Annotated in this window: 398 protein-coding genes, 4 tRNA genes, 3 rRNA genes, 1 other RNA gene and 12 pseudogenes (2 of these 418 only partly in view); 208 read left to right on the top strand and 210 right to left on the bottom strand. The window is 54.0% G+C overall.

What is annotated here, in order from left to right:
• Window positions 1–640: the 3' portion of a hypothetical protein gene (locus G7064_RS16205; RefSeq protein ID WP_166074400.1), read on the top strand. Its footprint begins 275 nt before the window's first position; 640 of the gene's 915 nt are visible here — the last part of the coding sequence; the start codon falls outside the window, past its left edge; its stop codon occupies window positions 638–640.
• A gap of 144 nt (window positions 641–784) precedes the next feature.
• Complete coding sequence (locus G7064_RS16200; RefSeq protein ID WP_240935541.1) at window positions 785–1,198, top strand: DUF983 domain-containing protein; 414 nt, start codon at window positions 785–787, stop codon at window positions 1,196–1,198.
• A gap of 33 nt (window positions 1,199–1,231) precedes the next feature.
• Here the strand turns inward: G7064_RS16200 and G7064_RS16195 are convergent, their stop codons facing one another.
• Window positions 1,232–1,822, bottom strand: a complete 591-nt coding sequence (locus G7064_RS16195; protein ID WP_133273843.1) for a DUF4136 domain-containing protein — start codon at window positions 1,820–1,822, stop codon at window positions 1,232–1,234.
• Between the two features lie 163 nt (window positions 1,823–1,985).
• On the bottom strand, window positions 1,986–3,866 hold the full coding sequence (locus G7064_RS16190; protein WP_166074399.1) for an ABC transporter ATP-binding protein: 1,881 nt from the start codon (window positions 3,864–3,866) through the stop codon (window positions 1,986–1,988).
• A gap of 251 nt (window positions 3,867–4,117) precedes the next feature.
• Between G7064_RS16190 and G7064_RS16185 the strand changes: the two genes are divergently transcribed.
• The 6 genes from G7064_RS16185 to G7064_RS16160 all read left to right on the top strand — a co-directional run bounded on the left by G7064_RS16185 (window position 4,118) and on the right by G7064_RS16160 (window position 14,708).
• Window positions 4,118–4,561, top strand: coding sequence for a cupin domain-containing protein (locus G7064_RS16185; protein WP_166074398.1), 444 nt, complete (start codon window positions 4,118–4,120; stop codon window positions 4,559–4,561).
• A gap of 133 nt (window positions 4,562–4,694) precedes the next feature.
• Window positions 4,695–5,885, top strand: coding sequence for an MFS transporter (locus G7064_RS16180; RefSeq protein WP_166074397.1), 1,191 nt, complete (start codon window positions 4,695–4,697; stop codon window positions 5,883–5,885).
• A gap of 164 nt (window positions 5,886–6,049) precedes the next feature.
• Window positions 6,050–8,083, top strand: a complete 2,034-nt coding sequence (locus G7064_RS16175; RefSeq protein WP_166074396.1) for a DUF3857 domain-containing protein — start codon at window positions 6,050–6,052, stop codon at window positions 8,081–8,083.
• 177 nt (window positions 8,084–8,260) lie between these two features.
• Window positions 8,261–10,324, top strand: a complete 2,064-nt coding sequence (locus G7064_RS16170; protein WP_166074395.1) for a DUF3857 domain-containing protein — start codon at window positions 8,261–8,263, stop codon at window positions 10,322–10,324.
• 172 nt (window positions 10,325–10,496) lie between these two features.
• Window positions 10,497–12,275 (top strand): DUF3857 domain-containing protein, encoded by a 1,779-nt coding sequence (locus G7064_RS16165; RefSeq protein ID WP_166074394.1) that lies wholly within the window; start codon window positions 10,497–10,499, stop codon window positions 12,273–12,275.
• Between the two features lie 252 nt (window positions 12,276–12,527).
• Entirely contained in the window at window positions 12,528–14,708 is a 2,181-nt protein-coding gene (locus tag G7064_RS16160) for a reprolysin-like metallopeptidase (protein WP_166074393.1), read from the top strand.
• Between the two features lie 98 nt (window positions 14,709–14,806).
• Here G7064_RS16160 and G7064_RS16155 read toward each other — a convergent pair whose 3' ends face one another.
• The 4 genes and pseudogenes from G7064_RS16155 to G7064_RS16140 all read right to left on the bottom strand — a co-directional run bounded on the left by G7064_RS16155 (window position 14,807) and on the right by G7064_RS16140 (window position 20,398).
• Window positions 14,807–16,879 carry a helix-hairpin-helix domain-containing protein gene (locus tag G7064_RS16155; protein WP_240935540.1) on the bottom strand — a complete coding sequence of 691 codons (2,073 nt, stop codon included), beginning with the start codon at window positions 16,877–16,879 and terminating at the stop codon, window positions 14,807–14,809.
• A gap of 137 nt (window positions 16,880–17,016) precedes the next feature.
• Entirely contained in the window at window positions 17,017–17,346 is a 330-nt protein-coding gene (locus tag G7064_RS16150; RefSeq protein ID WP_166074392.1) for a hypothetical protein, read from the bottom strand.
• On the bottom strand, window positions 17,343–17,870 hold the full coding sequence (locus tag G7064_RS16145; protein ID WP_166074391.1) for a hypothetical protein: 528 nt from the start codon (window positions 17,868–17,870) through the stop codon (window positions 17,343–17,345). The genes G7064_RS16150 and G7064_RS16145 overlap by 4 nt, the downstream gene beginning before the upstream one ends.
• A gap of 207 nt (window positions 17,871–18,077) precedes the next feature.
• Window positions 18,078–20,398 (bottom strand): annotated as a pseudogene (locus G7064_RS16140) (S46 family peptidase).
• A 249-nt stretch (window positions 20,399–20,647) separates the two neighbouring features.
• Here G7064_RS16140 and yidD point away from each other — a divergent pair.
• Window positions 20,648–20,869: a membrane protein insertion efficiency factor YidD gene (yidD, locus tag G7064_RS16135; RefSeq protein WP_166074390.1), complete on the top strand. Its 222-nt coding sequence runs from the start codon at window positions 20,648–20,650 to the stop codon at window positions 20,867–20,869.
• Window positions 20,870–20,954: 85 nt separating this feature from the next.
• Complete coding sequence (locus tag G7064_RS16130; RefSeq protein ID WP_166074389.1) at window positions 20,955–21,887, top strand: hypothetical protein; 933 nt, start codon at window positions 20,955–20,957, stop codon at window positions 21,885–21,887.
• Window positions 21,888–21,971: 84 nt separating this feature from the next.
• Here the strand turns inward: G7064_RS16130 and lgt are convergent, their stop codons facing one another.
• The 7 genes from lgt to G7064_RS16095 all read right to left on the bottom strand — a co-directional run bounded on the left by lgt (window position 21,972) and on the right by G7064_RS16095 (window position 28,489).
• Window positions 21,972–22,862 carry a prolipoprotein diacylglyceryl transferase gene (lgt, locus tag G7064_RS16125; RefSeq protein WP_166074388.1) on the bottom strand — a complete coding sequence of 297 codons (891 nt, stop codon included), beginning with the start codon at window positions 22,860–22,862 and terminating at the stop codon, window positions 21,972–21,974.
• A 117-nt stretch (window positions 22,863–22,979) separates the two neighbouring features.
• Entirely contained in the window at window positions 22,980–23,285 is a 306-nt protein-coding gene (locus G7064_RS16120; RefSeq protein ID WP_166074387.1) for a hypothetical protein, read from the bottom strand.
• Entirely contained in the window at window positions 23,278–23,910 is a 633-nt protein-coding gene (locus G7064_RS16115) for an RNA polymerase sigma factor (protein ID WP_240935539.1), read from the bottom strand. Before G7064_RS16115 ends, G7064_RS16120 begins: the two co-directional genes overlap by 8 nt.
• A 212-nt stretch (window positions 23,911–24,122) precedes the next feature.
• Entirely contained in the window at window positions 24,123–26,057 is a 1,935-nt protein-coding gene (gene nadE, locus G7064_RS16110) for an NAD(+) synthase (protein WP_166074385.1), read from the bottom strand.
• A gap of 106 nt (window positions 26,058–26,163) precedes the next feature.
• Window positions 26,164–26,913 (bottom strand): ribonuclease III, encoded by a 750-nt coding sequence (gene rnc / locus G7064_RS16105; protein WP_133273859.1) that lies wholly within the window; start codon window positions 26,911–26,913, stop codon window positions 26,164–26,166.
• Complete coding sequence (gene fabF, locus G7064_RS16100; RefSeq protein ID WP_166074384.1) at window positions 26,913–28,163, bottom strand: beta-ketoacyl-ACP synthase II; 1,251 nt, start codon at window positions 28,161–28,163, stop codon at window positions 26,913–26,915. Before fabF ends, rnc begins: the two co-directional genes overlap by 1 nt.
• Before the next feature lie 89 nt (window positions 28,164–28,252).
• Window positions 28,253–28,489, bottom strand: coding sequence for an acyl carrier protein (locus tag G7064_RS16095; protein ID WP_073109216.1), 237 nt, complete (start codon window positions 28,487–28,489; stop codon window positions 28,253–28,255).
• Window positions 28,490–28,651: 162 nt separating this feature from the next.
• On the opposite strand from G7064_RS16095, the gene G7064_RS16090 reads away from it, so the two are divergent.
• On the top strand, window positions 28,652–29,080 hold the full coding sequence (locus tag G7064_RS16090) for an IPExxxVDY family protein (RefSeq protein WP_133273861.1): 429 nt from the start codon (window positions 28,652–28,654) through the stop codon (window positions 29,078–29,080).
• Between the two features lie 108 nt (window positions 29,081–29,188).
• Window positions 29,189–30,628 (top strand): pyruvate kinase, encoded by a 1,440-nt coding sequence (gene pyk / locus G7064_RS16085; RefSeq protein WP_133273862.1) that lies wholly within the window; start codon window positions 29,189–29,191, stop codon window positions 30,626–30,628.
• Window positions 30,629–30,764: 136 nt separating this feature from the next.
• Here the strand turns inward: pyk and rpsT are convergent, their stop codons facing one another.
• Window positions 30,765–31,025, bottom strand: a complete 261-nt coding sequence (gene rpsT / locus G7064_RS16080) for a 30S ribosomal protein S20 (RefSeq protein WP_084444338.1) — start codon at window positions 31,023–31,025, stop codon at window positions 30,765–30,767.
• A gap of 268 nt (window positions 31,026–31,293) precedes the next feature.
• On the opposite strand from rpsT, the gene G7064_RS16075 reads away from it, so the two are divergent.
• Window positions 31,294–32,280, top strand: a complete 987-nt coding sequence (locus G7064_RS16075; RefSeq protein WP_166074383.1) for a YheT family hydrolase — start codon at window positions 31,294–31,296, stop codon at window positions 32,278–32,280.
• Between the two features lie 21 nt (window positions 32,281–32,301).
• Here the strand turns inward: G7064_RS16075 and rsmG are convergent, their stop codons facing one another.
• From rsmG to G7064_RS16055, 4 genes are read right to left on the bottom strand one after another with little or no spacing between them, the layout of a single operon-like run.
• Window positions 32,302–32,925, bottom strand: a complete 624-nt coding sequence (rsmG, locus tag G7064_RS16070) for a 16S rRNA (guanine(527)-N(7))-methyltransferase RsmG (RefSeq protein ID WP_166074382.1) — start codon at window positions 32,923–32,925, stop codon at window positions 32,302–32,304.
• Between the two features lie 48 nt (window positions 32,926–32,973).
• Window positions 32,974–33,333, bottom strand: a complete 360-nt coding sequence (locus tag G7064_RS16065) for a hypothetical protein (RefSeq protein WP_166074381.1) — start codon at window positions 33,331–33,333, stop codon at window positions 32,974–32,976.
• 57 nt (window positions 33,334–33,390) lie between these two features.
• Window positions 33,391–34,014 carry an RNA polymerase sigma factor gene (locus G7064_RS16060; protein ID WP_084444334.1) on the bottom strand — a complete coding sequence of 208 codons (624 nt, stop codon included), beginning with the start codon at window positions 34,012–34,014 and terminating at the stop codon, window positions 33,391–33,393.
• A complete protein-coding gene (locus G7064_RS16055; RefSeq protein ID WP_166074380.1) occupies window positions 34,005–35,129 on the bottom strand; it encodes a glycosyltransferase in 1,125 nt (374 codons plus the stop codon). The genes G7064_RS16060 and G7064_RS16055 overlap by 10 nt, the downstream gene beginning before the upstream one ends.
• A 117-nt stretch (window positions 35,130–35,246) precedes the next feature.
• Here G7064_RS16055 and tgt point away from each other — a divergent pair, with 117 nt between their 5' ends.
• From tgt to G7064_RS16040, 3 genes are all read left to right on the top strand, one after another.
• Window positions 35,247–36,377 (top strand): tRNA guanosine(34) transglycosylase Tgt, encoded by a 1,131-nt coding sequence (tgt, locus tag G7064_RS16050; protein ID WP_166074379.1) that lies wholly within the window; start codon window positions 35,247–35,249, stop codon window positions 36,375–36,377.
• Window positions 36,378–36,452: 75 nt separating this feature from the next.
• Window positions 36,453–37,529, top strand: a complete 1,077-nt coding sequence (locus G7064_RS16045; protein WP_166074378.1) for an LptF/LptG family permease — start codon at window positions 36,453–36,455, stop codon at window positions 37,527–37,529.
• 44 nt (window positions 37,530–37,573) lie between these two features.
• Complete coding sequence (locus tag G7064_RS16040) at window positions 37,574–38,476, top strand: DMT family transporter (protein WP_166074377.1); 903 nt, start codon at window positions 37,574–37,576, stop codon at window positions 38,474–38,476.
• 10 nt (window positions 38,477–38,486) lie between these two features.
• Here the strand turns inward: G7064_RS16040 and ispE are convergent, their stop codons facing one another.
• Entirely contained in the window at window positions 38,487–39,299 is an 813-nt protein-coding gene (gene ispE, locus G7064_RS16035; RefSeq protein ID WP_166074376.1) for a 4-(cytidine 5'-diphospho)-2-C-methyl-D-erythritol kinase, read from the bottom strand.
• A gap of 173 nt (window positions 39,300–39,472) precedes the next feature.
• Here ispE and G7064_RS16030 point away from each other — a divergent pair, with 173 nt between their 5' ends.
• The 4 genes from G7064_RS16030 to G7064_RS16015 all read left to right on the top strand — a co-directional run bounded on the left by G7064_RS16030 (window position 39,473) and on the right by G7064_RS16015 (window position 42,783).
• A complete protein-coding gene (locus G7064_RS16030; protein WP_166074375.1) occupies window positions 39,473–40,132 on the top strand; it encodes a sugar transferase in 660 nt (219 codons plus the stop codon).
• Window positions 40,129–40,830 carry an acetyltransferase gene (locus tag G7064_RS16025; RefSeq protein ID WP_166074374.1) on the top strand — a complete coding sequence of 234 codons (702 nt, stop codon included), beginning with the start codon at window positions 40,129–40,131 and terminating at the stop codon, window positions 40,828–40,830. The genes G7064_RS16030 and G7064_RS16025 overlap by 4 nt, the downstream gene beginning before the upstream one ends.
• Before the next feature lie 185 nt (window positions 40,831–41,015).
• Window positions 41,016–42,164, top strand: coding sequence for a DegT/DnrJ/EryC1/StrS family aminotransferase (locus G7064_RS16020; protein WP_166074373.1), 1,149 nt, complete (start codon window positions 41,016–41,018; stop codon window positions 42,162–42,164).
• Window positions 42,165–42,438: 274 nt separating this feature from the next.
• Entirely contained in the window at window positions 42,439–42,783 is a 345-nt protein-coding gene (locus tag G7064_RS16015) for a hypothetical protein (protein ID WP_166074372.1), read from the top strand.
• Window positions 42,784–43,122: 339 nt separating this feature from the next.
• Here G7064_RS16015 and G7064_RS16010 read toward each other — a convergent pair whose 3' ends face one another.
• Window positions 43,123–43,827: a helix-turn-helix domain-containing protein gene (locus tag G7064_RS16010; protein WP_205711130.1), complete on the bottom strand. Its 705-nt coding sequence runs from the start codon at window positions 43,825–43,827 to the stop codon at window positions 43,123–43,125.
• A 234-nt stretch (window positions 43,828–44,061) separates the two neighbouring features.
• Here G7064_RS16010 and G7064_RS16005 point away from each other — a divergent pair, with 234 nt between their 5' ends.
• From G7064_RS16005 to G7064_RS15970, 8 genes are all read left to right on the top strand, one after another.
• Window positions 44,062–44,631 (top strand): sugar O-acetyltransferase, encoded by a 570-nt coding sequence (locus G7064_RS16005; protein ID WP_166074370.1) that lies wholly within the window; start codon window positions 44,062–44,064, stop codon window positions 44,629–44,631.
• Window positions 44,632–44,853: 222 nt separating this feature from the next.
• Window positions 44,854–45,312 (top strand): cyclophilin-like fold protein, encoded by a 459-nt coding sequence (locus tag G7064_RS16000; RefSeq protein WP_166074369.1) that lies wholly within the window; start codon window positions 44,854–44,856, stop codon window positions 45,310–45,312.
• A 79-nt stretch (window positions 45,313–45,391) separates the two neighbouring features.
• Entirely contained in the window at window positions 45,392–45,889 is a 498-nt protein-coding gene (locus G7064_RS15995) for a cupin domain-containing protein (protein WP_166074368.1), read from the top strand.
• Between the two features lie 90 nt (window positions 45,890–45,979).
• The gene (locus tag G7064_RS15990) at window positions 45,980–47,143 is read left to right on the top strand and encodes an aldo/keto reductase (protein WP_166074367.1); all 1,164 of its coding nucleotides are present in this window, start codon (window positions 45,980–45,982) and stop codon (window positions 47,141–47,143) included.
• 56 nt (window positions 47,144–47,199) lie between these two features.
• Complete coding sequence (locus G7064_RS15985) at window positions 47,200–48,369, top strand: NAD(P)-dependent alcohol dehydrogenase (RefSeq protein ID WP_166074366.1); 1,170 nt, start codon at window positions 47,200–47,202, stop codon at window positions 48,367–48,369.
• A 20-nt stretch (window positions 48,370–48,389) separates the two neighbouring features.
• Window positions 48,390–49,031 (top strand): SDR family oxidoreductase, encoded by a 642-nt coding sequence (locus G7064_RS15980; protein ID WP_240935538.1) that lies wholly within the window; start codon window positions 48,390–48,392, stop codon window positions 49,029–49,031.
• Window positions 49,032–49,275: 244 nt separating this feature from the next.
• Window positions 49,276–49,338 carry a hypothetical protein gene (locus G7064_RS23300; protein ID WP_410505555.1) on the top strand — a complete coding sequence of 21 codons (63 nt, stop codon included), beginning with the start codon at window positions 49,276–49,278 and terminating at the stop codon, window positions 49,336–49,338.
• A gap of 70 nt (window positions 49,339–49,408) precedes the next feature.
• Entirely contained in the window at window positions 49,409–50,404 is a 996-nt protein-coding gene (locus G7064_RS15970) for an aldo/keto reductase (RefSeq protein ID WP_166074365.1), read from the top strand.
• Window positions 50,405–51,029: 625 nt separating this feature from the next.
• Here G7064_RS15970 and G7064_RS15965 read toward each other — a convergent pair.
• From G7064_RS15965 to G7064_RS15940, 6 genes are all read right to left on the bottom strand, one after another.
• Window positions 51,030–53,780: a glycoside hydrolase family 2 TIM barrel-domain containing protein gene (locus tag G7064_RS15965; RefSeq protein WP_240935537.1), complete on the bottom strand. Its 2,751-nt coding sequence runs from the start codon at window positions 53,778–53,780 to the stop codon at window positions 51,030–51,032.
• Window positions 53,777–56,239, bottom strand: a complete 2,463-nt coding sequence (locus G7064_RS15960; protein WP_205711128.1) for a glycoside hydrolase family 2 TIM barrel-domain containing protein — start codon at window positions 56,237–56,239, stop codon at window positions 53,777–53,779. Before G7064_RS15960 ends, G7064_RS15965 begins: the two co-directional genes overlap by 4 nt.
• 177 nt (window positions 56,240–56,416) lie before the next feature.
• The gene (locus tag G7064_RS15955) at window positions 56,417–57,610 is read right to left on the bottom strand and encodes a glycoside hydrolase family 88 protein (RefSeq protein WP_166074364.1); all 1,194 of its coding nucleotides are present in this window, start codon (window positions 57,608–57,610) and stop codon (window positions 56,417–56,419) included.
• Window positions 57,611–57,842: 232 nt separating this feature from the next.
• Entirely contained in the window at window positions 57,843–58,295 is a 453-nt protein-coding gene (locus G7064_RS15950; protein ID WP_166074363.1) for a RagB/SusD family nutrient uptake outer membrane protein, read from the bottom strand.
• Window positions 58,292–59,263: a RagB/SusD family nutrient uptake outer membrane protein gene (locus tag G7064_RS15945; protein WP_166074362.1), complete on the bottom strand. Its 972-nt coding sequence runs from the start codon at window positions 59,261–59,263 to the stop codon at window positions 58,292–58,294. Before G7064_RS15945 ends, G7064_RS15950 begins: the two co-directional genes overlap by 4 nt.
• A 26-nt stretch (window positions 59,264–59,289) precedes the next feature.
• Window positions 59,290–62,379 (bottom strand): SusC/RagA family TonB-linked outer membrane protein, encoded by a 3,090-nt coding sequence (locus G7064_RS15940; protein ID WP_166074361.1) that lies wholly within the window; start codon window positions 62,377–62,379, stop codon window positions 59,290–59,292.
• Window positions 62,380–62,684: 305 nt separating this feature from the next.
• Between G7064_RS15940 and G7064_RS15935 the strand changes: the two genes are divergently transcribed.
• The gene (locus G7064_RS15935) at window positions 62,685–63,704 is read left to right on the top strand and encodes a LacI family DNA-binding transcriptional regulator (protein WP_166074359.1); all 1,020 of its coding nucleotides are present in this window, start codon (window positions 62,685–62,687) and stop codon (window positions 63,702–63,704) included.
• Window positions 63,705–63,849: 145 nt separating this feature from the next.
• Here the strand turns inward: G7064_RS15935 and G7064_RS15930 are convergent, their stop codons facing one another.
• From G7064_RS15930 to atpD, 3 genes are all read right to left on the bottom strand, one after another.
• Complete coding sequence (locus G7064_RS15930; RefSeq protein WP_166074358.1) at window positions 63,850–64,971, bottom strand: trans-sulfuration enzyme family protein; 1,122 nt, start codon at window positions 64,969–64,971, stop codon at window positions 63,850–63,852.
• Between the two features lie 168 nt (window positions 64,972–65,139).
• Window positions 65,140–65,385 carry an ATP synthase F1 subunit epsilon gene (gene atpC, locus G7064_RS15925; RefSeq protein WP_166074357.1) on the bottom strand — a complete coding sequence of 82 codons (246 nt, stop codon included), beginning with the start codon at window positions 65,383–65,385 and terminating at the stop codon, window positions 65,140–65,142.
• 10 nt (window positions 65,386–65,395) lie between these two features.
• Window positions 65,396–66,901: a F0F1 ATP synthase subunit beta gene (atpD, locus tag G7064_RS15920; RefSeq protein WP_166074356.1), complete on the bottom strand. Its 1,506-nt coding sequence runs from the start codon at window positions 66,899–66,901 to the stop codon at window positions 65,396–65,398.
• A gap of 256 nt (window positions 66,902–67,157) precedes the next feature.
• Here atpD and G7064_RS15915 point away from each other — a divergent pair.
• From G7064_RS15915 to pth, 4 genes are all read left to right on the top strand, one after another.
• Window positions 67,158–67,230 (top strand) — tRNA-Gln (locus G7064_RS15915).
• A 194-nt stretch (window positions 67,231–67,424) separates the two neighbouring features.
• The gene (locus G7064_RS15910) at window positions 67,425–68,354 is read left to right on the top strand and encodes a ribose-phosphate pyrophosphokinase (protein ID WP_133273891.1); all 930 of its coding nucleotides are present in this window, start codon (window positions 67,425–67,427) and stop codon (window positions 68,352–68,354) included.
• A gap of 154 nt (window positions 68,355–68,508) precedes the next feature.
• Complete coding sequence (locus G7064_RS15905) at window positions 68,509–69,084, top strand: 50S ribosomal protein L25/general stress protein Ctc (RefSeq protein ID WP_166074355.1); 576 nt, start codon at window positions 68,509–68,511, stop codon at window positions 69,082–69,084.
• 158 nt (window positions 69,085–69,242) lie between these two features.
• Entirely contained in the window at window positions 69,243–69,806 is a 564-nt protein-coding gene (pth, locus tag G7064_RS15900) for an aminoacyl-tRNA hydrolase (RefSeq protein ID WP_166074354.1), read from the top strand.
• A 141-nt stretch (window positions 69,807–69,947) separates the two neighbouring features.
• Here pth and metG read toward each other — a convergent pair whose 3' ends face one another.
• Complete coding sequence (gene metG / locus G7064_RS15895) at window positions 69,948–71,990, bottom strand: methionine--tRNA ligase (RefSeq protein ID WP_166074353.1); 2,043 nt, start codon at window positions 71,988–71,990, stop codon at window positions 69,948–69,950.
• 218 nt (window positions 71,991–72,208) lie between these two features.
• On the opposite strand from metG, the gene G7064_RS15890 reads away from it, so the two are divergent.
• Complete coding sequence (locus G7064_RS15890; RefSeq protein ID WP_166074352.1) at window positions 72,209–72,865, top strand: hypothetical protein; 657 nt, start codon at window positions 72,209–72,211, stop codon at window positions 72,863–72,865.
• A 68-nt stretch (window positions 72,866–72,933) separates the two neighbouring features.
• On the opposite strand, the gene G7064_RS15885 is transcribed toward G7064_RS15890, so the two are convergent.
• On the bottom strand, window positions 72,934–73,290 hold the full coding sequence (locus G7064_RS15885; RefSeq protein ID WP_166074351.1) for a hypothetical protein: 357 nt from the start codon (window positions 73,288–73,290) through the stop codon (window positions 72,934–72,936).
• A 134-nt stretch (window positions 73,291–73,424) separates the two neighbouring features.
• Complete coding sequence (gene msrB / locus G7064_RS15880) at window positions 73,425–73,982, bottom strand: peptide-methionine (R)-S-oxide reductase MsrB (RefSeq protein ID WP_166074349.1); 558 nt, start codon at window positions 73,980–73,982, stop codon at window positions 73,425–73,427.
• 198 nt (window positions 73,983–74,180) lie between these two features.
• Between msrB and typA the strand changes: the two genes are divergently transcribed.
• From typA to G7064_RS15860, 4 genes are all read left to right on the top strand, one after another.
• Entirely contained in the window at window positions 74,181–75,989 is a 1,809-nt protein-coding gene (gene typA, locus G7064_RS15875) for a translational GTPase TypA (RefSeq protein ID WP_133273898.1), read from the top strand.
• 119 nt (window positions 75,990–76,108) lie between these two features.
• Complete coding sequence (locus G7064_RS15870) at window positions 76,109–76,867, top strand: YqjF family protein (RefSeq protein WP_166074348.1); 759 nt, start codon at window positions 76,109–76,111, stop codon at window positions 76,865–76,867.
• A 111-nt stretch (window positions 76,868–76,978) separates the two neighbouring features.
• A complete protein-coding gene (locus G7064_RS15865; protein ID WP_166074347.1) occupies window positions 76,979–77,602 on the top strand; it encodes a hypothetical protein in 624 nt (207 codons plus the stop codon).
• Between the two features lie 253 nt (window positions 77,603–77,855).
• A complete protein-coding gene (locus G7064_RS15860) occupies window positions 77,856–81,221 on the top strand; it encodes a PKD domain-containing protein (protein WP_166074346.1) in 3,366 nt (1,121 codons plus the stop codon).
• 14 nt (window positions 81,222–81,235) lie between these two features.
• Here the strand turns inward: G7064_RS15860 and G7064_RS15855 are convergent, their stop codons facing one another.
• Together G7064_RS15855 and G7064_RS22505 are read right to left on the bottom strand one after the other, a co-directional pair.
• Window positions 81,236–81,778 (bottom strand): RNA methyltransferase, encoded by a 543-nt coding sequence (locus G7064_RS15855; RefSeq protein WP_240935536.1) that lies wholly within the window; start codon window positions 81,776–81,778, stop codon window positions 81,236–81,238.
• Window positions 81,745–82,044 carry a hypothetical protein gene (locus G7064_RS22505; RefSeq protein ID WP_240935535.1) on the bottom strand — a complete coding sequence of 100 codons (300 nt, stop codon included), beginning with the start codon at window positions 82,042–82,044 and terminating at the stop codon, window positions 81,745–81,747. The genes G7064_RS15855 and G7064_RS22505 overlap by 34 nt, the downstream gene beginning before the upstream one ends.
• A gap of 170 nt (window positions 82,045–82,214) precedes the next feature.
• Between G7064_RS22505 and G7064_RS15850 the strand changes: the two genes are divergently transcribed.
• From G7064_RS15850 to G7064_RS15820, 7 genes are all read left to right on the top strand, one after another.
• Window positions 82,215–83,747, top strand: coding sequence for a sensor histidine kinase (locus G7064_RS15850; protein ID WP_166074345.1), 1,533 nt, complete (start codon window positions 82,215–82,217; stop codon window positions 83,745–83,747).
• Window positions 83,748–83,767: 20 nt separating this feature from the next.
• Entirely contained in the window at window positions 83,768–84,178 is a 411-nt protein-coding gene (locus tag G7064_RS15845) for a response regulator (protein ID WP_166074344.1), read from the top strand.
• A gap of 155 nt (window positions 84,179–84,333) precedes the next feature.
• On the top strand, window positions 84,334–85,401 hold the full coding sequence (locus G7064_RS15840; RefSeq protein WP_166074343.1) for a hypothetical protein: 1,068 nt from the start codon (window positions 84,334–84,336) through the stop codon (window positions 85,399–85,401).
• A gap of 43 nt (window positions 85,402–85,444) precedes the next feature.
• Window positions 85,445–86,203: an endonuclease III domain-containing protein gene (locus tag G7064_RS15835; protein ID WP_240935534.1), complete on the top strand. Its 759-nt coding sequence runs from the start codon at window positions 85,445–85,447 to the stop codon at window positions 86,201–86,203.
• A gap of 41 nt (window positions 86,204–86,244) precedes the next feature.
• Entirely contained in the window at window positions 86,245–86,445 is a 201-nt protein-coding gene (locus G7064_RS15830; RefSeq protein ID WP_133273906.1) for a hypothetical protein, read from the top strand.
• A 45-nt stretch (window positions 86,446–86,490) separates the two neighbouring features.
• Window positions 86,491–86,772 (top strand): DUF167 domain-containing protein, encoded by a 282-nt coding sequence (locus tag G7064_RS15825; protein WP_166074342.1) that lies wholly within the window; start codon window positions 86,491–86,493, stop codon window positions 86,770–86,772.
• Between the two features lie 135 nt (window positions 86,773–86,907).
• On the top strand, window positions 86,908–87,705 hold the full coding sequence (locus G7064_RS15820; RefSeq protein WP_133273908.1) for a ZIP family metal transporter: 798 nt from the start codon (window positions 86,908–86,910) through the stop codon (window positions 87,703–87,705).
• Window positions 87,706–87,709: 4 nt separating this feature from the next.
• On the opposite strand, the gene G7064_RS15815 is transcribed toward G7064_RS15820, so the two are convergent.
• From G7064_RS15815 to blaOXA, 6 genes are all read right to left on the bottom strand, one after another.
• On the bottom strand, window positions 87,710–89,077 hold the full coding sequence (locus G7064_RS15815; RefSeq protein WP_166074341.1) for an ammonium transporter: 1,368 nt from the start codon (window positions 89,075–89,077) through the stop codon (window positions 87,710–87,712).
• A gap of 293 nt (window positions 89,078–89,370) precedes the next feature.
• Window positions 89,371–90,231, bottom strand: coding sequence for a M28 family peptidase (locus tag G7064_RS15810; RefSeq protein WP_166074340.1), 861 nt, complete (start codon window positions 90,229–90,231; stop codon window positions 89,371–89,373).
• Between the two features lie 285 nt (window positions 90,232–90,516).
• A complete protein-coding gene (locus G7064_RS15805) occupies window positions 90,517–91,716 on the bottom strand; it encodes a threonine synthase (protein ID WP_166074339.1) in 1,200 nt (399 codons plus the stop codon).
• Window positions 91,717–91,788: 72 nt separating this feature from the next.
• Complete coding sequence (locus G7064_RS22500; protein ID WP_240935533.1) at window positions 91,789–92,364, bottom strand: LysR substrate-binding domain-containing protein; 576 nt, start codon at window positions 92,362–92,364, stop codon at window positions 91,789–91,791.
• Window positions 92,346–92,693 carry a LysR family transcriptional regulator gene (locus tag G7064_RS22495; protein ID WP_240935532.1) on the bottom strand — a complete coding sequence of 116 codons (348 nt, stop codon included), beginning with the start codon at window positions 92,691–92,693 and terminating at the stop codon, window positions 92,346–92,348. The genes G7064_RS22500 and G7064_RS22495 overlap by 19 nt, the downstream gene beginning before the upstream one ends.
• 38 nt (window positions 92,694–92,731) lie before the next feature.
• Entirely contained in the window at window positions 92,732–93,541 is an 810-nt protein-coding gene (gene blaOXA / locus G7064_RS15795; RefSeq protein ID WP_166074338.1) for a class D beta-lactamase, read from the bottom strand.
• A gap of 231 nt (window positions 93,542–93,772) precedes the next feature.
• Here blaOXA and G7064_RS15790 point away from each other — a divergent pair, with 231 nt between their 5' ends.
• On the top strand, window positions 93,773–93,970 hold the full coding sequence (locus G7064_RS15790) for a Uma2 family endonuclease (protein ID WP_166075167.1): 198 nt from the start codon (window positions 93,773–93,775) through the stop codon (window positions 93,968–93,970).
• Window positions 93,971–94,085: 115 nt separating this feature from the next.
• Here G7064_RS15790 and G7064_RS15785 read toward each other — a convergent pair whose 3' ends face one another.
• The gene (locus G7064_RS15785; RefSeq protein WP_166074337.1) at window positions 94,086–94,535 is read right to left on the bottom strand and encodes a hypothetical protein; all 450 of its coding nucleotides are present in this window, start codon (window positions 94,533–94,535) and stop codon (window positions 94,086–94,088) included.
• A gap of 55 nt (window positions 94,536–94,590) precedes the next feature.
• Entirely contained in the window at window positions 94,591–94,983 is a 393-nt protein-coding gene (locus tag G7064_RS15780; protein WP_166074336.1) for a hypothetical protein, read from the bottom strand.
• Between the two features lie 288 nt (window positions 94,984–95,271).
• On the opposite strand from G7064_RS15780, the gene G7064_RS15775 reads away from it, so the two are divergent.
• From G7064_RS15775 to G7064_RS15745, 7 genes are all read left to right on the top strand, one after another.
• Window positions 95,272–96,810 (top strand): hypothetical protein, encoded by a 1,539-nt coding sequence (locus tag G7064_RS15775; RefSeq protein ID WP_166074335.1) that lies wholly within the window; start codon window positions 95,272–95,274, stop codon window positions 96,808–96,810.
• Complete coding sequence (locus tag G7064_RS15770) at window positions 96,807–98,123, top strand: MG2 domain-containing protein (protein WP_166074334.1); 1,317 nt, start codon at window positions 96,807–96,809, stop codon at window positions 98,121–98,123. The genes G7064_RS15775 and G7064_RS15770 overlap by 4 nt, the downstream gene beginning before the upstream one ends.
• Window positions 98,030–98,737 (top strand): hypothetical protein, encoded by a 708-nt coding sequence (locus G7064_RS15765; protein ID WP_166074333.1) that lies wholly within the window; start codon window positions 98,030–98,032, stop codon window positions 98,735–98,737. Before G7064_RS15770 ends, G7064_RS15765 begins: the two co-directional genes overlap by 94 nt.
• The gene (locus G7064_RS15760) at window positions 98,710–100,428 is read left to right on the top strand and encodes an alpha-2-macroglobulin family protein (protein ID WP_166074332.1); all 1,719 of its coding nucleotides are present in this window, start codon (window positions 98,710–98,712) and stop codon (window positions 100,426–100,428) included. Before G7064_RS15765 ends, G7064_RS15760 begins: the two co-directional genes overlap by 28 nt.
• The gene (locus G7064_RS15755) at window positions 100,410–100,817 is read left to right on the top strand and encodes a hypothetical protein (RefSeq protein ID WP_166074331.1); all 408 of its coding nucleotides are present in this window, start codon (window positions 100,410–100,412) and stop codon (window positions 100,815–100,817) included. The genes G7064_RS15760 and G7064_RS15755 overlap by 19 nt, the downstream gene beginning before the upstream one ends.
• A 266-nt stretch (window positions 100,818–101,083) precedes the next feature.
• On the top strand, window positions 101,084–101,512 hold the full coding sequence (locus G7064_RS15750) for a protease inhibitor I42 family protein (RefSeq protein ID WP_166074330.1): 429 nt from the start codon (window positions 101,084–101,086) through the stop codon (window positions 101,510–101,512).
• Window positions 101,497–101,847 carry a protease inhibitor I42 family protein gene (locus G7064_RS15745; RefSeq protein ID WP_166074329.1) on the top strand — a complete coding sequence of 117 codons (351 nt, stop codon included), beginning with the start codon at window positions 101,497–101,499 and terminating at the stop codon, window positions 101,845–101,847. Before G7064_RS15750 ends, G7064_RS15745 begins: the two co-directional genes overlap by 16 nt.
• A 115-nt stretch (window positions 101,848–101,962) precedes the next feature.
• On the opposite strand, the gene G7064_RS15740 is transcribed toward G7064_RS15745, so the two are convergent.
• Window positions 101,963–104,695: a S8/S53 family peptidase gene (locus G7064_RS15740; protein WP_166074328.1), complete on the bottom strand. Its 2,733-nt coding sequence runs from the start codon at window positions 104,693–104,695 to the stop codon at window positions 101,963–101,965.
• 803 nt (window positions 104,696–105,498) lie between these two features.
• Here G7064_RS15740 and pbpC point away from each other — a divergent pair.
• From pbpC to G7064_RS15725, 3 genes are all read left to right on the top strand, one after another.
• Window positions 105,499–107,841 carry a penicillin-binding protein 1C gene (gene pbpC, locus G7064_RS15735; RefSeq protein ID WP_166074327.1) on the top strand — a complete coding sequence of 781 codons (2,343 nt, stop codon included), beginning with the start codon at window positions 105,499–105,501 and terminating at the stop codon, window positions 107,839–107,841.
• A 255-nt stretch (window positions 107,842–108,096) separates the two neighbouring features.
• On the top strand, window positions 108,097–108,651 hold the full coding sequence (locus G7064_RS15730) for a YMGG-like glycine zipper-containing protein (protein ID WP_166074326.1): 555 nt from the start codon (window positions 108,097–108,099) through the stop codon (window positions 108,649–108,651).
• 89 nt (window positions 108,652–108,740) lie between these two features.
• Window positions 108,741–109,205, top strand: coding sequence for a YybH family protein (locus G7064_RS15725; protein ID WP_166074325.1), 465 nt, complete (start codon window positions 108,741–108,743; stop codon window positions 109,203–109,205).
• 84 nt (window positions 109,206–109,289) lie between these two features.
• Here the strand turns inward: G7064_RS15725 and G7064_RS15720 are convergent, their stop codons facing one another.
• Window positions 109,290–109,733: a DUF779 domain-containing protein gene (locus G7064_RS15720; RefSeq protein WP_240935531.1), complete on the bottom strand. Its 444-nt coding sequence runs from the start codon at window positions 109,731–109,733 to the stop codon at window positions 109,290–109,292.
• A 121-nt stretch (window positions 109,734–109,854) separates the two neighbouring features.
• Complete coding sequence (locus G7064_RS15715; protein WP_133273925.1) at window positions 109,855–111,381, bottom strand: aldehyde dehydrogenase family protein; 1,527 nt, start codon at window positions 111,379–111,381, stop codon at window positions 109,855–109,857.
• A gap of 124 nt (window positions 111,382–111,505) precedes the next feature.
• Between G7064_RS15715 and G7064_RS15710 the strand changes: the two genes are divergently transcribed.
• A complete protein-coding gene (locus G7064_RS15710) occupies window positions 111,506–112,429 on the top strand; it encodes an AraC family transcriptional regulator (protein ID WP_133273926.1) in 924 nt (307 codons plus the stop codon).
• 171 nt (window positions 112,430–112,600) lie between these two features.
• On the opposite strand, the gene G7064_RS15705 is transcribed toward G7064_RS15710, so the two are convergent.
• The 5 genes from G7064_RS15705 to G7064_RS15685 all read right to left on the bottom strand — a co-directional run bounded on the left by G7064_RS15705 (window position 112,601) and on the right by G7064_RS15685 (window position 116,529).
• On the bottom strand, window positions 112,601–113,434 hold the full coding sequence (locus G7064_RS15705; RefSeq protein WP_166074323.1) for a TIGR03915 family putative DNA repair protein: 834 nt from the start codon (window positions 113,432–113,434) through the stop codon (window positions 112,601–112,603).
• 100 nt (window positions 113,435–113,534) lie between these two features.
• Window positions 113,535–113,885: a hypothetical protein gene (locus G7064_RS15700; RefSeq protein WP_166074322.1), complete on the bottom strand. Its 351-nt coding sequence runs from the start codon at window positions 113,883–113,885 to the stop codon at window positions 113,535–113,537.
• A 94-nt stretch (window positions 113,886–113,979) separates the two neighbouring features.
• The gene (locus G7064_RS15695; RefSeq protein WP_166074321.1) at window positions 113,980–114,864 is read right to left on the bottom strand and encodes an alpha/beta fold hydrolase; all 885 of its coding nucleotides are present in this window, start codon (window positions 114,862–114,864) and stop codon (window positions 113,980–113,982) included.
• A 62-nt stretch (window positions 114,865–114,926) separates the two neighbouring features.
• A complete protein-coding gene (locus tag G7064_RS15690) occupies window positions 114,927–115,109 on the bottom strand; it encodes a hypothetical protein (RefSeq protein WP_166074320.1) in 183 nt (60 codons plus the stop codon).
• 154 nt (window positions 115,110–115,263) lie between these two features.
• Window positions 115,264–116,529 (bottom strand): putative DNA modification/repair radical SAM protein, encoded by a 1,266-nt coding sequence (locus tag G7064_RS15685; RefSeq protein ID WP_166074319.1) that lies wholly within the window; start codon window positions 116,527–116,529, stop codon window positions 115,264–115,266.
• A 304-nt stretch (window positions 116,530–116,833) separates the two neighbouring features.
• On the opposite strand from G7064_RS15685, the gene G7064_RS15680 reads away from it, so the two are divergent.
• The 4 genes from G7064_RS15680 (at window position 116,834) to G7064_RS15665 (ending at window position 121,192) form a co-directional block, all read left to right on the top strand.
• Window positions 116,834–118,753 (top strand): hypothetical protein, encoded by a 1,920-nt coding sequence (locus tag G7064_RS15680; RefSeq protein WP_166074318.1) that lies wholly within the window; start codon window positions 116,834–116,836, stop codon window positions 118,751–118,753.
• 156 nt (window positions 118,754–118,909) lie between these two features.
• Window positions 118,910–119,746: a S1 RNA-binding domain-containing protein gene (locus G7064_RS15675; RefSeq protein ID WP_133273931.1), complete on the top strand. Its 837-nt coding sequence runs from the start codon at window positions 118,910–118,912 to the stop codon at window positions 119,744–119,746.
• Between the two features lie 164 nt (window positions 119,747–119,910).
• A complete protein-coding gene (locus G7064_RS15670; RefSeq protein WP_133273932.1) occupies window positions 119,911–120,573 on the top strand; it encodes an NAD-dependent epimerase/dehydratase family protein in 663 nt (220 codons plus the stop codon).
• A 79-nt stretch (window positions 120,574–120,652) separates the two neighbouring features.
• On the top strand, window positions 120,653–121,192 hold the full coding sequence (locus tag G7064_RS15665; RefSeq protein WP_133273933.1) for a hypothetical protein: 540 nt from the start codon (window positions 120,653–120,655) through the stop codon (window positions 121,190–121,192).
• A gap of 77 nt (window positions 121,193–121,269) precedes the next feature.
• Here G7064_RS15665 and G7064_RS15660 read toward each other — a convergent pair whose 3' ends face one another.
• From G7064_RS15660 to G7064_RS15640, 5 genes are all read right to left on the bottom strand, one after another.
• Complete coding sequence (locus G7064_RS15660; RefSeq protein ID WP_166074317.1) at window positions 121,270–121,605, bottom strand: hypothetical protein; 336 nt, start codon at window positions 121,603–121,605, stop codon at window positions 121,270–121,272.
• 273 nt (window positions 121,606–121,878) lie between these two features.
• Window positions 121,879–122,544, bottom strand: coding sequence for an OmpH family outer membrane protein (locus G7064_RS15655; protein WP_166074316.1), 666 nt, complete (start codon window positions 122,542–122,544; stop codon window positions 121,879–121,881).
• Window positions 122,545–122,678: 134 nt separating this feature from the next.
• On the bottom strand, window positions 122,679–123,728 hold the full coding sequence (locus G7064_RS15650) for a succinylglutamate desuccinylase/aspartoacylase family protein (protein WP_317128392.1): 1,050 nt from the start codon (window positions 123,726–123,728) through the stop codon (window positions 122,679–122,681).
• 48 nt (window positions 123,729–123,776) lie between these two features.
• Window positions 123,777–124,727 carry a 30S ribosomal protein S6--L-glutamate ligase gene (gene rimK, locus G7064_RS15645; RefSeq protein ID WP_133273936.1) on the bottom strand — a complete coding sequence of 317 codons (951 nt, stop codon included), beginning with the start codon at window positions 124,725–124,727 and terminating at the stop codon, window positions 123,777–123,779.
• Between the two features lie 54 nt (window positions 124,728–124,781).
• On the bottom strand, window positions 124,782–125,267 hold the full coding sequence (locus tag G7064_RS15640) for an ATP-dependent zinc protease (protein WP_133273937.1): 486 nt from the start codon (window positions 125,265–125,267) through the stop codon (window positions 124,782–124,784).
• Window positions 125,268–125,501: 234 nt separating this feature from the next.
• On the opposite strand from G7064_RS15640, the gene G7064_RS15635 reads away from it, so the two are divergent.
• The gene (locus G7064_RS15635) at window positions 125,502–126,086 is read left to right on the top strand and encodes an O-acetyl-ADP-ribose deacetylase (protein WP_166074315.1); all 585 of its coding nucleotides are present in this window, start codon (window positions 125,502–125,504) and stop codon (window positions 126,084–126,086) included.
• On the opposite strand, the gene G7064_RS15630 is transcribed toward G7064_RS15635, so the two are convergent.
• The 5 genes and pseudogenes from G7064_RS15630 to cmk form a co-directional block, all read right to left on the bottom strand.
• Window positions 126,070–126,870: an alpha/beta fold hydrolase gene (locus G7064_RS15630; RefSeq protein WP_166074314.1), complete on the bottom strand. Its 801-nt coding sequence runs from the start codon at window positions 126,868–126,870 to the stop codon at window positions 126,070–126,072. The two genes, G7064_RS15635 and G7064_RS15630, sit on opposite strands and share 17 nt — an antisense overlap.
• 85 nt (window positions 126,871–126,955) lie before the next feature.
• Complete coding sequence (locus G7064_RS15625; RefSeq protein ID WP_240935530.1) at window positions 126,956–127,372, bottom strand: DUF502 domain-containing protein; 417 nt, start codon at window positions 127,370–127,372, stop codon at window positions 126,956–126,958.
• A complete protein-coding gene (locus G7064_RS22490) occupies window positions 127,360–127,503 on the bottom strand; it encodes a hypothetical protein (protein WP_240935529.1) in 144 nt (47 codons plus the stop codon). The genes G7064_RS15625 and G7064_RS22490 overlap by 13 nt, the downstream gene beginning before the upstream one ends.
• 83 nt (window positions 127,504–127,586) lie before the next feature.
• A pseudogene (locus G7064_RS15620) lies at window positions 127,587–128,470 on the bottom strand (4-hydroxy-3-methylbut-2-enyl diphosphate reductase).
• Window positions 128,471–128,679: 209 nt separating this feature from the next.
• A complete protein-coding gene (cmk, locus tag G7064_RS15615) occupies window positions 128,680–129,426 on the bottom strand; it encodes a (d)CMP kinase (protein WP_133273942.1) in 747 nt (248 codons plus the stop codon).
• 89 nt (window positions 129,427–129,515) lie between these two features.
• Between cmk and G7064_RS15610 the strand changes: the two genes are divergently transcribed.
• Window positions 129,516–129,764, top strand: coding sequence for a hypothetical protein (locus G7064_RS15610; RefSeq protein WP_166074313.1), 249 nt, complete (start codon window positions 129,516–129,518; stop codon window positions 129,762–129,764).
• 195 nt (window positions 129,765–129,959) lie between these two features.
• Here the strand turns inward: G7064_RS15610 and G7064_RS15605 are convergent, their stop codons facing one another.
• Together G7064_RS15605 and G7064_RS15600 are read right to left on the bottom strand one after the other, a co-directional pair.
• A complete protein-coding gene (locus tag G7064_RS15605; RefSeq protein ID WP_166074311.1) occupies window positions 129,960–130,355 on the bottom strand; it encodes a hypothetical protein in 396 nt (131 codons plus the stop codon).
• Window positions 130,356–130,416: 61 nt separating this feature from the next.
• Window positions 130,417–130,578 carry a hypothetical protein gene (locus tag G7064_RS15600; RefSeq protein WP_165963652.1) on the bottom strand — a complete coding sequence of 54 codons (162 nt, stop codon included), beginning with the start codon at window positions 130,576–130,578 and terminating at the stop codon, window positions 130,417–130,419.
• Between the two features lie 96 nt (window positions 130,579–130,674).
• Here G7064_RS15600 and ade point away from each other — a divergent pair, with 96 nt between their 5' ends.
• On the top strand, window positions 130,675–132,342 hold the full coding sequence (gene ade, locus G7064_RS15595; RefSeq protein ID WP_166074310.1) for an adenine deaminase: 1,668 nt from the start codon (window positions 130,675–130,677) through the stop codon (window positions 132,340–132,342).
• 194 nt (window positions 132,343–132,536) lie between these two features.
• On the opposite strand, the gene G7064_RS15590 is transcribed toward ade, so the two are convergent.
• Both G7064_RS15590 and G7064_RS15585 read right to left on the bottom strand, forming a co-directional pair.
• Complete coding sequence (locus G7064_RS15590; RefSeq protein ID WP_133273946.1) at window positions 132,537–132,968, bottom strand: two-component system response regulator; 432 nt, start codon at window positions 132,966–132,968, stop codon at window positions 132,537–132,539.
• A gap of 66 nt (window positions 132,969–133,034) precedes the next feature.
• Window positions 133,035–134,009, bottom strand: a pseudogene (locus G7064_RS15585) (PLP-dependent cysteine synthase family protein); the annotation flags it as partial.
• Between the two features lie 301 nt (window positions 134,010–134,310).
• Here G7064_RS15585 and sucD point away from each other — a divergent pair.
• On the top strand, window positions 134,311–135,204 hold the full coding sequence (sucD, locus tag G7064_RS15580; protein WP_133273948.1) for a succinate--CoA ligase subunit alpha: 894 nt from the start codon (window positions 134,311–134,313) through the stop codon (window positions 135,202–135,204).
• Between the two features lie 51 nt (window positions 135,205–135,255).
• Here the strand turns inward: sucD and G7064_RS15575 are convergent, their stop codons facing one another.
• Entirely contained in the window at window positions 135,256–136,170 is a 915-nt protein-coding gene (locus tag G7064_RS15575) for a hypothetical protein (RefSeq protein ID WP_166074308.1), read from the bottom strand.
• 3 nt (window positions 136,171–136,173) lie between these two features.
• On the opposite strand from G7064_RS15575, the pseudogene G7064_RS15570 reads away from it, so the two are divergent.
• Window positions 136,174–137,612: pseudogene (locus tag G7064_RS15570) on the top strand (mercuric reductase).
• 2 nt (window positions 137,613–137,614) lie between these two features.
• On the opposite strand, the gene G7064_RS15565 reads toward G7064_RS15570, so the two are convergent.
• From G7064_RS15565 to allB, 8 genes are all read right to left on the bottom strand, one after another.
• Entirely contained in the window at window positions 137,615–139,747 is a 2,133-nt protein-coding gene (locus G7064_RS15565; RefSeq protein ID WP_166074307.1) for an ATP-binding protein, read from the bottom strand.
• Window positions 139,748–139,926: 179 nt separating this feature from the next.
• Window positions 139,927–141,363, bottom strand: a complete 1,437-nt coding sequence (locus G7064_RS15560) for a DUF6986 family protein (RefSeq protein WP_166074306.1) — start codon at window positions 141,361–141,363, stop codon at window positions 139,927–139,929.
• 47 nt (window positions 141,364–141,410) lie between these two features.
• Entirely contained in the window at window positions 141,411–141,749 is a 339-nt protein-coding gene (gene uraH / locus G7064_RS15555; RefSeq protein ID WP_166074305.1) for a hydroxyisourate hydrolase, read from the bottom strand.
• Entirely contained in the window at window positions 141,746–142,252 is a 507-nt protein-coding gene (gene uraD / locus G7064_RS15550) for a 2-oxo-4-hydroxy-4-carboxy-5-ureidoimidazoline decarboxylase (protein ID WP_166074304.1), read from the bottom strand. Before uraD ends, uraH begins: the two co-directional genes overlap by 4 nt.
• A 152-nt stretch (window positions 142,253–142,404) precedes the next feature.
• Complete coding sequence (gene allE / locus G7064_RS15545; RefSeq protein ID WP_166074303.1) at window positions 142,405–143,151, bottom strand: (S)-ureidoglycine aminohydrolase; 747 nt, start codon at window positions 143,149–143,151, stop codon at window positions 142,405–142,407.
• 6 nt (window positions 143,152–143,157) lie between these two features.
• A complete protein-coding gene (locus G7064_RS15540) occupies window positions 143,158–144,402 on the bottom strand; it encodes an allantoate amidohydrolase (protein ID WP_166074302.1) in 1,245 nt (414 codons plus the stop codon).
• A gap of 4 nt (window positions 144,403–144,406) precedes the next feature.
• Entirely contained in the window at window positions 144,407–144,865 is a 459-nt protein-coding gene (locus G7064_RS22775; protein ID WP_262888620.1) for an amidohydrolase family protein, read from the bottom strand.
• Complete coding sequence (gene allB / locus G7064_RS15535; RefSeq protein WP_262888619.1) at window positions 144,796–145,782, bottom strand: allantoinase AllB; 987 nt, start codon at window positions 145,780–145,782, stop codon at window positions 144,796–144,798. Before allB ends, G7064_RS22775 begins: the two co-directional genes overlap by 70 nt.
• A gap of 57 nt (window positions 145,783–145,839) precedes the next feature.
• Between allB and pucL the strand changes: the two genes are divergently transcribed.
• On the top strand, window positions 145,840–146,685 hold the full coding sequence (gene pucL / locus G7064_RS15530; RefSeq protein ID WP_166074301.1) for a factor-independent urate hydroxylase: 846 nt from the start codon (window positions 145,840–145,842) through the stop codon (window positions 146,683–146,685).
• A gap of 78 nt (window positions 146,686–146,763) precedes the next feature.
• Here the strand turns inward: pucL and G7064_RS15525 are convergent, their stop codons facing one another.
• From G7064_RS15525 to G7064_RS15515, 4 genes are all read right to left on the bottom strand, one after another.
• Window positions 146,764–147,450, bottom strand: coding sequence for an XdhC family protein (locus G7064_RS15525; RefSeq protein WP_240935528.1), 687 nt, complete (start codon window positions 147,448–147,450; stop codon window positions 146,764–146,766).
• Window positions 147,447–147,731, bottom strand: a complete 285-nt coding sequence (locus G7064_RS22485) for an XdhC family protein (protein WP_240935527.1) — start codon at window positions 147,729–147,731, stop codon at window positions 147,447–147,449. Before G7064_RS22485 ends, G7064_RS15525 begins: the two co-directional genes overlap by 4 nt.
• On the bottom strand, window positions 147,697–150,003 hold the full coding sequence (locus G7064_RS15520; protein WP_166074300.1) for a xanthine dehydrogenase molybdopterin binding subunit: 2,307 nt from the start codon (window positions 150,001–150,003) through the stop codon (window positions 147,697–147,699). Before G7064_RS15520 ends, G7064_RS22485 begins: the two co-directional genes overlap by 35 nt.
• 119 nt (window positions 150,004–150,122) lie before the next feature.
• Window positions 150,123–151,556, bottom strand: a complete 1,434-nt coding sequence (locus G7064_RS15515) for an FAD binding domain-containing protein (protein WP_166074299.1) — start codon at window positions 151,554–151,556, stop codon at window positions 150,123–150,125.
• A gap of 605 nt (window positions 151,557–152,161) precedes the next feature.
• On the opposite strand from G7064_RS15515, the gene G7064_RS15510 reads away from it, so the two are divergent.
• Both G7064_RS15510 and G7064_RS15505 read left to right on the top strand, forming a co-directional pair.
• The gene (locus tag G7064_RS15510; RefSeq protein ID WP_166074298.1) at window positions 152,162–155,128 is read left to right on the top strand and encodes a SusC/RagA family TonB-linked outer membrane protein; all 2,967 of its coding nucleotides are present in this window, start codon (window positions 152,162–152,164) and stop codon (window positions 155,126–155,128) included.
• A gap of 53 nt (window positions 155,129–155,181) precedes the next feature.
• Window positions 155,182–156,825 (top strand): RagB/SusD family nutrient uptake outer membrane protein, encoded by a 1,644-nt coding sequence (locus G7064_RS15505; RefSeq protein WP_166074297.1) that lies wholly within the window; start codon window positions 155,182–155,184, stop codon window positions 156,823–156,825.
• Window positions 156,826–156,961: 136 nt separating this feature from the next.
• On the opposite strand, the gene G7064_RS15500 is transcribed toward G7064_RS15505, so the two are convergent.
• The 7 genes from G7064_RS15500 to radC form a co-directional block, all read right to left on the bottom strand.
• Window positions 156,962–157,459: a hypothetical protein gene (locus G7064_RS15500; RefSeq protein ID WP_166074296.1), complete on the bottom strand. Its 498-nt coding sequence runs from the start codon at window positions 157,457–157,459 to the stop codon at window positions 156,962–156,964.
• A 559-nt stretch (window positions 157,460–158,018) separates the two neighbouring features.
• Entirely contained in the window at window positions 158,019–159,686 is a 1,668-nt protein-coding gene (rny, locus tag G7064_RS15495; protein ID WP_133273961.1) for a ribonuclease Y, read from the bottom strand.
• A 112-nt stretch (window positions 159,687–159,798) separates the two neighbouring features.
• Window positions 159,799–160,089: a cell division protein ZapA gene (locus G7064_RS15490; RefSeq protein WP_133273962.1), complete on the bottom strand. Its 291-nt coding sequence runs from the start codon at window positions 160,087–160,089 to the stop codon at window positions 159,799–159,801.
• Between the two features lie 28 nt (window positions 160,090–160,117).
• Complete coding sequence (locus G7064_RS15485; protein ID WP_133273963.1) at window positions 160,118–160,414, bottom strand: hypothetical protein; 297 nt, start codon at window positions 160,412–160,414, stop codon at window positions 160,118–160,120.
• A gap of 136 nt (window positions 160,415–160,550) precedes the next feature.
• On the bottom strand, window positions 160,551–162,971 hold the full coding sequence (pheT, locus tag G7064_RS15480; RefSeq protein ID WP_166074295.1) for a phenylalanine--tRNA ligase subunit beta: 2,421 nt from the start codon (window positions 162,969–162,971) through the stop codon (window positions 160,551–160,553).
• A 171-nt stretch (window positions 162,972–163,142) separates the two neighbouring features.
• A complete protein-coding gene (locus tag G7064_RS15475; protein WP_166074294.1) occupies window positions 163,143–163,763 on the bottom strand; it encodes a DUF1684 domain-containing protein in 621 nt (206 codons plus the stop codon).
• 123 nt (window positions 163,764–163,886) lie between these two features.
• Window positions 163,887–164,630 (bottom strand): RadC family protein, encoded by a 744-nt coding sequence (radC, locus tag G7064_RS15470; protein WP_166074293.1) that lies wholly within the window; start codon window positions 164,628–164,630, stop codon window positions 163,887–163,889.
• Window positions 164,631–164,754: 124 nt separating this feature from the next.
• On the opposite strand from radC, the gene G7064_RS15465 reads away from it, so the two are divergent.
• The 5 genes from G7064_RS15465 (at window position 164,755) to G7064_RS15445 (ending at window position 168,934) form a co-directional block, all read left to right on the top strand.
• On the top strand, window positions 164,755–165,993 hold the full coding sequence (locus G7064_RS15465) for a metallophosphoesterase (RefSeq protein ID WP_166074292.1): 1,239 nt from the start codon (window positions 164,755–164,757) through the stop codon (window positions 165,991–165,993).
• A 158-nt stretch (window positions 165,994–166,151) separates the two neighbouring features.
• The gene (locus tag G7064_RS15460) at window positions 166,152–166,760 is read left to right on the top strand and encodes a hypothetical protein (protein WP_133273967.1); all 609 of its coding nucleotides are present in this window, start codon (window positions 166,152–166,154) and stop codon (window positions 166,758–166,760) included.
• A 111-nt stretch (window positions 166,761–166,871) separates the two neighbouring features.
• Window positions 166,872–167,582, top strand: a complete 711-nt coding sequence (locus G7064_RS15455; RefSeq protein ID WP_166074291.1) for a carboxypeptidase-like regulatory domain-containing protein — start codon at window positions 166,872–166,874, stop codon at window positions 167,580–167,582.
• Window positions 167,583–167,627: 45 nt separating this feature from the next.
• Window positions 167,628–168,545, top strand: coding sequence for a UV DNA damage repair endonuclease UvsE (gene uvsE, locus G7064_RS15450; protein ID WP_166074290.1), 918 nt, complete (start codon window positions 167,628–167,630; stop codon window positions 168,543–168,545).
• 29 nt (window positions 168,546–168,574) lie between these two features.
• On the top strand, window positions 168,575–168,934 hold the full coding sequence (locus G7064_RS15445) for a hypothetical protein (RefSeq protein WP_166074289.1): 360 nt from the start codon (window positions 168,575–168,577) through the stop codon (window positions 168,932–168,934).
• A gap of 69 nt (window positions 168,935–169,003) precedes the next feature.
• Here G7064_RS15445 and G7064_RS15440 read toward each other — a convergent pair whose 3' ends face one another.
• The 9 genes from G7064_RS15440 to G7064_RS15400 all read right to left on the bottom strand — a co-directional run bounded on the left by G7064_RS15440 (window position 169,004) and on the right by G7064_RS15400 (window position 180,376).
• Window positions 169,004–169,360, bottom strand: a complete 357-nt coding sequence (locus G7064_RS15440) for a hypothetical protein (RefSeq protein ID WP_166074288.1) — start codon at window positions 169,358–169,360, stop codon at window positions 169,004–169,006.
• A 261-nt stretch (window positions 169,361–169,621) separates the two neighbouring features.
• The gene (locus G7064_RS15435) at window positions 169,622–169,942 is read right to left on the bottom strand and encodes a hypothetical protein (RefSeq protein ID WP_133273972.1); all 321 of its coding nucleotides are present in this window, start codon (window positions 169,940–169,942) and stop codon (window positions 169,622–169,624) included.
• Between the two features lie 339 nt (window positions 169,943–170,281).
• Complete coding sequence (locus tag G7064_RS15430) at window positions 170,282–170,998, bottom strand: hypothetical protein (protein ID WP_166074287.1); 717 nt, start codon at window positions 170,996–170,998, stop codon at window positions 170,282–170,284.
• A gap of 51 nt (window positions 170,999–171,049) precedes the next feature.
• Window positions 171,050–171,826: a DUF4097 family beta strand repeat-containing protein gene (locus G7064_RS15425; RefSeq protein WP_133273974.1), complete on the bottom strand. Its 777-nt coding sequence runs from the start codon at window positions 171,824–171,826 to the stop codon at window positions 171,050–171,052.
• A 217-nt stretch (window positions 171,827–172,043) separates the two neighbouring features.
• Window positions 172,044–172,895: a HEAT repeat domain-containing protein gene (locus G7064_RS15420; RefSeq protein ID WP_166074286.1), complete on the bottom strand. Its 852-nt coding sequence runs from the start codon at window positions 172,893–172,895 to the stop codon at window positions 172,044–172,046.
• A 5-nt stretch (window positions 172,896–172,900) separates the two neighbouring features.
• Window positions 172,901–173,440, bottom strand: a complete 540-nt coding sequence (locus tag G7064_RS15415; protein WP_166074285.1) for an RNA polymerase sigma factor — start codon at window positions 173,438–173,440, stop codon at window positions 172,901–172,903.
• A gap of 367 nt (window positions 173,441–173,807) precedes the next feature.
• A complete protein-coding gene (locus tag G7064_RS15410) occupies window positions 173,808–176,840 on the bottom strand; it encodes a M16 family metallopeptidase (protein WP_166074284.1) in 3,033 nt (1,010 codons plus the stop codon).
• Window positions 176,841–177,243: 403 nt separating this feature from the next.
• The gene (locus G7064_RS15405; RefSeq protein WP_166074283.1) at window positions 177,244–179,709 is read right to left on the bottom strand and encodes a TonB-dependent receptor; all 2,466 of its coding nucleotides are present in this window, start codon (window positions 179,707–179,709) and stop codon (window positions 177,244–177,246) included.
• A gap of 166 nt (window positions 179,710–179,875) precedes the next feature.
• On the bottom strand, window positions 179,876–180,376 hold the full coding sequence (locus G7064_RS15400; protein ID WP_166074282.1) for a MarR family winged helix-turn-helix transcriptional regulator: 501 nt from the start codon (window positions 180,374–180,376) through the stop codon (window positions 179,876–179,878).
• 252 nt (window positions 180,377–180,628) lie between these two features.
• Here G7064_RS15400 and G7064_RS15395 point away from each other — a divergent pair, with 252 nt between their 5' ends.
• Complete coding sequence (locus G7064_RS15395; protein ID WP_166074281.1) at window positions 180,629–182,773, top strand: carboxy terminal-processing peptidase; 2,145 nt, start codon at window positions 180,629–180,631, stop codon at window positions 182,771–182,773.
• A gap of 110 nt (window positions 182,774–182,883) precedes the next feature.
• Here G7064_RS15395 and G7064_RS15390 read toward each other — a convergent pair whose 3' ends face one another.
• From G7064_RS15390 to G7064_RS15370, 6 genes are all read right to left on the bottom strand, one after another.
• Window positions 182,884–183,771 carry a DUF4097 family beta strand repeat-containing protein gene (locus G7064_RS15390; protein WP_166074280.1) on the bottom strand — a complete coding sequence of 296 codons (888 nt, stop codon included), beginning with the start codon at window positions 183,769–183,771 and terminating at the stop codon, window positions 182,884–182,886.
• Complete coding sequence (locus G7064_RS22480; protein WP_240935526.1) at window positions 183,768–184,010, bottom strand: hypothetical protein; 243 nt, start codon at window positions 184,008–184,010, stop codon at window positions 183,768–183,770. The genes G7064_RS15390 and G7064_RS22480 overlap by 4 nt, the downstream gene beginning before the upstream one ends.
• On the bottom strand, window positions 184,007–184,639 hold the full coding sequence (locus G7064_RS15385; RefSeq protein WP_240935525.1) for a hypothetical protein: 633 nt from the start codon (window positions 184,637–184,639) through the stop codon (window positions 184,007–184,009). Before G7064_RS15385 ends, G7064_RS22480 begins: the two co-directional genes overlap by 4 nt.
• Window positions 184,587–185,519 carry a HEAT repeat domain-containing protein gene (locus G7064_RS15380; RefSeq protein WP_240935524.1) on the bottom strand — a complete coding sequence of 311 codons (933 nt, stop codon included), beginning with the start codon at window positions 185,517–185,519 and terminating at the stop codon, window positions 184,587–184,589. Before G7064_RS15380 ends, G7064_RS15385 begins: the two co-directional genes overlap by 53 nt.
• Entirely contained in the window at window positions 185,509–186,033 is a 525-nt protein-coding gene (locus tag G7064_RS15375) for an RNA polymerase sigma factor (protein ID WP_166075164.1), read from the bottom strand. Before G7064_RS15375 ends, G7064_RS15380 begins: the two co-directional genes overlap by 11 nt.
• A 279-nt stretch (window positions 186,034–186,312) precedes the next feature.
• Entirely contained in the window at window positions 186,313–187,797 is a 1,485-nt protein-coding gene (locus G7064_RS15370) for a sensor histidine kinase (protein ID WP_240935523.1), read from the bottom strand.
• A 308-nt stretch (window positions 187,798–188,105) separates the two neighbouring features.
• Between G7064_RS15370 and G7064_RS22475 the strand changes: the two genes are divergently transcribed.
• The 3 genes from G7064_RS22475 to G7064_RS15355 are packed head-to-tail and all read left to right on the top strand — an operon-like array spanning window position 188,106 to window position 191,816.
• Window positions 188,106–190,373 (top strand): sensor histidine kinase, encoded by a 2,268-nt coding sequence (locus G7064_RS22475; protein ID WP_240935522.1) that lies wholly within the window; start codon window positions 188,106–188,108, stop codon window positions 190,371–190,373.
• Window positions 190,370–190,759 (top strand): response regulator, encoded by a 390-nt coding sequence (locus G7064_RS15360; protein ID WP_133273986.1) that lies wholly within the window; start codon window positions 190,370–190,372, stop codon window positions 190,757–190,759. Before G7064_RS22475 ends, G7064_RS15360 begins: the two co-directional genes overlap by 4 nt.
• A 10-nt stretch (window positions 190,760–190,769) precedes the next feature.
• Complete coding sequence (locus tag G7064_RS15355; protein WP_133273987.1) at window positions 190,770–191,816, top strand: adenylate/guanylate cyclase domain-containing protein; 1,047 nt, start codon at window positions 190,770–190,772, stop codon at window positions 191,814–191,816.
• 21 nt (window positions 191,817–191,837) lie between these two features.
• Here G7064_RS15355 and G7064_RS15350 read toward each other — a convergent pair whose 3' ends face one another.
• From G7064_RS15350 to G7064_RS15340, 3 genes are all read right to left on the bottom strand, one after another.
• Window positions 191,838–192,446, bottom strand: a complete 609-nt coding sequence (locus G7064_RS15350) for a hypothetical protein (protein WP_166074279.1) — start codon at window positions 192,444–192,446, stop codon at window positions 191,838–191,840.
• A 1,214-nt stretch (window positions 192,447–193,660) separates the two neighbouring features.
• Window positions 193,661–194,031, bottom strand: a transfer-messenger RNA (tmRNA) gene (gene ssrA / locus G7064_RS15345).
• A gap of 152 nt (window positions 194,032–194,183) precedes the next feature.
• A complete protein-coding gene (locus G7064_RS15340) occupies window positions 194,184–196,367 on the bottom strand; it encodes a prolyl oligopeptidase family serine peptidase (protein WP_166074278.1) in 2,184 nt (727 codons plus the stop codon).
• 376 nt (window positions 196,368–196,743) lie between these two features.
• Here G7064_RS15340 and G7064_RS15335 point away from each other — a divergent pair, with 376 nt between their 5' ends.
• From G7064_RS15335 to G7064_RS15310, 6 genes are all read left to right on the top strand, one after another.
• Window positions 196,744–198,813, top strand: a complete 2,070-nt coding sequence (locus tag G7064_RS15335) for a DNA polymerase III subunit gamma/tau (RefSeq protein ID WP_166074277.1) — start codon at window positions 196,744–196,746, stop codon at window positions 198,811–198,813.
• Window positions 198,814–198,880: 67 nt separating this feature from the next.
• Window positions 198,881–200,524, top strand: coding sequence for an ArnT family glycosyltransferase (locus G7064_RS15330; protein WP_166074276.1), 1,644 nt, complete (start codon window positions 198,881–198,883; stop codon window positions 200,522–200,524).
• Window positions 200,487–202,190: a hypothetical protein gene (locus tag G7064_RS15325; RefSeq protein ID WP_166074275.1), complete on the top strand. Its 1,704-nt coding sequence runs from the start codon at window positions 200,487–200,489 to the stop codon at window positions 202,188–202,190. Before G7064_RS15330 ends, G7064_RS15325 begins: the two co-directional genes overlap by 38 nt.
• A 184-nt stretch (window positions 202,191–202,374) precedes the next feature.
• The gene (locus tag G7064_RS15320) at window positions 202,375–205,356 is read left to right on the top strand and encodes a M16 family metallopeptidase (RefSeq protein WP_240935521.1); all 2,982 of its coding nucleotides are present in this window, start codon (window positions 202,375–202,377) and stop codon (window positions 205,354–205,356) included.
• 73 nt (window positions 205,357–205,429) lie between these two features.
• Window positions 205,430–206,695 carry an NADP-dependent isocitrate dehydrogenase gene (icd, locus tag G7064_RS15315; RefSeq protein ID WP_166074274.1) on the top strand — a complete coding sequence of 422 codons (1,266 nt, stop codon included), beginning with the start codon at window positions 205,430–205,432 and terminating at the stop codon, window positions 206,693–206,695.
• 114 nt (window positions 206,696–206,809) lie between these two features.
• A complete protein-coding gene (locus tag G7064_RS15310) occupies window positions 206,810–207,238 on the top strand; it encodes a putative quinol monooxygenase (protein WP_166074273.1) in 429 nt (142 codons plus the stop codon).
• A 97-nt stretch (window positions 207,239–207,335) separates the two neighbouring features.
• Here the strand turns inward: G7064_RS15310 and G7064_RS15305 are convergent, their stop codons facing one another.
• Complete coding sequence (locus G7064_RS15305) at window positions 207,336–207,893, bottom strand: porin family protein (protein ID WP_166074272.1); 558 nt, start codon at window positions 207,891–207,893, stop codon at window positions 207,336–207,338.
• Window positions 207,894–208,129: 236 nt separating this feature from the next.
• Entirely contained in the window at window positions 208,130–208,963 is an 834-nt protein-coding gene (locus G7064_RS15300; protein ID WP_166074271.1) for a phosphatase PAP2 family protein, read from the bottom strand.
• Window positions 208,964–209,223: 260 nt separating this feature from the next.
• On the opposite strand from G7064_RS15300, the gene G7064_RS15295 reads away from it, so the two are divergent.
• The 7 genes from G7064_RS15295 to G7064_RS15270 all read left to right on the top strand — a co-directional run bounded on the left by G7064_RS15295 (window position 209,224) and on the right by G7064_RS15270 (window position 216,802).
• Window positions 209,224–210,522: a PQQ-dependent sugar dehydrogenase gene (locus G7064_RS15295; protein ID WP_166074270.1), complete on the top strand. Its 1,299-nt coding sequence runs from the start codon at window positions 209,224–209,226 to the stop codon at window positions 210,520–210,522.
• A 705-nt stretch (window positions 210,523–211,227) separates the two neighbouring features.
• Window positions 211,228–212,208 (top strand): aspartate carbamoyltransferase catalytic subunit, encoded by a 981-nt coding sequence (locus G7064_RS15290; RefSeq protein WP_166074269.1) that lies wholly within the window; start codon window positions 211,228–211,230, stop codon window positions 212,206–212,208.
• A gap of 77 nt (window positions 212,209–212,285) precedes the next feature.
• Window positions 212,286–213,563 carry a dihydroorotase gene (locus G7064_RS15285; RefSeq protein ID WP_166074268.1) on the top strand — a complete coding sequence of 426 codons (1,278 nt, stop codon included), beginning with the start codon at window positions 212,286–212,288 and terminating at the stop codon, window positions 213,561–213,563.
• Between the two features lie 89 nt (window positions 213,564–213,652).
• Window positions 213,653–214,054, top strand: coding sequence for an Imm50 family immunity protein (locus G7064_RS23295; RefSeq protein ID WP_410505503.1), 402 nt, complete (start codon window positions 213,653–213,655; stop codon window positions 214,052–214,054).
• A gap of 61 nt (window positions 214,055–214,115) precedes the next feature.
• A complete protein-coding gene (gene purE, locus G7064_RS15280) occupies window positions 214,116–214,628 on the top strand; it encodes a 5-(carboxyamino)imidazole ribonucleotide mutase (protein WP_166074266.1) in 513 nt (170 codons plus the stop codon).
• Window positions 214,625–215,878, top strand: a complete 1,254-nt coding sequence (locus G7064_RS15275; protein ID WP_205711124.1) for a 5-(carboxyamino)imidazole ribonucleotide synthase — start codon at window positions 214,625–214,627, stop codon at window positions 215,876–215,878. Before purE ends, G7064_RS15275 begins: the two co-directional genes overlap by 4 nt.
• Before the next feature lie 450 nt (window positions 215,879–216,328).
• Complete coding sequence (locus tag G7064_RS15270) at window positions 216,329–216,802, top strand: c-type cytochrome (protein ID WP_240935520.1); 474 nt, start codon at window positions 216,329–216,331, stop codon at window positions 216,800–216,802.
• 60 nt (window positions 216,803–216,862) lie between these two features.
• Here the strand turns inward: G7064_RS15270 and G7064_RS15265 are convergent.
• Window positions 216,863–217,365: pseudogene (locus G7064_RS15265) on the bottom strand (DinB family protein).
• Window positions 217,366–217,472: 107 nt separating this feature from the next.
• Between G7064_RS15265 and G7064_RS15260 the strand changes: the two are divergent.
• Together G7064_RS15260 and G7064_RS15255 are read left to right on the top strand one after the other, a co-directional pair.
• On the top strand, window positions 217,473–218,702 hold the full coding sequence (locus tag G7064_RS15260) for a pyridoxal phosphate-dependent aminotransferase (protein ID WP_166074265.1): 1,230 nt from the start codon (window positions 217,473–217,475) through the stop codon (window positions 218,700–218,702).
• Between the two features lie 84 nt (window positions 218,703–218,786).
• The gene (locus G7064_RS15255) at window positions 218,787–219,083 is read left to right on the top strand and encodes a DUF3817 domain-containing protein (RefSeq protein ID WP_166074264.1); all 297 of its coding nucleotides are present in this window, start codon (window positions 218,787–218,789) and stop codon (window positions 219,081–219,083) included.
• A 466-nt stretch (window positions 219,084–219,549) separates the two neighbouring features.
• Here G7064_RS15255 and G7064_RS15250 read toward each other — a convergent pair whose 3' ends face one another.
• The 8 genes from G7064_RS15250 to G7064_RS15215 form a co-directional block, all read right to left on the bottom strand.
• Complete coding sequence (locus G7064_RS15250) at window positions 219,550–220,593, bottom strand: NAD(P)-dependent alcohol dehydrogenase (protein ID WP_166074263.1); 1,044 nt, start codon at window positions 220,591–220,593, stop codon at window positions 219,550–219,552.
• 142 nt (window positions 220,594–220,735) lie between these two features.
• On the bottom strand, window positions 220,736–221,395 hold the full coding sequence (locus tag G7064_RS15245) for a DUF1990 domain-containing protein (protein WP_166074262.1): 660 nt from the start codon (window positions 221,393–221,395) through the stop codon (window positions 220,736–220,738).
• Window positions 221,385–221,954, bottom strand: coding sequence for a DUF1990 family protein (locus G7064_RS15240; protein WP_166074260.1), 570 nt, complete (start codon window positions 221,952–221,954; stop codon window positions 221,385–221,387). The genes G7064_RS15245 and G7064_RS15240 overlap by 11 nt, the downstream gene beginning before the upstream one ends.
• Before the next feature lie 193 nt (window positions 221,955–222,147).
• Window positions 222,148–223,758: a RagB/SusD family nutrient uptake outer membrane protein gene (locus G7064_RS15235; protein WP_166074259.1), complete on the bottom strand. Its 1,611-nt coding sequence runs from the start codon at window positions 223,756–223,758 to the stop codon at window positions 222,148–222,150.
• A 19-nt stretch (window positions 223,759–223,777) separates the two neighbouring features.
• On the bottom strand, window positions 223,778–226,195 hold the full coding sequence (locus G7064_RS15230) for a SusC/RagA family TonB-linked outer membrane protein (protein WP_166074258.1): 2,418 nt from the start codon (window positions 226,193–226,195) through the stop codon (window positions 223,778–223,780).
• On the bottom strand, window positions 226,189–227,181 hold the full coding sequence (locus G7064_RS15225) for an STN domain-containing protein (RefSeq protein ID WP_166074257.1): 993 nt from the start codon (window positions 227,179–227,181) through the stop codon (window positions 226,189–226,191). The genes G7064_RS15230 and G7064_RS15225 overlap by 7 nt, the downstream gene beginning before the upstream one ends.
• Before the next feature lie 109 nt (window positions 227,182–227,290).
• A complete protein-coding gene (locus G7064_RS15220) occupies window positions 227,291–228,340 on the bottom strand; it encodes a FecR family protein (RefSeq protein ID WP_166074256.1) in 1,050 nt (349 codons plus the stop codon).
• A 141-nt stretch (window positions 228,341–228,481) separates the two neighbouring features.
• Window positions 228,482–229,081 (bottom strand): RNA polymerase sigma-70 factor, encoded by a 600-nt coding sequence (locus G7064_RS15215; protein WP_166074255.1) that lies wholly within the window; start codon window positions 229,079–229,081, stop codon window positions 228,482–228,484.
• 240 nt (window positions 229,082–229,321) lie between these two features.
• Here G7064_RS15215 and nfi point away from each other — a divergent pair, with 240 nt between their 5' ends.
• Window positions 229,322–229,999, top strand: a complete 678-nt coding sequence (nfi, locus tag G7064_RS15210) for a deoxyribonuclease V (protein WP_166074254.1) — start codon at window positions 229,322–229,324, stop codon at window positions 229,997–229,999.
• Window positions 230,000–230,151: 152 nt separating this feature from the next.
• On the opposite strand, the gene G7064_RS15205 is transcribed toward nfi, so the two are convergent.
• Complete coding sequence (locus G7064_RS15205; protein ID WP_166074253.1) at window positions 230,152–231,072, bottom strand: glutamate--tRNA ligase family protein; 921 nt, start codon at window positions 231,070–231,072, stop codon at window positions 230,152–230,154.
• 120 nt (window positions 231,073–231,192) lie between these two features.
• Between G7064_RS15205 and G7064_RS15200 the strand changes: the two genes are divergently transcribed.
• From G7064_RS15200 to G7064_RS15185, 4 genes are all read left to right on the top strand, one after another.
• Window positions 231,193–232,245 carry an MBL fold metallo-hydrolase gene (locus G7064_RS15200; protein WP_166074252.1) on the top strand — a complete coding sequence of 351 codons (1,053 nt, stop codon included), beginning with the start codon at window positions 231,193–231,195 and terminating at the stop codon, window positions 232,243–232,245.
• A 111-nt stretch (window positions 232,246–232,356) separates the two neighbouring features.
• Window positions 232,357–233,871: an OmpA family protein gene (locus G7064_RS23105; protein WP_166074251.1), complete on the top strand. Its 1,515-nt coding sequence runs from the start codon at window positions 232,357–232,359 to the stop codon at window positions 233,869–233,871.
• Window positions 233,872–234,285: 414 nt separating this feature from the next.
• Window positions 234,286–235,533 (top strand): efflux RND transporter periplasmic adaptor subunit, encoded by a 1,248-nt coding sequence (locus tag G7064_RS15190; RefSeq protein WP_166074250.1) that lies wholly within the window; start codon window positions 234,286–234,288, stop codon window positions 235,531–235,533.
• A 68-nt stretch (window positions 235,534–235,601) separates the two neighbouring features.
• Window positions 235,602–237,023, top strand: coding sequence for a TolC family protein (locus G7064_RS15185; protein WP_240935519.1), 1,422 nt, complete (start codon window positions 235,602–235,604; stop codon window positions 237,021–237,023).
• Window positions 237,024–237,140: 117 nt separating this feature from the next.
• On the opposite strand, the gene G7064_RS15180 is transcribed toward G7064_RS15185, so the two are convergent.
• On the bottom strand, window positions 237,141–237,536 hold the full coding sequence (locus G7064_RS15180) for a YybH family protein (RefSeq protein ID WP_166074249.1): 396 nt from the start codon (window positions 237,534–237,536) through the stop codon (window positions 237,141–237,143).
• Between the two features lie 410 nt (window positions 237,537–237,946).
• On the opposite strand from G7064_RS15180, the pseudogene G7064_RS15175 reads away from it, so the two are divergent.
• From G7064_RS15175 to G7064_RS15155, 7 genes and pseudogenes are all read left to right on the top strand, one after another.
• Window positions 237,947–238,614: pseudogene (locus G7064_RS15175) on the top strand (ABC transporter ATP-binding protein).
• A gap of 148 nt (window positions 238,615–238,762) precedes the next feature.
• Window positions 238,763–238,981 (top strand): hypothetical protein, encoded by a 219-nt coding sequence (locus G7064_RS22465; RefSeq protein WP_240935518.1) that lies wholly within the window; start codon window positions 238,763–238,765, stop codon window positions 238,979–238,981.
• A 77-nt stretch (window positions 238,982–239,058) separates the two neighbouring features.
• Complete coding sequence (locus G7064_RS15170; protein ID WP_240935517.1) at window positions 239,059–240,009, top strand: ABC transporter permease; 951 nt, start codon at window positions 239,059–239,061, stop codon at window positions 240,007–240,009.
• A gap of 26 nt (window positions 240,010–240,035) precedes the next feature.
• On the top strand, window positions 240,036–241,235 hold the full coding sequence (locus G7064_RS15165) for an ABC transporter permease (protein ID WP_166074248.1): 1,200 nt from the start codon (window positions 240,036–240,038) through the stop codon (window positions 241,233–241,235).
• A 104-nt stretch (window positions 241,236–241,339) separates the two neighbouring features.
• Window positions 241,340–242,260: pseudogene (locus tag G7064_RS15160) on the top strand (sigma-54 factor interaction domain-containing protein); the annotation flags it as partial.
• A gap of 254 nt (window positions 242,261–242,514) precedes the next feature.
• Window positions 242,515–242,721: a helix-turn-helix domain-containing protein gene (locus G7064_RS23290; RefSeq protein ID WP_410505554.1), complete on the top strand. Its 207-nt coding sequence runs from the start codon at window positions 242,515–242,517 to the stop codon at window positions 242,719–242,721.
• A 426-nt stretch (window positions 242,722–243,147) separates the two neighbouring features.
• Window positions 243,148–244,449 carry a sensor histidine kinase gene (locus G7064_RS15155; RefSeq protein WP_166074247.1) on the top strand — a complete coding sequence of 434 codons (1,302 nt, stop codon included), beginning with the start codon at window positions 243,148–243,150 and terminating at the stop codon, window positions 244,447–244,449.
• Here G7064_RS15155 and G7064_RS15150 read toward each other — a convergent pair whose 3' ends face one another.
• Both G7064_RS15150 and G7064_RS15145 read right to left on the bottom strand, forming a co-directional pair.
• Window positions 244,450–245,256: a hypothetical protein gene (locus G7064_RS15150; RefSeq protein ID WP_166074245.1), complete on the bottom strand. Its 807-nt coding sequence runs from the start codon at window positions 245,254–245,256 to the stop codon at window positions 244,450–244,452.
• Window positions 245,196–247,412, bottom strand: coding sequence for a DUF2723 domain-containing protein (locus tag G7064_RS15145; RefSeq protein ID WP_166074244.1), 2,217 nt, complete (start codon window positions 247,410–247,412; stop codon window positions 245,196–245,198). The genes G7064_RS15150 and G7064_RS15145 overlap by 61 nt, the downstream gene beginning before the upstream one ends.
• Before the next feature lie 124 nt (window positions 247,413–247,536).
• Between G7064_RS15145 and G7064_RS22460 the strand changes: the two genes are divergently transcribed.
• The 5 genes from G7064_RS22460 (at window position 247,537) to G7064_RS15130 (ending at window position 252,240) form a co-directional block, all read left to right on the top strand.
• The gene (locus tag G7064_RS22460; RefSeq protein WP_240935516.1) at window positions 247,537–247,989 is read left to right on the top strand and encodes a hypothetical protein; all 453 of its coding nucleotides are present in this window, start codon (window positions 247,537–247,539) and stop codon (window positions 247,987–247,989) included.
• Window positions 247,971–248,348 (top strand): hypothetical protein, encoded by a 378-nt coding sequence (locus tag G7064_RS22455; RefSeq protein ID WP_240935515.1) that lies wholly within the window; start codon window positions 247,971–247,973, stop codon window positions 248,346–248,348. Before G7064_RS22460 ends, G7064_RS22455 begins: the two co-directional genes overlap by 19 nt.
• 56 nt (window positions 248,349–248,404) lie before the next feature.
• Window positions 248,405–249,979 carry an alpha/beta hydrolase family protein gene (locus tag G7064_RS22450; protein ID WP_240935514.1) on the top strand — a complete coding sequence of 525 codons (1,575 nt, stop codon included), beginning with the start codon at window positions 248,405–248,407 and terminating at the stop codon, window positions 249,977–249,979.
• 246 nt (window positions 249,980–250,225) lie between these two features.
• Window positions 250,226–251,542, top strand: a complete 1,317-nt coding sequence (locus G7064_RS15135; RefSeq protein WP_166074243.1) for an LVIVD repeat-containing protein — start codon at window positions 250,226–250,228, stop codon at window positions 251,540–251,542.
• Window positions 251,542–252,240, top strand: a complete 699-nt coding sequence (locus tag G7064_RS15130) for a hypothetical protein (RefSeq protein ID WP_166074242.1) — start codon at window positions 251,542–251,544, stop codon at window positions 252,238–252,240. Before G7064_RS15135 ends, G7064_RS15130 begins: the two co-directional genes overlap by 1 nt.
• Before the next feature lie 95 nt (window positions 252,241–252,335).
• On the opposite strand, the gene G7064_RS23285 is transcribed toward G7064_RS15130, so the two are convergent.
• From G7064_RS23285 to G7064_RS15115, 3 genes are all read right to left on the bottom strand, one after another.
• A complete protein-coding gene (locus G7064_RS23285; RefSeq protein WP_205711123.1) occupies window positions 252,336–252,431 on the bottom strand; it encodes a DUF72 domain-containing protein in 96 nt (31 codons plus the stop codon).
• A 172-nt stretch (window positions 252,432–252,603) separates the two neighbouring features.
• Entirely contained in the window at window positions 252,604–253,128 is a 525-nt protein-coding gene (locus tag G7064_RS15120) for a DUF2243 domain-containing protein (RefSeq protein WP_166074241.1), read from the bottom strand.
• Entirely contained in the window at window positions 253,121–253,354 is a 234-nt protein-coding gene (locus G7064_RS15115) for a hypothetical protein (RefSeq protein ID WP_166074240.1), read from the bottom strand. Before G7064_RS15115 ends, G7064_RS15120 begins: the two co-directional genes overlap by 8 nt.
• 146 nt (window positions 253,355–253,500) lie before the next feature.
• Here G7064_RS15115 and G7064_RS15110 point away from each other — a divergent pair, with 146 nt between their 5' ends.
• From G7064_RS15110 to G7064_RS23275, 5 genes and pseudogenes are all read left to right on the top strand, one after another.
• A complete protein-coding gene (locus tag G7064_RS15110) occupies window positions 253,501–254,277 on the top strand; it encodes a PPK2 family polyphosphate kinase (protein WP_133274026.1) in 777 nt (258 codons plus the stop codon).
• Window positions 254,278–254,433: 156 nt separating this feature from the next.
• On the top strand, window positions 254,434–255,393 hold the full coding sequence (locus G7064_RS15105; RefSeq protein ID WP_133274027.1) for a 1-phosphofructokinase family hexose kinase: 960 nt from the start codon (window positions 254,434–254,436) through the stop codon (window positions 255,391–255,393).
• Window positions 255,393–255,821 (top strand): NUDIX hydrolase, encoded by a 429-nt coding sequence (locus G7064_RS15100; RefSeq protein WP_166074239.1) that lies wholly within the window; start codon window positions 255,393–255,395, stop codon window positions 255,819–255,821. The genes G7064_RS15105 and G7064_RS15100 overlap by 1 nt, the downstream gene beginning before the upstream one ends.
• A gap of 332 nt (window positions 255,822–256,153) precedes the next feature.
• Window positions 256,154–257,382, top strand: a pseudogene (locus G7064_RS23280) (S9 family peptidase); the annotation flags it as partial.
• Window positions 257,383–257,520: 138 nt separating this feature from the next.
• The gene (locus tag G7064_RS23275) at window positions 257,521–258,282 is read left to right on the top strand and encodes a prolyl oligopeptidase family serine peptidase (RefSeq protein WP_410505553.1); all 762 of its coding nucleotides are present in this window, start codon (window positions 257,521–257,523) and stop codon (window positions 258,280–258,282) included.
• 82 nt (window positions 258,283–258,364) lie between these two features.
• Here G7064_RS23275 and G7064_RS15090 read toward each other — a convergent pair whose 3' ends face one another.
• The 3 genes from G7064_RS15090 to G7064_RS15080 form a co-directional block, all read right to left on the bottom strand.
• Window positions 258,365–259,384 carry an NADP-dependent oxidoreductase gene (locus G7064_RS15090; RefSeq protein WP_166074238.1) on the bottom strand — a complete coding sequence of 340 codons (1,020 nt, stop codon included), beginning with the start codon at window positions 259,382–259,384 and terminating at the stop codon, window positions 258,365–258,367.
• 172 nt (window positions 259,385–259,556) lie between these two features.
• Entirely contained in the window at window positions 259,557–260,087 is a 531-nt protein-coding gene (locus tag G7064_RS15085) for an ExbD/TolR family protein (RefSeq protein WP_166074237.1), read from the bottom strand.
• A gap of 137 nt (window positions 260,088–260,224) precedes the next feature.
• Window positions 260,225–261,958, bottom strand: a complete 1,734-nt coding sequence (locus G7064_RS15080; protein WP_240935513.1) for a tetratricopeptide repeat protein — start codon at window positions 261,956–261,958, stop codon at window positions 260,225–260,227.
• A 380-nt stretch (window positions 261,959–262,338) separates the two neighbouring features.
• On the opposite strand from G7064_RS15080, the gene G7064_RS15075 reads away from it, so the two are divergent.
• The 5 genes from G7064_RS15075 (at window position 262,339) to G7064_RS15055 (ending at window position 266,999) form a co-directional block, all read left to right on the top strand.
• Window positions 262,339–263,109: a DUF3891 family protein gene (locus tag G7064_RS15075; RefSeq protein ID WP_166074236.1), complete on the top strand. Its 771-nt coding sequence runs from the start codon at window positions 262,339–262,341 to the stop codon at window positions 263,107–263,109.
• Between the two features lie 257 nt (window positions 263,110–263,366).
• The gene (locus tag G7064_RS15070; protein ID WP_166074235.1) at window positions 263,367–264,158 is read left to right on the top strand and encodes an SDR family NAD(P)-dependent oxidoreductase; all 792 of its coding nucleotides are present in this window, start codon (window positions 263,367–263,369) and stop codon (window positions 264,156–264,158) included.
• Window positions 264,159–264,276: 118 nt separating this feature from the next.
• Window positions 264,277–264,870 carry a hypothetical protein gene (locus G7064_RS15065; RefSeq protein WP_166074234.1) on the top strand — a complete coding sequence of 198 codons (594 nt, stop codon included), beginning with the start codon at window positions 264,277–264,279 and terminating at the stop codon, window positions 264,868–264,870.
• A gap of 161 nt (window positions 264,871–265,031) precedes the next feature.
• On the top strand, window positions 265,032–266,087 hold the full coding sequence (locus G7064_RS15060) for a DUF2268 domain-containing putative Zn-dependent protease (RefSeq protein WP_166074233.1): 1,056 nt from the start codon (window positions 265,032–265,034) through the stop codon (window positions 266,085–266,087).
• A 393-nt stretch (window positions 266,088–266,480) separates the two neighbouring features.
• A complete protein-coding gene (locus G7064_RS15055) occupies window positions 266,481–266,999 on the top strand; it encodes a hypothetical protein (protein ID WP_166074231.1) in 519 nt (172 codons plus the stop codon).
• A 33-nt stretch (window positions 267,000–267,032) separates the two neighbouring features.
• Here the strand turns inward: G7064_RS15055 and G7064_RS15050 are convergent, their stop codons facing one another.
• From G7064_RS15050 to G7064_RS15040, 4 genes are all read right to left on the bottom strand, one after another.
• Window positions 267,033–267,782: a DUF72 domain-containing protein gene (locus tag G7064_RS15050; protein ID WP_166074230.1), complete on the bottom strand. Its 750-nt coding sequence runs from the start codon at window positions 267,780–267,782 to the stop codon at window positions 267,033–267,035.
• 105 nt (window positions 267,783–267,887) lie between these two features.
• Window positions 267,888–268,016 (bottom strand): hypothetical protein, encoded by a 129-nt coding sequence (locus tag G7064_RS22770; RefSeq protein ID WP_262712911.1) that lies wholly within the window; start codon window positions 268,014–268,016, stop codon window positions 267,888–267,890.
• A gap of 315 nt (window positions 268,017–268,331) precedes the next feature.
• A complete protein-coding gene (locus G7064_RS15045; protein ID WP_205711122.1) occupies window positions 268,332–268,595 on the bottom strand; it encodes a hypothetical protein in 264 nt (87 codons plus the stop codon).
• Window positions 268,596–268,803: 208 nt separating this feature from the next.
• A complete protein-coding gene (locus G7064_RS15040; protein ID WP_166074229.1) occupies window positions 268,804–269,268 on the bottom strand; it encodes a MaoC family dehydratase in 465 nt (154 codons plus the stop codon).
• Window positions 269,269–269,672: 404 nt separating this feature from the next.
• Here G7064_RS15040 and G7064_RS15035 point away from each other — a divergent pair, with 404 nt between their 5' ends.
• From G7064_RS15035 to clpB, 6 genes are all read left to right on the top strand, one after another.
• Window positions 269,673–270,248: a hypothetical protein gene (locus G7064_RS15035; RefSeq protein WP_166074228.1), complete on the top strand. Its 576-nt coding sequence runs from the start codon at window positions 269,673–269,675 to the stop codon at window positions 270,246–270,248.
• Window positions 270,249–270,593: 345 nt separating this feature from the next.
• On the top strand, window positions 270,594–271,529 hold the full coding sequence (locus G7064_RS15030) for a DUF808 domain-containing protein (protein ID WP_166074227.1): 936 nt from the start codon (window positions 270,594–270,596) through the stop codon (window positions 271,527–271,529).
• Between the two features lie 176 nt (window positions 271,530–271,705).
• Complete coding sequence (locus G7064_RS15025) at window positions 271,706–272,428, top strand: NADPH-dependent F420 reductase (protein ID WP_166074226.1); 723 nt, start codon at window positions 271,706–271,708, stop codon at window positions 272,426–272,428.
• A gap of 709 nt (window positions 272,429–273,137) precedes the next feature.
• On the top strand, window positions 273,138–273,644 hold the full coding sequence (locus tag G7064_RS15020; protein WP_166074225.1) for an AAA family ATPase: 507 nt from the start codon (window positions 273,138–273,140) through the stop codon (window positions 273,642–273,644).
• Window positions 273,645–273,806: 162 nt separating this feature from the next.
• The gene (locus G7064_RS15015; RefSeq protein ID WP_240935512.1) at window positions 273,807–274,943 is read left to right on the top strand and encodes an ATP-dependent nuclease; all 1,137 of its coding nucleotides are present in this window, start codon (window positions 273,807–273,809) and stop codon (window positions 274,941–274,943) included.
• A 137-nt stretch (window positions 274,944–275,080) separates the two neighbouring features.
• Window positions 275,081–277,696 (top strand): ATP-dependent chaperone ClpB, encoded by a 2,616-nt coding sequence (gene clpB / locus G7064_RS15010; RefSeq protein WP_166074224.1) that lies wholly within the window; start codon window positions 275,081–275,083, stop codon window positions 277,694–277,696.
• Window positions 277,697–277,783: 87 nt separating this feature from the next.
• Here clpB and G7064_RS15005 read toward each other — a convergent pair whose 3' ends face one another.
• Window positions 277,784–278,188 carry a hypothetical protein gene (locus tag G7064_RS15005; protein ID WP_166074223.1) on the bottom strand — a complete coding sequence of 135 codons (405 nt, stop codon included), beginning with the start codon at window positions 278,186–278,188 and terminating at the stop codon, window positions 277,784–277,786.
• A 361-nt stretch (window positions 278,189–278,549) separates the two neighbouring features.
• Between G7064_RS15005 and G7064_RS15000 the strand changes: the two genes are divergently transcribed.
• Window positions 278,550–279,566: an SMP-30/gluconolactonase/LRE family protein gene (locus tag G7064_RS15000; RefSeq protein WP_166074222.1), complete on the top strand. Its 1,017-nt coding sequence runs from the start codon at window positions 278,550–278,552 to the stop codon at window positions 279,564–279,566.
• 84 nt (window positions 279,567–279,650) lie between these two features.
• On the opposite strand, the gene G7064_RS14995 is transcribed toward G7064_RS15000, so the two are convergent.
• Window positions 279,651–280,058: a hypothetical protein gene (locus G7064_RS14995; RefSeq protein ID WP_166074221.1), complete on the bottom strand. Its 408-nt coding sequence runs from the start codon at window positions 280,056–280,058 to the stop codon at window positions 279,651–279,653.
• Between the two features lie 283 nt (window positions 280,059–280,341).
• Between G7064_RS14995 and G7064_RS14990 the strand changes: the two genes are divergently transcribed.
• The 7 genes from G7064_RS14990 (at window position 280,342) to G7064_RS14960 (ending at window position 287,462) form a co-directional block, all read left to right on the top strand.
• Entirely contained in the window at window positions 280,342–280,935 is a 594-nt protein-coding gene (locus tag G7064_RS14990) for a HupE/UreJ family protein (protein ID WP_166074220.1), read from the top strand.
• 125 nt (window positions 280,936–281,060) lie between these two features.
• On the top strand, window positions 281,061–283,433 hold the full coding sequence (locus G7064_RS14985) for a M1 family metallopeptidase (protein WP_166074219.1): 2,373 nt from the start codon (window positions 281,061–281,063) through the stop codon (window positions 283,431–283,433).
• 292 nt (window positions 283,434–283,725) lie between these two features.
• Window positions 283,726–284,172, top strand: a complete 447-nt coding sequence (locus G7064_RS14980; RefSeq protein ID WP_166074218.1) for a YIP1 family protein — start codon at window positions 283,726–283,728, stop codon at window positions 284,170–284,172.
• 262 nt (window positions 284,173–284,434) lie between these two features.
• Complete coding sequence (locus G7064_RS14975) at window positions 284,435–285,145, top strand: response regulator transcription factor (RefSeq protein WP_166074217.1); 711 nt, start codon at window positions 284,435–284,437, stop codon at window positions 285,143–285,145.
• Complete coding sequence (locus G7064_RS14970) at window positions 285,142–286,464, top strand: sensor histidine kinase (RefSeq protein WP_166074216.1); 1,323 nt, start codon at window positions 285,142–285,144, stop codon at window positions 286,462–286,464. Before G7064_RS14975 ends, G7064_RS14970 begins: the two co-directional genes overlap by 4 nt.
• 153 nt (window positions 286,465–286,617) lie before the next feature.
• The gene (locus tag G7064_RS14965) at window positions 286,618–287,046 is read left to right on the top strand and encodes a hypothetical protein (protein WP_166074215.1); all 429 of its coding nucleotides are present in this window, start codon (window positions 286,618–286,620) and stop codon (window positions 287,044–287,046) included.
• A 41-nt stretch (window positions 287,047–287,087) separates the two neighbouring features.
• A complete protein-coding gene (locus tag G7064_RS14960) occupies window positions 287,088–287,462 on the top strand; it encodes a PH domain-containing protein (RefSeq protein WP_166074214.1) in 375 nt (124 codons plus the stop codon).
• 76 nt (window positions 287,463–287,538) lie between these two features.
• On the opposite strand, the gene G7064_RS14955 is transcribed toward G7064_RS14960, so the two are convergent.
• Both G7064_RS14955 and G7064_RS14950 read right to left on the bottom strand, forming a co-directional pair.
• Window positions 287,539–288,918, bottom strand: a complete 1,380-nt coding sequence (locus G7064_RS14955) for an NAD(P)/FAD-dependent oxidoreductase (RefSeq protein ID WP_166074213.1) — start codon at window positions 288,916–288,918, stop codon at window positions 287,539–287,541.
• A gap of 296 nt (window positions 288,919–289,214) precedes the next feature.
• Window positions 289,215–289,901, bottom strand: coding sequence for a carboxypeptidase-like regulatory domain-containing protein (locus G7064_RS14950; protein ID WP_166074212.1), 687 nt, complete (start codon window positions 289,899–289,901; stop codon window positions 289,215–289,217).
• Window positions 289,902–290,013: 112 nt separating this feature from the next.
• Between G7064_RS14950 and G7064_RS14945 the strand changes: the two genes are divergently transcribed.
• The 19 genes from G7064_RS14945 (at window position 290,014) to G7064_RS14855 (ending at window position 308,300) form a co-directional block, all read left to right on the top strand.
• A complete protein-coding gene (locus tag G7064_RS14945) occupies window positions 290,014–290,409 on the top strand; it encodes an ArsR/SmtB family transcription factor (protein WP_166074211.1) in 396 nt (131 codons plus the stop codon).
• Window positions 290,410–290,452: 43 nt separating this feature from the next.
• On the top strand, window positions 290,453–290,749 hold the full coding sequence (locus tag G7064_RS14940; RefSeq protein WP_166074210.1) for a (2Fe-2S) ferredoxin domain-containing protein: 297 nt from the start codon (window positions 290,453–290,455) through the stop codon (window positions 290,747–290,749).
• Between the two features lie 2 nt (window positions 290,750–290,751).
• On the top strand, window positions 290,752–291,474 hold the full coding sequence (locus G7064_RS14935) for a YjjG family noncanonical pyrimidine nucleotidase (RefSeq protein ID WP_166074209.1): 723 nt from the start codon (window positions 290,752–290,754) through the stop codon (window positions 291,472–291,474).
• Between the two features lie 39 nt (window positions 291,475–291,513).
• Window positions 291,514–292,062 carry a hypothetical protein gene (locus G7064_RS14930; RefSeq protein ID WP_166074208.1) on the top strand — a complete coding sequence of 183 codons (549 nt, stop codon included), beginning with the start codon at window positions 291,514–291,516 and terminating at the stop codon, window positions 292,060–292,062.
• 148 nt (window positions 292,063–292,210) lie between these two features.
• On the top strand, window positions 292,211–293,881 hold the full coding sequence (pruA, locus tag G7064_RS14925) for an L-glutamate gamma-semialdehyde dehydrogenase (RefSeq protein WP_166074207.1): 1,671 nt from the start codon (window positions 292,211–292,213) through the stop codon (window positions 293,879–293,881).
• A 244-nt stretch (window positions 293,882–294,125) separates the two neighbouring features.
• Entirely contained in the window at window positions 294,126–294,518 is a 393-nt protein-coding gene (locus G7064_RS14920) for an NADH-quinone oxidoreductase subunit A (RefSeq protein WP_166074206.1), read from the top strand.
• A gap of 71 nt (window positions 294,519–294,589) precedes the next feature.
• Window positions 294,590–295,147, top strand: a complete 558-nt coding sequence (locus G7064_RS14915; RefSeq protein WP_223284720.1) for an NADH-quinone oxidoreductase subunit B — start codon at window positions 294,590–294,592, stop codon at window positions 295,145–295,147.
• Between the two features lie 66 nt (window positions 295,148–295,213).
• Complete coding sequence (locus tag G7064_RS14910) at window positions 295,214–295,780, top strand: NADH-quinone oxidoreductase subunit C (RefSeq protein ID WP_166074205.1); 567 nt, start codon at window positions 295,214–295,216, stop codon at window positions 295,778–295,780.
• An 18-nt stretch (window positions 295,781–295,798) separates the two neighbouring features.
• Window positions 295,799–297,061 (top strand): NADH-quinone oxidoreductase subunit D, encoded by a 1,263-nt coding sequence (locus G7064_RS14905; RefSeq protein WP_133274064.1) that lies wholly within the window; start codon window positions 295,799–295,801, stop codon window positions 297,059–297,061.
• 21 nt (window positions 297,062–297,082) lie between these two features.
• Window positions 297,083–297,640, top strand: coding sequence for a complex I 24 kDa subunit family protein (gene nuoE / locus G7064_RS14900; protein WP_166074204.1), 558 nt, complete (start codon window positions 297,083–297,085; stop codon window positions 297,638–297,640).
• A gap of 74 nt (window positions 297,641–297,714) precedes the next feature.
• Entirely contained in the window at window positions 297,715–299,055 is a 1,341-nt protein-coding gene (gene nuoF / locus G7064_RS14895; RefSeq protein ID WP_166074203.1) for an NADH-quinone oxidoreductase subunit NuoF, read from the top strand.
• Window positions 299,056–299,170: 115 nt separating this feature from the next.
• Window positions 299,171–300,172, top strand: a complete 1,002-nt coding sequence (locus G7064_RS14890) for a 2Fe-2S iron-sulfur cluster-binding protein (RefSeq protein ID WP_166074202.1) — start codon at window positions 299,171–299,173, stop codon at window positions 300,170–300,172.
• 71 nt (window positions 300,173–300,243) lie between these two features.
• Complete coding sequence (gene nuoH / locus G7064_RS14885) at window positions 300,244–301,344, top strand: NADH-quinone oxidoreductase subunit NuoH (protein WP_133274066.1); 1,101 nt, start codon at window positions 300,244–300,246, stop codon at window positions 301,342–301,344.
• Window positions 301,345–301,409: 65 nt separating this feature from the next.
• A complete protein-coding gene (locus G7064_RS14880) occupies window positions 301,410–301,988 on the top strand; it encodes a NuoI/complex I 23 kDa subunit family protein (RefSeq protein ID WP_133274067.1) in 579 nt (192 codons plus the stop codon).
• A gap of 57 nt (window positions 301,989–302,045) precedes the next feature.
• Complete coding sequence (locus tag G7064_RS14875; protein ID WP_166074201.1) at window positions 302,046–302,555, top strand: NADH-quinone oxidoreductase subunit J; 510 nt, start codon at window positions 302,046–302,048, stop codon at window positions 302,553–302,555.
• Between the two features lie 290 nt (window positions 302,556–302,845).
• Entirely contained in the window at window positions 302,846–303,520 is a 675-nt protein-coding gene (locus G7064_RS14870) for a TetR/AcrR family transcriptional regulator (RefSeq protein WP_166074200.1), read from the top strand.
• Window positions 303,521–303,543: 23 nt separating this feature from the next.
• The gene (locus G7064_RS14865; RefSeq protein WP_133274070.1) at window positions 303,544–305,277 is read left to right on the top strand and encodes a peptidase domain-containing ABC transporter; all 1,734 of its coding nucleotides are present in this window, start codon (window positions 303,544–303,546) and stop codon (window positions 305,275–305,277) included.
• 122 nt (window positions 305,278–305,399) lie between these two features.
• A complete protein-coding gene (locus G7064_RS14860; RefSeq protein WP_166074199.1) occupies window positions 305,400–306,782 on the top strand; it encodes an HlyD family secretion protein in 1,383 nt (460 codons plus the stop codon).
• A 63-nt stretch (window positions 306,783–306,845) separates the two neighbouring features.
• The gene (locus G7064_RS14855) at window positions 306,846–308,300 is read left to right on the top strand and encodes a TolC family protein (RefSeq protein ID WP_166074198.1); all 1,455 of its coding nucleotides are present in this window, start codon (window positions 306,846–306,848) and stop codon (window positions 308,298–308,300) included.
• A gap of 56 nt (window positions 308,301–308,356) precedes the next feature.
• Here the strand turns inward: G7064_RS14855 and G7064_RS14850 are convergent, their stop codons facing one another.
• Together G7064_RS14850 and G7064_RS14845 are read right to left on the bottom strand one after the other, a co-directional pair.
• Window positions 308,357–308,737, bottom strand: coding sequence for a DUF1682 domain-containing protein (locus G7064_RS14850; RefSeq protein ID WP_166074197.1), 381 nt, complete (start codon window positions 308,735–308,737; stop codon window positions 308,357–308,359).
• A gap of 72 nt (window positions 308,738–308,809) precedes the next feature.
• Complete coding sequence (locus G7064_RS14845; protein ID WP_240731491.1) at window positions 308,810–309,415, bottom strand: RNA polymerase sigma factor; 606 nt, start codon at window positions 309,413–309,415, stop codon at window positions 308,810–308,812.
• A 373-nt stretch (window positions 309,416–309,788) separates the two neighbouring features.
• On the opposite strand from G7064_RS14845, the gene nuoK reads away from it, so the two are divergent.
• The 4 genes and pseudogenes from nuoK to G7064_RS14825 all read left to right on the top strand — a co-directional run bounded on the left by nuoK (window position 309,789) and on the right by G7064_RS14825 (window position 315,186).
• Complete coding sequence (gene nuoK, locus G7064_RS14840) at window positions 309,789–310,121, top strand: NADH-quinone oxidoreductase subunit NuoK (protein WP_133274073.1); 333 nt, start codon at window positions 309,789–309,791, stop codon at window positions 310,119–310,121.
• Window positions 310,122–310,247: 126 nt separating this feature from the next.
• A pseudogene (nuoL, locus tag G7064_RS14835) lies at window positions 310,248–312,199 on the top strand (NADH-quinone oxidoreductase subunit L).
• A gap of 27 nt (window positions 312,200–312,226) precedes the next feature.
• Window positions 312,227–313,693 carry a NuoM family protein gene (locus G7064_RS14830; RefSeq protein WP_166074196.1) on the top strand — a complete coding sequence of 489 codons (1,467 nt, stop codon included), beginning with the start codon at window positions 312,227–312,229 and terminating at the stop codon, window positions 313,691–313,693.
• Between the two features lie 90 nt (window positions 313,694–313,783).
• Window positions 313,784–315,186: pseudogene (locus G7064_RS14825) on the top strand (NADH-quinone oxidoreductase subunit N).
• Window positions 315,187–315,255: 69 nt separating this feature from the next.
• Here the strand turns inward: G7064_RS14825 and G7064_RS14820 are convergent.
• From G7064_RS14820 to aspS, 4 genes are all read right to left on the bottom strand, one after another.
• A complete protein-coding gene (locus G7064_RS14820; protein ID WP_166074195.1) occupies window positions 315,256–315,903 on the bottom strand; it encodes a hypothetical protein in 648 nt (215 codons plus the stop codon).
• A gap of 167 nt (window positions 315,904–316,070) precedes the next feature.
• Window positions 316,071–317,468 (bottom strand): OmpA family protein, encoded by a 1,398-nt coding sequence (locus G7064_RS14815; protein ID WP_166074194.1) that lies wholly within the window; start codon window positions 317,466–317,468, stop codon window positions 316,071–316,073.
• Between the two features lie 289 nt (window positions 317,469–317,757).
• The gene (locus tag G7064_RS14810; RefSeq protein ID WP_205711121.1) at window positions 317,758–318,552 is read right to left on the bottom strand and encodes a 3'-5' exonuclease; all 795 of its coding nucleotides are present in this window, start codon (window positions 318,550–318,552) and stop codon (window positions 317,758–317,760) included.
• A 587-nt stretch (window positions 318,553–319,139) separates the two neighbouring features.
• Entirely contained in the window at window positions 319,140–320,942 is a 1,803-nt protein-coding gene (aspS, locus tag G7064_RS14805) for an aspartate--tRNA ligase (protein WP_166074193.1), read from the bottom strand.
• 272 nt (window positions 320,943–321,214) lie between these two features.
• Between aspS and G7064_RS14800 the strand changes: the two genes are divergently transcribed.
• From G7064_RS14800 to G7064_RS14770, 7 genes are all read left to right on the top strand, one after another.
• The gene (locus G7064_RS14800) at window positions 321,215–322,105 is read left to right on the top strand and encodes an ABC transporter ATP-binding protein (RefSeq protein WP_166074192.1); all 891 of its coding nucleotides are present in this window, start codon (window positions 321,215–321,217) and stop codon (window positions 322,103–322,105) included.
• Window positions 322,106–322,160: 55 nt separating this feature from the next.
• The gene (locus G7064_RS14795; RefSeq protein WP_166074191.1) at window positions 322,161–325,781 is read left to right on the top strand and encodes an ABC transporter permease/M1 family aminopeptidase; all 3,621 of its coding nucleotides are present in this window, start codon (window positions 322,161–322,163) and stop codon (window positions 325,779–325,781) included.
• A gap of 83 nt (window positions 325,782–325,864) precedes the next feature.
• Window positions 325,865–326,323, top strand: a complete 459-nt coding sequence (locus tag G7064_RS14790; protein ID WP_166074189.1) for a hypothetical protein — start codon at window positions 325,865–325,867, stop codon at window positions 326,321–326,323.
• Window positions 326,250–326,528, top strand: a complete 279-nt coding sequence (gene trfA, locus G7064_RS23270; protein ID WP_166074188.1) for a plasmid replication initiator TrfA — start codon at window positions 326,250–326,252, stop codon at window positions 326,526–326,528. The genes G7064_RS14790 and trfA overlap by 74 nt, the downstream gene beginning before the upstream one ends.
• Complete coding sequence (locus G7064_RS14780) at window positions 326,443–327,015, top strand: hypothetical protein (protein ID WP_166074187.1); 573 nt, start codon at window positions 326,443–326,445, stop codon at window positions 327,013–327,015. The genes trfA and G7064_RS14780 overlap by 86 nt, the downstream gene beginning before the upstream one ends.
• Window positions 327,016–327,182: 167 nt before the next feature.
• A complete protein-coding gene (locus G7064_RS14775) occupies window positions 327,183–327,629 on the top strand; it encodes a nucleoside deaminase (RefSeq protein WP_166074186.1) in 447 nt (148 codons plus the stop codon).
• Window positions 327,630–327,758: 129 nt separating this feature from the next.
• The gene (locus tag G7064_RS14770; protein ID WP_166074185.1) at window positions 327,759–328,364 is read left to right on the top strand and encodes a superoxide dismutase; all 606 of its coding nucleotides are present in this window, start codon (window positions 327,759–327,761) and stop codon (window positions 328,362–328,364) included.
• 82 nt (window positions 328,365–328,446) lie between these two features.
• Here the strand turns inward: G7064_RS14770 and G7064_RS14765 are convergent, their stop codons facing one another.
• From G7064_RS14765 to G7064_RS14755, 3 genes are read right to left on the bottom strand one after another with little or no spacing between them, the layout of a single operon-like run.
• Window positions 328,447–328,743, bottom strand: a complete 297-nt coding sequence (locus G7064_RS14765) for a winged helix-turn-helix domain-containing protein (protein ID WP_240935511.1) — start codon at window positions 328,741–328,743, stop codon at window positions 328,447–328,449.
• Window positions 328,727–329,320: a hypothetical protein gene (locus G7064_RS14760; RefSeq protein WP_166074184.1), complete on the bottom strand. Its 594-nt coding sequence runs from the start codon at window positions 329,318–329,320 to the stop codon at window positions 328,727–328,729. Before G7064_RS14760 ends, G7064_RS14765 begins: the two co-directional genes overlap by 17 nt.
• 41 nt (window positions 329,321–329,361) lie before the next feature.
• Window positions 329,362–329,967, bottom strand: a complete 606-nt coding sequence (locus tag G7064_RS14755; protein ID WP_166074183.1) for a hypothetical protein — start codon at window positions 329,965–329,967, stop codon at window positions 329,362–329,364.
• Window positions 329,968–330,283: 316 nt separating this feature from the next.
• On the opposite strand from G7064_RS14755, the gene G7064_RS14750 reads away from it, so the two are divergent.
• Window positions 330,284–331,588, top strand: coding sequence for a nucleoside permease (locus tag G7064_RS14750; RefSeq protein WP_166074182.1), 1,305 nt, complete (start codon window positions 330,284–330,286; stop codon window positions 331,586–331,588).
• 115 nt (window positions 331,589–331,703) lie between these two features.
• Here the strand turns inward: G7064_RS14750 and G7064_RS14745 are convergent, their stop codons facing one another.
• The gene (locus tag G7064_RS14745; protein ID WP_166074181.1) at window positions 331,704–332,123 is read right to left on the bottom strand and encodes a nucleoside-diphosphate kinase; all 420 of its coding nucleotides are present in this window, start codon (window positions 332,121–332,123) and stop codon (window positions 331,704–331,706) included.
• A gap of 335 nt (window positions 332,124–332,458) precedes the next feature.
• Here G7064_RS14745 and G7064_RS14740 point away from each other — a divergent pair.
• The 6 genes and pseudogenes from G7064_RS14740 (at window position 332,459) to G7064_RS14715 (ending at window position 336,140) form a co-directional block, all read left to right on the top strand.
• Window positions 332,459–333,501 (top strand): annotated as a pseudogene (locus tag G7064_RS14740) (DHH family phosphoesterase).
• Window positions 333,502–333,538: 37 nt separating this feature from the next.
• Window positions 333,539–334,495 (top strand): FKBP-type peptidyl-prolyl cis-trans isomerase, encoded by a 957-nt coding sequence (locus G7064_RS14735; protein ID WP_133274087.1) that lies wholly within the window; start codon window positions 333,539–333,541, stop codon window positions 334,493–334,495.
• Between the two features lie 76 nt (window positions 334,496–334,571).
• Window positions 334,572–335,066: an FKBP-type peptidyl-prolyl cis-trans isomerase gene (locus G7064_RS14730; RefSeq protein WP_166074180.1), complete on the top strand. Its 495-nt coding sequence runs from the start codon at window positions 334,572–334,574 to the stop codon at window positions 335,064–335,066.
• A 59-nt stretch (window positions 335,067–335,125) separates the two neighbouring features.
• Entirely contained in the window at window positions 335,126–335,689 is a 564-nt protein-coding gene (locus tag G7064_RS14725) for an FKBP-type peptidyl-prolyl cis-trans isomerase (RefSeq protein WP_166074179.1), read from the top strand.
• Window positions 335,686–335,847, top strand: coding sequence for a hypothetical protein (locus tag G7064_RS14720; protein ID WP_166074178.1), 162 nt, complete (start codon window positions 335,686–335,688; stop codon window positions 335,845–335,847). Before G7064_RS14725 ends, G7064_RS14720 begins: the two co-directional genes overlap by 4 nt.
• Window positions 335,848–335,855: 8 nt before the next feature.
• Window positions 335,856–336,140, top strand: coding sequence for an FKBP-type peptidyl-prolyl cis-trans isomerase (locus tag G7064_RS14715; RefSeq protein WP_166074177.1), 285 nt, complete (start codon window positions 335,856–335,858; stop codon window positions 336,138–336,140).
• A 47-nt stretch (window positions 336,141–336,187) separates the two neighbouring features.
• Here the strand turns inward: G7064_RS14715 and recO are convergent, their stop codons facing one another.
• From recO to G7064_RS14695, 4 genes are all read right to left on the bottom strand, one after another.
• Window positions 336,188–336,910: a DNA repair protein RecO gene (gene recO, locus G7064_RS14710; RefSeq protein WP_133274091.1), complete on the bottom strand. Its 723-nt coding sequence runs from the start codon at window positions 336,908–336,910 to the stop codon at window positions 336,188–336,190.
• A 96-nt stretch (window positions 336,911–337,006) separates the two neighbouring features.
• Window positions 337,007–339,373, bottom strand: coding sequence for a two-component regulator propeller domain-containing protein (locus G7064_RS14705; protein WP_166074176.1), 2,367 nt, complete (start codon window positions 339,371–339,373; stop codon window positions 337,007–337,009).
• 110 nt (window positions 339,374–339,483) lie between these two features.
• Entirely contained in the window at window positions 339,484–340,113 is a 630-nt protein-coding gene (locus G7064_RS14700) for a thymidine kinase (protein WP_166074175.1), read from the bottom strand.
• A gap of 179 nt (window positions 340,114–340,292) precedes the next feature.
• Complete coding sequence (locus G7064_RS14695) at window positions 340,293–340,616, bottom strand: 2Fe-2S iron-sulfur cluster-binding protein (protein ID WP_166074174.1); 324 nt, start codon at window positions 340,614–340,616, stop codon at window positions 340,293–340,295.
• Between the two features lie 35 nt (window positions 340,617–340,651).
• On the opposite strand from G7064_RS14695, the gene G7064_RS14690 reads away from it, so the two are divergent.
• A complete protein-coding gene (locus G7064_RS14690; RefSeq protein WP_166074173.1) occupies window positions 340,652–341,950 on the top strand; it encodes a hypothetical protein in 1,299 nt (432 codons plus the stop codon).
• Between the two features lie 88 nt (window positions 341,951–342,038).
• Here G7064_RS14690 and rodA read toward each other — a convergent pair whose 3' ends face one another.
• From rodA to purH, 7 genes are all read right to left on the bottom strand, one after another.
• A complete protein-coding gene (gene rodA, locus G7064_RS14685) occupies window positions 342,039–343,331 on the bottom strand; it encodes a rod shape-determining protein RodA (RefSeq protein ID WP_166074172.1) in 1,293 nt (430 codons plus the stop codon).
• 52 nt (window positions 343,332–343,383) lie between these two features.
• The gene (locus tag G7064_RS23095) at window positions 343,384–344,109 is read right to left on the bottom strand and encodes a penicillin-binding transpeptidase domain-containing protein (protein WP_410505502.1); all 726 of its coding nucleotides are present in this window, start codon (window positions 344,107–344,109) and stop codon (window positions 343,384–343,386) included.
• Window positions 344,109–345,215 carry a penicillin-binding transpeptidase domain-containing protein gene (locus tag G7064_RS23090; RefSeq protein ID WP_317172774.1) on the bottom strand — a complete coding sequence of 369 codons (1,107 nt, stop codon included), beginning with the start codon at window positions 345,213–345,215 and terminating at the stop codon, window positions 344,109–344,111. The genes G7064_RS23095 and G7064_RS23090 overlap by 1 nt, the downstream gene beginning before the upstream one ends.
• Window positions 345,216–345,326: 111 nt before the next feature.
• Window positions 345,327–345,854 carry a hypothetical protein gene (locus tag G7064_RS14675; protein ID WP_133274097.1) on the bottom strand — a complete coding sequence of 176 codons (528 nt, stop codon included), beginning with the start codon at window positions 345,852–345,854 and terminating at the stop codon, window positions 345,327–345,329.
• The gene (gene mreC / locus G7064_RS14670) at window positions 345,851–346,765 is read right to left on the bottom strand and encodes a rod shape-determining protein MreC (RefSeq protein WP_133274098.1); all 915 of its coding nucleotides are present in this window, start codon (window positions 346,763–346,765) and stop codon (window positions 345,851–345,853) included. Before mreC ends, G7064_RS14675 begins: the two co-directional genes overlap by 4 nt.
• Window positions 346,766–346,891: 126 nt before the next feature.
• Window positions 346,892–347,917, bottom strand: a complete 1,026-nt coding sequence (locus G7064_RS14665) for a rod shape-determining protein (protein WP_166074171.1) — start codon at window positions 347,915–347,917, stop codon at window positions 346,892–346,894.
• Window positions 347,918–348,162: 245 nt separating this feature from the next.
• Window positions 348,163–349,698, bottom strand: a complete 1,536-nt coding sequence (purH, locus tag G7064_RS14660) for a bifunctional phosphoribosylaminoimidazolecarboxamide formyltransferase/IMP cyclohydrolase (RefSeq protein ID WP_166074170.1) — start codon at window positions 349,696–349,698, stop codon at window positions 348,163–348,165.
• Window positions 349,699–349,897: 199 nt separating this feature from the next.
• Between purH and G7064_RS14655 the strand changes: the two genes are divergently transcribed.
• Genes G7064_RS14655 through G7064_RS14640 form a run of 4 tightly spaced genes read left to right on the top strand, consistent with a single transcriptional unit; the run spans window position 349,898 to window position 352,453 of the window.
• Window positions 349,898–350,548 (top strand): acyl-CoA dehydrogenase family protein, encoded by a 651-nt coding sequence (locus tag G7064_RS14655; protein WP_166074169.1) that lies wholly within the window; start codon window positions 349,898–349,900, stop codon window positions 350,546–350,548.
• Window positions 350,515–351,069, top strand: coding sequence for an acyl-CoA dehydrogenase family protein (locus G7064_RS14650; protein WP_166074168.1), 555 nt, complete (start codon window positions 350,515–350,517; stop codon window positions 351,067–351,069). The genes G7064_RS14655 and G7064_RS14650 overlap by 34 nt, the downstream gene beginning before the upstream one ends.
• A gap of 23 nt (window positions 351,070–351,092) precedes the next feature.
• Window positions 351,093–351,857, top strand: coding sequence for a PIG-L deacetylase family protein (locus tag G7064_RS14645; RefSeq protein WP_166074167.1), 765 nt, complete (start codon window positions 351,093–351,095; stop codon window positions 351,855–351,857).
• Window positions 351,854–352,453 carry an SAM-dependent methyltransferase gene (locus G7064_RS14640; protein WP_166074166.1) on the top strand — a complete coding sequence of 200 codons (600 nt, stop codon included), beginning with the start codon at window positions 351,854–351,856 and terminating at the stop codon, window positions 352,451–352,453. Before G7064_RS14645 ends, G7064_RS14640 begins: the two co-directional genes overlap by 4 nt.
• Here the strand turns inward: G7064_RS14640 and G7064_RS14635 are convergent.
• The 15 genes from G7064_RS14635 to G7064_RS14565 all read right to left on the bottom strand — a co-directional run bounded on the left by G7064_RS14635 (window position 352,450) and on the right by G7064_RS14565 (window position 368,713).
• Entirely contained in the window at window positions 352,450–353,658 is a 1,209-nt protein-coding gene (locus G7064_RS14635; protein ID WP_166074165.1) for a glycosyltransferase, read from the bottom strand. The two genes, G7064_RS14640 and G7064_RS14635, sit on opposite strands and share 4 nt — an antisense overlap.
• A gap of 283 nt (window positions 353,659–353,941) precedes the next feature.
• On the bottom strand, window positions 353,942–355,153 hold the full coding sequence (locus G7064_RS14630; protein WP_166074164.1) for a BamA/TamA family outer membrane protein: 1,212 nt from the start codon (window positions 355,151–355,153) through the stop codon (window positions 353,942–353,944).
• Between the two features lie 111 nt (window positions 355,154–355,264).
• Complete coding sequence (locus G7064_RS14625; protein ID WP_166074163.1) at window positions 355,265–356,182, bottom strand: geranylgeranylglycerol-phosphate geranylgeranyltransferase; 918 nt, start codon at window positions 356,180–356,182, stop codon at window positions 355,265–355,267.
• Between the two features lie 135 nt (window positions 356,183–356,317).
• Window positions 356,318–356,512: a cold-shock protein gene (locus tag G7064_RS14620; protein ID WP_133274106.1), complete on the bottom strand. Its 195-nt coding sequence runs from the start codon at window positions 356,510–356,512 to the stop codon at window positions 356,318–356,320.
• A gap of 138 nt (window positions 356,513–356,650) precedes the next feature.
• Complete coding sequence (locus G7064_RS14615) at window positions 356,651–357,154, bottom strand: KdsC family phosphatase (protein WP_166074161.1); 504 nt, start codon at window positions 357,152–357,154, stop codon at window positions 356,651–356,653.
• 89 nt (window positions 357,155–357,243) lie between these two features.
• A complete protein-coding gene (iscX, locus tag G7064_RS14610) occupies window positions 357,244–357,480 on the bottom strand; it encodes a Fe-S cluster assembly protein IscX (RefSeq protein WP_133274108.1) in 237 nt (78 codons plus the stop codon).
• A gap of 131 nt (window positions 357,481–357,611) precedes the next feature.
• A complete protein-coding gene (locus tag G7064_RS14605; protein ID WP_240935510.1) occupies window positions 357,612–357,992 on the bottom strand; it encodes a 2Fe-2S iron-sulfur cluster-binding protein in 381 nt (126 codons plus the stop codon).
• A gap of 16 nt (window positions 357,993–358,008) precedes the next feature.
• Complete coding sequence (locus G7064_RS14600) at window positions 358,009–358,845, bottom strand: Rossmann-like and DUF2520 domain-containing protein (RefSeq protein ID WP_166074160.1); 837 nt, start codon at window positions 358,843–358,845, stop codon at window positions 358,009–358,011.
• 188 nt (window positions 358,846–359,033) lie between these two features.
• Window positions 359,034–361,640, bottom strand: a complete 2,607-nt coding sequence (gene ccsA, locus G7064_RS14595; RefSeq protein WP_166074159.1) for a cytochrome c biogenesis protein CcsA — start codon at window positions 361,638–361,640, stop codon at window positions 359,034–359,036.
• A gap of 246 nt (window positions 361,641–361,886) precedes the next feature.
• Window positions 361,887–362,315: a cytochrome c maturation protein CcmE gene (locus G7064_RS14590; RefSeq protein ID WP_133274110.1), complete on the bottom strand. Its 429-nt coding sequence runs from the start codon at window positions 362,313–362,315 to the stop codon at window positions 361,887–361,889.
• A gap of 84 nt (window positions 362,316–362,399) precedes the next feature.
• The gene (locus tag G7064_RS14585; protein ID WP_205711120.1) at window positions 362,400–362,627 is read right to left on the bottom strand and encodes a CcmD family protein; all 228 of its coding nucleotides are present in this window, start codon (window positions 362,625–362,627) and stop codon (window positions 362,400–362,402) included.
• Window positions 362,608–363,279, bottom strand: coding sequence for a cytochrome c biogenesis protein (locus G7064_RS14580; RefSeq protein WP_166075149.1), 672 nt, complete (start codon window positions 363,277–363,279; stop codon window positions 362,608–362,610). Before G7064_RS14580 ends, G7064_RS14585 begins: the two co-directional genes overlap by 20 nt.
• Before the next feature lie 151 nt (window positions 363,280–363,430).
• Window positions 363,431–364,072, bottom strand: coding sequence for a heme exporter protein CcmB (locus G7064_RS14575; RefSeq protein ID WP_166075148.1), 642 nt, complete (start codon window positions 364,070–364,072; stop codon window positions 363,431–363,433).
• 223 nt (window positions 364,073–364,295) lie between these two features.
• Window positions 364,296–367,595, bottom strand: a complete 3,300-nt coding sequence (locus G7064_RS14570) for a PD40 domain-containing protein (RefSeq protein WP_166074158.1) — start codon at window positions 367,593–367,595, stop codon at window positions 364,296–364,298.
• Between the two features lie 23 nt (window positions 367,596–367,618).
• The gene (locus G7064_RS14565) at window positions 367,619–368,713 is read right to left on the bottom strand and encodes an NAD(P)/FAD-dependent oxidoreductase (protein WP_166074157.1); all 1,095 of its coding nucleotides are present in this window, start codon (window positions 368,711–368,713) and stop codon (window positions 367,619–367,621) included.
• Window positions 368,714–368,849: 136 nt separating this feature from the next.
• Here G7064_RS14565 and G7064_RS14560 point away from each other — a divergent pair, with 136 nt between their 5' ends.
• From G7064_RS14560 to G7064_RS14540, 5 genes are all read left to right on the top strand, one after another.
• Complete coding sequence (locus G7064_RS14560; RefSeq protein WP_317172773.1) at window positions 368,850–369,413, top strand: MBL fold metallo-hydrolase; 564 nt, start codon at window positions 368,850–368,852, stop codon at window positions 369,411–369,413.
• Window positions 369,414–369,502: 89 nt separating this feature from the next.
• Complete coding sequence (locus tag G7064_RS14555) at window positions 369,503–370,192, top strand: CDP-alcohol phosphatidyltransferase family protein (RefSeq protein WP_166074156.1); 690 nt, start codon at window positions 369,503–369,505, stop codon at window positions 370,190–370,192.
• Between the two features lie 117 nt (window positions 370,193–370,309).
• Window positions 370,310–374,269: a type IX secretion system sortase PorU gene (porU, locus tag G7064_RS14550; protein ID WP_166074155.1), complete on the top strand. Its 3,960-nt coding sequence runs from the start codon at window positions 370,310–370,312 to the stop codon at window positions 374,267–374,269.
• A 46-nt stretch (window positions 374,270–374,315) separates the two neighbouring features.
• Complete coding sequence (gene porV / locus G7064_RS14545) at window positions 374,316–375,533, top strand: type IX secretion system outer membrane channel protein PorV (RefSeq protein ID WP_166074154.1); 1,218 nt, start codon at window positions 374,316–374,318, stop codon at window positions 375,531–375,533.
• Between the two features lie 8 nt (window positions 375,534–375,541).
• Entirely contained in the window at window positions 375,542–376,822 is a 1,281-nt protein-coding gene (locus tag G7064_RS14540; RefSeq protein ID WP_166074153.1) for a M16 family metallopeptidase, read from the top strand.
• 306 nt (window positions 376,823–377,128) lie between these two features.
• Here G7064_RS14540 and rrf read toward each other — a convergent pair.
• From rrf to rpmH, 12 genes are all read right to left on the bottom strand, one after another.
• Window positions 377,129–377,240: ribosomal RNA gene (rrf, locus tag G7064_RS14535) — 5S ribosomal RNA — on the bottom strand.
• Between the two features lie 83 nt (window positions 377,241–377,323).
• A 23S ribosomal RNA gene (locus tag G7064_RS14530) occupies window positions 377,324–380,234 on the bottom strand.
• 206 nt (window positions 380,235–380,440) lie between these two features.
• A tRNA-Ala gene (locus tag G7064_RS14525) sits at window positions 380,441–380,514 on the bottom strand.
• Between the two features lie 28 nt (window positions 380,515–380,542).
• Window positions 380,543–380,616 (bottom strand) — tRNA-Ile (locus G7064_RS14520).
• A 125-nt stretch (window positions 380,617–380,741) separates the two neighbouring features.
• Window positions 380,742–382,254, bottom strand: a 16S ribosomal RNA gene (locus G7064_RS14515).
• The 16S, 23S and 5S rRNA genes sit together here with 2 tRNA genes alongside, the layout of an rRNA operon.
• Window positions 382,255–383,120: 866 nt before the next feature.
• Window positions 383,121–383,807 (bottom strand): ion transporter, encoded by a 687-nt coding sequence (locus tag G7064_RS14510; protein ID WP_317172772.1) that lies wholly within the window; start codon window positions 383,805–383,807, stop codon window positions 383,121–383,123.
• 153 nt (window positions 383,808–383,960) lie between these two features.
• Window positions 383,961–385,313 (bottom strand): APC family permease, encoded by a 1,353-nt coding sequence (locus tag G7064_RS14505; protein WP_166074151.1) that lies wholly within the window; start codon window positions 385,311–385,313, stop codon window positions 383,961–383,963.
• A gap of 95 nt (window positions 385,314–385,408) precedes the next feature.
• Window positions 385,409–385,918: a DUF2480 family protein gene (locus G7064_RS14500; protein ID WP_166074150.1), complete on the bottom strand. Its 510-nt coding sequence runs from the start codon at window positions 385,916–385,918 to the stop codon at window positions 385,409–385,411.
• Window positions 385,919–386,053: 135 nt separating this feature from the next.
• Window positions 386,054–386,704: a tRNA (adenosine(37)-N6)-threonylcarbamoyltransferase complex dimerization subunit type 1 TsaB gene (tsaB, locus tag G7064_RS14495; protein ID WP_317172770.1), complete on the bottom strand. Its 651-nt coding sequence runs from the start codon at window positions 386,702–386,704 to the stop codon at window positions 386,054–386,056.
• A gap of 138 nt (window positions 386,705–386,842) precedes the next feature.
• Window positions 386,843–388,543 (bottom strand): S41 family peptidase, encoded by a 1,701-nt coding sequence (locus tag G7064_RS14490; protein WP_166074149.1) that lies wholly within the window; start codon window positions 388,541–388,543, stop codon window positions 386,843–386,845.
• A gap of 27 nt (window positions 388,544–388,570) precedes the next feature.
• Window positions 388,571–388,990, bottom strand: a complete 420-nt coding sequence (locus G7064_RS14485) for a ribonuclease P protein component (protein WP_166074148.1) — start codon at window positions 388,988–388,990, stop codon at window positions 388,571–388,573.
• A gap of 43 nt (window positions 388,991–389,033) precedes the next feature.
• Window positions 389,034–389,192, bottom strand: a complete 159-nt coding sequence (rpmH, locus tag G7064_RS14480; RefSeq protein ID WP_084444044.1) for a 50S ribosomal protein L34 — start codon at window positions 389,190–389,192, stop codon at window positions 389,034–389,036.
• 231 nt (window positions 389,193–389,423) lie between these two features.
• On the opposite strand from rpmH, the gene G7064_RS14475 reads away from it, so the two are divergent.
• A complete protein-coding gene (locus G7064_RS14475; RefSeq protein WP_166074147.1) occupies window positions 389,424–391,157 on the top strand; it encodes a M61 family metallopeptidase in 1,734 nt (577 codons plus the stop codon).
• 12 nt (window positions 391,158–391,169) lie between these two features.
• Complete coding sequence (locus G7064_RS14470; RefSeq protein ID WP_166074146.1) at window positions 391,170–391,955, top strand: hypothetical protein; 786 nt, start codon at window positions 391,170–391,172, stop codon at window positions 391,953–391,955.
• Between the two features lie 64 nt (window positions 391,956–392,019).
• Here G7064_RS14470 and G7064_RS14465 read toward each other — a convergent pair whose 3' ends face one another.
• From G7064_RS14465 to G7064_RS14455, 3 genes are all read right to left on the bottom strand, one after another.
• Window positions 392,020–392,283, bottom strand: a complete 264-nt coding sequence (locus tag G7064_RS14465) for a hypothetical protein (protein ID WP_166074145.1) — start codon at window positions 392,281–392,283, stop codon at window positions 392,020–392,022.
• Window positions 392,284–392,422: 139 nt separating this feature from the next.
• Window positions 392,423–393,352, bottom strand: a complete 930-nt coding sequence (locus tag G7064_RS14460; RefSeq protein WP_166074144.1) for a PfkB family carbohydrate kinase — start codon at window positions 393,350–393,352, stop codon at window positions 392,423–392,425.
• Window positions 393,353–393,451: 99 nt separating this feature from the next.
• Window positions 393,452–393,525 (bottom strand) — tRNA-His (locus tag G7064_RS14455).
• A 234-nt stretch (window positions 393,526–393,759) separates the two neighbouring features.
• Here G7064_RS14455 and G7064_RS14450 point away from each other — a divergent pair.
• The gene (locus G7064_RS14450; RefSeq protein ID WP_166074143.1) at window positions 393,760–395,172 is read left to right on the top strand and encodes a DEAD/DEAH box helicase; all 1,413 of its coding nucleotides are present in this window, start codon (window positions 393,760–393,762) and stop codon (window positions 395,170–395,172) included.
• Window positions 395,173–395,194: 22 nt separating this feature from the next.
• On the opposite strand, the gene G7064_RS14445 is transcribed toward G7064_RS14450, so the two are convergent.
• The 5 genes from G7064_RS14445 to G7064_RS14430 all read right to left on the bottom strand — a co-directional run bounded on the left by G7064_RS14445 (window position 395,195) and on the right by G7064_RS14430 (window position 397,860).
• On the bottom strand, window positions 395,195–395,368 hold the full coding sequence (locus G7064_RS14445) for a hypothetical protein (protein ID WP_165963661.1): 174 nt from the start codon (window positions 395,366–395,368) through the stop codon (window positions 395,195–395,197).
• A 256-nt stretch (window positions 395,369–395,624) separates the two neighbouring features.
• Window positions 395,625–396,089 carry a hypothetical protein gene (locus tag G7064_RS14440; RefSeq protein WP_240935509.1) on the bottom strand — a complete coding sequence of 155 codons (465 nt, stop codon included), beginning with the start codon at window positions 396,087–396,089 and terminating at the stop codon, window positions 395,625–395,627.
• A gap of 150 nt (window positions 396,090–396,239) precedes the next feature.
• On the bottom strand, window positions 396,240–396,929 hold the full coding sequence (upp, locus tag G7064_RS14435; protein WP_133274128.1) for a uracil phosphoribosyltransferase: 690 nt from the start codon (window positions 396,927–396,929) through the stop codon (window positions 396,240–396,242).
• Window positions 396,917–397,048: a hypothetical protein gene (locus G7064_RS22765; protein ID WP_262888613.1), complete on the bottom strand. Its 132-nt coding sequence runs from the start codon at window positions 397,046–397,048 to the stop codon at window positions 396,917–396,919. Before G7064_RS22765 ends, upp begins: the two co-directional genes overlap by 13 nt.
• A 26-nt stretch (window positions 397,049–397,074) precedes the next feature.
• Window positions 397,075–397,860 carry a GNAT family N-acetyltransferase gene (locus G7064_RS14430; RefSeq protein WP_166074142.1) on the bottom strand — a complete coding sequence of 262 codons (786 nt, stop codon included), beginning with the start codon at window positions 397,858–397,860 and terminating at the stop codon, window positions 397,075–397,077.
• A gap of 218 nt (window positions 397,861–398,078) precedes the next feature.
• Between G7064_RS14430 and G7064_RS14425 the strand changes: the two genes are divergently transcribed.
• From G7064_RS14425 to G7064_RS14395, 7 genes are all read left to right on the top strand, one after another.
• Window positions 398,079–399,887 carry a capsule assembly Wzi family protein gene (locus G7064_RS14425; protein ID WP_240935508.1) on the top strand — a complete coding sequence of 603 codons (1,809 nt, stop codon included), beginning with the start codon at window positions 398,079–398,081 and terminating at the stop codon, window positions 399,885–399,887.
• Window positions 399,888–399,910: 23 nt separating this feature from the next.
• The gene (locus G7064_RS14420; protein WP_166074141.1) at window positions 399,911–401,059 is read left to right on the top strand and encodes an NAD(P)/FAD-dependent oxidoreductase; all 1,149 of its coding nucleotides are present in this window, start codon (window positions 399,911–399,913) and stop codon (window positions 401,057–401,059) included.
• Between the two features lie 48 nt (window positions 401,060–401,107).
• Window positions 401,108–402,949 (top strand): ABC transporter ATP-binding protein, encoded by a 1,842-nt coding sequence (locus G7064_RS14415; RefSeq protein ID WP_166074140.1) that lies wholly within the window; start codon window positions 401,108–401,110, stop codon window positions 402,947–402,949.
• A gap of 232 nt (window positions 402,950–403,181) precedes the next feature.
• Entirely contained in the window at window positions 403,182–403,817 is a 636-nt protein-coding gene (locus G7064_RS14410) for a hypothetical protein (protein ID WP_166074139.1), read from the top strand.
• Between the two features lie 2 nt (window positions 403,818–403,819).
• Entirely contained in the window at window positions 403,820–404,419 is a 600-nt protein-coding gene (gene lpcA / locus G7064_RS14405) for a D-sedoheptulose 7-phosphate isomerase (protein WP_166074138.1), read from the top strand.
• Between the two features lie 123 nt (window positions 404,420–404,542).
• Window positions 404,543–406,081, top strand: a complete 1,539-nt coding sequence (locus G7064_RS14400) for a YifB family Mg chelatase-like AAA ATPase (RefSeq protein WP_166074137.1) — start codon at window positions 404,543–404,545, stop codon at window positions 406,079–406,081.
• 18 nt (window positions 406,082–406,099) lie between these two features.
• Entirely contained in the window at window positions 406,100–407,128 is a 1,029-nt protein-coding gene (locus tag G7064_RS14395) for a quinone-dependent dihydroorotate dehydrogenase (RefSeq protein WP_166074136.1), read from the top strand.
• A 155-nt stretch (window positions 407,129–407,283) separates the two neighbouring features.
• On the opposite strand, the gene G7064_RS14390 is transcribed toward G7064_RS14395, so the two are convergent.
• Together G7064_RS14390 and G7064_RS14385 are read right to left on the bottom strand one after the other, a co-directional pair.
• On the bottom strand, window positions 407,284–407,967 hold the full coding sequence (locus G7064_RS14390) for a cobalamin biosynthesis protein (protein WP_166074135.1): 684 nt from the start codon (window positions 407,965–407,967) through the stop codon (window positions 407,284–407,286).
• 216 nt (window positions 407,968–408,183) lie between these two features.
• Window positions 408,184–409,191: an acyloxyacyl hydrolase gene (locus G7064_RS14385; RefSeq protein ID WP_240935884.1), complete on the bottom strand. Its 1,008-nt coding sequence runs from the start codon at window positions 409,189–409,191 to the stop codon at window positions 408,184–408,186.
• A gap of 405 nt (window positions 409,192–409,596) precedes the next feature.
• Here G7064_RS14385 and G7064_RS14380 point away from each other — a divergent pair, with 405 nt between their 5' ends.
• From G7064_RS14380 to G7064_RS14365, 4 genes are all read left to right on the top strand, one after another.
• Window positions 409,597–410,334, top strand: a complete 738-nt coding sequence (locus G7064_RS14380; RefSeq protein ID WP_133274137.1) for a porin family protein — start codon at window positions 409,597–409,599, stop codon at window positions 410,332–410,334.
• Window positions 410,335–410,502: 168 nt separating this feature from the next.
• Window positions 410,503–411,174: a porin family protein gene (locus tag G7064_RS14375; protein WP_166074133.1), complete on the top strand. Its 672-nt coding sequence runs from the start codon at window positions 410,503–410,505 to the stop codon at window positions 411,172–411,174.
• 169 nt (window positions 411,175–411,343) lie between these two features.
• Window positions 411,344–411,967 carry a porin family protein gene (locus G7064_RS14370; RefSeq protein WP_166074132.1) on the top strand — a complete coding sequence of 208 codons (624 nt, stop codon included), beginning with the start codon at window positions 411,344–411,346 and terminating at the stop codon, window positions 411,965–411,967.
• A 144-nt stretch (window positions 411,968–412,111) separates the two neighbouring features.
• On the top strand, window positions 412,112–412,729 hold the full coding sequence (locus G7064_RS14365) for an outer membrane beta-barrel protein (RefSeq protein ID WP_166074131.1): 618 nt from the start codon (window positions 412,112–412,114) through the stop codon (window positions 412,727–412,729).
• 61 nt (window positions 412,730–412,790) lie between these two features.
• Here the strand turns inward: G7064_RS14365 and G7064_RS14360 are convergent, their stop codons facing one another.
• The 11 genes from G7064_RS14360 to G7064_RS14310 all read right to left on the bottom strand — a co-directional run bounded on the left by G7064_RS14360 (window position 412,791) and on the right by G7064_RS14310 (window position 431,589).
• On the bottom strand, window positions 412,791–414,152 hold the full coding sequence (locus tag G7064_RS14360) for a dipeptidase (protein WP_166074130.1): 1,362 nt from the start codon (window positions 414,150–414,152) through the stop codon (window positions 412,791–412,793).
• Window positions 414,153–414,837: 685 nt separating this feature from the next.
• The gene (gene plsY / locus G7064_RS14355) at window positions 414,838–415,476 is read right to left on the bottom strand and encodes a glycerol-3-phosphate 1-O-acyltransferase PlsY (RefSeq protein ID WP_166074129.1); all 639 of its coding nucleotides are present in this window, start codon (window positions 415,474–415,476) and stop codon (window positions 414,838–414,840) included.
• 326 nt (window positions 415,477–415,802) lie between these two features.
• Window positions 415,803–420,992: a hypothetical protein gene (locus G7064_RS14350; protein WP_166074127.1), complete on the bottom strand. Its 5,190-nt coding sequence runs from the start codon at window positions 420,990–420,992 to the stop codon at window positions 415,803–415,805.
• Between the two features lie 508 nt (window positions 420,993–421,500).
• The gene (locus G7064_RS14345) at window positions 421,501–422,691 is read right to left on the bottom strand and encodes an exo-alpha-sialidase (protein WP_166074126.1); all 1,191 of its coding nucleotides are present in this window, start codon (window positions 422,689–422,691) and stop codon (window positions 421,501–421,503) included.
• A gap of 57 nt (window positions 422,692–422,748) precedes the next feature.
• Window positions 422,749–424,056 (bottom strand): family 43 glycosylhydrolase, encoded by a 1,308-nt coding sequence (locus G7064_RS14340; RefSeq protein WP_240935507.1) that lies wholly within the window; start codon window positions 424,054–424,056, stop codon window positions 422,749–422,751.
• The gene (locus tag G7064_RS23265; protein WP_166074124.1) at window positions 423,956–424,381 is read right to left on the bottom strand and encodes a family 43 glycosylhydrolase; all 426 of its coding nucleotides are present in this window, start codon (window positions 424,379–424,381) and stop codon (window positions 423,956–423,958) included. The genes G7064_RS14340 and G7064_RS23265 overlap by 101 nt, the downstream gene beginning before the upstream one ends.
• A gap of 96 nt (window positions 424,382–424,477) precedes the next feature.
• On the bottom strand, window positions 424,478–425,521 hold the full coding sequence (locus G7064_RS14330) for a family 43 glycosylhydrolase (RefSeq protein WP_240935506.1): 1,044 nt from the start codon (window positions 425,519–425,521) through the stop codon (window positions 424,478–424,480).
• A gap of 78 nt (window positions 425,522–425,599) precedes the next feature.
• Window positions 425,600–426,736: a glycoside hydrolase family 43 protein gene (locus tag G7064_RS14325; RefSeq protein ID WP_166074122.1), complete on the bottom strand. Its 1,137-nt coding sequence runs from the start codon at window positions 426,734–426,736 to the stop codon at window positions 425,600–425,602.
• A 166-nt stretch (window positions 426,737–426,902) separates the two neighbouring features.
• Window positions 426,903–428,399 (bottom strand): RagB/SusD family nutrient uptake outer membrane protein, encoded by a 1,497-nt coding sequence (locus tag G7064_RS14320; protein WP_166074121.1) that lies wholly within the window; start codon window positions 428,397–428,399, stop codon window positions 426,903–426,905.
• 65 nt (window positions 428,400–428,464) lie between these two features.
• Complete coding sequence (locus G7064_RS14315) at window positions 428,465–430,492, bottom strand: SusC/RagA family TonB-linked outer membrane protein (protein WP_240935883.1); 2,028 nt, start codon at window positions 430,490–430,492, stop codon at window positions 428,465–428,467.
• A 32-nt stretch (window positions 430,493–430,524) separates the two neighbouring features.
• Entirely contained in the window at window positions 430,525–431,589 is a 1,065-nt protein-coding gene (locus tag G7064_RS14310) for a carboxypeptidase-like regulatory domain-containing protein (RefSeq protein ID WP_166074120.1), read from the bottom strand.
• Window positions 431,590–432,322: 733 nt separating this feature from the next.
• Between G7064_RS14310 and galK the strand changes: the two genes are divergently transcribed.
• Both galK and G7064_RS14300 read left to right on the top strand, forming a co-directional pair.
• Window positions 432,323–433,495: a galactokinase gene (gene galK, locus G7064_RS14305; protein WP_166074119.1), complete on the top strand. Its 1,173-nt coding sequence runs from the start codon at window positions 432,323–432,325 to the stop codon at window positions 433,493–433,495.
• Between the two features lie 41 nt (window positions 433,496–433,536).
• Window positions 433,537–434,603 (top strand): annotated as a pseudogene (locus tag G7064_RS14300) (UDP-glucose--hexose-1-phosphate uridylyltransferase).
• A gap of 80 nt (window positions 434,604–434,683) precedes the next feature.
• Here G7064_RS14300 and G7064_RS14295 read toward each other — a convergent pair.
• The 3 genes from G7064_RS14295 to G7064_RS14285 form a co-directional block, all read right to left on the bottom strand.
• Complete coding sequence (locus tag G7064_RS14295; protein WP_166074118.1) at window positions 434,684–435,826, bottom strand: cellulase family glycosylhydrolase; 1,143 nt, start codon at window positions 435,824–435,826, stop codon at window positions 434,684–434,686.
• A 181-nt stretch (window positions 435,827–436,007) separates the two neighbouring features.
• Window positions 436,008–437,063 carry a family 43 glycosylhydrolase gene (locus G7064_RS14290; RefSeq protein ID WP_166074117.1) on the bottom strand — a complete coding sequence of 352 codons (1,056 nt, stop codon included), beginning with the start codon at window positions 437,061–437,063 and terminating at the stop codon, window positions 436,008–436,010.
• 285 nt (window positions 437,064–437,348) lie between these two features.
• A complete protein-coding gene (locus tag G7064_RS14285; RefSeq protein ID WP_166074116.1) occupies window positions 437,349–438,371 on the bottom strand; it encodes a family 43 glycosylhydrolase in 1,023 nt (340 codons plus the stop codon).
• Window positions 438,372–438,743: 372 nt separating this feature from the next.
• Here G7064_RS14285 and G7064_RS14280 point away from each other — a divergent pair, with 372 nt between their 5' ends.
• The 4 genes from G7064_RS14280 (at window position 438,744) to G7064_RS14265 (ending at window position 444,315) form a co-directional block, all read left to right on the top strand.
• Window positions 438,744–439,889: a glycoside hydrolase family 172 protein gene (locus tag G7064_RS14280; protein WP_166074115.1), complete on the top strand. Its 1,146-nt coding sequence runs from the start codon at window positions 438,744–438,746 to the stop codon at window positions 439,887–439,889.
• Between the two features lie 74 nt (window positions 439,890–439,963).
• Window positions 439,964–441,097, top strand: coding sequence for a glycoside hydrolase family 43 protein (locus tag G7064_RS14275; RefSeq protein WP_166074114.1), 1,134 nt, complete (start codon window positions 439,964–439,966; stop codon window positions 441,095–441,097).
• 134 nt (window positions 441,098–441,231) lie between these two features.
• Window positions 441,232–443,184 carry a sialate O-acetylesterase gene (locus tag G7064_RS14270; protein ID WP_240935505.1) on the top strand — a complete coding sequence of 651 codons (1,953 nt, stop codon included), beginning with the start codon at window positions 441,232–441,234 and terminating at the stop codon, window positions 443,182–443,184.
• A 93-nt stretch (window positions 443,185–443,277) separates the two neighbouring features.
• Window positions 443,278–444,315: a LacI family DNA-binding transcriptional regulator gene (locus G7064_RS14265; RefSeq protein WP_133274157.1), complete on the top strand. Its 1,038-nt coding sequence runs from the start codon at window positions 443,278–443,280 to the stop codon at window positions 444,313–444,315.
• A gap of 74 nt (window positions 444,316–444,389) precedes the next feature.
• Here the strand turns inward: G7064_RS14265 and prmA are convergent, their stop codons facing one another.
• The 6 genes from prmA to G7064_RS14235 all read right to left on the bottom strand — a co-directional run bounded on the left by prmA (window position 444,390) and on the right by G7064_RS14235 (window position 449,710).
• The gene (gene prmA, locus G7064_RS14260; protein WP_166074112.1) at window positions 444,390–445,223 is read right to left on the bottom strand and encodes a 50S ribosomal protein L11 methyltransferase; all 834 of its coding nucleotides are present in this window, start codon (window positions 445,221–445,223) and stop codon (window positions 444,390–444,392) included.
• 115 nt (window positions 445,224–445,338) lie between these two features.
• Complete coding sequence (locus G7064_RS14255) at window positions 445,339–446,703, bottom strand: hypothetical protein (RefSeq protein WP_166074110.1); 1,365 nt, start codon at window positions 446,701–446,703, stop codon at window positions 445,339–445,341.
• On the bottom strand, window positions 446,682–447,443 hold the full coding sequence (locus tag G7064_RS14250; protein ID WP_166074109.1) for an ABC transporter ATP-binding protein: 762 nt from the start codon (window positions 447,441–447,443) through the stop codon (window positions 446,682–446,684). The genes G7064_RS14255 and G7064_RS14250 overlap by 22 nt, the downstream gene beginning before the upstream one ends.
• Before the next feature lie 170 nt (window positions 447,444–447,613).
• Entirely contained in the window at window positions 447,614–448,006 is a 393-nt protein-coding gene (locus G7064_RS14245) for a DUF6150 family protein (RefSeq protein WP_240935504.1), read from the bottom strand.
• A gap of 78 nt (window positions 448,007–448,084) precedes the next feature.
• Window positions 448,085–448,846 carry a triose-phosphate isomerase gene (gene tpiA / locus G7064_RS14240; protein ID WP_133274161.1) on the bottom strand — a complete coding sequence of 254 codons (762 nt, stop codon included), beginning with the start codon at window positions 448,844–448,846 and terminating at the stop codon, window positions 448,085–448,087.
• Between the two features lie 81 nt (window positions 448,847–448,927).
• Window positions 448,928–449,710, bottom strand: coding sequence for a hypothetical protein (locus G7064_RS14235; RefSeq protein WP_166074108.1), 783 nt, complete (start codon window positions 449,708–449,710; stop codon window positions 448,928–448,930).
• A gap of 325 nt (window positions 449,711–450,035) precedes the next feature.
• Between G7064_RS14235 and G7064_RS14230 the strand changes: the two genes are divergently transcribed.
• From G7064_RS14230 to G7064_RS14220, 3 genes are read left to right on the top strand one after another with little or no spacing between them, the layout of a single operon-like run.
• The gene (locus G7064_RS14230) at window positions 450,036–451,427 is read left to right on the top strand and encodes a DUF1080 domain-containing protein (RefSeq protein ID WP_166074107.1); all 1,392 of its coding nucleotides are present in this window, start codon (window positions 450,036–450,038) and stop codon (window positions 451,425–451,427) included.
• A gap of 35 nt (window positions 451,428–451,462) precedes the next feature.
• A complete protein-coding gene (locus G7064_RS14225; RefSeq protein WP_166074106.1) occupies window positions 451,463–452,818 on the top strand; it encodes a Gfo/Idh/MocA family protein in 1,356 nt (451 codons plus the stop codon).
• 10 nt (window positions 452,819–452,828) lie between these two features.
• Complete coding sequence (locus tag G7064_RS14220) at window positions 452,829–453,284, top strand: VOC family protein (protein ID WP_166074105.1); 456 nt, start codon at window positions 452,829–452,831, stop codon at window positions 453,282–453,284.
• Between the two features lie 34 nt (window positions 453,285–453,318).
• Here the strand turns inward: G7064_RS14220 and G7064_RS14215 are convergent, their stop codons facing one another.
• The gene (locus tag G7064_RS14215; protein ID WP_166074104.1) at window positions 453,319–454,332 is read right to left on the bottom strand and encodes a LacI family DNA-binding transcriptional regulator; all 1,014 of its coding nucleotides are present in this window, start codon (window positions 454,330–454,332) and stop codon (window positions 453,319–453,321) included.
• Between the two features lie 509 nt (window positions 454,333–454,841).
• Here G7064_RS14215 and G7064_RS14210 point away from each other — a divergent pair.
• The 4 genes from G7064_RS14210 to G7064_RS14195 all read left to right on the top strand — a co-directional run.
• Complete coding sequence (locus G7064_RS14210; protein ID WP_166074103.1) at window positions 454,842–455,915, top strand: carboxypeptidase-like regulatory domain-containing protein; 1,074 nt, start codon at window positions 454,842–454,844, stop codon at window positions 455,913–455,915.
• Window positions 455,909–458,053 carry a SusC/RagA family TonB-linked outer membrane protein gene (locus tag G7064_RS14205; protein WP_166074102.1) on the top strand — a complete coding sequence of 715 codons (2,145 nt, stop codon included), beginning with the start codon at window positions 455,909–455,911 and terminating at the stop codon, window positions 458,051–458,053. Before G7064_RS14210 ends, G7064_RS14205 begins: the two co-directional genes overlap by 7 nt.
• A 93-nt stretch (window positions 458,054–458,146) precedes the next feature.
• Complete coding sequence (locus G7064_RS14200) at window positions 458,147–459,664, top strand: RagB/SusD family nutrient uptake outer membrane protein (protein WP_166074101.1); 1,518 nt, start codon at window positions 458,147–458,149, stop codon at window positions 459,662–459,664.
• A 98-nt stretch (window positions 459,665–459,762) separates the two neighbouring features.
• Window positions 459,763–461,373, top strand: partial view of a glycoside hydrolase family 2 protein gene (locus tag G7064_RS14195; RefSeq protein WP_166074100.1) — the 5' portion only. 258 nt of this gene lie beyond the right edge of the window; the window shows 1,611 of its 1,869 coding nt (coding positions 1–1,611); its start codon is at window positions 459,763–459,765; its stop codon lies off the right edge, out of view.

Raw genomic sequence — 461,373 nt, 5'->3', positions numbered from 1 at the left:
GCTCGATCCGGTGCAGCCTACTACAGACCTATACGTGCGCTACGGAGTCACCGACCGCGTAGATGCAGGCTACAAGTACGCTTTCGGCTCACACGTTTTCGACGCCATGTACCAGTTTATGGGGCCCACAGGTACGCCAGAAAATCCTGAAGGCCAGGCGGGTGCCATGTACGGCAGCATCGGATTACAGTTTGCTACCCAGCGCGCCAAATTGCCCAACCTTCCCTTCCTCGATGATATTGCGGACGTATTGAGCTTTCGGGCCAACCGCAATGACCTGATCGTACCGTTGGTGTTCAGCAAATCGTTTGGGCCAGAGGAGGAAATTGGCGCATTATCTTTTGGCGTAGTTTATACACACACGTTCGTACGCTATGGCTTCGACTCTAATAAGGTATATCAGGTTGGCACCAACAACCTGTTGGCCGGCTTAAGTCAGAAGCAGAATTTTGGTGCTTTCGGCGGCTTTATCAACGCCAAAATCGGGTACCGCTACGCCTACGTCATTCCGGCCGTATCGGTGTTTTACCAAAACTACGGCACATATCAGCTGCTGAACAACCGCTCTACTACGCTGAAAGGTGTCACGATTGTACCCTCTATTGGCCTACAATTTCGCATACCTGGCAGCCGCCGCTAACCTATCAACCGACCAGCAATACGCTTCCAACCCCGGCTTCTTTATGGCGTAAACCGTACATGCAGGACACGCACCCTGCATGTACGGTTTTGCCGTATCCAGACCATAGCTAACCAGTCTGGGGGGCAATTTTCAGCTTATCCAATGAAGCCTATTCGCTCCTCTTTCTTCGCAATGCTGGCTCTGCGCTGTCCGCGCTGCCATCAGGGACCCTTATTTAAATACCCAACGTATCGCGTTACCAAGTTTTCCCAAATGCTGGATTCTTGTCCGGTTTGCGGGCAAGCCTATGAGCCGGAGCCGGGCTTTTACTGGGGGGCAATGTTTGTGAGCTACGGCTTCTCAGTCGCAATTTTTGCGCTCAGTGGCGTAGGCTTATACTATCTGGCCGGCGACCCCGCCGTGTGGGTTTACGTACTCACCGTAGCCGTCGTCACCGTACTAACAATGCCCCTGGTATTTCGCTACTCACGCGCACTGATGCTGTATTTGTTCGGCTTTGTCCGCTACAATCCCCGGTGGGCCGAAAACACGGAGCAACCGTCGCGGCAGGTATAGCCGGCCGCTTATAAATGAAGCTTTGTAAGCGGACTATTGCCGGTTATTCTCCAGATACCCTTCGGTGAAGATCTGGTAGCGGTCAAAAATAGAGCGCACTGAGCGCTTCAGTACCAATTCACCCTGTGCGCCGGGGGGCACCGTTACGCCCGAGGCGTAGCCGTTCCACACGGCGCGGTTGGTTTTGTTATCGATAAGCGTGACCAGCAACGTGCCTTCCGTAAGCAGCAGCTTCACTGGCTTGTAGCCCTGGCGCTCTTCTTTAGGAGTCTCGTCATCTTCCACGATGCCAGTCGTTACCCACCGCGTGAGGTCCTCTTGGGCATAACCGCGAAAACGCATATCGCCTTCAAACACGCGGAAGTTTACCAGCAAGTCAGCGCGGCTGCGCGCCGGCCGGTAGCCTTGCACCCGCATACGGGTCCGAATAGCCTCGCGCAATACTTCGCCCAGCCGACTAGTATCAGCAGCTAAGCCTTGGCCAGTAATGAAATCATAGGTCCGATAGCGGCGAAAATTGCCAGTGTAGCTATAGTCCGATTCGACTCGGGCCTCACGTGAGGCGAAGCAGCCTGTCATTGCTAGTGCCAGCAAAGTTAGGAGCAGCGTAAACGATAGTTTCATGGGTGTTGGCTATTGGTGATACCTATTCCCAAGATACGAAATCGATTTTGTTTACGGTTTGATAATCAAGTGAAAAGGGGCAAAAAATATTGGAAATAGCTACTGATGTGCTTTGTTCGCGCTTCGTAGTTATTCTGATAGTATTCTGCCTCAAATCAAACGCCTAGCGATAGCCTGCGGCCTGCAAAGCAAACAACTCTGCATAACGACCCCCACGGGCCAGCAGCTCCGGGTGCGAACCAATCTCGACGAACTCGCCGTTTTCAATGACCAGAATGCGGTCGGCCATGCGCACGGTGCTAAAGCGATGCGAAATGAGCACAGCAGTTTTGCCTTTGGTCAGGTCAGCGAAGCGCTGGAAAACCTCGTGCTCAGCGCGGGCATCGAGGGCGGCAGTGGGCTCATCCAGAATAAGGAGTTGGGCATCGCGCATGTAGGCCCGGCCCAAGGCAATTTTTTGCCATTCGCCCCCGCTTAGATCTACGCCACCAGCGAAGCGCCGACCAATAATCTGGTCGTAGCCGGCGGGCAGCTTTTGCACCACCGTATCGGCCAGACTTTGGGCAGCCGCGGCCTGAATACGGTCCTGATTTTCCTTTTCCTCAATGCGACCCACCGCCAGATTTTGACCGGCTGATAACTGGAAGCGCACGAAATCCTGGAAAATGACGCCGATTTCCTGACGCAGCTCGGCTGGGTCATACTCGCGTAAGTCGTGGCCGTCGAGCAGAATGCGACCTTCGGTCGGGTCATAGAGGCGGGCCAGCAGCTTAACTAAGGTTGTTTTGCCGGCGCCGTTTTCGCCCACCAGCGCTAGCTTCTCGCCGGCTTGCAGGGTAAAGCTTAGATTACGAATAGCCCATTTGCCGGCGTTACGGTATTTAAAGCCAACATTGTCAAACTGGAAACCCACCCGAATTGGCCGTGGAAATGGCCGCACAACGTGGGCTTCGTCGCGAATAATGCGGGGTTGAATGCGGAAGAAATCAAAGAAGTCCTGTAGATACAACGCGCCTTCGGCTACGCTGCTAAAGCGGCTCAGAATACCTTCCAGCAAGCCGCGCATGCGGGCAAACGAACCCGCCAAAAACGTAAGCTGGCCAATCGAAATTTGCCCCCTGACGGCTTGCGAAATGATATACACATAGGCTGCGTAGTAGCCAGCCGCGCCTACCGCCGCGAAAAAAGCCCCCCAGCCCGCCCGACGCAACACCAACGCTTTGTTCTGCTGGTAAAATTGATCTGACAGCAGCTTGAATCGATCAATCAGAAAGCTTGACAAGCCAAAAATCTTTACTTCCTTGGCGGTTTCGTCGCTGGCACCGGTCTGGCGCAGGTAGTCCAATTCGCGGCGCTCTGGCGTCCAGCCGTGCACCAGCGAGTAGCTGCGCTCATTGAAGTGCGACTCGCCCAGAAATGCCGGAATAACCGCTACCAATAATAGCAGCAGCAACCACGGATTAAACGCCACCAGCCCGACGGCCAGAAACGCCATCGTAATCGCATCTTGGGCCTGACTGAGCACTTGCGCCATTAGTACCGTGCGCGAAAGGGTTTGGCGACGAGCACGCTCAAGCTTATCGTAGAACGTGCTATCCTCGAACTGATCGAGGTCCAGTTCAGCGGCGTGCTCCATAAGGCGCACGGAGGAGCGATTGGCGAATAAATCGCCCAACAGACTATCGAGCAGGGCCACGCCGCGCCCCAGCGTATCCGACAAAATGGCTAGTCCGAACTCCAGCGCCACTAAGCTCAGCAGCGGCCCCAACGAAGCATCAGAATTGCCCCCCGACCGCGCCAAACTCACGACGGAGTCCAGAATAAGCTGGCCCACATACAGCATGGCCACGGGTAAAGCCGCCCGCAGCAGGCGCAGACCAATATTACCGAGCGTGAGGCTGGGGCTGGTTTCCCAAATGAGCTTCAGGAAAGCTGGAATGTTTTTTAGGGCCGAAAACCGTTCCCGCACCGTAAGGGCGGGCTTACCATCAGGACGGGGTCGTTTGGCGGAAATTTTATCGAAAAGATCAGAGAACCAAGACATAGGAAATGGCATCGGCACACTTCGCGCCGAACTGTTGAGGCAGCCGTTTTGGCATACAGTCTACCCGAAAACGCAGTGGATAATACAGCCTGGTCTATACCTAATTATATAGCCACATGCCATCGGAACTGGTTAATTCTTAGACAACAAAAAGTGCTGGGAAAAGGCTAGTGGTTCGTGAAGAAGATCAGCATCTAGCATATATCTCATAATTTCAATATCTTCCTTAACACGCTAATAATTGGACAGATATGAATGCAGAAGCTAAAATTCTGAAGGCGGAAGACGGGACTCGGCTCAACGTGCTAGGTGATCATCAGCGTATTATGCTAAGTGGCAAGGACACCAACAATCAGTTCACGCTGATTGAACAATGGAATGACCCCGGTATCGGCGTTCCGAAGCACGTGCATGCCAATGAAGACGAAGTGTTTCATGTGCTGGAAGGCACGGTAGAGTTTCAGATAGAAGACACGATTCAAACCTTGAGGGCAGGCGAGCTAACCTACGTGCCACGCGGCGTAGCGCACCGCTTTACTGTGGTGGGCGATGCCAAAGCCAAAGTTCATTTATCCATCTTTCCGGCTGGGATAGAGCGCATGTTTGAGGAGCTGAACCAACTACCGCCCGGTCCGCCAGATTTTGCCCGCATTACGCAAATATGCGCGAGTTACGGGGTAACGATTCTACCGTAAAATACAGGTCTTAATCCAGTTAGAACAAACACCCCTAGAGGTTTACAGCTTCGCTTTATTGCTTTCGCTGCTGCTTGCTCATGGGGGGCAAAAACTTTAACCAACTGGCGTGAGGAGGCGTACCTTTGCATCTATGCGCTTCTTCAAGAACAGTATTTACTCGGCTGGCTTTTGGCTGATGTGTCTGAGTTCATTTCTGTTTTTCATCAGCTTCAATATGCTCCTACCGGAGCTCCCTGATTACCTCACGCGGCTGGGCGGAGCTGATTATAAAGGATTTATCATCGCACTTTTTACACTCACTGCGGGCATTTCGCGGCCGTTTAGTGGCAAGTTGGCCGATACTGTGGGGCGTATTCCGGTAATGGTATTTGGCTCGCTGGTGTGCTTTCTGTGCGGCTTCTTCTACCCCTGGGTAACCACGGTTGCGGGGTTTCTGCTTCTGCGCCTGCTTCACGGATTTAGCACGGGTTTCAAACCTACTGGCACAGCCGCCTTTATTGCCGATATCATTCCGCTCCAGCGCCGGGGCGAGGCAATGGGCTTACTGGGTGTGGCGGGCAGTTTAGGTATGGCCGCCGGGCCAGTAGTAGGAAGCTTGATTACCAATCAGTTTTCGCTCGAAACGATGTTTTACTGCTCTTCAGGGGCGGCGCTACTGTCGTTAGCGGTGCAGGGCACCATGACTGAAACCTTGCCCCAAGCCCAGCGCGAACGGTTTAGCTGGCGTCTGCTACGCTTGGAATGGAGTGAGGTACTGGAACCTCAGGTGCGCGCGCCGGCTATTGTTACGCTGCTATGCCTGTTCCCTTTTGGCATTGTGCTCACCGTTATTCCCGACCAAAGCCAACTGCTGGGCATTGCCAACAAAGGGCTGTTTTTTACCTTTTTCACCACTGCATCCTTATTGGTGCGGCTAGTAGCAGGCCGCGCTTCCGACACCTACGGGCGCGTACCAATTCTACGGGTCTCGGCGGCCTTGCTGGCTTTCTCCATGATTCTGCTGATTGTGGGCAACTCGGCAACAATATTTCTAGCTGCTGCCGTCATATTCGGCTTAGCCGCAGGGCTTAACTCCCCTACCCTCTACGCTTGGACCATCGACCTGAGCCATGAGCAGCGGCGCGGACGGGCCGTGGCCACCATGTACATCGCGCTGGAAGCCGGCATTGGGCTAGGGGCGCTGCTGTCGGGCTGGCTGTATGGCAATATCGCCAGTCATTTGCCATATGTACACGCACTCGGAGCCATTGCTACCCTTGCCGCACTAGCTTATCTGATGTGGGGTGTACGGGCGGAAGAGCGAGTTCGTGCTACCGCTTAACGTATACATAAATCTATATAGCAGAAAACTTGGAAGAGACGCGTCAATCTTGCACTTTTGGTTGCCGGATTCCCGGTCTCTTTCCTACACGGTGATTTTGGCTTATTTTAAGGAGCTATGCATGAAGGAGTATAAGCTATTCTTATCCCTTTTATTGTTTCCTTATGCCTTCTTCTGTAGGCCACTGGTTAGCTCTGGCTATAGTATTTCTTGTTGGGGGGCAATTTTGCCAAGCTCAGCAAGCTCCCATTCAGTTCGGCGATGTAAAGGCCGTCGATTTTGCCCCCCAAGCTAAAGCTGATACCACGGCCGCCGCCGAAATTCTGTGCGACTTTGGGCAGTCGAAGATCAAGGGTGGCGACGAAGGTTTCGAGCTGGTATTTGAGCGTACTACGCGTCTGCGCATCCACCGCAAAGCTGGTTATGCATGGGCTACCGTGCAGGTGCCGCTCTACCACAAAGACGGGCAAAAGGAAGAAATAAATGGCCTTAAGGGTTTCACTTACAATCTGGTGAATGGCCAGGTAGTGAAGGAGAAGCTGAACAAAGAAGCCATCTTCGAAGAAAAGGTAGATGCGAATCATCTGCGCTGCGCTTTTACGTTGCCCAATGTGCGTGAAGGGTCCATTATCGAGTACTCCTACACCATCAAATCGGACTTCCTGTTCAACCTTCAGGACTGGCAGTTTCAGCATACTATTCCGGTGCGCTGGAGTGAGTACCGCACCGTCGTTCCGCAGTTCTTCACCTACAAAGCTACCGTTCGCAGCTATTTGCCTTTCGCGTTAAAGGAAAGTCAGGCCGTCGCCTACGGCACGAGCATTCGCATGGCCAAAAAGGACTCCTATGGCAATCAGGTAGCAAGTAGCGGCACCAATACCATGCAGATCAGCGCTCAGGCGCTCAGCTCGCGTTGGGTAATGAAGGATGTAGTGGCTTTCCGCGACGAGCCTTACATGACAACCGCGCGGGACTATATCAGCAGTCTGGATTTCGAATTAGATGGCATTCAGTACCCCGAGCAGAAATACCAGCAAATAACCAGCACCTGGGAGAAAATAGCCTCTGAATTGCTGAATGACGAGCAATTCGGCTTAGCACTAAGCAAGACTACGCCGCTCACAAACCCTGCAACAGCCTTAGTAGCGCAATATCCTAATCCCACTGAGCGCCTGAATGCTGCCCTGGCATTAGTGCAGCGTACGGTGCATTACAACGGGCAAAATCGTTTGTACACCACAGCGTCACTGAAGCGCATATGCGAGCAAGGCACTGGAAATGCAGCCGAGCTGAATCTGCTGCTCATTAATACGCTACGCGCGGCTGGTCTGGCGGCAGAACCGCTGCTGATCAGCACCCGCAGCCACGGCCGCATCCAGACTGATTTGCCTGTACTCAGTCAGTTCAACTATGTGGCGGCTCTGGTCACCATGCCTGATAACAAAGAGGTGTTGGTAGATGCTACCGAGCCCCTCACCACTGCCGGTATCTTGCCCGAGCGCTGCCTCAATGGACAAGGTCGGCTGGTTGACAAGACGGGCGGCCGCTGGGTGTCGTTGGTGCCAACCCAACGCTACACCCGTTATACTTCGGCCCAACTGGCGTTGGATGAGCAGGGCGCACTGGGGGGCAAAGTTAAGCTGGAACACACAGGCTATGCTGGCATAGAGGCCCGCGAACAACTAGCCGGCACCACCGAGCAACAGTTTGTCAAGAATTTGCAGCAGCGCTGGCCCGAGTGGACCCTGACAGGGCCCGTATTTAATAACGTTGCCGCCTCACAGCAACCATTCAGCGTAGAAGTTGGCGTAAAAATCCCGGGTGCTGAGTCATCAGCTACCACGCTATACGTGCAGCCTTTACGCCACCTTGGAGAAGCTCAAAATCCCTTTCGCTTTGAAGATCGGCAGTTCCCAGTCGATTTTGGAATGCCTCATGAGCATAGCCAAACTGTAGTACTGACTTTGCCAGCCGGCTATGAAGTGCAGGAACTGCCAGCTAACCTACTGCTAACCCTGCCCAACGATGGGGGGCGTTTTCAATTCAATATCACGCCGCAGCAAAACACCCTGCATATCAGCAGCCGCCTTCAGCTTCGCAAAACCGAATATTCAGCCCAGGAATATGCTTCCCTGCGCGAACTGTACAGTCGCGTGGTGGCAAAGCACGCGGAGGCCATTGTGGTAAAGCGCAAGTAATTAAGCATGTATACTTTATAACGCTTCATCACGGGGTAAGCCTATTGCATTTTTCGACGACTCTAGGCACGATAATGCCCCGAATACTTTAACTGTAAAATTTCACTTTGCCTTGTATTCTCTCCGAGTAATTTTCTTCCTCAGAATAATCACAACCTAATTCAACAACAATACTTTATGCCCAAAAATTTACTCCATCGTAGCGCTCTAACTTTATTGCTACTGACGGGCGCTTCCCAACTTCCCGTCTTTGGTCAGGCTGATCCGATCAAGTTTGGCAAGCCTGACCTGGCTGATTTCGACCCCAAAAACTTTGTGGCCGACAGCGCCGCTGAAGCCGTCGTGCTCTGCGACTTCGGCCGCACTCGCTTCGAAACCGGCAGCGGCGACTTTAAGCTAGTTTTTGAGCGCGTTACTCGGATCAAAATCCTCAAAAAATCGGGCTACGACTGGGCCATCGTGAAGGTGCCACTTTATAAAAAGGGCTCCAACGAAGAGAAGATTTCGGCACTACGCGGCTTCACTTACAATATGGTGAACGGACAGCTAGTGAAGGAGAAAATGGCTTCCGATGCTACCTTCATGGAGCAGCAGACGACCAACAACTTCATCCGCAAGTTCACGCTGCCCAACGTGCGTGAGGGCTCCGTAATTGAGTATACTTACACCGTAAACTCCGATTTCCTGTTCAACTTTCAGGACTGGCAATTTCAGCACTACATCCCAGTGCGTTGGAGCGAGTATCGGGCGGCTATTCCGGAGTACTTCGATTACAAGCAGCTATTTCAGGGCTATGAGCCTCTAGCTGTGCAGGAGCGCACCGAAGGACTCACGCAGTTCAGCTTTAGTCAGGGTGGGTCATTCAATGAAGGCACTGCAATGAGTGGAGGAAGCGGGCGTACAGGGCCTAGCTCTACAACCGTGACCCCGCGCGTTACCAACTACCGCTGGGCTATGAAGCAGGTACCCGGCTTCCGTAATGAGCCTTTTATGACGACTTCCAAGGATTATGTTGCCCGCGTGGACTTCGAATTAGCCGGTTATCAATGGCCTGGACAAGCGTACGAAAGTGTGGCTGGCTCCTGGCAAAAAATTGATGATGAACTGCTTAATCACGAAAACTTGGGGTCTCAGCTGAAACGCGGTGGCTTCTTGAAAGCAGAGCTGGCAGCCATCACCGCCCAGCACACCGACCCAGCGGCCCGCGCCGCAGCGGTACACGCTATGGTGCGCAAAGCCGTGAAGCACAACGGCACTGACTGGATGCTGAGCACTGGCTCGCTTAAGCGCACCTACGATCAGCATACCGGCAATTCGGCCGACATAAACCTGCTGCTCATCGCGGCGTTGCGCGATGCTGGCTTGGAGGCAAACCCCGTAGTGCTCAGCACTCGCAGCCACGGTCGCCTGACGGAGACAATGCCCTTGATGTCGAGCTTCAACTACGTGGTAGCCCATGTTGCTTTACCCGGCAACCAAGAACTGCTAGCCGACGCTACCGATGCCTTGCTCCCTTTCGGAATGCTTCCGACGCGCTGCCTCAGCGGGACGGGTCGCCTGTTGCTGCCGGGCGCGGGCAAGTCGCGGTGGGTAAGCCTTACACCTGCCCAACGCTATGTAAACTATCATCTGGTTCATCTCACGATGGATGAGCGCGGGGGGATGAAGGGTAAAGTGCACCGGGAAAACGGCGGCTACGCAGGGCTGGACCAACGTGAAACCCTGGAAAAAAAGGGAGAGAAGAAGTTTATGGAAGATATGGCCAAAACCCACGAGGGCTGGTCCATTCCTGCCTATGCCTTCAAAGAGCGCGAAACCCTGCACAAACCACTTACCCTAGATTACGAGTTTACCGCACCCGGCGCTGATGCCCCTACTCCTACCCTTTACCTGAATCTGGTGCGGCACTTCAGCGCGGAACGCAATCCTTTCGTGCACGAAGACCGGCGCTTTCCGGTTGATTTTGCGGCTCCTTATGACGAAACAGTACAGTTGAACATTACTCTCCCTGCCGGCTACGAACCAGAGGATATGCCAAAACCTACGGCCGTAAAGCTGCCCGAAGATGGGGGCTTATTTACATATCAGGTGGCAGCCTCGCCGGGCACTATCCAGATTATGAGCCGCATGACACTGCGTCGGGCCGTGTATTCGGCGGAAGAATACACGTACCTGCGCGAGTTTTATAGCCGTATGCTGGCCAAGCAGGCCGAGCAGATTGTGTTGAAGAAGAAATCATGAGCTGTTTTTTAACTACTCTGCGCCGTGCAAGCCTCGGCTTTACGCTGAGCGGCCTGGTTGCCTCAGCGGCCTGGGCCGGAGGGCAGCCCCCCAAATATGCGCTGTCAGATTTGCCCCCAGCCTGCGCGAAAATGCCCACGCTGTAGTGCGCGAATATGAGGAGACTCTACTAGTGAAATCTGTGGGACGCACGGTGCAGACGGTGCGCCGCGCAGCCACCATTCTTGACGACAATGGTAAGCATTGGGCAGGCGAACTGGTGTCTTACGATCAGCTAAACTCTGTGAATTACCTGCGCGGCGCTGTATACGATGCAAACGGGCGGCTAATTCGGCAGTTGAAAGCCTCGGACGTAAAAGACTACAGCCTGGCCGATGGGATTAGCCTGGCGACCGACACGCGCGGTCGGCTCGCCGATTTAAGTCAGGCTACCTACCCATACACGGTTGAATTTGAATACGAAGTCACTTCGGACAATCCATTGTTTTACTCTTCCTGGCATCCGCAAGCTGGTGAGCACGTAGCGGTGGAGCACGCCTCATTCCGGGTGATAACGCCCACGGAGTTGCCGCTACGCTACCAGGAGCGCCACTTGCCCGGCAGCTCAGCTGTGGTTCGCAGCAAGCAGGGCGCCCTGGATGTATATCAGTGGCAGGTAGCCAATCTAGTGGCGCTGGAGCAGGAGACAGCCGGTCCACCCTTAGAAGAAATGGTGCCGGCCGTCCTGACTGCGCCCACCGCCTTCGAGGTGCAGGGCCATCGGGGCGCACTCACCTCCTGGCAGACGCTGGGTCAGTGGAACTACGATCTGAATGCGGGCCGCGACGTGCTACCCGCAGACGTGAAAGCGCGCATCGCAGCTTTGGTGAAAGATGTACCTGACGAGCGGGCCCGCATTCGCAAGGTGTATGAGTATTTGCAAGCCAATACACGCTACATTTCTATTCAACTGGGATTAGGCGGATGGCAGACCTTTCCGGCCAGCGCCGTGAGTGCAACCGGCTACGGCGATTGTAAGGCGCTGACTAACTATTGCATGGCTTTGCTTAAGGCTGCCGACGTAACTGCCTACTGTGCCCTGGTGCGGGCCGATGAGGCAGATATTCGGACGGAGTTTCCGAGCAATCAGTTTAACCACGTTGTGCTCTGTGTACCGCTGAAAGCAGCTAAGGCAGATACGGTGTGGCTGGAGTGCACGAGTCAGAATCAAGCGTTCGGCTACATGGGCAGCTTTACTGGCAACCGTCACGCGTTGCTGCTCACGCCCGCGGGGGGCAAAATTGTGCGTACGCCTCGTTATGGTGCCGTTGAAAACCGCCGCGAGCGGCGCGCTGACCTCTATCTGGATGCCCAAGGCACGGCCACTGTCAGCGTTCGGACAATGCGCACGGGGCAAGAACAAGACTACCAAAGCCAATTGCTTCACGGCTTATCCCCTGCTGATCAGAAAAAGCAAATTGCTGAATCATTGCCTTTGCCCAACTTCAGCATCACAAAGTTTAACCTCGCTCCTGACCGGCGGACTGCTCTACCGGCTGTCATAGAAACGCTTGGGCTTACGTTACCCAATTTTGCCCCCCCGAGCGGCAAACGGGCTTTCCTCACGCCGAATCTGCTCAGTCGTCTGCCTGCCTTGGCAGCGCCCGTGGGTGAGCGCCGAGCTGATATTTGGCTCGATCATGCCTTTTCGCATGCCGATACGGTGCGCATACACGTGCCGGCTGGCTTTCAGGCAGAAACCTTACCGCCTCCGGTGCAGCTGACGACGGCTTTTGGAACGTATTCCAGCCAAATTCAAACGTTGCCCGACGGCACATTACAATATGTGCGGCGTTTGCACATGCCCCGCACCCGCTTTCCCCGCACCGATTATCCGGCGTATGTCGAGTTTCGCCGCAAGATCAGCACGGCTGATAAAGCGCAACTGGTACTGCTGAAAAATGAAGCGTAACAGACTTTGTGTTATAAAAAAGCCGGCCTAAGGCCGGCTTTTTTTATGTCTGGGGGGCAAATTATTTGGGAGTTGGCACCTTTCAAAACCGATAAGTATCGTTGCATGAAAATACTACTCTAGTGCGCTCACTGCTACCTGGCTACCTTTCTCGGACAGAGGCGTAACTTGTTTGCCGATAGGTACTTCTTTATGCCCTCAATTTTTCTTTGGGCTGGCCGCCCTAAGAGGCGCTGGCCGCTGTTTTTATTTATGCTGCTGGGTGCAGTGGAATCCGTTGCGCAGGCACCTAAGTCTATATGGGCGGATGCTGTGCCTGCTTCTGCCGCCGCACGGATTTCGGCTTCCGGCCTAACTCAGTTTCGGGCAGTTCGCTTTCAGACGTCGGCTTTGCGGACAGCGCTACAAGCCGCTCCAATTATTCGTAAAGGTGCTCAGCTCGGTCAGGAAACTATCCTTTCGCTTCCTTTTCCTGATGGCTCCAACCAACGCTTTCGGGTGACGGAAACTGCTGTGCTGCACCCTCAGCTGGCGGCTCGTTATCCACGCATTAAAACGTATACGGCGCAGAGCCTTGACAACTCGACAACTACAGCCCACCTCGACCTGACGTCCGCTGGGTTTCACGCACAGATATTAACGGGTGCCACAACTGTTTACATCGACCCTGCCGCGCCGGGTGACACCGTAAATCATCGGGTATTTTATCGCGCGGCGATGCGCCCGGATGATGAGGCCTGTCTTACCACTGATGCCAAGCTGAAATTGCCCCCCACATCCAATGAGTTGCGCGCCAATGGCGCGCAGCTTCGCACTTACCGTTTGGCCGTGGCTTGTACGGGCGAATATGCGATAACTAAAGGCGGAACGAAGGCTGCCGCCCTGTCCGGCATCGTGACAACTATAAACCGGGTGAACGGTATTTATGAGCAGGAACTAGCCATTCAGCTGCAACTTGTGCCCACCAATGATGCTCTGCTTTTCCTTGATCCCGCCACCGACCCGTACACTAATACTAACGCGTCAGATTTGCTTACCGAGAACCAGCGTACCACGGATGCGCTGATTGGCTCGGCTAATTATGATCTAGGGCATGTATTTGGTACGCGAGTTGGCGGGTTGGCTTACGTGGGCACCGTGTGCGATGCCTTATTCAAGGCCGGTGGCACTACAGGCCAAGCCGACCCCAGCGGCGACGCGTTCGATGTGGATTTTGTGGCCCATGAGCTAGGCCACCAGTTTGGGGCCGATCATACATTCAACGGTACCACCGGATTTTGTGCCAGCAGCCGCGTTGACAGCCAGGCGTATGAGCCGGGAAGTGGCAGCTCCCTGATGAGCTATGCGGGCCTGTGCTCACCTCAGAATATTCAACCAAGCAGCTTCCCTTACTTCCATTCACGCAGCCTCGATCAGATCCTGGATTATGTGGCCGCGTTTGGTACCTGCGCCCAGGCTACGCCCAGCGGCAATCGGCCACCGACAGTGGATGCGGGGGGAAATTTTCGGATTCCCGTCAGCACACCTTTCACGCTCACCGGCATAGGCTCTGACCCCGACGGCGACGCGGTAGCCTATACTTGGGAGCAGAACGACCTCGGCCCCGCCGGCAACCCGGCTACTCCGGTCGCTGACGCGCCCTTGTTCCGTTTTTTGCCCCCCAATGCCTCTGCCAGCCGCACATTTCCTGACCTCGCCAGCTTACTTGGAGCTGCCGAGCTGCCGCCTGGTGAGCTGTTGCCTACCTACGCCCGGCGCCTGCACTTTCGTCTGGTAGCCCGCGACCAGCGCCGGCCGGCCGGGGGCACCGATTATGATACGACCAGCGTAGCCGTGATCGGCACTGCTGGCCCGTTTCTGCTTAAATCTCCAACGGCGCCAACTACTTGGGTAGCCGGGACAAATCAAGAAGTCATTTGGGATGTGGCTGGTACAGACCAAGCGCCCATCAACGCCGTACAGGTGGCTATTCTGCTTTCTACCGATGGAGGACTCACTTTTCCTACCACGCTGATTGCTGCTACGCCTAATGATGGCTCTCAGACGGTAATTATTCCTGCTGGTCTGAGCACTACTACAGCCCGCATAAAGGTGCAGGCGGCGGGCAATATTTTCTTCGCCGTCTCTCCACAGAACTTTACTATTTCCGGTGTACTGGCTAGCTCGGCCCTTGGCGTTGCACTTGGTACGGTGGAGGTTTTCCCTAATCCCAGCACTGGTGTCTTTCAACTAGAAGTGCACAACCAACAGTCAGGCCCCATTCGCGTGCTCGTTACGGATGCTATAGGGCGCATTATTCGCCAGGAAACAGTAGCTAAGTCAATAGCTCTGCTACAGTACCACCTCGACCTGCGCAGCCTGAGCCGGGGCGTTTATTATCTGCGCCTGACTATGCCCCAAGGTACCAGCGTAACACGCCTGCTGAAGGAATAGCCTCACCGGTTTAATCCTCGTGCTCTACCGACAAAATCACCCATATCTCCGCTGGCACTGCATAATGCCAAGTGCTTACTCGATACGCTAAGGACTTACTAAAATGTGTAACGAGCCTGCATCTTCACGTCGGAACGAAGGGAGCCCTCAATTTCTTCCAGGCCGGAGCTGATTACTTGCTGATGGCGATACTGCGTAGCTGCATAGCGCAGCCAGAGCGTGAGGTGGCGTGTGCATTTTACCTCTGCCAACGCGTACGTGCGCGTACCACGACCGAAGAGCGCGGGCACCGAAAAGGCGTACAGCACATCCTGCTCGAAAGCATACTGCCGGGTATCGTAGTCGTCGGTGTCAAAGAGGGCGTAGCGGGCGCTCAGGCGCAAATAGCGGTTGAGGCGAACGGTGGCATCCTGGGCTAGCAGGAAACCTGTGTGCGGCGTGGCTCCGTCTTCGCGGTAATGAGTGCCTTGCAGACGCGTGCGCAGACTGATACTAGATGAGGGCGCGGCGTCGTAGAAAAGCAGCAGGCTGCGGCGCTCGGTGGGTACGGGCTGAGGCACGGAGCGGAAGGGCGTCAGGTCCGCGTTCTGGTCTTTAGTACGTGAGCGGACCTGCACATAGAGTTGGCTGGTTTTGGTGGGCGCAAACGATAGGCGCAGCAAATAATCGTGGCCGCGCGAGGGGGCATCAACACGATACTTCAACCACGGAAACCAGAATTGATCATAATACCCGGTTATTTCCCAGCGCGGCGCAGGCCGCACTTTCAGGCCTAGGTATACCCCGCTTTCGTTGATATTACGCGTATTTTCGCCAAAGGCCTGCCCGTAAAAGGTGTGAAAGTTGCGGTCGTAGCGGCGGTACAGGATGGAGGCTTCTACGTTGGTGGCCAGACTGGCCAACAGGCCATTCACGGTGCCCAAGCCACCGCTGCTGGAGCGCGCTGTTTCACCGAAAAAGAGCACGTTACCGAGCACATAGCTATAGTGAAGGCCCACCGCCAGGTTATCTTTCCCCCGAAACTCGAACTGATTATAGGGCTCGGGACGGCGCTGCAAAGCCACGTCATAGTGTGTGCCTACCAAGGTAGCGCCGGCCGCAAAATTGCCCCCCACACTTGTATAAGCGATGTTGCCGCCAGCTACAGCTTCGTGCAGACGCTTCCGATTGGCCAACTCAGTAGCGGTGCGGTGCAGGCCACTGGTGCTGATACCCGACGAAAACGTATCGTAGATGGCCAGCGAATCGGTGGCAAACTGTTGATTTGCATCCACTTTTTTGGCCGAGAAAAAAGCTGTCGCGCGCACGGTCCTGTGCAAGCTTACGGTTGCCGCCGCCCCACGAAAGAAGGACGTTTCCAGCACCGATGAATAAGGTCGCACACCTAAGCTGCTGCGCCGCAGGGTGGTGATGGTTTCAGCACCTTTGCCTACCTGCAAACCCGATGAGAGCAGTAAGCCCTGGCCAAATTGCAGTTGGTAATCACCCAAGGCCAGAGTTTTGAGTCGGCCTCGCTCTTGCACTACAAAGTGTGCGGAGTAAAAATCGGCCCCTATACGCCCTTGCCCAGGTTTCCAAATCAGTGGTTCACCCGCATCTTTCTCCGCCGTAAAACCCAGACTAAAGTCGCGCGTGTGACTGACGCGGTAGCGCACCAAAAGCTTATCGGGTGAGCCGAGGTAGCGACTAAGTGGTCGACCGGTGCTGGTAGTATCAGCGGCGGCATAGCCTCTACGAGCCTGCAGACCTCGCTCGTAGCGCAGAAATAAGGCATTATTATCCTCGTGCAGGATACGCTGCCAGAGCGGACCACGCGCAGCGTTCTGGTTTCCAGATTGTACCGTTACGAAAGGCGCCACGCGGTAAATACTGCGCACTTGCTCAAAGCCCACGATGCTTTGCAGTTCATACAAGCTCAGGAGCGGACCAAGCTGCTGCCGATGATCCAGCAAGGCTGAAATCTGCGTTTCCGAGAGCAATAGTAAGCCTCGCAGTTCTTCCCGGCTGGCTGTATTCAGGTTTAGAGGCGTCTGATAATAAAGCAGCAGTGTTTCATATACATCTTCAAAAGCTACCTCGTCGCTCTGAATTTCGGCAAACAATTCCTGGATGAGCCGGTCCAGATCGGCGGCGGGGCGCACGTAATCCTGCGCTTGAAGCCGCAGAGGCAAAATCAGACACAGTAGCCCGCAGGCCCACCCTATAGTACGCCACCAACGATGCTTACTGGCAGTCGCACACCGTAGCGTCTCATCGTGCGCGCCCCCCAGGCTTGGCCTATCCTGGGAGGCTTTTTTGGATGGAGCACTCACTTTTTAGCCCACTGCAAACTCACGCCCACATGCTGACTCAAACCCAGCGCCGATTGCCAGGCCGCGGCATAGTCTATCTGAAAACGGCCGGCTTTGAAGCCTACGCCAGCTGTGGTTTGCTCCACTAGGGAAGCAAATCCGGCCCGAAGCGCCAGCGCCTCCAGCAACTGATACTCAATACCCGCCTTGAAATCAGCATCCTGCTCCACATCTTTTTCCGTCTCCACGTTGAGCATTAGCTTACTCGTGGGGCGGTATGAAAGCCCAGCTTTAAGCACAGTGGGTACCCGCTCATCCTCATAAGCAGCCAAACGCGCCTGATTCAAATTATATAAATATCCCCGAATATCAGCCTATCTGGAATCAGTTCAGCTTGCCCTCCCAGCGAAGCAGCAACCACTCTTTTACTACCCAAGCCCTGAATACTGACCTGCAATACATCCACGCGGCCACCCACGCTGATCTGTCCGCCCCGATATCCGTAGCCTAATCCCAGCCGCTGTTCAGCATACAGATTATTGCCAAAACGTTGCGCTTCGAAGCCGATTACACCACGACTGGGGGGCTTTTCGGTATGTACTGCACCCATCGGAGTAGCCACCACAAGCGCCACATTATTGAATGCAGAGCTTAAATAGCGGTTTTCAGCATAGAAACCGACACTAGTTTGACTTACTTGGCCCAGCCCGGCTACGTTGTTTCCTACAGCCCAAACATCCGTGATTGTTACCGACGCGTTGCCCAGCGCTGCCGCCCGCGCACCACGCACGCCAGGGCCGTTTCCAGCACTCGCAATAGAAATAGTAACGGAAAGAAATAAGGTTACGAACGATAAGTACCCGTTTAGCATAATAAGGAGATAAGAGGCTAATTCATGCCTCGCACGCCCAAAGCAAATTTCGCGGCAAATGTTTCAGTTCGCGTTTTTATTACAACGAGAATGTAAAGCCAGCTTATCACGGCGCAATTGCGGTCAATCGGTTTGCTACTATTGGCACATAAAAAAGCCCCCCAGATTCATCTGGGGGCTTTTTAAACAGTAATAAAGTCGTGGGCCTTACATATTTGCGCTGGCCTCGGCTTTCTCTTTGTTCTTTTTCTTCTTGATTTTAATCTTGCCGGCCTCAGCCGATTTGGTTTTCATCTTCCCGGCTTCCCCAGCACCATTCACCTGGCTAGGCATGCTGGCAGTAGCGCCGACGCCCGGATTGGGTCCCTTATTCACTATGGTCATTTCATCAACAAGGTGCTTAGCGCCACCAAGCTTATCCACGCAGAACAGCACATAACGGATGTCGACATTAATGCACCGCTTCAGGTCGGGGTCGTAGGCCAGGTCGCCCGTCATGGCTTCCCAGTTGCCATCGAAAGCCAATCCGATCAGCTCGCCGCGCCCGTTGATGACAGGTGAGCCGGAATTACCCCCGTAATGTCGTTATCCGTGATAAAGGCCACCGGTAGTTGCCCGTCCTTATTGGCATAAGGTCCAAAGTCTTTAGCTTTCAAAAGCCCTACCTGCTTGGCTGGCACCACAAATTCGGGGTTCGTAGGGTCTTCTTTTTCCAAAATACCCTTTCCCGTCGTCTGATAGTCATAGCTCACCGCATCGCGGCCCTGATAGGAGCGCACGGTACCGTAGCTCAGGCGCAGCGTCGAGTTCGCGTCGGGCGAGTACACTTTATCGGTGTTCTTGGCTCGCAAGCCTGCTACATACTGGCGGTTGGCCCGGCCCATGGTAGCTTGGCTGGCTTGCAACTGGGGGGCAATTTTCTGCACATAGTTCAGGTACACGGAGTTCATTGTCTTGAACGCCGGATCTGCTTCCAGCTTGGCCAAGGTAGGTGCCGCCAAAAAAGCGTTTAGCTTCGTTGGGGAGGTTAGAAAGGTGTTGCCAAACACGTAGTCGGTGTACTTCTTCATAGAGCCGCCATATTGCTTGGCCACCGTTTGAAATACCTCCGGATGCTGGGCCTTGGGCACATCAGTGTAGTAGAGGCCCATAAGGGCGGCAAAAACCTTCTTATCTGTGGTAGCGCTGTAATCTTTGAAGAACTCGGCAGCCGGCTCTTTCAACTCGGCTGTAGCCTTTTGAATGGCAGCTTTATCGGCATTTGGGTCTTTCAACAACGAATGCAAAGGCAGCATTCGAGCCGCGAACGTCATGATTTCGGTACCGAATGCGGCCTCATTCAGGTACACATTACTCAGGTTGAACTCACGTAGCGCCGCGTAATTCTGATTGATATCCTGCAAGGCGCTGCCGTAGAGTTGCTGGCGGGCGGGGTCAGCGGCAATCCACTGGGCAAACTGCGCTTCCTCTGCCTTTTTCTTATCTACCGTTTTCAGGCGCTTCATGCCTTCGTTTTGCCCGATGTAGTACTTCCAGTAGTTGGCAATGCTGGCGTACTTGGAGGCATATTTGAGGCGGAGCGCAGGGTCGGCATCCATATCTTCCTTCCACAGTTTCAGGCGGGTATCGCGCAGTTTGATGCGGGCTGGGTTGCTTTGGTCAAGTGTTAGCTGAAGGCCAGCAGCGGGCAGAAAGCGCTGCGTGCGGCCCGGAAAGCCAAATACCATGGCAAAGTCGCCCTCGCTCACGCCTTGCAGACTTACGGGCAAGTGTTTCTTAGGCACGTAAGGCACATTGTCGGCCACGTAGCCAGTAGTGGGCTTATTGTCTTTGCTGGCGTACACCCGAAACATCGAGAAGTCGCCGGTGTGACGAGGCCACATCCAGTTATCGGTGTCGCCGCCAAACTTACCCACCGATTCAGGTGGGGCACCTACCAGCCGCACATCCCCAAAGCGCTGATACACGAACATATAGTACTCGTTGCCGGCAAAGAAATCACGCACGTAGGCTACGTACTGGCCATTCTCTTTGGCTGCATCGGCCAGTTGCTTCTGCCGCTGCTGCACCAGCGCAACGCGCTCTTGCTCCGGCGTTTGGGGGGTGATGCCCTCCAGCACCTTTCCTGTCACGTCTTCCATCCGCATCAAAATGTCCACAAACAGGCCGGGGTTGGGTTTCTCTTCGCTCTTATTGGCGGCAAAAAAGCCGTCGGCAAGCAGGTTTTTCTCGGGCGTACTATGGCTCTGAATAGCATCGTAGCCACAATGGTGGTTGGTGAGCAGCAAGCCCTGGCCGCTAACAAACTCGCCCGTACAAAAGCCCCCCAGCTGCACTACGGCGTCTTTCAGGCTGGCATTATTGATATCATAGATTTCTTCGGCCGTCAGTTGCAGACCTTTCTTCTGCATATCGACGTAGTTGAGGCGCTTCACAAACATCGGCAGCCACATTCCTTCGTCGGCACGGGCGGCCATTGGTAGCAAGAGTACCAGCAGCAACGCATTCGCCCAGATTTTTTTCAGCATAAGGGGTGGGTAGTGGGAATGAAAAGGGGAAGTGAGTGTGTAAGAAAGGGACTTCTATAAAGCAAAGATCAAACTTACTCAGGTGGGGCGAGTAGTATGCATATTTTGTTGAAACCTTGTCTTGTTATACTCATTTCGCGGACTGAATACGGATAAGCAACTCACTAGATCGATTCCTGCTTTTTGTTTGTTGCTCAAGGGAACGAACACAAAAACTAACTTGCCGTTGCTTTTCGCATAACCTCCGCTATGGCTTCCCTGTTCCGGCGCTTTTTTCTTGGTCTTATCTGGTTGTACCGGCACCTTATTTCGCCGCTCACCCCAGCCAGCTGTCGGTTTCAGCCTACTTGCTCGGCCTACGCGGCGCAGGCCATCGGCAAATTTGGCCCCTGGCGCGGTGGCTGGCTGGCGCTACGCCGTATTGGCCGATGCCATCCGTGGGGTGGCCATGGCTATGACCCCGTACCCTAAGCTGAATCTTGCGTATAGCTAACCGTAACCGTTGCTTGTGCCTACTGGGTCAGGCAACGTTTTTCTGTTTTTATACTCTCAACCCATGCGTTTAATCCCCATCATAACACTGTCAATCAGCGCTTTGCTAAGCGTTAGTTGTTCGCAGGCCCAGTCCGATGAAGTAGCAGCCGGCAAGAAGGGCAAGAAGAAGGATAAAAAAGAAAGCCTGGAAAATCGTCTTATGGAGGGCGCGGTGCCAGGTTTGAGCCGTACAGGTTCGCTTAATAAAGCAGTTCCAGAAAGCTCTGGTTTGGCCCGTGCCGACCAGGCAGGCACCTTTTACACGCACGGCGACGCCGGCAACTCCCCTATTCTTTACAAAATTGACGAAACAGGCAAGCTGCTGAACGAAACCAGACTCAGTGTGCCGAACCAAGACTGGGAAAGCTTGGCGCAGGATAACAAGGGCAACTTATTCGTGATAGATGCGGGCAACAACAACAACAGCCGCCAAGATCTGGCTATCTATCGCCTCAACCCAGCCAACCCCAAGCAAGTAGGCGCTATCCGATTCACGTATGCGGATCAGCGCGAATTTCCGCCCGCAAAAGATGCCCGGAACTTCGACTGTGAGGCTGCGCTCTGGCACGACGGCATGATTTACCTTTTCACCCGCGACCGCGCCAATCAAACAACCAGTAAGGTGTATGCTGTACCGGATAAGCCCGGCCAGCAAACCGCCCGCTTACTTACCAGCCTCTCTATCAACGGCGAAGTAACAGATGCTGACTTAAGCCCTGATGGCAAACGCTTGGCCTTGATGGGTAAGGAAGAGATGTTTCTGTATGAGGGCGACTCGTTTCAGACGCTGCTCAAGTCGACGCCTCAGCGAATAGCCTTACCTGGCGCGGGCCAAACGGAAGGCATTGTTTTTACCGATAACCAAACCCTAGTTATCAGCACGGAAGAAGGATCACTTTACCAGTATTCGTTGCAGGGCCAGTCGAAATCAGGGGCCAATGTTGGAGCCCAATAATTACGCAAGGAATCATCAGCTACTTTACAAGCATAAAAAAGCCCCCAGAGTTGTTCTGGGGGCTTTTTTATGCTGCATGATGGCCTACTTCGATTTTACCATCTTTTGGGCTTGCTCAGCGGCCGCACGTGCATCTAAATCTCGGGGGGCAAAGCCGAAGGGATTGTTGGGCCATTTGCCGGCACGCAACAATACCCACAAACCCATAAAAATCAGCGGAATACTTAGGATCTGGCCCATGTTCAGCACCATTCCGCTCTCGAAGTCGGACTGATCTTCCTTGAGAAATTCCACTAGAAAGCGGAAGGTGAACAGCAGCACTACGAACAAGCCGAACAGTTGCCCTCTAGGCGTTTTTTCCTTCGTACGGTTCCACATCAGGTACAGCAGCACCAGCAAAAACACGCAGAATAGCGACTCATAAATCTGGGTTGGATGACGCGGGACGGCTACGCCATTCACTAAGTGCTCCGTGTCGCGCACAAATTTAAAAGCCCAGGGTACTGTGGTTTCGTGGCCGAAAATCTCGGAGTTGAACAAGTTGCCCAAGCGAATGAGTGCACCACCGAGCGCCACCACAATCACGATCCGATCGAGGGTCCAGAGGTAATCGAACTTATTATTGCGACTGAATAGCCACACAGCCAGCAAGATGCCCAACGTAGCACCGTGGCTAGCCAGTCCGCCTTCCCATATCTTGAGAATATCGAGCGGATGAGTAAGGTAATAGCCAGGGTCGTAGAATAAGCAGTGGCCGAGCCGGGCACCTACAATAGTGCCCACCAGCATATAAATCGTGATTACATCGACCCACTGCGGGGATACGCGCTCGGAACGGTAGATGTGCGACAGCACAAAGCTACCCAGCACAAAGCCGGACATAAACAGCAAGCCGTACCAGCGCAGGGTAAGGGGGCCTATCTTAACGATTTCGGGCGCAACGTCCCATGTAATGTAAGCGAGCAGCGAGGTCATGCGAAGAAAAAAGAGGGGTACAAAGGCAAAGGTACTCAGGCATTCGACTTACATCTTTGTAAGTCGAATGCCTATTCAGGTATCGGGCGTAAGCACGACGAGACAGTGCTGAAGTAATTAGCGGCGGGCGGGTAGAGGCGCCGGCGGGCCTCCATCAAGCTGATAGTGAGTTACGGGTTCTGCAGAGCGCAGTACGGCACCGTCGCCGCTAAGTAACAGCACTATGCCCAGTAATGCAGCATAGCTGGGCCAGCGCAGCCAAGTACGCAACGGTTGGCGCTCTCCGGTTGCCTCCCTAACGAGCCGGGCACGTACTCGGCTATAGAAGAAAGGCTGAGGCTGGGCATCTTGCATGTTACGCCACTGGCGCAACAGGTCTTCCAATTCCTCATCGGCAGAGGGGCGAGTAGCAGGATCAGACATGGGGCAGGAGTGGAATAAGATGATTGCGAAGGGTTTTGCGAGCGCGAAACAACAGAGATTCCACGGCCGGCACGGTTGTTCTGAGGACAGCGGCTATTTCCTCGTAACTCAATTCCTGCTCGTGGCGCAGCGTAAAAGCCACTTGCTGCTGGTCGGGCAAGCGGGCAATATGCGTCAGTAAAAATGCAACCTGCTGCTGCCCTTCCAGTTGGGCCTGCGGGTGGGCATAGTCGGCCGGCTCGTGCAGCACCTGATTATCGAAGCCCAAGAGGCTGGTGAAATAAGCGAAGCGCTTCTGCGCCTTGGCGCGCTGTCGGTGTTTAAGGGCCTGCGAGGTGGCCAGCCGATAAAGCCAAGTGCTCAGCGCGGCCTCTCCCCGAAACCTATCAATTGTTTGGTAGACCTCCACGAATACTTCCTGTGCCACATCCTCCGCCTCTTCCGGCGACCGTAGTAGCGCCAATACCGTGCGGTAAATCCGGTTTTGGTATTGTTCTACCAACTGGCGAAACGCGGCCTCACTGCCCTGCTGGAGTTGCGCTACCAACTTGGCATCGGCAGATGCCGCGAAGCCTTGGCCGGAAGACGGAATGCTGTGAGCGATGGGCAGCGGAAGTGTGTACACCAGTGAAGCGAAAACCGAAGAATAAAAACGACCTAAGCTCAGCACTCGGCTTTTCCTGCACATACTAAGCTTATATCTGCTTAGGCCAAGTTAACGCGTAAAACTTGCGCTCACAGTTCTATATTTCCATAATACCTTGATTAGTAGAGCCCTGATTTACGCAAAGCAGCAACATTTCCTCTGCGTAAGCCTGGCCAAGGCACGCTCAGCGGCTATAATTCACTTAGCTCTTGTGTGTAGCCCCCACTCAAGATAGGGAAGCGCAACCAAGAGCGCGGATCCACATTATAGTCGTCGAGGTGGAAGGCCGGTGCGTAGCGCTCACGCTTCCACTGATTGCGCGCCCACAGCGAGTAAAAGCGCTTTACATAGATTTTCAGCTGTTCCGCATCGGTCGATGCTTCTTCTTGCACCAAAGTGGCTAACACTTGACGCGGGCTAAGGCGATCGTAGAAAGCCAGACGCTCGATGCGGTTGAGCAACACGTACGGCATCAGGTCGCGCTCGTCCGTTTGCTTATCTTCCAAAGGGCGAAGCTCAGCCGTGGGTTGCAGCGCATTCACGTGGCGTAAAGCGTGGTAGCCAAGTTCTTTTTCAGCCCAACGCAACCATTTTTTTACGAAATCCTTATCGACGCCGGCAATGGGCGAAATACTGCCAGCCGTGTCGCCGTCCATCGTGCAGTAGCCCACCGACGCTTCGGAGCGGTTGGACGTAGTAATCAGCAGGCAGTTTTGCACGTTGGCTAAAAGCCAGATGCCGGGAGCTCGTACTCGCGCCTGAATATTTTGGAGAGCTAAATCGTCGGTCTGCCACGTTAGCGGCCGATTGAGAGCGTGTTCAATCTTGGCAACATACCCTTCCACTTCCTCATCGATGGTCCAATCAAAGAAAATGCCCCCCAGCTCGTCAGCCAGCTCCTTCGCCGACTGAAACGTATCATCGGAAGAGTTGACCGTGCCCTGGTAAGCAGTAGTAAGTAAGCGGCCAGTCAGCTTTTGATTGACTGCTTTTTGCTTCTGGTTAAGCAGGCTGAGGGAAGCATCTTTTGGGCCGGGTGCATTCTGGTCGGCTACTAGCACAACCGGGCCAGCTAGCGTCGCAATTTCTTCGGCTGTGAAGCACCCAGCACGACGCATGAACTCGGCTGTACCTAGCTCCGCTGTACCTAAGCGTACCATTTCGGCCACGGCTACGGCACACATGCAGGAGTCGGCGCCGCCACTAAGGGACAGCACAAATCCACGACTGCGCGCCTTGCGCATGTAGTCGAACAGGGCTAAGCTGAGGGCTTGGTTCAGCTCGCGGTATTCGTCGGGTGTGGGCAAGGGCACAACATCCGTGGGGGGCAAATCTGAGTCAAAGTCAACATCTATGCACTCCAAATCCACTTCCTTGAAGCTTAACAGCTGATTGCGGAGCAGCAAATGCCCATTACGCGCCACCAGTATTTCGCCGTCGTAAATGATACGTCCAGCTTCGTTGCCCAGCAGGTTAGCGTAGAGGTAGGTGCAATTATACTTTTGCGAAGCCTGCAATACGAGTTGGTAGCGCACATCCGTTTTGCTCATAGCAAAATGGCTGGCCGATGGATTCACAATGAGCTGTACTCCGCGTTCCATCAAACGGCCTGCCGGCCGATCATCAGCGGGACGCCACGCATCCTCGCAAATCTCAAAGCCAAAGCGAACGCCTTGGTGCTCAAAAACTAAGTCGCCTAAAGGCCATGTCTCGCCTTGCCACGCAATGGTAGTAGTTTCGCCCGCCCGCCAGGAGTTAAAGAAACGCGGCTCGTAATGCACGCCGTCGTTGGCTAGGAACTGTTTGGCAGCAAAGCCTAGAATTTCGCCGTCGCGCAGTACAGCAGCGGTGTTATAGGTCCTTCCGTCAATGCGAACAGGCAAACCTACACAAACCAGAATACCCTCTGTCCAGGGCCGAATCTGCTGCAGATACTCCAGCGCTGCGGCTGATAGCCAGTCACTCAAAAATAAGTCTTCGCACCCGTAGCCTGTCAGGCTTAGCTCCGGCAGACATAGCAAATCGACACCAGCCGCCTTCGCTTGCTCAATAGCTTCGCGAATGGTACGCAGATTATGGTGCCAATCAAAAGGAATCTGGTTGAGGGCAGCGCCAGCTAATCGCATGGAAAGAGAGAATAGTTTAGCCAACAACTACTTTTTGCCCCCCAGAGTTGTCTTAGCGGCTCAAAAGCTCTGCAGAAGATGGGCAGCGCACAAACAATGGAAGCAGCTATACGCCCAAGACTGTCAGGGCACGCTCGGCCGCTGTTTGTTCGGCTTGTTTCTTCGAGAGGCCCATGCCCGTCGCTACGGCTTCATCGTCTACAAATACTGTAGCTGAAAATTCCATTACGCCACCCATCTGAGGCTCACCGGCCAACTCATAGCGCAGATGCTTGCCTTGGCGTTGCGCCCACTCAATAAGCTTACTCTTGAAATTAGCAGTCGTAGTGGTGAGCGACTTTACGTCTACATAAGGCTTAATCAAGCGGGCTAACACAAATTTTCGGGCTGCTTTGTAACCCTGATCCAGATAAACAGCTCCTACTAAGGCCTCCAGCGCATTACCGTTGACAGAGCGTGAACGGGCCGCCCTGCCTTGGGTTGGGTCGAGCTGCACTAGCTTATCCAGCCCAATTTTCAGAGCCAAGGCGTTTAGGCTTTCACGATTCACAATGCGGGAGCGCATTTCCGTGAGAAATCCTTCCTGCTCGTAAGGATACTTGCGAAATAGGTATTCGGCCACCACCGTCCCGAGTACAGCATCACCCAGAAATTCTAGGCGCTCGTTACTCTGAGTACGACTTTTATCATCCTGTTGTCGCACCAGCGACGAGTGCGTGAACGCTAGTTGGTACAGCCGAATATTATCCGGCGTGCGGCCAGTCACTGTGGCAATGGCTTGGCGAAAAGCCCTATCCTGCCCCAGCAACCGCCGGAAGAATCCGAACAGCGGAAGTGGCTGCCCCGGCCGTGTCATTAACCTTGAAATTTGCGAAACAGAACCGACGTATTGTGCCCACCAAAGCCGAAGGTATTGCTCAGCGTCACATTTATATCCCGCTTCTGCGCTTCGTTGAAAGTAAAGTTCAACCGTGGATCTAGTTCTGGATCAGCGGTAAAGTGGTTGATGGTAGGCGGAATCACGCCATGCTGCAAAGCCAGAATACAGGCAATAGCCTCAATACCGCCAGCGCCGCCCAACAGGTGGCCAGTCATGCTTTTGGTGGAGCTAATGTTTAGGTTGTAAGCATGCTCACCAAATACCTTCTCAATGGCTTTCACCTCGGCCCCATCGCCTAGGGGCGTGCTAGTACCATGAGTATTAATGTAATCCACATCCTCTGGGCCAATGCCTGCATCGCGCAGGGCGTTTTGCATCACCAGCACTACCCCATTGCCTTCTGGGTCAGGGGCGGTGATGTGGTAAGCATCCGAAGACATGCCGCCGCCGATAATCTCAGCATAAATTTTTGCCCCCCGGGCTACTGCGTGCTCGTAGGCTTCTAGAATAATAGCGCCGCCGCCTTCACCTAACACAAAACCATCGCGCTCCTTATCATAAGGGCGGGAAGCCTGCTCGGGCGCGTCGTTACGCTCACTCATAGCCTTCAGGGCGTTGAATCCGCCTACGCCTGCTTCCGTAATAGCAGCTTCCGAGCCACCAGTTACCATTACATCGGCCAGATTGAGGCGGATGTAATTGTAGGCAGCAACAATAGAATCGGACGACGACGCGCAAGCGGAAGTAGTCACAAAATTTGGCCCCCGGAACTTGTGCCGAATGGAAATATTGCCCGACGAGCTATCGGCAATCATCTTCGGAATGAAGAATGGGTTGTAACGGGGTGTGCCGTCGCCCTTCGCGAAGGTGAAGCATTCCTCCTGAAAGGTTTTGAGGCCACCGATACCGGAACCCCAGATAACACCTACCCGGTCGCGGTCAACACCGTCCAGCAAGCCAGCATCTTTGATAGCTTCGTCGCTGGCAATGATGGCGAACTGCGTGAAGAAGTCCATTTTACGGCCCTCTTTACGCTCGAAATAATCATCGGGGTTATACCCCTTTATCTCGCAGGCGAAACGGGTTTTGAACTTACTGGCGTCAAAGCGCGTGATGGGCGCGGCACCACTAACGCCCCTTGACAAACCATCCCAATATTCGGTGACGGTTTTGCCAAGAGGCGTAAGGGCACCAAGGCCGGTCACAACAACTCTCCGAAGAGACATAGGCTAACGGGAGAAATTAGAAAGCAAAACGGCCGGCGGCGGGCCGGCCGGTAAGCAATAGAACGGGTAACGGCTACAAAGCCATCAGGTTATTTGGCGTGCTCCTCGAGGTAGCTGATAGCTTGACCCACGGTGGCGATATTCTCGGCCTGATCGTCGGGGATAGACACGTTAAATTCTTTTTCGAATTCCATGATCAATTCAACAGTATCCAGCGAATCAGCGCCCAGATCGTTGGTGAAGCTAGCTTCTGGAGTTACTTCCGAGGCTTCAACGCCAAGCTTGTCAATGATAATGGCCTTTACTTTTTCTGCAATTTCAGACATTTCCGTGGGGGTTTAGAGAAAACTCGGCACAAATAACACTAACTTCCCTAACATTGTCAAACCAACCACCCCTAATCTTGCAGGTACAAGATTACGGCCGAGCTAGTTCCCTTTGGCTCCTGCGGTCCGTTGTTTTGTCCTGCGTAAGCCCGCAAGCACCCTATGAAAATGCTAACGCTGGATGTTGAGTATGACTGTGACTTTGAGCTATTTGGCCTCGTCTCATCGAGCCGCGAACACACCCTTGCCTGGACGCTGAATCAGGCCCTGCGCCTGCGCTTGGTGAAGCAGCAAGACCTCATATATGACCTGCTAACAAAAGGTCGTTTGGTTATCAGCAATTATGTGTACGCCACTGAAACACTTACTTTACGGCTACTACGCAACCGTTCCGTGGACCCATCGCCACTGAAAAAGCCGTTTCTTGCACCTGATATTAAAGAGTATGACTACTTGCTGCAAGTTAGTAATGGGTCGGGTGCGCTGGCGGCTAGTGAATTGATAGAACAGCTTACGGCCTTACCCGCAGTACAGTACGTATGTCAGTTCGACCCAAATGAATTGAAGTTTAAAGAAAACCTGCTGTTTTGATGAAGTAACCTAGCTCCAGCGTGGTGTGCTGTCATAAACAGCCTTCAAATTGCCCCCCAACTTACTCGTTCAACGATCCACCAAGCTGGAGCTTGGTGCTACCTGCTTATGGAACCTCGTCCGCATTACAATAAAACCAAAATTGTGGCCACCGTTGGCCCTGCCTCAAACACTTACGAACGTCTGGGTACGCTCATTCGGGAGGGTGTCGATGTGTTTCGCCTCAACTTCTCACATGGCTCCTACGAGGATCATTTAGCAGTTATTAATAATGTGCGGCGCCTGAACAAGGATATACGCACGAATGTGGGCTTACTGCAAGACTTGCAGGGCCCCAAAATTCGTCTTGGCGATGTAGAAGGTGGTGGTGTTGAGATAAAGCCCGGCGATAAGATTAAGCTGGTGTGCGGCGAAAAAGAAATCAGCACGGCTACGCGCTTAAGCACCATTTATATGGGGCTAGCCCGCGATGTGAAGCCTGGAGACATGATTCTGATTGACGACGGCAAAATTGAGCTACGGGTACTAGCTACCGACCGTGAGCAGGAGGTAGATGTGGAAGTAGTGTACGGAGGACTTGTGAAGCCGCGCAAAGGGATTAACCTGCCCGACTCGGACGTATCAGCGCCGTCGATGACGGAGAAGGACATCGAGGACCTAAAATTCGGCTTGGAGCACGATGTAGATTGGGTAGCCCTTTCCTTTGCCCGCCGGGCAGAGGACATCCGATTCATTAAGTCATTGATTGCAGAAAGTGGCAAGCAGACGCGCGTGGTTGCGAAAATCGAAACGCCGGAAGCTCTCCGCAACATCGACGAGATCATTGCGCTAACAGATGCTGTTATGGTAGCCCGTGGCGACCTAGGCGTAGAAATCAATGGTGGCGAGGTTCCGCTGGCGCAGAAGATGATTATCGAGAAGTGCAATAAGCTCGGCAAGCCGGTAATCGTTGCCACTCAGATGATGGAGAGCATGATTACTAACCCACGACCAACGCGCGCGGAAACCAATGACGTGGCCAACGCCGTCCTTGATGGTGCTGATGCCCTTATGCTGTCCGCTGAAACGGCCGTTGGCGAGTATCCAGTGGAGGTTATTCGTTCCATGGTGAACACTGTGCGCAGTGTTGAAACCCACGCTAATAATATATTCCACCGCTTCCACCCCATCGACCCAGCCGCACCATCTTTTATGGTCGACAGCGTATTATCTGCGGCGGTTCACCTTGCTCGTAATACAAAAGCCAGCGCTATTACTGGCTTAACGCACCGTGGCTACACAGCCTTTCAAATCGCTAAATACCGTCCCAAAGCCGATATTTTCGTCTTCACTGACACCCGCGACTTGCTGACGGTATTGAGCCTCGTGTGGGGTGTGCGCGCTTTCTACTATGACCGCATGGTGAGCACCGACAACACCGTGTCGGATCTTAAGTATGTGTTGACCACTACCGGCAACCTCAAAAAAGGTGACGTATTCATCAATACAGCGTCAATGCCCATCAACGAGAAAGGCAAGACCAATATGGTGAAGGTGAGCGTGGCCTAAACTAGGAAGGCAATAAACGGAAGCGGAGTACATTAACTCGGCTTCCGTTTATTGCTTGGCTTAATAGAAACATGAAAAGGCCCTGCACTTGCGCGCAGGGCCTTTTCTATGCTAGAGCAGAAAGCCTCTTGCTAAACTAAGCGGCAGCTAGCGAGTTCACGAACTTGGTCAGGCTCGACTTATTGTTAGCCGCCTTGTTCTTGTGAATGATGTTCTTCTTAGCCAGACGATCTAGCATTGACGATACTTTCTTCAGCAACTCTTGGGCTTCAGTGGCATCGGTGGCAGCACGCAGCTTCTTGATAGCGGTGCGGGTAGATTTGGCCTGGTAACGGTTCAACACGCGCTTGGCTTCGTTGGAACGGATGCGCTTGAGGGCCGATTTATGATTCGCCATGGTATGGAAATAGTGACGTTCTGCTCGATTTAAATTTCAGTTCGGGTGGCAAAGGTAAGGCTTTGGATGGAAATACCAAATAGCTCCCCCTCACTTTTGCTCCTTATTGAAGCAGTTAACCAATAGCGCGCCTCTTATAAAGCTTTGTTTAACCCGGCAGTAATGGTATGCATGACGAACTTTTTTCTGCGTTTATACTTTAGGAAGTGATTTTTGTCTATTTTAGAGTAACACCGCCGGGCAAACACCATTCTATACCTTTTTGGTCATGCCGCTTATTCAACACTCGCGCTATCAGCCGCCGTTTTACATGTTTAACGGCCATTTGCAGACCATTGTGCCCAGCCTGTGGCGCACGGTGCCCGATGTACGCTACCAGCGCGAACGGGTGGAAACTGACGATGGTGACTTCTTAGACTTGGACTGGTCGAGAGTGACGGAAGGGAAAGCGGCTGACACGTTGACCATCGTCTCGCATGGGCTGGAGGGCGATGCTGGCCGGCCGTATGTGCGTGGTATGGTACGAGCTATCAACCGCGCTGGCTTTGATGCCTTGGCGTGGAACTACCGCAGCTGCAGTGGCGAAATGAACCGGCTGCTCCGCTCCTATCACCTCGGCGACACCGATGACCTTGATTTCGTAGTGCGCTACGCCCTAGGCGTTGGTCATTACAAGCGAATCTATCTCACTGGTTTTTCTGCCGGCGGCAACGTGACCTTAAAATATTTGGGGGAAAAGGCTGACCGCGTACCTGCTCAGGTACAGCGCGCTGCTGTGTTTTCGGTACCAACTGATCTAAAGTCCAGTTCTCAGCACATTGCCCGCCCCGAAAACCGCGTGTATCTGAACCGATTCTTAAAAACGCTACGGGCTAAGATGCGCCAAAAGGCTGAATTACTGCCAGGACAAGTGGATATTGAAAACTTAGAAGAGCTACGCGACTTTGTGCAGTTTGATGACCGTTTTACGGCTCCTATGCACGGCTTCAAGTCGGCTGACGATTACTATGAGCATTCCAGCTCAGGGCGTTATATCGAGCATATTCGGGTGCCTACTCTTATTGTGAATGCCGAAAATGACCCATTTTTGCCCCCCGCCTGCTTCCCCCGCGACGCGGCCGCAAATAGTCAATTCGTGTTTTTGGAAACGCCTCGTGAGGGTGGCCATGTAGGGTTTCCCGAGGGTACGCCGGATGGCAACTACTATTCGGAGCGCCGCGCTATTGAATTTCTGACTGCGGAAGTGCCAGCGTAAGCAAGATGAAGTGCTTTACACCTATACTGTAGTTGCGGGCACGAAAACGACTTTCTTCGTCTCGAAAAATTCTTCCTTGAAATAGTCGCTTAGGTCAAATAAAGTGGCAGGCAGGCCTGCTTCGGCTATTTCTTCCGTCAAATCGCCACCTTTCAAATAATATAAGCCGCTGGTAGCGTCGCCGGGGCGCTTGTAGCGCTGGGCAATCCAAGTGTGAAAGGTGGCTAAGCGTGCCACGGCTCGGCTCACCACGTAATCAAACTTTGGGCGAACTTGTTCGACGCGCGTCTGCTCAGCGGTGACGTTAGTCAGATGAAGGGCCAGCGCCATTTCCTGCACCGCGTGAATCTTCTTGCCGATACTATCCACAAGGTGAAATTTCACTTCGGGAAATAGAATAGCTAGCGGCAAGCCCGGCAGGCCGCCCCCCGTACCTACATCCAGAACCGAGCTACCAGACGTGAATTCTACCACTTTCGCAATGCCGAGCGAGTGCAGAATGTGTCGCTCGGTCAAGTTATCGACATCGGTGCGAGCCACCAGATTTAGGCGCTCATTCCAGCTTTTAAACTCCATTTCAAGTTGCTGGAAGCGCTGGCGCTGCTGGTCGGTAAGGTGCGGGAAGTAGTGGTGAATCAGGTTCATGGGGGGCAAAAGTAACGCGGAAAAGCGTCGCCTACCAGGCGGATAATGCTAGGCGGGTTTGTGCCGCTGACGTCGCCAAGCTACCACGATTCCCAGAAAAGCGCCAAGCAGAATACCGATTGCCGAAGCGATAAACGGCCCAATAAAAATAGTAGCGGCCGCGCCGAGCGTTTGCAGAGGCTGCAGAATACGCGGAAGCGAAAATAATGTCAGGAGTTTAGCCACGCCCAGCGCCCCCACCAACAGTGCAACGTTGCCCAGCAGAAAACCTGGAACAGATCCAATTGCTACCGCAATCAAATACGTGCTTAAAGGCCGCAGACGGGCACTATACCTCACTATTACCGCGCCCACCAACAACCCTACGAGCCACAAGACAAAAATTGAAAGAATGAAGAAGTAGGGCACGGTCAAATGTATAAAAAAAGCCCCCCAGATAATTACTGGGGGGCTTTATTAGATGACTTAGATAATATGCTTCTTATTCTTCACCATGTCATAGAGCAATTCGCGGGCACGATGTAACTGGGCTTTCACGGTGCCGAGCGGGGCTTTTAGTTCGGTGGCAATTTCTTCGTAGCTCAGCTCATCGAAGTAGCGCAAGGTTACGAGGCGCTGATATTTGTCGGGCAGCCGCGACACCACGTGCTGCATGATTTCGATCTTCTGGTTCTTGATTGCCGACTCCTGTGGGTTCAGGTTCTGGTCGCGGAAGTCAATCGTGATTTCGTCGCCGTTGTCAATCTTGATGGCCGAGTCAATTGACATCGTCTTGATCTTATTCTTGCGAATAAAGTCGATGCAGTTGTTGGTGGCGATGCGAAACAGCCAGGTACTGAAGGCGTACTCGGGGTTGAACTTGTGCAGGTTGCGAAATGCTTTGGCGAAAGCTTCGATGGTTAAGTCCTCGGCGTCGTCGGGGTTGCGTACCATCTTCAGCACTACATGGTACACGGGCTTCTTGTAAATCTGCATCAGCTCGGCGTAGGCTTTTTCGTCGCCCTGCTCAACGGCGGCCCGAATTAGCTTGAAGTCATGCTTAGCTTTGGCGGAGAATTGTTTCTGTATTTCCTGGTTGTTTACTTCCATCGGAGGGTGCGGTAGAGGAACAGTGAAATTCCCAGAGCGAGATAATTAAAAAAATAAACTGCGTCGAGGACTGGTAACAGCCAAAAAGGCAGACGGTCGGCTAAATGACGGCCGAGCCGCGCGTAGGTTGCGCTAATAGCTCCCGTCCGCACCGCCCATATAACCGCCAAAGGTATCCAATCGGGCCGGGAAAACACGAGCAAAGTTGCTGTGAAATAAAAAAGAAGATTAGTGCCAATAAACGTTCCAATTCGGACCTGATCTTTCCATGAATAGCGCGGCCCGGCCGACAAATGCCGCCGCTTTTGCCGCCACCACGCCGCCCACGTTTGGGCCGGCCAACTCACGGTTTGAGCCGCTGGTTGTACTTGCACTGTCACGCGCTGCCCTTGCGCCACGGCGTCCTGCACCAGCAAGTCGTCGTCGCCGCCCAAGCGCCGCAAGTGAGAGGCAAACCCTTTGGTAGCTTGAAAACAGCTTTTGGTATAAGCTAGGTTTCGACCCACTCCCATATAGGGATTACCACGCCACGCGAACGACAGATACTGTGCTCCGGTCAGCAAGGTTTCAAACCGAATCAGCTTATTCAAGAACCCTGGACCTGACGCGTATCCTGAGTAACCAAGCACAATATCGGCGGGCTGCGCAAAGCCGCTTTGCATGGATTTGATCCACTGATTTGTAGCAGGCCAGCAGTCAGCATCGGTAAAGAGCAACTGCTCGTAGCGGGCGGCTTTTATACCCAATGTAAGGGCATACTTCTTCGGCGAAAACTCGACTGGCGTATTTAATACGGATACTAAGCGTACGTGCGGGTAAATCTGGTTGAATTGCTGAATCAAGCTGGCGGTGCCATCGGTCGAGCGGTCGTCAACCAGAATTACCTCAAAGCCTGCTGGGTAGTCTTGTTGTAGTAAGAGCGGCAGCAACCGCCGTAGGTTTTCCAACTCATTATGAGCACACACTACCACCGAAACAGGCTCCGCCGCCGCTTCATCAGGCGCAGGCGCATTGGGGCGACTAATGAAGGATAGAAAATAATAGCCGGCGTAGTAGAGCTGAACCAGCGCACAAGCCAGCAACAGCCAGACCGCGGGCGAAAAAGGCAGGGACAAGGCGCGGAGGGTCAGTGGGGGGCAAAATTAGGTATTAATCACGGGCAGCGGGCTACCTTTGCAGATTCTACCGTCGTTTCCCGCCAACGCTCGCCGGAAACCCCTCTTAGTGATTAGATGACCTTCGATTTAGTAGCCCACGATCCGCAGACCAAAGCCCGCGCCGGCGTGGTGCATACCGCCCACGGCGCCATCGAGACGCCCATTTTTATGCCCGTTGGCACAGCCGGCACCGTGAAAGCTGTGCAGCAGCGCGACCTCACCAACGACGTACAAGCCCAGATTATCCTCGGCAATACCTACCATCTGTACCTGCGGCCTGGCCTCGACATCTTGCGCCAAGCTGGCGGCCTGCACAAATTCAACGGCTGGGACCGGCCTATTCTGACCGACAGCGGCGGCTACCAAGTGTACTCTTTAAGTAACACCCGCAAGATTAAGGAAGAAGGCGTCAAGTTTCGCTCCCACATTGATGGCTCTCAGCATCTATTCTCACCAGAGGGCGTGATGGACATTCAGCGCACTATCGGGGCCGATATTATCATGGCCTTCGATGAGTGCACGCCGTGGCCCTGCGAGTACGACTACGCCCGCCGCTCCTTGGATATGACGCACCGCTGGCTCACGCGCTGCATTCAGCGCTTCGACAGCACCGAAGGTCACTACGGCTACGAGCAAACGCTTTTCCCCATTGTACAGGGCAGCACCTTCAAAGATCTGCGCATCAAATCAGCGGAGTTTATAGCCGAGCAAGGTCGCGAAGGCAATGCCATCGGCGGCTTGAGCGTGGGTGAGCCCGCCGAGTTGATGTACGAGATGACTGAGCTGGTATGCGATATTTTGCCCACCGACAAGCCCCGCTACCTCATGGGCGTGGGCACGCCGGCTAATATCCTGGAAAACATCGCGCTCGGCGTGGATATGTTCGACTGTGTGATGCCCACTCGCAATGCCCGTAATGGCATGCTGTTCACTACGCAAGGCATCATCAACATCACGAATAAGAAATGGGCGACTGACTTTGAGCCGATTGATGCTGAACTTGGTGGCTACGTGAGCACGTTTTATACGCGGGCTTACGTTCGGCATTTATTCCAGAGCCAGGAAATGCTCGGCCCGCAGATTGCCTCTATTCACAACCTTACTTTTTACCTCTGGCTGGTGAGGCAAGCGCGCGCCCACATCATCGCTGGCACCTTCCGAGAGTGGAAGGAGAAAATGGTGAAACAGGTAATGGCCCGATTATAAGTTTGTATTTCGTTGCTCGTGCTGAGTAGGAATACTTAGCTGAACATCCACGAAAACACATTAACGCAACTCGAAGTGAAGCTTCTCGATAAGTACATCCTCAAAAAATTCCTGACCGCGTTTCTCTTCACGGTTGTGATGTTGGTGGCTGTAATTTGTGTGATCGACTTCACGGAGAAGAACGACGATTTTATCAAGCATAATCTGGCTGCCAAGACGATTATCCTTGATTATTACGTTAATCTGTTTCCCTATTTCGCCAATCTACTCTCGCCCATTACGGTATTTATTGCCGTCGTTTTCGTAACGGCGCAGCTCGCGTCGCGTACTGAAATTGTGGCAATTCTGGCCAGTGGGATCAGTTTTCCGCGGCTCTTGGTGCCGTATGTGATGGGGGGCGTTATTATCGGCGTGGCCACATTTGGCCTTATTGGCTGGGTAATTCCAATTACCAGTAAAACGCGGGTGGAGTTCGAGCGCAAATACACCAAGCGGCAGTTTCGCTTCGATCAGCGCAACGTGCATATTAAAGTGGGGCCGCGCAGCTATGCCTACATGGAGAGCTACGACAATACGAATAATATCGGTTACCGTTTCGCGCTGGAGGACATTGAAGGTACTACGCTCAAGCGTCGCCTCACCGCCGACGCCATTACATGGGATTCGGTAAAACGTGCCTGGCGCCTCTCACCCCAACTAGTGCGCACCTTCGATGGCCAGAACGAAAGCCTCAAGTCCTACCCGGCCCGCGACACCACGCTCAACCTGTATCCTAAAGACTTTGCCAGCACCTATCGCCTGGCCGAGACGCTCACGTTGCCCGAGTTGAACCGATTTATTCAGCAGAAAATCGACCGCGGCGCCAGCGACACCCAAACCTATTTGAGCGAGAAGTACGAGCGCTACGCCTACCCGTTTGCCATCCTTATTCTGACCGTTATCGGCGTTATTCTGAGCGCGGGTAAGTCGCGCAGTGGCGTGGGGGGCAAAATTGCGCTGGGCTTCGTGCTGGCTTTCATCTTCATCATCTTCGTGATTCTGAGCCGCAACTTGGCTGCCGTTGGGTCGCTGTCGCCTCTGCTGGCAGCCTGGATTCCCAGCATGGTGTTCTCCGTCATTGGGCTAGTCTTGTATAGGTTGGTGCCGAAATAGACAGGCCTCACCTACCCCATCACGAATAAAAAAGCCCCCGAGATATGCTCAAAGACTACCTACGCCTACACTTTATTGTTTTGCTGTGGGGCTTCACGGCTATTCTAGGAAAGCTTATTTCGGTGCCGCCGGTAGAGCTAGTTTTTTGGCGGACGCTGCTGGCCACTACTGGTTTGGGCCTATTGCTGACCCTTAAAAAGCAAAGCGTGCGCATACCACTCGGCCAGGCGGTACGCTTGCTTAGCGTGGGCTCGTTGGTAGCTGTACACTGGATTACCTTTTTCCTCGCCGCCCGCCTTTCGTCTGTGAGTGTGTGTCTGGCCGGTATGGCAACGCTGGCTCTCTGGACCTCGCTGCTGGAGCCCCTCTTGTTGTGGCGCCGGATACGGGGCTACGAGGTTTTTCTGGGTTTGCTAACGATGGTGGGGCTTTACTTAGTGTCGCAGGCCGAGTTTGACCAACTGCTGGGGCTGGCTGTTGCCATTCTCTCGGCAGGTTTGTCAGCGCTGTTTAGCGTACTCAATGTCAAGCTGGTGAAGCAGCACTCGCCCCTGCGCCTGACGTTTTATGAGATGATGGGTGCTTGTTTATCTATCGTGCTCTTCTTCCCGGTTTATAGCCTGTATTTTACGGAAGGCGCGGGCTTACATCTGGCTCTTATTTCCTGGGATTGGCTATGGCTGCTAATGCTGGCGGGCGTATGTACCGTCTACGCTTTCTCGGCCTCAATTGAATTGATGAAGCGTCTGTCGGCTTTCGTTATCAACCTGACTACCAACCTGGAACCTGTATACGGCATCGTGCTGGCGGTTCTTATTTTTGGGTCGGAAGAAAAAATGTCGTTAGGCTTCTACTTGGGTACGCTTGTCATTCTATTCAGCGTCCTGATTCACCCGATGCTTGATCAGTGGAATCAGCGCCGCCAGCGGCCCGTCACCGTTGTATAGATTCCAGTCATTATAACACGCCACTCCACACCAAATAATCGGCTGCAACAGGCACGTTGGGGGGCATTTCGCGGCCCGGAAACAGCCCATACACCGCTGAGCCCGAACCCGACAGGCTAGCATAAGCAGCACCAGCTGCATATAACGCAGCCTTCAGCTCGCCCAGCACCGGATAATGCGGCGTCAAGGCTTCTTCAAAATCGTTGCTCACCGTATCGCGCCACGTTTCGATAGGCTGCGCTAGACTCGCGCGCAAATCGTGGCGCGGCGTACGAGGCGTTACGCGAGAATAAGCCTCGCCTGTGCTAATGTGCAGATTGGGGTAGATAACCTTGCAGGCAACTCCTGTCAGATTAAGGTCAATTGGCGCAAATACGTCGCCTTTTTCGTGGGCAAATACGGCCTTATTCTGAATGAAGAACGCACAGTCGCTACCTAAGCGGCGAGCATAATTCTCCAGTGTTTCGGGGGATTGTTTTAGCTCAAACAGCTCGTTCAACGCCCGCAGCGCGAAAGCCGCATCAGCAGAGCCACCACCCAAGCCAGCGCCGATGGGCACTATTTTATGCAAATGCATCTGCACGGAAGGCAAATTAAAGTCGATCCGCAGCAGCTCGTATGCTCGCCAACATAAGTTCGTGCTGGGCTCGCCAGGAATCGGAATACCCGTCAGGGAGAGAGAATCCGAATCGGCGGGTAGCACTTCCAACGCATCGCTCCACGGCAGCGGCACAAACACCGATTCGAGGTTGCGAAAGCCATCGGGCCGCAGGCCAGTGATGTAGAGGCCAAGATTGAGCTTAGCATTCGGAAAAACGAGCATAGAGAGTAGCGTAGGCGTTGTCTGTTGGGTTTAGGAGGTGGCAGGGGCAGATTTTCTGCTTCCCTATTCCTGTTATAAATCACCCAAAGCTCAAACCTAGCGCAAACCACGAAAGCTTGCGCTACGAACGCCTCAGAAAACGATAAATTTGCCTCAACTCAACCTATTGTTTCATGTCTCACCCGCCGCCTACCGATTGGTACCAAGCTTGGGGCAAGCGCCTCCTCGATGTGGTGCTGGCCGCGCCGCTTCTGGTGGCCACGCTGCCGGTGTTGCTGCTGGCGGGGGGCTTTTTGGCAGTGCAGAATGGGGGGCAATTTCTGTTTCGGCAGCAGCGGCCTGGCCTTCATGGGGAGCTTTTTTGGCTGTATAAACTTCAAACCATGACCAGCCAGCGCGATGCTCATGGTCAGCTTTTGCCGGATGCGGCGCGGCTGCCGCGCCTGGGTCGCTGGCTGCGCGCTACTTCTATCGATGAGCTACCACAACTCTGGAACGTGCTGCGCGGCGACCTGAGCCTAGTAGGCCCGCGGCCGTTGTTGCCGGAGTATCTGCCGTTGTACTCACCCGAGCAGGCCCGCCGCCACAGCGTACGCCCCGGCCTGACGGGCTGGGCGCAGGTAAATGGACGTAACGCCATTAGCTGGGAGCAGAAATTCGTTTACGATATCTGGTACGTTGAACGCGTATCTTGGCGCCTCGACCTACTCATTTTAGCCCGTACCGTGCGGCGGGTGCTTGGTGCTCAAGGTGTTACTGCTCCCGGCCAAGCCACCACCGAAGCCTTTCGCGGCTCCCCCGCCCCCACCATTGCCGACAACTCACCCTCATGACCAAGCTTTTTTTCTCTGAGTACGAAGAAGCCGACCAGCCCCCCATCACTCGTCCGTTGGCCATTTTCGGGGCTGGTGGACTTGGTCGTGAAGTGCTCATGCTGATTCAGCAGATCAACGAATACGAGCCTACCTGGCATATCACTGGTTTCTACGACGACGTGCGGCCGCAGGCAGACTCCATTCATGGTGTGCCCTACTTAGGTACTGCCGCTGAGCTCAATGCTGTAACCGAGCCACTCCACGTAACGGTAGCGGTAGGCAACAGTCGGAGCCGGGCCAACGTGGTTGATAAACTCACGTCGCCGCAGCTCTTTTTTGCTACGCTCATTCACCCGGCCGTAGCTTGCGCGCCTTATCAGCAGGTAGAATTGGGCGTAGGTTGCATTATCAGCCAAGGGTGCATCCTGACCTGCGATATTGTATTGGGCAAGCATGTGCTTCTCAACCTTGGCTGCACCATCGGCCACGATGCGGTATTGGGCGATTTTTGCTCCTTAATGCCGCACGCCAATATTGGGGGTGCAGTTCACTTGGAAACCGGCGTGTATTTGGGTACCAATGCCACCGTCATCGACCGGGTGCGCGTGGGTGCTTACGCCATTGTAGGGGCCGGAGCCGTTGCCGTCCGCGATTTGCCCCCCAACTGCACCGCTGTAGGTGTGCCAGCCACTGTGATTAAGCGGCACTCTGTTTGAGTGTCTACTAAAGTAGGCCCGCATACATAAACGAACGTCATGCAGCGCGCAGCGCAGCATCTCGGTGGCGGTAGTAATAAGTAACTCAACATCAGCACGCGAGATGCTGCGCTGCGCGCTGCATGACCGCCTTTTGAAACTCAGCTTAGCTATACATTACACTATCTACCTGCCCTTATCACCTTATGCGCAGCCAAGACCACGACCGTATTTTTCTTTCCCCGCCCCACCTTGGTCGTCACGAGTTGAACTATGTGCATAAGGCTATTGAGGATAATTGGGTAGCCCCTGCTGGTCCCAACATTACGGGCTTTGAGGCGGATATCTGCCAATTCACCGGCGCCCCCCATTGCGTCGCGCTCAACTCGGGCACTGCCGCCATTCACCTGGGCTTGATTTTACTGGGTGTAGAAGCTGGCGATGAAGTACTCTGCTCCTCCTTCACTTTCGTAGCTACGGCTAATCCCATCGTGTATCTGAGTGCCACACCAGTTTTTGTGGACAGCGAGCCGCAGACTTGGAATATGTGCCCGGTGCGCTTGCGCGAAGCCATAGAAGACCGCCTGCGGCACGGCAAAAAGCCTAAAGCGCTGCTGCTGGTTCACTTATACGGCATGCCCGCCCAGCTGCGTGAGATAATAGCTATAGCCGACGAATACAGCATTCCGGTGCTCGAAGATGCGGCTGAAGCCCTAGGCTCCTGCTACGACAAGCGGGCGCTGGGCACGTTTGGAGCGGTGGGCGTTTTCTCGTTTAACGGTAATAAGATTCTGACTACCAGCGGTGGCGGTGCCCTTATCACCAACAACGCCGACCTAGCCCAACAAGCCCGTTTTTTGGCTACCCAGGCTAAAGACCCAGCCCCCCACTACCAGCACTCCGCCACGGGTTATAACTACCGCCTCAGCAATATCCTGGCGGGCATTGGGCGGGGTCAAATGGAATTGTTGGACGACCGCGTGAAAAAGCGTCGCGAAATTTACGCTTGGTACCAGCGCAACCTCGCCGACCTGCCAGCCCTAGAATTTGCTCCCCAGGAGCCCGCTGGCAGCCGCTCCAACCGCTGGCTCACCACCATCCTCCTCGACCCTGCCCACACCAGCGTCACTCCTGAGCAGGTCCGCCTCCACCTCGAAACACGCAACATCGAAGCCCGCCCCCTCTGGAAGCCCCTGCACCTACAGCCCCTCTTCCAAAATGCCCCCCAGTACGGCGGCAGCGTCTGCGAGGAGCTGTTTGAACGCGGCCTCTGCCTGCCCTCCGGTTCCGCTATGACGGATGAGGATTTGCGGCGCGTGGCCGGCGCTCTGCGTGAAGCAATTGGTAGTATCTAAACTATTCTATACCAGATGATTATTCAGGAATATCTATAATTTTATTAAAGATTCCTGACCAAGCTGATATTCAACTTTCCAAAGTATGCTGTTATAACTCTTGTTATGTAAAGGGACAGCATTTAGGAATAGAATGCAGCTATGACAGCAAGTTGTACCCGTCACAGTACTATTATTAGCCCTTAGTATTTTGCTCTTTGCCCAGGTGCACGCCGAGTGAGTACCTTGGCCGCTCATCGCGCCTTCAATCTGTCTTTCTACTATGTATCGGTGTTTGACCTTCTTTGCGCGGGTGTGCAATAAGCTAGGGGCGCGGGAGCCGGTTGAGTCAGCCATTATGTTGCTGACGGCCGTCCAAATAACGCTGGGAATAGTCGGGATTGGTATCCTGAAAATAGTCTATGGCTACGTGACAGGAAAAACGGTCTTTCTAATGGCGGGCGCACTGCTCGTTGGGTTCAATCTGTGGTACCTGAGTGAGAAAGCATCCACCGTCATTGGCACTAGGTATCGCGAGCCGGTCAGCGGCGGGCAAGTGCTACTCGGTATTGCCTTGTATTTCTTGTTTACCGTCGGGCTATTATGCTCCTTGATCCCGTTGGCTGCGTGGTTGCGCTAAGAGTAAAGCACCCCAGTTCACCTTGCCTTGTTCGAGAATGGCCATTATGTTAAGCGGAGGGAACAAATCCTTGCTTCTTGTTGCCTGGACGTTGGAAATCGTTGCTCCAACATTACTGAAGTCCGTTGCAAAGTACTAGGGGTGCGCTTGATGACTTGTCCCTTCACTTTCTTTTTCCAGCGTTCGTGAAGTAGTCTCTAACCCTCACTTACAACGTTACCTTGATTTCTTTACCGGTTTTTTGGCCTTCAGTAGAGGCAGTTTTAAAGGCTACTGCGCCTAATTAGGAGAGAAGAAAAGCGGTCGTTTCGTTTACTTTACTTGTTTATAGTTTTCCCTCTAGCCCAATCGGCTTCGGTACTCACTCGGTGTAGCACCCAACAACTTTTTCACATAGCGGGTAAAAAACGAACGGCTGCTAAATTCCATCTCATTGGCAATCTCAGAAATATTCAGGTTTCTGTTTTGCAAGAGAAGAATGATGCGCTCCCTAGCGAAACGTTGAATCCATTCTGAGGCGGTGACACCAGATGCCTTTTTACAAATCTGGCTGAGGTATTTGGAAGTGATGTTCAACTGATCGCTGTAAAACTGCACTTCCCGTTCAGTCAAGCAATGCTCCTGTGCCAACTGCATGAATCGCTCATATAAGGTTCCGGTTTGCAGGGTGTGCTTCCGTCTTTCATACTCGTTGGCGAAGAGGTGCCACATATCGAGAATAAACAGTTGCATCTGCAAGTTCAGGGCTTCGTGGTAAAAGCGATGATCAGTTTCCGTCGCACGGTCACGCAGCCACTTGAAGCTCGAAAGGATTTTTTGCCGATCATTTTTGCCGTGCAGTGTTTTGACCGGATAAACCCTAGAATGCAAGAGGGCATTAATACTCCAACCCTGGTCAGGCATATTGGTGTTCAAAAAATCTTTTTCCACCAGCAATACGGTTGCCTTAAAGCTTTTCGAAAGCTGCAAACCTGAAAGTCTGCTCTCGGCAAACCAAAACAAAAATTGTCCTCGCTCGCATTCCATCAGCTGATCGTTGAACATAAACCTGATGCTTCCGCGATGACAGAATAAGTGGGTATGGTAAAGCCTTTCGAATTGATCGGGAAAGTGCTCCTTATCAGATATCACTAGTAAAATGACTTTCGGCAGTGCTTCCTGTGGCATTGTATAGAGTTCTACTGCTACTATAAGTGATATTTGACATTATTGCCGAATAATGTGTAATAAATGAGAATTGACGCCCTCTTAACTTTGTAGGTATCAATCTAATACAGCATGCACAGTTCAGATAAAGATATTTTTGAACGATTGAGACAAGGTGAAACAATCAGCCCGAATGATTCGCAGAGTGGCCGATTGCGTGAAGCATCCTTTGCTACGATGGAATGGGTTCAAAGAATGAATAATTCCAGCAACCCGGATGAGATCAGAAGTCTTTTAAGTCAGATCACTGAAAGTGAAATCGATGCATCAACGGCTGTATTTCCACCCTTATACATCAATTACGGTAAGAACACCAAAATCGGGAAGAAGGTATTCATCAACTTTGGCTGCACCTTTTTAGACTTGGGGGGCATTACCATTGAGGATAATGTGCAATTGGCGCCCGGTGTGAAACTGCTTTCAGAAAGCCATCCGCTATCCTCCAGAGACAGGCAGTCGCTCGTTCCAAAACCCGTTCACATCAAGCGAAACGTTTGGATAGGCGCGGCCGCCACCATCTTACCTGGGGTCACCATCGGAGAAAACGCCATCGTGGCTGCGGGGGCAATAGTGTCAAGGGATGTTCCGGCCAACACTATAGTTGGCGGCATACCCGCCAAAATACTGAAGTTCATAGAATAGGCACACAGCAGCCGAGCCTACAGTACTGATGGCCATTCCAAATGGCAGCTATATCAATTTGTAGGACAGGCTGGAGTCAATCTTGGTTGATAAAACAACGGTATTCTGGAGAGAGAATCCGGCTTCGGGGCGATTTCACTGAAAACAGCCTCAAAACGGACGTATTGAATCAGCATCTCCGTCTTGTGCTCCAGAAACCCCACTGCCTACATCAGTTTCCCTATGAAAATAGCCCCTCTTTTCTTTCTACTGCTCCTCAGCTTAAATCTATCTGCCTGTACGGGCAATCAGAAAGAGTTTGTGGAGCCAGACACCCCAACTAGTGGGAATATGAACCTAAGGATAACAATTGGCCAGCGCGTATTTACGGCTACGCTCGATGACAATGCCACCGTCACGGCTTTTACCGCGAAGCTGCCGATGACCCTTACCATGGTGGAATTGAACGGAAACGAAAAGTACGTTGACCTACCGGACAATCTGCCAACCAATGCATCCAATCCCGGTACCATCCAAACAGGTAATTTGATGCTATATGGTGCGAGCACCCTGGTGCTTTTCTACAAAGGATTTTCCACCTCCTACAGGTACACTAGGCTAGGACGCATCCATGACGCTAACGGGCTTGCTGCCGCCTTGGGTGCCGGAAATGCCACGGTAACCTATGAACTGGCGCAATGAAGCGGACCGGTTAAGCTTTACGGGCCAGGCTATTCTGAAGGTGTAAACCATACCTACGCCATACCCCAAATGAGATTGTATGAAGCAGCATAGCGCGATCAAAGTAACAGTGGCAGCCCTGGGAGTGGTGCTGTTCTTGAGTCATTGTCAACAGCAACAAACGGGGACTACCTCACCGGAAGAGCGGCCGGCCATCTTCCCCAAAGGGGAACTGGGACCGGCGGAAAACTTTACGGGCCAAGCCTGGAATACAGGCCTGGTTCCCAATGATTCTGTGTTTAATACGGTGGTGGGCAATGTCTATTTTGAGCCGGGGGCCAGAAGTAATTGGCACAGGCATCCGGCCGGGCAAATCCTGGTGATCACCGACGGGGAGGGATACCACCAGCTAAAGGGCCAGCCCCGTCAAACCCTCAAAAAAGGGGACGTGGTGAAATGCCCGCCCAATGTAACCCATTGGCATGGGGCTAGCCCGGCGAAGGGCATGCAGCAACTGTACATTATCCCGAATACCGAAAAAGGCATTGTGGAATGGCTGGAACCCGTGACCAATGAAGAATATCGCGAGTCGAAATAAGTCACTGTAGACCGTGTCATGTAGAACTAAGGGGTATGAAGGAGCCGCTTGATAGTTAGACATTTTTATTCCACCAAAATATACGGAGCGATGGAGAAGAATAGTGGTAAGCAGTGGGAGCATAATAGCACAGATTCTGTACGGCGAAGAGACTTTTTAAAAACAGCAACGGTGCTGGGTATAGGGGCGATTGCTGCCGGACCGGTTAGTAGTTATGCCAGCGCTTCCCTGGAAAGCGAAAAGAGAAAACCCATCGGTACCATTTTAACTAAAAAGCGGGTTTTAGGCGCAAAGAAGAATCCGCTTAAAGTGTCGGCCATTCAGTTGGGCTGTATGGGTATGCATACTGGTCGTGGTATCCATCCGGATCATAAGAGCATGGTCAAGCTAATCAGGGAGGCGGCCGAACGGGGCTGCGACTTTTTCGATACCGCTGAAGTTTATGGGCCCTATATAAACGAAGAATTGGTTGGCGAAGCCCTGGCGCCCATCCGCAACCAAGTGGCCATCTCCACTAAGTTTGGGTTTGATATTGAGGGTACAAAGGGCTTAAACAGCCGGCCAGAGCATATTCGCAAGGTTGTAGAGCAATCACTCAAGCGCCTCAAAACGGACCGCATTGACCTCATCTATCAGCACAGGGTGGATCCCAACGTACCAATCGAAGATGTTGCCGGTGCTGTGAAGGATCTGATTAAGGAAGGCAAAGTGCTGCACTTTGGGCTGAGTGAAGCAAAAGCGGAAACCATCAGAAAGGCACATGCCGTCTGCCCTGTTACGGCAGTGCAAAGTGAGTATTCCTTGATGACCCGGCTGCCCGAAGATTTCATCTTTTCCACTTTACAGGAACTGGAGATAGGATTTGTGGCCTATAGTCCGCTTTGCCGCGGTTTATTAGGCGGAAACCTAACCGAATATTCCGACTTGAAAACCAATGACATTCGGGGTGCATGGCCGCGCTTTCAACCGGAGGCAATAAAATCAAACATTCGGCTTGTCGAGGCGCTCAATGAGTTTGGTAAGACAAGAGGCCTGACTTCCTCTCAACTATGCATCGCGTGGATGCTGTCAAAGTATCCTTTTATTGTCCCCTTGCCTGGCACAACCAAGCTCTCGCATCTGGAGGAAGATTTACGCGCTGCTGACTTCGTCCTAACCGCAGCCGAGATCAAGGAGATTGAAAGCAAAATTGAGAAAATAGGGGTTGTTGGCGACCGCTACGACGCGTTGCAACAGTCGCGGGTAGAATATTAACCAGTCACCTAGCTGGCTGCAGAAATAGCAGTGATATATACCTGTAAAAAAATTCTATGAAAGAGAATAATCAACCATCCAGAAGAAAGTTCATTCAACAAACGTCATTGGCCACGGCAGGAGTATTGTTGGCGAGCCCCTTACCAATTTTCTCCCAAACAGCTGTTGCAAAAAACATTAGATCTAGAGGTTACGCTGCTAAAGACGCTTCAGGAAAACTGGTCCCTTGGGAATTTGAACGCAGGCCGGTCGGCGACAATGACATTCTTATTGATATCAAGTTTGCCAGTATCTGCCATTCCGATATTCATCAGATGAAGGGCGACTGGGGTGCACAGCCATACCCGCAGGTTCCCGGTCATGAAATCGCAGGCATTGTGAGAGCTGTTGGCAAGAAGGTCTCGAAGTTTAAAGTGGGCGACCGGGCTGGTGTTGGCTGCATGGTAGACAGCTGCCTGCAATGCGAAAGCTGCAAGCATGGGGAGGAGCAGTTTTGCGACAATGGTGCTACCGTCTTCACCTATGGCTATCCTGATAAAACGTCGCCTTCCGGTATCTCACAAGGCGGCTATTCCAACAACATTGTTGTGCGGGATCATTTTGCCGTTCATATCCCCGACCATATTTCCCTGGAGCAGGCGGCACCCTTGTTGTGTGCCGGAATCACGACCTACTCCCCGTTGATGAATGCAGGCTTTAAACCTGGCGACAAGATTGGGGTGGCGGGTATTGGCGGGCTGGGCCATTTAGCGGTGAAACTGGCAGTGGCGAAAGGTGCGGAGGTGTATGCCTTCACGACATCGCCTGATAAAGTGAAGGATGTTCGTGGGTTTGGTGCCAAGGAAGTGGTAGTGGTAGATGACGTGGCTAAGCTGAAGCCTTATAAAGGAAAGCTCGACTACCTGATCTCTACCATCCCGGCGCAATTTGATGTGGCTGCCTATGCCTCGGCGCTGAAACGGGGGGGCTTTTTTACCCAAGTAGGTATGCCAGTTGGCTTCAATCTAACGCTGAGCACTATCGGGTTGGCCAATACACATGTCAATTTCAACGCTTCCTTAATAGGGGGCATGCCTGAAACCCAACAGGTGGTAGACTATTGCGCAGACAACAAAGTCTATCCGCAGATACAAATCATAAATGCCAAGCAGATCAATGATGCCTGGACGAAGGTGCTCAATAAAGAAGCCCGTTACCGGTATGTGATTGATGCGGCAACTATCTAAGCATCAAACAAAATCAAAAAATGGAAAATAACATTAAAGGTAAAGTTGTAGTAATTACAGGAGCAAGCAGTAGTATGGGCGAAGCGGCAGCGAAGCACTTGTCAGCCCTTGGGGCAACGGTTGTGCTAGGCGCAAGAAGAGCTGACAGGATTGAAACGCTGGCACAGGAGATACAGGACAATGGTGGACAAGCGCTTGCCTTCGCGGTGGATGTCACGCAGCGGGATCAGGTAAAAGGCTTGGTAGATGCGGCCTTTGTGCAATTCGGGCGGGTAGATGTTATTCTAAATAATGCGGGTATCATGCCCTTGTCGCCCATGGACCGTCTAAATGTGGAGGAGTGGGATACGATGATAGATGTAAATATCAAAGGAGTGCTTCATGGTATTGCCGCCGTTCTGCCCTATATGAAAGACCAGAAGTCTGGTCAGATCATCAATACTTCTTCTGTAGCGGGCCACAAAGTGTTTACTGGCTCTGCCGTTTATTCTGCTACTAAATATGCGGTCCGTGCCTTAACAGAAGGCTTACGGATGGAGGTGAAGCCCTATAATATCCGTACAACCATCGTTTGCCCCGGCGCAGTAAAAACAGAGCTGCTGGAACATATCACGGAGGCCGACATCCAACACAAGCAAACAAAGAGTATGTGGGAGCAGTAGGAATTAGCCCGGACAGTTTTGCCCGGGTGGTTGCTTTCGCCATTAGCCAGCCAGAGGACGTAGATATTAACGAGGTCATCTTTCGTCCAACATCCCAGGAACTTTAAAATAAACTGTATGGGGCGATATGCTTCTAAGAAGTAGCATACTCATCGGATACAGGAAACGGCAGGCCATGGAATAGCTACACTAGGCTGGCCGGATTCGGGCCATCGGGGTCAGCAATTTCCCGCTTGACCGCGTGATGGACCTGCTGCACCATACAGTAGCCCCAACTGTCAACCAGATTGAGACGCATGCTTTCTAGCCGCGGGTCGAAGACCAGCAATTCCTGCAGCAGCACGTTCAATTCTTTATACTCTTTACGAATCACGGATATGCAACAACGCACATTAGGCACTAACGGATTGCAGGTATCGGCTCTCGGCCTAGGCTGCATGGGCATGAGCTTTGGCTACGGCCAGGCCCCCAACCAGCAAGAAATGATTCAGCTGATTCGGGCCGCCGTGGAGCAGGGCGTGACCTTTTTCGACACGGCGGAGGTGTATGGCCCCTGGGTTAACGAAGAGCTGGTAGGCGAAGCCCTGCAGCCCGTACGGGACCAAGTGGTCATCGCCACCAAGTTTGGCTTTGACATTGACCAAGTCACCGGCCAGAACCGTGGGGGCCTCAACAGCCAGCCTGCCCACATCCGGCAAGTAGTGGAAAATTCGCTTAAGCGCCTGCGTACCGACCGCATCGACCTGCTTTACCAACACCGCGTCGACCCGAATGTGCCCATGGAGGACGTGGCCGGGGCAGTCAAAGACTTGATTCAGGAAGGCAAGGTGCGGCACTTTGGCTTGAGCGAGGCCGGCATGGAGGCCATCCGGCGCGCCCATGCCGTGCAGCCGGTGGCGGCCCTGCAGAGCGAGTATTCGTTGTGGTGGCGCGAGCCGGAACAGGAAATCCTGCCTACGCTGGAAGAACTAGGCATTGGCTTCGTACCCTTCAGTCCGCTGGGCAAGGGTTTTCTGACGGGTAAGATTGATGAGCATACGGAATTTGATAAGACGGACTTCCGCAACACGGTGCCGCGCTTCTCGACCGAAGCCCGTCAGGCCAACCAGGCCCTAGTGGACCTGCTGGTCCGCGTGGCCCAGGAGAAGCAGGTGACACCGGCCCAGATTGCGCTGGCTTGGCTGCTGGCCCAAAAGCCCTGGATTGCGCCCATCCCCGGCACCACCAAGCGGTACCGCCTCGAAGAAAACCTCGGGGCCGTTGAGCTGGAGCTGACGACCGACGACTTGGAGGAAATTGAGCAGGCCGCTGCGCGCATCCCCGTGCAGGGTGCCCGTTACGCCGAGGCCCAACAGAAAATGATAAACCGCTAAGCGGGGGCATTTTTTTCAACTTTCAACCAGTAATGCGCCACCCCTTCTCCCGCAGAACATTGCAGGTAAGATAGTTGTCAGCAGCGGCCTGGGCTTCGAATAGGCGTCTTACTTCAACATCTCTTTCAAGAAGTACGAGGGCCTGCCGCCCCTGGCTTTTCGCGAGGCGGTTTGAGGAATGGAAGGGAAGCAGCTACCCGTTTACCTGTTGTACCGAACTTTTAACCATGGCAATTTCCCGGTTGTGTGCCTTTGCCCGCTATGTTAGATGGGGCCACCTGGCTGCTTGAGAACCATTAAGCGAGTGGGTACCACTTGGTCAATCAAGATTCTCCCGACGAGGCTGACTCGTTTCGCAGCGCCTGTGAGTACTTACTGGACCTCAGCTCAGTTCCGCCAAGCGGAACGGTATTAACCGATACCTAGTGCTCCTACGGCTCAAGCCTCATGTGCAGCAGCTAAGCGAGTCCGAGAATAAGTACTATGACCTGACCGTGTTCAACTATCTAAATTCCCAGTAATATCCAGTAGGGTTAGGTCGTCAGGATGAAGGGATGGCTTTATTTTTACAGGAAAGCAGAATAACGCGCTTCGAGTCACTAAAAGTACCGCTGCATTTATTGGCTTAATACAGCCGCTTTATTTGAATACCATTGAGCATGGCTTCGCCTTGCTGGGCTTTGAAATCAACGCGTATGCCCTGCTTTGCTCGCGCCGATGCAGTTACCTTGAAGCTAACCGCTTGCAAGGGTAGCAGGTAGGTTTTGGCACTGAGTTCAGGCAGCACTTCCTGGCCGTTAACCAAGACAGAAAAGGCTCGCTCCTGCTTAGATGAGGCATTTCCGTTGGTACCGGGGCCGGCTAAGTTGTACACCAGCTGCTCGCCCTGCGGCACGGCTTCCAGCTCGGCAAAATGCAGGACTACTTCATACTCACCGTCGGGCACGTCGGCGCGAAACTGGGTGAGGCCGAGGCGCTGGGTTTCGTAGATGGCATCGTACTCGGTGCCCAGAATGTTGCGGTCGGAGCCGTAGGGCACGCGGTTGCCGGCTTGCTTGTAGATTTTGCCCCCCACGTAGCCCCAGCTGCCCGGCGTGTAGGCTTGCTCCGGCACCCATACTTGGTGCAGGCGGTCATCGGTGAAGGTGCGCTTATCGCCCAGGCTCACGTTCAGTTCGGTGAAGGGCAGCTGCGCCGACGCCAGGTTTGGGCTCAGCAATTGAAAGTTGATATCAATCTGGTCAGAGACAACTTGCCCGGCTATCTGAGCTCGTAATTGGTTGACTCCATTACTGAATGGCACCTGAAAGCGAGCCACCCCAAACTCGGTCGGTTGCGTGCCTAGGTCGCGGCCGTTGAGCAGAAGCTGCACGGCGGGCTGGTTGGTGTACACTTCCACGGGCTGCCGACAGTAGAGTGAATCGGAAGTGGCAGCGGTGCCGGCCCGTAGCGTCCAGCCCCGGGAGCCGATTTTCACGAAGGGCGTTTTGAGCAAATGCGCCTGATAAAACAGGTAGGAATCCTTGGGCTGTCGGTCGCCGGTGAGCAGGCTTTTGTTGTTGATATGCGGCACGGCTTCCTGCCGCGTTTCCGAGTTGAACTCCGCCAGATTCCAGACGTTGCTGCCCGCCACGAAGGGTCGTTCCAGAATGGCTTTCAGGTAGACTTGATGGAACAGATTGGCGTACTCCGACGTCTTGTCGAAGCGCTGGGGCTGGAAGGAATGCAGGCGCACGTCGGAATCGGCACCGTACTCGGTCACTAGCAAGGGCTTGGTGGGCAGCTCGCGATGGTGCATATCCAGGAACTGCGCAAAACCCGACAAGTCGCCGGAATACCAACCGCTATACAAGTTCCAGCCTGCGAGCTGTGCAATGGCGGGCAGGCCGGCTTGCTGGTAAAGCTTGAAATCGCCGTGGTTGACGATCATCGTGTAGCGCGCGGGATCTTCGCGGCGCGTTAACGCTTCGAGCTGGCGGGCCAGTTCGGCTACTTTGGTCAGGTAGGCACGCCCGGGCTCGTTGTCCCGCTTGATGCCTTCGGGTAGGCGCAGCAGCACCTCGTTCATGTAGGTCCAGATGATGACGCTCGGGTGGTTGAAGCCTTGGCGAATCATCTCCGTTTGCATAGTGCGACAGTTAGCGAAAAAGGCTTCTGAGTCGGTAATGGCGTTGACGATGGGAATTTCTACCGAAGCCAGAATGCCCAGCCGGTCGCAGGCCTGAAGCACGGCCGGGTCCTGCGGGTAGTGCGACACGCGCAGAAAATTGCCCCCCAGCTGCTTGATCAGCTCTACATCCCGCTCGTGCAGGGCATCAGGCAAGGCGTTGCCCAAGCCCGGAAAGTCCTGGTGACGGTTGGTGCCGATAAGCTTCAGGTGCTTGCCATTGAGGAAAAACCCCTCGGCGGCATCAAACCGATACCACCGCAGCCCTACCGGATTGCTTACTTCATCGAGGGGGGCTTTTTTCTTTACATCCAACACCTGCGACACGGCTCGGTACAGATACGGCTTGTCCGGCGACCAGAGCTGGGGCTGGCGCACGGGCGGCAGCTTCTGCTGAAACGGCCGCTTCTCCCCTGCTTTCAGCGTAAGGCTGGTTTGCCGCTTACTTACTACTTGGCTGTTTTGGTCGAGCAGTTGGGTAAGCACTGTCACCTTGCGTGCCTCCCCCGACGCATTCGTGAGGGCGCCGCTCACTACCACCTCCGCCGCCTTGTTCGATACGGCCGGCGTGGTGATGAAAGTGCCATTGGAGGCATGGTTATCGAGGTCAAAGTGTACAGGGTCAGCGGCTACCAGGTACACGTCGCGGTAAATGCCCCCGTAGAAAGTGAAGTCGGCGGAGAGGGGCGGAATATCCGCGTTGTGGCGGTTGGTGAGCTTTACCAGCACCTCATTGGCGGCCAGCCCAGTACCGGTGAACTTCAAATATTGGCTAATGGGAAAGCTGAAGGCCGTGTAGCCCCCGGCATGCCGACCCACCAACTGCCCATTCACAAAGACTTCCGCTTCCTGGTTGGCTCCCTCGAAGTATACATACACGCGGCGGCGCTGCCAATCGGCGGGTATGTGCAGCGTCTTTTTGTACCAGCCCACGCCGCGATAATGGCCCGGCTCATCGTCGAGCACATCGGCGGCGTTCCAGGTATGCGGCAATGATATCTTTTCCCAGCCGGAAGCCGGCGCCACACTGCTGGCGAATTCCTGCCCCTCAGCTTTGCTAAACAGCCAGTTCGCATTGATGGATTGCACCACGCGCTGGGCCTGCGTCGGCATGACCAGCAACGTCAACAGCAGGGCTAGCAGCAGCTCATGCGCTGCGGTATTTTGCTTGTAAAAAAGCCCCCCAACCGACTTCGAATTCTTCCTCATAATGTCAGCAGCACGGTTTCCAAGTCCGGCGACTGAGCAGATACGGTGGTCTTGCCGGCTTGGGCTTCGAGCCGAATGATGGCCCTTCCGTTGTAGGCTTGCACCTTGCTGGAGCCACTGCTGGTGCCTAAATCATCGTGCAGCTTGCCCGCGCCGGCCAGGGAGAAATGCACCCAATTGGCCGCGTCCAGGCACTGCACGCCCTGGGCGTCGAATAGCTTGGCTTCGACCGTGGTTAAGCCATTGGCTTCACTTATTTTTTCTAGGGTCAGGCGGGTTGGTTTGCCCCACTTCTGGGTTTGGTAGCGGAAGCTGATTTCGTCCTGCACCGTCTGCTTGCCCTGGCGCGCCACCACTTTCACCTGATTCTGGCCCGCTACAAACGGTACGGTCCAGTGCAGGCCAGCGGCGGGAAAATCCTGGCTGTTGCGCTTTTTTACGCCGTAGCTTTTGCCGTTCACAAGCAGCTCGGCCTGCTCGCAGTTGGAGTACACTTTTACCATTTTCTGCTCGCCTTCATTGCCCCACCGAACGGGCCAGCTGTGCCCGTAAATGTGCACCATCGGCTTGGTGGTCCAGTACGATTGGAACACGTAGTAGGCCTCTTTTTTAGTAAAATCGCGCTCTACCACGCCCTTCTGGTTCATGTAGGGCACGGGGTTATCGGGGCGGACGGGCGTGGAGAAATCCTTGAAGGGCCAGTAGGCGGTGCCGCTGAGCCAGGGCATGGTTTCCTGCTCTTTCAGGTGCCAATCGACGAGGTTGCAGAGGTAAGATTCGCTCCAGTCGCCATCTTTTGAGACGCGGGCGCTGCCACCAAACAGGGACGCGTCGCCGGCGCGTTCGTCGGCCCGCTGGGCGCTGCTGATTTTGGCCAGAGCATTATCGGGGTTTTCGGAGTGGCGACCAGCGTGGCTGTCGCCGCCCCATTCCACGTGCAGAAAGCGTTTTACACCCTGAAACTCTTTCTCGCTAACTTCTTTGTAATCAGTGTACACGCCGCGGTACCAGCCAGCCCAGATGGAGGGCGAGTACACGTCTACGATGTCTTTGCAGAAGTCGCAGCGGCGGATGGCGGTATAACGGGCCGGGTCGAGCTGGTGAGACAGCGCGTTTAGCTCCTTCATGTAAGTCCGAATCTTTTCCTTGTCGAACTCCGGAAAATCGCCGGGCCAGTCGTTTTCGTTGCCCAACCCCCAAATGATGACCGACGGGTGGTTGTAGTGCTGCTGAATCATGTTGGTGAGCATGCGGCGGCCCTGCTCCTGGTAGATTTTGCCCCCCAGCCCACCCCGACACCACGGAATCTCCTCCCACACCACGATGCCGAGGCTGTCGCACTGCTGCAGCACAATGCGCGACTGCTGGTAATGCCCCAGCCGAATAAAGTTGACGCCCATTTCCTTCATCATCCGCATTTCCTGCCGGATCATGGGCTCAGTCATGGCGGCAGCTACGCCCGCGTGATCTTCGTGGCGGTGAGTGCCACGCAACAGCAGGCGCTGGCCATTTAATTTGAACGGCCCTTTCTCCACAAACTCGATGTGCCGAAATCCAATTTTCTCGGTTTGCACAAAGGTGTCGGCGCCAGATTTTACGGTCACTTGCACCGTGTACAGCTGCGGTTTCTCCGGCGACCAAAGCTGCGGGGTTTTCAGTTGAAACGTGTGCAAATCTTGCTCGCCCGCTTTTACCGCATAGTTTGCCTGGTGCTTGCCAACCTGCTTGCCTTTGGGGTCCAGCACGCGCACCTGTACCTGGGTTTCACCACCCTGCGCGGGTTCTTGAAACGCAGCTTTGATGCTCAGCCGGCCCTGTTTGCCGGTCGGGTCAACTTCCGCTTTGGCCATCACCCGCTCCAGCGAAATAGCGGGTACGTGCACCATGTTCAGGTAGCGATAAAGCCCCCCATAGAGGTTGAAGTCCGATAAATCGGAAGGCATCATCTCCAGGTCGCGCGAGTTGTCGCTGCGGATGGAGAGTGGAATTTTGCCTTTGAATTGCTTTTGGAAGGCTTCCGTTTTCTGGAAGTCGGCAACGGCTTGGGTGATATCGATTGTCCACTCGTCGTAGCCGCCCACGTGGCTGCCTACTTTGGTGGTGTTGATATAGACCTCGGTTTTCTGGCCGGCGCCCTCAAAATGGAGCAGTGTGCGGCCGTTGGTATACGGGTTCTGCACCTCAAGCTGCGTGCGGTACCAGCCGGGTCCCTGGTAATAGTTTACATCTGGATTGACGGCATCGCGAGCGTTGAAGCAGTGCGGTAGCGTTACTTTCTCCCACAGCGGCACGCTTTCCGGATTGCCGGCTCCCACGGGCCGCACGGCCTCCCACACGCCACCAAGGTCTTGTTTTACGAACTCCCAGTTTTCAGTCAGACGGGTACTTTTTTGGGCGGAAGCAAATTTGCCCCCCAACAGGAAAATCAGAAGTAGTACAGTGAGTTTGACGACTTTCACAGGCTAATGGTTAATGCGTATTCATTCAGTTCTCACTGAGCTACAAATTGCTTCGTGTTTACTCAAATAAGGCGGTCATGCAGAGCAGCGCGAAGCATCTCGCGGGCTGATGCAGGATTACTACTCTTGGTAAACACGCGAGATGCTTCGGCTCCGCCTCTGCATGACGTTCTAGGCTTACTGAAGCGCCAATGTCGTGTAGTTTTTGTGGCGCCACAGGGCTTCCAGGAAGTAATAATCGGCGTACACCAGCGGCACATCAATTTCCGATTTAGAAGGCTTGTTGCCGGTGGAGTGCTTCAGCAGGAAAAAGTTATTTGTGCCGGCCGCGGCTAGGTATTGCGGCGTGCAAAGGCTGCTGAGCATCGCTGTGGCAGACCCATAATATTTCTTCGGGCTCTTAGCATACTTGCTCAGCTCCAGCAACCCCGAGGCAGCCACGGCGGCGGCCGATGCGTCGCGGGGCGAGTTGGGAATGGCGGGATCGTTGAAATCCCAGTAGGGAATGTGGTCGGGAATCCTGTTGGTTTGCTTGATGAAATAGTCGGCGGCGTTTTGGGCAGCGGTGAGGTACTGCTTGTTGCCGGTGAAGCGGTAGAGCATGGTGTAGCCGTAAATCGCCCAGGCTTGGCCCCGCGCCCAGCAGGAGTTATCGGCAATGCCCTGGTGGGTCATCTGCTTGCGCAGTTTGCCGGTGGCCGGGTCGAAATCGAGGACGTGGAAGGTGCTGTGGTCCTTACGAAACCGGTATTTCAGATCGGTATTGGCGTGTGTTTTGGCGATGCGCGCCAAGGTTGTGTCGCCGCCGAGCTTAGCCGCCGACAGCAGCATTTCCAGGTTCATCAAATTATCGACGATAACCGGATACGTGAATGGCGCAAAATCCCAGGAGCGAATGGCGCCGACCGTCGGGTTGAAGCGGCGCCCCAGCGTGGCCGAGGCCTGCAACACTACCTCCTTGTACTTCGGATTCTGCGTGAGAGCGTAGCCCTGACCAAAGGAGTTATTGATAATGAAGCCCAGGTCGTGCGTGCTGGTCGTATTCTTCTCCGCCTCCAAGGTTTCGGTCCAGGCGGCGGCGCGGCGGCGCCAGCTTTCCTTATTGGTAAGCCGGGCCATATACCACAGGTTGCCGGCAAAAAACCCGCTGGTCCAGTTGCGAGAGGATGTGAGCAGAATCGTACCATCCTCTTTGCTGCTGCGTGGATATTTCGTGCTATCGGGGTATTGACTGAAATAGCCCGTATACTGCTTCTCAGCCAACGCAAGTACTTGCTCCACCGGAATAGCAGTGGCTTTTTGGGCAAAACCTGCCTGGCTCACTAGTATTAATGCGAAGAGAGAAAAAAGGGCTTTGTGCAGTACTCCCATTACTTCAGGTTAAGAATGAGTCCGTAAAAGGCGGCGCGAATGCTGCGTAACAAACGGCTGATGGCATATGGAGCGCTCGAAAATTGCCCCCCAGCCAAGTAACTAGCGGCTGGGGGGCAATTTCTGATAGTCGGCGTGTGGACGTGTTTTTCCGGCAGCATTTGCAGATACAACCGCACGCTCACTACGCATTCGTGACTACCAAAAAAGCCCCCGCCGTAGTTTTTGAAGGCTAGAAGCCGGGATTCTGCGTGAGGTTGGGATTTAGCAACACTTCGCTCTGCGGAATCGGAAATAGCAGGTAGTTGTCGCTGATGGTGCGGTTGAAGGTGGCTTGCTGTACCGGCTTCAGGCGGTTGAGCCGAATCAGGTCGTAGCGGCGGTGGCCTTCGTTGCACAGTTCCCAAGCACGCTCCCGCACCAGCAAATCCACAAATGCATCTTTGGTAGTGGCCGTGAGCGGCAGCGGCGCCAGGCCCGCCCGTACGCGCACCCGGTTGATGCCTTCGTACTTGGCCGCGTTACCCGCATTCAGGTTGTTATACGCCTCCGACTGCATCAGCAGCACGTCGGCGAAGCGGGTAATCAGCCAGTTCACGCGCGAGTCGTTACCGATGCGGCGGTCGTCGCGGAATTTGTTGAAGTAATACTGAGGCAGCACGGTGGTGCCGGCGCGGTTGCTCACGTTCCACTCTTTGCGTACATCGGTAGCCGCGTAGGAGTTGACAAAAGCATTCGCAACCGTGAAGGAGGCAAACCCACCCAGCAGCGCGGGATAATTCTGCCGCACGATAATGTTGCCCACGTTGGGGGCAAATCGAACTGCACGGAGAGAATATGCTCCGGGCCGTTTTCCCGATCTGGCAAGAATACGTCGCCGTACACTGGCGACAGACTATACGTATTGGAAGAAATTATGCGGTTGCAGGCTTCCAGCGCACTTTGGTTGTCCGTGCCTTGGGCAAACGCCGTGCTGGCGCGCGTCAGGTATACTTTGGCCAGCATAGCCGAGGCCGCGCCCGTGGAAATGCGGCCTTTGCTGGCGGCCGGAATTTGGTTTTCGGGCAGGCAATTAGTTTCGGCAAACTTCAGATCGTCGATAATCTGCTGGTATATCTGCTCCTGGGGCGTGCGCGAAGGCCGTAAATCATCATTGGGGCCAGCCACGGGGGTCAAAATCAACGGCACATCGCCAAAGCTGCGCACCAACTCAAAATACCCCAGAGCCCGCAGGAAGCGCGCGTTGCCGATGATATTGTTTTTGCGCGCCTCATCCATGTTGATGGGGGGCGTTTTTTGAATCACATCATTGGCCCGGCTGATCATCCGGTAGGTGTTGATCCACCAGAAAGCAATTTCGCCGTTGTTGGCGGTGTAGGTGTAGCGGCTCAGCTCGGCGCGGTCGCCGGTGGCGGCGCCCACCACTTCCATGTATTCGCCGGGCAGCTCCGTCACCAGCCACACGGTGCGGCCATAGTGCGTTTGGGCTTGCATGGTGCTAAAAACGCCGTTTAGGGCCGCAGTGGCGTCGCCTTCGTTTTGATAAAAGTTGCTGCTCGTCAGGAAGTCGTAGGGCTTTTCTTCCAGAAATTTCTCGCAGGAGGAGAACAAACCAAGTGAACAGATGCCCAGGAGAATAATCTTCTTTTTCATGTCAGTACCGATTATTACCTAGTTGATTAAAAGCCAATCCGCACACCGGCAATGAAGGTCCGGGTGGTGGGAAATGCGTTATAGTCCGTGTTTTGGCTCAAAGGCGAGTTGTTGGGGTTGCTGCGGTCGCCAAACGAGTTCACCTCCGGGTCGAAGCCCGAGTAATCCGTAATCGTAATCAGATTATGACCCGTCACGTAGATGCTCGCAGATTTTACGGTGGCGCTGATACCCTGTGGCACGGGCACTTGGAAGGAAATGGTAGCGGTTTTGAGGCGCACAAAGCTGCCATCTTCTATCACGTCGCTTGTGATGCCCGTATTGCGTCGCACTACGCTGTTGGCTTTCGGGATGGTGTTGCTGGTGCCGGGGCCAGTCCAGCGGTCGACAACCGTTTTCAGCTTATTAGGAGCTACAAACCCCGACTCCAACTCGTAGCGGTTCAGGTTCAGAATATCGGAGCCTTCTACGCCTTGAATAAAGAAGTTCAGGCTAACTGGCCCCAGGGTGAAGTTGTTGGTGACGCCGTAAATAAACTTAGGTTGGGCCTGCCCGATGATGGTCCGGTCGTTACCGTCAATTCTGTTATCGCCGTTCAGGTCGGCGTAGCGCGGGTCGCCGGGTCGCACGCTGGTGGTGATGCCGCTGGCCGTAATTTCTTCAGGCGTCTGCCAGATTCCCTGAAACACGTAGCCGTAAAATGCGCCAATTGGCTCTCCTACGCGCAGCACACTCGTCGCGCCTGTGGCGCCTGGGAAGATGCTGGTGCTGGACTGACCCACAAACCGCTCCCGCTCCCCGTTCAGGTCGAGCACTTCATTGCGGTTGAGCGACAGGTTCAGGTTGGTATTCCAGGAGAATGCTTTGGTATCAAAATTCACCGTATTCAAAGAAAACTCAAAGCCTTTGTTCTGCACGCTGCCGGCATTTTGCAGAATGTTGGAGAAGCCCGAGGTCTGCGGGATCGACACTTGCAGCAGCAGATCCGTAGTTTTCTTGTAGTAATAGTCTGCCGTTACAGTTATTCGGTTTTTCAGGAAAGCCAAGTCAATGCCCACATCGGTAGAAGCCGTTGACTCCCAGCTCAGATTCGGATTGGGAATATTAGACGCCGTCAGACCAACTAAGCGGGTAGTGCCCGCGGTGTACGCGTTCAAGCCATAGCGCCCCACCGACTGATACGAGCCGATTTCCTGGTTGCCGGTAATGCCGTAGCTGGCGCGCAGCTTCAGGTCGCTGAAAGCAGTCAGGTTCTCCATGAAGCGCTCATCAATAACCCGGTACGCCACGGCCGCCGATGGGAAATATCCCCATTTATTGTCTTCTCCGAAACGCGACGAGCCGTCGGCGCGCATGGTAAAGGTGAACAGGTATTTCTCGAACAGGCGGTAGTTGACGCGGCCAAAATAAGACGCCAGCGTATTCTGGTTTTTTCCGGATGAAGGCGTCAGCACATTGGCACCAATACCAATGTTGTCGCTACCTAAGGCGTTCGTAAAAAAGTTGTTTGCCGAGGCGCTATAGTTACCGTTTACAAATTGCTGCGACGTAAGACCCACCACCACATTCAGCGCATTATTCTCGTTTAGCGCCCGGTCGAAGGTCAGCGTGTTTTCATTCAGCCAGCTATAATTACTGTTCGACGCTTTCGTTGCCGAGCCATTGGTATTTTGTCCTACAAACACCGTGGAGGGAATAAACTGGTCGCGCTGGTTGCCAAACACATCAACGCCGCCGGAAATGCGCAGCTTCAAACCCTTCAGAATTTCATACTCGCCGGCCACATTAATTAAGCCCCGCGTGATAGTTGCCTCGTCCTTGGCCAGGTCGGCGTAGGCAACGGGGTTGCCCCCAATTTCCACGTAGGGAATTGGCTGGTTTTGTAAGGTGTAGTTGCCATCCGCATCGCGCACGGTTTGCGTGGGGCTAAAGCGCAGAGCGTCCAGCACCACGCCGCCAAGGCTGCCCCCGTTGCTATTCACGGTCGTGCGCTGCTGCTGTGTCCGGGAAATCTGGCTGGTGAAGTTGAGGTTGATTTTATTACTAACCTTCTTATCTAGGTTCAGCCGAATAGATCCGCGCTTAAAGCCCGAGTTCTGAATAATACCGTCCTGATCGAAATAGTTGAAGCTCAAGTTGTAGCGCGTCTCCGCGTTGCCCCCATTAAAGCCAAGCTGGTAGTTGCTTATCCGGCCCTGGCGAAAAACCTCGTCCTGCCAGTTGGTGCCCTCCCCAAACTGATCTATCTGTTGCTGAGTAAAGGGTAAAGGCGTAGTCGTTCTATTTTCTAAGTTATTGAGCGTCTGGGCTTCATTCAGGTACGTAGCATACTCCGTGGCATTCATCAGCTCATACTGCTTCCGAATGTTGCTCACGCCGGTATATGCTTCAAAGCTGATGGTATTTGCGCCGGCCTTGCCTTTTTTAGTGGTGATAATTACGACGCCATTTGCCCCCCGGCTGCCATAAATGGCGGTGGCCGACGCATCTTTCAACACCTCAATCGACTCGATGTCGCTGGGGTTGATGGAGTTCAGGTCGCCGGCGCCCGGAAAGCCGTCAATCACGAACAGCGGCTCGTTGCCGGAGTTGATGGAATTGGTACCCCGAATCCGGATAGAAACGCTGCCGCCCGGCTCCGAATTCGTTTGCGTAACCTGCACGCCACTCACGCGACCTTGCAGTATCTGCTCCGGCCGCGTAATGGGTGTTTCGGCCACCTGCTCCGCCGATATGGAAGCGACGGAACCCGTTACATCCTGTTTGCGCTGGGTGCCGTAGCCTACTACCACTACATCATTCAGTTCCGTCGTTTTCTCCTTTAACTGGACTGAACCAACTGTAGAATTGCCCCCCACGCTCACTTCCGTCGACTCGAAGCCGATAAAGGAGAACACCAGCACCGGCGAGCTTTCAGTGGGCACCGACAGACTAAACTTTCCTTCGGGATCAGTGGAAGTACCCGTGGTAGTGCCTTTCACAACTACCGAGACTCCAGGGAGCGGCGCCTTATCGACGGCGCTCAGAACGGTGCCGGCCACCTGACGGGTTTGGGCATGTGCTGATAAGCTCGCGACCAGCGCCAAGAATATCAGCAAAAGAGTAGGTGTTCGCATGGGACGGTGGGCTTAGTGGAGAATTAGTATTGTAATCTCCGCAAACTCACTGGCTATCAATCATCGGGGGGCTTTTTTATTTACGTAAACGTTTACAGTGATTAATAAAAAACTCTCCGTTTAATTATCTAAGATTGGCAGAGAATCGGTTTTGGGATTTATCTCAGGCGCTAAATTCATTTATCAAAAATCAATTTAGCACCATAGGTGTCACCTCTGCGGCTTCTTTTACCTGCCAGTTTTGCCCCCAATGATCACATTAAAAACGAAATAATTCGTTTGCTCTCATTTTAATAATTTGATTGATGGAGCCGGTAAACCTGAAGCGACTTGCCCAAGAATTGAAACTTTCTGTGGCTACGGTATCCAGAGCTCTTAATAACAGTAAAAGCGCATCACAGGAGACCAAAGCCAGAGTATTGGCCATGGCCCAAAAGTTGAATTATGAGCCAAATCCACACGCCAGCAGCCTACGCCGACACAACAGCAAAACAATTGGAGTAATACTCCCGGAAGTAACAAACCCCTTTTTTTCCTTGGTAATAAATGGAATTGAGGAGGTTGCGCGCGACAATAATTACCACGTATTAATTTATCTAACGCATGATAATTATCAGCGTGAATTAGCAATTACCCGATTATTGGTTGGGGGGCGAATTGACGGGGTTTTGATATCGGTTGCTAGCACCAGTCAGAATTTTAATCATCTAGATTTACTAAGACAACGAAATATTCCAACTGTATTTTTCGATCGGGTGTATGACGGCCTCGACACGGCGCAGGTAACGACTGATAATTATGAAAGCAGCTACGCGGCAACTTGCCATCTTATTGATAACGGCTGCCGCACCATAGCTCACTTGGCAGTATCGAACAGCTTATCCATCGGGCGTACGCGCACGCAAGGCTACGTTGCCGCTCTACACGATAACAGTATTGCTTTCGATGATGAACTGATGCTACACGCACAAACCACTAAGCACCAGGATGTGACGATGATTCAAGGGTTATTGCAACGTAGACCGGATATCGACGGAATTTTCGCGTCGGTCGAAAGCCTAGCAATGAGTAGCTATGAAGCCTGCCAGAATCTGGGGCTGTCTATTATAACAGATATAAAAATCATAGCCTTCTCCAATCTCGAAATAGCCTCTTTTCTGAGTCCTCCCCTCACCACTATTACCCAGCCAGCCTACACTATGGGCCGAGAAGCCGCCCGGATTCTATTCGAAGCACTCCTTGAAAATACGCCGATTTTAGCCAGCCACAGCCTAGAGTTAAAATCAAAACTAATTGTCAGAAGCTCTACTTTGGCAGTAAGCTAAGGAGCTCGCGCAATTCGATTCTGAGTTGAAGGATTCGCTTAGAGTAGCAAGACGGACCCTGGATTGAGCACCAATGAATAGTGGGGGGCAAATTAGTGACGCCATACTGGCTTTAGGGCACATATCCGTTTGGGACTGTGGCTCTTTATCCCAAAGCCTGCTCTAGATCGGCTACTAATTCTTCTTTCAACTCAATTCCCACCGATAAACGAATCAGACCTACGGTGATGCCCAGTCGTTGCTGTTGCTCAGGCGTGAGGGCGCGGTGTGAAGTGCTAAGTGGATGCGACAGCGACGAATCAACGCCCGCCAAAGATGGGGCAAATGGAAAGCGCTGGGAGCGGCGCATAAACTGATTCACGAGCTTCTCATCATCGGGCAAACGGAAGGAAAGCATACCTCCAAACTGCGTCCCGCCTTGGCGAGCGGCAAGCGGGTGCTCCGCATGATTTGGCAACCCTGGATAATATACCTCTTGTACGAGCGGGTGGCCCTCTAGCATCTGGGCTATGGCCAGCGCGTTGGAACTGTGCTCCTGCACACGCAAGCGCAGCGTTTTGAGTCCACGCACAGCCAACCAGCTCTCCATTGGGCTTAGTGTTAAGCCCATGACCATTCCGATCTGACGCAGACGAGCAGCAATTTCAGGAGACGCAGCCACGACAACCCCGGCTGTTACATCAGAATGGCCAGCTAGGTATTTAGTTACGCTGTGCAGCGTAATATCGGCGCCATATTCAATAGGTCGAGTAAGCAGGGGCGTAGCAAACGTATTATCAATGACCAGCTTTACGCTATGCTGGTGGCATTCTTCGGCCAAAGCTTTCAAGTCTACCACGCGCAACAGCGGATTGCTCATAGTTTCGGCTAGCAACAGGCGGGTGCGGGGTTGCAGATGATGCTTTAGGTCATAAAGCTCGTCGAAAGGCACATAGCTTACCGAAATTCCCAAGCGACTCAGCTCCTGATTCAGCAGAGCCGCTGATCCACCATAGATATCGGCAGCGCAGAGCACATGGTCACCGGCTTCGCAGTATGCTAAAATGGCCGCCAGGATAGCCGCCATGCCGGAGCCCGTTGCAATTGCCCCCTGCCCACCTTCCAGTCGGTTTACCGCTTCGGCCAGTTCATCGGAGTTAGGATTGCCATTCCGTGAATACATATAGCGGCTGCCGGGCTCATCGAAATACTGCGCTATGCCATCCAGATCCTCAAATTTGAAAACCGACGTTTGATAGATGGGAGTGATTTTAGGATAGATGTGCATACAGAATGATGTTGCCGAATCTCGGGATACCGATACTGTGGGGGGCAAAATTAGATCGGTCTGGCGTTGGTAGCTCCTCCTCAAGAGTAGCCAAAGAGAGCAAGACCAGCCAAAACAAAAAAGCCTTTCCTAGCAAAGGAAAGGCTTTTTATTACTAAATAAACCAGCTTAAGCAACTACGCCTTCAGCCAGCACGATAACATTGTTGCGCAGCACTTCTACCACGCCACCTTCGATGCGGAAGGATTCGCGGCCCGTAGGGCTGTTCACGTTGATGCTACCCGCTTGCAAAGCACTGATAAGCGGAGCGTGGTTATTAAGCACTTCAAAAAGTCCATCCGCCCCTGGAAACTGAGCCGAAGTGACCTCGCCCGCAAATATTTTCCGGTCTGGCGTGATGATTTCTAAATGCATGTCAGTTGAATTACTTTGCTTCAGCAATCAGACGCTCACCTTTCACAACGGCATCCTCGATTGTACCAACAAGGTTGAAAGCTGCTTCAGGTAGATGGTCGTGCTTGCCGTCGATGATTTCATTGAAACCGCGGATGGTGTCTTTGATATCAACCAATACACCTTTCAGACCAGTAAACTGCTCAGCTACGAAGAAAGGCTGCGACAGGAAGCGCTGCACGCGACGAGCGCGGTTAACGACCTGCTTATCCTCCTCCGACAACTCATCCATACCAAGAATGGCGATGATGTCCTGCAGTTCTTTGTAGCGCTGCAGAATCTCTTTCACGCGCTGCGCGGTGTTGTAGTGCTCCTCACCGAGAACCTCAACCGACAGAATGCGTGAGGTAGAGTCTAGTGGGTCAACAGCAGGGTAAATGCCAAGCTCAGCAATCTTACGCGACAATACTGTTGTCGCGTCCAAGTGAGCGAAGGTGTTAGCCGGCGCTGGGTCAGTCAGGTCATCGGCAGGTACATATACCGCCTGTACCGACGTAATGGAACCACGCTTAGTAGAAGTAATACGCTCCTGCATAGCACCCATTTCGGTGGCCAGCGTGGGCTGGTAACCTACGGCTGAAGGCATACGACCCAAAAGAGCCGATACTTCCGAACCAGCCTGGGTAAAGCGGAAGATATTGTCAATGAAGAACAGGATGTCGCGGCCTGAACCAGTACCGTCGCCATCGCGGAAGCTTTCAGCGATAGTAAGACCTGACAAAGCAACACGAGCACGGGCTCCGGGCGGCTCGTTCATCTGACCGAACACGAGCGTAGCCTGCGACTTCGCCAGTTCTACCTCGTCAACTTTCGACAGATCCCAGCCGCCTTCTTCCATCGAGTGCTTGAACTCAGCGCCGTAGCGAATGATGTCCGACTCAATAAACTCACGCAGCAAGTCATTTCCCTCACGGGTACGCTCACCTACACCAGCAAACACCGACAAACCCGAGTAAGCCTTTGCGATGTTGTTGATCAACTCCTGAATCAATACGGTTTTGCCTACGCCAGCACCACCAAACAAACCAATTTTGCCACCCTTTACATAAGGAGCCAACAGGTCAATTACTTTGATACCAGTGAAGAATACTTCCGAAGTCGTAGCCAGATCCTCAAACGGAGGAGCCGAGCGGTGAATCGACATGGGGCCGTCGCTATCAGGCTGACGGATACCGTCAATGGCTTGGCCAATTACATTGAACAAGCGGCCTTTTACGCCTTCACCAGTCGGCATCGAGATGGGCGAACCCAAGTCGCGCACGATAGCACCGCGGGTCAGACCCTCAGTCGAGTCCATGGCGATGGTGCGCACCCGGTCTTCGCCTAAGTGCTGCTGGCATTCGAGGATAACGACTTGGCCGTTGTCTTTTATGACTTCCAGCGCGTCGAGAATGTTGGGGAGGCGCGTGTCATCACCGGCGAAGCTTACGTCCACTACGGGACCAATTACTTGGGTGATTTTGCCGTTATTCGCCATTGTAGGTCTTTATATAGATGGGTGGCAACGTTTTCAGGCCGCAAAACTACGGCTTAATCCCCGCTTTGCCAAAGCTCCCGTGAGCGGAAAGTTTACGCAGCGCTGGAGTATTGACAATCAGGCACTCAGCAGGCTTTAAACCCAATATTTGCCCCCCAGCTCCGGAAAAATTTTAAAAAAATATTCAATTAGAATTTGCCCCGAATTATTCGCCTCGTACATTTGCACACCCAAACAGCAATGCTGATGGGAATTTTGTCCGATGGTGTAACTGGCAACACGCTTGATTTTGATTCAAGAAAGTCCAGGTTCGAGCCCTGGTCGGACAACTGCTCGTAACGCGAAAGGCGCTGATACTTCCCTCGGGAGGAATCAGCGCCTTTCGCTTTTTAGTTTAGCCTTATCGGCCTTTTCGCCTTAAATTCGGCTGTTTTTACTTACCACCCCCTTCTGCCTAGCTCAGCCATATAGCCTCTCCTCTTTACCTTTGCCCACTCCGCTGACTCCCAACTGAATTAAACTCATGTCCCAGCAGGTTAAACTTTTCGCAGGCAACGCCTCGCACGAACTCGGTGAGAAAATTGCCGCCGCCTACGGCACCCAGCTCGGTGACCTGAGCCTTCAGCGCTTTGCCGACACTGAATTGGGACCAAGTTTCAATGAAAGCGTTCGGGGTTGTGCCGTGTTTCTGATTCAGAGCACGTTTCCGCCGGCTGAAAACTTAATGGAACTCATGTTGATGGTAGACGCCGCCAAGCGCGCCTCGGCCGCTTCTGTTACCATTGTAATGCCTTATTATGGCTACGCTCGCCAAGACCGTAAGGACAAGCCGCGGGTGAGCATTGGGGCCAAAGTAGTAGCCGACTTCATTCAAAGTGTAGGCACTGACCGCCTGATGACCTGCGACCTGCATGCCGGCCAGATTCAAGGGTTTTTCGATATCCCTGTTGACCACCTCGACGGTTCGGCCATGTTTGTGCCCTACATCAAGTCGCTGAATCTAGACAACCTCATTTTTGCCTCTCCTGACGTTGGTGGCGTGGTGCGGACCCGCGCTTTTGCCAAGCGCTTCGGGGCCGAAATTGTGGTGTGCGACAAGACGCGTCTGCGGGCCAATGAAATTGCCTCTATGCAAGTGATTGGCGACGTAACTGGGCTAGACGTCGTTTTAGTCGATGATATTGTGGATACGGCTGGCACCATCTGCAAGGCGGCTGAGTTGCTGTTGGAGCGTGGGGCACGTTCGGTGCGGGCTGTTATTACGCACCCCGTACTCAGCGGCCCGGCCCACGACCGCATTCGCAACTCGGTTTTGGAGGAGCTTGTGGTATCCGACACGATTCCGTTGCGGCAGGAGAACCCAAAAATCCGGGTGATATCATTAGCTGATCTGTTTGCTCACGCTATTCGTAACGTGGTGACGCACGAGTCGATTAGCTCGCTGTTTACCTAAAATATTAGGACCGTCCAGCGTTGGCCCTGCTGAGCAGGACGGCGTTTTACATCCTATATAGCAAGGCCTTTTTTGTTAACGGACTTAAACCGTATCTTTGCGGCCCCATTAATTGATGGGATCAGAAAATACTTTTTCCAAAAACACTCTTTTTATGAAAAGCTTAGAGATTGTAGGGTTTAAAAGAGCGAATCTCGGCAAGAAAGAGGCAAAGCAGCTGCGTCTTGATTCTTATGTTCCGTGCGTAATGTACGGTGCAGGAGAGCAAGTACACTTCTCGGCTCCTGCCATTCTCTTCCGCGAATTGCTGTACACGCCTGAAGTACACATCGTTGATTTGAACGTAGAGGGCACTGTCTACCGTGCTATCGTGCAGGACGCTCAGTTTCACCCCGTGAACGAAATGTTGCTGCACGTTGACTTCCTGCAATTGCAGGATGGCAAAGAGGTAAAAATGGATATCCCTGTGAAATACATCGGCACTTCGCCCGGCGTACAGCAAGGTGGCAAGTTGATCTCGAAGTTGCGTAAGGTAAAGGTGAAGGCGCTGCCCGAAAACTTGCCTGACTATGTAGAGGTGAATATCTCGGAGCTTGAGCTAGGCAAGTCTATCAAAGTAAGCAAAGTGCAGCCCACCAACTACACGATTCTTACCAACCCCCTCGCTCCTATCGCTACCGTGGCTATCCCACGTGCGCTGAAAGGTGCTATGGCCGGCGGCGACAAGTAAGCCCACGCCACGGATTTTGTAGTCCGTTCGATTTTCTAAAGAAAAGCCCCCAGGAATATTCTGGGGGGCTTTTCTTTAGATAATTTGGGCACCGAAATCAGATTGATCATTTATCAATTCTGGGCAATCCAATATATCCGATTTTAATCCGTGATTCAATGAAATACCTGGTTTTAGGCCTCGGCAATATTGGTCCCGAATACGCCAATACACGCCATAATATCGGCTTTATGGTAGCTGATTATTTGGCACAAAAACATGAGGCGCGGTTTGACATAAATCGACACGCGTTCGTGACGGAAATCAAGCATAAAGGCAAAACCTTTGTGTTGGTGAAGCCCACAACGTACATGAACTTGAGCGGTAAAGCAGTGGCACATTATCTGACCAGCCTGAAGCTAGAAAAAGAGCAGATGTTGGTTGTAACCGATGATTTGGCCCTACCTTATGGCAAGCTACGTTTGAAAGGAAAAGGCTCAGCCGGAGGCCACAATGGCTTAAAATCCATTCAGGAAACGCTGGGCACCGACGAATACGCTCGCCTGCGCTTTGGCGTCGATGCTAACTTTCCGAAGGGCCGGCAAGTGGATTATGTGCTAGATCCTTTCTCGGCTGACGAGCAAATCGACCTACCGCTGCGCATTGAGAGAGCGGCGGAAGCAGTCTTAGCATTCGGAACCTTAGGTATTGAACGCGCTATGAATGTGGTTAACGTGAAATAAAACTTCGGTAGAGGCGCTGGCTAGTTTATGACAGGGTCGACTTTGGAATATATAGAATAAGAAAGCCCCCACTTTGCGCAAAGTGGGGGCTTCTCTATGGGTTGTCGGTTAGGAAATTGGATACCGACACCGACAGCAAGCTTACATCACGCCACTACCGGGCCGCACTTGCTGGCCGGGTTGCATGAGCGCCAACGAGCCGTCGGCGTTTTCGGCTAGCAATAGCATACCCTGCGACTGAATACCTTTTATCTCTCTGGGGGCCAAATTTAGCAGCACCAACACCTGCTGCCCAACCAGCGCTTCCGGAATAAATGACTCCGCAATACCGCTCACGATGGTGCGCTGGTCTAACCCAGTATCCACGGTGAGTTTGAGAAGCTTTTTGGTTTTAGCAACTTTCTCGGCGGCGGTGATGGTCCCTACTCGCAAATCCATGCGGCTGAATTCGTCAAACGACACATTATCCTTCGCAGAAGCCGTGACAGCATTTGCCAATTCATTGGCTTTTTTAGTGTCAAGCAGCTTTTGCACTTGCGCCTCTACCGTCGCATCTTCTATCTTTTCGAAAAGGAGAAAAGCTTCATTGAGTTGGTGTCCAACCGGGAGAGCATCCGTGTTGCCAGCCGCCGCCCAAGGGGCTTTTTCGGTATTCAACATACTACCCAAGCGCGCAGCCGTATTGGGCAGGAATGGCTCCATCAGCGTGGTGAGGCTAGCCGTAATTTGCAGGGCGATATTGAGGATCGTAGCTACTCTTGGCTCATCCGTTTTTATAAGCTTCCAAGGCTCCGTATCCGCCAGATATTTATTACCCAAACGAGCCAGATTCATTAGCTCATTCAGCGCATCGCGGAAGCGGTAGTTCTCAATGAGCTGCCCAATACGCGCCGGGAAATCGGCCAGCTGCTGTAGGACATCTTGGTCAAATTCAGTGAGCTCATTTCGCGCCGGAATTTGCCCCCCGAAGTACTTATGTGTGAGAACTACAGCACGATTTACGAAGTTGCCGAGCGTAGCTAAAAGCTCGTTGTTATTGCGCGCCTGAAAATCCTTCCAGGTGAAATCGTTGTCTTTATTCTCGGGTGCATTTGCGCACAACACGTAGCGCAATACATCAGCGCGGCCCTCGAAATCCTGCAAGTATTCGTGCAGCCACACCGCCCAGTTGCGCGAAGTAGAAATCTTGTCGCCTTCAAGGTTTAGGAATTCATTGGCCGGCACATTATCGGGCAAAATATAGTCGCCGTGGGCCTTGAGCATGGCCGGAAATATGATGCAGTGAAACACGATATTATCCTTGCCAATAAAGTGCACCAGCTTCGAGCCGCTGTCTTTCCAATAGGTTTCCCACGTGTCGGGCAGCAGGTCTTTAGTGGCGGAAATGTAGCCGATGGGTGCATCAAACCACACGTAAAGCACCTTGCCCTCAGCACCTTCTACCGGCACAGGCACGCCCCAATCCAGATCGCGGGTAACGGCGCGCGGGTGCAGGCCCTGATCAATCCAGGATTTGCATTGCCCGTACACGTTAGCTTTCCAATCGTTTTTGTGGCCTTCCACAATCCATTCGCGCAGCCAGGGCTCGTATTGATCGAGGGGCAAATACCAGTGCTTGGTTTCGCGCAGCACGGGGTTGTTTCCGCTGAGCATACTGCGCGGATTGATTAGCTCAGTGGGACTAAGCGAGGTTCCACACCGCTCGCATTGGTCGCCGTAGGCATTTTCATTCCCGCAATTAGGACAAGTGCCTACGATATAACGGTCGGCCAAAAATTGATTGGCTTGCTCATCATAATATTGCTGCGACGTCTGCTCGATGAATTTTTCATCTTCATAAAGCTTGCGAAAAAAGCCACTCGAAACTTCACGGTGCGTAGCCGAAGATGTGCGTGAATAAATGTCAAACGACACCCCAAAATCCACGAAAGAATCGCGGATTAATGCATGATATTTATCTACCACTTGCTGCGGTGTGACACCTTCTTTTTGCGCCCGAATAGTGATGGGCACACCGTGTTCATCGGAGCCGCAAATAAACTTTACATCACGACCCGCACTGCGTAGGTAGCGCACATAAATATCAGCTGGCAGATAAACACCTGCCAGATGGCCAATATGCACCGGACCATTGGCATATGGCAAAGCAGCTGTAACGGTATAACGCTGAAAATCAGAGGACATATGAAAAAACTAAACCGAAAAAAGAATTCGAAAGAGAGAAGTAGAAATGCTGTACTCACGCAGCATTTGGCTACAAAGAAAGTTTTAAAAAACAGGAGAGAGCTGCTTAATAAAACCATAACATCTCAGACCTAGTAAATAGGTCTATATTTGATTGAATAGGTTGAATAATTTTATTGAAATTAAGGCGATCTATCTACCTCTCACTTGCTTCCATCATGAAAAAATCCGACGAGGAAAAATCCGCTAAAAAGGCTAAAAAAGTGTCGACTCCAAAAGCATCAAAGGCGGAACGCAAAGCGGCCAAATCAACGGTGCGAGTGACCAAGTCGCTTAACAACGATCGCGCTAACGAGAAGGCCAGCCAGAAAAAGGCTCTTAAATTGGCCGCTAAGCAACTTCAGAAAGAGCTCGATACGCGTGTAAGTGATGTGGTAAAACGCATTCGCAAAGAAACGAAAGCGAAGCTGAAAGAAGTAGTGAAGGAAGCGACGCGGCGGCTCGATCAGGATACGGAGCGCATGTTTGAGGAAGCTCTGCACACTATTGTGCGTCATTACGACTCCGCCGATACAACAACTGATACCTCGATTGCCCCTGCTGCTACTCCTACGGCGCCTGCTCGAAGCCGCAAGCCGGCACCTAAGCCGAGCGTGGCAACGAACAAGGATGGTAGCGCTCGTAAAAGCCGAGCTAGCTCGCAGGGCCAAAGTAGCACACCAGCGGCTTCGTCTAATGGCAAAGCCTCTACCAGCGCGCGCCGACCTAGTACCAGCGCGCGCAAGCCCGCAACTACCGCTGCTGCCAGAACAAGCCGCAAGCCTGCCGCTACAGAAACCCCGGCACCGAGCACCGACACAAACAGTGCTAGTTAGGATTGCATAAAAAAAGCCCCCCAACGAATATTTTACTTCGCTGGGGGCTTTTTTGTTTTGCGATTATTTTAAGGCCGGCGAATGGTATCGGATGGTGCGCCGCGCAGCCTACGCAGCCGCGTTTCCGGCGTACTGGTGTTAGGGTCGTTGGTATTCACGTTTTCGATTCGTTGACGGGCGTTAGTCCCGGCAGCCTGCTCACCCAACTCCACCCGGCCGGGCGTTGCGTCGGGCACAACGGCGCGAGTGCCAGTTCCGCTATTATAAGCAGCCTGTCGATCCGCATCGGTCCGGATTTCGGTAGGGAGCGGGGCACGATCTACTTCGGCCCCTTGCTCTTGAGTAGCGGTGCAACCGACGCCCAAAAACACCAAGCTACCCAGCCAACAGATGCGGCAAGGCAAACCCAAACGAAACGTGCTCATAAATTTTAGCTAAATGCAGGGTCTGGGGCGAGCCTGCATCCTTACAACGCAACCCAATAGTATAAGTTGGCTACGGGAGCGTTTGCACCCTAAAGTGTATTACTGGCTACACTGGGGGGCTTTTCTGGAAATAATTACTGCTTCTTAAAAGTCATAGCGGCCGAGTTCATGCAATACCGCTGCCCCGTAGGCTTAGGCCCATCATCAAAGACGTGGCCGATGTGGCCACCGCATTTGGCGCATACAATCTCATCGCGCGACATGCCGTAGCTGTTGTCCTGCTGCACTTTCACGCTGGCGGCGGTGGCCGGCGCAAAGAAGCTGGGCCAACCCGTACCCGACTCAAATTTGGTAGCCGAGTCGAAGAGTTTGTTGTCGCAGCCGGCGCAGTAATACACGCCTTTTTCGTGGTTATCGTTGTATTTATTGGCAAATGCCCGCTCGGTGCCTTGCTCGCGCAACACATTGAACTGCTCGGGCGTGAGTTGCTTGCGCCATTCTGCCTCCGTTTTGCGAACGGCAAACTCGTCGGCTTTGTTGGTCATGGGCTGAGCGGTCGGATAGGCTTTGGCAGCACCTCCGGGTGTGGTAGCGGCCTGAGCCTTAGCGGTTGCCAGCCCATCCTTTTTCTGCGAACAGGCAGTACCCAACGTCAAAAAAGAAAGAGCCAGAATAAGGGCGTAGTTACGCATCAGGGGAAAATTGAGGGAAGTGTAAATGAAACAGATGAATAGCTCGCTAATGCAGCGGCTATTGGCACAACATACGCGACGGGGTCCGGGTTCGGTTCGCTGGGGTGGGTGCTATTTCAGTTTCAAACAGTTAACATTTTCTTCTCGCTCATTTATCCGCTGACAATTGCGTACCTTTGCGCCCGCAAAAACCTTTGTATGCAGAACATTCGGAATATCGCAATTATTGCGCACGTTGACCACGGCAAGACGACGCTCGTGGACAAAATCATTCACGCCTCTAAGCTATTCGATGAGCACCAGCACTTCGACGACCTGATCTTGGACAACAACGATCTGGAGCGCGAGCGGGGCATTACCATCGTTTCCAAGAACGTATCGGTTCGTTATAAGGACGTTAAGATCAACATCATTGATACGCCTGGTCACGCCGACTTTGGCGGTGAGGTAGAGCGCGTACTGAAGATGGCCGACGGCGTACTGCTGCTCGTGGATGCCTTCGAAGGTGCCATGCCGCAGACCCGTTTCGTACTGGGCAAGGCCATTGACCTGGGTCTAAAGCCTATCGTGGTAGTAAATAAAGTTGACAAAGAGAACTGCCGCCCCGACGAGGTACACGAGCAGGTGTTCGACCTTATGTTCAACCTCGGCGCTTCGGAAGACCAGCTTGACTTTGTGACTCTGTACGGCTCATCAAAGCAAGGCTGGATGAGCACCGACTGGAAAGTAAAGACCGACAACATCATTCCGCTGCTCGATGCGGTAGTCGCTTCTATTCCAGCTGCTCCTACTTTGGACGGCACGCCGCAGATGCAGGTGACTTCGCTTGACTATTCGTCGTTCGTGGGTCGTATTGCCATTGGTCGCGTACACCGCGGCACGCTGAAAGAAGGCTCCAACATGAGCTTAGTGAAGCGTGATGGCACTATTAAGAAAGTAAAAATCAAAGAGCTACACGTGTTCGAAGGCCTGGGTCGGAACAAGGTAGCAGAGGTTAGCTCGGGCGAAATCTGCGCCGTAACCGGTATTGAAGGTTTCGATATCGGCGATACGCTGGCTGATGCCGACAATCCAGAAGGATTGGCAGTTATCAGCATCGACGAGCCAACGATGAACATGTTGTTCACCATTAACAACTCGCCCTTCTTCGGGAAGGAAGGTAAGTTCGTTACCTCGCGTCACTTGCGTGACCGTTTGTTTAAGGAGACGGAGAAAAACCTTGCGCTGCGCGTGAAGGAAACCGATAAGGAAGATACATTCTTGGTGTATGGCCGCGGTATTCTTCACTTGTCCGTATTGATCGAGACGATGCGTCGCGAAGGCTTTGAATTGCAAGTGGGCCAGCCCCAGGTGCTGTTCAAAGAAGACGACAACGGCAACCGCTTGGAGCCAATCGAGCACTTGGTAGTGGACGTGCCAGAAGAAACTGCTGGTAAGGTTATCGAACTAGTAACGATGCGGAAGGGCGACCTGACCATCATGGAGCCGAAAGGCGACTTGCAGCACTTGGAGTTCAATATTCCGGCCCGTGGCCTGATTGGTCTGCGTAATAACGTACTGACCGCTACCGCTGGTGAGGCTATCATGAACCACCGCTTCCAGAGCTACGAGCCTTATAAAGGTGTAATTCCAGGTCGTATTGCTGGTTCGCTGATTTCGATGGATACGGGTGCTGGCACCGCGTACACCATCGATAAGATGCAGGACCGCGGCGAGTTCTTCGTTGATCCAGGCGAGGAAGTATACGCTGGCCAGGTTATCGGTGAGCACACCCGCCCCAACGACTTGACCATCAACATTCAGAAAGGTAAGAAGCTCACCAACATGCGTGCTTCCGGCTCCGACGACAACGCGAAGATTGTTCCGAAGCGTCAGTTCTCGCTGGAAGAGGCGATGGAGTACATCCAGAAAGATGAGTATCTGGAAGTAACACCGAAGTCGGTACGGATGCGCAAGATTCTGCTGGACGAAAACGAGCGTTTGCGCTCGGCCAAGAAAGTAGACTAGCTCTAAGAATTATCTCTCCCTAAGAAGGGCGCAGCCAATGGTTGCGCCCTTCTGTCGTTTTACGGGGTCATGCCAGACACTTTGCTCGCTCCGCTTGTTATGAGGCGGTAACTGCCACCATGTCTTCCACTACCTTCTCAAAACCAGTGATAAAAAGCCCCCCAGGTCTGCCCCTAATGCGGCAGCGGTGGAGCCAGTTGCTCTTTGCGCATTGGGCCATAGATCCAGCGCTACTGCGTCCTTACTTGCCAGCGCGACTAGAGCTGGACTTGTTTGAGGGACAAGCGTGGCTGGGCGTAGTGCCGTTTACTATGAGCCATATTCGGCCGCTGGGCTTGCCAGCGGTACCGGGGCTGCATCATTTGCATGAGCTGAATGTCCGAACCTACGCGCGCCTTGATGGCGTACCGGGCGTGTGGTTTTTGTCCTTGGATGCATCGCTGGCGCTGGGCGTGTGGGCAGCGCGCACGTTTTTCCATCTTCCCTATCTGCACGCCCGCATGTGCCTGACGCAAACGGGCGACACATTGCGCGCCACGGCCGAACGAACGCACCACGGCGTTGCCCCTGCAACTTTTGCCGCCACGTGGAAGCTGGGTGAAACGTTGCCCGCGTCGCAGCCGGGCACTTTGCAGCACTTCCTCACGGAGCGCTACCATCTCTATACTGCCGGCCCGGATTTGATGCAGGCAGTGCGTAGCAACAACCTTTGGCGCGGAAAATTATTCCATGAGCCGTGGACGCTTCGGGAAGCTAGGCTGAGCGAATGGGACTCCACCTTAGTCGAAAGCCACGGCTTACCGACGCCCGATGGTGAGCCACTCCTGTATGCTGCCGATACCTTAGATGTGTGGGTACAGGAGTTCAGACGGGTATAAACACTGGCCATTTTGCCCCCCAGTGGAGTCTGCGTCATCCACCAGAAGCGTCATGGTTAAAGTTTTAAGCTGAGCCGAATAATATATAGCTGCACAACGGTAGCTTGCAGTATGAAACACGCGTCAATTGCTGCTGGCTTCTTGGTCTTGATAGCATCCAGTTGCGGCTCTACAGTGCAGGAGCAGCGGGCAGAGCCTCGCCGGGGCGAAACAGTAGACACTGCGCCAGCCCCGAAAGCACCGCCCAAAATCACGTTTAGCAAAACCCTGGAGCGTGGTGATTTCACGGCTGATGTTACCTCGACTGGTGAAGGCAACCGCCGTGCGTTGGCGCTCACGGCCCGCCGCGCGGGCCGTGAAATGGCAGCCATTCGCGACTCCATCGCAGGCGAAATTACGGAGGCGCTGCTCACCGATTTAAACCAGAATGAGTTGCCGGAAACATTGGTTTTCGTGCGCGAAACTGGCTCTAATGCTCGCGGACAAGTATATGGCTTTGAGTTTGCCACCCAGGACTGGGAGCGGTTTCAACTGCCAACTTTGCCCCCCGAGGCCACCACGGGCTACCAAGGCCACGACCAGTTCACAGTAGCAGGTGCCGACATAGTGCGCACTTTCCCCATCTACCGCCCCGCCGACGCGCCCATGGAGCCCACGGGAGGCAAACGCACCATCCGCTACGCCCTAGACCATACGCTTCGACTAACGGAAGTCAGCATCGAGGACCAGCCGTAGCGAAGTGGGGGCTTTTTTGTGGTCGGAGCCAACCTTAGCATTGAATTCATGCGCCGCAATGGCACCCTCTGCAATGCAGTGCAGGCCCGAATTGGGCACACAAATAGCTAGCATACAAAAGCGACACCTTCACGGTATTTGCGCCCCTAACTGTCTAAGTTATATCCTTATTTAGCCTTAGATTTCATAGGTCTGAGGCCATGTCAATAACGTGGCAAAAAGCGTCTTTTTTACCAGTTGTTTATTTTAATTTATGCGGCTGACTTTTACTGTTTTACTGAGCGTTTTAAGTATTCTAGCCAGCTTTGCCAACGCACCGGCGCCATCGGCATTCCAGTTTGTTGCCAACGCCGGACAATGGCCTGCCCAGGTGCAATTTGCTACAGCAGTGCCTGGGGGGCATTTATTCTTAGAAAACAACCAGTTTACTTACAATTTGCAAGCTCTGCCCGCCGAGTACAGTCACTCGGCGGTTAGCACGAGCGAGGCTGTGCAAGGCCATGCTTTTCGGATGCAGTTGGTAGGTGCTCAACTGAAACCCAAAACCCTGGGCCAGGAGCGCCAGTCAACCTATCACAATTACTTCTTGGGCTCTGATCCGAAGAAGTGGGCCAGCAAGGTGCCGCTGTTTGCCGTGGTACGGTACGAGCAAGTGTACCGTGGTGTGGATATGGTGTGGCACTCCGTGGGTGGACAGCTGAAATACGATTATGAAGTAGCGCCCGGCGCCGACCCCAGCCAGATTCGGATGCGTTACGAAGGTCTCGACAAAATGGAGTTGCACGACGGCCAGCTTCAGCTTCACACTCAGTTGGGGATACAAGCGGAGCAGGCACCTATTGCCTATCAGGTGCTGGCCAATGGAAAGCGACGCCCCGTAGCCTGTCGTTTCCGGCTATATGACAAAGAAGTGCGTTTTGAGTTGACTGAAAAGTATGACACTAAGTTGCCACTAATCATCGATCCAGCGCTTGTATTCAGCACATACACTACCAACTCCACGTTTTTGTCGGCCAACTCGGCGGCGGGCGATGAGTATGGCAATATGTACACGGCGGGCTACTGTCAGGATGCCACTTATCCCGTCACCATTGGGGCTTATCAAAGTCAGCAGCGAGGCCAGAACATGGGCATTTCCAAGCTAGATCCCACGGGCCGCACAGTATTATTTGCCACGTACCTTGGGGGCGGCAGCACCGAATACCCATTGGATATGGCCATTACAGCTAAAAATGAGTTGCTTGTGCTGGCTCTTTCGGGCTCTACCAATTACCCGGTGACCTCCACCACCTATGACAACTCCTTCAATGGCGGCCAAGATTACGTTGTTTCTCGGCTGAGTGCCGACGGTTCTTCCTTGTTGGCCTCTACGTACTTAGGTGGCTCAGGCTATGAGGCGGGTTCGCTTTCCTCTAGGCCGGCAACTGTTACCAGTACTCCCACCGGCGACGTGCTGATAGGCGGAAATACGAACTCCCCTAATTTTCCAGTGCGTAACGCGTTGCAGCCTACCCTAAGAAGCATTGGTATATCTGGGAATGATGGATTTGTTACAAGCTTGAATGAGACATTATCGACGCTACAATGGTCAACTTACCTGGGCGGCACGGCCGAAGATCAGGTACACGACATCAAAGTAGCTCCCGATGGGAGTATCTACGTTTGCGGCCAAACCGCCAGCACCGATTTTGCGGTGGGAAGCACCGGACTAAATCCTACGTTTCGGGGTGGCCAGCTTGATGGGTTTCTGGTTCACTTAAGCGCTACGGGCAACAACCTGCTGGGGGGCACATTTCTGGGCACAACGGCCACCGATCTGGCCCGCTTTATCGACTTTGACGCCGATGGCCAGGTATTAGTAGCCGGCGCTACGGCTGGCAGCTACCCCGTTACGAGCGGAGCATTTACTCTTCAGACGCCGAATACGGACAAAGTTTTTATTCACTGCTTTAATCCGGCGCTGACCAGCACTATTTTCTCCACCCAAATTTCCACCGGGGTTAGCGGCTCCATGGAGTCGTCTAAGCTGACTACCGCTTTCAACCTCGACGCTTGCAACCGCATCTATTTTTGCGCCTATGGGAGTACCAGCACCTCCCCTACTACCTCCGATGCTTTTTCCAGCGCCCAACGCAGCATCTACTTAGCCGTTTTGAGCCCGGGTGCCCGCCGCCTGGAGTACGGCACGTATTTCGGCGGGCCGGCCAACGGTGGAACGCACCTGCACCCGGCTGCTTCCAACGAAATCACAAAGCAGGGCGTGCTGTATCACATTGAATGCACAACCGCTACCAGCTTCACGACGACGCCGGGCACCTATTCTCCCACCAAAACGGTAGGCACCAATAGCGGAGCGGCATTTAAGTTTAATATGCTGCCGACGGGGGCTTCTCTCCCAACGCTGACGGCCGCGCTGCCTCCGGTACCGACAGGTTGCGCGCCCTATACGGTTCAGTTCAGCAATGCCGGCAGCGGAGCGGAAACCTACGAATGGGATTTCGGTGACGGTAGCCCACTTGAAACCACGGCAACGCCAACCCACCGCTTCGAGCGTCCTGGCACGTATCAAGTTCGGCTGACGGTAACACGCACGGGCGGCTGCGGTCCGCAGCGTCTGACGACCACTACAACGGTCGGCGTTACCAGCCCGGCGGCGCCTTTGGTATCGGCGGTGGCGGCCGTGCCGGCGGGCTGTGCACCCTATGTTGTTCAGTTTCAGAATACCAGCACCAGTACCGGCCCCGTGCGCTATCAGTGGGACTTTGGCGATGGCAGCCAGGAAATTGGAATTGCCCCCCAACACCGCTTTACAATACCCGGCCGGTACGTGGTGCGGCTGACGGCTGAGCAAGTAAGTCCGTGTGGCACGCAACGTAGTGTTAGCGAAACCGTTGTTGTGGTTGATCCGCCAGCTCCCACACTGATTGCGGCATTTCAGGCGCCTATAGCAGTCTGCGCGGCTACTCCGGTGGAGTTTGTGAGCACTGGCCAAGGAGCCCAGCGCTACGAGTGGAACTTTGGCGATGGCACCCCAATAGAAACATCCGAAAAGCCCCTGCATCGCTTTCTGCGTGCGGGCACCTACCAGGTACAACTTACTGTGAGTCTCACGAACGTGTGCGGCAACAAGCAGGAAGTAATCCGCCGCAATATTGTGGTGCAGGACCCGCCAGCCCTTGTGGAGCGCATCGACTCGCTGGACTGTCGCGCGCAGCTCACTTTGGATGCTGGCATGGAAGGCAACAAATATGAGTGGTCGACGGGCGAAACGACGCGCTCAATCATCATAAAGGCGGCCGGCATCTATCGGGTAAATGTGACGACGAATGCCCCCTGCCCTACTACCATTGCCTTCACTATTCGGCCCGCCGGCGAGCGGAATATCTTCAACGTCATCACCCCCAACGGCGACCGGCGCAACGACACCTTTGTGCTGCCGTCGGAGCTAGGGATTCCGGAGTTGCGCATTTTCAACCGCTGGGGCCGCGAGGTATATCAGAGCGCAGCCTACCGCAATGAGTGGCAAGCGGAGGGTCAACCGGCGGGCGTATATTACTACCAGGTGCGCCAGCCGCAGTGCGCTCTCACGCTGAAGGGTTGGGTGGAAGTTATTCGCTAAAGCCAACGAAAAGCTCAATTTTGCCCCCCACGCTGACGTACGGCCTCAAACGTCATGATGGCCGTGCAGGTGCTTACGTTGAGCGAGTCGATGTAGCCGGCCATCGGAATCTTGATCTGGGCATCGGCGGCCGCGAGCCATTCGTCGCTGAGGCCAGTGGCTTCGGTGCCCATCACAATGGCGCTGGGGCCGCTGAAGTCCATATTGGTGTATAAGTCTGATGCGGCGGGAGTAGTAGCGAAGCTGCGAATACCGTGCTGGCGCAGCCAAGCTACTACCTCAGCAGTAGGGGCAGCCACTACCTGATTGGTGAATACGCACCCAATGCTGGCCCGGATCACGTTGGGATTATATAGGTCGGTGCGCGGGTCACAGACGATGACAGCGTCTACGCGGGCGGCGTCGGCGGTGCGGAGTACGGCGCCTAGGTTGCCGGGTTTTTCAACGGCTTCCAGAATAATCAGGAGCGGGCTGGGGGGCAATTTCAGGTCGGTGAGAGCGCGGCGCGGGGGGCGAGCCAAGGCTAGGATACCGTCGGAGCCTTCGCGGTAAGCCACTTTTTCGAATACCGCTTTCGATACCGTGAAGTACTCTGGGCGGGGGCAAATAGCGTTTCTAGCTCCCGCTGCCTCGTTAAGTCAGTCAGATCCGGACACACGAACAGCGTCATAACTTCCACCCCGGCTTGTTGGGCGATAGTCAGTTCCCGGTAGCCCTCAATGATGGTCAGGTTTTGCTGCCGGCGCTCAGCGGGCTTCTGCTGCAAGCGCAGCAGGTTCTTGATGCGCGGGTTTTGGGGGCTGGTAATCGGGTCGGGGGGCATTTTTCCGAGGAGTAAAGGGAATGCGGCGTAGCCGGGCGGCACACAAAGGTAGAAGCAAAGTGCACGAGCCGTTCGCTTGTCGTTTGGGGTCCGCGCTCATAAAAGTGCGAACTTTACCTTTTATCACCATTACCAGTGCTTGTTCCCTCCTCAATTCTACTTGAAATCAAGTGCGGCTGAATCTTAATACCAAAATCAGGCTGGGCTTTGGAATTGCGCTGATTGTGCTGCTGCTTACTTCCCTGTTTGCTTACATAAGTATTCAGCAGGTGGCTTACTACACCAATCGGGTGGAGCATACCTACAAAGTATTGCAGCACAGCACCGAATTGCGCACCCAAATGCGCGATGCGCAGGGCTCTGTCCGGGGCTACTTATTGCTGGGCGACAAGTCTTACCTCGATAATTACGATGGCCTGATCATGGGCGTGCGCGGCAGCTACGAGAACCTGCGGCATCTTACCTTCGACAATGCCGAGCACCAGCGGCGCCTGGATACGCTGGGCACGCTGCTAGCCCAAGAAATTCTGCTGCTGGATAGCTGGCGCCAGCAACCTCCCAGTCCGTACGCGGCCCGCGACCTAGTGAGGGGCGACCGTCGCCTGCTAGAACAGATTCGGGCTGCAATTGCGCGGATCAAAAACTCCGAGGATCTGCTGCTGCACGAGCGTACCCGCGACCGTGATATCTGGGAACGCATGGCCCCGCTGGCCATTATTGGCTCGGCAGTGTTGGCTATTGTATTGGTGCTCTGGCTGTTTAGCCGCATTGTGCAGGAGCTGAAGGAGAAAGAGCGCTTACAGGCCGAGCTGGCCGCCGTCAACCACAATACGGCCCAGCGCATTCAGCTTATCGAAAACCTGGCGGAACAGGTAGTGCTGGGTGATTACAAGGTTAAAATTCGGGACAAGGAGCAGGATAGCATCGGCAAGCTGGCCGGCTCTCTCAATCGCATGACCCAAACCCTCGATCAAACCTTCGAGGCGCTGAACAAGCGTAACCTAGAGCTGGACCAGTTTGCCTACGTAGCCTCCCACGACCTGAAAGCGCCTTTACGTGGCATTGGAGCCTTGGTGAAGTGGATAGAGGAGGAATTACCACACGAAGTATCGGCGCAGATGCGGGAGTATCTGGCCATGCTCAAGGGCCGCCTCACCCGCCTCGATGATCTGATCAACGGCCTGCTGGCGTATGCCCGCGCCGGCCGCACTCAGCCTTTACCGGAGGAAGTAGATGTGCGCGCACTAGTAGCGGAAGTAGCCGATATGGTAGTTCCGACCGGATTCACGGTCAATTTGCCCCCCAGCCTGCCATCCTTCCTCACCGACCGGCTGAGTTTGCAACAGGTATTTACTAACCTGCTCAGCAACGCTGTGAAGCACCATCACAGCAGCCAGGGCCACCTAAGCATTGGAGTTCAGGAGCTGAAAAAGGAGTACGAGTTCAGTGTAACCGACGATGGCCCCGGCATCGCGCCGGAATACCACGAAAAAATCTTTCAGATATTCCAGACCCTGCGCGACCGAAATACGGCGGAGAGTACCGGCATCGGGCTCAGTATTGTCCGCAAGATCATCGAAGAACATAAAGGCAGCATTCGGGTGCAATCGGTACCGGGGCAGGGTACTACCTTTGTATTCACGTGGCCCAAAACGCTGGTGCCAGTTTCTCCGGTGACCACGTCAGCCAATGCTCTTTTTTAGTAGTTGTTAAGCAAGTAGTTATGCGTTCTATCCTCCTCGTCGAAGACGACTTCTTTGATACGATGATCGTGGAGAAGTCCTTCGCCAAGTTCAGTGTGCAGCATAAGCTGCACACCGCCTTTAATGGCATAGAAGCGCTGAACATGCTGCTCGGACGCAATGGACAAGAGGCCATGGACCCACTGCCGGAGGTCATTCTGCTAGATTTGAACATGCCCAAAATGAATGGCCACGAGTTTCTGGAGGAGTTGCGCAGTCAGCCCAAGCTGCGCGATATTCCGGTGTTCATCACGACCACTTCGGCTATGGATGTGGATCGGCTTAATGCCCAGCATCTGGGCGTGGCCGGGTATATTTTGAAGCCCATCGACTTCGAAACTTCTACCGATATGGTTGACAGCCTGAGCCTGCTGGAGAAGCTGCTGAAGTAGCAATAGCCGTATCCGACTCAGGCTGTGAAGCGCGCCTGCATCAGGGCGATGAGGTGCGTAGCAGCGTTGGTGTAAAAATTAAATAGCGATTAGGCGGCTCAACAACGCAACGCCGGGGCGCTAGTATGGCTCTTGAGTAGAAAAAGCCCCCCGCGTTGATTCAGACCGCTTTTTCGCGGGTAGCTCCGGCTGTAACTATCGGTGAACAATTACTTCTGGCGGGGGGCTTTTTCGGCATACTAAACCGACTTCCTCTGCAGTTTTTTGAGTCTATCTTGCTGTCCATCTTCCCTCCTTTTGCCTGCATGACCAGCCGCTCCTTTCTTCTGGCATTCCCCTTTTTAGCGCTGTGCTCTGCGCCGATACTGGCTCAGAATACCCCCCGCGAGCTGAATACGCTCCCTCAGCCCACCCCGCCAACCACCGCGCCCGCTCGTACTACTCCTCCCTCCACGGTAAATACTCCGCCTGTACTCCCCGATTCGGTGCGGGCCGAGCAGCAGCGGCGCCGTGAAGTTGCGCCGCCCGTCGAAACCACTCGTTTTGCGGTGGGCCTTAAGGATGGGCGCGTATTTCAGGCCTACGACGTTGAAACCAAGCAGCCCATCTTCGGGAAGCCTTTTCTGCTGCTGGATGGGCAGCAGCGCTTCGACCTAAACACTATCAGCTACTACAGCGACGAGACCGGCCACTATGTGCGCACGGTGCTGCCGGGCCGCTCTACCCGTGAGGCCACCCTGCGCCGCGACCGGGTGGGGCGCATCAGTCTGTATTCCATCACCAACACCCAATATGCTGGCAACTCGCCGTATGGCTACAGCCCCTACGGCTTCGGGCGCTACGGCTACGGCGGCTTTGGGGGCTTTGGCGGCCCGATGTACCGCACCACCAAAACCGAGTATTTCAGCAAAGACAACGGCCCGATTGAAGACCTCAATCTGCGCAACCTCAGCATTGCCACCGCTGACTTTGCGGCCAGTCGGGGCTTGCTAGAACAGGCACGCAAGTACCAGACCTACAGCACGCTGAGCTACATTGCAGCCGGCGGAATTATAGCGGCGGGCATGTTCTCCACATTTAACAACTCCTCAGGTGGGCGAGCCAGCATATCGCCGCTGGTGTATGCGGGCATGCCGTTGTTCATTGTGCCGCTTATTATGCAGGGTAAGCAGCAGCGCAATATTCGCCAGGCTATTTCGCTTTATAATCGGGGGAATAACTAAGCGGCGGCAACCTCAGCGGGCCTGGCTTGCGTAGGCGATACTTGTGGAAACCATCGCCCCCAATATGCCCCCCGACTTTGCCATTCGCCAAGCGAAAGCCCTATTGGTGCACGAGCGCCTATGCGCTGAGTATGGGGCGCCATTCCGCTTTTTCAGCTCCAAAGATCCGCTTAGCGAGCTAATCAGTGCCTTGCTTTCGCACCGCACCCGCAACCAAGAGTCGCATAAGGCTTACCAGCAGCTGGTGGCCCGGTTTCCGACTTGGGAACAAGTGCGCGATGCCCCTACCGAGGAAGTGCAGGCCGCCATCAGCCCGTGTACCTGGCCCGAGCAAAAAGCCCCCCGCATTCAGGCGGTGCTCCGCGAAGTCAGTACGCGCTGCGACGGCCCTTGCGACCTCGAATTCTTAGCTGAGGTACCAGTTACGGAAGCACGCGCCTGGCTGGAGTCTATTCCGGGAGTGGGTCCCAAAACCAGCGCTGCCACGCTGCTATTCAGCACGTTGCGCCTGCCCGCAATGCCCGTCGATAGCCATCACCACCGCGTGGCGCAGCGGCTGGCGCTCATCGGGCCTAAAGTGGGTACGGAGGCCGCGCATGCTCTACTGTCCGAACTTTTGCCCCCCGACTGGTCGGCGCAGGAGGTGTACGATCATCACGAAGCTCTCATGTTTCATGGACAGAAATGCTGCTACTTTAGCGCGCCAGCTTGCCAGCGCTGCGTGGTGCTGGATCAGTGCCCGTTTGGGCAGGCGCGCATAGGTGACGCACATTCACTGGAGCCTGCTACTTCTACTACATAAGCGCTGTTTATCTTTCGTCTTTCACCCTCCCCTAATTTGCCATGAAACCGACCTACGGCGTACCCGCAATCTTCTCTTTCTTCATTCCCGGCTTAGGGCAGCTTATCAAAGGCCAGATTCTGAAGGCGTTTCTTATTTGGGCGCTGGGCGGTGTAGTCGGCTTTTTGCTGGCCTGGACGCTGATTGTTCCATTTCTCATTTGGGCCTGGAACGTGTACGATGCCTATAATTCGCCCGCCTAAAGGTTGAGCAAAGCTCGGCGCGAAGGGCATTCAGGAGAAAATTCCTTGTTTACAATCCTGCATATCAAAGCCAAACCCAACGGCCGCGTCAATCAGCTATTGGTGGCCGCCAATGGTGAGGTGGCGGTCCGCATAAAGGCGCCAGCGCATGCCGGACAAGCCAATTCGGAGCTCATAGCCTATCTGGCGCAGGTATTTAGACTCAGCAAATCCAGCGTTACCATCCTGACGGGCCACACCGCGCCATTCAAGAAGATTAAGCTTGATGGCCTGAGCGAAGAGGATTGTCAGCGTGTACTGGCGCAATACCGAGGAGAAGCAAGCTGATACCCGAGCTTTGGGTTGGCGCGTATAGAGATTCGGGGGCAGTTTGCTGCTACCCGAAACCAGCCAACAACGTCGAGCGCTGGCTACGCACGCATTTGTCCGTTTTCTGAGTATTTCTACTTTTCTTCCTTTTCTATGACCTTCCCTACGTGGGCAATGGCTGGCTTTTGGGGCTTGGTGTCAGGATCGGCATTGTTGCTCGGGGCGGCCGTAGGCTATTACTTTAGCGTACCCCAGCGCCTGATTGCGGCGGTAGTAGCCTTCGGCAGCGGGGTGCTCATCTCTACGCTTTCACTGGAGCTGATGGAGGAAGCGTACACAAAAGGTGGCTTCAACTCTACGGCCGTTGGCTTTTTGGGCGGTGCCGTGATGTATACGTTAGCTAATTGGCTGCTAGCTCTCAAGGGTGCGAAGCACCGCAAGCGCTCGGGCCAACACCAACACACCGAACGGAAAGCTGTGCAGGCCCAGGCCAAAGCAGAAAACGAGCCCGAAGGCGACAATGGAACAGCCATTGCCGTGGGGGCCCTACTCGACGGCATTCCCGAAAGCATCGTTATCGGATTGAGTTTACTGGCCGGTGGAGCCGTGAGCACGGTAGCGGTGGTGGCCATTTTCCTGTCCAATCTTCCCGAAGGGCTTTCCAGTGCCTCGGGCATGAAAAAGGCTGGGCGGTCGGCGCGCTACGTACTGTTTCTTTGGGGGGGCATCGCCGTCATTTCGGGACTAGCTTCCCTAGCTGGCTACACCGTATTTAGCAACTTCTCTCCCCAAGTGGTATCGGCTACTACGGCAGTGGCTGCGGGGGCCATTTTGGCCATGCTAGCTGACACCATGATTCCGGAAGCCTTCGCGGTGGCGCACAATTTTACGGGCTTGATTACGGTGCTGGGCTTTCTGGCGTCCTTCTTCCTGAGCAAAATGGCTGAGTAAGCGCTCAGCTAACCAAGCTATCCGACATGCGGTGGGAGAATTGACCGTTATCGTGGCGCTGGTTCTGATAGGTTTGCTCGAACTCTTCGTCCACGTGGTAGGTAGATTCTTCATGCTGGCTAAGGTCGAGACCGAGCTGTTCCTCGGCAGGCTTCACGCGCAAGCCGAAGAGTTTGGCCGTCAGCTTTAATAGCAGCCAGGAGCCAACAAAGGAATACGCTACCACAATCAGCAGGCCCAACACGTGGTAGCCGAATATGGTGGCGTCGCCATGAATCAGGCCTACTTTATCGGCGAATACGCCGGTAAGCAGCATGCCCATAATGCCCCCCAGACCATGGCAGGGAAACACATCGAGCGTGTCGTCGATAGTAGTACGGCTGTTTTGCCAGTGTACGGCGGCGTGGCTCACCAGCGCCGCGACCACCCCAATCAGAATGCTTTGCCCGTATTGCACATAGCCGGCAGCGGGCGTGATGGCAACGAGGCCTACTACCGCGCCGGTGCAGGCGCCTACGGCCGTGGGCTTAGTGCCGCGCACTACTTCCACCAGCAGCCAGGCAACCAGCGCGGCAGCCGAGGCTAGGTTAGTATTTACAAAAGAAGTGGCCGCCAACTCATTGGCGCCTAGGGCTGAACCCGCATTGAACCCGAACCAGCCAAACCACAACAAGCCAGTGCCCAACAGCACAAAAGGCACATTAGGCGTCGAGAAGGACGTGTTGCGCACGTGGCTGTTGCGGCGGCCCAGCACCATGGCGCCGGCCAAAGCCGCAATACCTGCGGAGATGTGCACGACCGTTCCGCCCGCAAAGTCGAGCACACCCCACTGGCGCAGAAAGCCTTCGGGGTGCCATGTCCAGTGGGCTAAAGGGCAATAGATGAACAGGCAGAACAGCACCATGAACGCCAGATACCCTTTGAAGCGCACCCGCTCAGCAAACGAACCGGTAATAAGAGCCGGCGTGATAATGGCAAACTTGAGCTGAAAGGCGAAGAACAACACAAACGGAATACCCGGCGACAGCACGGGATGTGGCGCCGTGCCTACATTATTAAGCAACGCATAGGTGAAAGGGTTGCCAATGAAGCCGTGCCAGCTGGTACCATAGGCTAGCGAGAAGCCCACAAAATACCATAGCAGCGAAATCACGCCCAGGGCCACGAAGCTTTGCAGCATGGTGGAAATCACGTTTTTGGGCCGCACCATCCCGCCATAGAAAAAGGATAGACCAGGCGTCATGATCAGTACGAAGGCAGTGGCGGTAAGCATCCAGGCCACATCGGCCGCCTGCAAGCTGCCGGGAGCAGCGCTAGGGTGAGAGGTCGGAACAAATGCCGCGAGCCCACTCAGGAGCAACAGCCCAAGCATAGCAACCAAACTGTAGGTTGGACGGGGTAGAAGTGATAAAGCCATAAAACAAGCAACTTTAAAATCAGCACACTATCGTTTTCAATGGCAATATAGATTCAAATCGTACATTTTCATAAAACACCCTATTATTTACAAGGCTGTTTTTCTAAAACTAGTTAAAAATATAGACTCTAACCCTTATTTTTCATGGTGATATTCCAAAGATTTAAAAAAGTAAGGCCATACTTCTTTCATGACGTATGGCCTTGCTTTAGCTACTTGTCGTGAGTAGAAATGATATAAATCTTACCCTATAACTTCAGAATTGCCCCCCAGACGCCGTTTACGACCTCAGCCATCCGTTTGAAGTCGAGCGTATCGATGGTATCGGTGGGTTGGTGGTAGTGAGGGTTGCGCAGGAAGGAGGTGTCATTGATCATCACCGCCTGATAATCATAGGTCCAGTAGTTGCGGTGGTCTGAAAGGCCGACCAAACCATAGCTGGGGGGCAAATTGATGCGTTGCACATCCAGATCAGTGTGCTTGCGCATGAGGGTTTGGAGGCGCTGGGTTATTTCCTCCTGCCCCGTTTTGCCCACAACGGTGATAAAATTACCCGTGTGGGGATACAGCTTGGCCAAGGTGTCATCGGGGAAACGCTGCGAACCGGGCACGTCGCTGAAGTAGCCGATCATCTCGTAGCAAATCATGGCCCGCACCCGCACTTTCTGCAAATGGAGCAAATAGGCATGGATGGCGCTCCCCATAAAGTCGGTCGCGAAATAAGGCGGCTCCTCGTTCGGGTAAGCAACCAGATCGAGGCGGCGCTTCAGTAAGGGTTGTTGCTGGTGCAGCAAACGCGCCGTTTCGAGCAGGCCAGCTACCGCGCTGGCATTGTCGTCGGCGCCGGGCTGCTCGCCAAATACATCGTAATGAGCCCCCAGAATAATGCGCTCAGCATCAGGCGGCCCGAATGAGGCAATGATGTTACGATAGTCGCGGCCGTCGGCCCGAAAAGGCTGCTCTTCTACCTGAGCACTCAGCTTTTCAAACTCGGCTTTGATATAATCAGCCGCTTTGTTCAGCGACGCGAGATTGAGGTAGTTGCGGGCCGGCTGAATGGACGTCAGGAACTCGACATCGGCGTAGAGGCGGGATGAGTTGGCAGACATAGCGGTGGCAGTATGGCTCACCGTTTTGTACGATGAACAACCACCCCATGAAGGTCAGCCGTAAGCGGTTTTGCACCGGCATTATAGGCTATTAACCAGCAGGATAGCCCTTTCCTACACCATTTGTCATCCTGAGGCCCGAAGGACCTTCTCGTAGCAATGGCTTGTGCTAACGGGAGAAGGTCCTTCGGGCCTCAGGATGACAATGATTTTAGGAAGTCTAAATGCTTATATGGGCAACATTAGTACGTAAAATGAAGCTCATATTCGGCCGACGCATGGTTTCTAATTGTTGAATCGGCCGGCTACATTGTCCATGTACTTCTGGCCAGAGCCAGTATTCAGAAGCAAAATCTGTTCGGTAGGGCTAATGGAGCCTTCTTGCAGCAGCTTACGAGCCGCCATCCACACGGCACCACCTTCGGGCGCCACAAATAAGCCTTCTTGGCGGCTTAGCTCACGCATCCCCTCTATCATCTCTTCATCAGAGATACCGACTACCGTACCACCCGACTCTTGCAGCACACGCAGCATCAGCGGCTCCCCCAATGGGCGCGGCACGGCCAGACCGTTGGCGATAGTGGGTTTGCCGTTATAATTATGCGAGTTGGCCTGCTTGCCTAGGTACGTCTCCAGCAGAGGGCAGCAGTTTTCGGCTTGCACGGCTATCATGCGCGGCAATTTGCCCCCCAATGGCAACCAGCCGATGGCCTGCATTTCGCGCAGTGCTTTCCAAATGCCGATAAGGCCTGTGCCACCGCCGGCGGGGTATAGAATCACGTCGGGCAGCTGCCAGTTGAGCTGCTCAGCAATTTCGTAGCCCATAGTTTTCTTGCCTTCCAGCCGGTACGGTTCCTTTAGAGTTGAGACGTCGAGCAGCTCACCATTGGCGTTTTTTTCGCGCACCCAGGCGGCGCAGTCGTTGATGAGACCGTCAATTAGCTGCACTTCGGCGCCGTACCAGTAGCACTCTTCTTTAAAAGCGTCTGGGGTATGGCGGGGCATGGCAACTACGGCTTTCATATCCGCTTTGGCACAATAGGCAGCCATGGCTACGCCGGCATTTCCAGCAGTTGGGATAATGCAGCCGCTCACGCCAAGCTCCAAGGCTTTAGAAATGGCCATGCTCAGGCCGCGCGCTTTAAAGGAGCCAGTGGGGTTCTGGCCTTCATCCTTGAGCACCAATGACCGCAGCCCATACCGATTAGCGAGGCTAGACATGTTGAGCATAGGCGTAAAACCTTCGCCCAGGGTTACTTTATGGGCCTCATCGAGCAGGGGCAGTAGAGCCTGATAGCGCCACATGCTGCCGTCGATCTGGTTGATGCTGCTTTTGGGGATTGGCTGGTGCAGATCGTAGGTAGCGACCAACGGCATCGCGCAGCACGTCGATACTTTCTGGAGCTTAAAAGCAGAGTGCTGCAGACCGCAGGCTGAGCATTCCAGCGCTTGGAGGTGGGTGGTGGATTCAGTGCTAACTGACATGGCGGGGTGGGTGAAATGCCCCGGCAAGTAGGCCAGTTGCTATGCGATAACAAAATAGAGATTCGGAATAGGCTATTCCGTTTTGGAATAATAGCGCTTCGTGAATTGCACAAAGTTTTTGTAGGGCAGATTGTTCTCGGTGCCCTTACGCTGAATGAAATTGAAGTGGCGCACCATTGGCAAATCCGGAATTTGGACCTGCACTAGCTCGCCCGAAATCAACTCTTTCCCTACTGCCTGACGCGGCAAGAAAGCTAGACAGGTATCTACCCGCACGAAGTTTTTAAGTGCTTCTGTACCACCCAAGCGCACCTTTACGGGCAGCTCACTCAGCTTCACATGCTTTTGTGCCAGAGCTTCCTCCAGCACCGCCAGCGTACCCGAGCCTGACTCGCGCAAAGCCAATGGAATGCTATACAAATCCTGAGCGCTCAGCTGCTGTTGCTTCAGCGGATTCTTGGCCGAGCACACTGCTATTACCTCGTCGGTCAGGAAGGGCGTGTAGGTAACGTTGCTGACTTTATTAATGCCCTCAATAACACCCAAATCAATTTCGTGCTCCAGCAGCGCCTTCAGAATGTTCTCGCTGTTGCGGTTTTTGAGGGTGAGTTGAGTATTCGGGTTCTGCTCTATATACGCCGAGAGCACGGGGGCAAAACGTACAGCGAAATGGTGGTGCTGGCCCCAATCATCATTTGAATGCGGGGCGAGAAGTCTTCACTGATTTTCACAAACTCCTGGTGCAGCTCATGTTGCAGCTGCTTCGCTATGAGCAGCTTTTTATACAGCAATTTGCCCCCCGGCGTCAGTACTACGCTATTGCCGAGGCGCTCGAAGAGGCCGGTTTTGTAATACTCTTCCAGCGCCTTTATCTGCTTGCTGATAGCTGATTGGCTGATGAATAGTGTCTGGCTGGCTTTGGTAAAGCTCAGCAAGCGGGCCACTTCCAGAAAGATTTCGTGCTTGTGAGAAAGCATAAGGAGTTATGAGTGGCTGGGGGGCAAATACGGGTTTTCTACTGCATCAACCGAAACTCCTGCCGCAGTAGTTTCTCCGTTAGGGCGCGGCGGCCTTTGATGAAGGCTTCCGTAGCGGGGCCGTGGTTTTTGGGCTCTACGTTTAAGGCGAAAAAGTACGGCTTGCCGTTTTGTTCCAGCCAACCCACAAACCAGCCGTTGTTGTAGTCTTTGGTGGAAGTCCAGCCGGTTTTGCCGCGCAAGGTCCAGCCCTTGCCCCGACTCAGCACCAACAGCGCCTTCACCGTTTCCTGATGCTGCCGCCCCACAGGCAGCTGGTTGCGCTCCAAGCGTTGCAGAAAATCGATTTCCTCAAACTGCGTGATGCGTGAAGGACCTTCCAGCCAAAACATGTCCACCGTGGCCGGCGTCACTGCTATGCGCCCGTATTGCAGCTTCGGCAGCCACTGATTGTAGCGCGCGGCCCCGATGCGGCGGGCTAGCTGCTGATAGCACGGCACGCACGACACGCGCAGGGCCGTGGCAAAAGTCATATCCTGGTTCCAGGCCGCCGAGATGGTTCGGGTCACGCCATCCCAGCGGAATATTTCGCTGGTGTCGCGCACGGCGCCCGTTTCCAGCCCTATAAGCGTGTTGGGAATTTTGAAGGTAGAGGCGGGCAGAAAGCCCTGGCGGCAGCGCTTCAGGTTGTAGGCCGTGTATTGCTTGGCCTCCGTATCGAGCAGCAGAAAGGAGCCTTGCAGGTCGTATTCGTCGAAGTATTTCTGAAAGTCGCGCTCAACTATGCCTTGCGCGGAGGCGGTGAAGAAACGAAGCAGCAGAAGCAGTGAGAGCAGCGGCAGACGCATAAGGAGCAAGGGAAGCGTGGAGCAGGCAAGTTTAGCGCTTTGCCGGGATACGATACCTAACGGCGCGGTATGGCCTCCATCTTTAGAGCGTGACTGGACGTTCATAAAACAGAGCATCATGCAGAGCAGAGCGAAGCATCTCTCGTGCTGATGTTGTGCTAGTAACCCAGACGACTACGAGCGAGATGCTTCGCTCTGCTCTGCATGATGTTCTATTGAAATCACAAATACATCACCGCCCCAATTACAGCCCATTTCCGTTATTCCGCCCCCGACTGGATCATCAAAATTCTGAGCCCCGGCAACCTCGCCCGCGACACGAAGGAGAAATTCGACCTCTATGAGGAAAGCGAAGTGTCCGAATACTGGATTGTGTCGCCCGGCGGCAAGAGCGTGACGGTATATCTGCTGCAAGACGACCATTACTAGGTGCGCGGCGAATATTATACCACGGGCCCTATTCCGGTGCAGAAGCTGCTGGTTTTTAGTATTGAGTGGGCTGAGGTTTTGAAGGTATGTAAAGTGTCTTTGAATAACGAAAAACTTATGTTTCCATAGTACCATCCCAAATAGCATAGCCACCTCCCGATTGTGCTATGAGAAGTGTGCCACCATCATTAACACTTGTACCATTTGAGAGTTGCCATGGTTCGTATTCATCTTTCGAAGCCCCATTAATTTTAAACCAAGAGCCATCTTCGAAGAACACCTGTAGATCGGCAAATTCATTACAATAAGTAGCAGTTATCAACTTTAAGTTAATACTATTCATACCTACTAATAGTCGCTCTTCTTCACTTAAATCTACTTCTCGTTCAGATGAAAATTTAATATCAGAGTCAAAATACAATTGTACATCACCTGCTCTATCGTTTCTAAATTCAATGAATGGTACTTGATGTGATATTCCAAAGCTTTCGACACTACTGTTCAAAAGTAAGGCGTTCACTATACGATTGGCTATTTCAACAACTTCTCTTTGACTATGCTCCATTCTCAAATAATCATCAGTTAAATTTTGGAATCACTCCTAAAATGGAGCAAGTAAATTAAATTCTATTCCATGCCTCCGGCTTTAGATAATCAAGTGAAGAAGTAGATTTTAAATTTAAGTCACCTTTTAATAGCTGTTTAAAAAGAACACCAACTTTAGCTATACTATTCACAAGAGGGGCTTGCGCCCATTTTATTCCTGGCGAACTATTTTCAATATCAGCTATTATATTTTCAGGAATGCGTTTACCGAAACGCACCAATCTTTCGTGCAGATCACTAGTAATAGTTAATAAAAAATTCCTATCATCATCAGAATTGATAATATTATCTAAATCTAAATTAATACAGCCTACAAACCCTACTGTTGCAGCCAAGTACCATTCCGTGACTATCCTATCTCTTAACGCAGATTTCGGCTGTGTCTCTTTATTTTCTATCTCTTTCACAAATAGGTATAACCACGTCTCAAGATAAGCGTCGTTACACCAGAATCCGTTTCCATTATATTCTACGAAACTTGTAGCCATATTTTATTAATTAAATTTTCAGCATAGCACTTCTGATAACTCTTATACTGCGCCCAGTGGCTCCTGTCTCTTAGGCGTAATTGTCACGGGGATGCAATGAAACGCAGCTTATCAAAATCTATTACCTAAGTTAGCTCAGGCCACAGCAGGATAAAGAATCGCGTTTTCTCTATACCTTCCTGCGTCCTTTCAAGCGCCTCCCTAATCATGCTATCCCGAACCTTTTCTCGCCTGCCGCTGCTGGTGCTGCTGGCTTTGCTGTGTGCTTGCTCCAAGCCGGCTGCGGACAACAATACCGCTGATGGAGAGGAGATTAGCCCCTATCAAAACCTGGTGTTTCAGCTGGATGCGGCGGTGGCGGAGGAAGCTCAGTTCAACCGCTGGGATACGACGCAGTACGTGCGTTTCGAGCCGGCGGTGCGGGGCAAGTTCAAGTGGACTGGCGAACGAGAATTGACGTTTTCACCCTTGGAGCCATTTCGGCCGACTACAGCGTTTACGGCGACGCTGCAACCGCAGTATTTGCCCCCCAGTCAGCAAAAAAGCCCCCCAGCCTTGGACCGGACGCGGTTTCACACGCCTTATCTGCAACTGCGGGAGGCGCAGACGTATTGGGGGCAGAGCCGGCGGGCGGCAGGCACGGCGGAAGCCCGCACGACGCTGCGCTTCAACTACCTGGTGCAGCCCAGCCAAGTACAGACCTTGCTGCGGGTAAGCCAGGATGGGCAGCCGGTGGCGTTTGAGCTTACCTCGACCGAGGCCGACAGCACCGTGAGCGTGACGCTGACGCAAAGTCTGCGGCCGGGGAACCCACTACAGCTGGAAATAGCGCCCGGCCTGCGGGCCGTGGGCAGCAACCAACCCACCCAAAAACCGCTCACCGCGCAGGCCGCCGTACCCAGCCAGGAAACGCTACTGGTGCGAGAAGCCACGGGCGCGCTGGTGGAGGGAGAGCCGGTGATTACGGTTCTGACCAGTCAGCCGGTGGTGGCGAGCGAGGTGGAGCGCCTGCTGACGGTGCAGCCAATGGCGACTTACTCAGTGGAAGCGCTGGAAAGCGGGTTTAAACTGAAAGGCAACTTCGACGTTGATAAAACCTACCAACTGGGGCTGGGCACCGGTATTCGGGGGGCGCTGGGCGGACAGCTGGAAGAGGCGTTTTCTCAGTCGATTTCCTTCGTGGATGAGCGGCCTAGTCTGGCGTTTGCCCACGGCGACAAGGCTATGTACCTGAATGCGCTGGGCGCTCGCAATCTGGGTTTGCGGGTGTCGGAGGTGGAGAAGGTGAAGGTGAGCATTGCCAAGGTGTACGCTAATAATATTCAGCACCTGTTGCGCAGCGGCCGGCAGTATGGCTACCCTGATTACAACGAGGAAAGCGGCGACGTAACCGAAACTCAGGATGAAAACGGCGAATATGTAGACCGTTCCTATAACTATTACGACACTGAATCCTTCGGCAATGTGCTTACCGAGCGCACCTACACGGTGGCCGGTTTACCTAAGCAGGGCGGTTTGCGTTTGCTGAATCTGAGCCTCAAGGACCTGGAGTTTTCGGGGCCGCTGAAGGGGCTGTACGTGGTGCGGGTGCAGGATACCGAGCGCCAGTGGCTGCAAGTGAGCAAGCTGGTGGCCGTATCGGATATTGGGCTTATTGTGAAGCAGGGACTGAAGGGGCGCACGCTGGTTTTTGCCAATTCCATCCGGTCGGCGGAGCCCCTGGGGGCGTTTCGGTGCGCTTTGTGAGCAGCAATAACCAGGTAATCAGTACGGGCACTACCAACCGCGACGGCGTGGCAGTATTTGACAGTACGGCGGCTACTTCGCGCTTTCGATTGAGCCTGATTACGGCCCAGAAAGACGCCGATTTCACCTTTCTGAACTTGCCCCAAAGCCGGGTTGAAACCTCGCGCTTCGATGTGGGCGGCCTGCAAAGCAACGCGGCCCGCTACCAAGCCTTTCTCTACGGCGACCGGGACCTCTACCGCCCCGGCGACACTGTGCGCACCAATACCATTGTACGCACCGAAGCCTGGCAGGCCCCACCCGCGAATCTACCGGTGAAGCTGCGCCTGCTGCTGCCCACGGGCAAGGAGTACGCGAGCTTGCGCCAGAAGCTGTCGGCCGACGGCGCGTTTGAGTCGCGCTTCATTTTGCCCTCCGCCATCATGACGGGCCTGTACACGCTGGAAGTGCTCACTGGCAACGACGTGCTGCTCACCTCTCGCCAGATCAGCGTGGAGGAGTTTATTCCCGACCGCCTGAAAGTAACCGTGCAAGCCGCGCCCGCCGTGGCCAAGCCCGGCCAGTCGGTGGAGGCCCAGATTACGGCGCTCAACTTATTCGGCCCGCCGGCCGCCGACCGCAAGTTTGAGGTGGAGTTTTCGCTCAAGGAAAAAGCCTTTAAGCCCAAGAACTTCCCCAACTACACCTTCCAGATCAGCAGCGGCGAGCGGAAGCGCGGCAACGGCTACGACCAGGAAGCCACGCCCATCTCCGACCGCTTCGAGAAAACCACCCGCGAAGGCACCACCGACGCCGCCGGCCGGGGCACCGCCACCTACGAAGTACCCGATTATTCAGACCTCGGCACCCTAGAAGGCGCAGCCTTCACCACCGTTTTCGACGAATCGGGACGGCCGGTGAATAGGTTGGCGACCTTTGAAGTGCAGACCCAGCCGGTGCTGTTTGGCATCAAAAACCTGCCCGAGTTGGTCAGCACGCGGCAGGCGGTTTCTACGCAACTGGTGGCTCTCACGCCCCAGGGTCAGCCGACAACCGCCCAGGCTCAGGTGCGCGTGGTGCGTTTGCTTTGGGAAACGGTGATTGAGCGTCAGGGCGGCCGATATATCTATAATTCGCAGAAGCGCGAAGAAGTCATAACCACCCAAACGCGCACTGTGGGGGCAAATCGGGGGCGGAAACGGCGTTCAGCTTCACCCCTACCTACTCCGGCGAGTACGAGGTGCGCGTGGCCCGGCCCGGCGCCGCCACCTACGTGGCCAGCCGCTTTTACGCCTACGGTTTTGGTGACACCCAGAGCAATTCCTTTGAGGTAAACAATGAGGGCGAGGTCACGATTGAGGCCGATAAAGCCACCTACCAGCCCGGCGAAGCGGCCAGTCTGCTGCTCAAAACGCCCTTCCCTGGCCGCGTACTCGTGACCGTGGAGCGCGACAAAGTGCTGAACCATTTCTACGTCAACACCGACCAGAAATCGGCCCGCGTGCGCATCCCGATTAGCATAGGCCACGTGCCCAACGTGTACGTGACGGCCACCGCCATTCGGGCCATTACCGACAATCGGTTGCCGCTCACGGTGGCGCGGGGCTTCGTGCCGCTGGCCGTCGAAAAGCCCGGCACCAAGCTCCCCGTGGTCATAAAAGCCCCCCAGCAGAGTCGTTCGCAAACCTTCCAGACCATTGAGGTGACCACCGCGCCCCGCGCCGCCGTAACCCTGGCCGTGGTGGATGAGGGCATTTTGCAGATGAAAGACTACCGCACGCCCGACCCCTACGGCTACTTCTACCAGAAGCGCGCCCTGGAAGTGCAGGCCTACGATGTGTACCCTTTCCTGCTGCCCGAGTTGGGGGCAATTCCAGCACCGGCGGCGACGGCTACGACCTCGGCCGCCGCACCACGCCCGTGCCCTCGCGCCGGGTGCAGCTGGTAGCCAAATGGAGCGGCATTCTCCGCGCCGATGCCCAAGGCAAAGTGCGCTACCGGGTGCGCGTGCCGCAATTCTCGGGCGCTCTGCGCGTGATGGCCGTGGCCTACAAAAGCGAAGCGTTCGGGGCCGCCGAGCACACCATGCGCGTCGCCGACCCAGTTGTCATCAGCACCAGCCTCCCCCGTTTCTTAAGCCCCGGCGACACGATTGACGTGCCGGTGACGCTGACGAATACGACGGAAAAAGTATTGAGTGGGACAGTCGGTATTTCACTCGTAACCAAAGAAGAAGTGCTTAATCCTCCATTAGAAATTGTTCATGATGAATTAATATCAGATAAGACATTACGCTGCTGTGACGCGGCAGCAACTCAGCTTCAGCCTGGCACCGAGAAGCGTGTTGTATTTCGAGTATTTGCTACGTCTCAACTCGGAAACGCACCTGTCAAAGTGTATTTCGAAGCTGGAAATGAGACCTTCATTGAAACCATCGAACTCCCCGTCCGCCCCGCGTCGCCGCTGCAGAAGCGCACGGGTTCCGGGGTAGTGGCTGGGGGGCAAATTCAGAACCTGAATCTGAAAACTGACTTCCTGCCGGCTTCCATGCGGAGCCAATTGGTTGTCAGTCGCTCGCCGATGACGGAGTTTGCCAAGGACCTGCGCTACCTGCTGCAATACCCCTACGGCTGCCTGGAGCAAATCGTGTCGGCCGCGTTTCCGCAGCTCTACTACGGCGATTTGGCCGCGACTTTAAGCCAGCAAAAAGGCCAGCAAGCCAAAGCCGCGGGCTACAACCCGAACTACCACGTGCAGGAAGCCATCCGCAAGGTGGAGGCCCAGCAGCTCTACAACGGCTCGCTCAGCTACTGGCCCGGCGGCGACTACGACAACTGGTGGGCCACCGCCTACGCCGCCCATTTCCTGCTCGAAGCCCAGCAAGCCGGCTTCCAGGTAAACAAAGCCGTGCTCGACAAAACCCTCGCCTACCTGCAATTCCGCCTCCGCAAGCGCGAAACCGAGCCCTACAACTACCTCGACGCCCAAAACGCGATTCACCTCAAGACCATCGCCAAAAAGGAAATCACCTACTCGCTCTACGTGCTGGCCCTGGCCGGCCGCCAAGATGCCGTGGCTCTGAACTACTACAAAGCTAACCGCCAGCTTCTCTCCCAAGATTCGCGCGTGCTGCTAGCCGCCACCTACGCCCTAAACGGCGACCAGCGCAGCTTCCAGGCCGTATTACCCACCCGCCTCGGCACCGAAACCGCCGCTCGCCGCGCGTTCGACGGCAGCTTCTCCTCGCCCCTCCGCGACCAAGCCCTCACCCTCAACGCCCTGCTCGCCGCCGACTCCAATAACCCCCAAATTGCCCCCCAAGCCCGCCAGCTCAGCCGCCAGATGAAACAAGCCGGCTGGCTGAGCACCCAGGAGCGCGCATTCGGCTTGTTGGCTCTAGGCAAAATAGCGCGCCAAAATGCCCGTAGCACCGCCACGGCTACGTTGCTAGATGACGGCAAGAAGCTGGGCGAATTCTCGGGCAAAGACCTCACGGTAAACAACGTGGCCAACCGCGCGCTCAGCCTGCGCACCAGCGGCACCGGCAGCCTCTACTATTTCTGGGAAACAGAAGGCATCAGTCCTGGGGGCAAATTCAGGAGGAAGACGCTTACCTGCGCGTGCGCCGCCAGTACCTAAACCGCGCCGGCCAACCCATCGGCAACACCTTCCAGCAGAATGACTTAGTAATCGTGAAAATAACCCTGCAAGCCCCCGAAGCCGCCGGCGACATTCCCAACGTGGCCATCACCGACCTGCTGCCCGCCGGCCTGGAAATCGAGAACCCGCGCATCGGCGCCATCCGCGACATCACCTGGGCCACCGACGCCGCCCAACCCGATTACCTCGACCTCCGCGACGACCGCATCAACCTCTTCACCACCGCTACCGCCGCGCCCAAGTCGTTCTATTACGTCGCCCGCGCCGTCTCGAAAGGCACGTTCAAGTTAGGCCCCATCAGCGCCGACGCGATGTACAACGCGGAGTATCACAGCTACAATGGCTCCGGCGTGATTAAAGTTGAATAACTCGTCAGTCATCCTGAGGCACGAAGGACCTTCTCACCAAGAAACGAAGCATTATTACGCTCTTGTTCAGATGTGAGAAGGTCCTTCGTGCCTGAGGATGACAGATGGTTTTTTAGATCGGTAACGCACTATAGCTCGCTACCCAACAAGCTCCTTCGGAGCATTTCAAAGCATCCAAGCGTACATTTTCTCACTATCCAGGCACAGCCGGCGACTTTGTAAGCGCCGGCTGTGTTGTTAATACAACTAGTTGCTATTAACGACTTATGAAACGGCTCCTAATTTTCCCGCGCTACGCAATTCTAGCGCTATTAACTCTTACCCTTTTCCTGTCCTCAACTCTTTCACGTGCTGACATCGTCACGCTCACGGCGGCCGATAACGGCAAGCAAGTGCAGCTCACCGTCGGTGATCAACTGATTGTGCGCTTACCCACCGTTTCGCTGCGCTTTGGCTGGCGGATGGTGCAGAATTACCCTGGTCAGCTAACTGTTACAAGTACCCACAATCTGCCCGGTGTGAGTAGTGGCGTACCGGGAGCTCCGGCAACCTTTGAGATCCACTTTCAAGCCACGGGGCCTGGTGGCCTTGATTTAGCCTTGGTATCGGCGCTGCCGGGAACTGGCTATGCGGCCTTGGGGGCTTTTTCCACGCCTACATTACCATCGACCAGCCGGGCGTGGCCAAAAACGTGAACATCAGCGAATACGGCAACCATAGCCGAGTGAAAGTAAACAAGGGCGACCAGCTCCAAATTAAGCTCGATAACACCGCCGGCGCCCAATACAAGTGGGAGGTGATGCCCATCGCCGACAACGTTATCCAACTTGTAACTGCCCAGCCCGAACAGCCGCAGAAGAAATCCAGACAGCGCAAAACAGAAGCCCCAGAGGATATAACCTTTAACTTCCAAGCGCTGAATCCTGGCAAAACCACGCTACGCTTTCTGTACCGCAACGCCACCGACAACGAAGCACCGCCTAAGCGGGATTTTGAGCTCGAAGTAGAAGTGCCCGACCCACCTCGATAAAACGTGTCTATATCCAGTTATCCTACGTCAGGTCAAGTGCTCCAACAGTCAAAAGCAAAAAGGCAGCCTGCTCCGTGAGCAGGCTGCCTTTTTTAGGTAGGTTGATCAAGCAGTTTTATTGCACTACCAAGCGCTTAGTAGTCACGTTAGCACCTGTTTTCACCTTGTACAGATAAGTACCACGCGACAAGCTACCAGCATCGAATTTCACTTGGTGGTTGCCAGCTGGCTCCGAGCCCCATACCAATGTCTGCACTTTGCGACCCATTGAGCTGAACACCTCCACACTTACTGGGCCTTCTTCAGCTACGTAGTAGTTGATGGTGGTAGTGCCAGAGAAAGGGTTCGGATACGCTACCGTTTCCTGAGCTACTGCGCCCTTGGTGGCGGTGGCAGCGCTAGTGCTAGCCGCAGCGGTTGGCTGCGTCTGGGCGTTGTACTGTGGGAATGTGCGGCTCACGATCACAGCGAAGTCGGCGCGGGTTACGGTTTGGGCAGGCTTGAACGTTGCCTGAATGGTAGGCTGCAAATCGAATGGCCCCTGCTTCACCGTGTAGTAAGCGTTGATCAGGTTTAGCTCCAAGGCAATGCTCACATAGCCTTCCAGACCAGCTGGGATCTTGGAAGCGTCATCAATGGTGACGGTTTTGCCGTTTACCTGTACTGTTACTGGCTTGCCATTACGCTCCAGCGCAAACTGCTGGAATCCTAAGGCCTGCACGAGTGAGTAAGCTAATTCGGCGCGGCTAACGGTGCCAGCAGGCGAGAAAGTACCCGCTGCGGTAGGCCGCATTACGCCGTTGAACTGATGGAAACGGTCGCGCTGGGCAGAACCTTTGGCAGCTACGGCTTCGGTCAGCAGAATGTCGTTGGTGGTAGTCACATCAGAAAAGGTGTGGGCACCGCTGGTGGGCAAATACTGACGGATACCTTGGCCCATTAATAAGTAATCAGCTAATTGAATGCGGGTCAGGTTAGCATTGGGCTGAAAACCGGTAGCCAATCCATCTACGAGGCGGCTAGTTACCGCCATCTTGATTGCAGCCTCGGCTGGGTGGCCTGCGATATCAGCTAAATTGGTAGTGCCAGTAGGAATCAGCATCGAAATATTACCTGAAATGGTTTCGGGCAAAGCCACACCGCGCAAACCTTCTACCGCTACCGTCCAGGTGCCAGCTATGGGCGAGGCTACGGCTACACCGCGGTCGGTAGAGAGCGTGAATGTAACGGGCGTACCGGAGGTGTAGCGAACGCCATTCGGATCAATCAGAACCAGGTTAGTAAGGTTACCAGTTTGCCCCAGAAGGCCAGTAGAAGAGACCTTCACTTCCACGCTGTTCGTACCAGGATTTACAGGGAAAGTAAGCGAGTTACCTGTGGTCAGAATGGGGTTGAAGTTGATGGTGAAAGGTACCGTAGTGGTCTGCGCGTTCACGCTGCTATTGAAGCGACGGGTAGCATTCACCGTAGAGCCGAAAGCGGAAGAGCGGAAAGCCTGATCGACGGCGGCAAAGGCATTTACGTAGCCAGCACCCACTTCCCACGACTGATGGCCGGGCATGTTCGTGGCAGTCTTCATCAACAATTCCTTTACCTGGGCAGGCGAAAGGGAAGGCTTTGCCTCCAGCAGAAGAGCCACAATACCGGCTACGTGCGGTGTGGCCATGGAAGTGCCGCTGCTGTGTGTATAGAACGGAACTTGGCCGGGAGGAAGCACCTCAATGTCTTGCTGTGCACCCAAGGAAGATACCGGAGCAATAGTGCGGGTAGATACCACGTCTACGCCAGGAGCTACGATAGAAGGCTCGTTTTTGAAAGTCCAGGTTTCGCCATCGACGGTGAAGGTGCCTTGCTCGCCGCGCACACCGCGGGAGGAGAAGTCAGCTAACAAACCGTTACGGTCGCCGGCACCTACCGAGATAGTCCAGGGGGCAATTGCGTAAGGGTTATGCGTATCAGCGCTTGGACCTTCGTTGCCGGCAGCAAATACGACTACCATGCCACGGTCGTAGCACTTCTTGGTTACCACGTTTATTGGCATATCAGGGTTGAAATCGCCGCTGGTGCCGAAAGAGTTGCTGATAACACGGATGTTGTACTGCGCTTGGTGGGTAAGCGCATAGTCGAACCCACCGATGGCATCAAGCACGAGCAGCGCACCACCCGAGCCGTAGCCCAACAGGTTAGCGCCGGGCGCTACACCCTCATATTTGCCCCCCGACTTAGCCCCATTACCTCCTACAGTGCCAGCGCAGTGCGTGCCGTGACCGGAGTTGGTGTCGGTGTTTGGAACGCCTTCCAAATAGGTAACGGGCAGCATCGCATCCTGAGCGTTCAGGTTGGTAGAGCCCAAAACGTTCTGTACCAGGTGCGAGCCAAACTTGATATCGTCATGCGTACCATCGACGCCACTATCGTTGATAAGTACCCCAACGCCCTTTCCGGACACGGGCGAACCGCCGTTGCGGGCAGTCGTCTCCTTATCGGTGCGCAGGCGCTTCACGCCGGTCAGGTTCGTGTCGTCGAAGTTGTAGTAATCAAGCTTCTTGTTGATGTAGAGCGAGCGCACCTGGGGGTTGCTGGCCAGAGCATCCACTTGCGTGGCCGTTGCTAGTACTCCGGCTATTGGCAAAGCCCGAAAGGTGATGCCTTTAGTAATGCCGAGCTGCTGGAGTAAGCTCAGCTGGGTGGCTTGGGGAGCACCATCGCCTTTAAAGGTGACGATTACCTGTGCAAGAGGGTTGGTCTTGAGGGCGGCGCGCAGCTCTGGATCAACGGTTGCCTGCCCAAAAGACGTGGTGACCTTCAGGCCAACCAGCAGGAGGGTGGTGAGGAATTTGCCTTTCATGTAGAGTTTTAGAATAGATGGAAGGTGGGAAAGAGAGAATGAGAACTAAAAACTAAGCAGATTAAATACCTGCTCGAAAGACTAGTAAAACGACTACAAAAACCCTTAAGCGCAAGCCGCAATATTTAATCAACTACATATACGAGTAGTGATTTACAACTGGATTTTCCACACTTAATTTATTTGCTTAGAGAACGATTTATTTTATTTTAAATCTTTTTTCTCTTTACAAAACCTTTGCATGAATTCAGCGTAAAAGCCGCGCTTTCACATTAAAATCAAGCTATTGCCGATATAATTCCTGCTCTGTTGCTCGCTATTACAGAGTCGAATACGACAATATATTATTACAACATACTGCTATACAAAGCTTTGCGAATACTCCAGCTATTATCGCTTGTATAAGCTCTTGTAACTGTGGCAATATTATTTGCCAAGCACGCGTACGAAAAGGAATACCAAACTGCTTTTGTGACACACAGCATTAAAATCCCATTTTTATTCTGTGCTTTAATTATTAAACAGAGCTACCCGCATTAAATGAATCGTGAGGCTTTTTCGAATTATGAACTGAATTTATCTACGATACTGACCCTCAAATTGGATTAGTGAAAAGCCAACTATTTAGCGGCCCTTTCGGAAAGAATAAGGCGTGTTTGTGACATAGCAAATACATAATATAGCACACCGTGCGCTCGGAGCAGGTGCAAGCAGTATCTGCAGGAGTGGCAATGATTCTTCACCAGTTGAGTTGGGTAGCTCCACACGCTGGTTTAGGAGCCTGCTCACGGTTATATTTGACCATGACTCGGCGGCACACATGGCGAATGATAATGGCGTTGCTGGCTGGGCTGTTGGCATTGCTGGGGCTCGACCATCTGTTTCCGCTGCCACCGGCTCCGCAGTACTCGCCCCTAGTAATGGCTGCCGATGGTTCGGTGCTGCACGCCTACCTCAACCCCACGCAGAAGTGGCGGATGAAAACCGAGCTGGGCGAGATAACACCAGTCTTGCGTACCGCTATCATTGAAAAGGAAGACCGCTACTTCTATTACCATTTCGGCGTCAATCCGCTGGCAATCATAAAGGCCGCGACGCGTAATCTGTTCAAAGACGGTCGCACGACGGGCGCCAGCACGATTTCTATGCAAGTGGCGCGGCTGCTGGAACCCAAGGAGCGCACGGTAGCCAATAAGCTCTTGGAAATGCTGCGGGCCGTGCAGCTGGAGACGCATTACAGCAAAGACGAAATTCTGCAGCTGTATCTGAATCTGATACCCTACGGTGGCAACGTGGAAGGCGTAAAATCAGCGGCGCTCCTCTACTTTCAGCAGCCACCCGATTACTTGTCTTTGGCTCAAACCGTGACGCTGGCCATCATCCCGAACCGGCCCACGGGTTTGGTGCTGGGCAAACACAACGCCGCTATTTTAGCAGAGCGAAATAGGTGGCTGTGGCGCTTTGGGGGGCAAAATCTGTTTCCCGAACAGGATATAGCCGACGCCCTACTGGAGCCGCTGGATGTGGAACGCCACGCAGCCCCTAGCCTAGCTCCGCATCTGGCGCGGCGGCTGGTGCAGCGGTTTCCGGGTCAGGCCAGCATCAGCTCCACCTTGCAGCGCGGCAAGCAAGCCAAAGCCGAAGACCTGACCCGCAATTACGTGCGCAGATTGTATGCGCTGGGCATCACCAACGCGGCAGTATTAGTCATTAATAACCGCACCCGCGCCGTGGAAGCCTACGTGGGTTCGGCTGATTTTGGCGACGCCGCCAACCAAGGCCAGAATGATGGGGTGCAGGCGGTTCGTTCGCCGGGCAGTACGCTCAAGCCTTTTCTGTATGCGCTGGCCCTCGACCGCGGGCTGCTCACGCCCAAGCAGCTTTTACCCGATGTACCCACGAACTTTCGCGGCTACCGACCCGAGAATTTTGATAAGCGCTGTCATGGGGAGGTAACCGTGGAACGGGCGTTGGCTTACTCGCTAAATATTCCGGCCGTGGGCGTGCTCGCCGAACTGGGTGTTCCCACGTTCACGGACAAGCTCAGCCAGGCCGGCTTCCGGCGCGTAACGCGCGATGCACCTCATTTGGGCCTAAGCACCATTCTCGGCGGCTGCGGGGCGACGCTGGAGGAACTGACCAACTTGTATGTGACTCTTGCCAATGGTGGCCAGTACGCACCTCTGGCGTGGAATACCGCAACTACTTCGAGCAAAGCCTTTACATCCAAAAAGACGACTGGGGTGCAAAAACCGGCAACCGCGCTACTCTCGGAATCGGCCGCTTACCTGACCACTGATATCCTCGCCCAGCTCACGCGTCCTGATTTGCCTGTGGGCTACGAAACCAGTCGGCGACTGCCTAAAATTGCCTGGAAAACCGGCACCAGCTACGGCCGCCGCGATGCCTGGAGCATCGGTTATAACCGCGAATACACCATTGGCGTGTGGGTGGGCAATTTCAGCGGGCAAGGCGCGCCCGCGCTCACCGGCTCGGAGGTAGCTACTCCCCTCCTATTCGACTTGTTTAATGCGTTGGCGTACAATTCGCCCAACAACTGGTTTTTGCCCCCCAGTAGCCTCGATTTCCGGTTGGTGTGCGCCGAGAGTGGCCGTCCGCCCGGCGAGTACTGCCCCAACCAGCTCATCGATTATTTCCTGCCGGGCGTATCGTCGGCGCAGCGCTGCCAACACCAGCGCGAGGTGCTCTTGGCGGCCGATGGGGCCACCGTATATTGCCGGGCCTGCGCGCCAGCGGCCGGTTTTCGGCGCGAGCTATATCCTAATTTACCCCCCGGTGTGGCGGCTTTTCGCGAAATGCAAGGATTACCCTACCGGCGTCTGCCGCCCCACAATCCCACTTGCCAGCTCGTGCGGGGCGGCCCCGAAATGGCCCCCAGCATAATCTCGCCCCAGGCGGGCACCGACTATGTGCTCAACCGGGGCGAGGGCCAGCAGTTGCTGCTGAGCTGTACCACCGATAGCGAAGTCCGGCAGGTATATTGGTACGTGAACGATGAGTTTTTGCGCGCCGCCTCCGCTACAGAGCGTGTCTTTTTTCGGCCGCAAGCGGGGCCACTGAAGATATCCTGCGCCGACGACCACGGCCGTAATACGGATATCCAAATCACCGTGACGGAGCTCTAGCAAAACGCTGTTTTCTGCTATCTGTTTCACCAGTCACCTTTGCGAAAAACAATGCTCTGAAAGCAGAAAATCTTGGCTAATTATCCTTTGAAACAGAGCAAATTAGCCTCCCTTTTCTAGCTTTTATTTTAAATCCGATAATCCTTTTTGCATTCTACTTCGTTAATCGTGCTACGACAGATGAGCTGTTGTGGCACGGTGCTTGTATTTACCTGCTAAGAATTTGTATAAGATTCCCAACTTAAAACATTCGTCATGAAAAAGCTCAGTTATATATCGACGCTGATTTTGCTGATCTCGGCAACCTTTACGAACGCGGTTCAGGCGCAGGAGAAAAAGCCTTGGAGCCCTCAGGCGAAAGGTGCCGTAATTGGTGGTGTAGGTGGCGCCGCTGCTGGCGCTATTATTAACAAGCGCAACCGCCCCGTGGGTGGTGTAGTAGGCGGTGTGGCCGGCGCTGGCGTAGGGTATGCCATTGGTAAACGCACCGACAATAAGCGCAAGGAAGCCGCTCGCGTAGCCGCTGCTAATCGTGCTGCTGCTAACCGCGCCGCTGCCGACCGCGCTGAGCGTGCTGCCCTAGCTCGCCGCGTAGAGGCGGCCGAAAAGAAAGCCGCTGTAGCCACAGCCAAACCACAGCAAACACAGTATCCTATGATGGCTAATGGCTTTGCAGCCACTACTCCTATGATGCTGGTTGGCGCCGACGGCGCTCCTACCGCTTCTAATGCTGCTTATTTGCCCAACGAGTCGTATGGCGAGCGTAACACGCCGTATCCTTCTTCGGAAGTGCGCAGAAAGAGCTGGTAACTCCGGAATTTTTCTACTTTCGCCGACTCTAGCCTTGCGCCGGAGCCGGCGAATTTCTTTACAGTCCACACTCTAATACTCCCCTTTTTATGAAATCCTTCCTTTGGATTTTATCCGCTTCCGTACTTCTGACGGCCTCTTGCACCAAAACCGACGAGAAAGACTCGGCCGTGAATGCGCAGACGCTCAATCAGCAGTTTATCAGTGCCTGGAACAGCAAAAATGCCATTCAGCTAGATACGCTCTTCGCCGACGATGTGCATTTCCTGCAAGGTGAAGCCCATTTTCAGGGCAAGTCGGAAGTGTCGAACCGTTGGGTGCGCGAAACCATGGGCACCATTTCCAACTTGCGCACCAACGTAGTAAGCTCCGGCACCGACGCGCAAATAGCCTACGAGGCCGGCACGTACTCCGTGGATGTAGAGCCTTCAACACCGGGCACTCCTATGGGCGAAGGCGAAGGCAACTTCATCCTGCTCTGGAAAAAGAACCCCAAAGGCAGCTGGAAACTCAGCTATGCCCAGCTCGAAGGTTTACCAGTTAAAGTTAAATAGGCAACAAAGCTCCTTCTGAACGATACAAGCATAAAAAAGCCCCCCACAACCAGTTGTGGGGGGCTTTTTTATGCTTGTGCTTATTTAAGAATTGGTGGTGCGGGCTAGGTACTCTTCTCCATCCAGCACCGGCTCCATGTGCTTCGATTCTTCCTCCGTGAATAGCCGCGAGCGAATCAGAAAGCGCACACCCAAGGGAATTTCGAGCGAGAAGCTGGCACCACGTCCCTTCGTAACATCCACCGTGAGCTGCGTGTGCTGCCAGTACTCAAACTGGCTGGCACTCATGAAAAAGTCGCAGCCGTGGATAGTGCCCAGCCATACATCGGCCCCGCCCACCCGAAATTCACCCGCCGCAAAGCACATGGGCGAAGATCCGTCGCAGCAGCCACCGCTTTGGTGAAACATCAAGGGGCCATGCTCATCACGGAGCAAATCGATAGTGGCTTCAGCAGCGGGTGTTACGAGGACGCGGGGGGTGGTCATGGCAATGGTAAAAGATGATTTTTCAACATAATAGAACGTCATGCTGACGACAGGAAGCATCTCGCGTGCTGATGCAGGAGTAATAACCCTACTACCGCGAGCGAGATGCGTCGCTGTCGCTCGGCATGACGTTCTAATTAAACAGTTTCAACTCAAGTAATGCTTAAAAGAAGCCTAGCTTTTGCTGGCTGTAGGAGATGAGCATGTTCTTGGTCTGGCGGTAGTGCGCGAGCATCATCTTGTGGTTTTCACGGCCGAAACCCGATGCCTTGTAGCCACCGAATGGGGCGCCAGCGGGATAGTCGTGGTAGCAGTTGACCCACACGCGGCCGGCCTGAATGGCGCGGGGCATTTTGTACAGCTCGTGGGCGTCGCGGCTCCAGAGGCCAGCACCAAGGCCGTAAAGCGTGTCGTTAGCTAGCTCAATGGCCTCGTCATTGTCCTTGAAAGTGGTTACCGACAGCACCGGCCCAAAGATCTCCTCCTGGAAAATGCGCATTTTATTGTGGCCACGGAAGATGGTAGGCTTGATGTAGTAGCCTTCGGTTAGATCCTCATGATCGTGGGCGTGGGCTTCGCCGCCTACCAGCACCTCCGCTCCTTCGGCCTTGCCGATTTCGAGGTAGCTCAGAATTTTCTCGTACTGATCGTTCGAGGCCTGGGCGCCCATCATGGTGTCGGGGTCAAGCGGATGGCCTAATTTGATGGCTTTCACGCGCTCAATCAGGCGCGGCATAAACTGGTCGTAAATGTCTTCGTGAATGAGCAGGCGCGACGGACAGGTGCAGATTTCGCCCTGATTTAGCGCGAACATGGCCGCGCCCTCCAAGCACTTGTCGAGGAAGTCGTCGTCGTGGTCCATCACCGATTTGCAGAAGATGTTCGGCGATTTGCCCCCCAGCTCCATCGTAACGGGAATAATATTCTCGGCAGCGTATTGCAGAATGAGGCGGCCAGTAGTCGTCTCACCCGTGAAGGCAACTTTCTGCACGCGCTTGTTGCTAGCGAGCGGCTTACCGGCTTCGAGGCCAAAGCCATTCACGACGTTAATTACACCCGCGGGCAGTACATCTTGGATCAGCTCCATGAGCACCATAATAGAGGCGGGCGTCTGCTCGGCGGGCTTTACCACCACGCAGCAGCCAGCGGCTAGTGCGGGAGCAATTTTCCAGGTGGCCATCAGCAGCGGGAAATTCCAGGGAATGATCTGGCCCACTACGCCCAGCGGCTCCTGAATGACAAGGGAAAGCGTGTTCTCATTCAGCTCCGTCGCCGAGCCTTCCTCAGCCCGAATGACGCCCGCGAAGTAGCGGAAATGGTCGATGGCGAGAGGTAGGTCGGCGGCCATGGTTTCGCGGATGGCTTTGCCGTTCTCTACCGTTTCTACCGCCGCTAAGTGCTCCAGATTTGCTTCCATGATGTCGGCAATCTTCAAAAGCACGTTGCTGCGGGTAGTAGCCGAAGCTTTGCTCCACGACTTAAACGCCTCATGGGCGGCATCCAATGCCAGCTCAATATCCTCTTTGGTCGAGCGAGCTACTTTACAAAACGCCTTGCCATCGATGGGTGACGGGTTCTCGAAGTACTGGCCTTTGACGGGGGCCACCCACTTGCCGCCGATGAAGTTGTCGTAGTGGGATTTGAACTGGGGGCGAGCGATGAGTGTGGTGGGATTTTCTAACGTTTCCATGCTGTGGGAGTTATGAATGAACACTTACCCCAAGGTAGCTTTCGTTATTGCTTAAAAGTGTGTAGTATTCTCTCAGTCTATCCGCCTATAGTCGCAAGTTTTTCGCTCCCTAGTCCCACCCGTTATGTCCCAGGCCTTTCTACCGTCGCCCGTTGCGCTGCGCCACCCCGATCAGCTTCATGCTTTGGTTGAAAATCGCACCGTGTATTCGCTGGACGCCTTCGAGCTGAACATCTTTGAGACGCGCCAGACGGCCAGCAAGGTGCCGCTGAGCATGGGAAACCTCGTGCTGACCACCATGCTGCGGGGCAAGAAAGTAATGCACCTGGCCGGCCGACCAGCCTTCGATTATTTGCCCGGCGAATCTGTAATCGTGGGTGAGCAGCAGCTCATGGAGATTGATTTCCCTGAAGCCAGCGCCACCAATCCCACCCAGTGTCTGGCCCTGGCCATCCCCGCCGACACTATCCGCCAAACGGTTGACTTACTGAATGAGCGCCTGCCGCTGGCCGAGGAAAAAGCCCCCTGGAGCCTGGCAATGACCGATAATGCTCACCTCACCAACACGCCTGAGCTAACCGGCACGCTGGAGCGGCTTATTCATCTTTCGCAGGAGACGCACGCCAGCAAAGACGTACTGGCGTCGTTTACCTTGCAGGAGCTGCTGATTCGGCTGATGCAAACGCAGGCTCGTCAGCTCATTTTTCACAACTACGCTCACCACCTGAGCACCCACCGCTTTGCCCACGTGGTGCAGTACATCAAGCGCCACCTCACCGAGCAGATAACGGTAGAAAAGCTCAGCGAGCTGGCCTGCATGAGTAAAGCCACGTTCTTCCGCTTGTTCAAGCGCGAGTTTGGTCTCACGCCAGTTGAATACATTATTCAGGAGCGCCTAGCCGAAGCCAAACGCCTACTGCGCAATCCCCTCACGACGGTAGCCGACGTATGCTTCCGCGCCGGTTTCAACAACACGAATTACTTCCAGTCGCTATTCAAAAAGTACGAGGGAATTACACCCGGCTTGTACAAGAAGCGGTGCCGGTAATGACACGCGGGGGCTTTTTAGCCTGAATTAAATCAACTTATCAAGGTCGTAATGCCGAGCGCAGCGAAGCATCTCGCGTGCTGACGTTGCAATACGAACCCTGACGACTGCATGCGAGATGCTTCGCTGCGCTCTGCATGACAATCGTATAGATGCTTAAATGCTTACTACTTATTGCAGCTGATTCGAATCCTTGGTTAATGTCTTGTTTTTGATTGGTTGAAACCGGGTTTCGCGGGGCTGCTTTTCACTTAGGTAGCGCCAGTAGCGCAGCGGGATGTGACGCCGGTGCAGCTTCATATTGCGGCGTTCTGGAATATTGGCGTGGTCAAAATAGGTTTGCCAGAGCAGGCGAAACAATGGCTCGCGCTCGTCCAGCACCGTGGCCGATACGTCGGTGGAGCGCTGGGGGGCTTTTTCTTCAAACTGCACGATGTCGGTGCGGTGCAGGTCGTAATAAAGACCGTAGCCGCGGCGCCGGTCAAAGATCAGCCAGCGCTGATCGGCGTAGCGCTTAGTGAAGTGGGGCGCAATGAGCGGCAGCACATCAAAGTCGGGCTCAATGGTGGCGTGAAACAGTTCGTCCTGGGTTTTCTCGAAGCGCACGAAAGCTTCCATGCGGTGCTTTTCGCGAAACATCTGCTTGTCGATGTCGGCCACAAGGCGCACGCTGTCGTTGGTGTAGTTCTCCGAAATATCCACCCTACCCTTGGCCTGCACTGCCAGCTGCACATAGCGGCAAATGATGATTTCGCGGTCGGCGCGCTCCGACAGAAACACATGATACAAACGCGTACGCGCCTCCTTATCCATGTATTTCAGCAGTCCCTGCCATACACGGGTGGCTTTTTCTTCGCTGGTGGCAATGGGTACAGTGGTCGTAAAAAGCCCCCCCTGCGCCGCATCGGCCGGCTGAATGCTGTTGGGGAGCGTTTTGCGCTCGTACATCTCCAGCAATACCGTCAACAAGCCATCAAAAGAGCCATCGTAAGTGTAATCGTGCATAAAGCGGAGTAAAGAGAAGGCTATACGAACCAACTAACAGCCCGTTATGCTTCGGCAGGCAAGCGCCAGATTTAGCACAACGGGCCAGCTTAGGAGATATTTAGCCTTGTACGGGTTGCAGCTGGCGGGCCGCGTCGCTGAGGGCTTGGGCCAACTGGTGCAGCTGATCAATAAAATTGGGCGTAGCGCCATCAACCACACTGTTGATATGCTCAGCCAGAGTCAGGAGCAGGCTACTGATCTGAGCTGCATCGCCTGTATTAATAACACCTTCCAGCTCTCTCAAATCGTTGGCAATTGTATCGTAGGCCGGATCATCGCCCGTTTCCAGGAGTTCACTCCAGCCGTTAATGTTGCCAATAGCAGGAGTTTTACCGTTGTTGATATTGCCCTTCAGAATCTCAAGAGAAGCGTTTAAGTGCGTGGCGGCGGCAGATTGGGAAATGCTCATATATCGGTTGGGTTTAAGTGAACACTAGCCTTTCTTACTGCATCTGGCGCTCTGAGGTTAAGTAATGCAGGAGTTCACCGAAGTTCCTCTCCTTTCAATGGCCTCCATTCTCATGATAATGGCCAAAAAATCGCAGCAGCAACTCATTGACAGCTTCGGGATCTTCGTGCTGCACCCAATGCGTAGCCTTATCAAAATAGGTAAGACGACCAGCCTCGCACCACGCCAGGCTTTCCTGCGCCATATTGGCGTTGAGAAAAGCATCTCGCTTGCCCCACACAATGTGCACCGGCACCCGCACCCGCCCCGGCGGATTCAATTGCCGCACGTAGCGCGCCGCCGCCCGATACCAATTGAGCATGCTGGTAATGGCCCCAGGCTGCGCCCAAGCTGCTCGGTACTGCTTCAAGTCTTCATTACTAAATGCCCCCCGACGGCTGGTTCCGCGCAGTGTTTGCTCGCCGAGTTGGTAATTATTAAGGCTGAATGCCTTCTCGGGCAGCCACGAAAGCTGAAAAAAGAAGATATACCAACTCTTGCTCAACTGTCGGAAGCTGCGCCGTAGCTCTTGAGTCATCACCCTCGGGTGCGGCACATTCAGGATTGCCACCCGGGCCACTCGATCAGGAAAATAGGCCGCCAGATTCCACGCTACGAGCGCGCCCCAGTCGTGGCCGACCAGAAAGGCGTGCTCGTGCCCGGCCGCGTCAATCAAGCCAATGATATCGGCTGCTAAAGCCGGCATCTTATAATCGGCCAAACGCGGAGGCTTGTTGCTAAGGTTGTAGCCGCGCTGATCAGGCGCCCACACCCGGTAGCCGGCCTCAGCCAACGCCGGGATTTGGCGGCGCCAACTGTACCAGAACTCGGGGAAGCCGTGCAGCAGTATAATCAGTGGGCCATCCTGCGGCCCACACTGCACAACGTGCAGTGTAATGCCGTTGGTAATGACGTCGTGGTGTTCGAGTTCGTAGCGCACAAACCGTCTTACTATAGTTGCGGTAAGAAGTTGCCGCTCAGCTACAAACCAACCTTATGGCATCAGGCAGCCTCCGGGTGCGACTGGTCGCGGGCGCTGGTAGTGCGCACCGACTCGTGCAACTGACGGACCAGCGGCAACAGGTCGCTGAGCTTGCAACAGCAAGCCAAACGTGCCACTTTCATAGTTTTAGGCGATTCGGAAGGAGCGGCCGACGCGTCGGCGCCGCGGTGAGAAACAGTCATAATAGTAGTTGTTGGTCGCTAATGGTTGGTTGTATAAAGAGCCTTAGGCCGGTGTGGAAGTGGCAGAATGAAATAAAAAACTAGAAAGCCGCATCGAAGTGATTGAATAGCTACTTGCGAATGTTATTCACTTCGATGCGGCTTTAGTAATGCATTAAGAAGCCTGCGCAAAAAGATCGAGCTGCTGGGTAACGAGGGCTGAACGCACTGCACCCGACCCAAACAGAATCTGTCGGCGCAAGCTCTGCTCATCATATTCGCGGCTTTCCAGCGCTTGGCCACGGCATGTCAGAAAGAACTTGGCCCGCTTAAGTACCACGCCAAACTTGTGTAAATGATCTAAAGTAAGCGGGGCGAAACGGCGAGCTGCAACGATACGCTTGGCTGAACGTGCTCCAACACCAGGCACCCGAAGAATCATCTCGTAGTCAGCGGTCTGCACATCCACGGGGAAAACGTGACGGTTGCGTAGCGCCCAAGCCAGCTTAGGATCAATCTCCAGATCGAGGTGGGGATGCTGAGGATCCAGGATTTCATCGGCCTGAAAGCCGTAGAAGCGAATCAACCAGTCGGACTGATACAGGCGGTGCTCCCGAATAACGGGTGGGCGCGTGAGCTGCGGCAGGCGCGCGTCATCTGTGACCGGGACGTAGCCGGAGTAATACACGCGCTTCAATCCATAACCCTTGTACAGGGAATCGGAGAGCTGAAGAATCTGATGGTCGTTCTCGTCAGAAGCACCTACAATAAGCTGGGTGCTTTGGCCCGCCGCCGCAAAAGCCGGCACTTTCTTGAAAAGCGCCTTCTCTTCCTTGTTCTGCACAATGCCCTGATGAATCTGCTTCATCGGGGTCAGAATCTCTTTATAATTCTTCTCGGGGGCCAAATTCTGCAAACTCAGCTCCGAAGGCAGCTCAATGTTAACGCTCAGACGGTCGGCGTACAGGCCAGCTTCCGCAATGAGTTCAGGTGAAGCACCCGGAATGGTCTTGACGTGAATGTAACCATTGAACTTATGCTCGGTGCGCAGCTTCTTCACGATGCGCACGAGGCGCTCCATGGTGTAGTCAGAATCCTTAAAAATACCGGAGCTGAGAAACAGGCCTTCGATATAATTGCGGCGATAGAAGTTCATCGTGAGATCAACTACTTCATCTACTGTAAAGGCCGCACGCTTCACATCATTGCTCCGCCGCGATACGCAGTAGGCACAATCGAAGATGCAATAGTTGGTCAGCAGGATTTTGAGCAAGGACACGCAACGACCGTCTTCGGTGTAGCTGTGGCAGATACCCATGCCCTCCGCATTGCCCAAGCCCTTGTTCTCGTTTTTGCGCTTTCCGCCACTGCTGGAGCACGATACATCGTACTTCGCGGCGTCTGCCAAAATACTTAGCTTTTCCTGAATCCGTTCGTTCATCCGAGGGCTTTTGATGGCTTAAAAATAGCAACTACACTTCATATACACAATACTACCTTAAGCTAATTTTTTTAGGAAAGGTTTCAAAAGCACATCTTAAAAGTGCTGGTTGAGGTGAGTATTTGCCCCCAGTGTTCCAATCTTTAGATTGGAATGACTTGTGCTTTTTTGGCCCCGATTTGGGATATTATTTCCGCGCAACTCCGTTGGAAATTCCAGCTGACCTCCAGCTTCGTACTTACTGAGTGGCCGCTGACGTTTGTACCTTGCAGGTTGCCGATTGGCTTTCGTTTTGTCTCACTTTATGCTTGCTTACCTCGTGTCTGCTTTCCAGTTGCTGCCCCGTTTTCGGTGGCGGCTGGTGCTGCCGTTGGTGTTCTTAGTAATTATAGCGCAGGCCCAGGACCCGCAGCCATCCGCACCCGACACGGAGCGAACTCCGCTTGAAACCCGTCCTGACTCCTTGCGGCGGCGCTTCGATGAGGAGCGTATTCTAACGGGTCTGCAAGCGTATGCCAAGCGCAAGACCATTGCTGGCAAGGCGGTAGCAGCGCTGTTCAACTTCACGGCTCGGGCTGAGGAAAGAGCCGGCCTCGATGCTACCCTGCTCGATCGTCAATACAGCCAGCACAACTATAAGATTGTGCGCAGCATCAACATTACCACGCTCGACGCCTTCGGTTACAGCATCAACAACCCCGACCGCAAGCCGCGCAACTTTCTGGAGAAGGGGGGCAATATTTTCCACATTCGCACGGCTCCGTCGCGGGTGCGGCAGCTGCTGCTGTTTCGGGTGGGCGAAGAGCTGGAACCCCAAGAGCTAAGCGAAACCGAGCGTTTGTTGCGCCAGACGGGTGAGTTGCTCGACGCCCGCGTGTTTGTGAATGAGGCCACCACCACGCCCGACAGCGTGGACGTGCAGATCATTACCAAGGATGTATTCAGCCTAAGCGGCTCGCTCCAGATTCGTGATGTGGATGCGGCTGTCATTGGGCTGAACGATGTGAACTTCATGGGGCTGGGCCATCAGTTTCGGAACCGCTACGAGTATGGTCGCGCCAGCCCCCAGCCTTGGCGCTATCGGGGCAGCTACTTGGTGCCTTTCCGCAACTTTGTCAATGCTGAGGTACGCTACCGTAACGAGTATGAGAACAAAGAAATAGGCGCTTACGTGGCCCGCGACTTTGTTTCCATCAATACCAAGTACGCCGGCGCGGTGGCGCTCGATTTTTATGATCGGCTTATTCAGCTACCACAATTGCCCCCCATCGACCCGTTTCGCCTGGAGCGGCTGCGCTACAGCACGCGTGATGTATGGCTGGGGCGGGCTTTACGCCTGAAAAGCTACGATCTGGGCTATGAGAACCCGGCCCGATTTGTCGTTTCTGGGCGCTTCCTGAACACAACGTATGGCGAGCGGCCCATTGAGGATTATGCCGATGCGAGCCTTTTTCTAGGCACCATTGGCTACAGCGTGCGGCACTATTATAAAGATAAATACCTCTTCGGTTTTGGTCGTACCGAGGACGTACCGACGGGCACGTTGCTCAGCCTTACCGCGGGCTACGAGCTAAACGAGTTGGGCAATCGGCGCTACTATGGCGTGCGTGCTTCCAGTGGCTTATACAGCGTACGGCGGGGTTACCTATATCTGAGCGGTGAGTATGGGTCTTTTGTGCGCGCGCGCGACCGGGACTGGCAGCAAGGCCTGCTTAGCACCCAGGTTCTGTATTTCACCCGCCTCTATAACACCGGCAATTATCAGTGGCGCCATTTCCTGTGGAACCGCATGGACTTGGGATTCGACCGGCGCCCTGGCGAGCAGCTGCTATCTATTGAAGGCGAACGGGGCCTGCGCGGCTTTCGTACCGATGGTACCCTGCGCGGCACGAGTCGCTTTGTGCTCAACTATGAGGCGACCATGTACACGCCCGTCTCTTTCCTGGGCTTCCGCCTGGCCGGAGTAGCCTTTGCTGATGCTGCTTGGCTGGCTACTACCCCCGGCCGCGACTCCCCATTTCTTGACAAGCCATTTACCGGTTTCGGCTTGGGCTTGCGTTTCCGCAACGAGTACACCGCGCTCCGCACCATTCAGATTTTGTTTGGCTTCTATCCGCGGGGCCAGTTAACTAATAATGGCTACCGAATCTTCGAGAATTCGGGGGCCTACTATGACTTCAGTGATTTCAATTTCACCCGCCCCGGTGTTGCGCCGTATCAGTAGCACCAGCGCTTATCCTGGTTATGGTAGGCTGACTTGACCCTATTGCTATTCTACCGTAGAATGGCTGCGGTGCTGGCAAATAACCTGAGTGAAATTTGCCCCCCAACCTTCAGTACCTTTGCGCGCTCAACCTTTTCAACCTTATACGCCCTTCCCATGCTTGCCCTCGGCGACTATAACGAACTAGAAGTAGCCCGCGCCGTGGATTTCGGCCTCTATCTGACTTCTGATGATGGCGACTTGCTGTTGCCCATTAAGTACGTGCCCGAAGGCACTCAAATTGGTGACCGGTTGCGAGTGTTTGTGTACCGCGACTCCGAAGACCGCCTTATTGCTACCACGTTAGAGCCGCTGGCGCGGGTAGGCGAGTTTGCGGCGCTCACTGTCAAAGATGTATCATCCAACGGTGCTTTCCTGGAGTGGGGCCTCGAAAAAGACCTTTTTCTCCCCTATCGTAATCAGCGCCAGGCCTTGCGCGTGGGGCAGCGCGCCACCGTCTATGTTTACCTCGACGAGAACTCCGACCGCATCGTAGCCTCGTCTAAGTGGGAGAAGTACTTGCCGCATGCGGAATTTCCGGGCCAGGTTGGCGACCAAGTAGAGCTTTTCGTTGCGCAGGACACTGACTTAGGCTACACCGTCATCGTGAATGGCGCTTACCTCGGCCTGTTATATCACAACGAGATCTTTCGCCCCCTACGCTTGGGAGATAGGCCAACCGGTTACGTGCGCCAGATCAGGCCCGATGGTAAGCTGGACATAAGTCTGCAAAAAGTAGGCTACGACGAAGCGTTGGACGCCACCGAAACCATTCTCACGGCCCTACGTGCCAGCGGCGGCACCCTACCCCTGTCCGACAAAAGCGAGCCAGACGATATTTACCGCCGCCTCGGCATGAGCAAGAAGGTATTCAAAAAAGCACTCGGAACCCTTTATAAGCGCGGCCTGGTGCAACTAGCACCCGATGAAACCCGACTACTGGGGCAGGAATAAACAGCCAAAGTAGGCCTTCATTGAATAGATTGACATTCAATGACAATGGTGTACTACGCGCCGTTTTCGTTGCGATGTTCCTTGGCTTCTTTGCCCTTCTGTGGTATTTATCGTAGAAGGACTACTGCTGCCCTTCCCTCTGCTCTCGTGCTTCCAACCACCTTATGACACCTCAAAAAACTGCTCTCATTGCCGGCGCCAGCGGCTTGGTTGGCAGCCAACTCCTTTCATTACTGCTGGCCTCCGAGCGCTACGCCAAAGTCATTGTGATAGGTCGGCGGCCCCTGCCCCAGGTGCATCCTAAGCTGGAGCAGCGCATATTTGACTTGGATGATTTAGATCAGCACCGCCTGGCCCTGATTGCCGATGATGTGTACTGCTGCCTGGGCACCACCATGCGGCAGGCAGGTTCAAAAGAGGCTTTTTACAAGGTCGATTACTTGTACGTAGTAAAGCTGGCGGCCCTTACGGCTGGCAACTTTGCGGCGCAGTTCTTAGTGGTATCAGCGATGGGCGCCGATGCAAATTCGCGTATCTACTACAATCGGGTGAAGGGCGAGATGGAGCAGGCCGTGCGACAGACGCCCTTTCGGGTTATTCATTTTTTTCGGCCTTCTCTGCTGCTAGGCAATCGCACGGAAAAGCGTTTGGGCGAGCAGATTGGGGCCGTTTTGATGAAAGCTTTGCGGCCCTTGATGGTGGGACCACTACGTAAGTATCAGCCTGTTGAGGCCGTCACAGTCGCACGCGCTATGCTGCGCGCGGCCGAGGAAGATGGCGGCGGAATACGTGTGCATCTGTCGGATGAAATTGCTCAGGCGCGCTAAAACCAGCGGACGAAGATGAGTTCAGCACGGAGTTTGTGCTTTATGGGGTCAGTTGACTTTTAACCCTAACATCTCCGTAATGAAGTTTTTGTACCGTCTAGTTTTATTACTTCTTCTAACGGCTCCTGCTGCCTACGCCCAGAAGGGCGGTTACAACACTGGTATTGGTCTGCGCGCTGGCGGCTATTCTTCCGGCCTCACCGTGAAGCACTTTTTGAGCGGCAAGAATAACGTGGCATTTGAAGGCTTGCTAACCAGAGAGTACGCTGCCCGTGGTGGCCGGCTCACCTTGCTATTGGAAAAGCACCTGCCCGTAAGTGATATTAAGGGCTTGCAGTTTTACTACGGCGCCGGCGGTCATGTGGGGTCTTACAATGGGCGCTATTACTTCTCCGACCGTCGTTATTACGGCCGGAAAGGCAAGGATTACTACTACGTTTATTACGCTGAAGACCGCAACTATATAGCCTTCGGTGCTGACTTAATTCTGGGTCTGGAATACAAGTTGCCGGATCTACCCTTCGTGGTAGGTGTTGACTACAAGCCATTCTTCGAGGTATTCGACGGTGCAACGGGCTTGTACTCTGATGCAGCCTTCAGCTTACGTTTTGTTTTCTAAGACAACGAGTCTTTTTTACACGAACAAAAAAGCCCCCCAGATATCTTCTGGGGGCTTTTTTGTTCGTGTAATCGTCACTAGCGTATCCGACCCCGGTCGCGACCATAGGGTCTCCCGTCGCGGGCGGGCTGGCGGCCATCCTGGCGATAGTAGCCGGGTCGGGGCCGCACCACCACGGACCGTTGCCGGTAGGGCCTGACAATAACGGGCGGGCGCTCCACCACAACCACCCGCGATGGACGATGGTAGTAGGGCCGAGGTCTATACCCATAATACGGGCGAGGGGGCGGATAATATGCTGGCCCGCTTGCCACCACAACGCCAGGCTGCGCCGAGGCCACACAACCCGTCATCAGGGCCGCCGAGAAAACCAGCGCCACCAGTACTACAGAAGATTTTATCAGCTTTTTCATAGTCTATACCGTGGAGCCTTGGTTTAGCTACCACATAGCAATAGACACCGATTTTGACGTAGGGTTTAATGAGGCACATCAGGAATTTGGGCCACTTTTCCACCGCAACTCGCTTGCAGCTAGCGATCTGCTAAGCATAACTAATAAACATAGGCTGGGGGGCTTTTTACAATGCGCCAGCTCAGACAGAAGCATCACTTAGACTAAAGCAAAGCGCCCGCTGCTCCAGGGAACAGCGGGCGCTTCTGATGGCTTCTTGAGCGTCAAACCCGACTACTTCTTTCCGTATTCAGTATTTAGGCGCTTCAATACCGGAGCTGTTACGTCGAGGTCTTTGCGGCTGTAGGCAATAGAGCCACCAGGCTGCGCAATGAGAATAAATTGGTAACCATTCTCCTTGCCGTACTGCTCAATCAGCTTGTTCACGCGAGTAAGCACCTGCTGGCTCATTTTGGCCTCTTCCTCGGCGGCCTGACGCTGGAGTTTTTGCTGCTCCTGACCCACCTTCTGCTCCTGCTGCTGCAGTTGTTGCTCGGTAGCGGCCCGCTGCTCGGGTGTGAGGCTGGCAGCCTGTGCCTGGTATTTCTGCACGGCCGACTGGAAGTTGGTTATCATCGTTTTGTTTTGCTGCTCCCAACCTTTGGCTTTTGCCTCAAAGTTGCGGCGCGCAACCTGCATGCCCTTATAGCCATCCAGCAGTTTGCTTGACTCTACATAACCGATTTTGACGGGCTCAGGTGCCGCCGCTACTGCGGCGGGCGCGGCAGCCGTTGTATCCTCAGGACTGATGCTGGCGCTGTCGGAGGCAGCAGTGACGGCCGCAGTTTTGGCGACGACAGGCGCCGCAGCCGGCTTTTGGGCAAAGTGCAGGTAAAATAATACTGCCACGGCAATAACCAGGACCGCATTGATGGCTAAAAGCAACGAATTCGTCTTCATTCAAAGAAATAGTAGTGGCCGACACCTCGTCGGCTCCCCAAAGAAACGCAGAAACCAGCAGGATCAGAAATTAAGGGTCGAAGCCAGGCCTTCCAACGCTTTGCTACGACTGAATCAGAGCACGCAGCGCAGTGCTATATCTGATCGTCGTCCTCTTCTTTCGACTTGGGGGGCGATTCTAGCATATGCGGCCAGTGTGAGGCAGGATTGGGGGGCAAATTATCCGGCCAGGCAATGTGTACCAGCGCATCGCCTTGGTTCACAACCGGCATATGGTTCAGGCCAATAACGTAACCCGCCGTTGGCGTTTCGAGCCGCACGGTGCCTTCGCCATATGGGTCGGCTACGCTACCATACACTTCCCCTTTTTCCAAAAATTGCCCATTCTGCACATGGCTCCGAAACAGACCTGCAAACTTAGCTCGCAGCCACGTATGCCGCCGACACACAATGCTCGGCTGGGCGGCGGCGGGAGCTTCAGCCAGCATTCCTAGTTGGTGTAGAACGCGGAATGTGCCCGCTATAGCCAGCTCAATTCCGGCTTCATCGAGGCGCAACGATTCGCCAGTTTCGTACACGATAATACGGCGGCCCTGCTGCATCGCAGCCTCACGCAGGGAGCCGGGCCGCAACGACGCGTGCAAAGTAAACGGAGCCGCAAAGGCTGACGCCAGCACATCAGTCTGTTCATCTTCGCCCAGCAGACAGCGCACTTGCGGCATGTTGGCCCGCGCAGCGCCACCCGTATGAAAATCGATGCCGTAGTCAATAAGCGGCATGATTTCGCGCATAAAGCGGTGGGCCACTCTGCTGGCCAAGGACCCGCGCGGATTGCCCGGAAAGCTCCGATTCACATCCTTGCCGTCGGGCACCTCTCGCGAGAAATTGAGAAAGCCGTAGATGTTGAGGATAGGAATGGCGATGATAGTGCCGCGCAAAGGCTGCAGCAAATCGCGGCGCACCAGGCGACGAATTGTTTCAATGCCATTAACCTCGTCGCCGTGCATCCCCGCCATTAGCAGCACCGTTGGCCCCGGTTCCTGCGCCCGATAGACGTACACGGGCACATCAATGACGGTACGGGAAGGCAGGCGCGAAATTACCAACCGCGTCAGCACCCGTTCGCCCGGCCTGATAACCAAGCCGTTGATTAACATATCGGTGGGGCCGTAGGTATGGGGCAAAGGCTGAAGCGTTAAGAGTGGAACGAATACAGGTGTTTTTCAAGCCATTTACCCCACTACATCGGGCTGGGTATCGGGCTGGGGGGCTTTTCTGGTCGTTTTTTTAGCGGAATCCTTGCGCTTGCTGTGTACCAGCGCCGCCGTGTACTCGATGATTTTGCCGGCAATATCTAGGCCGGTAGCCTTTTCAATTCCTTCCAGCCCCGGTGATGAGTTCACTTCCAATACCAGCGGTCCACGCTTGCTCTGCAACATATCGACGCCAGCAATGCCCAAGCCCAGTGCTTTAGTAGCCAGCAAAGCAGCGGCTTTTTCGGCCCGGCTCAGCTTCACCAGCTTACCCGATCCGCCCCGGTGCAGGTTGGAGCGAAACTCGCCCTCCTTACCCTGGCGCTTCATGGCACCCACCACTTCGCCATTCACCACAAAAGCCCGCAGGTCGGCGCCCTTGCTTTCGGCAATAAACTCCTGCACAATGATGCGGGCCTTGAGGTTATGAAAGGCCTCAATCACCGATTGGGCGGCTTTTTCGGTTTCAGCCAGCACCACGCCCAGACCTTGCGTACCTTCCAGAAGCTTGATAATCACCGGAGCGCCACCAACCTGCTTGATCATTTCGGGCACCTCATCGGAGTAGTTGGTGAAGGCGGTTTTGGGCATTCCGACTCCGGCCCGCGACAGAATCTGCATGGAGCGCAGCTTATCCCGTGAGCGCACAATAGCTTGACTATCGATAGCCGTGCGCACTTTCATCATCTCAAATTGCCGCACTACGGCCGTGCCGTAGAACGTAACCGAGGCGCCGATGCGCGGGATAATGGCATCAAAACCCGTCAGTTTTTTGCCTTCGTAAATTATGCCTGGGTCGCCTTTCTCCAGCACCAGGTTGCAATGCAGATGGTCGACGACCACCGCCTCGTAGCCGCGCTGCGTGGCAGCTTCGACAAGGCGCATGGTGGAGTACAGCCTCGGCTCGCGCGAGAGAATGGCCAGTTTCATTGGAAAGATAGGTCAGAGGTAAATGGGGGGCGGAGGCAGGAAAGCAGGGAAACCCTAATCAATCTGAGGCCGCGGATGTTTGGCCGCAGCCTGACTTTTATACGACAAATGTAGGCGAGCCACATCAACTACCAGTTGTGCTTTGCGCAACAAGGCCCGTCCGATGAGCACAGGGTAGCGCATATCGGAGCGGTCAGACAGGGAGAATTCGGCGGAAATATCTTCACCAAATAACTGAATAACTGTCTGAATAACATAGCGTTCCTGCACTTCCCCGTTCGAGCTTTTGATGTCGCGCAGGGAGAAGTTGGCGAACTGCAACGGCCGGCCATTAAAATTTGGATGCGAGGGGTCGAGCAGCTGCACGCAGAGCAGTTCGCGCCCGTCGGGCAGAGTTTCGATGTGAATATTGGAGCAGTGAATGGCACCCGTGTAGGCGCCCGTATCCACCTTCGCTTCTACCCCACGCAACTTAAACTGGGGAAAGTCAACCAACTCCCGCCGCCCCACTACTCGCTTTGGAACCCGCTTTTTTATCATCGTAGAGGCAATATAAGGGAAGCAACGGGTTTGCAGCCACCAAGAGCGCATCGCTAGCAAAAATGTAAGTCAGCGGCCTTCACCCTAATGGAGTAAAGAAGAAGTGTGGGCAGAATAAATGCAGCTAATGTTTTTTGTAACGGGCTGGGGGGCTTTTTAGCGTAAACCCTAGACACATCCTACCGTTCCCACAAAATGGAGCGTGTTCTTCAAGCGTCTATTTCCAATTTTCTTATGCCTAATCAATCTCTCAACAACTCATGGCGCGCCCAAGCCCAATCATTTGGCCGCATTTTATTATACCAAGGTGACATTACTATCCTCGACACTGACGCTATTGTAAATGCCGCCAACTCTTCCCTGCTCGGCGGTGGTGGCGTAGATGGCGCTATTCATCGCGCTGGCGGCCCTCAGATTTTGGACGAATGCCGCCGCTTGCGAGCTGGTCACTACGGCAAAGGATTGCGCACAGGAGAGGCAGTGATTACCACGGGTGGCCGCCTGTCTGCTAAGCACGTCATTCATACTGTTGGGCCAGTTTGGAACGGTGGGCACAAGCAAGAGCCCGAGTTATTAGCCAACTGCTACCGCAATAGTCTGCGTGTTGCCGCCGAGAATGGACTACATAGTATCGCTTTCCCGGGCATCAGCACCGGTATTTATGGGTATCCAAAGCCCGAAGCTACTACCGTTGCCGTGCGCGAGGTGCTGGCCTTTTTGGAAGCTCATGCGCAGCCAGCAGAAGTCGTATTTGTGGTGTTCGACGCGGAGAACAAGCGACTTTATGAGCGCGAACTAACGGCTAAGACGTTGGCGTAATGACTTCCGGGTGACGACGCAGATACGCGGCCACGTCGTAGATGAGTCCAGCGTGGCCCGTATCGAGGAGGACAGTGCGTGCCTGCTGCAACGAGCCAATAAAGCGTTGCAACCCAGCGTGCGGAATTACTCGGTCGTATTTTCCCAGAAAAAAGGTGACTTGCACCTGATGATCGTTCAGGATACGAGCTAAATCTTTTAGGCTGAACACCAGCAGCCGAAAGCCGACCCAGCTTCGGTACACGCGCAGGCGTTTTTCGCGGCTCTCAAGCTGCCATTCAGCAAAGCGTATCAGGTTGGTGTCTACTACGCGGCGCTCCCCCAACACATTCAGAAAGCGCAGCAGGCGCTGCGGACGCAGCACAGCCCGGCCCAGCACCCCGCGCATCCAGGGCGGATAGGTAGCCAGCGAATACCAGAACTGACGTTGGAGGCCGTCGGGGGCAATAAGCCAGACTTTCTCCACTCTACCCGGAAAGTGCTCGACGGCCGTAAGCGCAAATTTGGCCCCCATGCTAAAGGCAAGCAGGCTGAACTTCTCAATCTTATGATCGATCAGAAAGTGCGCAAGCAGCTCGCCAAGTCGCTTTTTAGTTAGTGGCGCATCTGCTTTAGCCAGCCGACTATTGCCATGATAAAACAAATCAAACGAATAAATAGTGGCCCTATCGCCCAGCACGGCGGCTATGCTACGCCAGTGGCCTTCGCTCTGCCCGTAGCCGTGGAAAGCAAGCACCACCCGCGGGCCAGTGCCATAGGTTCGATAATGCAGGAGTGTCTTCACGAGTAGCTGCTAACCTAATAACTACAAGATTAGCCTATACGGTTTTTGACGTCAGGAAGGGAGACTTGTGGTTATCCGGTGAATTTTACAGCCGCGAAACGCCCCCCGACACCACAAACTTCATTACCTCACTGCTGGGTAGCTCCAGGAAAGTGACATTTTCTTTGGGCACCAGGAAAAGCTCGCCGGAAAAGTTGTAGGAGTGTGGGCAGTACACGGCTACTAAGTCGGGGCGGTTTGCGGGCTCCATGTTTTCCTGCGTGACAAACCCCATTTTGAAAATCTTGGCTTCCGGATTTACACACATGACAACAGGGCAGTTGAACTTCTGATTATCGCCCACAAAGGCATCAAACAGATCTTTAAGGCTGGAATAAATGATGCTTACTAGGGGTGTACGGTGCAGCACTCGCTCGGCAATGATCAGGAAGGGCCGCACCATGAAAGACTTAGCGACAAAGCCCACAATGGTCAGGAGCACAATGGCGGTCAGCAAGCCCATGCCGGGGGCACATTATCCATGCGGAACAAGCTGTCGAGCCACCGAATGGTGGCAAATAGAATGTAGATGGTGAGGCCAACTGGCGCCACAATCAGGAAGCCATTGAGGAAGTAATTGAAGAGTTTGCGCATACGGCAGCAGAGGTAAACAAAAATGCCCGACCAGAAACCGGCCGGGCAAATAACGATGATGTTGAACAGAAATCCGTGCGGTGCTATACGGCCTCCAAAGCTACTTGCTCGATGCGGGCGGCTACGCGCTGCATCAGCCACATGGGCGTGCTGGTAGCCCCACATATCCCGACAGAATTGGCCCCCACAAACCATTCATCATTAATATCCTGATCGTTTTCGATGAAGTAGCTCCGCGGATTCGTCTGATTAACCACTGAAAACAGGGCTTTACCATTAGAGCTTTTACGGCCGCTTACAAACACGATTACATCGTGTTCCACGGCGAACTTTGCTAGTGCGGGCTCGCGGTTACTTACCTGGCGGCAAATACTGTCGTTGGCGTCAAAGCTGTCCAAGCTACCCCAGCGGCGGCAATGCGGTCTTCAATTAGCTGCTTCATGCGGTAGAAGCCGGCGGTGCTCTTCGTCGTCTGGCTAAACAAGGTGACGGGGCGAGCAAAATCAATCTGGTCGAGGTCCGCTTCGGTCATCACAATCAGGGCACGGTTGCCGGTCTGCCCAGCTAAGCCAGTAACTTCGGCATGACCCGGTTGCCCGTAAATGACAATCTGACCTTCCTGCCGCTGGCTTACATCATAAGCATGCTTTACGCGGTTTTGCAGCTTCAGCACCACAGGGCACGAAGCATCGATCAATTCCAGATTATTGCGCAGGGCCAGTTCATAGGTCTCTGGTGGCTCTCCGTGGGCGCGTATCAGTACTTTACTATCGTGTATCTGCTGAAGCTGTTCGCGGTCGATGATGCGCAGGCCGCGTTGATGTAGACGCTCCACTTCCATGCGGTTGTGCACAATATCGCCCAAGCAGTATAAAGTCGATTCGTTCTCTAGCTCATCCTCGGCCATCTGAATGGCGAACTCAACGCCAAAACAATAGCCGGAATTTTTATCGATCGTGATGTTCATGACAGGGAAAATATTTCGGCAGTTGTAGCTGCAACTTTAGTGCCCTAACTGGTCGCCGATAGCACCAGACCTCGTTCATCTTTTTGGCATTTAGCCGGGTAAACTCATGCGTAATACGAAGATCAGCACAAAAAAATGCCCCCCAAAACGATATAGTTTGCCCTAACCCGACTTACAGGCCTACGGAGCCCTTATTACCCCAACACGTTTTAGGTATGACGGACCGTAGGGGGCATTTTTTCGTCGTTGGGCACGGCTAAGTCGCCAACTGCGGCCAGCGAAAATAGCGTAGCTGAGACGCGTTCCAGCACGAAATCTACCTGCTCATCAATGGTAATATGCGTGGTGTCGAGCATGATGGCATCGGCAGCGCGGCGCAATGGGCTTTCGGCGCGGGTCGAGTCGATGTGGTCGCGCTTGGTGAGATTGTCAATAATAGCTTCGACCTCCACATGCTCACCATTCATAGCTAACTCCTCCTGCCGACGCAGCGCCCGCACGCGGGTTTCGGCGGTCATAAACACCTTTACTTCCGCATCCGGAAACACCGTGGTGCCAATGTCGCGACCGTCCATCACTACTCCGCGCTTGCGGCCCATGCGCTGCTGCTGGCTGACCATAGCGTGGCGCACGGCCGGTATCACTGACACCTCACTAACAGAATTAGAGATAACCATCTGACGAATTTCATCTTCGCGGATTTCGCCGTCCAGACACAATTCGTTTCGCCCCGTGCGGCGGTTGCGCTTAAACGAGATGTGCATATCGTGCAGGGCCTGCTCAATACGGGGCAAATCGTCGAACGCAATTTTATGTTCGAGCAAATACAGGGTCACGGCCCGGTACATGGCGCCCGTGTCAATGTAGGCATACCCTAACTCGGCGGCTACGGCTTTGGCGGTAGTGCTTTTACCGCACGAAGAGTAGCCGTCGATGGCAATGACGATTTTTCTCATGGGGAAGTCGTTCGGCGCGGGGGCAAGGGGAGGGGAATCCAGGTTCGACGACGTGGTATGGCAGCCGCGGCTAAGCGGGTGGGCACAGAGTGGAAGAATACCATTACGGACTCAACCGCACCATGCACCAATTGCCGCTCCACGTAGCTGAACGGATTGATAAAGGTACAACCAGCTATCTGTACGCCGACCAGCCCGGAGGCGTCGCGGTGCCAGTGGCCCCCAAAGCTACGGATTATGCACTCCCCCAAAAAGCACCCCAGCGCATTTACTACTCCGGGCCGAGCCTCATGGCTAATGCTACTGCGCTCACGATCAATAAATTCGGTGAGCGTTGACACCGCTACTTCGTCAAAAGAAGGGATGTTTAAATTTTGCCGCACGGCTTCGGCGGCGCTTCGTAGTTCTTCCATCGTAGAAAAAACGCAGCATCCGGTAACTGACGCAAGTAAGGTTCAAAATGAAAACTACCGGATTAGTTAAGTTTTAAACTTACAACAGAAGAAAATAATATTTCAGGGAAAATATAGTAATTAAATCCAATTTTTGCGCGGTGCTTCTGCCTCCAAGCGGGCCGGAATCTGCTCAAAAAATGTCACTACCGAATTAGCTAGGCCACTGTTTAACTGTTGCCCTACGCGATAAAAAGGATTCAGAAACAGCTTTTCGCGCAAGCCGATGCCCGTGGTACCATCTGGCCCGGTGGCCCACTCGCCCTGGTAGGTTTGCACGATGCACTCACCCAGAAAGCAACCCAAAGCATTGATCACACCTTCGCGGCTCGCCTCAGGCAATTGTGCCCTTTGTCCTTCAATAAAGTCGGAAAGGCGCTGCACCCCGGCCGCGTCGAAGCCATTGACCTGCAATTGTTGGCGCACGGCATCGGCGGCTGCGCGGAGGGCGGTTAGGGGGTTTTGCTCGGGAGGCATTTTCAGATGTAAGTAAAGCGGAATAAGCCGTTCAGCCTATTAGCTGAGTGGGCGATATACATTAGCAGTCGTGTGTGGGGCAAGGCATACGGCCGCCTTTGCTCTGGCGCTTGAAGGCTTTAGTTTTCTTCTGTTGGGCTGTGCGCTGGGCGCAACCAGCCATGGGAGCCACGGCAGAACCAGTCAGCACTGCCGCTAGCAACAAGGTCATTATCTTTCTCACGAGACGAATTTGGCAGGGATAATTAACCAAATATAAGGTTCTTTACCCGTCCGCCGGCCTGGGGGGCAAATTCTCAATCCTTACCTTTTCTGCCTTATGCCCGCCGAATTCAGCCTGCGCGCCAACGTTGTTAATCTGTTTGCTAACACCATTTCTCCAGCTACCATTTACGTGGCTGGGGGGCAAATTCAGCGCATCGAGCCCCTCTCCTCTCCCGTTCCTGATCCAGCGTTGCCATATGCGTTGCCGGGGTTTGTGGATGCTCATGTGCACGTGGAAAGCTCCCTGCTCGTGCCCGCCGAGTTTGCCCGCCTAGCTGTGGTACATGGTACCGTAGCCACCGTCTCCGATCCACACGAAATCGGGAATGTACTGGGCACGGCGGGCGTAGAATATATGCTGGCGAGTGGGCGCACCGTGCCGTTTAAATTTTGCTTTGGCGCCCCTTCCTGCGTGCCCGCTACACCTTTCGAAACGGCCGGGGCTGTTATATCGGTGCAGGATATTGAGCAGCTGTTTCAGAACCCCGAAATCGGCTACCTAGCCGAAATGATGAACTGGCCCGGCGTGCTGCACAACGACCCTGATGTAGCAGCCAAAATTGGCTTAGCCCAGCGCTACGGTCGCCCCGTAGACGGCCATGCACCCGGCTTGCGCGGCCAGGATGCCCAGCGCTACGCCGCAGCCGGCATCAGCACCGATCATGAGTGCTTTACTGCTGATGAAGCTCGCGACAAGCTGGCCGTGGGCATGAAGATTCTTATCCGGGAAGGCTCCGCGGCCCGCAATTTTGAAGCACTGATTGACCTGCTTCCGAAACACTACGAGAACATGATGTTCTGCTCCGACGACAAGCACCCGGACACGCTTGTCCAAGGTCACATCAATCAGTTAGTACAGCGGGCCGTAGCGCGCGGTCAGGAAGTTCTGCAAGTACTGCGCGTAGCTTGCCTGAACCCAGTATTGCACTACAACTTGCCCGTAGGCTTGCTGCGCGAGGGCGATTCCGCCGACTTTATCGTGGTCAATGACCTAACTGATTTCCGAGTGCGCCAAACGTATGTGGGGGGCAAATTGGTAGCCGAAAACGGCCAAACGCTTATTCCCGCCGCGCCGGTTGCTGTTGTTAATAACTTCCACGCGCAGCCTTTCACAGCTGAAGATTTTCGAGTGAAGGCGCCTCAAAAAGCCCCCCAAGCACAGCAAACGGAAATACGCGTGATTGAATGCTTCGACGGTCAGCTTATCACCGCCCGCCACGACTTACCTGCCAGCGTTGAAAATGGCCTTGTCGTGCCCGACGTAACACGCGACATACTGAAGCTCACTGTTGTAAACCGTTATGAAGTTGCGCCGCCAGCGGTAGCCTTTATCACCGGCTTTGGTCTGAAGCGTGGCGCCTTGGCCTCCAGCGTCGGCCACGATTCGCACAATATTACCGCAGTTGGCACCGATGATGAGAGCATTGCCCGAGCCGTAAACCTAGTTATCGAAGCAAAAGGCGGGCTGGCGGCTGTGGGGGGCAAATTGGAGGAGATACTCCTCCCCTTACCCGTGGCAGGCCTCATGTCTGATCAGGATGGCTACCGGGTAGCCGAAGCGTATGCTGCCGTCGATGCACTGGCCAAAGAGTTAGGCTCACCGCTGGCTGCGCCCTTTATGACCTTATCATTCATGGCGTTGTTGGTAATTCCCAGCCTGAAGCTCAGCGACAAAGGTTTATTTGATGGTGAAGCATTTCAGTTCGTGGAAGCCGTAGTATAAGGTTTCACGCTCTTCCAAAACGTCATGCAGAGCGGAGCGAAGCATCTCGCGTGCTGATGTGAGAGTAGTAATTCTACTACAAATAGCGAGATGCTTCGCTCCGCTCTGCATGACAGTTTCTTGTACTATCAACCATTAAAAAAGCCGCTACACTTCCGTGCAGCGGCTTTTTTTATAGCATTTAGATCTAAGACTTATACCTCCGCAAAACGCTTACTCATCAGCTTGTTCAGCTTCTCCTCGGTGAGCGGCTTAGCCAAATATTCCACATCTGGATACTGCGCTACGCGAGCGGTGTCGGCGGCGTGCATAGAGGTGGTTAGTACGGCCAGCACCGTGCGCGCCTTCACTTCCTCGGGCAGTGCGCTGTAACGTTGCAAAAACTCAAAACCATCCATGCCCGGCATCTTCAAATCAACGAAAATTAAAGCAGGCGTTTCATTGGGAATAGGATCAACAAGGTTGCGACCTTCACCCCAGAAGAAATCGTAAGCCTGCTGGGCACGGGTAAAAACTAACACGTTATCGGCCACATCGAGGCGGCTGAGCAAGCGATTGTTCAGGAAACAGGTGGTCTCGTTATCATCCACCAGCACGATATTGCGCAGCTTTTTAGTCACGGTCATAGGTCTATGTATTTCTATAAGGAGAATACTAAACCGGAAGCCGGCGATAAAGATATTTTTTCTTTACAGCCAACCTTGCTCACGCATCCAGTCGTCGTTATAAATCTTTCCCAGGTAGCGCGTGCCGTGGTCGGGCAGGATAATCACCATCGTGTCGTCTTCCTGCAAGTGCTTACGAGCATACTCTAAGGCCCCGTACACCGCCGATCCGCAGGACCAGCCCACAAATAGGCCTTCTTCTTTGGCCAACCGGCGCGTCATTACGGCCGCATCCTGGTCGGTTACTTTAATGAAAAGGTCAATCAGGTCGAAGTCGACATTCTTGGGCAGAATATCCTCTCCAATGCCTTCGGTTTTGTAAGGATAAATCTCGTTTTCATCGAAAACACCCGTCTCCTTATACTTCTTGAACACCGAGCCATAGGTATCCAAACCCACCGTAATTAGCGAGGGGTTCTGCTCTTTCAAATACTTGGCCGTGCCGCAAATAGTGCCCCCAGTGCCAACACCGCAGGCCAAATGAGTAATCTTTCCATCCGTCTGGGCCCACAGTTCGGGGCCGGTGCTTTCGTAGTGGGCAGCCGTGTTGGAGAGGTTGTCGTACTGGTTTGGATAGAAGGAATTCGGCGTTTCCGCGTTCAGGCGGCGCGCTACGGAATAGTAGGAGCGCGGATCTTCAGGAGCTACATCCACGGGGCAGATAACTACCTCGGCCCCCACGGCGCGCAGGATATCCTGCTTTTCCTTGCTCTGCTTGTCGCTCATCACAAAGATACACTTGTAGCCCTTCGCAATAGCGGCTAGGGCCAGGCCCATGCCGGTGTTGCCGCTAGTGCCTTCGATGATGGTGCCGCCGGGCTTGAGCAAGCCGGCTTTTTCCGCGTCCTCTACCATGCGCACGGCCATGCGGTCCTTTACAGAATTGCCCGGATTGAAGTATTCAACCTTGGCCAGCACCGTGCCTTTGATGCCGTCGGCTACTTTATTGAGTTTGACCAAGGGAGTATTGCCGATGGCTTCAACTATGTTATTCAGATACATACAGTTGGGTACGCAGAGTAGTTGGGTGGACCGCAAAGGTACGTATTTACCTTCTTAGCCCCACGCTGCTATTCAACACAACCCCATAAGCACACCCAAATCCTGACCAAAAAAGAGCCGTAAAGCGACTTAATAAGTCTTGTGTGTTTAACAAGTAAAGTCTTCCTTCTCTACCTTCCGTAAGGGAAGCGGCCGCTTGGCTTGCCTCCCCCCAAAAAAGCCTACTTTTGCGCACCGATGACTTGTTAAGTCATTCCCCATTACCACCCTATATCGCATTTTCCTCCTAACCTTTCTCCTAATGAGCGTTCTGGTCAATAAGGATTCTAAAGTGATTGTGCAGGGCTTCACGGGCTCCGAAGGCTCGTTTCATGCTCAGCAGATGATTGAATACGGCACCAACGTGGTTGGCGGCGTAACGCCCGGCAAAGGCGGCACTACCCACCTCGACCGTCCTGTGTTCAACACCGTGGCTGAAGCCGTGGAGCAAGCCGGTGCCGACACGAGCATTATTTTCGTGCCCCCAGCTTTCGCCGCCGATGCTATCATGGAAGCCGCCGACGCGGGCATCAAAGTCATCGTGACCATCACCGAAGGCATCCCGACCAAGGACATGATTGCGGTAAAGGAGTACCTGAAAGGCCGCGACGGTCTGCGCATGATTGGACCAAACTGCCCCGGCGTGATGACTGCCGGTGAGTGCAAAGTGGGCATCATGCCTGGCTTTATCTTCACCAAAGGCAAAATCGGCATCGTGTCGAAGTCGGGCACGCTGACGTATGAGGCTGTTGACCAACTCACCAAAGCTGGCCTCGGTCAGACCACGGCTATCGGCATTGGCGGTGACCCCATCATTGGCACTACCACTAAAGAAGCGGTGGAGCTGCTCATGAACGACCCCGAAACCGAAGGCATCGTGATGATCGGTGAAATCGGCGGCGGCATGGAAGCTGAAGCTGCTCGCTGGATCAAAGAAACCGGTAACAAGAAGCCCGTGGTAGGTTTCATTGCTGGCCAAACGGCCCCTCCCGGCCGTCGCATGGGCCACGCGGGTGCCATCGTAGGCGGCGCCGATGACACGGCAGCGGCCAAAATGGCCATCATGCGCGAGTGCGGCATCCACGTAGTAGACTCACCTGCCGAGATTGGTGACACAATGCTGCGCGTACTGCAAGGCGAAAAGGTTACCGCATAGCGTCAACAAGCAACCATAAAAAAGCCCCCCAGAAGTCTTCTGGGGGCTTTTTTATGGTTGCTTGTTGACGCTACTTCTTCCCGCTTTGCCCCCGATATTCACGACCACACCAAAATTAAATACCGAGTTAGAAGCCTTTAAATACTTCTGACTGCGCAAGCCAAACATACCACCGCTAATCAGCTGCAGTTGTACCGGACCGGCTACCTGCACGCGGGTGAAGGTGATGGGCTCTACAAAAACGTTATCCTCGGGTGTGGTAGCTATTCCATCCACGCGCAAGTCGCTTAGCTCCAGATAGCTCAGGCGCAACGCGGTGCCATACGAAACAGGAAAGTCATTGCCGAAAAGGTGAAACGACTTCTTCTCTTTGGAGCTGTAATTTACCTGTAGGAAATACTTATTCAAGTCGCCTTCTACCGTGCGCTCCACGGTTTTAATATCATTCTCGGTTTTGAAATCGGTGCGCTTGGTGGAGCCGGCGCCGAGGCCCACATATACTTCCAGCGCGCGCTTGTCGGGGAGACGGGTAAAATAACCGCCACCTATTTCGGCAAATCGGTGCTCCTCGGCTTTGCGTTTTTTGTCGGTATTTAGCGTCGTAAACGTGCCGATGGCCCCAATGTGCTCGCCCACGGCGTAGGCCCCCTGGATGGCAAGGTTGTTATCCAGATTGGTATGAATACCGCCGCTGAATTCACCTTTTTGGGTGAGTAGGGGCACATTTGGCGGTGGCGGAAAGTACAAGGACGTACAAGCACCTAGCCCCGGCAGAACGGCGAGCAGGGCGAGGCGGCGCAAAAATTGGTTAGCCACAAGGCGGAAGTTATTGTTAAAGGTACCCAAGCCAACAATCCGATTAGGGTATAGTCGGCTGGCAAGCTGAACCGTATAGGAATAGCTCTGGGGGGCAAAAATAGCATTGCCCCGCGCATTACTCGTCTTCTCGCTCTCTGATTTCCGCATTCTATGCCTGATTCCTATGACGTTGTGATAATTGGCTCGGGCCAAGCCGGCAATCCATTGGCTACCGCCTTGGCCGACGCCGGCCGGCGGGTGGTGCTGATCGAGGAGTATTTGCTGGGCGGCTCGTGCATAAACTATGGCTGCTCCCCCGTCAAAACGATGCTAGCCTCGGCCGAGCGCGCCCATCAAGTGCGCACCGCCGCCACCTTTGGCGTACAAAGCAATGCGCCGCACGTTGATATGGCCGCCGTAGTAGCCCGCAAAGATGAGGTGATTGGCGCGATGCGCGAAGGCGTACGCAGCAACCTCACCCAAGAGCGCCCCGGTATTACCGTACTGGCTGGGCGAGCTGTCTTTACAGGGCCCCGCAGTTTGCGCGTAGCCATGGAAAGTGGCCCCGAAAAACAGGTAACCGCGCCGCTCATCTTTATCAATACCGGCACCCGGGCTGCTATTCCGGAGGTGGAAGGATTGGCTGAAACTGGCTTCCTCACCACCACCGAGCTGCTCGATCTGAAGGAATTACCTGAGCATCTGCTAATTCTGGGTGGCGGCTATATAGGGTTGGAGTTCGGGCAAATGTTCCGGCGCTTCGGTAGCCGCGTCACCATTATCGAATCGGGCGCACAAGTGCTGGAGCATGAGGATGAAGACGTGTGCGCCACCTTGCAGGAATTGTTGGAGGCCGAGGGCGTTGAGTTTGTACTTGGTGCGGAAGCTCACCGTGCAGCCAAAGGCACGGGGGGGCAAATTACCGTTACGGCCCGCACCCGCACTGGCGAGCGACGCCTAAGCGGCACTCACCTGCTCATTGCCACCGGCCGCACGCCCAACTCGGATAAGCTAAATCTGGCCGCCGCTGGCGTACGGGTTGACGAGAAAGGCTACATCGAGGTAAACAGCCGCCTCCAAACCAACGTGCGGGGCGTGTATGCCCTGGGCGACGTGCACGGCGGCCCCCAGTTTACCCATCTCAGCTACGACGACTACCGCATTGTCCGCGACGTGCTGTTGGGGGGCAAATCACGCTCCGCCAAGCAGCGCCCCCTACCCTACACCGTTTTTACTGATCCGCAGCTGGGGCGTATTGGCTTGTCGGAGGAGCAGGCTCGCGAGAAAAATATTGCCTACCGGGTGGCTGTGATGCCGGTTTCAACTATAGGTCGGGCTCGCGAAACCGGCCGCCTGGGGGCTTTTTTAAGGTAATGGTCGATGACAAAGACCAGATTATCGGAGCTGCTATTCTCTGCGCGGAAGGCGGCGAAATCATGACAATGCTGCAACTAGCCATGACGGGCAAGCTCAAATATCAGGTGCTACAGGAAATGATATTTGCGCACCCGCTGTGGGCCGAAGCACTGAATAACGCGTTTACGAAGCTGGAAAAACCAAAAAGTAAACCGCTGAACTTCCAGTCTTTACTAAAAACAAACGCCGATTAGGTTCAGAAGTAAGAGTATGATTTATCTTCCTGCTCGGCTTTACTCACGGGCAAAGACACAATCACCTCCGTGTATTTGCCCTCTTGACTTTCCACGGAGAGCGTGCCGCCGTGGCCTTTGGTGACGATGTCGTAGCTCAGCGACAGGCCCAGGCCGGTGCCTTCGCCGGCGGGCTTCGTGGTAAAAAAGGGCTGAAAGATTTTCTCCTGAATAGCCTCCGGAATGCCGATGCCATTGTCGCGCACTCGCAGCTTTACCTGCCCGTTGCGGCGGCGGGTCGTTACCAGCACCTGCGGCTGATAGCCATTCTCATGCCGGGCAGCCTGCTGGCTTACAGCATAAAAGGCATTGGTATACAGATTCAACAATACTCGCCCAATTTCCTGGGGCACCACCGGCACTAGGCCCAAATCCGAATCGAAATTGGTGGTGAATTTGACCTCAAAGTTGGGGTCTTTGGCTCGCTGCCCGTGGTAGGCAAGCCGCAGATTCTCGTCGCAGAGGGCATTCAGGTCAGTCAATTGGCGTTCCCCGGTGCTGGGACGGGCGTGCTCCATCATGCCCTGTACAATGCGGGCGGCGCGGCCTCCGTGCTCCCGAATCTTGCATAGATTTTGCGACAAGTATGCCAGCAGATCCGCCTCCAACGCTGCATCGCGGTCGGGACTTTTCTGGGCCGTTCCAAGCTCACCCACTAGCTCAGCCGACACCTCGGCGAAGTTATTCACGAAGTTCAAGGGGTTCTGAATCTCGTGGGCAATACCGGCAGTAAACTCTCCCAGTGAAGCCATTTTCTCCCGCTGAATCAATTGCGATTGGGCAGCTTGTAGTTCCTCCTGCTGACGTTGAAGCTGCGCATTGGCCCGCTGCTTTTGCTGATTGTTGCGCCAGAGCAGTACGCTCAACCCGGCCACCACCGCCAAGGCTACCAGTGCCCCCACCAGCAGCAGCTTCTGCTGCTGACTCCGCTGCTGGCTCAACTGCTCATTGCGAGTCAGCAGCCGTATTTGCGATTGTTTCTTATCCAGCTCGTAGGTGTATTGTAGTGCGGCCGTTCGCCGGACGATGTCCTGGGTACTCAGGCTGTCTTTGTAAGCCGTAAACAGCGTTTGATAACGGTAAGCATCCTCGTAGCGCCCCAGTTGAGCACTGGCTTGGGCTAGTATGTCGCTGGCATCGTGTATTATTTGTTTGGTGCCGCTGCGCTGACTCGCCCGCAGGCTGGCCCGCCCATACACCATTGCACTGTCAGGGCGCCCGGTATGCAGGAAGGCGCGCGCAAATATGACTTCAATAAGCGGGATGTTACCTACATCTTCCATCTGCTTCAACCGCCGCAACCCAAGCCGCCCCACGGAAAATACTTCCGTATAGCGCCCTAAACGCTCATTCATCTCCGCGCTGCGCACTTGCCCGAGCGTAACCAGCCGCTCATTGCCGGCTTCATGAGCCAGGGTCATTTGTTTCTCAAAATGCTGAAGAGCCTCCAACCATTTGTTCTGGGCACCAGCCAACCTCCCAAACCCATTTTGGCAGAATGCCGCGCCTTCTACATCGCCGGCCTTGTTTGCTAGCTTCAGGCCGCGGTCCAGATACTGTTTGGCCTTAGCGTATTCTCCTACAATCACACATGCTAGCCCCAACTGACTGTTTATTAAAGTCAGCCATTTCTGATTTTGCATAGTCTCCGCCAAACGCAGCCCTTCGAAACTATGGGTCATTGCTTGGGTGAAGTCGCCCTGCCCGTAGTAAACGAAGCCGAGGTTATACAAGCACGAAATCTGGTTCAGCCGGTCGTCGAGCTGGCGGAATAGCTGCTGGGCTTGGCGCGTATAGATCAGGCTCTCCTTGTAATCGCCGCGGAAACGATAGTAATAGCCCAATCCCATCAGCGCCCGCGCCTCCCCCGATTTGTACGTCAATTGCCGTGAAAGCCCCAGCGCCTCCTGAAAACTCGCTAAGGCGCTACTGGTCGTCTTTTCCTTTTCCGCAAACGCTATTAATCGGTTTACCCGAATGGTGTCGGGCTGCAGATAGTTGCGTACGGGCACCTGCAGCGGCTGGGGGGCTTTATTCTGCGCACCTATACCTATCGAAAGTACGCTCAGGCAGCAGATGAACAGGAGCTTCTTCATACAGGCCAGCGCTTCGTGGGCCGATACTTACAGTACTGGCACAATCCATTACAAGATATGAATTGTACCAATACTTATAAAGACACAACAGTGTAGAAGTAGCTGCTAATTCGAGGGCTGCAAACTATTTTTCGGTACTGTCAAGTTGTTGAGCCAAAGAAGGAAGCACTACCCGTTAACTACACTTTTTGCTTGCGGCGCCCCTCCAGGATACGGAAGAAAGAGCGCGTGTTAATCTCGTCCTTCGTCAGACCGGTAGCTGTTATTTCCTCCTCCGTAATCGCTCCGCAGTTCAGGGCTTTCAGGAAGAAGTTGAGTAAGCCCTGACCGGTAGCAGCATCATCGAAGATGTCGCCGGTGAGCGTTGAAATAGCTGCGCGCTCCACGAAGCTTTTCAGGCGAAACACGGCGTCTTCGTAGCTGCTCAGGAAGAAGGCATACGTAGCCGCGTAGCGCATCGGTAGTTGCGCCGGATTTAGGTCCCAGCCTTGGTACAGGCCATTGATAAGCGAGTGCGTAGTGTGGTGAAAACCTTGTCGCCAGGCGTTGTGCACTGATTCGCGGTTTTCTTTTTGCTGCTCAAACGTCAGGTTTTCGCCCCGGTGCGGACCGATGGGCATTACATTGGTGGCGCCATCAGAGAGAAAAATACCAGTGCCGCCCAGCGCCACCTTAGTCATGTGGTGGGCAAAGTCACATACGGGGTGCGCCATGGTCTGGTAGCGGGCCGTGATGCCAGCCGAAGCCGTGTAATCATAAGTGCCGAAGTGGGCGGCAACACAGCGGCCTTCGCTGGCCCGGATGATGCGCATCAACGGGTTGCGGCCTTCCTCATCCATAATAATCTGGGTGGCCTCTACCATCGTTTCCATCAGGAGGGTGCCGGGGGGCAAATTGTTCGCCTTTTCCAGGATTTCGAACAGGCGCACCATCGTCGTCATCTGCTCCGGAATAGTCACCTTGGGCAGCATTACCACGAAGTTTTCGGGCAGCTTCCCGCCGGTTTTTTCCAGCAGAGTCGTCAGAAAAATATCCAGCGTCCGAACACCGCGCTGCTTCAAGTCCTCGGTGAAGGGCTTGATTCGAATACCGATGAACGGCGACAGTGTGCCATTCTGCATCCCGATGGCTACTTCGTTGGCGGCTTGCACGGCCGTGGCATCTTCTTCCGCGTCGGGGCGGTTGCCGAAGCCGTCTTCAAAATCAATCCGAAAGTCCTCAACGGGTTCGGCCTTGAGCTTAGCGATGATCTTATTATACACCGAGTACGCCAGCCAGGCCATCTCCTTTTTGCGATCTTCCGGCGACAAAGCATCCAGTTTGGCGGTTAGCTCTGCAATGTCTTTCCCCGATTTTGGCAAGTGCTCGTAGCCTTTGAGCTGAAGCACGTTGGCTAGCTCCACAAAGTTGGGCGCGTAGGTGCGGAGGTTGTTCAGGGCAATGTCGCCCATGCGCACGCAGGTATCCGATTTGAACAGATTGGCGCCGCCGTACACCGTGTGCACTGGTTGCCGATCGGGCTTGTCGCCGGGATAAATTTGCTGAAACTTAAGGTTAGCGACGCCGAGTTGATTGAGTAGCTGCTCTTTATCGGAGTCTTGTATGCTGAGCTTCATATGCGGGGGGCAAATTTGGATGGGATGGGAACAGCCGGTTTCCAGCTTCAGGAACCGCGGTAGGTGGAGTAGCCAAATGGATTTAAAAGCAGCGGTACGTGGTAGTGCTCCGGTGCAGTAACAGCAAAGACAATCTCCACGAAAGGATAGAAAGCGGTAGTTGCGTGCTGGTCGAAGTATTCTTGGGTGAAGAACTTAAGCTTGTAGATTCCTCGCGCCAATACCTCCCCTTTCGGCAGCAAATCCGCAACGCGGCCATCCAGGTTGGTGGTGCTGCGAGCCAGTTCCTGCCACGCTTCCGCCTGCTGGCTGTAAAGCGCAATAGCTACGCCCTGAGCCGGTTTGCCTCTGGTAGTATCGAGAATATGGGTGGTGATCTGGCTCATGTTGCTAATAGCTTTTCCAGCCGAATTTGAGTGATTTTTGCTTGTTCGCCCATGGCGATTTTTATTTCCTCGTCAGGTTCATTGGGCAGCCGGGCCTGCAAGAGGGCCAGCATCTCCTCCGCTGATTTGCCGGTAGCACAGACGATGAAAATATAGCCGAATTTCTCCTCGTAACGGGTATTTCCTTCGGCCAACGCTTCGAGCACTGCTTGGGAAGAATGTTGCACTGCCGCCTGCTCACCAGCGGCCCAAGCGCTAGTGCTGGCGAACTTTTCCTTCAACGAATTGATCTCCCCAATCTTAGGATGATGGGTAAACGCCTCACGCCAGTCATGCTCCGAAAGGCCGTACCAGATAGTGGCAGCCTGCTCAAACAAGGCATCCTTATCAGGCACTGGGAATATATCGGTCATTGACTCTACCCAAGCCATGCTACCGCAGCATTTACGCAGGGCTTCGGTTAGCGCAGGCTTCGGCAAGGCGTTGAGTTCAGGTAGGGTCATTGTATATCAAGTTATCTAAACCTAAAGGCGGTCATGCAGAGCCCAGCGAAGCATTTCGCGTGCTGATGTCTGATTAGCATTGCAACGAAGCGAGCGAGATGCTTCGCTGGGCTCTGCATGACGTTTGGGGGGCTTTTTGAAGAAACAATCAACTACACCACTGTAGGGAAGCGGTTGACGTTTTTGTAGTAGATGTACACGGCGGGCTCCTTGCCCATGGCCGTGAACCATTGCTGGCAGTAAGGGGCCATCCAGATGGAGTCGCCTTTCTTGATGGGGTACCATTCGTGGTCGAGCATGTAGATGCCTTGGCCTTGGAGATACAGCAGGCCGTGCTCCATGATATGGGTTTCGACCATGGGCAAATTGCCCCCCGTCTGGTAGGTGAAGATGTTCACGGCCATATCGAAGCCGAGGTGGTCGGGAAGCAGTACTTGGATGCGCAGAGCCTCATCGTTCATGTATATGGGCGCCTTCGTGTCGTCCTTCTCGCCGAACAGAACGCCCGGTACCTCATGGCCTTCCAGCGGCTCGTATACTTTGTGAAAGGTGAGAATCTGAGTGCCAACCGTGGGCTTTTCGAAACGGTATTCCTTGCCGATAGGCACATACACAAACTCGCCGGTACTGAGCGTCCGATCTTGGCCATCGACGCTGACCTGAATCTGACCTTCCACTACGTAGAAGAAAATCTGCGACGCCTGCGTTTTGCCCATTAATTGCCCCCCAGCCTGCAACGTGACGAGCGTTTGGCAAAGCCGAGCCCCCATCTGCTCATTGATAATCACATTCACGGTGCAGCCCGTCCAGCCCGGCACGTTGCTGTTGATGTAGCCATCGGGGCTGATAACGGCATGATTGCGCTTGACGACGGAGCGGGTTAAGGCAGAAATTTCCATAGGGAATTACGAATGGTGGGAAATGAGTTGGGTTAGGAAGCGCTCGGCGACCCGCAGCGCGGCCGCTAGGTCGGGCAGCTCCACGTTCTCTAAAGGGTTGTGGCTAATGCCTTTAAAGCACCGCACAAATAGCATGGTGGCCGGCGCGACTTTGGATATCGGCACAGCGTCGTGACCGGCCCCACTAACCAGCGAAACGACTGGATAGCCAGAGTCAGCAATGGCGCGGGCCAGCAGGCTGTTTAAGGCAGCATCGCACGCCACTGGGGCCGTCTGCTGAATGAGGTTCCAGATCAGCGTGATATCGCGCCGCTGCGCAATGGCTTCTATCTTTTCCCGCAGCACGTGATAGGCCCAGGTTAAGCGTGCTTCATCGGCGCTCCGCAGATCAAGGCTGCACACCACTTCGCCGGGTATCACGTTGCTGGCCGCGTGACGAATATCAAGCTTGCCTACCGTTGCAACCAGCGTCTGCTGGTGCTCCTGACCAAACTGCTCGATAGCCAAAACAGCTTCGGCGGCGCAGCACAGCGCATCCTGCCGCATGTTCATCGGCACCGTGCCCGCATGGCCGGCCATGCCTTTGAAGACCATTTCCACGCGCTGCTGCCCGGCAATAGCCGTTACGAGAGCCACCGGAATAGCACGGTCATACAGCACCGGGCCTTGCTCAATGTGGGCCTCAAAGTAACCCAGCCAGTTATCAGCGGGAATTGCATCGTGCGTAAGCTGCTGCGTATCGCCGCCCATGGTTGCCACGGCTTCCGCCAGGGTGATACCAGCTGCATCTCGTTTTTGGAGTAAATCAGCCTCAAAAAAGCCCCCCACGACCTTGCTACCTAAGTAAGTAGTATGAAACCGGCAGCCTTCCTCGTCGCTGAACGCAATAAGCTCGATATGAAACGGTAGCTCGACTCTTCGTTGCACGAGTTGCTCCAGCAAATCCAGTCCCAGCAGTACGCCTAGTGGCCCATCGAATTTGCCGGCATTTACCACCGTGTCAATATGTGAGGCGATAACGAATGTTTTGGCTTCCGACTGGGGGCTAACCAGCCGGCCACGCACATTGCCGATGCTATCGATGCGGGTTTCGAGCCCCGCCGTTTCCATCCAGCTTTTTACTAATGCGCTGCCCGCCAGAAAAGCCGGCGTACCGAAGGTGCGCGTTATGCAGCTTTGATCTTCGCTAATGGCAGCCAGGGTGTTAATGCGCTGTAGGAGTTGCTCGGCGCGGTGTACGTAGGCATCCATGCAGCTAGCGCGTAATGATTTTACCCTGATTGAGGTGCGTGAAGTTGGGATAATCGTACACCTGCTGCCCCTTCAAAAAGGTTTGGGTCACCACGCCCCGCAGCTCTTGCCCAATATAAGGCGACACCTTATGCCGATGGTGCAGCATATCAGCCGTTACAATGAAGGCTTGATCAGGCTCCAGCACCAGCAGGTCGGCACCGAAGCCTCTGGCAATTTGGCCTTTGCGCGCTTGATGCCCAATGAGTTTCGCGGGGTTAGTGCTTAGCCACCGTACTATGTCCGTCAGATTAGCTCCACGCTTTTGAGCGGCGGTCCAGAGCACGGGCAGAGCCAGCTGCAACGACGCAATGCCGCCCCAGGCCGTGGTAAAATCTCCGCTTTCCAGCTGCTTCAAATCGGGCGGCGCGGGTGAGTGGTCGGTGGCGACGAAGTCGATAATACCAGCCTGTAAAGCCCCCACAGCTCATCATTGTTGGGCTGCTCCCGAATAGGCGGAGCGCATTTGAACTGCGTCTGTCCGTCGTTAATGTTTTCAGCGTTGAAAAACAGGTAGTGCTGGGCGGTTTCTACGGTCAGTGGCAACCCGTTGGCCTTGGCCGCAGCAATCGGCGCAATAGAGTTGGCCGATGATAGATGCACGATGTGCGTAGAGCAATCATACTCCTCGCACAGCCTAATCATCAGCGCCACGGCTTCATCCTCCCATTGTTTGGGGCGCGAAGCGAGGTAATTTTGGTACGACCGTTTATCCCCGGTTTTCCACACTTCGTTATCGGTAGTTAGCTCGCAGTGCACCAGCAGCGGTAGGCCGTGGCGGGCCAGAATCGGCATCACTTGCCGTAGGTCTTGCTCGGTGGCATTGGGAAAATCGTCGATGCCGGAATGGGTCAGAAACGCCTTGAACCCGAGTACGCCATGATCAATCAGCCCTTCTATCTCGCTGGCGTTGCCCGGCACAATGCCGCCCCAAAACCCGCAATTAGTGTGCAGTTGACCTTTCGTAGCAGCTAGCTTCAGCGCTAGGTTAGCGACTGAAGTTGTCACTGGCGCTGAGTTCAGGGGCATATCCACCAGCGTGGTCAGGCCACCTGCTAGGGCAGCGCGCGTGGCTGTATTGAAGCCTTCCCACTCGGTGCGCCCGGGCTCGTTGATGTGTACGTGGGGGTCAACTACGCCGGGCAGCACCGCCCGATTATGCACGTCGATAATTGGGCAATCGACAGCCGTAGTGGCCGGCACCACATCTACAATCAGGCCATCCCGGAGCAAGACCAGCGCCTCGAGTATGCCCTGCGGCGTTACTACGTTTTTACTTTTTATAGCTGCGTCCAGCATGCGAGGGGGCAGAATGGGCGATGAACAAGATTGGTCCTTCAATCTAGCAGGATAATTTTCTAGATTGGAAATCTTTCCATGCGTAACCAGCCAACGAGAATGGGTATCAAACTAGGAATCAATGCCTACGGCAAAAACGCGATTAATCTATCCAAGATTATCCGCCACGCCGACCACCACGAGTTTCGCCAGATTTCGGTGAGTGTGGCGCTCGAAGGCGAGTTTGAAACGGCCCACACCCTCGGCGACAATTCCACCATTCTCCCCACCGATACGCAGAAGAATACGGTGTATGCGCTGGCCAAAGAGCACTTTACGACCACTATCGAAGCCTTTGGGATTCACTTGGCCAATTTCTTTTTCACCCGAAATCCGCAGATAAGCAAGGTCAGAATTGAGATAATAGAGCACGGTTGGCAGCGCATGTCTTTTGATGGAGAAGCGCACACACACGCCTTCACGGGCGGTAGCTCAGAAAAGCGTCGCGCCATCATCACCCAGACTGCCCAAGGCGTCCAGGTTTCCGCTGGTCTCCAGGATTTACTGCTGCTAAAAACCACTGATTCAGCTTTCGAGAAGTATATCCAAGATGAGTACACCGTTTTGAAAGAAACCACGGACCGCATTCTGGCTACTAAATGCGAAGCAACCTGGGAATACACGACCTCAGACCTAGATTTTGAAGCTACTTACGAGAAGATTCGCACGTCGCTGCTGCGCACGTTTGCCGGGCACAAGAGTCTTTCGGTGCAGCACACTCTGTATGCCATTGGGGAGCAAATTCTGCTGGAGAATGAGGTGGTCAAAGAAGTCAGCCTCATCATGCCTAATAAGCACCATATTCCCTTCAATCTAGAGCAGTTTGGGATGGAGAATAACAACGAGATTTTCATCGCTACCGATGAGCCCTTCGGCTATATCACGGGCACGGTAGTGCGGGACTAACCGTTTTTAGTAAGCGATAAAAAAGCCCCCAAACGTCATGCAGAGCACGGCGAAGCATGACCGGCGGTAAGGTATTGATTACTTCGTATTCTTCACGGCAATCAGTTGCGCGGCGATACTGATGGCTATTTCTTCGGGTGTTTGACTGTTGATGGACACACCAACTGGGGCGTGTAAGCGCTGTAGTTGCTCAGGCGGAATGCCCGCTGCTTGATAGTCAGCAAGCATCTTTTCTATCTTCTTTTGGCTGCCTAACAAGCCTAGAAAGCGCAACTTCTTACCCAGCAATGCCCGCACGGCGATATCATCGGTGCGGTAGCCTACCGTCATAACAACCACGTACTGATCTACGCCTTCGGGGAGAAGCTCCTGTAAGTCAGCGTAACTGGCGACGGTCGTTTTTTCGTGAACGAAGCTATTATCTAAGAACGTGTTGAGTCGCGGTCGGTCTTCATAGAGGTGAACCCGGAAATCGAGCGACTGCAACAAGCGCGATAAAGCCAAGGCGCAGTGGCCGCCGCCGATGAGATGCAGCTGGTGTTTATGACCAATCTTCTCCTGATACAGCCAAGCATCTGCGGGCTCCGGCCGAAACAAATAATCCTGCGCTGACTGTTTACTGGCTTCGAAAAAAATGCCCCCCGACGTCAGGGTTAGCGTGCCGGTTTGCTCGTGTTGGAGCGCTGAGAGCAGTTGCTGAATTGCCGTGGCATCCGTTTGCCGCACGCGGTATAGCAGTACGGTTTGCTCGCCGGAGCAAATCATCCCGCTTTGGTCCTGGGGGCTTTTTTGTTATGAATCTGGCGGTGCAGAGAGCTTACTGGTGAGGGTTGCGCGAGGCGCTCACGGGCTAGCTGCACGAGCTTGTGCTCCATAATGCCGCCACCGATGGAGCCCTGCATAGCGCCATGAGCATCCACACTCATTGCAAACCCCTGCCGGCCCGGACTACTGCCCTGACTTTGCACCACATATAGCAGCATGGCCGAAACGCCCCGGCGCAAACTTTCGCTAAGAAGCAGCCACGTGGCGCAGGCTCTGTTCATGTACTTGTGGAGTGTCGGTAGCCGACTGCGGATATAACCCTAGCAACACTTTCTCGGGTGTCATCGGGGCATCAAAGGCGATGGGGGAAGTTGGGTTGAAGGCTTTAATCGCATTGCGCAAGGCGAAATAGGTACCAATTCCATACATGAATGGCGGCTCGCCTACGGCCTTGGAACGGAAGATAGCGAGGTTATCCTGCTCGGTTTGCAAGGGCTCGATGGCAATTTCCTTGGGCACCGAGTAGATATCAGGAATCTTATAGGTAGAGAGCGTATTGGAGCGCAATCGGCCGGCTGGGTCGTAAAGCAGCTCTTCGAGCGTCATCCAGCCTATTCCCTGCACAATACCGCCCTCAATTTGCCCACGATCCACAGCGGGGTTCATGCTGCGGCCAAAGTCGTGCACTACCTTCACCGCGTCTACCTGATAGGTGCCACGCAGGCAATCCACGGCTACGGTAGTGATGGCGGTGCCGTAGACGTGGTAAGCGAACGGGTGGCCTTTCTCTGTCGCTTTATCGAAGTGCACCTCCGGCGTGGCATAGTGGGCGTGCTCCGATAAGCTCACGCGCTTTAGAAAAGCGGCTGTAACTAGCTTTTTCCAGTCTAGCTCTGTTTCTTGGCCGCTGAGTAGTACTTGTTCATCCCGAAGTTCAATATCAATTTCGGGCGCTTGCAGGACTTGGGCGGCTACTTCTTTGAGCCGCTGCACAATGGCCTGGCAAGCCAGCTGCACGGCCTTGCCATTGAGGTCGGCGGTGGCGCTGGCGGCAGACGGCGACGTATTAGCGATGCGGTTGGTACTGGTGGTTTGCACCCGCACTTTACTGGGGCTGATGGACAAGGTTTGGGCCGTCACTTGCAGCATTTTCGTGTTCACTCCCTGCCCCATTTCTACGGCGCCAGTGCTCACTTTCACGCTACCATCATAGTAGACGTGTACCAGCGCCCGCGCTTGGTTCATCGATGTGTTGGTGAACGAGATACCAAAGCAGACCGGCATCAGGGCCAAGCCTTTTTTATAGAGCGAAGAAGAGGCATTGAATGCCTCAACCTCCTGCTGCAGCTTTTCCACATCATACAACTCTTCAGCTTTATGCCAGCAAGCGTGCGCCTCACTCACGGCTTTTTGCCCAAAAGGAAACTCGTCGCCAGTCTGGTTTAGGTTCTTTTTCTGAATTAGACAGGCTTCTATACCAAGCTTTTCGGCAGCAGTAGCGATGGCGGCTTCCATCACAAACTTGGCTTGCGGACCTCCAAAACCCCGAAAGGCCGTGTTGGGGGGCAAATGTGTGCGGCAACTATAGGCCGTGGCCCGCACATTGGGGATAAAATAGGTGCCGGTGGTGTGAAACAGCGTCCGCTCCATAATGGCCGGCGACAAGTCGGCAGCGGCGCCCGCATTCTGGTAGAAGTCAACCTCGTAAGCAACGATTTTGAGGTCTTTATCCAGCCCGATTTTGAAGTCGGAAGAGTATGGGTGGCGCTTGCCGGTCATGGCCATGTCTTCCAGCCGGTGCAGCACATATTTTACCGGGCGGCGCAGATGATGCGCGGCCAGCGCGCACAGGGCTACCCAAGCATTAGCTTGATCCTCTTTGCCGCCAAAACCGCCCCCCAGCCGAATCACGTCTACTTCCAGCTGGTGCATGGGCACACCCAGCACCCGCGCCGCCGTACGCTGCCCGGCCGTGGGGCTTTGGGTCGAAGAATAGATTTTTAACTCGCCATTCTCCTGCGGAATAGCATACGCACACTGAGTTTCGATATAGAGGTGCTCTTGTCCGTTGGTATCGGCTGTACCTTCAAACACATACTCGCACTGCTCCCACGCTTGCGCTGTATCGCCGAGGCGGAAGGTGCGCGGTGGCACAATCAGTTCACCCTGAGCTTGTGCCACACGTGGGTCGGTAATTACTGGCAGCGGTGTGATATCCACCTTGATTTTCTTCACTGCTGCCCGCGCCGCTTCGTCTGACGTAGCCACGACAAAGGCAATGGGCATTCCGCAGAAATCTACTTCGTGCTCCGCCAGCAGCGGCTCATCGGGAATGATACCGCCAATCTGGTTTTCGCCAGTAATATCTTGGTGAGTAAAAATGCGCACCACGCCGGGGTGCTGCACGGCCTCAGCCAAATGCAGTTGCTGAATATGTCCGTGCGCGACTGGCGAACTAAATACAGCCCCAAATAGAGTCCCGGCCACCAACGGAATGTCATCCAGGTAGACTGACTGCCCTCTTGTATGGTTACCGGAATCTATGTTTTTCATGATAGTGACTGATGGTCAATGAACGTCATGCAGAGCGCAAGCGAAGCATCTCGCGTGTTTGCTTGCAATGGTAACTTCAACGAAGCGCGAGATGCTTCGCTTGCGCTCTGCATGACGTTCTATTTTTGGAGTGTCTGTGACTGTCGCATCAATTCCGGCACATTCAGGTGTGGAAACAGTGCTAGGAAATGTGCTTTAATCAACTGGTTTAACAAAAGTCGCTTATAGGTTTCCGTGCCGCGGGCGTCACTGATGGGTGCTATTTCGGTCTGCGCTATTTCCAGCGCTTTCTGAATAAGCTCTTCCGAAACCTCCCCGCCTACCAAGAACTCGGAAGTCTTGTGCAGAAGCATTGGAATTGGGCCTACGCCACCGGCCGAAATTGCAGCTGTTATGAGTAAGCCATCCTGAACCATGAAGCAGCAGGCCGAGTTGACACTGGCGATATCCAAATGAGTGCGCTTGCTTACTTTTTCGAAGTTGAAGCGAGTAGCGGCACTTGGAAGTTCAAACCAGATGGCCGTTATATTCTCCTGGGGGGCTTTTTCTAAAACTTTGTAGCCTTTATAAAACTGACGCAACGGAATTTCGCGCGCCGTATGCCCGTCGCTGAGCACCAGCTGCGCATCCAGCGCTAGGAACATAATCGTCAAGTCGCCAATGGGCGAAGCGTTGACGAAGTTGCCCGCCACGGTAGCCATGTTGCGGATCGGTGTGGATGACACCAGCCGCAGAAACGGACGAAACGCGGGGAAATACTCCTGCATTAAGGCCGACTCGGCTAAGTCGCTCACCGTGGCCGCGCCGCCAATTACGCAGCGGTTTTCCTGGCGGACAATCCCTTGCAAGTCGGCTTGATTGAACAGAAAACGAGCAGCCAACTCTTTCATCTGGTCATGCTTCTGCACATATAGATCGGTGCCGCCGCCTACAAACTGTAGTGCTCCGTTTAGAACGTGCCCATTGGGTGTGCTATCCGCCGCTAGTGCCCGCAGCCGGCTTTTAATCGAAGTGAAGTACTCGGGCAAAATCTGTTGCCGCGCGACGAAAGCGGCCGGCTCCTCCCCTTCATTTGCTGACAGCAGGTGCGCAACTTTGGCGGCCGCCCGCTCGATAGATTTGTAGCCCGTGCACCGGCAGATGTTGCCATCCACGGCGGCTATGGCGTTCTGCGTGGTTGGCTTTTGCCCGCTCAAACAGAAGCCCGCCAATGAAACCACAAAGCCCGGCGTACAAAACCCGCACTGCGTCGCCGATTCGTCCACCATGGCCTGCTGAATCGGGTTCAGCTGCTCCATATTTATGCCTTCCACCGTCACCACATGCTTGCCCTGCACATTGCCCAGGGGCGTAAGGCAGGAAGTATACGAGCGGTAGCGTACCTGATCCTCAGCGAGTTCGCCCACCAGCACCGTGCACGCGCCGCAATCGCCCTCCCTGCACCCGATTTTGGTGCCCGGCAGGTGCTGATGATAGCGCACAAAGTCTAGCAGCACGGTACCCGCCGGCAAGTCCGTATCTACTTCTTGATTGTTGAGAATAAACTTCAGCAAGGGAAAAGCATTTGAGGTGGTTGCGGAAGTTACTTGATTTGAGTGAGATAATCGTGAGTGGCTAAGTAGAGAAAACGCGGCTACAGAACAGTAGAATAGCCGCGATGATAGCTATTGGGTCTGCGCTGGTAAGGTCACGGGCAATGTGACGACAGAAGTACTTCGACAGTCAGCCTATTCATAGCACCGCAGGCTGTCAAAACGCAGACGCAAGTGGCAGTATGAGCCATCAATTGCCAAGCTTCTCATTCTCGCTTAACCGAATAGAAACCAAGCTATTCCACCAAGAGGCGAGCGAGATGAGTCAGCCGGCAACGTTCCCGATAACGATTGCATAAAAAAAAAGCCCCCAGCCAAATCAAAGGCCGTGGGAATATTTAACATTATACCACAGTAATCTCCAAAAAGAGGTTTTCTAGCGATTCTATGACGCTAGTATTTTGTCGCGTGAGCCATCACAGAGCCTAGGTAAAGGCTCGGGTAGAAGCGACATTCTGCAGAAGCTACTCATGGCTTCTGTCGCGCACGAACGCGGCGCCCTGCATACATACCTAACGTGGCCTTAGAGCCACGTAACTCCTTCTATTCCAATCTATCCACATTACATGAAGCACAAACTACTCTTACCAGCAATCTTGCTCTGCGCAGGAATGCCGGCTTGGGCCCAACAATCCCGTTCGGTAACGGGACAGGTGCTGGACGCCGTCACCGGTGAAGGACTACCGGGCGTAACGGTACTGGTCAAAAACACGACCGTTGGTGCTTCAACTGATCCGGACGGCCGCTTTTTGCTGAGCGTGCCCGACGGTAGCGAAGCCAGCCTGACGGTGAGCTCAATCGGCTACCTAACGCAAACGATTACTGTTGGCTCGCAGACCGACCTCAAAATCAGGCTCGCTCCCGATCGTAAGGCCCTCGATGAGGTGGTTGTAATTGGCTACGGTCAGGTTAAAAAGAGCGACGTTACGGGTGCCATCGTTTCCGTGAAAGAGGCCGACCTGAAAAAGGTGCCCGTGGCGAACGTCATGGAGTCGTTGCAGGGCCGGCTGCCGGGCGTTGACATCGTTAGCGCCGGGGGCCAAGCCGGAGCGCCGGTGAATATTACGGTGCGCGGCAACCGCTCTATCAATGCCAGCAACGGACCGCTGTTTGTGGTAGATGGGGTGCAATACAACTCTATTCAGGACATTAACCCCAACGACATTGCCTCCATGGAGGTGCTCAAGGATGCGGCCTCCACGGCCATCTATGGGGCGCGGGGGGCAAATGGCGTTATCATCGTGAGCACCAAGAAGGGCGCGGCGGGCAAAACGCGCGTCACGCTCAACTCCTACTACGGCATTACCGACCGGGTATATTATCCGAAGGTGAACAACGCGGCCGAGTTTGTGGCGCAGAAGCGGGAAGCCAACCGCACCAGCGGCCGGTGGGCTACCACCGCCGACGACCCAAAGATTTTCACGGCTGCGGAGCTGGAAGCCATTGCCAACGGCACCTCCACCAATTGGGCCGACTTGCTGTTCCGCGATGGGGTACAACAGGAGCATCAAATTGGCTTGTCGGGCGGCTCGGAGAAGACCAAGTTCTACCTGTCGGGCGATTACTACAACGAGCAGGGCCTGTTCCGCAACGACAACCTCAACCGCTATTCTTTCCGGGCTAACCTGGACCAGGCACTCAATGACAAGGTCAGCATCGGCCTACAAAACCAGCTGACGTACTACAACCAGAATACCCGCCGCGACCCCACCAACCAAGCGAATAAAATTAACCCCCTCGGTACGCCCTATGATGCGGATGGCAACATCGTTAACTATCCTAACAACCAAGCCTTTATCAACCCATTGGTAGATGAGCTGCCGGACAACTACGCCAATAATACCCGCACTACGCGCACTTTCTCCACGGCCTATATCAGCTACCAGATTCTGCCGAGCCTGAACCTGCGCTCAAACCTGGGGCTGACGCTTTCCAACGGCCGCACGGGCATTTATCAAGGCCAATACACCCTCGACCGCAACGGACAAGTTTCGCAGTCGTCGTACGGTACGCAGTTCGACACGAACTGGAGTTGGGAGAACATTCTCAACTACAATAAGACTTTCGGCAGCCACTCGCTGACGGCCACCGGCGTCACGTCGCTGCTGACGTTCAATACCGAAAACTCCAACGCGCAGGGCCGCAACCAGCTGCTGGCGTATCAGGAGTTCTTTGCCTTAGCTAATGCGAACCAGCAAGTTGGCATCAATAGCGGCTACACCGACAGCAAGCTAATTTCGTTCACGGGGCGCGTGCAGTACGGCTTCAAAGGCAAGTATCTGCTAACGCTGACTGGCCGCGAAGACTTATCGTCGAAGCTGGCGCGGGGCAACAAAGGCTCGTTCTTTCCCTCGGCGGCCGTGGCCTGGCGCATCATCGACGAGGAGTTCATGAAGGACATGACGTCGGTAACCGATCTGAAGCTGCGCGCCAGCTACGGCCGGGCCGGTAACTACGATGTGCCCGCGTACTCATCGCAGAGCTTGCTGTCGCGGATTCCGTATGCCTTTGGCGAAACGGCCGCCGCGGGCTACACCTTTGCAAACCGCATTGGTAACCCCGAGCTGGGCTGGGAAATTTCGCTGACCAAGAACGTCGGCCTTGATTTCGGCTTTCTCGATAACCGAGTGACTGGCTCCGTAGATGTGTACGACACCGAGACCAGTGACTTGTTGTTAAACCGCTTCCTACCACTGTCTTCCGGCGTATCATTTATCACGCAAAACATCGGCAAGACCCGCAACCGTGGGGTAGAAGTGGGCTTGAACGCACGCGTTGTCGAGCGGGAAGATTTCACTTGGAACGTGGGCCTGACGTGGTTTAAGAACAAAGAAGAGATTCTGGAACTTGGCACCGGTGCCAACGACATTACCAACGGCCTGTTTATCGGCTCGCCGGTACGGGTGTTCTACGATTACGAGAAGATCGGCATCTGGCAAACGGATGAGGCTGACGCGGCCAAGGCATTCGGCCAAAAGCCCGGTCAGATCAAGGTAAAAGACCTAGATGGCGACGGGCGCATCACGGCGGCCAACGACCGGCGCGTGCTTGGTACGGCCGTGCCTAAGTGGAGCGGCAGCATCAGCAGCGACTTGAGCTACAAAGGCTTCGACCTTTCGTTCCAGGTATTTGCGCGCATCGGGCAGATGATTAACTACGACTACGCCCAGATTTTCGACCCGCAGGGAATTGAGAATAGCTCACGCCAGAACTACTGGACACCTGAAAACCCTTCCAATGATTACCCACGCCCCGACGCGGCCCTGTCGAAGAGCACGCTCCAGAACGGATTGTTCGGCACCACGCTCGGCTACCGCGACGGCTCATATGTGAAGCTGCGCGGCGTGACGCTCGGCTACAACCTGCCGGCCTCTTGGCTGGAAAAGGTGGCTATCAGCTCGGCCCGCGTGTACGTGCAGGGCAAGAACTTGGTGACGCTCAGTGAGATTGACAACTACGACCCTGAGCGTGGTGGTGCAATCACTACTCCCATTCCGCGCGTGGTATCAGCGGGCATCAACCTAGGCTTCTAGGGGGCTTTTTTGGAGCCATTGCCTGTGTTTTCAACCAGTATTTGACGAAGAAGATGAAAATATCAAAGATAACTTTAGGCGTTGCGGCCTGCGCGCTGGCCTTTTTGACCTCGTGCGAAAAGCAATTGGAGGAATACAACCCCTCCGGCCTAACCGCCGATGCCGTGTACACCACACCAGCCGGTTTTGAGAGCTTAGTAAACGCGGCGTACTCCTACACGCGCTGGTGGTACGGCAAGGAAGACGGCATCAGCATGTCGGAAATGGGCACTGACCTCTGGCTCCGCGGCGCCGGCGACGTGAACCCCGACCTGACGGAATACACCACGCTGCAATCCAGCTCGCGGGCGGTAGAAAGCGTGTGGGGCAAGCTGTATACCGCCATTAACCTTTGCAATGCTGGTATTTCGCGGGTGAAAGATTCGGGGATGACGGATGCGCAGAAAACGGTGCGCGAGGGCGAACTGCGCTTTCTGCGGGCTTTCTACTACTGGCACATCGTGGAGACCTGGGGTGGCGTACATTTCACCACTACTGAAACGTCTGGAGTGCAAACCACCGCCAACCGCACGCCAGTTGATACCTTTTACAACCAAATTGTTGAGGATTTGAACGTAGCGGTTGCGAATCTGCCGACTACTACCGCCGAGTACGGCCGCGTGACCAAGCCGGCGGCGGAAGCGTTTCTGGCCAAAATCTACCTGACGCGCGGCGACAACCAGCAGGCAGCTACGCTGGCGCAGAAAGTAATTTCGGGCTACAATTTCATCCTGCTCCCCCGCTACGCCGACCTATGGTCGATGACGAACCTGGAAAACCGGGAAATTGTGTGGGCCGTGAACTACACCAAGGAGCTGACCCTCAACGACCGGGTGGACAACACACTTTATCCTGATGGGCACTCGCGGGGGGGTAATAATGGCCATTTGATGTGGCTGATGAAGTATGATGATCAGCCTGGTATGGTTCGCGACGTTGCGAATGGCCGGCCCTTCAACCGCTTCATGCCGACCAAGTTCCTGCTGAACCTGTTCGACGAAACCAAGGACTCACGCTACGCCGCTTCCTTCCGAACAGTGTGGCTAGCTAACACGGCTGTAGCCGGTCGTTTCGCCGTGGGCGATACCGCCATCCTGGCCACTAAAAAGGCGATTCCTGCTTCGGTACAGGCGTCAAAGAAGTACGTGACCTACGACGTAAACACAATATACAACGCCAACGGCACCGCCAAAAACCGCTTGCAGTATGTGTGCCTACGTAAGTTTGAGGACCCTACTCGCCCTACCATTCAGGAGGAGCAAAGTGCCCGCGACGCCTACGTTATTCGTTTGGCCGATGTGTATTTGATGGCCGCGGAAGCGCAGTTTAAGCTGGGCAACACGGCACAGGCTACCACCCTCATCAACGCTGTGCGGGAGCGGGCTGCCTTGCCTGGCAAAGTCGCCGATATGCGCATTACGGCCGCCAACCTGAGCCTCGACTTTATTCTCGACGAGCGGGCCCGCGAACTAGCCGGTGAGCAAGTGCGCTGGTTCGACCTCAAGCGCACGAATAAGCTTGTAGATCGGGTGAAGGCCAATAACCCGGAGGCAGGCGCCAGCATTCAGCCGTATCATACGGTGCGCCCTATTCCGCAGCGTCAGCTTGATGCTATTTTGAACAAAGAGGAATTCACTCAGAACCCAAGCTACCGGTAGGCTTTATAGCGTCAGGCCCAAGCGGCATTTTATCTATGCGTTCGGTAACACCAAAAAAGCCCCGCAGCATTTGTGCTGGGGGGCTTTTTTGGTGTGGTACAGTGTATTGTGGTACTACTGGATAGTTCAGCGTTATTTAGTCGATCCTTAACTTTTTATACAACTCAGCGGGCATTATTATCACTCCTAATCCTAGTAACACGGAGCCGTCTGCTAAAACACTTTTTTGCTCTTCTCTCATCTTCCCACAAGGCACAGAAATGCCTACCGTTGCTTGACCTTGTAGCCACGGTGAGCCTAATCGCCAGAACCATGATGGTTCAAAGTACAGCATAGATGGCTCGTATGCAGGCACATCATTCAGTGTAAGCCGATTAACCTTCACCCAGGTAGCCCGCACTGTTGCGCCCATAACACGCTGGTTTCCTCTGGCTGAAGTATCAAAATGAGCTACACTAGCTTCCCCAAAGTATTTGTGATACGTTCCGCGCCAATCTGGTTTTTTAACCTCGCCATTGCCAGTCACCGGAAAGCCGGAAGGAAAGCCACCAAAGCCTTGAGCCCCATACACCCGGCCGCGGTAAGCTGAAGTGTAGGCTCGGTCGAAAAATCGTGGTATAGTATCCAACTCCAATTTCGTATTGCCTATTGCGCGTGAAACTGTAGGTACTATCCGGCGTCTTGGTAGCTGCTACAATATGTCCTCTCGCTGCTACTTGCAAATGCTGGACAGGCGAATACGCTATACTGCCTTCCATAGCGGGTACACGTATGTTTCCATTAACCTCCACTGCGCCTTTCTGCCGAACAAGCGATGGGCTAGGCAAAATAGGTTGGTATAGTGTACAGCTAGTAGTTAAGCTTAGTACCAACAGAGATGCTGTGCCGGTAAACTGATTCTGTAAAAGTGAAGTCACTTGGGGGTTATTAAGAGAAAGATCAATAGTACTCTAGCACTCCCTCCTTTTCAACCCAAGTTGTACGATAATCAGACTTTACAAAGTATCTAAAGCCATACAGATCTCAACAATTCGCAGCTAAAAGCTTGCGTTAGAAGCCATTTTCACAATTCTGCATGATTCCAATTCAGACTTCTTTCTTTTAATAAATTTATAACCTGCTTTTGGAATTTGTAATAAAAAAGCCCCCCAGCACTAGTGCTGGGGGCTTTTTTATTACTCTAAATGAAGCCTTTACTTGGCGTACGCTACAGCGCGCATCTCCCGAATGACGGTGATTTTAATCTGGCCGGGATACTGCATTTCCTTCTCAATCTTCTGCGAGATTTCGTAGCTCAGCTCCTGGGCGCGGTCGTCGGTTACGTTGTCGGCGTTCACCATTACGCGCAGTTCGCGACCGGCCTGAATAGCGTAGCACTGGAGTACTCCGTCGAAGCTTACGGCTGTTTCTTCCAGTTGCTTGAGGCGCTTGATGTAGCTCTCCATCATCTCGCGCCGAGCGCCGGGGCGAGAGCCGCTGATAGCGTCGCAGGCCTGCACCAAGGGCGAGACCATAGCGGTCATCTCAATCTCGTCGTGGTGAGCCCCGATGGCGTTGATGACGTCGGGATGCTCTTTGTACTTCTTAGCTAGCTCCATGCCTAGAATGGCGTGGGGCAGTTCGGGCTCCTCAGTGCTCACTTTACCGATGTCGTGCAGCAGACCGGCGCGCTTGGCGTGCTTCACGTTTAGGCCCAGTTCGGCAGCCATGGTGGCGCAGAGGTTAGCTACTTCGCGGGAGTGCTGGAGCAGATTTTGGCCATAGCTGGAGCGGAAACGCATCCGGCCAACCATCTTAATCAGCTCGGGATGCAAGCCATGAATACCGAGATCAATGATAGTCCGCTCACCGATTTCCACGATTTCCTCGTCGATGTTCTTGCGGGTTTTAGCCACAATTTCCTCAATGCGCGCAGGGTGAATACGGCCGTCTTTCACCAGCAAGTGCAGCGACAAGCGCGCTACCTCACGGCGCACCGGGTCGAAGCCGGAAATAATGATTGCCTCAGGGGTATCATCTACGATGATTTCCACGCCGGTAGCGGCTTCCAGCGCACGAATATTACGGCCTTCGCGGCCAATGATTTTGCCCTTGACATCGTCCGATTCAATGTTGAAAATCGATACGCAGTTCTCAATAGCGTGCTCAGCGGCCGTGCGCTGAATCGTCTCCAGCACCACTTTCTTGGCGTCCTTCGTAGCCGAAAGCTTAGCCTGCGCTACCACATCTTTGATATAGGAGGATGCCTGAATTTGCGCTTCGTTTTTCAGTGACTCAACTAGCTGCTCGCGGGCTTCGGCCGCCGACAAATTGGCGATGGTTTCGAGTTGGTGCTGTACATCGTGGATGCGGGCGTCGAGGTCGTGCTCTTTCTGCTGGAGCTTGGCTTGCTGAGTTTCGAGGGTTACGCGGCGCTTTTCTTCCTGACTGTCGAGTCGCTCGCGCTGCTGCTGAGCATCGGCCTGAAGCTTTTCGCGGAGGGTTTCTAAGTCCTGCTCTTTACGCTGTAGTTGTTCGAGCTGCTTTTGCGTGGTTTCGGTGAGGCGCTTGATGCTCTGTTCCTGCTCAAGTACGGTGGCCCGGCGCTCTGTTAACTCTTGCTCTAACGCTTGCTTTTGGCGTTTGCTTTCCTGCTCAAACTCGTTCTTAAGCTGACGAAACTTATCCTTGGACTGCTGAATACGCTCGTCGCGGGTGCGGTTGGCTTGGGCCTCAGCCTCCTGAAGAAGTTGTTGGGCCCTGGCTTGCGCCTGGGCCTCGTGGTCCTGCCTGGCCTTGCCGGCCAGCAGGCGTCCTAGCACCACGCCGGCCACAAGGGCAACGATGGCGGCTAGAACAATATAGATTATGTAGTTGGGCATGAGTTATGGTTTTTAGGGGATACTACTAAACCATAACAAAAAAATCTGCCCAACAATCTCCAAGTAGCGGAGCGTAGGCCCCGCCCGGTCGGGCATAAAACTGCGCCAGTACTCAGCCGAGTACCAGCGACGAAAGCAGATTATCTAAGCGCGTAAGGCGCTCAGTAAGAGCTGCATCAGTGCCATCCTTCTCTTTGCTGACTTTCAAGCCGTCAGCCATTGTGGATAGGGCAATCATGGCTAGCAAGTCTTGCTTGTCCTGAATGCCGTACTGTTCGCGAAATTCCTTGATCCGTTCGTTGAGCTGACGCCCAGCCAGGCGCAGGCGCTCCTCTTCCAAGGGGCTAACGCGCATGGGGTAGTCTCGTTCGGCAATACGGATTTTAATGGCTAAGTCACTCATCAGCAATTGGCTGGACGTTCGATGGTCATTACTCCCTCAAATAGGCAAGGCACTTATCAATCTCGCGGATATATTCGTTTAGGCGCAGTTTAAGCTCGTTGGCGTTGGCAGGTTCCTCTGCTATGGTATGGACAAGTTTAGCGATATTCTCCTGATTCTGGAAATCCTTGAGCTGCCGTTCCCGGTCGCGCACATCGGCGTGAAGCTGCTGAATGGTGGTTTGAGCATCGGCCAGTTCCTCGCGCAACTGCTGATAGGCAGCCACTAAGGTGGTTACCTGCCGCTCTAGGCGGTCTAGTTGAGCGAGCTGCTGAGAGGAGGCCATGCGGGAGAATTATTTTTGAGAAATAAGCGCCACAGTAAATTTGCCGTCTGCTTCGCTTAGGCAATTTGGCAGGATTTCACCTGTTCCCCAAACTTCAAGCTAGGAGCACGAGTTCAAACCTACTGCGGCGCTTGGGCTAACGACGAATTACGGCGCCTGCCTGCTTTTCAAATTGTTGGATCAGGCGCTGCATTACCCCATCGATGGCTTGGTCGGTGAGCGTTTGGGTGAGGTCTTGCAGGCTGAAGCTGACGGAGTACGACTTCTTGCCTTCCGGCAGCTTATCGCCTTCATACACATCGAATACATTCACGCCTTGCAGCAGCTTGCGCTCGGCCCGCTGAGCAATTTGGCGCAGCTGGTCGAAGGTTACGGCCTTGTCGACTACCAACGACAAGTCGCGACGCACCTCGGGAAACTTGGGCAGCTCGCGGGCCACGAGGGCGTTCTTGTATTTCTTTACCAACCAATCCCAGTCCAGCTCAGCGTACCACACGGGTTGGTTCACGTCGAGGCGCTTAAGTACACCGCCAGAAATGCCCCCCAGGTGAGCTACCGGCTGGTTGTGCGCTAGCAAGGTCAGGCCACCCGCCAAATATGGGTGCTGCACGGGTTGGGAAGTGGGCGCGGCGTGACCCAGTGCAGTCAGAACTTGCTGCACGGCACTAGCTAGGTGATGGAAGGTTACCTTCTCGGCTTTGTGCTGCCAGGTTTCAGCGGTAGCGTTGCCGGTGAGCAAAATTACTAGGCTGTTTTTCTCCTCGTATTGCCCGTCGGCTTTGCGAGAATAGGTTTTACCGAACTCGTAAAGCTTGAGGTCGCGCTGACGACGGTTGAGGTTATAGCGCACGACTTCCAAGGCGCTGTGCAGCACGGTCGGGCGCATCACATTTAGGTCGGCGCTGTTGTAGTTCAGCACACGCACTAAGGCTTCGTTGGTTTCGCCGTCGGCTTCGAAATAGCGGGAGTTAGTGATGGAGTTGGTGATGATTTCCGAGAAGCCTTGGCCGCTAAGCAGACGGGACGTATTCTGGCGCAGAATCTCTGGGTCAGGATTCGGGAATTTGGCTAGGAAGGAAGCTGAATTGTTCGGACGCAAAGCCACATTGTTGTAGCCGTAAATGCGCAGGATTTCCTCAATTACGTCAGCCTCGCGGGTCACGTCTACCTTGAAAGGCGGCACAATCAACCACCAGTCATCACCGGTTTCATTTTGAATAATGATATCCAAATCAGTCAGGATCTGGCGGATTTGCTCCGGTGCGATGTACTGACCGATCAGGCGCTCTACCCGCGAAAAACGCAGACGCACGGTAAAAGGCAGCACATGCTTCGGGTACTCATCCACGACGGGCGCAGCAATGGTAGCGCCAGCTACTTCCTGGAGCAGCAGGGCAGCCCGCTGCAAGGCTACCAGCACCATGTTCGGATCGGTGCCGCGCTCGAAGCGGAAGGAAGCGTCGGTTTTGAGTTGGTGGGTTTGACTGGTACGACGCACCACCGCAGGCGTGAAGTAGGCACTTTCCAGAAACACACGCTTGGTAGTGGCGCTTACACCGGAAGTTTGCCCCCCAAATACCCCAGCCAAGGCCATTGGCTCCCCGCCCCCGCCAGCAATTACCAGGTCGTCAGCGCGTAGGGTGCGCTCAGTGCCATCCAGCGTTGTGAATTTTTCACCCTCAGCGGCGCGCTTCACGCGAATTTTCTCCCCAGGAATCTGGTCGGCGTCGAAGGCATGCAGGGGCTGGCCCAGCTCGTGCAGCACGAAGTTGGTCACGTCCACTACATTATTGATTGGCGATAAGCCAATACTGCGCAGGCGCCGCTGCAGCCACTCCGGCGACGGGCCAACCTGCACGTTCTCCAACAGCAAACCGGCGTAGCGTGGGCAGGCCTCTTCGTCCTCGATCAGCACCTGCACATTCTGCGCGGCGGCTGTGGGGGGCAAAAATGCGCTTACATCAGGCAGGTGGCAGGGCTGGCGTAGGAGCGCGCGTAACTCGCGGGCCACGCCGTAGTGAGAGGCCGCGTCGGCGCGGTTTGGCGTTAGGCCGATCTCCAGCACGGCATCCGAACCTAAGCCAAAATAGTCGGCGGCCGGAGTACCATTGGGAAGGTCCGTATCGAGTACGATGATACCGGCGTGGGAAGTGCCAATGCCAATTTCATCCTCGGCGCAAATCATACCCTCGGAAGCGGCGCCCCGAATTTTGGACTTCTTGATCTTAAATGGTTCGCCTTGGGCTGGATGCAGCGTAGCACCTTCTAGAGCTACTACTACCTTCTGGCCAGCGGCCACATTAGAAGCACCACACACGATTTGGCGCGGTGTAGTGTCGCCTACGGCTACGGTAGTCAGGCTGAGCTTGTCGGCGTCGGGGTGCTTTTCGCAGGTCAGCACTTCACCGATTACCACGCCGCGCAGGCCGCCCGGTATGCTTTCCAGCTCTTCTACGCCCTCCACTTCCAGGCCCGAGCCCGTAAGCAAAGCCGCCAACTCTGTGGCCGATTTATCGGTGGGAATTAAGGTACGGAGCCAGTCGAGGGAGATTTTCATGGGTAATGGATAAGCAGTAATCAGGAGCCGAATGTACTAGCGCGGAAACGGCGGAATGGGCAAAGGTAGAAATTTGAGGAAGGCAGGCTGAAAGGCCAAGCCCACAAAACTTCTATTCGGTTTGGCGGAGCAAGAACAGCAAACAACCCATTCCTTATGCGTCAACTCAACTTAATCTTTGTCGAATGTCTTTTCGCCAGCCTTGATATACACGGATAAGATGTTCTCGGCGGGCGGCACAGGACAGGCGAAGGACACATTGTAAGCGCAGAAGGGATTGTAAGCCTTATTAAAGTCCAGCACGATTTCGTCATCGCCTTCACCCACGGGGTCAGCGTCGAGGTAGCGGCCGCCGCCGTAGGTATCGAAGCCGTTGGTTTTGTCGGTAAAGGGAATGAAAAGCGTGGTATCGGGGCCGTTGGCTTTGCGAAACACAGTGAGGCGTTGCGGCTGCTTTTGCCACTCAAAAGAGGCACGGCCCCAACGCAGATACTTTTCGGCCTTGCCGTCGGTGAGGCGCATAGCAATGGTATCGCGCACGGGAAAGGGCTCAAACTCGGCGGTGAGGCGATACGTTTTATCGGGAGCGTAGTAGTGCAGGCTGTCGAACTCCTGGCGCTGCTCGGCGGACAGCGGCGACCCTTGCACTCGCCGAAACTCGTCGTTTTTGGCGTGGCGCTCCTTCTCGATGCGAGCAACATATTGCTCGTCGTTCAGGACGAGGTCTTGGAGGAAATAGCCGAGTACGAGAACTAGGCCCAGGAGAATAAAAAGCTTGGGATTGATGCGCATATTGGCGCAAAGGTAAGCGCCGTTGTTTGTAGCGCGAAGCTTCCGCTTCGCGTATCGTTAAACGACTTGCGTTGGGGGCATTTTTAACAACATAAGCCACGATACACGAACTGAAAGTTCGCGCTACAGCACGCCCTCATCGGCGAAGCTGTAGTAGCCGTGGTCGGTATAAATCAAATGGTCGAGGATAGGCAAATCCAAGAACTGGCCGGCTTCTTTGAGCTTGCGGGTAAGGGCAATATCAGCAGCACTGGGCTTCTGGTTGCCGCTGGGGTGATTGTGTACCAGGATAATAGAACTGGCCAACTGCTCCAGGGCGTGTTTGAAAATCATCTTCGGGTCGGCAACGGTGCCGGCTACGCCTCCGCTGCTGATGGGTTGTTTGCGCATGACCACGTTGGCGCGGTTGAGCAGAATCACCCAAAATTCTTCGTGAGGCAAATCCTGAAGATTGGGGCGGATGAGCTGGTAAATATCGCGGGAGCAAGTAATGGTGGTGCGAGCCGCGGCAGCCGTTTCCTTGCGGCGCCGGCCTAACTCTAAAGCCGCCACGATGGTTATAGCTTTCGCCTCCCCGATACCTTTGTGGCGCATCAGCTCCTTCACCGACAATTTGGCTAGCTCATTCAAATCATTCTCTACCGCATTCAGTATCAGCTTGGCTACGTCGACGGCCGAGAGCTTGGCGGTGCCTGAGCCGAGCAGAATTCCCATTAGCTCCGCGTCGGAGAGAGCTGAGCGGCCTTTTTGCAGGAGCTTTTCGCGGGGGCGGTCTTCCTCGGCCCAGCTTTTAATACCGAAAGAAGTGGGCGCTACGTAACGCACGGGGGCCACGGCCTCTTCCGCCAGATTGTCAACTGATTTCATACTGCACTATTGTTGCTGAGGGCTGGTGCTTAAGGTAAAAGCTGTAGTCAGCCGTCTATCCTATTCTTACCTGGCATTTTCAATAACTAAACCAAAGCCGCCAGATTCCTCTTTAATTATCCGCATGTCACGAATTCTGAGTTTCCCCTTCATCTTATTGCTCATTTTAGCCGAATGGTACGGCTACCAAGCTATAAAAACCCTTATTCCGGCCAGCTCTATTAGCGGACGACGCCTTGCCGGAGCTATCTATTGGATTGTCACTGTATTGGCTTGGGGTTTCGCTATCTGGGCAATTACTACCCGCCACAACGGCCCGGCACCCTATAAAACGTATCTATCCAGCGCCTTGGTGGGTTTGCTGCTGGCCAAACTAGTGGTATTGCTGTTTTTGCTCCCCGAAGATTTAGTTCGGATGGGGCGCTGGGTGGTGCAGCAGTTTACGCAACGTGATGGTGTGGCCACCGGCACGCCCATTACGCGGAGTCAGTTTTTGAGCGGCTTGGCACTGGTAGTAGCAGGCATTCCATTCGTGGCTTTTGTCTGGGGAATGCTGCGCGGGGCAACCGATTACCAGGTGAAACGTGTAACACTGCGCTTCCCCAACCTACCGGCATCTTTCGACGGCTTTAAAGTGCTTCAGATTTCGGATTTGCACACGGGTAGTTTTCAGTCGAGCGAGCCGCTCGAACGGGCCGTCAGGATGATTAATAAGCAGCAGGCCGACCTCATTTTTATGACCGGTGACCTAGTGAATAACGTGGCTACCGAGGTCGAAACCCACATCGATACCCTGGCCCAGATTCAGTCGAAGCTACCGAAGCTTTCTATTCTTGGCAACCACGACTACGGCGACTATGTGGAGTGGCCCAGCCCGGAAGCCAAGCGCGCCAACTTGGCCCGCCTGGCGCAGAATCACGCCAAAATCGGGTGGCGCCTGCTGCTAGATGAAAGCCATACCATTGAGCGCGACGGCGAGAAAATAGCCGTACTGGGCGTGCAAAACTGGGGCGCCCAGATGCGCTTTCCCAAGTACGGCAACCTGCCCAAGGCCCACGCCGCCAGCGGCGACGCGCCCTTCAAAATTCTCCTCTCCCACGACCCATCCCACTGGGAAGGTGAGGTGCTGAATTATCCCGATATCGACCTCACCCTTTCGGGCCACACGCACGGTATGCAGTTTGGCGTGAACCTGCCGTTTTTTAAGTGGAGCCCCGTGCAGTATGTGTATAAGCAGTGGGCGGGCTTGTATAACAAGGGACAACAATACCTGTACGTGAACACCGGTTTGGGCTACATTGGCTATCCGGGGCGGGTGGGCTTCCTGCCCGAAATAACCGTATTTGAATTGCGACGGGCGTAAGCAGCCGTATCATTTATATATAAAAAAGCCCCCCGGCAATGGCGTTGGGGGCTTTTTTATATATAATAATTCAATTATACAACTGCAAACAACCTGAACCGTATAGCGGCCGTGGTCTGATTCTCGGACCACTACTCTCTCCCTCCCACATTTTTGTCATGAAAAAGACCTTCCTCCTATTCTCCTGCGCCGGTGCGCTGGCATTTGCGTCCTGCTCGCAGGAAAAAGCAGCCGAAACCACGACGACCACAACGACCACGCAGACCGTCACCACCACGCCGGCCGCGTCGCGCAGCCGCGCTACCCGCATTGCCACACGCATGGCTTCCGACCTGAAAATCACGGATACGACCGTAGTAGCCCGGGCCGAGGATATCTATTTCGAGCGTTCGCGCCGCCTCGCTGAGCTGGAGGCACAGTATGCCACCGACACCACGGGCATGTACGCGGCTATGCAAAGCATTAATACCGAAATCGATACGCAGTTCAAAACTGTTTTCTCCGATCCGGCGCAGTACGACGCCTACGTAGCTAACCGCATGAACTACGCCGAGGAAATGTACATGGAGGAAGCGCCCGCACCTGCAGCTTCAGCCGCGGTTGACCAAGGCGTAACCAAAACGGAAGCCGATGGCGACACGAAAACCAAGTACGCCGACGGCACCAAGGTGAAAACCGAATCGGACGGTGAAATGAAAATAAAGGCTGCCGACGGCTCCAAAGTGAAAGTGGACGACGACGGCGAAACCAAGATGAAAGAGGAATAACGAACCGCTCCGCCAGTTTTCTGGTTAATCGAAGCCCGCACCTGCAACGGTGCGGGCTTTTTTTGACTCTGTAGTTGGCTACCTTGCAGTTTGGTTGCGTTCGTATAATTGATGGGTTTATCGTCTCGTTTGTTCACCGGATTCTGGAGTAAAGCCGCTGTACTGCTGGTTTTGGGCTTGTTGATGGCCCTGTCGGCCTCGGCTCAGTTGCGCGTGTCGGGCACAATTATCAATGCTGCCGACGGCAAACCAATACCTGGCACCACCGTGCGTATTAAGGGCACCAAAACCGGCGTAGTAGCCAACAACGACGGTGATTTCCGCATTGACGTGGCGTATACGGACACGCTGGAGTTTATTTCGCTAGGCTTTGCCACCAAGCGAATGGCGTTAGGCCGCTCGGGACTTTCCCAACTCATTGTGCAGGTAAAGCTCGATCGGGCCAGCATTCAACTGGGCGAAGTGCGGGTGCAGGAAGGCCGCCCAGCGGATGCGCAGATAAAAAAGGCCCTGCGCAATGTGCGCCGCCCCACACCGCCCGCCAACGCCGTAAAACGCCCCCCAGCGCCCAAGCCACTGTTCCCCGTCGACTCAACGGCTCCTAAAGCGCCGGTTGCCTCCCTTGAAAACCCAGCCAGTCTGCTCTACGATGCTCTTTCGCGGGAGGGCAAGGCGCGGCGCAAGCTAGAGGAGCTACAACAGCAGGAAGCCCTGAAAAAGAAGATGGAGCAAGCCCGCCGCGACCGGGAGCGCTATAACCGCAACTTCAAGGATAATCGGGGTACGAGTAGTATTTCATTGCTTGGAGGCGCTGGCCATTAGGCGCTTCCCACAACAGCCGACGCGCAACCTGCGTAAGCTGAAGCTATGAAAATTGGGTATCCCTGCGTAAATGAAACGCTCGACTGTAGCGCGGCCACTACTTTCCGGCTGGCGTCTTACACCGATGAGCGCGTGGTAACCACCGTTACCAATAATCTGGCTTGTTTGCAGCGCATTCTGGAATACAACGTCCAGCACGGTCTGCTCTTCTTCCGAATCGGCTCCGGCATCGTGCCTTTTGGCTCGCATGCGGTCAATACGTTTCCGTGGCAGACAGAATTTGCCCCCCACTTCCGCGCTATCGGCGATTATATCAAGGCCGAGCAGATGCGTATCTCCTTCCACCCCGATCAGTTCGTGGTGCTCAACTCCCCCGATCCGGGCATTGTGGAGCGCAGCATTGCCGAGCTGGTCTATCAGGGCTCCATGCTGGATTTGATGGGCCTTGATAGCACGGCCAAGCTGCAAATTCACGTGGGTGGCCTCTACGGCGACCGAGACGTGGCCATTGAGCGCTTTATTGCCACCTACCGCACGCTCCCGGAAGCGGTGCAGGTGCGGCTGGTTATCGAAAACGATGACCGTCTGTTTAGTCTGCGCGACTGCCTGCGGGTGCACGAGGCCGTAGGTATTCCTATTCTGTTCGACAACTTCCACCACGAGTGCCTCAACCACGAGGAGCCAATGCAGGAAGCCCTGCGGCTAGCGGCCGGCACCTGGCACCCCACCCGCGACGGCGTGCTGATGATGGATTACAGCTCTCAGCAGCTTGGGGAGCGCAAGGGCAAGCACACTTCGTCGTTGGTAGAGGATAGGTTTCGTGAATTTATCACGCACCTCAACGGCCTCGACGTAGATATGATGCTTGAAATTAAAGACAAAGAAGCCAGCGCCCTGCGCGCCGTGGCTATTCTGCGCGAGTTGGGTTTGGCTGCGCCAATCCCACTCAGCGCCTCCGTTTAGGTTTACACACGTCATTCATTCCCCATTATATGAACCAGCCAAACGCCCCTCAGTCCGGCGCCGATTTGCTTGCCGGCACGGTACACGCCCTGCACGGTGGTCTCACTTCCCTGCCTTTAAGCACGGCTCACACCAACATTGATACCTGGCAGGAAACCCTGCAACAAAGCGGTATTCCAGAGCTACAGGACATTGACCGGGAGCTCGGAAATCTACAATCATTGCTTAGCAACACCGACGGCATTGATGGCGCGGCCGTTGGCGACTCATTGGATATGCTGGGCACGCAGACGTTGCAGGCTGCCGTGCATGCCACGCCCGACGCCCAAGCGGCCCTTCGCGCCCTCGGCGACTTACTGCTGCAACACAGTGTCAAGCTCAAGGAATAAAAATCAACCACTCGCAAAAAAGCCCCCCAGATATTCTCTGGAGGGCTTTTTTACTACCTATTCAGTAAGCTAGCGCGTAGGTGGCGTGCCATTCTGGGTGTCGGCGGCCGGGCGCTTCTTCTCGTTTATTCGCTTGGTGCGGCGGTTGGTGGTGGTTTCTACACTTGGAGAGGCTTGGCCATCCATCACGGTCTGCCGTTTGCGTACCCGCTCCTGGGCTGGAGCCGTAGGCGACGCACTTTGATCTAATGTACTGCGCTCCGTATTCTGAGGCGTAGGTACAGGATTGATGGGCGCTGGCGTGGCTGCTTTTGGAGGCGCGGCTGGCGAACCAGTAGCGGCTGGTGGCGTAGCTGGTGCGGGGGCCGTTTGGGCATACGCCGAGGCACTTAATAATAAGGCCGCACATAGGAATTTCGTTTTCATATTATTCACAGAATCAAGTCCAGAGAATTTAGGCGCAAATTCGCACAGCCCTAAAACAAGTACGCGTTATGAACCTTAATAGCCGCTTTTAGTTTTCGCAGCGTATATAATTTTGGCTTTTAAATTTTATATAAATAATCAAAATAAACACAGCAATAAAAATATAATCGACCCTTAATTAAGACCAAGCAGAATAAATAAAGCCCGCTTTACGTGCGTAAAGCGGGCTTTATTAACTTAATCAAATTAAGGTTTTAGACCTTATTTTGATGGATCAGCCTTCATTTTAGACTTCTTCTTTTTGTTCTTCACTTTTACGTCAGCAGCCTCATCCTTAGGAGCAGCAACGGCTGGCTGCGTGGTCGTGCTCTGCGTTTCTACAGTAGTAGAAGTTTGCGTAGGAGCAGTAGTAGTGGTGTTGATAGTAGCATCCGTGGCCGGTGTTGTGGTTGTGGTGCTCTGAGTGCTGGTAGGCGTGGTGGGCTGCGTTGTAGTCGTGGTGCTCTGGGTGGTAGTAGTCTGAGCGTTAGCAGCAGAAATACCAGCAACCAACAAAGCGACTAAAATCAGGGACTTTTTCATAATACAGGACTAATGTTGAAAAGAGATTTTTAAAGAGTCGAGAGCAAGTGCAAATGCACTAGCGATATCCATCAGAAGATAATCGCAAGCCCTCAACGGAAGCAAGAACGAATAAGTTACAGGCCTTATTATTTAAGCGAATAAAAATTGGAGCTGCAACCCAAGCAATATGGGCTTAATACATTCACAAAGCGTATTTTACAATTCATAAATATATTTTTAAAACACCTATTATTTTAATTGTCAAGCTACCATTTTATTAGTTTCAATGCCTTTCGTCGACTTCCTTATTCTACTCACTGGCGAGGAAATTTGCCCCCCAGCCAACACCACGGGGGTTTAGTTCTGCTTGCGGAAGAATACGTCGCCGCTGATAGACTCGAGGCGGATGGCCGGGCCGCTGCTGCCCAACGTGCCGCGCACTTGGTAGCCCACGGGGGAGTTGTTTTTTTGGCCGTTCAAGGCAATATCCTGGTTGGTGTACACCTCACCGGTGATGGTTTTCATGGCTACTTCAGCGCCTTTTGTCGGCGGCCAGCTCACATCCACAAAGCCGCTAATGGATTTCGCTTCCAGGGGGCCATTTAGCCCTTTAACCTCAATGTTGCCGCTAATAGTATTCACCTGAACCGAGGCGCCAGCGGGCACTTCAATCACGTAGTCGATGCGGGCACAGACGCGGTACGAGCCCTTGCCATTCTTGCCCGTGTCGTTCCAGGTGCTGTAACCCTCGCCGTCGGGGCAGTCGGCTTCGTTGCTGGTGTAGAGCAGCTCTTTATCGAACGCCGACTTCACTTTTACTTCGTCGCCTTCCGTGTTCAGGGTCAGCAGTAAAGCGTCGTTCAGCTTATTATTGTTGATGGTAACCGAGGCACGCACGGCTACTTCCTTACCGCTGCCGCCTTTGATCTGAATGCTGGATGCCTGTTGTAAATCCAGCACCAGCCGTTGCTTAGAGCTCAGGGGGGCTTTTTTCTCAATTATTTTTTGGGCTTGGGCAGGGCTCGTGCCCAGGAGCAGGGCAAACATGGCCCCAAGTAGCAAGAAGAGTTTCATGACAAGACAGTAATTAAGTTAGTGTAACCAATTGATATGTAGACAGAAGTATTACTTCGCTTTGCGAACGAACACGTCGCCGCTTATCGATTGCAAGGCGATTTTGGTACCGCCGCCGTTCACGGTGCCTTCCACCGTTTGGCCGCCCACACGCCGCATATCGCCCTCTTCCTTGCTCTTACCCATGTTGATGTCGAAGTCGGTGTAAACCTCGCCCGAAATGGTGCGCAGTTGCAGGGTGGTTTTGCTGCTGGCCGGCATCGTGATATCTACCGCTCCACTCACACTAGAAATAGAGCTGGGCGATTTGCCCACTCCAGCGTAGCGCACGATAATGTCGCTGCTGATGCTGTTGGCTACTACGCCACCGCCCATGTTCAGAAGTTGGGCGTCGCCATTCTTCATGTTTACTTCCAGGTCGCCCTGCAAGTCGTTTACTTTCAGATTGCCGCTGCCAAACTGGGTTTGGGTAAACACTACTGCTGTTTGACGCGGCACCCGAATAACGTAGTCCGTATCCTTGCGAGAGGCCTGCACCACGCGCACTACATTGTCCTTTTCGGTCACGGAAAGGCCAATCTTGGTATTGTCAACAGCCGAGTTGTACACGGGCCGTAGCCCTTCGGCGCGCTTGGGGGCTGGCTCGAAACCGTTGCCCCGAATGATGAGCTCATCGCCGTTATAGCCTTCCAGCGTGACATCGCTGCCGTTCATATCCAGCACGATTTTGCGGGCTTTACCGCCGAGCTTAAGCTTGTATTCCTGGGCCCACAAGGCCGGACTAGCCGCTAGTAGGTAAAGTAGAGTGAGAAACAGAGTCTTTTTCATGACAAAGAGAAGTGGAGTAAGAAAGGAGTCGAACGTACCCGCAACCGCGACTTCCGGGGGCTTTTTTCAGGCCCAGTTCGTTGGGAAAATGGATTAAGAAGAGAGAAAAGTATGTGTAGGTGAGCTTGTGGAGCAGCCATGCCGAGTGGAGCGAAGCAACTTCATTCGCTTCGTAATCAGCCTTGTTGCGTCGGTCGGCTCTGTATGCTATTGCGCTTTATATCTGTATCAGCTGGCCCAGCCCCGATTCTGCCTGCTGCCGCACAATGGGTAAGGCATCGCGGCGCTGCGACAAACGCTCCAGTTCCGGCACGGCCCGCCGCTCGCGCAGGGCCACCAGTAGCTCAATGAGCATGATTTGCACGTTGGGGTCGGTCTGAATGGTAAGCGACTGCACGAAGGCCTCCCTTACTCGGGGGTCGTCGCGAAGGCGGTAGAGTGCCTGCCCGGCAGCTAATCGCACGTTTGTATTCGGGTCGAAGTTGAGCGTATTGATAAGCGCCTGCACCGTTGGGTCGGCACTGCCCTTTACTTCCCCAGCCATCTCATTTACCAGCTGAATCCGGTCGCTGGCGGAGAGGGAAGGCACCGCAGGATTTACCTTAAGAGTACCCAAGCGTGAGTCAGCCGTGGTAGCTACCGGGCTGATGCCAGCAACATCAGCGCCTAACGGCCGCCACAAGTTGCCCAGCAGCACACCCGTAGCCAGCAGCACAAGGCTGGCGGCAATCCGTAGCCACCACATTCCCGACTCCTCCGACTTGGCTGGCTCTAGGCGCACTACTTTCGCCTCGCGCACTTCTGATTCAGGCTTTGCCAGCGCCGCTTTTTCTCGTTCTAGCGCGGCCATAAAGTTTACGCGCAATGCTAGTGGAGGAGTGATAGGCTCGGCAGCTTCAAATTTGGTCCCCAACTCCTGCAACTGCGCCACGCGCTCCTGGCAGCGGGGGCACGTAGCTACGTGAGCCGCCATCTGGGCCGTCTGAGCCGGAGGCAGGCTGTGCTCGGCATAGTCAACCAGCAGGTCGGCTACATCAAGGCATTCGGAAGAATTAGGCGTGATATTCATGGTTGTTAGTTGAAATAGATGGTGCGCAAGGCTTGTAAGGCCCGGTGCGCTTTTACTTTGGCCGCGCCCGCTGTGCAGCCCAGCATGTCGGCTATCTCCTCGTAGCTGAAGCCCTGGAAGCGATGCAGCACCAGAATTTCGTGCTGAGCCGGGGAGAGCTGAGCCATTGCTTCGTGCAAATCCTGTTCGCGGTCGGCGGCGGCCGTGTGGCGGAAGGCAGCTCCGCCCAATGCCCCTTTACGCTCTACTTCTACCACGTCGGCAGTGCGCATGCGCTGCTGGCGCTGCCAGTGGTCGGTGTGCACGTTGCGGGCCAGTTGGTAGGCCCAGGCCCGGAAAGGCTGACCGGACCGGTAGCTGGCTCGGTACTTCAGCAGGCGCTCAAACACCGTTTGCGTAAGGTCCTGGCTGGTTTCGTAGTCGCTAGTGAGGCGGTAGAGGAAGTTGAACAGTGGCCCTTGGTAGCGCTCAAACAACGGCACTACCTGGTCGAGGTCATCGGCCTGCACAGCTGCCATTAGTTCTTCGTCGCTTCTGGTTTCCACCGCGTGAGTTTTGGGGTTGAATTGCAGCGAGTACCGGGAGATTGGGTAATCGTTACAAGGGTGCTGAAATATTTTTTCAGGAAGGCAAAAGGTAGCTAAAACCCCAGCCTCATGCCGACGATGGCCCGGCTACTTATTTAGCCGAGATGTCTATCATAAATCACAAGTAAAAAAGCCCCCCACTGTAACTGTGCTACCGTGGGGGCTTTTTCAGTAAGCCTAGCTCGAAGATGCCTATCATGATTTGCTAGGATTAAGGCCTAACAGTGGGGCGTGGTGGGTTAGTCTGCATAACTAAAATATGTACTCGCAAAAAAGCCCGGCTCCTCACGGAACCAGGCTTTTCAGGGTATTCTACTGAAAAAGGCTACTTGGTCTTTTCTGTTTTCTCTTTAATCTTCATCTTCTTGCCGTCCTCCGACTTCATCTTCCGCTTGGCCTTTTTATCCGTGGCCGGCGCCGCTTCGGGCGCGGCGGCCGCCGGGGCGACCACGTTGTAGGAAGCGGACATGTCGGCTTTGACGGGGTTGCCATCCAGGTCCAGTTCGATGACTTCATAGCCCAGCTTCTGCAACTCGGGCAGCTGCTGCTTATCGCCGGTCACTACCAACACCATGCTCTCTAGGGGCAGGTACTTTGCGGCGCTGGCCTTCACGTCTTCTTTCGTGAAGTTCTGCAAGATCTCCGTTTGCTTTTTCAGGTAATCCGGCGTCAGGTCGTACTCCAATAAACGACCCAGGAAGGCGGCTTTCTGCTGGCCAGTTTCGTAACGCAAGGCATCGCTCTGGCCCACCGACGACTTGAGGAACGCCAACTCTTCATCCGTAATCCCAGTCTTGCGATACGAGTCGATTTCCTTGACAAACTCTTTCACCGACGCAGCCGTAGCATCGGCCCGCACGCCCGCGCTAGCCGTAAAGGGCCCAGCGTAGCGGCTACCGGAGTAGCCTGACCCAGCCCCATAGGTGTAGCCTTTGTCCTCGCGCAAATTCAAGTTGATGCGCGAGTTAAAAGCACCACCTAGAACGTAGTTCGAGAGGTAAGCTTTGTAGTAATCGCCCGTCGCATCGTAGGGCAAGGCCACATAGCCAATACGTATTTCCGATTGCGCGGCCCCGTCCTTATTCACAAAGTAGAGCTTGGTCTTGTCCGGCTTGGAGGCCACCGTAGCAGCTGGAAGGGTTACTTCCTTGCGGCTCCAGTTTTGTAAGAAGCCTAGCTTCGAGACCAGCGCCTGCTGCTCCACGTCGCCCACGGCCACGAGGTGCGAGATGTTGGGTGCGTAGTTCTGGGCGTAGAATTGCTTCACGTCGTCCAGGCTGATGCTCTGCACCGAGTTCTGCGTGCCGCTGGTCGGGATGCTCATGATGTTCTCGGCGCCATACAGCAGGCGGCTATACGTCTTGTTGGCAATCGTGACCGGCTGCGTGTTCTGGTTAGCAATACCTTCCAGCGTTTGCTTCTTGATGCGCGCAAAGTCGGCCGCGTCAAAGCGCGGACGCATCAAGCGCTCTTCTACTAAGGCCATCGTCTGGTCCAGGTTTTTAGTTAACGACTGCACGTACACCGTCGTGTTGTCGGCGCCGGCGCTAACCTGCACGGTGCTACCCAAGCGGTTTAGGGCCGCGGTAAACTCTTCGCCGGTGTATTTCTGCGAGCCTTCATTCAGCATAGCGGCCGTGAGCGAGGCAATGCCGGCTTTGCTCCGGTCAGCTTGCTCTAAGCGGTGGCCGCCGCGAATGGTGAGCAGCATCGTCACCGACGGGATTTCCGTGTTGCGGGTGCCCATTACGCGCAAGCCATTCTTGAATTGCTCCTGCCATACCGCGGGTACTTGCACGACGGGGTTGGTGCCGCTCTTGGGCTGCTGGCTGCGGTCAAACGTATCCTTGGCTTTGACATAGGTCAGGCCTTTATAGACATCCGCCGGGGCTTGGTAGCCTTCTTGGGAAACCGTATAGTTATCTGCCTTCGCGAGCAGATTAGGAGCCGTCTTGGGCACTACGCTTACTAATACCGCTTTCTTGCCTTTGATGTATTGGTTGTAGACGCGCACTACATCGGCTTTGGTCAGGGCGCGTAAGCGCTTCAGATCTTCTGGCAAGCGGTTCGGGTTGCCGGTGTAGGTCTGGTAGGCAGCTAGCTGCGAGACCTTACCGCTGACGCTTGCTAGGCTGTTAATTATCTGCGCTTCCCGGCTCGACTTGAAGCGCTGCACCTGCTCGTCGCTGACGCCGGTTTTGTCAAACTCGGCCAGGGTCTGACGCACGAGTACCTCCGTGCTATCCAAACCTTTGCCAGGGAAACTTAGAGCCGTTATGTTAAATTCTCCGGCCAACTCCGAACAGGGGTGAGAAGCCGACGCTTGAACGGCTTTCTGGTTCTTGACCAGGTTTTTATAGAGCAGTGAATTCTTACCCCGCCCCATAATTTCTGCCAACGCATCCAGTGGTGTTTCGTCGGGGTGGTACTGCGGGACAGTCGGAAACACCATTTGCAGCATGGGGAAGCGCACATTGTCTTCGTAGCTGACATAACGGTCGGCCGTGAGCTTGGGGGCGGGCAGCTTCATGTTCTCCACGGCCGGACCGCGATTGATAGAGCCGAAATACTTCTCGACCAACTTCACTACCTCGGCCGGCTTCACGTCGCCACCCACCGTGATTGTAGCGTTGTTGGGGCCGTACCAGCGCAGGAAGAAGTTCTTCAGGTCGTTTACGTCCGACCGGTCCAGGTCTTCCAGGTAGCCAATGACATCCCAGGAATAGGGATGGCCATAGGGGTACAGGGCTTTATACAGCGTTTCTTCGGCTCGGCCATAGGGTACGTTGTCCACGCCCTGACCTCGTTCATTTTTGACGGTTGAGCGCTGCACCTCAAACTTTTGCTGCGTTACCGCGTCGAGTAGGAAACCCATCCGGTCGGCTTCCAGCCACAAGGCCGTTTCGAGCTGATTGTTCGGCACGGTTTCAAAATAATTAGTGCGGTCCCGGTTGGTAGTCCCGTTCAGATTGCCGCCCGAGGCCGTTACGGTTTTAAAGTGCTGTTCGTCGGCCACGTTGTCCGAGCCCTGGAACATCATGTGCTCGAAGAAGTGGGCAAAGCCCGACTTGCCCAGCGATTCGCGGGCGGAACCCACGTGGTAGGTGACATCCACATGCACCAGCGGGTCGCTGTGGTCTTCGTGCACGAGTAGCGTCAGGCCATTAGGCAGCACGTACTTCTCGTAGGGAATCACCAGCTCCGAGCCCTTGCGGGTGACTTTCTCGACCAACTTGGTGCCCCCGGGTGCAGGCGCTGGCTTGGTAATTTTCTTCGGGGCGGGTGTTTGCTGAGCCACGACTGGGGGCAATGCTAGGGTAAGGCCTAGGCCCAATAGCCACAAGGATTTAAGGGGCATAAAACGGACGTTCTACGGGGGTGAAAAAGGAAGTGAGGCGAGAGAATATGATCGACCAGAAAGGAAGGCGCATATTTCCATCCAATATTACCTATTTTTTATGATGTTTTTAGCTGGCTAGCTGGTTGAAAACAGGGAAGGTTTTGCCCACGTTTTAAGCCACCCTATAGCTACTGCTGGCATTGTTCTTTATATAGTAGTAGCGGTGCCTTGTAACTGATTCCGCAAAGGCCCACAAGAGGAAGTGTGGATGGCTCACCTTCTAGCAGCTCCGTGCAATGATCAGGATTAGAATTTAACACACATCATATTTGTGGTGCTAGGCAGCTGTCTATTTTCCACGAAAAAAAGCCCCCCATCTGTAACCGCGCTACAGTGGGGGGCTTTTTCGAGAAAGAGGATGTTACGATCCGCCGGCCCGGCGCTTCTCATCCTCGGCGCCACCTTGCCGGCGACGCGTAGGCGCTAGTTTATCGTTGCCAAAACGATAGGTAAAGGAGAGCGTGGCCACCCGCGAATCTTGGCGCTGGTAGAAGCGCTCCACGTAGTTATCGTAGGCCGAAACGGCGCGCACTCTGTTCGTATAAAACAGGTCCGTCACGTTCAGCTTGATGTTGCCCTTCCGGTCCCACACCGATTTCTGCACGCCTAACGACACCTGCCCGTTGGGCTTCACGCGCAGGAAACCATACTGTTCGCCCGATTGAAAGCGGGTATTCAATTCTGCCCCCCAGCCCTTCTCAAACGTGAAGGTGCTGTTGCTGGTGATGTTAAAGGCCGGCCGACCTTTATTGAGCGAGGTACCCGCCAAGTCGCCAACGAAGCGGCTGTAATAGAACACGGCGTTGTTGTAAATCTGCCACCACTTCTTGACTTCCAACGGAGCCGTCAGCGTCAGAGCGTAGTAATCCTGACGGCTCAGGTTTACGCTGGTTGATACAACGGTCGAGTCTGTTTCGGGCTGCACCACGCCAATAATAGGCTGATCGGTGCGGCTGTAGCTGAGCGTGCTGGTAAATTTCTGCTTGAAGGTGTGCGACAACTCCACGTTGTAGCTGGTTTCGGGCAACAGATTTGGGTTGCCCGCTCCCGAAGTAGTCGGATTGATAATAATCCGGAAAGGATTGAGCTGCCCGTAAGAAGGGCGGTTGATGCGCCGGCTCAAGGTCAAGTTCACCTCGTTTTTGTCGTTGATAGTGCGCTTAATAGCCGCACTGGGAAACAGTTGAGCGTAGTTGCGGCGAAACGAACTGTCGCCGACCACCTGGCGGCCGATGGCCTTGGTTTGCTCTACTCGCAACCCGGCCTGCAAGCTGGTCTTAGCCAGCGTCCGATTCAGGTTCACGTACGCTGCCCCAATGTTTTCCTCGTACTTAAAGCGGTTGGTACGGCTGGCGTCAATGGTCGTGACGCTGCCTTCGGTATTGCGAAATACCACGTCATTATCAGATGTTACTCGACTGATTTTGGCGCCCGCCTCCAGCCGCGTTTTGCGGGCCAATGGCTGGATGTAATCCGCTTTGGCCGACATGATGGCCAGATCTCCCTCCTGGTCCCCTACGAGCAGATTACTAGTTCGCTCGCGCAGCAAATACTCGGTGCGCTGTCCCTGGAATCGGTCGAGGGTATAGCGGGCGTAGTCTACGTCGGCGGTCACTTCGCCGCTATTGGCTGAGTCGGCAAAAGTGTGCTTGAAGTTCAGGTTAGCCGTACCATTTGCCGACCGAAAATTTCGGTCGGTAGTAGCCGTGTACAACTCGGCCAGGGCACCTGTAGCGTCGAAAAGCGAGGTATTGTTGCGCGCTAAGCCCGGTCCTTTATTAGATAGGCCGCTGAAGGCCGCGCCCACCACCGTACGCTCCGAGATATTATAATCCAGACCGGCCCGGCCGCTGTGTGTTTTTGAGCGGCTTTGGCTGCTGTTTTGTTGGTCGCTGCTACCGGTCAGCACTTGGCGGCCCGTACTATTATCAAAGAAATCGCGGTAGATATCCAGTTTGCCAATGCCTTCGCGGTCGGAGTAGGTGTAGCTCCCAAATGTATTTAAGCCTTTACGGCGGTTGTTCACAGAAAAGCCCCCCATCAGCTTATCGTAGGGGCTGCGGCCGTAGCTAGCATTCACCGAGCCGTTGGTGCCTTGCCGCTGGTCTTTTTTAAGGTTGATGGCAATGATACCCGCGCCGCCCTGGGCGTCGTACTTGGCCGGTGGGTTGGTTATCAGCTCAATGCTTTTCAACTGGTCGGCGGGCAAGGCGCGCAGATAGTCAGCTAGCTCGGTGCCCGTCATGGGTTGGCGCTTGCCATCAATGAGCACTAATACGCCCTGACGGCCACGCAACGCCAAGTTGTCGCTGCCATCCACGGTTACGCCGGGGGCCCGATTGAGCACGTCGAGCGTGGTGTTGCCAGCGGCCAGCGTCGAGCCTTCCACGTTTACTACCGTGCGGTCGGCTAAGCGTTCATAGAGTGGTTTTTGACCAATTACCGTCACCTCTTTCAGCGCCGTAGCCTGGCTCGACTTCAGCACCAAAGCGGGCAGCGTGTAGTTTTCCGTCGTCACTTCAAACGGCCCCGACCACATCCGCACAAACCCCACTTGCGCCGCCGACACCAAGTACCGCCCCGCCGCCTGCTCGAAGCGAAATGCTCCCTGCGCATCGCTAAACTCGGTTTTGACCATGGCAGAATCGGCGGCCCGGTGCAGCGTGACGGTGGCATACTCAATGCCAGCACCCGCATCGGCACTACGCACAGTACCGCTCACCCGACCCTGAGCCGCCGCACTCAAGCCAGCCAGTAAGCCAGGTATAAGAAGATAAAAAACGCGCTTTGCAGCCAGTGAGCACCGAAAAAATGGAAGACGTAGCATGTATGTAGGGAGAAATGTATGGACACGATGAGGAGCGTGACCATTTTGGCCACGGTACTGACTAGCAAGAAATCAGGGGCAGCTTACAGCGAAGCTGGGGGCAAATTTGCCTACTTAGGCGGGCGGCGGACGATAACTTGTATGCATAGCAACGACTTTATAGCGCTTAAGAACCTTTGGCAACTGGCACAGGATTCTGGGTAGCAGCGTCTGTAATTGGTGTTTCTGTAGGCGTCACCGGTGAGGGAAGGCAATTCGTATAAATGCGCTCCAAGCTGCGGCGCACCTGATCTAGCGTGGCCTCGCTCAGGCCATCCAGGGCGGTGGCGCGGTTGCTGAGTACCACCGGCTGCACCGCCACCAGCGTGTCGTGGCCGGCCGCCGTTACCCGCAGTTGGGTGCGCCGACCATCGTTGGGCAACGGCTCCGCCCCTATCAGGCCGCGCTTCAGCAGCAGGGCAATTATGCGGGCAACCGATGCTTGATCTTTGAAAACCCGGTCGGCGATGTCGGCCTGGGTTAAATCGTCGTGTTCGTCAATCACGCGCAGCACCAGCCATTGGTCTACCGTGATATCAATACCAGCCCGATCAATGTTGGCTTGCGCGAACTTGCGGTATTGCCGGATGGCCCGGTCAAGGGAGTAAAAGAGAATTTCGTTTAGCATCACGAAAGATTTCGTATTACAGACTATGACATGTCATTGAAGTTGCACGCAAACGAAATAATTTTTAATGATATATCATAATGATTGGGGCCTGCGTCAGACTTCCTGAAATAATTTCAGCTTTAGGAACAACCTGCTTGCTCGACTTCCATCTTTCTCTTATTCCGGCTTCATATATGTTGTAGTAGAATCCGTATTATCTCTTTGTTGGGTGTTTTCACCTTGTTTTCTTCTGTTTTGACTCGCTCCGCCATGCTTTCTACTCGCGCTATTGCCACCTACGGCACCGTTCTTCTGCTCGGTATTTCTGGTTTAACGTCCTTTAACTCCCCTCCTTCTTGGCTTAGCAAAGACAAGGTCTTGGTCAATAATCCGAAGGATGAAGTGCTCTTAAAAACCTTAGTACAAGGCTTAAGCGAAGCACATTTTCAGCCGTTGCCCGTCGACGACAAGTTTTCGCAGCGGGTATTTAAGCTGTATTTAAAGCGCCTGGATTCCGGCCACCGATTCCTGCTGAAATCTGATGTGGAACAGCTTCGCAAGTATCAGAATGAGCTGGACGACGAGCTGAAGAAAGGTGACCATCCGTTTCTGGATCTGAGCACCAAATTGATTGAACAGCGTATCGGCGAAACTCAAACTTTATATCGGGAATTGCTGGCCAACCCTTTCGATCTGACCGTGGCCGAGTCGTTTGAGACCGACCCTGACAAGCTGGATTACCCCGCCGACGCCGCCGCGCGCCGTGACTACTGGCACCGACTGCTCAAGTATCAAACGCTGGTTCAGGTATCCGATATGATGGACGAGCAAGCTAAAAAAGCCGAAAAGCCGTTGGCCTCGAAGCAAGCTGGCCCTGTAACCAAGCGCACCGCGGCGGAGCTGGAAGCCGAAGCCCGAAAGCGCGTACTGAAGTATTATGATGAGTTGTTCAATGATATAAAGCAGACCGACGCGGCCGACCGACTGGCTCTCTACGCTTCCGCTGTTACGAATGCCTACGACCCGCACACCGAGTATTTTGCCCCCCAGGACAAGGACAACTTCGATATTGCCCTAACGGGGCGCCTCGAGGGCACGGGCGCGTTGCTCGATGAAAAAGACGGTCAGATTTCGGTAGCAGACATTGTGCCCGGCAGCGCCGCTTACCGGCAGGGCGAGCTCAAAACCGGCGACATCATCCTGCGAGTGGCACAAGGCGATGCGGAACCCGTAGATATAACCGGCATGCGCCGGGACAAAGTGGTGAAGCTGATTCGGGGTAAGAAAGGCACCGAAGTACGCCTGACGGTGCGTAAGCCCGACGCCAGCACCCACGTTATCAGCATTATCCGCGACGTGGTTATTATCGAAGACACCTATGCTCAGTCGGCGGTGGTGAATGAAGGCGGACGCAAAATCGGCTACATTCTGCTGCCCAGCTTTTATGCCGACTTCAACCATAATGGCAGCCGCAGCTCGGCCACCGATGTAAAAAACGAATTAGAAAAGCTGAAGAAAGCCGGTGTGCAGGGCGTCGTCCTCGATTTGCGCTTTAATGGTGGCGGCTCGTTGCAGGATGCGGTAGAAATGGCGGGCTTGTTTGTAAAAAATGGCCCTATGGTGCAGATAAAAAGCCGGCAGCGGGCTGCCCAAATCATCGGCGACCCCGACAATGATGTGCAGTATGAAGGCCCGTTGGTAGTGTTGGTGAACAAATACAGCGCCTCGGCTTCCGAGATTCTGGCCGCTGCTATCCAGGATTATAAGCGGGGGCTAATTCTGGGCAACACCACTTACGGCAAAGGCACTGTACAGCAGATGTTCGACTTGGATCAGGTGCTGCCCGCCACCTTTGACAACCTGAAGCCTTTCGGGTCGCTCAAGCTGACGGTGCAGAAGTATTACCGCATCAATGGTGGCTCCACGCAGTTTAAGGGCGTTACGCCGGATGTAGTAGTGCCGGATGCTTACAGCACGCTTGGCGAGGGCGAACAAGACACTGACTATGCGTTGCCGTGGGACGAAATTGCGCCCGCCAATTATAAAACATGGTCTGGGGCAGCTTCCCTGCCGCAGCTAGTGGCAGCTAGTAACAACCGCGTGGCTACAAGTGCCGGTCTGAAACTTATCACCGAATCGGTGCAGCGGATGCAGAAGCGAAAGAACGACACCAAGGTTTCCCTAAATCTGGCCGGCTACCGGGCCGAACAGGAACTGACGCGGGCCGCTTCCAACAAGTATACGGAGTCGCAAAAGCTGCTGCCAGCTCTGGAAATTACCCCCCTTAACCTCACGGCCTCTACGGCTACCACTGCTGACACCACGCTGACTAATCGCGCTTCTCGCTTTGTGAAGCCTCTGCGGAAGGATCTGGCCTTGCGTGAAGCTGTGGCTGTGATTAAGGATGCGCTCTAGGGGGCTTTTTTAATCTTGTTATAGGTGACGTTTCTATAATCGTCTGGTATCCTTTCTGGCACCTCACCAGAAAGGACACCAGACGATTATTACTTAACGACCAACCTTTCCTACTTGGCCTTTCGGATGTACAGATTGCCATTTAGCGACTTCATCATTACCTCGGCGCCGCCACCATTAATCTTGCCGTAGCTCCAATCATCGGTGCTGACCCGATAGGTGCCGCCCTGAGCTGTCTTGTTGACTTTGGGTGCGCTTTTTTCCGTGGCCAGATCGAAGTCGCTGTAAATCTCGCCCATATCAGATTTCATCTTGAAGGCGGCTTTAGCGTTAGCAGGAAATGTCACGTCAACTTTGCCGTTCACGGTAGAGAAAGCCATAGGAGCACCGCTAGTAACGTTTTTGAAGGTAGCTACCACGGAGCCGTTCACCGTGTTGGCCACCGCCGAACCCGACACCTGCTTGAGCTGCACGCTGCCGTTCACGTTGCTAACTTCCAACTCCCCGCTCACGTTTTCCACCACAATATCGCCGTCTTGCACCGTGCCGATTTTCAGCGAAAACTGCTGTGGCACTTTGATTACCAGGTCGATAGGCTGCTGCCAAGAGTTTGTCTTGATATAGACTTTATTGTCTCTTTCCTCGGCTGTCAGGTCGAAGCTGGGGTTTCGATCGATGCGGCGCATTCCGGAGGCGTCGCCAGCCGGAGCGCTTCGGCCGCGTCGTTCGCCGCGGGCTGAGGCTTCAATCACAACGTCTTTGCCATTGTAGCCCACCACATTAATGGAACCGCCTACTAGTTTCACGTTCAAGGAACCGGGCTTACCGGGCGAGGTCAGCGCTACGACTAACTGCTCTTTTACCTGCTCACTTGTTTGCTCCCTCGTCCTCTCCCGAGTTTGGGCGAGAAGCGGCAGCGAAGGAGTCAGTAACAGTGCTAGAAGACTGGCTTGGAGTAGTTGGCGAAGGCGGAATTGACTATGCAAAGGGGATTTCATTTGGTTTGCTGTTTGATGGTCACGTCGCCGTTGAGGGTCTCGAAGCGGAAGTCCTTTCCGCCCTTACCCAGCCGTACCGCTGTGTCCTTGGTTAATTTGTATTTGGTACCGCTGCCAGTACTTTGCTTGTTTTGAGTGACTTGTACCGGTAGCGTTTCCACTTGGGGGAAGTCCGTGAACAGCTCGCCGTGCATGCTTTTGAAATGCACATCCGCTGAGAAGTTGGCGGGATACGTCACTTTGATATCCCCATTGATGGTATTGTAGGAGGAAGCTTCGGGGGGCTGGCCAGGTAGGTAGCTTCCACATTGCCGTTCACGGTGCGCGCTTTCGTGGTGCCCTTCACATTCTTGAGCGTCACTGCCCCGTTCACGTTATAGGCCCGCAGCGTACCGCTGACATCCTGCACCATCACTTCACCATCATTTACCGTCGAGACGTGGACGTGCATTTGCGACGGCACTTTCACCACGTAGTCGATGGTGGCTTTGTATTCTATGTCGCGGTCATTGTTGCGGTTGTTATTGCGCCGGGGGCGAGAGTCGTACGGCTCAGAGATGTAGGCGATAACGCTGTCGCCGTGCTGCTCAAAGCCTAGCTTCACCTCCTTTACGCCCTGTTCAATGGTTTTCGCATCGGGGCCGGTGATGGTTTTCGTGGCTTCGATAACCACTTTATTACCACTGTAGCCTTGCACACGCACGGAGCCGAAAATGTTGTAGACGGCCAGTGTACTGCGCGCGGCGTCGCCGGTGAGCGTAAACTCTTTATTGATTTTTTCAGTGTTTTCGCGGTCTTGAGCCCAGAGTTGGCAGCTAGACAATAGCACCAGCAGACCGATCAGGCTGGGGAGAAAGGAACGTTTCATCGTAGTCGTTTGAAGTGGAGGGCGCAGCAGGCTGGCCGTTTGACAAGTTTTTGATGCTTTCTTTGATCTTATCTTTCACAGTCTGATCCAGATCAGGCTGCTTGAGCAGGCGGCGTAAGGGCTGAACCGACCGCTTTTCCTGGAGCTGCACCATCACATCGGCCAGGGCCGACTGCACCAGCGGCGATTCCTGCTGTGGTAGCGACTGCACAAGGCCCATTCTTACTTTCGGCTCATCGGCCAGTTCGGCCAAAGCTTCCAGCGTGGCGAGGCGCACGTTCACGTTATCGTCGTGATTCAGAGTGCTAAGCAGGGCGTCGATCACGCGGTCATTGGGGCCGCTTATCTCCTTCGTGTAGCTCACGGCCCGCAGCCGCTCACTGGCCGAGGGATTTTTAATGAGCGAGAGCAGCATCACCTGGCGCATTTGTTCTACCTGCGTGGTCAGCGTGGCGAGTTGCTGCTGCTCCGGCGTGGCGGCTGTTTTTTTGTTATTCAGCCAATAGCCGCCTACTAATCCAATGGCCAGCAAGCTGAGGCCGTACGCCAACCGCACCGCGTACTGGGGCAGCATCAATGCTTGTAACCAGCCAAAAAAGCCCCCCAGTGGATTAGCCGACGCTGTGGGCATGGTTTCCTTGTAGGAAGCGAGCATCGCGTAGAACTCGGGGCGCAGGTTTTCGCTTGGCTCCGGCACGGGCACGCTGCCCAGCATTTGCCACATCTGCTCCATGCTTTGGAGCTCTTCCTGACACTCGGGGCACTTGGCTACGTGGGCCTCCAGCGCAAACCGTTCGGCATCCGGCAGCTGGTGGTTTAGGTAGTCAGCTAATTGTTCTTTTATGTGGTCGCAGTTCATTGCCTTCCCGTCAGTTTTCAATTCGCAAGTAGATTGTCTTCAACTCATTCATGGCCCGGTGCACGCGCACCTTCACGGCCCCTTCGGTCGTGTTCATCACGCGGGCTATTTCCTCGTATTTCAATTCCTGGAAGCGGCTCAACACCAACACCTCGCGGTTTTCGGCACTTAGCTTGGCCAGGGCGCTGTGCAGGGTAGCTACTTCCTGCTCGCGCTGCAATTGCTCATCCGCCCCCATTCCGCCGCCAATTTTCTCGGCATAATCGGCCACGTCGGAATGCCGAACCGAGTGCCGATTCTTCTTCACATGGTCGGCCAGCACGTTGCGGGCTAGGTGGTACATCCACGTTCTGAATTCCCCGTCGCCAGTGAAGGTGTGACGGTATTTCAGCATCCGATAGAACACCGTTTGCACCAGGTCTTCGCTGGCTTCGGCCTGGCCCAGCATGTGATAGAGAAAGCCGAACAGCTTGCGGTGGTAGCGCTCAAAAAGCAACCCCATCCGGTCCACGTCTCCGGCCTTCACCCGAAGCATGAGCGCATTGTCTGTGAGCGAGTTCAACCGGTTGAAAGGTAGTTTTTGGGCTTATTTTGATGTGGACACCGCGCCAACTCCCGAAGGTTACAGGAAGTCGTTAACTTTTTTTGAAAAAGCCCCCCAAGCCACTTTATCTACGCTTTATCTGACTGTAAAGCGTAGATAAAGTGGCTTGGGGGGCTTTTCTGAGGAAAACATGAAATTGCGATGCCCGAGCGGCGCAGTTGCACTTAACTATTAAGACGTCAATACGCGTCTCTACAGCAGCCTACTAGCTCAGGCGCGCACCTCCGGCAACCACACCGTAAACTCGCTGTATTCTCCATACTCGGAGTTCACCGTGAGGGTGCCGCCGTGGCCTTTGGTGACGATGTCGTAGCTCAATGATAGGCCCAGGCCCGTGCCTTCGCCCGGCGGCTTGGTCGTGAAAAAGGGGTGAAAAATCTTGTCAATCACATCCAGCGGAATGCCCGTGCCATTGTCGCGCACCCGCAGCAGCACGCCATTCACTGCCCGCTGTGTACTCACCGACACGGTTGGCTTATAATTACTCCCGGGCGGCAGCTGCGTGGCCTTTTTGTGCACCGCGTAAAAAGCATTGGTAAATAAATTGAGCAGCACCCGGCTGATATCCTCGACCACCACGGTTATCGGCCCCAATTGTAGGTTGAAGTCGGTAGAGAGAGTGGCGTTAAAGTCTTTGTGCTTGGCGCGCAGGCCGTGGTAAGCCAGGCGTAAATACTCGTCGGCCAAGGCATTCAGGTCGGTGGGCTGCCGTTCGCCCCGGCTGGCGCGCGAGTGCAAAAGCATTCCCCGCACAATATTGCCAGCGCGGTCGGCGTGCTCATTTACCTTTCTCTGACTTTGGGCCAAATCATCCAGCAACGACGTTATCATCCCCCTGCGCTTCTCCGATATTGCCTCATGGTCGAGTTCCTGGCGCAGTTCCTCCACCAACTCTATTCCTACCTCCGAGAAGTTATCAACGAAGTTGAGCGGGTTCTGAATCTCGTGGGCTATACCGGCCGTGAGGGCGCCCAGCGAGGCCAGTTTTTCCTGTTGCACCAGTTGGTCCTGCGTGTTCTGCAAATGCTCCAGCGACTGACCTAGCGTCTCATTTTTCTGGCTCAGCATCTTCTCCTGCCGAAAGTTTTCGGCGCGGAAATAGTACACCACAAAAAACAGCGTCATGAAAAACAGCAGCACATTGGCGTTATAGAAATAGGTGCTATCCTTCACATAAAGAAAAGGTTGTACATGCTGCATTGCGTAGCGCACCACAAAATAGGCGGCCACGTTGAGCGAAAACAACATGAGTATTTTCCAGAATTTGCGAAAGAACAGCATGGCGACAATGCTGTTCGAAATCAGGTAATACTCTACGCCGTCGTACTTGCGGGCAATGGCAATAAAGGAGCATAACACCGTAACGCTCAGGATACAGTAGTACGCCGAGGCATTGTAGCGTCGGTAATGATTGAGAATAAAAGGGGGTAAATTCAGGAATACGCCCGCCAAGCAAATCCGAAACGTCAGCCAGTCCGGGGAGTTAAAGAACACAATGACGTAGCCGGTATAGATGGCAATTGTGATGGCGCTAATCCCATTCAGCAGCCGCACCCTTTTCCATTGCCATTCGGTAAGCTCCTTGTGCACCCCAATATTGATGAGGCGCTTCCACATTTCCAGAAAAGGCCAAATCAACCTGGCCAGAGGCCCAGCCGGAGCACCATCCGCAGCCGACTTGTGAAGTGTGAGCATAGCAGAACTAACTGACCAAGGATAGATTAGCGCTAAAGTCAGCGAAATGACAAGGGTGCGTCGCTATCGTTGCTTATGGCTAAGGAAATGAAACAGATAGGCTGAATGGTTAAGATTAAGTAATTTAGTTGAAATGGATTCATTTATAATTGTTCCACCTATAATCATACTATATTTAATACTGATCATCCTCTCCCTTAGGCCTTATGCAGGCCGGTTATAATGCCTGTTCTATTCCCTCCCGCTCCTGCCTAATCAGGTAGTAGCACTTTGCTATCCTACGAGCATAACCGGCTGCTAAAGCTGGTATGCTCGCCACCGCATCAGAAGCGCCACTGCCTATTATGCACTGCTATCTGCCCATAAGAGTTCTCATGCTGCTGGCACTGGTTTTTGCCATACGGGCAGGAGTGGCACAATCAGGCAGTGACACGGCTGTTTACTTCGATAAAATGCCCCCCGGGGGCATTGTGCTCGACAAAGGCTGGAAGTTTCAGCCCGGCGACGATGAGCAGTGGGCGCAGCCGGATATCGACGACCAACGCTGGCAACCGATCAACCCAACCCTTCCGCCCCGGCAGCTGCCGCAGGTGCAGCAGGCGGGCATTGGCTGGCTGCGGCTACGCTTCCGGGTAAGCCCCGAGCTTCAACGCAAAGCCCTGATCTTGAGCATTGCCCAATACACCGCCTCGGAGGTGTACCTGAATGGACAGCTGCTGCGTCAATACGGAGTGGTTAGCTCCATACCGGTGCTGGTACAGGCTTACTGGCCCAATCGGGAGCCTATTGAGTTGCCCCTTTCTGAGGAGGGCGAGCAGGTATTGGCCATTCGGGTTGCGCACTGGGGGGCTTTTTCCGTCTTCAACGATTTTTTTGTTCCTACTTTCTTTCAGGCACACTTGGCTGGGCTACAGCAGATCGAGGAAAATTTTCAGATGGAGTCCAAATATAAGGTAGCCGATATGCTCCTTTTTGGGGCTCTGCTCCTGCTTAGCACGCTGCATGTCGCGTTCTATTTATATAACCCCAATCAGCGGGCTAATTTCTATTTCGCGCTGTATACCATGGCCGAAGCCAGCGCCTTTTTCTGTACTGGCTTTCTCGATGATATTGGCGCGCATGGGCTCCGCCTGGGAATGGATATCGTGTCTTACGCGAGCCTGCAGATAGGGAGCGTGTTAGCCGTTCGGGCGCTCTATAGCTTCTTTTATCTGCGGGTTGGGCGCATTTATTACGCCCTCTGGATAGCCAATATTTTCAGCCTGTTGCTACTGATGTTCGGGCAAGGGTTCCATTGGTATCCTACCGTCGGCTTTATGCTGCTAGTTACAGCAGAGCAGTTGCGCATTACCGTAGGCGCCCTACGGCAAGCGAAGCGGGCAGCGGGCATCATTGCACTGGGCTTCGGCATCGCCTTCGTACTGCTGCTAGCATTTGCTTTGCTGTCCGTAGTACAGCCAGAAATACTTCGGCAGGAAGTACTTGGAATTCCGCTGCATACGATGCTCACGTTCTCCGCTTTTCTGTGTCCCGTGCTTGCTATTTCGCTGTTTCTGGCCTGCCGCTTCGCCCTCGATAGTCGCCTGCTCATGATTAAGCTGGCCCAGGTACGTCGGCTTTCGGCCCAGGCTACGGTCCAACAGGAGGAGAAGCAGCAACTGCTGGCGCAGCAGAATGAGCTATTGGAACAGCAGGTGCAGCAGCGCACGGCCGCTTTGCAACAAACCCTGAGCAACCTGCAAGCCATGCAGCAGCAATTGATTCAAAGCGAGAAAATGGCCAGCTTAGGCGAGCTGACGGCCGGCATTGCCCACGAGATTCAGAACCCGCTCAACTTCGTCAATAACTTCGCGGAGGTAGGCGTGGATTTATTAGCCGAGCTAAAAGCTGGCCCTTTGCTCAGCTTGCCTGATAAGGAGCGAAAATCGGCCGCGGAGCTGGTTGATGACTTATCGCAAAACCTGGAGAAGATCACCTACCACGGAAAGCGCGCCGATAGCATTGTGAAGGGCATGCTGGAGCACTCGCGCGCCAGTCGGGGCGAGCGGCAGCCCACCGACCTGAATGCCTTGGCCGACGAATACTTGCGCCTGGCTTACCACGGCCTGCGCGCCAAGCACAAAGACTTTAACGCTACCCTTACTACAGATTTAGATAAGAATCTGGGCCTTGTAGAGCTTGTACCGCAGGAAATAGGACGTGTGCTCCTCAATTTGATTAACAATGCTTTCTATGCCGTCCAACAAAGGCAACGGCTAGGCCAGGCCGGTTACCGGCCCGAAGTGTGCGTGGCTACCAAACGCCTGAAAAATGAGCAGGTGGTTATCTGGGTGAAGGATAATGGCATGGGCATCCCGGAAGTAATTCGGCAAAAAATCTTTCACCCCTTTTTCACCACCAAGCCGCCAGGCGAAGGCACGGGCCTGGGCCTCTCGCTCAGCTACGACATCGTCACCAAAGGCCACGGCGGCACCCTCACAGTCACGACGAAGCCAGGCGAATACACGGAGTTTGCAGTATCCCTACCCGTCAGTCAGGAACACGTACAGACACAAACGCTAAGTTATTCCATATGAGAAAGATCTTGGTTGTCGACGATGAGGCTGATGTGCGGCTCCTGTTTGAGCAGCGCTTCCGACGGGAAATCCGTGACGGCGTATTTTCGTTTTCCTTTGCCTTCTCCGGCGAAGAGGCGTTGTCGTACTTAGAACAAGAGCCACATTATTCGGAAGTAGTGCTGATTTTGTCCGACATTAATATGCCGGGCATGAGTGGCCTGGAACTGCTTCGCCTGATAAAAAAAGACCATCCGATTCCGCCTCCCTTGGTGATGATGATTACCGCTTATGCTGATGCCGAGAGCTACAACAAAGCCATGGAGCTGGGAGCCAATGATTTTTTATCAAAACCACTTGACTTTGCTACGTTAAGGCAAAAACTTCTTCTCCTGAATACTATCTGAAAGCCGCGCTATGAAAACCAAAATACTGGTGGTAGATGATGAGGCTGACTTAGAGTTGCTGATCAAGCAGAAGTTCCGACGCAAGATTCGCGAAGGCACCTATGAGTTTCGTTTTGCCCACGATGGGCAGCAGGCGCTGGATAAGCTCAAAGAGCAGCCGGATGTCGATATCGTTCTCTCTGATATCAACATGCCCGTGATGGATGGGCTGACGCTGCTAACCAAGCTACCCGAGGTGAACCCAACCCTGAAAACCGTGATGGTTTCGGCTTACGGCGACATGCAGAATATCCGCACGGCCATGAACCGCGGCGCCTTCGACTTCGTGTGCAAGCCCGTGGACTTTGCTGACCTGGAAGTAACCTTGGAGAAGACAATTGCGCAGGTGCAGCAGCTGCGCGAAACTCTGCGGGCCATTCAGGAAAACAACATCCTGAAGATGTACGTGGACGAAACGGTCATCAACTTTATGGCCCGTCCCGGCTTGGAAAACCGCCTAATGGCGAGTGAAAGCATCGAGGCCACGGTAGTTTTTATTGATATCTGCGGCTTTACCGCGCTGGCCGAGAAGCTACAGGCCGATGCCTTAGTGCGCTTGCTAAATCTGTATTTTGATCAGATGGTGAAGGAGATTATTGCGCAGGGCGGCTACATCGACAAGTTTATGGGCGACGCCGTGATGGCGGTTTTCCGGGGCACTTTTCACCTCGACCGCGCCATCGATGCGGCCTTATCAGTGCGGACCCTGCTTCAAACCAACGCGGAGCCCCTCCCCGATGGCATCACCTACCGGCCTGATGTAGCCATTGGCATCAGTACGGGAGAAGTAGTGTCAGGCAATATCGGGTCGGCATCGCTGAAGCGGCTAGATTATACCATCATCGGGGATACCGTGAACCTGGGGCAACGCTTGCAGTCGGTCGCCCAGCCCGGACAGATTCTCATTACCGAGGCTACTTATCAGCAGGTAAAAGAGTCGTTCCAGTGTCAGCCCGTACAGGAGTTCACTTTAAAGAACAAGGCCAAACCTGTGATGACGTATGAAGTAGTATCGTAGCGGAGCCGGCAACCAAGCCGGTTATAACGGCGGCGGGGCCAGTACCGCCTTTATTTTGGTACCAGCTAGTAGCGAGCCGCCGGCCACGCGGTCCAAGCGCAAGTCTACGAACAGGGAGCCGTCGGTGCTGATATGACTGCCTAGTACTACACCGCTCGCGGCGAAGGTCTTATCGTCTGCGCGACTAATATTTGCCCCCCAACCTGGCGCAACAGGCTGGGTATAAAGACTGGGGGGCATTATTTGAATCTGAAACGGCTCTAGTTCCAACAGCGAAGCTACCACGGTATTAGGAGACAGGTAGGAGCCGCCATCAACTAGGCGCTCAGCAACTAAGGCATTCACCGGTGCCACTACAAAGTTGTGGTCGTAGCCCTTCACCAGAATCTCGCCTTTGTGCACGTATTGCCCTGGCACGAAGAATATTCGCTTGATTCGCCCTTTGGTACGAGCGAGCAGCGGAGAATGACGGCTTGTCGTCACGATGCCTGGCAACTCCTCCAACACAGGCCGCGGCGCGTCAGCGAAAGCAGCTTTGCTCGCTAGCCCAGTTTTTTGCGCTACCCGTTGATCTGCATCGTCTACTTTCTCTGCCAGCGAGCCGCTCCACCAGCATCCGCTACAGCTCATGGCCACCAACAGGGCTATTGCGGATAATCTTGTAGCAGGCGAAATGAATGTGTACTGATTGCCCATAAATAAAGTATTTGCCTAAAACCAAACACTACTAATGGCATTATTTAAAACCTTAAATCATGTCCTGACTGGTTTCATGTTCGCGCGCTCGAAGCCCGAATGGAAACCACATTTCGAATAAGGTAAGTGCTTTACTCAGGTTGTCACCTCATGGAATCCATATTACCAACCAGCCTGATAAAAGCTCATTGATTGAATGGGTATTACTGCCAGATCAACTGACAACCCAATATGCACCTCCATTTAAAGTAATTATATGTCAATCGGGTGGGCAGCCCATCACAGGATAGTTACTAGCCCTTTGAATCTCCTACAGCTTTAGTAAGAGTACTAAAATACACTTTTTTAAAAGTATTTCAATATACTATTGAATGTTTCTATTAAAAAAAGCCCCCCATTATGTCCATATCTTTGGTGGCTCTCTACCATTAACTTAATATTCAGTTTGCATCCATTATATAAACCAAATCGGGCATAACCTGCGACTAGCAGCATGCCATTATCTTTCGATTCGGGAAAGGTTTGTGTGATTATCTATTCACTCATGTAGCGCCACCGGGCATGAGCCTTGCGCCGAACAAAAAGTAAAGTACGAGGTGCCACTGACGTTCGCGGGCCCTCGCTTTGGGGCGTGATTTTCTCCAGTGTAGCTGCTTGGCTACTGGAGAGCAGTACTTGAACGCGTAGGCTTGAGGAGCAAATAGGGTAGCGCAACAAGAGATTCAGCGCAGTTTGTATTTCTTTTTCAGTTGCCATAACCTAAGAATAGAAAGCTTATTGTTGAGCTACCAATCTCATGCCAATACACTGACAATATAATAATAGTATTTTTATTATTAAAACAAGATTGAGATTACGAAATTTATTAATAAATATTACAAACACAATGCTATTTCTTTCACTTACCGGGCGATTACAACAGTTGAATCCGTAAAGAAATTTTAGGAACTTATATAACTAAAATAACGCTGCGCTATCAAATTTCAAATTCATCTAGTTGGCTTTAAAGTCATCGGCTGCTACACCTGCTCTTAAACTATTTGACTAGAAGCTAATATTCCCATTCACCAATAATTAGCGAACATCCTATAAACAGTACCGAAGCAGTAACAAAAAAAGCCCCCGAAACCGGGGGGCCTTTTTAAATAACGTGGAGCTGCAGGGATTCGAACCCTGGTCCAGACAAGGAAACCGACGAGCTTTCTACGTGTGTATCTATGCTTGAATTGTCGGGGAAATCCGGGCGCATATCAGGCCTTTAGATCTCCCTTAGATGCAGTTGTTTTCGCCTGAGCATCACACCTCTGCCCAAACTATCCCTTTACTTACGACGTCCCGTGCTCACCCGTGAAAAGGAAGACGGATGCGGAACGATGGCATTACTTAGTACCTAGACTAAGCAGCCATGGCGTAGCTATACTCGCCATTTACTGTTCGAATGACTTTTTAACAGGAGATCCATTCAACTCCTGACACGCTTACTCGCGACCTGCACAAGCTGTCAATTCCAGTCAGCCCCAAATTAGAAAGAACGATGCCCGCGCCGAAGAGCGGGGTGCGAATGTACGCACATTACGGAGAAAACGTTGCTGGGGGCTTTTTTGTTCCCGCAAATTGCCCCCCAGCCCCAGTATAAAGCCCAATAATCGCCTCCTACACGCCGCTAGCTCCCTACTTCATAGCAGAGGTTTTGGGTTGGAAGGCCGGCACTCCGGTTTGCCAGAGCCCGAAGGCCAACAAGTCGGCCATGGTTTCAAATTGCTTCTGCTTGGAGTCGCCGATACCGTGGCCGGCGTCGTAATCGGTGAAGAACAGGATGGGCTTCCCGGAGGCGTTGCTGGCTTGCAGGCGGGCGGCAAACTTGGCCGGCTGCCAGGCAATAACGCGCGGATCGTTGAAGCCGGCCGTAATGAGTGTGGCGGGGTACTTGGTGCCCTCCTTTAGGTGCAGATAAGCATCCATCTCCAGCAGCGCCTTACACTCATCTTCCTTGGCTACGGTGCCAAACTCGGGCACGTTTACGGGGCCATTAGGCGAATTCTCCATTCGGATGGCGTTCAGGCAGCCCACCTCCGGCATCGCGACGGCAAACAGATCGGGGCGCTCCGTCATCGCCCGGCCAATGAGGATACCGCCGGCGCTGCCTCCGTTGATGGCGATGCGGCCGGGAGCGGTATACTTGTTCTTAACCAAGTATTCGGCGCAGGCAATAAGGTCTTTCCAAGTGTTGGGCTTCGTAGCCTTCTGTCCGGCTTTGTGCCAAGCTTCGCCCATCTCGCCGCCCCCGCGCACGTGGGGCACCGCAAATACGCCCCCCTGTTGGGTCCAAAGCAGGTAAGGTGGGTAAAAGAACGGGTTTGCGGAAATGGAATAGGCACCGTAGCCCACCATCAATACGGGTGCAGAACCGTTGCGTGGAGTACCTTTTTTGTACACCAACGACAAGGGCACCTGCACCCCATCGTGCGAAGGCACCATCAGTTCCTCCACGACCAGATCGGCAAACTCCGGGTACTGCGCTTCGGAGGAAATGGGCTCGGGTGTAAACTGCTTGGTAGCGGCGGTGTAGCGGTAGCGGGTACGGTCGGTGGTCCAGCCTACGGGCAGTATCCACAGGTCGGGCGATTCGGCATTCTTGGTTTGCAGCGTAATGGTTCCGGCGGCTTGGGGCAGCGGAATACGCTCCACGTTTTTGTCTCCTTTGGCCACGAAGTAAAGCGAGGCTTCTACCCCATTCTTGGTGCGCACGAAATACAGTCCATCTTTCGTGACTTTGAGCTGCTCCATATCAATGGCCTCGTTAGGGCTTTCCGGCACCAGCAATTCGGCGGTAGCTACATCGGGCTTGGCCACCGGCATGCGCATGATTTTCTGGCGGGGGGCATTTTTGGAGGTTATAAAGTACACATACTTCGCATCGGTCGCGAAATTAGTAACCTCCTGCCCGGGCTTGAAAAGTGGCTTCCAGGCAATTTTGGGCCGAGCAAGCTCTGCTACCGGAGCGTAATATATATGCTGATACCGATCTACGGAGCTGATAAGACCATACAGAAGCTTGGTGTCGCGGTCGTAATAAGCGTAGGGATAGTCGGAGGGCCTGATGCCTAAAGTCGGGTAGAGTTTGGCCGAAAACACCGGCCGGTCCTGGCTGGGTGGCGTACCTACTTGGTGCAGCAACGACTGCGTGTTGAGGCGAGCCGTCGGCTCGTTCACATCGCGCCCATTCAGAGGCACGTAGGTAAAGCTGTTACCGTCTTGAAGCCACTCGCCCACTCCCCAAGTATTCTCCAGCTTTTCAAGGTAGAGCTTTTTCCCGCTCACGTCCATAATGCGCAATGTGCCTACTTCAGCGCCCTTTTCGCTAATCTCAAAAGCCACCTTAGAGCCATCGTAAGAGGGCGAAAAGCTGTTGACGGTATACACTTTCCCTGTCTCAAACGCTTCCGGGTCGAAGAGCAATACCTCGGTCCCTTTGTAGCCGTCGCGGCAATACAGCTTAGGCTGCTGATCCTGGGGGCGAATTTTAAGGTAGAAGTAACGGTCGTTATCGGCTATTTTCAACTCGCGTACCTGCTCGGCTTTGCGCGCATCAAACTCCTTCATCTTATCTAGAAGCCCCTGACGCCCCGGAATGGCATTCAGCGTCTGACGAGCGTAGTCGGCCTGCGCCTTCATCCAGGTCTGGACGGCCGGGTCGGTTAGGTTTTCAAGATTGCGGTAGGGGTCAGTTACTTTGACACCAAAATACTCGTCAGTAGCCGGGACCGAGGGCGCCGCTGGCGGATTTGTTTGTGCCCAGGTTAGCCCAACGGCTTGAAGCGAAAGCAGACAGAAAGCCAATAGCGTTTTTTTCATGACAGGTCTGGTTAAGGTTGGTATGAAGACTGAGCACTGTATAGATAAAAGCTTGAGACAGAGAAGTCATGGCAGATAGATCAGGACGCTACTGCCTATTCTGATAAATGCTGTATGCGACTGAAACAGAGAGCTACGTGCAGCCTCCTATTCACTGAATCCAAGTGATATGGAAGGGCGCATTATCACACATAAGATAGTTTGGAAAATTGACGAAACCAATCATGATTCTTCATTATCTACTTGTTATTCAATAATATAATATAATTACAATATTAAAGGTGATACAACCGTATTGGGCTGATGCTAGTGGCGTGCAACGCCTAAAATGCAGTCGGATGCGCCACTTGGATTGCCTATCTTTGTAGATAGAAGTATGGAAAATTTCGTCGTTTCGGCCCGTAAGTACCGTCCTGCCACCTTTCGGAGCGTGGTGGGGCAGCAGCACGTGACTACCACGCTGCAAAACGCTATTGTCAGCAACCACCTAGCCCAGGCTTTCCTGTTTTGCGGCCCGCGCGGGGTGGGCAAAACCACCTGCGCCCGCATTCTGGCCAAGACCATCAACTGCCAGAACCTCTCGCCCGAAACGGAAGCCTGCGACCAGTGCGAGTCGTGCCGCTCGTTCAACCAGAACGCGTCGTTCAACGTGCACGAGCTGGATGCAGCCTCCAACAACTCCGTCGAGGACATTCGCTCGCTGGTGGAGCAGGTGCGCTACGCCCCCCAAACCGGCAAATACAAGATCTACATTATTGACGAGGTGCACATGCTCTCCAACGCGGCCTTCAATGCCTTTTTGAAGACGCTGGAAGAGCCGCCCTCCTACGCCATTTTCATCCTGGCTACCACCGAGCGGCACAAGATCATCCCCACGATTCTGTCACGCTGCCAGATATTCGACTTTAACCGAATCCGGGTTGATGACATCGTGGGGCACCTGGGCTACATCGCAAAGCAAGAGCACATTACGGCCGAGCCGGATGCGCTGCATTTAGTAGCGCAGAAGGCTGACGGCGCGTTGCGCGATGCCTTGTCCATCTTCGATCAGATGGTCACGTTTTCGGGCAACTCGCTCCGCTATCAGGATGTGGTGCAGAACCTGCACATTCTGGACTATGAATACTACTTCCGGCTGGTCGATTTTCTGGTGAGCGAAAACCTCTCCGGCTCGCTGCTTTTGCTGGAAGAAATCATGCAGAACGGCTTCGACCTGCACAACTTTGTGGTGGGCGCGGCCGAGCACTTGCGCGGCCTACTGGTGTGCAAAGACCCGGTAACGGTGCAGTTGCTGGAGGTTTCGGAAGGCATTCGGGCGCGCTACGTGCAGCAGGCTCAGGCGGCGCCGCTGCCGTTTTTGCTGTCGGCCCTGAATCTGATCAGCCAGTGCGACCGGGAGTTTAAGCAAGCCAAAAACCAGCGCCTGCACGTGGAGCTGACGCTGATGAAGCTGACGTATCTCAACGGCGCAGTGCAGTTTGCCCGCGAGCTGGGCGCTGGCTCCAACGGGTCGGCGAACGGCGAGGCTAAAAAAAAAAGTAGCGTAAATAGTTCAGCGCCGCAAAATGCCCCCCAGCCTACTCCCGTAACTGGTTCAAGCGCTCCAATGGCGCGGCCAGTAGCGGTTCCGGCGGCACCTGCTGCCTCTATTACTCCGGCGTCGAGCAATGGAGTGGCTAAAATGCCCCCCAGCGCTACTTTATCAGAATCAGAACTCGTGTCGGCACCCGCTGAATCGGAGGAGATAATTCCGGTGGAAAGCGGCGTGGAGGAATTGCACAACACGCCCAGCATCGAAGACGAAGAGGCTGACTTGCCAACAGCGCAGCATCAGGTGCTTGATACGGTGCCGCACGTAGATACCGGCGCGCCCAGTGTAGCTGGTCACGAGCCGGGCCAAACGCCACCAGCGCCAAAAATGCCCCCCGCTCCCTCGTTGGCCGCTGTCAAGCCGCTGAATGGGGCTAGTAAGATTCCGAGTCTGAAAGACCTGAAAGCCCAGGTGGCCCAGCAGGCCACCGTGGTCAAAAATGCCCCCCAGGAAGTGGCTGAGCCCAGTGGGCCCGCACTTGGTCTACCGGCCGTGGACGAAGAACTGCTCCAGCGCGTGTGGCAGGAGTTGAAAGAGGAAAAACGGGCGCAGGACCGTATGAGTGAGTACATGGTGCTGAATCGGCCGGTAACGGTTAATGAGCAGCATGTCATTGAGCTAGTGGTCGACAATCCTATTCAAATTGATCAGTTCAATGATTTTCGGATTGAGTTTCTGACCGAGCTGCGACGGCGTACGGGCTACCCGCGCCTCACGGTGCAGCCCGTGATGGGGGAGCAGGTGCAAACGGCACGCAAGCTGTATACCTCGGCCGATAAGTTTGAATATCTGGCCGACAAGTTTCCGTCCCTTCGTGAGATGAAGCAACGGCTGGGGCTCGACACTGATTTTTAAGGTATTGGTTGAGCGTTAGGCTCTTCTTACATCCACAAGCCTACACATATTGACTTTTCTTAGCAGCTTGATAAACAAGCTTTTACCGGCTCGTCATCAACGGCTTATTGTCGGCTCCTTTTTTGGCCTGCTTGTTTTGTTGGGCCTGCTGCTGCACCGCGACTATGGCGTATCGGCTGATGAGGCGAACAACCACCTAAACGGGCTGGTGAGCGCCAAATACTTGGCCCAACTGGTGGCCCCCGAACTGGTAGCCCGCCAAGCAAGCAGCCACCTGATTCCCGACATCCGCACCTTTGCCGATGCCGACCACGGTGTGGCCTTCGAGCTCCCGCTTGCCCTGCTCAGCTTTGTCTTTACTCATGGCAATTCGCAAGCGTTCTACCATTTGCGCCACTTCTGTGTTTTTCTGGTCTTCCTAGTAGGCGTTTGGGCCCTGTACCGGTTGGCAACGCTTCGCTGGAGAGATTGGCGCTTGGGCCTGGTGTCCGCTGGCCTGTTGGTACTCTCCCCACGCTTTTTCGCCGAGTCCTTCTATAACGGCAAGGATATCGTTTACATGGCCTTGTTCACTTTAGCTATGTACACACTTACGCGCCTGCTGCAGCGCCCTACTGTTGGGCGAGTGTTGGTGCATGGCTTGGCTACGGCCTTAGCTGTAGATGTGCGCGTGCAGGGTTTACTGCTAGTGTTGATGAGTGGGCTGTTGCTCGGCTTGGAAGCGTACTACCGCCCACGAGTCGAGCGCCACACGCAAGGATGGGTAAGTGCGGCAGCGCTATATGTGGTGGCAGCGCTGGGCCTAACCGTGTTGGGTTGGCCTTACCTGTGGGCACTGTCTTGGGACGAGCTACTCGCCGCCACCCAACGCATCAGTCAGTATCCGTGGCGGGGCTCGGTTCTGTATTTAGGACACGCTTACCGGGTCCCAACAGAGCACTTGCCTTGGCATTATATCCCCGTCTGGATTGTAGTTACCACACCGGTAACCTACACGCTAGCGGCAGCTGGGGGGCTTTTTCTGATTGCGCGTCGGCTGCTGGGCCAATGGCCAGGCTACTTTCGGACTGCGGAGCACCGCTTTGATTTGCTCTTGTTGCTGTGGCTCTTCGTACCGCTTTTTCTTGTAATGGCCTTGAATTCAGTGGTGTATAACGGTTGGCGGCACTTATACTTTGTTTACCCTGCTTTTATTTTATTGGCGATTGGCGGCTTGCGACATATCTATTTCCTGACCCAACACCACTCTAAAGTACTTGCCCTAACGGCGACTTTAGTGCTTGTAGCAACTGGACTTGAAGTCGCTTATACAGGGATGCGTATGGTTAAGGCTCATCCGCATCAGTACGTATATTTCAGTTTCTTACCTCCCACTACTGCCGAGCGGTTATTTGAGCTTGACTATTGGGGCCTCTCCTACCGGCAAGGGCTAGACTGGGTGCTTGCACACGATGCTAGCACCCAGATAACGTTTAGCGGAAACCCAGGATACCTTAACAATAACATGCTGATTTTGCCCCCCAGCCAGCGGGCGCGCTTGCATTATATCCCCAGTTCCATTCCTGAAACACCCACAAAGGCTCGCTACTTTCTGACCGCTTACCATTACTACGGCGCACGCCCCAAAACCTACCCCGATAGTCTGGGGCGGGAGGTATATACCATCCGGGCCGATGGCCTGCGCATCTTCTCGGTATTCAAGCGCTGGTAAGCTGCCTGTTTCCTCATCCTATGCCATTGGTTCGTTTGTCTTTGCAGTCGCTGCTTTCCGTGCGTCGAATCGTTGTGGGGGCTTTTTTGGCCTGCTCTTACTCACGGGCCTACTGGTGCACCGCGACTACGGAGTATCCGTGGATGAGCCACGCCACAGGCTTAATGGCATGGTAAACATCAAGTATGTGGGGGAGCTGCTGGCGCCGGAACTCGTGCGTCGGCAAGCGGGTAATGAGCTGATTCCGGCTCTTAAAGGTTGGAGTGAAAATGACCACGGCGTAGCCTTTGAGGTACCCATGGCTCTACTGAATTTTGCTTTCACGCGCAACAACATCCAGGCTGCTTACTGGCTGCGCCACCTATGCATTTTTCTCGTATTCGTGGCGGGCGTGTATGGGTTGTATGGCTTAGCTACCCTGCGCTTTCAGAGCTGGCGCTGGGGCCTGCTGACAGCTTTGCTGCTGGTACTGTCGCCCCGCTTCTTTGCCGAGGCTTTTTATAATGCGCAGGATATCGTGTTCATGGCACTGTTTACCCTGAGCATCTACTCCCTGACCTGCTTCCTAAGTAGCCCCAGCTACCTACGCGCCTTGCTGCACGCGTTGATTACCGCACTGGCTATTGATATCCGCATCGTTGGCATCATTAGCGTGGCTTTTACGCTGGGAATGGTAGGCACCGAATTACTACTGAGACCAACAACGGAACAGGGGCGTAAGCTGAAACTTCTGAGATGCACGTTGTTCTTCGCCATTACACTGCCCCTCTTTGTTCTCATTGGCTGGCCTGCCCTGTGGGAGGCACCGCTCCACAATTTTGCAGGTATTTTTCGTAGCATGAGTCACTACTCCCTTTGGCAAGGACGGGTGATATATTTTGGGCTGCTCCTTAAAGGCACCCAAATCCCATGGCATTATATTCCGGTCTGGATCATTATCACAACGCCACTGCCCTATCTACTCGGAGCTGGAGTAGGTTTGGTGGTTGAGTTTCGCACCTGGCTGCGCGGAGGTATAGAATACCTGCGTCCGTTGGATCAGCGCCTAGGCCTGCTTAGCATAGTGTGGCTGCTAGGACCCATTTTACTTATTATTTGGCGGCACTCCGTGGTGTACAACGGCTGGCGGCATCTATACTTCGTTTACCCGGCACTAGTTCTACTGACTGTGCAGGGAATACGATCTTTGATTTCGTATGGTCAACAATCACAGGGACGAAAACGCTTGGTTTATAGCCTTATCCTGCTGGCTGGACTGGAAGTAGGGCATACTGTGTGGCGCATGGTGCGAGAACACCCACAGCAACAGGTGTATTTTAGCTTTCTGCCTGCTAATACCGTTGTACAGTTGTTCGATCGTGACTATTGGGGTTTGTCATACCGGCAAGGCTTGGAGTGGATCTTGGCCAACGATACTAGTCCGAAGGTGACATATTGCGGCGATCCGTGGATGCTTTACTGCGCTACACTCCTATTGTCGGAAGCCCAGAAAAACAGACTGCAGTACATCTGGAATGCTAACCGTCCGGAAGCCAGTTACTTTCTCACAAACTATTCTTGGCGCAAGCAGTCTCCTACCTATCCAGATACTGTGGGATTAGGACGCATGGTGCATACCATTCAGGTAGATGGCATCCCGATTTTATCGGTCTACAAGCAACGCTAGAAAGTCTCCTAAGCAACTTTTGGAGCTGGCTCTATTCCAGCTACCAACCCAGGAATTCGTGGCCACCTTTTCGGCTTAGATACAGCATAATCTTACCTAAATGCTGTATCGTTTTTAATTCCAGCCCCCACCAAGTATCTTTGATTTCTTATTGCTCTGCCCTGTTTTCTGCACCGGAAATTCTGTGAAAAAACCTTTTCTGCTTCTATTTCCGGCCATAGCCGCGCTTGGCCTGACTACCGAGTGCCAATCAACGAAGACGGCCTCTACTGGCAATGCCCCCACTGATGCTACAACCCAAGCCAGTGCCCCAGCCGCCAAAGAATACAAATACGAGACAGTAGAAGGCGACCCACTCAAAGCACGCATTTATACTCTCGACAATGGCCTGACGGTCTATTTGTCGGATTACGATGATGCGCCCCGCATCCAGACATACATGGCGGTGCGGGCAGGGTCCAAGAACGACCCGAGTACTGCCACCGGCCTAGCGCACTACCTGGAGCACATGGTGTTCAAAGGCACCTCGCGCTTGGGCACCCAAAACTGGGAAGCAGAGAAGACCGAACTAGCGAAGATTGAAGCACTTTACGAGAAGTATCGTGGTACCCGCGACGTAGCGTTGCGCAAGCAGCTTTACCACCAGATCGATTCTGTATCGGGGGTAGCGGCTAAGTATGCCGTGGCCAACGAGTACGACAAAGTGATGGGCGCTATCGGCGCCAAAGGCTCCAACGCTTACACCTCCGTGGAGCAGACGGTGTATCAGGAAGACATTCCGAGCAACCAGTTGGAGAAATGGGCCGCCATTCAGGCTGAGCGCCTGGGCGAAATGGTACCGCGCTTGTTTCACACGGAGTTGGAGGCCGTTTATGAAGAGAAAAACCGGACCCTCGACGACGACTTCAGTAAGGCGTACCAGGCGCTAAATGCCAGTCTGTACCAGAAGCACCAGTATGGTACCCAAACGACTATTGGTACCATTGAGCACTTGCAAAACCCCTCCATCACGGAGATTAAGGCTTATTTCGACAAGTATTACGTTCCGAACAACGTAGCGCTGGCCCTGAGCGGCGACCTGGATTACGATCAGAACATTCGCATCATTGATCAGTACTTTGGCAAGCTGCCTCGTAAGGCCGAGCCTACGTTTACCGTTGCACAGGAAGCCCCCATTACGGCACCCATCGTGAAGGAAATTGTGGGGCCGGATGCCGAGAACGTGATGCTGGGCTTCCGCTTCCGCGGCACGACCACGGGCACGCCCAATACGGTGGTACTGCGCATGATCGACAAGATTCTGACCAACGGACAGGCCGGTTTGATTGACCTGAACCTGAACCAGCAGCAGAAGGTGTTGCAGGCGGCTTCATTCACCGATATCAATAACGACTACTCTTCCCATATTCTCTACGCTACGCCTCGCCAGGGCCAAAGCTTGGACCAAGTGCGCGACTTGCTGCTGGGCCAACTGGACAAGGTGAAGAAGGGCGACTTTCCGGATTGGCTGATTCCGGCCATCATCAACAACGAAAAGCTGCAGCGCACCAAGAGCTACGAGAGCAATGAGGCTCGCGCTGGTGCTTTTGTGTCAGCTTTCGTGGCGCGGCAGTCGTGGAAAGAGTACCTGCGGCAGCAGGAGATGTTTGCCGCCACCACGAAGGAGGATGTGCTGAAAGTAGCCAACGAGTATTACCAGAACAACTACGCGCTCATTTACAAGCGCACGGGCAAAGACACCAGCACGCCCAAAGTAGTGAAGCCCGCTATTACGCCGGTGCCGGTAAATCGGGAGGTGGCTTCTAGTTTCTACAAGGAAGTAGTAGACAAGCCGAGCCCAGAATTGCAGCCGGTATTCGTTGATTACAAGAAGGATATACAAGAATTGAAGCTGGCTTCGGGCGTGCCGGTGTTTTACACCAAGAACACCGAAAACGAGCTATTCAACCTGTACTATATCCTCGACCTTGGCACCAATAACGACCCTAAGCTGGGTTTGGCGGCTGATTACCTGCAATACCTCGGCACTGATAAATACTCGGCGGCGCAGTTGCAGCAGGAGTTTTATAAGCTCGGCTGCTCGTTCAGCGTGAGCAGCGGCGCCGACCGTGTGTACGTGAGCCTGGCTGGTCTGGACAGCAATTTTGAGCCAGCGTTGCAGCTGTTTGAAAGCCTGCTCGCTAATCCCAAGCCCGATGCTAAGGCCCTGAGCGATATGGTGGCTGGTGTGCTGAAAGCCCGCAAGGACGCCAAGCTAAATAAGCAGGTGATTTTGAGTCAGGCGATGCTGAACTACGCCAAGTATGGTCCCAAGAATCCTTTCACAACCCAGCTTTCCGAGAAGGAGCTAAAAGCACTGAAGCCTCAGGATCTGACGGCTCTTACCAAGAAGCTGACTTCCTATCAGCACCGTGCGCTGTACTATGGTCCCCGTCCAGCCAATGGGTTGGTAGCAGTATTGAACACGGGCCACAAAACGCCCCCCACGCTCACGCCCGTGCCTGCAAACAAGGATTTTGCCGAGCAGCCTATGAAGGACCGCAAGGTGTATTGGGTGGACTACAATATGGTGCAGGCTGAAATCCTGTTCCTGACCAAGGGTGACGTATACGACAAAACCTTGGTGCCCACGGTGAGCTTGTACAACGAGTACTTCGGCAGCGGTATGGGCAGCATCGTGTTTCAGGAGCTGCGCGAATCTAAGGCGCTGGCTTACTCGGCCTACTCGCGCTACGCCAATGCTGACAAGCTCGGCCGCTCCAACTTCGTGATGAGCTACATCGGTACGCAGAGCGACAAGCTTCCGGAAGCTATGACTGGTATGGCGACCCTACTCAACGACATGCCCGTGGCTGAGGCTAACCTGCAAATCGCCAAAAACTCCATTCGCAATAGCATTGCCACGGAGCGCATCACTAAGTCGGATATCCTGTTCAGCTACGAGCGCGCCAAACGCTTGGGCCTCGACTACGATTTGCGGCGCGACGTGTATGAGAAAACGGCCAATATGAGCTTCGACGACCTGAAGAAATTTCAGGAAGCGAAGGTGAAAAATCAAGCGCAGACTATTCTGGTTATTGGCTCGAAAGACCGCTTGAACTTTAAGGAGCTGGCCAAGTATGGCAAAGTAGAGCAGCTCACGCTGCGCGAGATATTTGGGTACTAAAAAGCCCCCCAGCACAGTAACAACTCCAATTTCATACTAATAACTGTCAACTAACCACTGACAACTCTTGACAATGGCAGAACAGAAGATCACCATCAAAAACGGCAAGCTGAATGTACCCGATAAGCCTACCATTCCCTTCATTGAAGGCGACGGTACGGGACCGGACATTTGGGCTGCTTCCCGGCGTGTGCTTGACGCGGCCGTGGAGAAAGCCTATGGCGGTAAGCGCCAGCTGATGTGGAAAGAGGTGATGGCCGGCGAAAAGTCGTTTAAGCAAACCGGCAACTGGCTGCCCAATGAGACCTTAGATGCCTTCCGCGAGTACTTGGTAGGCATAAAAGGCCCCCTGACGACGCCCGTAGGCGGTGGCATTCGCTCCCTGAATGTGGCCCTGCGTCAGGAGCTAGACCTGTACGCGTGCGTGCGCCCGGTGCGTTGGTTTGAAGGTGTGCCTTCTCCCGTGAAGCAGCCCGAACTGACCGACATGGTTATCTTCCGGGAAAACACTGAGGATATCTACGCCGGCATCGAGTACATGAATGGCACGCCTCAGGCTCAGAAAATGCTGGAATTCCTGCAAGATGAGATGGGCGTAAAGAAGATTCGCTTCCCGGAGTCGTCGTCGTTTGGCATTAAGCCAGTGTCGAAGGAAGGCACTGAGCGCTTGGTACGTGCGGCTATTGAGTATGCCATCGAGCACAAAAAGCCTTCTGTGACCATCGTGCACAAGGGCAACATTATGAAGTTCACCGAGGGTGCATTCAAAACCTGGGGTTATGAGTTGGCTGAGCGCGAGTTTGGCGACAAAGTGTACACCTGGGCGCAGTACGACCGCGTAGCCGCCAAGCAGGGCCAAGACGTAGCCAATGCCCAGCAGAAAGCAGCTCTCGACGGCGGCAAAATCCTGATCAAAGACAGCATCGCGGATGCGTTCCTACAGCAGATTCTGCTCCGCCCCGCTGATTACTCGGTGGTAGCAACCCTGAACCTGAACGGCGACTATATCTCCGACGCGCTGGCGGCCATCGTGGGTGGTATCGGCATTGCGCCGGGGGCCAATATCAACTACCTCACCGGCCACGCCATCTTCGAAGCTACCCACGGCACGGCTCCCAAGTACGCTGGCCAGGACAAAGTAAACCCCGGCTCGGTAATTCTCTCCGGCGCTTTGATGCTGGAGCACCTGGGCTGGCAGGAAGCAGCCGACCTCATCTACAAAGGCCTCGAAACCGCCATCGCCTCCAAGCGCGTAACCTACGACTTCGAGCGTTTGATGGAAGGCGCTACGCTGTTGAAATGCAGCGAATTTGGCGACGAGATTATTAAGGATATGTAGTAGTAACTATAAAAACGAAAGGCCGCGGTGATAACTCACCACGGCCTTTCGTTTTTATAGCATTTCATACTCATGGTGCTTACATTATGTATGCCTCCTTCAACTTACCTTAATATGAAAGCACTACACATATTTTTCAAGGCTTTTATGGCCATATTATTATTCAATTCCTGTGATAATTCGAGCCAACTAAATAACAATGTTCAGATAAATGACATGATGATTAGAATTTCTGAAATAGAAATACATGCTAATTATCTGCAAGAATATAATGCAATTCTAAAAGAAGAATCTGCAGCTTCTGTTCGGTTGGAGCCGGGTGTTATCGCTATTTATCCGATGTATCAGAAAGATAACCCAACTCAAATAAGAATTTTAGAAATGTATAAGAACAAGGGTGCCTATGAGTCACATTTAAAAACTCCGCATTTTCAGAAATACAAAACCACTACTATTAAGATGGTAAAAGCATTGCGACTTATAGATATGGAAGCTATTGACGCGGAAACAATGCCCCAGATATTTTATAAATTAAATAAATAAGTCGCAAGAAGTTTTATCCCCTAACTGGCGCGAGTTAGTAGCTCGTGACTAGTCTTGCAGTGGAGGTACAAGCACGCGCCAGTAGCCGTTGGTGAAATTAAAAAATAGCGGCAACCGATACCTGCACTGATTGAAACTTGAACTCCTGTAGACTCGAGCGTTGCTTGAGCATGATATGATTCAGGCCATGCGTATAGCGGGCGCTGAGGCTTACATTATTCAGTAGACTCACCCCTACGCCGGCTGTAGCACCAATACTTCGCTCCTCTGTATCGTTGGTAGTAGTCGTTGCTTGGCCGTTTGTACGCTCTTTGGCCTGAATCAACAAATCGAACTGTGGCCCAGCCAAGAGGCTGACGCGAGGGAAAACAGTATATCGAATCAGAACCGGCAGGGAGAGATAATCGAAACGGTAGTCCGTGGCGCTGTTAGTTTCCTTGCCCTGTAGGCGAGACCACAGATATTCCTGCTGAAAAGCAAGTTTTTCATTCAGCCTAATTCCTACCAGCAAGCCAGCGGTAAAGCCCGGCTTCCAGTTATTTTCAACGGGAGCAGGCGGCTTCGGGTAGCCTTTGTTGAAGTTCATGACGGAAAAATTGCCCCCCACGCTGGCCCCAAAGTAGACAACCTTATTTCTGAAGGGTCTTTGTTGCATAGGTTCTACCTGCGCCACAGTTGTTGGGTGGGATAAAGGAGCGGAATCCTGCGCTTTTCCCTGCAAACAAAGGCACGTAATCAAACTTACCGCTAGAGCATACTTCATCCTGGAAATATACATAATATCCTATGTATTATGCATAGCCTGGCCACCCACTTGCTACACGCATTTGGCATAACGAGTAGTTGTGCCAGCAGGAAGCTGTGGGGGGCTTTTTATTCAGGTACTGAAGTCTATAGCAGCTTGGTCAGCAGCAAGCCACCATACGAGTACCCGTTCACGTTTACGCCCTGCACAGGCACCATAGAGAAGCCACGGCGGCCAGCCGTTTTATGGAGCTGCGGCACCACAATCCCGACGGTGGCGCCCACGGCATAGCCCACAATATTGTCGGAAAGGAAATGCTTGCCGGCTTCCATGCGAGAGTAGGCAACGGCGGCGGGCACGAGGGCAGCGGCACCCCACACGAAGGGCTCAGCGGGCGAATCGGGGTGGAAATCGTGGAATACTTTGGCGGCGAAGAAAGTGGCCGTGGCAGTGTGGGCGGTGTGGCCGGCGAAGAATGAATTAGTAGAAATCTTGCTGTTGCGGTCGCCGCCGCCTTCCGTGCCGTAGAGAAACGGACGGTAGCGGTACACGGTGCCCACGGTCATGGTGAAGGCGGCAGAGGAGGTAGCCATCGTTTGGAGGTACAGCCCGAGGATCTGGCCGTAGTGCCCGCGCACATCCTTATTGAGCGCCAGCAAACCGGGCGCAATCACCAGGGAAGGATAGCAGAGCAGGTCGCCCACGGTTTGGGCCCGGTCGCTGTAGTTGCCGGCCACAAAACGGTCGAACTTGGGCACGTCGTTTTTATCGAGGGCAGCCAGTTCGGTGTCGTTTAGCCCACTTTTCTGCTGCACTAGGTATAGGCCCAGCCCGCCCAGAGCCCCCATGCCCAGCGTAATAGGTGCATCGACGGCGAAGCTGGTTCGGTAGGGTGAGGCAGGTGCTTGCTGGGCAGTAGCATTCGGCTTGGGCGCCAGCAGGAGCGTGACGGAAATCAGGAGGGCGGAGAAATGCTTCATAGAATAGTATAAATGAATGAGGCTGAAACGGCGAACCCAACTGTAAGGTTAATGTGGGCAGAAACCCTGCTGCGGGGGGCTTTTTTAGGTAGTGATGTTCAGGTAGCAGGCGCCGGAAAGCCAACCCGTGGTGGCGCATTATCCCGGCAGTATTTACTCGCCATCAACACTCCTTGCGCAGGGCTGTTACCTTCTTGCCGGCAAATAGTTTACTTGCTTCCGCATCCCGTATACACAGATCCAACGAACCATTTTCATCTATGAAGAACCATTTGTCCCGCTACTTGCTGCTCCCAACGGCCCTGGTCGGGAGCTTGTCTTTGTTTGCTCTCAAAACTGAGAATAAGGTGCTGGCCGACCCCGATAATGCTGGCCTGAAGCTACCAGCTGGCTTTGGCGCCCTGAAAGTAGCCGAAACCGGCGCTCGCACACGCCATATCACCGTGACGCCCCAGGGCACCATGTATGTCAAGTTGAACCGACCCAACAAAGAGGGCAAAGGCATTTTGGTGCTGCGCGAGACAAGCGGCGGCAAGGCGGAAGTTGTAAATGGGTTTGGCAGCTACGGTGGTACGGGCATCTACAGCGTGCCCGGCTTTTTGTATGCTTCCTCCGATGAGGAAGTGTTTCGCTACAAGCTGAACGCGAAAGGCGAAGTAACCAACCCCACCCAGCCCGAGAAGATTATTACCGGCCTTATCAATCGGCGACAGCACGAAAGCAAGTCGATAGCCCAGGATAAGGCGGGAAATATCTACGTCAATATTGGGGCGTATTCCAATGCCTGTCAGGTGAAAGACCGGCAGAAAGGCTCGCTGGGTAAGCCCAATTGTCCGGTGCTAGATTCGGCGGGGGGCATTTGGCAGTTCCGAGCCGATAAGCTCAACCAAACCTATGGCGACGGTGTGCGCTATGCCACCGGCCTGCGCAACGTGGTAGGCTTGGATTGGAACACCCAAGCGAACCAGCTTTTTGTAATGCAGCATGGCCGCGACCAGCTCCACGACAACTTCCCGGAATTGTACGACACAAAGCAGTCGGCGGAGCTACCAGCCGAGTGCATGTACGCCCTCAATAAAGGGGATAACGCCGGCTGGCCCTACATCTATTACGACAACGTGCAGCGCAAGAAGATGATGGCTCCCGAGTACGGCGGCGACGGCAAGAAAGTAGCCACCGGCAACTACATAGATCCGGCGGCGGCCTACCCCGCTCACACGGCGCCCAACGCGCTGCTGTTCTACACGGGCACCATGTTTCCGGAGAAATACCGCAACGGGGCTTTCATCGCCTTCCACGGCTCTTGGAACCGCGCCCCCGAGCCACAAAAAGGCTATTACATAGCTTTCCAGCCGTTTAAAGACGGCAAGCCTTCCGGCGAGTGGGAAGTATTTGCGGATAATTTTGCTGGCTCACCGGAAAAAGCCACTGCCGGTCGGCCGGACCACAAGCCTTGCGGCCTAGCCCAAGGCCCTGATGGCTCGCTCTACGTTACCGACGACAAGCAGGGCACGATTTACCGCATTGTCTACGCTAGAGAGTCAAAAAATACCAATTAGGCCCGGATACCCGGTTCTCATATAGCCTAACTGAATTTTAGCGAATAATGCGAAGAGAATAAAACCGGGTAACCGCTATACTAACAATTGCTACATAGTTGCCGGCCGAAAATGAATCAGCCCATGAACGATCGAGTAGTTCATGGGCTGCTTGCCGCCGGAGCGTGACGGTCCGCTAGCTGAGGCGAGCGGAATAAAGAGCTAAAGTTAGAGTGGATTGTGCTTGCAAAGCAATTGGTTACGCGGGCCATAATTTTTTTTGCTGGCGACAGGAATGACAAAAAGCGCGTCGTTTAGCCCGTAGGGTCGAAAATAAAAGTTGAGAAAAGCAGCACGAAAAAAAATCAACATTGCCGATGCGGTGCCGGGCGCAACAATGCCGTAGTTTTGTAGCATGCTTCAACCAAAAAACTTGTTCCTGAAGCGTGGAACCCTGCTCGGCAGGGAACTGCGAGTGGACCGGAAGGTCTTTGTCACCATCGGTTCTCCCGATTTTGCCTCTGGTATTTCCGTTGTTTTTTCTGAGAGTTGCCCCACTACCGTTTCGGATTTCGAAACGGTTTTTTTATGTCCCTTGAGTTCCTCGGCTGCCGCGCTGCGGCCACTTCACACTTCATAACGCAAACGCGGGGTAGGCGCATCGAAAATGGATAGTCTTACCCGTCTCTTACGACTGAACACGTACTTATTTTCCTCAATTCCGGTATGGCACGTAAAGACCTGCTCGACATCGCATCCCTCCACCGTGAGGAAATCGAGTTCCTGCTCGACCAATCCACGTCCTTTAAAAAACTATTCACCCGCTCGGTGAAAAAAATACCCGCCCTCGAGGGTAAGTCCGTGCTTATGCTGTTCTATGAGGCCAGCACCCGGACGCACTCCTCCTTCGAGGTCGCGGCCAAACGCCTCTCGGCGGAGGTAACGAATTTCAACATCGACCACTCCTCCATCACCAAGGGCGAGTCGGTGCGCGAAACAATTGAGACGCTCCAGGCCATGCGCACCGACTACATCGTCGTCCGCCACGGTCACTCCGGCCTGCCCGGCATGATTGCCCGCCAAACCACGGCGTCGGTTATCAATGCCGGCGACGGGGCGCACGCGCACCCCACCCAAGCCCTGCTAGACGCTTTCACCATCAAGGAAAAATTCCCCGACCCTCGGGGCAAAAGAGTCCTCATCATCGGGGATATTCTCCACTCCCGCGTCGCGCGCTCTACCAGCACCCTGCTGCAAAAGCTGGGCGTCGACGTTGCTTACCTCGGCCCAGGCTCGCTAGTGCCCAAGTACGGCCCAGCCACCATTCCCCGGTTCACCGACTATGAGGCGGCCATGGCCTGGGCGCCCGATGTGGTGTACCTGCTCCGCGTGCAGCTGGAGCGCCAGGACGTGCAGTTTTTCCCCAGTGTCCGCGAATATCATCGGGTCTACGGCATCACCAACACCCGGCTGGCGGAAATCAGCGACAGGGGCCTCTACATCATGCACCCCGGCCCCGTGAACCGGGGGGTCGAACTGTGCGACGCCGTTATGGACTACGAGCGCAGCCTGATCACCAACCAGGTAGAAAACGGGATTTCTGTTCGCATGGCCGTACTCGACTGGCTTACGCCGGGCGGAGAGTTCCCGCGACAGGAAGCGTATGCCACCCCGCAGCGAGCCAGCTCGACGGTAATTATGCCCTAACCGCCGGATGCGGCGGTTGACTCCACTGTTTAACTTACATCTTCCATAACCCTCTGGTTTACAGAAAATATCACTTCATGCTTCTCCTTCAAAACGCCCGCATCGCCTCCGAAAATTCACCCGTGCTACTTGAGAGCGATGTCCTGATTGTCGAAGGAAAAATCCAGGACATCGGCAGCAACCTAGCCATTCCCGAGGGCGCCCGCGTCATTGATGCACGGGGTCGCGTGCTTATGCCGGCCATGTTTGATGCCCACGTCCATTTCCGCGCCCCCGGGTTTGAGAACAAGGAAACCATCACCACGGGCAGCGAGGCGGCCATCAACGGCGGCGTGACCGGCGTCGTCATGATGCCCAACACCCGCCCGGCCCTCGACTCGGCCACCGCCGTGGACACTGTGCTGGAAAATGCCAGGCATCGTTCGCGCATTCCGGTGTACACCTCCGGCTGCGTCACCAAGAACCGCGAGGGCAAGGAACTGGCGGAAATCGAAGGTATGCGCCAGCTCGGGGTGAAAATGCTTACCGACGACGGCGATACCACCAGCGACCCGGCCGTGCTGTTGCGGGCCATGCAGTACGCCACCGAGTTTGGGATGTTTTTCGCTAGCCACTGCGAGGTGCCGGAACTGGCCGGGCCGCGCGCGCTCAACGAAGGGGTGATGAGCTACCGGCTCGGCATCAAAGGCTCGCCTGCGTGTGCGGAGGAAATCATTATCGACCGCGACATCCGCCTGGCCCGGGCGGCCGGCGCGCACGTGCACATCCAGCACGTGTCCAGCAAGCTCGGCATGGAGACCATCCGCTGGTGGAAATCGCGCGGCGACGTGAAAGTCACGGCGGAAGTGACCCCGCACCACCTGTTGTTCATCGACGAGCACATCGGCGACTACGACACAAACTACAAAATGAACCCGCCGCTGCGGACGCAGGCGGATTGTGATGCGTTGCTGGAAGGACTCATTGAAGGCGTCTTCGACCTCATTGCCACCGACCACGCGCCGCACACGCCGTTCGAAAAAGCCCAGGATTTCATCAGCGCGCCCAACGGCATCACCGGCCTGGATACGGCCTTGGTGTCGCTCCATCACTTCTTCGTAGAGCCCGGCAAATTCGGGTGGGACGTGGTGGTAAAGCGCTATTCGGCGGAGCCCCGCCGCCTGATGGACCTGCCGGTACCCACCATTGAAGTTGGCCAGGAAGCCAACTGCGTCTTGTTCGATACCGAAGCGGAAACGACCTTCACGCGGGAATTCATGAAATCTAAATCCCAGAACACGCCCTTCATCGACCAGACGCTGAAAGGTCGGGTAGACCTGGTGATTTTAGGTACGGATATCCTGCTGGAGCGCTAGAAGTAAAGTGTCATGCTGAGCTTGTCGAAGCATCTTTACTGCTTCGTTCACACGGCTGCAAACGCTGAATCTAATTAAGTACTATCTCGATGTGGGTTGAGCACGTTTTAAATCCCAAAACAATAACAAGTATTTACCCGGCGGAGCCCCCATCGTTATCGCAAGTGCAGTTACATGAATTATCTGTTATCTGTGGAGGTGACCTGCAATGTAGGCTTCGTTTCGACTTAAAGGATTTCCCTGTTGATGCTCCAATCAAATGGGTGCAGCAGAAATCCAACACAGTTCAACTGAGTCTAAACCTGATTCAAACCGAGCTAATTCAATGCACTATTCCCGGCGGGAGCGGCATTGGAGCCCTAAGTGTCATTCACGACGGGACACGCTTTCAGGTAACATTCACCACCCAGCCACAAGGAGTCGCTTTTCAAGCAATAGCTACTTGGATACATGTCGACAACATATCGAGCTACCAAAACGAACTTCGTTGACCGCACAACGAAGCGGTAGAGATGCTTCGACAAGCTCAGCATGACGCCTAACCACATTTCAATGAGCACTCTTTCTTTCCTTAGTACCCCAAAACCCCTAATCGGCGTGGTCATGGGCTCCAGCAGCGACTGGGACACCATGCAGCATGCCGTGCAGATTCTCGCCCAGTTTGGCGTGGCCCACGAAGCGCGCGTGGTGTCGGCCCACCGCATGCCCGACGACTTGTTTGCCTACGCCGAACAGGCCGGTCCGCGTGGCTTGCAGGCCATCATCGCCGGCGCGGGTGGGGCCGCCCACCTGCCGGGCATGCTGGCTGCCAAGACAATAGTGCCCGTACTGGGGGTACCGGTGGCCAGCCGCCATTTGCAGGGGGTGGATTCGCTGCACAGCATCGTGCAAATGCCCAAGGGAATACCCGTGGCCACGTTTGCGATTGGCAATGCCGGAGCGGCTAATGCGGCCTTGTTCGCCATTAGCCTGCTGGCCTTGCACGATCCGAACTTGGCAGCCAAGCTACAGGCATTTCGCGCCGAACAAACCGAAGCCGCTCGCGCCATGACCTTGCCGCTATGAGCGCCGATAATCACGTTACAACAGCCATGACCCCGGTTTACCCAGGCAGTGTGGACGCTGCGGGCCAGCGGGCCACCTTGGGGGTGCTGGGGGGCGGCCAGCTGGGTCGGATGTTTGTGCATGCCGCCCAGCACCTGGGTTACCTTACTGCCGTGCTGGAGCCCGACGCGCAAAGCCCAGCCGGGCTGGTGAGTCACCACCACATCCGGACCGGCTACGACGACCCGGCCGGATTGGCGCAACTGGCCCAGCTGTGCCAGGCCATCACCACCGAGTTCGAAAATGTACCAGCCCAGGCTCTACAAACGCTGGCGCTGACCCGCCCCGTGGCACCTAGTGCGGCCGTGGTGGGCATTGCCCAAAACCGCATCGAGGAAAAAGCTCATTTCGCGGCCTGCGCGGCCGTATCGGGGGTGAGCTGTGCGCCCTATGCCGTGATTGAAACGGCTGCCAAGCTGCAGGCCGTGCTGGACGAGCGGGCGGATTTGCTGCCCGGCATTCTGAAAACCGCGCGCATGGGCTACGATGGCAAGGGTCAGGTCCGCGTCAAGTCCGCCGCTGAACTGGCTACTGCCTGGGCGGAGCTGGGCGGCGTGGCCTGCGTGCTGGAAAAGATGCTGCCCCTCACCGCCGAGTGTTCGGTGCTGGTGGCGCGCGGCTGGGATGGGCAAGTCGTCAGCTTCGCCCCGCAGCGCAACGTGCACGTCGATGGTATTTTGGCCGTGACCCACGCCTACGAAGGAAATTTGCCCCCCGCCCTGGCAACTAGGGCGCGCGACGCGGCCGTGTCCATCGCGCATCATCTGGGCTATGTCGGGGTGCTGTGCGTCGAGTTTTTTGTGGTGGAAGACGGCAGCGCGCACGGCGGACTGGTGGTTAATGAGATGGCCCCGCGCCCGCACAACAGCGGCCACTATACCCTGGATGCCTGTGACGCGTCGCAGTTTGACCTGCAGGTTCATGCCATGGCGGGCTTGCCCTTGCCGCAGCCGCGCCAGCATTCCCCGGCCATTATGCTGAACTTGCTGGGCGAGGTGTGGTTTGACGCCACCGGTCAACCACAGGAGCCGGACTGGCGCTCCGTGCTGAGCCTGCCGGGAACCCACCTGCATCTGTATGGCAAAGCGCAAGCGCGCGCAGGTCGCAAGATGGGCCACCTGACCATCACCGGCCCGGATGTCGCCAGTGTCAAAACCGTGGCGCGGCAAGCCGCTGGTCTGCTGGGCTTGCCGGGGCTGGACGCCATCTAGATGCCATTGTCTGATCCTGACCAGACGGGTACCCGCTGCCGCTCAGCCTGCTGCTAGCTACCCTAACCATCACCCAGGACCCGACCAACGCCGGTGCCACCGTTCAAGCATTAATCATTTGTAGTTGTGCCGCCGTGGCTCCCCCTCTTCTTTGAGAGAAGGGACCGAGGGTAAGGCGAATCCTGGGGCCTTTACCGCCGCTGCGGGCGAGGTCTTGGGAGGCTTATCTAAAAGCCGCAGCGAAGTCATAACATTCAGGCCGAATGAGGAGTAAGACGAGCGCAAACTAGAAGGTTTTTTCAAGAGGTAAGCGAAAGGCAGACAGGGCTGAAAACTGATTGTTCGAGCACCTTCTTTCCTTTAAACATTGTTACTACAGGCTCAAAATTGAGTTTTTGACATAAGAGCAGAAATTACAATGATTGTTTACGCTAAAAGATAAGCTCTTTGATGAAACAGATATTGCTCGTTGTGTGCGCGCTGACCTGGCTTAGCCATTCGGCCGTTGCTCAACAAAAAATGCCCCCCAAAGCTAAGTCAACCACTAGAAGCGCCACCACTACCGCTGCCAAACCAGCCGCTGTGTCGGCCGCTACGCTTGCGGCAGGCAAAGCGGTGTATGTGCAGAACTGCCTGACCTGCCATCTGGCCGATGGCGGCGGCGTAGACCGGATGAACCCTCCTCTAAACCAAACAACTTGGGTACTTGGCGATAAAGCCCGATTGGTGAAAGTGGTACTCAACGGTATGGAAGGCGAGGATATCGACGGCGAATCATACGCCAACATAATGCCTGCCTTCGACGCTCTCACCGACAAGCAGATTGCTGATTTACTGACGTATGTACGCAATAGCTTCGGCAACAAAGCCACCAGTATATCAGCGGCTGAAGTGAAAGCAATTCGGGCCACGAATAAGAAGTAAACGCTCGTGTACAAGGCAAACTCGGCCGTCGTTGCTCCTTGGCAGCGGCGGCCAGTTTATTTAGTATGCCTCAGCGGCGTGCTTTAGCACCCGAGCTGTCACGGAAAGCTGCCCCACGTGGCGCATGGTGTGCTCGGCAGCGTGCACGAGCAAACCTAGCACCGTCGATGGCAGCATGGCCCGCCCGACGCCCCGCGGCTCCGTTAGGGTGGCTTCGTCGGTGATGCGGAGCTGAGCAAGCGCTTGCTCTACCTGATTCTGGAAAACGTCTACTAGCTCGGCTACTAAACAGCCCTCTGGGGGCATTTTCCTTCTATAGCCAGCATCTCCAATTGCTCAGGTGTGAGTTGTTGGCCTCTGGCGTACGTGAAAATGCGGTCGAGCACACCGGTGAGGTGCTGGAGGTGAAAACCAACCGAAGCCACACCCGCCGGCTTCTCCCAAAGTAGTGTTTCGGGGAAGCCGTGCAGCAGTTTGGTTACCTCTTCGCGGGCTTGGAGCAGGGCATGGGCGACGGGCTGGAGCAGAGGCGGCACATCGGGCAATGGACCGCGCAGCCACACTTCCCGGGTATCATTGGGGGCATTTTAGTTGATTTGAAGTGACAGGTAATAGATAGGAAGTTAGGCAAGATACTGGGGCAATTCTACTTACGGCCGTATCTTTGGGTATGTTGGAAGTATCGAAGCGAGGCCACGCTATGCCCGTGTCGCCTTTTAGGAAGTTGTTGCCCCACGCCGAAGCGGCCCGCAAACGCGGCCTTCAGGTGCATCACTTAAATATCGGGCAGCCTGATATAGAGACGCCTCCCGCGGTGCTCGAGGCAGTGCAGAAAGCCAATATCCGGGTGCTGGAGTACAGCGCCAGTGCCGGCCACGAGAGCTACCGCCAGAAGCTGGCCGCCTATTACCAGCGCGCCGGCATCCACGTGACGGCCGACGAAATTCTGGTGACGGCGGGCGGCTCGGAGGCTATTTTGTTTGCCATGCTGAGCTGCCTGAATCCAGGCGACGAGATTATCATGTCGGAGCCGTTTTATGGCGCTTACACGGCCTTTACCGTGGCCGCTGGGGTACATATTGTGCCCGTACTAGCACACATTGAAAATGGGTTTGCGCTGCCGCCGATTGATGAATTCGAGAGAGTAATCACCCCGCGCACCAAGGCTATTCTCATCTGCAACCCGAATAACCCCACGGGCCACGTATATCGGCACGAGGAGTTGGAGCAGTTGCGCGACATTTGCCTGCGCCACCACTTGTATTTGTTTTCCGACGAAGCCTACCGCGAGTTCTGCTACGATTCGCCCTACGTGAGTGCCCTGCACCTGGATGGCGTGGATAAGCACGTGGTGTTGCTGGATACTATATCGAAGCGCTATAGCGCCTGCGGAGCCCGTTTGGGGGCTTTTGTTACTAAAAACAAAGAGCTATACGCTGTTGCTTTAAAGTTTGCGCAGATGCGGATAAGCCCGCCCGGCCTGGCGCAGTTACTCGGTGAAGCTGCCACCGATTTACCTCCCACCTACTTCGACGCCACCAAAACGGAATACCTAGCCCGTCGCGACCTCATGGTGAGCCGCCTACGCGCTATGCCGGGCGTAGAGTGCCCCATGCCGGGAGGCGCGTTTTACGTCATGGCCCGCCTGCCCGTCGACGACTGCCAGGCTTTCGGGCAATGGCTGCTGGAGTCGTTTTCGCATGAAAATCAAACGGTGATGATTACGCCCGCCGCTGGCTTTTACGCTACCCCAGGCCGTGGCCGCGACGAAGTACGCCTTGCTTACGTGTTCAACCTCGATACGCTGAATGCCGCATTGACCTGTCTGGAAAAAGCATTGCTAGCTTATCCAGGAAGAACCCAACCGCAAACGCCTGCTTTGGAAGTGGCTACCCTATAATTTTTGCAGCTAAGTTGAGCTTGCTGCATTGTCATTTAGTTGGCCTTCTCCCTTTATTTTTGCCCCCCAGACACATCATTTCCTATGCTTGCTTTACTTTCTTCTACCCTTGGTCGCCTGCGCATCGTTGGCTTTTTGGAGGGGCTTTCGTTTCTCGTTTTACTCGGCATTGCGATGCCGCTAAAGTACATAGCTGGCTTGCCTGAAGCCGTGCGCATGGTGGGCATGGCTCATGGGCTGCTGTTCGTACTGTATGTGCTGCTGGTAATTATGGCGACCATCGAATTGGGCTGGTCTTTCAAAAAAGCTGTGTTGGCTTTTCTGGCTTCCCTTGTTCCATTCGGCACCTTTTACGCTGATAAAAAGCTATTTCGAGAGTAAAGACTATTTGCCCTTATTTAAAAACGCAAAAGGCCTCCTAGCTATGCTGATAGGAGGCCTTTTTCAGTTAATATTCGTTCGTTTTACAATTTACAAAGAGGTATTAGCCGAGCGATAAGAACCTGTTTTGCTATTCGGTAACTGTTGGCTAAGACCAGTACTTGACTGCCAGTCCTGCGATGGCCGTGAGCGTAAAGAGCAACAATGCGAGGCGGTTAGCCCGCTTTCGCTGTTTCGGCGACTGGCTGCATTCTTCTGTGAAGATGGGAAAAGCATAAATCATGGCGTGTTACATGGGTTGAGTGAGAGATGCAGGTGATGAATCGCTTAGATGGGCGGCGCATTACAAACCGGCTACTACAACTACGAAACGAAATGCGGTAACCTCAACCTGTCGCTTCCTTACTGGCCAAAGAAAAAGGGTCATCATTGCTGACGACCCTTTTTCTTCACTAAAGCTGCAGTTTTACAGCGTAGCCATATCAATTACGAAACGATACTTCACGTCGCTTTTTACCATGCGGTCGTAGGCTTCGTTAATCTGATCGATGGGAATGATTTCCACGTCCGACATAATGTTGTGCTCAGCGCAGAAATCAAGCATTTCCTGAGTTTCCTGAATGCCGCCGATGAGCGAGCCGGCCAGGCGGCGACGCTTGCTAATGAGGTTGAAGGCATGAACCTGGGGCGCTTCTGGTGGCACGCCGAGCAGTACCATAGTACCATCAAGGCGCAGGGTAGCTAGGTAGAGGTTCAGGTCGAGGGGCGCGGAAACGGTGTTGATGATGATGTCGAAGTAGTTCTGGACTTCTTTCATGGCTTCCTTGTCCTTGGTCACCACGAATTTGTGAGCGCCCAGAGCCTTCGCGTCCGCTTCCTTATTGGGGGAAGTGCTAAGTACCGTTACTTCGGCGCCCATCGCGGCGGCCAGCTTCACGGCCATATGGCCCAGGCCACCGAGGCCCATTACACCTACCCGGTCGCCTTGCTTCACATTCCACTGGCGCAGCGGCGAGTATGTAGTGATTCCAGCGCACAACAGCGGCGCTACGCGCGCTAAATCAAGCTTATCCGATACACGCAGCACGAAGTTTTCATCAACCACTACTTGGTTGGAATAGCCGCCATATGTTGGCTCCTGGGTTTTGTACTCGCGGCCGTTGTAAGTGCCTACGAAGCCAACTTCGCAGTATTGCTCCAGTTGCTGCTCACAGCTCGAACACGTGCGGCAGGAGTCAACCATACAGCCGACGCCAGCTAGGTCGCCGGTTTTAAACTTCTTGACATGGTCGCCGACTTGCGTTACGCGACCCACAATTTCGTGGCCGGGCACCATTGGGAATATGGAGCCGCCCCACTCGTCGCGGACCTGGTGCACGTCGGAGTGGCATACGCCACAGAACAAAATCTCTATTTGCACATCGTGCGGGCCTACTTCGCGGCGCTCAAAGTTGAAGGGAGTCAGGGGCGCGTTGGCCGTCTCGGCCGCGTAGCCTTTTACTTGGGTCATGGTCTTGGTTTTGGAGAGTTCTAAAAAGAGCGAAATTCAATAACTCACTGCGGGGCGGGAAGTTTAGCAGCTCAACTGCCCACTTTGGTTTAAACGGGCTTTTGCCTTAGTTATCAACAGGTTATAAACAAATTGTGGATAGCTAGTTAGCGAGCTGCGCTGTAGCCAGTTTTTCTTCCACTTGCTCGCGCATCCGTCGCATAGACTCCCGCGCAAAGCGCCGCTGTAGCATGCGCCCAAACAGCTTAAAGCCCAGCCAATAAAACGGGTTGCGAATGCGACCTAGCTGCGAGTACGCATGAATACGAAACTCAACCCGGCCGGTTTGCAAATGCTTGTGCACGGTGAAATTAATTTCTCCACGCTCAAAATGGCCTTCCAGCGTCCGGTAGTTGTAGCCCCACACCTGCTCCGGACCAGTATCGGTAGTTCGGGTTTCGTCAAAAACGCCCCCCACGCGCACTCCAAACCAGAAGGTGAAGCCCAAAAACTGCCCGCGCAGCAACAGCGTGCGCTTTTCCAGGGGCGCGTCGGGCACAAAGATGCCGGTAATAAGGTCGGGCGGCGGGAAGGTATAGTTGAGCAGCACTTGGCGCGCAGCAGCCCAGGAGCCGTGCTCGGCGGGCGGACCAGGCGCTTCGGGGGGCAAATCGGTGGCGTAATCATCGACGTGCCAGCCTGTGGCGGTGGTGTACTCCTGGGCACGCTCGGGGTCAAAGTTATATTTAGCCTCATTGAACGAAGCCAAGCGGGCACGGTGTACTTCCCAAAGCGGCGGCGCAGTCGTGGTATCAGGCCTCATGGCGCACGTCAGTTTTGGTATCGTCCTGCTTTATGGTTTCCACGGCAACGGGCCCCAACGGCAAGCCACCGCAATACTCGGCCACCCGCTCACAGAACGTACGCCAGGTTTGCTCCTGCACCTGTTTGCCAATGCCGAGTGTATCGTAGGTAAACGCCACCAGTCCGTCGCGGGAGCGCGCCCAGGAGTGAATCTCAAATTGCAGGGTATCGGGCAAGTGCGGGTGCTGACGCAGCGAAAACCGGATTCGGCCCGCCTCGGGGTGGTTTTCGAGAGTTACTAGCTCAAAGAAATCCGAGCCCATTTCCGAGACGCGCACGCTACCGTTCCAAGGCCCCAGAATGCGAATTTTAAATTCATCGCCTACAGCCAAGCAATGATCCTTGCCTTTCGTTTTCTCAAAATCGGCTAGCAAATCGGGCGAGAATTGCTCCATCTCGCAGGTGATGGTGTGAAATAGCTCGTCGGCCGACAAGTTGGAGTGCTGGAAAGAAACCTGGTAGCAGCGCTCAAAAAAGGGTCCGGAGCCCGTACTGGCTGGTTGTTCGGCTTTGCTCATGGGAGGTTGGGTCTAAGGCATCCGTAGAGTTTCCTTAACGCAGGTGGGCGGGCAGAGTTGAGGTGCAGGGCGCAAGCGCCGGAATCTAAATCGACTTACCTAAAAAAGCCCCCCAGAAATATTCTGGGGGCTTTTTTGACTCATCTTGCGCTACCACTTAGGTAAGCCTGTGAGTGAGGTAATGCGCCAAGTGTTAGTAGCCTGGGTTTTGCGGCACCTTCCAGCTTTGGGCATCATTCAAGGAAATGGGCAGCAGTGGAAAAGGATTCACTGAGGTTTCGGTAGCCACATGCGACATGGCCCGCGCCCGCACCTCAGGCGACAAGGTGCTCATGTAGCGGCCCGTGCGAATCAGGTCCCAAAGGCGCAACGACTCTTCGCCAAACTCCACCCGACGCTCGTGCCAGATGGCATTCAGCAACGCCTGGCCCGAGAGGCCAGCTGCTAGGTCAGGCAGGGTGCCAGCCGGCGCGTTGGTAGGATCGTAGGTGAGGGTGCCCAATCGGGTGCCCGGCGGCCGGGTAGAAACGCGCGCCCGCTGCCGCACCTGATTGACCAGGGCTACAGCTTCGGCGGGCTTGTTGAGTTGAGCCGCGGCTTCGGCCTTCATCAGCAAAATATCAGCGTAACGCAGTTTACGAATGTTCTGGGGCCCCGACTCAGGGGCATTGGGGGCAATAATAGCCGCCTTGCGGTTGAAGTAGCCCGTCGCATTCTGCGTGAGGTCGACGGGGTTGAGGATACCCAGCACGATATCGTTGTTCTTGATAATCGTGACTTCGCGGCGCGGGTCGTTGGGCTCAAACTCATCCACCAGGCTCTGCGTGGGGTTATTGAACCCGTAGCCAAACGTCCGGCGGTTGTTCTGAAAGATATTGCTGGTCGTACCCACCGAAATGGGGCCGTAGCCGTCGTTGGAGGTGGCAAATTGAATCTCGAACAGCGACTCGCTGCTATTCTCGCCAATCTCCTGGTGAATGGCCGCGTAGTTGGCTAACAGGCTGTACTGGTTGGAGCTAATGACACCGCTCGTGATGTCGTACACTTCCTGCCAGGTGTGGTTGTTCCCGTTCACGGTACCCAACTGGTACATGATGACGCGGGCTAGGTAGCCGTTGGCAGCGCCTTTGGTAGCGCGGCCCAGATCGGCGGTAGCGTAGGCGCTTTTTTCCGGTAGCAAAGAAGCCGCTTCCTTCAAGTCCTTTTCAATAAAGGCATAGGTCTGGGCGATGGTGGCCCGGGCTACGTTAGGAGCTTCCGTCGGCGTTGGGGTTTTGTCAAACAGTGGCACGCCTCCGAAGCCTTTCACCAAGTTGAAGTAGAAATACGCGCGCAGAAACAGAGCTTCGCCCCGCAGGCGCGACTTCAAGGCCGCATCGATGGTACCCGCATCGATGTTGTTAATCACCGTATTAGCCCGCGCGATACCCGTAAAGCTGTGCACCCACAGGGTGGTAACGGGCGGATTGGAAGGCGGAATGTTCCAGGTTTTGAGCTCAATCAAGGACAAAAAGTCGCTGGGCGAGCTGCCACCTTTCTCGGCATCATCGGTCATCAGGTCGCCAAACATCCATTCGTAGGTTTGGGCCACGTACTGGCCGCTGGGGTCGCCCCATTTAGGGCCCTGATCCCAGGCAGCTACGTCGTACACGGCGTTGATGGCCTGCACGGCATTCGTGGGGTCTTTGAAAAGATTATCCTGGGTAGTGGTGCCGAGGGGTTCTTTATCCAAGAAGCTCTCGCAGCCAGAAGACAGGATGGTAGTCAGTAGCAGGCCGAGCAAAGCGGCGCGAGTGGATTTCATAGAGGTAGGAAATGACTAATTAGAACTGCACGTTGAAGCCCAGGCGGTAGGTGCGGGCCTGAGGATAGTTGCCGTAGTCGACGCCGTATGCAAGGGGGTTATTGTAGAAAGCTGACGTCGAAATTTCGGGGTCGTAGCCGGTGTAGTCGGTGATGGTGAACACATTGTCAACCGAGACAAATACCCGCGCACCTCTCACCTGCACTTTATCCAAGAAAGCTTGGGGCAGCGTGTAGCCCAGCTCCATGTTGCGAGCGCGCAGGTAGCTGGCGTCTTCCACGTAGCGGCTGCTCAAACGGTCGTTACCGTTGGTGTCGGTCGAGGTGACGCGGGGCTGGTTGCTGTTGGGGTTGCTGGGCGTCCAGCGGTCCATGCGACTCGCGTAGAAGTTGCTCCACACGCCCACAAAGTCGGCAGACTTGTTCAGGTTAAAGCCCGCACCGTTCAGCGCTTCGGCGCCCTGCACACCGTAGAGCAATATCTTGAAATCGAAGCCCGAATAGCTCAGGTTCAGCGAGCCACCGTAGCTGAAGTCGGGGGTACCGCTGCCCAGGTAGGTGTTGTCGGCAGCCGTAATCACGCCGTCGCCATTGGTATCCTGGTAGCGCACGTCGCCGGGTAGAGCTCCCGGCTGCACCAGCGCCCCATCGGCGTTTCTATACGCGTCAATCTCAGCCTGATTATTAAATACGCCATCGGCCTGTAAGCCGTAGAAGTAGGCTATTTCGCGGCCCACACCAGTGAGAGTAGTGTTGCCGATTTGCGTCAGCACGTTGCCGCTGGCAATGGGGTTGCCGCCGCCCAGGCTGGTTACTTCGTTGTTTATTTTAGTGAAGTTAACCCCTACGTTGTACTGCAACTTGCCTATCTCGTTGCGGTAGTTCAGAGCCAGTTCCAAGCCGCGGTTGCGCAGAGCGCCTACGTTGGCGCTGGCGGGAGCCTGCCCTACGTAGTCGGGCACGGGCAGCAGGGCAATCATGTCGCGGGTGCGGCGCTCAAAGTAGTCAGCTGTTATGCTCAACTGATTGTTGAACAGCTCGGCATCAATGCCCACGTCGGTGGTGACGGCCGTTTCCCACTTCAGGTCCGGATTGTTGATCTGGCTAATAGCCAATCCGGGTGCAGCCACTCCATTGAAAGAGTAGGTCTGGTTGTTGGTTGCCACCGAGGCGTAGCCGTAGTTGGGGGCGGCGTTTTGGTTGCCCACCTGGCCGTAGCTAGCCCGCAGCTTCAGCACCGATACGTAGCTGACACCTTTCAGGAAGTTCTCGTTGGAGATGTTCCAAGCGGCGCCCACCGACGGGAAAGTACCCGTCCGCACTGGCCCAAGAAACTTTGAGGTTTGATCGAAGCGTAGCGTACCCGTCACGAGGTACCGGTCGCGGAAGTTATAGTTGGCCCGGCCGAAGTAGGACAGCAAGCCGCCGTCGTACTGGGAGCTGCGCACCACGTTGCCGGTGCTACGCGAGGCCGAAGCGTATTGCAGGGAAGCATCGGCTGGCACATTAAAGGCCGTGATGGAGATGCCATTGCCGTAGCCCCGTTGGGCCTCCTGGCCGAGGGTAGCCGAGAAGGAGCTATTGTCGGCGAACTCCTTGGTGTAGTTAGCGTAGTTCGACCACACCCACGAGATGTTCTCGTTGCGCGTCTCAATAAGCGCGCTCTGGGCCCGCTGGTCTACCGGGCCGATGTAGTACTGGGGCTGGTATACTTTGGGGTGGTTGTTGAAGTAGTTGATGCCAAACGTGGAGCGGAACGATAGGCCCTTGAGCAACTCAATATCGAGGTAGCTGCTACTGAACAGGTTATTGTTCTGTGCCTTGTTAAACTTCTGCTCGTCCAGGTAACGTGGCACGTTCAGCGCATTGCGCGTGATGACGTCTTCATTGTAGGTACCGTTGGGGCCGAACGGGTTGAGCACCGGGTTGACTTGCAGGCCGTATTGCAGTACCAAGTAGGGCTGCGAGCCGCCCTGACCATCGCCGGCGCCCGTCTGGCTGTTGTTAGTAAACGTAGCCGCTACGCCCGCCTTGATGCGCTTAGTGAGCACGATGTCGTCATTCACCCGAATCACGAACTTCTTGAAGCCCGAATTCTTGATGATGCCGTCCTGCTGAAAGTAGCTGCCACTGATCAGGTAGCGGTTTTGCTCAGTGCCGCCCGAGGCCGACAAGCTGTAGTTGGTAATCAAGCCCTTCTGAGTTACCAGATCCTGGTAATCAACGCCTTCAGCGTTAGTTGCAATGGCGTCTTGTAGCAGTGGACCATAATCAGGTAGCGCCTTCCCAGCGTTGGTGAAGGCCTCCGTTACGAGCGTCGAGTACTCGGCAGCGGTGGTAAGGGGCAATGTCCGCCGAATCTGCTGGAAGCCTGTGTAGCCAGAGAAGTTGAACTGCGTCTGTCCAGCCTTACCGTGTTTGGTGGTGATGATTACCACGCCATTTGCCCCCGCGAGCCATAGATAGCCGTGGCCGAGGCATCTTTCAGGATTTCAGTCGACTCGATGTCAGCGGGCAGCAGAAAGCCGATGTCACTCGTTTGGATACCGTCCACCACGTACAGCGGGTCGCTATTGTTGATGGTACCTACGCCCCGCACCCGAATGCGGGTGCCGGAGCCCGGCTGTCCGCTGTTAGAGGTTACTTCCACACCCGCCACGCGGCCTTGCAAAGACTGTACGGGGTCAGAGGTAGCTACTTGCGTGAGTTGGGCTCCGCTCACCGAGGCCACGGAACCAGTTAGGTCACTCTTACGGGCCGTACCGTAGCCAATTACAACTACTTCGCTTAGCGCCTGCGTGTCTTCGGCCAGGGTAACGGTCAGGCTGCTTGTGGCGCCGGTGACGGGAATTTCCTGGCGACTGTAGCCTACGTAGCTGAATACCAGCACGCTGTTCTCGGGAGCTTGTAAGGTAAAGCTGCCATCGGCGGCGGTGCCGGTACCAGTAGTAGTACCCTTCACTACGACTGTTACACCGGGCAAGCCGCCCCCATTAGCATCCACTACCCTACCTGAAACAGTGACGTCTGCTGTTACTGAAACGTTTGCGGTAGGTGACCCGGAAGGCACCCGTAGCACCACGCGGTTATTGTTAACCTCATATTGAATCTTGAGCGGGGCTAATATTTCGTCCACAATAGCAGATACCGGCTTGTCTTGGGCCTGCACACTTACTCTGCGTCCGGCATTCAGAAGCTGCTGGCTGTATACAAAGCGAATATCAGCCTGCTTGGCAATCTGATGGAGGGTTTCAGTAATCGTTTGCGCCTCTACTTGTAAAGTAATCTTGCGGTCCAGAGCGGCCTGAGCTACTGCTGGTCGTGCCGAGGCGGTGCCAGCCAGTATGCACAGTATCAGCATGTGCACCGCCGCCGCCCGAATAGGGTACCAGAACGGCGGAAGAAAGCGTAATAGCTTTTTCATAGAATGGATGTAGTGGTGGTAATAATGGGGAAGGAAAGCGACGATCTTTATTCAACTATCTTTTAATCAGACCCTTATTCAAAATATACCTGATGCTAATCCATAGAAATTAGCCCCCCAGCGGTTGCTGGCAGCCCTTGCTATGCAGAATAATCTGCGCATCCGATAGGCTGTAGTAAGCATCCAGCGACTTACATAGGAGGCCCAGTTTTTCGAATAAGGGCTCCTCGTAGAAGGTAATGCTGACGGTGCAGCCGGCTAGCATTTCCTTATCATACACGATGTCAACCCCGTAGGCCTTTTCCAGAGCCTGCAACACTTCCGCCACGGGGCGCTCCTCAAACTCGAATGACTGGGGCGCCAGCACAACGGGCTTATCTACCAGCTCCTTTTTCAACCGCTGGCTAGAAGCAGAATACACTACCTGTTGATTAGGCAGTAGCAACACGCTCGGGGCCGACACCAACGCCGAAGCAGTATCAGAAGCAGCCGGTTTGCGGGCCTGCACAGCCACTTTTCCTTCGCGCACGGCCACGGAAGCCACTTTGCTGTCGGCGTAGGCTTTTACTCTGAAGCTGGTTCCCAGCACGGTGGTTACCACTTGGCGGGTGAAAACCAGAAAGGGACGAGCGGGATTTTTACTGACTTTGAAGAATGCTTCGCCTTGGAGATAAACCTGGCGCTTGGGGCCCGCAAAAGCAGTAGAATACCGCAGGCTACTCCCCGGGTGCAGCTCAATCCGGCTCATATCCGGCAGTTGAAACTCCTGCACTTGCTGGGTATTGTTCCGGTGACGAGTCCAGCCATCTGCTGTCGCTACTATCTGCTGAGGCTCACGCACCTGAGACTCGGCAAACATCAGCAACAGCCCTACGCTGAGCGCAAACAATACCAACGCAGCCGCCCAACGCACCAGCGGCTTCTGCCAAAAAGTGGCCGGGTGCGGCACTACGCGGGTTTCAGAACTAGCGTTAACCTTAGTATGCTGGAGGCGCTGCCAAATAGCGTCTTCTATTTCTTCCTGATTCTGACTTAGCAGCATGCCGCCTTGCGCCTCATCCAGGCGGTTGTACCAGTGCTCTACCAACACTTTCTCGGCCGGCGTACAGCGGTCGTCGAGGTAGCGTTGGAGCAACGCTTGAAATTCGTCTTCAGTCACTGGGAAGGGGGTTTAGCGGGCTTCTACTTAACAAGTCAGCTAACTTGCCTGCACCCCTAAACTCACCTTGACTTTTTTTATAAAATCGGCCGAAATTTGCCCCCCGCCAGCGTCTATATAGCTGGTATTATGTGCTTTATCTTATTTTAGAAAAGCAACAAAAGACAGTGTGAGCATCAGAAAATCGCGCAGATAGCTCCGCAGAAGCTTCAGAGATTTGGTCAGGTGGTACTCCACTGACTTTTCCGACAGGTTTACCCGCACCGAAATTTCGGGCACAGTGCAGTGCTCTAGGCGGCTGAGCTCAAATATTTGCCGCGATTTTTCGGGCAGGTTTTCTACGCCAGCCATTAGTGCGGCGCTCAGGTCGTTGATAGCTAAGGCGTTCTCGGTGTTATCAGTACTCACCGAGTTGTGGAGTTGGCAATAAAACTCGTAGCCTGATTTCAGCTTTTGCGATTTTATATAGTTGATAATCCGGTACCGGATGGCCGAAAACAGGTACTGATCGAGCTGCTGAATTTGCATGGTGGCGCGGCGGCTCCACAGATCGGCCAGCAGGTCTTGCACCAACTCTTCCGCCTCTTCCCGCTGCTTGAGTTTCCGGTACGCCACCGTGAACAGCCGGAAGCAATACCGCTTGTAGACTTCCTCGAATGCGCCCTCATCATCTGTCCGCAATGCTTGCAGCAGATCGGCTTCTGTATAAGAGGCATACAAGCGAGCAGAAAAGGACTTCACAGAAATAAAAGGGGATAAACGGCTAAGCGGATTGTAAATATACTGCTTGACAATAGGTTGTTCACTGATACCGAAACCTCCTGCCACAACAGCCTAACCAATCAACGCATCAATTGATTAGGCAAGCGCCCACGATTTAGCTCGATGGTAAACAAAAAATTCAAGCCGAGTAGCTTTCGTTAGCTTTTCCAGCGGCCACCCGTACAAGGGAAATTTGCCCCCAGCCCACACTCCCACCCTATGTACCGCCCCTACCACCCGCCCGCCGACCCCATTGTAGTCCGCGACCTGACCCTACAGCAGGAGGAAATGCGCACCCGCGTGCGCCTGGAGCCCTTGGTCGCCGAACCGACGTTCATCGCTGGCTGCGACTCCTCGTTTCCGACCCCCGAAACCATTCTGTCGGTGTTTGTGCTGCTGCGCTACCCCTCGCTGGAGTTGGTGGAAAAGGTATATAACGTGGGGCCCGTAACGGTACCGTACGTGCCTGGATTTCTGGCCTTTCGCGAAGCACCGAACCTGTTGGAAGCCTATAAAAAGCTCCACCAAAAGCCCGACGTAATAATGGTAGACGGCCACGGCATTGCCCACAAGCGACGCATGGGCATTGCCGCCCACTTAGGCGTGCTGCTCGATATGCCCACTTTCGGGGTTGCTAAAAGCCTTCTCACCGGCCGTTACGAGGAACCTGCTGCTACTGCCGGCAGCCTGTCGCCGCTGCTCGACAAAGGCGAAGTAATTGGCGAAGTACTGCGCACGAAAGACAAAGTGCTGCCCGTATTTGTCAGCCCCGGTCACCGCTGCGACCAAGCCACTGCTACGCGCCTGGCCAAAGCCTGCACCCGCGGCTATAAATTACCGGAGCCAACACGCTTAGCTGACCATTGGGCAGAGCAGTTCAAAAAGGAGATTCGCTAAGCTTCCCACTAGCCCGTCATGCAGAGCGGAGCGAAGCATCTCGCGTGCTGACGCAAGATTACTACTCTACCATCAGCACGCGAGATGCTTCGCTTCCGCTCGGCATGACCGCCTTGTTTAGATTACAACCCAATCTATGGATCTGCATTTAGCTACTTTTTGCTCTTTATTTCGAACTCAGCAAACGCTTGCTGCAAAGTGTCTAACGATTCACCAGCAGTTTCTGGCAGAGCCAGCAACTCCGCTACGGCGGCGTAAACTACTCGCGGTGAGTGGCTAGCGCCTAAGATTCCCCGGTCTAGGGGCTGCTGTTGCGACTTGGACAATTTTTGCCCCTCAGCACCGGAAAGCAAGGCATGATGGATGAACTGCGTGTGCGCAAAGCGGGCTGTGGTTGGCAATTGAGAAGCTAAAAAAAGCTGTGCGGCAGTGCTCGGCAACAGGTCCTCGCCCCGAACAATAAGCGTAGTACCGAGGCGCAGATCATCGACTAAAGAAGCCACCTGATAAGCCGGTAGCCCGTCTTTTTTACGCACGACAAAGTCGCCCATTGTAGCCGCCAAATCTAACCATAAGGGGCCGCGCCACCCATCGACGACAGCAACCGGAGTGACCGGTACGCGCACGCGCCAGGCGGCGCCAGGCGTGGCGAATGTAGCTTGGCAGCTTCGGCAGCCGCTTTTATCAGAAGGAGAACCGGGGGGCAAATTACTGGTGCGCGAGCACGTACAGGCATAAATTAACCCCGGCTCTGTGCGCAGATCATCGAGCAGCGCCTGGTAGTCGGCCAGATAATGGAGCTGCGAATAGTGCTCTTCGAATTCCTTTGAATTACGAGGGCCGGTGTCATAATCCAGGCCAAGCCAGCGGATAGTCGCAAAGATATTTTCCAGATACGCCGGGCGCAGGCGGGCACGGTCGAGGTCGTCGATACGTAGGTGCAGCGTGCCGCCGGCCCGGCGCACGAACAGCCACGTGAGCACAAAATTGACCGCGTTGCCTAGGTGCAAATACCCGCTGGGCGTAGGGGCCAAACGACTGCGCACAAAACCAAGGGAAACCACATCAGCCATGTTGGGTGGCAAATTACGCACCGCGGGCTATTTGGACGGCTAGCCAAGACCGGGACTCTGGGCAAACCCAAAACCTTTGACGAGCTAGCCGGTAAAACGAGGAGCTTTTTTCCCTGCCATATGCTGCGTCGCTACTTATTCTGGGCTCTGGGCCTACTTGTATTGCTGGCCGCGGGTGGCCTTGTGGTAGGCTGCTCCATCTCCGCTCCCAAATACCGGGGCTCCGTTTCCGACCACTTCAATGGCGAGACTTTCGTAAATGCTGGCGGCGTAAAGGCCCAGGAAGGCATGGGCCCTTTGCTGAAATGGATGCTCAACCGCGACAAAGGCGAGTGGCCTGAGCAGTCAAATTTGCCCCCCGGACCCAAGCCGCCCACCCGCGTAGGCCGCGGTGAGATGCGGGTTACCTTCGTCAATCATGGCACTTTTCTGCTACAGTTTGATAGTCTGAATGTGCTGACCGACCCCATCTGGAGTGAGCGTACTAGCCCCTACCAGTGGATCGGTCCCAAGCGCCTGCGTCCACCGGGGCTGCGCTTCGACGATTTGCCCCCCATCGACGCCATCGTTATCAGCCACAACCACTACGACCACCTCGATGTAAGTACCCTGCGCCGCCTGGCCGCCCGCGACCAGCCGCGTATCTTCGTTGGGCTGGGCATCAAGGCCTTTTTAGATGAGGAGAAAATAGGCAACGTAACTGAGCTAGATTGGTGGCAAGCTTTGCCGCTCAGTTTCTCAGTAAAGCTCACTGCCGTGCCTGCCCAGCACTTTTCTGGCCGGGGCCTGCGCGACCGCGACGCCACGCTGTGGGCCGGTTGGGTCCTGGGCACTGGCCGCGGCAACCTCTATTATGCCGGCGACACGGGCTATGGGGCATTTTTCAAAGAAATAGGTCAGCGACTGGGACCCATTGAGTTAGCTATTCTGCCCATTGGCGCCTATCGGCCCGAGTGGTTTATGGCCCCCATTCACATCTCGCCCGCCCAAGCAGTGCAGGCCCACCAAGATTTGCGCGCTCGGCGCAGTATCGCCACTCACTTCGGCACCTTTCAGCTTGCCGATGATGGGTTGACCGAGCCTGTTACTGACTTGCGAGAAGCCTTACGCGCCCAGAATCTGGCCGACAGCGTGTTTCTGGTATTGCCGGAAGGCGCCGGCTGGACCCTGTAGTCAAGTATTGTGGTGAGCTAAGCTCAACAATTACGGAGATTGGAAACCCAATATAAGAATTAATAGTATATAGACTTAATTCAATAAAGCTCTCTGTTTTAACCCTACTTTGTGAGATTACTCCCTACTTTATCCAAATTACTGCTTTCGGGCGCAGCGCTGCTGGCGGCAGCTTCTGAGGGCCATGCGCAAAGCGCAGACCGCAAGACCGGCATTAGCCTTTACGGCAGCACCCTGCAATACCACGGCGACCTGGGCTCGGAGTGGTTCAAGTCCAACAAGATTGAAGGCGGCGGCGGCATCACCCTCTCGCGCTATATCACGCCCGGCCTCGACATTGGCATCGCCGCCAACTACGGCGACATGAAGTTCTCCACCAAGACGTTCAAAGCCATTGATGATTTCCCCCCCGCTATCCGTCGTTTCGACGCGAACGTGACTACAATTGGGGTGCCCATCAAGTTCAAGCTCAACAACGGCTGGGCCTTGAAAGAGGACGCCGTATTTGCTCCCTACCTGAGCCTGGCGCCAGGTCTGATGATTGCCTCCTCCGATAAGTTCTCCAACGTAGGCGGGGGCGAGCAGCTGCTCGGCAACCGCGACCACTACGCGGCTTACATCCAAGGTAATGCCGGCATCACCCTGAACTTCTCGCCTTCCTTCGGCATTTTCGTGCAGACGGGCCAGATCTATGCCACTACCAACACAATTGACAACGTAGACGGCGGCGACCTGAATGACCGCTACCTCCAGCACTCGGCCGGTATTACGGTGAATATGGGCAGAGCGAAAGATGAAGATGGCGACGGCATTGCCGACCGCAAGGATAAGTGCCCCGCCACTCCTGCTGGTGTGGCCGTAGATGCCAATGGCTGCCCTATTGATGGCGACGGCGACGGTGTACCGGATTATCAGGATAAATGTCCGGCTGAAAAAGGCCTGGCTGCCCTCGAAGGCTGCCCCGACCGTGATGGCGATGGCGTGCGCGACGCCGACGACAAGTGCCCGGATACAGCTGGCAAAGCCGAGCTGCAAGGCTGCCCCGATGCCGACAATGATGGTGTAACCGACGCCAACGACAAGTGCCCTGACACGCCTGCCAATGTGAAAGTAGACGCCATTGGCTGCCCTGTTGACTCAGATGGCGATGGTGTGCCCGACTTTCAGGATCGTTGCCCCAACTCAGCGGGTCCAGCCTCGAACAGAGGCTGTCCAGAGATTAAAGTCGAAACCAAGAAGCGCTTGGAGGCTGCCACTAAGTTCATCCAGTTTGAGTTGAACAAGGCCGTTCTCAAGCCAACTTCTTATCCTACACTCGAAGATTTAGTGATAGTGCTCAATGAGTATCCTGACTATATCCTGAGCATTGCCGGCCACACAGACAGCCAAGGTAGCGATGCTTACAACCTGAAGCTTTCCGACGACCGCGCTGCCGCTGCCCGCACCTACATGCTGACAAAAGGTATTCCCGCGGAGCGGATTGAATCACGTGGCTACGGTGAAAGCAAGCCTATCACCACCAATGCTACCGCCGCCGGCCGCGCCCTCAACCGTCGCGTTGAGTTCGACCTCGTTTTGCCACAAGAGGCTAGCGAAACGCCTAAGCCTGAAGGCGAGCAGAAATAAGCCCCCCAGGCAATAGGAATTGCGCAAAAAGCGGCAAGCCACACGGCTTGCCGCTTTTTTGTTGCTCGAACTTTAAGCTCCCTCCTCCTACGACGATTCTGCGCAGTGAGTAGAGAAGAAAGCCGAAGTAGCCGAGGCTGGTGTTGAGGTCGTTGTTTGGTTGTTTGGGGGGCAATTAATTGAGTATTAGCAACGCCAAGACACACAAATAACGAGTCTCTGCATCGATCTGAGTAGTATTCTACACATCCGTTCATTGCAATTTTCAATACCGAACACTCTGTCCAATAATGGACACCTTATCATCTGCTTACTACTTCCTGATTTATATTAAATCATTCATTAGTAGATAGTTAGTCCGTTGGCACAGCGCTTGGCTACTTAGATAGAAAACCACCTCATTTCTATCTAAAAATGGACAGAGCTATTTCTCCCGCCACACAAAGCAAGCGCCGTCGCCGTACCTGGCTGCTAGCCGGACTCGTGGTGCTGGGAGTGGTGGTGGTGCTGGTTGCCTTTCGGGGAGTACTGAAGCCGAGCATCAACCGCCACGATATTCTCACAACCAAAGTCGAAATAGGCGATGTAGAAGCGGCACTAACGGCCACTGGCTTCGTGATTCCCGGACGCGAGGCCGTGATTACCAGTCCTATTCAATCGACGGTGCGCCGGGTGGTGGTCCCGGTGGGCAGCGCGATACAACCGGGCCAAACCATTCTGGAGCTAGACAAGGAGTTGACCAGCAGTGAGCTGGCCAAGCTACAGGATGGGCAGCTGCAAAACCGCAACAAGAGTACCCAACTTAACCTAACGATGGAGCGCACCCTGAACGACCTGCAAAGTCAGGCCCAGGTGCAGCAGGTCAAGATTCGGAGCCAGGAATCGACGCTCCGCGACGAAGAGCATTTGCTGAAAATAGGGAGCGGCACGGCCGAAAGCGTGCGGCAGGCTGAGCTAAATCTGCACCTAGCTAAGCTCGAGCTAAAGCGTCTGCAAGATCAGATTCGCAATCAGCGCCAGGCCAACGCGGCCGATACCCGCGAGCTGGGCTTCACCATGCAGATCCAGGACCGCAACATCACGGAGCTAGCCCGCAAGCTAGGCCAGGCCGACATCAGCGCCCAGCAGCCCGGCGTGCTGACGTGGGTGAATGAAGACATTGGCGCCACCGTGAACCAGGGCGACGTGCTGGCCCGCATAGCCGACCTGAGTAGCTTTCGGGTGCGCGCCACCATTGCCGATGCCTACGCGGAGGCACTGCACGTGGGCGACCCCGTAGTTGTGAGGGTAAACGACACGGACCTGCGCGGCAGCATCAGCGCCGTGAGCCCGGCTGTGGATAAGGGCGCAGTAACGTTTTATGCCAAGCTTGATGACAACCACCATCCCTTGCTGCGCTCCAACCTGCGCGTGGATGTGTATGTGGTAACCAAAGCGCATACGAAGGTGCTGCGCGTCAAAAACGGCCCTTTCTACCAAGGCGGTACTGAGCAGGCGGTGTTTGTGGTGCGAGGCGATAAAGCCGAGCGCCGCACAGTAACCTTCGGCGACAGCAACTTCGATTTCGTGCAGGTAACCAACGGCCTGCAACCCGGCGACGAGATTATCCTGACCGATATGAAGGATCGTGAAGAAACCCGTGAGCTAACCATCAAGCAATAACGCGCCATGCTACGCTCAAAAATGCCCCCAGAGCCCTACGTAACGGTCTGCGCGCCGCTGGTATTACCTTGTTGCTTGCCGTTGCTCCTACCGTCCACGCCCAGCAACAGCTCAGTCTTCCCCAGGTAATTGAGCTGGCTCTTGATCAATCGGCCGTGGCCCAGCAGGCCCAGACAAGCCGCGAAACCAGCTACTGGCGCTGGCGCACCTACCGCGCGGCCTACATGCCCCAGCTGTCGTTGCAGGGCACCGTTCCCGATTTCAGCCGAGTAATTGCCCCCGTTATTCAGCCCGACGGCACCACCGACTTTCGGGCCGTGCGCATCAACAACTCCAACCTGGCCGTGACGATGAGCCAGAACATTGGGCTCACTGGGGGGCAAATTTTCGTCAGTTCCGATGTGCAGCGCTTCGATGACTTCGACCGCAAGCAGCGGCGCTACAACACTACGCCCGCCATCATTGGACTCAGCCAACCTATCGGCGGCTACAACCGGCTGTATTGGGCCCGCCGCATTGAGCCGCTGCGCTACGAAGAATCGCAGCGGCAGTTTGTGGCCCAGCGCGAAAACATTGCCCAGCGCATAGCAGAGCTGTATTTTGATGTGTTGCAGCAGCAGGTAAATGCCGAAGTAGCGGGCCAGAACGTGCGCGCAAATGAGGAAATGCTGCGCATGGGCAAGGAGCGCTACCAGCTTGGCCGCCTGTCGCAGAACGACCTATTGCAGCTCGAAGTAAACCTCCTTACAGCCCGTCGTAACCAAGGTCAGGCCGTGCTGGATGCTCAAAATGCGGCCCTGGAACTGCAGAATTACACCAGCATTGGCGGCACTACCGTTTCCCTGCAAGTCCCTCCGGCCCCGGCGCTACTCGTGGTAGCGCCGGATAAAGCGCTGAACTTGGCCCGCCAACACCGCAGCGAGATGCTAACCTTTCAGCGTCAGCTGCTGCAAGCCGACAGCAGCGTGGCGGGGGCCAAAGGCACCACTGGTCTGCAAGCCAGCCTGACCGCTAATCTGGGCTACGTAAACCGCGCCGACCGTTTCCTCGACAGCTACCAAGATCCGCTGAACCAGCAGCAGGTACGACTGGCCTTCTCAATGCCGCTTGTGGATTGGGGCCGGCAGAAATCTATTATCAAAACCGCCGAGCTGACGCGCCAGCAGGTGCAGCGCAACGTGCAGCAAAGCCAGGCCACCTTCGAGCAAACGGTGCTGACGCAAGCGGCCCAACTAAGTACTTTAAGTGAGCAGCTGGCCCTGGCCGCTCGCGCCGATACGCTGGCCCAGCGCCGCTACGATATTGCCCGCGCCACCTACCAGGTAGGCCGCTATAGCCTCACTGATCTGAATATTGCCTTATCGGAGAAAGATCAGGCCAAGCGCGCCTACATCGTAGCGCTGCGGGCCGGCTGGGTAGCCTACTACCGCTTGCGGGCCCTTACGCTTTATGACTTTGAGCGGCAGCGCCCCTTAGTCGCGAACCCGTAATGAGGTAGTTAGCTCCGAGTAAGCCCCTACGGGGTGGGGATGGCCTGAGAACCAGTAGCTCTTCAGGCCATCCCCACCCCGTAGGGGCTTATTTTATCTAAACAATAACAGGTTGTCCTATTGGTTAGCCGCGGGCAAGTTAGTGTTCCAGATGTCCTGGTGAAGTCGCCATTGCCCCTCTTGCTCCTTCCACACCACGAGGTATTTGCCCTCATCCATCTGCTGCCCATCAGCACCAAACAGCGTGTAAGTCCCTAGTTCAATGGCCGTGTCCTGGAGCTCTTCTACTTCCCGGGTTTTCAGCTTTACTTTTTTGACACCCATATCTATGGCCCCTTGCCAAAAAGCCTGCACACCAGCTACGCCTTGAATTGGCTCCATACCTGTTGGAAGCACACTGCCATCAGGAGTATACAGGGCAGCTATAGCAGCGGCATCGCCCCGCTCAAAACCCGATTCAAACATGTCATTGGCACGCCGAATTTCGGCGCCGATGCTGGTGGTAGTAGGCATAAAGGTGGGATTTGGGTGAACTTGAATTATAAGTAATATATAAATTAATCTAAATAAAAAACAATGTGTTGCGATACTTATCTATCGGCTGACGAGCATTAATGCACAACTGCTTGCCAGAAGCGCACACGCGTCACCTCATATCCGAACACCTTGTCCATTTCTGGACACTATTTATGAAATCGTGACGCTTATTAATTCCTATAAAACATTGATAAACAATAGTTTATACCATTGGCATAGCGCTTGGCTATTAAGATAAGAACCGGACCTCCAATGCCTCATAACCGGACAGTACAGTCCCAATTCTATATCACCTCCGCTACACTTCACCTGCTTTTGCCATGAGCTCCACTGCCACACAGTCTCGTCCCTCTTCACCTTCGTCCACTTTTTCTACCGCGCCGCCCATGATTAAGCTCACCGACATTGAGAAAGTATACCAGACCAAAACCATCGAAACGGTGGCGCTGAACCGCGTGAATTTGAGCATCAATAAGGGTGAGTTCGTGTCGGTGATGGGGCCGTCGGGCTGCGGCAAGTCTACGCTGCTGAGCATCATTGGGCTGCTAGATGAGCCTACGGGGGGCATTTTAGAGCTGGATGGACGCCCCGTGAAGTCGTACTCCGACAAGGAATTGGCGCATCTGCGCAACCAGAAAATTGGCTTCGTATTTCAGAGCTATCATCTGATCAACGACCTCTCGGTGCTCGACAACGTAGAGTTGCCCTTGCTCTACCGCGCCGGCGTGGGGGCAAAGAGCGGCGCCAACGGGCCCACGAAGCCCTCGACAAAGTAGGCTTGAGTGCCCGCACTACGCACTTTCCCAGTCAACTTTCCGGCGGTCAGCGCCAGCGCGTAGCCATCGCCCGGGCCTTGGCCGGCCGCCCCGAAATCATCCTGGCCGACGAGCCTACCGGCAACCTTGACTCGGTGATGGGCGAGGAAATTATGGACTTGCTGCTGACGCTGAATCGGGAGGAAGGCACCACCATCGTGATGGTAACCCACGACGAGCATCAGGCGCTCAAAACGGAGCGGTTAATCCGCTTTTTCGACGGCAGTCAGGTTGGCTAACTGTCTGGCTTCTCTAAACATCGGTCATGTGGTGATGTGTGCTCTGGTAGTGGGCACCGTCAACCTCCGGCTCGGGTGGCCCGAATCTGCCTGGCCGCCTGCAGCCACTGCCACTTCTATTTGATGTTCATTTCTACTTAAGATACCCATGCTTCTCTCCTATCTAAAAATCGCCTGGAAGGTCTTGCTACGGCGCAAGTTTTTCACCTTTATCAGCCTGTTCGGCATCAGCTTTACGCTGATGGTGCTGCTGGTGATTGTAGCCATGTCCGACCACATTCAGGGTGCCCATGCGCCGGAGTCGCGCATTAAGCGCATGGCGTTTATCACGTTTTTGAGCCAGGGCTTTAAGGATGGGGGCAAATGAACACGCCGCCCAGCCCCTACTTTCTGGAGAAGTATGTGCGTTCGATGAAGACGCCCGAAAAAATAACTTTTTACTCCATGTTTAATTCCACGCCCAGCTACGTGGGCAACAAGAAGCTGGAGCTCGACCTCAAGTTTACCGACAACGTGTTCTGGGATGTGTTCGATTTCCACTTCCTCGACGGCAAGCCCTACAACGCCATCGACCTACGCGATGCCAACCGGGTGGTAGTTATTTCGGAAACCACGGCCCGCGAATACTTCGGCACGGCCGAGGGCGTGGTGGGCCGCATGATTGAAGTAGATCAGACCAAGTTTCGAGTGATGGGCGTGGTAAGCGACGTGCCGGTTCTGCGCTTCAACTCCTACGCTGAGGTGTGGGCCCCCATGACCACCACTAAGGCCGACATCCGCAACCCTTCTCTGGCGGGCGATTATTTCGCGGCGCTACTGGCCCCAGAAGGCACCGACCTGGAAACTATTGACGCGGAGTATCAGCAGGTGCTGAAGCGCGTGGTCAATCCTAACCCCGATATCAAGTCACTCAACACCCACGCCGACGGCTTGCTGGCCACGTTTACCCGCCAAATCTTAGGGCAGGGCGAGTCGGAATCATCCAAAATCACCATCTTCTACTTTATCATCTTTGGTCTGGCTTTGCTGTTCATGGCGTTGCCGGCGCTGAACCTGGTAAACATCAACCTGAGTCGGATCATGGATCGCAGCTCCGAAATAGGCGTGCGCAAAGCATTTGGCGCTACCAGCAATACGCTGGTAGGGCAATTTCTGATTGAGAATATCTTCCTGACGCTGCTGGGTGGGCTATTCGGGCTGCTGCTGGCGTACGTCGCCTTGGAGTTTATCAGCGACTCCAACTTCATTCCTTACGCCCAATTCACCCTGAATCTGCGGGTGTTTGCCTGGGCCCTGCTGGCGGTAGTGTTTTTTGGGGTGCTGTCGGGGGTGTATCCGGCCTTCAAAATGTCGAGAGTGCAGCCTATTCAAGCCCTGAAAGGCAGCACCAACTAATCGTATTTTCCTAGCCTCTTCCTCCCATGATACGTCATCTATTTACCCTGATCTGGAACCGTAAGCGGTCCAACATGCTGCTGATTGTAGAAATCGTGCTGTCGTTTTTCGTGCTCTTTGTGGTGAGCAGTCTGCTCGTGTATAACGTGTACTACTACCGCCAACCCATGGGCTTCGATTATCAGAATGTGTGGGAAATCAACCTGAACCCCGGTGCTGATACGACCGGTTACAACCAAAAGCTTCAGCTTACCATGCAGCGCTTAAAGGCCGCCAAAGGCGTGGTTGGCGTGAGCAAATCAGGTGCTAACACGCCCTTCTCCTTTAGCTCGATGAACGGCCACCTGCACTACAAAGGCAAGCAAAGCCCGATCACCAAAAACTACGACGCCGATGATGATTTTCGGGATGTGCTGAAGCTCAATGTGGTAGAAGGTCGCTGGTTTGACAAGCGCGATGTGGCCAGCACCCGCAAGCCAATTATTATCAACAACGCCTTCAAAAATGCCATGTTTCCGGGCGAGAAGGCTGTGGGCAAAATTTTGACCGACGCGAAAGGCGAAAATGAATCACAGGTGGTAGGCGTGGTAGACTACTACCGTTCATCCAATGATTTTGCTGAAGATGAGCCCCTCTACTTTCGGCGCAGAGCGCTGGACTACGACGCTACCACGATGAAACAACTATCCTATGAGCGGCCCGTCGTACTGGTGCGTGTGCAGCCAGGCAGCGGTGCCATACTGGAGCAGCAATTGATTAAAGAAATAGGTAGCGTGGCCAAGGGCTGGTCGGTGACGGTAAACTCCTTGGTCCAGAACCGCGTGACTCAACTGAAAGTCGTGCTCACGCCTCTCATCGTGCTGGGCTTCGTGTGCGGATTCCTGATTCTGAATGTGGGGCTGGGTCTGTTCGGGGTGCTTTGGTACAATATCAACCAGCGCAAAGCCGAGATTGGCCTACGGCGGGCCCTGGGAGCCACCGGCGCCGGCATTGGGGGGCAATTTTTAAGTGAAATGCTGGTTGTCACCACCTTGGGTGTGGTACTGGGCATGCTGCTAGCCGTACAATTTCCATTGCTAGGAGTCTTTGGTGTCGCATCGGGCATCTATTTGCAGGCTATGCTGCTGGCGACGCTTATCATCTTCGCACTCACGGCCATCTGCGCCTGGCAGCCTAGTCGCATTGCCGCTGGCATTCAGCCCGCTGTGTCGTTGCGCGAAGAATAAACCTGTGCCTGCCGCCGTGGCATTGCCTGGCTCCACAACAGGACTTGAACTGCCTTGGCACTTTCAAATCTCCGCCCGAACCTCGTTCTTCGCCTTTCTGCGCTATGATTTTGATTATTGATGACGATGTGGCCGTGCGCACCTCGTTGGGACTGTTGCTGAAGCAGGCTGGCTACCAAACCAAAGGGGTAGCCACGCCGGCCGAGGCGCTGCAAAGCTTGCAGGAGACGGCGCCCCAACTCATGCTCATGGATATGAACTTCTCACTCGACACGAGCGGGCAGGATGGGCTTGCCTTGCTGGGGCTGGTAAAGAAAATAGCCCCCCAGGTGCCTGTTATCCTGATTACGGGCTGGGGTTCTATCTCTTTGGCCGTGGAAGGCATCAAAACGGGCGCGGCAGAGTTTGTGACGAAGCCCTGGAATAATGACGCCCTGCTTCAAACGATTCGCACGATTCTGAGCTTACCGGATGCTTCGGCCAAAGAGGATACGCTCAGCCGGCGGGAGCTCGACAAGCGCTACGATTTTGCCAACATCGTCGGCACCGATCCGCAGCTCTTGCACTTATTGCGCAGCGTGGGCCAGGTAGCCGCCACCGATGCGTCGGTGCTTATTGAGGGCGAAAGCGGCACGGGCAAGGAGCTCATTGCGGAGGCCATTCACCGCAACAGTCACCGCCGCGACAAGCCCTTCGTAAAAGTGAACCTGGGGGCATTTCGGCCTCGTTGTTTGAGAGCGAGATGTTCGGGCACCGCCGGGGGGCTTTTACCGATGCCAAAGCCGACCGCGTGGGCCGCTTCGAACTAGCCAACAAAGGCACTATTTTCCTGGACGAAATCGGCGAGCTGGACCTGAGCAGCCAGGTAAAATTGTTGCGCGTACTCCAAGACCGCACCTACGAAGTACTCGGTGACAGTCGCCCCCGCACCCTCGATATCCGCGTGATTTGCGCCACCAATCGTAATCTGGCGGAGCTAGTGCGCGAGGGCCGCTTCCGCGAAGACTTATTCTACCGCATCAACCTGATCACCGTGCGCCTGCCCGCCCTGCGCGAGCGGCCCGATGATATTCCGCTGCTGGTCAATTTCTTTGTTCAGAACCTGCGCACTACCTACCACCGACCAGCGCTACGCATCAGTACAGCGGCTCTGCACTGGCTGCGCACACTGCCTCTGGCCGGCAATATTCGAGAGCTGAAAAACCTAGTCGAAAGGGCTGTATTAGTTAGCGGCAAAGACGAGCTAGGCCCCGAAGACTTCCAGGCGCACTTCCAAAAAATGCCCCCCAGAAGTACCGAGAACAACGAGTTGCCCCCCGTCGGCGCCATGACCCTCGATGAGCTAGAGTCGCAGATGATTCGTAAGTCGATGGAGCACTACAGCGGCAACGTGAGCCGCGTAGCCAAAGCCTTGGGACTAAGCCGGGGCGCTTTATACCGTCGCTTGGAGAAGTTCGGTATTCCGTATGATACGGCCGAAAAGTAAGAAGCGAAGAAAAGCCGGAGAGCTAAAACAAAACTAGAAAGCTAGTTCCCCTCCTCAGTTGAGGAGGGGTTAGGGGTGGTTGAGGGCGTTGCTGATGTTGTTTGGTTTATAAAAGCTCGCCATGCGGAGCGCAGCGAAGCATCTCGCGTGCAATGGTAATCTCAATGAAGCGGGAGAGATGTTTCGACAAGCGAAAGCCAGATTAAGCATGACCGTTAGCTTGGCAACGACCGCGAGCGAGATGCTTCGCTGCGCTCTGCATGACGGGCTTTTGGTATTGTTCACACTAAGCAACGACCTCAATCACCCTAACGGCGCCGTTGGCGCCGCATCCCCACTCTGCCTAACGCGCAGAATCACCTGCTGAGGGGAGCTTGTTCTAATTTCCTATTTCTCTAGCTTGGCGTTCGATTTTCTGCTTCTTCTATGACCCTGCGCGTCAAATTCCTACTTTTTGTAGTCATCATTCACGGGGTTTTGATTGTGCTGGCCGCGCAGTATATCCGCACGAACACTGAGCTGTTTTTGGCCACGGAGGTGCTACTCATCGTTTCTATTGTGCTTACCACGCAGCTGTACCGCGGGTTTGTGCGGCCGTTTCAACTCATTGCGGCCGGTACGGAGGCCATTAGGGCCAAAGATTTCTCCATGAAATTTGTGCCTGTTGGCCAGCGCGAAATGGACCAGCTCATCGATGTTTACAATCACATGATTGACGAGCTGCGTCAGGAACGCGTAGCGCAGCATGAGAAAAGCTTTCTGCTGGAACGCCTGATTCAGGCTTCGCCAGCGGGCATTCTCATTCTAGATTTCGATGGCAAAATAGAAGCTGCCAATACCGCTGCCGAGCGATTTCTCGGACAAACTACCCCGGAGCTACTCGGCCAACGTCCCACCGACCTGGCTGGCGACTGGGGGGCTTTTTTGAGCCAGCTGAAGCCAAATGAACCCCAAGTGATTCAGCTGTCGGGGCTGCAAACCTACCGCGCCTCCACGGCTCACTTTCTAGACAGGGGCTTCGTACGCTATTTTATTTTGTTGGAAGAGCTGACCCAAGCGCTCATCCGGCAGGAGAAGCAGGCGTATGAAAAGCTGATCCGAATGATGAGCCACGAAATCAATAACTCCATTGGTGCCATCAATTCCATCCTGCAAAGCTTCCACCACTACGCCCCCCAGCTAGCTCCCACCGACCGTCCCGATTTTAGCGAAGCCCTCGACGTTTCTATTGCCCGCAATACACACTTAGCCAATTTTATAGCCAGCTTTGCTAACCTCGTGCGCCTGCCCGTGCCCACCCGGCGCCCCTGCGACATACACGCGCTACTGCACGATATTCACCGCTTGATGCACGTACCTAGCGAGCGGCGCCACGTCACTTGGCACTGGGATTTGGCCCCCGAGCCGCTCCGCGCCGACCTTGATGCGCAACAGCTCGAGCAGGTGCTTATCAATATTACCAAAAACGCCCTCGAATCCATCGGCGAGCATGGCACCATCACTATTCGCACCCGCTTGCAGCCGCCGTTGCTGCAAATTGAGGATGACGGGCCAGGCATCGCGCCGGAGGTGCAACGCCGCTTGTTCACGCCGTTTTTCAGTACCAAGCGCGACGGTCAAGGCATCGGCCTGACCATGATTCGGGATATTCTACTCCAACACAGTTTCCGCTTTAGCCTCGAAACCGTGGGAGAGCGCCGGACGGTATTTAGCGTCTGGTTGAGTTAATTATCTGCCACCATACTGCTCCGCTAGTGCTACCACGCGGGCGGCACGCACTTGGTCACCAGTATCGGCAGCGGCTTGGTAAAGGCGCTGCAATGTCATTAGGTTGGTGCCTATTTCCTGCTCAAATAAAGCCTGCTCGTCGTGGGTGCTGTAGTACGCCAAGGCCTGCTGAGTGCGGCTGGTGAGCGTATCCATGATTTCGTTGGCGCGGGGCTTTTCGCCAGCCGCCGCGAGTGGCGCTACCAGCTCGGGCGTGTATAGGTCGTAGGGAATAGCAGCATCGGGCATTACTTGCAGGCAGCGCAGGGCTACTTCTTTCGCTTTCGCTACCTCCCCGGCCCGCAGATAGGCTTGGGCTAGCTGGCCGAATTTGTCGCGGTATTGGGCCAGCGTACGGCGGTTGATTTCGTCATAGAGCACGTCCGGATTATCGAGGTTACGATACGCGAATTTGTTCATCAGCGAATCGTACGTGAGCTGGCGGGCCACGTAGCCCACGTGCTGGGGTTTTGGATCGGGGTTGCGGCAGGGCAGAATGCGGTACGCCATGCCTTCGAGCTGTAAATAAGGCTCCAGCCCCATGCCTTCCTGCTGAGCCACGGCGTTGGCAAAATACACCGGCCGCTTCCAGTCATTGGTAGCCAAAATATCCAGAATTACCAGCTTGCTCTTATCCATGTACTGCTTGCCCACGCTCCACTCCATTCGGTCAACCAGCTGGCTTTCCCGCTCCTTGGGAATAATGCCTAAGCGCTTGATTTTATTCTTGTCAACAGGCAGATAAAACTGGTCGGACGGATACGACAATAGCTCCTGGCCACCTTGCGTCTGGACTTGCAGCAGGGGCTATTCTGCCGTACCAGCTGCATAAATTCCTGCACATTCACGGCCGGCACCGCCGGGTTGGCCACATAAGGCAAGTAGTCATTGGTGCCCGATTGGTAGCTGGTTTGGGGCAGCGTCAGGGCTACCGGCGCCGAGTCGTAGCTCTGGCGCCGAAGCTGCCCAATATGCCAGTCGGTGGGTAGGTATTGGAGCACGGCAATGCGCACGTCGCGGCGCACGCCTTCCACCTCCTGCGCGTACCAAAGCGGAAAGGTATCGTTATCGGCGAAAGTGATAAGAATGGCATTGGGAGCACAAGAATTGAGCAGGTTGTGGGCCGAGTCGGCGGCGCTGTAGCGGCCGGAGCGGTCATGGTCGTTCCAGCCTTCCACAGCCATGATGCCGGGCACTAATAAGCCCCCCACCATGGCCGTCGCCACCCGCAAATTGGGCGTACGCAGCAGATACCGCAGCACTTGGTGCAGCCCCAATACGCCCAAGCCAATCCAGATAGCGAAGGCGTAAAACGAGCCCACAAACGTATAATCCCGCTCCCGCGGCTCGATGGGCGGCTGGTTCAAATACAGCACAATAGCCACGCCAGTCAAGCCAAAGAGCAGCCCTAACACTAAGGCTTTGCGCCCGTCGCGCCGCACTTGATACACTAATCCTAAGCCGCCTAGCAGCAAAGGCAACAGCAAGAAGTTATTGCGGGCTTTGTTGTCGGCTAACAACTGGGGCAAGCCATCTTTGGTAGCGGTGGGCCACAAAGTACCGGCTTGCTGCACGTCGCTTTCTCGGCCCACAAAATTCCAGAGGAAATACCGCCAGTACATGTGGCCTAGCTGGTAGCGCAGCAGGAAGCTCAGGTTTTGGGCCATCGTAGGTTTCGCGTCTTCCTGCACATTTACCCACTTCTGATACTCGCTGATGTGGCCAGGGCGGTTGCTGTACAGGCGCGGCAGCAAGGTTTTATCCTCGGCGGCATACACGTTCTCAATGCGTCGCTCTAGCACGACGTATTTATCACCTTGACGCTCGTAGCGCGGCGCTCCTTCTATTTGGGCAATAGGCTGCGCATCGAACTGCGGGCCGTAAAGCAAGGGCCGGTCGCCGTACTGCTCGCGCTTGAGGTAGCTGACGAAGGAGAGCACGTCGTCGGGCTTGTTCTCGTCAATAGTCGGATTGAAACTCGAGCGAATCGGTACAATCAGGTAAGACGAGTAACCGATCAAAATAAACACGAAAGCCAACATAGCCGTGTTCATCACCTGATTGCGGGTGCGCGCCGCGTAGCGAAAGCCAAACCCGATGAGCGTTGCAAAAACAGCCAGAAAAATCAGCAAACCAGAGTTAAACGGCAGCCCCACGGAGTTCACAAAAAACACTTCGAAGTCACCGGCCAGGGATGGCAAGCCGGGAATAACACCGACCAAAATGCCCCCCAGAATAGCCCCGCTGACCACCAGCGTCAGCAACCCACCTTGCCAGGTAGGGTTGGCACTCCGGCGGAAATAATAGATAAACCCGAGCGCCGGCAAGGCCAGCAGATTGAGCAAATGCACGCCAATGGACAGCCCCACCGCGTAGGCAATCAGAATCAGCCACCGATCAGAATGGGGCTCATGAGCGCGGGCTTCCCACTTCAACATAGCCCACACCACGAAGGCCGTGCAAAGCGTGGACATGGCGTACACTTCGGCTTCCACCGCGTTGAACCAGAACGAATCGGAGAAGGCAAACGCCAGCGCACCTACGGCCCCCGCCCCCAAAATCAGCACCTTTTCCCCTGCTACAGGCTCCGTGCTGGGCGCTTGGCCTTGCACCAGTTTGCGCGCCAGCAGCGTGATAGTCCAGAATAGAAATAGCACCGTAAAGGCGCTACTCAAAGCCGAAACCCCATTTATCAGGCCTGCAACCAGCGTAGCATCACCGAAGGAAAACAACGAAAACACCCGGCCCAGCAGTAAAAACAGCGGCGCGCCCGGCGGGTGTGGCACCAGCAAATGATGGGCGCTGGCAATGAATTCGCTGGTATCCCAGAAGCTGGCCGTCGGCTCCAACGTGAGTATATACACCGTGAGGGCGCTGGCAAATAGCAGCCAGCCAAGCAGGTTATTCATCCGCTGGAAATTCATAGGCCGTGGGGGGCTTTTTAAGTGAAGGTTTGGGAAAGATGCGTCTTAAGCACTTATAGTTGCCTGGAGGGACGAGGCCGCCAAACCTTCTTATCTTACGACTGCCAATCCAACCTTTCAATCCATGAAAAAACTCTTCTTTCTAGGAGTCGTGTTCCTGAGCCACTTATCGGTGCAGGCGCAGGACTTGACGTACCAAACGCCCTCCAAGGCCATTGCCGATCTGGTGGATGCGCCCATTACGCCCCGCGTGAGTATTGCCTCCGATGGCAAGTGGATGCTACTCATGGACGTGCAGGATTTACCCACCATCGCCGACCTTTCTCAACCCGAGCTGCGCATTGCGGGCCTGCGCCTGAATCCGCGCACCAATGGGCCCAGCCGCGTGAGCTACTCCACCGCTCTGAAGCTGAAGCGCCTCTCGGGCGGGGCCGAAATTGCGGTGAAAGGCATACCCAATCCGGCCAAGATCAGCGAGGTTAGCTGGTCGCCGGACGACAGCAAGATTGCCTTCGCCATCACTACCGAGGCCACGGCCGCCGCTGGGGGCAAATTCAGTTGTGGGTACTGGATGTAGCCACTGCTACCGCCCGCCAGATTCCGGGTGTGCGCCTGAATAGCGTGTTTGGCACTGCCTACCGCTGGCTGCCCGACAACCAAACCCTGATTGCTCGCACCGTGCCCGCCAACCGGGGCCAGGTGCCCGATGTTACGGCGGCGCCCACGGGACCAATCGTGCAGGAAAACGTGGGCCGCACTGCCGCCGCCCGCACCTATCAGGACTTGTTGAAAAACCCCACCGACGAGAAGATCTTCGATTACTACGCCACCACGCAGCTCCTGAAAGTGAGTTTGGATGGCAAGACCCAGCCACTGGGTCAGCCAGGCGTGATTCAGGGGCTTCGCCCTCACCCGATGGCAAGTATATTCTGGTAGAAACCCGCCACCGCCCTTACTCCTACCAGCTCACCGCGAGTGATTTTCCAGTGAAGGTGGACGTACTGGATTTATCGGGCAATTTGGTGAAGTCGATAGCCGACTTGCCGCTGGCCGATAACGTGCCTACCAGCTTCGACGCCGTGCCTACGGGCCCGCGCAACCACGACTGGCGCGACGACGCGCCGGCTACTATTTATTGGGTGGAAGCGCAGGACGGCGGCGACCCTAAAAAGGAGGCTCCCATCCGCGACAAAGTATTGGCCCTGGACGCCCCATTCAGCGCGGCGCCCAAAGAAGTAGTTGATTTGCCGTTGCGCTACCGCGGCATCAGATGGGGCAACAACACGACTGCCCTAGTAAGCGGCGGTCGCTGGTCTGACCGCAAAGTGATGACTTGGGTATTTAACCCAACTACCAAAGCGGCTCCCACTGTCCTCTTCGACCGCTCGTCCCAGGATACCTACAACGACCCCGGCACGCCTTACATGAAGCCCAACGCTGCCGGCCGCGATGTGCTGGCCCTCGGCGGCGCTGATAAGCAGACGATTTACTTGCTCGGGGAAGGCGCCTCGCCCGAAGGCAGCCGGCCGTTTGTCGATCAGCTAAACCTGAAAACCCGCAAGACGGAACGCTGGTGGCGCTCAGAGGCTCCATTCTACGAGATACCCGTCGCTATTCTGGATACGGATAAGCGCCTGCTCGTGACGCGGCGCGAATCGGTGGAGCAGGCCCCCAATTACTTTTTGCGCGACGCGAAGAAGAAAAATAAGCTAACCGCCCTGACTACCTTCCCCAACCCTTACTCCGCTTTGGGCACTCTAAAAAAACAGGTGCTCCAGTACAAGCGCGCCGATGGCCTGCCACTCACGGCCAATCTGTATTTGCCCCCCAATTACAAAAAAAGTGATGGACCGCTACCTGCTTTGCTCGAAGCCTATCCCACTGAGTATAAGGACAAAAGTACCGCTGGTCAGGTAAAAGGCTCGCCCTACACCTTCACTCGCATTACCTCGGGCTCGCCTATTTTCTGGGTAACGCGAGGCTACGCCGTGCTCCAAAACACCTCTATTCCGATTGTAGGTGAAGGTGATGCCGAACCCAATGACACGTACATAGAACAGCTGGTAGCTGGCGCGAAAGCGGCCATCGACGAAGGCCAGCGCCTGGGCGTGGTTGACCCCAAGCGCGTGGGCGTAATGGGCCATTCTTACGGCGCTTTTATGACCGCTAATTTATTGGCCCATAGCAACCTGTTCAAAGCTGGAATTGCCCGCAGCGGCGCCTACAACCGGACACTAACACCTTTCGGTTTCCAGTATGAACAACGCACCTATTGGGAAGCACCACAGGTGTACGATAAGATGTCGCCCTTCACAGCAGCCAATAAAATCAAGACGCCCATCCTGCTTATTCACGGCGAGGCCGATAATAACTCCGGTACCTTCCCCATTCAGAGCGAGCGGTTTTACAATGCCCTGAAAGGCCACGGGGCCACGGCTCGCTACGTGGTGCTGCCTTTCGAATCGCATGGCTACGCGGCCCGCGAGTCCATCATGCACATGCTGTGGGAAATGGATTCGTGGCTAAATAAATACGTGAAAGAAGCGCCGGCCGCCCCAGTGAATTAAGCACGAAGCGTTGCCGCTTTTACCCCTACAGAACCGCGCCGGTGGCGCGGTTCTTTTTTTGCCTAAAGCGTCAGCTTTACTCAACAAAAGACCGTCATGCTGCGCGGCGCGCAGCATGACGGTCTTTTTTGCAAAAAGTATTGCAACCTTTTATGTCCTGTGAGACTCCCCAAAAAGAAGCGATAGTACTGCAGTTATTGCTTCACGCTCCGACATCAATCCTTTTACTCCAAGCTATTTATTGCAATGACTAGATTTTACAAATACCTGCTCAGTTGTGCATTGCTTCTGGGTATGGGCGCCTGTTCCGATGAGTCTGAAGAAACCCCGCAGCCGGGCGGGCTAATAGATGCGAACTGGGCGGGCAGGTTCGCTAGCGGCAGCAACACCATGACGGCGTACTGCCCTCTGCTCATGTCGCGCGAAGTGTTGGAACAGTCGGTAGCGTCGCGGCCGGCACAGGCTATGCACAACACCGGCAAGATTTATCTACGCGGCCGGTATGTATTTGTAAATGAGCGCTACGAAGGGGTACATATAATTGATAATCAGAACCCTAAAAACCCGCGCATTATTAGCTTCCTGCGCATTCCGGGCAACGTTGACATTGCCATCAAAGACAACCTGCTCTACGCCGATAATGGTCCCGACTTGGTGACCATCGATATCAGCAATCCGCTGGCCGTAAATGTGGTGAGCCGCGTGCGCGATGCTTTCCGCGAGTTGCCTATTCCTGGGCAGTTTCTGCACCCCGACTGCTATACGACCAAACGCCCCGATAACACGGTAGTGGTGGGGTGGCAGAAAAAAGAAGTTGCAGTGGTCAACAATCCGTTCTTTGGGTGGGGCCCAATGCTCGCCAATGGTAGCCCAACTGCCTCCTTCGCAGACCGGGGCGCGGGCGGCGGCACGGGCAAAGCCGGTTCGCTGGCGCGTTTTGCGGTGCTCGACGAAACGCTGTATACCGTGGATGAGAACAGCCTGCGCCTCTTCGACCTGGCCTCGCCCACCTCGCCCGCTGCCGGCCCCAAGCTCCCGCTGATGTTTGGCGTCGAAACCATTTTCCCCTACGACCATTACCTGTTTCTGGGCACGCAGCGCGGCATGTACATTTATGACGTTGCCACGCCGAAGTCGCCCCGCCAAGTATCGTTTATGCAGCACGCTCTCAGCTGCGACCCAGTAGTAGTGGATGAGCGCTTCGCTTACCTCACGCTGCGCAGTGGCCCCAATACCTGCCGTAACGGCGTAAATGAGCTTCAGGTGATTGATCTTACTACCCTGAGCAACCCCAAGCTGATGCGCACCTACCCCATGACCGGCCCTCAGGGTTTGGGCGTAGATAACGACCAGCTTTTCGTGTGCGACTCCGATGGCCTGAAAACCTTTGATACCAGCCAGGCTCCCGCCCTTACCCAAAAGCAGCACTATAAAGTGGCCGTCACGGATGTAATTCCGAACAACGGGACGCTGCTGGCCATCGGTCCCAATGGCTTGCATCAATACAGCTATGCCGGTACCGAATTGCAGCAGCTAAGCTTCCTCCCGATTACCGAGAAATAATGGCTGCTCTACTGCAAATTTGCCCCCCAGCGCCGCGCTGGGTGGGCTTTTGGCTGGTGCTGGCCCTGCTAGGCTCCAGCCTGCAGGCTGGGGGGCAAAATTTGCCTTCCCTAAATTCCTTATCGCTCAAATTTGCCCCCCAGCACTTAGTGCAGAGTGGCTATTGGCTGGAAATAGAGCACCAAAGAAAAAGCAAGCCGCAGCAAAGCTTTATCCTGACGCCCCAGCTCTACAGCGGCCCCGCCGGAAACCCAAACGGGGCGCGCCAATCTATTCCGGCCAATGAGGATGAATCGGTGCGCGGGTTTGGCCTGCAGGTGCAGCACCGCTTGTATGAGACGCCATCCAAGGCAGCTTTTCCGGCTGGTTTCTATGTCAGCTACGGGCCACATATTCAGCACTTCGAGATGACCTTTCACCGCGACAGCTGGCGCGAGATCCAGGGCCCAGGTGATCTGCCGTACTATGAGTATGGCCCCGTGCCTTACACTGAAAAAATCACCCGCTACGGCGCCTCGGTGCAGCTAGGCTATCAGGCTCCACTGCCACCCGGTCCGGTTTTCGTTGACCTTTACGTGGGGCTGGGTTGGCGCCAAAGCAACACCAAATCACCCTTCAACGGTAGCCAATACCGTTCCGGCTCCTCCGACTATGGGCATGAAGGGGTTTATTTCCCGGCGGGCGTCAAGATCGGGTAGCGCTCAGCGCCCTGCGCCCACGTACGCCTGCAACCATGTAGCATCGCCAATGGCCGAACCGCCGATATCGTTGTTGAATTGCTTGTACTGCGTAATCAAGCGGGGGCTTTTACGGCGAAGCGAAAGTCGGCAGGGCTGCTTTGGCACCAGTTTTCCAGAAAAGAAAGCAGCGGGAAACGGTAGAACGTCACGTTCAGCTCCAGCGTCCGAAAGTGCTGACTGTAGTACTCAAGTCAGCGTTTCATCAGTAGCTTTTCGGAACAGCCAATGTGCCAGGCGGGCATAAAAGGTGCTTTTGGTGCACTCATGCGGCCACACAGCAGTCACCAATCAGGGTAATTACGGGTATATTTTTAGCTACACTTAGCCATTGCCGGAACGCTCGCCACGCCAGGCTATATCGCCGCCGCGAACCATTGTGTCGGCGCGGCCAGCCCGGATTAAGGCCCAGCCAAGCAGGATTTGCAGGGCTCCGAAGGCTAAAAAAGCAAGGTCCCAAGGCAGTTTGTCGGCCACGTATTCGTGCACATGATGCAGGCCCAGGATCTGGTGGTCAATTATGCCTTCAATTACATTAAACAATCCCCAGCCCAGCACCAACGCGCCCCCAAACGTGCGACCCGACCACGGCACATCGGGCCGGCGGCCGGCCTCCCAGAGCATGCGCAACCCTACGGCGGTCATCACCCACACGGCGGCGTGAAACATGCCATCCCAGTACATATTGGTCTTGGCAGTGAACAGCGTTTTGGGAGGATATTTAGCCGACAGCATGTTGTGCCACTGCAAAATTTGGTGCAGCACGATGCCATCTACGAAGCCGCCCAGACCAGCGCCCATTAGTATTCCGGCCGCGACCAGCGGAGTGCGGTGTAACTTATCAGCCATGCGTAGGTTTCGATAAGAAATAGCGTTTGATAGCATCAGCAAAGTATAGTCCGATGCCGCCCACCAGCAGAATGCCGATGGGCAAAAGCAATAGTAGTAGATTACCTGTGTATTCGGGCGTGTGGATGGTGGCCTGCACCCGCGGCCGACATGTGCGGCAGGCCCAGGCAGCAGAATGAACCAGCCACAGCGCCCACGTCAGCAGCCCAGCAAGTAGGTTTTTCATCTGGGGGCTTTTTCAGCTTTCATCGCCGCTACCCTAGCAGTTTGTTCTAGCCTACGTTGGGCTAAAAGCCTGAGTTGTTAGGGTTCAGCTTAACACCCTTACCTTGGTCCGCATACCTAAACAAGTAACTGCATAGCCGCCATTCCATGAAAACTCCTGCTGCTTACAACCTGCTCAAGGCGCGCTCCGAGGCCCCGGAGAGCTTTCAGAAAGAAGACGCCGAGCGTGAGCTGACGCGCATACAGCAGGAACTAGAGGAATTGCAATACCGCCTTTACGCCGAAAACCGTCGGAGCGTGCTGGTGATATTGCAGGGAATGGATGCCAGCGGCAAAGACGGCCTGATTCGGCGGGTATTCAGCGGTATCAATCCGCAGGGCGTACAGGTACATTCGTTCAAGGAACCTACCGAGGAAGAGTTGGGCCACGATTTCCTGTGGCGGGTGCACCACCATACTCCACGCGCCGGCATGATTCAGGTGTTCAACCGCTCCCACTACGAAGATGTACTCGTCACGCGCGTGCTGGGTCTCATCGATGATAAAGTGGCCAAACACCGTTTCGAGGCCATCAACGCATTCGAAAAACTGCTTCAGCAGTCTGGTACCACGGTGCTGAAATTCTACCTCCACGTATCGGAGAAGGAGCAGCGCGAGCGGCTAACAGAACGCGTGAAGGACCCGGCCAAGCAGTGGAAATATGAGGCTGGCGACGAAGACAAAGCCAAGCAGTGGCCCGAGTATCGCGCCGTGTACGAAGACGTTTTCCAGCATTGCAGCCCTAAGTCGTGCCCCTGGATTATCGTGCCCTCCGACCAGAACTGGTACAAAGCCTACGTGGTGGCCAAAACCTTGCATCAAGCGCTGCAAGACATGAATCCGCAGTATCCGAAACCCAAATCTGAGAAGCGCAAGCAGAAGTAATTCGAAGTGTAGCGCCGCGCTTCCGGCCTGATCTGGATGCAGCTACAACACCTTCCAAACAGACATAGCGCAACCCCAAGCCCTGAGGCTAGTAAACGGGTAATGACTATTGGCCGAAGCACTTTCGGGCAAACAATTAGCACTGACTCTTTCCCTATGAAACCTATAGTCACGCTCACCCTGAACCCCACGGTAGATAAGAGTACTTCTGTCGATAAGATTGTACCGGAGCATAAGCTGCGGTGCGCGACACCCAAATTTGAGCCCGGCGGCGGTGGAATCAACGTATCGCGGGCGCTGAAGCGTCTGGGCAACGATTCGTTAGCCGTCTTTCCCGCTGGGGGCCCTATTGGCTCCTTGCTTCAGCACCTGCTCACGGAAGAAGGCATCGACCAGCAAGTCATTGAAACAGCCAACTGGACCCGCGAAAACTTTATCGTAGTCGATACTTCCTCTAATCAGCAGTACCGCTTTGGTATGCCTGGCCGGGAGCTATCGACCGATGAGCAACTGCAGGTGCTGGTGGCGCTTAAAAGCATCACGCCCCGCCCCGAGTTTCTGGTGATGAGCGGCAGTTTGCCCCCCGGCGTGGAGCCCGACTTTTTGGTAAAAATTGTGCACGCAGCCAATCAGGTAGGCGTAAAGGTAATCGTCGACACCTCGGGCCCGGCCCTACAGCATGTCATCGACGCGGGAGGCGTGTACCTGATCAAGCCTAACTTAGGCGAGCTAAGCCGCTTGGTGGGCGTGAGCGAGTTGGATAGCGCCTGCGTTGCTACGGCGGCCCGCGAGCTGATTGGGGAGGGCAAATGCACGCTCGTAGCGGCCTCCATGGGGCCACAGGGCGCCTGTTTTATTTCCCAAGACAGCGTTGACCATGTTCCTGCCCCAGCCGTGAAAAAGCGCAGCACCGTTGGCGCCGGCGACAGCATGGTGGCGGGCATGGTGTACGCCTTAGCTGCCGGACAACCTCTGCACGAAGTAATTCGGTTGGGCGTGGCCTGTGGCACGGCCGCAACCATGAATTCGGGCACGGAGCTATTTCGCAAAAGTGATGTAGACAAGCTGTATCAGTGGCTGCTGCAAACCATGCCTCGGGAAAAAGCCTTCAGCTGATGCTAGTGCCAGAAGTGCTCCTCAATCCTAAGCTAATTGATAAAATAGCCTGGCTGCACTTGCACGAAGGCAAACTGCTAAGCACGCGCAGTCGGGGTAAAGACCGCTACTACATTCCGGGGGGTAAGCGCGAGGCAGGCGAAACCGACGAGCAAACGCTATTGCGTGAAATAAAGGAAGAGCTGACGGTGGACTTGCAGCCGACAAGCCTGGTGTATCGGGGCACGTTTGAAGCGTCGGCGCATGGCCACGCGGCCGACGTAGTGGTTCGAATGACGTGCTACAGCGCCTACTACACGGGCACCTTACAGCCGGCTGCCGAGATTGAGGAAGTAATCTGGCATAGCTACCAGCACCGCCCGCAGGTATCCGCCGTCGACCAGCTCATTTTCGACTGGCTTCGACAGCAATCTCTGTTGGCTGATTGACACTCATTCTTACTCGCCTCACCATGCTACAAAATTCCAAAGGCCCAGAGCTTCCTGCCTGGGTATTTCTCATGATTCGCTTCGGCTCCCTTTTGCTGGTGGCGGTTGTAGCCTACATCGTGTTCCGGTGCAATAGCTAACGGATCGATGTAGAAATGCCTGCTTGCGTGTGTCGTCGATCGGCCAGCAGGGCACCATTTGGTTACTAACAACTATCATCAGCGACACTTAAGAAGCGAATGTGCGTCTCTACGGCGGAATGAACCATTTAGAAGGCGAAACTGATATACTTCCAGTATTTTACCGGAAGTTATTGCTCACCAAGCCTTCACATGATGAAACTACTTCTTCCTTCACTGGCTGCCTTACTGCTCGGTAGCCAGGCGTACGCGCAAAGCAACATTAAAACGCTGCCCTACCCACAAACCAAAAAAGTAGACACTGTTACCACTTATTTCAACACCAAGGTGGCCGACCCTTATCGGTGGTTGGAAAACGACCAGGCCACGGATACCAAGGCGTGGGTAGAGGAGCAGAACAAAGTAACCCAGAATTATCTCACCCAAATCCCCTACCGCGACGCCATTCGCAAGCGCCTCGAAACGCTGTGGAATTATGAGAAATACAGCGCTCCTTTCAAAGAAGGCAAGTACACGTATTTCTCCAAAAATACTGGCCTGCAAAGCCAGTTTGTGCTCTATCGCCAGCTCGGTGAGGGCGCCCCGGAAGTATTCCTCGATCCGAACAAGTTTTCTAAGGACGGCACCACATCGCTGGGGGTATTTCTTTCTCGAAAGATGGCAGCCTAGCCGCTTATCAGATTTCGGAAGGTGGCTCCGACTGGCGCAAAGTTATTGTGCTCAAAACGGCCGATAAATCCATCGTTGGCGATACGCTGAAAGATGTAAAGTTTTCGGGCTTGACCTGGCGCGGCAACGACGGTTTCTACTACAGCAGCTACGACAAGCCCAAAGCAGGCAGTCAGCTGGCTGGCCTCACGCAGTACCACAAGCTATTTTACCACAAGCTAGGTACTCCGCAAGCCTCGGATAAACTCGTATTTGGCGGCGACAAAACTCCGCGTCGCTACATCGGCGCCAATCTCACCGAAGATGAGCGTTTTCTGATTATCACGGCCGCTAACACGACCACCGGCAACGAGCTGTATATGCAGGATTTGAGCAAGCCCAACAGCACTATTGTGCAGATGGTGAGCGACGAGAAAAACGAGCATAATGTAGTGGATAATGTGGGGGGCAAATTGTACGTCCATACCAATCTGAATGCGCCCAACTTCCGAGTAGTAACGGTAGACGCTACCAACCCAACACCCGCCAACTGGAAAGACCTGATTCCGGAGAGCAAGAACGTGCTGAGCGTGTCGACGGGCGGCGGAAAAATCTTCGCTAACTACCTGAAAGACGCTACTTCCCTGATTGAGCAGTATGATATGAACGGCAAAAAAGAGCGTTCTATCGCTTTGCCTTCCGTAGGCTCCGCCAACGGATTTAGCGCCAAGAAAGAAGAGAAGGAAACGTACTACACCTTCACTTCTTACATCTTCCCGCCCACTATTTTCAAGTATGATATTGCGTCGGGCAAATCCACCGTTTTCAAGAAATCAGGTGTGCAGTTTGACCCAACAAAGTACGAGTCGAAGCAGGTGTTTTACACCTCCAAAGACGGTACTAAAGTACCCATGCTCATCACTCACAAAAAAGGCTTGGTGATGAATGGTAAAAACCCCACGCTGCTCTACGCTTACGGTGGCTTTGGCGTGAACATGACGCCTGGTTTTAGCACTTCGAATATCGTGCTGTTGGAGAACGGCGGCATTTATGCTGTGCCCAACCTGCGCGGCGGTGGCGAGTACGGCGAAACCTGGCACCAAGCCGGCACCAAGCTCAAAAAGCAGAACGTATTCGACGACTTCATTGCTGCTGCCGAGTACCTGACGAAGAACAACTACACTTCGAAAGATTACCTCGCCATTTCGGGCGGCTCCAACGGCGGGCTGCTCGTAGGCGCTGTCATGACGCAGCGCCCCGACCTGAGTAAAGTTGCGTTTCCGGCCGTGGGGGTAATGGATATGCTGCGCTACAACCAGTTTACGGCTGGCGCTGGCTGGGCCTACGACTACGGCACCGCTCAGGATTCCAAAGAGATGTTTGAATACCTCTACAAGTACTCGCCCTACCATGCGCTGAAGCCGGCCAACTACCCCGCCACCATGGTAACTACCGCCGATCATGACGACCGCGTAGTGCCTGCGCATTCCTTCAAGTTCGGCACCCGCCTCCAGGAAATGCAGAAAGGCTCGGCGCCCGTGCTCATTCGTATCGAAACCAAAGCCGGCCACGGCGCTGGTCGCTCCACAGCGCAGGTTATCAGCGAGCAGACCGACAAGTGGGCCTTCATGTTTCAGAACATGGGCGTACCGTATTCGGCCGCTACCAACTAGTGAGTGTAACTCAATACACATAAAAAAAGCCCCCAGAAGTAGATGTGGGGGGCTTTTTTTGGCGCTGGCAATTACGTGGTTATCAGGCTTTCTTTCCCGAATACTCTGCCACTTTCACGACGGCTTTACCGGTGTTTTCACCGTGAAATAAGCCCAGAAAAGCGGCTGGCAACTGGTCAAATCCTTCGGTAATAGTTTCCTGATATTGTAAGTGGCCCTGCTGATACCATTCGGAGAGTTGCTGCATTGCTTCTGGCCACCGCGGCAAATAGTCGCTGACGATAAAGCCTTGCAGGCGCGAGCTAGTTACGAGCAGCTTCCCCTCTGGGCGCGGCCCTACGGGCGCTTCCGTGGCATTGTAGCTCGAAATCTGACCGCAGAGGGCAATGCGTGCATGCTTGTTGAGCAGGTTATACACCGCATCGCTGATGATACCGCCCACGTTGTCGAAGTAGCAGTCGACACCGTGGGGAGCGGCTGCGGCCATGGCTTGGGCTATGTCGGAAGTGGTTTTGTAGTTGATAACTTCGTCAAAACCCAGCTCCTTTAAATACGCTATTTTCTGGTCGGAGCCAGCAATGCCAATCACGCGGCAGCCTTTGATTTTGGCTAGTTGCCCCACTACAAGACCCACGGCACCAGCCGCGCCCGACACCACCACGGTTTCGCCTGCTTTGGGCTGACAGATATCCAGCAATCCGAAATAAGCCGTGATGCCCGGCATCCCGAGCAAACCCAGATAATAGCCCAGCGGCGCCTGATCAGTGGGAATTAGCTGCAAACCGCCCCCTTCAGACAGGCTGTACTCCTGCCAAGGCAGCGAGCCCACTACCACGCTCCCTACCGGCAGCTTCGGATGCTGGCTTTCTACTACTTCGGCCACCACAGCACCTTCCATGGGCTGACCGACCTCAAACGGTGGCACATATGATTTGCCCTCGTTCATACGGCCGCGCATATAGGGGTCCACGGAAACGTAAAGGGCCTTCAGCAACACCTGACCCTGCTGGGGCGAGGGCACATCAATGGTTTTGAAGGTAAACTGAGCCGCCGTTGGCTCCCCTTTCGGGCGGCTGGCGAAGAGAATAGTTTGGCTTTGCATAACAGATTGGAAGAGTGGGAAAACTGGAAAAAGCTCCCCAATAGCATCTATTACGATAGAAAGCCCCTCATAGGTAGATACTCAAGCAAAACTATTGGCTTAAGCTTTCTAGCTACAAAAAAGCCCCCCAATACCTGTATTGGGGGGCTTTTCAACCTTTCACTTTACATCATTACAATGCATTTAGCTTTAGTAATTCCCTGTCCTCGGGATACATATCAACCATGGCGTATTTCCGCTGATTAGTGATATTCATCTCATCCAATACATCCACCATATCCTGATACTTAGCGTCTGTAGTTGTTTTGATAAGAACTACAATATTAGGGTTTTGCTGCTTTCGTTGTAGCAGCATTTGGCGCAGCCCTTTTTCACCAAAATTGGTGGTATAAAGTTCGGGTTGTTTCTCTGGAGCATTTAGCCCGAAGAAGTAATGGATTTGCCGATCCTGACCTACTAGAAGAGTTACCCTACTTTGTCCGCATCCAAAGTCACAAATGGGTGGTGGATCACAATATGTGCGGTGCCCAGGCATTGCAAGATTTATTACGGCCGCCTTCGTAAAATTTCCTGCTATAATAAAGAACGTCACCAGCATAAATCCCAGCCCAACCATAGGCGTCATGTCGGGAACGCGCTTGCTAGAGAAGCGGCGGCCGTGCTTGCGGCGGTTTATGGGGCCATTGAGGGTAGTTTCAGCCATAATTCATCGTGATATAGTGGAATTCGAATAGATCAACGCCACTACTTTATGCCTTATTGTTAGGCCTGTGCGCTGTGCAGCTTATGCAGACAACTAGTCCAGCAAAACTGACCAGCGCACAGGCAAAAATCACTCAGCTACTGCGCTACTGATGCTACCAGCTTTGTATCGGCCCAATGCCAGGCTTCATCCAGTTGTTGCTTTGTTTGCTGCGCTTTGGCCTTGTTGTTCGCACCCAGGTACGCCTGGTATAGTCCCGACAAAGCCCAGCCATTGTGCGGTAGCCGCTCTAAGTCCTGCTGATACACCGCAATGGCCTCATCGTACTGCTTGTCAGCGAGTAGCACGGCACCCAGTTGGTGCCGGACCGAGAAAAACCAATCGGGGGGCTCGTTGTATTTGAGCGCGTCTTCCAGCACTACAGCCTGACGGAGCACGGCAATACTTTGCGCGTGCTTGCCTTCTCCGTGCAAAATGGCGCCATCCAGCTCGCGTTGGGCAATTTCGGTAATGGTGCGCATGGAGTTGATACCAAACAAAATACCCTTCAGAGTAGAATCCCGGCCTAGCACCCGCAGCTGTTCTAGCTCGCGGCGCGCATTCACGGTGTTCTTTTTGGCTACCCACGCCATGCCCCGGGCATAGTGCCGAATGGCTTGCGGGTACACCAGCGTGGTATCGAAGTTTTTCATGGCCAGCACCTCATCCCAGCGCCCAAATTTCACGGCCACATTGTACGGGATAGTATAGAAGTGTTGCAGCGAGGGGCCCATCACTGGGTTTTTCATCAGAGGCTTGCTTACATAGGCGGCCAGCTTGGCGGCTCCGCGCAGGGCCACTTTGCTGTTGCCTTCCAGCGTAGCGGTGGCCGTCAGGAAATGGTAGTTGTGCGGATGATAGCCTAGCGGGTAAGCGCCTTGGGCATGGCAGGCGGCCGTATAGCTGCTATCCGCTTGCAATGCCTCCAGGTTAGCCAGCGTGCCTTGGTGGTAGGCGCCGGTTCGGATGTAGGTGTGCGAGGGCATGTGCAGCAAATGTCCAGCGCCAGGCACCAAATGAGTCAGCAAATCAGCGCTTTTATTGGCCGCATCCGGATGGGTAGATGCCTCCGTAGCGTGAATGTAGAAATGGTTGGCGCCGGCATGGTTTGGATGTCCCTTGAGTACCTGCTTCAGGGTGCCCACAATTTCGGCCGTCCAAGGCTGGGGCTGACCGTTTTTCTGCCAGAGGTCCCACGGGTGCAGGTCCATCACGGCCTCGGCATACATCGCCCCAATATCCGGGTCATCAGGGTACTGCTGATACACCGTTTTGAGAGCCGCGGCGTAGGCCTGATCGTAGCCCGACCGATCAGCGACCGGGCCGGGCGGATAGCGCTTTGCCAGTGCCCTAATCAGCGCTTGCTCTTTCGGACTGGCCGTTGCCGCCAGCCGCTGCGCCTTCTGCACCGCCTCATAGGCGCGCTTGAAATTATCGGGCTCCATGCCCGCGTTGTAATTCGGCCCCAGCACGTAGCTATAGCCCCAGTAGCCCATCGCGCAAGTAGAATCCTGACGGGTGACTTCGTAAAACGAGCGGGCCGCCTCAGCGTGGTTGAAGCCGTAGGCCAGCATCAGGCCCTGATTGAAGTACTGAATGGCTTCCGGGTTTTTAGAGCTGATGGGAAACGTAATTCCCTCTAACCCTGGCAGGTGGGGGGCTTTTTTGCCCGATGCATACCAAGCCGTATCCGCGATAACGGGCGGTGCGCACATCGTGACCGTAACAGGCTGCGAGGCTGGCGAAACCCGGCGCGCAGTCTGCTCCTTTGTGGTGCAGCCAGCTCCTATTCCCAGTGTCACCAGCCCAACCCAAACGCTATATCTCAGCATACAATTACTTGTTGAAAATGAGACATGCCCAGAGGCTACACAGCTATTTGCGCCGCGGGGGGCTTTTTTAGAATCCATCGAGGGTGCGTTCCCGAAGTCAGCGGATCAATCCATTTGTGATCAGCAGCGAATACCTTTTATTAAGGTACAAAACGCCATAATTATCTGCAATAGAGCGCACTAAAAGGAAGACATGGCCTCTCCGGCAACCGGCAGGCAGGTGATTCCCTGCCTACTGTGGCGCTTGCAACTGCCCTAATTCTTCTCTAGCTTACTACTACGCCCACACGTTTTGCCCCCCAGCCGCCGCGCCTTTGGTAAGCCTGGCCAGCGAACGCCGACTAGTAGCTGGCCTTCCTCTTCCCGCTTTTCTCCTGACTATGATTGTTCGAGAAACGCCCCACAGCTTTACCTGCATTGCCCAGCACGACCACGCGCATGTTTCCGGGGTGATGGCCGATCATTGGCGGGATGTGTATTTTGGCGATGCGGCGCGGCGGGCTGATGTGGTACTGGCCGTGTATGAGCACGACCGAGGCTGGATTCCACTGGATGCCGAACCGCTTTGGAACGAGCAGACGCAGGCGCCCCACTCCTTCCTCGACTTCCCACCGGCGCCCCGCCTTCAGCACTACGAGCAGGGCATCACGGAGCTGGAAAATCGTGCGCCTTACGCAGGCCTGCTGTCCAGCCTGCATTACACTGGTTTTCCTGAAATGGCCAAACTAGCCGCGGGTCGGCAGTTTCTGCAACGAGAGGAAAGCCGCCAGCAACGGCTCAGGCAGCAGTTGGGTTTCACCGCATCAGCACAGCCCACCCTCGATTTTCATGTGCAGCTGCTTAAGTTTCTCGACCGCTTGTCGCTGTACCTATGCCTGAACGAGCCGGGTGCCACTAAAGAACAAGAACACCCGTGGTACCAAGCCGGCATCCCTTTCTCCGATTATTTCGACTTCACCGGCCACCAGCTTATCCAAACCAAATGGATTTCTAAAAATGAGGTGCAGGTCGTGCCGTTTCCCTTTGATGAAGCCTTCTGCGTGACGCTGCCTTACAAAGAGCTGCGCAAAACTGAGTTGGCGACCGATGGCTTACTGGCCTGTTATCAGCGTGCTTTGGTTCAAAAATTCCAGGTTTGGATCACTGAATAAATATCTCCCTGACGCAGCGCACTCGGGGGGCTTTTTTGCTATTACGGTTGCCGGAATAGGATGACGCTATTTGCGAAAAACACAATCCTCTGCCTACAATTCTACGCTGAGCTCAATTACCAGTAATAAGTAGCCTAAAGGCCAAAATTCTATTCTTAAACACGGGCACATTTACGCCTCAGTAAGCCACCTTTTACAAATTACTTTGTCTGTTTATCAGTAACTTAAGGCTAATTCATCACTAACCCCTTTCAATTATGAACGACCAAACCGCTTTAATTACCGGTGCCTCCAGCGGCATTGGTTTCGAGCTGGCCCGGTGCTTCGCGCGCGACGATTACCGCGTCGTGCTAGTTGCCCGCCACCTCGACGAGCTAAAGGAGGCGGCCCGCCTGCTTCATCAGGAATTTGGAGGTGTTGATATTGTGCTCCTGCCCTTCGACTTGAGCCGACCTGAAACACCTGAGCAGATTTATGAGGAAACGAACAAGCGTGGGCTGCAAATTGACGCCTTGGTGAACGATGCCGGCTTCGGCGAAACCGGCTACTTCACCGACACTGATATCGGCACTGAGCTGAACATGATTCAGGTAAACGCGGCCTCGCTCGTGCACCTGACCAAGCTCTATCTGCGTGATATGGTAGAGCGCAACTACGGCCGTATTTTGCAGTTGGGCTCTATTGCTTCATTCTCGCCCAGCCCCTGCCAAGCCGTGTACGCCGCCACCAAGGCCTTCGTGCTTAGCTTCACCGAGGCCATACAGCACGAGCTGAAGCAGCAGAAATCGGCCGTCACAATGACGATTCTGTGCCCACCGCCCACCGATACCAACTTCTTCCACGTGGCCCACGCCGAGCATACCCGCGCCGCCAGCCACGCTGTTTCGGCCCGCGAGGTGGCCGAGGGCGGCTACGACGACATGATGGAAGGCGAAGCTCGCTCGCTGCCCACTGTCAGCGCCAAATTCAACTTTTTCTCCAGCCTAGTTCTCCCCGACTCTATGCTGGCCACCCTGATGAACACGCAGTTACAAAGTGCCAGACGCTAATCCGACCCTCCGCTGAGAACGCCTCCCAACCAATTCGGCCGGGGGGCGTTTTTATTTATATTCAAGGCTCTTACGAGCCTACCACCTTATCACATCTATTAGCCACTATTTGAGAAGAATGGATACGGATACCCCACGCGTTTTTTCCGCCGATACTGAGGAGGCTTTATGGCAGCAGGTGACTGCCGATATGCAGCAACAAAACAATCTATTTGACTACGATGCTGAGCTGGTGCAGGCGGGCTACCACATGCGCATGGCCATCGAGATCGACTTGGGGGGCGGTTTTGAGGGCGGCTTCGAAACCACGGCTTTTACCGCTTTAGTCCCCAACCAAACACCCCTGCGCTTTTCTATGCACGAGCAGGACTGGGTGCACGAAATTGGCAAGCTGCTTGGCCTCACCGACATAGAGCTGGGCGACCCGGAACTAGACGCCACCTTTATCATCACCACCAACAGCGCCGAGATTCTCCGCGACCTGCTGCTTTCCGACCCTGAGCTGCGCCAAACACTGCTGCGCCACTCCACGGCGCGCCTGGCTCTGGCTCCAACCTCCGAAAGCCCCGCCGCCGAAGTCTATCTAATGTTCACTGAAGACGCCGGTATCATAGACCCGGCCGAGCTACGGGAAGTGTATCACCTCATGATCACGCTGTTGCAGAAAATCATGTCTTTGCCCATTCCCGCTCTCGACGCACCAGTTTCGTAAGCGCCGACTGTATTTCCAGCGGCTTGTTTCTTCCCTTCGTCAGGAAGCTGGCTGGCTATGCTCCATCCTTATTTACTGTGGAATGAGCAAGTGTATAAAGCACTCACATGTATTGGCAAAAGTGGGTTTAAAGGATAATTTAGCAGTATATCCTCTCCACTATGCTCTCTTTTCTTCCCACTTCTGTTGTTAACACCGTCGCTGCTGGTTTCAGCGTTTTGTTTGGGCTACATTCCTCAGTAGTCACACTGCCGCACGTTAGCCCCGGCGCTTCACTTAGCACATCTTCGCCCACAACTACTGCCCTGGCCACGCCGGCACCTGCGCCAACCTACACGGTCATTGACCTTATGCCGGACTTCTGGAAATTCTGGCAACAAGCCAAGGATAAAGACGAGCAAACGCAGGTGCAGCTATTCCGGCAGCTGGTCTCGAATCCTCATGCCGAGGTGTACAACAACAAGGTATTGGGCGGCAGCTCCGACAAAACGTTTGACGATGATTTGCCGCAGCGCTACCCGAAAATAATGGCCCTAGTGCAGCCCAAGATTGCCATCGTGGAGCGCCTATCGAAGCAAATCGGCAAAGACCTGCCGCGCTATGAGAGTCGCTTCCGCAAGACGTTTCCCGATCTAAACTATAGCGGCCGCATCTACTTCATGTTCTCGCTGGGGGCTTTTGATGGCGGCACGCGCACCATCGAAGGCAAGCAGGCGCTGTTATTTGGCCTCGATATGATGGCCTACGTGTACGGCGACGAAGCCGATCCGGAGCCCTTCTTTGACCACGAGCTATTCCACGTGTATCACTCGCAGTTTATGGAAGAAGATGATCAGCTCATCGCGGCTTTGTGGCGGGAGGGGTTGGCTACTTACGTGGCACATGCCCTAAACCCCAAGGCGGCGGGCGTCGGGTTGTTTGGACTACCGCGCAATACGCCCGAGCGCACCCAAGCTGATTTGCCCCGTTACGCCCGCGAATTGCACGCGGTTTTAAGCTCTACCTCCAGCGATGATTACGCCCGCTATTTTTTGGGTGGCCGCGACGAGCAAGCGCCTACTCCTGCTCGCTCCGGCTACTACATCGGTTACCTCGTAGCCGAAAAGCTGGCCAAGAAGCATTCCTTGCCGGAGTTGGCCCATGCTACCTTAAGCAAGCTCCGCCCCGAAATAGAGCAGGCTCTGACTGAATTGGAAGCCCAGCCAGTGGCCAAGTAACCCTTCTCTAGTTAGCTGAGGAGGACAGATGTTAGCTAATTCCAAGTAGTAGGTTTGTACTATGGCCATGTCTTGGTCAACGGCCATAATTGTTAACTACATGCACCCCGCATTGATTGAATAAGGTCAGTTTAACGCTGGGCTGTGAGGACATCTTTGCCTAAAATTCCATAAACTAATGACTCCATAGTTAATAGATCAATCGCACTATACTTCTTGCTTAATTTAATTAAATAATACTATTTACAGGGGGTATAGTTAGTTGTATTCAGCGAGCTATTATTTAACTTGTCTGCTCTTAATTAGCACCCTCATATTATTCTTAAGGTCACTATTTGTTCGAAAACGCTTTTCTTCTTTTTGATTTCTAAAAACCAACTTCTCCTATCCTCCGTGCAAAAACCATATAATATTCTCAGCCTATGCATTGTCTTATCTTTCGCGGCCTGTAGCAAAGACCATGATGACAACCCCGTACCTACCAAATCGGAGCCGAAGCCGGACTTTACAGTAGGGTATTATTTCACTAATCAGGGGGATGCTAAAGTTGAGACGGTATGGCTCCAGACGAAGACTTTTTATCCCGGCAAAAATGCCTCGGAGAGTAATCGCCTACAGTTTTACGATAACACCTATCCTAATATTACCCCAACTCAGCAGATTGCGCACGTTTTCACCGAGCCCCATATGGACAAGAAGCTCTATCCGGGCTGTACTACCTATATGAAGGTGGTTTTGCGCTTCCGCAACCGTGTGTATACTCCTTTCCCCGCCGCCGTTCCCGCCGACGGGCACCGCTTCCGCGTCTTCGAGTTGCCCGCTGACACCGTAACCGCGGCAGCCAACTGTACGCGCAGTTTCAACTGGCCCTCCGACACGCTAAAATACCCCGAAGTGCGCTTTTATAACTAGCACCAGCGCTTTTCATTCCCGGCTGTTAACGGATTATAAAATCTCCGCAGGCGCTGCATTCAGTAGCTTCTGTAGCTGTTGCGCGTTCAGCACTCCGGCTCCGCCGATGCCGTTGTTGAAATAGATATAAGCCTCGCGTACTGTAGGCTCAGCCTGAATTTCTTGGGCCACGCGCTGCAAAAACGCCTCGTCGTACGGCGATGTGTACAGCACGGGCACGCCGTGAAAGCGGTAGTACACCTGTGGCGTGTTCACGATTACTTCATCAGGCAGGGCTGCCGGGTAGCTTTGCCCCACGAACGTAATGTTGCGCCGGCTCAGCTCCCGCAGTATTTCACCATCCCACCAGCTTGGGTGCCGAAATTCCACCACGTTGTGAAAGTCAGGATCAAGCTGTTCCAGCATACGACCCAACAGTTCCTCTGTGTAGGCGGCTTTGGGGGGCAATTGGAATAGAATCGGGCCCAGCTTTTCGCCCAGTCCCTCGCGCACGGTGCCGTAGAAGTCGGCCAGCACGGGCGCGGCTTCCGCACTGAACTTCTTGTAATGGGTGACGATGCGGGGGGCTTTTACGGCAAACCGAAAATCGGCAGGACTTTGCGCAAACCAGGTTTCGAATACCTTCAGCTCTGGCATCCGGTAGAAGGTCACGTTTACTTCCAGCGTATTGAACTGGGTGCAGTAATACGCAAACCACTTGCGCGGCGGCAGGCCTTCGGGATATAGTACGCCTTTCCAGTCGCGGTAGGAAAAGCCAGAGCAGCCGATGTAGTATGCGGGCATCACGGTCGGAGTAGATAGCTTGGCTTCTACGCGACTTTTGCCTGCTGGTATCGTTATCGCCTGATTTGCGCCGTGCGGGGGGCTTTTTTTAGCGCCTGTGGCCCCCTAACGCCCCGCTATCACTATCAGCCAGTAGAGGAAATATACCAGCGGAATCATCATCATATACACCCACCAAGTTGGGTGCGTGAGCCGATATTTCCAGCTTTTGTGGTCTTGTTCGTGCGTATTCATGCTCGTAGCTACCGTTGGATACTGCTGTCCTGACGAAATATGGTGCCTGCTACGCACTGCCACCGCCGGCTCTATGCGTGCTCACAACAGCTCTTCATGGAGCAGAAGTAAACACGCAGTGTGTGCGCATCGCAAGCTTTTCAATTGCTGCACCCGCCGCGCTTCGGCCAGTGCCTTGCTACTCCCGAACCGGTGGCTTTTGTTAGCCCCGTTTCAGACCCATGCGCTCCACTGTTTCGCCCTCAAAATCGAACTGAATGAGTATCGCGGGCTCCTCGCCTACTACCCAGCCGTCGTGGCCCGGCGCAATGGCTACTACTTGGGGGCAACATATTCTTCCATCTCCCCATCCCGGTACTGAATAGCCAATCTCCCCGCCGCCAGGAAACCAACGTGCGCATGCTCACATAATTCCGTCCCAATCACGGGCTTCACATCCTTCGACCACCGAAAACCAACCGGGTACACTAGCCGCTTCACGCGGGAGTTGCCGGTACGTACTACATCAACTTGCACGCCGCCAATTTCGTGGCGCTCAGCATTTTTCAGGGGACCTAATAGTGTGTCAGTAGTCGTCATCGGTGCAGAGTGAAAACACGGGAGTTGAAACGCGAGAGCCTAGTTAAATATAGCAAATTCTCGGCATAGCCTGTTGCTAGCTGACTGTGTTGCGTCCACATATTTTCATGTTCTGGTCAGGCCTTGCGGTACTTGCTCCACAGCACGTATGTGGGGGGCTTTTTTACTCCCGATTATCACCTTATTCAGTAGCGGTTGAGGAATTGCTTTATTGCTCCTGAAAATGGTACAGAAAGGTAATTATGCCGGTGTAAGCAGGCTTTTTCGAGTCCATAATCTCCAGCGTTACTTGTAGGCGGGCTTTGGCAATACCGCGCAGGTTTGCTACCGAAAGCAGCGTAGCCCGCAAGCGCACCTGGCTGTTCACGGTCACAGCCTGGTTGAAGCGCAGCTGCTCAATTTCGTAGTTGACCTGCATTTTAAGGTTCTCGATATCCGCAATCTGCTGCCACAGATACGGTAGCAGCGCCACGGTGAGGTAGCCGTGCGCGATAGTGGCCTTAAACGGTGACTCTGCCAGCGCCCGCTCCGGGTCCACGTGAATCCACTGGTGATCGAGGGTAGCGGCGGCAAACTGGTTGATCTGCTCCTGGGTAACGGTATGGTAGGCCGACACGCCCATTTCCTGTCCTACGAGGCTTTCTAATTCGGCTAAGCTGGAAATCGTACGCATGATTATGGGCTAATTACGAGGAAGTAATAAAGCCCAAACATACATGTTGGCAGTTGGTATTCGCGGAAAATGAATGCACCTGTCGGCCTAATGATCAGCCTTCAGGGGCCGAACTCCCTCATTCTAAAAGAAACTTAACAACCTTGGATAGCTAGAATCCAGAACTTACAACGGTCGTCATTCACGGCAATCTTCTGCAATAACCCAACGAATACTCCTTAAAGTAGCTGCACCCGGAAGGGGATTTTGAGATGAGGCAGCACTAGATTACATCTTACGAATAGCTCATTTTAAGCGAGTTAGTCATGATTTAAACAAAAAACTATTCGTTTACTTTGAAATACAAAGTTCTTTTACATCCTTTGTCATGTCACTTATTCATATTACTCAAAAGCAGTACTGTCATGACACTTACCAAAAGCATTTCTCTCGTTGCGCTGGTTACCGGGCTCCTCTTGCTCATCCCCCTGACGGCTAAGCTAACAATGGCTAATATGCTCTGGACCGCGGAGGATTTTGTGGCCGCCGGCATCATGCTCTTCGGTGCGGGTCTCACGTTCGTCCTGATTGCGCGATTGGGGAACAATAACACCTACCGGTTGGCCGCCGCTGCCGCAGTAGGCGCCGGGCTTCTACTCGTGTGGGCCCAGCTGGCGGTAGGACTCGTGGGGAGCGAAGACAACCCCGTCAACCTGCTGTTTGGTGCGGTGCTGGCCGTCGCCTTCATCGGGTCTATAGCCGCGCGCTTCCAGCCACGCGGTATGGCCAACGCCATGTTCGCGGCCTCGCTGACCTATGTGGTGGTCACCCTGCTGGCACTGTTTGTATGGCCGCCCTCCCCTGACACCGCCGAGCCTCAGGTACGCCTAGCGAATGTGCTAGCCGCCAACGGAGTATTTGCCGCCATTTGGGCATTTTCGGGTTGGATGTTTCTCCGCGCCAGCGCCTCCAGCTCCAATCAAAACCGACAGTTGGCGTAGTCGTGTAAAATAGGAAGCTGCACCCAATAGTAGCTTGACGATGTAATGACTGAATATTTTATACACTATAGAATTACGTTCTTAGAATTGATAGACAAGTAATTATTAACAGCGCATAGCTACCTAGAAACAGCAACGCCCCGCAACCATACAGGTTGCGGGGCGTTGCTGTTTGCTACACAACTGGTAATGCGCTACACCCTCGCGTCAGTTGTAAGCACAGCTTTACCGTACTAAGGGTCAAGTATGCGGCGTTGGCGAAATCGCTATAACTTGCTGGCAAGCTGGAAAGCGCAACAACGCATCACATCCGAAAACGAAAATCAAGGAACGAACACATAGAATATGGCTTCAGGTTTTTTTGCGCTACTAGATGATATTTCCGCGTTGGTGAAGGTGAGCGCCGCTAGTTTAGATGACGTGCCTGCCCAGGTAGCCAAAACCACCGGCAAAGTCTCAGGCATTGTTATAGACGATACGGCAGTTACGCCTAAGTATGTCGTGGGCCTCGACCCATCCCGTGAGCTTTCTATTATCTACCGGATAGCGAAAAAGTCACTGATCAATAAGTTATTGATTCTAAGTCCGGCGGCCTTGCTGCTGGGGTATTTCGCGCCCTGGGCCATTACACCCATTTTAATGTTGGGGGGGGCTTATTTGTGCTTCGAAGGCTATGAAAAGGTGCACGCTATGTTTAGCAAGCACCCCGACGTGCCAGCCGACAGTGAGCAGCTAAAACAAATTACGCCGGAGGAGCTGGAACAGGAACGGGTGGCCGGGGCCGTGCGCACTGATATTATCCTGTCGGCCGAAATCATGGCTATTGCCTATAGCCAGGTAACCGACCAGCCGGTAGTAAATCAGATTGCCGTAATGGCGGCCGTAGCCGTTTTTATTACTATAGCGGTATATGGCTTTGTGGGCCTGATCGTGAAAGCCGACGATTTCGGGGTGCACCTGGCCCAGGACAAATTCCACCCTGCTACCCAGAAATTGGGGCGCGGCATCGTTAAATTTATGCCGCACTTCCTAAGTATCTTAAGCTACGTGGGCACTGCCGCCATGCTGTGGGTTGGGGCAGAAATCATCGCCCACGGCATTCCATTTACCGCTCATTTACTGCACGATCTGGAAGAGGCGTTAGCGCATATCCCGATTGTGGCTTGGCTTGCCAAAGCGCTATCCTGTGCTATTGGCGGGTTAATGATTGGTTTTGTGGTTGAGAAAATAGTGCATCTGGGTAAGAAGATATCCAGCAAGAAAAAGGAAGCCGTAGGATAACACTGGTTCGCACGAAAGCGGCTGAGCGAAACAGGATCTTCTCAGCTCCATTCGGAAAGCCATGCCCCACACAGCTAGCCCATGCCGGAAAGCCCCCAGCAAAACAATCCTGCTAGGCTGGTTGTCTTAAACTGCGTCGTTTTAATCAATAAGCGGCCCACGTACTAATTCTGCTTATGAACATTGGAATCATCGGCGCCGGCCACATCGGCAGCGCCTTGGCCGTACGGCTCACCAGCCTCGGCCACTCGGTCTATATTGCCAACTCCCGCGGCCCTGAAACGCTGACGGACTTATCTAAAAAAACGGGTGCTATCCCCGTCACGGCCCAAGAAGCGGCCCGCCACGGCGAAATCATTGTGGTAACTATCCCGCTGAAAAAAATCCCTGACCTACCCAAAGACCTGTTCGAGGGCGTGCCCGCCAGCGTGCCGGTAATTGACACCAGCAATTACTACCCTTTGCTGCGCGACGGTCAAATTCCGGAGTTGGAGAGCGGCGACCTGACCGAGAGCGAATGGGTGCAGCAGCACCTGGGCCGCCCGGTGCTAAAGGTGTTCAACAACATCTTCGCCGCAAACCTCGAAAACAACGGTCAGCCTGCTGGCACGCCCGGCCGCATCGCGCTAACGGTGGCCGGCGACGATACGGCCGCCAAGCAAAAGGCAATGGCCTTGGTCGAGGAATTGGGTTTCGACGCCGTGGACGGCGGCAGCCTGCACGAGTCGTGGCGGCAGCAGCCGGGCTCGCCGCTATACTGCACTGATTTGCCGGCTGCCGAAGTGCAGCAGCATTTAGCTAGCTTGGGCACCACGCGCACGGCCGAGCAGCACACCCAATTCGCGGCCAACCAAGCCGCGTCAGAGAAACAGTTGGAGGCGCAAGGCGTCCGGCTGTAAGAGCCGCCACCTAAATCCACTTTGGCCACCCAACCGCTAGCCGGTTGCCTCAAGCCCCACGGAACTAGTCCCGTGGGGCTTGTTCTGTAAAGGGGCGTTGCCAAGTGCCGTTTCGAGTGCTACGTAACCGGAGCCAGCGCTTTAGTCTAGCATCAGTACTATGGAAGATCCCTGGGGTATCTGGTGACAAAGCAACCTTCCCGTCCCCGTTTCGCCCACTACAGCAGCCTCCAAGAAACGCAGCACCTAACAGGCTCAACAGATGTTCTAGGCTCTCTGCCCTCATTTCTCAAACGCCCTCAACGACACGCTACGCCCCATAGTACAGCAAATTCGGATTGGGTAAGATTCCGACTATATGGCTATTCACGAGCTGCCAGTTCGAGCCAGTTTAGTGTTCACTACAAGCTAAAAAAGCCCCCCAGCACCCGCTACACCTGCGGCTGAAGATGTTTGGGGTTGTGCTGGCGCGAGTTTCGCGCAGCGTAACTCGTGACAGTCTTTGTCGGGAGGCTGCGCCTCCTACCGTTTGCGCCGCTTGCAGCCGGGCTTGTTCTTGCGTAGCTTGTCGCTGCGCGGCAGTTGAACGCAAATTTCACACTCAATTAGTTACCTAATTTAAGCACTTACTGACTAGGTAACAATCACAAATTACGTGTGAAAACAACCATATTCACCAAACAAAATAATTTTTAAGGCTCAAAGAATTATGAAACTAGTTTCATTTAGAATTAAAAATTTCAAGTCGATTATAGATTCTGGCTGGTGTAACCTATCAAAAGATAATATAACATGTCTCATTGGGCAAAACGAATCTGGCAAATCCTCTATTCTGGAAGCACTCAATTGTTTTTCGCTTGAGACAATGGATGAAGATTTTATCAGGAACGATATGAGTTTACCTATTATTTCATGCAAATTCGAAATAGGCAAAGACGAAGCTAATAAGATTTTTTCTACCTTTTCAAAATCAGATAATTATGATACTTTTATTTCAATACTAGATAAATTAAAATATACAATTGAGGTTATTAGGTTTGTTCATAAAGAAACAGAACTTAATAAATTATACACCAACTACGGTAAAGAGATTCAGAGCTTTTTGGTATCTCAACCCCAAATGCCAAAAGACATATTATCAGACACGACTTTAGATGATAAAACAAAAAACGATACAATTATTAAATATAAATTTAATTGGGCTAATTTTGTATAAACATGGGACAAGCATGAACCGTCTTTTATATTATTTAATGACGAGAACAGCTTACTACCAAATGAAATAACTATAGAAGAACTAGTAGAAGATGATGAAAATGCAATTGGCAAAGAAGCAGCTATAAATTTATTAGAAATTGCCAAAATTGATATAGAAAAATTGAAATCTTCCAATCCCAGATCCATAAAACAATATATGTCTACATCTAATAAAAATATAACAGCGAGATTTCAAGATTTTTGGACACAAAAGATTGGGAAAGAAAATAAAATAGAAGTAGAAATAGAATTAAAAAATCGTGAGGCTTCACATAAAATGGCAGGTGAGCCTTACCTACAGTTTTGGATAAAAGATAGCGAACACACATTACATCCGAAACAAAGAAGTAAAGGCGTCAGATGGTTTATATCCTTTTACCTCTCCTTGAAAGCAGATGCAATGGTTAATAAAGATTCAAAATCCATTTTCCTGATTGATGAACCAGGTGCTAGTCTTCATGCTAGAGCTCAGGAAGATGTATTAAAAGTTTTTGAGGATATTCAAACATCAAATCAAATTATATACACCACACATTCACAAAATTTAATTGAATTTAATAATATTCATAGGCTTTTGGCTGTACAAAGAAAAGATGAATCAGATGAAGAAAGTGACACAGTTGTAATTCCAGCATATCATTTAGGTTCAGCATCCACAAACACTCTCGCACCTATACTTGGCCATATGGGGATTGATTTTTCTGATCAAAATGTTATATCAAAAAGAAATAATATAATATTAGAAGAGATTAATGCTTATTATTATTTAATTGGATTTTCTAAACTGTTCAGTAAAAGTGATTATAATTACCTACCTGCTACGGGTGTATCAAATATCAAACAACTTGCACTTCTGTTTTTAGGCTGGGGCCTTAAATTTGGAATTGTTATGGATGACGATAGCGCTGGCAGAAATGCGTACAATGGAATTTTAAAAGATATTTTTCAGAACAATAATGAAGTCGCTATAAAGAATATGTACAAACTAAAGAAGTGTGATGGTATCGAAGACGTATTTTCTGAAGAAGATTTTCTTCAGAAAATATTAGGAATAGAAAAGCCTAACAACTTAAATTATAAAAACAATTCAGAACTTGCCAAATTGTTAAAGATATCCAAACCTATAACAGCATTAAATTTTTATATAGCTGTTCGTGACAATATCTTGAGCATTGACAGCTTTTCAGATAATTCAAAGAAGGGTATGAAAGAATTAATGGATAACATTGACATCTTAATTGCAAATCAGCAGGATTAGAAGACAATATGTCCTTTTTCACCTATTAGTTATACTCTCTTACAGCCAAAAAGTCAGCAAAAGCTCTTCTGCACCCCGTTTGCTAAGCCACTCGTAGAACTTCCTAACCCGAAGCACCTACTAAAGACCTAGCAGCCATGAACTTTAATAATTATACGATCAAGGCACAGGAGGCCGTGCAGAAGGCCACTGAAATTGCCGGGGGCAATCAGCAGCAGGCCATCGAGACGGGCCACCTGCTGAAGGGCCTCTTCCAGAGCGACGAGAACGTACTGTCGTTTCTGGCCAAAAAGCTGGGTGTGAACCTGAATATCCTCACGCCTCGCCTCGACTCTATTGTAGCTGCTTATCCGAAAGTAAGCGGCGGTTCGCCATATCTATCGAATGATGCCAACGCGGCTTTGCAGCGGGCTACCGGCTTCCTCAAGGAGTTTGAGGATGAGTATGTGTCGGTGGAACACTTGCTGCTGGGGCTGCTGGGGGGCAAAGATGCCGTAGCTACCCTGATGAAGGATGCGGGCTTCAATGAAAAAGACCTGAAAGCTGCTATTAAGGAGCTGCGGGGCGGCCGCAAAGTAACCAGCCAGACCGCCGAGGATCAGTACCAGAGCCTCAACCGCTACTCCCGCAACCTGAACGAGCTGGTCCGCACCGGCAATATGGACCCGGTGATTGGCCGCGACGAGGAAATCCGTCGGGTGCTCCAGATTCTGTCGCGCCGCACCAAGAACAACCCTGTGTTGCTGGGTGAGCCTGGCGTGGGTAAAACCGCCATTGTGGAGGGCTTGGCCCAGCGCATTGTGGCCGGCGACGTACCCGAAAACCTCAAGGACAAAATTATCATGTCCTTGGACATGGGCTTGCTCATCGCGGGGGCCAAATACAAGGGCGAATTTGAGGAGCGCCTCAAGTCCGTCATTAAAGAAGTAACCGACTCCGACGGCCAGATCATCCTGTTCATCGACGAGATGCACACGCTGATTGGGGCCGGTGCGGGCGGCGAGGGCGCTATGGACGCGGCCAACCTGCTTAAGCCGGCGCTGGCGCGGGGCGAGTTGCACTCCATTGGTGCTACCACGCTCAAGGAGTACCAGAAGTATATTGAGAAGGATAAGGCGCTGGAGCGTCGTTTCCAGGCAGTGATGGTGGATGAGCCCAGCATTGAGGACGCTATCAGCATCATGCGCGGTATCAAGGAAAAGTACGAGCTGCACCACGGCGTACGCATCACCGACGATGCCGTAATTGCCGCTGTGGAGCTAAGCAGCCGCTACATCACCGACCGTTTCCTACCCGACAAAGCCATCGACCTGATGGACGAAGCAGCAGCAAAACTGCGCATTGAGCTAAACTCTATGCCCGTGGAGCTGGACGAAGTGCAGCGTCGCATTATGCAGTTGGAGATTGAGCGCGAAGCCATCCGTCGGGAAGAAAACGTTGACCGGGAAAATGTGCTTAATAAGGAGCTGAGCGAGCTGACCGCCAAGCGTGACTCCCTGAAAGCGCAGTGGGAAAACGAGAAATCGGTGCTCACGAACATTCAGGAGCAGAAAGAGGCTATCGAGCGCTTTAAGGTAGAAGCCGAGCAAGCTGAGCGGCAAGGCGACTACGGCCGCGTGGCGGAACTGCGCTACGGCAAGATTCAGGAAGCCGAAGCCAAGCTCAAAACCTTGCAGGACGAAGCTAACGCCAATAAGGACGGCGGCTCGATGCTACAGGAAGTGGTGACCCACGAGGACATTGCCGAAGTAGTAGCCAAATGGACCGGTATTCCGGTGAGCAAAATGCTGCAATCGGACCGTGAGAAGCTGCTGAACTTGGAGCAAGAGCTGGGCAAGCGCGTAGCTGGTCAGAGCGAGGCTATTGCAGCTATTTCGGATGCCGTGCGCCGTTCGCGGGCTGGTTTGCAGGACCCCAAGCGGCCAATTGGTTCGTTTATCTTCCTAGGCACAACTGGTGTGGGTAAAACCGAACTGGCGAAGGCCCTGGCCGAGTACTTATTCAATGACGAGAACAGCATGGTCCGCATCGATATGAGTGAGTACCAGGAGCGTCATGCCGTGTCGCGCCTCATTGGTGCGCCTCCCGGCTACGTGGGCTACGACGAAGGTGGTCAGCTAACCGAGGCTGTGCGCCGCAAGCCGTACTCCGTGATTCTGCTTGATGAGATTGAGAAGGCGCATGCCGATGTGTTCAACATCTTGCTGCAAGTGCTGGATGATGGTCGTCTGACCGACAACAAAGGCCGGGTGGCGAACTTCAAGAACACCATCATCATCATGACCTCCAACACGGGCGCCGACATCATTCAGCGCAACTTCAAGGAACTGAACGAGTACAACCACGACGAGGTAGTAGACCGCACCCGCGAGGAAGTAATCGAGCGTCTGCGCCAGCACATGCGCCCCGAGTTCCTGAACCGCATCGACGAAATTGTGATGTTCCAGCCGCTGAAGCGCAAGGAAATTCGCCGCATCGTGGACATCCAGTTCCGCCAGATTCAACAGCGCCTGGAAGAAGCCGGCATCCGTCTGGAAGCGACCGACGAGGTGCTCAACTACCTCGGCGAGCAAGGCTTCGACCCGCAGTTTGGTGCTCGCCCTTTAAAGCGGGTGTTGCAACGCTTGGTGCTGAATGAGTTGTCGAAGGACATTCTGTCGGGCCGCGTGAGCAAAGACGCGGTAGTGGAAGCTGTGCTGGAAAACGACCAGATTCGCTTCGTGAACGTGGATGTGGAAATTCCGGGCGTGTAACCGCGCTCCGGTTCATAATCTGAACCAAAAAAGCCCCTCAGCATTATGCTGGGGAGCTTTTTTGGTTCAGTGTGGATGGCATCTATCTCAATTTGGTCGTGATTTGGGCTGTGCAAAAAACGTTGGATTCAGTCTTCTCTGGATTTTGTATGGCAGCTTATGTGTCGTTCTGAAGTCAGTAATAACTCTTTTTTCGCGCCCACCTCTGTAAGAGACAATTTTACGAATCCCAACTGCCGCAATGGGAGCAGCGATAATACCAAAAAGCGCCGCGTGATCACCAAAGCTCAACCTCCACCAAGAATTCTGATTTTGCTCAGATTCAGTTGCCAATTTAGCAGCAAGCAGATCGCCGCCAATAGCACCGCCAGTTAATACAATACCACCCGAACGGCGCGACTCAAACAGGTTATGAATAGCTCGAACAGTATCGTCGGCGGTAAACTGTCTTGGGTCTACAGATGAAGGAATATTCGCAGAATCACCCAGCACAACTTGAGCATTTGCGACTCCATTGCATACCAGAAAAAATAGAAAAGTCAGGCACCTAGCACTGAGCCATGGCCCTATGACTAACAATGCTCGGGATACGGATCGAGTTATCATGTGTATCTCACTAAATCAATGAACCACATCAAAATAACATTTTATATTTATATAATAATATATAATAAGGTAAGCCCGTATCCTTATTTGCTAGTTTCATTGACTGAAAAGCATAAAAACACCTATCTGTCTTGATTGAAGGGAGGCTTATCTGGAAATGTATATAATCTTGCCCTCGGCAGTCTGGAATCTGTTGGAGACCGTATAGTCAGTGTATTGATTTATTGACTTTTAACCACCTATTTCTATGCTTCACTCTTTCTCTTTTAGGCAGGCAAGAACAGCTGCCCTGCCGCGCTTTGTTCGTCTGGCTGCTGTAGCCGTAGTCCTGACCGGTATGCTGCCCGGCTGCGTCAAGGATGATGGTACCATTCCCAATCCTTTTAACCCCGCCAAAGTCACTGTTGCAGAGCCTCGGGTGCATCCAGAAGGCGTGCAGTTTGATGAGCTAAAACAGCGCTATTTGGTCAGTTCCCGCACCCAGGGGCGCATTGGCGCAGTGAAGGACAATGGCACCTATAGCACGTTTGCGGATGACCCGCGCCTGATTTCGACTATTGGCTTAAACCTCGATTTACCCCGCCGCCGTCTGCTTGCGGCTGTATCGGATGGTGGTGGAAATACCAGCCGCTCCACGCCAGCGACCCTACGCCAGCTAGCCGGGCTGGCTATTTTTAACACTGATAATGGCCGCCTCACCAACTACGTAAACCTAGGGGCGCTGCGCCCCGGTCAGCAGCACTTCGCCAACGATATAGCCATTGACTTACAGGGCAATGCGTACGTAACAGATAGCTTCTCCCCCATTATCTATAAAGTAGATCTGCAAGGCAACGCCTCTGTATTTCTGGAAAATCAGCAGCTCAGCGGCGGCACCGGGTTCGGATTGAATGGCATTGTGTTTCATCCTGGGGAAGGCGGCTTTTTGATCGTAGCCAAAGCCAATGATGGCACCTTATTTAAAGTACCTATCAGCAATCCGCAAAGCTTCACTACTGTCAGCAAAACCCAGAGTCTGGTTGGTGCCGATGGCTTGCTGCTCCTCACGCCCGAAACGCTACTGGTAGTGTCGGGCAGTCAACAGACCGTTTTCCGGATGAACACCACCGACACCTGGGCCTCGGCCCGCGCTACCGGCAGCTTTGCCACGGGCGCTGTTGGCCCCACTACCATCACCCGCCGCAGTCTCACCGATGCTTACGTGCTGTATCCGTACACTGCTACATCACCATTTTTTGAGATTGTAAAGGCTACGTTTCAATAAGCACGGCCAAACACAACGGCACTGAATTGACTCATTAAAAAAGCCCCCCAGATTCCTTCTGGGGGGCTTTTTAGCTTGCGATACTTACCAAGTGGATCGTTGAGCAGTTGCATCAAATGGCTTAGCATTCTTCAAGTGCTTGCTCTTGATCCTGGTGCGTACATACGCAGGCAGTGGCTTACCATTCTGATAAGCGCTAATGATTTCGGCTTCTTTCAACTTACTGAACCGAGCACTTTTGCTTAAGCTAATACCAGAAAGTACCGCACCTATTGCCAGCGTAGCGGGCGCACCGTCTATGCCTCTAGCGGTTGAGACCAACCCATAGCCAAGCATATAGCCACCTGGAAAGCCAAGTATCGCACCACCCGTTCGACGGCTCCGAAATAGCTTTTGTACGGCCTGCAAGGTGTCGGAGGAAAAGGCTGGAGTAGAAGTAAGGATAGGAGCCGCCACTACAGGAGTCGTGCTAGTTTCAGTAGTTTGGGCCACAACTGAGCCAGTAGCGAAAAACAGACTAGTTACAAGAGTAACTGAGAGTATAAATTTTGGCATTGAAGTGAATAAATGTATGAACAGAAGATAGCGCAAGCTATAGCTCATCTTGTAAAAAATCAAAACCATCACACAACAAATTATAGCCCTTATATAGCTTAATTATCCTGTTAATTACTTAATACTAATAAATAAGATAACTTTTATTATATGAAAAATTATAAAACAGCATTAAGTATCATCCAAACCTAAACTTTAGAATAAATATTAGCTTTGCCGCATGTCCGTTTTCTCGACTTACCTGCAGCTCGGCTTCTTTCACATCTTCAACCTACAAGCCTACGACCATCTGGTGTTTCTGCTGGCCTTGTGTGCGCCATATGTGCTCAGCGATTGGCGCCGGGTAGTGGCCTTAGTTACGAGCTTCACGGTGGGGCACAGTATCACGCTGGCTTTGGCTACGCTGGGCTTCGTGCAGTACAGCACCACGCTGATTGAGGTGTTGATTCCGGTTACTATCCTGCTAGCCTGCGTCGTAAACATGAGCCGGGCCGGGCGCGATTTCAAGCGCAACCAGCCCATCATTCTCACTTTATCCAATGCTCTGGCAGCCATTTTTGGGCTGATACACGGGCTCGGTTTCTCCAGCTATCTGCGGGAGCTGCTGGGGCAGAATTCGCGACCCGTAGTAGAGTTGCTGGCCTTTAACGTGGGCGTTGAATTGGGCCAATTGCTCATTGTAGCCCTCATTCTCGTGCTGGGCTTTATTGTGCTGCGCGTGTTCCGGGCGGCCCGCCGCGACTGGGTGCTGGTGGTGAGCGGAGCCGCGGCGGGTATTGCGGTTATTTTGTTGCTCGGGAACTTCACAAGCTAACGTTGGTATTTGGGGGGCAAATCTGGCCCTGAGTTGCGGTATTATTAGCAGAGAATATGTTACGGATTCATTAAGTGGATTTCCGTAAATTTGCTTTCCTCCTTCCTGATTTTCTGTTTGTTTTTATGTTGAGAAATCTTCTCTTGCTCGTCGGTGGCATCGGGTTGAGCGCGGCGCCACTGATGGCCCAAACGCCTTCCATCCAGAACACCAATTCCGGCACCGACAAATTTGCCCAGCTCGGCACCGAGCTGCCTACCCCCAACACGTTTCGTACCGCCTCGGGCGCGCCAGGCTCGCAGTACTGGCAGCAGCGCGCCGACTACGACATTAAGGTGCGCCTCGACGACGAGAAGCAGGCCATTTCGGGCTCCGAGGATATCACGTACACCAACCTCTCGCCCGACGTGCTGACCTACCTGTGGGTACAGCTCGACCAGAATATCTACGACAAGAACTCCATGACTACCTCCACGCAGACGGCCGAGTTGCAGCCGCGCATGTCGTTTGGAGCCATGGATTACCTGGCCCGCGCCGATTTCGACGGTGGATTCAAGATTGAGTCGGTGAAGCAGAAAGGTGGCAAGGCCCTGCCGCACGTGGTCAATCACACCATGATGCGCGTGGATTTGCCTCAGCCTTTGCAGCCCAAGCAGTCGTTCACGTTCAGCATCGTATATCGCTACAACATCAACGACGTGCTTAAGCTGGGCGGACGCTCGGGTTATGAGTATTTCCCGGAGGATAAAAACTACCTCTACGAAATCGCGCAGTTCTACCCCCGCATGGCCGTGTACGATGACGTAAACGGCTGGCAGCACAAGCAATTCTTAGGCAGCGGCGAGTTTGCCCTGCCCTTCGGTAACTATAAAGTAAGCATCACGGCCCCCGCCGACCACGTGGTCGGTGCTACCGGCACGCTCCAAAACCCAGATCAGGTATTGTCGGCCACGCAGCGGAAGCGGCTGGCCCAAGCTACCGATGCCAACAAGCCGGTGGTTATTGTGACGCAGGCTGAGGCTGAGCAAGCCGAGAAAGGCCGCGCGAAAGGCACCAAAACCTGGAACTTCGCGGCCAAAAACGTGCGTGACTTCGCCTTTGCCAGCTCCCGTAAGTTTATCTGGGATGCCATGGGCCTGAAGATCGAAGGCAAGCCGATTGTGGCCATGTCGTACTATCCGAAAGAAGGCAACCCGTTGTGGGGCCAGTACTCGACGGAGTCCGTAGCGCACACGCTTAAAACCTATTCTAAGCGGACCATTCCGTATCAGTATCCGGTTGCTATTTCGGTGCACGGCCCTATTGGCGGCATGGAATACCCGATGCTTTCCTTTAATGGCTACCGCCCCGAGAAGGATGGCACTTATTCGGCTAACACCAAATACGGTCTGATTTCGGTGATTATCCACGAGGTAGGGCACAACTTCTTCCCTATGATCGTGAACTCCGACGAGCGGCAGTGGACGTGGATGGACGAAGGCCTGAACACCTTTATGCAGTACCTCTCGGAGCAGGAATGGGAGCGCAACTACCCTTCGCGCCGCGGCGAGCCAGCCAAAATGGTGGATTACATGCGCATGGATAAGAGCCTGCAAACCCCGATCATGACCAACTCGGAGTCGGTGTTGCAGCTCGGCAACAACGCCTACGGCAAGCCCGCTACCGGCCTCAATATCCTGCGCGAAACCATTATGGGCCGCGAGCTATTCGACTACGCTTTCCAGGAGTACGCTCGTCGTTGGGCTTACAAACACCCCACGCCTGCCGACTTCTTCCGCACCATGGAAGACGCTTCAGGCGTAGACCTCGACTGGTTCTGGCGCGGCTGGTTTTATACCAATGACCGCACCGACCTAGCCATTGAAGGCGTTAAGTGGTATACCGTTGATTCTAAAAACCCCGAAATTGAGAATGCCCGCAAGCGTCAGGAGCTGAATGCCGAGCCAAAAACGCTTTCGCAGCAACGTAACCTTCAAGACATCAAGCGTACGTTGGTAGACGACAAGCCCGGCCTGAAGGACTTCTATAATTCCTACGACCCTATCGCCACGACGGAAGCCGATAAGCAACGTTACCAGGAGTACGTGAAGAAACTGAAGCCTGAGCAGCAGAAGCGCCTCAACGAAGGCTTGCACTTCTACGAAGTGGGCTTGCGCAATATTGGCGGCCTCGTGATGCCGGTTATCGTGCAAATGACTTATGAAGACGGTAAGCAGGAAGTAGTGAACATTCCAGCCGAAATCTGGCGCCGCAACAACGAGCAGGTAACCAAGGTATTCGTAACCGATAAGCCTGTGGTAGCTTTCACGCTCGACCCGTTCCTGCAAACCGCCGATACTGATCTGAGCAACAATGCGTATCCGCGCAAATTGGCCCCCACCCGCTTTGAGTTGTTTGAGCAGCAGCAGCGCACGCAGCCGAACCCGATGCAGCAGCAACCCAGCGCTACCCAGCCGGTTCCGGCCAGCAGCGGCGCTACGGGCGGTGGCACGAATTAGAGCGGAAATAAAACCCAATAAAAAAAGCCAGACGCTACGGCGTCTGGCTTTTTTTATTGGGTTTTATTTCAACAGCTTGCATTCGGTATTAATCAGAAAAAAGCCTGCTAATGATGGACAACTACGCGGATATAAGAGAAGACAACTTGCTGACACAAATCTGGTTAAAGCCGAAGCTCACATTAAACTATATTCTTCAAAATAATCCTCATAAATACGTTGCAATCCTCTTATGCTTAGGTGGCATTGTTAGAGCTATCAGTAGAGCTTCGATGCAGGATATGGGGATAGAATGCCGACTACCACCATTTTGCTCACAGCCATAATTATGGGCGGTCTAACTGGATGGATAGTTTATTACTTCTATGCGTGGCTAATGAGCGTCACAGGCAAATGGCTCAAGGGGCAAGCTGCTTCAGATACCTTCCGGACAATCCTCGCCTGGGCAATGGTCCCATCAATTTTTACTTTACTGCTTATAATTCCTGAAGTGCTCATTTTTGGTGATGATTTATTCAAAAGCGAGCATACAAACACATCCAGTTTTAACAGCATCATGTGGGTGTTTTTTGCTTTGACAGAAGCAGTATTAAGCTCATGGACGCTAGTAATTCTTGTAAAAGGAATATGCTTAATTCAGGGATTTAATACGGGTAAGGCAATTATTAATATGCTCTTGCCTGGGGTACTCATTGTTGTTCCACTTCTTCTCCTTGGTCTGCTTTTACAGACAGTTTAATTACCCACTACTGCCATAAAACCAAAACAGCTGCCTCATGTGAGGCGGCTGTTTTGGTTTGCTGCTAATCTTAGAAAAAGCCCCCCAGTCCTACCCTTCCAACCTGTTTAGCCCGGTGCTTCATTCTTCCTTCACCTCCAAGAGTATAATATGCACTCATAATGAGCAGGCTTTTATACCATCCGGTTTAGGACTGCTGCCCTACGCAAAGCGCAACAGCTTATTCTGTTAGCTTTCTTATTTTTTGGCTTTCTTTATTCGTATGAATGTCCTCATCGTTGAAGATGACCGTGCTCTGGCCCGCGAGCTGGGTATATTTCTTTATAATGAACACTACTACTGCGACTTTGCTCGCACGGGACGCGAGGCGTCAGAAAAGCTGTTTGTAAACGAATACGACTTTGTGCTGCTGGATTTAGGTCTGCCTGACCAAGATGGATTACAGCTGCTGGCCCAGGCTCGGCAAGAGCGAAATCAGAAGGCCTCAATCATCATTCTGAGTGCTCGTGGCTCGGTCGATGATCGTATTAATGGCCTCAACCTGGGGGCCGATGATTATCTACCCAAGCCTTATTCGCTGTTAGAATTGGGCTCTCGCATGCAGGCCGTAACCCGCCGTAAGCACGGCGTGGTGCTGGATAAGCTGGCATTTGGCGGATTTGTCCTGAGCCTCGGCGACCGGAGTCTGCGCCACAGCGAAACACTATTGGATGTAACGCGCAAGGAATTTGAGCTGCTTCACTATCTGCTGCTGCACCGTGGCAAGGTACTCACCCGGCTCCAGCTCAGCGAGCATATTTGGGGCAACACCATCAACGACAGCGCTGACCATGACTCAAACTACATTAATGTGCACGTCAAGAATCTGCGCAAGAAGCTAGCGCAGCAAGACCCCGCTACTGAATGGGTAGAAACCGTGCGCGGCATTGGCTACCGCTTGCGGCTGGAGGCTGATCCAGACCTGACCACGTGAAGCTGCAACGAAAGCTGGTTCTGCTTACCACGCTGTCCAAGTGTCTGATGGCGGCCGTACTGCTGCTGATTCTCCCTTGGCTGGTTCAAACCCTGGTGCTAGGCCATACCGACGCAGCCCTGCGCGCCGAGCTGCGCCAGGTGCAGGCCCGAATTGAGCAGGTTGGCATCTCCGAATTCTTGCCCCAGGATCAGGTTCAGCGGCGCACGCACTACGATTTGCTGCAAGACGAATTCATCGATTTGCAGGCCACAACCGCCAAAATGCCCCCCGATACCATTGGTACCTTTCCGCGGCAGCGGCAGGGCAGTGAGGTCGATTTTCGGGTGTTACGGCACAGCGCGCGCTACCAAGGCCAGCCGTATATTATTGAGATCGGCAAAAGCATTGAATCGGTGCAGGAAGTGTATAAGCTGCTGCGCAATTTGGCCGTTTACGCTCTTTTGTTTGTGGGGCTCACCACGTTGCTGCTGGAACTGGGGGTAATCGGCTCTCTACTGCGGCCCTTCGATCATATTGTGGAGCGCTTACGGGCGGTGCAAGGACCAACCCCGCCCGACTTACCCGCGCTACGCACCAGCACGTCCGATTTCCAATATCTGGACGCCAGTATTCAGCAGATGCTGGTCAAGATTCAATCAGTCTTCGAGCAGGAGCGACAGTTCATTGCCACCGCTTCCCACGAGCTCCTGACGCCGATTTCGGTCTTACAAAACCGCTTCGAGAACATGCTGCGGGCTGAAAATCTGCCTGAGGAAGCCGAAACGCAGCTTGTTACCTCCCAAAAAACCCTCCAGCGTATGACCGTTACGCTGCGCACACTGTTGCTTATTTCGCGGGTTGAAAACAATCAATTTGCCCGCACCGAAGAAGTACCCGTACGCTTGGTATTACAGGAAGTAATTGAGGAACTGGAAGATCGTATTAACAATGAGGCGCTGGTTATTCACTGGAACCTGACGGGGGAGCCTGTGCTCGCTCCAGCCAACCGATCATTGATTTTCACGCTTTTCTTCAACTTACTGAGCAACGCCATTAAGTACAACCAGTATGGGGGGCAAATTGAGCTCGGAGGCTACCCCACCCCGGAAGGCGGCTACTTGCTGCGCATTTGCAACACCGGCAAACCCATCCCCGCTGAGCATTTACCCTTCGTATTTGAGCGCTTCCGCCGTTTCGACGAGGATGCGGCCGAAGGCTACGGCTTAGGTTTAGCGGTGGTGCGCAGTATTGCGCAGCTCCACCACATCACCGTGCAGGTTGAATCAGATGAGCAGCGCGGCACCGAGTTTATCCTGCATCTGCCGCCGGCGGCGTAACCAAGTCAGTTGTAAGCGGCTGAAACTACAAACCAACACGTAAAATCCATCTACGACACTGCTTACAGGTCTTCTTGATCTTGTGAAGCCCTTGCAACCCAAAAGGCACGAGCGGGCTCTTATCTGCACACTGCAAATTTGCCCCCCAGCCCAATGAGAAAACCGTTTATCATGCTGCTGTATACCAGCTTCATTGCCACGAGTGTAGCCTGTGAAAAAGAGGATGATCTGAGTCAGGAATGCGTAAGCGTCACTATACTGGGCACCACGTGTGAGGGCGCTACCCTACTCCAGCTGTATACGGCTGTCCCGATTGGCAGCAGTGTTTATTTCAGCGGCGATATGGGTGCTCCTACCCCCGGCACCCCCGCAGTAGCAGCCACCTACGCCAACGTAGTCAAGACGTTTACGCCGCTGCCGACCCTTTATCGGGGTGAAGCGCAATGGTTTTTCAAACTTCGATTGGCTTCCTCCGAGGAAAGAATTGAGCGGTTTTGCACCGCCAATAAAATGTGGTACGATGCTCCACAGGTAATTGTCACCGACTCTTCTACCGTTTGCAGGAGCAGCCGAAGCAAGTAATTTTCGTTGTAGCTTCGTCTTCCACCAACTCTACACCGACTATGGGACTTCTCGATGGATTAATCGGCAATGCTTCGGAAAGCGATGCCCAGGAATTGCAACAGGAACTCAGCCGCCTCTTGGCCACTGACGAGCGGGTTGAAAAGGCTTTCGTCATTATCCGCGACCAGCTTATTTTCACGAATAAGCGCCTGATTCTGGTGGATAAGCAAGGAATAACGGGCAAGAAGAAGGAGTTTTTGAGTGTGCCGTATCGGAGCATTGAGCGCTTCTCGATGGAAACTACCGGGCACTTCGACCTCGATGCGGAGCTAAAAATCTGGGTGCGCGGCCAAACCGATGCCATCAGCAAAACCTTCCGCAACGACCGCAACATTTATGATGTAAGTAAAGCGCTTGCCGACTACGCTCTTTAGTAGGTAATTTACTGTATGAAAAAAGTCCCCCAACATTCCGTTGGGGGCTTTTTTCATACAGTAAATTACCTGTTGACTACCTCGCTACTGGCGTTTGAATAGCGGGCGGCGTCGGGTTGTACTCTGGCGTAGCATTCTGATGCTCAGCCTTTTTCTTGCCTTGGTCGTCCTTCACATCGCGGCGGCTGAAGGGCCGGATGATGAGGCGTAGCGCTTGGTCGGAGCTGAAGTAGCTGAAGGCCCAGTCGACGAAGGCTACCACTTTATTGCGGAAGCCGACAAGCGTCATTAAGTGCACAAACAACCACGTAAACCAACCCAGAATACCGCTGAAATGCACGTCTTTGGGCAAGTCAACTACGGCTTTGTTGCGGCTCACAATGGCCATCACGCCTTTATTAACATACTCAAAGTTCTTGGGCGTTTCGTTGCGCATAATGCGCTGGAGGTTTTCGGCCAGTAAGTCGGCTTGCTGCTGCGCTACGGGTGCCAGCATGGGCATACCGCGGGGCATTTCCTCCGTCACCATGTTGGCCACGTCGCCGATGGCGAAGACGTTTTGAAAGCCTTCCACTTGGTTCCAACGGTTCACGCTGATGCGCTTGTTGCGGGCAACCACCTCGGGGGGCAAACCGGGTACTTCGGCCCCATTCACACCGGCCGCCCAGATCAAGTTTTCGGTCGGGATATAGTCGGTATCGGAGTAATAGGCCCGGCAGTTTTCAAACCGTTTAATGGACGTATTCAGGCGCACAATGACGCCAAGCTCCTCCAGGTAGCGCTTCGACTCCTGCTGCGACTTCACCGACATGGGCCCGAGCACGGCTGGCCCGGCTTCCACCAGAATAACCTGCATCTGCTTCAAATCCAGTTCCGGGTAGTCTTTGGGTAGCACGTGGCGGCGCATTTCGGCCAGCGAGCCACTGATTTCGACGCCCGTAGGTCCGCCGCCGACTACTACGATATTAAGAAGCGCTTGCTTCTCCTCCGGATTTTCAGTGAGCAGCGCTTTCTCGAAATTCTGGAAAATAAAGCTGCGCAAATTCAGGGCATTCGGAATGCTCTTGATTTGCATAGCATTCTTCTCAATGCTCTCGATGCCGAAGAAATTGGTAAGCGAGCCGGTGGCTATTACCAAATAATCGTAGCGAATATCGCCCACGCTGGTGTGCACCACGTTGCGCTCGGGCGCGACGCGCTGCACATCGGCCATGCGGTAGAAAAAGTTTTTCTGGCCCGCGAAAATCTTGCGGATTGGGTAGGCAATGCTATCCGCTTCAAGAGCGCCAGTGGCTACTTGGTAGAGGAGCGGCTGAAAATTGTGGTAATTATTGCGGTCGATGACGACAACTTGCACGGGCGCGTGGCGCAACTCTTTCGCCAGCCGCAAACCCGCAAATCCGCAGCCGATAATAACGACGCGCGGATGGGAAGAAACCGGGAGGTTCGTATCCATAAAACTGAAAAACAAGGTATAAGGTGCTACGTTGAGCACTCACTGGCCAGCTCCCACATGGAACTCGCACGGATGGTTTTACAGTAAAACCCACTTACTGGTTGTCCTGTTTTTCAGACAGTTGAGCTTGGCAGCTTGCCTAGAGTTTATTCTAGTACTCTAAACTGTCATGCCGAGCGCAGCGACGCAGCTAGCATGCTGACGACAGATTACTACTCTTGGTAAACACGCCAGCTGCGTCGCTCCGCTCAGCATGACCGATTGGGGGGCTTTTATTGCTTTAGCAAGCTGACTAATTAATAATCTACGCCTTCCTTTTTCTTAAACTCCCCATCTTTCACTTGCTGAATTAGTTTCAGCCAGCTGAAAGGGTTCAACAAAGGATTATTGGTTTGAGGCGTTTGGCCCATACCCATGCGCCGGTCGTAGCCCTGCTGCTGCTGTTGAAGGGTCTGGCGGTAGTTGCCGGCACTGGTGACGGGCGCATTATTAAAAATCTGGCGGAGCACGTCGGGGCTCAGGTTTCTGGCGGCACTGCTGCCGCGTTCCTTAGGCAGCTTCAGGGCTAGAAAAGCCTCTTTAAACTCCTTTTCGGTGGCATAGGGAAACACCCGCACTTCGGGCAGCACCGTCACGTCTTCTTGCAGCGAAACGATAACCGAGTAGCTCTGCCGCGGATAATCGGGCGGGATGATAACGTATTGGTTGCGGTAGCCCAAGGAGCGAATCACGATGCTGTCGCCGGTGAGGACAGGCAGCGAGAAGTAGCCGTAGAGGTTAGTAGCCGTGCCTCGGCCCGCCGAAGGAACAAACACGGTAGCGCCCGGCACACCTAACAGGCTGTCGCCGGTGGCTACGATACCAGAAAACTGCACTACACGCCGCTGCCCCTGCGCGTGGCCAGCGGTGGGAGCCAGTACAAACAGCACCAATAACAGCCCTAGGGTGGTTACAAGCGCATACATTCTACTTTTATCAGACATACTCGGGTGGGCTATACTGCAATAATACGGCTCTTTGGGAGGTCGAAGCCGGACGGAGCGTAAATTTGTTCAGTTCAGAGCGGGGGCTTTTTCCCGCTTTGTTCGGTAAAGGATGCGTCTTAAACACTTCAGCGTTGCATTTGGTCAGCAACTATTTAAGGCCCTCGGCGACGAGTCGCGGGTGCGCATGCTGCATTTGCTTTGGCGCAACCAGGAAATGTGCATTTCCGACCTTGAACAGGTCTTGGACTTCACCCAAACCAAAACCTCCCGCCAATTATTGTATCTGAAAAACGCGGGCTTGGTCAGCTTTCGGCGACTCGACAATTGGGCCTTCTATTTTATAAAAGATGAAATGGCGGACCTGGTTCACCAGTTTTTGGGTTACATGGAAAAAGACCCTCAGCTGATGCGCGATCAGCAGATTTACCAAACGCTCTGGTCGAATCGGGAGTTGGCCGCGTACAAGCTTCAGAATCGCCGCTGGACGGGCTATCAACCAGCATAAGGGTGTTGGCCTGCGCGGCGGTTGAGCTTAGCTAGTTTAGTTTATGAAATACGAACATCACCTTTTCGTTTGCACCAACCAAAAAAGTGAGGTAGGCCGCGACGTGGTGAAGGCCCTGAAAAAGGAAATTAAAAAGCAGGGACTCAGCAAAAAGCTCAACCGTGCCTTTCCCACTGGCTGCATTGATGAGTGCAAGCATTGCAAAAAAGGATGCGGTGCGGCCCTCATTGCATATCCCGAAGGCGCGATTTACGGCGACGTACAGCCCGACGACGCGCCCGCTATTGTGCGCGAACATCTGCTGCACGGGCGCGTTGTATCTAAACTCCTACTTGATTAAAAATGCCCCCCAGCCAATCATTTCGTCCAGCCAAGGCTTATCGTCACCTCTTCTTTGACCTCGACCATACGTTGTGGGACTTCGAGAAAAACGCCGACGAAACCCTGCGTACGCTCTTTACCCACTATGATTTGGGCCGCTTCGGCACCTTCACGGTGGAGGAGTTTATTGACCGCTACCGCGACATCAATCATGCGCTGTGGCGGTTGTATCAGGGGGGCAAAATCACGCAGCAGCAGTTGCGGAGCACGCGCTTTACGCGCACGCTGGTGCGGCTCGGCGTAGCGGAAGCCGACGTGCCGGAGGGCATTTCCCAGCACTTTACCGAATTGCTTCCTACTAAGTCGGCGGTATTTCCTTTCACCTATGACATGCTGGAATATTTGCAGACCAAATACACTCTGCATTTGATCACGAATGGCTTTAAGGAAATTCAATACATCAAGCTCGATTCGTCGCAGCTCACACCTTTCTTTCAGGAAATAGTTACCTCCGAATGTAGCGGCTTCCTCAAGCCCGACCGGCGCATGTTTGAGCACGCCCTGGAACGCACCGGCGCTAGCGCTGAGGAAAGTCTGATGATTGGTGATAACCTGGAATGTGACGTGCTGGGCGCTTTTAATGCCGGCATTGATCAGGTGTACTTCAACCCCGAGAAGAGACGTCATTTTAATGAAGTGACGTATGAGATTAGCTGTTTGAGCGAGCTAAAGGAGATTTTGTAGAAGAAAAAGCCCCCCAATGCCGTCTACCTTTGTGCTGATATGATACACTTACTCGGCATTTCGGGGAAGCGAGGCAGCGGCAAGGATACCGTGGCTCGCCTTATCCAACAACTTCAGCCAGAGCGCAACTGGCAGATTCTTTCTTTCGGCGACGCCATCAAGGCGGTGTGCGCCACCTTGGCTGGCGAGGCAATTGCCCCCTATTACTACCAAGATGGTAAAGCGCAACTGCTTCCCATCTTCGAGCGCACCCGCGGCGAAATGCTTCAGCAAGTAGGCCACGCCCTACGGGCCTGGGAGCCCGAAATTTGGGTCAAAGCTTTCTTTGCCCGCCTGCCCGAGGATCAGTTTGTCATTGTACCTGATGTGCGGTTTGCCAACGAAGCCGACCCTATTCGGGAGCGCGGCGGCCTAATGTTACGCTTAGAAGGCGACCCACTCCAACAGCGTGGCGACGGCACCCGCGACGATAATCACCCCAGCGAAACGGTGATGGATGCTTATCCACACTTCGCTACCATTATCCACAACAATGGCTCTCAGGAAGACCTAAAAGAGCAGGTAATGGCACTATTGGCTAGTCTTTAGTTATAAGATATAGCTCTACAGACTTACAGAGCAATGTCGGATCGGACACGAGCATCAGCAAGCAACTACGCTTACTTACGGTTGTTCAACTCCCTGTTACCTTTGCTTCTCCTCCCCATCAATAAACCTACACCCAAAGACTAACTCCATGGCCAACGGCTTTTTCAACGTTCCTACCCCGATTAACGAACCTGTTAAAGGCTACGCGCCCGGCTCCAAGGAGCGCGCCGAGTTGCAGCAGACCCTCAAAAACCTGAAGAAGCAGCAGGTAGACATTCCAATGTATATCGGCGGGCAGGAAGTGCGCTCTGGTAAAACCAAAACCATTTCGCCTCCCCACGACCATAAGCACGTGTTGGGTCAGTTTCACGAGGGTGATGGCACGCACGTAGCTCAAGCAATCGAAGCCGCTTTGGCCGCCCGCCGCGAGTGGGCTGAGTTGCCCTGGGAGCACCGCGCCGCTATTTTTCTAAAAGCTGCTGAGCTATTGGCCGGCCCTTACCGCGCCCGCCTGAACGCCGCTACCATGCTGGGGCAAAGCAAGAATGCTTTTCAGGCCGAAATTGATGCGGCTTGCGAGCTGATCGACTTCTTTCGTTTTAATGTGCATTTCCTCCAGGAAATTTATAAGCAACAGCCTGAGTCGGCGCCCGGCATGTGGAACCGCTTGGAACACCGTCCGCTGGAAGGCTTCGTGTTTGCGCTAACGCCGTTCAACTTCACTTCCATTGCCGGCAACTTGCCTACGTCGGCCGCGCTGATGGGCAACGTAGTGGTATGGAAGCCCGCCAACACTCAGATTTACTCGGCTCACGTGCTCATGGAGCTGTTCCAGGAAGCAGGCGTGCCGGCCGGCGTTATCAACTTAGTATATGTGGATGGCCCGACCGCTGGTGATGTAATTTTCAATCACCCGGATTTTGCGGGTATTCACTTTACCGGCTCCACGGGTGTTTTTCAGAACATCTGGAAGACGATTGGCCAGAACATTCACAAGTACAAGTCTTACCCACGCATTGTGGGCGAAACGGGTGGTAAGGACTTTATCCTGGCTCACCACTCGGCACACCCACGCCAAGTAGCTACGGCTATTTCCCGGGGAGCATTTGAGTATCAGGGCCAGAAGTGCTCGGCAGCGAGCCGCGTGTACATTCCTTCCAATCTCTACCCGGAGGTAAAAGCCTATTTGCAGGAAGATTTGAAGTCGATGAAAATGGGCGACGTAGAGGATTTCGGTAACTTCATCAACGCCGTAATCAGCGAAGCTTCCTTTGATAAGCTGGCCAAGTACATCGACGGCGCCAAGCAAGACCCAGCGGTAGAAATCATTGCGGGGGGCAAATATGACAAGTCGAAAGGCTACTTCGTGGAGCCAACGGTGCTGGTGGCCAACGACCCCAAGTACGTGACCATGTGCGAAGAGCTGTTTGGCCCGGTGTTAACAATGCACGTTTACGACGCGGATAAGTTTGAAGAAACGCTCGACTTGGTGGACAGCACTTCGCCTTACGCCTTGACTGGCGCCATCTTCGGCCAAGACCGTTACGCTATTGACTTGGCTTCGAAGCGCTTGGTGAATGCTGCCGGCAATTTCTACATCAACGACAAGCCCACCGGTGCTGTGGTTGGTCAGCAGCCTTTCGGTGGCGCCCGCGCCAGCGGCACCAACGATAAGGCTGGTTCCATGCTGAACCTCCTGCGCTGGGTATCGCCCCGCGCCATCAAGGAAACCTTCGTGACGCCGGTGGATTATCGTTACCCTTTCCTGGGCGTTGAAACAGGTGAAAACCTGAACGTGACTGGGCAGGGTGGTTTTTAATCTTGCTATCTAAGTTGTAAAAAGCCCCCCAGAAGTACTTCTGGGGGGCTTTTTTATTCCATAATTCTTTTCTCTTCTGTCAACTCACTTTTCTGCTTAGCTCCTGTTCTAACTGTAACTAAGCGGCAGATTTGCCACTTCATTACCTTTCTCCGCCAAGCGCAGCTTCACCTTTGTTCCCAAACCCGTACGCCTTACCTTTGCTTTTCAGTGCTGATTTACCTCTAGCCCTAATCTAGCTACTATGTTTCTTGCTCTTCCGGCTGCGCAATACCAGCCTTCTGACTATCTGCCCATCTTAGTTCAGCTTGGGTTTGCTATAGCTTTTGTCGCTTTTGCGATGATTGTATCTCACTTAGTAGGCCCGAACCGCAAGAGCGCCGTTAAGGACAGTTCCTTCGAGTGCGGCATCGAGTCGGTGGGCAATGCCCGCACGCCGATTTCGGTGAAATACTTCCTGACAGCCATTCTATTCGTGCTGTTCGATGTGGAAGTAATCTTTATGTATCCTTGGGCGGTCAACTTCCGCTCGTTAGGTACAGAAGGCTTTTTACAGATGATTGTATTCTTGGCGCTGCTCATGGCAGGCTTCGTGTACGTTATCAAAAAGGGCGTATTACGCTGGACAGAGCGCTAAAAGGCAAACTTTTGCCTCTTTGCCAGTGTTCGTCAGATGGGTATTCCCATTTCTGAAATAGACTCATTCTTATGACTGATATACGAGTTCCTGAAATCAAAACCGTAGGCGCACCGGAAGGAATCGAGGGTGCAGGCTTCTTTGCTACTTCCTTAGAAAAGGTGGTTGGCATTGCCCGCGCTAACTCACTCTGGCCGTTGCCTTTTGCCACTTCTTGCTGCGGCATTGAGTTCATGGCCACCATGGGCTCTCACTACGACATTTCTCGCTTTGGTTCGGAGCGGCCATCATTCTCGCCCCGTCAGGCCGACTTGCTCATGGTAATGGGTACTATCGCCAAGAAAATGGCGCCCATCGTGAAGCAAGTGTACGAGCAAATGGCTGAGCCTCGTTGGGTACTGGCTATGGGCGCTTGCGCCTGTTCGGGGGGCATTTTTGACTCCTATTCTGTGCTTCAGGGCATCGACCGTATCATCCCCGTTGATGTGTACGTGCCCGGCTGCCCGCCCCGTCCAGAGCAGGTGCTCGATGGTTTGATGCGAGTACAGGATCTAGCTAAAAACGAGTCTATCCGCCGCCGCAACTCGCCCGAGTATCAGGCGCTGTTGGCCTCCTATAATATTAAGTAAGAAATAGACAGCAGGAGCATTTAAGTTATAAATGCTCCTGCTGTCTATTTCTAGTTCCTCTCAAAAATGGCTGAATCGAACGAAGAATTCACTGTTGCTCAAGCTGCTGTAGCTGAAACCGATCCTAATACGTTGACTAATGCCCGGGTACTCACTACCCTTCAGCAGCTATTTGGCGAAGATGCTTTCACGGATGTAGAACAGCCTTACGGCTTACTTACGGCCACTACCACACGCGAGCGGATTCACGAAATCATTCAGACTCTGCACGGCGAGCCAACCATGCAGTTCAACTTTTTGACTACTATGTGCGGGATTCACTATCCCGAGCAGGAAGGTCAGGAGTTAGGGATGATTTATCATCTCCACAGCTTGGTGCATAATGTGCGCCTCCGGCTAAAAATCTTTTTCCCAATTACCGATCCGGCCGTACCTACGCTCACTGATGTCTACGCCACAGCGAACTGGATGGAGCGCGAGGCTTTCGACTTTTTCGGCATCATCTTCACGGGCCACCCTAACCTCATCCGCATCTTGAATGTGGAGGACATGGACTACCACCCCATGCGGCGTGAGTATCCGCTGGAGGATGGCACTCGCGAAGACAAAACTGACCTGTTTTTCGGCCGCTAGGCCCCTGATACCTTTATCATGGCAGTAAACGACACGCTGGAAGGCACCCATAAGATTCATCAAGAAGCCCGCGAGCAGCAGCATAACCAGCTCGTGCCCACCCTCAACGACTTCAGCCAAGAGCTGACGACGCTGAACTTGGGTCCGACACACCCTGCTACGCACGGCATTTTTCAGAATATCCTGCAAATGGATGGGGAGCGGATTATTTCCGGCGTTCCTACCATTGGCTACATTCACCGAGCTTTCGAAAAGATTGCCGAGCGGCGGCCATTCTACCAGATTACGCCCCTCACCGACCGAATGAATTATTGTTCCAGCCCTATCAACAACATGGGTTGGCATATGACGGTGGAAAAGTTGTTGGGCATTACGGTTCCGAAGCGCGCGCAGTACATGCGCGTCATTATGATGGAGCTGGCCCGCATCACCGACCACCTGATCTGTAATTCTATTCTGGGAGTAGATACGGGGGCCTTTACTGGCTTCTTGTACGTGTTTCAAGAGCGTGAAAAGGTCTACGAGATTTACGAGGAAGTATGCGGCGCACGCCTCACGACCAACATGGGTCGGGTAGGCGGCATGGAGCGTGACTTTTCGCCGGTGGCTATCGAGAAGCTGCGCAAGTGGCTGAAGGAGTTTCCGGCCGTAATGCGTGAGTTTGAAAGCATGTTTACTCGCAACCGCATCTTCATGGATCGGGTGGTAAACGTGGGCCCAATCACAGCCGAGAAAGCGTTAAACTACGGCTTTACCGGCCCAAACCTACGGGCGGCCGGCGTTGACTACGATGTGCGGGTAATGAATCCTTATTCGTCTTACGAGGACTTCGACTTCGAAATTCCAGTAGGTACCAACGGCGATACTTACGACCGCTTCCTAGTTCGTAACGAGGAAATTTGGCAGAGCTTGCGCATTATTAATCAAGCGCTGGACAACTTGCCCGAGGGTCCATACCACGCCGACGCACCGCACTATTATTTACCCCCCAAGCAGGCCGTATACAAAAACATGGAGGCTCTGATCTACCACTTCAAAATCATCATGGGTGAGATTGAAGCGCCGGTGGGTGAGGTGTATCACTCCGTGGAGGGCGGCAACGGCGAGTTGGGCTTCTATCTAGTTTCGGATGGTGGCCGCACGCCGTATCGCCTGCATTTCCGTCGCCCCTGCTTTATTTACTACCAAGCCTACTCCGAAATGGTGGTAGGCACCAGCCTCTCCGACGCCATCGTGATTCTGAGTTCGATGAACGTAATTGCCGGCGAGCTGGACGCGTAGTTTTTGCTGAATTTGTCTCCTATGGAAGTTACGACTGCTCCCGCTAAGCCTCAATTTTCGGCCGCTGCCCAAGCCGAGATTAAGCGCATCATCACGCGCTATCCTGAAGACCGTAAGAAGTCGGCTTTGCTGCCGGTGCTACACATTGCGCAAGCAGAGTTTGGTGGCTGGGTAAGCCCTGAAGTACAGGATTTGGTAGCCGAAACGCTGGACCTCAAGCCAATTGAGGTGTATGAGGTTTCGTCGTTTTACACCATGTTCAACCTCAAGCCGGTTGGTAAGCACGTATTGGAAATCTGCCGCACAGGTCCTTGCATGTTGCGCGGTTCGGATGAGCTAACGGAAAACTTGGAGCGCATTACGGGAGCGAAGGTGGGCGAAACCTCACCCGACGGTATGTTTACCATTAAGATGGTCGAGTGCCTAGCGGCCTGCGGGTTTGCGCCGGTGGTGCAGGTGCGGGAGAAATACTACGAGAGTCTCGAAACACCGGAGGCCGTGGATGCAATGCTGAACGAACTCCGCAGCATGGTTCACCGGCCGATACTGCCGTGGGAAGAGCAGAAAGATAACGCTTAGCCTTTAAGCCAATTAGTTGCTTAAAGAACAAATACAACTAACCCTTCACTCCTACCCCTTACGCTGGAGAAATTATGGGACGCAAGCTATTAACTGAACATATAAACGTTGAGGGAATCGACACGTTTGAGGTCTACCGCAAATACGGTGGGTACCGCTCCGTGGAGAAGGCCCTCAAGACGATGACCCCCGACGAGGTGGTGGAGGAAGTCAAGAAGTCGGGCCTACGAGGGCGCGGCGGCGCGGGCTTCCCGACGGGAATGAAGTGGAGCTTTTTGGCGAAGCCCGAAGGTGTACCACGCTACCTCGTCTGCAACGCCGACGAATCGGAGCCCGGCACCTTCAAGGACCGGCAACTGATGTCGAAGCTGCCACACTTGCTCATTGAGGGCATGATTACAGGCAGCTACGCTTTGGGCGCGCGCACTAGCTACATCTACATTCGCGGCGAGTTATTGTACGTACTGCGCATTCTGGAAAAAGCTATTGCTGAGGCGTATGCAGCTGGTTTTTTAGGCGAAAACATCCTTGGCTCAGGCTACTCACTGGATTTGCATGTGCACCCCGGTGGTGGCGCGTATATCTGCGGTGAAGAAACGGCTTTATTAGAATCACTGGAAGGCAAACGCGGCAACCCACGTAACAAGCCGCCATTTCCAGCTGTGCAGGGATTATACGCTCGGCCTACGGTAGTTAACAACGTAGAATCCATTGCCGCTGTGCCCGTTATTGTGAACGAAGGCGGCGATGAGTACGCCAAAATCGGCATTGGCAAAAGCACTGGGACTAAGCTTATTTCCGCTTGCGGTCATTTGAATAAGCCAGGTATCTACGAAATCGAGCTTGGTGTACCAGTTGAGGAATTCATCTACTCGGATGAGTATTGCGGCGGCATATGGAAAGGGCGCGAGCTGAAAGCAGTAGTAGCTGGTGGCTCTTCTGTGCCGATTCTACCGACGGAGCTCATCTTGAAAACTGCCGCTGGCGAGCCTCGTCTGATGACGTATGAATCCTTATCCGATGGTGGCTTCGTAACCGGCACTATGCTGGGCTCGGGGGGCTTTATTGCCATGGACGAGACGACTTGTATCGTGCGCAACACCTGGAACTTCTCGCGCTTCTACCATCATGAGTCGTGCGGACAGTGCTCACCCTGCCGTGAAGGCACAGGCTGGCTCGAAAAAGTTTTGCACCGCTTAGAACATGGTCACGGTGCGATGCACGACATCGACCTGCTGGTAAGCGTAGCCAAGCAAATAGAAGGCAACACCATTTGCCCCCTAGGTGAGGCAGCGGCTTGGCCCGTAGCGGCGGCCGTACGTCACTTCCGCGACGAGTTTGAGTGGCATGTAAAGCATCCTCAGGAGGCCACACGCGCCGGCGCGGTTTACCCTGGCAAAGCCGTTTTGGCCTAGCAACGATTAAAAAAAGAGATTTAAAATTCAAGAATTGACCCCTGCATACCTCAGCGTTTTTCCTCACAGGGGCCCGACGCTGTAGTAACCAAGGCCAATCTTCGCTGACTCTGAAATGGCTAAAATAACTTTTGACGGCATCGAGGTAGAAGTTCCAGACGGAACAACCATCCTCAACGCGGCTCGCACCATCGGCGGCGGTATCGTGCCGCCTGCCATGTGCTATTATACTCCGCTGAAAGGCTCGGGGGGCAAATGCCGGGCGTGCTTGGTACGCGTAGCTGCTGGCTCCACCAAAGATCCGCGGCCGATGCCCAAGCTGGTGGCCTCGTGCATTACGCCTGTGCAAGACGGCATGGTGGTAGAAAACACGACCTCCGAGCAAGTACTCAATGTGCGCAAAGGCATTGTAGAAATGCTACTCATCAATCACCCCTTAGATTGCCCTGTGTGCGACCAAGCTGGTGAGTGTGACCTGCAAAACTTTGCCTTTGAGCATGGTGTATCCACCACCCGCTATGAGGAAGAGCGCCGCACCTTCGAAAAGATTGATATCGGTCCGCTGATTCAGCTGCACATGACGCGCTGCATTCTGTGCTACCGCTGTGTATACACTGCCGACCAACTCACTCCAGGCCGCGTGCATGGCGTACTAGGTCGTGGCGACGCTTCCGAGATCGGTACGTACATCGAGAACATCATCGACAATGACTTCTCAGGTAATGTTATCGACGTGTGCCCCGTAGGTGCGCTGACCGACAAAACCTGGCGCTTTAAGCAGCGCGTGTGGTTCACAAAGCCTGTGAACGCCCACCGCGACTGCCCCAAGTGCACTGGCAACGTAGTGCTGTGGTACAAAGGCAAAGACGTACTGCGCATCACGGCTCGTAAAAACGAGTATGGCGAAGTAAAAGAGTGGATTTGCAACGAGTGCCGCTTCGAGAAAAAAGAAACTGCCGACTGGACCATCGAAGGCCCTGCGCATATCGATCGGACTTCTGTGATTTCAGCTAATCACTACGAGTTGCCCGTAGTAAACCCGCAGATTATTGCAGATTTGCCGGAGAGCTCAGTGCGCGATTTAGAACAAAATCCTCCCTTGAAATTGGGTAATTAACTAAGCGCTAGTTGTGTAGAATCTCTAAGTGAGTAATACACAGCTGGTATATGAAACTAGTAATATACTACATGGAACTTCCCGCACTGGGCTGGCAAGCCCTCGTTATTCTGGTGGTGTTCGGCGTTTCGCTGCTCATCGCCACGTATTCTACTTATGCGGAGCGCGTTATTGCGGCCTTCCTGCAAGACCGTGTCGGTCCGGACCGGGCGGGTCCTTTTGGCTTGCTTCAGCCACTCGCTGATGCCGTGAAACTGTTCACGAAAGAAGAGTTTTTCCCAGCTGGCTCTAACCGTGCGCTTTTCGTTTTCGGTCCGTGCTTGGCCATGGTTACGGCACTGATGGCATCTGCTGTAATTCCCTTCGGCAACTACTTGCAGTTCGGCAGTACCATTATTTGGTTGCAAGGCATTGAGGTAAATATCGGAATGCTATATGTGTTCGGCGTTGTCTCGCTGGGTGTGTACGGGATTATGATTGGCGGCTGGGCTTCCAACAATAAGTTCTCGCTGCTAGGAGCTATTCGGGCCGCTTCGCAAAACATCAGCTACGAGCTGGCCATGGGCTTGTCCCTCATTGCCGTACTGATGATTAGCGAGACCTTATCACTCCGCGAAATCACGCTGCAGCAATCAGTACCGGGCGAGTGGCAATTCTGGAATATTGTAAAGCAGCCACTGGGCTTTATTATCTTTATTGTCTGCTCTTTCGCTGAAACTAACCGTACTCCCTTCGATTTGCCTGAATGCGAAACGGAGTTGGTCGGCGGCTACCACACTGAGTACAGCTCCATGAAAATGGGCTTATACTTATTCGCTGAGTACATCAACGTGTTCGTGGCCTCGGCCGTGATGAGCGTGCTGTATTTTGGTGGCTTCAACTTCCCTTTTCAATATGAGTTGCGTGCTTTCTTGGCTGAGTCGCAGGGAGCAGTTACAGCTCATAATATCGTAACGGCGCTGGGCGTAGTAGCGATATTTGTCAAAATCTTCTCCTTCATCTTCTTCTTCATGTGGGTTCGTTGGACCCTGCCTCGCTTCCGCTATGATCAGCTTATGCGCCTGGGCTGGACCATCCTGATTCCGCTGGCCATTTTCAATATTCTACTTACTGGGGGGCTAATTGTATTCAACATTATCCCGCAGGTACCGAAGTGGTGGCTGCTGCAGTAATTCAGCCCGTAAGTAAATTTCCAGGCTGCACATCTGCCTCACTCGGATTTAGAAACTAAATCACCATGCAACCTTTAAGCAATAGAGCCAAGATACTGGCGAAGAAGCCGATGACGCTCGCTGAACGAGCGTATTTGCCGGCTATTTTCCAGGGTCTAAGCATTACGATGCGGCACTTCTTCTCCAAGAAAGCTACCATTCGGTATCCAGAGGAGACCCGGCCCTTCTCTCCTATTTTCCGTGGTCTGCACGTGCTCAAGCGTGATGAGCAGGGCCGGGAGCGGTGCACAGCTTGCGGCCTATGTGCTGTGGCCTGCCCCGCTGAAGCTATTACGATGGTAGCTGGTGAGCGTAAAAAAGGTGAAGAAGGTCTCTACCGCGAAGAGAAATACGCCGTTAGCTACGAGGTAAACATGCTACGCTGCATCTTCTGCGGCTTATGCGAAGAAGCCTGCCCCAAAGCTGCCGTATACTTGCAAGCCGATAAAATGGCCCCTCCACGCTTCGAGCGCGACGAGTTTATCTATGGCAAAGACCGATTGGTAGAACCAGTGTCGCCGGATGCGCGCTCACAGCGAGGCATTCAACTCACCCCTGAGCAGGCCGAGGCATTACGTAACAAAATGGCCCAACAGCCCGCCTAACCTGTAACACGTAGTTGCAGCCCGGCTGCCTTGTTTCTGACGGTATTTCCTTCGCTTATGTCTCCTCTCTTTCTCTTTCTGTCATTTGTAGCACTGTTTAGTGCATTGGGCGTGGTACTTGCCAAAAACCCAGTGCATAGCGTGCTCTTTTTGATTCTGACGTTTTTCACAATATCAGGGCATTATCTGCTGTTGAACGCTCAGTTCTTAGCAGCGGTAAACATCATTGTGTACGCCGGGGCTATTATGGTGCTGTTCCTATTCGTAATCATGTTCCTGAACCTGAATGCTGACGCAGAGCCTCGTAAATCAGCTTTGTCTAAAATAGCGGCGGCTATAGCTGGCGGCTCGTTGTTGCTCATTTTGGTTGCAGCCCTACGTGATATCCAGCCCGGAGGTGCAAGCGCTACTGCTTTCGATTCGCAAATAGGAATGGTAGATCGGCTGGGCATAGTGCTGTATAAACAATACATGCTGCCATTTGAGTTGGTGTCGGTATTGTTCATAGTGGCTATGGTCGGTGCTATGATGCTCGGGAAGCGGGAAACAGGAGAGCGAAACTTCTAATCTTATCCTCAAGTCAAAAGCAAAAAGCCCCCCTGATTAATCAGGGGGGCTTTTTGCTTTTAGCGTTAATCAATCCTGGCATTTCACAATAGCTATGTTGCTGGCTACCTATTCGATTTTAATCTCGGATTACACAATATTCAAATTTTGAAATTAAAAGCACATTAATTATTCATAATAGTAAAACTATTATGGACGAAGGTGGTATATCTTCGCGTCAGAGCGAACGGTTTTCTGCCTACCAGAGTCGCCTGCCTCACCTTGCCATTTAATACTTTCCTCCTTTAGAGATGACGACTCTACGTCCGGAGCTTAATCATAAGCTCTTCTTGCGCGACCCTCAGGAAACTGATCTAGGCCGCAAAATCATTGCTGCCAGCGTACAGCTTATCGATCAGATTGGCTTTGAACAATTCACGTTCAAAAAGTTAGCACAGCAGATGGGCTCTACGGAGGCTTCTCTTTATCGCTACTTCGAAAACAAGCACCGTCTGCTTGTTTACCTTATTTCATGGCATTGGGCATCGCTGCGCTTTCAAATCAGGTTTCATACTCACAACGTAGCTGACCCACGCGAGCGGCTGCGGCTTATCCTGAACATCATCACAAATGCTCACCTAGACATTGCTACAACCGCCGACTTCGATGAAGCGGCCTTGTATCGCGTTGTGGTAGCGGAGGCATCCAAAACCTACCTAACGCACGAGGTTGACGAGGTAAATCATAGCGGGTTTTATCGGGAGTACAAATCCTTATGTGCTGATGTGGCCCTCGTAGTGCAGGAAATTGCCCCCCACTACCCCTACCCACACGCATTGGTAAGCACGTTGCTGGAAACGGCTCGCAAGCAGCTCTTTTTTTCCCAGCACCTGCCTTCCCTAGCCGACGCTCCATCACCCGCGACGGCTGGTAAAGACATCTTTGGGTTTCTAGAGCACATGGCTTTTTCTGTCTTAAACAAATAATTGATCATCAGCAGGCTTTAGCAATGGCTTCAACCTCATCAGGACCGACACCAGGTCAGCGCTTATGGCAGCTTCTGCTTACTGAGCGCCGTGATATCGCCTACCTCTACGTATACGCTGCGCTGGCTGGGTTTATCAGCTTGTCGTTGCCCTTAGGGGTACAAAGCGTGATTGGGTTTGTCTCGAGCGGAGCGGTAAGTACCTCACTGATAGTGCTCATTATTTTTATTGTGGTGGGTACACTGCTGGTTGGCTGCCTCCAGATTATGCAGATCTATCTAGTGGAGTTTCTGCAGCAACGCTTGTTTGCGCGGGTTTCTTTCGACTTTGCCGTGCGCCTGCCGCGGGTGCGTACAGAGGCACTAGGCAACGAGTATCTGCCAGAGTTGATGAATCGAATGCTCGACACGCCTACTCTTCAGAAAGGAATGGTTATCCTGCTCATTGACTTCACGTCGGCAGGGCTCCAGATTTTGTTTGGGCTAATCCTGCTGTCCTTTTATCACCCGATTTTTATAGCATTTGGTCTGTTGCTGGTCCTAATGCTAGGCATACTGCTACGCCTAACGTGGTATCAGGGAATACAAACCAGCCTCACCGAATCGGAATATAAGTACCGCGTTGTATCCTGGCTGGAAGATGTCGCCCGCACCGTGCACACATTTCGCCTAGCACCCCGTCACACCTTAGTGCTTGATCGTACGGACGATCATGTCAATGGCTACCTCTCGGCCCGCCGCTCACACTTTCGGGTGCTGATGGCGCAATACCTAGGGTTTGTGGGGTTCAAAACGTTGATTACAGCTGGCTTGCTAACCATCGGCTGCTGGCTGCTCATCAATAAGCAAATCAATATTGGCCAGTTTGTAGCCTCCGAGATTATAATCATTTTGACAATCGGGGCAGTAGAGAAAGTATTGATTAAGCTGGACGTGGTGTATGATGCGCTGACTTCAATCAATAAGATTGGGCATGTGCTGGACTTGCCCACGATAGAGAAGCAGCCTGGAGCCAATTTGCCCCTCACTGATACTGGCGTGCAAGGCTTAGCTGTCGAGTTGCGGTTGGTGTCCTATAGCTATCCTTACGCCTCACGCTCAGTACTCAACGATGTATCCCTGCAGCTAAACCCAAAGGAGCATCTGGGTTTAGCTGGCTACGATGGATCAGGCAAGACCACGCTTCTACGCGTTCTGGGGGGCTTACTCGATGGCTACCAAGGAGTGGTTACGTTCGACGGCACAGCACTACGTGACCTCTCCCCCGAAGCATTATCGCGCACGGTAGGCGAGAATTTTTCCCATCAGCATTTGTTCACTGGCTCGGTGCTGGAAAACCTGACCCTGAATCAGCCCGAGATACTACCCTCCGATGTGACTTGGGCGCTTGACTTGGTGGGACTTCGTGATAAAATAAACGCTTGGCCTCAGGGCTTAGCTACCGTTCTTACTGCTGGTTCTCCCCTCCCCGACAACGCAAAGCAGAAGCTGCTGCTGGCCAGAGCATTGGTTCGTCGTCCGCGCCTACTATTGCTCGATCATTTTTTGCCTGCTGTTGAGTCTGCCGAGCGCTTTCGCATTCTCAAGCGCCTTCTCGCTCCCGAACTTCCTTGGACCCTGATTGTGGCTTCCAGCGAACCGCGCGTGCTGGCGCTCTGCCCACGTGTCGCGGTGCTTCGCGAGGGAAACCTAGTAGCGGTTGGAGATTACGCGACGGTTGCTCAGCAACCTGAACTGCAAGAGCTGCTGACAATCTAAATGCTACGAATCATTCACCTATAAATTCAGAGCACTCCTACTGAACAGGTTACTATAATGTGTCGCGTAGAATAGTCTTCCTGTGAGGCCTTCTTCAAACAATATATAATTCCTTCCACAGCATGCCGTTCACTGAGTATAGACTTCCTGAAACCCATCCTGAAGCCAATCGATTTAGTTCGTTTGGCAAGGTGCAGACACCGCGTACCGGACGGGTGCTGGCCCGTTGGTGCGGAGCGCTAGGTCTGCTGGTGCTGTTATGCGGCTTTCTACCCTGGACGCAGAATATCCGTTCCAACGGTACGCTGACAACCCTCCGCCCGCAAGATCGTCCACAAACCGTTCCCAGCACGATTGGGGGGCGAATTGTGCGGTGGCGCGTTCGGGAGGGCCAGCTAGTACAGCGTGGTGATACGCTGGTTGAAATCGCAGAAATCAAGGACAAGTATTTTGATCCCGAGTTGCTGATCCGGACCCGTGAGCAGCTACTGGCCAAGGAAGGCTCTTTGCGGGAGAACGGGGCAAAGGCGGCGGCGTTGGGCCAGCAACAAGTAGCGCTGCGCCAAGCATTAAATGTCAGCCTAGATAAAGCCCGCAATAAGGTGCTGCAATCGCGCCTTAAAGTACGCAGCGACAGCGCCGAGTTGGTGGCCGCTAACACTGACTTTGCTATTGCGCGGCAGCAACTGGAGCGCCAGGAAAATCTTTACAAGCAGGGCCTAAAATCCCTAACTGAGTTGGAGCAGCGGCGGCTTAAGTTTCAGGAATCGACGGCCAAACAACAGGCAGTGGCTAATAAGCTGGGCGTAAGTCAGCAGGAGTTAGTAAATGCCCGTTTGGAGTTGCTGTCGCTCAGTGCTGAGTATCAAGACAAGCTAGCAAAGTCGGAAAGTGACCGGCGTAGTGCTACGGCCTACCAGTTTGATACCGAAGGCCAAATTGCCAAGATGCGCAATGAATACGCAAATCTAACCTTACGCAATGCCTTTTACCGGATCACTGCTCCGCAGGACGGATATGTAGTGCGCGCGCTGAAACAAGGTTTAGGTGAGATCATCAAGGAGGGCGAGCCTATCGTGACCGTGATGCCTTCAACGCCCCAGCTGGCCGCTGAGCTTTACGTGAAGCCAATGGATATTCCGCTGCTTTCGGTGGGCCGCAAAGTTCGACTGCAATTTGATGGCTGGCCCGCGCTGGTGTTTTCGGGCTGGCCCGGCACGAGCTTCGGCACCTTCGGGGGCGTAGTGTCCGTCATCGACAACATTGACAGTCAGGGGCAGTACCGCGTGCTCGTTACTCCTGATCCTAACACGGAGGCTTGGCCCGATCCGTTGCGGGTAGGCAGTGGCGTGTATGGCTGGGCATTGCTCAACGATGTACCGATTTGGTATGAACTGTGGCGTCAGCTGAATGGCTTCCCGCCCAATTTTGTGGGCAAGCCAAAGGCGGTTGATAAGCTGGTAAAAACCGACAACACAGAAAAGTATGCTACGGCTGAAGAGTAAGCGCTGTTTATACAGCTACTACTAAGTATTCTAATCCTATCGCCCAAATCACCTTTGCCTTTTATGGTTCGTTCCGTCTTTTTGCTGGTTGTGCTCCTGGGAACGGGGTTGCTGTCCACCGGTTGGGCGACGGCACAGCCACTGCCGCGCGATACCACGCAGCTGGTCTTTACGCTCACCGATCTGTTTACGCACGTTACGTTACGGCACCCAGTGGCTCGGCAGGCTGGCTTGCTGCCCGAGCGCGCCCAGCAGGAAATTCGCTACGCCCGCGGCCTGCTCGATCCATCTGTAAGCAGCAAATACTACGGCAAGACGTTGGGTAGCAAAGACTATTTTAATACCTGGGACAATACCCTGAAGGTACCGGTGTGGTTTGGCTTTGACTTGAAAGCCGGCTTTGAGCGCAATGTGGGCACCTACGTAAGCCAGCAAGTACGGACACCCGAAAGTGGCCTAAGCTATCTGGGCATATCGGTGCCCCTAGCGCAAGGCTTGCTCATTGATGAACGCCGGGCGGCCATCCGCCAAGCACAGGCATTGGCCGGCCTAGCCGAAGCCGAACGCCGTGGCGCCCTCAACAAGCTTTTACTATCGGCGGCCAAAGACTATTGGGAGTGGAGCTTGAGCCACCAACGCTTAGAACTATTACGCTATAATGCCGAGTTGGCGGAGGTACGATTCAGGGCGGTGCGTGAGCGGGTCCGGCAGGGCGATCTGGCAGCCATCGACTCGGTAGAAGCACTCACTGAACTTCAGAATCGGCAGGCGCAACTGGTGCAGGCGCGGGTACAGTGGCAAAATGTGACGCTCCTGCTTAGTAACTATTTGTGGGACGAGCAGAATCAGCCACGAGAATTGCCCCCCACCTCGCGCCCCGAAGCCTTACCCGCCCCCGCTGCGTGGCGCTCATTGCCCCCCGATTCGGTGGAGGCGCTGGTGAACCTGGCTAGTCAAATACACCCTGAATTGGCAAAGTCGCGGGCCAAGCTCAACCAATTAGGCATTGAACGCCGGCTTTTATCTAACAAGCTATTACCCAAGCTATCAGTAGATTACAACCTATTGCGCACTGGGCAGCCATTCCAGCCTGAAGGCGATATGCAATGGACCAATGCATATCTCACCAACAACTACAAGCTGGGCCTGAGCTTCCAATACCCGCTGTTGCTGCGCCAAGAACGAAGCAAGCTGCAGCTCAACCAACTAAAGCGGCGCGAAGCCGAACTAAGTCTGCAACAGGACACGCGGGAGGTACAAACTACCGTGCGCACCGTCGCCAACGATTGGGAGGCTCTGCGCGAGCAGCTTCGCGTGCAGGAGCAGGTAGTGGAAAACTCCCAGAGGCTACGCAACGGCGAGCAAATCCGATTTGAAAACGGTGAGAGCTCCGTGTTTCTGCTCAATTCCCGCGAAGCCTCACTCGTCAGCGCACGAGTAAAGTTGGCAGAGCTGCAAGCCAAATACGCGCAGGTGCAGGCTACACTGCGTTGGGCAGCCGGAGGAAGCCTAGAATAAATTATACATGAGATTACAGCCTAAAAAAAGCCCCCTGAGATTCTAGGGGGCTTTTTTTAGGCTGTGGTAGCCGTCGGTGCTTGTTCTGGCTCTTGGCGCCGCATCCACGGCGGGCCGCAACTGGTGCGCATTTTTTGGCGAAATTTCTCCTGCTCCTCCGGGGTTAGGTGGGCCATACGTGACTCCATTTTCTTGCGCCAGATTTCGCGGCGCCGGCTCCAGTCGCCGGGACGGCCGCCGCGGCCCCAGCCACCAAACAGAATACGGGTAAGGATAAGCAAGCCGAGGGTTTGCCAGAAGCTGATAGCAGGCCCGTTAAAGAGCACGGGCACCAGCCAGTTCCACAAGCTCATGGTTACGAAGCCAGCGGCGGCCACAAACATTGTTGCGAAGAAGAAAAACTTGAGGCCGCGTAGCAGCCAGAATGAACGATTCATGGGGGTGGTTTTATGAAGTATGTCTTGTCACCGAGGCGAGGCTTGCGAAAATGCGCCTCATCTGGGGGCTTTTTAATCAGTGAATAGCTCGGTGTACAGTTTCTGCAGGCGCTTGCGCAGGTGCTGAACGGCGTAGTGCTTGCGGGAAATCAGGGTTTTGAGCGGTACGCCGGTTTCGGCTTCCATCTCGCGGAATGTTTTCTCCTCCAACTCGTGCCACACGAACACCTGACGCTGGTTGGGGGGCAATTCTTCTAGCGCTTCTGCCAGCGCCTCCATCAGCGTTTCGCGCAGCAAGCGGTTTTCCGGGGAGTCGTCGTGAGCGGGCAGCACATCAGCGAGCAACAGAGAATCGTCTTCGTCGTCAAAGCCGCTGACTAGCTCATTTTCCAACGAAACAGCTTTTTTGCGACGGTAGAGGTCCGTGATTTTGTTGCGGGCCACCCGAAAGAGCCAAGCGGCGGCTTGCTCCACAGGTTTGAGCAGGCGGTAGCTTTCAACGAGTTCGGCAAAGACGTCCTGCAGCACGTCTTCCGCCTCCGCCTCGTTGGGAATACGGCGCCGGATGAACTGCAGCAGCCGGCCGCGTTGTGCGCGCACGGCTTCTTGTATCTGCTGGTCCTGGTGGCCTGCGGTCATTGCCAGCGTCGCGTCGAGCGTGAGAGGTAGCGTTTCCATTCTGCCGAGACAGACGGATGAAATAGCAAAATACTTTATAGCGGCCAAAGTATCTGCTGGAGCCGCAGAAAGAAGGCTGAACGGCTGGCTTTGCGGCACTCCTCTCCACCTAGGTAATAGCATACACCATCCGGGCGAGCGCTTCTACCCCTGTACTTTGACCCTGGTGGGCTTTTTGCTCCTTGTGCCAAAACGTCTCTGGCTGGTTTGGCTAGTTATTATTACTCTCTTACCTCAGCAGCTAAAGCATGGCTGAGCTTCGTGTTAGCTGCCTATAGAGTGTGCGTTTTCCGATTTTCAGGATACCTTTGCCAGCTAATTAGCCCCGGCCGAGCTTCGGGGGGCTTTTTGCTTTGTCGGCTAGCCCAATTGCATGGAACAGACCATCCCGGAAGTCATTCGCACCGTCCCGCTTCAGTATTACGTCTTCTTTGCCACGGCCTTGTTTGCCATTGGCGTAGCAGGAGTGCTCGCGCGGCGCAACGCCATCATTATTTTCATGTGCATTGAGCTGATGCTCAATGCCACGAATGTTTTGCTAACCGCCTTTTCCGCGTATCGTGCCGACCCAAACGGGCAGGTTTTCGTGTTTTTCATCATGGCGGTGGCCGCTGCCGAGGTGTCGGTGGGCTTAGGCATCATCGTGATGATCTATCGAAATTTCCAGAACACCGACGTCAATCTGCTTAGCCGTTTGAAGTGGTAATGATAATCCACCTGTCGTCTTGATGCTTGAAAGACTTAGCCCCGTTGCCATGAATCATTCACTCAACGGGCACCAAGTTCTCATCAGGCTCCGGATGACTCGTGTTTGCTTATAAGCATACCTCATATGCAAGAACTCGTTTTACCCAATTACGGCGCTCCTCACTCCACGCTGCTGTACATTCTTATTCCGTTGTTGCCCTTCCTGGGCTTCCTGATCAATGGCTTACTGAATAAGCGCTTGTCAGCCACTGTGGCTGGCCTGATTGGTAGCGCTACGGTGCTGGGCTCCTTCCTGATCTCTATCTATCTGTTTACCACGTTTGAGCGGCAGTACACGGTACAGCTCTTCGATTGGATTACGGTCGGCTCCCTGCGCATTCCCTTCCAATATCAGATCGATCAGCTCAGCCTGATTATGCTGCTGCTCGTGACGGGTGTGGGTTTCCTGATTCATGTGTACAGCATCGGCTACATGGCCCAAGATGAGAACGTGGGTAAGTTCTTCAGCTTTCTCAACCTGTTCATATTCAGCATGCTGGTGCTGGTGCTGGGGGCCAATTTTGTAATTCTGTTTATTGGCTGGGAAGGTGTGGGACTTTGCTCCTACCTGCTCATTGGCTTCTGGAATAAAAACCACGATTACAACAACGCCGCCAAAAAAGCCTTCATTATCAACCGCATCGGTGACCTTGGCTTCCTGCTCGGCATCTTCCTCATCTACCTCACCTTCGACTCAGTTCAGTACGCTGAGGTATTCCAGAAGGCCGCACTCAGCCAGTTTGGTCCTTACACCGTCAGCATCCTGACGGCTATTACCCTGCTCCTTTTCGTGGGTGCAATGGGTAAATCGGCTCAGTTGCCGCTCTACACCTGGCTCCCCGACGCTATGGCCGGCCCTACGCCCGTGTCAGCGCTCATTCACGCCGCTACCATGGTAACGGCCGGTATTTATATGGTGTTGCGGGCCAATGTGCTGTTCACCCTGGCTCCGGCTACGCTTGAAGTAGTAGGTATTATTGGTTTGGCCACGGCGCTATTTGCAGCTACTATCGGTCTGGCGCAGAACGACATCAAGAAAGTTCTGGCTTACTCCACGGTTTCCCAACTCGGCTATATGTTCCTGGCTTTGGGCGTGATGGGCTATACGTCTTCCCTATTCCACGTCCTGACCCACGCTTTCTTCAAGGCCTTAATGTTCCTCGGCGCTGGCTCCGTGATTCACGCCATGAGCAACGAGCAGGACATTCGCCGGATGGGCGGCCTGCGTAAGGCTTTGCCTATTACCTTCCTCACGTTCTTTATTGGCTGCTTAGCCATTTCGGGCATTCCGCCGTTCTCGGGTTTTTTCTCGAAAGACGAGATTCTGGCGCATACCTACGAGCACAACAAGCTCATGTGGGCAGTTGGCTTGTTTACTGCCTTCCTGACGGCTTTCTACATGTTCCGTCTGCTTTTCCTCACCTTCTTCGGCGAGTTCCGAGGCACCGAAGAACAGAAGCACCACTTGCACGAGTCGCCGGCCTCAATGACGCTGCCGCTGATTATTCTGGCTATTCTGGCGGCCGTGGGGGCTTTATGGGTGCACCTATGTTCCTAGGGGGCAAGCATTATCTGGCCGATTTCCTAGCGCCCATCTTCACATATTCTCGCCAAATCAATCCTTCAGCCTTCACCGGCGAAATTGATCACAGTACCGAACTCATGCTCATCGGCGCTTCTGTAGCGGCTGGCGTGCTCGGTATCATCTTCGCCTACGTGCAGTACGTTTCCCGCGGGGTGCGCCCCGTGGCCGACGAAGCGCAGCGCTCGGCACCCGAGAGCTTGGTGTACCACAAGTACTACATCGATGAGTTGTACAACGCCCTCTTCGTGCGTCCTATCATGGGCTTGTCGCGCGGCCTGTACCGCTTCGTGGAGCAAGGCATCATCGACCCAATCGTGAATGGATTAGGCCGCCTGACTCTGGGTGGGGGGCAATTATTACGCTATGTACAGACTGGTACAATTGGCGTGTACTTAATCCTTATGGTAGTAGGTATCGTGCTGATTTTGGCGCTGAATTTTGGCAAGTTTTAGATCTCGACACGTACCACACGGTAAATAATGCTTACAGCTCTTCTCCTTTTCTTTCCTCTAGCCGCCGCGCTGCTGTTGCACTTTGTCAAAGGCAATGCTGGACGTGTATTCGCCTTTGGTGCGGCACTGCTGGAGTTTATTGTCGCGGTGTACGCAGCCGTTACTTTTGATGCTAGCAATGTTGGGCAGTTGGAAGTAAACCTGCCTTGGATTGCTTCGGCGGGCATCAGCTTCCACGTTGGCATGGACGGGCTGAGCTTGCTGCTCGTGCTCCTCACCACCTTTCTGGTGCCGCTGATTCTGCTGGCTTCCTTCCGCCACGATTATAAGAACGCGTCGGCTTTCTATGCGCTGGTGCTATTCATGGAAACCGGCCTGATTGGGGTATTCACTTCCATGGATGCGTTCCTGTTCTACTTCTTCTGGGAAGTGGCCCTCATTCCGATCTACTTCCTGGCCGGCATTTGGGGCGGGGAGCGGCGTGTGGCTGTTACGTTCAAGTTTTTCCTCTACACGATTATTGGCTCGCTGTTTATGCTGGCCGGCTTCGTGTACCTCTACTACCAGACCGGCCCCGCCGCCAATGGCCTGGCCGCTCACACCTCCGACCTACAAGCTTTCTACGACTTGAGCCTAACGGCTGCGGAGCAATCGTGGCTGTTCTGGCTGATCTTTATTGCCTTCGCGGTGAAGATGCCCATTTTCCCCTTCCATACCTGGCAGCCCGATACGTACACCGAAGCTCCCGCCCCGGCTACCATGCTGCTCTCGGGCATTATGCTGAAAATGGGCATTTACGGTTGCCTGCGCTGGCTCCTGCCCATCACGCCACTAGGCGTAAGCCAATGGGGTTGGCTGGTTATGATTCTGGCTGTTATCGGCATTATCTACGGCGCTATCATCGCCATCCGTCAGCGCGACATGAAGCGGTTGATTGCTTACTCCTCTCTCTCCCACGTGGGCCTGATGGCAGCGGGTGTATTTTCACTCACACAGATGGGTTTGCAGGGCGCTGTTGTGCAGATGCTGGCGCACGGCGTGAACGTCGTGGGCATGTTCTTCATTGCCGACATCATTCAGCGCCGCACCAATACGCGCCTAATTCCCGAGCTTGGTGGCCTGACCCAAACGACGCCGCTGCTCTCCGTGAGCTTCCTAGTTGTGCTACTAGCCACGGTAGCTTTACCCCTCACAAGCGGTTTCGTAGGAGAGTTTCTGCTGCTGGCGGGTGTATTTCAATACAACAACTGGCTGGGCGCGGTAGCGGGCATCACCATTATTCTGGGGGCTGTTTATTTGCTGCGCATGTTCCAGCGCGTCATGCTCGGCCCGGCTACTTCCTTCACCGCCGCCTTCCGCGACCTGAATGGAGCCGAGCTAGCCGTGCTGGTGCCCTTAATCTTTATGATTTTCTGGATTGGCTTGTTTCCAAATACCTTCCTGCAAATGTCAGAACCCAGCGTGATTCGGATTCTGAGCTTAATGCAGCGGTAAGTTCTAAGCGTCGTTCGCCTTTCTGGAACGACCTCATTCAACGACTCACCAAAGCACAGCAACGCTGGAGATTGGTGTTACATCCTGCCAATGGCCTCTATTATATTACTTTCCGTTCTTGGCATCGCCAACCTCTTCTTAGGCTTTCTGCGCTCCAACCGCATGCTGCTGCCCGCAGCTATGGTTATTCTGCTGATCGTTTTCGGAGCTAATTTGTATGATTGGAACGCGCCTGCGCAGTCGTATTTCAATAACATGCTTACCATCGACCGGTTCTCGGTCGCTTTCACGGGCATTGTAGTCTTGACGACGCTATTGCTGCTGCCATTCTCGCAGAAATACGTGCGCGACAACGAAGCCAACCTCGCTGAGTATTATTCCCTGCTGCTGTTCTCCCTCGTGGGGCCATTATGATGGTCAGCTACGACAACATGCTCATGTTGTTCGTTGGCATCGAAATCCTGAGCATTTCCATGTACGTAGTGGCCGGCTCCGATAAGCGTAACGTGCGCTCCAACGAAGCCTCGCTAAAATACTTCCTGATGGGCTCGTTTGCCACCGGCATTCTGCTCTTTGGTATTGCCTTAGTGTACGGTGCCACCGGCGCTTTCCAGCTGAGCGAAATTGGCGCGGCCGTTACGAATCCCGCCAACGATTCGCTGCGCCCCATGCTCTACATCGGCATTCTGTTAATGCTTATTGGTATTGGCTTTAAAGTGTCGGCTGCCCCTTTTCACTACTGGACGCCCGACGTGTACGAAGGCACCCCTACCTTCTTCGCGGCCTTTATGAGCACCGTGGTGAAAACGGCTGGTTTTGCGGCATTTCTAAAACTATTGGTGCAGGCTTTCCCCGCCGCTCAGGGCTTCTGGATTCCTACCATTGTAGCTATGTGTGCGCTTACGCTGCTTATCGGCAACGTGGGTGCCGTGGCTCAGCAGAGTGTCAAGCGTATGCTGGCTTACTCCAGTATTTCCCACGCGGGTTACCTGCTTATTGGCTTGGTAGCGTTTAATGGTGAGCTCAGTGGGCTTTCAGCCAATGGCATTTTCTTCTATTCTTTAGCCTACTCCATCGCCACTGTAGCGGCCTTCGGGGTGCTCAAACTCGTGCACGATCAGCGCCAGCGCGAAGACTATGATGGGCTGAACGGTTTGGCCCGCACCAATCCGCTCCTCGCTTTTGTGATGACCATCGCGATGCTTTCCCTGGCCGGTATTCCGCTCACGGGGGGCTTTTTTGGCAAGTTTTTCCTATTCGGCGCAGCGGTCGATAAAGGCTATATTGGCTTAGTCGTCTTCGCTGTCATCATGTCGATGGTTGGCATTTACTACTACCTGCGACCTATTATCGCGATGTACATGAAGCCCGCCGATGACGAGACCGAGGCGCCAATAGCCGTCGGCAGTTTCCAATCGGCAGTGCTGATAATTTTGGCTGTGCTTACGGTTGTATTGGGTGTGCTGCCAGGCCTGGTAAGCGGAGTTTTGTAGAAGCGTGCTTACAACCCACTAAAAAGGAGCGGCCGATCAGCCGCTCCTTTTTTATTTCTCTCTACCTTCTTACCTGACGCCCAACAACTGCCGAAAATCATTCTCGATATTTTGCATGACTAGCGGAATCGATTTGCGCACTATTTCAGAGGCCATCTGCGCCTTCCCAAAGTCAGGACGAAAACCGTTGCTTCCCATTATAAATCCCGACGCATTATACTGCTGCATGCTGTCGAAATAGCTGTTGCGCAGCGCGTCTAACTGAGCACACGATTCCAGGGAAAAGAAGATCTTATTTTCGGTGTAGTACTTTATAAACGCGTCGTATGCTTGGCTGGCCGTTTTAATGCGTTCATCCTCTTCCTGGTCGGCATCGACGTGAATAAATTTTAGTGTGGCCGTCATATCTTTCAGAGCCAGGTTCAGGCTCACTATTTTTTGGTAAAGACTTTCCAGCACCAGCATCCGCTTCTCGTGGAGCCGGGAGTCTTTGGTATTGGCCAGTTGTAGCTCCGCCCGGAACTGCTCCAGACTTCGGTCGAGTTGGGCCTTGAACTCAACCGACTTGGTTTCTAATTCCTTCTCATAGGCCCGAAACCGCATTTTTAAAAATTGCTCGCCCAGCGCCTTTGCCACCCACGAAGCCGCGCCAATCAGCAGCGCATACACGCTGACATTTGCCAGAATTTCGCTCCAGTTGATATCTATTCCTATCATTATACCTATCGAAATATCGCGCCTTCCTCCTTGATTTACTTTATCGGCAAGTGCTAACCCGCCATTGACCTTGATAACTTCTGGGGGGCTTTTTAGTGCCCGATCACCAAAAAAAAGCCTCCTTATTGAATAAGGAGGCTCTTCGAAACAACTATAAAACTTAGGCCCTACTTGCGGGTAACGCGCAGGCTGATACGACGGTTAAGGGCGCGGCCGTCCTCGGTATCGTTGCTGGCAATGGGGATTTTCTGCCCATAGCCTTTGCTGGTAATTCGGGTAGCGTCAATACCCATATCCACGAGCGCGGCCATGGCTGCATTCGCACGGCCTTCGCTCATTTTCATATTGCCGGCGAAGCTACCACTGTTATCGGTGTAGCCCCCAATGCGCACTTTGGCGCGGGGAAAATTTTTCAGGATGGCTGCCACATTCTGCAACTGTTGCTGCGACTCAGGCGTGAGGGTAGCGCTAGACGGCGCGAAATACACTCGGTCGAAGCTAATCCATCCCTTCGTCCGATTCACCGAGTCAACTTGGGCAGCATCATTTGCTAAAAACTGATACAGCTTGTGCTCCGTCGAATTAGAGCCTACCATTAGCCGCGTGCCATCACTCATCTTAATCAGAGTGGGAAGGCCCGTGTCGTAGATATAGTTACCGGTAGCTTCGTCGTAGCGACCCTGGGAAGTGCTGGTGCTAGCAGTCGTAGGCGCTGGCACCGCAGCAACCTCTTCGGTATTGCCCGTAAGACGATTGAAGCCCAGATTTATACGGTCCTGCCCCAAGAAATATCCGAGCGCGGCAGCCACTGCCACTAACAAAGCGCCCAAGCCCAGCCAACTGGAAGACCAGGTAGCCTTTTTTGCAGGCGCGGCTTCCGGCTGATAGTAGTCGCTTACGGCTGCCACACGGCGGTTTTGCAGCCCAACCACTTCAGGGCTATAACTCGCTCCATTATCGCGCACGTCAAAATTCATAGGGCTCGGCCGGGGAATAGTCTGCGCTTGGCTTGGCCCCTGCGTCTGAGGTTGCGTTGGCGGCTGCGGGGCATGAGGGCGAGCCAAATCCGGCTGAATAGCTCCTACCATTCGGCGCTGCTCCTGTAGCCACAGGCTCAAACCCTGGGAGTCCAGCTCGTTCTCAGCAGCATGGCGGCCGAGTATGCCTAGCGTGATGGGTGTAGATAATCCCAGCAGATTATTCACGGTAGTATTTTGGCTACCAGCACTATCCGACACAGCTTCTACCGTACTACTGTAGCGGTCGCTAAGTAAAGATCTCATCAGCTCTGCGCCCCGGCTCTGCCAGCCTCCCCCTCCTATCAACCGTCCACTGGATGGCCGTAATACACCTTGTTCATGTGCCTCCCGAGCCATGCTCCACAGAACCTCGGCGCCACCGGCCTGTTCAGCTAAGCCCGCCAGGCTATTGATTACCAAAGCAGTTACCCTCGATACAGCTCTTTCAATACTGGCGTCGCTTTCTCCCACCGCAGCTACCCCAGTTTGCCGCAGAGCCTCTGTAGTGAAGCAATTCTTAACGGCTTCTAGTAAGTTGTAAGTCATAGCTATTCACGAATATGTAGATGGAAGAAGGAATAATAGTACAAATTTTTCTGAAATATATTCCATGTATAAAAATACAAAACATTGAACGTCAATGCCATATAATTTTTCTATCAGCTTATTAATTTATCAATAGAAACCTGATTATTCGACGTCGGCTCTTATGCTTCCTAGGTGAGCACAAGCTGAATTCCGAGGTAATTACCCGCTATATCAGTATCCATTACGGGTAAGAAGTATACAGCTGTTACGCCATTGATCAAGGCTTGTCGGGTGGAGCTATCAACCATTACGACCGACGCATCACGGTGCTTACATCATCGGCGTACACTACTGCGTCATCATGGAAAGGCTCGTCGCCGCGAAATTTCTGTAGCACGCGCGCCGTTGTAATAATGTCTTTCTGGCAATATTTCACGATGCGCGGCAAGTCCTTTTCATCGTAATACACGCGCGCTACATCACCGCCGTTGATATCGTCTTTGGGTGTTGGGATGCCGAACATAGCGGCTAGCAGCGGCAACGACGTGTAAGACTTTCGGTCGCCGAATTTCCACAGTTCCATCGTGTCGAAGTGCGCTACTTCCCAGGGCTTTTTGCCAGCAATATCCAGCTGCGGCGGTAGCGGTAGGCCATTGATGAGCAGACGGCGCCCTAGGTAAGGAAAGTCAAACTCTTTGCCGTTGTGGGCGCAAAGCAAATACTGGGGCTTGCGAGCCAGCAACGCCGAGAACTCGCGCAGCATCAGTTTCTCATCTTCATCGGCGAAAGACTTGACACGAAAGCGCCAGGTTTCTTCCTGCTTGTCAAAGTTGAAACAACCCACTGAAATGCATACCACCCGGCCAAACTCGGCGTAAATACCCGCCTGGGCAAATAAGCTGGCGGCCTCTAGGTGTGAGGGCATAGGCTCCACATCCTCAGGGCCGGTGCGCCAGCCTTTGTCGCGGCGCAGGGCGTGGCACTTGTGTTCCCAGAGCAGACGCAGCATATCATCCAGATCGTCGTGGCAGCCCACGCACGGCACCGTTTCGATGTCTAAGACAAAGATTTGGTCAAGCGGAGTTTTGCGCAGAATCTGCATGGGATAGGTGTGGCTAGCGGGCTATAGTGCCAAGATAGCGTTTTTGGGCTCTGGGGGGCAAATTTTAATGCAATTTGGGAGTTATGATAGATAATACTATTCGCTTATGTGAATACTAGAGCGTCGTATCCACTGCTTTAACTCATCCACTCCAATAGTAAGAGTTGAAACGTTTTCATAAAAACGTGGTGTGAATTCATAATGCTTGTGAATCTCCAGTATATAGCCTCGGCGCGAGCTAAATTCTAAGGTTACTACCATCTTCTCCCACGGCTGCCAGCCAAATTCCTTGGTCCATATTTGCTCCGGCGTGAGCCTTAACAATACATCTTTTTCTTTGACACGAAGCCTTGCTACATGAAAAAGTATAGCTCCGATTATTGCGAAGAATAGGCAAGCGAAAGTGGCCCCCTCACCTTCTGAACTATACATCCCACCCATTCCTGCTACGATTATAACAATTCCAAAAGCACCCTGCATTCAGGCACTCCATCGATTGTATCTTACCTCTATCATCTCACTAAAATAAAAAGCCTCATTACCTACATGTTGCTAGGTAATGAGGCATAATGTAAATCCTAGTCAGACTACTTTCCCACCACCGCCGTAGCAATGCTGAGCTCCTTCAGCTGCGCACCCGAAATCGGGGAAGGCGAGTCGATCATTACGTCGCGGCCGGAGTTGTTTTTGGGGAAGGCAATAAAGTCGCGGATGGAATCGGCGCCGCCGAAGAGGCTGCAGAGGCGGTCGAAACCGAAAGCGATGCCGCCGTGGGGCGGAGCGCCGTACTCGAAGGCATCGAGCAGGAAGCCGAACTGAGCCTGCGCCTCCTCATCCGAGAAGCCGAGTAGCGAGAACATGCGCGCTTGCACCGTGCGGTCGTGAATACGGATGGAGCCGCCCCCCACTTCCACGCCGTTAATGACCATGTCATAGGCATTGGCGCGCACCTGACCGATGGTATCGGGGCTGTCGAGCAGGGCGATATCCTCGGGCTTAGGCGAGGTGAACGGGTGGTGCATGGCGAAGTAGCGATTTTCCTCCTCGTTGAACTCAAGCAACGGAAAATCCACGACCCACAGCGGGGAGAACGTGTCTTTATCCCGCAAGCCCATGCGCTGGCCAATCTCCAGACGCAGTTCCGAAAGCGCCTTGCGCGTGCGGTTGGCTTCACCGGCCAGAATGAGGAGCAAATCGCCGGGCGCAGCATTGAACGCAGCTTTCCACTGCTGCAATACTTCCTGCGAATAGAATTTATCCACCGACGATTTTACGCTGCCATCAGACTCCACGCGGGCGTAAATCAGGCCCGTAGCACCAATTTGAGGCCGCTTGACAAATTCGGTCAGCTCATCGAGTTGCTTGCGGGTGTACACAGCGCTGTTGAAGGCGTTGATACCAACGACCAATTCAGCGCTCTCGAACACCGGGAAGTTATAGCCCGATACGATATCCTGCGTTTGGGCAGCCGTGGGGGGCGTTTTTTCGGCGTTTTTGAGCTCCACAAACTTCATTTCGAAGCGCGTGTCGGGCTTGTCGTTGCCGTAGAAGCGCATGGCGTCGGCGTAGGTCATGCGCGGTAACTCCCCAATTTCCAGGCCCTTTACTTCTTTAAACAGGTACTGCACCAGGCCCTCGAAGGTGCGCAGAATATCTTCCTGCTCCACGAACGACATTTCGCAGTCAATCTGGGTGAACTCGGGCTGGCGGTCGGCGCGCAGGTCTTCGTCGCGGAAGCACTTTACAATTTGGAAATAGCGGTCGAAGCCCGACACCATCAGCAGCTGCTTGAACGTCTGAGGCGACTGGGGCAGGGCGTAAAACTCGCCGGGGTTCATACGGGAAGGCACCACAAAGTCGCGGGCACCTTCCGGGGTGCTTTTGATGAGGACCGGCGTTTCTACTTCGATAAACTCCTGTCCATCGAGGAAGCGGCGCGTGGCTTGGGCCACGCGGTGGCGCAACTCCAGATTGCGGCGCACGGGTGAGCGGCGCAAGTCGAGGTACCGGTACTTCATGCGCAGGTCGTCGCCGCCGTCGGTATCGTCTTCGATGAGGAAGGGGGGCAATTTGGCGGGGTTCAACACGTCCAGCTTCTCCACCCGAATCTCGATGTTGCCGGTGGGCATCTTATCGTTTTTGGAGTGGCGCTCGGCTACTTTACCCGTCACGCAGAGCACAAACTCACGGCCCAGCTGGCGGGCTTGCTCCCGAACTTCGGCTGTTTCAACGCCTTCTTCCAGAGCCAATTGAGTGAGGCCATAACGGTCGCGCAGGTCAATCCAGAGGATGCCGCCTTTGTCGCGGGTACGCTGCACCCAGCCGCAAAGAGTAACAGATTGGCCAGCGTGTTCGAGGCGAAGTTCGCCGCAGGTATGGGTACGGAGCATGTGCTTAACTAGTCGGTAAGAGGTAATCGGGACTTCGAGAGCGAAGGTAGGAAGATATGCCGGGCTCAAAAACGCGGTAAGACCAGCTATTTATTTTTTGCGGGCTGTAATACCGGCCCCAGCCCCGCGATTCATACCCTCAAAAAGCCCCCCAGTAAAGATTCTCCGCCGAAAGGGCAACTCTTATAGGCTATTCTCTATCTTTCAGCTGATTCTTTCCGTCTTTTCCACATTCCTGCCTTTTTCCCTTCTTTTTAACTTCATCCGTACGCATGGCCCTCGTCATCAAAAACCTGTCGAAAACTTACTCCAACGGTGTGCAGGCCCTGCGCGACGTGAACCTAACCATCCCGACGGGCATGTTCGGGCTGCTGGGACCGAATGGCGCGGGCAAGTCGAGCTTAATGCGCACCATTGCCACCTTGCAGGAAGCCGACAGCGGCAGCATTTTCCTCGATGAACTGGACGTGCTACGCGAAAAAGACGCGGTGCGCCGCATTCTAGGCTATCTGCCGCAGGAGTTTGGCGTGTATCCGAAAGTAGCCGCCGAGGATTTGCTCGACCACTTCGCTGTCCTCAAAGGCCTTTCCGACAGCAAGGAGCGCAAAGCCACGGTGGCCGCTTTGCTGCACAAAACCAACTTGTATGATGTGCGCCGCAAGAATTTGGGGGGCTATTCTGGGGGCATGAAGCAGCGTTTCGGTATTGCACAGGCGTTGCTCGGCAATCCGCGCCTCATCATCGTGGATGAGCCCACCGCTGGACTCGACCCGGCCGAGCGCAACCGCTTTCACAACCTGCTAAGCGAGATTGGCGAGAATATTATCGTTATTCTGAGCACACATATTGTGTCAGACGTGAGCGACTTGTGCCGCAACATGGCCATTATTAACAAAGGCCAAGTGCTGCTGACCGGCGACCCGCTGGTGGTGATGAATGAGTTGCAAGGCCAAGTATGGCGCCGCGCTATTGCCAAGGAACAGCTGCCGGCGCTGCAGCAGGAGCAGCAGGTAATTTCCTCTCGCCTCTATGCGGGCCAAACTATTGTGCACGTGGTCAGTGATGGGCAGCCGGGCCCGGATTATGAGCCGGTAGTTCCTTCCTTAGAGGATGTGTATTTCTCCCGCATTGCGGAGGCTGAACGTGCGAAAGTAACGGCGTAAGCTGCACCTTTTAGCTTCTCCATTCCTGGCCTTTTGCCTAAAATTCTCTCCTCTTATGTTCCTTCAAATATTTCGCTTTGAGCTGTGGTACCGACTGCGGCGACCAGCTACCTATATCTATTTCGGCATTCTGCTGCTGCTAGCTTTGTTACTGATGCTCACGTCGGGGGGCTTTTTCAAGGGATTAGCGGTGAGTGTAGGCACTAAGGTGTTCGTAAACTCGCCCTTCTCCTTGAATGGCTACACCACTGTGCTTACCCTAGTGCCGGGCGTGCTGCTCATTTCGGCTATGTTCGGGCCGGCCATTCTGCGCGATTTTGAAACCCGCATGCACCCGCTGCTCTTTACCACGCCCATCTCACGAGTGGGGTATCTGGGAGGGCGCTTCGCTGGTACGCTCGTTATTACCATGTTGGTGCTCAGCGGTATTGCGGTAGGCTTATTTATTGGAACGCTGATCCCGGGCATGCCGGCTGACCGAATCGGGCCGCAGCGTTTGCTGAATTATCTGAACCCTTACTTCATAGTGGTTCTGCCCAACGTGCTGCTGATGGGGGCCATTTTCTTTGCTCTCGGCACGCTTACGCGCAAGGCACTGGCTACTTATGTGGGCAGCATCGTGTTTTTGGTGCTGTATTTCGTGGCCCAAAGCCAGCTCTCCGACCTCGATAACAAAACCCTCGGTAGCTTACTCGACCCGATGGGCAGCGGTGCCACGCGCGAGCTCACCAAATACTGGACGACGGCCGAGAAAAACACCCAGATAGTGCCACTTACGGGCCTGTTGCTCGGCAACCGCGTAGTGTGGCTTGGAGTAGGCTTAGCGCTGCTGGGCTTCTGCTTCTGGCGTTTTCGCTTCAGCCAAAGTGCTGCCGAAGGCCCCATACGGCGCCGTGCCGAGCGGCCCGGCTTAGACGTAGTGCCTACCACGGCCAGCGTCGTGCTGCCGCGCGTACACCAACAGTTTGGCACCAGCCAGTACTTGCGCCAGTGGGCCCGCCTGACCAAGCTAGAGTTTCTGGATATCATCCGCAGCCCCTATTTCATTGCTATCGTGGTAGCGGGCTTGGCCTTTTTGCTGGCTGCGGCCCTACAGATCGGGAAGATCTTTGACACCCGAACCTTCCCCGTCACGGCGCAGGTGGCCATCATTTTGTCGGGATCCTTCAGCCTGTTCTCGCTGGCAATCATCACTTTCTACGCCGGCGAGCTAGTGTGGCGGGAGCGGGATGCTCATCTAAATCAGATTTATGACGCCCTGCCCCTGCCTAACTGGGTACCCTTGGCTTCTAAGCTAGCGGCCCTGCTACTGGTGCCAGTGGTGCTGCAAGTAATCGTGCTGGTTTGTGGTTTGCTAACGCAGATTTTCTCCGGCTACTTCCAATTCGAGCTCGGGCTGTACATCCAGTATCTATTCGGACTGCGGCTCCTTGATTACTGGCTCTTGGTGGTGTTGGCAATAGCCGTGCATGTGCTGGTCAATCATAAGTATCTGGGGCACTTCGTGATGCTGCTGTATTACATGTTCACGCTTTTTGCGAGCCAACTCGGCATTGAGCACAACTTGGCCATCTACGGCTCCGACCCCGGCATACAGTACTCGGCCCTGAACAAATTTGGCCACTTTATTGGGCCGTACATGTGGTTTAAGCTGTACTGGGCGGGTTTGGCGCTGGTGCTGGCCGTAGGGGCCAATTTACTCTGGGTGCGCGGCACCGAAACTAGCGGCAACGTGCGCCAAAAGCTGGCGGGCAGCCGCTTTACCGGCCCGGCCCGCTTGGCGATGGGCGCGGGTTTGCTCACTTTTCTAATCGTGGGAGGCTTTATTTATTATAATACGAATGTGCTCAATCGCTACCAAGGCTCTAAAACGCAAGAGAAGCTGACCGTAGAATTTGAGAAAAAATACAGCCGCTTGGGCAAGCGCCCACAGCCTCGCATTACGGCCGTGGAAGTGCAAGCTGACCTATTTCCGAGCCGGCAGGAAGTGCGCCTGCGGGGCCAGTACTGGCTGCGCAACAAAACCGGTCAGCCCATCGATTCGGTGCAGTTAAACCTACCGCAGGAGGCTCGTATTCGCTTGCTGGCTCTCGGCGCAGTTGGCGCGGCACCAGCCCGCACAGTCCTCTCCGATTCGCTTATGGGCTTCTATGTGCAGCGATTAGCCAAGCCCCTAGCTCCCGGCGACTCCCTGCCGCTGCGCTTCGATTTGTATTATGCGGCCCCAGGCTTCGAGAACGTGACGAACCGCACCAGCGTCGTGTACAACGGCACTTTCATCAATAGTCAACTGCTGCCTAATATTGGCTATAACCCACAGGCCGAAATCAGCGACGAGGAAACGCGCAAGGACTATAATTTGCCCCCCAAGCCGCGCATGGCGTCGCTCACTGACACTGCTGCCCGCCGCAACACTTACATCAGCCACGACGCGGACTGGGTGCGCTTCGCCGCCACCGTCAGCACCGAGCCTGACCAGCTAGCGCTGGCGCCCGGCTACTTGAAAAAGGAATGGACCGAGAACGGACGCCGCTATTTCCGCTACGAGATGGACGCGCCTATTCTCAACTTTTATTCTTTCCAATCGGCCCGCTATGCCGTGCGCAAGGCTAAGTGGAACGATGTCGATATTGCCATTTATTACCAGCCTGGCCACGAGTATAACCTCGACCGCATGGTGCGCGGCGTGCAGGACGGCCTGACGTATTTCACTAAAAACTTCGGCCCTTACCAACACCGGCAAGTACGCATCGTGGAGTTTCCGGGTTATCAGTCCTTTGCTCAAAGCTTTCCCAACACCATTCCTTACTCGGAGAACATCGGCTTTATCGCCAAAATAGACTCTACCGACCCTGAGGATGTGGATTACCCCTACTATGTGACGGCCCACGAGGTAGCGCACCAATGGTGGGCTCATCAAGTAATTGGGGCCAACGTGCAGGGCTCTACTATGATGTCGGAAACTCTGTCACAGTATGCCGCCCTTATGGTGATGAAGCAGCTCTACGGCGAGGCCCGCATGCGCAAATTCTTGAAGCATGAAATGGACCGTTACCTTACTGGCAGGGCCACGGAGCAAAGCAAGGAACAGCCGTTGTATAAGGTAGAGAATCAGCAGTATATCCACTATCGTAAGGGCTCGGTGGCGATGTACGCCTTGCAGGATTACGTGGGGGAAGACAAGGTAAACCAAGCGTTGGCGGCCTATATCAAAGAGGTAAAGTTTCAGCAGCCGCCTTACACTACCTCGCCAGACTTGATACGCCACCTACGCCAGGTTACGCCCGACTCTTTGCAGTACCTGATTACGGATATGTTTGAGCGCATTACGCTGTATGAAAACCGCGTCGATTCGGTTTCTTACAAAAAGCTACCGGGGGGCAAATATCAGGTCACGCTGAACCTGAACAGTAAGAAATTTTATGCCGACAGTTTGGGCAACGAAAAACCGGCGCCCATGAATGACTGGATTGACATTGCCGTGCTCACCGAGCGGAAAGTAAACGGCAAGTGGCGCGACGAGCCACTGTACCGGCGCAAAACTCGATTAAAAGCGGGCACCAATAAACTGGAGATACTCGTGTCCGAAAAACCGGTAAAGGCTGGTATTGACCCATTTAATGAATTAATTGACCGCGACCCAGACGACAACGTCAAAAACTTACCTCGCAGCTAGCTGGGAGGCTTTTCGGGTTTGGCCCGGATTGTGCAAAGGGCCGGAAGACACTCTTGTTTTCCGGCCTTTTGTCTATTCTTCCTATGAAATATACTGCTCTTCTCGCCGCGGCTTTCCTCACCGTAGCATCTGCCCAGGCCCAAACTTCCACCAAAGGCAAGACCAAAACGCAGGTCAACGGTACCAGCGTTAAGTCCAAGACCAGCACCGAGCCCGTTACCCTCGACGGTCCGATAAAGCGCGTTGAAACGCTCTCCGGCATCGACGTGTACCCCGATCCGAACACGAACACCATCTTCCTGAGCTTCACGCAGCAGTTCACCAAGCCCGGCACGCTGGTGATGACCAACTACAAAAACGCCCCCGTTTACACCGCCGCTCTCGACCCACTCAACAACACAGGCCAGCCTGTTGACCTGGGTCGCATCCCAGCTGGCACGTATTTGGTAGAGGCTAAAACAGGCAATTATGTGTACTGGAAAAAGGTGCGCATCAAGTATCCATCGGTTCCGGTGGCAAGTAAAAAAAAGAAGCGACGCTAAATCCGCCTATTTAGTTAGCTTTTTTACCTCCGTAGTCGTTTTGGCTGCGGGGGTTTTTTTATTTGTTTTTTTGTGGTGGCGCTGGCGAAAAGTTGCGCCTTTTATTTCCCCTCGTTTCTATGAAAACTTCTTTGCGTTTGCTCCGATTTGCCCCCTACACCTTGCTCCTGCTCCTGTTGGTCGCATTTGCCGCGCCCAAGCCTAAGCTTAAAAAAACACCCATCACCAAAAATCTCACCGTCGGTATTCCAGAAGGCTTCACCGCCCTGCCCGACGATGGTATAGCTGCCAAATATCCCGCCCCGCGCAAGCCGCTGGCCGTATTCACCAACCCTAGCGGCCGCGTCGACTTCAGTGTGGCCCAGAAGCCTAGCACCTTCACCAGCAAGGATTACGGTATTCTGCTCAAGATCTACAAAGCCAGCATTCAGAATGCCTACACCAAAGTGGACTTCCTAACCGAAGACATTCGCACCATCAACAAGCGTGATTTTGTGGTACTAGAGTTTGTCTCATCGGTGGCGGATACGCGTCGGGGGGGCAATTTGGCGCCTATTCGCCGCTACCAGTTGGTGCAGTACGCCATTGAGGGCGACCAACTCATAGTCTTCACCTTCAACTGTCCCGCCGAGGAACAGGCACAATGGCAGCCTACCGCCCAAGCCATGATGCAGAGCATTGCGCTGAAGTAAGATCTTCTTCTGTTTTTGAAGTCAAGAAAAAAGGCGGTTATGCCGAGCGCAGCGCAGCATCTCGCGTGTTTAGTGGGAGTACTAATCCTACTACCGCGAGCGAGATGCTGCGCTGCGCTCGGCATGACCGCCTTTTTTAGTTTATTATCAAAACCATCCATCAGCCTATGACCCTTTCCCTCTATAGCGACGAAAGCTACATGCGCGAAGCCTTGAAGCAGGCGCGCTACGCCCTAGAAGAAGATGAGATTCCGATTGGGGCAGTGGTCGTGCTGGAGCGCCAGATTATTGCGCGAGCCTACAACCAAACCGAAAAGCTAAAGGACGTCACTGCCCACGCCGAAATGCTGGCCCTTACGGCCGCTGCCAACTTTTTGGGTAATAAATACCTTACCGACTGTAGTTTATACGTCACTATAGAGCCCTGCGTGATGTGCGCGGGCGCCAGTGCTTGGGCTCAGATGCGGCGCGTGGTGGTTGGCGCGCCCGAGGAAAAACATGGATTTCGGCGGCACGGTAACCTGCTACACCGGCGCACAGAACTGGTTACGGGCATTATGGCCGCGGAAAGTGCGGAGCTGATGCAGGAGTTTTTTGCCCGCAAGCGGAAATAATTACTTTTGATGGCCGCTGGGGGGCAAATTCTAACCCTTCGGCGGCTTTGTCAGTTAAAGAAGTATAGTAGCTGCCCGAACGCCGGGCAGCCTTACGCGTTTCCTTTCACCTCCAAACCTATCTTTCCCATGGCCTTCGAACTGCCCCAACTGCCTTACGCCTACGACGCCCTCGAACCGCATTTCGATGCGCAGACGATGGAAATTCACCACACCAAGCATCATCAGGCCTACGTTACCAACCTAAACAACGCCATTCAGGGCACCGAGATGGAAAGTCAGTCTATCGAAGATATCCTGCAAAATATTGCGGCTGCTCCGGCTCCGGTTCGCAACAACGGCGGTGGTCACTGGAATCACTCCATGTTCTGGCAAATTCTGAAGCCAAATGGTGGCGGCGAGCCTACGGGCGCTATCGGTGAGGCCATCACGCAGTCGTTTGGCAGCTACGAGAAGTTTAAAGAGGAGTTCACCAAAGCCGCTACCACGCGCTTCGGCTCGGGCTGGGCATGGCTTTGCAAGCAGTCTGATGGCTCGCTGCAAATCTGCTCTACCCCCAACCAAGATAATCCTCTCATGCCCGATGCTGGCTGCAAAGGCATTCCCGTTTTGGGCCTCGACGTGTGGGAGCATGCTTACTATCTAAAGTATCAGAACAAGCGCCCTGACTATATCGCTGCCTTCTACAACCTCATCAATTGGGACGAGGTGAACAAGCGCTTCCAAGCTGCTTAGTTTCTAAGTAATAGAACCACATAAAAAAGCCCCCCAGTCACGACTGGGGGCTTTTTTATGTGGTTCTATTACCGAAAGGTGTTCACTCAGGCTTGAGGTAGCGCTGTAGGTTCTGCACGTAGTTCTCGAAGGCTTTGACACCTTCAGGTGTGATGGCGCAGCGCGTGAGCGGGTAGCTGCCGCTAAACTCCTTGGTCATGGTGAGGTAGCCGGCGTCTTTGAGCTTACTGATCTGGGTGCTCAGATTGCCTGCCGTGGCTCCGGTCTTCTCTTTCAGAAAATTAAACTCAGCCTCCCGCACGCTGAGCAACAGCGACATGACTGCTAACCGAAGCTGAGAGTGCAGCAGCGGGTTGAGTTCTTCAAACGGCGCGGCCACGGCGGTATTGGTTTTTTAGCAAATGTCCGGGCACGATATACGCGACCAGCACGGCAGCAGCTATCAGCAGCAGCTGCATCTCGAATGACACCCGAAACGCTACGGTAGCCAGCAGCCAGCAGGCAGCCCCACCCCACAGCAGCGGCCGATACCGGAGCGCGCCGCCCGTAGCAAACGTACCTAGGCCATACAGGGCAATGATAAGCGGATACGCCGTCTGCCAGCCAGCTACGGTGCCCACGCCAATGAGCATGAGCATCAGTACGCCAAAACCAGCCCAGAGGTAAGTCATAAAATCGTGCTGAGCAGTACGCACCCGCTCGCGGCGCCCCCTACGGACCCCATTCACAAAGGCGGCTACCGCACCCAGGCTCATGAGGGCGGGCCACGCCAACCAGGGTTTTTCGTAGCCGATTTGCAGCAGGCTGTAGTGGCTCAAGGCCGCGGCAAACACCAGCCAACCCCAGAGCAGCAAGTCGAACGAGTTGTCGCTGAGGTCCTTCTTGGCCGTGTGGATCATTTCCTGAATCAGCCGCAGACTATCAGTGGGCGACATTGTTTTTTCAATGGGTTCCATAAAAGTAAAGTTGAAAGGCAGAGAAAAGAGTAGAGTGCGAACTAAGCAGCCACGCGGCTCTGGGCGTTCAGCAAAAAGCCCGGAATGATGTAGCTCACCAGCATGGCCGCGGCAATGACAATCAATTGAATATGAGCTGGCATAAAAATGATTGCCACGCCCAAAACCACCGAAGAAATGCCCCCCAGCACCAGCGGCCGAAATTGCAGTACCCGCCCGGCAATCAGCGCAGCCAGTCCATTGAAGAGCAGGAGGATAGGGTGAGCCTTCACCCAGCCAAACTGCATGGCGCAGATAATCGCGATGATCATAATAACGATGAAGCTTTTCTGTAGCAGACGCATGGTTTTGGCGGCGGGGGCTGTGCTGACCGGGTGTAGCTTCCGCTCCCGCCGGCTCCGCACGCTCAACACGATGGCCATTAATGGCATCAATATCATCCAAGGCAACCAGGGCGCAGCAAACCCACCAAGTTCTAATACTACTTCGCTCAGAGACGCTATCAGTACCACTGAGCCGCGGAGCATATACGTGAAGGCATACGACCGCATATCAGCCAACGCAACTGCGTGGCCGGGATTGGTGACGACTGCCTCATCAAAGCTGGTAGCGCTAATAGGGGCGGCGAAGCTGGCAAGCGTTTTCATGGGTTGGAGTAGCTAGTAGTGATTGAACATGACAAACGTAAACTACTTTATATCATAAACCAAATTATAGCGCAAACTTTTTCATTATCTAAAGTAGCCTTACCCACACCCGCTTCGTTTTCGTTTTTTTCTATCTTTGAATGCCCGGTCTGCGCAAGTGGCCGGGTTGTTCTTTTTTTCTGCCTTCCTCTCTTCTTTTTCGAGGTCTGACTTATTGGCTTCGTTCGGATCTGATTGCTCGTGGCAATGCTCAGCCATGCACGGACCCACGTGGCCGTCTTTCATCGAAAGTTTTCTTCTCTAAATCTGCTCCTACATGAGTGTCAAGCTTCGTCTCATTATCCTGAGCTTTTTACAGTTTTTTATCTGGGGTTCGTGGCTGATCACCATCGGGGCGTACTGGTTTCAGACCAAGCAATGGTCGGGGGCCCAGTTCGGCGCTATCTTCTCGACGATGGGCATTGCCTCCATCTTCATGCCTTCCATCATGGGCATCATTGCCGATAAGTATGTGAATGCCGAGAAGCTGTATGGCGTCCTACACATTCTGGGGGGCATTGTGCTGTTCACCGTACCTCTAGTGACTGACCCTGGCACCATGTTCTGGGTGATGCTGCTGAACATGATTTTCTACATGCCCACGCTGGCCCTCTCTATTGCCGTATCCTACTATGTGCTCAAAAGCCGCGGCGGCGATGTAGTACGGGACTATCCGCCCATTCGAGTGTGGGGCACGGTGGGCTTTATCGTGGCCATGTGGACGGTTAGTCTGTTGGGCTTCGAGAAGTCGGCCAACCAGTTTTACGTGGCCGCTGGTGCAGCTATTCTGCTAGGTATCTACTCATTTACGCTCCCGAAGTGCCCGCCTACTGCCAAAGACACGCCGAGCCGTTCCCTCATCGATGTGCTGGGCTTAAAGTCGTTTGCATTGCTGCGCGACACCAAGATGCTCACCTTCTTCGTCTTCGCTATGCTGCTGGGTGCGGCCTTGCAGCTCACCAATGCCTACGGCGACACATTCCTCCACGACTTCGACCAGGTACCGGCTTACCAGGATACCCTAGCCGTGAAGTACCCGGCCATCATCATGTCCATCTCGCAAATTTCCGAGACGCTGTTTATTCTGGCTATTCCCTTCTTCCTGCGTCGCTTCGGCATCAAGCAGGTGATGGTCTTTAGCATGATTGCCTGGGTACTGCGGTTCGGTTTATTCGCCTTCGCTAACCCCGCCGACGGTCTGTGGATGATCATCCTCTCATGCATCGTGTACGGCATGGCCTTCGACTTCTTCAATATCTCCGGCTCGCTGTTCGTCGAAACGCAGACCGCCCCGTCTATCCGGGCCAGCGCACAGGGCTTGTTTATGATGATGACCAATGGCTTCGGCGCCGTTTTCGGCAGTCTGGTGAGCGGCCTTATCATCGAGAAATACTTCACCGCCGCTGATGGCGTCACCAAGGATTGGCAGGGCATCTGGCTTTCTTTCGCTGGCTACGCTCTGGTAGTTGCTGTGCTATTTCTCATTTTATTTAAGCACAAGCACAACCCACAGGCCGCAGAAGAGGCAACAGAAGTGGATCACTCCGCGTCGGGGCCACTACTTGCTACTAACCAATCGTAGAGGTATTTTGATCAAAGTATAAAAACAGTATAAAATAAGTCTATTTGTAGTCTAACAAAAAACCCGCTCTGCATTAAGCAGAGCGGGTTTTTTGTTGTTTTAGACGCTGGGTAGCTTAGAACTGCTCGTCTGCGCTGAAGTAGAAGTCTCCTTCAATTTGGGCATTCTCATCGGAGTCGGAGCCATGCACGGCATTGGCCTCAATGCTCTTGGCGTACTTCTTCCGGATGGTGCCTTCTTCCGCCTGAGCTGGGTTAGTAGCACCAATTAGCGTGCGGAAATCGGCTACGGCGTTGTCTTTCTCCAAAATAGCCGCTACGATGGGGCCCGACGACATATAGTTTACCAGATCCTGGTAAAAGGGACGCTCCTTGTGTACTTCGTAGAATTTGCCGGCGCGCTCAGGCGTCAAGCGTACTTTCTTGAGCGAAACGATACGAAAGCCACCCTCTTCGATCATATGCAGAATACCACCAATGTGGTTTTCCTGCACCGCGTCGGGCTTAATCATCGTGAATGTGCGGTTAGTAGCCATTCTAGTATTGTAAAGTGATGTGGGAAATTATGGAATGCTTGCGGGGCGCAAATCGTTAGACGATAGCGGCGGCAAAAGTAGGCTAAAGTTGGTAGGGTTGAGGTAAGGAGAAGAAAACAAGGCAAAAAAGCCCCCCAAGTACCTGCTTTACGCGGCTATGCCGGATGCTTGCAGGAAGAGTGCTTGTCGTCAACGCTTTACCTATTGCTATTCACTTCCCGAACCTAATGCCGAGCGGCTTGTGTTAAGGCAAAAATTATTTGCGGATTATTTCCGAATTTTGCCGCCTTGCTTCCGGCCTAAACCACCGAATTTCAGCCACCTATCAGTAGGCAATGTCCACAATCTCCGCTCTGAAGGAACTGCTAGCGCAGCCCCGGCAGATTTTTATCACTACACACCACAAACCCGACGCCGACGCGCTGGGCTCTTCTCTGGGCTTAGCTGGTTACCTCCGCAAAAAAGGTCACCACGTTACCGTCGTCACCCCCTCCGATTACCCCGATTTTCTGGCTTGGATGCCTGGCAATGAAGAGGTTATCGTGTACGACGCGCGCCGCAACGATGCGCAGGTACGTGAGATCATTGGTACGGCGGAAGTTATCTTCTGCCTCGATTTTAGCTGCTTAGGCCGTATTAACGAGCTTGGTAGCTATATCCGCAACGCGCCCGGCACAAAGGTTCTGATTGACCACCACCTGGAGCCAGAGAATTTCGCGGATCTGGATTTCTCCAATCCTAAAGCTGCCGCTACGGCCGAGCTGGTGTTTGAGGTAATCCGCGACCTGGGCGACCAGGATATGATTGATGTGGGAATCGGTGAGAGCCTCTACGCGGGCATCATGACCGATACGGGCTCGTTTCGCCACCCCAGCACCTCCCGCAATGTGCACCTTATTATTGCCGAGCTGCTCGATGCTGGCATCGACCTGAGTTCCGTTCACCGCCGCATTTACGACTCGCACTCCGAAATGCGTTTGCGCTTTCTGGGCTTTGTGCTTAAAGACAAGCTGGTGGTGCTCCCGGAATACAATACCGCTTACATCGCCATCACCCAGGATGAGTTGCGCCGGTATCAGTCTAAAACGGGCGACACGGAAGGCCTCGTCAACTTTGCGTTAAGCATTGAAGGCGTGGTATTTGCGGCTGTGCTCATCGACCGTGGACAAGCGGTAAAAATCTCTTTCCGCTCGGTGGGGGCTTTTCTGTGAATGAATTTGCGCGTCAGCACTTCAAGGGCGGTGGCCACCTCAATGCATCGGGTGGCATCAGCTATGAGTCTTTGGACGACACCGTGCAACGCTTCCTGAGCTTATTGCCTCAGTATCAAACCAAGCTCGTGACGGCACCGCTAGCGGTTGCGCCGCCAGCGGCGTAACTTGCCTCGATTTTACTTTCACCTTCTTTTCCTTTTCATGCTTTTTCAACGCAATTTCCTGGGCTTGGCGCTTGCCGCCGGCATTTTGGGCCTCGCTTCCTGCAATAAGGGCGGCGGTGATTTCACAAAGGCCAAATCCGGCTTTGAGTACAAACTTTTCAAAAGCGAAGGTGGCAAGTACACCGAGCGGGAAGTAAGCCCCGAGGGCGACGCAACCTACAAAGATCGTCTGGGCAAGATTCTGGCCCTCAACGTAGAGTATCGCACCGCGAAAGATTCCATCCTCTTCAATTCGCGTAAAGCCCAGATGGGCGTACCAATGCGCATCAAGCTGGAAGAGCTGAAAACCAAGGGTGGCTTGGAAGAAGCGCTTTCGATGCTTCAGCCCGGCGACAGCGCCGTATTTCGCTTCAACGTGGATACGATTTTCGCGAAATCATTCAAGGCTCCCGTTCCGCCTTTCATGAAGAAAGCCGGCAACACGATGACCATGTTCGTGAAGGCCGACAAGCTCCAAAGCGAGCAGGAAGCTATGGCCGACCAGCAGAAGATGATGGAGGAGCAGCAGAAGAAGATGATGGCGTATGCTGAAGAGCAGATCAAAAAAGACGACGTCATTCTGCAGGACTACATCAAGAAGAATAACCTGAAGGCCGAGAAATCTCCTTCCGGTATTTACTACGTAGTAAACAAGGCCGGAACCGGCGCCAAGCCCAAGCAGGGCCAGACGGTGGCGGTTACCTATAAAGGCTCACTGCTCGACGGTAAAGTATTTGACTCATCGGAGAAGCAAGGCGGTAAGCCAATTGAGTTTCCATTAGGCGTAGGCCAGGTAATTCCGGGTTGGGACCAGGGCATTGCGCTACTTAACAAAGGCACCCAAGCTACTCTGTTGATTCCTTCCACGCTGGGCTACGGTCAGCGCGGTGCTGGCGCCGACATTCCCGCTGATGCTGTTCTCCGCTTCGATGTGGAGCTGGTTGACGTGAAGTAAAGAAGCCCCCCAGCCGTCGTGTGCGGGCCTTAAGGTCGGCCACGACGGCTTTTTTTATCATCCCTTTTTCGCCTTTATGCTTCAGTTGCTCAAACGTTCCATCTTCTCCCGATTCGCAGTTCTGCTGTTAGCCAGCGTACCGTTGCTCACGGCTTGCGAAAAAGAAACCGACTATGTAAAGGAGGATGAAAAAATCATTCAGGAGTACATAGCGCAGAATAATATTGCTGGCGCTGAGCGGCAGGAGTCGGGGCTCTACTATGTGCCGACTGTAGTGGGCACGGGCGCAAAGGCCAAGCCCGGCCAGACGGTATCCGTGCATTATGTAGGCACGCTGCTCAACGGTCAGGAGTTTGACAACTCTGTGAAGCGTGGCAAGCCAATCGATTTTCAACTAGGTGTAGGGCAAGTAATTACTGGCTGGGACGAAGGCATTGCCCTGATGAACCAAGGCGGCAAGGCGACCCTGTTAATTCCCTCGGCGCTGGGCTATGGCCCACGCGGTGCCGGCGGATCTATTCCTCCGAACGCTGTATTGCGCTTCGATGTGGAGTTGGTGAGCGTTAAATAACTAGGGGCGGCAATACGTTATAAGCCTAGCTGGCTACTTCAAAAAATAAAGGCGATACGATGATGAAGACTTTTTCCACTTATATCCTGCTCAACCGCCTCGTGTTGCTTTTGCTGGCTGTTGGGCCCTTTTTGGCCGCCTGCGGCGATACTACCACGGAGAAGTACGCAAAAGAATTGCGCAAGCAGGAGGAAGAGTATAAAGTAATAGACGAGACCAAGATCCAAGCTTACCTCACCACCAACAATATCACGGAATTCAAGCGCATGCCTTCGGGCCTGTTCATGATACCGATTGTAAATGGCACCGGCCCGCAGGTAAAAGCCGGTAACCGGGTGTCGGTGAAATATCGGGGTACGTTTCTGGAGAATGGCGTTGTGTTCGACAGCTCCTTCGATCGTCGGATTCCCTGCGACTGCGGCGAATTTCTAATTGGCAGCGGCGAGGTAATTAAGGGTTGGGACCAGGCTTTTGTGGAAATGAAGAAAGGCGACCGCAAAATGCTTATTATTCCCTCCTACTTAGCTTACGGGCCAACGGGCAAGCCAAATGCTGCCGGCTCGTATGACATTCTGCCCAACCAAGTGCTCGTTTTCGACGTCGAAATCACCGAAATTCGGTGAAAAAGCCCCCCACCCGCTTCTGGTGTATCGCGCTGCTGATCCTGCTCCTGAGCAGCGCAGGCCATAGCCAGGCACAAGTGCTGGCCGATACGGTTCGTACTGCCTCAGGTGTGCGCTACTACATTCATCAGCCCGGCAAAGGGCTATCGCCAAAGTAGGCGACAAAGTGACGGTGAACTATACGGGCTTTTTGCCCAATGGCAAGCTCTTCGACTCTTCGGCTTCCGATGGGCGCCCACTGCGCTGCCGTGTAGGTCGAGGTGAGGTGATCAAAGGCTGGGATGAGGTATTACAGCTACTACCAGCGGGCAGCCGGGCCCGCGTTTGGATACCGGCCGCACTGGCTTACGGAGCCAAAGGTGCCCGCAACCCCGATGATGATAACCGCTACATTGTTCCACCGAATACTGATCTGGTATTTGAATTGGAAATGGTGAAAGTGACTAAATAAAAAAGCCCCCAGCGACGCTGGGGGGCTTTTTTATGAAAAACCTGGCGCTATTCTCCCAGTACCTCCGAAAGGACGGCCAGAGACCGAATGTCGCCAAGCTTCTCAATGTGCAGCTGATAATAGCGAATAAGCACGGCCAGCAGCTCGCGGCGGACGCGACCATTGGGCACGGTAGCCGTGGCTGGGTCGCGGAGTAACTCATCGAAGTAGTGGTCGAACTCGCGGAAGCGCAGCACCGTGGGGGCACTGCTGCTCGTGGCGGGGTTGCTGGCTTCGCCGGCGAAAGCAACCTGCGTCGTTACCTGCTCACCGGATAAGATGCCAAACCCCAGATAAGAGGCTAGCTGGAGCAGAAAAACGAGGGCAAAGTTTTCGTAGCCCGTAGTTTGCTTGTCGAAAGCCAGAATAGAATCGTGCAGAAAGGTGAACAGGGGCTCGTTTTCCTCCTCCTCAAACACCGTACGGCTCACCACTTCCGACAAAAACAGCACGACGCTGCCCTTGCGCACATCGTACGGAATGCTGGCAAACTGCTCGGCGCAGCGAAACTCCGACAAGCGGGTGATTCCACCCGTTCGTGAGGTATACGCCACCAAGTCAAGTAGCGTGAAAGGCTGAAATAAAGCAATACGCCCCGGTGGCTTGGCCTTGCGCACCCCGTTCACAATGTATGTCTGCAAGCCCAACCGCTCGGTATACACCCGCGCAATGATGCTGGTTTCGCGGTACTTAATGTAGCTCAGAACCAAGCCACGCGTTTTTATAAGCATTCGAATGTATTGGTTTTGCTACTCTTCTGGGTAGATAGACGAGCTACGAATAATAAGTGATTAGGTAGCTTCTTAACACCAAAACACAGCAATAAATCACCGCGCTACCACGGCTATTTTGCTAATACAGGTGTTTTTGCCATCTGCATCCGATGACAAAACCATATACACTCCCGACTGCACTTTGCGGCCGTTGTAATCGGCTAGGTTCCAGGTGAGGGTGCCGCCGTTGGCGCGGGTCTGATACACAAGCTTGCCCGTCACGTCCGTGATTTTGATGACTGCGTTGTTGGCTAAGCCTGATATGCCAACTTGGCCCGTAAAATCGGTGCGAACAGGATTAGGGAATACTTTCGCGCAGGCGGGCTTGCCTTCTGTAACGGTAGCCGAACCGCGGTAAGACACTACTCCAGCGTTGGTTACGACGAATACTTCCCCCGTGCGGTCGTTCACTGCCACGTCCAGGATACGGTTGGATGGCAAAGGACTATTGTCGGTGGTAAAATTGAGCAACGCCTCATCCACGCTTTCAGTGAACAGCCACAAGCCGCGGTCAGTACCGAACCACTTGCGGTTAGCGCCGTCCACAGCTACGCAACGCACAATATCGCTATTCAACGCTGGAAAGTTGAGGCTAGCTTGCGGCCCGCGTTGAATGAAAGGCTTTTGGAATACAGCCTCCGAGTTGGCCAAAAAGGTTTGGCTAGGATCGGTGAGGACGGCCACACCCGTACTGGTGGCCACCCAAATACTCCCCTGCCGATCTTTCACCATATCGTAGATGTCGTTGGAGGGCAGGCCATTGGCAGTAGAGAAATAGCGCGGCGTACGCGTGGTTTCGTCGTAGGCAATAACGCCGTTTCCGGTGGGCTGGCGTGAGGTAGACAGCCACACGTAGCCATTATTATCGAGCACAATGCCGTTGAGATTCTCAACTCCGGCAAAATATGGCAACGAGCGCCACGTGGTAGCGACGGGATTAAAAATGTGTACGCCAGGCACCCCCGCAAACTCATGCCGGTTCACTACCCACACGTTTCCTTCCGCATCAGCGGTTAGATCGGTAATGCGGGTGTAGTTCGGGTCGAAGTTGGGGAATTTGGGCGGCGCTAAAGCCGTCTTCAGTGGGTTGCTGCCGCTGCCATCAGTGAATTGCCGAAAGCTGCCAGGGCCCTTCCATTCTAGTATGCCGTTGCCGTAGCTGCCAATGTACAGCGTGCCGTCGGGGGTCCGCACCCCATGCGATGGGTCCTGAAAATTGGGGTATTCGGAGCGGTTGGGGAGCGTCTGGGGGGTAATGTTGGTCCACTGCCCGTCCTTGTACTCATAAAAACCGCCGAAAGAACCATTTTGCAGGAATCGATCGGAAAAACCGCCGCTAAAGACATCCGTGATTCCCGTGCGTGCGTCGCTGTACACACTAAAAGATCGGGCGCTGGCTGGCGCGTTCGACACAAAGTTCTCGAACTGCTGGGCGCCCGTTGTTTTCACTAAGCCATTTTGAAAATCGGCCACGTAAAACGCGCCATCGCGCGCGCGAATCGCCGCGCGCGTATCACGCAGCACGCCATTACGATACGTACGAATAGTGCCACCCGGCCGGTCGAGTACCGCCAGGTTATCCAGCCCGACTACCAATAAGCCAGCCCGCGAAGCGGTAAGCTGCCGAAATTGCCCCCCAGCAAAGCCGGCCACTGGTTGCCAGCCTCTGCCAGCCCCGGTGCCGCCCACAAATCGGTATAGTTGGTCGCCATTGGCACCCGCGTATACCTTCTCGTTATAGGTAGTAAGTGTGCGGAACGGATTGCCAGCTCGCGCAGGCAGGTCGATGGTCCAGCTGCGGAAGTTGGCGAGGTTATCGGTCAGGCGGCCCCGCAGCAGGCCTGCTGAAGTAGCGGCATACACGGAGTCGCGGAGCACAGCGCTGGCGTATACCTGCACTGCCTGCCCGGCCGGACCTATATTAACGTAGGTATCACGCACTTCCAGCCGCGTCATATCCAATACGACCAAGCCAAAACTGCATGCGAGGTAAGCACGGGGGCCGCTAAAATTTATGTGGTTAACGGTTTTGGCTTGGGTAATCTGGGCGCGCAGAATATCCGTTACATTCTGAATGGAACCGTTGGCCCGCAGTACGTCCAGGTTGCCGCTGTTATAGGCAACTAGTAATTGCTGACTGACCGAATCATAGGCTACCGTACTGACGCCCACATCATTCAGGCCATCGCGGCGGGAAAGCAGCCGGGTTGTGTTTAGCTCTTTATCGAAATAGAAAAAAGAGTTTTCGGTAGCTACGTACACCCGCTTATCCGCATCGGTTACGGCTTTGGCCTGGTTGGTGGGCAAATGCAGCTGCCAATCGCCGAAGCCTACGGGTCCCTGAGCAACAGCCGAGGTCAGGCCACAAAGCCAGATTGCAAAGAAGCTGAGCCAACGGCAGGTACGGAGCAGGTAGGTCATTGGCGAAAACTGGAGATACACAAAGCCAAACTTGGCGCGATGCAGCAGAAAGATACAGCTACAAAAAGCCCCCCAGAACTTTCTGTGGCTGCGGTCCCGCTGGCTTCGGGCTACAAGGAGTCGTGGCTGGCGGTAACGCGAGCTGAGGAGCTTTTTTCCTTCATCCCCTCCAAAAAACAAGGGCGACAGCGCGCTTCGTACGAATCGGTTTCGCCGAGCAAAATTTTATCCTGAGAAGCGGCAATGCGAAATGAATAAGAGGCCAGCTCGCCGCAGCACATACACACAGCGTGCACCTTAGTTACATACTCGGCCACGGCCATAAGAGCGGGCACGGGGCCGAAAGGCTTACCGGCGTAGTCCATATCGAGGCCGGCCACAATAACGCGGGTACCCCGGTTGGCAAGCTGCACGCACACTTCCACCAGCGACTCGTCGAAGAACTGCGCTTCGTCGATGCCGACTACATCGCAGCCACTGGTCATGAGCAGGATTTCCTGCGCCAACGCCACGGGCGTCGAGCGGATGCTGTTCGCATTATGCGATACCACGTCGTGGTCGTGGTAACGGGTGTCAATTGCGGGCTTAAAAATCTCAACGCGCTGCCGGGCGATGGTAGCCCGGTTTAAGCGACGAATCAACTCCTCGGTTTTGCCCGAAAACATGGAGCCGCACACCACCTCGATCCAGCCCCGGCGAGGGGCCTCGCGGTTGGTGCCGACGCGGGGTTCTAGAAACATAGGGTCTTACTATGAATAGCCAGCAGCGAATGCTCTGGCTTTGCTTTAAACCTCTAAAGTAAGGGTTTCGGTGTGGAGCTTCAAGGACGACACCCCGGAAATAGTTTCCGCGTAGCGCTAGTTGCCTGTGGGTTACGCACTTCCTAAGCTCGCTCCGCCAGGGCGGTATTCAGATAAAATTAGGGGCTGTAGGTTACGTGCGGCAGCTTGGTAGGCTCGGGCACACGAGCCGTCAGATCACCCTGGGTCAAACGGGTTTGACAGGTGAGTCGCTCATGGGGCAGCAGGCGGCCGGCACGACGGTAACGCAATTCTGCCTCCGTATCCGGCGTTAGGTTTTCCACGCCGCTAAGCACTTTCAAACGGCAGGTGGTGCAGCGGCCTTTGCCGCCACAGGCGTGCATCCAGTCGTGGCCGGCGGCTTGCAGGGCAGCCAGCAAAGTGGAGCCAACGGGCACCGCCACTACAGCGCCTGACAAGTTTTGCACGGTTAGACTAGGCATCTTTCCCTAAATTGCCGATTGAATCAGGATCTAAAATGAAGGACAAATATAGCCACGCCAAGCGCGAACACTACGGCCGCCGGCTGGCCGCTCACCTCTGCGACCAGCATTTTGGCCCCCAGCCCACTGCCACGCTCGATGGCCCCGCCGTGCTGCGTTTCACCCCTATTCGGCAGGTCAATCTGTTGGTTGTACAGCAATTGCTGGCCCAATGGACGGCTGAAATGGCTCGATTGCGTAGCCCCTACTTCGACTTTGAGGCTTCCGACGTGCGGCAGGCCCTCACCCAGTTTATGAACACGCTTTCGCGCCGCATCCGGCTGACGCGGGGAGCTTTTGAGCCCTTGTTAGCTCGTGCCGTAGCCGACACTCTGGGCGTAGTGACCGATCCAGTGCTGACGTTTGAAGAGAAGCTGCTGGGTGATCAACCGACCGCAACGGCTGCCCAACTGCGTGATGCTTTGCGGTATCTGGATCTGAATAAAGACTTGTTCGGGGAGTTTATCGACAGCCTCTCGCCAGAAGCGCCGCTGGAACGCGATTTTCTACTGGAGCGCTTCCGGCTGCATCAGGAGGCTACCTATAAAGGTCATCAGCTGATGGAAAAACTGGTAGCGGAGTTCAGCGCTTTGCTCCCCCTTACTGAGGCTGACTTATGGGCCGACGGCCCTGTGCGTGCACCCGCCGCACCCATAGCGGAAACACCTCGCCCGGTTCAGCCGCAGCCTGCGCCTAAGCCAGAACCTGTACAAGTTATAGAGCCCGTGCGCCCTAGTGAGCCAGCAAACGCTCCAGAGCCAGTAGCTGCTCCAGTTGCAGTAGCTCCGACACCTATTCCGGTGCAAAATGCCCCCCAGCCGTCTGTAGCGGCACCTACTTTTGTGCCTACACCGGCTTTTGTGCCTCCGCCAGCACCAACGCCTGAACCCAAGCCGGTTCATGAGCCGATTGTAGCGCCTCGCCGGCCAATCACGGAGGCCGCTCCAACTAGCGTACCGCTCTACGAAAAGCTAAAAGCGGAACGTTCTGCGACAGCGCCGCTCAGCGAAACACTGCGGCCGGAAAAAGCCGGCGCTACCTTAGCAGAAAAGCCCCCCAAAGTGGAATCGCTCCGCGAGGCGATTTCTATTAATCAGCGGTTTGGCTTTATCAATGAGCTGTTTAATGGGGAGAACATGGAGTATCATAACGCCATCCAGCACCTTGATACATTCAATGATCCGGAATCGGCGAAGCGCTACGTGACCCAGGATCTAGCCACCAAATACGACTGGACGCGCAAGGAGGAGCACGTCGGCCGGCTCCTGAAGCTCATCGATCGGAAGTTTGCTTAGACCATCCATAGAAAAGCCCCCCAGACGAATATCTGGGGGGCTTTTCTATGGATGGTCTAAGCCATTAATAAAGCGCTACTACTCTTATTTAGCGTACCAAATCCTGTTTGCGGTAGGCGTCAATTGCCAGCATGATAAATAGCAGAATGGTGAATGACCAGAGCGAGGAGCCGCCGTAGCTAAACAGCGGCAGCGGAATACCGACTACTGGCGCCAAACCGATAGTCATGCCCACATTCACAGCGAAGTGGAAGAAGAAAATACTGGCCACGCAGTAGCCGTATGTTCGACCAAACACCGATTTCTGACGCTCCGCCACATATACCAAGCGCATCAGCAGGGCCATGAACAAGATAATTACCACTAAGCTGCCCATCCAGCCCCATTCCTCACCAACAGTGCAGAAGATGAAGTCGGTGCTTTGCTCGGGCACGAAGTCGAATTTGGTTTGGGTTCCTTCCAGGAATCCCTTGCCCATCAGTCCACCCGAGCCAATGGCAATCTTGGACTGCGTTACGTTCCAGCCCACGCCCAGCGGGTCAGCCGACGGATTGATCAGCACCTCAATGCGCTTGCGCTGGTGCGGCTGGAGCACCTGATTAAAGAAAAAGTCGACCCCGAACACCATTCCAACCACCACCGCCCATACACTCAAGGACAGAGGCAAATGGTGACGCATCACCCGCGAATTAGCCAGAAAAACGCCCCCCAGAATGACGGTGATACCCCCAATGAGCCAGAGTTTGGGGATTAACAAAGCCAGAATCAGAATGACGCCCGCAGCAGCTAGAATAATGAGAATAAGCGGGGACATTCCCTCGCGAAAGTAAGCCAGCAGAAACGCGCCGAACACAAGCGCTTGGCCAGTTTCGTTGGAGGCGATGATAAGCAGCGGCGGCAACAGCGTCATGCCGGCTAGCACTGCTTGGTCGCGCCAGTTCTGGTGCCGCAGGTTAATGCCCGCCATAAAGCGTGATACGGCCAGAGCGGTGGCAAATTTGGCAAACTCGGCCGGCTGCAAGCGTACCGGCCCCAGTTCTAGCCAGGACCGAGAACCCGCAATAGGCCGCGCAATGAACAAGGTAACGAGCAGCAGCAAGACTACCACGGCGTAGAAAACGTAGGCGAACGTATCGTAAGCCTTGTAGTCGACTACCACCAAGATGACCATCAGCACCACGGCCGTCCCGATCCAGATAATCTGCTTAAACCAGTTATTGGCCATCAGTTCCTGAAAGCTCTGGCCGGCAAAGCCGACGGGTGCATCGGGCGAGTAGCTGGCAGCGTACACATTCAGCCAGCCTAAGCCCACCATCAAGGCATAAATGCCGATGGTTACCCAATCAAGGCTGCGACTGTATCTGGCGGGTGAAGAGGGCATTTTGGGTTATTCAAAAACGACTGTATCTGGCGCTGACTACCTCGTGGCTTCGTCAGCGCTTTCTGATAAACTTGGAAGCATCTCCCTCCAACCAGGTTTCCCACTGGGTGCGCTCTACTTTGCCGCGCAGGTATTTTTCCATCATCAGAGCTGCCATCGGGGCCGCAGAGCTACCCCCAAAACCGGCGTTTTCGATAAACACAGCAATGGCAATCTGGGGGTCTTCGGCGGGCGCGAAGGCTGCGAAGGTAGCGTGGTCGGGGCCGTGAGCATTTTGCACAGTACCCGTTTTGCCGGCCACCGAAATACCAAATTGCGCTAGACTAGCCAGATTGCCGGTACCGCCGCGGCCTTCTACCACCGCCTGCATCCCCGGAATAATGGCATCGAAATGTTGGGGGTCTACATTGGTATAGTGCCGCTCCTTATACTCTGGCAAGGGCCCGCCCTGACCAATACCACGCACGAAATGAGGTGTGTAATAATAGCCGCGGTTGGCAATAGCAGCCATGATATTGGCCATTTGCAGACCGGTGATACCAATTTCGCCCTGCCCGATGCTTAAGGAGTAAATCGTGCGGAAGTTCCAGCCATGCTTACCGTACATCTTATCGTACAGTTCCGGTGATGGAATGGAGCCTTTCCGCTCTGAGCCCATATCCACTCCTAGCTCCTGCCCCAGCCCGAAAGACATTACCTGTCGGCGCCACTCGGCCAAGCCTAGGCGGGCATCTTCTTTGGGGTTGCTGGAACGGCCGCGCATGATGGCCGTGCGCATCACTTGGTAGAAATAGGGATTGCAGCTTTGCTTGATGGCAATACCCACATTGGTGGGGGCTCGTGGCGGTGAGTGCACTTCACCAATCGTTGATTGCAGGGAAAACTTGTGTAAGGCGTCACTACGCCCATTTGCAAAGCAACCAGTTCATTAACTAGCTTAAATACCGAACCCGGCGGGTAAGTGGCCATCAGGGGCCGGTTGAAAAGCGGCCGCTCGGGGTTGTTGAGCAGGTCCATGTAGCGGTTGCCCATGCCTTTGCCACTGAGTCGAGCGGGCTCAAAGTACGGTGCCGAAACGAAGGCGAGGATTTCGCCCGTTTTCGGATCAAGAGCTACAATAGAGCCGCGCTTTTGGGCCATCAGCTTCTCGCCGTATGCCTGCAATTCGCTGTCGATGCTGGTGTGCAAGTCGAGCCCAGCTACGGATAGTGTGTCGTACTCACCATCCCGGAAGGCACCTTTTTCTATGCCCCGCACGTTCACCATGCGGTATTGCACCCCACGCCGCCCCATTAGCGTCTTCTCGTAGAAAGACTCCAAGCCTGTGATTCCTAAGTTGTCGCCGGCAACGTACTTAGCATATCGAGGGCTTTCTAACAGCTTAGGAGTAATAGCTCCTACGTAGCCCAGGGCGTGCGCCAGGTTCTCGGTTTTGTAAGAGCGGGCCATGTGGGCCTTGATGCTGAAACCCGGAAAATCGATCAGATTATCCTGGATAGCAGCCAACTCCGGCGTACTAAGGTTTTGTATTAATGGGGAGGCTTTTACTCGCGAATACGTCTTGGCAGCCGTCAGGGCAAGCCGAAACTCCTCGATGGGTAGCTGAAGAAGCTCGCACAAGCGAAGAGTATCGAGCTGTTTGATTTCGCGGGGCACCACCATCAGGTCGTACACGGGCGTGTTTTGCACCATCAGCTTCCCATTGCGGTCGAAGATGAGGCCACGGTAGGGCACCTGCACGATGCGCTGCAATGAGTTGCGGTCGGCGGCCAGCTTATAGCTGCCGTCGAGCACTTGGATGTAAAATAAGCGCGCCGCAAACAGTAGGGCTACGACCACGAAAATGGTCTGCACCACATACTTACGACCTTCAAGGTATTGCAAAGCGAAAGAAACTGAATAAAAAGCCCCCCAGCACAGTACCTGGGATTACAAAGGTACACAACACAAAGGCTCACTGCTTAGTCTGTAAGACGAGTGGCCCTCCCCCAACTCCTACCTCTTGCTCCGTCGCGACGGGAAAAACAGCATCTGTACAATCAGCAGCGTGATGCCCGTGAATAAGGTGCTTACTATCACTTTAATCAGCGTAACACCAATAATTTGAAAACTTCCCAGTTCTAACAGAAAAAATGCGAGGTGATGTATACTGACCAGTAAAACCAGGTAAACCAGAAACCATTGCCCCCCCATCAGGTGCACATTCACCGCGTCAGCGGCATCATAGCCATCACGGGGCGTAAGCAGTCGCAGTACCCATGGTCTTAAATACATCAGCAGCACTGCAGCGGCAGCGTGCACTCCACCCGTATCGTAGAAAATATCCATAGTAATGCCCACTCCAAAGCCTAGCAGCAATTGCACGACGATAGGCGTGGTAATGGGCAAAAACAGCAAAAAGCCCAAGTAAAAAAAGCACCAGCCCAGATCAAACAGCACTAGCTTGCTGGCTACCAGCACGTGCAACAGCACATACACAACCAACAAAATCAGGTGTAGTACAAATCCACCGGCTGCTCTCATGGCTTTAAAATCTCTTCTTCGTCCTCAGGTTTCGCACCGGCCCGCATTTGCAGCGTGTCGCGCTCCGCTTTGGGGCGGCTATTCACCACGTACACATAAGTCAGGCGCGAGAAATCCACGGCTAGCCGCACCCGGATGGTCCAGAAGTCCTTGTCTGGCTCCTTGCTGAAAGCGTCAATCGTACCAATCATCACCCCTTCCGGAAATACGGCATTGTAGCCGGAAGTAAGGACGGTGTCGCCACGCACCAGCTCGTTCTGCCGCGGAATCTGGTCAAGCAGCACGTGGGCCGCGTCGTCGCCTAGCCACTTGATACCGCCTTCGGTACCGTCACGCTTTATTTTGGCTGAAATAACTGTTTTGGAATGTAGCACGGACGTAGCCGTAGCATAATGCTCGCTGGCTACTTTCACTCGGCCTACCACTCCATCGGCCGATAGTATGCCCATTCCCGGCCGTACGCCCTCACGGGTGCCAGCATTGATGGTTACATAGTTATCAACCCGTCGACGGGTGTTGCTTATCACGCGGGCCGGAATAAGCGGATAATCAGGGTCGGTGGCGGGCAACTGGCGTAAGCCAAGCAGAATAGAATCGCGACGGGCGGGCCGCAAAGGTTCAACAGGCGCGAGGCTATCGGGCAGACGACCGGCCAGGTCGGGGCGGTAAAGTTGCTGGCGCAAGGCTGCGTTCTCAGCCACCAACCCTCTATTCACATCAACTAGCCGAAAATAATCCAGTACCTGAGTACGCATCTCCAGCACTCGGCCAGCATAGGCGTTGGCAGAATTGAAGAAGGCGGCCCGCTGATACGAGCTATTTCTAATCAACAAGTACAAACTCAACACCTCCAATAGCCCGAACACCAGGATGCCCCGGTAGCGGAAGATAAAGGTGAAAAGATTACGCACAGGAAAAGAAGCAAATAGTTAAATGGGTGAGCTTAGCGTAGCAAAAGGCTGGAGATTAAATGACTGGCTGTTCAAAGAGCAGAACAAGCAACCACTTAACCCCCAGCCACTTACTTGTTTAGCTACTTATGAAAGAAGAACACTACGGAAGCCCTGCAAGTTCTTAATTGTGGCGCCGGTACCGCGTACTACAGCACGCAAGGGATCTTCGGCAATGTGAATGGCAAGCTTGGTTTTGGCGGCCAAGCGCTTATCGAGGCCGCGGAGCAGGGCGCCCCCACCTGTCAGGTGAATACCGTTGTCGTAAATGTCGGCTGATAACTCTGGGGGGCTAATTTCCAGGGCTTTGAGTACGGCTTCCTCAATTTTGGCTACCGACTTATCCAAGGCAATAGCAATTTCAGAAGAAGTTACCTTAATCACCTTCGGAATACCCGTCATCAGGTCGCGGCCCCGGATTTCGTAGTCGGGAGGCGTAATGTCGAGCTCCGTGAGGGCAGCGCCCACTTCGATTTTGATTTTCTCGGCCGAGCGCTCCCCGATCAGCAGGTTGTGCTGGCGGCGCATATAGTCCAGAATGTCTTGGTTGAACACGTCACCAGCCGTCTTAATAGACTGGTCGCAGACGATACCGGACAGGGCAATAACTGCGATTTCGGTAGTACCGCCACCGATGTCAATAATCATAGAGCCAACGGGTTGCTCCACGTCGATGCCAATACCGATAGCGGCCGCCATTGGCTCCTGAATCATCCACACTTCTTTGGCGCCGGCGTGCTCAGCGGAGTCACGTACTGCGCGCTTCTCTACCTCGGTAATACCGGAGGGAATGCAAATCACCATGCGGTGCGAAGGCTGGAACAGACGATTGCGCGTGTCAATCATCTTAATCATGCCCTTAATCATTTCCTCCGCGGCGTGGAAGTCAGCAATTACGCCGTCCTTCAAAGGCCGAATGGTGCGAATGTTGTCGTGGGTCTTTTCGTGCATTTGCTGCGCTTGCCGGCCCACGGCAATTACTTTATTGGTAGTGCGGTCTTTGGCAATGATGCTCGGCTCATCCACCACGATTTTATCGTTGTGAATGATGAGGGTATTGGCCGTTCCCAGGTCAATGGCGATATCGCTGGTGAGGAAGTTAAAAAAACCCATTGATTTTTACGGCAATTAGAAGATAATGCGCGGGTTGCGCCACGCAAATAGGGGGCAAAAGTACGTAAGTTTGACGGAAGCGCTACCAGTAAAAATTACGACACTCCGTAGTTAAACCGGCCCTCTAACGAAAAAAGAGCGCCGGAATTGTGGCAAAAAAGCCCCCCAGCATTCCCAACTGTATAGTGATGACGATATAGGGAGTCACGCAATTATTTCTGCGCGACTCCCTATATTTCAAGTATTTAATGCTTGAAATGCCGCACGCCCGTCATGACCATAGCCATGCCGAGTTGGTCGCAGGCGGCAATGCTGTCTTGGTCTTTGATAGAGCCGCCTGGTTGCACCACCGCCCGAATACCCGCCTGACCGGCAATTTCGACACAATCGGGGAAGGGAAAGAAGGCGTCGGAGGCCATTACAGCACCTTGCAGATCGAAGCCAAACGCTTTGGCTTTCTCGATAGCCTGTTTGAGGGCATCTACTCGCGAGGTTTGGCCTACACCGGAAGCCAGCAGTTGGCCCGGCCGCGCCAGCACAATAGTATTGCTCTTAGTATGCTTGCAAACTTTGGCCGCGAATACCAGCGCTTCCGTTTCCTCGGCGGTAGGCGCCGATTTCGTTACGACTTTGAAGTCAGCGGCAGTTTCCGTTTGGCGGTCAAAATCTTGCTCTACGATGCCGTTGAGCAGTGTTTTAATCTGTTTAGCAGGCAATGCAACTGGCTTCTGGAGCAACAGAATTCGGTTTTTCTTGCTTTGCAGAATAGGTAGCGCTGCCTCACTAAACTCGGGCGCAATGAGCACTTCGAAGAACAGCTTGTTTAGCTCTTCAGCGGTGGCTTCGTCCACGGGCTTATTCACAATGATAACGCCTCCAAAAGCCGACACAGGGTCGCAGGCCAGGGCTTGCAGGTAAGCATCGTGAAGTGTGCTGGCTTGGGCTACGCCGCAGGCATTGGTGTGCTTTAGAATAGCACAGGCGGGCTGGCCATCCTCAAACTCAGCCATGAGAGCCACGGCGGCGTCTACGTCTACTAAGTTATTGTAGCTAAGCTGCTTGCCGTGCAGTTGATCGAAAAGAGCCGATAAATCACCATAGAAAGTACCTGCCTGATGCGGGTTCTCGCCGTAGCGCAGAGGCGTAGCCGGCTGCTGGCTTAGGCGCAAAGATTTGCCCCCTAGGTCGGTTCCCTGGCTTACGTAGTTGAAGATCTGGGTGTCATAGTGCGAGGTGGCGGCGAAAGCGGCAGCGGCGTACTGCCGACGATCTTCCAGATCGGTAGCGCCGTTTTTCTGCGTGAGCAACTCGGTTACGGCTTCGTACTGGTCACGGCCGCTGACAACGAGCACGTCGCGGAAGTTTTTAGCCGCAGCTCGAAGCAAAGAAATGCCGCCGATGTCAATTTTTTCAATCACGTCGGCCTCCGGCGCGCCCGATGCCACCGTTTCCTCGAACGGATACAGGTCCACTATCACCAGATCGATGGGCGGAATGTCGTGCTGCTCCGCCTCCTTGGTATCGCCGGCTTCGTGGCGGCGCTGCAAAATGCCCCCGAACACCTTTGGGTGCAGGGTTTTGACCCGCCCCCCGAACACGGCGGGAAAGCCGGTCAGGCTTTCCACGGCGGTTACTTCTGCCCCTTGCTGCTCCAAAAACTGCTGCGTTCCGCCCGTTGAGTACAGTTTGACGCCGTGCTGCTTGAGCACCGCCACTAGCGGCTCCAAACGGTCTTTGTAATAAACAGAAATAAGCGCGGAGCGAATGGGCTGAGACGACATGGCAAAGGAGATTGGGCTGAAAGAATGACAGTACGAAGGTAGGTCTCTGCCTTTGCCCCTACCAAATTCTTTCGGGTACGGAATTATGATACGACCTCTCTATGGCAAGACTGGCTCTCTATCAACTACCTTTTTTTCAATACATACCAAACCTATAGGTGCTAATCACAGTTGAGCTAATTCCACTTTACTGTTGTGTATGCTAGCTGAACAGGTTACAGAGCGTATTTTGCCAGTTGCAGCGGCTCCTACTGGCTCCCTGGTACCCGAGGAAGCGGCGGCGGCATTGGTGCCCCGCTTGGCGGTGCAGGCCCCGGTGTCGGACGAGGAAGGCGGCTTTCCAGTAGCGGAATTTGAGTGGCTGCGCGAAGCGGGTTTGCTCACAGTGCCGTTGAGCAAAGCGCTGGGCGGTGCCGATCTGCACCTGCCTGTGCACACTCTTACATTACTCCGAACTCTAAAGCATATTGGCCGCGGCAACTTAGCCGTTGGGCGCGTGTATGAAGGCCATGTAAATGCGTTGCAATTGATGCAGCGCTACGCCCAACCCGAACAGGTCGGACGCTGGGCAGAGGATGCTCATGCTGGTCACCTGTTTGGCGTCTGGAATACGCAGGCCGACGATGGTGTACGCCTCGAACCACTGGCTGGGGGGCTTTTTCGACTGTCAGGCAGCAAAACGTTTGGCTCGGGCGCGGGCCACGTGACGCGCCCCCTTATTACCGGTGCACTACCCGACGGCGGCTGGCAGATGTTCATTCTCCCAACCGATAAAATGCCCCCACGCTCGACGCCAGCTTCTGGCAGCCGCTGGGCATGCGGGCCACGGCCAGCTTTCGAGTCGACTTGACAGGCTTGGAAATCAGGGAGGAAGACTTGGTGGGGCAGCCTGGCGATTATTACCGGCAACCCGACTTCAGCGGGGGCGCTATTCGCTTCGCGGCGGTGCAGCTAGGCGCGGCGGAGGCAGTTTTCAACGAAACCAGGCGCTTTCTACAGGAGCTTAACCGCACCAATGACCCGTATCAGCAGATGCGCTTAGGCGAGTTGGCGGGCTTGATTGAAGGCGGTAATTTGTGGTTACGAGGCGCCGCCGACCACGCCTCGCGCCCCACGGCCACCCTTGATGCTGGGGCCACTGTGGCGTATGCCAACTTGGTACGCACGGCCATTGAGGATATATGCCTTCGGACACTGCAACTAGCGGAACGCTGCGTAGGAGCCCGCGGCCTGCTTCGCCCCGAGCCCTTCGAACGCCTCCACCGCGACCTGACTCACTACCTACGCCAGCCCGCCCCCGATGCAGCTATCGCCGACGCCGGCCGGTTTGCGTTAGCTCAAACGGAGCCTGCTCATCGGCTCTGGCAATAGTAGCTCCGCTCGCTGCCTGAAATATGCCAGAAACTTTCCCGTTTTCTTTTGCCGAATTGCCGCTGCGCCCCGCTGAATTTGCCCCCCGACTTGGCTCGACGGTAGTTATTGCCCCCCACCCCGACGATGAGTCCTTGGGTTGCGGTGGCTTATTGGCTCTTTTGTGCCAGGCACAGGTACCGGTTACGGCCATTCTGGTTACGGATGGTACCATGTCGCACCCCAATTCGCAGAAATATCCGCCCGCCGCTCGTCGACAGTTACGGGAAACAGAGTTTGAAGCAGCATTACTTGCCTTGGGCCTCACAACGGCTCCGCATTACATGGGCTTGCCCGATGGGAATGTACCTGTAGCAGGCGCGGCAGGCTTTGAAGCTGCTGTGGAGCAGCTACGAATGCATATACGTCAACTCTCTCCCACTACCATCCTGGTTCCTTGGCGGCGCGACCCGCATCCCGACCATCGCGCTACCAGTCAGCTCGTGCGGGCGGCGTTAGCTCAACTGCCTACGCCACCACGCCTCTTAGAATACGTAGTGTGGGCATGGGAACGAGCAGCGCCTCTCGACTTGCCCCAGCCCGGCGAGGTAGAAGGTTGGCGTCTGGACATCACGTCAGTTCTGAGCCAGAAACAGCAAGCCATCGCTGCGCACCGCTCCCAGCTTACCAACCTGATTGACGACGACCCCACTGGCTTTCAACTTTCTCCGGCTATGTTGGCTCATTTTGCCCAGTCATTCGAAGTATTTCTCGAGTTTAAGTCAGGGGATAATTCTGTATTGTTATGAACCCAAAGCAGCCTAATACTTTGCCCCCAGCCTACTTCGACGATGTATATCGGGCCAACGAAGACCCGTGGGGCTTTGAAACGAGCCCTTACGAGCGGGAGAAATACGCTACTACCCTGGCTGCGCTGCCCCATTCGCAGTACGCGCGGGCCTTCGAAATTGGCTGCTCTTTGGGAGTGCTCACCGAACAATTAGCAACCCGATGTGGGCATTTGTTGGCAGTAGATGTTGCCGAAGCGCCCTTGCTACGTGCCCGCCAGCGGTGCGCGCATTTGCCGCAGGTAGAGTTTCGGCTGTTGCGCGTACCCGAAGAATTTCCGGACTCGGCCGCGTTCAATTTAATAATGGTGTCCGAAGTCGGCTACTACTGGTCGCCAGCTGATTTGACACGCGCCGCCGACCAAATAGTGGCGGGATTAGCGCCTGGGGGGCAATTATTGCTTGTGCACTGGACCCCACCAGTGCATGATTACCCACTTACTGGCGACGAGGTACATGATTTTTTCCTGCAAAAAGCCCTAGCCAATGGTCCCTTGCGCCACTTGCACGGCCAACGCCACGAACAGTACCGGCTAGATTTGCTGGAAAAAATTTAGCCCCCCAGCTGCCCAATTAGCTGGCGAAGCTCAGTGCGGGCTTGACTAAGAGGCACCAAAGGCCAGCGGTGGGTCCAGCGCATTGTTTTGTGTTGCTGCGTCTGCACCCATTCCCATAGCTCTCCGAACGTGGAGACCCGGTAAAACGCTTTTATCAGCCCAACTACTGGTACGTGCAGCGTGGAAGCCAACTCATTACTAAAGCCGTGGTTGCCAATGGCGGCGGGCATACTGGTGCGGCTAGCCTGCCAATGCGTGCGCAATGCTTGTCGGGCCTGCCATAAAGCAAATAAGTAGGAACCGCTTTCTACCAAGGGCTCATGTTGCTCCGCGCTCATTGTGGCCCACACACGCAGTTGCCAGGAAAGGCCCACGGCCACCCGCCCATCCTGTCGATCAGAGGTAAACACGCGTACCTGCGGACTGTGGCGCACGCTGATATCGTGGCGGCGCAGGGCCCGCACGAGAGCTTCATCTTCCAAAAAACTAACGGCCGGCAGCCCGCCCACGCGGCGGTAAGCCCGCGCCGTAAGCGCCAGACTCGCGCCAAAGTGTTGGTGGTGGTGAGGCCAAGGGTCGACGGCGTCAGGATCAAGCAAATGCTCCAGCTGAGCGCGTAATAGCTGGTACGAAGCATCGCGCAGGTGATAGCGGCGTACGGCGGATTTCAGGCTTACGGAAGGCGTAGTCAGAATTCGCCCCCCAATTGCCTCCGCGCCGGCAGCGGCTTCGGCTGTCATAGCCGCGAGCCAAGTCTTACTGACCTGCGTGTCGGCGTCGGTGCTGGCAATCAGGCCCAGTGGTTGCCCCACGGTTTCCAACCGATGGCAGGCTTCGTCCATGAGTAGGCGGCGGGCGCCCCCCACATGCGCTTGAGCCGGCGGCAGCGTTATGGTAGCAACGTGCAAATTAAGCTGGGGATGGAGACGGGCAAATGCCCGCGCAACCGCCGCGGTCTGATCGTGGCAGTTGTTGGCCAGCACAATAATTTCATAGCTGCGCGTCGATAGCGGCCGGTTCTGCAAGTCAGTTTGGGCTGCTAATGCGGCCAAAGCCAAAGGCAGGTTTTCCGCTTCGTCTTTGGCAGGAATAACCACTGAAACGAATAACTCGGCCGCTGGCGGCGTCGCTACTAACCAGACAAGTGGAGGAGCGGCCGTGGCCTCTTGGGCGGCGTGAAATCGGGCTGGTGAACTGTGCTCCATCTGTCGGGCTTACGAACCAGATAAGGCGCGGTTTTTTATGAATTATATTAAAAGCGCACACTTGCGCTATATCGCTAATTATCAGCCATATAAATTACATTCATCCACCCCATTTCGTCAACCTGATCAGTGAATTAAAATGCTTTATATACCCAAGAGCGGAATCAAGCAGAGACTAGCAGTTTCGTACTTCAGTCGAAGCGCACCATGAGGCTGCATTGATTACAGAAAAAGCCCCCCAGCCGAATAACAACTGGGGGGCTTTTTTTACTAAGTGGAAGCCTTAAAACGCTTCGCCCACGGCGAAGTAAATACTAGGTGGCGTATCAGTGCCGCCAGCATAATCGAGGCGAACGTTGAGGCGGTCGCGGCGGTTGAAGCGGAAACGCAGACCGGCACCCCCGGCGAACTTGGTGCCGTCGAAGGTATAATCTGAGAGTTTATATCCTACCTGACCAGCGCCCAAGAAGGCAGCAGCATCGATGCGCCAGAAGAGCTTTTGACGAACCTCTGCCTGAAAGGTCATCATCTGCCGGTCACGGAAGCGGGTTTCGTACAAGCCCCGCATCAGACCCGAATTGTTGTAAATAGCGCCGCCCAAATTGGCCCCCAAGCCGCCCATTTCCCGGAATGGCACATTGCCGGTATGCAGCTGGGTGAGATATTGCAAAGCCAGAATCGTGTTGTTAGAGCCAAACAAGGGCTGAAAGTGGCGGGCATCCAACTGATAGCGGGTAAACTTAAAATCGCTGCCCAGCGCACCACCATTCACTAGCACATGAGCGTCCACAAAATTGCCGCTATAGGTAGCCAGCACGTTGTCGCGCCCGTCGTAGAGCAAGGAGGGGCCAATGCCGGAGCTAAGGGTGTTCTCCCGCTCGCGGGGATCAATGCGCGGATCGCGCAAAAAGTAGTTAGCACCACCATCTTCGGCGTTATCAGGAGCCGTAATATCGGTGAGGCTGGTGAGTCGGTAGCGCAGGCCCACGAACAAATTGGGGGCGATGCGCGGCATCACTTTCTCATCAAATACGATCAGCTTGAATTCCAGGTCCGACTCTGCCTCCTCACGGTTATCGTTGCCAACACCGTAATAAAACAGCTTCTGATCATATCGGCTCAACTCGCCTGATAAGAATAGCTTTTCGCCGGGCGTGAAAATGGTGTGCGTAAGCTGAATGGTACTTTGCTTTTCCTGACTAAACCAGGCAATCAGGCGGGCATTCGACTTGCGCACCGTGGTATCGGTGCCGAAGCGCCATACGGGCAAAATGGCTGCGCCGGCTGCAAAGCCCGTTTCCTGCTGATAAAACGCTATCGGCACCGGAATAAAGCTGGGCTTATCGCTGGGAGCGAAAGCAGATTTGCGGGGCTGGCTAAGGCCGGGTGCCGGAGCGGTAGTAGTAGTTGAATCGGTAGCTGGAGTGACTTGCGCAAAAGCGCCGAGGGGAGCCGCCAACACACTCAGCGTCAGCAGCGAATAAAGTAAGCGCATATAATGGCTTGGTAGAAAGGATGGATAAACCGAGCTCCAGCACATACCCACCCAAAAGGTAGTAAATGTCATTCAGTTTTCATCGCTAACGGTTTAGCTAGCCAAACTGTTTTAGCTGCCGCCTACCAGCCACAGCATAGAAAGCACTCCCGCGAGCATAATCCATTTGCACCAAGCACTTAACGTAGTAAAATGAAGTCTCCGGTCGGCGCGCAATAAGCGCCATGCCAGCCCCAGCAAGGGCATTAATACCGCCATGGCTAACCATAAGCCCAGCCCTCGGTCACTTGTCATAAATAACGCCTGACCGCTGGCCGCCCCAACCAGCACCAGTAGGTTGAGCAGAAAGAATCCGGCTACCCACTTGGTACGCGCTACTCCCCACACGATGGGCAGTGTCAGGCATTTGTGTGCGGCGTCACCGCGCATATCTTCCACATCCTTAATAACCTCCCGAACTACAGTGAGCAGAAACGCAGCCAATGCGTACACCCACACCGCCGATTGGCCAGTGCGTAATTGCAGTTCGGGGAGCAGCACCAACGCACCTGTAAGCGTAGCAATACTCACGTTACCTACCAGCGGCAAGCGCTTAAACCGCGCTGAATAGCCCCACAGCAGCAGCGCCGCCCCCACATGTACCAGCCCCAGCAGCGGCGACAATACTCCCGCAACCAATACACCCATCCCCGTTAGGATCAGGTGTGCCATCATGGCATGACGGCGGTTGATGACGCGCCCGACTACCAACCGCGTTGGTCGATTTATGCTATCAATCTTGACGTCGTAGTAATCGTTGATAATATAACCGGCAGCCGCTACGCACAAAGAAGCCAGAATGAGTAGGCCAAACGAGGCGCTGAGCAGCTGTTGAGATGCCTGGAGCAGGCATGCCCGCACGAGCAGCAGACACAGCCCCATGAGCAGCAGGTTGGGCAGGCGCACCAGCCGCATGACCGGGCGCCACCCACGCGGCTCGGTGGCCCCTGGTGCGGATACAAATGCGGCGGACCCAGCGGAAGACTGCATAACTAGAAAACCAGAGGAACCCGATAAAAATGCCCCCCACAAAGTAAGCTGGCAAATATCCTCCCCAAACACGCAAAAAGAAAGCCTCTCCAGATGGGAGAGGCTTTCTGAAAAGTAAAATTCAGGTAGGAAAACCTACACGCGCTTTACGTTTACCGCGTTTACTCCTTTGCGGCCTTCCTGCGTTTCAAACTCTACGCGGTCGTTCTGTTGGATTTGGCCCCCGTTAAGACCGGTAATGTGTACGAAGAAGTCTTCCTTCGTATTGTCATCTGTAATGAAGCCGTAGCCCTTCGACTCATTAAAGAATTTTACGGTTCCTGTTTTCATGAAAAAAATAAAAAAATGGGTTGAATGGATGATGGGGTAAATATAAATGGATTTTAGAAAAACACAACTTGCCCCAATCCATAGCGCCTAGTAAAGAACGATCAGCTTACGCAGGCGTAACGTCTGCATTACCAGACACTACCAAGTTTGCTGAGCTCGCATTACTGCTTCTATCAACTCGCGAACGGCACCGTGGCCACCGGGCAGCTTTGACACGTAGTTGCTGATTTCGCGTACATCGGTGGCGGCGTCGGCGGGGCAGGCTGCTACTGCACACCGGCGCATTACTTCCACGTCAGGGCGGTCGTCGCCCATATAGGCAATGTGCGCCGGGTCGAGGCGGTGCAAATTGATGTAGGTGTTAAAGATCTTCATCTTATCATCCACACCTAAATAGATGTCACGGACATCCAACGACTCTAAGCGCTTGCGGACACCTTCTTCCTCCCTACCCGAAATAACCACGATCCGGTAGCCTTTAGTCAGGGCATAGCGAATCGCATACCCGTCGCGGATGTGAAAAGCCCGCGCTTGCTCACCTGAGTTCAAGGCCAGCATGGTACCATCGGTAAGCACGCCGTCTACGTCAAGGATAAACGCTTGAATAGCAAGCAATTTAGAAGGAGTAATGGTTGGATCCATTGTATAAACAAGAATGGTTGGATAAGAAAATGGCATTCGTAAAACGACCAGCCATTTCCTTACCCAACCACGTAACTTAGTAGGATGCTTTATTGATTATCACGCCACTCGTACACCCACTTAGCCTGAATCTGCTCCAGGTGACCTTCGTTGGCCTGTTCGCGGGTGCCTTCGAAGTTAGGCAATGTAAGTACCCATTCCAGCAGTTCGGTGAAGCGGATGCGGTAAATTTTTGCCTCCGTAAAGTCATCGCCAAACTTTTCGTAAAGAGCAATGGCGATATCCTCGTGGTCGCTCCACTTAATGGGGGGCTCGAAATGATTCATATCTGGGCGTTGGTAAGTTCAGAAGGTAGATAGGCAAAGGTTGGAGTTGAGAAGAGAGAAAGCCGACCTAAAGTGCTGTAAAGCAGTTTTCAACTGGCTGTCTCTGTCATTCCCTACTTTTAAACGTAGCCTTAATGACCCAGGAAATCCTGAGGCGGAATAAGGATAACCAGATCGTTGCCTTCAGCCTGCACCACGCACTGGCAGGCCAGCCGGGAGTTGATACGCGGGTTCACGGCGCGGTCGATGAAATCCTCTTCCTTATCAGAAATCTCAGGTAATTCATCTTCGCCTTGCAGCACATACACGTGGCAGGTACTGCAACCGCACACACCGCCGCAGTTGTGCTGAAGCTGAATGTCGTTGTTGAGGGCCACGTCCAGCACCGACTCGCCTTGGGCTGCCACATGGGTCTGCGCGGGCTGGCCATCCTGAAACTGGAAGGTGATGTTAATGGTATTCACAAAATTGGGTTCGTGGGGGGCAATTGCGGGCACGAAGGTACGCACCACCTGTCCCGAATCAAAGCTACAACCCTGCCTCGTTGTTTAGCTCAGCGGGGGGCAATTGCTGTTGAATACTGTCGCTCAACGACTTATATAAAGCTAACCAAGCTGGGTGGGCGCTTAGCTCAGCCTGGTGGCGGGCCAGCGTAGGGGCATCGCGGCGGGCGGCGGGCCCGGTTTGTACGCTGAAAGGCGGGGCAGCTATGGCTTTTTCCACGGTTTCGCGCAGCAAGGGCGCCAGCAGCTCAAAAGGCAGTTTTGCCTCTGTTAGCAAGGCGTGGCTGATGCCTAATAGGTGATTGGTAAAGTTGCTAGCAAATACGGCCGCCACGTGGAGGCGCTGGCGCTGAAGTGTAGCCACCGGCTGCACCATTTTGCTCAGGCTATGACCCAGCGCCAGCAGCAAAGCTTGCCCGGCCTCATCGGCAGCTTCAATGCAAAGCGGCACGGCATGCCAATCTATTATGCGGCCGGGACTGAAAGTTTGCAGGGGATAAAAAACGCCCCCCCGCACCTTAGGATACGCTTCAAAGAGAGCCAGTGGTAAAGCGCCCGCCGTGTGCGCTACCAAGGCACCGACCGGAAACCTAGCGGCGGCTAATACCTCCGGCACGGCCGCATCAGGCACCGAAAGCAGATATAAATCGGCGGGCGGCTGGGCGGCAAAATCAAGATTGAGGCTGACAGCCGCTCCGGGCAATTGGTTAGCCAGACTTTGGGCACTGGCCGCCGTACGGCTCCAAACAGAGACTACCTGGTGGCCAGTTTGTAGCAACGCAGGGCCTAATTGGCTGGCTACCCGACCCGCACCAAGCAAGGCAATACGCTGGGGGGCAAATGTGGGCTGAAGTGTACTCATCGGCCGCAAGAAAGTGCTTAATCACCTGATTTTATTGTGCTGACAAGAAAAGGCCAGCACAACAGGATAATCAGACTTGATAGAAGGCAAAATAGCATTCATCAGTTTGGGCACCTGGAAATAGCACTGCTTATCCACAAAAAAGCCCCCAGATATTTACTGGGGGCTTTTTTTATGGATAAGTTGAATTAGGCCACTGATTCTGCCCGGCGCGGCGCGGGTGTTTTTATGATGGTGTTCGTATCTGCGGGAGCAGGTTGAACGGCATTTTCGCGCAGCTCGCGGCGGCGCTTTGCGAAGGCCATTCCAAAACCAACCGTCATGAGCAGCGTGCCGCTCCAGAGCAGGTTGATAAAAGGCTTCTCTACCGCTTTGAGGATAATATAATCCTTAGCCGTGGTGCTAACGCCGAAGGTAAATTTGCCCTTTTCAGGATCTACGTTGATAAAAGATAGACGCAGGCCCAGATCTTCTACCTCATCGGGTACGCGGCCAATAAGCCGGTCGCGCACAACAAACATGGGGTGAACGTGGTACTTTTTCTTCTCCCCATGCACGATAAAGTCGCCCTGAATAGCTAAGTCGCCGGGCTTCAGACCCAGACCAGTAGTTTGATGAGCTGGTTCAATGGCGCGAAGCACCGCAAAGTAATCGTTGAGGAAAATCGTGTCGCCCACGGTAATCTCGTGCTCTTTTACCTCCGTCCAGTCTTTCTCCTTACTTGGGTCGGGCACAGTGCTAATGTGAGAGTAAATATCGTGGTCAACGAACTGCTTGAGTGCTGGTGAAGCCAGCAAACCCATCTCTTCGTTTACCTGCGCCCGCGGGAAAAGGGTAAAAGCTTCCTGCGTTTCGCGGTCTTTGTACTCCACGCGGTAGTACGTATTCTCGGGCCGAATTTCGAGCGTATCGCCAACCTTATAGTAGGTCTTGTCCTTAAGCTTTATATCGCCGCGGGCAATTACCTTATACTCATCATCGGTGCGATAGATAAGCTCTTTGTTGACATACTCGGGCATACCGGGCACCTCGAAGTACTGACCGGTATAGGTTACATCATACTTACCCATCGGCGCAACATCATTACGCCAAAGCAGTACGTTGTCGCGGTTTATCTCCTCCGGAAATTCGCGCGAATACACCAGGCCCGATACGTTTGCGGAGATAATATTAGAATAGCCAGCCGATGCCAAAATACCCAATAGCATCAGTGCTACGCCAATGTGGGCTACACCCCCACCCGATATGCTCACGCGCCTCATCATCAGGCTAAGCACCATTCCTAGGTTGGTCAACACTCCAAATAGCGCCGCCGTGAGGAGCAGAATGTAAGTGGGCTCCATTTGCAGCTTGTTGTAGCGCACCAGCAGAATTACCAGCGCTGCCCCCAGCAAGGTCAGAATACCGGGCACGGCCAGCGAGTTCATCAGACTTTGCTTGTCGTTCTTCTGCCACCACATCACCTGCGCCAAACCCGAAAGCAGGGCTACTCCTACGCCGATATACAGCTGTATTTTGGTGTAATGGGCAATCTGGTCGGCGGGTAGAGCGAGGTTAGACTTGATGCCTAGGAAGCCCAGGAAAGAGTTGTAAACGGGAATGCTCGTCGTTACCAACACCTGGAAGGCACCAAGACACAACACCGTGGCCCCTACGAACACCCATAATTCGGCATTATACGTAGTCAGCTCTTTCTCAGAAATCGGGATACTCTTCCAGCGCCACACCAGCATGCTGATGGCCACCACAAAGAAGAAGCCCATATAAATCAGCAGCTGACCTGACAGGCCCAGGTCGGTGAAGGAGTGCACCGAAGCATTGCCCAACACACCACTACGGGTCAGGAAGGTGGCGTACAGAATGAGCAGGAAGGTCGCAATAACCAGCACAAAAGAGGTGCGCAAGCCTAAGCGGCTACGCTTCCACAGGATCATGCCGTGGATGGAAGCCACCAGCACCAACCAAGGAATATACACCGCATTTTCAACCGGATCCCAGTTCCAGTAGCCGCCAAAGTTCAGGGTTTCGTAGGCCCAGTAAGCACCCATCATTACCCCCACGCCCAACACTAAAGCGCCAAGCAACGTCCAGGGCAGAGCGGGCTTTACCCACTTGCTCAACTCCCCTTTCCACAGGCCAGCAATGGCAAATGCAAACGGCACGAGGGTAAGCGCAAAGCCCAAGAAGAGCGTTGGGGGGTGAATCACCATCCAGTAGTTCTGGAGCAGGGGATTCAGGCCGGTACCGTCTTTGGGAACGAAGTTGGGGTCGGTTTTCCAGACGGGCAGGTCTGTGAGGAAGTCGCGCAGCAGAATAAACGGCGACGAGCCAATTTTCAACTCCCCGATTACAACGCCCAGAATCATGGAAGTCAGGAAAAGCTGCACGCCGGCAAACACCGTCATCACAGGCGCTTCCCACTTCTTATTAAAGCGAATGATAGCTAAGCCCAGCACTACATGCCAGAATATCCAGAGCAGGAAGCTGCCCTCCTGCCCTTCCCAGAAACAGGAAATCATGTAGTGCACCGGCAAATGGTTGCTGGAGTGACTCCACACGTAATAATACTCGTACCGGTGGCCATAAATCAGGCTGAACAAGCAGCCGATAATGGATAGCACCGCCACGCCGTGCACCAAAAAAGCCCCCCGACCCAAGCGCCGCCAAGCAACATCGTCATCGCCTAAGGGGCGGCGACTGGTTGCCATATAATAAGCATACGCCGCTACGATGGCGGCCACAAACGCTATAATGACACTTATGTGTCCGAGGTCGCCGATGAAGGTATTAATCATGTTTATCGGGTAAAGTGGAGGGGCGGCTGACACGAATTACCCAGTCAGTACCCGTTTTTTAATGTGCTTTGCGGCGTGAGTAGATGAGTTTTTATTCTCTTCCAGAAGTCTCACCGCTCATAAACCAGAGCCGAGCTAAAAGGATAAAAATGAGCGGCAGCTACGTATCCTTCAGAGCAATTCTCGGCGGCATGCTGCATGCTGAAATGGACAGCCACTCTCCATTTCAATTCGCTGAAGAGCTACTTAATTAACTGAGGCTGTTGCGCCTTTCACTTCTGTCTCCACGTATTTGGAGGGGCACTTCAGCAAAATCTTGTCGGCCACGAAGATGTCATTGCGCATAGCACCGGTAATTACTACCTGCTCCGACTTATCAAAATCTTGAGGCTTGGGATTGAAGTAAATAACCCGCTGCGCTATCCGGTTAGTATCTACCAGCGTGAAAGCGAAGTAGTTAGGATCGAGGGTGGGATTATATTCCAGGCCCGTAATATTTTTCTGATTGTCGCGGGGCAGGCGACCTACCACGTGTACTTTCGTCAGGTTGCCCTCGGCAGCTCGCTCACGGGCTTCCTTGAAGGATACATACACGCTGGCATCGCCGGCTGCGCTCATAATGATACCAATAGCAATGGCAATTACAGCGATGGCGAGGATGTGGGTTTTTTTCATGTTGCGAAGAGTGTGGGTCGGTTAATCTGAACAACTAAAGCCGGGTGAAAAATCCTTGGGGGGCAATTTTAGATGGTAACTCGTTTAGCGAATCTCTTTTTCCAACCGGCTCACTTTGCGGTCGAGAGAAATTAGGTAGCCAATTAGCCCGATGACTACAATCAAAATCACGGCTACGACCACGTAGATTTTGCCGCTTTGGCGCAGAGCATCTGCCATTTCAGGGGTGTTGGCAGTTTGCGCTACTGCTTGCCCAATGGTGGCAAGCAGCGTCAGCAGGAGCAAAAAGGCGTTACGCCAGCTGTTTTTCATAGATCTTCTGTTTGAGAAATTCGAGGCGGCTGCTCACTTGCGTAATCCAGAAGCCAATGAGCGTCCAGCCGATGACGGCGGGATAGAATACCATGCGCATGTTGCTATCCAAGTCGTAGTTGCTAAAACCGGGGTTGCCGCCCGCGCCAGGATGCAGCGAATCGGTGAGGCGCGGCAACACAAAAAGCAGCGGAATGGCCGCCGCAAACGCAAAGATATTGTACACGGCACTGATGCGCGCGCGCTGCTGCTCATCGGTGAAAGATGAGCGTAGTACAATATAAGCCCCGTAAATAAGCATCGCAATGGCGGCTCCATTGAGGCGTGGGTCGGAGGTCCACCAGGCGCCCCAAGTGTAGCGCGCCCACATACTGCCCGTCGCCAGCCCTAGCATTCCCATCACAATACCGGTCTTGGCTGACTCGTGCGCTAGGGTGTCGAGGCGGGCAGTAGGTGTGCGCAGGTATCGGATAGAATACACAACCGAAGTGGTCAGAATGATGGTCATGCCGAACCACATGGGCACGTGGAAGTAGAGGTTGCGAATGCTTTCATTCACGATATCCAGCCGTGGCACGGGCACCAACAACCCCGCTACTACCGTGTACAATACCAGCACGATAGCAAGCACTTTCCACCAGTTTCTTTTTATAGACATGAGAAGCAAAACGGTGAATGGAAAAACAAGCCCGACGACTTGTCAATTAATCCTTCTGCAAAACAACAAGTTGACACGGTGATTTGTGACGACTTGTGGGGGGCTTTTTCTTGATTCTTATCACTCATTTCCAGAGGTTTTACAATCAGCCGCGCCACAAAAAAGGAAACAACAGGTACGACACGGCCGTCACAATCAGGTTCAGAGCCAACAACGTCAGCAGAGAACCGCTGCTCGCCTCAAACTCCAGCCCATCGAGCGCATTCTTGGAAACCTTGATGAGCAGCAGCAGCATCGGAATCATGATGGGAAAGCCGAGCACGGCCATGAGGGTGCTACTGTTGGTAGCTTTGGAGGCAATACCTGACACCAGCGTAAGTGTGGTGGCAAAGCCCACGGCGCCCAACCCAACGTTGCCGACAAAGAGCGGCACATCCTGCACCGGATTGCCCAGCACTATGGCATACAGGGCAAAACCAACCAGCGCCAAGCCCAGCAGCAGCACTGCGTTATAGGCAATTTTGGCCAGAATTACAGCCTGCGGCCGCACCAGCGTATAGTAGTAAAGCAGACGTCCCCGGCTTTCCTGCAAAAAACCTTTGGCGGCCGCATTTACGGCCGTAAAAAGCAGGATGATCCAAAACAGCGCGTTCCAGGCCGGAGCGGGTAATTGCCCCCCACGCAGCGCAAAACTGAGGTAACAGACAAATACGGTGCTGCCTACGTACAGCAGCATCCCATTCAGCGCCGCCCGCTGCCGCCATTCCAGACGAAAATCCTTCTGCATTAAATACCAAATCTCACGAAGGAGTAGCACGGCCACGGGACTAGTGAATGGGACCACAAAGATAGTCACTGCCCGCTGGTTTTTACTGCTTTGGGCCTGATGTTTAAGGTGTAAACTCTTGTAGCAACTGAACACTGAAGATCACAAAAAAGCCCCCCAGATATTTTCTGGGGGGCTTTTTGCGGTAATTTTTGGGTTTAAAAGAGCGTTTAGAGCTTCCTGTTTAGAAGTCGTAGCCGAGCGTAAAGTAGAGTTTGGGACCCAGCTGATTATAGTCTTCCTGCCCCCAGGCGATATCTCCTTTTCCGTAGAAACCCAGCAAAGTGGTCCGAATACCGAAGCCGTAGCCGACGAGCAAAGGGTTGCGGAAGTTGACTACGGTAGCCGTGAAGGCATTGCCATTGCCACCTACTATCTGGGTGTTGAAGGAGTTATTTTCGTTGAATGGGTTTGGGCCGGAATAAGCCGAGCCAGCATCAGCAAAAGCAGTCAGCTGCAGGTTGCGGAAGAATCCGGATTCTACGGGTTTACGCGTGATATACTGGATAATAGGCACCCGCAGCTCGGAATTGAACAACACATACTTTGGACCGATGCGCTTGCTATAGTCAAACCCGCGCAGGTTGGTCACAAACTGCTGGTAGAACATCTGCGTGGGGTCGAAGGTGGAGGGCAGAATGCGCTGGTCGTCCTGATAGTCGTTGTTCAGCCAGTTGTCCATCCCGCCGAGGCGAAACTGCTGTCGTGTATCGCCGAAGAACTGGCCGTAGCTGGCACGATTGGCCCAAATAATCTGACGGTGTATTTTTTGATAATGACGCAGATCCACGTAGATCTTGCCGAAGTTCTGTGACTTGTTTTCGAGGCTATTTAGCTTCATTACACCCACTTTCATGCGCGTGCCCTGGAGCATGTTCACGCCGGTAGCAATGGCGTTATCATACACCAGTTCTCCGGTCAGGCCCAGATAGTTGCGGTTTATATCCAGCGAGTCGTCGAACACGTTGATTAGCGTTCGGTTCACGTTCACGAAGCGCGGCCCACCACGTAAGCTTAGGTTGTGCGTGAGTGGGTAAGCAATGGTAGGTGCCACCTCGTGGCGGCCATAGCGGGTGCGGCCCAGCCCCGTAAGGTCGAAGAAATAGGCCTGTTTCTGGTAGCGGATGCTCCAGTCGTAGCGGCGGCGCAGGTCGGTGTACTCCGCGTATATATTACTGGTTTTTAAGTCAGTGAGGCCAAAAATACCGGCCTGAATACGCTGATTTTCAAACAAGTCCGTCATGTTGGCCTGCCCAATCAAGCCAAAGCCCAGCAACGGATCAACGTACAGCGACGATACCACATTGTCGATGCTGAACTGCGGACGATAGCGATAAGGGCCAGTCAGCGCGAAGGCATCGGCGGGCGGAGCAGTGGGTAAGTTAGCGGCCGTTGCCGAGCGCCGACGGGCATTGGTTCGCGTGGGCGCATCCTCATCAAACTCGTAGTTGCTGGTATTGATGGGCTCCTCTGCTTGCTGCTGCGTTACCTGCGGCTGCGGCGTGGCCGTCGAATCAGTAACAATTTGCCCCCCAGGCTGCCCTGCCAAAGTGGAAGTTGAGTCAGCTGTCGGCGCAGGCACGGGCTCCTGAACTGGGGCAGGGGCAGGAGCAGGCGCTGGCGGCGGTGGTGCCGACCGCTCTTCCAGAATTTCCTGACGAGCTGTTTTGGCCAACGTCATATTCTCCGGCAAGGCGTAGCTGGGGTACACATACACCATGTCACGGGCCCGGTCGGAGGCGATAAAGCCCAGCGTGCCGGTAGCGGCATTAAAGTCGAAATCCTTAAGGTTGGTGGAGAAATTACTGGCGGCCGTCCGCTGACGCGTAGTGAGGGAGTAGCGGTATAAGCTACGAATGCCACTTTCTTCGCCCAGGTACAGAATCTCGGTGTCAGACACGGCGCGGGGGCGGCCTTCGTTGGAAATAGTGCTTACCAGCGATTCCACCGGCTGCTCCCGCCCATCGAGGTGATACAGGAACAAATCGTAGTTGTTGACCACGCTGGCAAAGTTGCCTTCCGCCGTGCCATCCGACCACCGATTGGAGCTGAACACAATGCCCGCACCATTGGGCAGGAAGGTGGGCTGCACATCATCGAACAGATCGTTGGTGATGCGCTCGGGCGTGCGGCTGCCGGCCCGCAGCAGATACAGGTCATTTTGCCCCCCACGTGTACCGCTGAATACCAACGCCTTCCCATCGGGTGAATACGCCAAGTCAAGTACTTGAGAGAAGGGTTTGAAAATAGACGAGCCACCTTTGTTGAAAGGCAGGGCTTCACGCAGGTTGGTTAACACGCTATTCACCACCCCAGCATCGGCCGGGCGCAGGCGCAGCGTCATGTAGCCTTTATCCATCTCGGCTACAGCCACTTGACCATTGCCACGCCATGCCAACACCGGCAGCCGGTTTTCTACCAGCTGGTCGGGCGTTTTGTAGCCGCTGCGGTGAATGGTGTTTCGTCCAGAGCCGTTGCGATTGACGGTCATAACGCGGTAGCGGCCACGGTCGTTGACCACATACGCCAGCCGCTGACCGTTGGGACTCAGCACTGGCTGCGAATACAATACCGCTTTGCGGTTGTTGCTTACAATCTGATTTTTCTCATCTGGCAACACCAGGGGCACTACTGGCTGAGCATTCAGCTGACGGTAGTAAGCCAGCCAATCGCGCAGGAATACCTTATATGGTACATTCAGCGAACTGCTGATACCCACTTCCACATCGCGGGTTATGCGCGTGAGGTTCAGAATATTCTGAATGGTGGTGTAGCCGTAGCGCTCCGCAATGTAATTCCAGACGCTCTGGCCTGCCAGCTGCGGATTGCGCAGAAAGAACGGGGCGGTTTTGGTGCCCTCGTACTGCTGGGTCATATCACGCATGTAGTCGTCCATCTCCACGCTCCAGCCCTCAGCGGCGTAAGAGGATGCTCCGGCGATAAACCACTCGGGCAGTTGTAGCAAGTAGGTGCTCTGAATAACTTCCTTCAGCGAACCGCCATACATCATATCATTCAGCAGCACCCGCGTAATCTGGGAGCTTACATCGCGCTTGAATAACGTTTGCTGACCCTGAAAAGCGATTTGCACCTTATTCATGCGTAGCAGCGAGGTTTCGCCACCGGTTTGATACTTGTCGCTGTCCAAGCCAATGTTGCTCTGCCGCTGGTCGCCCACGGAGTTATAGAGCATGAGCGTGGTCTTGGAGTAGGGATAGTAGCCGATGAGGGAAGACACACGCTGTAGCTCTTTTTCGGCGTACTCGGCGGCTCTGCGAGCGGTGGTTTCGCCGCCAGCATAGTAATAGATATTGAAGTTCTGGGTGCTGAACAGTTGCCAGTCAAAATCTTTGTACTGGATGCGCACGCGCCCAAACTGTTCTTGGGCCGTTTGCGCTTGGGCCTCACCAGCCACCAGCAGTACGCCCAGTAGTGCCCCAGTCACCCAAAGCCGACGCGTTATAGAAAAGGATAGGTGCTCCATATGGATAGCAAAAGGGCAGAAAATCAGGAAGAAACGCCGACCTCACTAGGTACGGAAATATACAACGAATGATACCGCGAAATATTGACCTCGGGCCATAGCGCTTCGGTGCCTTCCAGCACGTTGGCAAAATGGGTTGCCAGCCGCGGAGCCAGCATTACGCCCTTAGAGCCGAAGCCATTAAATATACTCAAAACCGGCCAAGCTGGATGTGTGCCCAGCACAGGTTTTCGGTCGCGCACGGCGGGCCGAAAACCTGCTCGCTGATCGACTACCGTAAATGGCTGATCGGACATTTCACTAAAGCGCTGACCAAGTTCCGTAAGCGCCTCCGGGGTAGTGCCCAAGGGCAGCGGCGGCCAGCGATACGTAGCCCCTACGCGAAACTGCCCGGCGCCGAGCGGCACCACGTAGCCGCCTTTGTTCAGCACCTGCTCCGTCGATAAACCATCACACTGCACGTCCAGCACCTCGCCTTGGTTCGCCGTAATCGGCAGCCAATTAAAGTACGGGTTTCGCATGGCAGCGGCACCTTCACAACAAACAAACTGGCGCGCCTGTATCGCGCATTTATAAGTCACTCCAGTATGGTCGATAACAAGGTTATTCCAGGCAAAAGTTTCGTGTCGCAGCCAGCCGTTCTGGAGGCCGTCAGCGGCTAGCGCGGCCAACATTTCGCGCACGGCTACATAGCCGCAGCGGCGAATAAAAATGCCCCCCAGACCCGTTTTTACGCCAGCAATAGGTGGCAAGGCTGAGCTTATTTCCTCCACAAAAGCCCCCCAAGGCTCATCAGCACTACGGGCTACTATATCATTCTGCTCCTTCACGGAAGAGAACAGCTTGAGGATTGGCGTTTCGAAGAAAAACTGCTGCCCATATTCTGCTTCCAGCTTCCGATAAAATACGGCTGCTGCGGACAGTAGCTCATCGGCTAGCCAGGTCAGAACGAAACGCTGGCCGGTCACGGGATTCATCAGGCCGGCGGCGACGTTAGAAGCCGAATCGGGGCGCGGTTCATCGAGCACCAAAACGGTGCGGCCGCGCTGTCGCAGTTCATAGGCCAGGGTAGCACCGGCCAAGCCGTGACCAAGAATAAGGTAGTCGTAAGAGGTCATGGGGGGCAAGGTAAGGCGAAAATGGCCGCGGCATAAAGGAAGCACCTGGCACCGGGCTCACGCAACTTCACGCTACTCATCGTAACTTACCCTCCCAATTACATTTGGCGCGCGCCGGTTCCCTATAAGTAGCTCTATGACCGTATCTGGTTTTACTTTCAACGCTTTTTCCGAAAACACTTATCTGCTGCATGATGCCACCAAGCAATGCGTCGTTATTGACCCTGGCTGCTACGAGAAAGCGGAGCAACAAGCTCTGAAAGCCTTTATTGAAGCCGAAGGCCTGCAGATTGTGTTGCTACTGAATACCCATTGCCACATTGATCATGTCTTTGGCAATCAGTTTATACTCGACACTTACCAGGTTCCTTTCCTGATTCATGAAGCCGATCTGAGCGTATTGCGGGCCGTTCCTACTTATGCGCCCAGCTACGGCTTTCCCCTCTACAACCCCGCCGAGCCCACTGGGTTTTTGACACCCGGCAAGCCCGTTACTTTTGGCGAAACCACCTTGGAAGTACGCTTTGCCCCTGGCCACGCGCCCGGCCACGTTGTATTCTACCACGCACCTACCGAAACTGTTATTGGTGGCGACGTACTGTTTCAGGGCAGCATTGGCCGCACCGATCTGCCGGGGGCAATTATGATACGCTCATTGAAAGCATTCGTACCCAACTCCTTACCCTCCCCGATTCGGTAACCGTGTATCCTGGGCACGGCCCAGCTACTACTATTGGGGCCGAACGGCGTTCCAATCCGTTTCTGCGCTAACGTCGTTTTTTAGTCTTCATGAAGAATCATTTGCCCAACGCCATTACCTGTCTCAATTTATTTGCGGGCTGTATGGCGCTTTGCAGCGTTTTTGCTGGTCGTTTGGAGCTGGCTGCTTATCTGGTGGGCTTGGCCGCCTTGTTTGATTTTGCTGATGGCCTCGTGGCCCGCGCCTTACACGCCAGCTCACCCATTGGCAAAGACCTCGACTCCTTAGCCGATATGGTTTCGTTCGGCGTGGTGCCGGGCGCGATGCTGTACCATTTGCTGGGCCAGGGGGCAAATTCACTGCCCGACTGGCTGCCTTACGCTGGATTTATTCTGACCGTATTCTCGGCCCTGCGCTTAGCGAAGTTCAACAACGATACCCGCCAGACTACCTCTTTCATTGGCTTGCCAACACCTGCCTGCACGTTGGTTGTGGCTTCTCTGCCCCTCATTCTGACCTATGATACCTACCATCTCTCGTCGATTATTCTGAACCCGTGGGTGCTACTCGGTCTGACGCTACTACTGTCAGGCTTGCTGGTTGCGGAGTTGCCGTTGTTTGCTTTAAAATTCAAGAATCTGAGTTGGCAGGACAATTCGCTGCGTTTTCTGTTTCTGATACTAGCGCTGATTCTGCTATTGGTTTTGCAAGCTGCCGCCATTCCGCTTATCATTTTGCTGTACGTGCTGCTTTCCTTGTTTCGCCCGTCTTTTGGGTGATTTTCCGGCGTTCAACTTCATGTTACAATATTTGTAACAACTGATAGTTATGTAGTTGGCCGCCGCAACTACGCTTATTGTTTCCCGCTTATCTGCTCTCTATCGCTTAACACGTTTATGCGCTTTTTTCGGCTTCTGCTGCTCATTTGGGGGTTGGCGGGCTTTGCGAATACTGCGCGGGCCCAAGCTACCGAGCAAACAGTGCAAGCCACTGTGGAGTGGCAAGGCTACGAAACCGTGTACACGCGGGCCGGGCAAGCTAGCCGCACCCCTTCGTTTCGGGGTGCCACCTACATCCCCACCGACCGCGTTGGCACCTACACATTGCGCCTCAATGGTCGGGTGGTTAGCGGCCAGCTTCGCAATGCCGTATATGAGCCGTTTCCTGCCGCCGATGCTACGCTTCTCGCAGCGGCAAATTTGCCCCCCGAGCCCGCTTTAAGCCTGCGCACCACTACGGAGCTGCGCGCACCCGTAAGTTTTCTTACGTTCCAGCCCGTACGCCGCAATGCGCAGAGCGGACAGGCAGAACGCTTGGTTTCCTTCGAGTACACCTACGTAGTTGCACCGGCGGCGGCGGCCCGCGGCGGACGTCCCCATCCGAGCGCATCGGTGCTTCAGCAGGGCGACTGGTTTAAGATTGGAGTTCCTACTAGCGGCATCTATAAGCTGGATAAGGCCACTCTATCGGCTATGGGTCTCAATCCGCAAACGCTTGATCCGCGCCGCCTTCAGCTTTACGGCAACGCTACTGGCATGCTACCGCAGCCCAACAGTACTTACCGGCCTGATGACCTGATTGAAAATGCTGTTTTCGTGGCCAATGATAACAACGACGCCACCTTCAACGACAACGAATACGTGCTGTTCTACGCGCGTGGCCCGCATACGTGGGAGCGAGAAGCGCCAACTATCAATCGTTTTCGGCACTCCTACCATCTGTATACGGATACCGCCTACTACTTTTTAACGGTTGGCACGGCAGCGGGCAAACGAGTAGCCACGGCTCCGGCAATCACGGCCTCTCCCACCGCCACCATCGCAACCTTTGCGGAGCGGAAATTTCATGAGATTGATCTGATCAATTTGCTCAAATCGGGCCGGCAATGGCTGGGCGAAAAGTTTGAGTCAGGTGGGCGTCAGGAAATTCCGTTTACCATTCCCGACCTCGTTCCCGGCTCCCCAGTGCAGCTTACGTCATCGGTCGCGGCAGCCTCAAACAGTGCTTCTAGTTTTCAAATCAGCGTTGGGGGGCAAAATGTGGCTTCTCAATCGGTAGCTGGCTACAGTTCCAACTTCTTCCCCGAGATAGCCAATATCAGCCTAATCACCGCATCCCTGCCCGCCCCGGCCACTGCTGATTTGCGTGTCTCGCTGACGTATAATGCCACCAATCCTTCCGCTGCCGGCTACCTTGATTACCTGGAGTTGAATGCCCAGCGGCAGTTACGCTTTGTAGCACCTCAGCTTGAATTCCGCTCGTTCGAAAATATCGCTCGGGGTGCCGTCAGTCGATTTACCGTAGCGAATGCCGCTGGCGTCACAGTATGGGATGTTACTAACCCGCGCCGGCCGGTAGCTCGCCCGCTCGATGCTAGCGGCGCTTTTGTGGCTCCTACCGATTCTCTGCGCGAGTTCATTGCCTTTTCGGGTTCCAGCTTTGAAGCACCGCGCAGTTTTGGTCGGGTAGCACCTCAAAATCTGCACGCACTGAACCTTGATGGGCGGCTGGACTTCGTGATCGTGACGCACCCACTGTTTCGGGCTGAGGCTGAGCGCTTAGCTGAATATCGGCGTAACCCCGCCCGCCCCGCCGACAAGCTCAACGTAGCGGTGGTCACGACGGAGCAGATATATAATGAGTTCAGTTCGGGCGGTCAGGACGTAACGGCTATCCGCGACTTCATGAAAATGATTTATGACCGGACGCCGGTTGGCAAGCGCACGATGCTTTTGCTCTTCGGCGATGCTTCATACAACTATAAATCAGACCCTACGAATGATCTGACGAAAGTGCCAGCGTGGTGGAAGCAGCGGCGGCTATCCGAAAGTGGCGCAACAGACATCGATAGAATCAATCAGAACTTCGTGCCGGTGTATGAGTCGCGCGAGTCCTTCAACCGCGTTTTTCCTCGACCCGGCGCCCCGGCTCTTTCCTACTCTTCCGACGATTATTTCGGTCTTTTAGATGACGACGAAGGCCGATGGGATGAGGGTGGCCGCCCGACTAGCGAAGGCCTCGATATTGGCATCGGTCGTTTGCCCGTGCGCACCCCCGCTGATCAGCCCCGCTCAACCGCTCAGGCTAAGTTGGTTGTGGATAAGCTTATTACCTACGACTCGCCGGCGGCGTATGGCAAATGGCGCAACCGCGTCACTTTCGTCGCCGACGATGGCGACGCCAATGAGCATGTGTTGTCATCTACCGAGCCGTTGGCCAACGACCTAGTGACACGCCGCCCGGCCTACAACGTGCACAAAGTTTACCTCGATATGTACCCGCAGGTGGCGGGTGCTGGGGGGCAAAATTCACCTAGTGCCACCCGGGCCATTGATGAAGCGATTGAGCAAGGGTCGCTTATCGTCAATTATGCGGGTCATGGTGGAGTGCGTGGCTGGACCGACGAGCAGATTTTCACAAAGTCCGACGTTCTGAATTTAGAGAATGTGACACGGCCCACATTCATGCTCACGGCTACCTGCGATTTCAGTACTTACGATGATCCTGAATTTGATTCGGCGGGCGAAGTCGCCCTTACGAACGTGACAGGGGGAGCTATCGGCTTGCTGACGACCACCCGTGTGGTTATCTCTACGTTTAACCGTTTTCTGAATGAGCGCTTCTTTGCCGTGGTTTTTGCGCCAGTAAATGGTCGTATGCCTCGCTTGGGCGACGTCGTGGCGCTTACCAAAAACGGCAGTCAAGCCGGCGATAATAACCGCAACTTCTCTCTTCTCGGCGATCCTTCTGCGCGCTTAGCTTATCCTGAGCAGTCAGCCGCTATTCGGCAGTTGAATGGCCAACCAATTGAATCCGCTACCGACACACTCCGCGCCCTCTCCCGCGTAGACTTAGCCGGGACTGTAACAACAGCCGCAGGTAACATCGACGCTGGTTTTAGTGGCAAAGTACAGGTGACTGTATTTGAGAAGCCCGCTACCGTTACGCTGCTAGGCAATGAAATAAATGATGGCCGCCCCACGATAGCAGTGCAGCGCGATATTATTTATGATGGTCAAGCCAGCGTGCGCAATGGTGAGTTCAAGCTCACTTTTATCGTGCCTAAAGATATTAACTACAGCTTCGGCCAAGGGAAGATAAGCCTCTATGCCGCCGATACCATTCGACGAACCGATGCCAGCGGTGCTACAAACGTAGTGGTGGGGGGCGTTTTAGATAATGCCGCCACCGATACAATTCCCCCAGATATCCGGCTATTCATGGATACGGAATCGTTTGTATTCGGCGGCCTCACTGGCACTTCCACCACGCTCATCAGTCGTTTGCGTGATGACAATGGAATTAATACGGCAGGTTCAGGTATTGGCCACGAAATAACAGCCACCCTGGATAACGATGTAAGCCAACTCGTCGTTCTAAACGATTACTATACAGCCGAGGTTGATAGCTTTCAGGTCGGGCGGGTGCATTATGTATTTGAAGACTTAGCACCTGGTCCTCATTTGCTTCGCGTGAAAGCCTGGGATACGTTCAATAACTCCGCTGAAAAAGAAATTGAATTTATTGCGGCCCGCACCGAGAAGTTGGCGCTCGATCATGTATTGAACTACCCCAATCCGTTTTCCCGTGCTACTACGTTTCACTTTGACCACAACCGCACCGGCGACGATTTGGATATTCAGGTACAGATCTTTACGGTGTCGGGCAAATTGGTTCGCACTTTGCGCACTACCGCTATTAGCAGCAGTTCACACCTTAGTGACATCACCTGGGACGGAAGGGACGAGTTTAATGATCAATTAGCCCGCGGTGTGTACGTTTATCGAGTCAGCGTGCGTTCTCCGCGTGATGGCTCTACGGCTTCTAAATACGAAAAACTAGTTCTTCTGAATTAACTTACTGGCCTCACCTTTATCTTTCAGCTCATCTTTTCCCGATTATATGCTCTTGTCGAAGCTGCCACTGCGCTATGCGCTTCTCCCCGGTTTGCTGGGTTTGTCGATTGCGGCTACGGCCCAGATTACCAACTCGAAAGTCATTACCACCGCAGTTCCAGTTCTCACCCTCAGCCCTGATTCTCGGGGTGCTGCTCTTGGCGAAGCCGGCGTGGCCACTTCACCCGATGCTAACTCTGCCTACTACAACGCGGGCAAGCTAGGCTTTGTACCGAATCAGTATAGCGTATCGCCTTCCTACACGCCGTGGCTGCGTTCCATCACCGACGATATGGGTTTGGCTTACCTATCGGGCTACGCCAAACTTAACCAGCGTGGTGCCATCTCCGCTTCACTTCTTTATTTCGACTTAGGCAGCATTGCGCTGCGCTCGGCTGCCAATCAGCCAGAAGGAGAGTTTAACCCGAAGGAGTACGCTTTTGCTTTATCCTACGGGCAGAAGCTCAGCGAGTACCTAGGCGTGGGCGTTACGGCGCGTTACATTCGCTCCAACCTTGTCGGTCCTACCAGCGGTGGTGACTCCAAGCCGGGCAACGCTCTAGCCGTTGACTTAGGCACCTATTATACTCGCGACTTGAGCATCGGTGGTGGCGCCTATAATCTGGCTTTAGGGGCTGCTATTGCCAATATCGGTAATAAAATGACTTACACCGATGCCAATCAGGCCGACTTCCTGCCGATGAACATCAGATTAGGTACAGCCATCACTCGCGAGCTTGATCCGTATAATAAGCTTACCCTAACCCTCGATGGCACCAAGCTACTAGTACCTAGCCCTTATTACGAAGACAACGTAGCCACGGACAATGCCAGTCAGCAAGCTTACCTTCTGCGCCGTGATGCTGAGAATGAGGAGAGAAGAAGAGCCGGCGTAGTCAGTGGCATCATCAATTCCTTTAGTGACGCTCCGGGGGGCTTTTCTGAAGAGCTACAAGAAATTAACCTTTCCGCTGGTCTGGAGTACACGTACAAGGATTTGCTGATGGCTCGCGTAGGGTACTTCTACGAAAATCCGGACAAAGGCGACCGTCGCTACCTCAGCTTAGGTTTGGGAGGGCGCTTTCAAGTATTCGGAATTGATGGCGCTTACTTGGTTCCTAACTCCCGAGCGAATCCTTTAGCACAAACCATTCGGGTATCGTTACACTTCAACTTCAATAAGTTGGAGGAGGCTTTTGGCAACGACACCTCCCCTACCAACTAACTCGCTCTATGCTCGACCGTAAAGTCGCTCCTCCCGTTCAGCCGCTGGCCAGTGTGACACTGCCCGCGGCTGACGTGTTTTCACTCCCTAATGGCGCTCGTTTGCACGTATTGCGCAACGATGCCCAACCCGTCATTCGGCTACAGATAGTGTTTCCGGCCGGGAAATGGTATGAACCACTACCTGGTATATCGCTTCTTGCCGCTCGTATGCTTCTGGAAGGAACCAAAAGCCGCACAGCTCGTCAAATTGCCGATACTATAGCTTTCTATGGTGCTTCGCTTGAATGTGAGCAGGGCTTTGATCGAGCTACGCTAACTCTATATTGCCTCACTCGCCATCTTGAAGCACTCCTACCACTCGTATTGGATGTTGCTACAGAGGCAACTTTTCCAACTGCAGAATTTGACTTACTGAAGTCACGCACCATTCAAAATGTAAAAATAGAACGGCAAAAAACTGGCTATTTGGCTGCTGAGCGTTTCTCCCATAATTTGTTTGGCAATGATTATCCTTACGGGGTAACCTTCAATGAGAATTCATTTGAGAGGCTTACTCCTGAGCTAGTCAAAGCATTTTATCATACTGCTTATCAAGTTAGCTCCGCAGAAATATTTCTCTGTGGCGACATTTCTGATCAGCATGAGCAACTTGTTTCCCAAACTCTTGGCCAAGGTTCTGCTAATCATCAAGCATTAACAACACAAGCTGAACCTGAGATGTTAACAGTTGCTCAACATGATTATGTCACCGTTGCGCAAAGTCTACAAGCATCACTACGGATAGGACGCCTATGGCCAAGTCCTATCCACCCAGATGCACATCACTTGCAAGTATTAGTTAAAGTGTTGGGGGGCTATTTTGGGTCTCGACTAATGAAGAATATTAGGGAAGATAAAGGCTTTACTTACGGTATCTATTCTAGTATAGCTCCCCGCGAACATGCGAGTATGTTCGTAATTGGCACAGACGTGAATGCAGCCAGTGCTGATGCAGCAATCAGAGAGGTCCATATCGAATTACGTCGACTGCAAGAAGAACTTGTTCCAATCGAGGAATTACAAACCGTAAAAACGTATATGGCTGGGAAATTCGCCAATGAACTAAGTACCGTCTTCGAGCAATGTGATAAGTACAAAACTGTTGTTCTGTTAGGTCTTCCAAGTAATCATTATTCGGAGTTCTTAGCACAAGTTAATTCTGTTAGCGCAGATGATTTACAGCAGTTGGCCCAGGAATATCTAACACCCGAGCATATGATAGAAGTTGTGGCTGGACCTATTATATAATTTTATATTTCGATTCATATATCTGCATAACCACGGTTTACCGCGCATATTAATAAACAATAAAAGCCCCCTGAAGGTATTCTTCAGGGGGCTTTTATTGTCCGACAACTATTAGGTGTAAAGTAATAGATGTAGAGGATGAGAACACATATAAAAATGGTTTGTGAGAAGCATTGAACAGCACCCTATCCCATTCATTAGTATGACGCTTATACGGTCATATCCAGCAAGGCAGGGCTGCTCCTAAACGCGAACAGCCCCCCGCATCCGCTGATCGGGGACGCTGGGGGGCTGGACTGAAAGTAAGGTTGGCGGCGACCGACTCTCCCACCGGTGAAGGTAGTACCATAGGCGCTCCGGGGCTTAACTGCTCTGTTCGGAATGGGAAGAGGTGAACACCCGGGCTAAAGCCACCATTACTGGCGGTCGTGGCGGGTTCAGGGCCACAACAAAAAACGTTGACGTAGAAAACGAGTAAGAAGCCACAGAAAAGAGCTGGTATTAGGTAAGTGTTCGAGTCATTAGTACTACTCGGCTCGGCCATTTCGGACCTTCCACCTGTAGCCTATCGACGTGGTAGTCTACCACGACTCTTCGTATATGAGAGATCTCATCTTGAGGTGAGTTTCGCACTTAGATGCTTTCAGCGCTTATCTCATCCCAGCGTAGCTACCCGGCGCTGCAGCTGGCGCCACAACCGGTGCACTAGCGGCTGGTCCATCCCGGTCCTCTCGTACTAAGGACAGGTCCTCGCAAATCTCTAACGCCCACCACAGATAGGGACCGAACTGTCTCACGACGTTCTGAACCCAGCTCGCGTGCCACTTTAATCGGCGAACAGCCGAACCCTTGGGACCTTCTCCAGCCCCAGGACGTGACGAGCCGACATCGAGGTGCCAAACCTCCCCGTCGATATGAGCTCTTGGGGGAGATCAGCCTGTTATCCCCGGCGTACCTTTTATCCTTTGAGCGATGGCCCTTCCATGCGGAACCACCGGATCACTATATCCGTCTTTCGACCCTGCTCGGCTTGTAGGCCTCACAGTCAAGCCCGCTTCTGCTATTGCGCTCTGCGTACGGTTACCAAGCGTACTGAGCGGACCTTTGAAAGCCTCCGATACTCTTTTGGAGGCGACCACCCCAGTCAAACTACCCACCAGACACTGTTTCCCCGTCTCGGAGATTAGGCACCGAGTAACACAAGGGTGGTATTTCAACGTTGGCTCCCCGAGAGCTGGCGCCCCCGGCTCGTAGCCTCCCACCTATCCTACACATGTGTTACCCAGCGTCAATGTCAAGCTATAGTAAAGGTGCACGGGGTCTTTCCGTCCCGTGGCGGGTACTCGGCATCTTCACCGAGACTACAATTTCACCGAGCTCACGGCTGAGACAGCGCCCAGATCGTTACACCATTCGTGCAGGTCGGAACTTACCCGACAAGGAATTTCGCTACCTTAGGACCGTTATAGTTACGGCCGCCGTTTACCGGGGCTTCGATTCAAACCTTCGCCTTGCGACTAAGTTCCCCTCTTAACCTTCCGGCACCGGGCAGGTGTCAGACCTTATACTTCCGCTTACGCGTTCGCAAAGTCATGTGTTTTTGTTAAACAGTCGCCTGGGCCTTTTCACTGCGGCTTCTTGTCTTGCGACAAGGAAGCGACCCTTCTCCCGAAGTTACAGGTCCATTTTGCCGAGTTCCTTGGCCGTGATTCACTCGAGCCCCTCAGGATACTCTCCTTGACTACCTGTGTCGGTTTGCGGTACGGGTTACAATAAGATTAAAACGCTTAGCAGGTTTTCTTGGCAGTCTGATTAGGTACACTATCCCCGTGGCCGAGGCCGTAGGGTACTATCACGTTTCAGCAAAGTCAGCGGATTTACCTACTGTCTCTATACCTACGCGCTTCAACGGGCACTTCCGTCCGCCCGCGGTACTTTCACTTCTGCGTCACTGCATCACTTCTCATTGTAAGTGCTGGAATATCAACCAGCTGTCCATCGACGTAGCCTCTCGGCGTAGCCTTAGGTCCCGACTAACCCTGCTCCGATTAGCGTTGAGCAGGAAACCTTAGTCTATCGGGGGGCGGGTTTCTCACCCGCCTTATCGTTACTCATGCCTACATTTGCTTTTCTAGCCGCTCCAGCACGCCTGACAGCATACCTTCACCGCTGCTAGAATGCTCCCCTACCACTTGCATATAATGCAAATCCATCGCTTCGGTACCGGACTTGATGCCCGCGTATTATCGATGCCCTCTCGCTCGACCAGTGAGCTGTTACGCACTCTTTAAATGAATGGCTGCTTCCAAGCCAACATCCTGGCTGTCAAGGCAAGTGGACCTCCTTTGTTCAACTTAGTCCGAATTTAGGGACCTTAGCGGATGGTCTGGGTTCTTTCCCTCTCGGCATGGGACCTTAGCACCCCACGCCTCACTGCCGGCTATATTACGTGGCATTCGGAGTTCGTCTGGATTCGGTAGGCTTTGACACCCCCTAGTCCAATCGGTAGCTCTACCTCCACGTAACTCAACGCCGACGCTGTACCTAAATACATTTCGGGGAGTACGAGCTATTTCTCAGTTTGATTGGCCTTTCACCCCTACCCACAACTCATCCAAATCCTTTTCAACGGAAACTGGTTCGGGCCTCCAGTTGGTTTTACCCAACCTTCACCCTGGTCATGGGTAGATCACAAAGTTTCGCGTCTACCCCCCTGACTCTGCGCCCTATTCAGACTCGCTTTCGCTGCGGCTCCATGACTTGAGTCATTTAACCTTGCCAGGGAGGAGTAACTCGTAGGCTCATTATGCAAAAGGCACGCCGTCACCCCACAAAAGGGCTCCGACCGCTTGTAAGCACACGGTTTCAGGTTCTTTTCACTCCTCTATTCGAGGTTCTTTTCACCTTTCCCTCACGGTACTGGTTCACTATCGGTCTCTCAGGAGTATGTAGCCTTAGCGGATGGTGCCGCTGGATTCAGAGGGGATTTCTCCGGTCCCCCCTACTCAGGAATCCTCTACCGTGCTTGATTCTCTCGCTTACCGGACTCTCACCGTCTATGGTCGACTTTCCCACGTCGTTCAGCTAAAATCAAACAATCAGATGTTGAGGTCCTACAACCCCGCGCTGGCCGTAACCAACCCGGTTTGGGCTCGTCCCCGTTCGCTCGCCACTACTTAGGGAATCATTGTTATTTTCTGTTCCTCCGGGTACTTAGATGTTTCAGTTCCCCGGGTTTGCCCGTCTACCACTAAAGATAGACGCCCCTGTGCTTCACACAGGTGGGTTGCCCCATTCGGATACCCGCGGATCACCTCGTATGTGCCAATCCCCGCGGCTTTTCGCAGCTTATCACGTCCTTCTTCGCCTCTGAGAGCCTAGGCATCCCCCGTGTGCCCTTGTTTACTTACCTTATCTCCTTCCGCAAGGAAAGGAGGGCTCATAACAAGAAACCACTAAAAGTAGTCCTCGCTTCTTTCTTTTTCTTCTTACTCGTTATCCTACGTCAAAGAACATCTGTCTTCCTGTTGAAGACACTGTTGCTAGCGACCTGTCGCCAAGCCTGCTAACTAGTACTGTTTAGCCTCCTTGTTATCTACCTATTATAGACAACTTATGTGGAGAATAACGGATTCGAACCGTTGACCCCCTGCGTGCAAGGCAGGTGCTCTAGCCAGCTGAGCTAATCCCCCGTGTGTTCTCTCTCCCGCCTTCCCCCTGTGGGCCAGCGTGGACTCGAACCACGGACCTCGACATTATCAGTGTCGCGCTCTAACCACCTGAGCTACTAGCCCGAGTCAACTTTACACCTATATTGATAGGTATATAGTGAATCCTAAAAACGTTGAATGAAAGGAGTAACGAATAATATGCAAGACAATTGACACAATTGATTACGTCGTGAGCAAGGTCGCTCCAGAAAGGAGGTGATCCAGCCGCACCTTCCGGTACGGCTACCTTGTTACGACTTAGCCCCAGTTACCTGTTCTACCCTAACTGGCTTCTGTGACGAGCACCAGCTTCAGGTCTACCAGACTTCCATGGCTTGACGGGCGGTGTGTACAAGGCCCGGGAACGTATTCACCGCGTCATTGCTGATACGCGATTACTAGTGATTCCAGCTTCACGGAGTCGAGTTGCAGACTCCGATCCGAACTGAGACCGGTTTTGTGAGATTGGCGTCTGCTCGCGCAGTAGCGACCCTCTGTACCGGCCATTGTAGCACGTGTGTAGCCCTAGGCGTAAGGGCCATGATGACCTGACGTCGTCCCCGCCTTCCTCACTGCTTGCGCAGGCAGTCCTTCTAGAGTCCCCGGCATTACCCGCTGGCAACTAAAAGTAGGGGTTGCGCTCGTTGCGGGACTTAACCCAACACCTCACGGCACGAGCTGACGACGGCCATGCAGCACCTTGCTTTGTGTCCCGAAGGAAAGCCTGATCTCTCAGGCGGTCACGCGCATTCTAGCCTAGGTAAGGTTCCTCGCGTATCATCGAATTAAACCACATGCTCCACCACTTGTGCGGGCCCCCGTCAATTCCTTTGAGTTTCACTCTTGCGAGCGTACTCCCCAGGTGGGATACTTAACGCTTTCGCTAAGTCACCAACAGTCTATCGCTGGCAACGAGTATCCATCGTTTACGGCGTGGACTACCAGGGTATCTAATCCTGTTCGCTCCCCACGCTTTCGTGCCTCAGTGTCAGATGTAGCCTAGGCAGCTGCCTACGCAATTGGGGTTCTGGACGGTATCTATGCATTTCACCGCTACACCGTCCATTCCGCCACCCTCGACTACTCTCAAGCTTGCCAGTATCCAGGGCAGTTCCACAGTTGAGCTGTGGGCTTTCACCCCGGACTTAACAAGCCACCTACGCACCCTTTAAACCCAATAAATCCGGACAACGCTTGCACCCTCCGTATTACCGCGGCTGCTGGCACGGAGTTAGCCGGTGCTTATTCCTCAGGTACCGTCAGTTTAGGACGCATCCTCTTTTTCTTCCCTGAGAAAAGCCGTTTACAACCCAGAAGGCCTTCATCCGGCACGCGGCATGGCTGGGTCAGGCTCTCGCCCATTGCCCAATATTCCCTACTGCTGCCTCCCGTAGGAGTCTGGCCCGTATCTCAGTGCCAGTGTGGGGGATCACCCTCTCAGGTCCCCTAAGCATCGTCGCCATGGTGGGCCGTTACCCCGCCATCTAGCTAATGCTACGCAACCCCATCTGAATCCAATAAATCTTTACCGTCTAAGTGATGCCACTCACACGGCTTATGCGGTATTAATCCGCCTTTCGGCGGGCTATCCCCCAGATCCAGGTAGGTTGGTTACGCGTTACGCACCCGTGCGCCACTAGTGTATTGCTACACCCGTTCGACTTGCATGTATTAGGCCTGCCGCTAGCGTTCATCCTGAGCCAGGATCAAACTCTCCATTGTATAAATTCTCTTCACCTATGCGAACATAGGCTGCTGTCATGGGCTGATCCTTGCTCACGTATTGACGTAATCATTTAATTCGTGTCGCTTGGTCTTACTTGTCTCATTATCTCTTGTTACCAAAATTTAATTGAGACGTTTACCATTCGTTACTTTCCAATCATTCAAAGAACGTATGCGCCCTTCCTATTGAAGGAGCCTTGTGAGTCGAGCGACTCATTATTTTGTTAAAAACCAACCCTCTTTCGGATCGGGGATGCAAAGGTAAGCTTTCTTTTTAGATTGTCAAGAAAAATTTAGAATTTTTCTCTCAAAGTTTCGAGCTAGATATTCGTCTTAAAAGCTTTATCAAAGTCCTTGAGACTTCTTGACTTCCCAACTCCTTTTGGTTTGGGAGTGCAAAGGTACAAACCTTTTAATTGATGAAGCAAATAGATTTTTGTAAAAAAACTCATTTGCTGAATTCTGCGTTTTCAAACAGATAAGCAGGAAAACGCAGTCTTCTAATTCAAAGGAGCAATTTGGCCTATTTTGCCCACCGCGTTTCGGATTGGGAGTGCAAAAGTGCAGGATAAAATCGTTGTTTGCAAGTAAGGAAGGGATATTTCCACAAATCATCGCCTGTCACATGCCATCGGTCACCATCAGCATTCTGAGACACAAGCCGTTATGCTCACCAACTATTTCAGATTATTTTGAAAGGTTGATTTTATTACTGTCACAGCTGTTTAATAGAACTAGGCGCAATACTTATAAGCATCTATTCCACTCATCGGTTGTTGAAAGATATTTAATAAGTCAATGCCTTAGAAAGTCTAACTATGGTCGAGCTGTAATTCTGTCAAAATGAGTAAAGTGAGCGGATCTTAGAGCTTCTCCCCGCACTTACGACAAAACTCAGCATCATCTTCATGATCGGTGGCTTGGCAAACGTGGCAAATGACGTGCTTATAGGTTTTCTGGTAAGGTCGCGATAGCTCGGCGGTGACGATACCAGTAGGAACCGCGATAATAGCGTACCCCATAATCATGATAATGGAGGCTAATGCCTTTCCTAGAGTAGTTGTTGGGGAAATATCACCGTACCCTACAGTGGTAAGCGTGACGATAGCCCAGTAAATACTTTGGGGAATACTGGTGAAGCCATTCTTTCCACCCTCAATCACATACATCAGTGTGCCTGTTATAACAACCATAGCCACAACAGAGGTTAAGAACACTAATATCTTGTGACGACTAGCTTTTAAAGCTCCTGTTATAACGGCAGCCTCCCCCACGAATCGACTGAGTTTAAGAATGCGAAAGACTCGCAGCAGTCGAATAGTACGGATGATTAGTAAGTATTGGCTACCTACTATGATCAGGCTCAAAAACGTCGGAACTATAGCTAGAAAGTCAATTATACCTAGAAAGCTAAAGGCATAACCTAGTGGCCGACGCACTACAATAAGCCGTATTATGTATTCTATAGTGAATAGGATGGTAAAAAACCATTCAAGGGCCCGTAGGTAAGGACCATACTGTTGGTTTATACTCTGTACGCTTTCGAGCATTACTACCAACACGCTGATTAGTATAGCCCACAGTAGAGTAACATCAAAGGCTTGCCCGGCGTGCGTATCTGCCTCGAATACTACTTGATATATAGCTTGCTTCCAGCGTGAGTGTCGAGCAGAGGGGTTGTATGGCACAAGCGAGCTTATTTGTTAAGGTAAGGCAGTATACGAGTGGAGAACGCCAAGGTCAAACTGACTTGGGTCGTACTCGGGGTCCTGCATAATAAACAAATAAGCCCCCAGGAGCGTAGCCAGTCCATAAAGTGACTCGGTAGGATTGTCGCGCAGAATAAAAACCAGCGTCCAGCCGCTTAGCACCAGAAATATAAATGGCGTAAAGGGGTAGCCCCATGCGCGGTAAGGCCGGGGTAAGTTGGGCTGACGCCAGCGCAACACAAACAAGCCCATTACTGTCAGAAAAGTGAATAAGCTAAGTATAAAGCCAGCATAGAGTAATACAGCCTTAAAAGTGGAGGTAAAAAGAAAGAGAAGCGTTATGGCCGTCTGAAACAGCATAGCATGCACCGGAACTCCCGCTTTGCTTACAGCGGCCATCTCACGCAAGGCTGGCAGATCTTCGCCCATAATCTGCACAATGCGCGGGCCGGCAAAAATCATAGAACTCACAGTAGACAGAAGCAAGCCTGCAATGACACCGCCCATAAGACGCCCTACTGACTCTCCGAAAAGCTGATTGGCAACTACGTATCCTACTTCGACTTGTCCAGCGAGGCTCGTAATAGGTGTAGAATAAAGGAAGATGAAGTTTAAAGCCACGTATAAGAGGCATACTACAGAAGTGCCTAGCAGCAAAATGCGCGGTAAGTTACGTTGGGGGGCTTTTACCTCACCCGCCAAATAAACAACTGCATTCCACCCGGAGTAGGCATACGAAACATATATCAACGCTACGGCAAACTCAGGGCTGAGCAATTGGCTCCACTCGGTGGCTTGGGGGGCAAATTGAATAAGCTGGGGCTCAGCAAGCAGCCAACCTACTCCAATAAAGGCCAGTAAGACTATTACTTTAACCCCAGTAATAATCACTTGTAAGTAGCTTCCGGCCCGACTGCTTGTCGCGTGAATCGCCGTCAGCGCTAATACTACCGTTACAGAAAGCCATAGCGGATTCAGCGCTGGCCACACATTGGTGGCATAACTGCTTAGGGCCATTGTGCCGAGTGCCGTTGGAGCGGCGAACCCCACGGTGGCAGATACCCAACCCGACAAGAATCCGACAGCCGGATGATAAATTTGAGACAAGTAATGATACTCACCTCCTGAGCGGGGCATTGCGGCAGCCAACTCAGCGTAACACCAAGCGCCACATAAGGCAATAAGCCCTCCCACAACCCACAGCATCAGCACCACAAAGCCACTCTGAATATCCAGTAGTTGGAGGCCTAAGGTGGTAAACACACCTGTTCCTACCATATTGGCTACTACCAAGGCTACGCCAGTAGTTAAGCCGATTTGGTAAGTGGGTACCTTAGGTTTGGTCATACAAGCCGTTTAGCTCTCCTTATTATAGAGTAAGCGGAGTGCATAGCGCAAAATGCGCACTCTATAGTAAGAGACATGATCTAAACTGAATGCCCTTATGCCTTAGGGCGCTTATATAATGGCACGGTGCTGCACGGCTCGCCATACATCATGCTGGCTGCTACCGGCAGGAGCTTTTGCATGATAGCGACGTAAGCATACGTTGGTACTGGGATATTGCCACAACCCTTCACTACCACTTTCGCGTCGCGATACTCTTCGGCATCGATGGCGGCAATGGCTTCTTGAAACAACTCCTGCTCTAAGGCTTCTAGGTTGCCGAACACGTACCGATGGGCGTGCCCTTGGAGTTTTGTGGCCAACAACATATAAGCCCAGGTAGGCACAATGGCATCGGCCGAGCAGATGATAGCTACATTTTTACCGTCATACTGACCCCAGTCATGGGTCTTAACAAATTCGCGAAAGTCCTTTTCGCGCAGAATAAGCCCCTGAAACAGGTTGTCTTTAATATCATACACTACACGCTCGCCAGAATGTAGCAGCAATTCAAGATTAAGCGTCGTGAGGGCGCTTTGTGCTACGCGATTGATGATTTCTTCCATATAAATAAGGCCCAAAGGGCTTCAAATTGGTGCGATGATTTTGTTCAGCTACTCTTAAAAATATGGCTTAGGAACGCTGTTGCATTGTTTCCACAACTTTTTACTTCGCCTTTGGAGTGGTTGTATACACTTCCTTTAGATAAAACGGCTCGTAATACGCAACATCTCTAAACTCCTGACGCTGAAATGCCCCCAAGCCAAAGCGCCTACCGCCACCGCTGATGGCTCGATACCCGCTAGAAAACCGGCATTGGGTTGCTCAGCTAGCAGCGCCTGAAATTTAACTGCTCCGTTGCCAAAGAATAACACACGATGCCCACCCAATTGTTCGACTAGCGCATGGGGAGTTAACACAAGGGCGGTGGGGGGTAAAATTTCCTGGCTGTCGTGGGTATATAAGGCAGTATAGACCTCCATACGCCGTGCATCCAGCATAGGGCAATACAGATGGGTTTCGGGCGACGCAGTATAGGCGGCCACTTGCCAAGCTAAAGCCTGCAGCGTACTAATTGCCAGCAACGGAATATCAAGGGCGAAGCATAATCCTTTGGCAGCCGCCCCACCAATCCGCAGCCCTGTATACGAGCCGGGTCCATCGGATAAAGCCACTGCCGCCACGTCTTGCAGTGCGTGGCCGGTGTTTTCCAGCAACTGATTGATTAACAGGCTTAGGTGCGAAGAGTGTGACTTTTCGAGTCGTAGTTCAGCTTGGCCTAGTAGAACACCAGCTTGGTGTACGGCTACAGAACACACAGGAGAAGAGGTTTCGAGGGAAAGAATAAGCATGTGCCAAGGCTATTTGTGCAAAGGTACAACTGGAAAGAAGCACGACGCTGATTGGATGAACTTCGCCTTGCGGCGAGCGTAACTAAAAAAGCAGGCCCCTACGGAGCCTGCTTTTTCTTATCCTAAACTACTTCAAGGCTACTTCTCCCCTGTTTTCTTCACCTCCGGCCGTGATTTAGCCTCGGGCGTACCTGGCTTTAGGAGTGCCGTATACCGCGCCTGATCATTCAATACATTCAGCGCCATCAGGATATCCGGATCGTCATCAAAGCTAGCTTCGATCTGGCCTTTTTGAAAGTAGTAGCGCGATACAATTTCCTGCTCTAATAATTCCCGAATTTCGGGTTTGAAGCGGGTTAAGTCGTTACTCTTGTTGGTAGAAACCTTACGACGGATGGCTTCAATCTCGGCTTTAACGTCGTCATAATGTTTTTCCTCTTTTGCCCTGCTACTCAACTGAGCGAGGCTTTTTTCCATATCCGTAGAATAGCTCAGATCTTTTCCGCCTAAAAACTGGATAAACTTCTGGTACTCAGCATCCGATAGATGGAATTCGCGGGCGGGGGGCAAAGTTGCGTGAGCAGCGCGGTAGCGGGTAGCGTAATCGAACAGATAGTTCTTCTGTAGCAGCACCCGAGTAATATCGGCAATGGTGCGCTCCTGCACTTCTACGTCGGGGGCTACGCCGCCGCCATCGTACACCACCCGACCGCTAGTCGTTTTGAAAGCCGTGCGCAAGGAATCAGGCACCTTTCCTAAGCTGCCATCATCAGCCCGATGAGCGTAATCTATTTCCTGAATGCAGCGCCCGCTAGGAATGTAATACTTTGCTGTCGTGACTTTTAGCTGCGAATTATATGACAAAGGCCGCGTAGCCTGCACTAACCCTTTACCGAACGTTCGCTTACCAACTAACACAGCCCGGTCATAATCCTGGAGTACACCAGACACGATTTCAGAGGCGGAGGCGGAGCGGTTGCTGGTCAGCACTACTACCGGCATCTGCGTGTCCAGAGGCGCGTCAAGCGCTTTATAGGTCTTGTTCCAGTCCGTGACTTTGCCTTTGGTGCTCACAATATCCAAGCCCTTATTCACAAAGAGGTTAGATACGTTAACGGCTTCATTGAGCAAACCGCCCGGATTGTCGCGTATATCGAATACAATTTTCTTGGCACCCTGCTCTTTCAGCTTCATTACCGCCAAACGTGCTTCCTTACCAGCGTCAATGGTGAAGCCAGCCAACTGAAAATAGCCGATGTCAGGCGTTAGCATGCCGTAGTACGGCACATTCTCTACCTGAATCTTATCACGAGTGATATTGATTTCTGTTGGTACATCCTGTCCATAGCGCGTCACGAGCAACTTGGCCACCGAGTTAGCCTGGCCTTTCAGCAGCTTACTAATGTCGGAGTTGTTCTTAGTTGCTACGTTGATTCCGTTGATAGTAATAATCTCATCGCCGGGCAGCAAACCTGCTTTCTGGGCTGGAGAGCCTTCATAGGCCGCCTGCACAATGGTTTTTGTCCCCCGCTTTGATATCAACGCCCCAATGCCGCCGTACTGCCCAGTGGTCATGAAGCGGAAGTCCTCGATATCGTCCTCTGGGATATAATTGGTGTACGGGTCGAGCGACTTGAGCATCGCGTCGATACCCGTTTTCACCATTTTCGCGGGCGTTATCTCGTCCACGTAGTACGTATTCACTTCCTTAAATAAGGTCGCGAAAATGTCGAGGTTCTTGGCAATCTCGAAGTAGCGCTCATTATCAGAGGCACTGCGGAAAGAGACGAGCAACGTGGCCCCACCTAAGACCAGGCCGGCCAGATATTTTTTGCGCATAAAAAGGCTGAAAGCGTGGAAAACAACCTACGATACAGGCACTACCTCAACGGTAGGGGTTGCATCAGTTAGCAAACGCTCCAGCCCTGAAATTAATTTTTTTTCAACCAGCGCGAAAGGCTTTTTTTCCTTGCCCGAATAGATAATCCCCAGCAACGCAATAGAATGCCCCCCAGGAGCCTCCAGCAAACGGTATTTATTTAATCGGTATGCCTCGCGCATGAGACGCTTGAGGCGGTTACGGTCCACAGCTCGCTTAAAGGAGCGCTTCGATACGCTCACCAGCACTTGGGGCGGAGTTGTAGTAGGCGCAGGCGCAGGCAGCCAGACCAACCGCAATGGGTACAAACCAAAAGAAGAACCCCGGCCGAAAAGCTCGTCAATGAGCTTTTTGCGACACAAGTGTTCTTCTTTCGGAAATGAGTAGGAGCGCGCGCCCGGCGGCATAGATATGGCTGGCTGGGGCGAATCGGCGGGAGCCGTCAGCGGTTTAGCGCTTATGACGACCCTCGTCGGATACCGTTAGGCGCTTGCGGCCTTTGGCGCGGCGGGAGGCCAGCACACGGCGGCCATTGGCGGTTTCCATGCGTGAGCGGAAACCGTGCTTGTTGCGGCGCTTGCGCTGCGAGGGTTGAAATGTTCTTTTCATCGTCTTGGAATGCTATTCGGGGATGGCCGGCAAAGGTAAGGCGTTCATTCGTAAATGCCAAACGGTATGAAAAAGTAGTATCGGCTTTGTTGGCTTTAAGTCTTATTAAAGGCCTTCCAGCATATCCTTGAGCTTATAGGCAGATCCGCTTCGTATACATTTAACCTCCGCACACTGCTTCGTTTTTGGAGTACTAACGTACACTTCAGCCGCAAAGCATACCTTTCCTTTATGATTCACTATCACGTCTCATTTGAGAATCCGCTTACCTTTTATCTGCAAATTCAGCTGACGCTTACAGTGCCGGCCGAAGCGACCGAACCGCTAGAACTGCAGTTGCCTGCTTGGCGTCCTGGTCGTTACGAGTTGCAAAACTTCGCGCAAAAAATTCAGCGGGTGGTAGTAGATGATGCTGATTCAGGCGAGGTTCTCCCCTATCGTAAGCTCACCAAAGACCGCTGGCAAGTGCCGGGTGCAGCCGGCCGCACAGTCAGGGTGCGCTACAACTTCTATGCTCATCAGATGGATGCGGGCGGCTCTTGGCTCGATGAAAGTCAGTTGTACATAAATGGCGTGCAATGCTTTATGTACGTTGAGGGTCGTCAGCAGGAGCCTTGCGAGTTGACATTGGAGTTGCCCGAAACCTATCAAATTGCCTGTGGCTTGCCCCAAAAAGCCCCCCACATGCTACAAGCTGATAGTTATGAGCACCTTATCGAGTGTCCGCTCATAGCTAGTCCTACGCTGCAGCACCATGAATACCAAGCGCAGGGCATACCATTTCACGTCTGGGTGCAGGGCGAATGTGACCCTGATTGGCCACGCCTGCTCCAAGATTTCGCAGCTTTCTCGGAAGAGCAGTTGAGCTTATTCGGCAGCTTTCCGGTGGCTGACTACCATTTTCTCAATCAAATACTGCCGTACAGTCATTACCACGGCGTCGAGCACACCAATTCTACGGTTATCACGCTGGGACCTGCGCAGCTGCTCATGACAGACGTGCTGTATAAAGAACTGTTGGGCGTAAGCTGCCACGAATTATTTCACACGTGGAACATCAAAAGCATCCGGCCGGCTGAGCTTTTACCCTATAATTACACGCAGGAGCAGTACTTCCGCACCTGCTATATCGCCGAAGGCATCACAACTTATTACGGCGAGTACCTATTAGCGCGAAGTGGCGTGCGCACGGCAGAACAATACTTTCATGAGCTAAATACAGTGCTGCGCAAGCATTATGAAGACGATGGCCGCTTCAACCTGTCGCTAGCCGATGCTTCGGTAGACCTTTGGCTGGATGGCTACAAGAATGGCGTGCCTGACCGTAAAGTATCGGTATACCATAAAGGAGCGCTGGTGGCTTTGCTATTGGATCTGGCGTTGCGACAACTTTCTAAGCATCAGCGCAGCCTCGACGATGTATTGCGGCGGCTGTGGCTGGAATTTGGCCAACCCGGCGTAGGCTACACTGAGGACGACTATATCCGCTTAGTAGAAGAAGTAGCTGGCCGGCCCATGCGGCAATACTTCGACAGCTTTATTTACGGTACAGCCCCCTTGGAAGAGCCTCTCACTAAAGCTTTACACTTTGTAGGCTGCACGCTGTTGCAAGAGGAAAACGTATCGGCCGCGGAAGGCGTATTTGGCTTTAAAACCATTCTCAAAAACGAGCGAACAGAAGTAACGAACATCTCACCCCACTCGCCTGCAGCCGCGGCTCTTACTGTTGATGATGAGATAATAGCCGTGAACGGGCAACGGGTTCAGATGAACTTACAGGTACTGCTGAGCAGCGGGGCCCCTAGCTATGAAGTAAGCGTGTTTCGTCAGAGCCGCCTGCTTACGGTGTTGCTGGTAGCCGAGCCGAGCAAGCGTTTTTGGCCTAAGATCACTGTTGAAAAACGCCCCGATGCTACGCCGGAGCAGCAGGTGAGCTTTCGCCAGTGGCTCAAGCAAGATTTCTAATTTTGTGCTTATATGAACTTGTATCCCATTATTCTTACGCTGGGGGGCATTCTGCTGATCAGCTGCGACAGTAGTCCTCAGGAAGTTGAGAAAACTCAAGCAAGACCACCTACTGCGGCCGTCGAGCCGAAGGTTTTGCCCCCCGCTACCTCCGCAACGGCGGCTCCCGCGGCCAAAGTTCTACGCTCGGAGACTGACACACTTCGGCTTCGCAACGGTAGTATAGCGCAGCTTAGTCCAGCTCGCGAAGCCGAATTCGCTCGCCTCAGTGGCATTGACACCGACACCACCGAACAGAAATATATTCAGCTAGCCGGGGGCCGTGCCCAACGCCGTGCTGATCAACTCCTCCTTACACTCAAAAATGGTCGTACACTTACGCTAACGAATAATATAACCGATCCGGACGAGGAAAAACACGTCATCTACCGCTTCCGCGGTCCTCTTGATAAGAGCGACTTTTGGGTGCTGGACGTCACGCGTTGGGAGTCAGGGTTCGTGCTTCTAATAAACCAGCACACTGGGCGACGCACCCGGCTGTGGGGTCGGCCAGTATTGGCGCCCGACGGTACGCATTTGGTCGCATTTAACTCCGATATGGAAGCCGGCTATTCGCCTAATGGGTTGGAGGTTTGGTCCTTGGAAAGTGGAATTCCTATGTTGCGCTGGAACCGCGTAGTGAATACCTGGGGACCAGAGGAAGTACGCTGGCTGAATGACAAAACGCTCATCATCCGCCAGTATTACCCCGACAGCACTCCTCAGATCAAATATGCGCGCCTGCTGCTACCCCAGTAGATTGAGCCACAAAAAAGCCCCCAGAACTAGCTCTGGGGGGCTTTTTTATAAATTACACCAATCTTTACTTCGCTTTTTGCTGGGTAGGATTGGGGTTGCTGCGAGGCTTATTAGTACGAGCCGAACGTACCTCGTTGACGTTACCGCCGGGGGTATTGTTCTTGATGTCGTTGCCTGCTTCAGTCAGTATATTCTGGTTAGCATTCTGCACTTTCGTTCCGCCGCTATTGGAGCCAACCTTCATGTCCGGGGCTACAGAATTCATTTCATTCTGCGGCGAATCGGAGGCTACAGATTTCTTCTTCGAGGGCTTCTTATTTTCTGCCATGAGAGTAGAGCTAAGGGTGAGAAGATTAATTCCCTCTTTTACCCAGCTTAGCAGTATTTAGTTGCCCGAAGAGTTGCGGCAAATACATAGAAAAGCCCCCCAGCACTGGTGGCTGGGGGCTTTTTTAATTTAACCGAGCTTACGCTTCTATGCTAATCGGCTCTACGTTTACCAATTCGGCAAATTGACGCTCCCGAGCTTCGATTTCTTCTTTGGTCAAATTCACCAAACGCTCCGTACCAAACTTCTCTACGCAAAACGAAGCCATTGCCGAGCCATGAATCACGGCGCGCTTCATGTTGTCGAAGCTAATATCATCGGTGGCAGCAAGGTAGCCGATAAAGCCACCTGCGAAAGTGTCGCCGGCGCCGGTTGGATCGAATACTTCTTCCAAGGGCAATGCTGGCGCGAAGAACACTTTGTTCTTGCAGAACAGTAGCGCACCGTGCTCACCCTTCTTGATGATCAAATACTTAGGCCCCATGGCCATGATCTTGCGAGCCGCTTTTACCAGCGAGTACTCACCGGAAAGCTGGCGAGCCTCCTCATCATTAATGCTTAGCACATCCACCATCTCAATGGTCGTGAGTAATTCTTCGAGCGCCACGTCCATCCAGAAGTTCATGGTGTCCAGTACAATCAGCTTGGGCCGATTAACGAGGCGCTGAATAACCAAGCGTTGCACTTTGGGCGTTAGATTCCCCAGCATCAGGTATTTGCAATCCTGGTAAGAATCGGGAATGATCGGGTCGAAATCGGCCAGCACATTCAGTTCCGTCTGCAAGGTTTCGCGCGAATTCAGATCCGTCGAATACTTACCCGACCAGAAAAACGACTTCTCCCCTTCTTTTATCTGCAACCCTTCTGTATCTACGCCGTGCTCTTGCAATAACAGCACATCCGACTGCGGAAAATCGTCGCCCACTACAGCCACCAGTTTCACCGGCTTTACGGAGTAAGAAGCTGACAGCGTGATATAAGTAGCTGCGCCACCGATGATTTTGTCAGTTTTGCCGAAAGGCGTTTCCAGGGCATCGAACGCCACCGAACCGATAACTACCAGACTCATAAGAAGAGGGAATAAAAGTGATTCAAGCAGATGATTTGAAGTTGACAACGGCACAAACAAAAAAAAAGTCCCCGGAAAAACTTTCGGGGACCTTTTTAGGGTAAGCAATGGGGCTCGAACCCACGGCCTTCGGAATCACAATCCGATGCTCTAACCAGCTGAGCTATGCCTACCATATGGGTAATGGAGGGACAAAAGTAGCGGTCTGTTGGGGTTATTCAAAAAATATACGTGAGTTTTTTTACGCTAATCCATAGTTCCTAAAAATGCGTCATCACTCATTTAGCGTTTATATCACCTATTCAAACTATCAATTTTGCCCCCCAGTACCAGCCAACGATTAGCTGCACCGTGTCGTGCACCTACCAGAGTCATGTACCTTTGTCTTTCGCATTAGCTTTTTTATCATGACCGACGCCACGCCCCAACCCATTTCCTTCGCCGATTTCAAGCTCAATAAGCAGCTACTTACGGCCGTGGCTGAAGCAGGCTTTACGGAGCCAACCCCGGTTCAGCAGCAAACTATTCCGCTTCTTCTCGCTGGGCACGATGTGCTCGGTATCGCTCAAACGGGCACTGGCAAAACCGCCGCTTTTGGTTTGCCCTTGCTCATGAAAGTGAAATTCGCGCAGGGTATCCATCCCCGCGCCTTGATTTTGGCCCCCACCCGTGAGTTGGCTATTCAGCTCGAAACGCACTTAAAGCGCCTCGCTACCCAAACCGACCTGCGGATTTACGCTATTTATGGTGGTTTGGGGCCCAAAACGCAGATTGAAACCTTAGCTCAGGGCGTTGATATTCTTATTGCCACGCCGGGCCGCCTACTAGAGCTGTACCTGAAGGGCGAGTTGGTCTTGAAAGAGCTGAAAACTTTAGTGCTCGACGAGGCCGACAAAATGATGGATATGGGCTTTATGCCCCAGATCAGGCGTATCCTGGAAGTCATTCCGACCAAGCGACAGAATGTGCTGTTCTCGGCCACTATGCCGGATAAGGTAGCAACCCTGAGTGAAGAGTTTCTGGAGTTTCCGGTGCGAGTGGAAGTGACGCCGGCGGCCACATCGGCCCAGAACGTCAGCCAGACGATGTATCAGGTGCCTAATCTGCTCACCAAGATCAACTTGCTGGGCCATCTGGTGCGCGATGAGGAGGAGTTTAACCGCGTCATGATTTTCTGCCGCACCAAGGAGCACGCCGACAACGTGGCTCACTTTCTGGGTCGCAAAAGCACGGGTGAAGTACGCGCTATTCACGGCAACAAAGGCCAGAATGTGCGGATCAACGCGATGGATGCATTTCGCAACGGTGAGCTGCGCTTCTTAGTGGCTACTGATGTAGCAGCCCGCGGCATCGACGTACCACAAGTAAGCCACGTCATCAACTTTGATGTGCCGCTGATTTACGACGACTATGTGCATCGTATTGGCCGCACGGGTCGGGCCCAGCACACGGGAGCCGCCATTACGTTTGCTAACGCCGCCGAAATGCACCACATGGGTCGCATTGCAGAGCTTATTAATCAAACTATTCCGGAATTACCACTGCCGCCGGACGTAACGGTGGCCGCTACCGCCTTTGATGAACAGCAAGGCATGGATCGGGAGATTGATGATCGTCGTCGCCGCCTCGACCCGAACTTCAAGGGCGCATTCCACGAGAAGAAGGTACCGCTGCAAAAAGATATTGACAAGCGCACTGGTTTGCCTTATGTAGAAGGCCCGAACCGGAGCGTGAAGGGGCGCAAAGCGAATCCGTCCAAGGGACGGTCGTCGTCGCCGGCGAAGAAAGCGGTTGCCAAGGCTCGCAATCGTCGCAAATAAAATCAGGTTTTACACTTCCGGTTTACTCGCTGCAAGCCATCAGGCGATAACCCGCCCGCACGGTTTCTTCGCATAGCGGTAAATACACTCTGGCGCCTAAGGCATTGGTGTGCAAAAAAACCAATACAGGAGCAGCCGCCGTCCGTTCGTGTATCGTTGAAGAACGGCCTTGCAAGGTGAAGGATTGAGGTTTCATAGCAGCAACGATGAGAGGAACAGGAAGCTAGATACTAAACAACGGATAGAGCTAAATATAATAAGACACTAGACAAAATCGAACTGTCTAAAGCACAAATATTTATAGCTTACTTCACATCAAAGCAATACCATAATCTACTGTTAAGCAATACCCACTTCAGGGTATTTTAGCCTTTGTTTTTCTACGTAGAAATGCCCCCCAGGCCGTCGGTCTGGGGAGCATTTCTACGTAGTTATATCTCGCAGCTGTAGCGTTAGTGACGAAAAATGGGCAAATGACTGAACTGAATAGTCATGAAGGTGAGTGCAACACCCCATAGAGCCGCACTCCACAGCATATGGAGTAAGATCCGTGAACGGGGCACGTGCAATTGAGTAGCAATGACGGTACCGAGGATAGGGCTAAACAAAATAGGCGTTAAGAAAGCAATACCGGGCATTCCGAAGCGGCGAAAAATGCTCACAATACGGCGACTGCGCTTACTGAATACGGGCTTTCCTTTGCGCTGACGCCGCTTCCGAATGTGCAGCGCCCAAGCACGGCCCACCCCCGACACAATAATGACACTGGTCATCATGCCAGCCACGGTAAGCCCCCAAGTGAGTATGAAAGATAAGCCCGCCGCCGTGCCCGCAATTGGGCCTGCAAAGAACTTAAGAGTGCTCAGCAGGTAAACAGAAGCATATTGGGCCAGTTCTTTGGCAAGTTCGGGTAGCACGAGCAAGAGGTAGTTACAGCTTGAATGACAAAGACAGCCAACAGCTTCGGGCGTAAAGGTAACACGAAGCTTGTGCCGCCTTTGGTTCCGTATACGTTGACAGATTATTGTCGTGTTAGTAAAGCTGATATCTCATAAACTAACTTCTGCTCACAATTTGCTTCCATACGATAGGTCACCGGCGTCGCCGAGGCCGGGCATAATGTAGGCCTGGGCGTTGAGGCCTTCATCAACGGCTGCCACCCAGAGTGTAGCCTCTGGGATTTCGCGGGTTACATATGCTACGCCCTCCGGGCTGGCAATCACGGCCGCAATGTGTACCTGCCGAGGTGTGCCAAAGCGTAACATTGCTCTATACGTAAGTACCAACGATTTGCCCGTAGCCAACATTGGATCAGCTAGAATAAGTACTCGCTCGTCCAAGGAAGGGGCAGCCAGATAATCGACCTGCACTTGTACTTGTGAGGTGCCTTCTATGCGGTAGGCGGCGGCAAAAGCGCTGGGCGATTGGTCGAAATAATTGAGAAATCCCTGATGAAAAGGCAAGCCCGCCCGCAACACGGTAGCTAGCACCGGAAAGTCGCGGAGCTGTTGGCTATTGGCCGTACCCAGCGGAGTTTGTACCGCCTTATCAGTATAGCTCAGCAAAGAGCTGATACGATAGGCAATGATTTCACCTAACCGCTGAAGGTTGCGCCGAAAACGCAGGCTGTCGCGCTGCACGTCCACATCACGCAGTTCGGCCAGAAAATGATTCGCAATGGAGGGCTCGGCGCACACGATGTGCACGCGCTGGGAGTGTTCGGGAGTAGCTTCGGGCGTAGGGTTTAGCGCATCCATTGCAGATACCAGGGTTGGCGGGTTTGAGTGAGGGCCGCGTAAGGCACGGGCGTGGCGCCGAAGTTGGCGAAAAAACGAGCAATAGAAGGAATCATCCCGCCCTCAAAATCGAGGACCAAGCCGGGCGAGCCTGCATAGCGCTGAATTACATGGTCGAGCAGTAGTAGCGGGGCACCAACTTTTTTGCCCCCAGTGAGGCGGCAGCAAACAAATAAATGATCACATGGGCATGGTAAACAAACAATGCCCCGGCCAGCAACTCCCCGCTATCAGGCGCCCGCACCTCCAGTATCAGCAATCGGCTGTGCGTCGGCAACGCTTCTACTAGAGCCTCCAAGTACTGATATTCCTGGCTTTTCAACCCCACAGCCGCTTTCTCCTTTTTGAACAACTGAATAATAGCCGCCGCCGATGTCGTTTCGGTAACTACTAAGGACTGAGGCTGTTCCTGATTACGACCTAGACGGCGGCGGTAGTCGGGAGAATAGCCAGCAAGCAACGTAGCATAAACAGGCGCCAGATTGAGCTGATAGGTTTGGCGCGGAGCCAGTTTGAAGCCGGGCGGCGCAGCTACTAGTTCGTTTTGAGTGCTCAACTGCAAGTACAGATGCGCAAAACGACCTGCGGGCAGCAAAGCCAGATAGTCGAGCACATTGCGGTGGCGGCTGGCGGCGGTGGTTATCAGGCCAAGCTGCTGCGTAAAACGCGGCTGATACACGTCGCGGCCCCAAGGGCGTGTTTTAAGGGGCAGCGGAAATACAGAGACGTAAGTGCCGGTGTGTTCCTTCATTTCCACCACTGCATCCCAACGACCAGCCGTAGCCTCTAGCCACCAGGCGCATGCATACGGCAATGCCTGGGGCGCGGCCGCAATGCAAGCTTCCCAGGCAGATAGGTCTAGTTCAGAATGGCGGAGATAACGAAGCAGCAAGGGGAAGTTTGAAAATTACCAGACTTAGTACGGCAACCTGAAGCAAAGGAGCATGGCATTGGGGGGCTATTTTAGGGCAAAAAGATTCAGTAAGCCAGCTAACACGTCTTTTACGCAGCGAAGCCGGATCGATTTTCGCGCTCAACCTAATTTGCCCCCCAAGTGCGTAGTTTTGTACAGCCGGACGCCTCAGTGGTCGTTTGGTCCTACTAAGTAGTATGAGAAAATCGTTATTGCTGCTCACAGCGTTGAGCTTTCTGGCTGGTCAGGCCGTTGCCCAGGTAAACCCAACTGGCCCTACCTATCTCCGCATCGACACGCTGAGCGCCAAGCCTGCGGTTCCGGCTCAACCCCAAAGTGATGTGCAAGGCACTACCTATGTGCCACTCGACAGCGACGTGTATCGGCTCATCGACCGCTATACTATTCTCTTCGGCCCCGATTCGCTCAACGACCCGCATACTTCCGTACGGCCTTATACCCGCGCTAGCGTAGCCCGCTTAGCTGAGCGCATTCTTCGCGACAGCACCACAGTGGGTATCACTCGCGCCGACCGATTCAATGCTGACTACCTATTGCGCGACAACTGGCAGTACACGAAGCAAGATATTGCTGCCAATACGTCGAAAAAGCCGGTTTTGGGGCGGTTTTACCGCAATCAGTCCGATTTTTTCCATGTAGAAACACCTAGCTTCACCTTGCGCGTGAATCCGGTAGCCAACCTCTCCGTAGGCCGCGACACCGATATTGACGGCCTGCGCTACCTCAATACGCGCGGTGTGCAGGTAGAAGGTACCATCGACGAAAAGCTGGGTTTCTATACCTTTTTGGCCGATAATCAGACAGCAGCGCCATTTTATGTGCAGCAACGAGTACTGCGCGACAATATCGTGCCGCATGAGGCTTTCTGGAAAACCTATAAAAACCGCTCCGACCAGTACGACTTTCTGTCGGGGCGCGGCTACCTCACTTACGCCGCTAGTAAGCATATCAACCTCCAGTTTGGCTACGACCGCAACACCATCGGCAATGGCTACCGCTCGCTCATTCTGTCGGACTACGCGGCGCCTTATCTATTTTTAAAGGTGAATACCCGCATCTGGAAATTCAATTACCAGAACCTATTTGCGGAAATGACGGCTGAAAAGGCCAACCAAGACACTATTTATCAAAAGAAGTACTTCGCGCTTCACCACCTCAGCCTCGATCTGGCGCCTAATTTCAATGTAGGTGTGTTTGAGTCAGTGGTATTTGGGCGAGGCAAGGGCCGCTATGAGTTGCAGTACCTCAACCCGATCATCTTCTATCGATCTGTGGAGCAGGCTATTGGCTCCAATGACAATGCCTTGCTGGGCCTCGATTTCAAGTGGAATATTAAGCGGCGGTTGCAGTTGTACGGGCAGGTAGTGCTGGATGAGTTCGTTATCAGTGAGGCGCGGGCGGGCAAAGGCTCGTGGCGTAACAAGCAATCCGTGCAGCTTGGCGGCCGCTACATTAATGTAGCGGGTATCCAGAACCTTGATTTTCAGGGCGAGGTCAACTATATCCGGCCTTACACCTACCAACACCTCGATCAGTACCGCAATTATCAGCACTATAATCAACCCTTGGCTCACCCCATGGGGGGCAATTTGGTGGAGTTGCTTGGTATTATCAGCTACCAGCCCCTACCCCGTTTGAACTTAGTAGCCAAAGGATTCTACACCGTGCAGGGCAACGATGTGGTGGACGAAAACGGCTTCCTAATCAATTACGGTGGCAATGTACGGCTGCCTTACACCAATCGGCCGCTCCTGGAAAATGGCAACGTGCGCACAGAAGATTTCCGAGTGGGCGACGGCATCCAAACCAATCTTATCCACACCGATTTTACCGCCACGTATCAGGCCCGCCATAACGTATGGCTGGATGCGAAGCTGATTATGCGCCGCGTAACCAGCCCCGACGTAGATAACATAACGAATAGCACGGTGTACCCGTCTTTGGCTTTCCGCTGGAATATCGCGCAGCGTCTCCACGAGTTTTAACAGTTGCTGCGGGCCGTTATTCCATGACCAACCATTATCATGTCGTTATTGTCGGGGCCGGACCGGCGGGTACGGCGTGCGCGTTGGCGTTGCAGCATAGTGGTTTGCGCGTGGCCTTGATAGATAAGGACCAGTTTCCGCGCGATAAAGTCTGCGGCGACGCCATTCCGGGCTTAGCGCTCAAAGCTATTCGGCAACTCTCGCCCGCTTTGTATGACGAGTTGTATGCCTTGCCGCAGAAAGCCGAAACCCGCGACAGTCGGCTGTTTGCCCCAGATGGTGGCGATATCCGGGTGCGTTGGCAAATTCAAACCTTCAACAGCCCACGCCTGCACTTTGATGCGCGCCTGCTGGCGATGGTGCGAGCACACACCGCAACGCACGTTCAGCTCGATTTTGCGGTCAAAGACATTCACATCACGGCTGAGCAAGTCACGCTGCTGCCCGCCAACGACCAGGCGCCACTTACCTGCCAGCTGCTGATTGGCTGCGACGGCGCCAACTCGGTGGCTGCCCGCAAGCTCACCAAACGCCCCCTCGACCGCGCCCACCAGTGCGTAGCCGTGCGCGCCTACTTTCAGGGTCTCACCGATACCGACGAAACCACGACCGAGTTTTACTTCCTGCGCGAGTACATAGCAGGCTATTTCTGGATATTTCCAGTCGGCGACGGCGTATATAATGTCGGCTTTGGTATGCTCTCATCGGATGTGGCAGCCCAAAAGGTGGATTTAAAGAAAGTGCTGCTGGCCATCACTCGCGAGCATCCGCAGGTAGCCAAACGCTTTGCGCAGGCCAGCCAATTAAGCGAAATAAATGGCTTTGGTTTGCCGCTGGGGGGCAAATCTCGGCCTATCAGTGGCAACCGTTTCATGCTTTGCGGCGACGCTGCGTCCCTTATCGACCCGTTGCAAGGGCACGGCATCGACACAGCTATTCAAAGCGGTATACTGGCGGCCAAGCAAGCCCTACGCTGTTTCAAGCAGCAGGATTTCAGTGGGGCACAAATGCGCTGGTACGAGCAAGCGGTGTATCAACAAATAGGCAAGAAGCTGGCGCGTAGCTACCGGCTCATGCGGTTTATTTCCAGCAAGCCTTGGTTGGTAAATGCGGGCTTTGGCCTTGCCCGCAATGCATGGGTGAAGAAATGGCTGCTGAAAGTGGTCGGGTAGAAGCCGATTAACAGTAGGCTGCGCTAATGCCTTACCTTTGCGGCCTCCATGAAAACTTACCTCCGCATTCTGGGCTATGCGCGGCCATTCGCCGATTTCGTGCCCCTGTATTTTCTGTATACGGTGCTCGGCATCATATTCGGACTCTGCAACTTTACGCTGGTCATCCCGCTGCTCAACGTGCTGTTCGGCACTACGGAGCAGCACACCGCCACCGCTACCGCGCCGCCGGACTTCGCGCTGTCAATCGACTACATCAAGACGACATTCGATTACTACTTCACGCAGGTCACGCTTTCTCGTGGCAAGCTGGGCGCGCTGAGTTTTGTGTGTATGGTTCTGATTGTCTCGGTATTTCTGAGCAATCTGTTCCGCTATCTGGGCTTGCGCCTTATTGCCCGCGTTCGGGCCCGTGTGATTCGCAATATGCGCCACGCGCTGTACGAGCGCATTACGCAGCTTCAGCTCGGCTACTTTTCGGGCGAGCGGAAGGGCGACCTCATGTCGCGCCTCACCAACGATGTGCAGGAGGTAGAAGGATCCGTGGTAAACACCCTAACCGGCGTCATCCGCGACCCGCTGTTTATCGTGGCCTACTTCGTGCTTTTGCTGTATATGTCGGTGAAGCTCACGCTGTTCACTTTGCTTATTTTACCAGTGTCGGGCTTGCTGATTTCGGGCATTTCCAAGCGGCTCAAGCGGCAGGCTCACCAAAGCCAGGAGTCGCTGGGCACTATGCTGACGGTAATTGACGAGACGCTGGGGGGCATTCGGGTTATCAAGGCTTTCAATGCTCAACCCTACATTTTGGGCAAGTTTCGGGCGCAGAACAACGAGTACGCACGCACGCTGCGGGCCATGGCCAACTCTCGTGATTTGTCGTCGCCTATTTCCGAGTTTTTGGGCGTAGGCGTAGTAGCTGGCTTGCTATTCTACGGCGGCACTTTGGTGCTGTCGGGCGAGTCAGAGCTGACAGCGTCCGACTTTATCGGTTATCTGATCCTGTTTTCCCAAGTATTGGTGCCAGTAAAGGCGCTAGGCGGGGCGTTCAGTTACATTCAGCGGGGTTTGGTTGCTGGTGAGCGAATTCTGAAAGTGGTTGATACCGAGCCTATTATCCGCGATAAACCCGACGCGCACGTACTCCCGCCGTTTGAGCACCAGATTGAGCTGCGGAATTTACAGTTCAGCTACGGCGACCAGCCCGTACTCACTGATATCAACCTCATCATTCCGAAAGGCAAAACGGTGGCGCTGGTGGGGCCGTCGGGCAGTGGCAAGTCAACGCTGGCCGACCTGCTGCCACGCTTCTACGACCCCACTGGGGGGCAAATTCTGATCGACGGCCACGACGTGCGCGACTGCACGATCCACTCCGTGCGCGAGCAAATGGGCATCGTGACCCAAGAAAGCATTCTGTTCAACGATACCATCTTTAATAATATTCGCTTCAACACGGAGGCTACGGAAGCGCAGGTGATAGAGGCGGCCAAGATTGCTAACGCTCACGAATTCATTCAGCAAACCCCTGAAGGCTACCAAACCTTTATCGGCGACCGGGGTTCGCGCCTCTCGGGCGGGCAGCGGCAGCGCATCAGCATTGCCCGCGCTATTCTGCGCAACCCGCCCATTCTGATTCTGGATGAAGCTACCTCTGCCCTCGATACGGAATCGGAAAAGCTGGTACAGGAAGCCTTAACGCGACTTATGCAAAGTCGCACCTCGCTGGTTATTGCCCACCGCCTGAGCACCGTGCAGCACGCTGATGAAATTGTGGTATTGCAGAACGGTCGCATCGTGGAGCGTGGCACCCACGAAGAGTTGCTGGCGCATGCTGGTGGCTTGTATCAGCGCCTGAATAGCATGCAAACCAACGGCATATTGGTGTAGAATTTGGGCGATAATTAATTAATTGCTTCACGTTTGACCGCCCCGAAAAAGCCCCCCAGACCGTGAAAAAGGCGCTTAAATTCAACCGTTGAAGGCTTGGTTGCGTTTAGCAAGATGGTGCCAAGGTTGCACTACGCGACGAAAATGGGTAAAGGTCTATATTTAGCCCGCCGTTGTGGCTTCCACGCGTGGTCCGACCACCGGCTTTTCTTCCACTTAGCTTTCTCTTCCTATGCTTGCTTTCAAACGCTTAGTCAATGTAGTCGTCATGGTGTATTTACTCCTGGCGCTGCTGTTCATCCTGATGCCCGCGTCCCGCGACTTTATGATGTCATCAATGGGATTGAGTGGCGACTTAGGGTTGGCAACATTTTACAACACGATGTTTGTCATCGGAGCCGTATTGCTGGCTTTAGAGCTGATTGTAGAGAATCTGTACAATGTGGCCTTGCAGCGCGACCTTTCCCGTCAGGCAGGTAAGGTAAACGAGTTGAAAGCCCGCCTCTATGACCACCAGATGGAGCAGCGCGACCGGGAGTTGCAGGCCCGTCCGGTTACAACATCGGCTCCAGCGGCTCCCACTCGTCCCGCTACCACCACAGCCCCACCCGTTGTACCCGTTACCCCAGTGATACCACCTACTCCGGCTCCAGCACCAATACCGAACCCAGCACAATCGGCTACTACGACCACTACAACCACCCGCCTCGACCCGGTATATGTAGTGCCTACCGATCCGACGCCGGGCACCAATTTGCCCCCTAACCCCAATGTGGTAGAGACACCACCGCATTCCAATGTTCCGCCTGCTTCCGCCGCCGACCTCGAGACGCCGCGGACCACCCAGTATCCCTCTTCCCAACCTTAATAGTGACCAATTCGCTTACCAACCGCATTCAGGCCGAGCTCACGGAAGCTCGTACAGTCCTCGACCGTTTTCTAGCTGATCCAGCCAACCTTACTTCCATCGAGCAAGCGGCCCGTCTTATGGCTGAGAGCTTGCGGCTGGGGGGCAAAATTCTGACTTGCGGCAACGGCGGCTCTCTTTGCGATGCGCAGCATTTTGCCGAGGAGCTCAGCGGCCGCTACCGCCACGACCGTCCAGCCTTGGCGGCTATTGCACTCACTGAGGCTTCACATATGAGCTGCGTAGCCAATGACTATGGCTACGATCATGTGTTTGGTCGCTTCGTGCAAGCACTGGGTCGCCCCGGGGATGTGTTGCTGGCCATTAGCACCAGTGGCAATTCACCCAATATTTTACGCGCTGCCGAAGCCGCGAAGGCTGCCGGAATGCACGTAGTAGCACTTACGGGCAAAGATGGGGGGCAATTAGCGGCTCTCTGCGACGTCGAGATTCGGGCGCCGCATTCAGGTTATGCCGACCGAATCCAGGAGATTCACATCAAGGCAATTCACATCATGATTATGCTGATTGAGGAATTGGTCAACGAGAAAGCGGAGAGCTAGCACATTTCATCAGCTTATCTTTCTTCTCATTAACGCAGTTAAAAAAGCCGGCTTCAAAAGAGGCCGGCTTTTTGGTGTCTATCTTTGATCCAGCTTTCATCTTATCCTATTTAGTTTTTATCAATGCTTACCAAAACCTTCGGCTCAGCCGTACAGGGAGTTAATGCCAATACCATTACGATTGAGGTAGTTGTATCACAGGGGACTAATTTTTATGTAGTTGGCTTAGCCGACAATGCTATTAAGGAAAGCCAGCAGCGTATTGAGTCGGCCCTGAAGTTTCGGGGATATCGGATGCCGCGCACCAAGGTGGTTGTGAATATGGCGCCGGCCGACGTGCGCAAGGAAGGCTCAGCCTACGACTTGCCCATTGCGCTGGGTATTCTACACGCTTCTCAGCAGCTAAATACGGAGCAGCTCGGCGACTATATTATTATGGGTGAGTTGGCGTTGGATGGCAGTTTGCGGCCCATACGGGGCGTATTGCCTATTGCGATTCAGGCCCGTAAAGAAGGTTTCAAAGGCTTTATTTTGCCGCGCGAAAACGCCCAAGAAGCGGCCATCGTGAACAACCTCGACGTGATTCCGGTCGACAGTATGCAGCAGGCCATCGATTTTTTCGAAAGGCGCGAGGAAATTGCCCCCTTACGCATCGATACCCGCGACGTATTTCAGCACAGCGTCAACCAGTACACTGCCGACTTCGCCGATGTGCAGGGCCAGGAAAACATTAAGCGCGCGCTGGAAATAGCCGCGGCTGGGGGGCATAATGCCATAATGATTGGCCCGCCTGGCGCCGGAAAAACCATGTTAGCTAAGCGGTTACCCAGCATTTTGCCACTCCTTTCCATGCAGGAGGCGCTCGAAACCACCAAGATTCATTCGGTGGCTGGCAAGCTCGGCACTAATGCTTCCTTACTGACTACGCGGCCGTTTCGGGCACCGCACCACACTATTTCGGACGTGGCGCTCGTAGGTGGCGGCGGCAATCCGCAGCCGGGCGAAATCTCGCTTTCGCACAACGGTGTGCTGTTTCTGGATGAGCTGCCGGAGTTTAAGCGCACGGTGCTGGAAGTGATGCGTCAGCCGTTGGAAGAACGCCGCGTAACCATCTCGCGGGCGAAGGTGAGCATTGAGTTTCCGGCCAACTTCATGCTTATTGCCAGCATGAACCCATGCCCCTGCGGATACTACAATCACCCGGAGAAAGAATGCGTTTGCGGCCCCGGGGTGGTGCAGCGCTACCTTAACAAGGTAAGCGGCCCTCTCCTCGACCGTATTGATTTGCACGTAGAAGTCACGCCCGTCACGTTTGACCAGATGACGGAAACCCGCAAATCGGAAAGTAGCGCTGATATTCAGTTACGAGTAGAAAAGGCGCGGAAAGTGCAAAATGCTCGCTTCAAAGACTTTCCCGATATTCATTCCAACGCCATGATGCCTTCGCAGATGGTGAAGGATATCTGCCAGATAAATACGGCGGGCCGCGCTTTGCTTAAAACGGCCATGGAGCGCCTCGGCCTCTCCGCCCGCGCCTACGACCGTATTTTGAAAGTAGCCCGCACCATTGCTGACTTAGCCGGTACTGAAGAAATTCGCATCGAGCACTTGGCGGAGGCTATCCAGTATCGAAGCTTAGACCGCGAAGGCTGGGCCGGATAATTTTTAACTAACTGACCGATGTACAAGCGCTTCGTCAAACCTCTCCTTTTTCAACTCGACGCGGAGCGCGCGCATCACTTTGTTTTCGATAATCTCAAGCGCGGCTACCGCGTGCCGGGCACAGCCGCCTTGCTGCGCCGCCTCTATGATTTCCAGCATCCTAGTCTGGAACGAGAGGTTTTTGGGTTGAAATTCAAGAACCCTGTAGGCTTGGCGGCGGGCTTCGACAAAAACGCCTACCTCACCGATGAATTGGCGGCGCTGGGCTTCGGCTTTGTGGAAATTGGAACGGTGACGCCCCGGGCTCAACCAGGCAATCCAACCCCGCGGTTGTTTCGGCTGCCGGCTGATGCGGCCCTTATTAACCGCATGGGTTTTAATAACGAAGGTGCTGAGGCCGCAGCCGCGCGCCTTGGTCAGCGACGCTCGTCTATGATCATTGGCGGCAACATTGGCAAAAATAAGGACACGCCCAATGAGCATGCTGCCGCCGATTATATTGCCTGTTTCGATGCGCTCTCTGATGTAGTTGACTACTTCGTGGTCAACGTCAGCTCGCCGAACACGCCCAATTTGCGCCAGCTCCAGGAAAAAGCCCCCCTGATCGACTTGCTCCAGCAAGTACAGAGCCGTAACCAGGCCCGCCCCAAACCCAAGCCGCTACTGCTCAAAATCGCGCCTGACCTGACGGATGGCCAACTCGATGACATCTTGCTCATCGCCCGCGAAACCAAGTTGAGCGGCCTGGTTGCCACCAACACTACCATTAGTCGGGAAGGGCTGCAAATTGCCCCCCAGCAGGTACAGCAGCTAGGCGCAGGCGGGCTAAGCGGTCGCCCTTTGCGCCAGCGCGCCACGGAGGTAATCCGGTATTTACACCAAAAATCGAATGGCGAATTGCCGATTATTGGTGTGGGGGGCATTTTTTCGGCCGCCGACGCTCAGGAGAAACTCGCGGCCGGCGCAGCGTTGGTACAGTTATACACCGGCTTTATTTATGAAGGCCCGGCGCTGGTGAAGCGCATTAACCAAGCGTTAGTGCAGTAAGCTTTTCTAATCAACAAGCCCGTCATGCAGAGGCGGAGCCGAAGCATCTCGCGTGTTTAGTAAGATTAGTAATCCTGCGTCAGCACGCGAGATGCTTCGCTCCCGCTCTGCATGACGGGCGAAATAAATTTCCTTCTGGATCTGATGAGGAAGATCTAAGCCTGCTTCTGTAGGCGCACTTCTACAATTTGTTCCGGGCGCTGCCCCTGCGAGAATTTCGCTTTATAGCGCCGTTGCACCCACACTAGCGGCGGCACCATGACCAGCGTAGGCCACAGAAAATTCCAGGGCCAGGGAATGAACGTGAGGCTGGTAGCCGAAAAAGCTGATACCGCTGCGATGTAAGCTCCCACAAAACCCGATATGTGGTTGTGCAGCCATTGCCCCGTAGGCCAAGGGCCGGGGCGGCGAAACGCGCGCAACTGCTGCACGGCAAAGTTGGCCCCAATGCTGCCAAACACGAGCGAAATGACATTGCGGGTAACCAACCCATACACAATTGTACCCCCAAAAACCATCAGTCCCAGCCCTACTCCTATCCAATCATAGATGGAGGCTTGCTGCCCTCGGCCCATGTGTTTATGATAGAGGGAGCGATAGCCAAACCAGGCCAAGTACAAGCTAAAAATACCCGTCAGTAGCAAGAAGCTAAGGCCCTTGACACTAGCCGAAAAGATGGCTGTAGTTCCCGCAACTACCATTGCCCAAAAGAATATACGGCCCCAAAGTCGATGTGCAGGTCCACCTTTACGCACTGCCAGAGCGGCCGGCGCCATGAAAAAACCCACAAATCCGGCCCCAATATGAATCCAGCGGTTCAGCAGCAGTATCTCGTCCATGGCAGCAGCGAATAAGGGTTGATTATCAACCAACTCTGGTTGGTTGCTGTCAAATGTGGGCGAAAACGGGGTTTGAGTGAAAAAAATGATTCTGAAGCGTCGGAATCAATAGCTGAAGCAACGGCTCCGGCAGACGAACTGCTGAGTGCTTCTTCACCTGGGGGCTTTTTCAGAGTGCCTACGCTACCACTTAAGGCCTAGTAAGGACGAGATCAACTAGATCTTCATTCCCACTCGCCACTCAATTACGTCGGCGGCGCCGCGGTGCACTTTTAAGTCGATGGAGCCGAAAAGGCGCTCCGTAACGTGGTATTTCAAGCCGATGCGCTCGTAGTAAAAGCTGTTCGATTTGTACGGATTATACACGTAAATCCCCAGGTGCGTAACTACGGCCATGCGCCCAAACAGCAACTCATGACCGACGAGCACACCAGCCTTCTTCACATCAATTAGAGCTTCTCTGTTGCGAACCGTATCGCGCTGCTCAGCCAGCAAGCCCCGGTCATAAAAGCCCTCTACCCCGGCCACCAAATTACTTTTGCGGTTAACACGCCGACCGGCAACTACCGTCAGCGAGTTCACCAGATACTTCTGCCGGCTCGACTCGTTGCGCTGCTTGTAGCCGAGGGTACCACTGAGATTAAGGAAATTTCGGCCAATATCCTCGGGCACGTAGCCCGGCACCGTAGCCACCGGCCGAAACGGGCGCTGCTGATGGTAGTTCAGACCTACGACCACTGTAGGAATATTGATGCCTAGGTTGGGCTTCGTGGTAGCACCGTTGGAGTAATGATTAAGTCCCACGCCCAGTAATAGACCTAGATGCTGCGAAATAGCTACATCGTACTCGGCCCGCAGTTGCAGCGTGGCATTCAGACGTGAGCTGACAATCAGATTTTTATGGTTGGTTTCCTGATCGAAGCGTGTGGGAAAGTAGCCCAGACCAGTGCCCATGCGCAGGTTTAGCTCGTGGCGGGCCGTGCGCAAAAACGCCTTATTCAGGTACACGGTAGCGGCATACGACTTGCCCAGCACCGGATTGTGATAGTCGTAGTACGTGAAGGCCACGCCCACTTTCGGATAGCGATACCACGCGTGCCAGGGAGCATTGCCAGTGGTTTGGCGCTGCCAGTTCAGCTCAAATCCCGTTGGGTGTGCTTTCACTAAGTGTGCTACCCGCGGCGTATGGGCAATAATAAAGCCCCCCTGCACATAAGCGCCCATCACTAATGGCCCACGTGGCGCCCCAACGGCATCTGTACTCTGAGCTTGTACTGACTGGCCACATAAGCCTAGTCCAACGAAAGCAGCTAAAACAATACTGCCCCAATTCAATCGACCAAAAATAACCATAGAGCAGCGTATCGCGACTCAAAATTAGTAAAATCCAAGCCACCGCACCGCGGAAACATGTCTGCTGTAAAGTGATAACTAAGCTACTGACCTCATTGCACTTGTCGGAAACACGAGTGCTCGGAAGAGGTTTTGGGGACCACCCAACAAATATTAATTACGACCTGAGCCGCAACTTTTATACTCGCTTTTACGGTATGAGGGCCTGACAATCGTTTGTCTTGCTGGTATTAATACCAGATTTACAATGTTTTACAAAAACCTTTTATCCTTTTTATGAAAAAGTTTGCAGTACTAGCTTTAGGCCTTCTGACGGCTTCCGTCGCCCAAGCTCAGGACCCGGGCGGATTTCGCATTGGCGTAAAAGCCGGTGCCACTTACTCCAACATCAGCGGCGACAACGTAGAGCAAATCACGGGTGCGAATTATAGCAGTGACTTTGGTGACTATAAAGTGGGATATAATGCCGGTGTATCGCTGAGCATTCCGCTTAGCTCCGATGGCTTCTTCTCCTTCGCCCCTGAGTTGCTTTACAATCGCAAAGGCTACGAAATCAGCTCTACTTTGAAGAATCCAAGCGCTGGTATTTCTAAGCTAGAAGTCGAACAGTCGCGTGTTCTGCACTATCTGGATGTACCTCTTCTGGCTAAAATCAACGCTGGGGGGCTTTTCTTCGAGCTTGGTCCACAGGTGAGCTATTTGTTCGGTTCTAAAAACAAGAGCCAGACGACCACCAAGTACACCAACGGCGATAAGGACAAGGTAGAGGACAACTCAGGCTTTCTCGATTACACCGGTGTTAGCCGCGACGATGCCTACAAGTCTGACTTGGCGCAGTTCGATATTAGCGGTGTAGCCGGTATCGGCTACATGACGGAAGGTGGCATTAGCCTGGGCTTGCGCTATGCGCGAGGCTTCAACTCCCTCATTGACACCAAAGACACCGACAACGAGCCAAAAGCATTTAATAATGCTTTCACTCTACAGTTAGGCTACCTGATTCCAACGAAATAGGTAGTTGCTGTTCAGCTTCTTAGAGCGGGTTGCCATGGCATGGCAACTCGCTTTTTTGTTCTGTTTAAAATTTAAATAATCCCTTTTAAAGTCTTTTTTCGGCATGCTGGCACACTTTTCGTCAGCGGTTGAGGTGTGCAATTTATCTAACCAAACTTTTTTTGCGCCATGAAAAAAACTGCATTTGTACTCGCCACTCTGCTATCGGCTGCGGCCTTCGCTTCGTCCGATGCGCATGCTCAGGGCATTCGCTTTGGCATAAAGGGCGGTGCCAACTACTCCAACCTCTCCGGCGACCTGACCAACGAAGACATATATGAGAACAAGTTTGGCGCTCATGGTGGCGTCATGCTGAATATCGGCCTCGTAGATGACGGTTTCCTCTCCGTCCAGCCCGAAGTTTTGTTTTCCCAGAAAGGCTACAAATACGCCGATGACCAGTTCACCTTTTTAGGTCAGAACTATACCTACAAAGGCACCCAGACATACAATTACATCGACGTGCCGCTGCTGCTTAAAATCAATACGGGGGGCGTTTTCTTCGAGGGAGGCCCGCAGTATAGCTACCTGCTCAAGGTAAAAGACGAGTCGGAGCGCACTACCAACGGCACGGTGTTCAGCAAAGTGCAGAACGAACAGAATCTGGACGAAGTAAACCGTAACGAGATTGGCTATGCGGCTGGTCTGGGCTATCAGAGCGACGCTGGCCTGCTGATTGGCCTGCGCTACAACGGCTCCTTCACCGATTTTGCCAAAGATGGTTACCGTGACGACGAACTGCGCAACGCCCGCAACCAAGTATTTCAGGTATCACTCGGCTACCTAATTCCGAGCCGATAGAGCGATTTATAAAGTATTAATACAGAACACCCAACCGATCTGGTTGGGTGTTTTTTTTATTATTTATTAGCATATTTTAATATTTGGCATAATTATGAAGCACAACTGTTAGAACCATGCTTTTGACTGTATAAGGCGTGTAAACCATCTTATTTTATATTCTTAACTAATGAAAAAGGTTTTCCTTTCTTTCTTGCTAACTGCGGGTGTTGCTTCTTTCAGCCATGCTCAAGGCGTACAATTGGGTCTCAGAGCGGGCGTTAATCTGGCGAACTATGCCGGTGAGGGCAAAAAAACCTTTGAAGATTTTGCGGGCGTTGAGTTGAAGCAGTTGGTTGGATTTCATGGTGGTGTTACGCTGAATGCTCCTCTCAGTAGCGATGGCTTCTTTTCCTTACAGCCCGAGCTTTTGTATTCCCAGAAGGGATTCCGGATTGAGGAAGATGATGCCAAGCAAACAGTTCGTCACCACTTTATTGACCTGCCATTATTAGCCCGCATTAACGCTGATGGCCTTATTTTCGAAGCTGGCCCACAACTGGGCTATTTAGCAGCAAGCAAGTCTAAACTTGAAGCACCCAACGCCAATGATGAAGAGGACAGTGTTGAGGGTTACAACCGCTTTCAAATCGGCTACATTGCTGGTGTAGGATATCAGTTTGCCTCAGGTCCTAGCATTACGGTCCGCTATAATGGTGGTATCACGGGCGTTGAGGAAGATGCCGATGATGATATGAAAGCTCGCAATTCAGTATTCCAATTTTCCTTGGGCTACACCTTTGGTGGTAAATAGAGACTCCAATTAAAAGTACTAAGCCCGTTTTCCACCTTGGGAAGACGGGCTTTTTTTATGATAGTAATCCTATAAAAAAGCGTCAGTATCTGTAGCTACTTTTGACCGATGACTTCGTTAGTAGTCTTTCGCTCTTGGCATTTTATGATAAAGGCACTTTTAGGCTTCCTCCTGCTACTTATTACCAGCACCGCCAGCTATGCGCAACTCGTGCGCCTGCGGCCCGGCATCAAGGTGGGGGGCAATTTGAGCAGTGGCGTGGGGCGAGATGTGGAGGACAGCAAGTTTCGGGTGGGCTACCACGGCGGTGCCACGTTGAATCTGAGCGTTGGGGAGCGGTTTTCGTTGCAGACGGAAGGGTTGTACACCATCAAAGGCGACAAGTCGCTGGCTTACGGACCGAACATTCTAGCTGAGTTGCGCTACCTGGATGGCTTGGCACTTTTGCGCTACACCGTCACCGACATATTTTTCGAAGCGGGTCCACAGGTGGGGCGCTTGCTCTCAGTGAATAGCAATCTGGCAAGTGTAGCGGAGTTTAGTGTGGAAGAAGGCCCTTTCCGCCAACTGGAGTATGGTTACGCCATCGGTTTTGGCTACCAAGATCCGGGCGGTCTGAGCGCAGGTTGGCGCTACCTAGGTGGCCTCAGCAATATTTTTAAAGCCGTCCAGTTTTCGGAGACTGAAACCCAGCAGCTCCAGGCCCGCAACGGAGCACTTCAGTTTTACGTCGCCTATCGATTTTTCAATAAGAATAAATAGAGCAAAAAAGCCCCCCAACGCAGGCGTTGGGGGGCTTTTTTGCTCTACTATTCGGCAAGTATTATTTGCTGGCCGCCGCGTAGTTGCGGTAGAAATGCGGAATGGTTTCGATGCCCTTCAAGAAATTGAAGACGCCAAAATGCTCGTTGGGCGAGTGAATAGCATCGGAGTCCAGCCCGAAGCCGAGCAGCACCGTATCTAAGCCCAGCTCCGACTTGAACATGGCTACAATTGGAATTGAACCGCCGCCGCGCGTAGGCACCGGCTTCTTGCCATACGTAGTTTCGATGGCCTTAGCAGCCGCCTGATACGCCACTGAGTTTGTGGGCGTAACGACGGGCTCACCACCATGATGCGGCGTTACCTTCACCGTGACGCCTTGGGGGGCAATTTTGGTGAAGTGCTCCTGAAACTTCTGCGTAATTTCGGCTGATGTCTGGTGGGGCACCAGACGCATCGAGATTTTGGCGTAGGCCTTAGAGGCGATTACCGTTTTGGCACCCTCACCGGTGTAGCCACCCCAAATGCCGTTTACGTCTAGCGTGGGCCGGATGCTGGTGCGCTCGATGGTGCTGTAGCCCTTCTCGCCGTAAATGTCTTTCAGGCCAATGCTCTGTTTGAAATCCTCATCGGAGTGTGGGGCTTTGGCCATTTCGGCACGCTCCTCGGCGCTCAGCTCATCTACGTTATCATAAAATCCGTCGATGGTGATGTGGTTGTTCTCATCGTGCAGGCTGGCAATCATCTTGCAGAGCACGTTGATGGGGTTTGGAACTGCGCCTCCGTATATGCCCGAGTGCAGATCGCGGTTCGGGCCGGTCACTTCCACTTCGTGGTAGCTCAAACCGCGCAGGCCAACCTCGATGCTAGGCACGTCATTAGACAACATGCCGGTGTCCGAAATCAGAATAACATCAGCCTTCAGCTTCTCCTTGTTGGCTTTCACGAAGATGCCGAGGTTGTTGGAACCTACTTCTTCTTCGCCCTCAATCATGAACTTGACGTTGCAGGGCACGCCCCCGTCCTGGCTCATCATTTCGAAGGCCTTCACATGCATATACACCTGGCCTTTGTCGTCGCAGGCGCCGCGCGCGTAGATTTTCTCGTCTTTGATTACCGGCTCAAAGGGCGGCGACGTCCACAGCTCATACGGGTCGGCGGGCTGCACGTCGTAGTGGCCGTACACGAGTACCGTGGGCAGGCTGGGGTCGATGATTTTGTCGCCGTACACGATGGGATAACCGGCCGTCTGGCAAATCTCCACGTTTTCTACGCCGGCTTCTTCAAGGCGGGCTTTGAGAAAATCGGCGGCTTTAAGCACATCACCCTGAAACTTAGGGTCGGCGGAAACGGATGGAATACGGAGCCAATCGAGCAGCTCAGAGAGGAAACGTTCTTTGTTTTGGTCGAGGTACGTGGGCATGGGGCGGTGAGGTTGATTGGGAATGCAAGAGTAAAAGTAGGGAAGGAAATGGTATGGCTTCTCAGCAGCTGTATCCTTGTGTAAGAAGCTATATACTTAGCGAAATGGCAGCTTCTTATCTGATTATACGCTCAAACATATCTACCATTAAACTCCTAGGATCTTCTATTGGAGCTCTGTATTCTTCTCCAGGCAGTAATTCAACCATCGTTACTTGATGGCGCTGGCAATTTCTCAGATTGTAAGTGCCCTGTTTGTTAGGCATGAGAATATGAACATAATATCCCATGTCGTGCGACTGGTTGCATCTAGCAAGTGGCGGCAACTTTTCCAAGTTCATTCCGTCAAAGAGTCTGAACAAAGAATCCGTCATGATTGGCCGTGGAACTGTTAGGGAATAATTAGTACAAACTCTGAAAGATTGGGTAAACCCTTGGCCTTTTTTTACCCAGATAAGGTGGTACACAGCGTCCCAGGAACGTCCATTATCGAAGTCATAGCCAAAAACCATTATACTATCTATCCCTTGACGATGCAGTTGGGTAAAAGTGCCGCGCCATGAATTATCTAGACATTCAATAGAATCTGAAGCACGTATATCACGCACACTTTTAGGTGTGATACATGCTGCTAGGAGTAGAGATAATAGCAGTATAAAAGGGCGCAGAATCATTCAGAATTAAAACTACTTCCGCCCAAACAATGGTACCCGGCTCTCCGTCCCGGCGCGGAGGCGGCCAATATTAGCTCGGTGGGTATAAATCAGCAGCCCGGCCAGCACGAAGCCGAACACCAGCAGCAGCGAATTATCTGGCCGAAACGGGGGTAGCAATTGTAAAAAAGCAAACGCCACGCCCGCCGCCATCGACGAGAGCGATACATAGCGGGAAAGCAACAACACCGCTAAGAATACCAGAATACACACGCCCACGGTGGCCGGCGCAATGGCCAGCATCATGCCCAGCACCGTAGCCACGCCCTTGCCGCCCCGAAAGCCTGCGTAGATGGGATATATGTGGCCCACCACCGCCAGTACACCGCAGGCTAGCTGAAAGTACAGTAAGTGCCCGGCCTGAATAGCTCCCTGATTCAGCATCACCGTAGCCAGCGACGTAGCGGCCCAGCCCTTGAATACATCAATGGCCATTACTACGGAGCCAGGGCGCTTGCCCAGCACGCGAAAGGTATTGGTAGCACCCGAATTGCCGCTGCCATGCTCCCGGATATCCAGCCCGAAAAACCACTTTCCCACCCACAAAGCCGTTGGGATGGAACCGATCAGGTAAGCGGCCACAAGGAGGCCAAGCACAATAGCAATGTTCATAGGGCGGAAGGGCAGAAAGCGCGGATACGCTCAAAGATAGAAGTTGACTCCACCTTATACGCAAGTAGCAACATAGCATTACGAGAATACCTACAAAGGCTGTCATAACAAGTGCCACGGCGCACTTGCTTGATCAGCGGCGATTGGTCAATCTTGTATGTCATGCAGAGCGGAGCGAAGCATCTCGCTCGCGCCGTTAGAATACTAACCTCTCGCCAGTACGCGAGATGCTTCGGCCTCGCCTCTGCATGACGGACAATAAGGTATTGCATAAAAAAGCCCCCCATAAACTTTCTGGGGGCTTTTTTGCTTAAAGAATCTACTTTCTATGATCCGCCGAAGGGGTCTTCTTCATCGGCTTTTTTCTTCTTCTTTTTTTCCTTTTTAGGCTCTTCTACCGGCGCGTCGGCAGGCGGAGCAGCTTGGTCTACCGCTTCGTCTTTCTTTCTCTTTTTCTCCTTTTTCGACTCTTCCACTGGCGCATCGGCAGCGGGCGTGGTGCCTTCGTCGACTAGGGCTTCCTGCTTCTTCTTTTTCTTCTTTTTGCCGGTATCCTCCATGTTGTCGAAGTTGCCGGTGTCGTCGTTGCCGCTTACGATGGGAGTTGCTTTGCGCTTCTTGAGATCTTCGCCCAGATAGTCTTTGCGGAAATGATCGAGGAAGAGCTGCACCTCTTGGTCGTCGCCGAGGTAGAAGCCGTACTGGGTAGCCGTGTTGTAGTCACCCTTGGCTTTCAGGCTGATAATTTCATCGAAGGAGCCGTGCTGAGCTTTGGCCAGCACTACATTATTAGTGTACTTGATGTAGTACCACGTGCGGGGTTCGGCTTCCAGATAAATTTCAACCGCGTCGCCAGTGCTCTCCTTCTTGATTTCGATGTAACCGTCAATCAGCGCATTCAGGTCTTTCTTGCCTACGCTCGCCAGCCCAATTTTACCCACCGAGTACCAAGCTTTCTTCTTCTCCGACCATTCCAGATTTACCTTGCTCAGCACCAGCGTATGCAGGAATTTGGAAGACAGTTTTTGCAGAGGCACGTAGCTGCCCTTGCGAGCCGCGTAGCCTTGCACTGCCTTGCTACCAATAAACTCGCCTAGCTTATACAGCTCATTCTGCGAGCCGTCGAGCGCCTCGGGAGCCCCTTTGATACTGCCAGCTATATCGGCCGCCATTGCCTCGATGGCTTTTTCGGGCATGTTAATGTCGAACGCCATGAAGGTATCCAGCTCGTAGCGGTTGCTGTCGGGCTTGGCTTTGCCTACACCGGCGGCAGTTAGCGAGTAGTCTTTGTTGGAGGCAATCAACTCCATCTTGCCTCGGAAATTCATCACGCCCGTGGAGTCGTCCAGCTTCAACACCTGGCCTTCGTAGATGTTGATGTCATTCGCATCATGACGGGCAATGGTGAAGTTGCGCTTCTTAGCATCGAAGCGCATGGTGCCGTCTACCTTAAAGATGTTCAGGTCGGTCACGTCGGGCTTCACGGCCGCGAAGAGCGGATACACTTTGGCCGTGCTACCCGACATAAACAGACCAGTGAGCATGGGGGAGCCATCTTCCGAGGTCAGATCCTGCACCTTAATGCGCATATCCTTGGGGTCAATGCTATCCTGGACGGCAAACCAGCCACTGGCCGAGGGTTGGGAGCTGAAGTCGAGGCGCGCTTGCCCATCGAAGATGAACCCCTTACGCTGGGAGTTCAGGCGCACGTTGCCCCGATAAGGCACCCGCGGCGCCAATTTAAATTTCTCGGCGGCCTGGATGTTTGCCACCGCTACCGTGGCCGGCGACAGCGGGTTCATGATGTTCTCTTTTTTGCCCCCCAGCAAGCCTTTTCCGCCACCCTTGCCAACATTAGCTAAGCTGCCCTTCACGGCCACCGAATCGACGGCAAAGTTGGCAAACTTGATGGCGAACGAGTCGGCCGTGGCATTCTGGTAGCTGTACAATGCGTTGCCCGTGAAGGACGTACGCGACTTAATTTCTATCTGGCCCTTATACAGCTCGTGGAATTTACTGAGCGTATCCATCACGATTCCGGCATTCTGGAAGGAGCGCATTTGGCCGCTGCCCAACACGTACACTTTGCTGCTGTCGGGCGTAATCCAGGCGTCGGCGGAGGCAATGTAGGGCACACCACCGGCTACCAAGCGGTAGCGGCTCAGGTCATACTGGCCACTGGTACCTCTGAACTTTAGCCCCTTCTGTTCTTCTTTAGTAGAAAAGAAATACGCCTTGGTGGAGTCGGCGCCGGGCGCCACGCGCATCTGCACGAGCTTCTTCTTGAAGTCCCAACGGCCACCGCTTAGCGTCGTTTTGAAGTCCGAATAGGGCAGATCGATGCTCGCTTTGCTGCCTTCTTCGCGGGTAAAGTTGGCAAAGCCCTGCTTGATATCGTAGTCGAAGCCTACTTCGTTTGCCGTAAGCGCGGGCTTGTTTGCTTCCGACGATTTGATGCTCAGCGTTGACTTTTTACCCTTGTAACTGGTGGGTAAAAACGTGAACTGCTGCGAGCGAATAAACGACTGCGGCCCGTCCATCCCGCCGTTGCCATAAAGCCCTCCAGGCGTCAGAACGGCGGTACCCTTAAACCCGTAGTCGCCGGCGTAGAATTTCATGGCCATACCGTCGCGCGGGGTGCTGATGTACATGGAGTCGGCTTTCACCACCCATTTCATTTCATAGCCCGGCAATAGTGCCACATTGGCAAAATTCACCCCGTTGAGTGGTCCCTGCGCGATGTTTCCCGACTTACCCGAGGTCACGACGGAGTCCTGATAGAAGATAAACTGCTCACTTTGGAGCTTGCCCACGAGGTAAGTCAGCTCGCCATTGCCCTGAATACCGCGGTTGCTCATCTGCACCTTATTGTACAGACGACCTTTACCGCCGTACACCGGCAGCCCCTCTTTAGGAGCATTGTAGTTGAAGCCCAGCGAGCCGTCTTCCTGCAAGCTCAGTTTAGTTTGGATCGGCGGTAAAATGCCCCCCGACATGAATGTACCCTTGAACCCGACGGCCGAACGGTTCTTGTTATTCAGCGAGTCGAGGCGGAAGGGTGGGATGTCGAAGTACACGGCTGTATCGTAGGCGCCGCCTAGTACTTCGGGCTTGTTGAAGAATACATAAGCCCCTGTGGAAGCGTCGAAGGAAGGGTATGCGCCTAGCTTCTTGCGGCCCGACTTATTCTTAGGGTCGTTGATGTAGAGCTTACCCGACGAGCTTTTCTTCTTATTGGTCAGGGCAAAATCGGTGTCTTTGCGCGTCTTCATCACCGAGCCTTTCGAGTTTTTGCCCTTTACGATGATAGAGTCAATCTTCACCAGATCAATAAAGAAGCCATCGTAGTCGAACTTAAACTCCTTCCCCTTGAATATAAATGCCGAAGCCACCACGGTACCGTTGAAGAGTACGCCGCGGTTTTTCTGAATGCGAATCGTGCTGCTATCCGGCTTCACGTACACTGTCACCGAGTCGTCGGAGAAGTTGAAGCGGTCCACGCCGCGCACAATCAGGTCGTTGCTGTTCAGGTCCAGCGTCGCATTCTTGCCACTCGGCGACAACGACTTGATGGCAATGTGGTCGTAGTCTTTTTTGCCCCGCGAGGAGCGCACATAGTGGGTGGCTTTGGGCAGTAGAGTCACTTCGTCGGTGGCAGCATTCCAGGCCACATAGCCGTCGCGGGCAAGGCCCGATACGGCGGAGCGCACGTTGGCTTCCTTCACTTTCAAATCGGAGGCCATTTGCGCTACCGTGAAAGTTTTGGCATCGCCGTGGGTCTGGCTGTAGCCCACTACCATTTGCAGGGGATGCAGCTTGTTAATAGCCTTGATCTGCTGGTAGCGCGTATTTGTGTAAAACTCCTTCGACTCGAAGCTGGCCGTTACCTGGTTCTTGGCAGTCAGCATGGAGAAGTCAATCAGGGGCGTGCGAATGGGCCACGTAAGCAGCTCCGTCGCGATTTCCATCTGATGGTAGGAGTCATAGTAAGGCGTATTTTTATATAAGCCATCTTCCCGATTCAGCTGCAATACCTGGCCGCGCTTGCTGTACTTGAGCTTCACGCCGGGGTGGGTCAGGGAGTCGGCTTTATCCTGATAAATGGTAACGCCGGCGCGGGCAGCCGTAATGATAGAATCGCCGAGCACATACGCCCGCGACGTGGCCGCAAACTTGGTTTTGCCGTCGGCCTCCACCGTAATGCGCGACAAGCTGCCGTCGAGCGAAGCGCTGAGCATCTTGCTGCCCGCCAATGAAAAGCCCCCCACATAGCGAATGTTGTCGCCGAGGTTTTTTACGCGGGCATCATTGGTAAGCGAGATGAAGCGCGGGTAGCCGGAGTCGGTGGCACCAGGCTTTTTCTTTACGCTTTTATAAGAAAGTGCGCCGTCAATAGGGGCTTCCAGCACCGCCGGGTACGTGAGGGTAACGGGTTCGGCGGTGAATTCAGCTTTAGCAATATCGAAGTCATAGCTGGTCAGGTCAGCCGTGACGGGATTGTTATTAATGGTCCAGGCCATTTGCCCGCCTTGCCCCACAAAGCTGCTACGACCGGGCACTACAATGCCACTGGTTTTACGTAGCACAATGCTGTCGCCGGGAGTGGCCATCAGCAGGTCGGCATCCTTAATAATGAGGACCGGGCCGCGCGTGGGCGGAGCCATGTACGAATCGTAGCTGTTATCGACGAAGGCGGGCTCGGGAGCAGGTTCGGGCGCTTTTACGGGCGCAGCGACTTTAGCTGGCGTCTTGGCAGCAGTTTTGGCGGGAGCTTTTGCTGGTGCTTTCTTCTTGGGAGTGCCCCAGCCGTCATCGTTGCCCCAGCCATTGTCGCTACCGGAGTCCCAAAGGTCAGCGGTGTCCCAGCCATCATTACTTTTCTTCTTGGCGGGCTTAGGCTTTGCAGCGGGTTTGGCGGCAGGAGTTACAGCCAGCGGCTCCGTTTTTACGACGGGTGCAGGTGCGGGCGCAACTAACTTAGGCCGCGGCGGAGCCGGCAGTGGATTATCGTTTTCGTTGTAGGCGAAGGTAAAATTGCCCCCCACTACCCGCAGATTATTGTAGCGCGAGCGATACAGGGTTTTGGTATTCAAAAACTGCGCGGTGTTGGTCAGAAACTTCTCCGTCGTCAGCAGATCCTCTTTGTCTACCGCCTTAGCTACTACGCCCAGCAGTTCCGTCATCTGCTGATCGGAGAGGTTTTGACTCGCGCCCGCCAGCACGGCATTGAACAGTGACTCGAAGTGGGGCCGGGGCCGATATTTCTTCTCCAGCATCTGCTGGGAAATAGCCACAATGGAGGCCTGCTGCGTGGCCGTGAGCTTATTGCTAGCCCATAGCTGCTGTAAGCTGGCCGCAGAAGCTTTGGCCGCAGCGTTGTTGGTGCTGGCCATCATGGACTGCACATCCAGAATATATTGAGCTGGCTCCTGGGAAAGCTTGCCTCCCTTCGGACGAGGCGCGGCCGCAGGCGCACCCGCTACCGGCGTTTTGGGCGGGGCTTGCTGCCCCCACACAGGTGTGTTTCCCCCTATTATCAGCAAACAAAACCAACCAAAGACAAGATGCTTCATACTCACGCCATCAGGACCATAATAAGACAGCTACAATTTCGCAAAAACCACGCAGATTTTCGTAGTGACGCCCCGAAAACGGCGTAGTTGCAGGATTTGCGGCTTTTTATATAGAATAGTACCTAGTGAATACACTATAAATGAAACCATCAGATACTATCTAATATCATTAAAATACAAAATACACTCTCACAAACAACTCTGCTGTTTTGTTACAAAACCTGAAGAGTAGCTTGAAGGCAGACACAAAAAAGCCCCCCAGCAATAACGCTAGCGGGCTTTACAACTTATATACTACTTCATGAATGCTGTGAGATACACTTTGATACACACTGCTTACGGGTAGTTTGAGTCTCTAACAAAGACAAAATCGAAATAAAGTCAAGCACTGCGCTGGCAATGCGGAATGCACAAAAAGCAGCATTTACACTTGGCTTCAGCCCTCACTTGCTTACTTCGACTTGCGAGCCTTCTTACTTGTAGGGGCTTTCTGCGGAGTTGGCGGGCTGAGTGGCGCCGAGCTATAGAAGGCTCGGCAGCCATTTTCTGTCATTCGAAGCGCTACCTCCAGTACCGTCAGGCCATCGGCGGAGGGCAGCAGTTGGGAGCTGTAATTGGGGCAAGGATTATCCTTGGCATCGGGCACGGGAACGGGCGCGGGTACTTCAGTCCAGGGGCCAATGCCGTTGGTGGTGTTTACCATGTATACTTTGCCGTTGTCGGGGGCTACTGTATTGTCGGCGTTATTGAGCAGCATTTGCCCGATAACCAACAGTTGACCGTCTTTCTTGCCCGGCACCGGCGCCCAAGCCAAGGTGGGTGCATGCTCAAAGTGATGCCCTGCCGTCGATTCTACGCGGGTACCCTCATCGGCCGGGTCGCCCCAGTTAGTGCCATCTGGCGAAGTGCGGATATAGGTATCGCAGCCAGTACCGCAAATCTCGTAGGTCATGACGAAGCTGCCGTTAGGTAGTTGCTTTACCAGAGGCATTCCGGGGCGTCTTTTTCCATCATTCATGCCTACATCCAGCACTTCTTCGCCCCAGGTCAGCCCCCCATCCAGCGAGACTTTGTGCGCCAGCATCTGATTGTAGCCGTTGGCTTTGCGCTCTTCGCTGGAGTAATACACTACCAATCGACCTTGCTTATCCACGGCAAATTCCGGCTCCCACAGCCCGATAAACCCGCTAACAGGGGTTGAGAAATAGCTCCAAGTGCGGCCTTGGTCCTGGCTGCGGTAAATCCGAATGGAGCACGGACCGCGTCCACCTTTGTCGGTACCCACGGAGGTTGACCAAAATAAGGTACCCGCCGCCGTGTTGCCGAGCTGGCGCGGCACCTCATATAGGCCACTGCAACAATTGCCGGGCGGCGTGGTCTCGGTAACCTCTGCTACAGCCTGCCAGGTTTGGCCATTATCGAGACTTTCGTAGATGTTCCCAGTTCGGCCCGAATCAAAGCTAGCCAGCAGCCGACCATTGGCCGCGCCGCTATGCTGCAGCCGAATGGCGCGCGGATAGTATGTGGGCCGGTTAAGCGGCACCATATTTTGCGCCGATGCCCACCCGCTGCTCAGAATTAGGAATAATAATACGGCCGTCAGGAAACGACAGTTGATGTAGCAAAACTTAGTTGTGATCATAGCAAATAGGGCTTGGGGGGCAAATTCTGTTCACATTCGCTGGCTACCGGCAAGAGCTTACTGATTGTCCAGCGTGAACCGATCAAAAGCGACGGTAGCTGAGCTTGGGCCTTGAGCCAACACGCCTACGCGCACCCCCAAATCCCAGGGCGGAAGGAAGCTACCATCGATGGCGTCACCGCTAGCGGGCATATTTTGCCAGGTTTGGCCACCATCCGGACTATAGGCAAAACGGTATTTGTTGCCGCCTTCCGCTTGCACCCGCAACGTCAGATTCTTACCCTTCGGCAACGCCACTTCGCCCATATTCTCCCGCTTGCCTTTCTTCAGCTGCCATAGGCGGAGCTTACCGCCGCCAGCCGTAAGCGCCAGCGTATTTTCCACATTTCCAATGGTCGTCAGCCCCGCTTGTACGCCGGTGGGCAGCATCGTAGGATCGAATTGGGTGGTAGCGGTATAATTGGTGGTATAGGTCGTTTGGCCGAGCAGCGCGCCCGCGACCTCAGGGCGGACAGTAAGCTGCAATTTGCCTTCGCGCACTGCGATTTTCGGCTTGGCGGTGACGGGCCATTGCCAAGCTAAGCCAAGTGCGGGTCCGTCGAACTCGTCGGTTACGTCATATTGTTCCAGGTTAGCCGTTTGCGTGGCGGGCGTGCTGCCGCCCGTAAACTCGGGCCACCCTTCCGCATTCCAGGTAAATTCGCTTAGTACGCCCTGGCGGCCTATGTTCTGAAAGCCCTCATTCTTGTAGGCATGATGCAGAAAGTACCACCGGTTATCGTGCTGCACCACCGTGCCATGGCCGGGGCATTTCCAGGTATCATTGGGGGCTAAAATGGGGTTCTTGTCGTATTTCTCCCAAGGTCCGAGTAGGTTTTTGGCGCGGGCCACGCCGGTAGCATACGTGCAGCCACTACCACAGCAGCCATTTGCGGCATAAAAAGCATAGAAGTAGTCGTTGTGGCGCACCATAGCCACACCTTCTACCAAATTGCCTTCCCAAGGTGCCGTATTGCGAAACAGCTCGGTTTTCTCGCCGGTGAGGGCCGTGCGCTCCTCGTTGAGGCGCTGGGCCCAAATGGGAGTCGGCTCCTTCACACTGTTGCCATCTTCTTTCCAGACAAGATAAAGCTGCCCCTTCTCATCGCGCATCGGAAAACCATCGATAGAGCCGGCGGGCTGCCCTACCAGGAAGCCATGGTCGCGGTAAGGGCCTTCGGGCCGGTCGGCGCTAGCTACACCTACGGCCAGGTTACCGCCTTTCTTATGGGCAGAGTAATACACATAGGTTTTGCCATTGTCCTGATTGATTTCGGGGCCCAAAAGTAGTAGTCGGCCCAGCTGGGGGCATTTCTGGGAACACATGCCCGACGATCTTCCAATCGGTTAGATTATCGGATTTGAGCAAAGGAAAAACAGGCCCCCAATTCGACGAAGTAGCTGTGGCCCAATAGTTAGTGCCCACTTTCGTTACCGATGGATCAGGAAAGTCACCGGGTAGAACTGGGTTAGGTATAGGCGGCGCTGTGGGTGTTGCGGGAGCCGCAGGCTCAGGTGTAACCGCCGTGGCTGTGGGGTTGTCAGCGGGCTGCGTGGCAGTAGCCGGCGGCTGACAACCAATTACTACACTAAGACCAAGCGTAGCCAGCCAGCCAGCTTTTTTAGAAAAGGAAGAGAGCAAAGTAGTCACGGAAGAGAGCTTGGAGTAAGAAGAGGAGCGGAGTCTTGGGTATCAGCTTATGAGGAATTGAAGCTATAAAACTGTATTCAGAGGTAAAGCAGCCTTTTATTCGCCACTGGGTCGCGGCAGTTTGCTGCCAGTTGGCACAGGCTGCCCAAAGTTGGGGGAGCCATCGGCATTCCAGGTGAATTTCTGCATGCGCGTGCTCCGCGCATCGCCGCACCCCTGCCCCGTCGCCACATTGGCGTGGTAGATCAGCCAGTCCTCCGTACCATCCGGTGATTTGAAAAAGCCATTGTGGCCGGGCCCGTAGGCGTTGCCAGTGGGATTCTTCACAAAAACTGGGGTTGGAGTTTTGGTCCAGGATTTTGGATCCATTGGATCGGCGGTTTGTGAGGCGGTTAGCAGGCCCAGCACATAGTCATCGGTGGAGCAGTGACTGCCTGAGTACACGATGAACGTCTTGTTACCGTGCTTCAGCACTTCGGGGCCTTCGTTGACGTCCGGCTCACCTTTCTTTTCCCACTCATACTCGGGGCTGGAAAGCTCGACGCGCGGCCCGGTCAGCGTCCAGGGGTTGCTCATCTTGGAAATGTAGAGCCGCTGCACCCCATCAGCCGTTTCGCGGTGGCCCGACCACAGGAAATAGCGCAGCCCGTTCTGCTCCAGCACCGTTCCGTCGATGGCCCAAAAGTCTTCCGTAGGATTGGCAATTCGGCCCTTATCGACCCAAGTGCCCGTAGTGGGATCAGGCGACGAGTTTTCTAATACAAACACGCGGTGCCCGTTGCAGCAAAACGGATCGGCGCTAAAATACACGTACCATTTTCCGTCGAAGAAATAGATCTCTGGGGCCCAAATATCGCGGTAGGTATTGCCCGGTGGAGGCGTCCAGATAACCTTTGGTGCCGCTTTGCTCAACTCCGACATCTTCACGGTTTTGCGCAACGACAAATTGCCCCCCGTCGTGCTCATGAAGTAATAGAACCCATCTTTTTGGTATACCCAAGGGTCGGGAGCGGAAGCCAGCAATGGATTCGCATACGTCGTCTCGTCAACTACCAGTGGGGGTGGCGTAACCGAGGACGTCTCCGATTTACTACACCCCAGCAAGCCTACTAGCAGCAAGATTGTGAGCGGTTTACGCAAGACAGTTTTTATTAACATTGAGCAGGATAGAGAAAGGGAATAGGAACTAATGAATGGAGCATTTACACAATACGGCACTTATTTAGCCGCTGGTGTAGTGTTCGTGGCAGGGACAGGCACCGCGCCTGCTGAAGGAGTACCGTTGGCAGCTACGCGCGGCCAGCCATCCTGGTATTCCAACCGGTCGAGGAGCATTACCCGCCCACCCGAGCCAGCCGGGCTTCCGGCAGCGGTTTTTTGGGTGTTGATAGCATGATAAGCAATCCAGTCATGGCCGGCGGCATCCGTGATGACGGAATTGTGGCCGGGCGCCAACCATTGGTTGTTGCGCACCAGAACGGCACTGTTGGGCCGACCAGTTGCTTGAGCGAGCGTTTCAAAGGGGCCGGTAGCGCTGCGCGAGCGGGCCACCAGCACGGCATAGTGGGCTTTGGGGCCGCAGCAGTTGTCACCGGAGTAAAACAGGTAATACCAGCCATCACGCATCACCACCCACGCACCTTCCACCAGCTTCTGATAGCTATCTGTGGTTTTGGAAGTATCAGCTTTAATCAGATTGGTGGCGGTACTGCCCGGCGCGAACGAAGTACGATTGGGCGCCAACTCGCGCACTTTGATGGGCTCGAAGCCGGAACCCCAGTACAGCAGGCGCTTACCCGTAGCGGGGTCGTCGAAGCTCATCGGGTCAATGTTGACGAAGCTCGGCCCGCACTCCATTGGCTGGCCACTATCAACAAAGGGTCCGGCGGGCGATGTAGCCGTAGCCACGGCCAGGCACAGCCCATTTACTTCCTTGCCCTTCACCGGGTATTTGCGAATGTTCGGCTCAGCCGAATAGTAGAGGTAATAGCGCCCATCGTGAAAGCTCACATGCGGTGCCCAGAAATTCTGAGTAGTATCGGCCCAGGCAGGTTTTTGGGGCAGCGCATCGCCCAGATGCTCCCAGGCAACCAGATCGCGGGAGCGAGCCACTTGTATGTTGAGCACTTTGCCCTTGCGCTCCGTCTGCGTACCGTAGGCGTAGTAGTACCCATCAGCAGCTTTAATAACCGTCGGGTCAGGAAAATCTTCGTTTAGAACTGGATTGGTAAACGAAGATTTGCCCCCCAGTACCGACGCGGCAGCCACATCCGGCGCCGTGGTAGTACGCTGGCATCCAAGGAGACCGGTACAAATAATGAGCACCGCTAACAAGCGACAGGTAATCAGGTGCATAGGCAAAGTAGTAACTGTAGAATGCGTCTGGGGGGCTTTTTTATAAGCCCGTTGCCCCTAGCAGCCAAAAAAATTCCGGGCCAGAAGCAGAGGTGACCAGTAGTCACGCACTGTCCCGGCCCGGAACGGAAATACTAGCGGCTAGTCGCCCGCGGCCAGTAATAGATTACCAACCGGGGTTTTGCTTAAGACCTTTATCAATGTCGAGGTCTGTCCGGGGCAAAGGCAATAAGGCCGACTTGCCGGGCACGAAGTTGAGGAAGTCCTGGTCGCGCGTCTTGATCTGATCAACGCCGGCTTGGTTATCGAGTAGGCCAGAGCGAGTCAAATCGAAGAAGCGAACACCTTCACCACCTAGCTCGACAGCACGCTCGTGCAGAATCTGGGTTTTCATCTGCGCCTGGCTGAAGCTACCCGCTAGCGGCACTATACCAGCACGGGCGCGTACCTGATTGATAAGCGGAATAGCCGCCGCTGTTTGCCCTAAGTTATTGAGCGCTTCAGCTTGCATTAGGAGGATGTCGGCGTAGCGGATAACGCGAATGTTGATACCTGAGTGGTAGTCTTCAAAAGTCCGGGTACGGTCGTTCTGGTATTTGCGCCAGAACAGTTCATTCGGATCATTATAGCCACGCTGAGCATATGTCCGGCCATAAATCGGCATGGCAGAGTTGAATACCGTAACATCACGACGTGGATCTACGCCCCCAGTGGCAGTAAGATCGGAGAACTCGGTGAACAACCAACGGCGAGGCTGACCATCGCTCCAGCCAATGCCACGAGGCCCAAAGAACTGAGCCCGGTTGTTACCTTCCGATCCGCCAGGAGCATCTTGCGCATCACCCTGCAAAGCATCAGAGAACTGTATTTCGAAGACGGACTCGGGGTTATTTTCGCTTGTCATCGTGAAGTTATCCACGTAGTTTTCAACCAGTCTATACTTGCCTGAGCTGATAACCTTCGTGAATTGCGCTGATGCTTCAGCCCACTTACGTTGCTGCATAAGGGTTTTGCCCATCAGCGCCTGCGCGGCTCCTTTGGTAGCACGCCCGATATCAGCCCCCGTGTACTCAGTAGGTAAGCCTGCTTCAGCAATAGCCAAGTCAGCCAGCACCTGCGCGTAGTTTGATTCAATGGTTCCTTGGGGCGCCCGTGAGGTAGCCGTAGAAACTTCCAGAATCATGGGCACATTGCCGTAGAGCGAGGTCAGGTTAAAGTAATATAGCGCCCGCAGAAAGTGTGCTTCGGCCAGCAACCGCGTCCGCATGGCCGCATCCATCGTCGTGATGGTAGGCAGGTTGGCAATGATTTGATTGGTACGGTACACGCCCCGATAATGGTCGGTCCACATTACTTCAGAAGGCTCGAAGTTGTAATCGAGCTGAAGAAAACGAGTAAAGTTGGCGAGGTCGGTCCAAGGGCTGGCGCTATATCCTTCATCAGAGCGCAAGTCTGTGGCAAACCAGTACCAGCGGCTATAGGTACCGGGCAGCTGTAACGTGCCATAAGCCGACGTCACTGCCTTCATTGCATCGTCCTGGGTTTTCCAGAAGTCCTGCGTGGAGGGCTGATTGGGATTCACCTTTTCCAGCAGATCTTTTTCGCAGCTGCTCAGCGACAATATACCAGCCAGTGCTGCTACGGTAAGTTTATTTATTTTCATGACTACAGGATGGTAATAGGTTTAAGATCAGCGCTTAAGAGTAAGCGCTGATCAACCAAAATAGTTTAGAAACCAAGCTGAATTCCGCCCGTGAAGGTGCGCAGGTTGGGGAAAGAGCTAAAGTCTACACCCCGCTCAAAAAAGTTGCCGTTCACAACCTCCGGATCCGGACCACTATAGTCGGTGAAGGTCAGCACGTTTTGGCCTGTCACATAGATGCGCACATTGCTGATACCCTTCACTTTGCCCGTCAAAGACTCAGGAATCGTGTAGCCTATCGAGATGTTCTTTAGGCGCAAGTAAGAGCCATCTTCCAGGAAGCGGGAGCTGCCCCGAGCGTTAGAAGCAGCAGCTTCACGCAGGTTGGCCGTAGTACCGCCACCCTGCAGGGCGCGCGGGGTAGAGCTGGAAGGCGCATCTGGCCGCCAAGGCGTGAAGTCGGCGCGGAAGTTAGCAGGGTCGTCGGTGCGGTCCATAGTAGCGCGGGCTACGTTGAACAATTCGTTGCCCCCCGATCCTTGGAAGAGCAAGGAAAAGTCTACTCCTTTAAAGCCAGCGTTAGCACCTAAGCCATATTGAATTTTCGGAATAGAAGTATCGTAGAAAATACGGTCGGAGTCATTAATCTGTCCGTCATCATTCGTATCGCGGTAGCGGGCATCGCCAGGAGCAGCATAAGGCTGAATAACGCGACCAGCAGAGTTTACGTGTCTGGTTACTTCCTCCTGGGTCTGGAACACACCATCAAATGGAATCAGGAAGAAGGCGCCTACTGGGTGGCCCACCTCTGTCCGGGTAACACCGCTCGGAATGCTCTGCCCTTCCTGAGAAAGGCGCAGTACTTCATTTTTAACGGTGGTCAGGTTGCCCGTTACCCCGTAAGTGAAGGCGCTGCGGTTGTCCTGGTAGCCGAGTTGGAGCTCAAAACCCTTATTCTCGATATCACCAATGTTGACGAAGGGCCGAGTACCTGAGTTGCCCAAATAAATTGGCAGCAGCGGGTTTACAAGCGCATCCTCCGTCCGGGAGGTGTAATAGTCGGCGGATAAAGTGATGCGGTCATCGAAAAGCCCCAGATCTAAACCGTAGTTGGTGGTAAAGCGTGACTCCCACTTAATCCCTTCGCTGGGAATGGTCGTCTGGATCGAACCTACAGTTACCACGTTACCATTGTACACGTAGTTGGCGTTCTGATTAATTACGCCCTGATAGCGGTATTCACCGATCGCGTCATTTCCGTTTACGCCGTAGCTGACGCGGGCTTTCAGGTTGCTGATGTAAGGAGCTGATTCTTTCAGGAAATCTTCCTCACTGATGCGCCAGCCCAGGGAAGCCGCACCAAAGTTACCGTAGCGGTTTTCGGGGTCGAAGCGGGAAGACCCGTCGCGACGGAAGCTACCTGTAAGCAGGTAGCGGTTCTTATAATCGTAGACGGCCTGCGTGAAATACGACCGTTTGGAGTACTCCGAATCGGTTCCGGTAACCTCTGGACCAGTAGTACCCGCACTGAGTACAAAGTTATAGTTTGGGCCAGTACCGTATCCGCGGTTTAGTCCCCGCGAGAAGGTGTTTTTACCTCTCTGCTCCGAGTAGCCCAGGATTACATTAATCCCATGATCCCCGAACTGCTTATTGAAATCTAGAATGTTTTCTACGATCAGGAAGGAGTTATCCCCTCGCTGCTCCTGATACGTCGACTGGTACTCGTTCTGTGGTTGGTTCTGGGTAATGCGGCCGTATTTGCGCGAGTTGCGGTCGACATAGTCTAGGGTTTCTACCCCCACATTCAACTTATACGATAAGAAGTCGAAGAATGCGTATTCCGCATTGACGCTACCCTGAAGGCGGTTGTTGTACTGCGACTCGTCCCGGATGAGCTGCGACGCCACCGGATTGGTACCAAAGGTGTTAGCCGCTGGGCTACCATAGCCAAAGCCGCTGCCAGTGCTTTCCGTAGGATCATAAACAGGAATAGTAGGTAGCAGGCGGATAGCATCTTGGAAGGGAGCCCCACTTGGCAAGTCGGTGAGGGCGTGAGCCAACTGCAGGGATTCGCTTAGCTTGAAGCGACCGGCCGTCAGCCCTGAGTTCAGGCGGAGAGTATAACGCTCAAAGTCCGTCCCAATCAGCGCACCTTTTTGTTTAAAATAGCCCCCGAGATCAGGAAATTGGTGCTGAAGTTCTCCCCTGTTGAGCCCCCTGAGAAATTCAGATTATAGTCCTGTACGGTACCGGTGCGCAGAATCTCATCCTGCCAGTCGGTGTTGGCATAGTTCTCCGGATTAGCCGCGGAAGCCAGGGGCGTCAGGCCTGCGTTCTGGTAAGCTTCGCGGCTGAGTGCAGCCCATTCGCTAGCGTTGGTCAGATCCCAGCGGTCTACTACGTTTTGTACACCAGCGTACGCGTTGAAGCCAATAGTTGGCTTGCCCGCTTTACCCTTTTTCGTAGTGATAATGACAACGCCATTTGCCCCCTGAGAGCCATAGATGGACGTTGAGGACGCATCCTTCAAGACCGTCAACGATTCAATATCCGACGGATTCAAGTCGCGGATATTATTCGTCCAAAGGCCATCCACTACGAATAGCGGAGCACTACCGCCGTTGAGTGTGCCAATACCGCGGATATTAAAGATAGGAGCCTGGCCAGGCGTGCCGCTATTCGAAATCTGGACGCCAGTGGTGCGGCCCTGGATAGCTTCCGTAATAGTTGCTACAGGTGCCCTTTTGGCCGCTGCCACGTCTACGGGGCTCACCGCGCTGGTCAAGTTCTGGCGGTTTTGGGTGGTGTAGCCCAGCACTACTACCTCTGATAGTGCCTGTGCATCAGGAGTTAGGGGTACATCAATAGTGGTGCGGCCACCTACGGCAATTTCCCGGGGCGTATAGCCCACGTAGGAAACAACTAATGTTGCGTTGTCTGCCACGGTGATGCTATAACGACCCTCAACATCAGTGCTGGTGCCGTTGGAAGTGCCCTTTACCACTACGTTCACACCGGGTAGGCCCTCGCCTTTTTCATCCGTCACACGACCAGTCACGGTTACATCAGGAGTCTGGATTATCGCAGCGGAAGGCAGTGCTGCACGTACGCTGGCCGCGGCGTTAGCCGCGGCAGCGACGGTAAGCGGCAGGTAGCAGATAAGCGCTGGAATGGCGAGCCAGCGCAGCTTGGGTACAGTCTTTTTCATAGAGAAAAGGTAGGATAGGGAAGGTGTTCGTTCAGGAAAGGAGAATGGAAGCACATATAAATGGCAAGCAAATCTTACTATGTGCGCAAACGTTTGCGGACTCTTTGCTAAAAAAATCAGTTGACCAGGAAGCATTATTCTTCGGGGTGAACTGAATTATTACTGATGTTGGCCAGAGAAAACGCACGCGAACGGGCATTATGGCTCTCAGCCAAGTAAGTAAGTGCTGTAAGGATAACAGGAAATTAAACTAATGTCAAGAGAAATCATGCAATTTTCGTTAGCTCGACAATTCATTGATAAAACTATCAACAGTAATTCCTGCATTATATTAAGTCGAAGCAGGCAGATCTTATTTAGCTGACTGAATCATATCCTTAGGATTAATTTCAAATACCAAATTCTAAAACTTAGCAATTTCTACTTGCACTAGCGCAATTTGAAAAACCTAATCGCAAAGCATTATTTGTTGACTTAATACTTTGAAAATCAATTATATAAAGATTTATTCGTCATTAGCAACTGTAGTCATTTACTAGTTTTCTGGGCCCGCTAGCGACCTGCTTTGATGTATTCTTATGACCGGGGTTTTACACACCAAGCGAATAGCAAGGAGACGTACTCGTTAGCAACTAAAAGGCGCAATCGTTTGCGTTTTACAACCGGGTTTCTCACCTTTAGCATTGCTCTTCTCCCCCCCCTATTTTTGTTTCATTCTTTGCCTTATACCCTTATGTCTTCCCACTCTATAACTACTGCCTTCGAAAGCCACTTCGGATATGTTCCGCTTTTGGTGAGAGCTCCGGGTCGGGTAAATCTGATTGGTGAGCACACTGATTATAATGGCGGCTTTGTATTGCCTGCCGCAGTAGACAAGGAGATTCACTTTGCGGTTGGGCTAAACGGCGGCGATACGGCCCGCCTCGTGGCACAGGACCTGAATGAGACGCATGATTTTTCCCTGACCGAAGAGATAAAGCCCGGCAAAACGCAGTGGACAAACTATCTGAAAGGTGTTGTGGCGCAGATGCAACGAAAGGGCGCAGATGTGCCTGGCTTTGATTGTGTGTTCGGGGGTAATATTCCACTGGGCGCAGGCATGTCATCCTCGGCAGCCATAGAATGCGGGTTGGCTTTTGCCTTAAACGAGTTGCTGGGGGGCAAATTTGACCGCTTGGAACTGGCTCACATGGGGCAGGCCGCTGAGCACGAATTTGCTGGTGTAAAGAGTGGCCTGATGGATCAGTTTGCCAGTCTCTTTGGGCGCGCCGGCCACGTTGTACGCCTAGATTGCCGCTCGCTTGACTACGAGTATTTCCCCTTCGATACCACCGCTTATCGTCTGATTCTGTGCAACTCCGGCGTGAAGCACGCTTTGGCCAGCTCCGAATATAATACCCGCCGCCACGAATGCGAGCAGGGCGTGGCGCTGCTACAGCGGTATTATCCGGAGGTAAAAAGTTTACGGGATGCTACCTTGTCGCAGCTTCAGGCGCACGAGGCCGAGTTAGGCGATGTACTGTATCGTCGGTGCTCCTACGTGGTGGAAGAAAACCTGCGGGTGGAAGCTGCCTGTCAACATTTGCTGGAAGGCAACTTTCAGGCTTTCGGTCAGGAAATGTATGGCTCACACGCCGGATTGCGCGATAAGTATGAAGTGAGTTGCCGGGAGCTCGATGTATTGGTGGAGTTGGCCCGACCTCTGCCAGGCGTATTAGGGGCGCGTATGATGGGGGGCGGCTTTGGAGGCTGCACTATCAACTTAGTAGAAACCGATAAGGTAGATGCTTTTGTAGAGCACATGATAGCTGGTTATCAGCGGAAGCTAAACTTATCGCTTGAAACCTATCGGGCTAGTATTGTAAGCGGCGTAGAAGTGGTGGAAAGCGTAGAAGCAAGCAGATAGAATCGCGCTGCTCATTTATTCACTATCAACCGCTACTTGCCATGACATTTGATACCGCCGAACACTCCCACCGCCGCTACAACCCACTTACGGGCGAGTGGATACTCGTATCACCTCACCGATCGAAGCGGCCGTGGCAGGGGCAGCAGGAAGAAACACCAGCCGACGTGCGGCTCACCTACGACCCCACCTGCTACCTCTGTCCTGGCAATACGCGCGTGGGGGCATTGTGAACCCGCCTTACGATAGCACCTTCGTATTTGCCAACGATTTTGCCGCGCTGCAAGCCGATGCGCCCGTGGGTGAGATAACCGTGGGCGGACTATTGCGCGCCGAAGCCGAATCAGGAGTGGCGCGCGTTATCTGCTTTTCGCCCCGCCACGATCTGACACTGCCCGAGATGGACGAACCAGCCATTCGGCGCGTAGTGGACCTGTGGGTAGAGCAGTATCTGGAGCTGGGCGCCCGGCCGGATATCAACTACGTGCAGATATTTGAGAACAAAGGAGCCATGATGGGCGCCAGCAATCCGCACCCGCACGGCCAGATCTGGGCGCAGCGGACGGTGCCATCTGACCCGGCCAAGGAAACCGTTCAGCAGGCCGCCTACTTTGCCGAGCACGGTCGCAGCTTGCTCAGTGCTTACCTGGAAGTGGAGCTACAGGAAAAAACTCGGGTAGTGGTCGAAAACGAGCATTTCGTGGTGTTGGTGCCCTTCTGGGCCGTGTGGCCTTATGAAACGCTGCTTGTTTCGCGTCGCCACGTAACCAGTATCGAGCAGCTTACCAACGACGAGAAAGACGCGTTTGCCGCTATTCTGCGCCAGCTCACTATCCGCTACGACAACCTGTTTCAGATTTCTTTCCCCTACTCTGCCGGTCTGCACCAACGCCCGACCGACGGGCAAGCGCACGAAAGCTGGCATCTGCACATGCATTTCTATCCGCCGCTGCTGCGCTCCGCTACGGTGCGTAAGTTTATGGTAGGCTACGAGCTGCTGGCCAACCCCCAGCGTGACGTGACGGCCGAGTTTGCGGCCGAGCGTCTGCGCAGTTTGCCCGCCGTGCACTACAAGCAGTTAGCATCTTCAGAAACGGAAGCCAAGTAACATCAGCTTTAAGAACGGAGAACATTAGCCCGTAAAAAAGTCCCCCAGAGCAGTTCTGGGGGCTTTTTTACGGGCTAAGATTATTTGGCTTTTAGCGCGGCTTCAATAGCTGCATCGGCCTTTTCGGCGTTCAGTCGCTTGATCACGCTTGCTTCGTCCTGGCGGTAGGGCGTGCCATCGGGGTGGAATACTTCGTGGAACCACTCAATTGGCTCACTGCCGTCGGCTAGAGGCGTATCCCACTGATACTTCGTGTTCGTTTTGCCCGCAACCAAGCCCCAGTTGATAGCCCCCACGTTTTGCTTCTTCAGCAGCGGCATAATATTAGCAAACCGGCTGCCCCGAATACGAGCCATATACTCCGTGCAGATGAGTGGCCGGCCGTGGGTTTCCAGCATTTCGATGATGCGCTGGTGAGCGGGCGTGTCGTCGTAGCAGTGGTAGGTGATTACATCCGAATTCATGGCCTGAAAGGCGTTCAGCTTTTCAAAATCCCAGGCCCAAAGGCCTATGCTCAGCGGCTGATCGGGGTTGACAGCGCGGGCCCAGCGGAATACGTTGCGTACCAGTGGTAAAGAGTTTTCCTTGTGGTTGCTGTTGCCCGGCTCATTATACAAGTCCCAGAGCAGAATGCGCTTGTCATTTTTGAACTGCGTCATTACGTCGGTGACGTACTTCTGCAACACTGGAAATAGGGTCGAGTCCTGGGAAGTGGGCTCACCGCCGGGGTCCTGCACCCAGCCTGAATTGTGAATGCCAGGCTTCGGCGCAGGCTGCGGGCCGGCTTTGTAGTCCTTGTTCCAGCAATCGTCGAAGAACACGAACATGGTCTTGATCTTGTGCTTGTCGGCGATGCCCAGGTATTGATCCATGCGCTTCTTAAATCCTTGCGGGTCTTGCTCCCACGCCAAGTGATGCAAAAACACACGCATGGTGTTGAACCCGATACTTTCGGCGTAACCTAACTCCTTGTCGATGGTAGCAGGATCGAAGGTGGCCGCTTGCCACATTTCGAGCTGGTTGATGGCGGTGCTGGGCGTAAAATTGGCCCCCGACATCCAATCCTGGGCTTTGTACCAAGCGTTGGCTTTTTCCGGCGTCCAGCGGGTACCAACCGCGGCTTTGGACGTTTTGGCTGCTTTGGTTTTTCGATTTTGTGCTTGTAGCTGAACCTCGGGCGTTGCCACCAGCAACAGCAGAATAAATAGCAGAGCTTTCTTCATGCGCTTAAGATTTGGGGAGAGTGTGGATGTATAGGAAGTTTTCTCAAAGCTTCGAGCTACTTACTGGCACTGGCAGGAGGCAGCGTACCGAAGCGAATTTGCACGTTGTGGCCGCCGCCGGGTCGTTTTTAAGAAGTTACACTGCTTAGGGCCAAGCCTGCCTTTTAATAGTGAGCAACGTTTACTTTTCGCCGGAAGGCCTGGGCAGGGCTACTCCAGTGGAAATGGGCTGCCCAAAGCTGGGCGTATCATCGGCATTCCAGGTAAATTTCTGGGCGCGGGGCGTACGGAAACGGCCGCAGCCCTGACCTGCCTCGTCGTTGGCGTGGTAGAGAATCCAGTCTTCGGTGCCATCCGGCGATTTGAAGAAGGAATTATGACCCGGTGCGTACACTTTTACCGCAGGCGCCTGCTGAAAAACGGGCGTTATAGTTTTGGTCCAGGAGCCGGGCTTAAGCAGGTCGCTGGTAGCGGAGGCGGAGAGCATGCCCAGAGCGTATGTATCGGTCCAGCAACCACTAGCTGAATAAATTAGGTGAATTTTCTTGCCGTGGCGCAGCAGCTGCGGACCTTCGTTCACATCCACATGGGGCGGATCGTTCGGATTGTTTAAGTCGCCATTGCGCTCCCAATGAAAAACAGGTGTGGAAAGTTTGTGCCGCTCCCCATCTATAGTCCAGGGGTTTTTCATCTTGGCGATGTAGATTTCCTGGCGGCCGTTTACGTCGCCCTCCCAGCCCGACCACACGAAATACAGCTGCCCATCGTGGTCGTATACCGAGCCGTCGATGGCCCATTTGTCGGTGGGGTCCGTGATTTTGCCTTTGTCAACCCACGTGCCTTCCATTGGATCGGGCGAGGAGTTTTCGAGTACCCACAGACGGTGCGTTTGGTTGGTGCCGGCGTCGGCGGCGTAGTACAGGTACCATTTGCCCCCCAGATAATGCAGCTCCGGCGCCCAGATATCTTTGGAGTTGGGGCCGGTGGCAGGCGGCGTCCAGACTACTTTTTTGGGAGCGTTCTTTAGCTGGCTTAATGACTTAGTTTTCCAGAGCGTGATGTTGCGACCCGTTGTGTTGGTGTAGTAGTAATAGCCGTCTTTGTAAATGCTCCACGGATCGGCTCCTCCAGGCAAGAGTGGATTTGTAAAGGTGTTATCGGAAGCAGCCGGCGTTTGGGCCCAGGCGGTGGGGCCCACGCTACAGCCGAGCAGCAGTAAAAGCAGCAGTTTTTTCATTCTATGCAATTGTAAACTCTAGTTCTAGGCGGTCATGCAGAGCGGAGCGAAGCATCTCGCGTGCTGATGTTGCCAAGCTAACTGTATAAATCATCTGTCATCCTGAGCTTGCGAAGGACCTTATGGCAGTTAAACGACTAGTATTACTATGACTCGTTTCAGGGTGAGAAGGTCCTTCCTTCGTCAGGATGACAACGAAACAACATCAGCACGTGAGATGCTTCGCTCCGCTCTGCATGACCGCCTTTATCATTTATAGAAAGCTCTCAAAAAAGCCCCCCAGTCTTATTTTGAAGTGCCGCTAGGGCGAGGCAGCGGCTTTTTGGTTGATACAGGGGCGCCAAAGTTGGGCGTGCCATCGGTATTCCAGGTAAAAGGCTGCATGCGCGAGCTGCGCTGTTCGCATTTGCCGGTGGCAGCATCTTTAGCGTGATACACTATCCAATCCTGCTTACCGTCGGGCGACTTGGTGAAGCTGTTGTGACCGGGGCCATACACGCTATTAGCCTCCGACTTTTTGAACACCGGCTGGGGGGCTTTTTTCCAGGAACTGGCTTGCAGCAGATCGGCATTTTGGTCGGCCGTGAGCATGCCGAGCGAGTAGTTGTCGTCCCAGCAGGCGCTGGCTGAGTACACAATAAATAACTGGCCTTTTTTGCCGGGCAAAAACTCCGGTCCTTCCAGAATCTGGCGCCCGCCGCCTTTTTCCCAGTCGTAGGTAGGTGTGGCAATTGTCACTTCCTTGCCGGCTTGCAGGGTCCAGGGGTTCTGCATGGGCGCAATTGCCAGCACGCTTTGCGGCCCCACGTAGGCCGAATACACGAAATAACGTTTCCCTTTATGCTCAAATACGCTGCCGTCGAGGCCTGTGTATTTCGTATTCACCTTGCCCCTGTCAGTCCAGGTTCCGGTGGTAGGGTCGGCACTGGCGTTTTCCAGAACGAATACGTAGCGCGTGTTATCCCCAAAATTTGCCTTGTCGGTGGCTGTGTAATAGAGGTACCATTTACCATCTAGGAAATGTAGCTCTGGCGCCCATATCTCATATGAGTTCGGCCCTGTAGCAGGTGGCGTCCACACCGTTACGGGCTTGGCTTCACGCACTTGACTCAAGTCTTTGGTTTTCCAGAGCACCAAGCGGTTGCCCATAGTATTCGTGTAATAATAGGTATCACCCTGCCGGATAACCCACGGATCGGGGCCATTAGCAAGCAAGGGATTAGTGAAGGTGGCCGCCGTTTGAGCCTCACTCACGAAGGGCATAACGGCGAGCATTGCCAGCAAGAGAAAGCGTTGTTTGATATTCATAGGTAAGGGTAGGTAGAGTAGTAAACGCAAACGTTTGTTTAGTAGCCGCAACAACTACTATATCACGTTGGAGCCGAAAGTTGCCGGAGCGGCGCATGCCGCAGCAAGTCAGCATCGATCCGGTTGAGATAAAAGTTCTTATTCTTACTCATAGGCTGCTAGTGAAGGAAGAAAGGCCGATGATCCTTCCTAGGTAACGACTGCTATTACAGCCAATTTTACTAGTGCAGTAGGAAGTTGCCCAGATAAGTTTGGACGAGCGATGCGGCCAATCTAAGACAGATTATTATATTGTGCAAACGTTTGCGCATAGTTGCGCTTCCGGTTATTCGCTTCCCCGCCCCGACTAGCCACCGTACTTAACCTCTGCTTATGCTACGAAACACGCTACTCCTTCTCCTGCTTTTGGGCACTCTGGGGCCAGTTATGGCTCAAAAAGCCACCTTCAATGGACTCGGGTCTGAATTAGGAAATCTGTACCGGCTCTCCGACGCCCAGACCCGCTCTATCAGCCCCGAAAACTTTAACGGCGCGAAAGGAAAAGGCGGTATGGCTACGGAAGGAACTGGCAAAAACGCTTCCCGCGACTTGGGCCAGGGCTGGAAAGTGAGCCCCAGCGTGATCATCAAAGCTGGTCAGACCATAACGGTGGCCGAAATCAATGGCTCGGGGGCCATTCAGCACATCTGGATGACACCCACCGGACTGTGGCGGTTTGCCATTTTGCGCATGTATTGGGATGAGGAGAAAGAGCCCTCGGTTGAAGTACCGGTGGGCGATTTTTTTGGCCAAGGCTGGGGTCAAGTAGCCATGCTCAACTCCATTCCGGTTGTGGTAAACCCCGGTAGCTCATTCAATTCCTACTGGTTGATGCCCTTCCGTAAGAAGTGTCGCATCACGATGGAGAATATCGATGAGAAGGACATGGTGCTGTATTACCAAATAGACTACACACTCACCGATGTGCCCAACGATGCGGCTTACTTTCACGCCCAGTTTCGGCGCCAGAACCCAACCCAGTACAAAGTACCCTACACCATATTGGACGGCGTAAAAGGCCGCGGGCACTATGTGGGCACTTACATGGCCTGGGGCGTGAACAGCAACGACTGGTGGGGCGAAGGCGAAATCAAGTTCTACATGGATGGCGACAAGGAGTGGCCCACCATTAATGGCACCGGCACCGAAGACTACTTTTTAGGTTCCTACAACTTCGAAAACAAGAAGACCAAGCAGTACCAAGAGTACACCACACCCTACGTGGGTTTGCACCAGGTAATAAGGCCCGACGGGCTGTATCAGGCCAATACGCGTTTTGGAATGTACCGCTGGCACATCCCGGATCCGGTCCGGTTCCAGCAAGATTTGCGCATTACCATTCAGGCGTTGGGCTGGCGCTACAATGGCCGATATCTGCCCCTGCAGGATGATGTGGCGTCAACGGCTTTTTGGTACCAAACGGAGCCGCACGCGCCATTTCCTAAACTACCCAGCAAAGACGATCTAGAAACCAAGTAACGCTCAGTTCAGCATTGCATCTGGCCCAACTCATCCTACATCAACACGTCAATCCGTCATTTTTGCCCCCCACTATGCCTCTTCACTCCTCCCGTCGCGAATTTCTTCAGCGCAGCACGCTCGGTTTGGGCGCGCTGGCGTTCTTGCCTTACTGTACTTCGCGCAGCAACGAAGCCACAGATAGCAACCCCGAAGCGCCCACTGAAGGTAAAGCTGAAAGCGGTGGTACCTACACCAACCCCGTGTACGCGGGGCAGTTTCCCGACCCATTTGTGCTGCGGCACGAGGGCACCTATTACGCCTTTGCCACCACCGGCCAAAGCCAGAAAAAAGACGGGCGCATTTTCTCTATTCTGACTTCCAAAAATCTCTACGATTGGGAGGAAGTAGGCGGCGCGCTCACGCCGCCCGCAGGTTCAGAAGGAGCCGATTTTTGGGCCCCAGAAGTAGTGTTTGTCAACGGCAAGTTCTATATGTACTACTCCAGAGGTGGCGGCGCTATCAACGCCAATGTGGGCCACCGCCTGCACGTAGCTACCAGTGATAAACCAGCCGGGCCTTATGAGGAAGTGGCGCTAATGGACGTACCGGAAAGCAAGTTCACTATTGATGCTCACCCCTTTCAGGACACCGATGGCTCGTGGTACCTTTTCTACGCCCGCGATTTTATCGACTCCAACGACGGCTATTATCCGGGCACCGGCCTCGTAGTAGATCGACTCATCGACATGACCAAGTTGGCCAATGAAAGCCGCACCGTCATGCGGGCTCGCCACCCCTGGACGCTGTTTGAAGCCAACCGCCGCATGCCTATTTATGATAACAAGGTGTTTGCCCAATGGCACACGCTGGAAGGACCATTTATGCGCAAGCACGAAGGCAAATACTACTGTTTCTACAGCGGCGCCAACTTCCTGACCGACCGCTACGGCGTCGATTTTGTGGTTGCTGATTCTATTCTCGGACCCTACTCCGATGCGGGTGCCGAGAAAGGCGCCCGTGTACTGCACTCAGTACCGGGCAAAGTGCGTGGCCCGGGCCACCACTCCCACGCCATGAGCCCCGATGGCAAAACCGAAGTACTCGTGTATCACGCTTGGGACGAAGCCATGAAAGAGCGGCAACTATGCATCGACCTGCTCCTCTGGACACCCGAAGGTCCGCGCTGCCAGGGCCCCACCTACACGCCTCAGCCTCGCTTGACGTAGAGAGTTTCGCCCCCTAGAACGTCATACAGCGCACCGCGAAGCATGACCGCTACTAATTAAATACTTAAGCTGAATTCTTGTTCTACGTACTACTCTTTATGAGACTTATCAAATATCCTCTTCTCCTACTGACTTTGCTTACGCAGCTTTCGGCGCAAGCTACCGTGCGTGTGCCGAAGCTGGTGGGCGACCATATGGTGCTTCAGCGAGATAAGCCCCTGCAACTCTGGGGGTGGGCCGACGCGGGCGAAGCGGTAACAGTTTCGTTTCGAGGAAAAAGCTACCCGGCCAAAACGGGCGGACCGGGAAACAAATGGACGGTGACGCTGCCGGCTCAGCCAACGGGTGGCCCTTACGAGATGAGTATTAAAGGCTCGAATACCATTCAAATTCGCGACATTCTGCTGGGTGATGTGTGGCTGGCTTCCGGGCAGTCGAACATGGAATGGCCGCTGCAACAAAACGTAGTCAACTTTAAGCAGGAAATAGCCCAGGCAAATTTTCCTCGTATTCGCCTGCTCAATGTGCAGGATGCCACGGCGGCTGCCCCACAGGCGGACTTCAAGAGTGAAGGCTGGAAAGTGTGCAGTCCCGAAACGGTGGGGGGCTTTTCGGCCGTGGCATACTTCTTCGGGCGCGATCTACACCAGCAGTACAAGGTACCCATTGGGTTGATTGCGAGCGAATGGGGCGGCACACCCGCCGAAGCCTGGACCAGCGGACAAACTCTGCGCAACTTCCCGGAATTTGCCCCCCAGGTGGCAGCTTTGGAGTCCAGCACGGGTCCGGCGCGCCAACAGGCCGATTATCAGGCCGCCCTAGCCGCGTGGAAGAAAAGCCCCGCCAGTCAGGATAGGGGCCTGATACCTGGGCAGACTTCTTGGACTGATCCGGCTTACACACCTACCAGTTGGCCCACGATGCAACTGCCCGGCCTATGGGAAGACCAGCCGGAGCACCCCGAGCTGCGCGGCTTCGACGGCATTATCTGGCTACGCCGGGAAGTAACGCTGCCTGCCACCGTTGCTGGTCAGCCGCTTACGCTTTCGCTGGCCCAAATCGATGACCGTGACTCAACCTGGTTCAATGGTGTATTGGTGGGCAGCACTAACGGCTACACCCAACCCAGAGGCTACACGGTGCCAGGTACTGCCGTGCGTGCCGGCCGCAACGTCATTGCGGTGCGCGTGGTAGATACGGGCGGAGGTGGGGGCATCTGGGGCAAGCCTGAGGAGCTTTATCTCAAAACGACTACCCAAACTATACCGCTAAATGGCCCCTGGCAATACCAACCTGCCTATGATCCGGCCAGCGTTCCAAAAAATCCCTTCCCCGGCGGCACCCAAAACCAGCCGACAATGCTTTACAATGCCATGATTGCTCCGCTAGTACCCTACGCCCTGAAGGGTGTAATCTGGTATCAGGGCGAGAGCAACGCCGAGCGCGCGTATCAGTACCGCGCGTTGTTTCCGGCCCTTATTCAGGATTGGCGCACCCAGTTCGGACAGAAAGACCTTCCTTTCCTATATGTACAGTTGGCCAGTTTTGGTCCCCAGCAAGATCAACCCGCCGACTATGCCTGGGCTGAGTTGCGGGAAGCTCAACTGATGACGCTTGCTCAGCCTAAAACCGGCATGGCCGTCGCCCTAGACCTCGGCAACCCCAACGATATTCACCCCCTCAACAAGCAAGATGTAGGGCATCGCCTAGCCTTAGAAGCGCGGCGCGTGGCCTACGGCGATAAAGCCGTAGTTTCTTCCGGCCCCGCCTATAAGTCGATGAAGGTGGAGGGTAACCGCGTTCGACTGCAATTCGATAATATGGGCAGCGGCCTCATACTGAAAGACAACAGCGGGCCCTACCTGAAAGGCTTTGCCATTGCCGGCACCGACCGCAAGTTTGTGTGGGCCCAGGGCAAGCTGGAGGGCAATTCGCTCGTACTCTATAGCGATCAAGTAGCCAAGCCGGTTGCCGTGCGCTATGCTTGGGGCAACAGCCCATTTGTCAATCTTTATAATAAAGAAAACCTGCCAGCCTCGTCCTTTCGCACAGATACCTGGCCGGGTGTCACGGAAGGTAAAAAGTAAGATACTTTTTGCGTAGATTACTCAACTTTTTTGCGTCATTTTTTGCATTAAGTGTTGCGTAGCTATTTCTTTATTCTCTAAAAATCTACTTCTGTGGCAAGCAAGCGAGCGTCTATTTCGGATATGGCGAAAGAGCTGAATGTATCCGTTTCCACCATTTCGCGGGCGCTTAGCAATCATTCCAGTATTAGCGAGGCTACGAAGAAAAAAGTGTGGAAGCTGGCGCAAGAGCTTAACTATCAGCCCAACCACTTAGCGGCGGCACTACGCAAAGGCAAGAGCAATTTGCTGGGCGTGATAGTACCCCACATTGACGGTCACTTCTTTTCCTCTGTAATGCATGGCATCGAGACAGTGGCCAGCAAAGCGGGTTTCAACGTGTTGATTTGCCAATCGAACGAGGACGTAACGCACGAGCGCAAAAACATCGAAACGCTTATTAATGCGCAGGTAGAAGGCATCTTGGTGTCGCTGGCCCGCACCACCCGCGACTTCAAGCATTTCGAAAAGGTCCGCAAACGGGAGATTCCACTCGTGTTTTTTGACCGCGTTTTGGAAGGGCAAGATGTGAATGCCGTGGTCATCGACGACCGCGAGGGCGGTTATCTGACCACCAAGCACCTCATCGCGCAAGGCTGTCGGCGCATTGCGCATTTTGCGGGCCCGCAGCACCTGAATATCTACAAAAATCGTCGTCAAGGCTACTTTGATGCCCTGCGGGAACACGATTTGCCCATCAATGAGGAGCTTATTTTTTACTGCGACATGACCCTAGAAGACGGCATTGTGGGCATGAAGCACCTGCTGCAACTGCCGGAAGTGCCCGATGCCGTGTTTTCGGCCAGTGACTTCTCCATTGTAGGAGCGATGCAAGTGCTCAAAGCCCAGCGCCTGCGGGTACCGGAGGATATAGCCTTGGTCGGCTTCAGCAACGAGTCATTTACCTCCCTCACGGAGCCCATGCTCACCTCCGTCGACCAGCGCTGCGAGCAGATGGGGCAGTCGGCGGTGCGCCTGTTTTTGGAGCTAGTGGAGGAAAAAAGCACGAAGTTTTCGCCCCGCCGCATCGTACTTCAGCCTGACCTTATTATTCGGGATTCTTCAATCAAGGACAAAGTCGGCGGAAAGTAAAGGGCTATGTTCTACCGCAAAAAAGCCCCCCAGAAATATTTCTGGGGGGCTTTTTTGCGGTAGAACATAGCCCTTTAAGCCACTTTCGTGAAGACGGCGGAAACCCAATTATTCTTGGTGAGGTGCGATTGAAATACCAATTGATGCTTATTGGCTTCTTCCTCAATCAGCGCTAAATCTTCCTGGTAAAAACCGCTGAACAGAATAGGTGAGCCAGTGGGCAGCAGGGCCGCGTAGGCGTACATGTCTTCCAACAACACGTTGCGGTTGATATTGGCCAGAATCAGGTCAAACGGCGCTTCCCCTTCCAGCACTTCCACGCCCCCCAAGCGGCATTCGATGTTGGTGCAGTGGTTTTCGGCGGCATTATCGGCAGCGTTTTCCACCGTCCAGGGTTCTACATCGACGGCCAGCACTTCGCGGGCGCCGAGCTGAGCCGCCATGATGGCCAGAATGCCCGTGCCGCAACCCATATCCAGCACGCGCTTGCCGGCATGATCGACGCCTAGCTGGTTCTCAATCATCAGGGCGGTGGTTTCGTGGTGGCCGGTGCCGAAAGACATGCGCGGCATGATTACGATGTCGTACTCAATCGGCTCGGGCTTAGGGTGAAACGGCGCCCGCACCGATACTTTATCGGCAATAACAAGGGGCTGAAAATTCTTCTCCCACTCGGCGTTCCAGTTTTGGCGCGTGATGATGCGGTGACTATAGTCGAGCGTGCCGATGCCCGAGTAGCGGGCCATTACCTCAGCTACGGCATCAGGGTTGAAATCGCCCTCGCCGATGTAGGCGCAAAAGCCCTCGTCGTGGTCTTCAAAGGTATCGTAGCCCACTTCGGCCAACTCAGCTACCAGAATATCGGCCAACTCGCGCGGGGCCAGCACGCGCACTTCCACAAAATCCATAAGGGGCACAAAAGAAAAGTCAGAAACGAAAATGCCGCCCTGAGACGGGCGGCAAAGTTCGCAGGAAAAACTCAGCTATAATACATTGGCTTTAAAGCCGTCGTTGCTCGTTGCGTTAAGCGCCGATGCTACGCCATAGCTGGCGGCGCAGGTCGCCATCGTTGCGCCGAACTCGATTGATCAATAGCCAAACAGACGCCATCAGCACGACAACGATGGCCACGCGCACCCACCACCATGGCATAAACCACAATCCAACCATCAGCAGCACAGAAGCTGTGCTCATGAGCTGCGAGGTGTTGTTGCGCATCGCGCTCAGTTCCTTCACCTTCTTCACTGGCTTAGCGTGATAGAAGCTAGCCCACAACCCGACACTTAGTAACGCACCTACGCTCAGCGGCAGCAGCCACAGCAGGTGCCAGATACTGGACGGAAAAAAAATCAGCAACAGCACAGCGGATATAACACAATCGGTCAGCACGACGGGTACAACCAACCGGAAGTAGAGCTTGAGTATGCGCGGCGTCAGGCCAACTCGCTGGATTTCGTTGGCTATGATCGGCATGAGGTAGCCAAAGAGGTTATTGTTGATATAGGTGAAGGTTAGCAGAGGCAAGAACGCCACATAAAATATCCCGTTTGTCCGCATCGTGCCGTCGGCTTTTATCAGCTCCATCATGGTACAGACGCCCATTAGCACGAGTTTAAACAGTAGGCTTACCAGCAGCGGCACCCACACTTTCAACACGTAGGCTTTGCTCTCGGGCGCTAAGCGAGCCAATAGGCGGATGGCACCATCGGGCGCGCCAGCTATTAGATGGCGACCGTTGAAAAAGCCCCCCAGCCACCACAACTGCACGCCCCACAGTACCCACGGCAACAGGGCCATTAGTACTCCTAGCATTGCGTGGTAAGGGGCATTAGGCAGAGCTAGCCACACGCCAGCCACCGCCAGACTGAGCAGATGCAACACTACCACCGGGTGGCGCCAGCGCCCCAACGACAACAGCAAGCGCAGGTTGAAGCTGGCCGCCGTGGCGCTCAGAATCAGCAGCAGACTGAACCCAATTTCCAGGCGCAACCTCTGGGCTATGGCTAGGGCTAACAGCAGTCCGAATAGCAGGGCAACCCTGCGCAGAGAAATGAAATCGAGCAGAAACGCCGTTATCAGATTCAGCCTGTCGGATACGGGAAAATGCTCAGGCAAGGGCCGCTGTACCGCCCGAAAGGAGGGCATAAAATCTACCAATAAGGTAGAGACAAACAGAACGCTATTCAGCCCCAGCAGAAATCCTTGTAAGGTGGCGGGCTTCATCTCGCTGTTGCAAATTGCCCCAAAAAGCCCCCCATACAATAAACCTGCCCCCAGCAGGAGCATATTTACGGCCCGCTCCTCGCCCGCGGCGGGCCAGACTACCGCCCGCAGACGACGCTTTATTAGGTAGGGCAGAAAGTGGCCTAGCGTTGGTTGGTCAGCCATGTCAGATCCTGGGTGGAGGCGGTAGTGGGTTGGAGCAGCTGGAGCAGCGCGTCGTTGAGGTAGGCTTGCTGCCCTTGCAGAAAGTCCGCCATCGTGCCCCAGTATTTCACTTCGCTCTCGTCCAGAATAAGCAAATGGGTGGCGACCTTCTCGATGTGCGTCAGGTTGTGCGACGATACAAACGTGATGGCCTGCGGCCGGTAGCTGTTCAGCAAGTCGAGCATGCGCTCGACGGAAAACACATCGAGGCCATTGAAGGGCTCGTCGAGAATAAGCAGCTCGGGACGATGTAGCAGGCAAGAGGCCACAGCGACCTTCTGCTTCATGCCCGTTGAAAAGGAACTGAGTCGCTTGGTGCGCACGGTCTCGTAGTCTTCCAGCAAGTGCGCTAGCAGGCTTTCGATGCGCGTCATGGCGTCGGGCAGTTCGTAAATGCGCGCCACGAATTGCAGATACTCGATGGGCGTAAGCTCCTCCACTAAGTATCCTTGGTTGATGAGCGCACCCATGCGCCGCTTCACTGACATCGGGAACGTTTCGCCCAGCGCCACGCCATCCAGCAACAACTCGCCGCTGCTAGGCAACAGCCCATTAGTAAGCAGATTGAACAGCGTGCTTTTGCCCGCTCCGTTGCGCCCCAACACCCCGACACAGCAGCCCGTTTGCGCGGCGAAGGAAATATCGTGCAGGACCTTTTTCGGCCCAAATGATTTGGTAATACGGCGTAATTCTAGCTCCATTTATCAAGAAGTATATTCGTAAGTAATCACGGCCTACTCAGGGAAGAATATCGCAGACAAGGTACCATAAAGCGCGTGGCCGACCCCTACTCTAGCGCACAAAAAATGGCGCCCACCCAACATAAATTGGGTGGACGCCAGGCTTACTACGATGGTGCGGTAGTGGGTGCTTACTGCTTGCGGCAGCCGGCGTACGAGCGCACATCGGTATAATGAATGCTGAAGTCAGCCAGGTTGCGGTTGTCGGTTACGAAGAGCGCGTAATCGGCAAAGTCGCGGGCCATGGTGAAGTACCAGAAGCCAGCTTTATCGGCGAAGAGCTTGTTCGATTCCTTGAAGATAAGCACATCGGCAAAGGCTTCTTCGGGCTCCAGATACACCGTGGCAAAGCAGTAGCTGCGGCGCCGTGGATCGGTTTCGAGGTAGATGCTGCCGTAGATGCGGCACGGCTCGATGGACTGAGCCGAACTGGGGGGCAACATGGGCGTCGGAGCCGGCTGGGGGGCAAAATTGCTTCCCCAGCCCAAGGTTAGCCAACCCACGAGCAGCAGAGTAAACGTCATGATTTCTTAGTAAGAATACACCTGCTTGCCAGACAAACTTGTCGCCACGTTTGGTTCGCTGAACTCAGCGGTTAGCACCTAAAAGGACTTGATAATCTCGGTGAAGTCGCGCGACTTGAGCGATGCGCCCCCAATGAGGCCGCCATCGACATCAGGCTGGGCGAATAGCTCACGAGCATTTTGGGCGTTGGCCGAGCCACCGTAGAGAATAGTAGTATCGAGGGCCGCTTTGGCGTCGTAGGCGCGGGCAATCTGCTCGCGGATAAAGGCGTGCACTTCCTGGGCCTGCTGGCTGGTAGCCGTTTTGCCCGTTCCGATGGCCCAAATGGGTTCGTAAGCAATCACAACCTGCTCAAACTCCTCATTGGACAAGTGAAAAAGGCCATTCTGAAGCTGCTTGCCAATAAAGTCGTTGGTCTCGTTCATCTCCCGCGTGTCCAGGCTTTCGCCCACGCAGAAGATGGGCTTGAGGCCGGCGGCCAGCGCGGCTTTCAGCTTCTGGCTCAGCAGTTCATCATCTTCCCGGAAATACTGGCGTCGCTCCGAATGACCCAGAATCACGTATTCGCAGCCTACGGAAGCCAGCATTTTGGCCGATACTTCGCCGGTATACGCACCGCTTTCCTTCTGGTGGCAGTTTTGGGCGCCGAGGTGAAAATTGCTGGCCGGCGGCAATTGCCGGCCAATGGCCGACAGAAAAGGCGCTGGGGGGCAAATCACGATTTCGACGTCGGCGGTAGTCTCATCGGCTACCATGTTCGTGATTTCTGATACCAGAGCCAGACCGTCTTGGTAGGTCATGTTCATTTTCCAGTTGCCGGCAACAAGGTTTTGACGCATAAGCGGGAGAGAGTTGATGGAGAATATGGGTGGAGCCTGCAAGTTAGGCGGAGTATCGGCAATGGCTACCGATGTTGGCGGCTAAGCTCGGCTTCGGGACAGAAAAAAGCCCCCCACCCCCACTAGCACTGCCCCGATAAGCGCCGCCCAACCCAGCTCAGGGTAGTCGGTGCGTTGCGCCACCCAAATGGCTACCAAAGCCCAGGCTAACACCAGCGGATACACCATTTCCTGAAAAGCCCGGCTTATAATAAGCCCTAGTGCCACGACAATAGCCAGCAGCCCAAACGCCAGCAGCACAGATACATTCAGCGCCGACTGTACGCCCATATCGCGCAAACCCAGCGTGATGTTGATCACCGAAGCCACCGAAATCCAGCCCAGGTACAAGGCAAAAGGCACACTTACCCAGGCCGATGCCTCGCCAGCCAACACCTGCCGCCGTGCCCGGCCATACACGATGATTAGCGCAAGCAGAATCACAAGCATGGTAAGCACACTAAGCTCAATCAGTTCGTAGGCAAACAGCGCCACCCAGGCCGCCGTAGCCACGCTAGCCACGGTGAGCGGCACGGCTATGGTATCGGGCAGGGCGTTGTGGCGCTGAGCAGGTAGCAGCTGCCACACCGCGTAAATGGTTAGAGCCAGAAAAATTGCCCCCCAAATGCTGAATGCGTAGCCCGCAGGCGTGATCAGGGTAGGATACTGAGCCGAGACCGCACCCATAGTTTGCCCATTGAAGGGATAGGCTTGGCTGTAATAGTTCAGGCCGATATTACCCAGAATACTCAGAGCCGCCAGCCAGCGCCAAACGCGTGCAGCCGTAACGGGCACCCCCGAATCGAAAGTAGCAGTAGTTGTCATGAATAGCAGTTGAGGTTGTGTGGTTGTGTAATCCTACGAATGCACTACTGTAGGTGTTGGGTACGCAGATGATTGGCACTTTGCTAATTACAGAAAGCTTGGGCTTTTTGCCTAATCACTAGTATTGGGCAGATGATATATAACAGCAAGATGAATTGATGTTCTAGCAGCTTTCTTTCGGTTGGTTATAACGGCTAGCAGCCTGAAAGAGTAGAATAGGCTGATTATAGACTTGCAGCGCAGAGCTTTGCGGGCAATATATATCCGCTGACTGCCGAAACTTTAGTAGCTTGACTTAACCTGACCTGATTTTACATCTCATCAAATGAGCCCTTTGAAAACCAAACGATTCTTACTTGCCTACCTGACCCTAGCAGCGCTGGCTTTCGGCCAGCCCCAGCAAGCGGCGGCTAGCACGGCCGATGAGTGGCAAAACCTTTTCGATGGCAAGACCCTAAAGGGCTGGAAGCGCCTGGCGGGCACGGCCGACTACAAAGTGGAAAACGGTGCTATTGTGGGCACGACCGTGATGAACTCGGGCAACACGTTTTTGGTCACGGAGAAAGAGTACGGCGACTTTCAGCTGGAGCTTGATCTGATGATTGAAAGCACGGTGAGCAACTCCGGCGTGCAAACCCGCAGCCACTTCAACACGCCGGGCTTCGAGAATAAAGTCTATGGTCGACAAGTAGAGGTCGATCCGTCGGCGCGGAGCTGGTCGGGGGGCATTTATGACGAGGCGCGCCGGCAGTGGCTTTATCCGCTGGATTTGCACCCCCAGGCCAAGCCGCTTTTCAAGGTGGGCCAGTACAACCACATCAAAGTGGAGTGCATCGGCAACGAGATGAAAACCTGGATCAACGATAAGCCCGTGGCTTACGTGGTGGACCCCGTTGATCCGAAGGGCTTCATTGGGCTGCAAGTGCACGGCATTACTACCAAGGAGCAGGAAGGCAAAAAGGTCTACTTCAAAAACATCAAAATCAAGACGACCAACCTGAAGCCCAGCGCTTTCCCCGCCGACATTTACGTCGTCAACTTCGTACCTAACTACCTGACGGATTACGAAAAGCAGCACGGCTGGAAGCTACTCTTTGATGGCAAGAACCCGTCGAGCTGGCGCAGCGCCAAGGCTGCGACGTTCCCGGCCCAAGGCTGGAAAACCACCGATGGCACCCTCACCGTGCTATCTTCTGAAGGCAAAGAGGCAGCCAACGGCGGCGACATCGTTACCAAAGAGCAGTACAAAGCCTTCGACTTATCCTTTGAGTTTAAACTGTCGCCAGGAGCCAATAGCGGCGTGAAATACTTCGTGACCCTCGACGAAAAGACCCAAGGTTCTGCCATCGGCTTAGAGTACCAAGTGCTCGACGATGCGCTGCACCCCGACGCCAAGCTCGGCCGCGATGGCAACCGCACCCTGGCCTCACTCTATGACTTGAAGAAAGCCGACAAAAACCCCCGCTTTATTCACCCCATCGGGGAGTGGAATGTGGGCCGCGTAATCGTGTATCCGGATAACCGGGTGGAGCATTATCTGAATGGGGCGAAAGTGCTGGAATACGTGCGCGGTTCCCAGGAATTCCGGGATTTAGTGGCTCAGAGCAAGTACAAGGTGTGGCCAAATTTCGGCGAGGCGGCGGCTGGTCACATTCTCTTGCAGGACCACGGCAATCTGGTCTCCTTCCGCAGTATCAAGATCAAAGAGCTGAAGTAGTTACCACTGCTCCCACCCTAACCAAGAAGATTCCCATGTCTACCGAACGTCGTCAGTTTATCAAGCAAACGGCCTTAGCCAGCGCTGGGGTGCTTTTTTCGCAAGTTAGCTGGTCGGCCAGCAGCTATAAGCGCATCATTGGGGCGAATGACCGAGTGCGCGTGGGCGTGGTGGGTTTTTCCGATCGACATAAGCAGTCGCACATGCCCTGCTTTATGAACCATTACAAGGAGCTAAACTTCGATGTGGTGGCCGTGTCGGACATTTGGAAGCAGCGGCGGGAAGAAGGCGCGACCGCCTGGAAAGAAAAGCTGGGCCACGACGTAGCAGCCTACCGCAACAACGAGGAGATGTACAGCAAGAAGGCCGTGGACGCCGTGTTTATCGGCACCGCCGATTTTCAGCACGCGCTGCACGCCATTGAGGCCGTAAAAGCCGGCTGCGATGCCTACGTGGAAAAGCCCTTCGCCGAAACCATGGCCGACAATCGGGCCGCGCTAAAAGCCATTAAAGCCTCCGACCGCATTATCCAGATTGGCTCCCAGCGCCGTAGCGGCAGTAATTACCACGCGGCCGAAGCCTTTATTAAGTCGGGCAAGTTTGGGCCGATTACGATGGTGGAGCTTACCTGGAATGTGAACCAGCCCGGCCGCTGGCGCCGCCCGGCGTTAGTAGCTCAGCTCAAAGAATCTGACGTGGATTGGAAGCGGTTCCTGATGAACCGACCCGCCGAAGCTTTCGACCCACGCAAATACTTGGAATACCGTCTGTTCTGGCCTTATTCTTCGGGCTTGCCCGGCCAATGGATGAGCCACCAGATTGATACTGTGCATTGGTTTACCGGCCTGCCCCACCCGCGCAGCGTGGTAGCCAACGGCGGCATTTATATGTGGAAAGACGGTCGCCGCAACTGGGATACCATGACGGCCGTGTTTGACTATGGCCCGCTCAATGACCCGTCTACCGGCTTCCAAGTAACATTTGGCTCCCGTATGCACAACGGCGACGAGCGCCCCGCCGAGATTTATTATTCCAATGGCGGCGAGCTCAACCTGATTACCAACCAAGTGTCGCCCCGCGGCGGCCTGACCAAGAAGTTTGCTGAAGCCATGCAGCTCCAGGCCAATCTGCTGCCGGAAATGAGCTTAGCCGCGGCCGAAGCGGTGGTAGCATCGGCCAATACCGGGGGCGATACGCTGACCTCCAACCACGTCCGCAACTGGATGGAGAGCGTGCGCAGCCGCAAAGCGCCGCACGCGCCCGTGGAGGCCGGTTACAGCCATTCCATTGCCAACATCATGACCACAGCCGCCGCGCACACGGGCATGAAGGCCACGTTTGATGAAAAAACGCAGGAGGTGATGGTGGGGGGCAAAGTATTCACGCTGTAGCCCTCATCTGATGAAAAACGCCTTTTTTCTGGCTTTCCTACTTGCCCTATTTGCCCCCCAGCGGGTCGTGGCCCAAGCAAATAAAACGGATGGTCCGCGTTTCAATCACGCAGCGCTCTGCGTGCGCGACTTGCAGAAAAGCGTGACTTTTTACCGCGACGCTCTCCAGCTAGCCGAAATTGCGAACCCCTTCAATGACGGCGCGCACGCTTGGTTTAGTATTGGGCCAGCGCTTCAGCTCCACATTATTCAGCGGGGCTGCGCGCCCGTCACAGCTAAGGATATGCATCTGTGCTTTAGCGTGAGTTCGCTCAGCAACTTTATCGCGCAGCTAGAAAAGCAAAAAGTGGCGTACACCAACCTAAAGGGCGACGGTAAAACACCGACTACCAGAATAGATGGCGTAAAGCAAATTTACCTGCAGGACCCCGACGGCTATTGGATCGAAATCAACGACGCCAAATAAGGTGTATTTTGTCGTCTGGGGGCAAATTACTTGCCTAGCAAGCTGTCGATTTGCGCTGAAATAGCTCCGACTTCAAGATGATACTTTGGCTGGGCAAAATGGCTTTTTTCTTCTCAATGGCGCGCAGCAGAATCTTGGCGGCTTCCTTGCCGATTTCGTAGGCCGGCTGGGTAATCGTGGTGAGGGCCGGATCGAGTAGGGAGGCCACGCCCAGGTTGGAGAAGCCGATAATCTTGACGTCTTCCGGAATAGAGCGGCCCAGGTTTTTGCACGCCTGGTAGCTGCTGATGGCCAAGCGCTCGACGGAGGCAAAAACGCCATCTACCTCGGGGCGGGTGCGCAGCAGGTCCATTATCAGCTCGGTGTTGCGCTCGTCGCTGGCTTCGCCCTCCAAAACCAGGCGCTCGTCGAAGGAAATTGAATGGTGGGCCAGGGCCGCCTGATAGCCCTGCATACGCATGCGGCCGATAGACACATTGCCCGATACCGCCAGATGCACAATATGGCGGCAGCCGGCTTCAATCAGGTGTGTGGTAGCCATAAAGCCACTCTCGTAGTCGTTGGTCGTGACTTTGGCCGTGGCTACGGTGTCACACACGCGGTCGAAGAACACGATGGCGGGCTTGCTGGCGTACAGGTGCTGGAGGTGCTCAACGCCCTGCGCTTCGCTCGCCACCGACATTAGAATACCATCGACCCGGCCGCCGGTCAGGTACTGCGTAATGGCGACTTCCCGCTCATAATCTTCGTGGGTAAGATAAATGAGCACATGATAACCGCTCTGGCGAGCTATTTCCTCAATACCATTGATAGCCAGCGAGAAAAAGTGGTTGGCAACCTCCGGGATAACCACCCCAATGGTCTTGCTGACGTTGCGGCGCAGGCTGCTAGCGTAGGCATTTGGCTGGTAATTCAGCTCGGCGGCCAGGGCCTTCACCCGCTCTTTCGTTTGGGGCGACACCTCGTAGCTATCCTGGAGGGCTCGGGAAACCGTGGCAATTGATAGGTTCAGTTCCTGCGCCAGCCGTTTCAAATTTACTTGACTCATCAAACGCTTGAATGAAGCTGAAAATGGGTGAATATGGAGATTAATGGAAAGGGTAATAGCTCAGCTGAGTAAAGCTAACGCATTTTAAGCAATGGCAAATTATAGCGTAACGCGTAAAACAGGCACTGCCAGCACCCACGAATAGCATTATCACAACTCACTAATTCCTGGTGACTACGCCCTATTGCCATGTGCGACTGGCTTTGTTCCCACCCAGGAAAATGTAAACGTTTACGTAGATAAACAGGGCCTTTATCTATGATTTGACTGCTAAATCTACTGTACTTAGCAGGGCAGAGCAGTTAAAGAAAATGTTGAATTCCTCTCAATTCAGCAGCTTATGTGCTGTCCACCACCATCTCTTATTCCACTGAATAAGAAAGCCCCCCAGCATCAATAATTGAAATATTTATTGTTCGATTAGCGGCTGTGCCCGTGAATTGCTGCCGATTGCTCGTAGCAGCAAGCCTGTTTCTTCGTCTTTGCTCAACAACAATTCCCGCACCTCTATGAATCGTACTTTACATTTTCAACCGTTGCGTTGGGTTACAAGGCCGCTGATCCTGCTGCCCGTCCTCAGCCTCGGTTTTAACAATGGGCTACAGGCCGCTCCGGCTACTATTTCGCCTGTTGCTACTTCTCGTCCGCTGGCCGATGTGACCATTACGGGTCGGGTAATTGATGAGCGAGGCGAGGGTCTGCCCGGCGTGAACGTGGTTGTGAAAGGCACCACCAACGGAGCTCAGACTGACCCCGACGGCCGTTACAAACTCACGGCTCCGAGTGATGCCACGCTGGTGTTCTCCTTTATTGGGTACTTGGCTCAGGAAGTAGCCATAAATGGGCGCGAGACGGTAAACGTAGCCTTGGCACCCGACAACAAGACGCTGAGTGAAGTGGTGGTAGTGGGTTACGGCGTACAGGAGAAAAAGCTATTGACCACTTCCATTGCTTCCGTCTCGGCTAAGGAAGTCGAGTTACTACCGGTGGCCTCGCCCAATGAGGCGCTGGTGGGTTTAGTGGCCGGCGCCCAGGTAACCGAGCCATCCGGGGAGCCGGGTGCCGGGGCAGTTATTCGCATCCGTGGGCTAGGCTCGATTTCGGCTGGCAACTCGCCGCTGTATGTTGTGGATGGCTACCCACTTAACAACGCCGACAGCTACAACCAGATTCCACCCGGCGACATTCAGTCGATTCAAATTCTGAAGGATGCGGCGGCCTGCGCCATCTACGGCTCGCGCGGCGGCAACGGCATCGTGATTGTGACTACCAAGCGCGGCCGCAACGACGGCAAAACCCGCTTCAACTTCACCGCCAACACCGGCATTATTCAGGTAGCTAAAAAGGTGGACCTGATGGATCGTGACCAGTACCTGGATTACCTCCGCGAATCGTTCACAAATGGCAACCGCGCCATTCCGGCTCAACTGCAACCAGGCGCCCCAGATCTGCCCAACACCGACTGGCAGGACGAGGTGTTCAGCACCGGCATGCAGCAGCAGTACCAGCTGGCGGCCTCGGGGGAACCAACGTTTCGCGCTTTTATATCTCGGGGGGCTATTTTAAGCAGAAAGGCGTGGTAGATAACACCGGCTTCGAGCGGTTTTCTCTGCGGGCCAACTATGACGCGCAACTCAGCAAGAAGCTGAAACTGGGCTTGAGTTTGGCCCCCAACTACTCGCGCACCGACGTGAAACCGATTTCGGGGAGCTACAACGGCGGCAACATCCAGGGCGGCGGCCCTGGCGGCGAGACAGCCATCATAACTTCGGCGCTGATTCTGCCGCCCGTGGTACCGGTGCGCTTGGCCAACGGCGACTATGGCGCCATCCGCAACTCAGGTTCGGGCCTGACTACGCCGGGTGACCTGCTAAACCCTGTGTCTACCGTTGATTTATATAAAGACCGCGCCAGCGCCATACGCGCGCTGGGCTCTACTTACCTGGAATTCGAGCCTATCACGGGGCTGACGCTCCGCACCAATTTTGGGGCAGAGTTGCTCAACACCCGCCGCGCGATCTATGTGCCGGCGTCGTTGCCGACCAACAGCAACCAGGGCGCTAACATCTCTAACCCGGTACTCAACAACATCGACGCGCGGCAGGCCAACGGCACCAACCTGAACTGGGTGTGGGAGAATACGGCCACTTACAACCGCACGCTCGGCATCAACCATAACCTTACGCTGCTAGCTGGTTATTCAGCCCAGCGCAACACTAACGAAGGCAGCACGGTGCTGGGCCAAACGGGCACCTACACCAATACCAATATTGAGTACGCTACGGCCGCCGGCCAGCTGTTTGGGCAAGCCAACTATTCGGCGAACGCCCTGACTTCGGTATTTGGTCGCCTCGACTACGCCTTTAAGGAGCGCTACATTCTAACAGCTGCGCTGCGCACCGACGGCTCCTCACGCTTCGGCCCAGAAAACCGCTACGCTACCTTCCCCTCCGTGGCTTTGGCGTGGCGCTTGGGTGAAGAAAACTTCATCAAGGGCATTCCGACTATCTCCGAGCTGAAGCTGCGCGCCTCCTACGGCGTAACCGGCAACAATAACATCGGCGACTACAACTATCAGAGTTATCAGACAGCCGCCAACTACGTGTTCGGCGCGGGCACAGGCACTCGCTTCTATGGTTTTTCGCCTAATGGAGTGGCTATTCGCGACTTAAGTTGGGAAACGAATACGCAGTTCGATGCCGGTTTTGACCTGGGCTTGTTCCGCGACCGGATCTACCTGACGGTGGCCGCATACCAGCGCAATACCACTGATTTGTTGCTCAACCGCAACATTCCGGCCTTGTTAGGTTACTCGGCGCGGGCCCTAGCAAACGTGGGGGAAGTACGCAACCGCGGCCTCGAGTTTCAGCTGAACACCGCCAACATTGTGCAGGGCGACTTCACGTGGAGCACCGCCGCTAACCTCTCGATGAACCGCAACGAGGTCATTGCCTTGGCTGGCGCCAACGAGCAAATCACCTTCGATGCCGTGTTCGGTTACACCGGCTCCATTCGGGTAGTACCGGGCCAGCCGCTAGGTGTATTCTACGGCTACGAGCAGGAAGGACTCTACCGCGACCAAAGCGACATCGACAGCAGCCCCAAATGGACAGCTAGTAATACCGCCGTGCTGCCGGGTGACTTCAAGTTCAAGGACCGCAACGGCGACGGCGTTATCAACACCCAAGATATTGGTCCCATCGGCAACCCATTCCCCGATTTTACCTACGGTCTGCAAAACACTTTCGGGTATAAAGCCCTGTCGCTGGCCGTTACGCTGCAAGGCTCGCAGGGCAACGAGGTCCTCTACGGCGGCGACCGGTACACCTTCAACTCGCCGGGTCAAACCAACGGACGCGTGGAGCTAGTAGACCGCTGGCGCAGCCCCGAGAACCCCGGCGACGGCAAAACGCCCCGCGCCACTTCCGCTAGTTCGCTGCGCACGGTGTTCAACTCCTATTTCATCCACGACGCTTCATTCCTGCGCATCCGCAACGTGACGTTGCGCTACAACCTACCCGAGCAATGGGCTAAGAAAGCCAGCCTGCAAAACGCGAGTATTTACACCTCGGTGCAGAACCTGTACACTTTCACCAAATACGTGGGCTATAACCCCGAAGCCAACAACTACGGCAATACCAGCAACCCCACGTACGGCGTCGATCAGGGCTCTTACCCGATGAACCGCACCCTTACCCTAGGCATCCAAGTTGGCTTCTAACTCATTAGTGCTTAGTTGTTGGCACCTCGTGCTCAGGCCAGTCTGAAGCCAGAGCGAACCAAGCCCAATTAAGCCCTATCAACTTCTCTCATCATGACTTTCAACTACAAAAATATACTAGCAAGTGCTGGCGTAACGGTGCTGCTGGGCCTGACTTCCCTGGGCACTACCTCGTGTCGTGACGAATTTATTGACCTGACTGACCCCACGCGCCTGCCTACCGTCGAGGGCTACACCGATTCATTGAGCATCTTCAACGGGGTGACGGCGACTTACGCCTCCTTGCAGGACTTATACGGTCGCTCGGGCGGCAGCCGCGGCCTGTTCATCTTCGGCGAAATCCCGTCGGATAACAGCTTCACCGTGTCGTCGGGCGAGCGGCTCAACGAGTACAACGACTTCACGCTGGTGAGCGACAATCAGCACCTGCAGAGCTACTGGCAATCGACGTACCGCACTATTGCGCGCTGCAACATTGTGCTGAACCGCGGTGGCGCTGTCAAGCTCACCGATGCTACTCGCAACCGTTTCTACGCAGAAGTGCGCTTCATTCGGGCCTTAGCATACTTCAATGCCGTGCGCATCTGGGGCGAAGTGCCGCTGGTGACCCGCGAAATCGAAAGCATCCCCGAAGCCTACGAATTTGGTCGTAAACCAGTGGCGGAGGTGTACGCACAGATTGAGGAAGACCTGGCTTTCGCCGAAACTAACTTGCCGCCGACGCAAACCACTGCTAACCTCGGCCGCGCTACTAAAGGTGCCGCTACGGCTTTGCTGGGCAAGGTGCTGCTTACGCAGAAGAAGTATCAGCAGGCTGTGAGTACGCTGCAGCCGCTAGCTACCGGCACAACCTATGCGTTGCAGCCTACTTACGCCAATATCTTTCTGACTACCAATGAGATGAACAGCGAAATCATCTTCGCGGCGCGCTACAGCAAGGGCGCACTGGGGGTGGGTAGTGCGTTCAGCACGTGGTTTATGCCGGCTCTGCCCGCCGCCGTGGCTACCACCGTAAATGGCAATGTGGGCACCGGCCAGCAGTTCAATAGCGTAGATCCGGACTTGGTAGCTGCCTTCACAGCCAGCGGCACGACGGATGTACGCGCCACTGCCTCTTTCGGCGCTTTCACTAGCGGCAGCAACCCTACGCTCTACTACACCAAAAAGTACAACGACGTGCCTACCAGCGCCTTCGATGCCGAAAACGACTGGATCGTGCTGCGTCACGCCGATGTGCTGCTGATGTATGCCGAAGCCGTGAATGAGCTAGGCGGCCCCAACGCTGCCGCTCTGACGGCCGTGAACCAGGTGATTCGCCGCTCGCGCAACCTGCCGGTGGCTACGCCCAGCACCACCGTCGACTTGCCCGCCACCACTACCCGCGAAGCCCTGCGCAGCCGCCTGGAAGTGGAGCGCCGCTTGGAGCTGAATTTTGAAGGTCACCGCTGGTTTGATCTGGTGCGCACCGACCGGGCTATTCCAGTAATGAATGCTTTTTTCACCCGCGCCAACAGCACCATTCGCCTCAGCCAGAATTCGCTGCTGTTCCCCATTCCGGTGCAGGAAATCCAGACGAACCCGATTCTGACCCAAAACCCCGGCTACAACTAAGTAGTGAGAAGTGAGCTGGTGAACTGGCGCAGTTTACACCTCCCGAACAGTCAACTTCGCAACTCACTAATCCGCTATTTCACTTACTAAATCCTCTTATGACTTCACCGAATCTGCTGAAAACGCTGACGGCCGTGGTACTGTTGCTGCTTGGCACATTCAACAGCAAGCTAGCACAAGCCCAGTCTGCGTTGCTCCAAAATGCCCCCCAGCGCCGTGTATTGAGCCTGAACGGGTCTTGGAACTACATTATCGACCCTTACGAAAACGGCTTCTACGACTACCGCCGCGAGGCCTTCGATCAGTCGAAGTCGGGCAAGGGCGGCTACTATGACAACCAGAAGCCCAGCAGCACCCAGGAAGAGGAACTGATTGAGTACGACTTCGATAAGTCGCAGGCCATGCAGATTCCCGGCGACTGGAACTCGCAGCGGCCGGAGCTGCTGTACTACGAAGGCACCATCTGGTTTAAGAAAAGCTTCAACCTGACACCCAAGGCTGGCAAGCGCTACTTCCTGTATTTCGGGGCCATTAACTACGAATCGCACACTTACCTGAACGGCAAGAAGCTGGGCATGCACAAGGGCGGCTTCACGCCGATTCAGTACGACATTACCAGCCTGCTCAACCCATCGGGGGGCAATTTTGTGGTGGTGAAGGCCGACAACACCCGCCGCCCCGAGGAAGTACCCACCATCAACACCGACTGGTGGAACTACGGCGGCATCACCCGCGACGTGTTTATTGCCGAAACGCCTGATACATACATTGTTGACTATAAGGTACAGCTAGCCAAGGGCGACGCCAAAACGCTCAGTGGCTACGTCCAGCTCAGCGGTGAAGGCAAAGCCGGTCAAACGGTGAGCCTGAACATTGCCGAAGTCGGCATCAAGCAGACCATGAAAACTGACGCCGACGGACGGGCCAGCTTCAGCGTGCCGGCCCGCAAGCTCACGCTGTGGTCGCCCCAAACGCCCAAACTTTATGCCGTAAGCTTAAGCTCGGGCGGCGACGCAATTCAGGACAAAATCGGCTTCCGCACCATTCAGACCAAGGGCCAGGATATTCTGCTGAACGGCAAGCCCATCTTTATGCGCGGCATTTCGATGCACGATGAAAACCCGCTGATTCCCGGCCGGGCCCGCGGCGAAGGCGACTTGCGCATGATGCTGACTTGGGCCAAGGAGCTGGGCTGCAACTTCGTGCGCCTGGCTCACTACCCGCACAACGAAATCATGCTCAAGCTGGCCGACGAAATGGGCCTGCTGGTGTGGGCCGAAGTGCCCGTGTACTGGACCATTGCTTGGGAAAACCCCGCGACTTACCAGAACGCCGAAACCCAGCTTTCGGACCTGATCAGCGTGGGTAAAAATCGCGCGAGCATCGTGATATGGTCGGTGGGCAACGAAACGCCCTTGAGCGAGCCCCGCCTGAAGTTCATGAGCAACCTGGCGAAGAAAGCGCGCAGCTTGGATGATACGCGCATGATTTCGGCCGCACTGGAGCTACACCGCACCCCCGACAACGTGATTCACGTGGACGACCCGCTGGGTGAGTTCCTTGACCTAACCAGCATCAACGAGTACGCCGGCTGGTATTGGGGCGGCAAGCCCAGCGAAATTACTAAGTACACCTTCGACATCAAGTACAAGAAGCCCGTCATCATCAGCGAGTTTGGCGGCGATGCCCTAGCCGGTTACCACGGCGAT

This window comes from Hymenobacter sp. HDW8 (genome assembly GCF_011305775.1).
Classification (GTDB): Bacteria; Bacteroidota; Bacteroidia; order Cytophagales; family Hymenobacteraceae; genus Hymenobacter; species Hymenobacter radiodurans.
This window is presented reverse-complemented; position numbering and strand designations above follow the sequence as displayed.

What these genes read in the sequence shown, in the direction of transcription:
- G7064_RS15805 (WP_166074339.1), bottom strand. Translation starts at nt 91,716, where the DNA reads ATGTCAGTTAGCACTGAATCCACCACCCACCTCCAAGCGCTGGAATGC.
- G7064_RS15465 (WP_166074292.1), top strand. Translation starts at nt 164,755, where the DNA reads ATGTCACGAATTCTGAGTTTCCCCTTCATCTTATTGCTCATTTTAGCC.
- nuoH (WP_133274066.1), top strand. Translation starts at nt 300,244, where the DNA reads ATGGAACTTCCCGCACTGGGCTGGCAAGCCCTCGTTATTCTGGTGGTG.
- G7064_RS23295 (WP_410505503.1), top strand. Translation starts at nt 213,653, where the DNA reads ATGTGGGTTGAGCACGTTTTAAATCCCAAAACAATAACAAGTATTTAC.
- prmA (WP_166074112.1), bottom strand. Translation starts at nt 445,223, where the DNA reads ATGGATTTTGTGGAAGTGCGCGTGCTGGCCCCGCGCGAGTTGGCCGAT.
- tpiA (WP_133274161.1), bottom strand. Translation starts at nt 448,846, where the DNA reads ATGCGTCAAAACCTTGTTGCCGGCAACTGGAAAATGAACATGACCTAC.
- G7064_RS14920 (WP_166074206.1), top strand. Translation starts at nt 294,126, where the DNA reads ATGTTTCTTGCTCTTCCGGCTGCGCAATACCAGCCTTCTGACTATCTG.
- G7064_RS15685 (WP_166074319.1), bottom strand. Translation starts at nt 116,529, where the DNA reads ATGAACGAACGGATTCAGGAAAAGCTAAGTATTTTGGCAGACGCCGCG.
- msrB (WP_166074349.1), bottom strand. Translation starts at nt 73,982, where the DNA reads ATGCGTAACTACGCCCTTATTCTGGCTCTTTCTTTTTTGACGTTGGGT.
- G7064_RS15455 (WP_166074291.1), top strand. Translation starts at nt 166,872, where the DNA reads ATGGGTTTATCGTCTCGTTTGTTCACCGGATTCTGGAGTAAAGCCGCT.
- G7064_RS14665 (WP_166074171.1), bottom strand. Translation starts at nt 347,917, where the DNA reads ATGGGTTTTTTTAACTTCCTCACCAGCGATATCGCCATTGACCTGGGA.
- aspS (WP_166074193.1), bottom strand. Translation starts at nt 320,942, where the DNA reads ATGCTCCGTACCCATACCTGCGGCGAACTTCGCCTCGAACACGCTGGC.
- G7064_RS15655 (WP_166074316.1), bottom strand. Translation starts at nt 122,544, where the DNA reads ATGAAGACGAATTCGTTGCTTTTAGCCATCAATGCGGTCCTGGTTATT.
- G7064_RS15640 (WP_133273937.1), bottom strand. Translation starts at nt 125,267, where the DNA reads ATGATAAAAAAGCGGGTTCCAAAGCGAGTAGTGGGGCGGCGGGAGTTG.
- G7064_RS15115 (WP_166074240.1), bottom strand. Translation starts at nt 253,354, where the DNA reads ATGAAAAACCTACTTGCTGGGCTGCTGACGTGGGCGCTGTGGCTGGTT.
- G7064_RS15575 (WP_166074308.1), bottom strand. Translation starts at nt 136,170, where the DNA reads ATGCGGAAATCAGAGAGCGAGAAGACGAGTAATGCGCGGGGCAATGCT.
- G7064_RS16095 (WP_073109216.1), bottom strand. Translation starts at nt 28,489, where the DNA reads ATGTCTGAAATTGCAGAAAAAGTAAAGGCCATTATCATTGACAAGCTT.
- G7064_RS14235 (WP_166074108.1), bottom strand. Translation starts at nt 449,710, where the DNA reads ATGACAACTACTGCTACTTTCGATTCGGGGGTGCCCGTTACGGCTGCA.
- G7064_RS15410 (WP_166074284.1), bottom strand. Translation starts at nt 176,840, where the DNA reads ATGCCCCTTAAATCCTTGTGGCTATTGGGCCTAGGCCTTACCCTAGCA.
- G7064_RS22485 (WP_240935527.1), bottom strand. Translation starts at nt 147,731, where the DNA reads ATGAACAGAGCCTGCGCCACGTGGCTGCTTCTTAGCGAAAGTTTGCGC.
- G7064_RS14620 (WP_133274106.1), bottom strand. Translation starts at nt 356,512, where the DNA reads ATGAAAACAGGAACCGTAAAATTCTTTAATGAGTCGAAGGGCTACGGC.
- G7064_RS15910 (WP_133273891.1), top strand. Translation starts at nt 67,425, where the DNA reads ATGTCCCAGCAGGTTAAACTTTTCGCAGGCAACGCCTCGCACGAACTC.
- pbpC (WP_166074327.1), top strand. Translation starts at nt 105,499, where the DNA reads ATGACTCGGCGGCACACATGGCGAATGATAATGGCGTTGCTGGCTGGG.
- G7064_RS14415 (WP_166074140.1), top strand. Translation starts at nt 401,108, where the DNA reads ATGAAAACTTACCTCCGCATTCTGGGCTATGCGCGGCCATTCGCCGAT.
- G7064_RS14395 (WP_166074136.1), top strand. Translation starts at nt 406,100, where the DNA reads ATGTACAAGCGCTTCGTCAAACCTCTCCTTTTTCAACTCGACGCGGAG.
- cmk (WP_133273942.1), bottom strand. Translation starts at nt 129,426, where the DNA reads ATGAGAAAAATCGTCATTGCCATCGACGGCTACTCTTCGTGCGGTAAA.
- G7064_RS14820 (WP_166074195.1), bottom strand. Translation starts at nt 315,903, where the DNA reads ATGATAGGAATAGATATCAACTGGAGCGAAATTCTGGCAAATGTCAGC.
- G7064_RS15170 (WP_240935517.1), top strand. Translation starts at nt 239,059, where the DNA reads ATGTTTAATTCCACGCCCAGCTACGTGGGCAACAAGAAGCTGGAGCTC.
- uraH (WP_166074305.1), bottom strand. Translation starts at nt 141,749, where the DNA reads ATGAGCCAGATCACCACCCATATTCTCGATACTACCAGAGGCAAACCG.
- G7064_RS14345 (WP_166074126.1), bottom strand. Translation starts at nt 422,691, where the DNA reads ATGATCACAACTAAGTTTTGCTACATCAACTGTCGTTTCCTGACGGCC.
- G7064_RS15870 (WP_166074348.1), top strand. Translation starts at nt 76,109, where the DNA reads ATGTCTTCCACTACCTTCTCAAAACCAGTGATAAAAAGCCCCCCAGGT.
- G7064_RS15395 (WP_166074281.1), top strand. Translation starts at nt 180,629, where the DNA reads ATGCTTTCTACTCGCGCTATTGCCACCTACGGCACCGTTCTTCTGCTC.
- rnc (WP_133273859.1), bottom strand. Translation starts at nt 26,913, where the DNA reads ATGACACGGCCGGGGCAGCCACTTCCGCTGTTCGGATTCTTCCGGCGG.
- G7064_RS15430 (WP_166074287.1), bottom strand. Translation starts at nt 170,998, where the DNA reads ATGAAACTCTTCTTGCTACTTGGGGCCATGTTTGCCCTGCTCCTGGGC.
- G7064_RS16005 (WP_166074370.1), top strand. Translation starts at nt 44,062, where the DNA reads ATGCACAGTTCAGATAAAGATATTTTTGAACGATTGAGACAAGGTGAA.
- atpC (WP_166074357.1), bottom strand. Translation starts at nt 65,385, where the DNA reads ATGCATTTAGAAATCATCACGCCAGACCGGAAAATATTTGCGGGCGAG.
- uvsE (WP_166074290.1), top strand. Translation starts at nt 167,628, where the DNA reads ATGAAAATTGGGTATCCCTGCGTAAATGAAACGCTCGACTGTAGCGCG.
- ade (WP_166074310.1), top strand. Translation starts at nt 130,675, where the DNA reads ATGCCCGCCGAATTCAGCCTGCGCGCCAACGTTGTTAATCTGTTTGCT.
- G7064_RS14875 (WP_166074201.1), top strand. Translation starts at nt 302,046, where the DNA reads ATGTCTCCTCTCTTTCTCTTTCTGTCATTTGTAGCACTGTTTAGTGCA.
- G7064_RS15360 (WP_133273986.1), top strand. Translation starts at nt 190,370, where the DNA reads ATGAGAAAGATCTTGGTTGTCGACGATGAGGCTGATGTGCGGCTCCTG.
- ccsA (WP_166074159.1), bottom strand. Translation starts at nt 361,640, where the DNA reads ATGATTAATACCTTCATCGGCGACCTCGGACACATAAGTGTCATTATA.
- G7064_RS15145 (WP_166074244.1), bottom strand. Translation starts at nt 247,412, where the DNA reads ATGAATTTCCAGCGGATGAATAACCTGCTTGGCTGGCTGCTATTTGCC.
- G7064_RS15625 (WP_240935530.1), bottom strand. Translation starts at nt 127,372, where the DNA reads ATGGGCTTGCTGACCGCCATTGTGCTCCTGACCATTGTGGGCTTTGTC.
- G7064_RS14585 (WP_205711120.1), bottom strand. Translation starts at nt 362,627, where the DNA reads ATGAAAAACAGCTGGCGTAACGCCTTTTTGCTCCTGCTGACGCTGCTT.
- G7064_RS14630 (WP_166074164.1), bottom strand. Translation starts at nt 355,153, where the DNA reads ATGCGCTTACTTTATTCGCTGCTGACGCTGAGTGTGTTGGCGGCTCCC.
- G7064_RS15445 (WP_166074289.1), top strand. Translation starts at nt 168,575, where the DNA reads ATGAACCAGCCAAACGCCCCTCAGTCCGGCGCCGATTTGCTTGCCGGC.
- G7064_RS22465 (WP_240935518.1), top strand. Translation starts at nt 238,763, where the DNA reads ATGCTTCTCTCCTATCTAAAAATCGCCTGGAAGGTCTTGCTACGGCGC.
- G7064_RS15435 (WP_133273972.1), bottom strand. Translation starts at nt 169,942, where the DNA reads ATGAAAAAGTCCCTGATTTTAGTCGCTTTGTTGGTTGCTGGTATTTCT.
- G7064_RS16090 (WP_133273861.1), top strand. Translation starts at nt 28,652, where the DNA reads ATGAAAATGCTAACGCTGGATGTTGAGTATGACTGTGACTTTGAGCTA.
- pth (WP_166074354.1), top strand. Translation starts at nt 69,243, where the DNA reads ATGAAATACCTGGTTTTAGGCCTCGGCAATATTGGTCCCGAATACGCC.
- G7064_RS15905 (WP_166074355.1), top strand. Translation starts at nt 68,509, where the DNA reads ATGAAAAGCTTAGAGATTGTAGGGTTTAAAAGAGCGAATCTCGGCAAG.
- G7064_RS14540 (WP_166074153.1), top strand. Translation starts at nt 375,542, where the DNA reads ATGCTCGACCGTAAAGTCGCTCCTCCCGTTCAGCCGCTGGCCAGTGTG.
- G7064_RS15260 (WP_166074265.1), top strand. Translation starts at nt 217,473, where the DNA reads ATGTTGGAAGTATCGAAGCGAGGCCACGCTATGCCCGTGTCGCCTTTT.
- G7064_RS15985 (WP_166074366.1), top strand. Translation starts at nt 47,200, where the DNA reads ATGAAAGAGAATAATCAACCATCCAGAAGAAAGTTCATTCAACAAACG.
- G7064_RS14380 (WP_133274137.1), top strand. Translation starts at nt 409,597, where the DNA reads ATGAAAAAGTTTGCAGTACTAGCTTTAGGCCTTCTGACGGCTTCCGTC.
- pheT (WP_166074295.1), bottom strand. Translation starts at nt 162,971, where the DNA reads ATGAAAATCTCCCTCGACTGGCTCCGTACCTTAATTCCCACCGATAAA.
- G7064_RS15065 (WP_166074234.1), top strand. Translation starts at nt 264,277, where the DNA reads ATGGATACGGATACCCCACGCGTTTTTTCCGCCGATACTGAGGAGGCT.
- G7064_RS15565 (WP_166074307.1), bottom strand. Translation starts at nt 139,747, where the DNA reads ATGAAGAAGCTCCTGTTCATCTGCTGCCTGAGCGTACTTTCGATAGGT.
- G7064_RS15885 (WP_166074351.1), bottom strand. Translation starts at nt 73,290, where the DNA reads ATGAGCACGTTTCGTTTGGGTTTGCCTTGCCGCATCTGTTGGCTGGGT.
- G7064_RS15030 (WP_166074227.1), top strand. Translation starts at nt 270,594, where the DNA reads ATGGCTTCAGGTTTTTTTGCGCTACTAGATGATATTTCCGCGTTGGTG.
- purE (WP_166074266.1), top strand. Translation starts at nt 214,116, where the DNA reads ATGAGCACTCTTTCTTTCCTTAGTACCCCAAAACCCCTAATCGGCGTG.
- G7064_RS23275 (WP_410505553.1), top strand. Translation starts at nt 257,521, where the DNA reads ATGCTCATCACTCACAAAAAAGGCTTGGTGATGAATGGTAAAAACCCC.
- G7064_RS14475 (WP_166074147.1), top strand. Translation starts at nt 389,424, where the DNA reads ATGATTCACTATCACGTCTCATTTGAGAATCCGCTTACCTTTTATCTG.
- G7064_RS14985 (WP_166074219.1), top strand. Translation starts at nt 281,061, where the DNA reads ATGTTGAGAAATCTTCTCTTGCTCGTCGGTGGCATCGGGTTGAGCGCG.
- G7064_RS15945 (WP_166074362.1), bottom strand. Translation starts at nt 59,263, where the DNA reads ATGAAAAAGAAGATTATTCTCCTGGGCATCTGTTCACTTGGTTTGTTC.
- G7064_RS15120 (WP_166074241.1), bottom strand. Translation starts at nt 253,128, where the DNA reads ATGGCTGATAAGTTACACCGCACTCCGCTGGTCGCGGCCGGAATACTA.
- G7064_RS14460 (WP_166074144.1), bottom strand. Translation starts at nt 393,352, where the DNA reads ATGAGTCTGGTAGTTATCGGTTCGGTGGCGTTCGATGCCCTGGAAACG.
- G7064_RS14470 (WP_166074146.1), top strand. Translation starts at nt 391,170, where the DNA reads ATGAACTTGTATCCCATTATTCTTACGCTGGGGGGCATTCTGCTGATC.
- G7064_RS16175 (WP_166074396.1), top strand. Translation starts at nt 6,050, where the DNA reads ATGCCTTCTTCTGTAGGCCACTGGTTAGCTCTGGCTATAGTATTTCTT.
- G7064_RS14220 (WP_166074105.1), top strand. Translation starts at nt 452,829, where the DNA reads ATGAAAAACGCCTTTTTTCTGGCTTTCCTACTTGCCCTATTTGCCCCC.
- rpsT (WP_084444338.1), bottom strand. Translation starts at nt 31,025, where the DNA reads ATGGCGAATCATAAATCGGCCCTCAAGCGCATCCGTTCCAACGAAGCC.
- G7064_RS14645 (WP_166074167.1), top strand. Translation starts at nt 351,093, where the DNA reads ATGCCAGAAACTTTCCCGTTTTCTTTTGCCGAATTGCCGCTGCGCCCC.
- G7064_RS22460 (WP_240935516.1), top strand. Translation starts at nt 247,537, where the DNA reads ATGAAAAAACTCTTCTTTCTAGGAGTCGTGTTCCTGAGCCACTTATCG.
- G7064_RS14695 (WP_166074174.1), bottom strand. Translation starts at nt 340,616, where the DNA reads ATGCCTAGTCTAACCGTGCAAAACTTGTCAGGCGCTGTAGTGGCGGTG.
- G7064_RS14210 (WP_166074103.1), top strand. Translation starts at nt 454,842, where the DNA reads ATGAATCGTACTTTACATTTTCAACCGTTGCGTTGGGTTACAAGGCCG.
- nuoF (WP_166074203.1), top strand. Translation starts at nt 297,715, where the DNA reads ATGGGACGCAAGCTATTAACTGAACATATAAACGTTGAGGGAATCGAC.
- G7064_RS23290 (WP_410505554.1), top strand. Translation starts at nt 242,515, where the DNA reads ATGCCCCCCAGAAGTACCGAGAACAACGAGTTGCCCCCCGTCGGCGCC.
- G7064_RS15200 (WP_166074252.1), top strand. Translation starts at nt 231,193, where the DNA reads ATGCTGCGTCGCTACTTATTCTGGGCTCTGGGCCTACTTGTATTGCTG.
- G7064_RS15020 (WP_166074225.1), top strand. Translation starts at nt 273,138, where the DNA reads ATGAAACTAGTTTCATTTAGAATTAAAAATTTCAAGTCGATTATAGAT.
- G7064_RS15510 (WP_166074298.1), top strand. Translation starts at nt 152,162, where the DNA reads ATGAAGCACAAACTACTCTTACCAGCAATCTTGCTCTGCGCAGGAATG.
- blaOXA (WP_166074338.1), bottom strand. Translation starts at nt 93,541, where the DNA reads ATGCGTCTGCCGCTGCTCTCACTGCTTCTGCTGCTTCGTTTCTTCACC.
- G7064_RS15930 (WP_166074358.1), bottom strand. Translation starts at nt 64,971, where the DNA reads ATGCACATCTATCCTAAAATCACTCCCATCTATCAAACGTCGGTTTTC.
- G7064_RS14700 (WP_166074175.1), bottom strand. Translation starts at nt 340,113, where the DNA reads ATGTTTCTAGAACCCCGCGTCGGCACCAACCGCGAGGCCCCTCGCCGG.
- G7064_RS14860 (WP_166074199.1), top strand. Translation starts at nt 305,400, where the DNA reads ATGCCGTTCACTGAGTATAGACTTCCTGAAACCCATCCTGAAGCCAAT.
- G7064_RS14310 (WP_166074120.1), bottom strand. Translation starts at nt 431,589, where the DNA reads ATGAAAAAGACTGTACCCAAGCTGCGCTGGCTCGCCATTCCAGCGCTT.
- G7064_RS16075 (WP_166074383.1), top strand. Translation starts at nt 31,294, where the DNA reads ATGCCGCTTATTCAACACTCGCGCTATCAGCCGCCGTTTTACATGTTT.
- G7064_RS15240 (WP_166074260.1), bottom strand. Translation starts at nt 221,954, where the DNA reads ATGAGCAAAGCCGAACAACCAGCCAGTACGGGCTCCGGACCCTTTTTT.
- G7064_RS15935 (WP_166074359.1), top strand. Translation starts at nt 62,685, where the DNA reads ATGGAGCCGGTAAACCTGAAGCGACTTGCCCAAGAATTGAAACTTTCT.
- G7064_RS14410 (WP_166074139.1), top strand. Translation starts at nt 403,182, where the DNA reads ATGCTTGCTTTCAAACGCTTAGTCAATGTAGTCGTCATGGTGTATTTA.
- G7064_RS15560 (WP_166074306.1), bottom strand. Translation starts at nt 141,363, where the DNA reads ATGAAGCTCAGCATACAAGACTCCGATAAAGAGCAGCTACTCAATCAA.
- G7064_RS15775 (WP_166074335.1), top strand. Translation starts at nt 95,272, where the DNA reads ATGCTATCCCGAACCTTTTCTCGCCTGCCGCTGCTGGTGCTGCTGGCT.
- G7064_RS15490 (WP_133273962.1), bottom strand. Translation starts at nt 160,089, where the DNA reads ATGAGTGACTTAGCCATTAAAATCCGTATTGCCGAACGAGACTACCCC.
- G7064_RS15405 (WP_166074283.1), bottom strand. Translation starts at nt 179,709, where the DNA reads ATGCTACGTCTTCCATTTTTTCGGTGCTCACTGGCTGCAAAGCGCGTT.
- G7064_RS15035 (WP_166074228.1), top strand. Translation starts at nt 269,673, where the DNA reads ATGACACTTACCAAAAGCATTTCTCTCGTTGCGCTGGTTACCGGGCTC.
- G7064_RS15105 (WP_133274027.1), top strand. Translation starts at nt 254,434, where the DNA reads ATGAAACCTATAGTCACGCTCACCCTGAACCCCACGGTAGATAAGAGT.
- G7064_RS15690 (WP_166074320.1), bottom strand. Translation starts at nt 115,109, where the DNA reads ATGACTGTTTCTCACCGCGGCGCCGACGCGTCGGCCGCTCCTTCCGAA.
- G7064_RS15425 (WP_133273974.1), bottom strand. Translation starts at nt 171,826, where the DNA reads ATGAAAAAGACTCTGTTTCTCACTCTACTTTACCTACTAGCGGCTAGT.
- G7064_RS14745 (WP_166074181.1), bottom strand. Translation starts at nt 332,123, where the DNA reads ATGGCTACTAACCGCACATTCACGATGATTAAGCCCGACGCGGTGCAG.
- typA (WP_133273898.1), top strand. Translation starts at nt 74,181, where the DNA reads ATGCAGAACATTCGGAATATCGCAATTATTGCGCACGTTGACCACGGC.
- G7064_RS16195 (WP_133273843.1), bottom strand. Translation starts at nt 1,822, where the DNA reads ATGAAACTATCGTTTACGCTGCTCCTAACTTTGCTGGCACTAGCAATG.
- G7064_RS16120 (WP_166074387.1), bottom strand. Translation starts at nt 23,285, where the DNA reads ATGTCTGATCCTGCTACTCGCCCCTCTGCCGATGAGGAATTGGAAGAC.
- G7064_RS15665 (WP_133273933.1), top strand. Translation starts at nt 120,653, where the DNA reads ATGAAGTTTTTGTACCGTCTAGTTTTATTACTTCTTCTAACGGCTCCT.
- G7064_RS22770 (WP_262712911.1), bottom strand. Translation starts at nt 268,016, where the DNA reads ATGAATACGCACGAACAAGACCACAAAAGCTGGAAATATCGGCTCACG.
- G7064_RS14855 (WP_166074198.1), top strand. Translation starts at nt 306,846, where the DNA reads ATGGTTCGTTCCGTCTTTTTGCTGGTTGTGCTCCTGGGAACGGGGTTG.
- G7064_RS16060 (WP_084444334.1), bottom strand. Translation starts at nt 34,014, where the DNA reads ATGGAAGTAAACAACCAGGAAATACAGAAACAATTCTCCGCCAAAGCT.
- G7064_RS15605 (WP_166074311.1), bottom strand. Translation starts at nt 130,355, where the DNA reads ATGCCTCCCGAGCAAAACCCCCTAACCGCCCTCCGCGCAGCCGCCGAT.
- G7064_RS15845 (WP_166074344.1), top strand. Translation starts at nt 83,768, where the DNA reads ATGCGTTCTATCCTCCTCGTCGAAGACGACTTCTTTGATACGATGATC.
- G7064_RS14215 (WP_166074104.1), bottom strand. Translation starts at nt 454,332, where the DNA reads ATGAGTCAAGTAAATTTGAAACGGCTGGCGCAGGAACTGAACCTATCA.
- trfA (WP_166074188.1), top strand. Translation starts at nt 326,250, where the DNA reads ATGTGTACTGGAAAAAGGTGCGCATCAAGTATCCATCGGTTCCGGTGG.
- G7064_RS14965 (WP_166074215.1), top strand. Translation starts at nt 286,618, where the DNA reads ATGAGAAAACCGTTTATCATGCTGCTGTATACCAGCTTCATTGCCACG.
- G7064_RS14890 (WP_166074202.1), top strand. Translation starts at nt 299,171, where the DNA reads ATGGCTAAAATAACTTTTGACGGCATCGAGGTAGAAGTTCCAGACGGA.
- G7064_RS15730 (WP_166074326.1), top strand. Translation starts at nt 108,097, where the DNA reads ATGAAAAAGCTCAGTTATATATCGACGCTGATTTTGCTGATCTCGGCA.
- G7064_RS14730 (WP_166074180.1), top strand. Translation starts at nt 334,572, where the DNA reads ATGCTTCAGTTGCTCAAACGTTCCATCTTCTCCCGATTCGCAGTTCTG.
- nfi (WP_166074254.1), top strand. Translation starts at nt 229,322, where the DNA reads ATGTACCGCCCCTACCACCCGCCCGCCGACCCCATTGTAGTCCGCGAC.
- nadE (WP_166074385.1), bottom strand. Translation starts at nt 26,057, where the DNA reads ATGCGATTAGCTGGCGCTGCCCTCAACCAGATTCCTTTTGATTGGCAC.
- G7064_RS14780 (WP_166074187.1), top strand. Translation starts at nt 326,443, where the DNA reads ATGAAAACTTCTTTGCGTTTGCTCCGATTTGCCCCCTACACCTTGCTC.
- G7064_RS14950 (WP_166074212.1), bottom strand. Translation starts at nt 289,901, where the DNA reads ATGTCTGATAAAAGTAGAATGTATGCGCTTGTAACCACCCTAGGGCTG.
- G7064_RS22475 (WP_240935522.1), top strand. Translation starts at nt 188,106, where the DNA reads ATGCTCGCCACCGCATCAGAAGCGCCACTGCCTATTATGCACTGCTAT.
- atpD (WP_166074356.1), bottom strand. Translation starts at nt 66,901, where the DNA reads ATGGCGAATAACGGCAAAATCACCCAAGTAATTGGTCCCGTAGTGGAC.
- G7064_RS14760 (WP_166074184.1), bottom strand. Translation starts at nt 329,320, where the DNA reads ATGGAACCCATTGAAAAAACAATGTCGCCCACTGATAGTCTGCGGCTG.
- G7064_RS15250 (WP_166074263.1), bottom strand. Translation starts at nt 220,593, where the DNA reads ATGACCCAAGTAAAAGGCTACGCGGCCGAGACGGCCAACGCGCCCCTG.
- G7064_RS15375 (WP_166075164.1), bottom strand. Translation starts at nt 186,033, where the DNA reads ATGCTTCGGGTGAAGGCCGGAGACGTGGACCGGATGGGGTTGCTTTTT.
- G7064_RS15830 (WP_133273906.1), top strand. Translation starts at nt 86,245, where the DNA reads ATGAAACCGACCTACGGCGTACCCGCAATCTTCTCTTTCTTCATTCCC.
- G7064_RS15180 (WP_166074249.1), bottom strand. Translation starts at nt 237,536, where the DNA reads ATGCCTACTACCACCAGCATCGGCGCCGAAATTCGGCGTGCCAATGAC.
- G7064_RS15475 (WP_166074294.1), bottom strand. Translation starts at nt 163,763, where the DNA reads ATGCGCATCAATCCCAAGCTTTTTATTCTCCTGGGCCTAGTTCTCGTA.
- G7064_RS14635 (WP_166074165.1), bottom strand. Translation starts at nt 353,658, where the DNA reads ATGGAGCACAGTTCACCAGCCCGATTTCACGCCGCCCAAGAGGCCACG.
- G7064_RS14230 (WP_166074107.1), top strand. Translation starts at nt 450,036, where the DNA reads ATGAGCCCTTTGAAAACCAAACGATTCTTACTTGCCTACCTGACCCTA.
- G7064_RS16030 (WP_166074375.1), top strand. Translation starts at nt 39,473, where the DNA reads ATGTCTCACCCGCCGCCTACCGATTGGTACCAAGCTTGGGGCAAGCGC.
- G7064_RS16025 (WP_166074374.1), top strand. Translation starts at nt 40,129, where the DNA reads ATGACCAAGCTTTTTTTCTCTGAGTACGAAGAAGCCGACCAGCCCCCC.
- clpB (WP_166074224.1), top strand. Translation starts at nt 275,081, where the DNA reads ATGAACTTTAATAATTATACGATCAAGGCACAGGAGGCCGTGCAGAAG.
- G7064_RS14750 (WP_166074182.1), top strand. Translation starts at nt 330,284, where the DNA reads ATGAGTGTCAAGCTTCGTCTCATTATCCTGAGCTTTTTACAGTTTTTT.
- G7064_RS15815 (WP_166074341.1), bottom strand. Translation starts at nt 89,077, where the DNA reads ATGCTTGGGCTGTTGCTCCTGAGTGGGCTCGCGGCATTTGTTCCGACC.
- G7064_RS15390 (WP_166074280.1), bottom strand. Translation starts at nt 183,771, where the DNA reads ATGAAATCCCCTTTGCATAGTCAATTCCGCCTTCGCCAACTACTCCAA.
- G7064_RS14565 (WP_166074157.1), bottom strand. Translation starts at nt 368,713, where the DNA reads ATGACCTCTTACGACTACCTTATTCTTGGTCACGGCTTGGCCGGTGCT.
- sucD (WP_133273948.1), top strand. Translation starts at nt 134,311, where the DNA reads ATGAGCGTTCTGGTCAATAAGGATTCTAAAGTGATTGTGCAGGGCTTC.
- G7064_RS14555 (WP_166074156.1), top strand. Translation starts at nt 369,503, where the DNA reads ATGAAGAATCATTTGCCCAACGCCATTACCTGTCTCAATTTATTTGCG.
- G7064_RS15310 (WP_166074273.1), top strand. Translation starts at nt 206,810, where the DNA reads ATGAAAGCACTACACATATTTTTCAAGGCTTTTATGGCCATATTATTA.
- uraD (WP_166074304.1), bottom strand. Translation starts at nt 142,252, where the DNA reads ATGACCCTACCTGAACTCAACGCCTTGCCGAAGCCTGCGCTAACCGAA.
- nuoE (WP_166074204.1), top strand. Translation starts at nt 297,083, where the DNA reads ATGGAAGTTACGACTGCTCCCGCTAAGCCTCAATTTTCGGCCGCTGCC.
- G7064_RS22495 (WP_240935532.1), bottom strand. Translation starts at nt 92,693, where the DNA reads ATGCTTTCTCACAAGCACGAAATCTTTCTGGAAGTGGCCCGCTTGCTG.
- G7064_RS15965 (WP_240935537.1), bottom strand. Translation starts at nt 53,780, where the DNA reads ATGAGGAAGAATTCGAAGTCGGTTGGGGGGCTTTTTTACAAGCAAAAT.
- G7064_RS14930 (WP_166074208.1), top strand. Translation starts at nt 291,514, where the DNA reads ATGATACACTTACTCGGCATTTCGGGGAAGCGAGGCAGCGGCAAGGAT.
- G7064_RS16170 (WP_166074395.1), top strand. Translation starts at nt 8,261, where the DNA reads ATGCCCAAAAATTTACTCCATCGTAGCGCTCTAACTTTATTGCTACTG.
- G7064_RS15460 (WP_133273967.1), top strand. Translation starts at nt 166,152, where the DNA reads ATGAAAAAGACCTTCCTCCTATTCTCCTGCGCCGGTGCGCTGGCATTT.
- G7064_RS14980 (WP_166074218.1), top strand. Translation starts at nt 283,726, where the DNA reads ATGCCGACTACCACCATTTTGCTCACAGCCATAATTATGGGCGGTCTA.
- G7064_RS14940 (WP_166074210.1), top strand. Translation starts at nt 290,453, where the DNA reads ATGAAATACGAACATCACCTTTTCGTTTGCACCAACCAAAAAAGTGAG.
- G7064_RS15520 (WP_166074300.1), bottom strand. Translation starts at nt 150,003, where the DNA reads ATGAAAAACATAGATTCCGGTAACCATACAAGAGGGCAGTCAGTCTAC.
- G7064_RS14690 (WP_166074173.1), top strand. Translation starts at nt 340,652, where the DNA reads ATGAAGGACAAATATAGCCACGCCAAGCGCGAACACTACGGCCGCCGG.
- G7064_RS14500 (WP_166074150.1), bottom strand. Translation starts at nt 385,918, where the DNA reads ATGGAAGAAATCATCAATCGCGTAGCACAAAGCGCCCTCACGACGCTT.
- upp (WP_133274128.1), bottom strand. Translation starts at nt 396,929, where the DNA reads ATGGATGCGCTAAACCCTACGCCCGAAGCTACTCCCGAACACTCCCAG.
- G7064_RS15740 (WP_166074328.1), bottom strand. Translation starts at nt 104,695, where the DNA reads ATGAAAGGCAAATTCCTCACCACCCTCCTGCTGGTTGGCCTGAAGGTC.
- G7064_RS14865 (WP_133274070.1), top strand. Translation starts at nt 303,544, where the DNA reads ATGGCTTCAACCTCATCAGGACCGACACCAGGTCAGCGCTTATGGCAG.
- icd (WP_166074274.1), top strand. Translation starts at nt 205,430, where the DNA reads ATGGCAGAACAGAAGATCACCATCAAAAACGGCAAGCTGAATGTACCC.
- G7064_RS15440 (WP_166074288.1), bottom strand. Translation starts at nt 169,360, where the DNA reads ATGAAAACGAAATTCCTATGTGCGGCCTTATTATTAAGTGCCTCGGCG.
- fabF (WP_166074384.1), bottom strand. Translation starts at nt 28,163, where the DNA reads ATGTCTCTTCGGAGAGTTGTTGTGACCGGCCTTGGTGCCCTTACGCCT.
- G7064_RS15255 (WP_166074264.1), top strand. Translation starts at nt 218,787, where the DNA reads ATGCTTGCTTTACTTTCTTCTACCCTTGGTCGCCTGCGCATCGTTGGC.
- G7064_RS15285 (WP_166074268.1), top strand. Translation starts at nt 212,286, where the DNA reads ATGCTTCTCCTTCAAAACGCCCGCATCGCCTCCGAAAATTCACCCGTG.
- G7064_RS14465 (WP_166074145.1), bottom strand. Translation starts at nt 392,283, where the DNA reads ATGGCAGAAAATAAGAAGCCCTCGAAGAAGAAATCTGTAGCCTCCGAT.
- G7064_RS14290 (WP_166074117.1), bottom strand. Translation starts at nt 437,063, where the DNA reads ATGAAAAAACTGCTGCTTTTACTGCTGCTCGGCTGTAGCGTGGGCCCC.
- G7064_RS14795 (WP_166074191.1), top strand. Translation starts at nt 322,161, where the DNA reads ATGTTCCTTCAAATATTTCGCTTTGAGCTGTGGTACCGACTGCGGCGA.
- G7064_RS14510 (WP_317172772.1), bottom strand. Translation starts at nt 383,807, where the DNA reads ATGCTCGAAAGCGTACAGAGTATAAACCAACAGTATGGTCCTTACCTA.
- G7064_RS22505 (WP_240935535.1), bottom strand. Translation starts at nt 82,044, where the DNA reads ATGCCCCCCGACCCGATTACCAGCCCCCAAAACCCGCGCATCAAGAAC.
- G7064_RS14325 (WP_166074122.1), bottom strand. Translation starts at nt 426,736, where the DNA reads ATGCACCTGATTACCTGTCGCTTGTTAGCGGTGCTCATTATTTGTACC.
- G7064_RS15090 (WP_166074238.1), bottom strand. Translation starts at nt 259,384, where the DNA reads ATGCAAAGCCAAACTATTCTCTTCGCCAGCCGCCCGAAAGGGGAGCCA.
- G7064_RS14420 (WP_166074141.1), top strand. Translation starts at nt 399,911, where the DNA reads ATGACCAACCATTATCATGTCGTTATTGTCGGGGCCGGACCGGCGGGT.
- G7064_RS15300 (WP_166074271.1), bottom strand. Translation starts at nt 208,963, where the DNA reads ATGAAGCATTTCTCCGCCCTCCTGATTTCCGTCACGCTCCTGCTGGCG.
- lgt (WP_166074388.1), bottom strand. Translation starts at nt 22,862, where the DNA reads ATGACCTCGCTGCTCGCTTACATTACATGGGACGTTGCGCCCGAAATC.
- G7064_RS14285 (WP_166074116.1), bottom strand. Translation starts at nt 438,371, where the DNA reads ATGAATATCAAACAACGCTTTCTCTTGCTGGCAATGCTCGCCGTTATG.
- G7064_RS15110 (WP_133274026.1), top strand. Translation starts at nt 253,501, where the DNA reads ATGAAAACTCCTGCTGCTTACAACCTGCTCAAGGCGCGCTCCGAGGCC.
- G7064_RS15305 (WP_166074272.1), bottom strand. Translation starts at nt 207,893, where the DNA reads ATGCAACAAAGACCCTTCAGAAATAAGGTTGTCTACTTTGGGGCCAGC.
- G7064_RS22490 (WP_240935529.1), bottom strand. Translation starts at nt 127,503, where the DNA reads ATGCGCAAACTCTTCAATTACTTCCTCAATGGCTTCCTGATTGTGGCG.
- G7064_RS15355 (WP_133273987.1), top strand. Translation starts at nt 190,770, where the DNA reads ATGAAAACCAAAATACTGGTGGTAGATGATGAGGCTGACTTAGAGTTG.
- G7064_RS15820 (WP_133273908.1), top strand. Translation starts at nt 86,908, where the DNA reads ATGACCTTCCCTACGTGGGCAATGGCTGGCTTTTGGGGCTTGGTGTCA.
- plsY (WP_166074129.1), bottom strand. Translation starts at nt 415,476, where the DNA reads ATGAACATTGCTATTGTGCTTGGCCTCCTTGTGGCCGCTTACCTGATC.
- G7064_RS14200 (WP_166074101.1), top strand. Translation starts at nt 458,147, where the DNA reads ATGACTTTCAACTACAAAAATATACTAGCAAGTGCTGGCGTAACGGTG.
- G7064_RS14735 (WP_133274087.1), top strand. Translation starts at nt 333,539, where the DNA reads ATGCTTTTTCAACGCAATTTCCTGGGCTTGGCGCTTGCCGCCGGCATT.
- G7064_RS15075 (WP_166074236.1), top strand. Translation starts at nt 262,339, where the DNA reads ATGATTGTTCGAGAAACGCCCCACAGCTTTACCTGCATTGCCCAGCAC.
- G7064_RS14975 (WP_166074217.1), top strand. Translation starts at nt 284,435, where the DNA reads ATGAATGTCCTCATCGTTGAAGATGACCGTGCTCTGGCCCGCGAGCTG.
- G7064_RS15675 (WP_133273931.1), top strand. Translation starts at nt 118,910, where the DNA reads ATGCTTGCCCTCGGCGACTATAACGAACTAGAAGTAGCCCGCGCCGTG.
- G7064_RS14505 (WP_166074151.1), bottom strand. Translation starts at nt 385,313, where the DNA reads ATGACCAAACCTAAGGTACCCACTTACCAAATCGGCTTAACTACTGGC.
- G7064_RS15485 (WP_133273963.1), bottom strand. Translation starts at nt 160,414, where the DNA reads ATGGCCTCCTCTCAGCAGCTCGCTCAACTAGACCGCCTAGAGCGGCAG.
- G7064_RS14275 (WP_166074114.1), top strand. Translation starts at nt 439,964, where the DNA reads ATGCCTCTTCACTCCTCCCGTCGCGAATTTCTTCAGCGCAGCACGCTC.
- G7064_RS15270 (WP_240935520.1), top strand. Translation starts at nt 216,329, where the DNA reads ATGAAACAGATATTGCTCGTTGTGTGCGCGCTGACCTGGCTTAGCCAT.
- G7064_RS15725 (WP_166074325.1), top strand. Translation starts at nt 108,741, where the DNA reads ATGAAATCCTTCCTTTGGATTTTATCCGCTTCCGTACTTCTGACGGCC.
- G7064_RS14280 (WP_166074115.1), top strand. Translation starts at nt 438,744, where the DNA reads ATGCTACGAAACACGCTACTCCTTCTCCTGCTTTTGGGCACTCTGGGG.
- G7064_RS15080 (WP_240935513.1), bottom strand. Translation starts at nt 261,958, where the DNA reads ATGCTGAGATATAGCGTTTGGGTTGGGCTGGTGACACTGGGAATAGGA.
- tsaB (WP_317172770.1), bottom strand. Translation starts at nt 386,704, where the DNA reads ATGCTTATTCTTTCCCTCGAAACCTCTTCTCCTGTGTGTTCTGTAGCC.
- G7064_RS14845 (WP_240731491.1), bottom strand. Translation starts at nt 309,415, where the DNA reads ATGGAAACGCTACCTCTCACGCTCGACGCGACGCTGGCAATGACCGCA.
- G7064_RS14490 (WP_166074149.1), bottom strand. Translation starts at nt 388,543, where the DNA reads ATGCGCAAAAAATATCTGGCCGGCCTGGTCTTAGGTGGGGCCACGTTG.
- G7064_RS14570 (WP_166074158.1), bottom strand. Translation starts at nt 367,595, where the DNA reads ATGGAGCACCTATCCTTTTCTATAACGCGTCGGCTTTGGGTGACTGGG.
- G7064_RS16000 (WP_166074369.1), top strand. Translation starts at nt 44,854, where the DNA reads ATGAAAATAGCCCCTCTTTTCTTTCTACTGCTCCTCAGCTTAAATCTA.
- G7064_RS15955 (WP_166074364.1), bottom strand. Translation starts at nt 57,610, where the DNA reads ATGGGAGTACTGCACAAAGCCCTTTTTTCTCTCTTCGCATTAATACTA.
- G7064_RS14625 (WP_166074163.1), bottom strand. Translation starts at nt 356,182, where the DNA reads ATGCAGTCTTCCGCTGGGTCCGCCGCATTTGTATCCGCACCAGGGGCC.
- G7064_RS14425 (WP_240935508.1), top strand. Translation starts at nt 398,079, where the DNA reads ATGAGAAAATCGTTATTGCTGCTCACAGCGTTGAGCTTTCTGGCTGGT.
- G7064_RS14650 (WP_166074168.1), top strand. Translation starts at nt 350,515, where the DNA reads ATGCGGGCCACGGCCAGCTTTCGAGTCGACTTGACAGGCTTGGAAATC.
- G7064_RS16180 (WP_166074397.1), top strand. Translation starts at nt 4,695, where the DNA reads ATGCGCTTCTTCAAGAACAGTATTTACTCGGCTGGCTTTTGGCTGATG.
- G7064_RS15720 (WP_240935531.1), bottom strand. Translation starts at nt 109,733, where the DNA reads ATGACGTTCTATTATGTTGAAAAATCATCTTTTACCATTGCCATGACC.
- porU (WP_166074155.1), top strand. Translation starts at nt 370,310, where the DNA reads ATGCGCTTTTTTCGGCTTCTGCTGCTCATTTGGGGGTTGGCGGGCTTT.
- G7064_RS15295 (WP_166074270.1), top strand. Translation starts at nt 209,224, where the DNA reads ATGAAGAACCATTTGTCCCGCTACTTGCTGCTCCCAACGGCCCTGGTC.
- G7064_RS15070 (WP_166074235.1), top strand. Translation starts at nt 263,367, where the DNA reads ATGAACGACCAAACCGCTTTAATTACCGGTGCCTCCAGCGGCATTGGT.
- G7064_RS14775 (WP_166074186.1), top strand. Translation starts at nt 327,183, where the DNA reads ATGACCCTTTCCCTCTATAGCGACGAAAGCTACATGCGCGAAGCCTTG.
- G7064_RS14225 (WP_166074106.1), top strand. Translation starts at nt 451,463, where the DNA reads ATGTCTACCGAACGTCGTCAGTTTATCAAGCAAACGGCCTTAGCCAGC.
- G7064_RS14830 (WP_166074196.1), top strand. Translation starts at nt 312,227, where the DNA reads ATGCTTACAGCTCTTCTCCTTTTCTTTCCTCTAGCCGCCGCGCTGCTG.
- iscX (WP_133274108.1), bottom strand. Translation starts at nt 357,480, where the DNA reads ATGAATCATTTCGAGCCCCCCATTAAGTGGAGCGACCACGAGGATATC.
- G7064_RS14245 (WP_240935504.1), bottom strand. Translation starts at nt 448,006, where the DNA reads ATGACGTTTACTCTGCTGCTCGTGGGTTGGCTAACCTTGGGCTGGGGA.
- G7064_RS15700 (WP_166074322.1), bottom strand. Translation starts at nt 113,885, where the DNA reads ATGAGCATTTCCCAATCTGCCGCCGCCACGCACTTAAACGCTTCTCTT.
- G7064_RS14485 (WP_166074148.1), bottom strand. Translation starts at nt 388,990, where the DNA reads ATGCCGCCGGGCGCGCGCTCCTACTCATTTCCGAAAGAAGAACACTTG.
- G7064_RS14675 (WP_133274097.1), bottom strand. Translation starts at nt 345,854, where the DNA reads ATGAGAGCAGCCGGTGGATTTGTACTACACCTGATTTTGTTGGTTGTG.
- G7064_RS14800 (WP_166074192.1), top strand. Translation starts at nt 321,215, where the DNA reads ATGGCCCTCGTCATCAAAAACCTGTCGAAAACTTACTCCAACGGTGTG.
- G7064_RS15705 (WP_166074323.1), bottom strand. Translation starts at nt 113,434, where the DNA reads ATGCACGATTACACTTACGATGGCTCTTTTGATGGCTTGTTGACGGTA.
- ispE (WP_166074376.1), bottom strand. Translation starts at nt 39,299, where the DNA reads ATGCTCGTTTTTCCGAATGCTAAGCTCAATCTTGGCCTCTACATCACT.
- pyk (WP_133273862.1), top strand. Translation starts at nt 29,189, where the DNA reads ATGGAACCTCGTCCGCATTACAATAAAACCAAAATTGTGGCCACCGTT.
- G7064_RS15750 (WP_166074330.1), top strand. Translation starts at nt 101,084, where the DNA reads ATGAAACGGCTCCTAATTTTCCCGCGCTACGCAATTCTAGCGCTATTA.
- G7064_RS15100 (WP_166074239.1), top strand. Translation starts at nt 255,393, where the DNA reads ATGCTAGTGCCAGAAGTGCTCCTCAATCCTAAGCTAATTGATAAAATA.
- G7064_RS15710 (WP_133273926.1), top strand. Translation starts at nt 111,506, where the DNA reads ATGTCCCAGGCCTTTCTACCGTCGCCCGTTGCGCTGCGCCACCCCGAT.
- G7064_RS14360 (WP_166074130.1), bottom strand. Translation starts at nt 414,152, where the DNA reads ATGCCCACGTACCTCGACCAAAACAAAGAACGTTTCCTCTCTGAGCTG.
- pucL (WP_166074301.1), top strand. Translation starts at nt 145,840, where the DNA reads ATGGGTATCAAACTAGGAATCAATGCCTACGGCAAAAACGCGATTAAT.
- G7064_RS14375 (WP_166074133.1), top strand. Translation starts at nt 410,503, where the DNA reads ATGAAAAAAACTGCATTTGTACTCGCCACTCTGCTATCGGCTGCGGCC.
- G7064_RS14445 (WP_165963661.1), bottom strand. Translation starts at nt 395,368, where the DNA reads ATGAAACCTCAATCCTTCACCTTGCAAGGCCGTTCTTCAACGATACAC.
- G7064_RS15225 (WP_166074257.1), bottom strand. Translation starts at nt 227,181, where the DNA reads ATGAAAAAGCTATTACGCTTTCTTCCGCCGTTCTGGTACCCTATTCGG.
- G7064_RS14850 (WP_166074197.1), bottom strand. Translation starts at nt 308,737, where the DNA reads ATGAATCGTTCATTCTGGCTGCTACGCGGCCTCAAGTTTTTCTTCTTC.
- G7064_RS16010 (WP_205711130.1), bottom strand. Translation starts at nt 43,827, where the DNA reads ATGTTCAACGATCAGCTGATGGAATGCGAGCGAGGACAATTTTTGTTT.
- G7064_RS15340 (WP_166074278.1), bottom strand. Translation starts at nt 196,367, where the DNA reads ATGAAAAAAACGCTATTGGCTTTCTGTCTGCTTTCGCTTCAAGCCGTT.
- G7064_RS15540 (WP_166074302.1), bottom strand. Translation starts at nt 144,402, where the DNA reads ATGGATGCCTACGTACACCGCGCCGAGCAACTCCTACAGCGCATTAAC.
- G7064_RS15865 (WP_166074347.1), top strand. Translation starts at nt 76,979, where the DNA reads ATGAAACACGCGTCAATTGCTGCTGGCTTCTTGGTCTTGATAGCATCC.
- G7064_RS14450 (WP_166074143.1), top strand. Translation starts at nt 393,760, where the DNA reads ATGACCGACGCCACGCCCCAACCCATTTCCTTCGCCGATTTCAAGCTC.
- G7064_RS14990 (WP_166074220.1), top strand. Translation starts at nt 280,342, where the DNA reads ATGTCCGTTTTCTCGACTTACCTGCAGCTCGGCTTCTTTCACATCTTC.
- G7064_RS15045 (WP_205711122.1), bottom strand. Translation starts at nt 268,595, where the DNA reads ATGACGACTACTGACACACTATTAGGTCCCCTGAAAAATGCTGAGCGC.
- galK (WP_166074119.1), top strand. Translation starts at nt 432,323, where the DNA reads ATGTCTTCCCACTCTATAACTACTGCCTTCGAAAGCCACTTCGGATAT.
- G7064_RS14905 (WP_133274064.1), top strand. Translation starts at nt 295,799, where the DNA reads ATGGCAGTAAACGACACGCTGGAAGGCACCCATAAGATTCATCAAGAA.
- G7064_RS15810 (WP_166074340.1), bottom strand. Translation starts at nt 90,231, where the DNA reads ATGTCTGCCAACTCATCCCGCCTCTACGCCGATGTCGAGTTCCTGACG.
- G7064_RS15670 (WP_133273932.1), top strand. Translation starts at nt 119,911, where the DNA reads ATGACACCTCAAAAAACTGCTCTCATTGCCGGCGCCAGCGGCTTGGTT.
- tgt (WP_166074379.1), top strand. Translation starts at nt 35,247, where the DNA reads ATGACCTTCGATTTAGTAGCCCACGATCCGCAGACCAAAGCCCGCGCC.
- G7064_RS15980 (WP_240935538.1), top strand. Translation starts at nt 48,390, where the DNA reads ATGGAAAATAACATTAAAGGTAAAGTTGTAGTAATTACAGGAGCAAGC.
- G7064_RS15420 (WP_166074286.1), bottom strand. Translation starts at nt 172,895, where the DNA reads ATGAATATCACGCCTAATTCTTCCGAATGCCTTGATGTAGCCGACCTG.
- G7064_RS14790 (WP_166074189.1), top strand. Translation starts at nt 325,865, where the DNA reads ATGAAATATACTGCTCTTCTCGCCGCGGCTTTCCTCACCGTAGCATCT.
- rny (WP_133273961.1), bottom strand. Translation starts at nt 159,686, where the DNA reads ATGCCCAACTACATAATCTATATTGTTCTAGCCGCCATCGTTGCCCTT.
- G7064_RS14955 (WP_166074213.1), bottom strand. Translation starts at nt 288,918, where the DNA reads ATGGATACGAACCTCCCGGTTTCTTCCCATCCGCGCGTCGTTATTATC.
- G7064_RS16200 (WP_240935541.1), top strand. Translation starts at nt 785, where the DNA reads ATGAAGCCTATTCGCTCCTCTTTCTTCGCAATGCTGGCTCTGCGCTGT.
- G7064_RS14590 (WP_133274110.1), bottom strand. Translation starts at nt 362,315, where the DNA reads ATGAAAAAAACCCACATCCTCGCCATCGCTGTAATTGCCATTGCTATT.
- G7064_RS16185 (WP_166074398.1), top strand. Translation starts at nt 4,118, where the DNA reads ATGAATGCAGAAGCTAAAATTCTGAAGGCGGAAGACGGGACTCGGCTC.
- pruA (WP_166074207.1), top strand. Translation starts at nt 292,211, where the DNA reads ATGGCCAACGGCTTTTTCAACGTTCCTACCCCGATTAACGAACCTGTT.
- G7064_RS14600 (WP_166074160.1), bottom strand. Translation starts at nt 358,845, where the DNA reads ATGAGTACACTTCAGCCCACATTTGCCCCCCAGCGTATTGCCTTGCTT.
- G7064_RS15135 (WP_166074243.1), top strand. Translation starts at nt 250,226, where the DNA reads ATGACTAGATTTTACAAATACCTGCTCAGTTGTGCATTGCTTCTGGGT.
- G7064_RS15970 (WP_166074365.1), top strand. Translation starts at nt 49,409, where the DNA reads ATGCAACAACGCACATTAGGCACTAACGGATTGCAGGTATCGGCTCTC.
- G7064_RS15190 (WP_166074250.1), top strand. Translation starts at nt 234,286, where the DNA reads ATGGACAGAGCTATTTCTCCCGCCACACAAAGCAAGCGCCGTCGCCGT.
- G7064_RS15290 (WP_166074269.1), top strand. Translation starts at nt 211,228, where the DNA reads ATGGCACGTAAAGACCTGCTCGACATCGCATCCCTCCACCGTGAGGAA.
- G7064_RS15275 (WP_205711124.1), top strand. Translation starts at nt 214,625, where the DNA reads ATGAGCGCCGATAATCACGTTACAACAGCCATGACCCCGGTTTACCCA.
- G7064_RS14390 (WP_166074135.1), bottom strand. Translation starts at nt 407,967, where the DNA reads ATGGACGAGATACTGCTGCTGAACCGCTGGATTCATATTGGGGCCGGA.
- G7064_RS15025 (WP_166074226.1), top strand. Translation starts at nt 271,706, where the DNA reads ATGAACATTGGAATCATCGGCGCCGGCCACATCGGCAGCGCCTTGGCC.
- G7064_RS15350 (WP_166074279.1), bottom strand. Translation starts at nt 192,446, where the DNA reads ATGAGCTGTAGCGGATGCTGGTGGAGCGGCTCGCTGGCAGAGAAAGTA.
- G7064_RS15130 (WP_166074242.1), top strand. Translation starts at nt 251,542, where the DNA reads ATGGCTGCTCTACTGCAAATTTGCCCCCCAGCGCCGCGCTGGGTGGGC.
- G7064_RS14400 (WP_166074137.1), top strand. Translation starts at nt 404,543, where the DNA reads ATGCTTACCAAAACCTTCGGCTCAGCCGTACAGGGAGTTAATGCCAAT.
- nuoK (WP_133274073.1), top strand. Translation starts at nt 309,789, where the DNA reads ATGGAACAGACCATCCCGGAAGTCATTCGCACCGTCCCGCTTCAGTAT.
- porV (WP_166074154.1), top strand. Translation starts at nt 374,316, where the DNA reads ATGCTCTTGTCGAAGCTGCCACTGCGCTATGCGCTTCTCCCCGGTTTG.
- G7064_RS14705 (WP_166074176.1), bottom strand. Translation starts at nt 339,373, where the DNA reads ATGACCTACCTGCTCCGTACCTGCCGTTGGCTCAGCTTCTTTGCAATC.
- G7064_RS15660 (WP_166074317.1), bottom strand. Translation starts at nt 121,605, where the DNA reads ATGAAAAAGCTGATAAAATCTTCTGTAGTACTGGTGGCGCTGGTTTTC.
- G7064_RS15245 (WP_166074262.1), bottom strand. Translation starts at nt 221,395, where the DNA reads ATGAGGCCTGATACCACGACTGCGCCGCCGCTTTGGGAAGTACACCGT.
- G7064_RS15860 (WP_166074346.1), top strand. Translation starts at nt 77,856, where the DNA reads ATGCGGCTGACTTTTACTGTTTTACTGAGCGTTTTAAGTATTCTAGCC.
- G7064_RS15995 (WP_166074368.1), top strand. Translation starts at nt 45,392, where the DNA reads ATGAAGCAGCATAGCGCGATCAAAGTAACAGTGGCAGCCCTGGGAGTG.
- G7064_RS14295 (WP_166074118.1), bottom strand. Translation starts at nt 435,826, where the DNA reads ATGAAGAAAGCTCTGCTATTTATTCTGCTGTTGCTGGTGGCAACGCCC.
- G7064_RS15385 (WP_240935525.1), bottom strand. Translation starts at nt 184,639, where the DNA reads ATGAAACGTTCCTTTCTCCCCAGCCTGATCGGTCTGCTGGTGCTATTG.
- G7064_RS14755 (WP_166074183.1), bottom strand. Translation starts at nt 329,967, where the DNA reads ATGAAAACGCTTGCCAGCTTCGCCGCCCCTATTAGCGCTACCAGCTTT.
- G7064_RS15040 (WP_166074229.1), bottom strand. Translation starts at nt 269,268, where the DNA reads ATGCGTACGATTTCCAGCTTAGCCGAATTAGAAAGCCTCGTAGGACAG.
- recO (WP_133274091.1), bottom strand. Translation starts at nt 336,910, where the DNA reads ATGCTTATAAAAACGCGTGGCTTGGTTCTGAGCTACATTAAGTACCGC.
- G7064_RS14725 (WP_166074179.1), top strand. Translation starts at nt 335,126, where the DNA reads ATGATGAAGACTTTTTCCACTTATATCCTGCTCAACCGCCTCGTGTTG.
- G7064_RS14935 (WP_166074209.1), top strand. Translation starts at nt 290,752, where the DNA reads ATGCCCCCCAGCCAATCATTTCGTCCAGCCAAGGCTTATCGTCACCTC.
- G7064_RS14910 (WP_166074205.1), top strand. Translation starts at nt 295,214, where the DNA reads ATGGCTGAATCGAACGAAGAATTCACTGTTGCTCAAGCTGCTGTAGCT.
- purH (WP_166074170.1), bottom strand. Translation starts at nt 349,698, where the DNA reads ATGTCGTCTCAGCCCATTCGCTCCGCGCTTATTTCTGTTTATTACAAA.
- G7064_RS15370 (WP_240935523.1), bottom strand. Translation starts at nt 187,797, where the DNA reads ATGCTCACACTTCACAAGTCGGCTGCGGATGGTGCTCCGGCTGGGCCT.
- G7064_RS14960 (WP_166074214.1), top strand. Translation starts at nt 287,088, where the DNA reads ATGGGACTTCTCGATGGATTAATCGGCAATGCTTCGGAAAGCGATGCC.
- G7064_RS15505 (WP_166074297.1), top strand. Translation starts at nt 155,182, where the DNA reads ATGAAAATATCAAAGATAACTTTAGGCGTTGCGGCCTGCGCGCTGGCC.
- allE (WP_166074303.1), bottom strand. Translation starts at nt 143,151, where the DNA reads ATGGAAATTTCTGCCTTAACCCGCTCCGTCGTCAAGCGCAATCATGCC.
- G7064_RS14575 (WP_166075148.1), bottom strand. Translation starts at nt 364,072, where the DNA reads ATGCAGAAGGATTTTCGTCTGGAATGGCGGCAGCGGGCGGCGCTGAAT.
- G7064_RS14810 (WP_205711121.1), bottom strand. Translation starts at nt 318,552, where the DNA reads ATGCAGATTCTGCGCAAAACTCCGCTTGACCAAATCTTTGTCTTAGAC.
- G7064_RS14255 (WP_166074110.1), bottom strand. Translation starts at nt 446,703, where the DNA reads ATGGCTGACCAACCAACGCTAGGCCACTTTCTGCCCTACCTAATAAAG.
- G7064_RS15050 (WP_166074230.1), bottom strand. Translation starts at nt 267,782, where the DNA reads ATGCCCGCATACTACATCGGCTGCTCTGGCTTTTCCTACCGCGACTGG.
- G7064_RS14615 (WP_166074161.1), bottom strand. Translation starts at nt 357,154, where the DNA reads ATGGATCCAACCATTACTCCTTCTAAATTGCTTGCTATTCAAGCGTTT.
- G7064_RS14915 (WP_223284720.1), top strand. Translation starts at nt 294,590, where the DNA reads ATGACTGATATACGAGTTCCTGAAATCAAAACCGTAGGCGCACCGGAA.
- G7064_RS14945 (WP_166074211.1), top strand. Translation starts at nt 290,014, where the DNA reads ATGCGTCTTAAACACTTCAGCGTTGCATTTGGTCAGCAACTATTTAAG.
- G7064_RS15525 (WP_240935528.1), bottom strand. Translation starts at nt 147,450, where the DNA reads ATGATTTGCTCCGGCGAGCAAACCGTACTGCTATACCGCGTGCGGCAA.
- G7064_RS16020 (WP_166074373.1), top strand. Translation starts at nt 41,016, where the DNA reads ATGCGCAGCCAAGACCACGACCGTATTTTTCTTTCCCCGCCCCACCTT.
- G7064_RS16145 (WP_166074391.1), bottom strand. Translation starts at nt 17,870, where the DNA reads ATGCTAAACGGGTACTTATCGTTCGTAACCTTATTTCTTTCCGTTACT.
- G7064_RS23095 (WP_410505502.1), bottom strand. Translation starts at nt 344,109, where the DNA reads ATGCGCACGGCCATCATGCGCGGCCGTTCCAGCAACCCCAAAGAAGAT.
- G7064_RS15000 (WP_166074222.1), top strand. Translation starts at nt 278,550, where the DNA reads ATGCTTCACTCTTTCTCTTTTAGGCAGGCAAGAACAGCTGCCCTGCCG.
- G7064_RS14370 (WP_166074132.1), top strand. Translation starts at nt 411,344, where the DNA reads ATGAAAAAGGTTTTCCTTTCTTTCTTGCTAACTGCGGGTGTTGCTTCT.
- metG (WP_166074353.1), bottom strand. Translation starts at nt 71,990, where the DNA reads ATGTCCTCTGATTTTCAGCGTTATACCGTTACAGCTGCTTTGCCATAT.
- G7064_RS15940 (WP_166074361.1), bottom strand. Translation starts at nt 62,379, where the DNA reads ATGCGAACACCTACTCTTTTGCTGATATTCTTGGCGCTGGTCGCGAGC.
- G7064_RS15325 (WP_166074275.1), top strand. Translation starts at nt 200,487, where the DNA reads ATGGCCTGCGCATCTTCTCGGTATTCAAGCGCTGGTAAGCTGCCTGTT.
- G7064_RS14365 (WP_166074131.1), top strand. Translation starts at nt 412,112, where the DNA reads ATGATAAAGGCACTTTTAGGCTTCCTCCTGCTACTTATTACCAGCACC.
- rodA (WP_166074172.1), bottom strand. Translation starts at nt 343,331, where the DNA reads ATGCCCTCTTCACCCGCCAGATACAGTCGCAGCCTTGATTGGGTAACC.
- G7064_RS15205 (WP_166074253.1), bottom strand. Translation starts at nt 231,072, where the DNA reads ATGGCTGATGTGGTTTCCCTTGGTTTTGTGCGCAGTCGTTTGGCCCCT.
- G7064_RS15400 (WP_166074282.1), bottom strand. Translation starts at nt 180,376, where the DNA reads ATGCTAAACGAAATTCTCTTTTACTCCCTTGACCGGGCCATCCGGCAA.
- yidD (WP_166074390.1), top strand. Translation starts at nt 20,648, where the DNA reads ATGGCTTCCCTGTTCCGGCGCTTTTTTCTTGGTCTTATCTGGTTGTAC.
- G7064_RS15085 (WP_166074237.1), bottom strand. Translation starts at nt 260,087, where the DNA reads ATGGCTGAAACTACCCTCAATGGCCCCATAAACCGCCGCAAGCACGGC.
- G7064_RS15590 (WP_133273946.1), bottom strand. Translation starts at nt 132,968, where the DNA reads ATGACCGTGACTAAAAAGCTGCGCAATATCGTGCTGGTGGATGATAAC.
- G7064_RS15235 (WP_166074259.1), bottom strand. Translation starts at nt 223,758, where the DNA reads ATGAAATCCACTCGCGCCGCTTTGCTCGGCCTGCTACTGACTACCATC.
- G7064_RS14250 (WP_166074109.1), bottom strand. Translation starts at nt 447,443, where the DNA reads ATGGAGCTAGAATTACGCCGTATTACCAAATCATTTGGGCCGAAAAAG.
- G7064_RS15165 (WP_166074248.1), top strand. Translation starts at nt 240,036, where the DNA reads ATGATACGTCATCTATTTACCCTGATCTGGAACCGTAAGCGGTCCAAC.
- G7064_RS15335 (WP_166074277.1), top strand. Translation starts at nt 196,744, where the DNA reads ATGGAAAATTTCGTCGTTTCGGCCCGTAAGTACCGTCCTGCCACCTTT.
- G7064_RS15060 (WP_166074233.1), top strand. Translation starts at nt 265,032, where the DNA reads ATGCTCTCTTTTCTTCCCACTTCTGTTGTTAACACCGTCGCTGCTGGT.
- G7064_RS15990 (WP_166074367.1), top strand. Translation starts at nt 45,980, where the DNA reads ATGGAGAAGAATAGTGGTAAGCAGTGGGAGCATAATAGCACAGATTCT.
- G7064_RS16130 (WP_166074389.1), top strand. Translation starts at nt 20,955, where the DNA reads ATGCGTTTAATCCCCATCATAACACTGTCAATCAGCGCTTTGCTAAGC.
- G7064_RS15680 (WP_166074318.1), top strand. Translation starts at nt 116,834, where the DNA reads ATGCTTGCTTACCTCGTGTCTGCTTTCCAGTTGCTGCCCCGTTTTCGG.
- rsmG (WP_166074382.1), bottom strand. Translation starts at nt 32,925, where the DNA reads ATGAACCTGATTCACCACTACTTCCCGCACCTTACCGACCAGCAGCGC.
- G7064_RS14870 (WP_166074200.1), top strand. Translation starts at nt 302,846, where the DNA reads ATGACGACTCTACGTCCGGAGCTTAATCATAAGCTCTTCTTGCGCGAC.
- G7064_RS14640 (WP_166074166.1), top strand. Translation starts at nt 351,854, where the DNA reads ATGAACCCAAAGCAGCCTAATACTTTGCCCCCAGCCTACTTCGACGAT.
- G7064_RS15155 (WP_166074247.1), top strand. Translation starts at nt 243,148, where the DNA reads ATGACCCTGCGCGTCAAATTCCTACTTTTTGTAGTCATCATTCACGGG.
- radC (WP_166074293.1), bottom strand. Translation starts at nt 164,630, where the DNA reads ATGAAATCAGTTGACAATCTGGCGGAAGAGGCCGTGGCCCCCGTGCGT.
- G7064_RS14340 (WP_240935507.1), bottom strand. Translation starts at nt 424,056, where the DNA reads ATGTGTTCCCAGAAATGCCCCCAGCTGGGCCGACTACTACTTTTGGGC.
- G7064_RS15785 (WP_166074337.1), bottom strand. Translation starts at nt 94,535, where the DNA reads ATGGAGCATAGTCAAAGAGAAGTTGTTGAAATAGCCAATCGTATAGTG.
- G7064_RS14655 (WP_166074169.1), top strand. Translation starts at nt 349,898, where the DNA reads ATGCTAGCTGAACAGGTTACAGAGCGTATTTTGCCAGTTGCAGCGGCT.
- rimK (WP_133273936.1), bottom strand. Translation starts at nt 124,727, where the DNA reads ATGAAACTGGCCATTCTCTCGCGCGAGCCGAGGCTGTACTCCACCATG.
- G7064_RS14880 (WP_133274067.1), top strand. Translation starts at nt 301,410, where the DNA reads ATGCAACCTTTAAGCAATAGAGCCAAGATACTGGCGAAGAAGCCGATG.
- G7064_RS15715 (WP_133273925.1), bottom strand. Translation starts at nt 111,381, where the DNA reads ATGGAAACGTTAGAAAATCCCACCACACTCATCGCTCGCCCCCAGTTC.
- G7064_RS16190 (WP_166074399.1), bottom strand. Translation starts at nt 3,866, where the DNA reads ATGTCTTGGTTCTCTGATCTTTTCGATAAAATTTCCGCCAAACGACCC.
- G7064_RS14815 (WP_166074194.1), bottom strand. Translation starts at nt 317,468, where the DNA reads ATGACTTACAACTTACTAGAAGCCGTTAAGAATTGCTTCACTACAGAG.
- G7064_RS14320 (WP_166074121.1), bottom strand. Translation starts at nt 428,399, where the DNA reads ATGAAAATAAATAAACTTACCGTAGCAGCACTGGCTGGTATATTGTCG.
- G7064_RS14385 (WP_240935884.1), bottom strand. Translation starts at nt 409,191, where the DNA reads ATGGGCGCTTATGTGCAGGGGGGCTTTATTATTGCCCATACGCCGCGG.
- G7064_RS15635 (WP_166074315.1), top strand. Translation starts at nt 125,502, where the DNA reads ATGCCTAATCAATCTCTCAACAACTCATGGCGCGCCCAAGCCCAATCA.
- G7064_RS16160 (WP_166074393.1), top strand. Translation starts at nt 12,528, where the DNA reads ATGCTGCTGGGTGCAGTGGAATCCGTTGCGCAGGCACCTAAGTCTATA.
- G7064_RS15890 (WP_166074352.1), top strand. Translation starts at nt 72,209, where the DNA reads ATGAAAAAATCCGACGAGGAAAAATCCGCTAAAAAGGCTAAAAAAGTG.
- G7064_RS14560 (WP_317172773.1), top strand. Translation starts at nt 368,850, where the DNA reads ATGACCGTATCTGGTTTTACTTTCAACGCTTTTTCCGAAAACACTTAT.
- G7064_RS16040 (WP_166074377.1), top strand. Translation starts at nt 37,574, where the DNA reads ATGCTCAAAGACTACCTACGCCTACACTTTATTGTTTTGCTGTGGGGC.
- rpmH (WP_084444044.1), bottom strand. Translation starts at nt 389,192, where the DNA reads ATGAAAAGAACATTTCAACCCTCGCAGCGCAAGCGCCGCAACAAGCAC.
- G7064_RS14770 (WP_166074185.1), top strand. Translation starts at nt 327,759, where the DNA reads ATGGCCTTCGAACTGCCCCAACTGCCTTACGCCTACGACGCCCTCGAA.